This window comes from Bacteroides sp. ZJ-18, assembly GCF_011038705.2.
In the GTDB taxonomy this organism is placed as follows: Bacteria; Bacteroidota; Bacteroidia; order Bacteroidales; family Bacteroidaceae; genus Bacteroides; species Bacteroides hominis.
Window position 1 is genome coordinate 1,557,132 of sequence record NZ_CP072198.1, and the last position, 461,373, is coordinate 2,018,504.

Below are 461,373 nucleotides of genomic sequence, written 5' to 3' on the forward strand. Positions count from 1 at the left end.
CTTGCCGAGCGGCCCTATATACCTGATGGGACAAATGCGCGGCATGATTTGCTGTGTGGCCAAAGGCGTATTAAGGGACAGTCTCCGTATCTCCATCCCTCTTGACAACTTTCTCTACCAGGGAATATCGGAGTTCACGCTTTTCGACAGTTCGATGCATCCTGTTGCCGAACGGTTGGTATATGTTCGTCCCGAAAAGAAGTTGTATATAACCGCTGAACCGGACAAAAAAAGTTACTTTACCCGTGAAAAGGGTACAATAAAAATAAAGGTTACGGACGAGGAGGGTAAGCCTGTCAGGGCGAACCTTGGCTTGAGTGTGTTTGACCGGGCATACGACAATCCTGCCGACCCTGTGAATATCCTGTCTTACTGCTACTTGTCATCCCAGATACGTGGAAGGATATATAATCCTACCTATTATTTCGATGAAAAGAACAACGGCCGGACAGAAGGGCTGGATCTGTTATTACTTACGCAGGGCTGGCGACGGTATGTATGGGATACGGAAGAACCGCACTACGAGAACCGACCTTTTCTGACCGATGAGATCAATGGGCTACAAACCCTTAAGGTTAAGAGTAAAAAGAAGGACGGGCAAAACCAAGGTATCGAGCAGCTTATCCAGATTTCCGGTGCGAACGGAAATTCCCAATTTATCTGGACGGATTCCACAGGACATTTTGTGGTGGATACGGAGATGATGAAAGCACTCCGTGGAGGATATGTGTATCTGAAGCCTATGCTGTCTAAAGAGTTTAAGCCTGCATTGGAGTTGACAGATTACTTTCCTCAAATAGACAGCCTAAAGAGGCATAGGCCGGATTATTATCCGGTAGCTGACTTGTCACAGTATAATAAACAGGAGGTCCTTGATTTACCTGTGGTAAGCGGTGACAGTACGATATTATTAAGTGAAGTGACGGTCACGGCCAAAGGGCATAAGCCGTTCAGGGATAAAATGATGGGGCGGCTGGATAGTTTGGCGCAAATGAACTTATCAACAGGTTGGGTGTGTACTTGCCAGGAAAAAGAACCTTTTTTGAATGATTATAATGGATATTCTCATCATCCTGCTGGTTGTCCCGGTACTGAATATAGTGGTAAAAGGTTGGCTCCTGTTAATGGAAAGAGATATACTCTTATTAAATACGAACCCAAAGGGGGAAACGGTGCATGGATAGTCACTGACATTAAATATATTACATATAATGGTCCCGAATTCAGTGAAGATGAACTTCTCCGTATGAACAACCTTTGGCGTACGAAGGGATATTATGCTTCCCGTGAATTTTACCAGCCGAACGAAATAGACATTCAATCCTCTATTCCCGATGCCCGCAATACCTTATTGTGGACTCCATCTGTCATTACTGATGAAAAAGGAGAGGCGGAAGTTGGTTTCTATTGTTCCGACATCAATACCGGATTTATCGGAATGGTGGAGGGTATTGATGGTACCGGATTGCTGGGAAATACAAGATGTGAGTTTAGGGTGATAAGGAAATAAGAGTATCATAAAGAGGTAAAGAATAATTGCTGTGGTAAGTTGACCGAAATGAAGCGGTTAACGAAATCAGCCGGGAAAAGTTCCCGTTTGAAGCCTAAAACAAGGACAGCCCTTTTTATACTCAACTATTATAAACTATAATGCGATGATGAACTATAACGAAAGGTCAAAACTGTTATTTCTTACGGTCCTCTTGTATTGCGGATCACCGATGTATATGCAGGCACAACAAACCCTACAGAAAAATACCACCGGACAAGGGAAAACTATAACAGATTCAATTAAGGCTAAGTCAGAAAAGCCTTCCGTTCTTCTGGAAGAAGTGAGGGTGACGGCCGCCCGTCCGCTGATTAAGGCAGGCTTGGATAAACTGACATATAACGTGGCATCTGACCCTGATTCCAAAAGTATGAGTATTCTGGAAATGCTACGAAAAGTGCCGTTGGTAACAGTGGAAGGAAATGATGCCATTAAGGTAAACGGGAATGGGGATTTCAAGGTCTATGTGAATGGGAAACCGAATTCAATGATGACTAACAGACCGTCGGATATCTTTCGCGGGATGCCGGCTTCATCAGTCAAAAAGATTGAGGTAATCACCGATCCCGGAGCAAAATATGATGCCGAGGGGACGGCAGGGGTTCTGAATATCATCACTGAAACGGGTACAAAGTTGGAAGGATATAACCTCGGTCTTAATGCCGGAGTAACAAATATTGCACAGATGAGTAACCTCTCCGGGATTATAAAAGCGGGAAAATTGACCTTTTCGTTGAATTATGGAATGAACTATGTAAAACCCCCGAAAGGATATCAGGAGACGGAACGTATAATGTATGCGGATGAAAACAATTACCGCCTATTCTCACATGCGGATTACCACATGAAAGCTTTAGCGCAATATGCAGAACTTGCTGGAAGTTATGAATTTGATAAATACAACTTGCTGAGTGTGTCTGCCGGAGCAGAATATTACGACCGGAAGAGCCGAACGGATATGCAGACGGGAATGTATGACAAAAGCGGGCAGGAAACATATAGCTATTTCAATGAACATATCTCAAAGGAGAAGTCGAACGGTTACTATGCCGGAGTGGATTATCAACATACATTCGGTCAGAAAGCAGGAAGTGTGACGTTCTCTTGTCGCTATGCTTCGGCCCCTTCTCCCATTACGTCCTCCAGTCTGTATAGCGATATCCGGAACTACCCGCAAAATCAGGGACTGACGGATTTGCAAAGCGTTACCGACATGCGTTCGGATGAATGCACAGGACAAGCGGACTATACTGTGACGCTGAACAAGTTACACACTGTGAGTGTGGGTGGAAAGTACATACGCCGAGTGAACAGGAGTAACAACCATGAGTCTTACCGGGCAGCGGGAACGGAGGACCCTTTCATGGGTAATCCCGATCAAACGTTGTTATACAGGCAGACGAATAATATCGCCGCAGCCTATGCCGAATACCAAGTGAACCTGAAGAAATTTTCCGCCCGGGCAGGTGTCCGTTATGAACATTCCGGTCAATCGGTAGATTATCCCGGTGAGCATACGGCAGCTCATGGGGATTTTAGTGCTGATTTTAACAATCTGGTCCCCTCTGTATCTGTTGGTTACCGCTTGAGTGAAACGAAGATGCTGAAGTTTGCTTATAATATGCGTATTTCGCGTCCAAATATCTGGAACCTGAATCCTTATGCCGACCACTCTGACCCTACAGTTGTCAAAAAGGGAAATCCCGATTTGAAAACCGCCACTTCACATGGTGTCGGTCTTACTTTCAACTCTTTTACCCGCAAATTCAGCGTGAATGCGAGTGTCGGTTTCGATATGTCCGATGATGGCATTAGCAACTATTCATACATGGATGCTGATGTTCCGGATATAGGATTGATGGCTACTGATGCAGGTAACATTCTGGTCAGGACTTACGGAAATATTCTCAGTCGGAAGGATTTGTATGCGAGCCTGTACCTGAATTATATGCTGACCAAAACTACCGTGCTGACTGTCAATGCCCGTGGAGCTTATACTGACTTTAAAAGCAACCAACTTCAGCAACACAATTATGGCTATACCGGAAATGTCTCCGTTTTCCTTCAGCAACATCTGCCATGGAAATTGAATTTTAGTGCGGCTTATGCCGCTATCAGTCAGGGGATAAACTTACAGGGGCATTCCAACGGTTCTTCCTCCTGTCGTTTCACTTTGATGCGTTCGTTCTTAAAAGAAGACCGCTTAAGCATAAGCATTTACGGTACTAATATTTTCTCCAAAGAATTGAGGATGGAAAATGTGACACAAACGTCGGATTTCAGCGACCGCTTTACAAATGTACGGCGTGATTACCGTATGTATGGCGTAACTGTCAGTTTACGCTTGGGGAAATTACGTGCAAAAGTGAAACGGACGGCGAAGAGTATTCGGAATGACGATGTAATCCAAGACGGAAACCCGACAGAAAACAAATGAATATAAAAGTATACTGAGCGGAATTTAAAATGAAGGAATTATCTGCTCTAAAAAGATATTTATTATATGTTTTGTAAATTATTGATTTTAAGTTTTTTGTATTTGATTCGCTTATTAATATTAAAATTTATAGTAGTATGGAAAATTTTCGAATGCATGCAGTATGTTGTACTTCCGGTGGTTATAAAAATGTATTTGCTCAGGGGGTATTAAAAGCTTTGAGTGATAATTCAATGCAGGCTGGAGCATATGCTTCATGTTCATCTTCCGCTTTAATTGCTGCTTATGCGGCAATTGGACAAATAAGAAAACTCGATATATCGCTTTGGGCGGATGGTTATGACATCAGTCAGAAAACCGGTAATCAAAGTCAGGCCATGCTTAGTTCCATAGAAAAACTGTCCCCAGATATCAAAGATAATCTTTGGCGGCCGTCCAGCAGTCGACTTTTAGTTTCAGTCAGCAAAGTAAAAACACAAACAGCTATGGAAATTACACAATCAGAACAGGCCAAAAGGCTTGGTCAGAGGCTGTTGATAGATGCCTTGAGACATCGTGCAGATTGGAGAGATCAACATCTTGAAATGAAATTATTCGATACGATGCAACATTTGGAAACCCAGATGTTAACTGAGCAAAATCTGAATGAAGTTTTATATGCTACGACGAGAATGCTACATGCGTGGGATATTCCGGCTTTTATTGACAAGGAAGCATATATTGATGGAAGCTATACTACTTCATGCTTAATATTTCCTTTGATAAGATTGGGATATAAGAAAATTGTATATATCAATACTGAACACGATAAAATATATTTGGATTTATTTACCGAGTTACAATCGCTGCCCCAAAATGAAAAGGTTCTTATTGATATTGTCAAACCCGATTTCAATCTAGCTGAATTAGGAGTGGATTTCTATACGATAAAAGGGGAAGGATTGCAGCAAGTCTTTTCATATGGATACCAGAAGGGTATTGAGTATATTAACCGCTAATAGATTTATCAATCTTCATATTAATGAATATGGAGGACATTGCCCTTTCTGTCCCAAAGAGATATCTAATTGGATGAAAACAGAACTTAAAAACAGTATATGTTAAATAAATTGAAGCTAAGTGCTTAAGGGGTTGATATGAATAAATGTGCTATTTAATTGATTGTCAATAAAATAAAAGTGGAGGGTTCTGTTTTTTTAGTATCAAATTATAATACTTAAAACAAATGCCGTTATCTTTTCAGAGACTAAGGTTACAGAAATATATTGTTTGGCAGATAATTTCAGCCAAGCATTTGCATTGTAATAAGAAAAATATATGATTGAAGAGAAATAGATTAAATTCTATGTTTATTCCTAAAATTGTAGACGGCAGGAAACTGTTGAAACAGAGATATTTCTTGAAGAATATCGAAGGAAAGCTCCGTTTGAGAAGCTATTTCCGAACAGAATGCAATTGATGGTCAAAGTAAAGAGCAAGATGAAGAACTCCTTGATGAGTGTGGAGTACAGAGTTCTGCTCAGGAAAGGACAATAATAGAAACGGTTTATAAGGTAAAGACTATCACAACAGCAGTATTCCTCCCCTTCTGGAAAATACAATGCAGCCTTAGTTGTTCTCAAGCATTGACTCTAAGAGGTATATCATTCTACCTTTTTGCCTAAAGTAGTTATATAGTAAAAATCACCACGTTAAATAATGTTGGCTTACCTGTTATTTAATAACAAATAGCTATTGTATATTATTGTTTTTTTTTAATTTTGCAACTAAGGATTGAAGTAACACTGGCTGTAAAAGAATAGTGCCTAACTTAAAGCAAAACGTGAAAAGCATGCTAATCTTCAAGAAAAATGTCCGTAGGGCATGATACCATAGTAGACCTCTATTTCTCTTTGATGGAGAGAGCTTAACAGCTATTACTTTAATGAGTTTTGTAGATTGCTATTGATAATGGAGAAACTGGTCTGACCTTGATGCTGAGAGTATTTATCTTATTGAATAAATCTTTTGATGATGATTTTGGATTATAAAGGTAATCTCTACGGTAGTTGATGGAATACAAGCAGAGATAAAGAATATTTTTAATGAAGATAAAGAATGAGGGATTATGCCATATGGCATAAAGCTTTTTATATTAACAACTTTAATACTTGTCGAAATGAAAACAAAAAGTTTGAAGTTTTTAGGTGTTGCGGCTATATTTGCTGCGGCAATGTTCGTGAATGCATCCGTAGGTACGGATAAAAGTTCACAAGATGTTAATCTTACCGATTTGGCCAATGCCACTGAAGCAAATGCTGAATGTGTTGGTGGCGGATTTGCAAGCGGCAAATGCTTGAGCTTAAGCCAAGTTTGCGTTTTTGCTGTAGGTTATAGCGAATGCGATCCTTACAGCATGTAAAAGAATAGAGCTGCGAGGGATTATTTCACAAAACAAATCAATACAAAAATATTTTTTGTTATATAAGTGCTTTTGAAAAAAACCGAACAGCTCTTTCTTAACTTTAATATTAATAAAAATGTTACGTAAAGCATATTATTTAGGATTGTTTTTACTTATTGTGTCATGTTCAGAGAATACAATAAATATCAAAAACGATCAAGAAGGAAAGCTACAAGCCACCTATCATTTAGTAGAAAAAAGTGATAAGGTGTTCCGCTTAGATTCTGAAACAGCACCTAAGCCACCCTATATGCAGATATTTGAAGATTCCTTAAAAAAGCGCATCCTAACACTTTTAAACCCGTATAAAAATGCCATTTATTTCTACAATTATGAAGACTCCGGGTTTATAAAAAAGATCATCTATCCAAGGGAAGGTGCCAATGCAGTTTTAAGATTATCTGGTTATTATATTAAAAACACGGATTCTATCTATATTTATAATATGCCGATGACAGAAGTCATTTTGAGCAATAGTTTAGGGTATGTTAATAAACGAATTTCGCTTCGGGGAAATGTCTCGGACTGGCCTAATTATTATCCTCAGTATTTATTGGCAACTATAAATCCATTTATTCATATTGGTGATGAATTGCTATTAACCGGCCAGTCATTCACCTCTATTCCATCCGCAAATCTCCATAGATTCAAATTTGCTGCTTATATAAATATGCATAATAACAAGGTTGAGTTTCACCATATCTATCCTGAAGAAATTTATGGTTCCAATTCAAACTGGGAGGGCGGTTTACCAACGCAGGTTTATCCGGCATTGACTCCACATGGTGAATTAGTATTTAGTTTTCCCGCATCGCATAATTTGTACATAACAAAATGCAACTCCGAAACATACACAAAAATATATGGAGGAAGTAACATTGCTACTACAATCCATTCCATTGATTTTAGTGATCCAGCGGAAACCCCCAATCAATTAATTACAGAAAACTATCTACGTGAAGATATGTATGGTGGTATCTTATACGATTCCTATCGAAAGATATACTATCGCTTCTTATTGCAAGGAATTCCTAATGCTACTATTAGTTCAGCTAAAGAAGAAAAGCCTATAAGCATTATCATGATGGATGATAAGTTCAATTATTTGGGGGAAACTACCATAGGGACAGGTAAAAAATGGAATTGGGAAAATTCTTTTGTTACTCGTGAGGGACTAAACGTTGAGTATCTTGATAGTAAAGACATAAATGAGGACTATTTGATCTTTAAAATTTTTGTGCCTGAAGCTATTAAAAACATATAAAGTATTATTGTGTAAAAGCATACTGTACAAAATATCTTAAATAAAACAAGGGTTATAAATGAAAAAAGTAATTGTACATAGGATATTGGTTCTCTTGTTAGGAATGTGTCTAGTATTCCCTATGGTTCATTCCCAGGAATCCATAGATTCCATCGTGAGTCGCATGGAAAAGCACTTTTCCTCCCGTCCATCTGAATTGGTCTATTTTCAGACCGGCAAGGGCATTTACGAGACCGGCGAAGACCTTTGGTTCAAGGCCTACCAACTGGATACTCAGACCTTTGGCTTGTCGGATAAAAGCAAGACCCTTTACCTGCAAATGGTAAATCCCGAAGACAGTGTGGTGTGGCAGGAAAAGTATCCGGTTGAGAATAGCATCGTTGCCGGCCATATCTACATAGACGAGAAACTTTCGGAAGGTGATTATTTTCTGGAGGGCTATACCAAATATTCTTTTTACAAAAACGATACTATCGGGATAACACCCCGCCGTAAAATAAAGATCGTAAAGAATATATCCCGTTCGAGAGTGACAGAACTTCCAAAAGATTCTACTTTTCGCTTCGAGTTATTCCCCGAAGGAGGTAATCTTGTTTCCGGCCTTTCATCCCAATTGGCTTTTAAAGCGACCGATGGCAGGGGGAATCCGGTGTTTGTTGAAGGAACGATCTATCAGGATAATAAACCCTTGTGCGCAATAAAGAGCGTACATGACGGAATGGGGACCGTTTCGCTTACTCCTTTTAAAGATAAGACATACCGGATTGAATTAAACAATGGGAAGAGTTATCCATTGCCCGATATCCATCCGCAAGGAATGGTTCTGAGACTATCGGGACGGGATAATAAACAATTGGATTTTGTCGTATCCCAAAGTGAGAGCTTGCCGAGCGGCTCTATATACCTGATGGGACAAATGCGCGGCATGATTTGCTGTGTGGCCAAAGGCGTATTAAGGGACAGCCTCCGTATCTCCATCCCTCTTGACAACTTTCTCTACCAGGGAATATCGGAGTTCACGCTTTTCGACAGTTCGATGCATCCTGTTGCCGAACGGTTGGTATATGTTCGTCCCGAAAAGAAGTTGTATATAACCGCTGAACCGGACAAAAAAAGTTACTTTACCCGTGAAAAGGGTACAATAAAAATAAAGGTTACGGACGAGGAGGGTAAGCCTGTCAGGGCGAACCTTGGCTTGAGTGTGTTTGACCGGGCATACGACAATCCTGCCGACCCTGTGAATATCCTGTCTTACTGCTACTTGTCATCCCAGATACGTGGAAGGATATATAATCCTACCTATTATTTCGATGAAAAGAACAACGGCCGGACAGAAGGGCTGGATCTGTTATTACTTACGCAGGGCTGGCGACGGTATGTATGGGATACGGAAGAACCGCACTACGAGAACCGACCTTTTCTGACCGATGAGATCAATGGGCTACAAACCCTTAAGGTTAAGAGTAAAAAGAAGGACGGGCAAAACCAAGGTATCGAGCAGCTTATCCAGATTTCCGGTGCGAACGGAAATTCCCAATTTATCTGGACGGATTCCACAGGACATTTTGTGGTGGATACGGAGATGATGAAAGCACTCCGTGGAGGATATGTGTATCTGAAGCCTATGCTGTCTAAAGAGTTTAAGCCTGCATTGGAGTTGACAGATTACTTTCCTCAAATAGACAGCCTAAAGAGGCATAGGCCGGATTATTATCCGGTAGCTGACTTGTCACAGTATAATAAACAGGAGGTCCTTGATTTACCTGTGGTAAGCGGTGACAGTACGATATTATTAAGTGAAGTGACGGTCACGGCCAAAGGGCATAAGCCGTTCAGGGATAAAATGATGGGGCAGCTGGATAGTTTGGCAAAGGCGGATTTGAATAAAGCATGGGTATGTACATGTCCTGAATCTATGCCTTATTTGAATGATTATAATGGATATTCTCATCATCCTGCCGGTAGTCCCATGGCTGAATATCGTGGTAAAAGGTTGGCTCCTGTTAATGGAAAAAATTATGAACTTATTAAATACGAACCCAAAGGGAGAAGTGATGGTGCATGGGTAGTCACTGACATTAAATATATTACATATAATGGTCCCGAATTCAGCGAAGATGAACTTCTCCGTATGAACAACCTTTGGCGTACGAAGGGATATTATGCTTCCCGTGAGTTTTACCAACCGGACGAAATAGACATTCAATCCTCTATTCCCGATGCCCGCAATACCTTATTGTGGAGCCCATCCATCATTACAGATGAAAAAGGAGAGTCCACTGTATCTTTCTATTGTTCCGATATCAATACCGGATTTATCGGAGTGGTAGAAGGTATTGATGGTACCGGATTATTAGGAAATGCAAAATGCGAGTTTAGGGTATTAAGAAAATAAGGGCTGTAAATGAAAGAAGTGAATGTACATAGAATATTTGTTCTCTTGTTGGGAATGTGTTTAGCATTTCCTATAGTACACTCTCAGCAGCCTGTAGACTCTGTTGCTAATCGCATGGAAAAGCATTTTTCCTCCCGTCTTTCTGAATTGATCTATTTTCAGACCGGCAAGGGCATTTACGAAACCGGTGAAGACCTTTGGTTCAAGGCCTACCAACTGGATGCTCAGACCTTTGGCTTGTCGGATAAAAGCAAGACCCTTTACCTGCAAATGGTAAATCCCGAAGACAGTGTGGTGTGGCAGGAAAAGTATCCGGTTGAGAATAGCATCGTTGCCGGCCATATCTACATAGACGAGAAACTTTCGGAAGGTGATTATTTTCTGGAGGGCTATACCAAATATTCTTTTTACAAAAACGATACTATCGGGATAACACCCCGCCGTAAAATAAAGATCGTAAAGAATATATCCCGTTCGAGAGTGACAGAACTTCCAAAAGATTCTACTTTCCGCTTCGAGTTATTTCCCGAAGGAGGTAATCTTGTTTCCGGCCTTTCATCCCAATTGGCTTTTAAAGCGACCGATGGCAGGGGGAATCCGGTGTTTGTTGAAGGAACGATCTATCAGGATAATAAACCCTTGTGCACGATAAAGAGCGTACATGACGGAATGGGAGTCGTTTCGTTTACTCCCTTTAAAGATAAGACATACCGGATTGAATTAAACAATGGGAAGAGTTATCCATTGCCCGATATCCATCCGCAAGGAATGGTTCTGAGACTATCGGGACGGGATAATAAACAATTGGATTTTGTCGTATCCCAAAGTGAGAGCTTGCCGAGCGGCCCTATATACCTGATGGGACAAATGCGCGGCATGATTTGCTGTGTAGCCAAAGGCGTATTGAGGGACAGCCTCCGTATCTCCATCCCTCTTGACAACTTTCTCTACCAGGGAATATCGGAGTTTACACTTTTCGACAGCTCGATGCGTCCTGTTGCCGAACGGTTGGTATATGTTCGTCCCGAAAAGAAGTTGTATATAACCGCTGAACCGGACAAAAAAAGTTACTTTACCCGTGAAAAGGGTACAATAAAAATAAAGGTTACGGACGAGGAGGGTAAACCTGTCAGGGCTAACCTTGGCTTGAGTGTGTTTGACCGGGCATACGACAATCCTGCCGACCCTGTGAATATCCTGTCTTACTGCTACTTGTCATCCCAGATACGTGGAAAGATATATAATCCTACCTATTATTTCGATGAAAGGAACAACGGCCGGACAGAAGGGCTGGATCTGTTATTACTTACGCAGGGCTGGCGACGGTACGTATGGGATACGGAAGATCCGCACTACGAGAACCTGCCTTTTCTGACCGATGAGATCAATGGGCTACAAACCCTTAAGACCAAAAGTAAAAAGAAGGACGGGCAAAACCAAGGTATCGAGCAGCTTATCCAGATTTCCGGTGCGAACGGAAATTCCCAATTTATCTGGACGGATTCCACAGGACATTTTGTGGTGGATACGGAGATGATGAAAGCACTCCGTGGAGGATATGTGTATCTGAAGCCTATGCTGTCTAAAGAGTTTAAGCCTGCATTGGAGTTGACAGATTACTTTCCTCAAATAGACAGCCTAAAGAGGCATAGGCCGGATTATTATCCGGTAGCGGACTTGTCACAGTATAATAAACAGGAGGTCCTTGATTTACCCGTGGTAAGCGGTGACAGTACGATATTATTAAGTGAAGTGACGGTTACGGCCAAAGGACATAAGCCGTTCAGGGATAAAATGATGGGGCGGCTGGATAGTTTGGCGCAAATGAACTTAAATAATATTTGGGTTTGTGGCTCTTGTGGCCTCTTACTAAATTATAAACCAGGATATGATGGACATCATTCTGTTAATAATTGTCCGGCTAAAAGTATGAGTCGCCCAATTGATGGACATACTTATAAAATTGCAAAATACGAACATTTTGAACCCACAAGTTATGGTGTTCCCTTTCGTGTTATAGATATCCAAGAGGTAGTCTATCATGCTCCGCAATATAGCGAGGATGAGCTATTAAAAATGAATAACCTTTGGCGTACGAAGGGATATTATGCTTCCCGTGAGTTTTACCAACCGGACGAAATAGACATTCAATCCTCTATCCCCGATGCCCGCAATACCTTATTGTGGAGCCCATCCATCATTACAGATGAAAAAGGAGAGGCCAGTGTATCTTTCTATTGTTCCGATATCAATACCGGATTCATCGGAGTGGTAGAAGGTATTGATGGTACCGGATTATTAGGAAATGCAAAATGCGAGTTTAGGGTGATGAGGAAATAATCATTTTATGCACATGTGTAATATGAAAATATCTATAAATCAATCGTGAAAATTTGATTTCCATTTTTATAAATAAATATTTGTTCCTCTCTCCCTTTTGTCCGGTCCCGTAACCAGAAAAGTGCATTTTGAGGAATATGATATTTTAAAGCCCGATTTGTCGCCGTTTGCATTCCTAACGATTTCCATCCATCAATCCCGTCCTGATAAAATAATTCGTAGCAATCTCCCGGCCAAATATAATTATCGTCATTTCGTGGAGAGAACGTGATCTTATTGACCATAGTCGCTTCTTTCAAATCATAAGCAACATAGGTTGCGGTATCTTTGGCTTGAAAATAGGAAAGTATGTTTCCATCTGTGATATTGTCTAAAGCTGCAAGGGGTTTGATATCGTTGATTCGGTGCAAAGATACCCGCTTTTGACACAAAGTATCTTGGTATATTGAAAATTCAGCCAATTCCATTCTTTTATTCGGAGGTGGCACAATACGGACATACCTGTATCTTTTGCCTGTTTTTAAGGGAGTTAATTCATAGTAATTCGTTCGAAGCGTATCCGTAAACAGGTATAATAAATCCGCATTGACAAAGGACGGATTATCAGAAGCCTCTATTTTTAAACCTATGATACCTCTGTACAGCCATTCCGATATGGTCGGCTTAATTGACATTTTCCTTTTCAAAACGGCCTCTTCCATATTCTGGGTGTCAGGTTTGAGCAATTCAGTTTTACCATCCTTATAAATGAATGGATACCCTGCCGGAGTATGCCGTTTCCCATCCGAATAAAGCGGCATATAAATAATGCCGGATTCCAGATTATGGAAAGTGACCCGGTTGTCCTCTCTTAATGCCATGCCAACCGGAATCCAACCCTCGGGACTGAAAATTCCCAGATAAACGTACTTTCCTTTCTTTGATTGGAGAGGGACGGTCACTTCATTTTTCCCGAAATAATTAGCGGTAACATCCTTCACATATTGATTTCTGAGCAGAGGTGGTATTTTGCTGTTTCCTTCTACGTCTGGAAAATCTTTCTGTTGTTTTCCAAAACAATAACGATATACTTTTCCTTTCTTCCTGCCATCTGTCATCCTTTTATCCCTTGTTGCTTCAAATTCATTAAAATCGAACTGAATAAACAGGCCGGTCGTATCCCGCAAAGTATTCCATGAATGATAGTGTTGATAGTCGGGGGCATATACAAAATACTCTGTCGCAACGGGTATTCCGCAAGCACGCATCGCATATACAGTAAGGTCGCATACCTCCCGGCAATACCCTATCCGGTGATAAAACAAAAAATCACCGTTCAAGTGGGGAATTGAAAAATCCGTATTGTAACTGTATCCTGTTTCCTTTAACTTTTTGTCTACAATCCGGCAGGCTTCTACTACATCATTACCGTGATAAGTAGAATCCAAGGCCGGTGCATAGCGGTCATGATATAGTTTCCTCCATGCCGAAATAGGCTCGTCTGCAATGCGGTATGGCAGTATCAGCTCACAAAAATCATCAAATCCCAATGTCTTGTTCCATGGATATTTCTTCCATACATCAAACGCCATATCTATGTTTTCAATCAGATAACCGGCAGTGATAATATGGGAATCGTACACTTTAGGAAGGGAATAAAATGAAGTATGCCGCCATTGCTCTGTTGCCTCTTTGGATATATTACCCGAAGCCAGTACTTGTTTAACCGAGTCCAACTGCCATCCTTCATACGAGTACCAGTGCGGCATATTACGGATCAGGAAACGGGCCGCTTCTAGTTTTTCCGGTTCATTTTTATAGTGTTCAAGAACTTTCTCCAGTTCCTTTCTATTATCTCCGGCAAAATTAAGCGCCTGTTCCAACCGCACATCCTTGGAAAATTGGCAGGCATTCAAAATAAAAAGTAATAATATGAATATTCCCGACTTCATTGCTTAATATGTTTTTATACTGTCATTTTCTATAAAAAATACCCGCTGATTGAATATACGTTCCGGTATTGTAAACCACAACAGGGCATTCCCGGGTATTTGATCATACGACTGAGTGGTATCGGTCGATTTTTCGTGGAGTAACGGAATAAATCTGTTTTCCGTAACGTCCCAATAAAACAACGTGTGGTTTACCTCTGTCCGATCTTTCCGTTTTTCCAAGACGCATGCTTGCTTATGTTGCATTTGCGGGATAAACTGATGTATTTTTCCCTTGGTATTCACATAAAAGGGAGGGGTAATGTATCTTAAATTTTTTCCATCCGGACAATCGGCTACTATGAATATATTATCCCCGACCACATTGTCAAAAGTGCAAATGCCTTTATCTGAATAAATTCCCATGGCAAGAGGCTTCCATTCGTAAAAGTTATGTACACATAAATACACTTGCCTGGATTGCATGTTTTGCATTTTTTCTTTGCCGTCTATCGGAATGCTTATACAAGTTGTTTTATCCTGATATTCATTCGTGACGTCGTATAACAAGGGGCTTTTGAGAAAAGTATCGTAACCGTCATTCTGCGACCCTTTACCATATCTGACCGGATCAAAACGGAAACGGTAGACCTTGGCTGGCCTTCTATAACGTATTTCGGAAAATAGCCTGGCGTGAACACCCGGTTGGTCCTCTCCCGGGCCAAAACTATAAAATTCAGTACCGTCCAATACTGAACACCAACTGTGCCCCAGATCCATTTTGGTCCAAATTGTAAAATCCACCGCTACCGGTATACCTGCAGCACGCATGATGAATGTCCCCAAGTTACAAATACCGTCACATTGGCTGATACCGGCACGGTAGGATTCATCAATCGTGGGATAGAACGGAAGTCCTGTGTCCTGATATCTTATGACTTTTTTCAAATGCTCGTTTAAGAATGTACAAGCTGCAAGTGGTGAAGTCACCCGGGCGGAATCCAATATAGGAATAAACCGTTCTGCCATTTCTTTCCGGAGGGATGACGCTTCCTCCGTTTGTGCCCGGTACGGCAATATATACCTGCAAAAATCATCGAAGGATATACTTTTAGCCCAAGGCTTTTCCCGGACAGAAAACGCCAATTCAATATTGTTGACGAGATATGCGCTGTCAAGGGTGGTAATATCAAAAACCTTATGTTGCTCTATCCGGTATCCACATTGAATAAGTGAGTCACAATGCCTCTTCACTTCTTCTTTATTTTTAAAGGATGCGATATCCGGCCTGTACTTCCGTCCGTCAGGAGAGCGATAATATTCCTCCTTTGAATAATGGTATGGCATATTCCTGATCAGGTAACGGGCAGCCTTCAATTTTAATGAATCATTTTTATAATTCTCCAATACGGCTTCCAACTCCGTCCTGTTCTTTCCCGCGAGCCGCAGGGCCTGTTCCAGTTCTTTGTCCGGGGTGCGGGAACAGGCGAATAAACAACAAACAGCCATTGCATATAATAACCTTTTCATGTGGTTTTAATTAGATGTTCAATGAATGGGTTTTAGAAAACGGTTCCAACGCATCTTTCCTGTGTCCGGGCTGATTGATTTCCAAATGATCCAAGCCTTTCCGACAATATACTCTTCAGGAACCAGCCCCCAAAAGCGGGAATCCACCGAACTCATGCTGTTGTCGCCACCCATAAAATAATAATTGTTTTTAAACCGATAACCTCTCAAAAGGGAGCCGCGTAGAAAAACGCCATCATCCTTGTATAGCAGGGTATCTTTCAGTTCCCATTCGATCAGTCTTTTGTAAAGAAGATAATTGGTCCTGTCCAATGGAAGCGAATCTCCCTTTTGGGGAATATACATCGGACCGAAATCTTTGATATTCCACCGGAGGATACTGTCAAAGGGAAGTGTGTAAAATTGTTCTTCAGGCATTTTTTCAAGATTGAAAGTTACAATTCTTTTCTGTGACTCAATATTCCCAACCAACATATCACTGTTCCCTATCTGGAACAATCCGTCTTGAATGGACAATATATCTCCCGGCAGGGCGATACACCGTTTAATATAATATTTCAGTATATGCATTTCTATTTTATCCCATTTATCCCACTGGGAGTAAGGATAATTAAAAACCAATACGTCATTCCTGTGTATGTCCCTGATACCGGGAATTCTATATATCTTAACCTGTTCCCCTTTCATGGATGCAAATATATTGAACAGCCGGGGCCCGATGGTCGGTTTCCATACCCACACCAGATCGCCTTTAATCAATTCCGGTGCCATCGAGTCGCTGGGTATCTTAAAGGATGCGACCAAAAAGACCTGTATCAAGACATACAGTATTCCTGCGGCAGCCAATGCGAATATGATATTCATTATTCTATTCGTCCAGCGGTGTATCAGCTTGTGTTTTTCCATAAATTATCAATCCGTAATGTTCCCTTGAAGATTTATGATGATTGGCTTATCTATATTAGCCCTGACCCTTACGGTCTTTTTCAAGAATCCTGTTTCAGCAGGCGTAACTTTCAATTTAATTTCCGTTTCATCTCCCGGCCTGACCGGTTGCTTGTCGAATGAGACTGTTATACACCCGCAACTGGTATTAACGTCAAGTATCACCAACGGTGCATTTCCTGTATTTCTAATAATTACCGGAACTTCTTTTAAATCCGATTTCCCCAATGTCCCCAAATCAATTTGGGATTGGTCTGCTTCTGCCGTTGTCTTTATCGAGTTGGCCAATATCTTCTTTCCCGTAATCTTTTCCAAATACAAATTCCTGATATCCATATCGAGGACGGGATTGCCTGTCACAATAACATGATTGTTTTCGTCCAGCAGGAATGAAACATCCGAAGAAAAGTGATTGAGCCTGTTCAGCCTGTCACCTGTATCGGTACAAACCGGGTAACTGAAGTCGGCGCTTTGAATTAAGTATTTCATTTCTTCCATATCCTTCGGATAAAAAAAGAAAAGAAATGGGATCGTGTCATTGGTTGCGGAGTTGACCGTCGTCATAAACTCTTTCCATTTATTCAGTTGTAACTTACAACCCATGCAATCGACTGTATCCGCATAGGTTAAAACTTTCATCCTGGCCCGTGAAAAGTCTAAAAGGGTCGTATCTTTAAATAAACTGGTAAATATCAATTTCTCAGGAAAAAGAATTTCCTTTCCTTGCCATTTGTCTGTGAACGTATCAGTTCCTTTCGTATTTTCTTGCTTACAGGCCGTAACAAAAAGAACTAAAAATAATATTGCCAATTTATGTACTTTCATACTCTTATTTTATAAATGTGATCCACACTATTGTAGAGTTCCTTATATACATGACATATAAGAAAGAGTTCTATTGCAAATATACAATATTTATTAGTTATACAATCTGATATTTATCGAAAATATAGGTTAAAGTTACATTAGATATCCACTACCATTCTTTTTGAGTATATTGATAAATGTGTTAAAATAGAATATATAATTTATTCTCATCATTTTTTATTAACTATAAAACACTATATACAATATTTATTTTCTATATTTGCCAAAAGACATAATATATGACAGCTTCATTACCAAATGAAAAATAAGTACGTTTCCTGCACTACTGGGTGAAATAAACAACAGAACTAATACACACAGGATTATGGGGCTAAAGGTTAAAATATCAATTGGTTATATCTTGCTGATCTTTCTATTGACTACCGTTATTCTTCTTTTTCGCGGGAAAGAGGAAAGAAGGAGAACATTGGAGAAAGAGGAAAGCGAGCTGGCAGACGTGCGCCGGCTGACCGCAAAAGTGTATATGTCCCTGCTTGATCTGTCGTCCCGCGCCGAGGTAGTAAGTATTTGGACGGACGATGATTTCCACAATTATTGTACCAGACAGGATACCGTTCGTAAAAACCTGAAAGCTTTGAGACATTATGTTCATACCCCGGAACAACAGGAGCGTATCGATTCGTTTGCCATCCTGATGAACGAGAAGAAGCAATTACTTTCCATCCTGATGAATACTTTCGACGAAGATGTAAGTGAAATCATCAGTGAGAAAATTCCGGTAATCGTTTCTCAAGTCCGAAAGGTGCAAAGGGAAGCGTCCGTAGAAAAAGATGCGAAAATTCTCCCAACGGAAAAAAAGAGAAGCATTTGGAATCTCTTTCGTAAAAAAAAGCCTAAATCTGCTTACCGACAGCAACGGGATCAGCAGGAACGACTGCGACAAACAACTTCCGTTCCGAAAACCGTAATGAAAAAAGAGAGCCCATCCGTTACCATCCCCCTGCTCCGTTCCCTGGATCGTGAAGTAGCGGAGAAGCAAAAAGCACAACGGGAAAAGTTGCTCCTGCAAATGGACAGTCTGTATACGAACAGCCAGACATTGAACCTGAAGCTCAATACTCTTGTTGGAAATTTTGAAAAGGAAGCAAGCCTTCACCTGTCGTCGGGCTATGAGGCATTGATTGCCGAACGGGAAAAATCATTCAACATCGCTTCCGTGCTTGCTGCTTTTATTTTTCTCTTTGCTATCATATTGTATATCATCGTCCATAGAGACGTAAACAAAAGGTACAAGTACGAAAAAGCATTGGAATCTTCCGACCAAAGAAACAAAGGCCTGCTGCACTCCAGAAAAAACATGATGATGACTATCGCCCACGATCTGCGTGCGCCACTGGCAACCATTAAGGGGTGTGCTGAACTGTTGCCCAGTGAAAAGAAGAAAAGTCGCCAGATAGAATATGCGGAAAATATTCTGCATACATCCGACTACATGCTCGGTCTGGTCAACACGTTGGTCGAATTCTATATGCTGGATATCGGTAAAGTAAAGTTGAATACTTCTATTTTTTGTCTGGAAACTCTTTTCAAGGACATAATCGCAAGTTTCGTCTCGCTGACCAAAAAGAAAAACATCCCGCTGACGAGTGCCCTATCCGGATTGGATATTGTGGTAAACGGGGATCATCTGCGAATACGGCAGATTATAAACAATCTGCTATCCAATGCCGTCAAATTCACCCAGCAGGGTGAAATACGACTGGATGCGGAATACAGTAACGGGGAGTTGCGCTTTTCGGTACGTGACACGGGATCGGGAATAAGCGTAGAAGAAAAAGAGCGGATATTCGAAGCCTTCGAACGGCTGGATAATGCCCGTGGCATCTCTGGATTCGGTCTGGGACTGACCATTTGCGCCAGACTTGTGTCACAAATGGAAGGTGCCCTCACAGTAGAAAGCAGGCCGGGAGCAGGAAGCACCTTCATGGTAGTTCTACCGCTTCCACCGGCAGACAAATGCTCAGGAATCGGAAAAGAACGTATCCCTGAATATCCCCACCTGGAAGGAATGTATGTGCTGGTCATAGACGACGACCGCATACAACTAAATGTGACTAAAGAGATGCTGGAGCGTGGCGGGATCAGATGTGACTGTTGCCAAACCAGTTGGGAATTGATAGCCAGACTGAAGTCACAGATCTATGACCTGCTACTCACTGATATACAGATGCCGGAAACCGACGGTTACGGGATATTGGAGCTACTCCGATCCTCGAACATGGAGATGGCGAAAAAGATACCGGTTCTGGCCGTGACAGCAAGCGTGGATAAAGGGGATGAATATACCTCACGCGGTTTCTCCGGCCGTATCTGCAAACCCTTTTCCTTTAATGAGCTGATGGATGCCGTAGAACAGACAACCGGGCGAAGAGAGAGCGTGCGGCACGAACCGGATTTCTCGTTTATCCTTACTGACGAAGATAATAAACAGGAAATGCTCGGTATTTTTATCACAGAAACCCGGAAGGATCTGGCTGCATTAGCCACAGCACTAAAAAAACAGGATAAAGAAGCATCCGCCGCCATCCTGCACAAAAATCTCCCGCTATGGGAATCCGTCCGCCTGGATTTTCCCATATCCCGTTTGCAGGAATTGGTCACATGTGATACCCAAGGATGGACGGATGAACAACTCACAGACATAAGGAAAATAATCGGTATCGTCAATCAACTGGTCAGATATGCCGAAAAAATACGGGAGGAAGGTGCATGAAAATAATCTTGATTATCGAAGATGATATCGTATTCAGTCGTACCATCAGCAACTGGTTGGTGAAGAAAGGAATGAAAACTGACAGTGTGGTAACCCTTGCGGATGCGAGAAAGGCGATCAAGGAAAAAGAGTTTGACCTTATATTGGCCGACCTGCGCCTGCCGGACGGAAATAGCATCACCCTGCTGAAATGGATGAATGAAAACTATTATTCTGTTCCTTTTATCATCATGACCAACTACGGGCAGGTGGATAATGCAGTGACTGCCATGCAATTGGGAGCAGTCAATTATTTGTGTAAGCCTATACAACCGGATAAACTGCTGTCATTGATTACTGAAATATTTAATAAAGATAGTGAACGAACTGATTTCTACCGTGGGGAAAGCGGGAAAGCTCAGGAAATGTACCGACTGATCCGGCTGGTCGCCTTTTCCGACATCTCCGTCCTGCTTCGTGGCGCTTCCGGTACTGGAAAGGAACATGTCGCATCTGAAATTCATAACCAAAGCCACCGTAAAAACAAGCCTTATCTGACTGTCGATTGCGGGGCGATCTCAGACGAACTTGCCGCTTCCGAGTTCTTCGGCCACCGTAAAGGTGCATTCACCGGTGCGGACAGTGACAAAACAGGACTCTTCCGCGCAGCCGACGGAGGAACGCTTTTTCTGGACGAGATAGGTAACCTCTCTTACAAGACTCAAATGCTGTTATTAAGAGCCTTACAGGAGAAACGGTACCGTCCGGTGGGCTCCATGCGTGAGTTCACCTTCGATATCCGGCTGGTTGCCGCTACCAACGAAAATCTGGAACAAGCCATTACGGAAGGCCGTTTCCGGGAAGACCTGTTCCATCGCCTGAATGAATTCACCCTGCATCTTCCCCCGTTGGCCGAATGCCGGGAAGATATTCTTCCCTTTGCCGATTATCTCCTGAAAATCGCCTGTATCCGGCAACGAAAACGTCTCCAGGGATTCGACAGGATGGCTCAGGCCATCCTGACGGAATATTCCTGGCCGGGCAATATCCGCGAGTTGAGAAACGTCATCAACCGTGCGGTACTGGTATGTGAAGGACAATGGATATCCGCGACGGATCTGGATCTGGACATTTCTATCCGTCCGGAAGAAGTGCCCGCTCTCCCGAAAGAAGAAAAAGAAAGGCAGCTATTGCTCCATACTCTTGAAAAGACAGGCAATAACCGTTCCAAAGCGGCGGTCTTGCTGAATATCAGCCGTACCACTCTCTATGAAAAACTAAAAAAATACCATATAAACGATTAAGGACAGCTCCTGATTCCGAAGGGGTTTACAAAAAGTGTAAAGCTGCTTTACAAAAGTGTACGAGCGGCCTTACACTTTTTATTTACAGCCATTTATAGCCGGTAAATTCTTTATTGTTCGTAATCAGCTACTTACCCTGCTGTTTCTGTTGTGACACAGGAACGGGAATACATTTTGGCTTTCTATTCATGCCGGTTGGCAAAAACAAATAAAAAACTACTAACAGCATGAAAACATTAACAGAACACCGTTTATTCGGTTATTTTGCCCAATGCATGAATCAGGCCGGTTCCGTTCCGACTGAAGAGTTATCTCTCTCTTTTACCGGGTTTACTGACTTTCTCACAGAATTCTCCATCCAACAGGAGATCTCCTGTTCGGAGAAACTCCGCCAACTGTACCGCACTCAAATGGAACTATCCATATTGCTTCGTTTGTTTAAAGAAAACTCAGATGTAACTGTCAGATTCTATCTGGAAAAAACAGCCGGACTTATAGATACGGAGATCAAACTGGTCTATTTTATGGTGCAACATCCCGAATGCCTGCTTTCCCGCCGGGAAGAAACCATTCCGTCCCTCCACTGGAAAGGCTCCCTTATTAACCTGATGGAACTTATCGCATCTTTATATTACAGCGGGATAGTCACGGATGTTTCCGGCGGGCATCAATCCTTCTCGGGACTGGTATCGGTTTTCGAAAAACTGTTTAATATCTCCATTCCCAAACCCTACGATCTGCGTGCCGACCTTTCACGCCGCAAAAAGAGCCTGTCCGTTCTTCTTCCCAAACTGAAAGAAGCCTACGAAAAGAACATCGTGAACTGTGGAATCGGAAAGTGAACAGGAGAGTTATTCCCCCTGTCACAAATAGTCATCTCCTGTCATCTGTAGTCATATTCCGATTTTAGGTTCGTATAAAAAATATCACTTATTTTGCTGCCGGATAAATTAAACTCAAAAAGATATGGCAAGAATCAGCAATACACGTAAAGTCGTACAATCCGACAAATCAGGGAAATGAAGAGGTGGACGGACTCCCAAAGAGGAATCTCAACTCCACTCTTACTACTACGGTTTCCGTCTGGATGAAATCCAGAACATCGAGTTCGAGAGGCTCTTCGAGAATTCAGGAGTGAAAACCAAGTCACAGTTCATCCTTTCCGCTCTCTTTGACAAACCGATGAAAGTCGTGAAAATCGATAAGGCGGCAACGGACTATTATATCAAGCTGACCAACCTGCAAAGCGAATACCGCCGGATCGGTGTGAACTATAACCAGGCAGTCAAGACCCTGCATACCGGGCTCTCCGAGAAGAAAGCCCTCGCCATGCTCTATAAATTAGAGCAATTGACTGTCGAACTGATTTCTCTTAACCGGGAGATTATCCGTCTTACCCAAAAATTCGAACAATGGTTGCAAAAATAACATCTGGAGTCTCCGTTTATGGAGCACTATATTATAATCACGAAAAAGTGGACAAGCAGCAGGCACGAGTACTGGCATGAAACCGGATCATGGAACCGGCAGACGGTAATCCGACCATCCAGCATTGCATGCGTTCCTTCGAACCGTATCTGGCAGCTAACCGCCGGACAGAGAAACCGGTTATCCATATCTCACTCAATCCGCACCCGGACGATGTGCTGACCGATGAACAGTTGGTAGCCATCGGACAAGAATACATGGAAAAGATGGGATACGGCAACCAGCCATCTATCATCTACCGGCACGAGGACATTGGCAGACCCCATATCCATATCGTCTCCTTGCGCATTGACGAAGAGGGAAAGAAAATCAATGATTATAAGGAGTGGCAACGCTCGACTACAACCTGCCGGGAATTGGAGAGAAGATACCACCTGTCGCCGGCCGAGAAGAAGGAACGACGGGAAGCCCTGCCTCTGACTGTCGTCGATTACCATAAAGGGGATATCAAACACCAGATAGCGAATGTGGTCAAGCCCATCATGCAAGGATACAAATTCCAGTCTGTCAAGGAGTTCAAAGCTCTTCTCGGTCTTTTCCATGTGACGGTCGAAGAAATCCATAAAACGATAGACGGAAAAACCTACCACGGACTGGTTTACGCAGCTACCGATGAGAAGGGTGAACGGGTGGGTGTAGCCATCAAATCCAGCAAGATCGGCAAGAGCGTGGGATATGAAGCCCTGCGCAAGAAGTTTCTCAAAAGCAGACAACGGATGGCAAAACATCCCATTCCCCAAAAGACAAAAGAAGCGATTGCCACAGCCCTGAAACAAGATACCCGTCAGGGATTCCTGGAAGAACTTTCCGGGAAAGGAATCGCCGCCATGCTCTACCGGAACGATGCGGGAGTGATTTATGGAGTCACCTATATTGACCATACTTCCCGAACCGTATTCAAAGGTTCGGTATTGGGAAAGGAATACTCGGCATCGGTTATCAACCGGCAGTATGGCGTGGCTCTACCGGGAAAAAAGGATGAAGTACCTGTATTACATCCAGCCGAACCGGAAACAAAAGAACCGGGATTGGTGGAAGGACTGCTGGACATCTTCTCACCGGATTCCTATCCTTATCCGGGAGAAGATCAGCCTCAAAGCCCTTACGGGAAAAAGAAGAAGAGAAAGCGCAGAGGTCCGTATCTCAGCTAATAAGATGTATCACCGTTAATTCATTATTATACCGCTTATGTCACAAGACGAAACCAGAGGATTCAATAAGAACCTTGATTTTATGAGGGCTATCAGCATCATCTTTTTAGTGATGAATGTTTATTATTTCTGTTATCCCTATTTCCTGTCCATGGATCTGAACATCGGTGTGGTGGACAAGATCCTACTCAATTTTCAACGGGATACGGGACTATTTTCCCACTCGCTGGTCAGCAAATCCTTCAGCCTGCTCTTCCTCTTCTTCTCCTGTATGGGAGACAAAGGACGGAAGGACGTGGAGATGTCATGAAAGCATATCGGCTGTTATTTTACAGTCGGATTGCTGCTCTTTTTCGGTAGTGAGCTCTTATTGACAGCCTGTTTCTCCGTTACACTTCTTACCTTATTGTATGTAGCTACCGTAGCCGCCGGATATATCTGCCTGCTTACCGCCGGAGTCTGGATCAGCCGCCTGCTCAGGAATCAGTTTATGGATGACGTTTTTAACGATGAGAACGAGAGCTTCATGCAGGAAACACGCTTGCTCGCCAATGAATACTCGGTAAACCTGCCTACCCGTTTCCGCTATCAGCGAAAGACTTACTCCGGCTGGATAAATGTGATTAATCCTTTCAGGGCAAGCCTTGTTTTAGGTACTCCGGGATCAGGAAAGAGCTATGCCATTATCAATAATTATATCCGCCAGCAAATAGAAAAAGGATTTGCCGCTTATATCTATGACTTCAAGTATCCTGATTTAAGCGTAATAGCTTATAACCAGTTGCTTAAGAACAAGGATAAATATAGCAGACCCGTCGGTTTCTATGTAATCAATTTTGATGATCCCAGGTACAGCCACCGGTGTAATCCCCTTAATCCTTCGTTCCTGTCCGACATTGCGGATGCTTACGAGTCCGCCTATGTCATTATGTTAAACCTGAACAAAAGCTGGATTCAGAAACAGGGAGATTTCTTTGTAGAGAGTCCGATTGTATTGCTGGCAGCCATCATATGATATCTCAAAATTTATGAGAACGGGAAATATTGCACCTTCCCACATGCCATCGAACTATTGAATAAACCGTATTCGGACGTGTTCACCATACTGACCTCTTACCGGGAACTGGAGAACTACCTGTCACCCTTCATGGATGCCTGGAAAGGCGGCGCGATGGAGCAGCTCCAGGGCCAGATAGCTTCCGCCAAGATTCCGCTTTCGCGCATGATCAGCCCGGCTTTGTACTGGATCATGACCGGGGATGATTTCACGCTGGATATCAATAACCCCGATGCTCCCAAGGTGTTGTGTGTGGGCAATAATCCGGACAGACAAAACATATACTCATGTGCCTTGGGACTTTACAATGCCCGTATTGTCAAACTCGTGAACCGGAAAGGAAAGTTGAAAAGCTCCATTCTCGTGGATGAGGTGCCGACGATTTATTTTCGGGGGCTCGACACATTGATTGCCACGGCCCGAAGCAATAAAGTAGCCGTATGCCTGGGAGCGCAGGATTTTAGCCAGTTAATACGGGATTACGGTGACAAGGAGGCGCGTGTGATCCAGAATACAATCGGCAATATTTTTGCCGGGCAAACGGTGGGTGAAACGGCCAAGAACCTCTCGGAAAGGTTTGGAAAAGTGCTGCAACAGCGCAAATCCATCAATATGACAAGGGAGGATACTTCCACCAACATCAGCACCCAGCTCGATTCGCTTATCCCTGCCTCCAAGATTTCAAACCTCTCGCAGGGGGAGTTCGTCGGTGCAGTCTGTGACAACTTCGGAGAGAGAATCAATCAAAAAATCTTCCATGCCGAAATTGTAGTGGACAATGAACGGGTAGCCGCTGAAGCAAAAACCTACAAACCCATCCCCGTCATCACAGACTTTACCGGTCCGGATGGTAAGGACCACATGACAGAAGAAATCGAAAGAAGTTACTACCGGATCAAGGAAGATGTGACGCAGATTATTGAGAAAGAGTTGCTCCGCATTGAGAATGATCCCAACCTGAAACACCTGCTGGAAACGGCAGACGATGAATAATTCCTATTTAATTTATTAACCATTTAAATGTTGTAAACATGGAAAAAGTAAAGAAAAGTTCTCCGGCTGCTCTGCCGGGAAAACCCTGCTTCCCCTGGGTGGGAGGCAAAAGAAGATTGCTTCCCGTACTTATCGAATCACTTCCGAAAGACTTCGGACAGATGGATACATATGTAGAACCGTTTGTCGGGGGCGGTGCCCTGTTCTTCTGAATAAGACAGACCTATCCGGAAATCCGCTGCGTCATCAACGACTCCAACGAGAGCCTGATCAATGTCTACCGCATTATCAAGGAATCCCCGGAAGAGTTGATCGGAGTGCTTGCCCGGATACAGGAGGAATACATCGCATTGGAAGAACATGCCCGAAGAAGGGCCTACTTCATGGAGAAACGTACCTATTACAATGAAGCAGGCCCGGGTAACATCACCCGTGCCGCCCTGTTTATCTTCTTCATGCGCACTTGTTATAACGGCATCTACTCCGTGAACCGCAAGGGGAAGCTGTCCGTCACCTTTGGATTCGGGGGAAGGGTGAAACTGCTGGAAGAGGAACTGATCCGCTTTAACCACAAGCTGCTGCAGGATGTCGTTATCCTGGACGGTGACTACCGGCAGACCGGAGAGTACCTCGGAACCAAATCTCTCTTTTATTTTGATCCGCCTTATAAACCTGTCAATGAGAGCAATGCCTGCACCTCGTACATGCCGCAGGACTTCGGGGACGAAGAGCAGGTCGCCCTGGCAGACTTCTGTAAGGAAATAGGTGAAGCGGGTGGCAAATGAATGCTTTCCAACTCCGATCCCCGGCAGAAAAATCCGGAGAACACCTTCTTCGATGACCTCTATGCCGGTTTCCATATCCAGCGAATCAGCATCTTCCGTTCCATCTGTTCCATAGCGGAGAAGAGGGAAGCGGTCAACGAGCTGCTGATTAGAAACTACTAAAAATAGCTATCCGGAAGTTAACCGGAGGCTGAAATAATAAAGAGAGTCAAATCCCGCTGATAGGATTTGACTCTCTTTTCTTGTCTCTTCTTTGTATATATTTTCTCGTTTTACAGTTTTCAACCGGACTGTTTCGTTACAGGTTTTTTGATTTTCTTCGGGGCTGTTTCACGCAGATTCCCTGTCTTATTCTCCTGTTGTCTCTTCTTATTATCCAACAGGTAATCATTCAAGTCATTATATGCCCGGTAACAGTCTGATTTGTCTATGACCGGACATCCTGCTTCTGCCATTTCCCGAAATGTTTGCTTCCCGGCGGGATCATTATCCAGCAGGCAGAGGGCGCTCTTATAATCTTTTAATATCGGAATAGCCTTACCAACGTTACTCACGGAATTTAATACGATATAATCAGAAGTGTTCCCGGCAGACCGCCTGTTAGCGGGATGCGTAGCCCTGAGTGTGAGATAGGATAGATAATCTATAAAACCTTCAAAAACAATGCAACGGTCGCTACCATTCTTGATATGGGTAACCTCTTTAGGAGAAATGCTCCCTTTCAGGTATTTGTTACGAATTTCATACCCACCGCTCCGGTTGGCAAAGGCAACAGCAAAATACCATTTACCCTTGTTCTGGAAATGTACCTCCTTGCATGTTTTCTTTGCGATTTCGGGCGGGATACCTCTTCCTTGGAGATAACCCAGCAATACGGGATTTGTCAGCGGATCAACACGTACCTGCCGGTAGCCGGTAGCTTGTGGCTTTGTCCGGCGGAAAGAAGCGGCAGTCCGGGTTATAGCCGGGAAATGTCCCTCTATTGCTTTTAACGCATAAGAGATATCCCTTGTTTTTTGAAGTTCCATCGCCAGAGTGATGATATCTCCTCCCTGTCCGAGGCCAAAATCGTATCATAGGTTACGCGACTCACTCACCTTGAATGAAGGTGTTTTCTCCTTACGGAAAGGAGAACAATACCAGATACTGTCCCCATTTTGTCTGACGGGGGAAAATCCCATACGCCGGAGATAGTCCTCCAACGGAATACTTTTAGCTTCTTCAATATTCATCATGTAACGGATTAAATTAATGACTTTTTTTAGAGCGGGAATCCCTCAGTATCACCCATTGCAACGGATTCTGTGGTTTACCGTTTTTTCTCAGTTCAAAATGCAGGTGATTGCCGGTTGCGATGCCGGTATGCCCGACATTGCCGATAAGATGGCCCATGCGGACATCGTTTCCCTTTTTCACGTACAATTTACTTAAGTGTGCATACAGCGTGGAAAAACCACCTGAATGCCGGATTTCGATATACCAGCCGTAACTGCTGCTGTATCGGGCTTCAACGACCTTTCCGTTTCCCGAAGCATAGACCGGAGTGCCATAAGGTGCGGCAATATCCACTCCGGCATGGAGTATCCTTTTCTTTTTCACCGGATGTGTCCTTATTCCGAAACCGGAAGAAACGGCAAACCTCCTCCGGCTCTCATTCAAGGGGAATAAAATAGGATAATCGGCCAGCACGGTTACCGGCAACCGGCTGTTTCATACGAAAGACTTTCACTGCCGGGCGGAATGGATACGATAAGCGATTGAACTAAGTCCGCTTTTAAACCCCTTCGACGGGGACTGTGTAAAAGCCGGACACGACAATAAGTGACAGAACATGACAATCAATGACAACTTCTTCATAATCAATTTATTTAATGACAAAGATAGTAATTTTACCCTTGCAAATAATTCATTAATCTTTAAAATTAACGTATATGAACGATGTAAATTCAGCTCCTGAAAATAACGGGGCAACTCAGGAACATGGGTATCTGATGGCGTATGACAAGAAAGAGCAGAAAGCCAAAGGAGTAAAAGGAATCGCGGCGAATGGCGAACTGGAAACGCTCGAAGCCAATGAAGCGAACAAAGGACAATTTATTAAGGTGGACCAGAGAGGAAACTTCTTTACCAACTTCGGAAAGAACTTTCTCTACCATTACAACAATCCGGGACGTTACTCCCTGTACAACATCCCGAAGGAAACACCTGTAGAGCAGGCCAAAGAAAAAATAGAGGCAGCGCAGCTACCACAGAACGAAGCAATCCGTAGAGAGCTGGCTCCCACCAGGGTGTATAACAACCACCGTTTCAATGAACGGGAAGTGAATTGGGAACAGGCAGCCAGATACGGCATCACTCCCGACGGATTGAAGAACACAAAGGACAGTCTCGAAAGAATGCTGCAAGGAAAAACCTCCGCTATTGCTTTCCGCGTGGCAAAAGATTCCGAACTTGGTCGTGAGAACGGCGATGCCAAACTCTCCCTGTTCCGTGATGAGAACGGTGCCGTCAAGTTTGACATCCATTATATCCGTCAGGCTCCCAAAGTAGGCGAAGATTACAGAGGACATACGCTAACGGAGGACGACCTCAAAACATTGAACCGTACCGGCAACCTGGGCAGAACGGTCGATATGGTCATTGATTACCGTACCAAAGAAACCAAACCTTGCTACCTTTCCAAAGATCCGGTAACGAATGAATTGTTCCACATGCCTGTGGAGCAGGCGCGCGTTCCTCGCAAGGTGAAAGATTATACGCTTTCCCCATCAGAGTACGAAGCCGCCTTACGTGGCGAGGAAGTGCCGATCCGTTTCAAGTCCAATAATGGGAATTATTATACCACTTCCATCCAGATGAGTGCCGCCGAGCGGGGTGTTGAATTCCTCTGGGAAAGAAGCACCAAGAAGCTGGAAGAGGGGCAGAAACAGGAACAACAGCAGGCCGGTAACGGAGAGCAGCAGGTTAACGGGGCGGTACAAACAACCGGGAAGCCTCTGAAAAAAGAAGAGACCTCCCGGCAAGCAGAAAAGAAAACACGCACCCGCAAGCCCTCCATAACCCCTAAAATGTAATAATATGGAATTACAGACTCTCCCGCAACAAAAAGAGCCGGACAGATTACCTGTCCATGCCATCGAAACCTCCAAAGGAATGTTGTTCTTCAGCAGCAGCGAACCGGGACGGGCAGGACTCAAGAATTACTATCAGGAACTCACTGATAACTATTTTTCAGTTCATGGCGAATCATCACCGGTACGTGAGTATTCTATCAGCCGGATAACTCCTGACATATATCCTTTTATAGATGCCAGCCATAAGATAAACCCGGACACCGGCATCCGGGAATTTGTCTTCGAACCTCTTTCTTCCCAGCATCAGGACTTCGACAAGAAAGGCTGGAGATTGGAGTTTGAGGCATCCATGAAACCCCATTCGGGAGAGTTTCTTCTCCTGCAGGAGCATGCCGGTAGCCGGATAAGTAAACACAATAATAATGTATGGCGGTTACTATACTTGCAGGAACATGGATATAGCCGTGATACCATCCAGGCTCCCTCTTTTGAGTATTCCCATGTTTTTCAACATTTAGGAGAACAAATCAATGCATCCATTAACTTCACCGGAGGGACAAATCCTTCCGGTGAACCTTCAAAGGACCTGTTCGACCTGATTGAAGAAGTCCAACGGAAAGCCGCCGAAATCATCACAAGAGATTATGATATCCGGGGACACCGGTCTTTTGAAAGAACCATGATGGATTCGTCATATGATCCCATCATCGGCGATACCAGGCTCAGTTATCCGCTGCGGCAGGCTGTCTGGGAAGGAAAATGCGTTTATCTACCGGAGATATCGGTATCTAACCCTGACCTGCATTATATCCGTGCGGACAAGGAACATCAAAAACTAAGCATTTCCGCTACACCTTTCTCCCGGCGGATATACCGGGAACAGAACGGGAAAATCGTTCCTTTCCAGCCTACGGTCACAGTCTCTTCAAAAAAGGAGAAAACTTCTAAAGTGAAAAGGAGTAACAAACCTAAATTATAAAATGATGAAGCAACCTGAACAATCCTATACAGCGATAGAAACCGCCAACGGCTTTTTATTCTTCACCCATACAGCGGAAGGACAAGCAAGCGTGCAAAAATTCCTGCAACTTGTGGCGGATCATTACTTCGATCCTCATTTCAACCTCGGACCGATCCATGTTTACAGGGCGGAAGGTATCCTCAGACAAGGGTCGTCTGTCAATCCGGGTGAGAACCTGTTCACTGAATATCCTTACCAGAAGATGCACAGAACCCCGGAGATGGAACCGGCATATCAGAATGAGATGAAACCCACCCCGGAAGATTTCCGCAGTTTCTGCCACAATGCGCACTGCGAGATCAGTCACCGTAACTGTAATATCATTGATGCGTTGGAGGCGATAGCGGGCAAGGAACGCACAGTTTCCGAACTCTCAGGGCGAACCTTGACACCGGAAATCCGGGAACAGATAGAGGAAAACAGCCGGGACAAGGACGAGCTGGATAAACTTCTCAAACGATTTTACGACGTGCGTGGACACCGCACTGTCGAGAATATTCTCAGTGACCCTATGGACAGTGTCATAGTAGACGGTGTCCACCTCTTTACCCCCCACCGGCAGGTACTGGAAGCGGGACATGTGCTCTTTCTGCCCACAGAGGCAAAGAACAATCCGTCGCATTCCTATGCATGGGTGAACGGGGATTTCTCCCGGATCGTATTCTCTAAAGAACCGCCCGGAAACAAGCAGGTATTCAAAGTGAAAGCGGTTATCGAAAAGGCTTTGGATAATAAAAAGCAGGACGTGAAAAAGAAAAAAAATACCCATCCTAAACTGTAGAAATATGGACAATAGAAACCAAATGGAAAATCATTTTTTCGATCCCGAAAAACCGGGCAGCATATTTATTGCAATAGACCGGTATCACCATTATATACCGTTACCGGGCAACTCACTCAGATTCGTCGAAGGAAACCAAAGGGAGATAACGGATGTCGCCTTTCATCAGTTCCTGTCGGACAATGTCAACGGAGTCAAAAGTTGTACGTATGTGCCGGATATAGAGATGGTACGGTATGATCTGAATCTGATGAGGGAGGTACCGACACCGGATATACGTGTGCCTTTTGACAAGTATATCCGGCAGGAGCTATTGCCTTATTTGCATCAGAGTTTTCAGTCCCCTTCCCGTCAGATCTCACTGCCGGATGCCGTCTATTGCTCCAGATATAAAGGAGATATCGATTGCAGTATCCTGAAAAAGTATTTCATGCAGGAAGCCGATTATATGAGCTTCCGCAGGAACCAGGACGAAAGGCAGAAAATCTACCGGGGAGAGGCGAATTACCAGACACCGCTGAAAGTGGTGGAGAATGACTACGGGTATCTGATATTCTCCGGCAATGAAATCGGAAAAGAAGGATTCAGGGAATGTCTGCAGCATATCACCGACCATTACTTCGATCCGCACTACGATATCGGTCATCTGGGTATCTATGAATATCCGTATGTAACAGAAGAGCTGACAGCCCACATTGACGCATCCTACCGGATCGACCGTACCCGGCAGCTGAACAACTCCTTCGAATTCCAGCGTGAGAACCACGTGCCCCAGTCCAAATTGCCGGACAAGTTTATTAACGGGCTGGCTCCTCTATTCTACAGCCCGATGGAAACGACGGCTGACGGATTTATGGAACTGCTTGACAAATTTCATTTCGATCCGGATGTACGTGCGCAAATCAGCCCTTCCAACCGGGACATTTACCGGCTGCTGACCGTGATAAAGAGCGGTTATATGAATATTCATGAGCAGCCGTTCACCTACTTTAAGGAGTCACTGCCCGCCAGCGAGAAACTCGAAAGGATAACGCAGGTACGATCAGCGGCTGATTTCGATATGAAGGAATTCAAACAAGCCTCCCTGGAAATCCGGCAAGCCGCCGACGGTATCCTTAAAAGGGATTTCGATGTGAGAGGACACCGTTCCCTCAAGAGCATGCTGGATGATCCGATAGTGGAATTCACTGTGGGGAACCGGAAATTGAATGACGTGCAGAAATCAGTATTGTCTTCCGGTTATGCGCTTTATATTCCGGAAAACAACCGGGAGCCGGTCAGACATCTACAATACTGCATGGCAGACTTCGGACAGAACCGGATGAAGAACTCATCCGAACCTTTCCCCGTCAAGACCTATACCTTGAAAGAGGGACTGCTCCATCCGCTGTCCACGGATACAAATAAAAAGCCGGGGACTGTCAAAAAGCCGGAGAACCAAAAACGAAAAACGAACCGTTTAAAATAATAACAGGAAATATGATACCCAAAAGTCAGATTTGTATCGGAGCACGGATTGTAGAGAACGATCCGGAAGAACAGGCTCCTGTTCCCTATAAAGGGAAAGTCATCGCCATCAAGGAAACCGGAAAAGGAGAAATGGATTACTTTGTCCGCATTCTGCTGGATGACGAATCCATGAAACAAAAAAGAATCTCCCTTTGCTGCCCGGACAAGATTATGATCTGTTTTCCATGAACCATAGACTTGGAAGAAAAGCAAAAGGTGGAGCGCAAAATTAAGAATGGAAAAGCTCCTGGCCCGTCAAGAGGACATAAACTCTCTTAATTATTCACCTTATAAATTAGAATATGAAACAGAAAAATCCCGAACTCATCCTTCATTTTTTTGTTGCCCAGGACTCCAAAGGAAGACCCCGGCAACTGGAAATACACCTGATACCGGATAAAGAAGTATCGGTGGCAAATCAAAGATTTACCGAATATTTAAGGCGGCAGAGGGAAATGTACAAGCCATCCCTCGCTCAAAGCCATCTGCCTGATCTCGATTTGTGCCGTTACCAGTTTCCCTCAGAAATAAACTGCCCTGATATCCGTCTCTTTGATAAGGATAACAGTCTGGTGCAACAATTTATCACTCACAATGGAGGAAGCATGCAGAATAATGTCTCGCTCCGGGGATTGGAATACCTATATTCACGGGATGAAGAAAAAGGTCTGCCCATGTTGGTCTCCAGCGGGCTTGCCAACCATTTACTTGTACAGCCGGAGGCTAAACGTTTCGCACTTGCACAAAGCACTTTCCACGACGCTCCGTCAGAAACACTGACTGCATTAGAAACCGCCAAAGGGGTGCTTTTGTTTGAATATTCCGGTTACGGAAAAACATGCTGCCATTCCTATATGCAACACTTAGCTGATCATTTTTTTATTATGGGAGAAGAGAAACCGGAGTTTGTCAACCTGTACAAGCTGACTAATCCGAATGAAGAAGTTATAAAAGCGTTTCAAACATCCACCAATCCGTTCTCATTATATACAAACGACTTTATACCGGATAAAGCGCAATATCTGGATGCGACTATTCTGAGAAATGCCCGGCTGGACAGGAGCCATCGCATAGAACCGACGTTAGACGCTTATGATAAATTTGCATCTTCCTATGGGATAGTTGCGAGTATTGCAAATGCCCAGATACTCCGGCTACTATCTTTACAAGAGACAGCAGGTATTTATGGAATAGATTATACCACCAGACAAATTCCATTTATGCATAAGAACTCTTTTAACTCCCAGTTTAATGCATTACAGAATATTCCGGCAGAAAATAAGGGCGAACAGGAAAAGGTCAAAGCACTGATTCGTAATCAGGCAGCCTATATTTTGAAACGTGATTATGGAATTTCATCGGATAACCGGCAGAATAAAGAGATAGACCCCATTATCTCTATCCAAACTCTCAAAGGTGCCGTTTACCTACCGGTTACAGATGAAGGAGCTGTCTACAAACAATGTTTCCTCCAAGATTTGGCTGACCGGTTCTTCACTCCGGAAGTACAGGCTTTGAGACGGATCAGGGAATTCTACATCTCCAATCCCAATCATAGTACGGAACATTATATACAGAAGCATCTGGATTTTTTCCAGTCCAACCCACCGGATAAACAGTTGGCAAAGATTCCTTTGTATCCCATTGAGCAATCCGAGCTGCTGAAAAAAGGCGGTTATCCCACAGAACCGACTTATCATGCCTTCAAACAGTTCACGGAGGATTACCAGCTGTTGGTAACGCCGAAGAATGCAGAAATATTCAATCTGCTCTTTATACGGGAATACGGCTTACCGGCAGATTTCAATTCCAGTGAAAGTTATAAAGCATTCGTTCACAAAGATGATTTCAAACCGTTGAATCAGGAAATGTCCGAATTGCAATCCCAAAAGGGATATAGTGAGAAAGCATTTTACCATATCCAGAACAGACAGCAGCAACTCGCTGACAAGATACTTGGACAGGAATACAAATTGACTTGTCCGCCTTTGCAACTGACCGGACCGGCGGCATCGGAAAAGAAAAAAGCAGTTCCCCGCCGAAATAAGTCACATAATCCCCGTATCTAAAGATGGAAAAAATAAAAGATAGCTTATCTGCAAAAGAAGATTTAAAAAGCCTGTTTATAGAGTTGCAGCCGGATAACCGGGTATCGACTATCATGGTCGTGTCGTCTGTTCCGACAGATAAAAACTCTTTTCCGGTATTTATGGATCTTATCGCCCGGATAGCTATGGAACAGAAAACCATACCGGATAACCTTTTACTGCGTTTTGAGGGAATACCTGCCAAGGATATTCCTTTCACCGGTAAACTACCGGTAAAAGACAGTGAGAAAGCCCTCAGATTCATCGTTTCTCACGGAGGCATAACAGAAAACAACTCTGTTCCTCTGCGGAAAGCGGCCTACCTCAGAGCTTGTCAAAAGGAACTGACGGCAGAGAATTTCCAGGCACTGGACCACTCGCCGGGTTATAGGCGTTTTATTGCTTATGAGGATGCGATGGAGAAGGTCACCGTAGGAAAGCAGGCCAGACAATTCTATACCATAGCTGAAACGGAACAAGGCATCTGGGTATTCAATGACGGACTATCAGGAACAGTGAGGTTTCGGGATTACCTGCAATCAATAGCGGATAATTTCTACTCCAACTCCCTACAGGATGTGGAGTCATTAAATATCTACCGGATAGAAACAGTTTCCCGCCGGATGCTGGAACTCTCCAACGGGAATCAAACCTCCATGCCGCAAGCGGCAATGGAAATTCTGGCGAATTACAAGCCGTCCGTCACTTTCAACATGCATCCCACCGGGGAAAATCTCGACCGGTTTGTTACAGCAGGCGCATTGGAACTCTCAGCCCGTAACCGAAACATCATGACTCTTCAGGATATAGCTGACAGAGGATACGCCCATTTACCGGCGGACGAATCGTTTGCCTATAAAAAGGATTTCTTACCTGTGGAGAAAGGTATCCGTGAGATTATCCGGCAAAAGGAATTACACCGGGATTATCCTTTTCAGCAGAAGATGGATGAACTGCAAACCGCTGCCAAGTCATTGGCCGGAATGCTGTTAAACAGAGATGGAATCCGGAAGGATTATCACCGGATAAGTCCGTCTGTTGCAGCCTCTAAGGACGGACAGGCTCAAACAGTCGTGAAACCGCAGGATAAACCCGAGCTTCCCCGTCACAATGAAAAGAAAAAAGTCCGAACAGAAACCGCTTCCGTCAAAAAACAGGCGAAGCCCAAATTATAGCGCTTATGGAACTGATAAATAACGCATTCATTCCCGAGAAAGAGATACCGCGCAGTCGTAGGGATGCCGGAAGAAAAGCATTCCTGCAGACTTTCAGGAACCTGTTCACAAACCGGAACCCCTTTAGGAGGTTCATGGACACTTACCGTTTCAATACGATTCGCTGGAGTGCCTCCAACCTTCACGAACCTTCATGGGGAAAACGAATCGGATTATTCTTTCAGACGAGGAATCCGGTTGCCCTCCTTCGGGATGAGTACCGGAACAACCGCAGTAACCTGTTGAATAAATGGGAAATATCCAACCTGAACCGTATCCAAATGGAACTGATCCGGATGGGTAGAACGCCGCTTCAGGAGAAAGACAGGAATACGTTCAAGAGTCTGAACGGCATTGAAAAGAAGATAAAGCAACTGCAAGGATACAAGGGATGCCCCGATATGAGCCACGAAAAGCAGCTTCTGGCAACGTATAGGTATATCCTCTCTTCTCCCTTTGACCGGAAGTTCTCAGGATTGCCACCCGATGAGATTTGTGGGATGCTCCGGCAGAACGGACTGTCCAAACCGAACCTCCCTTATCAAAATTATGAAGGAATCCTGCAGGGCCGTCAAACGGTTCTGTATGAGCTGGCAACCGGAAAGAACGGAGAGAAATACCTCCAACCGGCAGACCAGGTGAAACTGAATGCCGGGATGACCGGAGTTTCAATGGATTTAATCAGCCGTTTCCCGTCAAGGGAAATTCCCCTTCCGAATCTGACGGAAGGCATACAGGTATCGGAGAAAAAAGAGAAACTCTCCGTACCCAAAGAACCGAAGAAAAAGGTACGGAAAGAAAAAACAAAGACCAAGAGTTTAAAAATTAAATAGTTAAACAGTCATTCAACATTAAAAAACAAGTAACATGAAAACGATTTGTATCTGTGAAAAACCATCCGTGGCACGCAGTATCGCCCAGATTCTGGGCGCAACGGAGAAACAGGAAGGATATTTGAGTGGAAACGGGTATGCCGTTACATGAACTTACGGCCATCTGTTGGCATTGGCCCTGCCTCAAGACTACGGTATCGTTCGTGCGGAAAAAGAGATGCTGCCGATCATTCCCGATCCGTTCAAACTGGTAGTCCGCCAGGTAAAGACGAAAGAGGGTTATAAGGCTGATCCGTCAGCATTGAAACAATTGGACGTAATCCGTAAACTGTTGAATCAGGCCGGTAGTGTGATTATTTGTACGGATGCGGCTCGCGAAGGAGAACTTATAGCCAGATACGTCCTTGAATATCTGGGGTACACCAAAGAAACCAAACGCCTGTGGATATCCTCGCTTACGGAAAAATCCATACGGGAAGGGTTCAATAACCTTAAATCAAGCAGGGAGTTTGACAGTCTGTACCGTTCCGCCAAAGCCCGGAGAGAAGCAGATTGGGTAGTCGGTATGAATGCCAGCCTGTCTTTGAGTATGGCTGCCGGAAAGAGCAACTATTCCCTGGGAAGAGTACAGACACCGACACTTGCCATGATTTGCCACAGGTATCTGGATAGCAGGAATTTTATATTCAAACCTTATTTCCAGTTACAACTACGGACTACAAAGACCGGGGAAGAACTCGTAATGACTTGCACCGAAAAGTATGATGCACCGGAGAAACTTGACATTGCCCGTGAAAAAGTCTATGAAGAGAAAACTGCCCAAGTAGTGCAGGTAGAAAAGAAAGAAGTCTCAGAAGAGGCTCCGTTACTATATGACCTGACCGCCCTGCAGCGAAGTGCCAACACCAAACTCGGACTGACCGCAGAGCAGACGCTGAACATTGCCCAAAAATTATATGAATCGGGGTACGTCTCGTATCCCCGTACCGGATGCAACTATATTACAGAGGACATCTTCGAGCAGACCCCTTCTCTCATCGCCCTGCTGAAGCAGCATCCCCGTTTTGCACAGCATGCGAAGAATCTCTGTAACCGGACTTTGAACCGACATTGCGTGGACGATAGCAAGATGACAGACCATCACGGATTAATCATTACGGAGAACTTTCCTCAGAACCTCTCCCTCGACGAGCAGAATATCTATTCCATGATTGCCGGACGTATGCTGGAGGCTTTCTCCGGCAAATGCCTGAAAGAGACGGTTTCCATACAAGTGGACTGCAACAGTGTACTATTCGGCATAAAAGGATGTCAAATCAAGATCCCGGGATGGAGAGGCATCTACAATGAACCGGGTGAAAAAGAAGAAGAAAGCCTCCTGCCGGAGTTTCAGGAAGGAGAAGTATTGCCTATTCTTGGTATTGATACATTAGCCAAGAAAACCAAGCCGCAGCCTGTATTCACCGAGGCAAGCCTACTTGCGGCAATGGAAAGCTGCGGCCGGCAATTGAGCGATGAAAAAGAAAAGGAGGCAATGAAAGACTCCAGACTCGGCACACCGGCTACTCGTGCAGGCATTATCGAACTGCTGCTCGCCCGACATTATGTGGAAAGAAGCGGACGGTTCCTGATGCCTACTCCCAAAGGTTTGGAAGTATACGATATTGTCAAGAAAAAGATGATTGCCAACGTGAGTATGACCGGAAGGTGGGAATGTGAATTGCATGAGATAGAAACCGGCAAAGTTACCACAGAAACATTTACGGAGAAGATTAACTCCTATGCCCGGCAAATCACGTCCGAACTGCTTGCCCTGAAACTCGACCACCCGGACTTGCCGCATTGTAACTGTCCCAAATGCGGGGCCGAAACGATTACCGTCTTCAATAAGGTAGCCAAGTGCAGCGATCCCGATTGCGGTTTCCTTTTGTTCCGGACATTCAACGGCAGGGAACTGACGGACAACCAGATGCTCCTGCTGCTACAAGGCAAGCGCACCGGATACCTCAAGTTCACCAGCAAGAAAGGGAAAAAGTATGAAGCCTCGCTGGAACTGGATGGCAACTACAGGATAGACATTACATTTAAGAATAATAAGCCTAAGAAATAATTTATCGGTTTATGAAAAAAGAATTAGAGAGATACCGGATGAGCTGAACTAGGAGTTAATACTCAATAAAGAGTCCTATGGCTTTTTAGATTCAGAGGGGTATAACTTTCGATCAAAGGGGATGTCGCAAAAAACGACATCCCCTTTGATATCTTATTTTATATGGCAAATTTATGCTTCATCACTTCCATTTCTTTGGAGACAGTAGTGTCTAAAACCTTTGCATAAATTTTTGTGGTTCGTATGTCTGAATGTCCCAACATTCTAGCGATTGTTTCCATTGACACTTTATTAGCCAGAGCTATGCATGCAAACGTATGGCGGGCGATATGGGTCGTCAACTTTTTAGTAATTCCACACACATCGGCAATTTCTTTCAAATAACTGTTCATCCGTTGATTACAAGGTACAGGAAGCACCATGTTCTTTTGTTTACAGATCGGATTGTCCTTATATTTTTCAGCTATTAATGCAGGAATGTCAAGCAGCGGTATGTGACACATGTTATTTGTTTTTTCACGAGGCTTTCGAATCCAATTTTCCCCATTAGGATCTTTTGTAATATGCTCAGGACGTAAATGTTTTATATCCGTGAATGCTAATCCGGACAGACAACAAAAAACAAAAATGTCGCGTACTATTTCTAAACGAGGTATATTAAACTCTTTTTCCATAATAATATGTAATTCTTCCTCGCTGAGAAATTCCCGGTTAGATTGGGTTTGTTTGAACCTGACTCCGGAGAATGGGTTATCCGTCATCCATTTATTTGTAAGTGCCAATGTGATAATTTTCTTTAGGTTCTTTAAATATTTAACAGTTGCATTCTGAGCGCAACTTTTTTCAGTTTTGATAAAGAATTCAAAATTGGATATGAACTCGTGATTGATATTGCACAGAGGTATATCGTTTAATCGATATTCTTTTTTCAAGAACTCCTCAAGATATCGTACAGTTCTCTCATAACGGAGCACCGTAGCTTTCACCACATCTTTCCCTATTAGCTCACGATACTTTGCATTATGTTCTTTGAAAACTTCCAATAACATCTTGTGAGTTTGGTTTTCACCATAGAATAAGTTCTTCAGAATTTCAGCTGTGATAGGTTTATCATCCTGTTCCAGTTCACGATGAATACGAAGTACGCGGGTACGTACTGTTTCCAGATAGTGGTTAAGTTCCAGATACTTTCTGTCCTTACCAATCGCACATTCTCTTTGGGCATTCCACTTGTCAATCTCCACACTACGTTTGACTTGAATTTCTGCACGTTTCCCATTTACGGTTATTCTCAGGCAGATAGGAGCCTCTCCGTTTTTCAATAATTTGGCCTTCTTGATGTAAAAAAGGACCGAAAAATAATTTCTTTCCATACTCATACACTTTAAAAGTTTAATGGTTCAAAGTTACTTTTAGAAGCGATGAATAGCATTACGTAAAATGCAGATAATCAACGAATAAAACACCAATTCGGAGGACTAAAATTTGGAGGAATTCAAGTCCTCCGATTTCACCTGAATTAGGTGCTTCAATTCGCGGTAAAATGCAGGTTTGATATAAAAGAAAAAGCTCTGATAAGTTTGATTATCAGAGCTTTATGCAATTTTGCTATTTTAAAAAGTGATCCGCCTGGGATTCTCCAAAGAGAGTTACCACGCTGATATTTAAAACTTTATAATTCTTGCTTCAAGCATATCCCATGATTTATCCCACTAATTTGCTACGTGCTTTTGCAGTAGTTTGCTCATGGAGAATACTGAGGACAAAGATATATCTTTCTTTTTGCTTTTCAAAATAGAATGCTTCGTTTTAATTCTTTTGTAAGGCTGCTGATATTTACTTTGAAATATATTACTGTAAAATAATTGTTGTTATATGTAAATTTTAAAAAGTAATATATTATCAAGATATTATCTGTCTCAATTTATTTGAATAGCTTTATTTATAACGCAATGTATATACTGCCATGTCGTATTTTTTTTCTTAAAGGTAATATATTAACTATTATTTTGCGTTAAGCAGATTCAAAATTAGACATTTATCTAATCTTGCTATACTATATATAATTCTCTTTGTTCTTGGCTTTGCCATAGCTCTTCAGGTATGTTTCTACATATTTTTTTGAACTGAAACACTTGGCTGTCAATAATATTTTCATTTATTGCTATTTCCCAACGTGCAATATATACATGTTTAATTATAAACAGAACAAAAGTCAATGGTGTCAATATAATAGAACTAGGCAATCTGAAGGTATTATTTAGCCCGATATGGAGGTGCGAATACGAATGTAGGTTTGGTCTATATCCTTTACGATCTACATCATATCTAACATACATTGCTCCTATATTTATTTTTTGTTCATCTCTTCTTTGTTCATAATCTTCTGCATAATCAACTTTTAGTTCTTCTATTATTTGCTCATCTAAAGGGATTTCATCTTCTTCAAATATTTCTAATAAAAAATCCATAAAAGAAAAATAAGAAGATTGAGATTGAATAAAAGCATAGCGCAGTTTCTCCCCCTCTTTACTGAATTGAAAAATAGAATCATCATCTAATAATAGCTCATAATCATTATTATCAATAGCTGTTTGATAAATTTCTTTTAGATCACCAGATTTTGCAGCTTCTAATGAAGCTAAAGAATACACTCCCCTTTCAATATCTTTCTGTCTTTTTAAAAATTTCATCTTTTTTAAAAGACGTACGGCGTCATTTATTGATATGTTAAAAGCTCCATCATTCATCTTTTCTTCTTAATAAATTGCATAATATCTTCAACACTTAAACCACTATTAATAAGAGTGTCTATTTTAGATTGTACATCAAGTAATAAACTCTGTTGAATCCTACTTCCTCTTTCAATAGTTTTTGTTGTTTCTTTACTTGGTTGACGGAATATTAGTTTGAAGTCATTCTCTTCCAATTTTTTCAACTCTTCAAGACAATATTTTATTTTTTCTCCACCTGTAATTGTTACCCATCCTTTTGTTCTTGTAATAGCTGTAAATAATTTGTTTCTTAAAATAACATTATCTCTATTTATGAAAACACTGTCTGCGCCTATGATATAAACCATTCCTGCTTCATTTCCTTTCGCTTTATTAATAGTAGACAATGTGACATTATTTTCATAAAAGAAGTGTTTGTTCGCATTTGGAGCTTCTACAAGATTGAAGGTGGATATGCCATTCCTTATTAACATTTTAGCTAATAGAGAGTAATATGTATTAATATTCCTATTATCAAGACAAATAACACAAATGTCATCAGGTCGTAATTTCTCATCTTGTATATCTTTAGTAATGCATTGAGCTATAAACTTACATTCTAATTCGTAATTTGTAAATGAATGTACTTCAATTGTATATATCCCCAATTCCTGATTCATTATATTAGGTGTATGCTCTACAGGGCGAGATATTACCATCTGATCTCCAACTTCAGAGAGTCCTGATTCAACTTTAAACCCCAATAGCTCCCAATGATTATTATCCTCTAGACGTTGTAATACTTTGGAATTATATATGCCTAGACCTAATGAGAAAGCAGCAATGAGAGCAGTTCTTGGATTTCGATAACACGTATGTAATACGATGTCTTGAAGTGGATTAGTGTTTTTTGAGAAGTCCACAAAATAATTTCCATTTACATCTTTTCCAAAAGTGTTTTTTTCATCTTGCAAATTTATATCAAAGATATTTTGGAAATCATCATAAGCCCAAACTATTCTTTTTTCTTTTGAAAGTGCATAACATAGTTGATAGAAATGATCTGGAAAATCTTGACCTTCATCAATCAATGTTAAATCGTATTTAGGAGTTACTTTACCTGTTTTTAAAATAGATTTACAAACATAATCAAATGGATTAGCAGAAAATTGTCTAGCGACATTATAAGTGATAGGTTCGATACCGTTATCCATACATGCCGTAGAGTATACCCCCCCTAATTCAATTCCTCCCCATCCATGAAGAATATGTATTTTTTTCCAATTGGGTTCTCTATTATCTGCAAAATCTCTATAAAACCGTTCTATTAAATTTTTTATTAATCCATATAGGGATTTTGTATAATATGTATATAATATATCTTCATAAGGATGAGCCATGTGATATAGTGCAGCCTTCATTGTTAGAATTATAGTCTTCCCTGATCCAGCTAAGCCTCTAATTCTTTGAGGACCATCAATTGTTACTAAGGCAACTTTCTTTTGTTCTAAATCAAATGCAGCTTCTTTGTTTTGAATTATGTTGAGAATATCAGCTTTAAGTTTAGATTTATTTTCGGGTGAACTTTTACGTTCCTTTTTAGTTGTTAAGCGAGAGGTCCCATCTATACAGCTTAATAAAATATTAAATTCATCGTCTGTAAGTTGAGTTGTCTCATTTGCTTCAATAGCTTGTTTAAGACAAGGTAATGAAACATATTTCCGATCTTCAACAACTTCATCTTTTTCTGAAATAATTAAAAGAGTAACATTGAATTTAAGTTCCCTACGTCCTTTTCTTAACTCGCTACGTTTATTTAAACGATTGATAATACTGACATCTAAATCGTCTAAATATTCTTCTTCCTCTTCTGTCAAGTATCGATTTGAATCCAAACATTTTAAATATAGAACTCCATATTTGGGAGAAGCTAAAAGAAACTGGGCTTGTATCAAATCTTCTGGTAACTCACCACGGTACAAAGGGAAATTATAATAAAGGACAGCAGAGCTATCTAATGAAAATGATTTGATTTTTTCACAAACACGATATGCAATAGCATCCTGTGTTAGCTTAATCTCATCTGCTATTATGTTCATAATTAAATATTTAATTGATATATACAGGGGTACAAAGATAGAAAAAACAACTATACTACGAAAACTATAACACGCTATTTAAAGAATAATGTGTATGTGTCTGAAAAACAAAAAATTAACAAATATTCTTTCTCTTAATAATATGCAAAAAATGATTAGTTTGTTCATCATAATCATATATTAGTGTGTAGCTATACACAAACCTTACTTTCCCCACGCCTATTCAAATAAATATTCTCATAGGCCTGAGAATGTGCTACCGTTAGATTAGTTAGAATATCTCACACATCATGTTTAGTAAACAGTTTCGGCTTCTCGCGCTCGTTCATAGTACCAGAATTTATCTTCTGATTCAATCATCGTCTTATTCCTTTCTTCTTTTTCTTTTTGAGTTTCTTTACCTGTAATTCATTCGCTTGTGTTACATCAGAATTATTAGTATCTCTTAATGAGAAGATTGATAATAAAGAATCCCCAGTTCTGTTTTTTCCCTGATTATAAGAATGTTCACTATTTTGTTTGCTATCAAAATTGCATGAAATATTGTTTTTTATTTCACTGGATTGGAATCCTTCTTTTTTATTTTTGCTAGTAAATTGTTGCTTTTGTATGGCAAGCTGTTCAGATATAGAACCCCTCTTCATCGTGTTGTGATAATCAAACGATTCAGATTGTTGGCGGTTGTAGTCGAACAATTTATCAAAACCCTTTTCTATCTGATTAAATAGGTTCACACGGTCGAAGCCACCTTTTATTACTCCATTCTTGGTATTCTTGTGATTAGTAAGCGGAGATAGTTTTTTCTTATTGGATTGATCTTTCCGGCTCACAATCAAATGACAGTGCATATTCAATTTGTTATCTGAACGGTTACGATCAAAATGAATCTTCCCATAAAACTTTATATCTGTTTCGGATAGCCCTTTGTTGAAATTCTTGGCATATTCAGGAATAAACACTTTACGAATATAGCGTTTCACTGCTTCGGCTTGTTCCTGTTCTGTATTACCCATCGCTTGAAGTTCCTTTTCCGATGGGCTGACATGGATAGCATAAAACTTAGCATCCGTTTTCAGAAGTTGCCCGATATTTGTATCTATATCCTTTATCACCTTTGACTTATAGATATTATCATCTGTTAGATTGAAAAAGTCTTCGGTATAAATACCTTTCTCCATCCGTTCTAAATCTTCATGTTCGAGGTAATTAGCTAGCTGTTGGCTACTACCAGCATTATTATATGTTCCGTTTGATGGTGGGGCAAAGTCTATGTGCATAATCCTATGTATTTATCAAATTACTGATTTCACCTTTCAGATTCTCTTTCCTTTTGCTATCCATTACACCGCAAGCGGAAAGTTCCGAATAGAGTTGTATCAAGTGTAGTAACCTTTTATAATCCCGTTGGTGTATCTGGTAGAGTGCGTTAATCTGTTTGGATTGGTTGTTTATCACATCGGCATGATTGCCGAACTGCTCACTTAACTTTTTCAGTATGGCTGTTTGTCTCTCCTGACTGGCTTCCAGTTGAGAGAGAATAAGAGTTTCCAAAGTTTTGCCGATAGCATCGAAACGTAAAGCTATAGAATTTGTTGCCCGTATCATCGGATTCAGTTGCTCTTCTTCATAGTGACGAATGAAGCGGATAATATCATCCTGCCTCTTATTTATTTTCGCCAGTTCTGATTTTACAGATTCAGGAGCTTCGGATGGGTTGATATGTGCCTTATCTATATATCCGAACGCCAACTTTACAACTTCACTCTTTTTCAGCGAATAGCGTTTGCATATCTTTTCTACCAAAGCTGCTGTTTCCTTATCTATGGAAATGGTAGTGAATATCGTTTTCCTACTGTTATTTGGCATGGTAATTACTTTTTTATAGAAATATGAATAGATAAATACCTGATAATAAGCATTACAGAGAAAATGTTTATTACAGGTGTCATTACAGCGTGTTCTTGTAACACGCTAAAGCCGAAGGCTTTGCCCCGCAGGGCAAGAGGGAAGAACAGGACTTGTCCAGTTCCCTCTTGCTTGATTTAGCGAAACGGACTGAACCGATAGGTGAGGCAGTTTGTGCTATATCGGGGTGGTAACACAAAGGAATAGCCTGAGCACAGGCTTCTTTCCCCTGCTACTTTTTGCTATCAGGGCTGATTAGCCAACTGATTGGCTTTTTCGAACTGTTTGTAGGCTTGAGAGTCGGCATATTCCCGGACGAAAGCCCGAATATCGCTGGCTCTATAATACGTTTTTCGCCTGATGGTAAAGTAGGGAAGTACACCTTTCGCCCGATAGCGTTGTAAAGTTCTAAAGGATGATTTTAGGAGAAAAGCTAAATCTTGGTTATCCAATAGCTTTTCGTTTTCATCGAATACAGTATCGGTGTTGATAAGAGATTTCAAGTCTTGTCCGATTTCAGTGAGTTTTTTGGATAGCTTCTCCATCCACTTCTCGAAGTTTTCGTTATCTATATACATTTTGCTTCAATTTTAAGTTCAACATTATTATTATCAATCGATTGATGAAGCAAAGTTCGGTAAATGGATGCAAACTAATTAGGGGTGTACCAGTGGTACTCCCCTATAAATTGTAGATAAGATGTTGATTATCTGTATCCTTTGTTTTCTCGTTCTTCGATAATAAACTTCCGAAGTTCATCTAAAAATTCAGTTAGTTTAGTAGGCTTACGGGAAATTACACTTTCATGTTTCTTATAACAATCGCCTAATTTAATATTGAATAGTTCTTCAAAAGATTTTGTGATAACAGATAATGGTACAGGTGTACCGTTCTTGTATATGATTCGTTTGGATAGGAATAGACCACTAACTAATTCCATTATGTTGATTAGTGTGGTTTCGTCTGTTAAATAGAAAGTAGAAAAAGGTTGTGTCTTCTTGTGCTTCTGAAATTGTTCAGGGTATTGAATTCGTAGATTCAAGATACGGATTTCAGTTTTTATAAGTTCTATTGCTTCATCAATAAGTAGTAATGGTGCAATTTTCCCCTTGCCCAAATTGTACACGGTACGATTTGAGCCTGTTTAGTCCAAAAGAAAAATAGCGTAACAAAATGCTATAATCTTGTTCATTCATACTAATATCAGCTAAATGTTTAGCCAATTCTTCGATAGCTTCTGTAAAATCTAATACAGGTGCTTGCTGCTGTGAGTATTCCGACAATAGTCGAAAAAATCTCAATTTAAGAATGTTATTCATATCTGATTAATAAAAAGTGTCCTACTTTGTTTTTTGCTAAAAATAGGGTATGAAAATACAACTGTGAGCATAAATAAACTAATCGTTTTCATCTTTCTCCTTGTTTGTTAGGTGATTTATATATTCTTTTGTTGTAATGATAGTTGAATAGTAATGGTTGAGCGAAGACAGAAAAGCTGCGTGTACGTCTTTTGCTTTTATTATTTGATCTTGAAACTCTAAGTCTTTTGTTGCACAAGCATCGGATATTATTATGCAGTTATAACCGAGGTCTTTAGCCGCTCTTACTGTTGCATCCACACACATTTGCGTCATCATTCCACAGATAACTAAATCTGTAATATCCTGAGAGCGTAATAAATAATCTAATATAGTCCGATGAAAACTATTAGGGGTATGTTTAATAATAACATTCTCTTCTTTCAGCGGTGCAACATTTTCATGTATTTTCGCTCCTTTAGTGTTGGGAAGAAAAAATGTTGCACCCTGTTTGGTAGAAATATGTTGTATATGTATTATGGGTAAAGACTGTAATCTAAAGTGTTGCAAGATTACTTGTGCTTTTAATCCAGCTTCGGAACTTCCAACTAATGGATTCAATCCTCCTTCAAAATAGTCATTTTGAATATCAATGAGGAGTAATGCAATTTTTGTTTTCATATATTTCTGCTTAATGTTTCTGCAAAATTAAATGTTTACTACCTTTGTATCAAGTATGTACAGAATTGTATGGTACATACTAAAATGTATCTAATGTAGATAATCAGTTCAATACGTCTGAAATAAAATGAATAAGAATACTAAAAAAGAGGTTTGCGTCCTTGATTATGCTTTCCAAAGAATAGGTGGAAAGTATAAGGGACGAATTCTTTGGGCTCTGTCTAAACATTTGGTTTTGCGTTATGGTGAACTTAGCCGTGAAATGTCAGATATAAGCACGAAAATGCTAACACAGACTTTAAAAGAACTGGAAACAGACAATTTGATTCATCGCAAAATGTATCCCCAAGTACCACCAAAAGTAGAATACTCATTAACTGAAACAGGTAAGGAACTTATTCCTTTTATTCAATATTTGGTTGATTGGGGATATAAAAAAATGGCAGATGACTCACTGGAATAATTCTCATTTTCAGGAGTATAGAACGGCTTTCTTATTCTTCTTTATGTGGTAGCAATGTAATCAAATCTTCATCACCTTCTAATATGTAATAAGCTACAAATATTAGAGGGGTTGAATCTGATGCATTATCAAAATGTAAAATAGGTTGATTTTTAGGCTCGTAAAAAGCTTCACCTGCTTTTATTAGATATGAACTCTGTCCCTCTATTTGAAATAATAAAGTTCCCGAAACTACATAACCCACAACTGGGCAAGAGTGAAGATGATAATCTGCTTTCCCCTTTTGAGGTATTACAATCTTCTTAATTTCGACTTTTGATAAACTCTGTTTATCATGGAAATGAACTGTCAGAAGATCAGTTCTAGTTACTGTACTCTTTTTCATACAAATGCAGCTATTTAGTGATAAAAATAAAACGAATATCAATACTTTATTCATGATTTCTTTGTTTTGCTGCAAAATTAGTGTGAATGAGGTAATTATGTCATTGACCTATGTTAAGAGATTTAAGCCTGCTCAAAGATTCTGGTTTAATACCAAGATAAGATACAATATGATATTGTGATACATGTTGTTCAATATGCGGACACGTTCGTAAAAGCAATTTATATCTATCCAATGCACTATCCATTAGTAGCGATGACTCTTTACGGCACTTTCTGATAAAGAGTGTATCTGCAATATACTTTCCTAGCTTATACCACTCATTAGATTCCTGTAACAAAAGTTCGTAGTTAGATTTGGATAAACTCAGTATGAGAGAATTCTCTAATGCCTGTATGCTTCCTATACTTGGCTCTTTGGTTAGAAAGCTTCTATAGGAAGTTGTAAAAGAACCATCTGTATAAAAATCACTTGTATATTCTTCACCATCTTTTTCTATATAAGAGCGAAGTGTTCCCTTTTCAACGAAGCCAATAAAAGTGCATACTTTACCCTGCTGCAAAAGAAAATCTTTCTTTTTTAACGATAATCTTTCTGATACTTCTATTACTTTCTCATAATAGCTATTTGATAACCCAATTTCTTCTATTATCAATTTCTTTATGTCCATGATGTTTCTTATTAGTACTACAAAAGTAGACATAATATTGTATTGGAAAAATGTGAGGCTCTAATTAAATCATATTCAGGCTATTTTAGAGCATGGAATATGCCTAATCATGCCTTTATCAGACACTTCTGGACAGTTTTGAAGACTACTCTTGATTCTTCTTTCATTTGCCGATGAAAATAGAATCAACACGTTTTATAAACCATTTAAAATTAGAAGTATGGAAGTAGTAACCATTGAAAAAAGAACTTTTTCGTATGTCTGCGAGCGGTTCACCGAGTTTGCCAAACGAATAGAAAGTTTGTGCAGCACTCATACCCAGAAAGTAGAAAACTGGCTGGATAGTCAAGAAGTGTGCCTGTTGTTAGGCTTTAGCAAACGAACGCTGCAATATTACCGAAGCAGCGGACGGCTGGCTTATTCTCAAATCGGTAGCAAAATTTATTATAAGTCTTCCGATATTGAAAGAATTATTGCGGACAGTGAAACACAAAATCAATCACCCAAACAAACCATGCCTTATGAAAAGAATTAAAGAAAATTACCCGTCCTTCAACCTGTTTTCCATTGTCGGCACATGGGAAAGCGTTAATCTGAATCCTACGGTTATTATCTATCGGAACGATAAAGAGTATCTTCTTTCTATTATATATGTATCGGAAACTACCAAACAGGCTTCACCCGCTACTTATGAGATACAGCAAGATGGTAGCCAGTATTTTATTGCCATTGTATCCAAACGGCTCTATATAGATTATGATCCGGCAAAAGATGTACTTAGCATTTCATCTTTGGGTGACTATCTGCGTAACTAACCAGCTATCTAGCCATCTTGAAATCAATATTTCAATAAAACAATCTTTCAATCATGGAACTAATAAATAAAGACACTCCACAAATAAAAGAATTTATATCTTCGCTCGATTCGATGCTAAATGGCATTGAATCTATTGTCAAACATTACAAGCCCCATTTGAACGGGGAACGCTTTCTTTCTAACAATGAGATTTCCAAGAAACTGAATGTCAGTCTGAGAACCCTGCAAGAGTGGAGAGATACAGGGCTAATCCCCTTTATTCAGATAAAAGGTAAAATCATCTACCGCCAAAGTGATATTGATAAGCTACTCCAAAAGCACTACTTTGAAAGCTGGAAAGAATAGCCCACCAGCCCCGAAAATATTGTTTTTCGGAATTTAATTTGAATCATTGACTTTTCCAGTGAAGTATTTAGTCTGTGCAAGTCTTTAGATGAAAATACGCTCGAACATAGTGAGAGGAAGATTTTCATCTAAACCGAAGGCTCGGACTTGAACAGGCTAAATACGGAACTTACCTTTGTCAATGCTTCATATTGAGTTCTGGAAAACTTACAATAAAAGAAAAGGATTGAGAAAATGAAATTCATTCTTCCCAATCCTTTTTCTATATTGGCTACTGCCTCTATTATATAGCCAATTCCGACAGACAGCTATTTACTTTTTGCATATCCTTGAAAATATTCTGATCCAGTACCCGTGCATAATGTTTTGTTACGCTTGTATCTGCGTGTCCCAACATCTTAGCTACATTCTCCATACTCACGCCATTTGCTAGGCATATAGAGGTGGCATAGCTGTGTCGAGCTGAATGTGTGCACAGATTTTTCTGCAACCCGCATACATCTGCAATCTCTTTCAGATAACTGTTCATACGCTGATTACTCAATACTGGTAATAGTTTTCCGGTACATTCTGCCACATTTTTATACTTTTCCAGTATAGAAGCTGCCACAGGTAACACAGGAATGTTACACATGATTTTTGTCTTTTGGCGGTTCTTCCTTATCCAAATTTCTCCTTTATTATCTCTAACAAGATGTTCAGGTGATAAGTCTTTTACATCGCTGAACGCCAAACCTGTAAAAACGCAAAAAATAAAAACATCCCGTACCTGTTCTACTCGCTTAATCGTGAACTCTTTGGCAAGAATAATTTTAATCTCGTCCATTGTCAGAAATTCGGGATCAGTTTCTTCCAATTTGAAACGGTAGTAAGCAAACGGATCTTTCTTTATCCAATCGTTTTCCAAAGCGATACGAATAATCTTCTTCAAGTTCTTCAATCGGGTGATGGCTGAATTTTGCGCACAACCTTTTTCAATCTTCAAGAAAGCATCGAACTTGGAAATGAAGTTGGCTTCCAAATTATTCAAGGCAATATCTGATAGTTGATATTCTTTCTTGATGAATTCCTCTAAATATCGAGTAGTGGTTTCATACCGTTGAACGGTCTTGCTAACAAAGTCTTTACCGATCAGCTTACGGCTTTGTTCGTTATGCTCCCTGAATACCTGCAATAGCGTTTTGTTATCTTCGTCCACACCATAAAACAACTTTCTCACAAGATCAACAGTGATAACCTTGCCGGAAGTTTCCAGTTCTCTATAAATTTGATGTACGTGCGAACGGGTGATTTCTAAGTAGTGGTTCAGTTCCACCGACATACGGTCTTTGCCTTTTGAATTCTCTTTTGCCTGATTCCATCGGTTTACGGGACAGCTTCTTTTGATGGAAATATCTACCATACAGCCGTTTACGGTGATTCTCATGCACACAGGTGCTTCTCCGTTCTTTAATAATTTGCCTTTCTTGATGAAGAACAATACAGAAAATGATTTTCGAGCCATTTTTACATCGTTTTTAAAGTTACAAAACTATGTATTCTCTTCCAAAGTAAGTCTATGCAAAAGACTATGAATCAGTGAGAAAGATGCAAATTCGTGGGACTTTTTTGAACTAAATTTTAGTCCCACGATTTATCCACCGATAATATGCTTGAAACGGCTATTTTCTGCTACCTGTCAGAAAAAAGAAATCCCTGATAATGTCTGATTATCAGGGATTTGCTTGATTATTCTTTTGTTTTCAGTGATCCGCCTGGGGCTCGAACCCAGGACCCCAACATTAAAAGTGTTGTGCTCTACCTGCTGAGCTAGCGAATCAATCCTTATTTGCGTATCAGTTATTTCCTGATTGCGGGTGCAAAGGTAGTGACTTTTTTTATATCTGCAAGCTTTTGGGTGAAAAAAGTTTTATTTATTTTTCGTCATCTTCCTCTATCTTCTGATTATCAGATGTTTCATGTGTGTCGTATTTTATTCTCTCTTTGTTGATGATGAAACGTTGATAATAGGAGAGCATTAGGGTGGTGAGCGGGAGTGCTATGATCATACCTAACATTCCGAGCAAGGATCCCCAGATGGAAAGAGATAAAAGAATGATGGCAGGGTTGAGCCCTGTGATCTTTCCCATGATTCTTGGGACAAGGAAACCATCTTGGATGGCTTGAACAACAATAAAAACAACGAGGGCACCTGCCAGTATTACCCAGAAATTCTCACCGGTATCAGCTGCTTTTAGGATTGCTAATATGACGGTAGGCAAGAAACCGATAATCTGCAGATATGGAACCATATTGAGGGCACCGATGAAAAGTCCCAAGGCAATAGCCATCGGAAAGTCGATGATCAGGAATCCAATGCTGAACAAGATGCCGACACAGAAGGCAACAAGTGCCTGGCCGCGGAAATAGCGATTCATTCCATCCTGTATGTCATTGACCAGATTGGATGCAAAGGTACGGTATTTGCCTGGTAACAGGTGAAGCCATCCTTCTGCGATGGATTCATAGTCGAGCAAGATGAATACCACATATAATAAAATGATGAATGAAGCGAATACGCTAAACAGAATATTAATAGATTCCGCAACGAGTGCCCAAAGTTTAGGAACAGTCTCTTTAATGGTATTCATTATATTTTCTTCACTTAGGATTCGGTTCAGTGCCTGAAGGTCGATATGCCTGTGGATAAATTCCGAAAGAGTAGGAGGCACTGTTCCGGAACGATAAGCACCATTAGTCAGATAAGTAACCAACAGATCGTTCATTCGTCCTATTTCGGCAAGCATTGGGGGCACTAAAAGGTAAAAAATGGCAATTCCTACTATGGTAATGCTGAACAATGCGCAGAAAATAGAAATGATCCTGCTTTTAAAGCGTAATTTATACTGGAAAAATTTGACGAGCGGATAAATCATATAAGCGATAAGCCATGCCACAAAAAAAGGTAGCAGCACGCCGCTGAGCCTTTTAAAAAGTATCAGTAATCCCACAATGAGCGCACAGCAGATGGAACCACGTATGAAACTATCAAATGTAATCTTTTTCCTTTCCATAATAATCTGACGTTTGATGTGCGACCTCACCGGAAATGTCCGGGCTTTGCTACCGTGAGGTCATTATGATTTTTCTTTGTCCTCTTGCAGGGCTTTCTGGTAACACTCCCGACATAAAGGTTCGTATTCGGCTGTTTCACCCAATAGCACCTGTTTGTCGTTTTTCACCGTACGGTGTGAAAAAGAGGCTAATTGTCCACATTTTACACAAATGGCATGTACCTTGGATACTTCGTCGGCAATGGCACACAAAGCTGGCATCGGACCAAACGGTATGCCTTTGAAGTCCATGTCCAATCCGGCTATGATGACACGTACTCCGTTGTTTGCCAATTGATTGCATACATCTATTAAACCACTGTCGAAGAACTGTGCCTCGTCAATGCCTACCACATCAATTTCGGATGTGAAAAGCAGTATGCTGGCTGAAGAGTCGATGGGGGTGGAGGAAATGGTATTACTGTCATGTGAAACAACGTCCCCCTCAGAATAGCGTGTGTCAATGGCAGGTTTGAATATCTCTACGCGTTGGCGGGCAAATTTGGCCCGCTTCATGCGACGGATCAGTTCTTCGGTTTTTCCTGAAAACATGGAACCGCAAATTACTTCAATTCTTCCTCTTCTTCTCGTCTCTTGTATATGATCTTCTGAAAATAATACCATGCTGATGTATGTTATAATTGGTTGCAAAAGTAATAGTTTTATTGGCTTCTCGGTGTTTTTTCATTATTTATTTCTACATTTGCGAAGTCATTCAAGAAGAAATTCAGATGTAGATATGCAAGCATTGTTGAACGATATAGAATTGGATATTCAGGAACTTAAATGCCTGATGGAGGCCGTTTCGCGTAAACCGGACTCTGCTTTGCGTGAAGTGGCAAAGAGAAATATTGTGCAAATGCGTGGCCGGTTGGACATCTTACTGGAACAGTTGGATCGGGGAGCACTACCGGAAAACGAACTTCCTGACCGGATTATAAATCCAATGCCGGAACCTGTGTCAGCAGCAGCAGCAGCAGCAGCAGCAGAAGAAGAAGAAGAAGAAGAAGAAGAAGAAGAAGAAGAAATAGTTGTGGGTAACCCGGAGAAAGATGAAGAGCCTGTAATAGTTCCGGAGGCTCCGGAGATGCCGGAATCTGAACAATTGGAATTGCCTGAAGTGACCGTAGAACCGGCACAATCGGCTGAAGTATCTATGAAGATTGAAACCAATACGGCTTCTACACCTATTTTGGCCGAGCGGATTAAAACAACTGGAGATTTACGCCGTTCAATCAGTCTGAATGATTCGTTTCGCTTTTCCCGTGAACTGTTTGGGGGAAGCATGGAGCAAATGAATCATGTGTTGCAACAGATTGGGGAGATGCATTCACTGGATGCGGCTCTTGTTTTCTTATCTTCTAAAATAAAGGTGGAAGAGGAAAATGAAGCTAAAGCTGATTTAGTGGAACTTCTCAAAAAGTACTTTATATAAAAACGCGATTATTAGGATATGGGAAAACTATATGTGGTACCGACGCCGGTCGGGAATTTGGAGGACATGACATTTAGGGCTATTAAAGTCCTGAAGGAGGTCGACTTGATTCTGGCGGAGGATACCCGTACTTCCGGAATCTTGCTGAAACATTTTGAGATTAAAAACGTGATGCAATCCCACCATAAGTTTAATGAACATAAAACGGTGGAGAGTGTTGTTAATAGAATAAAGGCAGGAGAAACCATTGCTTTGATTTCGGATGCCGGAACACCGGGAATTTCTGATCCGGGTTTTCTGGTAGTTCGTGAATGTGTGCGCAATGGTATCGAAGTACAATGCCTGCCCGGAGCGACAGCTTTTGTTCCGGCGTTGGTAGCATCGGGATTGCCTAACGAAAAGTTTTGTTTCGAAGGTTTTCTCCCTCAGAAAAAGGGGCGTATGACAAAATTGAAATCGTTGGTGGATGAACACAGAACAATGGTGTTTTATGAATCCCCACATCGTTTGCTGAAAACATTGACACAGTTTGCCGAATATTTCGGTCCCGGACGTCGGGTATCTGTGTCCCGTGAAATTTCAAAGATTCATGAGGAAACGGTTCGCGGGACTTTGAGTGAATTGATAGAACACTTTACCGTTACCGAACCCCGGGGCGAGATTGTGATTGTACTTGCAGGAATAGACGATTAATAATAACTTCATTTAAAAACGTAAAACGTAATCGTATGAAAAAGTTAGTAGTTTTATTAGTATGCGCAGCTATGTTGGCTTCGTGTAACGGCCTGGGTGGTGGAAGTAAGGACCTGAAGGCAGAAAATGATTCTCTTTTGATGGAGTTGACCCAGCGCAATGCCGAATTGGACGAAATGATGGGTACTTTCAACGAAGTTCAGGAAGGATTTCGTAGAATAAACGCAGCTGAAAGCCGTGTTGACTTGACCCGTGGCACTATCTCTGAGAATTCTGCAACCGCAAAACAACAAATAGCATCTGATATTGAATTCATCACGAAACAGATGGAAGAAAACAAGGCACAGATCGCTAAGTTGCAGGCTATGCTGAAGAATAGTAAGAATAATTCGGCACAATTGAAAAAAGCCGTTGAATCTTTGACTCAGGAGTTGGTTGCTAAAACTCAGCGTATCGAAGAGCTTCAGGCTGAATTAGCTTCTAAGAATATCCGTATTCAGGAGTTGGATGCTGCAGTAACCGGACTGACTGCCGATAAAGAGTCATTGGCTGCTGAAAATGAAGCCAAGGCAAAGACCGTAGCAGAACAGGATAAGGCCATCAATAGTGCATGGTTTGTGTTTGGTACTAAATCGGAGCTTAAATCTCAGAAGATTCTTGAAAAAGGGGATGTGCTGAAGAGTGCGGATTTCAACAAGGATTATTTTACTCAGATCGATATCCGTACTACTAAAGAGATTAAATTATATTCTAAACGTGCTGATTTGCTCACTACTCATCCGGCTAAATCTTACGAGCTGGTTAAAGATGATAAAGGTCAGCTGACTTTGAAGATCACGAATCCGAAAGAATTCTGGAGTGTATCTAAATATCTGGTAATCCAGGTCAAATAAGTAGTATAAAACAAACGTAACTGATAAGGGCACGGACTACACAGTATGTAATCCGTGCTCTCTTTTTTGAAATGTACCTGATATATTAATATGAAATATAGAAACCTGTTTTTTGATTTAGATGATACTCTCTGGGCCTTTTCCCAAAATGCGTATGATACGTTTGAAGAAGTTTACGATAAATATGGATTGGGAAGGTATTTCGATTCGTTTTCCCATTTTTATTCTCTTTACCAAAAGAGGAATGCGGAGTTGTGGGTAGAATATGGAAACGGGGAGGTGACTAAAGAAGAGTTGAATCGACAGCGTTTTTTATATCCTTTGAAAGCTGTTGGCGTTGACGATGAAATGCTTGCAAAACGTTATTCTGACGATTTCTTTTTGATAGTTCCTACTAAAAGGAGGCTAATGCCGTATGCGGAAGAGGTACTTTCGTATTTGGCACCTAAATATAATTTGTATATTCTTTCAAATGGTTTCAGGGAATTGCAATCCTGTAAAATGCGTTCGGCAGGCATTGATACATATTTTGATAAAATAATTCTTTCGGAAGATCTGGGAGTGATGAAGCCTTGGCCGGAAATTTTTCATTTTGCTTTGTCGGCTACACAATCCGAACTACGTGAATCATTAATGATTGGGGATAGTTGGGAAGCTGATATTGTTGGTGCTCATGGAGTGGGAATGCATCAGGCTTATTATAATGTGTCCGGACGCACTGATTTTCCTTTCCGTCCTACTTATTCAATGACTGATTTGAAAGAGTTGGTGGAACTGTTGTAACATTTATAGATATATTGTATTTTTGCGTTCAATATAGAACGCATAAAAATACAACTATGGACACTCTCTTGCCTTTTGCTTTACTCTGTTTCACTTCTTTCTTTACATTGACTAATCCGTTGGGTACAATGCCCGTTTTTCTGACCATGACTCATGGTATGACTGATAAAGAGCGGCAAGCGGTTGTTCGCCGTGCCACTTTCGTCTCGTTTATCACTTTAATGGTATTTGTTTTTGCAGGGCAATTCCTTTTTAAATTCTTCGGTATTTCGACCAACGGATTTCGTATTGCAGGTGGAGTGATTATTTTCAAGATAGGCTTTGATATGTTGCAGGCACGGTACACTCCGATGAAATTGAAAGATGAAGAGATTAAAACCTATGCTGACGATATTTCGATCACTCCACTTGCCATACCTATGCTTTGTGGTCCGGGGGCGATAGCTAATGCCATTGTTTTGATGGAGGATGCCCATACCATTGAAATGAAAGGAACGTTAATTGGCATTATTGCTTTGATCTATTTTATTACCTTCTTGATTCTGCGTGCGTCTACCCGATTAGTTAAAGTGTTGGGGGAGACCGGAAATAACGTGATGATGCGTTTGATGGGACTTATTTTGATGGTGATTGCTGTTGAATGTTTTGTTAGTGGATTGCATCCGATATTGGTAGGTATCTTGAAAGAAGGGTTGCTATAAATCAGATACTGATTCGTTCAGAAAAAGAAGAATGCCCGGATACGTTTTATATGTAAATCCGGGCATTCTCTTTATTGTTTGATAAATACTTTAGAAAGCATTATGCTGATTAGCGGCTACCGCCGGCCCACCAAACCGGATCGGTATATACATACTGGCCGTTTCCGAATGCAGATTCTACGTTCGGGTTTGCACTTACATCATCTGCTCCGTAAGGTGCGCGAAGTGGGAACTTGTAAGGGTTGTCCAGTTTGATATATTCCTCACCCATTGCTTTGAGGCGGCGTACATCATTATAGCATTCTGTTGTCTCACCGAAGGCTCCAAGGAATGCAATATATTTCTGTACCATTACCTCTTTTACAGGATTGGCATCGAATAATGGTTTTACGTTGTTGGTGAAATACTCTTCTGCTTCAGCAGTTGTGATAGCTTTGGTAGTCTCTTTAACGCCTCCGTAACTTTTTACTGTAGGAGCGTTAAGTGCAGCTGTTACACCTGTTTCTGCATTTGCAATGGCTGCAACAATAGCATCTTTCAGAGCATCTGCCGCATCATTGGTCTTATTCAAGCGAGCCAATGCTTCAGCTTTCAGGAAAAGTAATTCATGATAGCTCATTAATAAGGTTGGACATGTTTGCGAATATACGAATATAGGAGTATTATATTCATATTTAACAGACTCTGCCGTACCGTTATCGGCCATAAGGAATCTTGGGTCATCTGCACCGGTTACTTGGATGGACACAGCTTTTTCTTCTCCAGTTACCTTACCTTGTCCAATGCAAAAGATACGGCGTAATCTCGGATCCTTACGTTCTATTAGTTTATCAGCGTAGCTTTTACTTGCAGCCAATCCGTCACGGCTCCACTGGAAGTCAAATAACGGGTTTAAGTTTGTTGCACTATAAATAGAGAAAGCAGCTTGATCCTGAATAGATGTATATGATTTCTCTATGTACTCTAAAATTTTTTGTAAATCAGCTTCTTTTGAAGAAGAACGAGCTAACAGACGCATTGTATAACGAGCTTTCAAGCCGTATGCTAGTTTTAACCATGCTTCTCCGTCACCTTTATATATGAAGTCATACTCACCAATTTCATCGCTTTTGTCACCTTTGGGAAGATCAGTGATTGCTGCATCCAAATATTCCATAATGGTAGTATAAATAGCTTCTTGCTTATCTAATTCCGGAGTCATAAACTGGGGTTGTCCATTGACTAATTCCGGAAGGGCAGCCTGGCTGAAAGGAGTGTCACCGAATGAGTCTGCGATCAGTCCTGCATTGATTGCGGCCAATACTTCGGCAATACCTTTGGTTGTATAATTGGCTGAAACCTCATTTGAGCTTATGTTAATTGCGATACGTGCATTCTTCAGTGTAGAGTATAAATTACCCCATACATTGTTAAAAGTAGAAGATGCCGAAGGCTCTCCGTTACGCTTTTCCGCATTTGCCAATTGATTGTCTACTCCAACCATATGCTCTACGTAGGTAGAATAATATGTATTAAAGTCGCCTCCGATATTGCTAAATGCAGTTGCAGTGATTACGTCAGCCAAGATGAATTTGGCAGGTACACTGGTTGTGTGGTCTTTGTCTTCATTAATACGATCCATTGTATCTTCCGAACAGGAAGCAAATGCAACGGAAATCAATGCCACAGACAATATGCCTTTTGATAAATTAAATATTGATTTCATTTTTGTCCTTTTTAGAATTTAACTGTAATACCAAAACCATAGCTTGATGTTCCCGGGAGCGAGAAGCGTTCGAAAGCACCAGCCATGTTGTTATTTCCCTGTGATGATTCAGGGTCAATACCATTATCCATTTCTGACCAAAGCAATAAGTTACGTGCAAAGACGTTTACTGTTACGCCTAAGTATGACTTATCCAGTACCGGATAACTTAAAGCGATTTCGCGTAATTTCAGGAATGAAGAACCGTATACTCCGGCTTCAGAGATCGTACTCAATCTGTCGAAGTAATTATAAGCGTTCTCACCGCTGATTTTGATGTCATTAGGTGCGTAAGAACCATCTGCCAACTGTTTTACAGCCGGTTTATTGAAGTAGAAGTAATCAGCTTTACGATAGTCTGCTGATTTCTGGGTTACACCATAATAGTCGAGTGTTGACACAGTACCGGCATACATACATCCACCTTGCTTCCAGTCAAGTACTGCAGAGAGGCGGAACTTATAAAATTCAAAAGTAGTATTGAAGCCCAGTCTGAAGTCAGGAGATACACTTCCCAACACTCTGTTTTCACCTAATGTCGGCATACCGTTTTCATCTACGACAATCTGACCATCTTCGTTTCTTTGATAGCTTGTACCATAGATAACCGGGAATTTATCACCGGCACTCAGACGTACTTGCGGATCAACAAAACCTCCTAACATGATGCTTGATACACCCGGAGCTAATTTATCGACATAGTTGTCGATTTTAGAGAAATTGAATGCAAAATCCCAGTTGAAGTTCTTAGTTTGGATCGGATTTACACTCAAAGTGATTTCGTGTGAGTTTGTATGTACCGATCCACCATTTGTGATCAATTCGCTATATCCGGTAGAAGTAGCCAAAGGCACCTCGAATATCTGATCCTTTACATTCTGGCGTGAATATGTATAGTTCAATGAAACTAAACCGTTCCAGAAACTGAAGTCTGCACCGATTTCGTATGATTTGGTGTTCTGAGGTTTCAGGTTAGGATCATAAATTTTGTAATATGGAATATATGAGCTGATTGATCCAATAGGATACTGGATAGGAGTTCCTGACGAGAATCCGCCACCATAGACCGGAGTTTTATAGTAAGAAGGATAGTAAGTACCTGCCTGCCCTACTTCTGCATAAGAAGCGCGAATTTTACCATAAGTCAGAACATCATTCTTCAGTGCTTCCAATTCGGTAAAGATGAAACCAAGAGAAACGGAAGGGTAAGTGAATGAACGGTTGTTGCGTGGCATGGATGAAACAATATCATTACGAACAGTAGCATTCAAATACAGCATGCTACGATATGCTAATGAAATGTTACCGAAGTTACCAACGGTACGCTCGCGATGGTAGGTTCCTGTAGACGAATAGATTGATGCGTTAGCTATATGGTTCCATCCTGGGAAATTGAAGTTATTTCCGAGGTTGTATTTGTATTTTGAAGAATTATCGACTAATTCATTACCATATAATACATTTAAGTCAAGTTCCGGAGTGATTTTCCAGTCATAAGTAACAGTTAACAATGAATTTATTTCATTGTTTGTAACGCTCTGCTCTTCAATGCTACCTGTTCCGTTGGAGTGTCCATATCCCCATGTATCGGTATAGTTAGTGGTATAAGCATCGGTACCTAACTGGTATTTTACATCCAGTTTATGATTTTCTGTACCGAAATCAGTAGAATATTTAGCAAATGCATTTCCAAAAAAACGTTGAGTACGTTCTTTAAAAGAGTTATTTTCAACGGCCCAATAAGCACCATCGAAACCGCCTGTCGAACGATACGTGTTTTGTGTATAAGGATCTCCATCAATGTGTGATGGGATACCGGCTAAATCGTAGCTGGACGGTGCACCATATACAGTTGCCAGGATACCATTGTTGGCACCGGTTTGCTTTTTGATTTTAGAATAAACGAAGTTTCCATTGAAACCGGTAGACCAATTCTTGTTCAATTGAGCTTGTGCAGTTAGTTTTGCATTATAACGATCCATACCTGTAGAAGGTACAATACCGTTTGCAGTAGTACTTCCTAAAGACAAAGAGTAACTTCCTTTATCGAGGCTTTGTGCCACGTTTGCACTGCTGTTCCACGTTACACCTGTATTAAAGAAATCTTTAGCATTGTCATATGCACGAGGAGTAGCCCATGGGTCCAGTCCTGCTTTGGCACGCTGGTCTACATAGTATTGCCCCTGATGTTTACCGTATTTCTGGGTATAGGTATTATCCGTATTGCCACCATATTTGGGATCGTTAGCCAGTTCTGAGATCAAAGGGCCCCAAGAACGAGAATCTGATGGGCTAAAAGCACCATTAAATCCTTGTGCGAATTCTTTTTGGAAATCCGGCATAGTAGAAACCTTATCGAATGATAAACCAGTGTTGATGGTAACTTCCGGTTTACCTTTACGTGCACCTTTACCGCTCTTGGTAGTGATTACTACCACACCATTTGATGCGCGCATACCATACAGAGCAGAAGCAGCTTGACCTTTCAGGATGTTGATGCTTTCAATGTCATTCGGGTCGATATCTACCGCACGGTTTGCATAGTCAGAGCCTGTAACAGAGTTGAAAGTATCCAAGTCTGTAGATGATGAGATAGGCATACCATCCACAACATACAGGGGAGTGTTATCTCCTGTAAACGAGCGTGATCCGCGAATAGTCATTTTGGAAGAGGCACCCGGCATACCTGATGACGGTGAGATCTCTACTCCTGAAACTTTACCTTGTAAAGCGCTGGAAAGGTTACTACTTGATGCTTGAGTCAGCTTATCTCCTTTCACATCCTGTACGGCATACCCTAACGCTTTTTTCTCTTTTGAGATACCCATTGCTGTTACTACGACTTCGTCAAGTGCCTTAGAGTCAGTCTTTAATATCACTTTGATTATCGGTGCAATTGCTACCTCAGCAGTCTGCATACCGATATACGAAATCTGCAAAGTCTTTGCAGAACTGTAGTATATACTAAAATGCTTATAATGTGCGTATTACACAATGATATTGAACTTAGTAAAAAGAAAAAAAGATTTATTAAAACGCTTATTATCAAAATACTACAAATCTTCTATTTTATTGAGAAGCTCAAAATGAAACACTTCATATATCTTACAATAATCAGATAATACATTGATTATCAGCATGAATAAGATTCTGCATTCTATTTCCTATTCTACTACATTTTTCCTTTGTACTAATTGACTATTTGCTTTATATAGATATTTTATTCACCTATCAATAGTCGAAATTTAGAGTAGTGTCACATTCACAGATCGCATATAAGATAAATATTTTTTAATGTGTCTTTCATTTGTATCTTGAAATAAACGACATTTTTCTATTGAAAAACAGTTTGAGTTACTTTTGGCTAATATACAACAAATGTCATAATGAAACTCAATAGGAAGTTCCATTATTGTGAAATAAAAAAGGCCACTCCCTTTTAAAGAAAGCAGCCTTTTAATTACATGATTAATCCACTATTAATATCCGGGATTTTGTTGAGCTCTCAAGTTTGGATTTACATTTGTTTCATCAACAGGAATCGGAAGTATAGCTCTAAAGTAAGTTCGGTCAAAGCTTTGCGATTCTTTAATTAGTGAATAATGATACCCCTTATCTGCTTCATCTTTATAGCGAACGATTGTTTCATTATTGCGTAATGCATCGAAGTAACGTTGACCTTCACCAATCATTTCTTTTCTTCTTTCAAGAATGATTCTTTCTACTGTAGCATCTGCTTCCGAAACAGCCTTAGCTTCCGGATTCGCTCTCAGAACAATTTCATTCAGGTATTTAGCAGCTTTATCCTGGTGTCCCCCAAGCTTAGCCGCCGCTTCTGCAGCGCTCAAATATACTTCCGAAAGACGAAGTAAAGGCAGATTATTTAAACGCATTTCACCTACGTCGTCCTTATCAGCCGGGAATTTATTAATGAAGATTTTTGCATCGCCATATTCTTCTTTAAGATCCTTATCATACTGAGCCGGCAATACCATACCTATACGAACATCTTTAGGATCCTGACTCAGCATATTCATAAAGTTTTTTGTTACTATTGCATCCGCATATCCGTTCTCGTTCAGCAAATAAGCAATACCATTACGGTCAGTCCAGTCATCATTACTTGCATTTATAACTTCGAAAATCATTTCGTTCGTATGTGCTCCATTGCTTTTATACCATGCATTTACATATTCTTCATTAGTCCAAAGTTTATATGGAGAGTTGGTTATAATATCTTCAGCAACTTTGAGTGCATTCTCGTTATCACCTTTAGTCAGATAGACTCTGGTAAGCAAGGCTTTTGCTGCCCATTCATTGATATATCCCTGAGTCTTATCTTTAGCAAGATATCCAGAATTAATAGCGTCAGTCAAGTCTCTGATGACTTGTGTATAAACTTCTGCTACTGTATTTCTGGAAGGCAAATCATTTCGTTCCAAAGGTTTCAAGATAACCGGGACACCCAAAGAAGCTCCGTTATCGGCTGTATAAGGCATACCATAGATTCTCACTAAGTCAAAATGAACCAATGCCCTGACAACCAATGCTTCTGAATATATTTTACCTATTTGTGCTTCTGTTGCGTCAGTCACCTTTTTTTCGTTAATTGCTTGAATCAGACGATTGGCACGGCGAACTACATTATAAGGTATATTCCACATATTAGGAGCATCATCCACAGTATAGCGCATCTCATAGCATGATGACGAACGCATACCCTGAGTTCTGGCTTGCATATCCTCAGCACGAACATCTCCATAATAAAACATACGGGCACCGTAATAGCTGGTGCTATTAGAGTTTCCCTGAATACCATCATACATACCTGTACGTGCAGTCAGAGCATCATTATAGTTTGTAATTGCATCTTCTGATGGAATTCCGTCAGCAGGTTTTCTATCCAGCCAATCATTCCCGCAGGAAGACAAACTTAGGATAGTAGCAACCAGTGTTATTGATTTATATATCTTTTTCATAAATTCTTTTTTCATAAATTGTTTCTACTTGATTAAAAACCAATTTCAATACCAAATGTAACAGTTCGAAGAGCCGGAGTCTCGAATGTACACAATCCGTCAACCGGAACTTCCGGGTCAACATACAAACTCTTTTTCTTCCAAGTTAGCAAGTTGTTTCCTGAAACATAAGCTCTTAATTTACTGATGCCTGCTTTAGACGACCAGTTTTGTGGTAAAGTGAATCCCAAAGTCATATTCTTCACACGTAAATGATCTGTAGACATCAGCCAACGCGAAGAGGCTTTATTAGTGTTACCGTATGCAAATTGTGGCAATTTGGCATTATCACCTGTTTTCTGCCAGGTATCTTCCATCTTGTAATAAGCAGGAACATTACCCACATAATTATAAGTACCTCCATTAGATTGTAGCCAGGTAGCATAATCATAAGCATGTCCGCCCAAAGAGTAAGTCAGGGTTAAATTGAAATCAATAAACTTCCAACTGATATAATTGGTCAAACCACCTTGTACTTTAGGTTCGATAGAACCGATAATCGTTTTATTAGCAGCAGCAGAATTTGTTGTTGTTTCACGGCTACCATCTTCACCGTTTATATAATACAGTTCTTTACCTGTTTGAGGATCAACACCTGCATATTCATAGGCATAGATAGAATAATATGGTTCACCCACACGGTGGATAGAAACCCCATCAATGATTTCCTGTTGTTCGCCATCCAACTTGGTCAGCTTATTCTTATTATGTCCTAAGTTCAAGGAAGTAGTCCAGAAAAGGTCCTTGTTCTGGATGTTGGTAGACTTCAATTCCAATTCAAAACCACGATTTCTCATTGAGCCAACGTTCACAAGCATATTAGCAGTACCCGCACTATTGATTACACCGACTGCAGCAGAAATCGGTTTATCCATTAAGAGATCTTTTGTCTCACGGTTATACCACTCAGCAGAAATAGTCAACCTATTGAGTAGTGTAAGGTCAATACCGATATTTGTGGCATAATTCTTTTCCCATTTCAGATTCGGATTATAGAAACGAGCTTCTGACGAACCACCATTTCCATTATAATTATATCCAAATTCATATACCCCCATATATCCGTAATAGTCTTTGGGCTGTGTACCATTTACACCGTAAGAAGCACGGATCTTAGCATCAGTAATAACATTGGATAATGATTCCATAAATGCTTCCTGTGAAAGTCTCCATGAACCTGATACAGACCAGAAATTGCCCCAACGACTATCTCTTGATAAACGCGAACTTCCATCACGACGGAAACTACCACTTACATAATATCTTCCGGCATAATCATAATTCAAACGTCCTAAATAGGAAGTCATTCGATAACTATTAATGTTACTGGCACCTCTTGAAACACCTGCATTTGTAATCTCCGGTAAGTAGGATGGATAAGTATTACCATTAGTATAGGTATAATCGTATTTGTAATCCTCCGTTTCAAATCCCAACAGTACATCGATATTATGGTGTTCTGCAAATGTCTTGTTGTAAGTTAACTGAGTTTGAGTATTCAACTTGCTTCTGTTCATCATATAGCGTTGAAATACCCCTTTTGAAGAACGACCATCATTGGAACGAGGATCCCACCATACACGATTGTTTGTCTGGTTAAAATCATAACCCAAAGTTTCTTTTATATTCAAATTATCCCAGATATTCCATGTTGCAGCCAATGTATTCAAAGTACGCACAATTGTACTACGATCATAATTATATGTTGCAGTCTGAAGAGGATTGGCACCATTCAAAGCAGGGAAACTCGTACTAAATGTACCATCTTCATTATATGGGAATGTAGAGGGAGAAGCTGTCATAGCCAGACACATGATGGGGCTTGAGAAACTAGTCCCTTCCGAGTTTACTTTTTGAGTTGAATTTGTAAACATCGTACTTGCCTCAATTGTAACGCGGTCTGCCGTATGACTCATATTTGCACGTCCGGTGATACGCTCGTATCCAGACTGTAGTGTAATGCCTTCCTGTTTGGTGTATCCAAAAGAGGTATAGAATTTAGTCCGCTCATTTCCTCCTTGAGCATTTACTTCATAATTTTGGTGAGAACCGTTTCTGAAAAGAATATCTTCCCAATCAGTATATCCACTCCAAGGTTTTGCAGCATATTTATCAATATTATTATCTGCATAGTTCGTGGCATAAGCTTCATCCTTTCCAGAATTTAAAGCATAGTTTTTAAGACCCATATATAGGATATCGCGTCTATCTTCACCATTCAGAATGGGACGATAATCAATAGCTTTGTTGGAGAATCCCCAGTCTGCCCTCACATTGAGTTTCAATTTTCCTGAAGCTCCCTTTTTAGTAGTAATTACAATAACACCGTTTGCTGCGCGTGAACCGTAAAGTGAAGCAGCCGCTGCATCTTTAATTACCGTCATTGATTCGATGTCATTGCTGTTGATGGTGGACAACAAGCTATTACCTGACTGAGAATAAGTGAATTCACTTGCGTCACCAGTCATTACAGGTACTCCATCAATGACATATAACGGATCATTACCAGCATTAATTGACCCCATTCCACGAATACGTACAGATTCAACAGCACCCGGTTGTCCGGAAGTAGACGTAATCTGTACACCGGCAACAGAACCGGCTAATTTATCTTGTACGCTCAAAGAAGGAACATCCTGAAGTTTTTCCGTCGTAATACTTGATGCCGCTCCCGTAAAAGATGATTTTTTAAATGTACCATATCCTGTTACAACGACTTCGTCCAACACTTCCGTATCAGGTTTTAGCGTAATCTTCATAACAGGCTTAATTGCTACTTCAACAGTTTGCATACCGATATACGAAATTTGCAAAGTCTTTGCAGAACTTGGTATACCAGATAACGTAAATTTACCATTTAGATCAGTAATAACACCTACAGTGGTGCCCTTAGCTAATACAGAGGCTCCAACAACTGGTTGCCCATCTTCTTCAGAAATAACAACACCTGTTACCTTCTGAGTTTGGGCGGTTACTAGACCTATACCTATAAAAAGGCAAGTCAATAACAGCATTAATTTTCTTTTCATAAATTCTCTCTTAAAGTTTAACTTTACATTAATTGTTTCTTTACTCTAACAAAATGCAAATATATTAAGAAATATGAAACGAACAATTATTTCTATAAAAAAACCTTGCAAATATAACAAATCGTTATCTAAATACGCGATTTTATGTCTAATAACATAGAAATACGCCTTAAAAAACGTAAACGGGGTTTGTATTGCTAACATGTTGCAGGTACTAATAATATGCATTTTTGTCTATTTTTGTATATTCAAGGCTTAATATGAGCAAAAATAGTGCTCGTTTTTCTGTCAAGGAAGTTTTTATAAATACAAATTAGTCACTTTTAAAAAATACAAATTAGTTATTTCTATATAAAAATAGCAGGTTTTAGCAGATATTAAACCTTATTCAATTCTAATATTGAGTCTATGCACGTCTTATTTGTCCATAGTATTAATTAAAAATAAAGGAAATGGATAAAATTATTTACAGTTTAGTGTATAATAGAAAAAAGAGCCTGAACAAAAAAGGGATGGCGTTGGTACAGGTTGAGGCTTACTTAAACAGGAAGAAGAAATATTTTTCTACCAAGGTTTACTTGAGTCCTGACCAATGGGATTTCAAGAAAAGGATGGTTAAAAACCACCCTAATGCGGATGCTATCAATCACATGCTCTATGAGTTCATGGCAGAAATAGAGAAGAAAGAACTGGGATTGTGGCAACAGGGAAAACAAATTTCATTGGATTCACTAAAAAATTCAATGGAAAGTCAGGATGATGGAACTTCGTTTATTGCGTTCTTCCGCAACGAAATAGCCAAATCTTCATTGAAGGAGAGTACCAAACGTAACCATTTATCAACTTTGGAGTTATTGAGAGGCTATAAGAAAGATGTGTCATTCTCAGATCTGACATTTGAATTTATATCCTCATTTGATCATTACCTCCAGCAAAAAGGGTATCACACCAATACCATTGCGAAGCACATGAAACATTTGAAAAGACATATCAATGTAGCCATAAATAAAGAATATATGGAGATACAGAAATATGCCTTTAGAAAATATAAAATTAAAAGTATCGAAAACAGCCATACTCACCTTTCTCCAGAAGAATTAGGAAAGATTGAAAGTTTGGAATTGGATGGCCGGTTTATGAAACTGGAAAAGACAAAAGATGCTTTCCTCTTTTGTTGTTATGCAGGATTACGATATTCTGACTTCACCAACTTATCCCCTGAAAACATAGTGAAAATGCATCAGGAAACCTGGCTTATTTATAAATCTGTGAAAACGAATACGGAAGTGCGCCTTCCGCTTTATCTTTTATTTGAGGGAAAAGGAATAGAAGTCTTGAATAAATATCAGGATAATCTTGCTGATTTTTTTAAGCTTAGAGATAATTCAAATGTGAATAAGGAATTATTGATCATAGCAAAATTATCAGGGTTGAATAAACGTATTTCGTTCCATACCGCTCGCCATACCAATGCTACATTATTAATATACAGTGGAGTCAATATTACTACTGTACAAAAGCTATTGGGACATAAAAGCGTGAAGACAACTCAAGTTTATACTAATATAATGGACATAACTATTGTACGAGACTTAGAAAAGTCTAAAAATAATCGCAAAGTATCTTATATGTAACAGAGATTTGTGCCTTACGTAGATGTATTGACTATTAACATTGTTAACACGAATCACAGTTCTCAAGTACCGTTTCTATAAAGAACTTGTTTTCTGATTGAAAATCACTAATTCTTTGCATGTAGGAAGTTAGTTTTAACATTATGTTAAAACTAACTTCCTACATGCAAAAAGTGAACGGTTTAATTGGCTGTTTATTAAATATATAAGCTTATTAATCCTATTATAAGGAAATTTAGGTTGGCATTCTCTGTTTTTATATAAATATCAAATTAGTAATTATCCTTTTTTATTTCTAAGCCGTTTATGTAAAATAATAATAGACTGCTTTATGACTTTTTTTTCGTTTGGAACTATTGAGTATAACATTCTTTTTTCAATCGCATACTTTTTAATCTATATTTCACTTGCAATAAGCGGATTACGCGTACAATAGTGGGAGATAGATATGGGAATCATTCGGATTTTATTGTTAGTACTTTTATCATATATATTTGATATTCAAACATATAACCATTGATATCGTAGTATAAGCACAAGTTCTCTGTATCTTTTATAAAATACTGATAATAAATAGTTTATAATATAATTGTAGTTCTGCAAAGACTTTGCAAATTTCGTATATTGGTATGCAAACTGTTGAGGTAGCAATTAAACCAGTTGTGAAAATTATATTAAAATCAGATACCGAAATTCTCGATGAGGTAGTGGTGACAGGATATGGTACATTTAAAAAATCGACTTTCACAGGTGCAGCATCCACAATGGCCACTGAAAAATTGCAAGATATCCCCACTATGGCTGTAGAAGATAAACTTGCAGGTTCTATCCCGGGAGTACAAATCAGTTCCTATTCAGGTGCACCGGGAGCTACAACATCCGTGCGTATTCGTGGAATGGGTTCTATGAATGCAGGGAATGATCCTTTATATGTAATTGATGGCACCCCAGTACAATCAGGAAATATTAGCGCTTTTAATACTCCCAATACAGGTGAAGGATATAATAGTACCGGTACCAACGTATTGGCTACCTTAAATAGTAATGATATAGAGTCAATTACGGTCATCAAAGATGCAGCGGCTGCCTCACTTTACGGTTCACGTGCTGCTAATGGTGTTATTGTGATCACAACTAAGAGGGGATCCACAGGAAAAACTCAATTTAATTTTCGTAGTGACTGGGGATTCTCCAATATAGCAGTCAATTACCGTCCGACTCTTAGTGGAGATGATCGTCGTGAATTGATTAAGTTTGGTCTAAAGAATTATTATATGGATGAAGAGGGTATGACTGCAGCCCAGGCTGAAGTTGCTTTAGAAGATGATATTGATACTTTTGCTGCAAAACCAGTTGGCGGTTGGACAAATTGGAAAGATATCTTGTTCAAAAATGGTAGTCACCAGAATTATGAAATCAGTGCTCAAGGTGGAACAGAGAAGACGAAATTTTATACATCTTTGGCTTACACTAAACAAGAAGGAATTACTGAACGTTCGGGTTTAGAACGCATGACAGGTAATGCAAATCTATCTCATGAAACAGGACGTGTAAGATTAGAAGCTTCTACTTTATTTTCACGTATTCATCAGAATATGACTAACGAAGGAACTTCTTTTGCCAGTCCTATTATGAATGCTTTTTGGACAGCGTCACCTTCTGTCGTTCCCTATAATGAAGATGGAACCTTCAGTTCTAATTTTCCTTTGACGAATGGCGCAAACCCGGTCCAAACACGTACTTATAATTATGATCGTAATGATATTACACGTTCATTTAATACATTGACAGCTACTGTTACTCTTTGGGATGAGTTAAAGTTACGTGAAAAAATAGCCTTTGATTATACTTCTTCAATTGAATCTGTATGGTGGGATCCCCGTAGTATGGACGGACGTTCTTCCAATGGAGTATTTCAGCGTTATAATCGTACACTGGAAACATTGACAACCCAGACCCAGCTAACTTACATCAAGACATTTGCCCAAAAACATAACTTGGACGCTTTATTGGGGTTTGAAACAGAAGACTTCACGGATATTTGGGTGTATACTCATGGTTCTCAATATCCTGGTTACAAGAATGAAATTGCAAATGCAGGAGAAACCTCTTCTAATAGTAACCGTGATAAATCGCGTTTAACTTCTTTTTTGGGGCGTGTGAATTATAATTTTGATAATAAGTATTATGCAGGGGTCAGTTACCGCCGTGATGGAAGTTCCCGTTTAGCAAGAAATAATCGTTGGGGAGACTTTTGGTCTGTATCCGGATCTTGGAGATTTATGCAAGAGTCATTTATGGAATCTATCAGAAATGTAATAACTGATGGTAAACTTCGTTTGTCGTATGGGGTAAATGGGACACAACCCAGTACTTATTATAGTTATATGACTAATATGTATAGGGCTGGGCAAATTTATAATGGACAATCGGGTATGGGAATTATTGGTATCGGGAGTCCTAATTTGAAATGGGAAAAGAATAAAGCTTTTAACCTTGGATTAGACGTGACTTTATGGGAACGTCTGAGTCTAACTGTGGATTATTATACACGTAAAACAAGTGATTTGTTAATGAATAAACGGATCTCTTATGTTCCAGGTTATTATGATCCAATCAGTTTTGCTCCGACAGCTTTGCAGAATGTAGGTTCTCTGGAAAATGAGGGTATCGAGTTTAGTTTATCCTCAACTAATCTGCAGACTCAGGATCTGATCTGGACAACGACCTTTAACATTGGGCATAATAAGAATAAATTGGTTAAACTGGATGGTATCCAAACGGATGAAATAGACGGTGCGTTGATACATCGTGTAGGTGAACCATACTATTCCTATTATATGTTCGAATATGCAGGTGTCGATCCCAAAACAGGTAATGAAATGTATTATAAAAACAACGGCACTAATGAAACCACAACCCTGACTTCTGAAGCTCAGAAAGTCATTGTTGGACATCATGATCCGAAAGTAGAAGGCGGATTAACAAATTTCTTAAAATGGAAATTTATTGATCTTAATCTGACACTAACTTATTCTTTAGGGGGTAAAGCCGTAGATTATGCAACCTGGTTACATGACAACGGTGGCACTTATACATCTTATGGGGCTATTCCTTCATACTATAAATTGGAAGATATGTGGAAAAAAGAGGGAGATAATGCTAAATTGCCTAAATTCAAATATGGGAACTCACGCGTACTTTCATCGCGTTGGTTAATGCCTACTGACTATCTTCGTTTGAAAAATCTGTCATTAGGATTTTCTGCACCCAAGAATCTTTTATCTAAAATGGGAATTTCCAAGGCGAGAGTTTATTTCTCTGCTAACAACTTGCTAACTTGGAAATCAAAGGACTTGTTAGTTGATCCGGAAATGCCTGTAGATGGCTTGTGTACGTTCGAAATGCCTGCATTAAGAACGTATACATTCGGTATAGAAATTGGTTTTTAATAATTAAAAAAGAAAATAAGTATGAAGAATACAATATATAAAGCATTAATAGCTATTACTTTAACGGTTGGCATGTCTTCGTGTGTCAATAATTGGCTGGACGTAGAACCAGGCAACCAGGTGGAAGCAGATGAAGCTGTTACTACGAGTGCTGACCTCTCTTCTGTACGTGCTGGAATGTATCAAATGATTAAGGGAACTAGCGATTTCAACGATTATTATGCTGCTCGTATGTTATATTATGGAGAGGTAAGAGGCGAAGATATGCAGACAGAAAAATCCGGCAGCCGTTCTCAACTGAGTTATGACATGACTTATTCAACTGCGGACAATGCACCTGATATCTGGCAAACGCCTTATGTTATTATTGGACGTGCCAACCGAATTATTGAAGCAGCAGAAAGTGGAAAACTGACTGATAAGGAAGAAGCAGCGGATATCATTGCTCAGTATGCAGCAGAAGCAAAAGTAGCCCGGGCTATGGCACATTTTGATTTGGTACGTGTGTATGGTAAAACCTATACTGCTCCTGAAGCACCTGCTTCATTGGGTGTTCCTGTAGTTACTATGGTATTGGATTCAGATAGCAAATTGCCCCGAAATACAGTAGAAGAGGTTTATACGCAAGCTATCAAAGACTTGGTTGATGCTATTAACTCAGGATATCTTGCTAAAGATAAGACTCAGGGGTATATCAATGAATGGGCAGCAAAAGCCTTGCTTACCAGAATCTATCTGACTAAAGGTGATAACGAGAATGCACTCAAAGTTGCTGAAGATATTATAACCAATTCTCCATATAAACTTTGGACTAATGAAGAATATGTTGCCGCATGGAGCAAAATCAGTGGAGTTCATTCTAACGAAATGCTTTTTGAAATAGCCATTACTGGTTCTACAGACTGGACAGATCGTGAGGGTATCGCCTACCTATATAATGAGGATGGATATGCAGACGTAATTGCAACTAAAAAGTTTCTCGATTTGTTAAATGAAGATCCGAAGGATGTACGCTTAGGTGTATTTTTAGCTCCAACAACTAAGGATTTCCAGAAGTTGTATGGGCCAAATACAGTCTTTTTAAATAAATATCCTGCAGATGGGTTAAGTGATTTACGTTATAACAATGTTCCGTTGCTTCGTTTGTCAGAAGTATACTTAAATGCAGCTGAGGCTGCTGCCAAATTAGGCAATCAGAATGATAAAGCTGTAAAGTATTTAGATGCTATTGTAAAACGTGCTAATCCGGCTAACACAGTGCAGGGTACAATTGTTACGGTTGATAGGGTTTTATTGGAAAGAAGAAAAGAATTGATAGGCGAAGGACACCGTTTTTTTGATGCGATGCGTAATAATGAAACTATAGTTCGTTATACATCTAAAGAAGATCAGGGATGGCAACAAGCATTAAAAGAGGAAGTACGCAGTTTTAACCGTGATTTCTACAAGACTTTATTACCAATCCCACAAAATGAAATAGATGCCAATCCAGCAATGAAAGATCAACAAAATATCGGATATTAATCTAAAGTAGTAAAATTTATACAATGAACCCACTACGAGTGAAACTACTTGTAGTGGGTTTGTTATTTGTATCTGTCGTTCAAGAATCTAAAAGGATAATACAGGAAAAAATTAAACTTATTTTTTATCTGGAAAGTGATTAAAAAACAAAAAATGATATTTTGAGGATTTGGATCAAAAATATGTACATATAAAAAACGGAATTTACTTGGAGAAGCGAAATGGTAGAATAACGACCAAAGCTTATTGCTTATATAACACTGATTGACATTATCTTATATGCTTATTATGAGGGAGATATAATAAAACATATAATAACTTTGGCTTCTTAGTATTTTTATATTTGACTGATTATTAAATTATTGATATAGAGAACAGACATGTATACCAAGTTCATACACTGTTTGTAACATGCACATTATAAGCGTTTTAGTAAATACTACAGTTCTGCAAAGACTTTGCAGATTTCGTATATCGGTATGCAGACTGCTGAGGTAGCAATTGCACCTAATATTAAAGTGATATTAAAGACTGACTCTAAGGCACTTGATGAAGTGGTAGTAGTAGCTTATGGAACACAAAGTGCACGTACTGTGACTGCATCTGTGTCTTCTGTAAAGGCAGATGCTTTGAAAGATGTACCGAGTGTAAGTTTTGATCAGATGCTTCAAGGGCGTGCATCGGGTGTCAGTATCACTACTCCGTCGGCCGGTGTAGGACAGGCTCCGATTGTGAGAGTGCGTGGTGTGAACTCAATCACTTCCGGAACTTCTCCTTTATATGTAGTCGATGGTGTGCCCATTGAATCGGGTAACCTTTCTTATTTGGCTAATGCCAATGCATTGGCCGATATTAATCCTGCTGATATTGTGTCTATGGATGTTTTGAAAGATGCGGCTGCGGCTGCATTGTATGGTTCGCGTGCTGCGAATGGGGTTATTTTGATTACTACTAAACAAGGTCAAAGTGGTAAAGTCAAAGTGAGCTATGATGGTTTTGTGGGTTTCTCAAATGCGACAGATTTTTATGAAATGATGAATGCTCAGGAATACGTGGACTTTAAGAATTTGGCTGTAAAGAACCGTTATGGGACGGATGAATTGTCACTGACTGCCGGTTATGTTTCTCCTTATGGTAACAAAGCATTCAATATGATGAAAGATGCCAATGGCAACTATGTAGATACAGATTGGAAAGATGCTGCATTCCAGAACGGATTGTCACAAAGTCATTCTGTTGCCGTAAGTGGCGGATCGGATAAAGTGCGGTATTATTTGTCTGGTAACTATACAACTCAGGAGGGGATTGTAAAAGGCGACAAGTATGACCGTTTAGGGGTGAAGGCTAACATTAACGTACAGGCTACTGACTGGTTAAAAGTAGGAATGAACACCAACGTAACAACCGGGACAACTTCTTATGTAGATGCTGCCCGTAGAGGTTCTAACTTTGCCGTTGGAGGGTTCCCGCGTCTGGCATTGATCAATGCCCCTAATTTACCGATGTACAATGAAGATGGTACTCCTTATTATTTAGCTCAAGGTCTGGGTTATGGAGGAAATACTGTGTTTAGTACTTTTTCTAATCCGGCGGCTATTTTATCTTTAGGCAATGGTTTGAGTTCTGATGTAACCCGTTTCATTGGTGTATTTTATGCAGAGGCAACTCCGGTTAAGGGATTGTCATTGAAAACCCAATATGGTGTGGATTATGCCCGTATCGAGGAACAGCGTTTCTGGTCTCCATTGCATGGAGATGGTGTGAACAGTAAAGGTCTGGCAAATGCTTATAACACCAAAAATAACAGATGGACCTGGACAAATACGGCAACTTATAGCTTTTCTTTGGGACAGAATAATTTTAATTTGTTAGCCGGTACGGAGGCATCCGAGAGAAATAACTCTCGTTGGACTGCACAGCGTAAAGATTTACAGGATGATAAATTCATTGTATTTCAGGGACCTTTTGGTTCGGCAACTGCCGGTGGTAGCTTGTCCAACAATACCATGGTCTCTTATTTCGGACGTATCAACTATGATTACGCTTCTAAATACATCGTGTCTCTTAACTACCGTCGCGATGGTTATTCTGCTTTGAGTGAGAAGAATCGTTGGGGTAACTTCGGAGGAGTTTCTGCTGCATGGCGTGTCTCTGAAGAAGCTTTCTTCCAGCCTTTACGCAACGTGGTTGATGACTTGAAAATAAAGGGAAGCTATGGTGTGGTTGGTAACACCGATATTTACGATTATGCTTCAAAGTCATTTTATTCAAGTTATAATTATGGTATAAATGGTACATATGGTTTGGCTCAGATTGCTGACCCGAACTTGAAATGGGAGTCTTCGGAGAAATATAGCATTGGCTTCAATGCCCGATTGCTGAATAGGATCAATGTAGACTTTGACTACTATTATACGAAGTCTTCCGACTTGATTCTGGATGTGCCCCAATCACCTTCTAAAGGTATCCCGGGCAATATAATTACCACTAATGCCGGAAAGATGAGGAACAGCGGTATTGAATTGACCGTTTCTGCCGATGTGATAAAGAACAGTGATTTTACTTGGGAAACGAGCTTTAACATCACTACTAACAAGAATAAGGTTATTTCACTGGCTGATGGCGTGGAGAATATTCTTAAAGGAGATAATGGCGGTTTAGAAATTACGAATATCACAGTACCCGGAAAGTCTATCGGACGTCTGTATCTGTACCCGACTGCCGGAGTAGATCCCAAATCGGGTCGTAGAGTGTTTATCACTCCGGAAGGTGACAGAACCTTACTGATGTTTGAAAAAGGGGGGTGGTTCTATGAAGACGGAACAGAATATGCCGGTGAATTTGAACCTGTTGATTGTGGAAACACACTTCCTACCTGGTACGGTGGGTGGACCAATAACTTTAAATATAAAGGTTTCGATCTTTCTTTGTTCTTCCAATTCTCGGGAGGTAATAAGATTTATAACGGAACCAAAGCCAGTGTGAGTGATATGCGTTACTGGAATAACTCTAAAGACGTTTATAATAAGTATTGGACTCCGGAACGTACCCATGCAGAGTATCCTATGCCGATATACGGTGATAATTATTCTAATGGTTCGGCATTGCCTATCAGCGACTTAGTGGAAAGAGGAGATTATTTGCGTCTGAAGAATGTGTCACTGGGTTATACGTTCAATACAAAGAACTGGTCGAAAGCGGTAGGAATCTCTGCGCTCCGTCTCTATGTTCAGGCTCAGAATCTGTTTGTGATTACAGGATACAGCGGCATGGATCCCGAAACACTTACCAATGTAGAAAGTGCTACTTTAGCCGGTGGTACAGATAAGAATACTTTGCCTCAGGCACGCACGTATACAATCGGTGTGAACCTGACATTCTAATATGGTTTTATATTAACAGATAAAAGAAACTACAATGAAAAAGATAATTATATTTTCGACATTATGCGCTTCTCTCTTTTTAGGTAGTTGCAGCAGCAGCTTCCTCGATCAGGAGCCTCCATTATATGTAAACGAGAACGATATTTTCACAAGCCCTACCCGAATAGAGGCTACTCTGAACGGCTTGTATGCTGCAATCAAGAACACAGGGACTAAGTCTTTGATGGGAGGTAAGTCCTATATGGTGTTTGACAACAGGGGAGATGATGTTATCAATATCTCCAACAACTTGGTGACTTTGTTCAATACCTATAATATGAATGTGGGCATTACGGATGCCGAGAATGCTGACACCTGGACATACGCTTATCTGGCCATCAATAAAGTAAATACTTTCCTTCAGTCTCTTGAAGGTGCCAAAGAAGTTGCCGGTGAGAATTATGACCGCTATGTGCAGGAAGCTAAGTTTGTCAGAGCTTTGGCATACTATTATCTGAATAATTTGTATCCGACTCCATATTCTGTAAATCCCGATGCAAAATCTGTTCCGTTGCGTCTTACTGCCGAGGCCGGAACCGAAAATAACAATATGCCTCGCTCTACAGTAAAGCAGATTTATGACCACATTCTGTCTGATCTGGAAAACATTTCGGCATTAAATACCGAAGTGAATACCTATGCAGGAGTTACACATGCTACTCAGGCCGCTGCCAACATGCTTAAGATGAGAGTTTATATGGCAATGAACGAATGGGACAAAGCCATTGCAGCCGGAGAGTTAGTGACCGGATATAGTTTGCCGGAAGACGTAACATTGATTTATAAGGCCCCGTATTTCAGTCAGGAGAGCATCTTCTCTTTGCCGATGGCTGATACCAACATCCCGAATACACAGCAGTCGTTGGCAGAATATTATTATGATGGTAAGATCATGTTGATTGATACGAAAAGCGGAATTATGTCAAAGCCTGATTATTCGTTGGCTACCGACAAGCGTATTATCGCCTTTAAAGGGGAGAAAGACTTGTTGTTGAAGTTTACGGATGCAAAAACTAAATTGCAGTGGGTGCCCATTTTCCGCTATGCCGAAACTTTGCTCGACCTTGCCGAATGTTATGCCAACAAGGCCGGAGGTGAAGCTACTGCCAAAAGCCTGTTGAAACAAGTCAGAGGACGTTCGGTAGATGCAGCTACGGATCCGTTGAAGATCGATAACTTGACGGGTGATGCACTGAAAGAAGCTATTTACAACGAGAAACGCCTTGAGTTTATAGGCGAGGGTATCCGTGGTATTGATATTATGAGACGTGGGGAACGTTTCATTAAAGTGGGTGCGAATGAAACAATTAATGTGGGTCCGTCCGATGAAAAATATACTTGGCCGATACCTCAGGTTGAGTTGCTGTTGAATAAAGATATTAATAAATAAATAGTCAATAAATAATAAAGAATCGCTCAGGTAGAAACACTTGGGCGATTTTTTCTTTTAGTATGTTACGAAAATAGCTATATTTGTCGCCATATTATAATAAGGTATAAAGTAGAATGAAAGAATTTGTAATATCCGAAGCCAAAGTCGAAACTGCTGTTCTGGTAGGTCTCATCACTCAGACACAGGATGAACGCAAGACCAATGAATATCTGGACGAGCTGGCATTCCTGGCTGAGACAGCCGGGGCGGAAGTGGTGAAAAGGTTTACGCAGAAGTTGCCGACGGCTAACTCGGTGACTTATGTGGGAAAAGGAAAACTGGAAGAAATTAAAGAATATATAAGAACAGAGGCTGAAGAGGACCGGGAAGTGGGAATGGTCATCTTTGATGACGAACTCTCGGCCAAGCAGATACGTAACATCGAAGCTGAACTGCAAGTGAAGATACTGGACCGTACTTCACTGATTCTTGATATATTTGCCATGCGTGCCCAGACGGCTAATGCCAAGACTCAGGTAGAATTGGCGCAATATAAATACATGTTGCCCCGTCTGCAACGTCTCTGGACTCACCTTGAACGTCAGGGTGGTGGTTCCGGAAGTGGTAAAGGAGGTTCGGTAGGTCTTCGTGGTCCGGGTGAAACTCAGTTGGAGATGGACCGCCGTATCATCCTTAACCGTATGTCACTGCTTAAGGAGCGTCTCGCCGAAATAGATAAGCAGAAGTCTACCCAACGTAAGAACCGCGGACGCATGATCCGTGTAGCTTTGGTAGGTTACACCAATGTGGGCAAATCGACCATGATGAATCTGTTGGCGAAGAGTGAAGTCTTTGCTGAAAACAAGCTGTTTGCCACACTCGATACGACGGTACGCAAGGTGATTATCGATAATTTGCCTTTCTTGCTTTCCGATACGGTTGGTTTCATCCGTAAGTTACCTACTGACCTGGTGGATTCCTTTAAGTCTACCCTCGACGAAGTACGTGAGGCCGATCTGCTGGTTCATGTTGTGGACATTTCGCATCCCGGATTTGAAGAGCAGATAGAGGTGGTGAATAAAACACTGGCCGACATCGGTGGAGGTGGAAAACCAATGATTTTAATATTTAATAAGATAGACGCCTATACCTATGTAGAAAAGGCGCCGGACGACCTTACCCCCAAAACAAAGGAGAACTTGACACTCGAAGAACTGATGAAAACATGGATGGCTAAGATGGAAGATAACTGTCTGTTCATCTCCGCCCGTGAGAAAATCAATATAGACGAACTGAAGAGTGTGGTTTATCAGCGAGTGAAAGAATTGCACGTGCAGAAGTATCCCTATAACGACTTTCTCTATCAGACCTACGACGACGAAGAGTAACTTGTAGTTTGTAATAAGAGGATTATGGGAAAGACTTACCGTAGACTGACTGAAGATGAAATTCTTCAGTTGAAGAGCCAGTCGTGTCTGGCTGATGACTGGAACCATGTTGCGGTCGCTGAAGAGTTCACAACCGAATTTGTGCATCACACCCGTTTCTCGGGAGAGGTGAAACTGGGCGTTTTCCATTCGGACTTTATCTTGCCGGGAGGAATCAGGAAGCATTCCGGACTGAGGCATGTCACCTTGCACAATGTAATTGTGGGCGACAACTGTTGCATTGAGAATATCCAGAATTACATTGCCAACTACGAAATAGGAAACGACACTTTCATTGAGAATGTGGATATTATTCTGGTGGACGGTCTGACTCAGTTCGGTAATGGAGTAGAGGCCGCCGTGCTGAACGAAACGGGAGGTCGCGAAGTGTTGATCAATGACAAACTGTCTGCTCATCAAGCTTATATTCTGGCTCTTTACCGGCACCGTCCGGAACTGATCAGTCGGATGAAGGCGATCACTGACTATTACTCCAACAAGCATGCTTCTGCGATGGGGACCATCGGCAGCCATGTGATGATTCTCAATACCGGTTCTATCAAGAATGTGCGTATTGGCGATTATTGCCGGATTTGCGGAACCTGCCGTCTTTACAACGGAAGTATCAACAGCAATGAAGCCGCTCCGGTACATATCGGGCATGGTGTCATTTGCGATGACTTTATTATTTCCTCCGGTTCTCATGTGGACGATGGAGCTATGCTGACCCGTTGCTTCGTTGGGCAAGCCTGTCAGTTGGGACACAACTACTCTGCTTCCGATTCCCTGTTTTTCAGTAACTGCCAGGGAGAGAATGGTGAAGCATGTGCCATCTTTGCCGGTCCGTATACCGTAACCCATCATAAGTCTACCTTGCTGATAGCCGGTATGTTTTCGTTTATGAATGCCGGCTCGGGGTCGAACCAGAGTAATCATATGTATAAACTGGGACCGATTCATCAGGGGACATTGGAAAGAGGGGCTAAGACTACTTCCGATTCATACATTTTATGGCCGGCGCGTGTAGGGGCTTTTTCATTGGTGATGGGGCGTCATGTGAATCATGCCGATACCTCGAACCTGCCTTTCTCTTACCTGATCGAGCAGCAGAATACGACTTATCTGGTGCCGGGAGTCAATCTGCGCAGTGTCGGGACTATCCGCGATGCCCAGAAGTGGCCGAAGCGTGACAAACGTACGGACCCGAACCGCCTGGACTATATAAACTACAACCTTCTGAGTCCATATACTATCCAGAAGATGTTCAAGGGGCGCTCTATACTGAAAGAGCTGAAGCGGGTGTCCGGCGAGACATCGGAGATCTATTCTTACCAAAGTGCAAAAATCAAGAACTCTTCGCTGAATAGCGGCATACGCTATTACGAAATAGCTATCCATAAGTTTCTTGGTAATTCCATCATTAAGCGTCTTGAGGGGATTAACTTCAAAGATAATGAAGAGATACGCCGGCGTCTGAAACCGGATACCGAAATCGGAGTAGGCGAGTGGGTGGATATTGCCGGTTTGATTGCTCCGAAAAGTGAAGTGGAAAAACTGATTACCGGTATCGAAAGTGGTGAGATCGATCGTTTGAAGAGTATGAATGCCCGTTTTGCCGAGATGCACGATAACTATTATACTTACGAATGGACGTGGGCTTACCATAAGATACAGGAATTTTATGGTCTGAACCCCGAAACCATTACAGCAAAAGATGTTATCGCTATCGTCCGTGCCTGGCGTGAAGCAGTGGTCGGACTGGACCGCATGGTGTATGATGACGCACGCAAGGAATTCTCACTTTCGTCTATGACGGGCTTTGGTGCCGACGGCTCACGCGATGAAATGAAGCTGGATTTCGGTCAGGTACGTGGCGATTTTGAGAGTAATCCGTTTGTCACTGCCGTGCTGCAACACATTGATGATAAGACTGCTCTGGGTGAGGAGCTGATTAACCGTATCGGGCAACTGGCGTGACGGAATTACGAGCTACAATATATTTGCTATGAAAATACACATTTTATTTGGAATGATCGGGTTCTTCCTGCTGACCGGATGTTGCCGGACAGCAGAGAAGAACCCTCGTTTTTATGATGCCGGTGTTTCTAAAGAGCTTGCCGATCATCGTAAAGCCGAGATTAAGAATTTGAAGTATGAACTCAGTTTCAGCATTCCACGGCAGAAGGGGACACCTATTGACGGTGATATCACCTTGCGCTTCGAACTTGCTGCCGTTCAGGAAGTCCTGATTGATTTTCGTGAGGAGCGTGGAAAAATTAAAGAAGTCATTGCCAATGGAAAACCGGTAAGTGATGTGCGCTTTGAGAACGAACACATTATTCTGCCTGCTTCGCTGACAGCGAAAGGGGCGAATGACATACAGATTCGTTTCATTGCCGGCAATCAGTCGCTGAACAGGAACGATGAATACCTCTATACGTTGCTCGTTCCCGACCGTGCCCGTACCGTCTTCCCTTGCTTTGAGCAGCCCAACCTAAAAGCCGAGTTTACTTTAAAGCTTGAGGTTCCGGCCGACTGGAAAGCTGTTTCCAACACATACGTCCGGAGTGAAACAGTAGCCGGTGGCCGTAAAACCGTTTGTTTTGCACCGACCGAACCACTCAGTACTTATCTCTTTTCGTTTGTGGCCGGAAAATTGGAGCGACAGGAGTATACTCAGGACGGGCGTACCATCGCCGCCTATTATCGTGAGACTGACCCTAAGAAAATAGCACAGTTGGATATTGTTTTCAGACAAGTCATGGCATCACTTCACTGGCTTGAAGAGTATACAGGGATCGCATATCCGTTTGCCAAATATGATTTCATCGTTCTTCCCGGTTTTCAGTTTGGCGGAATGGAACATACAGGAGCTACCTTATATAATGATAACGGGATTTTCCTGAGCGAACATCCCACTCCGGACGAGGAGTTGAACCGGGCGGAATTGATTGCGCACGAGACCTCTCACATGTGGTTTGGCGATCTTGTAACGATGGATTGGTTTGACGATGTATGGACCAAGGAAGTTTTTGCCAATTATTTTGCTGCCCGGATTGTCGAACCCTTGTTTCCGGAGATCAATCATACCCTGAATAAGCTCAAGACTTTTAATGCCGCTTCTCTTACCGAGGACCGTACTTTGGGGACAAATGCCATCCGGCAGCCACTCGATAATCTGCGTAATGCCGGGCTGATCTATGGGCAGATCATCTATAACAAGGCTCCCGTGATGATGGAGAAACTGGTTGACAGGATGGGTGAAGCCAACTTCCGGAGTGGTATACAGGAGTATCTGAAAACCTATTCGTACGCTAATGCCACTTGGGACGATCTGATTCGCATTTTAGACGGCAAGGCGTCCGAAGATTTGGCAACTTTCAGTGATGTGTGGGTGAACCGGAAAGGAATGCCTACGCTGAACTTCCGGATCGATGGACAAGAATTGGAGGTCCGTCAGAGTGATCCTTATAACCGTGGTTTGCTTTGGCCGCAGCGTTTTGCCGTCACTCTTTGCGGAGAGCGCGATTCGGTGTGGCGGGTGAATATGACGGATACTTTGGTTCGGATACAGCTTCCTTTTGTACCTTCGTTGGTGTTGCCCAATACCGATGGCAGAGGTTATGGCTTGTTCGTTCCCGACGAATCTGCTTTGAAGTGGCTGTTGGCACATTGGTGGGAGGTAAAAGACGATACGGCACGCCAATCACTCTTGATGACACTTTATGAGAATTACTTGGCTAAACATATTTCGGCGGACGACTGGACAAACAGCCTGTTGGCAGGGCTTCCTGCAGAAAAGAACGCTCTGGTGGCGTCTACAGTGAGTGGTTATTTGGCGGGTGCCATGCGGCGGGTAGCTCCGGCACAGATAGCAGAGGTTGAGGCGCGGGTCTACGCCATCAGCCGGAATCATCCGTTGCCTTCGTGCCGGGTGCAGTTGCTGCGTTATTTTATGCAGAATGCGACTTCCCAACCTATGGTGAAGGAACTTTATGCCTTGTGGCAGGAGCAATCGGACAAACGGTTGAACCAACAGGATTACACGACTTTGGCTTACGAACTTGCCATCCGCCTGCCTGCCGAAAGTGAACAGATATTACGTACACAACGGGCACGGATTGATGATCCGGACCGTCTGCGTCGGTTCGATTTTATTTCACGGTCGGTCGTATCCGATACCGCACGGCTCGATACTTTGTTCAACAGCCTGCTTGTAGCGGAAAACCGGCGTATAGAGCCTTGGACGGCTGCCGTGATACGTTATCTGAACCATCCGTTGCGCGAGGAGCAATCGGTGAAATACATCCGTCCGGGACTCGAGGTGCTGGAGGAAGTACAACGCACCGGAGATATTTTCTTTCCGAAAAACTGGGCCTCGGCCTTGTTGGGCAATCATCTCAGCCGCCCGGCTTATGAAGAAGTGGTGCGTTTCCTGGACGCCCATCCGGATTATTCACCGCTTTTGAAGAACAAGATATTGCAGGCTGCCTATTCTCTGTATCGCGAAAATGATTAAAATAATTCCCGGAATGCTTGACTTTGCCTGTCCGATGTTGTATCTTTGTCAACAGATTCATTACTTATATTCAAATTAGAATGCAGTAGAAGAGGAAGCCCGCAAAGTTTCCTCTTTTTTTGTACCCTTATCTCCCGGTGTCCCGGAGCCGGGGGCTTTTCTGCTCTTTCCCCGGCTCTCCATGCCCTCGAGACCGTTGCTCCGTGATGTGAAGAGCCTTGCTTCGGCCCAAACAGACGGTTGCATTTGCCCGGACAGACGGTTGCATTCCACAGAAATGAGCCTTTCTTCCGGAGCGGTCTCTTCTTCTTCGTAGAAACGCTCTCCGAACGTTAATAATAAGTAAATCCGCTCTTGACAAAATTCACCACTTTATTCATACTTTGGAAAACTATTCTTACCTTTGCCTCACTAACTAACATTACGTAATAAAATAAAGAGATATGGCAACACCTCCGTTTAAGTATCAACCTATGTTCGAACATGGGGAAGATAAAACCGAGTATTATCTGCTTACCAAAGACTATGTGTCAGTAAGCGAGTTCGAAGGAACACCTGTGCTGAAGGTACAGAAAGAAGGTCTGACAGCTATGGCCAATACCGCTTTCCGTGACGTATCTTTCATGCTTCGCCGCTCACACAACGAGCAGGTGGCAAAGATTCTGAGCGATCCGGAAGCAAGTGATAACGACAAGTACGTGGCATTGACTTTCCTGCGCAACGCTGAAGTGGCTGCCAAAGGCGTGCTTCCTTTCTGTCAGGATACCGGTACGGCCATCATTCATGGTGAAAAAGGACAGCAGGTCTGGACCGGCTATTGCGATGAAGAAGCTCTTTCACTGGGTGTTTACAAAACCTATACGGAAGAAAACCTGCGTTACTCACAGAACGCTCCGCTCAATATGTATGACGAAGTGAACACGAAGTGTAACTTGCCTGCCCAGATCGATATCGAGGCTACAGAAGGCATGGAGTACAAATTCCTGTGTGTGACCAAAGGTGGTGGTTCTGCCAACAAAACATATCTGTATCAGGAGACAAAAGCGATCTTGAATCCGGGTACTCTGGTTCCGTTCCTGGTTGAAAAGATGAAGACACTGGGTACGGCGGCTTGTCCTCCTTATCATATTGCATTCGTAATCGGAGGTACTTCGGCAGAGAAGAACCTGTTGACCGTGAAGTTGGCTTCTACTCACTATTATGACGAGTTGCCTACTACCGGTAACGAATATGGTCGTGCATTCCGCGATGTAGAACTGGAAAAAGAAGTACTTGCAGAAGCTCAAAAGATAGGTTTGGGTGCGCAGTTCGGCGGTAAGTATCTGGCACACGATGTACGCATCATCCGTCTGCCCCGTCACGGTGCGTCTTGTCCGGTGGGCTTGGGAGTGTCTTGTTCTGCCGACCGTAACATCAAATGTAAGATCAATAAAGACGGTATCTGGATCGAGAAACTCGATTCTAATCCGGGTAGCCTGATTCCGGCAGAATTGCGTAATGCAGGCGAAGGTGATGTTGTAAAGATCAACCTGAACCAGCCGATGGCAGATATCCTGAAGGAGCTGACTAAATATCCGGTGGCTACACGCCTGTCACTGAACGGTACGATTATCGTAGGTCGCGACATCGCTCATGCCAAACTGAAAGAACGTCTGGATCGTGGTGAAGATCTGCCTCAGTACATCAAAGATCATCCGATTTACTACGCCGGTCCGGCCAAAACTCCTGCCGGTATGGCTTGCGGTTCTATGGGACCGACTACTGCCGGACGTATGGACTCTTATGTGAACCTGTTCCAGGAACATGGAGGCAGTATGGTGATGTTGGCAAAAGGTAACCGTAGCCAGCAGGTGACTGATGCTTGCCAGAAACATGGCGGCTTCTACCTCGGTTCAATCGGTGGCCCGGCTGCTATCCTCGCCCAGAACAATATCAAGAGCATCGAATGTGTGGAATATCCGGAATTGGGTATGGAGGCTATCTGGAAGATCGAAGTAGAAGACTTCCCCGCATTTATTCTTGTAGATGACAAGGGCAACGACTTCTTCAAGCAAATTAAACCCCGTTGCGGCTCTTGCAGCAACAAATAAGAATATGGTGAGTGGTCATTAATATTGGTTATTTATCATGTTAACTCGAGTGAGAGGCGTCTGTATGCTGTGTTATACAGATGCCTTTCTTATTATAAACACCTTAATCATTATCAGTAAAACAATTCCCCGATGGAACTACAGAAAAATCCTCAACACATTGTCTGGCTGGACGTTGTCCGTTTCGTTGCCATGTTTACCGTTGTCTGTTGCCACTGCACGGACCCTTTCAACTTTTATCCGGGCACTGCCCCTAATATTGACGAAATCAAACTTTGGGGTGCCATCTACGGAGCATTGCTTCGTCCTTGCGTACCGCTGTTCGTGATGATTACCGGAGCCCTGCTTCTGCCGGTGCGCGGCGAAGTCTCTGTCTTTTATAAGAAACGTATCCCCCGTGTTTTATGGCCATTCCTCATCTGGTCGGTCATCTACAACCTTTTTCCCTGGATTACCGGTCTGTTGGGCATCAAGCCCGAAATTATTCTCGACTTTTTCCCTTACTCGGGGGAGGAAGTGATGCGCCAGTCGCTGTCCATCTCTTTGGATTACATTGCTCAGATTCCTTTTAATTTCTCCATTGTAGATGTACACATGTGGTATATTTACCTGTTGATCGGTTTATATCTTTATCTTCCCGTCTTCTCTGGCTGGGTGGAGAAAGCATCGGATAAGGCGAAGCTGTGGTTTCTCGGTGCATGGGCTGTCACTCTGTTATTGCCGTACTACAATCAGTTTGTAGCGCAATATCTTTGGGGAACCTGTTCATGGAATGCGTTCGGCATGTTTTATTACTTTGCCGGTTTCAATGGCTATCTGTTATTAGGACACTATCTGCGTAACCTTGACTGGACGTTGGGTAAGATTCTGGCAATCGGTCTGCCAATGTTTGTGATAGGATATGCCGTTACCTTCTTTGGCTTCCGTTACATCACGGCTTTGCCGGAATACAGTGACGAGATGCTTGAGCTCTTCTTCACTTACTGTTCGCTGAATGTAGTGATGATGACCATCCCGGTGTTTATGCTTTGCAAAAAGGTTAACTTCCGTTCGGAGGGAATCAAGAAAGCGCTTGCCAATCTCACCTTGTGTGGTTTCGGTATCTATATGATACACTACTTCTTTACCGGTCCTTCCGTACTGTTGGTACGTACGTTGGGAGTGCCTTTGGGCATTCAGATTCCGGTAGCGTCTGTCATGGCATTTGGTGTTTCGTGGCTGATTGTGTGGGCTGTCTATCGTGTGCTGGGCAAGAAGGCGAAATGGATTATGGGATAAAACAGTAATTAAAGCATATTATTTATGAATCGTAAATCAACACTATTAACAATCTTACTTTGTGTTACTTCTTTGACAATGGCTTCTCCGGTGACCGGCTTGTTGGAGCGCATAGACAAAGGAGCTTCGAAGAAGTTTATTATCGAGCAAGTGAAGTCCGGTACCGACTTTTTTGAACTCGATCAGAAGGGTGATAAAGTCGTTATCCGTGGAAACAATTACGTGAGCATCGCTACCGGGTTGAATTGGTATCTGAAGTATTATGCCGGTATCCACCTTTCCTGGAACGGAATGCAGGCAAAACTGCCGGCTGTGCTTCCTCCGGTGACAAAAAAAGAACGGAGAGAAACGACCCTGCCTTACCGTTATGATTTGAACTATTGTACTTTTTCTTATTCCATGGCTTTCTGGGATTGGGACCGATGGGAGAAAGAAATAGACTGGATGGCTTTGCACGGCATCAATATCCCTTTGGCTGTGACCGGGGCAGAGGCTGTGTGGTATAACGTGCTTGATAAGTTGGGATATACCAAAACCGAAATAAATGAGTTCATATCCGGTCCGGGCTTTTTTGCCTGGTGGCTGATGAATAACCTTGAAGGCTGGGGCGGACCTAATCCGGATAGCTGGTATACACAGCAGATTGCTTTACAGAAGAAAATCCTGAAGCGTATGCGTGAATACGGCATCGAACCGGTCCTTCCGGGTTATTGCGGCATGGTGCCCCATAATGCGAAAGAGAAACTCGGATTGAACGTATCCGATCCGGGAACATGGTGTGGCTATCGCCGTCCGGCATTCCTGCAACCAAGCGACCCGCGTTTTGAGGAAATCTCTTCTCTCTATTATAAAGAGCTTGAGAAACTATACGGGAAAGCTGACTTTTACTCCATGGACCCCTTCCATGAAGGAGGCAATACGGCAGGCGTGGATCTCGATGCGGCAGGTAAGGCTGTGATGAAAGCCATGAAGAAGGCCAATCCGAAAGCGGTTTGGGTGGCGCAGGCATGGCAGGCAAATCCACGTCCGAAGATGATTGAGAATCTGGGGGCCGGTGACTTGCTTATACTCGACCTGACCAGTGAATGCCGTCCGCAGTGGGGAGATTCCACTTCCGAATGGTATCGCAAAAACGGATATGGACAGCACGACTGGGTATACTGTATGTTGCTGAACTACGGTGGTAATGTCGGACTGCACGGAAAGATGGATAATGTGATCGATAATTTTTATCTCGCTAAAGCCGATCCGCACGCAGGTTCTACACTTAAAGGTGTGGGGATGACCCCTGAGGGAATAGAGAATAATCCTGTGATGTACGAACTGGTGATGGAACTGCCTTGGCGTGCAGAGCGGTTTACGAAAGAGGAATGGTTGAAGGAGTATGTGAAAGCACGTTACGGTGCAGATGATCCGGTGGTACAGGCTGCCTGGACCAAACTGGCGAACTCCATTTATAACTCACCGAAGAACCTGACGCAGCAAGGTACACACGAATCCGTATTCTGTGCACGTCCGGCGGAAGATGTGTACCAGGTGTCCAGCTGGTCGGAAATGAAAGATTACTACCGTCCGCAAGATGTGATTGAGGCTGCACGCCTGATGGTATCTGTGGCCGATCGTTATAAAGGAAACAATAATTTTGAGTACGATCTGGTGGATATCGTTCGGCAGGCACTCGCAGAGAAGGGCAGGCTGATGCAGAAGGCGGTTACCGCTGCTTACCGGAGTGGTGATAAAGAACTCTTCGGAATGGCTTCTCAGAAGTTCCTGAACCTGATTCTGTTGCAGGATCAGTTGTTGGGTACCCGCCCGGAGTTTCGCGTAGGAAAGTGGATTGAAGAGGCGCGGGCGTTGGGTGGTACATCCGAAGAAAAGGCTTTGTATGAGTGGAATGCCCGTGTGCAGATTACGACTTGGGGCAACCGGAATGCAGCCGATTATGGCGGACTTCGTGATTATGCCCATAAAGAGTGGAACGGATTACTGAAGGATTTCTATTATATGCGTTGGAAGCTTTATTTCGATTCTCTCTCTCAGAAACTGGAAGGTAAAACCCCGGAGAAAATTGATTTCTATGCAGTGGAAGAACCTTGGACCAAAGCCACTAATCCCTATTCGGCGGAGGCTGAAGGAGATTGCATTGAAACAGCGAAGCGGGTGATGCAAGCGGTGGAATAGTATATCGCAAAGTTCACCACAGATTACACAGATTATCTACGTAATAAATAATCTGTGTAATCTGTGGTGAACTCGTTTTTAGACTATTTTTGCTTCGCTGTCCCTTTCCAGATACGCATCATATAATATGCGCAATGCGTAAATGCGAAAACAAACGAGATTATCAGCAATACTTTACTTTCGTCCCAACCCACCGTCTGCTGGTGCCATAGCCCGGTGATGACACAAAGCACAGACAGTGCGATACCGATCATGTTCAGTGCCGATTGGCCCCGGCGGTTTTTCACGCCTTGTTCCAGTTTGCTGTGCTTCATACCATAGCCAACGTAAATATCCAACCCGATGAGCATCCACAATACCAGACGTATCCAAGTATCGGCGGGAAGGAAAAGCATCATGCACAGGCAGGTGAGTATTCCTAAAATCGGGACGAGTGGCACAAACGGAGTTTTAAAAGAACGGGGGATATCCGGCATGGTCTTTCGTACTACCAATACGGCGGCACATACCAGTGTGAAAGCCATCAGTGTGCCGATGCTGGTCATCTCTCCTGCAAGGCGTGCCGGGACGAATGCAGCCAATAAACCTACTATCAGCATAAACAGGAGATTGCTGCGTGCCGGTGTGCGAAACTTTTCATTGATGTGCGAGAAGAATGGAGGGAGCAGTCCGTCATGGCTCATACTCAGGAAGACGCGGCTTTGTCCCAATAAAGTGACCATAATTACAGAACAGTAACCGAACAGGATGGCAAGAACGATAGCACGGTTCAACCAGGGATAGTCCGGATGGATGATGCCTGCCGCATCGGTATGCCCCATATGTTCGATGGCAATAGCTACCGGTGCAATGCCCTGCTGTCCGCTAAACTCAGTGTAGTGGGCAACTCCCGTCATTACGTGGGCAAACAACATATAGAGCACAGTACAAACAAGGAGTGATACCAGGATACCGATCGGCATATTTCGTTTCGGGTTCTTTGTTTCCTGGGCGGCCGTACTGACGGCATCGAATCCTAAAAAAGCAAAAAAGACAATAGCTGCCCCGCGTAAGACACCCGAAATCCCATACTCTCCAAGTGTGCCTGTATTGGCGGGAATGTATGGAGTATAGTTATCCGCATTGATATATTTCCAGCCCAATACGACAAAAATAGCGATCACCGATACTTTGAGGAATACTACGATACCGTTAAAGATGGAACTGCCTTCCGTACCGCGAATCAGGAAGATACTCATCAGTACCACAATCAGGAATGCAGGGATATTGACGATTCCTCCATCCCACGGGCAGGCGGTTAGTGCTTGCGGAAGATGTATGTTGAGCCCTTCAAGGAAGACCACGAGGTATCTGCTCCAACTGATACTGACAGTGGTAGCCGCTACTGTATATTCAAGGACAAGGTCCCAACCGATGATCCAGGCAATCAGTTCGCCCATGGTGGCATATGAGTAGGTATAGGCACTTCCGGCAACCGGAATCATGGAAGCAAATTCCGCATAGCAGAGTCCTGCAAAACAGCATCCCAGTGCGGCAATGGCAAATGAAAGTGTAATGGCCGGTCCTGTATAGCCTGCTGCTACGGTTCCGGTGATTGAGAAGAGTCCTGCTCCGATAATGACACCGACACCCAGTGCTACCAGACTCCAGGGACCTAATACTCGTTTCAATGATTTACTTCCTGACGCATTGGCCTCTGCCAACAGGGCTTCAAAGGGTTTCTTTATGAATAATCCCATCTTTCTGTTTCTTTTTTTACTTAGTTGTACGTGGTACACAAAGAGTCGTGGGGAATATCGCTTGGTTTGCCCGCCGTACTCTTGTGATTGGATTGGCTGCAAAGATAAGCAATCTGAACGGGCGATACAAGGCTTCTTTTGTATTAAAACAAACAGTTCCGTCGGTTTAAAAGGTGGGGGTGTGTCAAAAGTCTTTCCCTCTGTGGTAAGTTTTGACACACCCCCGAATGTTGTAAGGAGAAGGGCAAAGTGTACGTTTAGTCCAGATATTTTGTTATTTTCCCACTGATCTGTAGCAGGGAGATTTCGCATAACTTAGTGTCATATTCGGCAGATAGAATTCGCTCTTCCGCATCCAGCAGACTCTTCTGTGCTTCACGCATTTCGATACCCGAAAGGTTTCCTAACATATATCGTTCCATGGCTATCTCGTGATTCTCTTTGGCAGCCACCAGGTTTTGCCGTTCCAGTTTCAGCATTTGCAGATTATTCTGGTAGGCTTGCCACAGATTGCTAAGGTCTGCTTTCAGTCCTTGTTTCAGCTGCTCCCGTTGCAGACGGGCGTTTTTGATGGCGATACGTGCGTTGTTCTTTTCGCGACGGCGGTTTCCGTCGAAGATATTGAATCTGATTGTTACCCCGAAGTTGGCACCCAGATTGCCTCTTTGGCTATTGGAGGCAATGTCGTATTTATTAAAGGTATAGCCATATCCGGTATTCATTTTGAGGTATGGGTAGTTACGAGAGTTTACCTTTTTATAGTCCAGCATGGCGAGTGTATTGTTCTGTTCGGCTTTCAGCAATGAAGCGTTGGTCAGTAGAGTGGCGTTCCATAATTCTTCGAACCGGAGTCCTGCGTTAACTTTAATGATACTGTCTTCTATCACAATCGGCTGGTCCACATCTTCATTGGCCATCAGTTCGTTCAGCTGGATGCGCGACGTATGCAGCAATTCCTGTTGCTTCATATACTTGGCACTGTCAGCATTGAAGTCTACTTTGGCCTGTTGATAGTCCAGGCGGGAGAAGTTACCGATGTGATAACGTTCTTCCACGATTCGCAGGCGTTCTTTTGACAAGGATACGGCGTAGCGGAAGTTCTGAAGGCGGATTTTCTGTTGAACGTAATTGTAGTATTCGGCTGCAAGGTTAGCTATCAGGTCTTCGATGGCAATACGGGTATTGGTTTCTCCCTGTCGTTCCAACTCTTTCAGCTTTTGATAATTGGCAGTGATGTTGAAGCCGTCGAAGATAGTCCAGTTCAGGTTCAGCCCCACGTTAACGGTCTGGTCGAAGACACCGTTTTCTTTTACCGACTCCCCGGTAGCCCGGACCTTGGTGTTGGTATTGTCCACAGTTCCTGTATAACCGGCCGTTAGGTCGAGGGTAGGCAGGTAGCCGGCATTACCCGGCGTAGCGTTATTTTTGCTTACTTGCTCTTCGTTACGGACTATTTGCAGGGAATAATTATTCTGGAGGCCGTACTCCAGACAGGATTTTAGAGTATAAATTTGTGGCTGTTGTGCTTGCAGACCCAAAGGGGTGCAGCACAATGCTATGATAAATAGGGCAATCTGTTTCATTCTCTCTTTAATTTATTACTTCGGTTCGTCGAAATATAACTGTAAATAGCGGGTACGATGTACATAGTCAGCAAGGTAGATACCAACATACCTCCCACAACAGCCGTACCCATTGCAATGCGCTGGTTACAACCTTCACCTGAGGCGAACGCCAGCGGGATCAATCCTAAGATGGTAGAAGCACTTGTCATCAGGATGGGACGCAGACGTTGCAATGCCGCATCCTTGATAGCTGTCAGTTTGTCTTCACCTGTTTCCTGTTTCTGATTGGCAAACTCCACGATCAGGATACCGTTCTTGGCTACCAGGCCGATCAGCATAATAATACCGATCTGACTGAAGATGTTCATCGTGATACCGCCGAAGTACATGAATACCAGTGCACCGGCGATGGCCAGAGGTACAGTCAGCATGATGATCAGCGGATCCTTGAAACTTTCGAACTGTGCCGCCAGGATCAGGTAAATCAGCACAATGGCCAGGATAAAGGCAAACATCAGGCTTGAAGAACTTTCACGGTACTCCTTCGAATCACCGGTCAGTGCCGTACGGAACGTGTCGTCCAAAGTCTCTTTGGCTATCTTGTCCATCTCGTCCAGTCCCTGTCCGATGGTCTTGCCTTCCGCCAGTCCGGCGGAAACAGTAGCCGACACGAAACGGTTGTAACGATACAGCTTGGGAGGTGCGATGCCGTCGGTCAACTCGATCAGATTGTCAAGCTGTACCATGTCTCCTTTGTCACTGCGGATGTAGATTGCTTTCAGGTTGGCAGGCGTATTGCGTTGTTGACGGTTGATTTCTCCTAAGATTTCATATTGCTTACCGTTCATATAGAAGTATCCCATACGCTGTCCGCTCAATCCGTATTGCAGGGTTTGGGCAATGTTGCGGGTACTTACCCCCATTATACTGGCTTTATCGCGGTTGATATTGATACGTGCCTCCGGTTTGCTGAATTTCAGGTCTACGTCCGCCATCTGGAATACCGGATTTTCGTATACCTTGGCCATGAACTTAGGCAGTACTTCCTGTAGTTTCTCGATATTGGTAGCCTGCAACACATATTGTACGGGCATGCCGCCACGCCGTCCGCCAAAAGAAGACGACTGCTGGACGAACGAGCGCGCCATCGTCTTTTTCTGTACTGCCGCCGATAGCTTTTCGGCAATGTCCATCTGTGTATAGTCACGATCCTTCATATCTTTCAGCGTGATGCGTACATTACCGCTACCACTCGATACACGGGCTGTTACCGACTCTGCATCCGGTACGATCGAGTCTACCAGATCGTTTATGTCTTCCGTATAGTCACGAATGTACTCGTATGTCACACCTTCAGCACCACGGGTGTTGATACTTATTTGTGAGCGGTCTTCCAGCGGAGCCATTTCTGCAGGAATGTGGTTCCATAAGAAAGCGATGATACCGATTGTGATGGCTACAAAAGGTAAGGAAATCCAGCGCTTGTTGAGGAAAGCAGCCAGTGAACGACTGTACAGACGGTTCATTCCTTCGAAGAAGGGTTCTGTTTTCATATAGAACCAGTTTTGTTTTTCCCGTTTTACCAACAGTTTGGTGGCAAGCATCGGAGTAAAGGTCAGGGCTGCGAATGAAGAGATAATCACCGATCCGGAAACTACAATACTGAATTCACGGAACAGACGTCCTGTCATACCCTCCATAAAGACGATGGGGAAGAACACGGCCACCAGCGTAATGGTGGTGGAGATGACGGCAAAGAAAATCTCTTTTGCTCCTTCGATGCCGGCTTCTTTCGGAGGCATACCTTTCTCTATGCGTACATAGATGTTTTCGGTCATCACAATAGCGTCGTCTACCACCAGACCTACCGCCAACACGACCGCCAGCATGGAGAGTACATTGATGGAGAAGTCCGCCAGATACATGACGAAGAAGGCACCGATCAGTGATACCGGGATTACGATACAGGGAACCAGCGTCACCCGCCAGTCGCGCAGGAAAAGGAAAATAATGATGATAACCAGGATGAAGGCTACATAAACCGTCTCTTTTACCTCATAGATGGATGCACGGATAAACTTGGTGTTATCGAATCCGTAAGAATACTTCACGTCTTCGGGAAGGTCTTTCTGCATCTTCTCCATGCGTTCGTACACTGCGTCGGCTATCTTGATATGATTGGCACCGGGTTGTGGGATTACGACGATACCTACCATCGGTACTCCGTTCATCTTCATATAACTTTTGATATCGGCCGGCCCCAGTTCGGCGCGGCCTATGTCACTGAAACGGATAATACGGTCGTTCTCTTCTTTGATGATCAGGTTATTGAATTCTTCTGCGGTGTGCATCAATCCCAAGGTACGGATGGTGAGCTCTGTCGTATTTCCTTCGATACTGCCCGAAGGAAGTTCGACATTTTCTTTGTCTACTGCATTCTTTACGTCGATAGGGGTGATCCCATAACCCGACATCTTGATAGGATCGAGCCATAAGCGCATGGAGTAGCGCTTTTCTCCCCAAATGGAAACGCTACTTACGTCGGAGATGGTTTGTAATTGCTCTTTTACGGTCAGGTCGGCAATTTCACTGAGTTCCAGCAAGGAGCGTTTGTCACTTTGCAGAGCTACCATCAGGATAGGAGTAGCATCGGCATCCGCCTTCGAAACAGTAGGAGGGTCACAGTCGCGCGGCAGGTAGCGCTGGGCACGGGATACTTTGTCGCGTACGTCATTGGCTGCTGTTTCCAGATCGACGGACAGCTCGAACTCTACCGTGATACGGCTTTGTCCCTGCTGGCTGACGCTGGACAGCGAACGGATACCCGGAATACCATTGATGTTCTGTTCCAGGGGTTCGGTAATCTGATTCTCAATTACATCGGCATTAGCACCCGGATAGGAGCAGGATACTGAGATTATAGGATTATCTACAGACGGATACTCCCGGACACCCAGGTAGTTGTACCCGATCAGTCCAAAGAGTAAAATGATGATGGTCAATACCGTTGAGAGTACCGGCCGTCGTATACTTAATTCGGATATATTCATAAGGCGGTCGGGAGTTAATTGATATTATCCAGTGTGACAGGTAATCCTGTACGGAGTTGAAGGGTTCCCGAAGTGATGATGGTATCACCCATCTGCAGACCTTTTATCACCTGCACTTCAGCTTCGGTACGAATGCCTGCGGTTATTTCTACCGGTTCAGCCTTGCCCGATTTATAGAGGAATACTTTATCCTTACCCATTTCCGGTACAATCGCTTCGGATGGGATGGCAATGGCATTCGGGATTTCTTCTTTTTTCAGCTGAATGCTGGCGTAGCGTCCCGGGAGCAGTGCGCCGTTACTGTTGGCATATAGGGCACGAACGGTCAGCGTACGGGTAGACTGGTCGATTCTTGACTCGGTTGCGTACACTTTTGCCGGGAAAGAACTTAATTTACCTCCCAGTTCGAAGTTGAGGTTGGTGCCTTTCTTTACCTGGCTTGCATAACGTTCTGGTACGGAAAATTCTATTTTCAAAGGAATAATTTTCGTCAGTTTGGCTACGATAGTGGTTGGTGAGGCATATGAACCGACACTGACTTGCCGGAGCCCGATTACTCCGTCAAAAGGAGCGCGAAGTTCGGTCATGGCAATGTTAGCTTTCACCAGGTCGATGTCCGCATTGAGGGTAGCCAGTTCCGTTTTTACTTGTTCGTAGGCTTCTTTACTGACAGCGTCCCGTTCAAGCAGAGCGTTCTGACGGAATACACGATCTTCGGCAAGTTTTAACTGAGCTACGAGGCGTTGCAACTGAGCCTGCAACTGACGGTCGTTTACTTTCGCCAATAGCTGTCCTTTTTTTACGGCACTGCCTTCGTCAAAGTTGATTTCAACGATCTTTCCTGAAGTCTCGAAAGAAAGATCCACTTCTTCATCAGGCATCAAGCTACCGCTAATTTGAATCTGATCTGTCAGCAATTGTGGCTTTATGATCTTGGCATTTACATTCAGAACTCTTTTGTTGATCTGCTTGCCAGCCATCACTTTGTCGGCTGCTGCCAACTCTTCATTTGCTTTAGGAAGCTGAGAGTAGATACCCCAGCCTATCAGTCCGGCACCAATCAATGTGATGATGCCCCATTTAACCTTTTTATCCATGTCTTAGTATTAGTATATGTCCGTTCTAAGGTTAGACTAAGAGGGTGGGAAAAGGTTTAATCGGGAAATTAAAATATAGATTTATTTTTTGTGTTAAGGTGTCTTATTGATTACGTTTTCAGTATATGAAAGCCCCAATATCCTTTCAGTAAAAGGGTGAGGACTTATTGTAACAGTCATCGAATCATCCTCCTGATAAAGTGCGACGGTTCTTTTCTTCTTCGCGGATTACGAACTAACCAACGGTATTTGTTTTTGGTCTTAAAGGCTTGTATCCAAAATTATTATAATGAATCTCTGTTTGTTTATTCCGGCCCTGGTATGCGGGCTCATGGGCCTTGGTATGCGGGCTTATAAGCCCGAGTATACGGGCTCATGGGCCCGGGTAGCGGGGATGGGATGAAGAGCGGATCATTTTCGACTAAACAGTAAAGGAAAGCACAATGCTCTAAACAATGTATTCAGTTAATAAATACGTTCCTTAGTGTTGCCTATCAGTGTCTTAACGATTGGATGGCGCTCAAGTTAACGGGTGGAAGATGGAAGATGCGGGTGGAAGATAAACAGGCTGAAAATGCGATCTTCCACCATGTCATTGCATTGATTATTAATGGAGTAAGTGGAAAAAGGTGGAAGATGGAAGATCGAAACGTATTTTTTGTAGGAGAAGCAGTTGCTTTGCCAAGTGAAGCATTAAAATAGAATAAAGAATATTCTCTGAAAAATAGCAGAGATTCAGTATGCCGCACGGTATTTTCCTTCCTCCTTATCCTCAAGCATACTCAGATAGGAAGTATAGCGTGATTCGCTGATGTAGTGCTCTTCTACCGCTTTCCGAACAGCACAACCGGGTTCTTGACGGTGTGTGCAGTTTCCATATTTGCAGTCTGCCGAAGTCTTGAATATTTCGGGGAAGTAATGCCCTATCTCTTCCTCTTCCATATCAAAAGTGCCGAAACCTTTGATACCGGGTGTGTCGATGATATATCCGTTGCCGGGGACGGGGAACATTTCGGAGAAAGTGGTGGTGTGCATTCCTTTGTTGTGATAAGCTGATATCTCTGCGGTCTTGACTTCCAGCCCTGGGACAAGAGCATTGATGAGGGTTGATTTGCCCACTCCCGAATGTCCGGAGAAGAGGGTTACCCGGCCTTTCAGTTCCTCGCGTATGGCATCGACTCCTTCACCGGTCAGTGCGGATATTTTAAAACAAGGGTAACCTATTTGGGTATAGAGGGTGATGAGGCTGTCCAGATAATGCAGTTCGTCTTCATCATAAGCATCCACTTTGTTGAAAAGAATCTTCACCGGTACACGGTAGGCTTCTGCCGACGCCAAAAAACGGTCGATGAAGGTGGTTGAAGTTTCGGGATAGTTAATAGTCACCACCAGCATACATTGGTCGAGGTTGGCTGCAAGAATATGCGATTGTTTGGAGAGGTTCGATGAACGGCGGATGATGTAATTTTTCCGGTCTTCTATCTCATTGATAAAGGCCGTTCCTTCTTGGTTGAGTATGATTTGTACACGGTCACCTACGGCAACGGGATTTGTACTCCGTATGCCTTTCAGCCGAAAATTACCTTTGATCTTGCATTCAACCAACTGCCCGTCATCGGTTTTCACCTGATACCAGCTACCTGTATTCTTTATTACTAATCCCTTCATGTTTTATAAACTGCAAATTACAAGTTACGAGCTATAAGAAATGATTGGAGAGGCTGTGCTTGTGCACTGCACTCGTAGCTCGTAACTTGTAATTTAGAATTATACGGTCATAATTTCTTTGTCCTTTTCAGCCAGCATTTCTTCAATCTTGGCGATGTACTTATCATGAACCTTCTGCAGTTTAGCTTCTGCATTCTTTTGTTCATCTTCAGCCAAACCGTCTTTTACAGCTTTTTTCAGTGCATCTATACCGTCGCGGCGCGCGTTGCGGATACTTACTTTAGCTGTCTCGCCTTCAGCTTTACACTGTTTGGCAAGTTGTTTACGGCGTTCCTCGGTAAGAGGGGGGATGCCGATGCGGATAATTTCACCGTTATTCTCCGGCATGATACCGAGATCGGAGTCGATAATGGCTTTTTCAATAACCCGGAACATGCTTTTATCCCAAGGTTTAATCGTGATGCTGCGTGCATCGGGAGTGGTTACGGCAGCTACGTTGCTGATGGGCACCATGCTTCCGTAAGAGTCTACACGGATACCATCCAGCAAGCGTGTGCTTGCTTTTCCGGCGCGGATGTGTGCCAGTGCTTCTTCCAGATACATCACTGCCATATCCATCTTCTCTTGTGATTCTTCGATAATCGTTTTTACGTCTACCATCTTATTAAGTCTTTATAAAATTGGCACTTTGATTAATTTTGAAAACAAAAGTAGATTATTTTTTGGTTATCTGCAACTATCCCTATAAGAATAAGTGAAGAATGGGTTAATAACTGAACGTATCCTGTCCACTTATTAACCCATTCGTATTTCTTCAGATTAGAGAATTGACTAATTGTGTACCAATGTGCCAATCTCTTCTCCTGTGATTACTTTTTTCAGGTTACCTACCGTATCCATATCGAATACCACGATGGGCAGATTGTTTTCCTTGCACATACATGTAGCTGTGAGATCCATCACTTTCAATCCGCGTTTCAACACTTCGTCGTAAGTGATGGTGTCGAATTTTGTAGCAGTCGGGTCTTTTTCCGGGTCAGCAGTGTAGATACCGTCTACACGGGTGCCTTTCAGCATTACGTCTGCTTCTATCTCAATGCCGCGGAGGGAAGAGCCGGTATCGGTAGTGAAGAATGGATTTCCTGTTCCTGCCGACATGATCACGATTTCGCCGTTTTCCATACATTCGATGGCTTTCCATTTGCTGTAAAACTCACCGATGGGTTCCATACGTACTGCGGTCAGTACGCGTGCTTTCACCCCGGCAGCAACCAATGCCGAGCTGAGTGCAAGGCTGTTGATAACAGTGGCCAGCATTCCCATTTGGTCGCCTTTCACCCGATCGAAACCTTTATTGGCTCCGCTCAGTCCGCGGAAGATGTTGCCACCACCGATGACGATACCTATTTGTACGCCTTGTTCGTGAATCTCTTTGATTTGTGCGGCATATTCGGCCAATCGTTTTTCATCGATGCCATATTGCTTTTCTCCCATCAGGCTCTCACCGCTGAGCTTCAACAGGATTCTTTTGTATTTTGCCATACGAGTTGGTTGTTAATGATTTCTTTTTTTGCAAAGATAAACGAATAGTTTTAAAGCGAGATTCTTTTGAGAGTTATTTTTGTTGCATTATCTTTCTGGCGAGCAGTGCTTGTATGAATCCCCGTGAAGAGAGATAGACGATAAATGCCATCCATAGAGCATGGTTACCCATTGAGTTATGAAATGTGTAATAGATAATGAAGAAACTGGCCGAAGCTATAAACATGGAATAGAGCATTTGGCGTGTTGCAGTCGCACCAATGAAGATGCCGTCCCAAAGGAATGCCGAGAATCCGGCAAGAGGAATAGCCAATACCCAATAGAAATAGGTTTCTGCTTCATTGATAACAGACGCTTCGTTGGTGAGTAAGCCGAGAAATGATTGTCCTCCTATGCCATAAAGTAGGGTGAAAGCGATTGAAAGACCGGTACCCCAGGCAAATAATCTGCGGACAGTGCGGTGAAGTTCCGTTCGGTTATCGGCGCCTATATAGCGTCCTGCCAATGCTTCGCCTGCGTAAGCAAAACCATCCATGATATATGAGAACAGAGTAAAAAGTTGCATAAGTAGTGTGTTTACGGCCAGGACAACTTCTCCCTGTGCTGCTCCGGCAGAGGTAAAATACATCGTTACCGCCACCAGGCATAAAGTACGTAGAAAGATATCACGATTTACCTGGAAGAAACGATACATGGCCTGTCTTTGCAGCAGGCCTTTCCACTGGATGCGTTTTCGCAGTTGCCCATAATATCGGTGCCATAACAGGAATGCCATGAAAAAGCCTGCATATTGGGCAATCAGAGTACCCAGCGCAACGCCTTCTACTTTCATACCCAACAGATAGACAAAGCATAGGCTGGCTGCGATGTTGACTATATTTTGAGTGATGGCGATGTACATCGGGAAACGGGAGTTTTGCATACCGATAAACCATCCGGCAAAGCCATAAAGCCCTAACATGGCGGGAGCACCCCAAATGCAGATATAGAAATAAAGTGTAGCAAGACGTTTCACTTCATCGGAGGTTTGGATAAAAGTAAATGCCGCTTTTAGTATGGGATATTGCAGAAGCATCAGGCAGAGAGCAATGAACAGTCCTACACCGACCGACCGTAATAGGAGTCGGGTCACTTCGTCAAGATCGCGCTTGCCGTATGCCTGAGAAGTCATTCCACTGGTACCCATCCGCAGAAAACCGAATATCCAATAAATGATATTAAACAGCATACCTCCCACGGCAATGGCACCAATGTAGGCTGCTGACCCCAGATGACCTACAATGGTAACATCGATCAGCCCCAATAACGGAACGGTTATATTGGAGATGATGGAAGGGACGGCTATTTGCAGAATCCGTCTGTTACCACTGCTGAGATGAAAGATTTTATCCATGGACGGGCAAAGTTACACGAAAAAAGGTGAATCTGAAAATGAAGAGAACAATAACGTTATTTAATTGGTTTTTAGCGACCGGTGAATCGGAATAATTTCTATCTTTGTAGGAACCTAACTAAATAAGTATGAATAAGATGAAAGCTCTGACTTTATTTCTTTCCATGTTGTTTTCGCTTCCGTTTTCGCTTTCAGCACAATCGGCAGGAGAAATGCTGCAGAGAGTATCAGCCGCCATTGATAATAAACAGTGGGAACAAGCTATTAGTCTGTTCCGTCAGGCCGTGAATACGAATGTGGAAAAGGCCGAGATGTTTTACTGGACCGGGGTGGATAAGAATACAGATGTAGCCTCGAAGTTTGCTAATGAGCTGGCTTCATTCTATAAGAAGTCACGCAGCTATGATAAGGCGTATCTGTTTTATAAAGAATTGCTGCAAAAATCACCGAACGATGTAAACTGTCTTGTCTCTTGTGCCGAAATGGAAGTTTGCCGGGGTAAGGAAGCAGAGGCTTTGAAGACTTATCAGAAAGTGTTGATGCTGGATGCTGATAACCTTGCTGCCAATATTTTTATAGGTAACTACTTATATTTGAAAGCGGAACGTGAGAAGCAACGGATAGAGAATGAATATAAGAAGATAGCTGCTCCGACACGTATGCAGTATGCCCGTTATCGTGATGGTTTAAGCCGGGTGATGAGTAACGGATACGGAAAAGCAAGAGAGTATCTGCTGAAAGTTGTGAGCCGGTTTCCTTCGACAGAAGCAAGGAAGACGCTTGATAAGATACAGTTGATAGAAAAAGAGGTGAACAGATAACTATCTGTTCACCTCTTTTTCTATTATTTGATTGTGCGTATAGGTAGTTTAAGAACTTCTCCGATAGCTGCTCGGGTATTTGCTTGCTCTTTTTTAGGTCCGGGTATCAGCGGACTATATGTCAATACATGACGAATGCGGTTGCATTGGTCTTGTGTGAATTGGTCGGAGTAACTGACGGAGTAATCCATAATGTTATGGGAGATGAACTGGGCACCGTCACAACTTTCGCGTTTGACAAGATAAGCAAAAAGCTCTTTCTCAGGTATGTTACCTGCCATTGCCCACTGATATGTCATATCATAAGCATCCTTATCATAACTGGGTGTATCCTTGCAATAGTCTGTATCTTTACAACTACTTTCCGGATCTTCCGAAAAAACGTGGTGTAGTCCTAAATAATGACCCAACTCATGCGCCAGTGTCACTGTAATGTCAGTAGTGTTGTAGGCTGTGGAAGTAGATTGCTGGTCAATGAAGAGACTATTAATGGAGACACAATACGGAAAACTCAGATTCTTTAATTCCAAGTAAGAATATTTTGTTTCATTAAGCCCCTCCAGAGAGTTGCTGCCTGTAGTTGTGAATGCCAAATGAGAGATTCCTAAGGTGGTAGTATTTGACTGCGGGTCATTTGCAAAGTTATAAATCATCACGTTAATGTATCGGTTGGGGTCCCATAGATAATTTACATATCCCACTCCACCTTTTGTTGTGTCATCTTCCATGAATTTATCGCAGTCAATGGGGTAATCGTCTTTCCATTGTATATATTCTATTCCCGGAGAAGTTAATGTTTTCCCATTGGGATCTGTAGATGCCAGTGTAAAAGTCAGGTTCATATCTACGCTTCCAATCTTGTTTTTATATAATTTGTTGACCGTTTTTAATATGTCAGTTAAACGGTTTGGACTAATGTACTGTTTGGGGTCGGAACTATTCTTATATAGCACGTGGAAGATTATGGGAAGTTCATAGTGGTACGCTTCGGGATCGGTTGAATGTCCAGCTGCCAATTGTGTGACGGTTATGACCTTTTTTATTCCACTGGAAGTTACCGCAATCGTTGCACTTCTTTCAGTCGTTTCAAGGTTAGTCTCTACAACAATGCCGAGTGGCTGATTACTTGCTCCCTTATTGGGTACGAGCTTGCACCAGGTTGAAGAACTTGCTGCTACCCACGAATCGCTGCTGGTGATATTTACGGTTAGAGTAACTCCATCGCTGTCAATATCTTGAAAAGATGACTCCGACAACTCAAGTTTTGAATTATTTTCGGTATTGGAGTCTTCGCAACTGACAAACAGTAGTGTTAATATGGATATTAACAGTAGGCATCTGATTTTCATAAATTAAACGTTTTTATATTTAAAACAATATTGCAAAGGTAATGTTTTAAACTAAAAAAAGAAGAAGTATTATAAAATGTGCTGTACCCCTTTAAATACGTATCGGCGTATTTTGCCTGTATCGTCTTGCAAAACAAGATGACCGTCGGCTTCAACTTCTATGGTTCTGGCTATAAACTCTCCGTTCGCATCGGAATACTTATGCATACCCTTTTTTCGGAAAAGCGCCTTCTGATACCGGTGGGTTATATAAGTGTGCTCCCCTTTTTGAAGCAGGCTGTAATATTCTATAATTCGTTGCATAACTCCTGCCAATATTCCGGAGAGTTCGTAAGTTTGACCGGTGATTTGTTTAAGTGATACAGGATTGGGGGCGGGGCTAAAAAACTCTTCCTGGTTAATATTGATACCAATCCCTGCAATGCTTTGGCTGATATGTACTCCCATCAAATCATTTTCAATCAATATTCCGCAGATTTTTCTTTCTTTCCAGTAGATATCGTTCGGCCATTTAATAGAGATATCTTTAACGTATGTGTCGAGTTCTTCCTTAATGGATAAAGAGATGATTTGAGATAGAAGAAATTGTCTGCGGATTTCTAAAGAAGTGGGATAAAGTACGAAGCTGAATATCAGATTCTTACCTTTCTCCGATTCCCAACTGTTTCCTCGCTGTCCTCTGCCCAAGGTTTGGTAGTTAGCTACTACCGTGGTTAGTTCACTGACATCTTGCTTATTGCACAGATCGTTTAAATAATGATTGGTGGAGTCTGTCTCTTCGATATAAATCAAAGGTACAGGAAAAGACTCAGGGAAGGGCATCATATTCGGCACGTAGTTTTTTAGTGAATTTCTTCAATACTTCTTCGTAAGAATGGTCAATCAGCTGTTTTATCAATTTATCGTCGGCATCCCGGTCAAAGAAAATCTGATTCCAATATTTTTTGTTGAAATGATAAGCACCTTCGATGGCTGAATAATGTTCACGTAGTTCGATGGCATAATCAGGATTACATTTCAAAGCAATCATATTGGCTCCTTCCAAATCGATTAGTGCGAACATTTTATCCATCACTTTCAGTACAAGTGAGTATTCATCGAATGGGAGGCATTCGGTGACTGCTTTTTTCTGAAGACAGTATTCTCTGGCTGATTCTATATTCATACTATTTAAAATAATGGCGGGTAAAACGCCTCTTTTATATGTTCAATTCTGAAATTTCCTACTTTACCTACGACAGTAATAATATCAAATCTTACAGATGCGTCTATTTGGAAAAGCTTAATATATGTATCGGCTGCGATTACGGTTCGCCTGATTTTCTGTGGAGTAACAGCATCCTGAGGTAATGCAAAGTCCGTGTCGGTACGTGTCTTTACTTCCACAATTATCAGTTCACCGTTTTGGGCTGCCACAATGTCCAGTTCCAGATGTCCCTTACGCCAATTCCGATGACGAATGGTATATTCGTGCTGCTCCAGATATTGAACAGCAGCATCTTCTCCGGCCTTTCCTAACAGATTATGTTCTGCCATATAATTTTAGCATACTATTTTCTGCAAATTTACTCTTTTTCTTCTTTGAAATTACAGAAGTAAAAGTAAATTTGCAAAGAATATGAGAAAGAGAGATAAAAAGTGTAATAAGGCAACTCTTGACGAACCTAAACGGGAACGCAGGATGAGTATATTGCTAAGCGAAGATGAGCAGCAGATTGTAGATCGTTATCTGGATAAGTATAAGATAACGAATAAATCGCGTTGGCTTCGTGAAACGATTCTCATGTTTATACATAAAAATATGGAGGAGGATTATCCGACTCTTTTTGGTGAACACGATATGCGGCGTTAAGATTATGTTGGACGATTCTTATTTTATGAAACAAGCTCTGGTTGAGGCTGCTAAGGCCGGCGAACGTGGAGAAGTCCCAGTGGGAGCAGTTGTCGTTTGCAAAGAACGGATCATTGCCCGTGCACACAATCTGACTGAAACATTGAATGACGTGACAGCCCATGCCGAAATGCAGGCTATTACTGCGGCAGCCAATGTCCTTGGAGGGAAATATCTGAATGAATGTACGTTGTATGTTACTGTAGAACCTTGTGTGATGTGTGCCGGTGCTATTGCCTGGGCACAAACTGGTAAATTGGTTTTTGGTGCTGAAGACGAAAAAAGGGGGTACCAGAGATATGCTCCAAAGTCCCTTCATCCCAAAACTGTAGTTGTCAAAGGGATACTCGCCGATGAATGTGCCAATCTGATGAAAAATTTTTTTGCGTCTAAAAGAAGGTGAATTTTTATATTATCAATCTTTTATCTCTTCATAATCCACATATTCTCCTTCATTGTCATCAAAAAGTTTTTTGTGCTTGTTAGCTCCGGTTTCAGTAATGATTTCCTCTTTATCGTTAGCTTGTGTCGGACGATAGTATCTTTGCCCCGAATTACTGTGTGTCGAATTCTGGCTTCCGGAACCGGAGGCAGATGAGCGTTTCCCCAGTCCGAAGATGGCTCTTAACACACTTCCTACAAGGGCCAGTCCGATAATGATAACGGCGATAACGATAATGAATAAAAATCCTAAAATGTGAAACATAGGCTATTTGTTTTATGCATTGTTTAAAATTTGTAGTACAACAAACGTGCCAGAAGGATTGTTTATTTATTTTTTCTTGTTAAAAGTGAAAGAATGATATACCATACAATAACCGCTGAGAATCCGCTGATACCCAAGAACAGCAACAGTGGAATGCAGACTATCAGGAATATGAAACTAATCTTATTGTCTTTCCAAGAAAGATTTTTAAATTTCAGGGAGAACATGGGGATCTCAGCTACCAGCAACCATGAAAAAAGCATTACCATTATAATAAGGTATATAACATTGCAGTGAGCAAGTAAGAATTCTTTGCCTCCTACAATAAGTGCACCCCAATATAAAGCGTTGGCAGGTACAGGAAGACCGATAAAGGAACTCGTTTGGCGTTCGTCTACATTAAAGTTGGCCAAACGGAGAGCTGAGAATATCGAAATAAGAAAAGCCAGATAAGGAATATACTCTTTTACGCCTGCCAGAAAGTCGGGATACATAAGTCCGGGTTCTTTCATGAATGAAAAAACAAGTATAGCCGGAGCTACGCCGAAGCTGACATCATCGGCCAAAGAGTCCAATTCTTTACCAATAGGAGAGTAGGCATGAAGCAAACGTGCCAACATACCATCGAAAAAATCGAAGACAGCACTCAAGATGATAAAAGTGACAGCCAATTCGTATTTGGCTTCAAAGGCCATAACACAAGCAATGCATCCTGAAAAGAGATTCAGGCAGGTCACTGTGTTGGGTATATGGCGGATAATAGCATTTGCCATTGTTCGTTTTTTATTTTAATTTGGCGATAACGGTTTGGTTACCGGTTGTCAATTGTCCCATACTAACACAAATCTCAGTGCCCAATGGCAGATATACATCTACACGGGAACCAAATTTAATAAAGCCCAGATGTTCGTCAATATAACATTCCTCACCCGGTTCGGCATATGTTACGATGCGGCGTGCCATTGCACCGGCTATTTGCCGTGCCATGACCTCTACACCCTCGGGAGTTTCAATAACAACCATTGAACGCTCGTTCTCTGTGCTGGCTTTCGGAAGCCATGCTTTCATGAACTTACCGTTTTCGTGAGAGACTTTTTTGACGACTCCATCCACCGGGTACCAATTGGCATGTACGTTTAGAATGCTCATGAAAATGGATACCATGATCCGGCGGTCATGAAAGTATTCATGTTCGTCTACCTCTTCAATAACTACGATTTTCCCATCGGCCGGTGCAACTACGATCCTTTCAGTATCTTGTCCGAACAGGCGGATCGGGCAACGGAAAAAGTTAACCATCAACAGATAGACTATAACACTGACCAGAGCCATCAGGTAGAATGGTATTTTACAATCAATTCCCCAGTAAAGGGCTGCATTTATAATTAGTAGCAGAAAAAAGCTACCCCATAAAATATGTGTTCCTTCACGGTGAATTCTTATCTTTTTTAATTTTTTAAGTCGACCCATTTGCGCTATTTAATGATAATTATCCGCAAAAGTATACTTATTTTAAAAATCCAGCAAGCATTTGCAGATAGAAATGACTTATGTTGATAACTTTTTGGAGTTTATCTTTGTTAGTAGCTACAGACATTGTAATTTTATGGCTTCAAATTATCAACCTATAACTATGCAGGATTTCGTTCATTTACACGTCCATACGCAATATTCTCTTCTGGATGGCCAAGCCAGTGTCAGTGCGCTTGTCGATAAGGCCATAAAGGATGGAATGAAAGGTATTGCTGTTACGGACCATGGAAACATGTTCGCCATCAAAGAGTTTACGAACTATGTGAATAAGAAAAACGGGGGTCCGAAAGGAGAAATCAAGGACCTGAAGAAACGGATTGCAGCCATTGAGGCCGGTGAAGTGGACTGTGCGGATAAAGAGGCTGAGATTGCTGATTGTAAAGCTAAAATAGTGGAGGCGGAGGGGCGGTTGTTCAAGCCCATTATCGGTTGCGAAATGTACGTGGCCCGCCGGACTATGGATAAAAAGGAAGGAAAACCCGATCAAAGCGGGTACCACCTGATTGTGCTCGCCAAAAACGAGAAGGGGTATCATAACCTGATCAAATTGGTTTCACGTGCATGGACCAAAGGCTATTATATGCGCCCCCGTACAGACAGGAATGAATTGGAGAAATATCATGAGGGCTTGATTATCTGTTCGGCATGTTTGGGTGGTGAAGTTCCCAAAAAGATAACTCAGGGATTGTTGGCGGAAGCAGAGGAAGCTATTCAATGGTATAAGAATCTGTTTGGGGACGATTATTATCTGGAAATGCAGCGTCATAAAGCAACGGTGCCGAAAGCTAATCATGAAGCATATCCATTGCAGGTGAATGTGAATAAGCATTTGATAGAATACGCCAAAAAGTATAATGTCAAGTTGATTTGTACAAATGACGTTCATTTTGTCAACGAAGAGCATGCTGAAGCCCATGACCGGCTAATCTGTCTGAGTACGGGAAAAGACCTTGATGATCCCAACCGGATGTATTACACTAAGCAGGAATGGATGAAAACGAAAGCAGAGATGAACGAGCTCTTTGCCGACGTGCCTGAAGCATTAAGTAATACTTTAGAAATTCTGGATAAGGTAGAATATTATTCGATCGATCATGCACCGATTATGCCTACTTTCGCTATTCCGGAGGATTTCGGAACAGAAGAAGGGTATCGGCAAAAATATACGGAAAAGGATCTTTTTGATGAATTCACCCAAGACGAAAATGGCAATGTGGTGTTGAGTGAAGAAGCAGCTAAAGATAAAATAAAACGTTTGGGAGGATATGATAAACTGTATCGTATCAAGCTGGAGGCCGATTACCTGAAGAAGTTGACTTTCGACGGAGCCAAGAAGTTTTATGGCGATCCGTTGTCACCAGAAGTAAAGGAACGCTTGGTCTTTGAGTTACATATTATGAAGACGATGGGTTTTCCGGGCTACTTCCTCATTGTGCAGGACTTCATTGCTGCCGGACGTAATATGGGGGTATCCATTGGACCGGGACGTGGTTCGGCTGCTGGGTCAGCCGTGGCCTATTGTTTGCAGATCACCAAAATAGACCCTATTAAATACGATTTGCTGTTTGAGCGTTTTCTGAATCCCGACCGTATTTCATTGCCGGATATTGATATTGACTTCGATGACGATGGTCGTGGCGAAGTGCTTCGTTGGGTGACGGAGAAGTATGGGCAGGAGAAGGTAGCACATATCATTACATATGGTACTATGGCAACAAAGCTGGCTATCAAAGATGTTGCACGTGTACAAAAGCTTCCGCTTGCCGAATCGGATCGTTTGGCCAAACTGGTTCCTGATAAAATTCCTGATAAAAAACTGAACTTAAAGAATGCCATAGAATATGTGCCCGAATTGCAGGCTGCCGAAGCGTCACCTGATCCATTGGTAAGGGATACGATGAAATATGCCAAAATGCTTGAGGGAAACGTGCGGGGAACCGGTGTACATGCCTGTGGTACCATTATTTGCCGTGATGATATTACGGACTGGGTGCCGGTCAGTACGGCTGATGATAAGGAGACCGGCGAAAAGATGCTGGTTACCCAATATGAAGGTTCGGTGATTGAAGATACCGGACTGATTAAGATGGACTTTCTGGGGCTGAAGACTTTGTCTATTATCAAAGAAGCCGTCGAAAACATCCGTCTGAGTAAAGGCATGGAGCTGGATATTGATTCTATTTCAATTGAGGATCCTGCAACTTATAAACTTTATAGTGATGGACGGACTATCGGTACATTCCAGTTTGAATCTGCCGGTATGCAGAAATACTTACGTGAGTTGCAGCCGTCTACTTTTGAGGATCTGATCGCTATGAATGCCCTTTATCGTCCGGGTCCAATGGACTATATTCCTGACTTTATCGACCGTAAACATGGACGTAAGCCTATTGAATATGATATTCCTGTCATGGAAAAATATTTGAAGGATACGTATGGAATTACGGTTTATCAGGAACAGGTCATGCTTCTGTCACGCCTTTTAGCCGATTTTACCCGTGGGGAGTCGGATGCCCTCCGTAAAGCGATGGGTAAGAAACTGCGTGATAAGCTGGATCACATGAAACCTAAGTTTGTTGAAGGTGGAAGGAAAAACGGCCATGATCCGAAGGTACTTGAGAAAATCTGGGCGGACTGGGAGAAGTTTGCTTCGTATGCGTTCAATAAATCACATGCTACCTGTTATTCCTGGGTTGCATACCAGACAGCATACCTGAAGGCTAACTATCCGGCTGAATATATGGCAGCTGTCATGAGCCGAAGTTTGTCGAATATTACTGATATCACCAAACTGATGGACGAGTGCAAAGCAATGGGAGTGCAGACGCTTGGTCCGGATGTGAACGAAAGTAACCTGAAGTTTACGGCAAACCGGAATGGAAATATCCGCTTCGGGCTGGGGGCTGTAAAGGGAGTAGGTGAAGCTGCTGTGCAAAGCATCATGGAGGAACGAAGGGAAAATGGTCCTTTTAAAGGTATTTTCGACTTCGTTCAGCGTGTCAATTTGAATGCTTGTAATAAGAAGAACATGGAGTGTCTGGCTCTTGCGGGCGGATTCGATAGTTTTCCTGAGCTGAAACGTGAACAGTATTTTGCGGTGAATGCCAAAGGCGAAACTTTTCTTGAAACATTGATGCGTTATGGTAACCGTTATCAGGCGGATAAAGCTGCTGCCGTTAATTCATTATTCGGAGGAGACAATGTGATTGACATAGCGACTCCCGAAATTCTTCCGGCAGAACGTTGGAATGATTTGGAGAGGTTAAATAAAGAAAGAGAATTGGTCGGTATCTACTTGTCGGCTCATCCGCTTGATGAATATGCCATTGTGTTGGAACATGTATGCAATACCCGTATGATCGAACTTGATGATAAAGCTGCTTTGGCAGGAAGAGAAATAACGATGGGAGGTATTGTTACCAGCGTGCGTCGAGGTATAAGTAAGAATGGTAATCCTTATGGCATAGCCAAAATAGAAGATTACTCCGGTTCTGCCGAGATACCTTTCTTCGGAAACGATTGGGTTACTTTTCAAGGCTATTTAGGTGAAGGGACTTTTCTGTTTATCAAAGCTCGTTGCCAGCCTAAACAATGGCGTCCCGATGAACTTGATATTAAGATTACTTCGATGGAATTGCTGCCCGACGTCAAGGAACAACTGGTAGAGAAGATCACAATTCTGATTCCGCTTGCCGAACTTAATTCGAACTTGGTTACGGAACTTGCCACTTTGACGAAAGAGTCTCCGGGAAATACAGAACTTTATTTTAAGGTAACAGATACGGATGGAAAGATGTATGTAGACTTGATTTCTCGTCCCGTTAAACTTTCGGTAGGTAGAGAATTAATTTCCTATTTAAAGGAACGTCCCGAACTTGCGTTTCATATAAATTGATTATCTTTGCCCCATAACAGTGATGGATACTTAATAACTAACAATTAATAATTAAAGAAATGGCTTTAGAGATTACTGACAACAACTTTAAGGAAATCCTTGCAAAAGGAACACCGGTTGTTATTGACTTTTGGGCTCCCTGGTGCGGGCCTTGTAAGATGGTAGGTCCTATCATCGACGAGTTAGCTAAAGAATATGAAGGAAGAGTGATTATGGGTAAGTGTGATGTAGATGAAAACTCTGATCTTCCCGCAGAATTCGGTATTCGTAACATTCCTACGGTTCTTTTCTTCAAAGACGGAGCATTAGTGGATAAACAAGTCGGTGCCGTAGCTAAACCTGCATTCGTAGAGAAAGTTGAGAAATTATTATAATATACTTTCATTAAAAATATTTGTTTATGGGACTGGAAGACGATTTTTTGTTAAGTGATGCCGATGATGAAAAGACCATCGAGTTCATCCGGAACTATTTGCCTCAGGAGTTGAAGGATAAATTCTCAGAAGACGAGTTATATTATTTCCTCGATCTGATCGATGAGTATTACTCTGAAAGCGGAATCCTTGATGCTCAGCCCGATGCTGACGGTTATGTAGACATCGATCTGGAGCAGGTAGTGGAATATATCGTGCAAGAAGCCAAGAAAGATGAAGTGGGTGAATACGACCCGGAAGAAATCTTGTTTGTGGTGCAGGGAGAAATGGAATACGGAAATTCTCTGGGACAGGTGGAATAAGCCAGTCTTCGTAAACCAAAAGATAAAGAGCGTGCAGAAACACTTCTGCACGCTCTTTTGTTGCATATATGTATGATAGTTTACTTTGTCTTGATTCCTCTCCTCCTGCTAAAAATACATTTTGTTTTTCGGCCCTCGGAAGTATCGGATGTGTATAGGAGTCCGGATATCTGCCTGAAAATAGGATGAATAAAAGTCCGGCTTACTCTGTTTTTACGAAATAAGATCTACTAAATTTCTTCTAACGCATAGTATTGGTAGTCTCTTACAACGGTTTGAAGAAACTTTTCATCATTTACGTCTGTTTGGTCTACAGAAAGCAGTGCACGAACTTTGGGTGCCAGTTGTGAGATATGCCTTGCCCGGTCCTTATGATGCAGTTCTAACGCCTTACTGATCACATTTATTTGTTCCAGGGATAGATCGGCGGCTAATGGAAAACTGGGGTGATATCCTTTGGTCAGATAATCGAACTCATCAAGGCTTACTTGTATTTTGCGGTAATTTTTCTCTTTAATTACCATTGTTCCTGCCGCAAGATCGCCCAAACGTTGGCTGTTTTTGGTTAATAGTATGACCAGTACCCCCAATCCTCCGGTAATAGTTACGTCTATCCCATAGAGCAACCACCTTAGCAGATATGCACTCAGGCTGGGTGTCGTACCGTCTGCTTTTACCACACGGATATTCATGACCTTTTTTCCGATACTTTGTCCTTGGTTAAAAACTTCGCAAAGTAACGAGTAACATAGTACGGGCAGATAGATAAACAGGAACAACAAGAAAAAAGTACTTCCGGAAAAAGCGTGTATATTGAGTTTCCCCAATACATAAGAAGTGGCAAGAATGTAGATAAACAGCAGAAAATAATCGATGATACGAGCCAATATCCGTTCGCCAAGGCTGGCGGGTACCTGACTGATGCGTACGAATTGTCCTGTGATGATAGTCGATTCTGCCATTTCTGGTTAAACATTTTTTGGTTTCGGTTGCAAATATATCATAATTCTCTTACTTTTGCTTCCGGTTTCGGACAAAACTTATCCGGAATTCAACGAGTTAAATGAAAGAGGTAACGTTTATACGTCGGAACATTGAAAAATGGAAAGAGACAGAGAAGGTGGTGGAGCAGGCAGATAAACTGACTCCCGACCGTCTTGCCGATGCTTATACGGAACTTACTGCCGATCTGGCATTTGCGCAAACTCATTATCCGTCTTCCCGCATTACTATTTATCTGAATAACCTGGCTTCGGCCCTCCATAATGTGCTTTATCGCAATAAGAAGGAGAAATGGACCCGTATTTTTACTTTCTGGACACAAGAGGTTCCACAAACGATGTACCATGCTCGTAAAGAGCTGTTGATTTCGGCTCTGATCTTTTTGGCCAGTGTATTGGTGGGTATTGTTTCAGCAGCGAATGATGATAACTTCGTCCGTCTGATTCTGGGGAATGGTTATGTGGATATGACGCTCGATAACATAGCGCGTGGTGAACCGATGGCTGTATACAACGGTTCGGATGAAGTTCCTATGTTTTTGGGCATTACTTTGAATAATATCATGGTTTCTTTCAATGTCTTTGCAATGGGGTTGCTCACCAGCTTTGGGACAGGATGGTTACTTTTTAATAACGGAGTAATGCTCGGGGCCTTTCAGACCTTCTTTTTTAAGCATGGCCTGTTGGGAGAATCGATGCTTGCTGTCTGGCTGCATGGAACTTTGGAAATCTGGGCTATTATCGTAGCCGGTGCCGCGGGATTGGCATTGGGAAACGGATGGCTGTTTCCCGGGACTTACTCCCGCAAAGAGTCTTTTATGCGCGGAGCCAAGAAAGGACTAAAGATTATAGTGGGTACGGTTCCTGTCTTTGTTATGGCCGGATTCATTGAGGGGTTTATCACACGCCATACTGAATTGCCTGACTTTCTGCGGTTGAGCATTATTCTTTTATCACTGGCATTTATTATCTATTACTATATTTATTTACCAAATAGAAAAAATCATGGAATCACAAAAACCTAAAATTGCTTTATATGTGAAGCGTCCTTTTGGTGACAAACTCAATGCCACCATGGACTTTATAAAAGAGAACTGGAAGCCGATGTTGAAGTTCAGTACCTATTTGATTCTGCCATTATGTCTGATTCAGGCTATCAGCATGAATGGAATCATGGGGGGAACAATGGGCTTTGCAGCTGCCAAAGAGACCGGAGCCAATCCTCTGGAAGCGATAGGTGCACAATTTTGGGTCAATTACGGATTGATGTTTCTTTGTTATTTGGTAGGATCTATTTTACTGACTTCCATTGTTTACGGATTGATGCAGATTTATAATCAGCGTGAAGAACGTTTGGCAGGTGTCACTTTTGCCGATCTGAAGCCTTTTCTGTTCAAGAATATAAAACGTCTGCTGGTTATGGTACTGTTTTATATAGTTCTGATTATAGCAGTGAGTATTGTTATAGGGATTCTGGTTGCAGCTTCTCCATTTACACTTTTGCTTACTATTCCGCTGCTGATTGCCTGTGCAGTGCCTTTGGCCTTGTTTACTCCAATTTACTTATTTGAGGAGATCGGCATCTTTGCTGCTTTCCAGAAAACTTTCCGTCTGGGGTTTGCCACATGGGGAGGTGTTTTTGGCGTTTCCTTAGTCATGGGATTGATCTCCAGTGTATTGCAGGGCGTTACTACGACTCCGTGGTACATTGCTACTATTGTGAAATACTTCTTTATGTTGAGCGATACACAGAATGAGTTAACTATTTCCGCCGGATATAGTTTTATGGTCTATCTGCTGGCCATTATCCAAACTTTTGGAGCCTATCTTTCTATGATATTTTCTTTAATTGGTATAGTATATCAATATGGGCATGCCAGTGAAGTGGTAGACAGTATTTCGGTAGAAAGCGAGATAGATAAATTTGAGCAACTTTGATTAAACTCTTTGGATGACTTTGCAAGCTGATACTCTGGTCTGTGATACCGTAAGAGTTGCCTTTTGGCAGTCCAATCCGGCTTATGACTACAACCGGGAACTGATAACACCTGAGATCGATGTCTTCGGCTGGCTCAGTATGCAGCTTTCTAAGTTACTGCGCGCCATTTTCGGAAGTCGTTTTGCGGAGGAATATTCCGGTATTATTCTGGTTGTCATTGCCATTCTGATCTTGTTGTTGATCCTTTGGTTTGTTTATAAAAAACGTCCCGAGCTTTTTATGCGTTCACGCAGGGGGCCTGTGAACTACAGTGTCCATGAAGATACTATTTACGGGGTTGATTTTGACTCTAAGATAAAGCGTGCCATGGAACGTAAAGATTACCGGGAATCCATTCGTTTGCTTTATTTGCAAACCTTGAAACTATTGAGTGATGAGGGGCGGATAGACTGGCAGCCCTATAAAACTCCTACAGAATATATTTATGAGGTAAAACAGGAAGCACTTCGCAGCTCTTTCAGGCGTTTGACAAATGGTTTCCTGAGGGTGCGTTATGGCAATTTTGCTGCATCCGAGCCATTGTTTGAGGAATTGTTGTCCTTGCAAACCGAGATACGGAAAGGAGGTATCGAATGAGAGGTAGCCGCTGGTTTATCATTGGGATAGTTCTCTTTTTGCTGATCATGTTTGTGGTTGAGTATCACCTGCCGAAGAAATTTGTCTGGAACCCGACTTTCGGGCAACATGATCACCAGCCATTGGGAGGGGCTGTATTTGATGATGTTTTAAAGTCTTCGCTTCCGGATGGATATTCACTTTCGCGCAAGACATTCTATCAGTTTGCTGCTGACAGCAGCCCCCGGAAAAGTATTCTTGTCGTTACCCAGCATCTGGATTTGGTGAAGGCGGATGTCAGTGCTTTACTCGATCTGGCCCGTAGGGGGAACAAGATATTGATAGCCAGTTCCTCTTTTAGTCCGTTACTGGCTGATACATTGGGATTCAATAATTCGTATGCTTATTTCAATCCGAGGCGGTTAAAAGAATATGCAGCCGATCTGTTGGAACGTGACAGTGTGTTCTGGATTGGTGATTCGGCGGTATATGATAAGCGTACTTTCCGTTTTTATCCACATTTATGCGGTATTTATTTCACGAAGTATGATTCGTTGTCTCTGCCGTTGGCTACGAGCCAGATCGATTCCATGCAGATGTTCAATGACAGTTTACCGGATTGCTTTCCACCTGTGGCTATCAGCCGTCCGTTCGGGAGGGGAGAGATTGTCTTGGTCACTACGCCTTTGCTGTTCACTAACTATGGGATGCTCGATGGCGATAATGCAGCCTATCTTTTCCGTTTGCTTTCACATCTGAAAGGGTTGCCCGTAATTCGTACCGAGGCTTATGGTGCCGGTGCGCAGATTGAAGAATCTCCTTTCCGCTACTTTCTTTCCCAACGTCCTCTGAAGTGGGCACTCTATCTGACAATGTCGGTATTGGTGCTGTTCATGGTGTTTACTGCCCGTAGGAGGCAAAGGGCCATTCCGGTGATTCGTGAGCCGGCCAACCGTAACCTTGAGTTTACGGAGTTGATTGGCATACTTTATTATCAAAAAAAGAATCATGCAGATCTTGTACGTAAAAAGTTCACTTATTTTGCCGAGAGCTTGCGGCGGAACATACAGGTGGATGTAGAAGATGACGGTAATGATGATGTCTTGTGCAGCCGGATTGCGCGGAAGACGGGAAATGAAGAGGTGAAAGTCCGAAATCTTTTCCGTAAACTTCGTCCTGTGGTACGTGGGGAACAGGAGGCCGGAGAGACATTGATGAAAGACCTGATTGATGGAATGAATGAGATAGAAAAGCCTCGATCTTGATCCTTTGGCGGAGGAAAAATAGCTGGAAAGAAAAGAAATATGAATTTGATAAATAAAAAGAATATGGAAGAAAATATGAATGATATGCATGGAGAAGAAGCTCCGCGTACCGATTTGACTCTTTTTTCAGAGAAGATACAGGAACTGAAAAGTCAGATTGCTTCCGTTATTGTGGGGCAGGAACGTACTGTCGACCTGGTGTTGACGGCTATTCTTGCTAACGGTCACGTTTTGATAGAAGGAGTGCCGGGAGTAGCCAAGACCTTACTTGCCCGTCTTACTGCGCGCCTGATAGATGCTGATTTCAGCCGTGTACAGTTTACTCCCGACCTGATGCCGAGTGATGTTCTGGGTACGACCGTCTTCAATATGAAAACCAATGAATTTGATTTTCATCGGGGACCTGTCTTTGCTAATGTTATATTAGTGGATGAAATCAATCGTGCTCCTGCCAAAACCCAGTCTGCCCTTTTTGAAGTAATGGAAGAACGTCAAGCCAGCATTGACGGAACGACTTACCGGATGGGAGAACTTTATACCATTCTGGCTACACAGAATCCTGTGGAGCAGGAAGGAACCTATAAGTTACCCGAGGCCCAGCTGGACCGTTTCCTGATGAAGATTACCATGGATTATCCGTCGCTTGAAGAAGAAGTCAGCATTCTGGAACGCCACCATACCAATGCTGCATTGGTGAAATTAGAGGAGATAAAGCCGGTGATTACCAGTGAGGAGCTGCTTTCTCTTCGCCGGCTGATGGGAAAGGTATTCGTGGATCAGACTCTGCTTCAGTACATTGCTTTGATTGCCCAACAGACCCGTACCAGTAAAGCTGTTTATTTGGGAGCCTCTCCCCGTGCTTCAGTAGCTATGTTGCAGTCTGCCAAAGCTTATGCACTTTTGCAGGGGCGTGATTTTGTGACTCCGGAAGACATTAAGTTTGTGGCTCCCTACGTTTTGCAGCATCGCTTGATTCTGACGGCAGAAGCCGAAATGGAAGGATATTCGCCAGTCAAGGTAACCCAGCGCTTGATTGATAAAGTGGAAGTACCTAAATAATTATGTTCCTGACCAAACGTTTTTACATATTCGTCCTTGTCGTCATCCTGTTGTCAGGTGGCGGATATCTGTTCGGCTCTATGTTCATCATCGGGCAGTTAGGGTTGGTTGCGCTATTGCTCGCCCTGGCCTTCGACGGGTATCTGTTGTATCGTACCAACGGTATCCGGGCCTTCCGTCAATGCGCCGGGCGTTTCTCTAACGGAGATGATAATGATGTCAGTTTACGTATCGAAAGCCGTTATCCCTATCCCGTGAATCTGGTAGTGATCGATGAAGTGCCCGTCATATTTCAACAGAGAGACGTTCATTTTGAACTGTCTCTTCAGCCTAACGAAGGGAAGACAGTGACATATCAACTACGTCCGACCCATAGGGGAGAATACGGTTTCGGATCTATTCGTGTCTTCTCAACCACCCGGATCGGATTAATATCCCGAAGGTTTACGTGTGGTAAGTCCGAAACCGTCAAAGTATACCCCTCTTACCTGATGCTTCATCAATATGAATTGCTGGCGATAAGTGATAATCTGACCGAATTAGGCATCAAGCGTATTCGTCGGGCAGGACATCAGACGGAATTCGAACAGATCAAAGAATACGTAAAAGGAGATGATTACCGTACTATAAACTGGAAGGCCAGTGCACGCCGCCATCAGTTGATGGTCAATGTTTATCAGGACGAGCGCAGTCAGCAGATATACAGCGTGATTGATAAAGGGCGTGTGATGCAGCAGGCTTTTCGTGGTATGACGTTGCTGGACTATGCCATCAACGCCTCTTTGGTGCTTTCGTATGTAGCCATGCGAAAAGACGATAAAGCCGGGTTGGTGACGTTCAACGAGCATTTTGATACGTTCGTCCCTGCTTCCAAGCAAGTCGGACAAATGCAGACTCTTCTTGAGAATCTCTATAAACAGGAAACAACGTTTGGTGAAACGGACTTTTCCGCCCTTTGTGTGCATTTAGGGAAGCATGTGAATAAACGCAGCTTTCTGATGCTCTATACCAATTTCAGTAACATGACCAGCCTGAACCGGCAACTGGTTTACCTGCAACAACTGGCCAGACAACACAGAGTGTTGGTTGTATTCTTTGAGGATGCCGACCTGAAAGAATATATTGCCGGGAAACCGGAGACAACCGAAGGATATTACCAACATGTTATCGCAGAGAAGTTTGCGTTTGAGAAGCGACTGATTGTGTCTACTTTGAAGCAGCATGGCATTTATTCGCTGCTTACAACTCCTGATAAACTGTCAATTGATGTGATCAACAAATATCTGGAAATGAAATCCCGTCAGTTACTCTGATACAGGTTGCGTATTGAGGAAGAAGAAGACAGCCATACCTATCATGATGATTCCCAGCAGTCCGTAAAACAGCCGGGCGCGTTTTCTGCCTACATTCCGTACAATCAGTTGTGCATTTTGGGCAGTGAAAAACCAGTTCCAGTTGAGTATAGATGCCAGCAGGGCGGTAAGCCCTGCGATGGCAAATATTCCCTGAACAAAATATTGAGGGGCCATTGCTCGGATGATTAGTCGTTAATCACTATTTTTCTTGTTCCATCCTCAAGTTCCTCGATGGTAACCTTTACGGCGTCTCCCGGCAACAGTTCTTCTACCAGTTCCGGCCATTCGATGAAACAAAGTGCACCACTGTAGAAGTAATCTTCATACCCCATGTCATATACTTCGCTCAACTTTTTGATCCGATAGAAGTCGAAGTGATAAATCAGTTCTCCGCCTTCGTCCGAACGGTATTCGTTAACAATGGCAAAAGTTGGGGAAGTGATAACATCCGACACTCCAAGCTCTTCGCAAAGTGCCTTGACGAAAGTCGTTTTACCTGCCCCCATCTTTCCATAGAGTGCAAAGACTGTGTTATCGCCCATGGCAGAGATGAACTCGCGGGCAGCTTCGTGAATCTGTTCCAGTGATTGAATCTTGATTTCCATACTTATATGTTGTTTTTATTGTTTCTTTCTGAAAAGGCTCTTTCCTATTTTACATGCAATGTATATAAGAATAGAGAAGAAAATGATGGATGCTCCCGAAGGCACATTCAGGCGGTAAGAGATCAGCAGACCTCCCAGGCAACTCAGGTAACCGATGGCAATCGACAGCCAGATGATGCGTTTAAACTTGTTGGTAAACAGATTGGCCGTCATCTGTGGGATGGTCAGCAACGAAATAGCCAGTACAATCCCCACCATGCGCAGACAGGAAACGATGGTAAGGGCGATGAACATCATCAGGATATATTCCAATACTACTACCGGGATTCCTTGTGAACGGGCAAACTCACGGTCGAAAGCGATGTATATAATCGGGTGGATGAACAAGGTGAAGAACAGGATTAGCAGGATGGCAAGAATACCCAGCATCAGCAAGTCGGTCTGTGTAATGGTGAGGATATTGCCAAACAGGTAGGCCGAAAGATCGGGAGCGAAACCCGGGGACAGAAAACTAAACATGATTCCCAATGCCATACCCAGTGTCCAGAACATGGCAATGGCCGAATCTTCACGCATGTCTTTTCGTTTGCTGAGCCACTCTACTCCGAAAGCCGATAAGACGGAAAAGACGGCTGCCGAAAGAATGGGAGAGAGGCCGGTATACAGTCCCAGTCCAATGCCGCCGAATGAGGCATGGGTGATACCTCCGCTGATAAATACCAGGCGGCGAGTTACGATATACGTACCGATAATGCCACAGGCAATGCTTGCCAGAAGACTTCCCAGGAGAGCGTGTTGAAAAAAGGTATATTGTAGTAAATCCATACGGTTCAGCTGTTAGGAACGTGAGGCAGACGGGCGGGTTAAGGATGTATCCTCCGTTCGCCTACTACCAGAAAGACTTCATCTTTTATTTCATCGGGAAGGCTGATTCCTCTCAGTTGCAGGCTGCGTACCCATCCGGCTACATCGGTGTCTTGCATGGTATAAAAGACATCACGGAATTTATCAGCTTCTTCCGGTGTATATTCTTCGGGGGCCCTGCCGATAAATGTATCCAGTTCTTCGTCGTCGTAATACTCTATTTGCTTACTGACGGCAGCCAGCAAACTGTCCCGTTCACAAACTTCATGCTGTCCGCAACACTCTACGTCGACTTCCTTTACTTCCGGGAAGCTGTCCAGTTCCCCGTTATCTATTTTCTTTTGCAGCCTTTTGTTGCGGATATACCCAGCAATCATTGCCACGATGGCGAGCAACACCAGACCAACTATAAGTATCCACATAATTACGAATCAAATTTTCGCAAAGGTACTTATTAATTTGTATTATTCCGTATATTTGTCCTTGCAATGTGCTAAATGAACTAAAACAGAAACATCCCGATCATGAAAAGAAAACACCTGATTACTGTCTTTATGTGGTGTGTCGCCACTACTTTGTGTGCCCAGACCCCGGTCGAAAAGGGGCTTAAAAGTATTAACCGTCAGGCTGCCGAGGCTTATATCGGCTTTTTGGCCGATGATGAATTACAGGGACGTGAAGCCGGATTCCACGGTTCGCGTGTGGCTGCCCGGTACATCGTTTCCCTACTGAAAGAGATGGGAGTCCGCCCGTTGGGTGAAAGCTACTATCAGCCGTTCGATGCTTATCGCAAGGAACGCCAGCAGAAGGGACGTCTGGAAGTGCATCCGGACTCGATAGCCAAACTGAAACAAGTGGTACATCAGAAACTGTCAATGAATAATGTATTGGGTATGATTCCCGGAAAGAAGACGGATGAGTATGTGATTGTCGGTGCGCATTTTGACCATTTGGGTATTGATCCTGCACTGGACGGCGACCAGATTTACAATGGTGCCGATGATAACGCTTCCGGAGTATCGGCCGTACTGCAAATAGCCAAGGCTTTTGTGGCAAGTGGTCAGCAGCCGGAACGGAATGTGATCTTTGCCTTTTGGGACGGAGAGGAGAAGGGACTCCTCGGATCGAAATACTTTGTGCAGGAGTGTCCGTTCATCAAGCAGATAAAAGGATATCTGAATTTTGATATGATTGGTCGTAACAATAATCCCCAACAGCCTAAGCATGTGGTTTATTTCTATACCGAGGCCAATCCTTCTTTCGGCCGCTGGTTGAAGGAAGACATTAAAAAGTACGGTTTACAATTGGAACCCAATTATCGTCCTTGGGACAAACCGGTGGGAGGAAGTGACAACGGATCGTTTGCCAAAGTCGGTATTCCCATCATCTGGTATCATACGGATGGACATCCCGATTACCATCAACCTTCCGATCATGCCGACCGCCTGAATTGGGATAAAGTGGTTGAAATATCTAAAGCCTCTTTCCTTAATGTCTGGAATCTGGCAAACGAAAAGGATTATTAAGAATGAAATGAAAACTAAACTAACTAATTGTGTAAGAATCGGATTGCTCTCTTTTATGTTGGGGTGTTTGCTTACTTGTTGCCAAGGAACGGCTCCTTCCGGCAATACAGGTAAAAAAACTTCCAGAACGGCTATTGCGTCCAATGACTCAGTGAAGTTGATTCCCGATAAAGTCTTGAATGACGCGTCTTGTGTGCTTGCCGGCTTGCCGGTTGATAAAGAAAGCGGGAAGCTTTATGCCCTGACCCAGACGAAAGAATGGAAGAACCATGCCCGTTACATGGATCAGATATGGAACGTTTTTCAGCAGACGGCTCCCCGCGTGGTAGCTTTCTCACAGACGGAACTGGAAGATATCAACGCCCGTTGCCATACACTGTTCTATCCGTTTGGGGGGCCTGACTTTCTGTTTGCCAATGCATTCTTTCCAGAAATGGATACTTATGTGCTGATCGGATTGGAACCCGCCGGTAGTGCGCCGAAGGTGAAACACCCTTCTGCCGAAACCTACCGTTTGTATCAAAACGCTGTGTCGGATGTACTCAACCTGAGTTTTTTTAATGATATGGACAAAGAGCTGGCCAATGATACCATTGACGGGGTAGTTCCCATCTATTCGTTGTTGATGGCCAGGGGAAACAGGAAGATAGTCAGTATTAAGGAGGTCCGGTTATCAGAAGCCGGAGATCTTATTGAAGTCGGGAAAGGAGATACCATCCGGAATGGAGATTGTACGGGAATGGAAGTTTGTTTTTTCCGTCCGGGCACTTCCCGGTTACAGACTCTTTATTATTTCTGTACCGATATCAGTAACGAGGGGTTGCAAGCCAATAAGCCTTTACAGGCATTTATGGACCGTTTTGATACGGAGGCTACCGCAACATTCGTCAAGTCGGCTTCGTACCTGATGCATGAGCCTTCTTTTTCCCGTATACGTGAAACGATTCTCAGGAAATCATCTGCCGTAATACAAGACGACTCTTCCATCCCGTTGTCCTGTTTCGACCCGGAGATGTGGACGGTTACTTTGTACGGTACCTTTTATAAACCTATCTCAGCTTTCTCGCAATATTCTCAGCCGGAGTTGCGAGATGCCTATCAGTTGGGCGATCCCAAGCCCCTGAATTTCCGGATCGGTTATGCACGGCAATCCAATTTGCAGGTTGTAAGAAGAAAATAATCCCGGTTAATGACTTTTCTCCGGAGGGTTAACCGGGAATTAACCCTCCTTCTAACCCTTCCTCATTAGCTTCGCAGCATAAATTAAATGCAAAGGGTAAATAAGCCTTTACCCTGTTTAAAATTCAATTTCTGAGCTATGAGGAAGAATATTTCGATTACCCTTATCGTTAGTGCAGCCCTTTTGCTGGCTTCGTGTACACAACAAAAAGTACCTTTCAGCCCTGTCGATTATGTAAATCCCCTGATGGGGACAGAGTCTACTTATGCCTTTTCGCATGGGAACACCTATCCTGCCGTAGCAGTTCCCTGGGGAATGAATTTCTGGAGTCCGCAAACCGGGGAGAATCGAAGTGGCTGGATGTATATGTACACCGACAGCCTGATACGGGGATTCCGCCAGACCCACCAACCCAGTCCGTGGATAAACGATTACGGAACTTTCTCTATCATGCCGTTGTCCGGCGAACTGAAGCTGAATCATAAAGAACGGGCCGTGCCTTTCTCACACACTCAGGAGAAAGCGACTCCTTATAGTTATGGTGTCACGTTTGCGGATGGTACCCGGACGGAACTTTCCGCGACTTCGCGCGGAGCGGTATTTGAAGTTTCTTTCCCGGAGAAGTCCGACCAATATATTGTGGTAGATGCTTATGATGGTGGAAGTGCTCTGGCGATTGACAAGGAGAATCGGTGTGTAACCGGTGTGGCACGTAATCATAATGGCGGAGTACCCGATAATTTTGCCAACTATTTCCGGATAGAGTTCAGCCATCCCATTACAGAAGAAGGAGTATACGACGGGGATACGCTGATGCATCACCAACAGACGGTAGAGGGTGATTATACCTGTGCTTACCTCAAGTTTAACGTTCCGGTGGGGGAAAGGCTGACCGTCCGTACGGCATCTTCTTTTATAAGTCCCTCACAGGCACTTATCAACTTCAGCCGGGAAGTGGGAGGAAAGAGCCTTGCCCAGGTGAAGGAAGAAGCACGAAAACAGTGGAACAGCTATCTGGGACGAATTGAAGCGGAAGGCGGCAGTGAAGAGCAGCTACGCACCTTCTATTCCTGTCTTTACCGGACATTGCTCTTCCCCCGTGAGTTCTATGAGTTCGATGCTCAGGGGAAACCGGTTTATTACAGTCCTTATAACGGAAAAATACACGATGGCTACATGTATACCGACAATGGCTTTTGGGATACGTTCCGTGCAGTCCATCCCTTGTTCACCTTATTATATCCGGAGGTTTCCGAAAGGGTTACCCAGTCCATTCTCAATGCTTACGATGAAAGTGGTTTTATGCCCGAGTGGGCAAGTCCCGGCCACCGTGGATGTATGATTGGCAATAACTCCATCTCTTTGTTGACAGACGCTTGGGCAAAAGGGATTCGTACCATTAATCCGGAGAAAGCTCTTGAAGCGATGATCCATCAGACTGGGGCCGTGCATCCGGAGATCAGTTCGGTGGGCCGTGACGGATTTGAATATTATGATCGTTTAGGCTATGTTCCTTATCCCGAAGTGCATGAGGCTACCGCTAAAACCCTTGAATATGCGTATGCCGACTGGTGTGTGGCGCGCTTTGCCGCTTCCATCGGGAAGAAGGAGATTGCCGACAGTTATTATCGCAAGTCCTTGAATTACCGGAATCTTTATTATCCCGAACATGGCTTTATGTGGGCGAAAGATGCCCAAGGGCGGTGGAGGGACCGCTTTGATGCAACAGAATGGGGAGGTCCCTTCACAGAAGGAAGTTCCTGGCACTGGACCTGGAGCGTTCTTCACGATCCCGAAGGGCTGTCGCAACTGATGGGAGGGTACGCATCGATGGCAGCCCGTCTCGATTCCATGTTTACAGCTCCCAACACCTACAATTACGGTACCTATGGTTTTGTTATCCACGAGATAGCCGAGATGGTAGCCCTCGATATGGGACAATATGCACATGGCAACCAGCCGGTGCAACATGCCATCTATTTATACGATTATATCGGCAGGCCCTGGAAGACCCAGCAACATGTTCGAGAAGTGATGGGGAAACTCTATAACTCCGGCAGCAAAGGCTACTGTGGTGATGAGGATAACGGACAGACTTCTGCCTGGTATGTCTTCTCGGCCATGGGATTCTATCCTGTTTGTCCCGGTGTGCCGGAATATGCGATGGGGAGTCCGCTTTTCCCTAAACTGACGCTACACTTGCCCCATGGAAAAAATTTCATTGTGAAGGCAGAGGGAAACAGTCCCGCAAACTGCTATATCGGAAAAGCCTTGCTCAATGGCAGCGAGTTTACCCGTAATTTCCTGACTCACCGTGAACTTATTTCCGGAGGAGAACTGGTATTATCCATGGATAGTGTGCCCGATCTCCGCCGTGGCACCCTGAAGACGGATCTGCCTTACTCTTACTCCCGGGGGCACTAATCCCGGTATACGTTTGCCATTTCTATTATTTTTCGTATTTTTGTTGCACTATGGAACGGATGACGCATTTATCGAAGAACAGTATATGAGAAGGTTGAGATGTTTGTTTGCTATCGGAATGATATGGCTTTGTATAGCCGATTGTTTCCCGCAGGGACTTCTTTTCTATGGAAATGAGAAGCGGATCAGTGAGCGTGCCACTTATTCTGTCCTGCGCGAGGAACATCAGCGTACCTTTACCAACACCTTCTGCATCTCTTTTGACTATCTGGTACGGAATGTGGAGAGTCCCGGTTATATCCTTTATCTGGAAGACCGGGATGCCGGAAAGACCTATAGCTTCACCTATCTTCATAAACCCGGTGACCGCTGTTCTTTTTCTTTTAACGAAGACGGCAAACGTATCTTTTGTACTTTTGAACTGAATAAAGAAGATTATGACCATCGTTGGTTGCCCGTCTCCATTGCGCTGGACATACACAAAGACCAGGCCCGGATAACCGTTGGCAGCCAAAGCAAAGAGATCTCTAATCTGGGATTGGAGAAAGGCGGCTTCTCTCCGCATATTTATTTCGGTAAATGTGAATACATTCTGGACGTGGCTTCGTATGCCATCCGTAACCTGTCGCTTACCGACGGAGAAGAGATCATGATATTCCCTTTGAACGAGAGTAGCGGAGAAGATGTACACGACAGCCGGGGACATGTTGTGGGACGGGTTACCAACCCCATGTGGCTTATCAATCAGTCCTACTATTGGAAAGAGCTTTTTACGGATTACTCTTCCACACCCTCCGGTCTGAACTTTGACAAAACACATCAGGAGATTCTTTTCTTTAATCAGGACTCTCTGTCTACGTTCAACCTCTATACCCACGAATTGTTGCAGGTGCCTTATAAGAATCCTTTGCCGGTTCAGCTTCGTCTGGGTATGAACTTCCTGGATGAGGCTTCCCGCGAACTGTATACCTACGAAGTAGCCGACTCGCACGGTGATGCCATGGTGGCGGCACTCGATCTTTCCACCAACGAGTGGCGTTCAGCCAGTACCGATTATCTTTGTCAGCAACTCCATCATCATAGCGGATTCTTTCATCCGGCCGAAAAGAAATTCTTTCTGTTTGGCGGTTACGGAAGCCGCAGGTATAGCAATACGTTTCTTGCATACGACCTGAAAACTTGCCGCTGGGATACACTGACTTTCTCGGGCGACCGGGTAACTCCCCGCTATTTTTCCGGTATGGCCGTCAGCCGCGATTACAAACGGGTTTACCTTTATGGAGGCATGGGCAATGAAGCCGGTGATCAGAATGTGGGACGCAACTATCTGTACGATCTGTACCGGGTGGATATGGACACCCGTTCGGTACGGAAACTCTGGGAAGTGAAAGCACCGGCGGTCAACCGGGTGGTCCCCCGCAATATGATACTCTCTGCCGATGAAAAATACCTGTTCCTGTTGGGGTATCCGGAATATCTGCCCAATTCCACTTTGCAACTATACCGTTTGTCCGTCCGTGACGGAGAGTGTGAAGTGGTGGGAGACAGCATTCCCATTGTTTCGGAAGAGATTGCCACCAATGCCAATCTTTATTTCAATGAAGAACTCGGCGAGTTCTACTGCTCTGTTCAGGAGTTCGAGAAGCACGGTCAGGTGACTACCCGCCTCTATTCTCTGGCTGCTCCGCCGGTGACTCTGGCCGATGTGGAATATTACAGCCGGATGCGGACCACTCTGAACAACAGGCTGACCGGGGGAATCGTTGGCGGGGTATTGCTCTTGATGGCCTGTGTATGGGGAATCGTACGTTACAGGCGGAAACGGAATGCGGCATCCCCGGAGGAAACATCTGCCGGGGTTCTTCCCGAAAGAGGGCAGAGTGCCCCGAAACTTTCGGTTATGGAGCTGCCTGAGATCGAGGAATCCGAACTTGGAAAAGAACCTTCTGAGTGGGATGAGTTGCCGGCTGTATTGCCGCCCGATAAGAATGCGATTTTTCTTTTTGGTATGTTTACCATACTCGACAATGCCGGGCGTGATATAACTTATATGCTCAGTCCTAAGCTGCGTGTTCTCTTTTTATATATTCTGTTGAACAGTGTGGGGAAGAGAGGGGTGCTTTCATCGGATATGAATAAGATATTCTGGCCGGACAAACCCGATAGTAACGTGAAGAACCTGAAGGGAGTAGCCATGAATCATCTGAGAAAGATATTGCAGGATGTAGACGGTATCGAGCTTGTATTCCGCAACGGATACTTCTGCCTGGTGTTTGGCGAAGAGTTCTATTGCGATTATATCCGTCTGATTGCTCTTACTTCTCCCGAAAAGAAAAAGAAGGAGAGTCCCGGTGCCATCCGTGCCGAATGGTTGGAAATACTTCTGCGGGGCAAGTTCATATCTACTGTCGAATCCGATCTCTTCGATTATTATAAACAGAAGGTGGAATCTCTGATTCATTCTCTGCTGCCCGAACAGCTGGAACTTGCTTACAAAGATGCCCGGTTCAGTATCGTCATCCGTCTTTGTAACATCCTTTTCATAGCCGATCCTTTGTCGGATATGGCACTTGCCTACACGGTTTGCGCCCTTCGGAAACAGAATAATCCGGAAGAGGCCATCAGGCGTTATGCCGCGTTTACAAAGGATTATAAGCGGATGATGAACGAGGAATACAGCATTGCTTTCGCCGACATCAAAGTTTAAGTATTGTCCCGTTGCCAATTTGTCAAAATGCTAACGAAAGCCTCCCGGTTTTCGTTATTTCGGCCATTGGACAAGGCGGGGGCGAAAAAACGCCGCCATTTCGTTTATCTGTTTATCTTTCCGGCAGTAATTCTGCCTGTTTTCAATCAGTGGAGAAACGTAAGCGATGCCATCCCGTACCGCCTGTCCGCTTAATGGTGGAATACCTGTCCTTTCGATACTTCGTGAAGCCTTCTCCCGGTCATCCAACCAGAAGTAAAATAGTTCCCGTAGACCCTCTGTCTCCGTAACAATATATGTTATCGAACAAAACATATAGAGATATTTGAAAAAGAAGTAAGCATTTTCCGGGAATGCTTACTTCTTTTCGACCAAATGCTTACTTCTTTTTCGGAAAAGCCCGGCTCTTTTCACTCCCAATCAAGGCTATCGAGGAGAAAAAGCCCGGCTTTTCACCTCCATTTGCCCGGTTTTGCCTGCATGTTTCTTCCGGTTGCTCCTTTTCTGTAAAGGGTACAGTCAGTGAAAAAGGCTTTTTACTGTCTTTCTGATAGCTTGGTGTCTCTTTATGCTACCTTTGTGCATATTTTAACTTAGAGGATTCTGTGTCTGGAGCACTGTGGCGCGGGGTTAACAAGAAATACACGAGGTTAATTGCTTCGTTAACCCTTATTTAATCCCTCTCTTAAGACCATAGAGATACATTTGCTTTCGTCTTTAAATAAAAAGAGTCAGCAACGCCTTGCTTGATTCCTAATGTTAATTTTAACTTGTTATTATTATGAGAAAACGAAAATTAGTAGAAAGAGCCGTAAGGGCCTCGGGGATGTTTGTCCTTCTTTCGGGTATGGGACTTCAACCTTGCCTTGCTTCTCAAAACTACAATGCAGAACCTGCCGAAGTGGTGCAGGCAGCACAACAGAAACAGAAAATAACCGGCCGTGTTCTCGATGACACAGGTTTCCCCCTGCCCGGAGCTTCTGTGCAGATCAAAGGTGCTCCCGGTCGGGGAACTATTACCGACATCGAAGGTAACTTCTCGATTGACGCAGATCAGGGTGAACAGTTTGAAATCTCCTTTATCGGGATGGAAACACAGGTTGTAACCGTTACCGGAAAGACCCATCTGGAGATCACCCTCAAAGAAGATACCAAAACACTGGACGAAGTAGTGGTGGTGGGTTATGGCACGCAAAAGAAAGCGAATCTGACCGGAGCCGTAGCCAGTGTTTCGGCGGAGACACTCGAAAGCCGTCCTATCACGAACCTCAGCCAGGGATTGCAGGGTATGATCGGTAACCTGAATATTTCTGCCGATAACGGTGCACCGGGCAAAGGATACGGATTCAATGTCCGTGGTACTACCTCCATCAACTCTTCGGGCCCCTTGGTGTTGGTCGACGGTGTGCAGATGGATCCCAATATGATTAACCCGGCCGATGTGGAAAGTGTTTCGGTATTGAAAGATGCGGCTTCCGCCTCTATCTACGGAACACAGGCAGCCTATGGCGTAGTGCTGATTACGACAAAGAAGGGTAAAGACGAGAAAGCAAAGATCTCGTTCTCGTCCAACTGGTCGGTCAATTCCCCCACACGCAAACCGGAGTACATGGATTCGTGGACATTTGCCAATTTCCATAATCTGACCAATCGTAACTCCGGCGGAGGCGACTATTATGATAAGAACTACATGGATCATATCTATGCTTATTATACCGACCCGAAGCATAATCTGCCGGTATTCATCGACCCGTCCAATCCCAACAAGTATCTGTATTGCGGTAACACCGACTGGATAGACGAAACCATCAAGGATCATACTTTGATGCAGCAATACACGCTGTCACTCAACGGAGGATCGGGCAAGACCACCTATTATGGATCGGTAGGCTTCCTCGATCAGGGAGGAACGCTGAAACATTACGACGACAAGTACCGCCGTTTCAATGTCAACCTGAATCTGACTTCGGACATCACCAATTGGTTGCAGGTTCGGTTAAAAACCGTCTATAACAATACTTTCCGGGATGCTCCCTACGGAAGCAATAACAGTGACGAGACGGCACAGATCAACAGTGCTTTCTACGGTGCCGACCTTCGTCCGATGATGCCGGTTTACCATCCGGACGGAAACTTCTCCGGACAGGGCAGTTGGACCAATATGGTAGCCACTCAGTCCATCTCCGGCGAGCGTAAGAACAAAGAGAATGACCTTTGGCTGACCGGAGGTCTGAAAATCACTCCCCTGAAAGACTGGACCATCAATGTGGATTATACCTATAACATGTATATCCTCTCAAAGAAACAGCATGGCAAGGAGATATTGGAACATACCGCCAATCCGGATATCGTAACCGTATTTCCGCATACCACTCCGAGCCGTGTGAAGTTTACCACCGACGATAACTATTATCAGACGTTTAATGCCTATACCGACTACACCAAGTCCTTGGGCAAACACAACATAAAACTGTTGCTGGGATATAATTATGAAACCAAAAGTTACCGCTGGTTCAATGCCGAGCGTGAAAACCTTATCAGTAATGACCTCCCCGGTCTGGGACAGGCTTACGGAGAGAAGTACAATGGAAGCGGCCAGCACTCCTGGGCTACTATGGGATATTTTGCCCGCATCAACTACAATTATGCCGAACGTTATCTTTTGGAGTTGAACGGACGTTATGACGGTTCCTCCAAATTCCCTAAAGACAAGCGGTTCGTATTCTTCCCGTCCGTTTCGGCAGCCTGGAGAATCTCGAACGAAGCTTTCTTCGAACCGGCCAAGAAGATTGTGGACGAACTCAAGCTCAGAGCTTCTTATGGTTCGTTGGGTAATCAGTCGGTTGGCGGCGACTATCCTTATATAGCCACAATGGGTACCAATGGCGAGATGGGATATCTGGTAGACGGAAAGAAAATAGCCAGTGTGAGTCCCGGCGGCATCGTCAGTCCGTACCTGACATGGGAAACCGTGCGCCAGATAGACTTAGGTGTGGACTGGGCATTGCTGAACAACCGTCTTTACGGAACCTTCGACTGGTACATGCGTAAGACACTCGATATGGTGACTAACGGTACACCCCTTCCCGCAGTGCTGGGTACAGGTGCGCCGCAAGCCAATACGGCCGATCTGAGAACAACCGGATGGGAACTTTCAATGGGATGGAGAGACCGCGTAAACAAGGATTTTTCTTATGATGTAAGCTTCGTACTGTCCGATTATCAGGCAGAGATCACGAAGTTCAACAATCCGCAGAATCTGCTTTCAACCCACTATGTTGGCAAGAAGTGGGGCGAAATCTGGGGGCTGGTTACCGAAGGTATTTTCCAGTCACAAGAAGAAGTAAATGCCCATGCCGACCAGTCGGAAATCTACGGCGGTGGTTGGTATCCGGGCGATGTGAAGTACAAAGACCTGAACGGTGACGGCAAGATAAATAAAGGAAAGAATACGCTTGATGATCCGGGTGACCAAAGGATAATCGGTAACAGTGAACCGCGTTACAGCTATGGTATTAAGGGTGGATTGCAATGGCGTGATTTTGACTTTGATGTATTCTTCCAGGGTATCGGTAAAAAGGATGTAGTGTTGGGAGGTAACCAGTTCTGGGGCTTCGGCAACGAGTGGCACGTACCTTTCAAGCATGCACTCGATTCATGGACGGAAGATAACCGCAATGCTTACTTCCCCCGCTCTACTTATGACAACGTGACCGGTAACCGCGAAACGCAGACCCGCTACCTTCAGAATGCCGCTTATCTGCGCCTGAAGTCCATTACATTGGGATATTCGCTGCCGAAAGCACTGCTGGGCAAGTGGAAGATAGACCATGTACGTTTCTACGTAAGCGGACAAAACCTGCTGACGTTCGATCACTTGTTTGACATATACGACCCCGAAACAGTGAGCCTCAGCACCTATCCGCTGACCAAGTCTGTTTCATTCGGATTAAACATTACCCTCTAATACGATAACAATTATGAAAAAGAATAAGATATTACTGATGGCGTCAGTGGCATGTACTTTTATGTTCACCTCTTGCTCTGACCTGCTGGACCTGTATCCTGAGGATTCTCTCTCCGACCCTAAATTCTGGACAAGTGTGCAGGACCTCGAACTTTATGCCAATGGCTTTTACGGAATCCTGCCGGGAGCGCAAGGCCCCGGTGCCGATGACGAATCGGACTGTTACGTGAACGAGAAACCGAAGACCTGGATTTTCAACCTTGAAACGATTCCTACTTCCGGTGGCGGATGGGGAAGCGGAGACTGGGGAAATATCCGTTCCTGCAACTATTTTATGGACCGCTACAAACGCGTGCAAGGTGACGAGGAACAGATAAACCGTTCGGTGGCTGTGGTTCGTTTCTTCCGTGCCTGGGAGTATGTATACAAAGTGAAGCGTTTCGGCGATGTACCTTGGTATGAAACAGAATTGCAGATGGACTCCGAGCAACTGTATAAGGGGCGCGATTCGCGGAAAGTCGTGTTTACACACATCCTGGAAGATCTTGATTTTGCCATCGAACACCTTCCCAAACCCAATGAAACGAAGATCGGTAACATGCACAAGTATGCCGCGCTGGCTTTCAAATCGAGAGCTTGCCTGTACGAGGCGTCTTTCCGCAAATATCATGGGTTGGGCGATTATGAAGAGTTATACCGTGAAGCTGCCGAGGCTGCGGAACAAGTGATTGAAGAAGGCGGCTACGCGATTTATAAGACCGACAACCCCACTCTGGACTATTATAACCTGTTTGTACAGGAAGATTTATCTTCCAATAGTGAGTGCATCATGCCGAGGGTTTATATTACCAAGCTGTTGATGCACAACAATACCCGCCAGATGGAAGAGTCGTATACAGGTTTGAGCCGTGCCATGTTTGAGCAATACCTGTGTGCCGACGGTCTGCCCACTGCTGTCAGTCCGGAATACGAAGAGGCAGATATGCCGATGGACGAACTGATGCAGCGCGATCCGCGTTTGCGCCAGACTATTGATAATCCGGAGCTTCCTTTCAAGGTGCTGAGTGACGGCACCCGCCAGTTTAATGCTCTTCCGGTCATAGATACCAAATATTGTACCACCGGATATTATGTAATGAAGTATCACTCGACGGATCCGGAACAGTGGAACATCGGACAGTCTACACTGGATGTGTTTATTTTCCGTTATGCCGAAGTGCTGCTGAACTATGCCGAAGCAAAGGCCGAACTGGGTGAATGTACTCAAGATGTATTGGACCTGACCATCAACGAACTCAGAGATCGTGTAGAGATGCCGCACCTGAAAGTGAATGTCGGCTTTACCGACCCGAACTGGCCGGATTATGGCTATGAACTTTCTCCATTGCTTTACGAGATCCGCCGCGAACGTGCGGTCGAGCTGATCGGCGAGGGTTTCCGTTGGGATGATATTGTACGTTGGAAAGCGGGTAAGTTGCTGGAAGCACCCAAGAGTATGCTCGGAATGAAAGTATCGGACAAGCTGAAAGAGCAGTACGATTCTTTTTCCCGGGAACTGACCGAGGACAACCTGCTGATTGTTTATCCGGACAGATCGACCCGTAAATGGGACGATAAGCTCTATCTTCATCCGTTGCCTATCGACGAGACAACGATGAATCCGAACCTGTTACCCAATAATCCCGGCTGGGAATAACTACTTAAAACGAAACGAATCATGAAACAGAATATATTGAAGGCAGCCATTCTGGCTGCCGGATTCTGCTGCACAGTGGGATGCAGTGACAATGACAGTGACCTGACCATTTATATTCCGGACGCGGGAACTGCCGTGAAAGCCAATTTTTACATTGAAGACGAGCCTTATGTACAGACCTTCAACGTTGCCGTTACTCCTGAAACTTATCCGCAACTGACGGAGTATGGGTTACCCAATGATGCTGTGGTGCACCTGCAAGCCGATCCGGACAAAGTGAACGAATACAATACGAAGAACGGAACCGAGTATGAACTGCTGCCTGAAGTTGCGTATGACCTGACCGGAGAAGTACTGGTCAAGGCCGGGACATCGAAGTCCGAAGAAGCCGTAATCACAGTCCATGCGAAAGGTAATATCGAGGCATTCAAAGAGTATCTGTTGCCCGTGAGCATTACTTCGGTAGAGGGAGCTGTTGCCGATGACTGTTGCCAGACCATCTACTTCATCTTCAGAGGATCGATGGATGCCAGCAATATGGAGTTGCTCGACCGCACCGGATGGGAAGCCCTGAGCGCTTCGTCCGAAGAGCCGAAAGAAGGAGACTGGGGGCACAGCGGGCTGAAAGAGGCTTGTCTGGATGGCGATCTGAATACTTTCTGGGGAACCGACTGGAGCAACCAGCACCCCCAACCGCCTCACTGGATTGTCATTGATCTGAAGAAAACCACCCATATTCAGGGATTTGCCTGCCAGGCACGCGAAGAGGGCTATGACGGTCCGAAAGAGGTGACCGTGGAAGTGAGCGAAGACAACGCTACCTGGACAGTCGCCGCCAAGTTTAAAGATATCCCGGCACAGGGTGAGTTCCGGTCCTTCTTGCCCGATGCCGTAGACGGACGCTATCTGAAGGTGACCATTACGGCCGTGAACGGTGGACCGCATGTGACGGTCAGCGAACTTAATTTATTTTGATAACGAACATCTAAAACAGACGAATACATGAATCTAAGAAATTTATTTTTAGCAGCGGGAATCGCTGCCGTGGCGGTACCCGTATCGGCACAGAAGGCTCCGGAACCTTACGGACTAACCCCCAGCGCACGCCAGGTGGAGTGGTACAACCGTGAGATGATCGCTTTCTTCCATTTCGGAATCAACACATTTGAGGAGTATGTAAACGAAGGTGACGGACGTGCTCCGGCAGCTATCTTCAACCCTACGGCTCTCGATTGCGGACAGTGGATGCGTACCCTCCGGTCGGCGGGCATTCCCAGTGCCATCATCACTGCCAAACATGCCGACGGCTTCTGCCTTTGGCCCAGTAAATATACGGACTATGGTGTGAAGAACTCCGCCTGGAAAAACGGAAAGGGAGACGTTGTACGTGAATTTGTAGATGCCTGCGAAGAGTATGGCATCAAAGCAGGAATCTATTTGGGACCGCACGACCGGCATGAGCATCTTTCTCCGCTTTATACTACGGAGAAGTACAAGCAGTATTATGGCCACCAGTTGGAAGAACTGATGGGTGACTATGGAAAAGTCTGGGAAACCTGGTGGGACGGTGCCGGAGCAGACGAGCTGACCACTCCCGTCTATACGCATTGGTATAAGATTGTGCGCGAGAAGCAGCCGGACTGTGTCATTTTCGGAACCAAGAACTCGTATCCTTTTGCAGATGTGCGCTGGATGGGGAACGAATCGGGTAAAGCCGGTGATCCTTGCTGGGCGACTACCGACTCTGTCTGCATCAAAGATGAGTGGAAAAATTACGAAGGACTGAACGAGGGAGTAAAAGGCGGCGACGCTTATATCCCGGCCGAGACTGATGTATCCATTCGTCCCAGTTGGTTTTATCATGCCGAAGAAGACAGCCGTGTGAAGAGTGTCAAAGAGCTTTGGGACATCTATTGTACCTCTGTAGGGCATAACAGCGTGCTGTTGCTCAACTTCCCACCTGATCGCCGCGGACTGATTCACCCCACCGATTCACTTCATGCTGCATTGCTGAAGCAGGGGCTGGACGAAACCTTCGGGAACAATCTGCTGGCTAAGGCCAAGGTGAAAGCAACGAACGGACGCGGAGGTAAATTCCGTCCGGAATTCCTGACGGACAACAATAAGGAAACTTATTTTGCCGGAAGGGACGGAGCCAAGACCTCAGACATCGTTTTCACCCTTCCCCGGCAGACGGAGTTTGACTGCCTGATGATTCAGGAAGTGATCGAACTAGGACACCGCACGACGAATTGGAGTGTGGAGTACTCCAATGATGGCCGTAACTGGACCCCGATACCGGAAGCAACCGATAAGCAGACGGTGGGGTATAAATGGATCGTGCGTTTCGAACCGGTGAAGGCCAGACAAGTACGTCTTCGTATCCTCGACGGATTTGCTTGTCCTGCTATCCATACATTCGGAGTGTACAAACAATCGGCTTTATTTCAGTAAAAACAATAGGTAGTTGGGTTGAATATAGGTTTGGGCTGTATCACACAGGCAGACATACGTTTTGTTGGCGGATACAGCCCTTGGTTTTCTTCCCTGCCTTTTCTTAATATCAATAGTATGCTAAATTTTAAACATCTGTTTCTGGTAAGCGTTGCTCTGTGGTCGACAGTAGGAATGGTTCGTGCCCAGGAGTTCGATCCGAAGCAAAGCTACGAGATCCATACCCAGAACGGGCTTGTCCTGGACAATCAGGAGAGTCTGGATTTAGGTGGTAAGATATTTATTTCTAAAAAGGAACCCCATAAAGAGTCGCAGGTCTGGAATCTGATTCCTTGCGGTAACGGCTGCTATTCCATTGTCAGTCCGCTCACTGAACTGGGAATCGACAATAGCGGCAATGGGAGCAAGGAGTGTCCGGTTATCCAATGGGACCCAAATAAAGAAAATCCCAATCAGCAATGGCGTATCACGGCTTTACCCAATGGGAATTATTTGTTCACCAGTGTAGCGAGTGGTTATAATCTGGGCTTCCCGGATGCCGGCCTTGTGGCCGAGCCGGTTTACCAGCTCAAACCAGATGCGCAGAAAATAAGCCAGCAATGGAAAATCGTGAAATCGAATCTGAAAGTGGTGGCTGAGGCTTTTAAAACCCGGAGTGATAATGACTGGGAGAATGAACGGATATTTGCCGTTAACAAAGAAGAAGGGCGTTCCACGTTTGTCCCCTTTGCCGATACGGAAGAGATGAAGGGCGATCCTTCGTACACCCGTCCTTGGATACGCAATCACTCTTCCCGTTATCTGTTGCTCAATGGTGACTGGAAGTTTCATTGGGTAAAGCAACCTTCCGAACGTCCGGTGGATTTCTATAAACCGGGCTATGACGTGTCTGCCTGGAAAGAGATTCCGGTTCCTTCCAATTGGGAGATGCTGGGATACGGCACCCCCATCTATACCAATATCACCTATCCGATACGCAACAATCCACCCTTTATACAGGGACAGAGAGGATATACGGTAGAGAAAGAGCCTAATGCGGTAGGTTCCTATCGGAGGGAATTCTCTCTGCCGGCCGACTGGAAGAATAAAGAAGTGTTTATCCACTTCGATGGAGTGTACAGTGCTATGTATCTGTGGATCAATGGTAAGAAAGTCGGGTATAGCCAGGGTGCCAACAATGATGCCGAGTTCAACATCACACAGTATGTGAAGCCGGGTAAAAACATATTGGCGGTCGAAGTGTATCGTTGGAGTGACGGCAGTTATCTGGAGGACCAGGATATGTTCCGCCTGAGCGGTATCCACCGGGATGTCTATCTGGTGGCGACTCCGAAACTTCGCCTGCGCGACGTGCATCTTACTTCTGTCATCAGTGACCGTTTCGACAAGGCCGACTTATGTGTCAAAGCAGACGTGAAGAACTATGGCAAGTCTGCTGTGAATGCCTCCGTACGCATAGGGCTGCTGGATGCCGATGGCAAAACTTTGCGTACGTTTACAACTGCGGTCGGTAATCTGGCTGCCGGAAAAGAGATCTGTCTGCCTGCAAAAGCAAGTATTCGTGATCCCCAACTCTGGAGCGCCGAAACACCTTATCTGTATACTGTGAATCTGGAATTGCTGGATGCTTCCGGCAAGGTGCTCGAGGCAACTACCCAACAATATGGTTTCCGCAAAATTGAAATACGTGACAATAAAGTGTATATCAATGATGCATTGGTGTTGTTCAAGGGTGCCAATCGTCACGATATTCATCCCCGTTTCGGTAAAGCGGTGCCTGTAGAAAGCATGATAGAGGATATTCTTCTCTTTAAGCGTTTCAACCTGAACACCATTCGTACCAGTCATTATCCGAATGATCCGAAGATGTATGCTCTGTTTGACTACTATGGACTTTACGTGATGGACGAAGCCGATCTGGAATGTCATGGCAACATGATGCTGACCAAGCGGGAAAGTTGGAAAGGTGCCTTTGTCGATCGGGTGGTACGTATGGTGGAACGGGATAAGAATCATCCTTCCGTTATCTTCTGGTCGATGGGGAATGAATCGGGTGGCGGACCCAATTTCGAGGCTGCTTATCAGGCTGCCAAAGAGATTGACGCACGGTTCATCCATTATGAAGGAATGAATGACGTTGCCGATATGGACTCACGGATGTATCCATCCATCGAAAGTATGATAGCTCAGGACAACGAGCCGCGCAATAAACCTTTCTTTCTATGTGAGTATGCACATGCCATGGGAAATGCCGTCGGTAACCTGGAAGAATATTGGGACTACATTGCCAATCAGTCTAAACGCATGATCGGAGGTTGCATCTGGGACTGGGTGGACCAGGGCATCAACAAACCCGGAGAAGCGCCGGACCGTTATTATTTCGGGGGCAGCTTCGGTGATCGTCCCAACGACAATGACTTTTGTTGTAACGGACTGGTGACACCCGACCGTAGGGTAACTCCTAAGTTATGGGAAGTGAAAAAGGTATACCAATATATGACTTTTGAAGAAGTGGGAGAGAACAATGTGGGGTTGCGCAATCATTATTCATTTCTGAATATGCGTCATTTCAACCTGCGTTATGTCATCCTCAAAGACGGGGTGCCTGTGGCAGAAGAGGAGTTCGGGTTGCCTGACGGCAAGCCGGGCGAGCACCGCACGATTCATATCCCTTTCCTCCGCCACTTGACAGAAGATGCCGATTATCACATTAACCTGGAAGTGAAACTGAAAAGTGACTGCGTATGGGCTAAAGCCGGACATGTAGTGGCAACGGAACAGTTCTTGCTGAAGGAGAAGAAACGCAAATCCGAAATGCCGGAACCTTTAGAGCCTTTGCAGGTCATAGAAGAGCGGCAGTATATCCGTTTCCGTGCTCCGGGAACCGAAGTGTCGTTTGATTCGAAGACCGGCATGATGATTGCTCTCCGATATGACGGGCGGAACCTGATACATCGGCAGCAAGGACCGTCACTGAACTGGTATCGTTCTATTAACAATGATCCTCGTGAATGGATTCAGCCGGTGATTACGCTGCGTGGTTTTGACTGGAAGATGGCAGAGGACGGAAAGTCGGCATCCATCCTTTCGGAAATAGAAGTGAAAGTAGGGAAAGTAACCGTTCCTTATACCGTCAGATATCAGGTTCATAGTAACGGTGTAGTCGATGTGGCGGCCGACTTTACAACAGGTAGTAACTTTGACCTTCCCCGTCTGGCTTTGCAGATGTTCCTCAACCCCTCGTTGGAACAAGTCGAGTGGTATGGCCGCGGCCCGATGGAGAATTACCGTGACCGGAAGAATGCCGCCTATGTCGGGCGTTACCAAACGACTGTCACGGATATGGCGGAACATTATGCGCGTGCGCAGACAATGGGCGGACGCACGGATACCCGTTGGCTGTCACTGACCGACGACCGGGGTAAAGGACTCAAAATCACCGCAACGGATACGGTTGACTTCAGTGTCCAGCACTATACGGACAAAGATCTGTGGCAAGTGAAGTATGGGCACGATTTGCCGGACATTCGCCGTGCGGAGGTTGTTCTCAATCTGGACTGCATTCAGCGGGGATTGGGCAACGCCAGTTGCGGACCCGGACCCCGTCCCCATTATGAGATACGGAAAGATACGGTCTACAGCTATTCCTTCCGGATGGAGCCGTTGAGATGATGAACATCGGTCCGGCTGCAAAGGAAACCGCTCTGCAGCTCCTGATGTTGATTATTCTTAAAGTTATTGCACCCTGCCTCCCGAAGTCGGAACTTTGCGGAGGCAGGGTTTGCTTTTTCCCGGAATCGGCCTTGGGAGGTGTTCTGTGATGGGGCTGGAGACGTCTCTGTATTCAGCTTTCTGTGTCTGCCGTCCGGAGGGTAGGAGAAACGGGATTGGATGATCTGTTTTTTGTATCTAATCTAAACCTTACTGTCTGCTGCTTGTTTCTGTGGCATGTGCCTCGATCACAAAACCGGCTTTGCGCAAATCGTCCCAATATCCGGGATATGACTTGGATACGACCTGCGGCTCATCGATCTGTATTGTCGGATAATGAATCGCTGCCGGGGCAAAAGCCATGGCCATGCGGTGATCTTCATACGTCTTTATGACGGGACATGCCTGCGGCTCTATGCGTTCGCCGTTCCAGTACAGAATGCTGTCGTCCTCGTCGTATAACACATACCCCAGTCTCTTCATTTCCGCTTTAAGAGCTTCGATGCGGTCTGTCTCTTTGATTTTGAGGCTTTGCAGCCCGGTGAACCGGAAAGGGACATCCAGTAATGCACAAGTCACGACAAACGTCTGCGCCAGATCCGGGATGTCGACGAAATCTTCATCCAGCCGTTTGACACAGCTGCCGTTTTTCCTCAGCCGTATGCCTTCTTCCGTATATTCGGTTTCTATTCCCAGCCGGGCAAATACCTCCGCTCCCCGGCTGTCCCCCTGATAGCTGTGGCGGAACAGTCCGGTCAGTTCAATATCCGTTTCGGAAGACAAGACAGCCATCTGATACCAGTAAGAGGCCGCGCTCCAGTCGCTCTCTACAGTAAACGGGACGCAGCGGTAAGGCTGTGGCTCGACCGAGATGCTTTGGTCCGACGTCCACCGGGCCGATGCACCGAAGTCCTTCATCAGTTGCAGGGTCAGGTTGATATACGGGCGCGAGACGACCTCACCCGTCAGCCGGAGCTGCAAACCGTTTTTCAGGATCGGCCCGATCATCAGCAAGGCCGAAATGTATTGTGAACTCACGTTGCCCTTCAGTGTAATTTCGTTGCCGGCCAGCGGTGCCCCTTCAATCCGCAGGGGCGGGAAACCCTCGTTGCGGGTATATTCGATATTGGCTCCCAGTTCCCGTAAGGCGTTCACCAATATCTGTATGGGACGCTGCTGCATCCGTTCCGTCCCGGTGATGATGTGAGTGCCCGGCGTACTGCTCAGATAGGCTGTCAGGAAGCGCATGGCCGTTCCGGCGGCAAGGATGTCGATTACTTCCCCGCCCTCTGTCAGAGCCTTGACCATGACCTTCGTGTCGTCACAGTCGGACAAGTTCGAAAGCACGTCATTGCCCTTCGACAGTGCATGGATGATAAGCGCACGGTTGCTGATACTTTTTGACGCCGGAAGCTGGATGGTGGCCTTTATGTGCGAAGGCGCTGAGAGTAGATAACGCATGATCTTTGTTGCTATAGTTATATTTGGTTGCAAAAATAGGAAATCTATTCTTTTCCGTCCCTATCCCTTTCTTAAAATATTAAAGATATGAACGGAATCCAATATACATTAACAGGGCGAACAAACAGATGCGGAATAGGTTGTTTATAGGCTTATAGACATTTTGTTTATAAAAAAATGTCAAGAAGAGCCCCCATATTTCTGTATTATGATACCAAAAGTCTTGTGCGGTAACGGGGTTAGCATAGTTATTTTACTTTTGTATCAACAATGAAAGAATTCTGATGCCAAACAGGGATAGTGAGAAATTGATAACAGATAGTTATGCCACGACTTTATTGGGGGATGAACTTATGGTTTGTGAGAATATGAAGCACATTCGTGTGACTTCTGCTCCTTCCTACACTGAAGCCGGAATGATTATTTTATGTTTGAGAGGGACCGCCAAGGTTTGTATCTTTGACAATATCCACATTCTTACGAAGAACGAGCTGGCAGTTATTCTGCCTGGGCAATTGGTTTCGATAACCGAGTTGAGCAGTGATTTTCTTTGTGATATAGTCGTGCTCTCCCGTGCACTCTTTGATGATACGTTGAGTGGGTTCAGTCGCTTTTCTCCTCTTTTCTATGTTTATATGAGGAGCCATTACTGGTACGAACTGACCGGAGAAGAGGCCGGACGGTTCAAGCGTTTTTATGAATCGCTTTCAGAACGGGCCAAAGATCCTACCCACTTTTTCAGGAGAGAGTCCGTGCTTCTATTATTAAGGATTTTTTATCTGGATATCTACAATGATTATTATGGCAAATCTCATCTGGCAAAGGGAGAGTCGGACTTGGGTAAGAGCAAGTTGGCGCATGATTTTTTTTGTTTGATAATGCAGCATTACAGAGAACATAAAGATGTCGCCTTTTATGCCGACAAATTGTGTATCACCTCCAAATATCTGTCGATGGTGATAAAAGAAGCAAGCGGAAAGACGGCGAAAGACTGGATTGTAGAGTATACCATTTTAGAGATCAAAGCCATGTTGAAGAACTCTACCATGAATATACAGGAGATATCCATCAAGACAAATTTTGCGAATCAGTCGTCATTGGGACGTTTTTTCAGGAAGCATACCGGGATGACACTCACAGAATATCGTATGTATCAATAAATAACGCATAAATGAAACAAAAAGAACAAACCGAACTGTTGCGGACTCAGCAGATGCTGAATGAAGTGAACCGCAAGCTGCTGATGACACTTGGGGTTGCAGAGGTTTTCCCATGGAAATGGGAACTGGCGGAACGTATGGTCTGGTTTGATGCCCGTCCGTCGGACGATCCCGAAGGGTGGGAGATTATTCATAATGACTTGTTCCCGGTTTCTATTACGCGTGTTTACGAGGGCATATACAAGGAAGATCGCTTCCGTGTGGTCAGGGCCTGTCGCGAATTGCTGAATGGCAAAGTCAAGAAAGTAGTTATCGAACTTCGTTTCTGGGCCAAAAAGAAAGAAGGACTGGTGTTGGAGTGGTTGGAGATGCATGCCATCCCCGGTAAGTACGACGGGAATGGCAAGTTGTTGACGGTAGAAGGTTCGCTGATGTCGATTTCCAAACGGAAGGCCTTGGAAGAAGAGCTGACAGCCGCCAAGGAAAGGGCGGAAGAAGCAAACCGGCTGAAGTCGGCATTGATTGCCAACATGAACCACGAGATACGTACCCCCTTGAATGCGATTGTCGGTTTTGCATCCCTTCTTTCCATTGTGGACGATGAGAAGGAGCAGCAGGAATATATCGGCTTGATACAAAGCAATACGGAACATCTTTTGCGGCTGATGAACGATGTGATCGACCTCTCTAACATTGAGTCGGGTGTGATGGATATGGCCGGTTCGGATGTTCTCCTTGACCCGTTGATGGAGGAGATTGAACAGATATACAGGCCCAAGGCGGAATCACGTAGCCTCGTCCTGGCTTGGGACGGAGAGCAACTTGGGGCGCATATTTACACAGACCGGGGCCGGTTGATACAGATATTGGAGCATTTGCTGTGTAACGCCATAAAGTTCACGTTGAAAGGAACGGTCCGTTTAGGTTATCGGAAGAAAGAGGAAGGCCGGATCTGGTTTTACGTGACGGATACCGGATGTGGTATTCCCGAAGAGAAAAAGGAACTTATATTTGAACGTTTTGTGAAACTTGACGACTTTGTGCAGGGGCTGGGACTCGGATTGCCCCTTTGCAAAATCATTGTCGACCGATTGCACGGAACAATTGGGGTAGATTCAAAGGTAGGAGAAGGATCGACTTTCTGGTTTACTCTCCCCGATTTGTCCGGTAAACTTATTTAAGATCTACGGATGAGAGGCCGTGAGGTTCCCTGAAAAGGACTTCTGTAGCAAGTTGGTGTTTGCCATCAGCTTGATGTTTGTTTTGTTTGTGATGAGGTCACCGTTTCAGCGGAAACAAAGACCCCGCGTTGGCACTTCAGCGGATATGTAATTTTGTCTGCCGGGGTGCCAACTTTCTTTTATTTTGAACAGAATGTTGTACAATCGATAGATTTACATTACTTTTGGTTCCGCAATCGGATGTCCGGTTGAATTAACCCTTTTATAACGACACGATATGAAACTTGTTAACCGATTCTTTATGATTCTTGTGGCACTATGCCTGGTTTGTCCCGGCATCAGTGCAGTTGTTAATCCCAAACCTTTTGTGATTCCCGAACTGAAAGAGTGGAAAGGTGCCGAAGGAGCGTTTGTGCCTACCGAAGCTACAAAGATTGTCTGTCCCGCCAATCAGCCGGAACTGTTGCGCATAGCCCGTATGCTGGCCGATGATTGTGAAACAATGTTCGGCTATAAACCCGAAGTGGTACAGGGCAAAGGCGGAGCCGGCGACGTGATCCTTGCCATCCGCGCAGATAAAAAGTTGGGTAAAGAAGGTTATACGGTAAAAGTAACCGACCGGATCTTGCTGACTGCTCCCGAAAGCATAGGCGTATATTGGGGAACCCGTACTTTGCTCCAGATCGCGGAACAAAGTGAAAACCACCAGTTCCCGAAAGGAACTTTGCGCGATTTTCCCGACTATGCCGTGCGTGGCTTCATGATAGACTGCGGACGTAAGTTTATTCCTCTTGCTTTCCTTCAGGACTATGTGAAGATCATGGCTTATTACAAGATGAATACTTTGCAGATTCACCTGAATGATAATGGCTTTAAACAGTACTTTGAACATGATTGGTCGAAGACTTATGCTGCGTTCCGTCTGGAGTCGGATACGTATCCCGGACTGACTGCCGAAGACGGATATTACACCAAACGTGAATTTATCGACTTGCAAAAGCTGGCCGAGAATCTTTATGTAGAGATCATTCCCGAGATCGATGCTCCGGCACATACTCTTGCCTTTACACATTATAAACCGGAGATCGGCAGCAAAGAATATGGCATGGATCACCTCGACTTGTTCAATCCTGAAACTTATAAGTTTATGGATGGTCTCTTTAAGGAGTATCTGGAAGGAGACGAACCGGTATTCCGTGGAAAGAAAGTGCATATCGGTACTGACGAATATTCTAATAAAAAGAAAGATGTGGTAGAGAAGTTCCGTGCTTTCACCGACCACTATATCCGTTATGTAGAGAGTTTTGGCAAACAGGCTTGCGTATGGGGAGCGCTGACACATGCCAAAGGTGATACACCGGTGAAATCGGAGAATGTGATCATGAGTGCCTGGTACAATGGCTATGCCAATCCGAAAGATATGATCGAACAGGGATATAAGCTGATCAGTATTCCTGATGGGCTGGTATACATCGTTCCGGCTGCCGGATACTATTATGACTACCTGAACACGAAGTATCTGTATGAGAACTGGACTCCTGTACACATCGGCAAAGCAGTTTTCCCGGAGAAAGATCCTTCTGTCCTGGGTGGTATGTTTGCCGTATGGAACGACCATGTAGGCAACGGTATCTCGACAAAAGATATTCACCACCGCGTTTATCCGGCTTTGCAGACTTTGGCTGTGAAGATGTGGACAGGAAAAGATACGTCTGTTCCTTATGCCGACTTCGACAAACAACGTAATGCCATCAGTGAGGCTCCGGGTGTGAACCAACTCGGGCGTATCGGTACAGCACCGGGGTTGGTATACGAGCAGGCCTCTGTTGCCCCGGGCAGCAAGACACCCCATCGCGAAATCGGATACGACTATCTGGTGACATTCGATATTGACGGAGCCGACGAAGCAAAGGGTACAGAACTGTTCCGTTCGCCCGATGCCGTATTCTATCTCTCCGATCCGATTCGTGGTATGTTAGGTTTTGCCCGCGACGGTTATTTGAATACATTTAGTCACCGTATCCACAAAGGTGAGAAAGCAACCATCGGTATCAGTGGTGATAATAAGTCGACCCGTTTACTTATCAACGGTCAGGTGGTAGAGGAAATGAATACTCAGAAACTTTACTATAATGCCGGAAAGGATTCTATGAATTATGTCCGTACTTTGGTTTTCCCATTAGAGAAAGCCGGGAAGTTTGATAGCAAGATTACGAATCTGAAAGTCTATAAGAAATAAGACATTAATCTGAATAAAGAGAGGGAGTTTGGCTGCGTGCCTGGCTCCCTCTCTTGGTTTTCGGAGAGGCTGTATGAAAAAAATAACCTCTTCCGTTGCCACCTGAATCTTGTTTTTTTGTAACTTTGTCCCCCGGATGGAGCATAAAGTTCCACGAGACGAATGAAACAGAAACACAGAAAGCCCCGTTTTGAGTCCTTTCAAGGTATACTAACCAAACTTGCACTCTTCCATCAGTGGGGAAGAGAAAATTCGGATTAGGTAAGTCCCTTTACCTGATTTTTCCTCTTTACATTTTATTATTTCTTAAAATTCATAAGTAACAACGTATGAACAAATTCACTTTGTTCATAATGATGCTCTATGCGTCATTATGTCCCTTGAGCGTGTATGCTCAGGAAGCGGCACGACAAACCATGTCCATTGAAGAGATGTTTTCGCTTGCCGACCAGAACAGTAAATCGTTGCGTCCGTGCGCAACCGGTATCAGTGAAGCACACGAAGGCGTGAGGGTTGCTAAAAATGCCCGTCTGCCCGAGATTGAGGCCTCTTTGTCATTCAGCTATCTGGGAGATGCATTGCTGACAGACCGTAATTTTTCGAATGGGTCCAATGCGTCAATGCCGCATTATGGCAATAATTTTGCAATAGAAGCCACGCAAGTGGTATATGCGGGAGGAGCCATCACGAATAGTATTGCCATTGCCCGTTTGCAGGAAGAGATGGCCCGTCTGAATCTGGATACAAGCCGCGATAAGGTGCGCTTTCTGCTGATTGGGTATTATCTGGACCTGTTCAAACAACAGAACATGTTACAGGTATATGAGAAGAATATTGAACAGACTAAACAGGTTATCGGGGAACTCCACGCGAAGGAGGCTGAAGGAGTCGTTCTGAAAAACGACATCACCCGATACGAGTTGTTGTTGGCCAATCTGGAATTGACCCGTACACAGATTGAAAATACAATCTCCATCCTGAATAACAATTTGACCACCAGCCTGGGGCTGCCGGAAAATGTCAGTATACAGCCGGACACTACCATGCTTTCGAAAGCTCTGCCTGTTGAAGCTAAAGAGAACTGGACTACTGCCGCTTACGCGAACTCTCCCGTATTGAAACAGATGTCGCTTGCAGTCCAAATGAGCAGACATCAGCAGAAGATTACCCGATCGGAGCGGATCCCGAAGGTGGCTCTGTTTGCCGGTAGCAAACTGGATGGACCTATTACCATCGAAGTTCCTCCCATCAATAAGAACCTTAACTATTGGTATGTAGGAGTGGGGTTGAAGTATAATTTCTCTTCTCTGTTTAAGGCTGACAAGGCCGTTGCCAGGGATAAGTTTGCCATCCGGCGGAGTACAGAGCAGTATGAAGATGCCAAAGAGCAAACCGAACTGGCCGTCAATGCAGGACAGGTGAAATATCTGGAAACTTATGTGGAACTGAATACCCAGCGGAAAAGTGTGGAACTCGCCAATCTGAACTATGCCGTTATCCGTGACCGCTATAAAAATGATATGGCACTGATCACCGATATGCTGGATGCCAGTAACTCAAAACTTGCTGCCGAGGTGCAACTGGTAAATGCACAGATCAATATTGTATTTAATTATTATAAACTTCTGTATATCTCCGGAACTATCTAAAATCAATCGTTATGAATAAGAAAACTAAAAAACTGGCGTTTAATATCTCTGTTATTATCGTGTTGCTTCTGGCCCTCGGTTGGGTCTGCTCCCGTTTTATCCATTGGGGAAATGTGGAGTTTACGGACAATGCGCAGGTGCGTCAACACATCGTACCCGTCAACTGCCGGGTACAGGGTTTCATCAGGAAAATCTATTTTACGGAGTATCAGACGGTGCATAAAGGTGATACACTGGCCTTGATAGAAGATGCCGAGTTCCGTTTCAGACTGGCACAGGCAGAGGCTGATTATCAGAATGCCTTATCGGGTAAGACCGTGATGACTTCGTCCATCCATACCATTCAGAACAATATTTCCGTATCCGATGCCAGCATTCAGGAGGCTAAAATACGTATGGATAATGCCGGACGCGAATATAAACGTTATCAGAACTTGTTGGAACGGGATGCCGTTACCCGTCAGCAATACGATGCGGTGAAAACAAATTTTGAAGCATCGAAAGCACGTTACGAACTGTTACTTCGTCAGAAAAAGTCGACAGCACTCGTCAAGCAGGAGCAGACGGAACGCTTGGAGCAGACCGAAGCCGGTATAAAACTGGCAGAAGCAGCTCTGGAAATAGCCAGGTTAAACCTTTCGTATACAGTGATTACGGCTCCTTGCGACGGAACTACCGGACGAAAAGAGATCCAGGAAGGTGTATTGGTACAGCCCGGACAAACATTGGTCAATCTGGTAGACGAAAACGATAAATGGGTGGTTGCTAATTATAAGGAAACCCAAACAACCCATATTGGTGAAGGTTATCCGGTCGATATTGAAGTAGATGCTATTCCCGGAGTAGTGTTTAAAGGGGTGGTAAAATCTGTTTCGCAGGCAACGGGGGCAAGTTTCTCTCTTCTTCCGCAGGATAATTCTGCAGGCAATTTTGTGAAGGTAGAGCAGCGTATTCCCGTACGTATCGAGTTTTCGGACGGAAACAAACCCGAAGACATGAAGCGTCTGCGTGCCGGAATGAATGTGGAATGTGTGGTAAACTATTAAAGTATGCATGAAATAACTCCTTTTGCCATTCCGGCAATGCGTGATTTTGTACCGGAGAAGCTGAGGCCGTGGATTGTAATCCTCTTTGTTATCATCTTCCAGTTCTCCGGAGGTGTCTATCTGGCCGCAGTCAGTGAGATGGTCGGCTCGACGGCATTGATGCAGGAAGATATTATGATGGCGGGTTATGCTTCTCTGGTAGGGATGTCGCTGACGTTTGCCATTATGTTCCGTCTGAAGTTCCGTTTTCCTTCGAAAACCACTTTCCTGACATGTGGTATTGCCATTATTTTGTGTAATCTGATATGTATGTATACCCGCAGTGTGCCGTTATTGGTGACGGTTTGTTTCTTTGGTGGAATTTTCAGGATGTGGGCTACCTTTGAATGTAACTCTACCATCCAGCTTTGGCTTACCCCTCAGAGAGATCTTTCTGTCTTCTTCTGTTATATCTATCTGTTGGTGCAGGGCTGTCTTCAACTGTCAGGACTGATAACCGTTTATACTGCTTTCTGGATTAAATGGGAATATATGCATTGGTTGATTATTGCTTTATTGCTGCTTGTGATGATAGCGACTATGATTCTGTTCCGCAATTACCGTTCGATGCCAAAGTTACCACTCTTCGGCATTGACTGGCTGGGCGCTTTGATGTGGGGGATTGTGATTTTATGCATAATCTTTGTCTGTGTGTATGGCGAACATTACGATTGGTATGAGTCAGTCTACATTCGGGTGGCAACCGTGGGAGGAATAACAGTCCTGTTATTGAACCTGTGGCGGGCTTCTTTCATTCGTCACCCGTTCATTGCGTTGGCTACCTGGCGGTTTAAAGCGGTTTATCTCACATTTCTGCTTTACATTGTCGTCGATATCTTATTGGCACCTTCGCATTTGTTTGAACATATCTATATGGAAGCTGTGCTTGGTTATGATTCTTTGAATGTGATTTCGCTCAATTGGATGTTATTATTGGGAACGGTTGTAGGCAGTGTTTTTACGTTTTATACCTTTTCCCGCCGTAAATGGTGTTATCGGACGATGACCGTCATTGCATTTCTTGCTATCACCGGTTATTTGATGATGTTTTATTTTACTATCGACTACGGCTTGTCCAAGGAGGTTTTGATGCTTCCTCTTTTTTTGCGTAGTTTCGGATATGTGATCATTGCCATTTGTTTTATTACAGCACTTTCACGTGTGCCGTTTCAGAACTTTTTTGAAGCGGTGTCTGTCCAGGCGTTTGTCAGTGCCAGTTTTGGTGGAGCACTCGGTGCGGCCGTTCTCGAGCGAGCCTTGAGTGTGGTGATGAAGAAGAATACGATGTTGCTGGGCAGTGCACTGGATGCAGTTCATCCACAGGCAAGCCACATCCCTTTAGGGCAACTATCCGGGATCTTACAACAACAGGCCCTGATGGTTTCCATGAAAGAGCTGTACGGATGGCTTACGTTGATCAGTCTGTTTTGCCTGATGCTGTTTTGGATCAGTCATAATTCTGTTCGTCCGCTCCATGCCTTGCATCCCAGATACCGGGTGATACGTCGTTATATCAAGCACGAATTGAGGGCTGTTAAACGATAGGGGCATTTATACTTTTTATCTTTATATATTCAGAGTTGAGCCCCTGTCCGGAATATACTGGACAGGGGCTCACTATTATTTGTTTCTACATTAAAAATCTGATCTGATTCAGAGGAACGTATGTCTCTGATTATTAGTTATCTGATTCAGTATCCTATGGTATTTGCAATATTCCATTTTATAACAGTTCCGATAGCGGATATTTATCCTATTATCCATTTACTGCCCGGGATGAATGAGATGATCTTTGCAGTTACGAAGCAGCAGATGAATGTACTGACAGCGATACATGGTATGGCAGCGACAGTAGGAAGTGCCAGTGTATGTTTGAACACTGTAGCCCATAACCCGAGCCAGAATATGTGCATAAGATACATGCCATAGCTGAGTTTCGATATTTCTGTAATGAGCCGTGGGGCTTTTTGACTGTTTATACATGTAAAAAGAAGGAATGTACCCGCTGTGAGAAGTACACAGTTGATTGTGCAGAAAGCCCATCCTATTTCTATTTCGGGTGTAGGGAGAATTTCTCCGGGTATGGCTTGGACATAGAAAGAGTAGATGGTTAATATTGCTCCGGTGACCATTGAAATAATTCCTACAGTGAGACGTTTGGAACGGTTCCAAGTGAGATGGACATGTATGTAATGTGCCAGTACAAGATAGCCCAAGTAACCTGAGAAGTACCACAACATATGGTATTCGTTCCAAAAACATTGTCCCCATACTTCACCGCACCAACGGTTTAGATAGGGTATACATGTTGATAATAAGAACAATCCGATGAAAAAACGTTCTTCTTTTGCCGTGGCTTTTTTCAGCCATGGCGATATTATGGGTATGAATAAGTAAAGGCTGATCAGAGGGTACATGAACCACAGGTGTCCGGCCAGTGTCGGGAAGTTCAGGAATATCCGTGACAGATCTTTTAAGGAGGTTTCTTCATTTAGCTGCCCCCATAACATTGGCAGGGTACTGTATAGTATCATGAAGATGAAAAATGGTGGTACGATGCGGATGAAGCGTTGGCGGTAGAATTGCCATGTGGTCTGTCCTTCTTTCATCGGCGCAAGAAGAAAGGCTGAGACAATCATGAACAGCGGCACGGCCATGCGTGAAAAGCCATCGTAGACAGCTACCCATAGCCGGTCTGCTTCACTGGGTAGATAAGACTGTGGTCCGGCCATATCTGTGGATCCGGCGGCACCGTAGAAATTTTCACTGGCGTGTACGATCATAACGAGGAAGCACGCGAATACGCGTACATAATCTAAAAAAACAATGCGTTTCATTTTTGTTTGAGTTTTCTTGTTAATAAGACGATTTTTATTTTGTGTTTTTATGCGAAGTATCCATTTATAGTGGACATACCCCGTTTATTTTCCGGATGCTGTTTTATTTGGGGCAAAGATAGAAAAAAACTTGAGATACTGAGTAATATGTGGAAATAATCAGGGGAATTGCATTGAATATTCAACGTTCTGCTTTTTCTCTATTTGCAGTGTAGGTGTTGTAACGGTGAAAATGGGAATCAAACTATCAGATAAAAAGAAAAGGAGTTAAGTTTGATTCTTAACTCCTTATTTCATTCAATTCGTCGGGATGACAAGATTCGAACTTGCGACCACACGCCCCCCAGACGCGTACTCTACCGGGCTGAGCTACATCCCGAATTGCGAGTGCAAAAGTAGAATTTTATTTTTAATAAGCAAAATATTCGGATGATTTATTTCTCCTTTATAGCATTTTTCATGCTCAGAGAGTAGAGTCTTTGGGTGAAACGATCCATTAACATTGTTAATCTGAATATGAGATAATAAAACTCTTCTTTGCAAAAGATTTGTTTCTTGACATTAGAGAACAAGTCTTTTATCAACCAAACCTTTGTTTTAACATTGTGTTAAAACAAAGGTTTTGGGAATAGATCACTATCCATTTAAATGATTAGTTAATAATGCATTATACTAACATGTCCTGATACCCCTTGGGATTGTAAAGGCGGGTGGTCATTCGTATTAGTTGTGATTTTCGCAACCTGCCGATTCGTCTTATGCTTCTTATGTGGTACTTCATTTATTCATGATCGGAAGTGGATACCTCTGTCACGATGCCTGCTTTACATACCCATGCACTCCCGGTAGAAGTCGAACATTTCGAAAATAGTATCTTTGTCCGTTGTCTGGTTGATACTGATATCGCCGATTTCTTTCAGAAGCGTGAAGTTTATGACACCTGCATTGTTTTTCTTATCATGCTGCATGAATCCGTATAGGCGTTCGTACTGTTTGCAGTCGAACGTGAAAGCGCCATAATTATCTTTTATGAATTGGATGGTCTGACGCATCTTGTCTTTCGGAAAACCGGTTTTTAAATGTGACAGATAGAGTTCGCAAACAATTCCCCAGGCTACGGCGTACCCGTGGAGGACCGGACGGTTCTCGGCAAGAGCCAGGCTTTCAAAAGCATGTCCTACGGTATGTCCCAAATTCAACGCTTTGCGGATACCGTGTTCAAACGGGTCTTGCTCTACTATGTCTTCTTTTACTTGTACGGAACGTCCCACCAACTCTTTCAGGTATCGATAGTCCATCTTTTCTGTATCGAATGCGAGTAGTTCCGCCCAGTGAGCAGTGTTACTGATCAGTCCGTGTTTCAGCATTTCGGCATAGCCGGAAAAGAAATTGTGTGCATCGAGTGTACGGAGGAACTCTGTTTCGATTAATACACTGGATGCCGGTGCAAAGGCACCTATCTCGTTTTTCAACCCGTTAAAATTGATTCCGGTCTTTCCGCCTACAGAAGCGTCTACCATCGCCAGCAGGGTAGTGGGAATATTGATGTAAGCGATGCCGCGTTTGAATGTGGCAGCGGCAAATCCGCCTAAGTCAGTCACCATTCCACCTCCGAGATTGATAAGGAGTGAGTGGCGGGTAGCACCTTTTTCACTTAACACTTGCCAAACGGAGGCCAGTGTTTCAAGTGTTTTATGAACGTCTTCGGCTCCGATAGTGATTTCAACCGCATCCTTCAGGAACGGCAGATTCATCAGTTGTGACAGACAGAGACGGTGAGTATGATCGTCGGTGAGAATGAACAGGCGGTCGTGTGGGCAGTTTTCGACGGCACGTCCTATACTGCTTTCCAGATTCTCGCAAAGAATGACTTCTTGTTTACTCATAATGGTTCGATGTTTTTTTATATACTGCAAAGATAGGGGTTCGGAGATAAATAGTGAAACTTAGCACTTAAAAATGTAAAACATAGAGTTTCGTTTATGAGAAAAAGCTATCTTTGTGACATTAATTTTAGATAAAATGAAAGCATTATTACCTGTATTCTGCCGTCCGTTAGGATATGTGATTCTTTTTGTATCGTTATTCATTCCGTTCCTGTTAGTGATGCAAGGAATGGTGACAGACAGTAACTTGTTATTCTATAAGGAATGCACCAAGCTGCTGATGATGTTGGGAGCAGTGATGATTCTCTTTGCTTTATCGCGTAATGAAGGGCGTGAAACGGAGATTATACGGAACAAGGCGACTCGTAACGCCATCTTTTTGACAGTACTTTTTTTATTTGGGGGGATGCTTTATCGGGTGGCAACGGGAGATATCATGACAGTTGATACTTCTTCCTTTCTTATTTTCCTCATTATCAATGTGCTCTGTCTTGAGTTTGGTATGAAAAAGGCACAAGTCGATAAAATCTTTAAAAGATAATCGTGTTTAAATTAAACCTTTTGCCTTAAAGGTTGTCAAACAAACGATTGTTATTATTCAACCTACAGGCAAATGAAGAAACTATTGATCTGGATGGTGTTGCTGCTGACAGTTACCCTATCCACTTATGCGCAAAACAAAATTGTAACCGTATCGGGCTGTGTAATAGAGGCCGGTACGAAAGAACCGGTCGAACTCGCTGCCGTGCAGTTATTATCTCTCCCCGACAGTGCTCAGGTAGCGGGTATGACCACTTCAGCACAAGGCTACTTCTCTTTATCCAAGCAGAAACCGGGAAAATATCTGCTTAAAGTATCTTTTATCGGATACATCACAAAAGTTATCCCCGTTCAGTTAACGGCTAATGTTCCTGCCAAAAAGATGGGAAATATCGAATTGGCAACCGATGCTGTTATGCTTAAAGAAGCAGTTGTGGTGGCCGAAGCTCCGCAAGTGACGGTAGTAGAAGATACGTTGATGTATAATTCCAGTGCTTATCGTACGCCTGAGGGTGCTATGTTGGAGGAGTTGGTTAAGAAGCTTCCGGGTGCTGAAATAGATGATGATGGTAATGTCAAAATCAATGGGAAAGAACTGAAAAAAATTATGGTCGACGGTAAGGAATTCTTTGGTGGAGACGTAAAGACCGGTTTAAAGAATCTTCCTGTAGACATGGTCGATAAGCTGAAAACTTATGATAAAAAATCAGATTTGGCACGTGTGACGGGTATTGACGATGGCGAAGAGGAAACGGTGCTTGACCTGACCGTGAAGAAAGGAATGAATCAAGGATGGTTTGGCAATGCAGATCTGGGAGCCGGTACTAAGGACCGTTATACCGGACGAATGATGTTGAATCGCTTTATTGATAATACTCAGTTTTCGATTATTGGTTCGGCAAACAATGTAAACGATCAGGGTTTCTCCGGTGGAGGTGGAGGGCCGCGCTGGCGGAGCAACAATGGCTTGAATGCCACTAAAATGTTAGGAGCTACCTTTGCCACTCAGACCAACAAGATTGAACTGGGAGGTAGTGTACGTTATAATTTCCAGGATGGAGATATTTCGAGTATCAACTCTTCCGAACGCTTCCTTCAGAATGGCAATTCATATTCTAATTCGAATAATAAGAACCGGAATAAGGGGACAAATGTGAATGCCGACTTCCGTATGGAGTGGAAACCAGATACGCTGACAAATATTATTTTTCGCCCGAATTTTTCTTATGGAAGAACCAACAATGCTTCTCTTTCGGAGTCGGGAACCTTTAATGAAGATCCTTTCAATCTGGTGGCAAATCCGAATGATTATCTGAATTTTGACAATCTTTCCGATGATCCGCTGAAAGATATCCGTGTAAATGCTACCAACAGTGCTTCGCTGTCCAAGGGGAATAGTCTGTCGGGAAATGCCACTTTGCAGGTTAACCGGAAATTGAATAATAAAGGACGTAACCTGACTTTCCGTGGGGTTTTCGGTTATGGTGATAATGATAACGACCAATATACGCAATCCGAAACACGTTATTACCAATTGTTGAATCATTTGGGGGGTGACTCCATCTTGTATCGTAATCAGTATATTACAACTCCTACACACAATTATAACTATACGGCACAAGTGACTTATAGCGAACCGATTGCAAAGGCTACTTTCTTACAATTCAGCTACCAGTTCCAGTACAAATACAGTAAAAGTGACAAGACCACATTCGATTTACTGGATTATCCCGATTGGACTATCGGGGGGACCCTTCCTTCCGGATACGAAGCTCATGCAGTGGACAGCTTGAGTAAGAATGCCGAATATCGTTACTATAACCATGATGCTTCAGTGGGTTTACGCTTCATTCGTCAGAAGTATCAGTTGAATGTAGGTATGTCCTTCCAGCCGCAGAATTCCACTTTGTCCTATAAAAAGGGAGACTATATGATCGATACGACACGTACTGTGTTTAACTTTGCACCGAATATGGATTTGCGCTTCCGTTTCTCAAAGGTGAGTCAGTTGCGCTTTACCTACCGGGGACGTAGCAGTCAACCTACTATGGAGAATCTGTTACCTATAACCGACAACTCAAACCCATTGAATATCCGTATGGGTAATCCCGGGTTGAAACCTTCTTTTGCACATACGATGCGTTTATTCTACAATACATACAATGCAGAGAAACAGCGTGGAATTATGACCCATTTCAGCTTTACTGCTACACAGAACAGTATCAGCAATAGTACTCGTTATAATGAAGAAACCGGTGGTTTGATTACGCGTCCGGAAAATATTAACGGTAACTGGAATGCTTTTGGTTTGTTCGGTTTCAATACAGCTTTGAGGAACAAGAAGTATACGATTAATACTTTTACCAACATCAATTATCAGAATAATGTAGCGTTCCTCTACAATCAGGATACGAAAAACAATGATAGAAATACAAGTACCGGTTTGATGTTGGGCGAGAGGGTTACAGGCTCTTATCGTAATGACTGGTTCGAGTTTTCGTTGAATGGTTCAATCAATTATACAGCAGAACGTAATAAACTCCGTCCGGAGAATAATCAGGAACCTTATACATATTCTTATGGGGCAAGTACCAATATAACGATGCCCTGGAAGATGACCTTGGCTACTAACATCACTAATCAAAGCCGTCGTGGTTATCGTGATTCGAGTATGAATCGTAATGAACTGATCTGGAATGCACAACTTGCGCAGTCGTTGCTGAAAGGTGCAGGTACTATCAGTTTTGAAGTATATGATATCCTTAGGCAGCAGAGCAACATCAGCCGTTCGTTGACAGCCGATATGCGTTCGGTATCCGAATATAATGGTATCAATAGTTACTGTATGGTACACTTCATTTATCGCCTGAATATCTTTGGTAGTAAAGCGGCCCGTGAAAAGATGATGAATAGCGGCGGACGTAGAGGATTTGGCGGACCCGGCAGAGGTCCCGGCGGTTTTGGAGGCGGACGTCCTCATTTTTAATAAAAGACTGACCTGATAACTCCCTCCGGATAGATTGCAAAATCTCTTTAATTTTGCATCTGTTCGGAGGGATTGTCGTTTTGAATCGGGACAGTTGTTGTCCGTATCCGATATTTTCCATACATTTGTTGTTTGTATAATACGCGGAGGGTGAATATGATAGATTGGAACTACATAGCAAGCGTAATAGCTACCGTTGCCTTTGATATTATTTATTTCGGGGCTATTATCGGTACGATTGTCATCGTGATTCTCGACAATCGTAATCCGGTAAAGACAATGGCATGGATTCTGATCCTTATGTTCCTTCCGGTTGTAGGGTTGGTTTTCTATTTCTTTTTCGGGCGTAGCCAGCGGCGTGAGAAGATTATCGGTAAGAAAAGTTACAATCGATTGCTCAAAAAGCCGATGGCAGAGTATCTGGCACAGAACTGCTGTGAAACGCCGAAAGAATATGCCCGTCTGATACAACTGTTTCAGAACACGAACCAAGCCTTTCCGTTCGAAGGAAACCGGGTGGATATTTATACCGGCGGATATTCTAAACTTCAGGCTTTATTGCGAGAGCTGCAAAAGGCCAGATTCCATATTCATATGGAATATTATATCTTTGAAGATGATCCGGTGGGGCGTCTGGTGCGTGATGTATTGATAGAGAAGGCACGCGAGGGAGTTGAGGTACGTGTGATTTATGATGATGTAGGGTGCTGGCACGTTCCTCATAGATTCTTTGAAGAGATGCGTGATGCCGGAATTGAGGTGCGGAGTTTTCTGAAAGTACGTTTTCCCCTATTTACGAGTAAGGTCAACTATCGTAATCACCGAAAGATTGTAGTGATAGACGGTCGTATCGGATTTGTAGGAGGAATGAATCTTGCCGAACGTTATATGCGCGGTTTCTCTTGGGGAATTTGGCGGGATACGCATATAATGCTTGAAGGAAAGGCCGTACATGGTCTGCAGACTGCCTTTTTGCTGGATTGGTATTTTGTGGATCGTACCTTGATTACGGCTTCACGTTATTTTCCTAAGATAGAGGCCTGTGGCAACTCTTTGGTACAGATTGTAACGAGTGAACCGATTGGACCTTGGAAAGAAATCATGCAGGGATTGACGGTTGCCATATCCGGTGCCAAGAAATATTTCTATATGCAGACTCCTTACTTCCTGCCTACCGAACAGATACTGGTTGCTATGCAGACTGCGGCATTAGCCGGGGTAGATGTTCGGTTGATGTTGCCTGAACATGCAGACAACCGAGTGACGCACTTAGGTTCCTGTTCTTATCTGGCAGATGCTTTGCGGGCAGGAGTCAAGGTCTATTTTTATAAAAAGGGATTCCTGCATTCCAAATTGATGGTTTCAGATGATATGCTTTCAACCGTGGGGTCTACCAATCTCGATTTTCGCAGTTTCGAACACAATTTCGAAGTAAATGCCTTTATGTACGATATGGAGACTGCCCTACAGATGCGGGAGATCTTTTTACAGGATCAACGGGAAAGTACCCAGATCTTCTTGAAGAACTGGGAGAAGCGTTCCTGGAGGCAGAAAGCGATGGAGTCTGTAGTCCGTTTGCTCGCTCCTTTGCTGTAAAGTGTATCTTCTGCAGTTTATCTGAAAAAAGAGAAGTTTACACTACCGTATACTCTTCTTTCAATGAAATGGGGATTATCCTCAAAGTTATTCTTTTTGCCATGCTCCAGGACAAAAAGTCCGTTTTCCTTCAACATATTGTTTTCGAAAACCAGATCCGGGATTGTTTCCAGTTCTTTCAGTTCATAAGGAGGGTCGGCAAAAATAAAGTCGAATTGCTCATGACTGCCATTAATGAATTTGAATACATCTCCACGTATAGGCAGGCATTTATCCGTCTGCACTTCCTTCATTATTTTACTGATAAAAGCATGATGGGCACCATCTTTCTCTACACTGATGACACGGTCGCAACCGCGCGACACCAGTTCAATGCTGATGCTGCCTGTACCGGCAAAGAGGTCAAGGGCAACAATGCCGTCTTCGAAGTCCATGTAGTTGGATAAAACGTTAAACAGATTTTCTTTGGCAAAATCTGTTGTGGGACGTGCTTTGAATGTTCTGGGCACATCAAATCTTCTTCTTTTATATATTCCGCTGATTACTCGCATGTTAATAAGGCTTGCATGTCAATATTGCTTGCAGGGTTCATTATGAATACTTGTTGAATATATTTACGTAACTCCTGCATTAGTTTTTCTTTATCGTCAAATACACCTGTCAGGTGAAGTTCGTCTCGCTCCTGGTCGAAATTCAGTTGTTTCCAAAGATAGAGGAGATAGTAGATTCGGTCATCTGTTTTGCGACATTCAAATGAATTGGCAAGAAGCAGATGTCCGCGTTCGTAACAGAAAAAGTCGATGGCATTGTGGCGGATAGAGGCATATATCTTTTTACTGTTGCCTAATCTGCTTTTTGCTGAAAAATATTCTGCTAATGGGGCTGCCTGTGAATAAAATCTTGCCTCAGGGTAGTGATCGGACAAGAATTGATAAGTGCTTTTGTCCATACCGAAGATGACTACGGCATTATTCTTTTTTAAAATATTGTATTTTACCGTTTCATTTTCTTTGGGAGTGTGGTTGTGGTAGAATACCATTTCGGACTGATCATCCTCAAACAGTTCAAGGGGGATTAGTGTGAAACGTTTGTCCGCCATCAGGATGTTTACCCGTTTGTAAGTATGATTCAGAAAGTTCAATTCACGAAAAGCCTTTTTGAGGTTGGCTGTAAGAGATAATGAAGGCTCGACCTCTTTCTCAAAGAAAGAGAGCGAACTATCGTGAATCGGATTGTAGATAGAAAAAGAAAATCCATCCGTACTAAGACGGATGGACAATGTATATTGTTCCGATTTACTAAAGTCAATCGTTTCTGCAATTGCTCTATCGGGCATATTCGGATTATTCCCAGTTACCTGCGCCGTTGTTCGGAGTGTCAATAGAACCTACCATCAAGCCTGGATATTTACCCAGTTTGGTTTGAACATCTTTCAAGTTTGCGATTTCTTGCTTGTCAAGTCCGTTCAAGTATACATCATACGGAGTATTAGCCTGGAACAGGAAGATAGGAGCTCCTGATTTAGTTGTATCGTTTCTGGTGTACATTTCAAACTGTGCACCGCCACCGAACGGAACGTATCTCAAAGAGTCTGCATTGAATGATTTATCATAAATGGTATCTGTTACGGCAACCCATATTGTATCACGTTTAAAGCCCATCAAACCGGCAGCTTCAACTTCTTTCCAGTTGTTAGTCTTTTTAGCCTTGTTGATCATAGCCATAGCTTTCTTTTCAGTCATACCGTCTTCCAGTTGTTTGTCGCTCAATACACCTTCTTTAGATACGAAAGGTATTTTTTGTGTCTTAACGAAATCGATCAGTGTGTCAAAGCTTGCAGTGTACTGCTTGTAGATATTACGATATTCTGCCTGAGCTTTACGAATATCGATCAAGCGGGCAACAACTGCTTTGTCTCTGTGCTTTTTAGCATTTTCGAAGTTGATAGGACCCATGATGCTGGCATAGCAAATGTAAACCAAAGCAATTACGCATAGACCTAGTACGATATTAAATACTGTTTTCATGATAAATATGTTTTTTTTAGTTTATATTCGTAGCGCAAAAATAAAATAAATAAATCTAATTAACGATAGTTCTTGTAACTTTTTTCTCGTACAAAAATGATAAATAACTATTTAGAGCGGCAAATTAAGGAAAATTTTTCTTATCAGCCAACTTTTGAGCAAGAAATAGCTGTAAAATCTCTTTCAGAGTTTCTACTTTCTACGGCTAATGAGACGGTTTTTGTGCTTCGTGGATATGCAGGAACCGGAAAGACTTCTCTTGTCGGAGCCTTGGTGAAAGCGATGGATAAGTTACAACAGAAATCGGTATTGCTGGCGCCTACGGGGAGGGCAGCTAAGGTATTTTCTGCTTACGCGGGACATCCGGCTTTTACCATTCATAAAAAGATATACAGACAGCAGTCATTTTCGAATGAAGTAAGTAATTTTTCAATCAATGATAATCTTACCACCCATACATTATATATTGTAGATGAAGCTTCCATGATTTCGAATGAAGGTTTATCGGGATCTATGTTTGGTACGGGGCGGCTTTTGGATGATCTGGTCGAGTTTGTTTATTCCGGTGCAGGATGCCGTTTGCTGTTGATGGGAGATACAGCCCAGCTGCCTCCGGTAGGGGAAGAGCAAAGTCCTGCACTTGTTACAGAGGCATTGAAAGGATACGGACTGAATGTGATAGAGGTCGATCTGACACAAGTGGTGCGTCAGGTACAGGCATCTGGTATATTATGGAATGCGACCCAAATACGCCGGTTAATTGCTGAAGAGGAGTGTTACTCGTTGCCTAAGATAAAAGTGAGTGGATTTCCGGATATAAAGGTAGTGCCCGGTGACGAGCTGATTGAGACCCTGACCGGATGTTACGAAAAAGATGGCATGGACGAGACGATTGTGGTATGTCGTTCCAATAAGCGGGCCAATATATATAATAAAGGTATACGTGCCCAGATTCTTTACCGGGAAGATGAACTGAATACGGGTGATTTGCTAATGATAGCGAAGAATAATTATTACTGGACTGAGAGGTATAAAGAAATGGATTTCATAGCGAACGGAGAGATTGCCGTGGTTCGCCGGGTGAGACGTACTCGTGAACTGTATGGTTTTCGGTTTGCCGAAGTGGTTCTTTCATTTCCGGATTATAATGATTTTGAAATTGAAGCAAACTTGTTGCTGGATACACTCCATTCGGATGCCCCTGCCTTGCCCAAAACAGAAAATGACCGGCTTTTTTATTCCGTACTTGAGGACTATGCGGATATTACTGTCAAGCGGGAGCGAATGAAAAAGATGAAAGCAGATCCGCATTACAATGCTTTGCAGGTAAAGTATGCTTATGCAGTGACTTGCCATAAGGCACAGGGCGGGCAGTGGCAGAATGTTTTTCTCGATCAGGGGTATATGTCGGATGAATATCTGACGCCGGATTATTTCCGCTGGCTATATACGGCTTTCACACGTGCATCGAAGACACTCTATTTGGTGAATTATCCGAAAGAACAAATAGAGTGACAGGAGTATACATAAAAACAGGGAACCCATCTCGGGCTCCCTGTTTCTCTTGTGTAACCTAATCTATTGTCAGTGCATGAATATTAATCTCGTTGTTTAGCGGAAATTGTTTGGAGTAACGTAATTGCCTCCATCATCATTGGTGTCGGCTACGTCCCACCATAAACGAGTTCCTTGTGTATCTACATCTTTCGGACGGTTCGGGTTGGACACTTCGCTATCCGGGTATCTCAGGCGTTTGATGAACTTGCCGTTTGCGACTTCACCCCCTGAGTTGTTGCCTCCTTTAGGTGTTTTCATGTAGCGGGGATAGTCTGTACGGCGGAACTCTGCCCACCCTTCATTGCCATTCGGATATACGGCAATCCATTTCTGGGTGATGATCTGCTCCAGTTGTGCTTCTCTGTCACCACTCTTGAAAGCTTGTAATCCTTTCAGTCCTTCCATATACTTGTTGATCTTCTCCTGACCTTCTTCGTCAGCGCCAATCTGATAGTAGTTGAAGGAAGCTTCGATGCCTTCCTTATATAATTCTTCAGCTGTTCCATTTGCACCTGCCCATCCGCGGAGAGCGGCTTCTGCCCGAAGGAATAAACTCTCGGAGTAACCCAGCCATACAATTTCACGTGCGTAGCACCACCAATGTTTACGGTCGAGTTTCTTCTGGTCTTGCTTGATGAATACGCGACTCGGAGAATAAGTGGTTGTATAGCTACCTCCCAATGAAGTTTCACCATTTTCACAACCATTGAAATCTTTCGTCATATCCTCTTTGGGTTCGGTTAGATTAAGATTTTCAAGGGCAGTCGGTCTCCACCACAAGATTTCGCAACGCGGGTCGAGAATGGTGGATTGTTCTTTGTAAGCTCTTTCCATTTCTTTGGATAACACTACGTTGGCACTCCAGTTGTACAGAAGTGTGTAGATGTTTTCGTTGCCACCCGTTATGTATGAATACTTGGGAGTCTGCTTCATGTTGTCGTCATCGTTTTGCATCAATCCGGCAGGATCAGTCATTGCTTTCTCACCCTGTTCTTTAGCCAGTTGAGGATCTACATTCGATACACGCAGTGCCAATCGTAAGCGAAGGGTATTGGCAAAACGAAGCCATTTGTCTTTGTCACCTCCAAAGCACTTATCGTTTTCACCCAAGCTGTATTGTGCGGTAGATGGGGTGTTATGGAGTGCAGTGATGGCTTGGTCAAGCATCTTAAAGATGACGTCATATACATCTTTCTGATCCATATACTTCACTTTTTCGTCTGTAGGCATTGCACCCTTTACGTAGTATTCCAATGGAATGGCTCCATAAGTGTCTGTCTGCATAGAGATCAGGAATGCGTAGTAGATGCGGGTGATATAGAATGCGTTATGATAGCGTTCCTTTCCACAGAACCAGAATGTTTTGATCAACTGGCTGTACTCTTCTACTGTACGATTATCGTAGAAGTGTTCCCAACGTTTTTTGGACCATCCGTCGTTATATCCGTAAGTAGGTGAGTTGGTTACGAATCCGCTGACATTGTTTGCAAAGTAAGCGGCGTAGATGTCATGGGTCAGATTGGTAGTAACCTGATAGTCGTTATACACTCCTTCGTAAGTTAGGTTGGCAAATACTGAACCGATGGCACTTTCCGTCCCTTGAAGGCTTTTCAGCGCGCTTGGTGTCAGTTCGTAGTCAATATCGATTCCGTCGGGGGTGGCACCGATTATTTCCGGATCGTATACCGGCGCATAGGGGTCGGTATTCATTTCTTCGAAATCATTACATGCAGCCAGTCCTAAGAGGAGGGTGCACATGGCAAGTGATTTATATATTTTGAATTTCATACTATATCTTTATTTATAAAATTAGAAACCAAGGTTAACTGAGAATCCGAATGTACGGGTATAAGGTACGGCCATAAAGTCGATGGCCTGTGAGAACATGGTCGTATCGTAACCACCTTCAGGACTTGTTCCCGGAGTGTGTTTCAACAGATAAGCCAGGTTGCGTGCCACGAATGATACATTCAGCGAGTTGATCGGTGTCTTTTTCAACATGCTTTTAGGGAACGTATAGCCGATAGCCAATTCTTTCAGTTTGATGAAAGAAGCGTCATAGATAAAGTCTTCCGCGTTCAAAGCACCGTAATAGTTGGAAGCTGAAATCTTTTGGGTATTCGGCGTTCCGTCTTCATATACTCCGGGGAATATCATCATGAAGTTGTCGCTTTCACCACGATTCATGGTACGTTTGGCCATACCTGAGCCTGTAGCGTTCATTTCAGAAATAGAGATGATGTCACCGCCGAATTTCATATCGAACATGGCCGATAGTGTAAAGCCTTTGTAGGTGAATGACGGAGATACGGACATCAGCAAGTTGGGTTGGATATTTCCGATGGGTTTTGCCAGGCGTTCGTCAGCGTCAGTAGTAGTCATAGGCAGACCGTTTTCTTTGTTGATGATGATGTTGCCCTGTTCGTCACGTTTGTAAAGGGTCTTAGCATAAATCTCACCCAGTTTATGACCCGGACGTGCACCTACGTTGATCGGGAAGTTAGAGTCACCGTTGAAATAGATGTAATCTACACCTTCAGCCAGTTTCTCTACGTTCGATACGTTTTTGGCCAGATTGACATTTAAGTCGAAAGAGAAGTCTTTCAGTTGTACCGGTGTCGAGTAAATCATCATTTCGAAACCTTTGTTGGTAATTAAACCTGCATTTACCCATTTCCCGCCACTCCAAGGAGCTGCGGCAGGCACTTTCATGATCTGGTTTTTCGTACGGCTGTAATAATAGGTAAAGTCAAATCCCAGACGGTTGTTGAGGAACTTCATATCCAGACCTGCTTCGTAGGATGAAGAGATTTCCGGTTTCAGTTGGTCATTCATCTTCACGTTCGATTTGCTTGGGATCAGTTCACCCTTTTCGAACTTGAATCCGTAGGTGTTATACAGTTGATACGGATCTGTATCTTTACCTACTTGTGCTGCCGACAGACGTACTTTGGCAAAAGTTAACCAGCTTGGTAATGTCTTGTCCAGCGAACGGACAAAATCAGACACGACGAAACTCAAATTGGCAGACGGATAGAAGAAAGAGTTGTTCTTCTTTGGTAGTGTGGACGACCAGTCGTTGCGGGCAGTCAGGTCCAGTGACAGATACTCTTTCCAGGAGAGTTGCAGAGATCCGAAGACAGAGTTAGTAGCACGTTCATGGCCCGTTTCTCCCGCTGTGTTCAGCATATTGGCTGCATTGAAAATCCACTGCCCTTTATCAAGCATATTGCGTACACCGGCATTCAGTGACTCGTAGTTCTGGTACATGAAGTTACCGCCTACAGTGAAGCCCAGACGGAAATTGTCCGTCAATTGTTTGTCACCCATCAATACAATTTCCGCGTTCGATTCGAAGAAGTTCTGTTCTTCACGGTTCATTTCATCGTCTGTGATATCTTTGATACTGCTTTCGCCGTTGATACCGTCACCCGCATTAGTTTCTTCGATTCGGGTACGATAATAGTCGAATGCATACTTGGCGGATAGGTGCAACCAGTCGGTAAAGTTGATTTTCATTCCATAGTAACCGAAGGCTCTCCAACGTTCGTCAGAGTTGTGGCGTTGGTTCAGAACGTAATAAGGATTGCGGATACCGGCAGTAGGACCTGTCCAGTTCACGTGTGCATTGTCGGCTGTGGAGTATTGTTTCAGATCGTCCAGACGGATATTGTTAGGAATACCCATCAATTGAGCGATGGCTCCGTATGTACCGAAATAGGGGCGGTCTTCTGCTTTGGTGCGTGAAAGTGAAATCTTTCCATCCATAGAAAGATACTTGTTCATTTCCATTCCGGCATTCAGGTCAAGGTTGATTCGGTTCAGTTTTTCGTTCGGGAATACGCCTTTGTTGTTTGAACTACCAAAAGAAGCGCGGAAATGTGATTTGTCTGTAACGTTACTTACAGATACATTGTGGTTCTGTGCGAAGCCGGTATCAAAATAATCTTTCAGTTTGTTTCCGTATTTGGAGAAAGCGTATGTGTCGCCGTTCCAGGCTTTCTGCATGCTTCCGTCCAATACCGGTCCCCAGCTTGAGGAGTCTGTCGGATCGTATTTCGCGTAATATTGAGACAGCGGATTCTTGTTCTCATCCTGGGTCACAATGTGTCCCTGTCCATAGCGATCCTGCATCTCGAGGGTTTCGGCTACTTGACTCCAAGTGAAGTTACCGCTATAGCGCACTCCGAAACCGTCTTTCTTGCTGCCTTTCTTAGTAGTAACCAAGATAACACCGTTACCGGCACGTGAACCGTAAAGAGCGGCGGCATTCGGACCTTTCAGTACAGAAATCGATTCGATGTCTTCGGGGTTGATATCGACGGAAGAACCACCGCGGTCAACACCGCCGTAGTAAGTAGCATCCGAGTTATTGTTATCGCTAAACGGCACACCGTCTACAATCCAGAGTGGTTGGTTGTTGTCAGCCAGAGACGAGTTACCACGAATCGTGATCTTGGTAGAACCGCCAAGACCTGTACCGGCCGTGTTCATTTGCAGACCGGCTACTTTACCTTGCAATGCACTGGTAACCGAAGGGTCTCCGGTCTGGTTCAGTTGGTCACCTTTGATTTCCTGTACGGCGTATCCCAACATTTTCTTTTCACGTTTGATACCTAAAGCCGTCACAACCACTTCACTGATCATCTGGGTATCTTCACTCATGGTTACGTTCAGGATGCTTTCCTTTGCGGGCAGTACTTGTTGTTTGTATCCGATATAGGAGAATACGATTTCAGCTTTCGGATCGTTGACCGTCAGGGTGTATTTACCTTCCAAATCGGTAATGGCTCCTGTGCTGGTACCTTTTACGGATACGTTTACACCGATCAGTGCTTCGCCGTTGGCATCTACAACCGTACCGCTGACCTGCCGTTTGACCGGGGTTTGTGCCGGATCCTGCTGTTTGGCAGCCTGAGACAGATAAACAATGTTATCTTCGATTTTGTATGTCAGGTTTTTGCCTTTAAGTGCAGCGTTCAGCAGTTGTTCCAGACTTACATTCTTTACTTCCAGATTCTCAATCGGCATGTTCGACGATTGATCGTCATAAAAGAATTGATACTTAGATTGGGATTGCACTGTCTTGATCACTTGCCCCAATGTAGTGCGGGGAGTCGAAAATGTGAATTGTGCGAATGACCACTGAATAGGAGCAGCAGCCAAAAGAATAACCAGCGATGCTTTGAGCAGCTTGGGTCTTTGAAACAGAGTTTTGTTTTTCATTGACTATAATTAAATTAATTAGTTAACTTTAAAAACATACAAGGTTTAAGCATGGTATTTATAATATAAATCAAGTGGCTTTTGTGCCCTTGATGTTAATAAAACAAGTATCCCGAAAGAAACACTTACTTCAGTTGCTGACTTTTTTGAGATTTATTTAGGAGGGACTTTCGAAGGGTGCTTTTCTCTCCTTTATTATGGGATGGGGCGACTCAGTTTAATGAGTAGGAGGATATTCAGCCTAATGAGTAGGGGCATTCCCATTGGGTTGAGTCGATCCACCATTTAAATGGAGGTGGATCGACTGCCTCTAAGACAAGTGGAGTTGCTTATTTCTCTTTTGAGAATGAATACGGAGCGTCTTCTTCGCTAATACCTCTGTTGAGATTAGGCTGTGATCCCATCTTGAACTCGAGGATTCCACCTTTCAGCAAATCGTCGTGCTTCAAATAGTTCCGTGATGATTCCTTTCCATTCATACGGAGCGATTCAATGTACAGGTTTTCTTTACTGTTATCCGGTGCATCTATCACGAGGTTATTGCCGTTCTCAAAATGCAGAGTTGCCTTTTTAAAAAGGGGAGCTCCTAAGACATACTCGTCTGTACCCGGACATACGGGATAAAATCCGAGTGCGGAGAATACGTACCAGGCAGACGTCTGTCCGTTGTCCTCGTCACCACAATAGCCGTCAGGTCCCGGAGTATACATGCGGTCCATCACCTGACGAAGCCAGTATTGTGCTTTCCAAGGTTGTCCGGCATAGTTATACAGGTAAATCATGTGTTGTATCGGTTGGTTGCCATGCGCATAGTTGCCCATATTCATTACTGTCATTTCACGAATCTCATGAATCACCTGTCCGTAATAACTGTCATCGAACACCGGCGGAACGGCAAATACGGAATCGAGCATTGTGATAAACATCTTTTTACCTCCCATCAGATCGATCAGGCCTTGCGGGTCATGAAATACCGACCAGGAATAATGCCAACTGTTGCCTTCTGTAAAAGCATCACCCCATTTCAGCGGAGAGAACGGTGACTGGAACTGTCCGTTTTCATTGCGGCCACGCATCAGTTTGCTTTCTTTGTCGAATACATTCCGGTAATTCATGGCACGTTTGGCAAACTGTTCGATTTCTTTTTGGGGGCGGTTCAATGCTTTACCCAATTGATAGATACACCAGTCATCATAGGCATACTCCAATGTACGGGCGGTGTTCTCATTGATTTTCACATCATAAGGGACATACCCCAGTTTGTTGTAATATTGATAGCCCAGACGTCCGGTAGAAGAGACCTCCGGATGCACGTTTTTCGTACCGTGAATCAATCCCTCGTACAGGGTCTTCACATCATCTACCTTCACTCCTTTCAGATAAGCATCTGCCAATACTGATGCCGAATTATTGCCAACCATGCAGCCTCTATGTCCGGGACTTGCCCATTCCGGGAAGAAGCCGCTTTCTTTGTACGTGTTGATGAGTCCCTCCTGTATCTCTTTGTTTACCGAAGGATACATCAGGTTCAGGAATGGGAACAAGCAACGGAATGTATCCCAAAATCCGGTATCGGTGTACATATATCCGGGAAGCACCTGACCGTTGTAGGGACTATAATGAATCGGTTGACCGTCCGCTGTCAGTTCATAGAATTTACGGGGAAACAGGAGAGAACGGTAAAGACAGGAGTAGAATGTACGGTACTGATCCAGATTGCCGCCTTCTACTTCTATTTTGCCCAATACATGATTCCAGGCATCATTCCCTTTCTGTACCAGTTGTTCAAAGGAGTCGTTGCCTAACTCTTGCAGATTCTGAGTCGCTTGTTCGAAACTGATGAACGAAGAGGCTATGCGGGCATGTACGATTTCGCCTTTCCGGGTGCGGAAACCGATGACAGCTCCGGTATGATCGGCTTTCTGTTCCAGACTGCCTTCTTCCAGTTTTTTATCAGCGAAAGTGCCTTTGTAAGAGAAAGGCTTATCGAACTCGATGACAAAGTAATTTTTGAAGTTCTCGGGTACTCCGCCACTGTTACGGGTGGTATAGCCGATGATTTTATTTTCTTCCGGAATTACTTTTACGTAAGAACCCTTGTCGAAAGCATCTACAACAACGTACGAATGCTCGTTTTCGGGAAAAGTGAAGCGGAACAGGACTGCACGCTCCGTCGGGGTCATTTCGGTCACGACATCATGTTCGGCCAAGTATACTTTATAATAGGCCGGAGTGGCAATCTCGCCTTTGTGACTGAACCAACTGGCACGTTTTTCTTCGTCAAACTCCGGTTTGCCTGTTATGGGCATGATGGAGAACTGTCCGTAATCGTTGATCCAAGGACTGGGTTGATGGGTTTGTTTGAATCCCTTGATTTTGTTGGCTGTGTACGTATATTGCCATCCGTCTCCCATCTTACCGGTTTGTGGTGTCCAGAAATTCATTCCCCACGGGCGGGCAATGGCGGGATAGGTGTTCCCGGTTGATAACTCGAAAGAGGACTGTGTTCCCATCAAGGGGTTAACATATTGGGTCCAGTCTTTGGCCTTAGCCATCAATGAGCAAGCTACAAGGCAAGCGGTCAAAAGAATTTTTTTCATGGTGTGAATAAGAGGTCTCGGAGACGTGTCAAATCTTGCCACAGAAGACACAGAGCAAACGCAAAGTCATGGATGATTCATATGAACACTCCGTGCGACCCTGTGGTGAAAAGGCTTTTGATATAGCTCCGGACCTTTTTTATTAAATGAATATTATGTAATTTCTATCTACTATGATTACATGGGGCTGTGTTAAAACTCTTTTTACCACGGAGTAACACAGAGTATCGCAGAGCTTTTTGCTAATAATCAGTAACTTAAATCACCTCTGTGCTACTCTGTGTCCTCTGTGGTGAGTTTTGACACACCCTCTCTGTTCCCTCTTCCTGAGAGAGATTAGGGTTGCGGTCGCCGATCTGTCATCTCAATTTCCAGTGTACTTCCCGCCACAATGTCATCATGTGTGAAGAAAGGCTTTTCCAGCGGTTCCCCGTTCAGCTTCATGCTTTTGATATACTTATTCTTTTTAGAGTTATTCTTGGCTATTACTATAAATTTCTTTCCATCAGGCAGATTGACCACAGCTTTGTCAAATGCAGGGCGTCCTATGGAATAAACCGGTTTACCGGGACATACCTGATAGAATCCCATGGAGTTCAGTACATACCAAGCGGACATTTGGCCGCAATCTTCATTACCCGATAGTCCGTCTACGGTATTGGCATATTGACTGCGGTATACACTGTCTACCAATTCCTGAGTTCGCCATGGGCGGTTCACGTAGTTGTACATGTGAATCACGTGATGGCTTGGTTCATTTCCATGTGCATATTGGCCGATCAGTCCGCTGATATCCGAAGAGATCGTTTCGCCCTCCAGTGAGGAGTCGGCGGTAAACAGAGAATCCAGTTTGCCGACAAAGGCATCTTCACCTCCCATCAGTTTCACCAAACCTTCGATATCGTGGGGGACAAACCAGGTCCACTGCCAGGCAGTTCCTTCGCAATAGTCGTCGTTGCGGTGAGTAGATGAACGTGGGTTGAACGGAGTGCGCCATTCCCCCTTACTGTCCAGTCCCCGCATAAACCGGGTTTCCGGGTCGAAGTAGAATTCATAAGCTTTCGCAAAGCGGGCATATTTATCCCGGGTGTCATAGTCATTCAGTGCATCGGCAAAGATTGAAATGCACCAGTCATCATAAGCATATTCTAATGCTTTGGCAACCGATTCGTTTTCGCGGTCGCATGGCACGTAACCGATCGAGTTTTTATAATATTTTGCTTTCGGCATCAAGTGAGGCAGCACCAGGGCAGGACATTTGATTCCTGTCGTATCATATTCAGCCGCACGCACACACGCACGATAAGCCTCCTGAATATCGAAGTTGCGGTCACCTTTCATATACGCATCTACAATAACAGGAACAGCATGGTAGCCAATCATTGTACCGGTATAATTGGAAGCCATGTCCCACATCGGGAAAATCCCACCTTCCTGTTGCTTTTTGATCAGAGAACGTATAAAGTCATTGTTCAGGTCCGGATCGATAATGGTCATCAACGGATGAAGTGCACGGAAAGTATCCCACAGTGAGAAGATGGTATACATCGGATTAAGCGTGTCACCTTGATGTACTTGTAGGTCCATGCCCAGATAGCGTCCGTCTACATCTGTAAACAGGTTTGGGCTGACGGCAGTGTGATAAAGTGCGGTGTAGAAAATGGTCTTATCATCCTTGTCATTCGTGGTGATATCTATCTTCGACAAAGTTTTGTTCCATGCTTTGCGTGCTTCCTTACGTACTCCGTCAAAGTCCCAATCGGGTATTTCTGCTTCCACATTTTTGCGTGCGCCTTCTATATCCACGGCGGATATTCCGACTTTTACAAATACTTGTTCGTCTTTTGCCGTGTTAAAGTGTAGCAGTACTTTGCAGGTCGGCAGTAATTTACCTCCTTCGTCAAGCGCCATCGAGTCGGTTACCAGTGTGTAAGTGAAAGGTTTTGAGAATTTTGCATAAAAGTTGATGTATTGGTCGAAGGCCCAGTACATTGTTTTCTTTCGTCCACAAATTTCGGTAGGGCTGATGACTTCTATCTCCATCTCTTTATTGGTCTGTCGTTGCAGGCTATAGTCAAAATCGAGGATGAATCCGGCTTCTCTACTTTCCGGGAAAGTGTATCTGTGGATGGCTGCCCGTTTGGTTGCAGTTAGTTCGGCCTTTACCTGATAGGTGTCCAGGAAAACGGAGTAATAGCCCGGTTCGGCAGTCTCGTTCTGGTGTGAAAAACTGGAAGCATAAGCCATCTTCTGGCTCTGTGAACCTGTTGGGAGATATTTCTGTTCGCCTACCGTAGGCATCAGCAGCACATCCCCATAGTCACAACAACCGGTTCCGCTCAGGTGGGTGTGTGAAAATCCGTTGATGGTAGAGTCTGCATAGTAATAGCCCGAACAAGCGTCCCACCCATCTATACGGGTGTCCGGGCTGGGTGAAATCATGCCATGGGGCAGGATAGCGCCCGGAAAAGTGTGGCCGTGTCCGCCGGTACCGATAAATGGGTTGACATAGGCTGCATAATCAGTCATGTCCGGCGAGTTTGTGCAGGAGTTCAGAGACAATAAGCCTCCTAAACATCCCGCCAGGAATGTTCTAAATCTCATGGTACTATATGTTTATTTTAATTAGTTGTTTACTTGTTACGTGAAGAAATAAAAATATTATCTCCCACGATCTTATAACTGATTGGTATAGAGTTGTCCAGTGATTGGAGTACAGACTCTATATTATCTTTCTTTTTCAGTACACCCGAATAAGTTTTGTCTGACTTTATATCGGGTGAGAGAATGATCTTCACATCATAAAAACGTTCCAGTGTCCGGGTGATGGCAAAGATGTCGGCTTGTTCAAACGGAATCAGGTCATTGTGCCATACGGCATCCAGTTTGGCATCTACCTGCTTCACTACCAGTCGGCGGGTTGTTTTATTCAGTTCGGCTTTTTGTCCCGGCGAAAGGATGATCATTCCTTCCTCATTGTTGCCTTTAACCTCTATTTCTCCTTCGATTAATGTCGCTTCCGCCAGTTTGTGGCTTTTGTCACACTTGAAGTTGAAAGTCGTGCCCAATACTTTGATGCGCATCGCTTCACTTTTTACGATGAAAGGACATTGGCGGTTTTTAGTGACCTCAAAGTAGGCTTCTCCGTCAAGGAATACATCTCTTTCGGTATTGGAGAACTCTCGTGGATACCTCAGTGTTGCCGACTGATTCAGCCATACCTTACTGCCATCGGGCAGTACTATTTCCTTCACTTTTCCGTCCGTAGATGAAGCTGTTATCATATCCCGGGTGGGGTCAGCCTGGTAATATAAATATCCGCCTCCGGCACCGACCATCAAAGCCAGTACGATGATGGCTGCATATCGCATCCATTGGTGCATTCTGATAACCTTGCGGCTATGTGCCTCCTCCTGAGCCAGCTTTTTGCATAGTCGTGCTTCTGCCCGGGCTGTTCTTTTCTGATCCGGGAAGCTGTCGTGTCTGCCCAAATGATATATCTCCTCCATCCGGAAAAGTCGGCGGGCATTGTCATCTGATTCCTTGATCCAAGCGTTTACTCTGGCAAAATCTTCGTCAGAACATTCGCCCGTCAGATATCTCATCAATATTTCTTCGCTCAGATTATTCATCTTTTCTTTTTCATTATATAATAGAAACAACTAATTCTTTAAAAACACTTATCTATTTGATAAAAAATAATAGGAATAAAAGCCATAAATGGCTAAGACGGCTGCGTAAGAACTTCAGCGCCTTGTACATGTGGGCTTCTACCGTGCGTAAAGATACTCCCATTACGTCAGCTATCTCTTTATTTTTCATTTCGTGCAGGTAGCTCAGTTTGAATACCTCCTTACATTTGTCCGGCAGTTCATTGATGGCTTCGTAGATTTCGTTCCGCAATTCACGGTCTTCTATTCGCCGAATAACTTCGTTGTTGTCCGGTTGGTAGAATTCAGCCCGTTTCTGGTTGATTTCTTCCACAGCGGCGCAGTATCCATCCTCTATACTGCGATGTTTCAGCACATTCAGCGCCCGGGTATATACCGCCCGGTAAAGGAAGGCCTGGATTTGGTCACCTATCACCATGGAGTCTTTTCGTCTCCACAGTTCCACAAATACGTCTTGAACCACGTCTTCTGCTTCTTCGTCACCCACCAAGCGGGTGGCGTAGAATATCAGGTTCGGATAGTATTTGCGAAACAGTGCTTTGTAGGTTATGTCAAATGTATCGTCCATCTTTTTAGCTACATATTACCTCTTTTTTCCCATCTCAAATTCAAGGATTGCACCACTCATGATCTGTTCATGTGTAATATAACTCTTATCATAGGGCTTCCCATTCAACTTGGTTGACAGGATATAAATGTTTTCCTTGTTGACTGCGGGAGCTTTGACAGTGAATGTTTTTCCGTTGCCGAGGTGCATTTGTATTTCCGGGAAAAGGGGAGTGCCTATCTCATATTTACCGCTTATCGGATCGACGGGATAGAATCCCATAGCGCTGAATACATACCAGGCAGACATTTGTCCGCAGTCTTCATTACCACAAAGTCCGGCAGGAGTGTTCTGGTAAAGTTCGTTCATCACTTTGGCTACATACTCCTGAGTCTTCCAAGGCTGACCTACTGCATTGTATAAGTAGATGACGTGGTGGCTGGGTTCATTGCCGTGTGCGTATTGTCCGATCATTCCGGTGCTGAACAGAGGAAGTTCGTCATCAGCCGAGGGATGGAAGGTGAACATGCTGTCCAGCTTTTGGGTAAAGCGTTCTTTTCCTCCGACCAGGCTGATCAGTCCGTCTACATCGTGTTGTACTGACCAGAAGTATTGCCAGCCGTTGCTTTCACAGATGTGAGGAGTATAAGCGTCTGCTTCAAAGCCTTTCTGGAATTCTCCTTTGTCATCACGTGGCTGCATAAACGAGGTGGCAGGGTTATACACATTACGATAATTCTGCGACCGCTTATAAAATTCGTCCGCAATCTCTTTCTTTCCCAGTTTTTCTGCCATACGAGCTATGCAGTGATCATCGTAGGCATATTCCAGTGTTTTAGACAATGACCAGTTTTCGGCATTATAACTGTCTTTTTCATTGAAGGGGACATAGCCCAGTTTTTTGTAAGCGCCTATTCCGCGATAGTTGTCCAGATTGGCGGTAACTACACAGGCTTCCAGTGCTTTTTCGGGATCGAAATTGCCTATACCTTTTAAATAAGCATCCACAATTACGGGAACAGCATGATAACCGATCATCATGTCGGTTTCACTTCCATAAAAGTTCCAGACCGGTAAACGCCCGTTCTGTTCGTAGAATGCAAGAAATGATTTCACCATGTCGTTCACTCGTTCCGGTTCGGTATATGTGAACAGAGGATGTGCGGCACGATATGTATCCCACAGTGAGAAAGTGCTGTAGTTCACCCATCCGTTTGCTTGATGTATCTTTTTATCCGGTCCGTAGTAAGCACCGTCCACATCGCTGTAGATGGTGGGGGCAAGCATACTGTGGTACATCGCAGTGTAGAAGTTTACCCGGTCGTCTTTGTTGTCACCTTTGATTTCTATTTTAGAGAGCTGCCTATTCCAGTTGTCACGGGCAGCCTCACGGTATTTTTCAAAATCATTTTCAGGCACTTCAGCTGTCAGGTTCTTGGCGGCACCTTCCATGCTTACGCCTGACAGTGCTGTATTGACAAGAATCTGTTCACCGTCTTCCGTGTCAAAGTCGAAACGGGCTACAGTAGCGGTACCTATTCGTTTACCGTCTTTCATAATGGCGGTAGTATCCATCTGTACGGCAGCAAAAGGCTTGGAGAAGCGGGTGCGGAAGTATACGTGTTGATTTCGTGCCCATCCGTCGGAAAAGCGATATCCCTGAATAGTCACCGAATCTATTACTTCTATGTGAGAGTCGTTGGTGAAGTCCCAGTTCATAGCCTTTTTCAGGTTGAGGAAGATAGCGGCTTTCGCTTCGGGAAAAGTGTAACGCTGAATGCCACACCGTTCGGTGGCTGTCAATTCTACATTGATTCCATAATCTTTCAGCAGTACCTGATAATATCCTGCCGTGGCGCTTTCGTCCTGATGGGAAAATTTGGAGTAGACGCCCAACGGAGCTTCTGCTTCTTTGTAGGGCAAGGTGACAGGCATAAACGAAATGTCATATAAGTCTCCGGCTCCCGTACCCGAAAGGTGAGTATGGCTGAACCCGGCAATTGTGCTGTCGGGATAGAAATATCCTGAAATGCGGTCCCAGCCGGGCAGTCCGTTGTCCGGACTAAGCTGAACCATGCCGAAAGGTGCTTGCGCTCCGGGATATGTGTTACCGGTGAAGTCTGTTCCGATAAATGGGTTTACATATTGTGTGTAATCAGTGGTTGTCTGCTTGGGGGCAGACGTACAGGCTGTAAATACGAATAAAAGAATAAATGATAAATGAAAAAATGCTTTCATGCGGCTTGGGTTAGAATTTTAGTAATTGATTGATTCAGTGTACAAAGGTAGAGAATATAAATGTAAAACGAAAGAACTTGTGTGTGGATTGATTCGTCTTTTTGTTTTTCGGCTCGTTATTACGGGGTAGGAGGACTGCTATTCTAAACTGCTGAGTGTAGACAATACATTTTCCGTTTCGGTTATCTCTTCTTTGTGTTTTGAAAATAGATATGTATAGATAAAGTACTTCTTCCCCCTGGGCGATCGAATGTATAAGTGTGATTTGTGCAGAGTTCCTATAGGTGGTTTAAAGGAAGGGAATCATTGGTTTAAAACCGAAGGGGCATTGGTTTTAAAGGAAGGACCTTTTGCTTTTAACTAATATTTGGGCAGTTAAAGGTCTGTTTATAGGTGAATTGTAATTTATGCTATGCTGCGACTTTATCTTCTGTAAGTCGTATTGGATTTGGAACTTCCTTTTGACGTTTGTCAGGAAAAGATATTTGAATGTGAAAGCTTTCAATGATATAGCAGTCCGGAGGGATGAGCGGATCGTGACAATACATATCGCGTGCACGCATAGGTACAAACAGAACCTGCTAAAAACAATATTCCGGTAGAGGTCATCATATCTCCTAAGCTTACCAGGGGCGATACGATACCTCCGAATGCAAACCCGGTGGCTCCCAAAAGTGCCGAAGCAATGCCTGCATTCCGTCGCTCACACTCCATGGCTAACGTGTTGGATGCCGTAAAAGTCATGCCAATCATGGAGAGTAGAGCGAAGATCAATAACTCGTAGATCCAAAAATCACAACCCAGAGGCAAGAGCACCATTGACAGCGCAGATACTAACAACATGCCCCGGCTTCCTATATATAAAGCCCGTTCCATAGTAGGCAATTTTATCGATATTGCTGAAGAGATAACCATTGCTATCGCATTGATTCCAAAGCAGAGGCTGAACGATAGGGGAGAGAGTCCGTAGTGTTGCTGCATGATGAATGGTGCAGAAGAGATATTGGCAAACAAAATTCCCATGGTAAAGCCATATTGCAGGACGTAGCCTACATAATGGCGGTTGCGGAGGACTTCCCCAAAACGATGGTATAGGGCTTGCCAACTCACAGCCTGTCTGTGTTCTGTCGGAAGCGACTCATTCAGGTGCAGACTTCCGGATAGGAGAGCCACTCCCATAAGGAATAAGCAGATAAAGATGCCTTGCCAGCCTGTTATCTGGGCCAGAATACCTCCTCCGATGGGGGCAACGACTGTAGCAATTCCATTTATTCCCCCGATAATGGCGAGCATACCGGCCAGTTGGTGTCCCGAATACTCGTCGGTAGCTATGGAGCGGGAAATCACGACACCACCTGCTCCGGCAATGCCTTGTAAGAATCGGGATAGCACAAATAGTGAAATGGTGTGTGAAAAGATACATCCCAGCGTAGCGAGCAGGAACAGAATCATAGCCAGAAGTAATGGAGAACGCCGTCCGTACTTGTCACTCAGGGGACCGAAGATTAATTGTCCGGCAGCCAAACCAATCATACTGGTTGTGAGTCCTAATTGTACCATGGAAGATGAAGTCTGGAAAAAATCTGCCATAGCCGGCAGGGTAGGCAAATACATATCCATTATAAAAGGACCGAAGGCACTTAATACACCTAAAAATAATAATAAGAACCGTCTGGAATTCTGTCTGTCAGTCATTGCTATTCTCTTTGATCAATACAGTCGCAAAATTACTTCATTTGTTAGGAACCGGACGTAGGCTAATCTGTACAAAATATGTTGTTTTCAGAACAAAATAGTCCGAATACAAAAAATAAACCTACATTTGTTGCCTAAAACAGACTTTTATGAAAACAGACCAATTGCTTGCCGATACGAAAACGATCCGATATGAAGAGACCGATCTGACTTCTTTGATATCGACTCCATATCATTTCCGGTGTGGTATCTATCTGATTTGTACGCGGGGGGAAGCCATTGTCTCTACCGGTGTGCAGAAATATATATTTAATGAACAGACAGAACTGATCTTCCTGACCGGTAGCCTGCTACAAGTGCTTGAAGCTTCCGAGGATTTGCAGGTGAAAATGTTGATGTTTCCTAAAGAAGCATTTCTAAATGCCATGTTACCTATTGATACACCCTACTTTAATTATACTCACGAACATCCCTGTTACCGTCATACTGCTGACGAACGAAGTCAGAAGACTTGGCGCCAGATCAATTTGTGGATGGATATGGCACAAATGTTGTTTACCGAACCGATGCCGCAGTTCAGAGGACAACAAGAGCACAATTTTTTGCAAAGTTTGCTCATGTGGCTGTTTAATACGATTCCGGAAAAGTTGGCTGTCAGCAAGCAATATAGCCGTACTCAATTACTCTGCCACCGGTTTATGCAATTGATCCGCGAATATAGTATGCATGAACATCAGGTCGCTTTTTATGCCGGAAAACTTTGTATATCGTCTCGTTACCTGCATAAAATTACAGTTCGGCATTTAGATGGAAAGAAACCCAAGCAGCTTATTGATGAACAGTTGGTGGCTGAAATAAAGGTACTGTTGAATGAACCCCGTCTATCTGTAACAGAGATAGCTGAGCAACTGCATTTTCCGGATCAATCCTATTTGACACATTTCTTTAAGAAGAATACAGGTATCTCTCCAAAAGAATTTCGGGCGATAAAGAATCTCGGATGAGGCTGAGTCTGCCCACTCTTCTCCGTTATTGTAATAGTGGGAGCATGGCTCTTTCATTTAACAACCGTCTTCCTCCCTTGCCCCCCCCACAAAACCTTCCATTCGCACACAGCGATGCGGAAGCAGTGCTTCGTTGTTTCTTTTTTAAGAAAGAATCCGGCCGACTATTACCGAAGAAATCCAGCAGATTAACCATTATCATACAACTCTTTATCCCATCCCGCATACCTGGGCTGATGAGCCCACATGCCCGGGCTGATGAGCCCGTATATCCGGGCCGATGAGCCCGCATACCCGGGCTGAGATAAAGATCCGACCATTTGCACTAAAGAGAGTAAGGGAAATGAAATGCTTTTAGAGAGATAAACGGATAAGAAATTGGATGTATTCATTTGTTTTCCAAACAGTTACTACTGAAATTTCCCCTAAAACAGCGGGTGGAAGATGGAAGATGGGGGTGGAAGATAAATGGTATAAAAACCGCATCTTCCATCAATCTATACATCTCACAATCAACGATATGCATTCTAAAAGGTGGAAGATGGAAGATCGAAACGTGTTTTTTGTATGAGAAGAAGGCGGGGTAAATGAAAGACAGGGCGGACGCTCAATAAGTATAACATCTTATTAGGGTTGTATTATTTCCTAAATATGTAGTCCCTTCCCTGTATTTTTCAATATTTCCTGCTCCTTTTGTCTGTGTGTAATATAATTCATTACATTTGTTTTTTACTATATTAAATCCATATCGCAATATGACCATTCAAGCATTTTCAGCTATTATTCCTGATGTAAGAGATGATAAGAATAAAATATATCAGTCTAACGAAATAGTGTTCATCGCCCTAGTCGCTGTTATCTGCGGTGCTGATACGTGGAACGAAATAGAAACATTCGGAAAAACACATGAATCATATTTCAAGGCTCGTCTTCCGGGCTTGGTTTCTATTCCTTCTCATGATACCTTGAGCCGTTTCTTCTCCATATTGGATATCGATTGGTTTGAAGAATGTTTCAGGTTGTGGGTTGATGACATCTGCCGTAGAATCCCCGGAGTGGTAGCTATTGATGGAAAAGCCATTTGTGATAATCCCGATAAAAGTAGTAACTCAAAAAATGGAGTGAGAAGTAAACTCTACATGGTCAGTGCCTGGTCTGTATCTAAGGGTATTTGCCTTGGGCAAAGAAAAGTAGAAGAAAAATCGAATGAAATAAAAGCTATCCCCGAGCTGATAAAGACACTGGATCTTGAGAATTGTATCATAACCATTGATGCTATCGGCTGTCAGAAATCAATCACTAAACTAATAATAGAGAACAAGGCTGACTATATTTTATGTGCCAAAGATAATCACGAAGCACTCAGGGATATAATAGAGTTTAATCTTAGTGAGGAATCGAGATACTATTTATGTCACGCAAAAAGGTACTTTGAGGAAAACAAAGGGCATGGAAGAAGTGAATACAGAGAATGTGTATGCATAAGCGCTAAAAATCTTCAGTATTTTCTCAAAGGCTGGACGGGAATCAAGACATTGGCAATGATAAATTCTATTAGAAAAATGGGGGATAAAGAGGCTGTCATGGAAACAAGGTATTATATATCATCATTGGAACCTGACCCGATTATCATACTCAAATCGATTAGATCACACTGGGAGGTTGAAAATAACCTACATTGGGTACTTGATATAGGATTCAGAGAAGATGATGACAGGAAAACAGGAAATGCAGCTATCAACTTTTCTGCCATATCAAAGTTAGCACTCATGCTATTGAAACAGAGTGACATCAAACTGGGAATGGCAGGAAAAAGGAAAGCATGTGGATGGGATGAGAAAATAAGAGATAAAGTCATTGGTATTGAAAAAATATAGAAAATGATAAGATGTTATACTTATTGAGCGTCCGCCCTGATGAAAGAGCCGTGTAGTGAGAGTAGAATAAAAAAGGTAATTCTTGCTTTTCCGGGTTATTCTTGCTATTATTGCAACCATAGTAACAGGACTATGAAAAACTAATTTCGGGAAAAAGGTGATTTATAGCTGATTCGTCCCCGCGCTGATTACTTTACAAGCTCCGATTCCAGTTTCTTTATCTTAGATTCTGATATAGAACGAGAAATCAAGATTGAAAACAGGGGCATTTGTATACTAAATAATATTCCGATAGCCGTTTCGGATGCAATAAATCAGCTGGTTCGATTGGATCATGGGCATTATATCATGAGCGGCAAAACGGACGGAGCTTCGGGTAAAGAGCATTTCATATATTCTAAAGGGGAATTTACCCCTTTTGGAGATTATCCTTCTACGAATTTAGAGAAGATGGAGCAAGCGAAATTCGATTATAAGTTTACAGCGGGAAAAATGGGAAAGAAGGTTATATTGGATTTTTATTTGTATCATAATCTTATACGGAAGTATAGTATAAAGGGAGAGCTGTTGCAGGAAATCAGGTTGCAGGATATTCCGGACAGACATAATACGTATGAAAAGTTCAGGGAACAAAGTGTGTATCCTTATTGGCGCAAGACTGTGGCTACTGATGATGCAATTTACGTTCTTTTTTATCAAGGAGTTACTGAGAAAGTAATATATAGTGAAGGAGCAATACCGGAATTGCAAGTATGGGATTGGGAGGGAAAACTGAAAAAGAGATTTTTATTTGATAAAATCTATGATAATTTTACTGTCTCTCCCGACGGTCGGTTGTATGCATTGAATACACAGGAGCCATATAAGATATATACTTATGAAGTAGGTAAATAATGCTTTGCCATTGGATAAAGTGAGTTTATGATATTTGCGTCCGATGAAGGGGGAATGAAATAGAAAGAGCCCGGCACAATACCGGGCTCTTTACTCGGGAGACTATGAGGTTTGATCTGACTTCCAGCTTTATATGGCAACTTTCGGACAGCGTGGTTCCCTTCTCGTGGAGAGTCGGGACTTTTAGATACCTGCCAGTTCCAGTACCTTTTCAACAGCAGCGTTCAGTCCGTCCGGATTCTTACCGCCGGCTGTCGCAAAGTGAGGTTGACCGCCACCGCCACCTTGAATCAGTTTGGCAGCTTCTTTTACCAGATTACCTGCTTTCAATCCGCCTGCAACCAGATTATCGCTGATCATGACCGTCAGCATTGGCTTGTTGGCATCAACTGTTCCGGCTACAAAGAACAGGTTCTCTGTAATTTCGCCACGGAGTTGGAAAGCGATGTTTTTCACTACTTCCGCGGGCATCGGCAGGCAGAACTTAATGACTTTTATGCCGTTAATCTCTTGTACATTCTTCAGCAGGCGTTCTTTGACGGCGGCTTCTTTCTCTTTCATAAAGTCTTCCACCTGTTTTTTCAGCCCTGCGTTTTCATCGATATACTTACGAATGGCTACGCCAAGGTCGGGAGCATTGTTGAAAAGAGCTTTCAAATCGTTCAAAGTATCCTGGATCGTATCCAGCATTTCTTCTACGCGGGCTCCGGTATATGCTTCGATACGGCGTACGCCGGCGGCTACTGAACTCTCAGAGATAATTTTTACCATACCGATGTTTCCGGTAGCAGCAACGTGAGTACCTCCACAGAATTCAATGGATGAGCCGAACTGGATAACACGTACGTGGTCACCATACTTCTCACCGAACAGGGCGATTGCCCCCAGTTCTTTAGCTTCTTCGATAGGGATGTTGCGATGTTCCTGCAATGGAACATTGGCACGTATCTTAGCGTTTACCAGATGCTCCACTTTGCGGAGTTCTTCGTCCGTTACTTTCTGGAAGTGAGAGAAGTCGAAGCGCAGAGAATCCGGAGTTACCAAGGAGCCTTTCTGTTCAACATGCTCTCCCAATACTTCACGGAGTGCTTCGTCCAGTAAGTGAGTGGCAGAGTGATTGGCTGCACAAGCTGCACGTTTGTCGGTGTTTACACAAGCCATCATCGGAGCCTCCGGATGTTCGGGAAGTTTTTTTGTTATGTGTATCGGGAGATTGTTTTCTTTTTTAGTGTCGATCACTTCAATAGTTTCGAACTCACTTACCAATACACCGGTGTCACCTACCTGACCACCGCTTTCTGCATAGAACGGGGTATAATCTAATACGATTTGGTACAGAGTCTGATTTTTCTGTTTCACCTGGCGATAACGCAGAATAGAGGTTTCATATTCTGTATAGTCATACCCTACGAATTCTGTTGTGCCTTCTTTCAAAATAATCCAGTCGCCTGTTTCAATGGCAGCGGCGTTGCGTGCACGTTGTTTTTGCTGTTGCATTTCGGCGTCGAATTCCACTGTGTTCACTGTCATGCCGTTTTCACGCAGAATCAGTTCTGTCAGATCGAGCGGGAAACCAAACGTATCATACAGCGTAAAGGCGTCTTTGCCACTGATTTCTGTTTTTCCGGTGGCTTTTGTGTCCGCCATGGTTTTGTCGAGCAAGCGGATACCGGTTTCCAAAGTGCGTAGGAATGATTCTTCTTCTTCTTTGATAACCTTTTCGATCAACTCTTTTTGAGCAATCAGTTCCGGATAAGCATCACCCATGCTGTCAATCAGAACCGGAAGCAATTTGTACATAAACGCTTGTTTCTGTCCAAGGAATGTATATCCGTAGCGAACGGCACGGCGGAGGATACGACGAATCACATAACCGGCTTTGGCATTCGACGGCAATTGTCCGTCGGTGATTGAGAAAGCGATAGTACGGATATGGTCGGCAATCACACGCATAGCGATGTCGTTCTGTTCATTCTTGCCATATTCTGTTCCCGCCATTTGAGCGATTGATTTGATCAGTGGCTGGAATACGTCAGTGTCGTAATTGGATGTTTTACCTTGCAAAGCCATGCAAAGACGTTCGAATCCCATACCGGTATCGATAACTTTTGCCGGTAGCGGTTCGAGGCTGCTGTCGGCCTTGCGGTTGTATTGCATGAATACGAGGTTCCAGATTTCTATTACCTGGGGATGATCATGGTTCACCAAATCGCGTCCTGAAATCTTAGCACGTTCTTCAGCCGGGCGGAGGTCGATGTGGATCTCCGAGCAAGGACCGCAGGGGCCTGTATCACCCATTTCCCAAAAGTTATCATGCTTGTTGCCGTTGATGATATGGTCTTTGGGAAGGAATTGTTCCCAGATGGAAGCTGCTTCGTTATCACGTTCCAGCCCTTCTTCGGGGCTTCCTTCGAACACCGTGGCATACAGGTGTTCCGGGTTCAGCTTCAATACATCTACCAGATATTCCCATGCCCAGCTGATGGCTTCTTTCTTGAAATAATCGCCGAATGACCAGTTACCCAGCATTTCGAACATGGTGTGATGATACGTATCGTGTCCCACTTCTTCAAGGTCATTGTGCTTTCCGCTTACGCGAAGACATTTTTGCGAGTCCGCGACTCTGTGGTATTTCGCCGGGTGGTTACCCAAAATAATATCTTTAAACTGGTTCATCCCTGCATTGGTAAACATCAGGGTAGGGTCATCTTTAATCACCATCGGAGCCGAAGGAACAATCTGATGTCCTTTTGACTCGAAGAAATTCTTAAACGAATCTCTGGTTTCTTTTGCAGTCAACATACTTCTATATATCTATTGTTGAGGTTAATATTCTGAAAAAAGCAGTGCAAAGATAGCTTGTTTTTATTATTTTTGCCGTATTAACAAGCGAAATATTTATAAGATGCGCAAAGTTTACTATATCTATAATCCGCAAACGCAGACTTATGACCGGATTTATCCGACTGTCCGACAACGGGCATTGAGCATTCTCCGCCGTCTTTTTATCGGGATGGGGCTGGGGGCCGGCAGTTTCATTATATTGTTACTGATTTTCGGCTCTCCTTCAGAGAAGGAGTTGCGGAAAGAGAATAGCCAACTTTTGGCGCAATATAATGTTCTTTCTCGTCGTCTTGACGAAGCAATGGGAGTGCTTCAGGACATTCAGCAACGTGATGATAACCTTTACAGGGTCATTTTTATGGCCGATCCCGTTTCACCGGCCATTCGTCAGGCGGGCTATGGCGGTACGAACCGTTATGAAGAACTGATGGACATGGCCAACTCAAAACTGGTGGTTAATACGACTCAGAAGATGGACGTGCTGAGTAAGCAACTTTATATACAATCCAAGTCGTTTGACGACGTGGTGGCGATGTGTAAAAATCATGACCAGATGTTAAAGTGTATTCCTGCCATCCAGCCGATATCTAATAAAGATCTTCGGAAGACAGCTTCCGGCTATGGTACACGTATCGACCCTATTTACGGAACGACGAAGTTTCATGCCGGTATGGACTTTTCTGCTCATCCCGGGACGGATGTGTATGCCACTGGTGACGGGACAGTGGTGAAAATGGGGTGGGAGACCGGTTATGGCAATACTGTTGAGATTGATCATGGCTTCGGGTATCGTACCCGTTATGCTCATTTGCAGGAGTTTCGTACTAAACTGGGTAAAAAAGTGGTACGCGGTGAGGTGATTGCCGGAGTGGGAAGCACCGGAAAGAGCACCGGACCGCATTTGCATTACGAAGTGCATGTCAAGGGGCAAGTGGTGAATCCGGTTAATTATTACTTCATGGATTTAAGTGCGGAAGATTATGAACGTATGATTCAGATAGCCGCCAACCACGGTAAAGTGTTTGACTAAACAAAAAGAGAATTATGCAAAATACAGAAAGGGATCTGAAATTATATTACTCTATCAGTGAAGTTGCCCAGATGTTCGATGTCAATGAGTCGTTGCTTCGTTTTTGGGAGAAGGAGTTTCCGCAAATTGCCCCTAAAAAGGGTAGCCGTGGGGTACGCCAATACCGGAAAGAGGATGTAGAAACCATCCGTCTGATTTATCACTTGGTGAAGGAACGGGGGATGACTTTGCCCGGAGCCCGCCAAAAACTGAAAGATAATAGAGAGGCAACAATCCGGAACTTTGAGATTATCAATCGTCTTAAGCAGATTAGAGAAGAACTGCTTGGAATGAGGAATGCCCTTGATAGATTTTCAACGACGAACGGAGAGGAACGATGAACGCAGGTTGGTACTCCTGTTATCGTTCATCGTTGATGGTTCATTAGTTTTCTACGCGTGTCACTGACTTTATATTTGGAATCTTGCGCAAATTGTTGCAAATGGCTTTTACGTCTTCCACATCGTGCACGTATAACTGTACTTTTCCTTCAAAAATGCCGTCATTGGTCTCCATGTCCAGCTTTCGGATATTAACGTTCAGTTGGCGTGAAATGACCTGCGTGATTTCGTTCAGTAATCCTACATTATCTATGCCTTTTACATAAATATATACCAGGAAAGAAAGTTTCTTGTGTGTATCCCATTCTGTGGCAATGATACGGTTGCCATAACTGCTTTTTAACTTAGCCGCTACCGGACATTGGCGTTTATGGATGATGATGCGGTCGTTTTCATCCATATATCCCAGTACGTCGTCACCGGGGATGGGATGACAACATTCGGCCATGATATATTTCTTTTGCAGCGCATCTTCCGTCAGTTTAAGAATCTGTTTGGTATTAATCTTCTCTTTTTCTTGCGGTTCTTTTTCTTCCTGCTGTTTGTCTTTATTGTTGTTGCCAAAAGAGAAAGTCAGATACTTCATCCAGTTACTGCTTTGCTTCTCCTTCAGTTCATTCTTGTCGGCGTCTCCCAATACGATGGTTTTGTTGCCGATGGCTACATGTAATTCTTCTTCATTCTTCATGTTATGCAGTTTGCATAACTTCTCGATGACAGCTGCTTCCGGACGGATCTCCTCTTTCTTGAAGAATTCGTTCAACAATTCTTCTCCTTCTTTCTGGAAGGTTTTTCGTTCTTTACGCAGAATAGCTGCAATCTTTGCCCTTGCCCTTGCAGTAGTGGCAAATACTTCCCATTGTGGCTGTACACGTTGCGACTTGGATGTCAGTATCTCCACCTGATCTCCACTTTGTAATTTATGGCTTAGGGGCACCAGTTTATGATTGACTTTGGCGCCGATGCAATGGCTTCCTATATCTGTGTGCAGGGAGAATGCAAAATCCAGCGCAGTAGAGTTCTGTGGCATGGTTTTAAGCTCTCCTTTCGGAGTGAAGACAAAAATCTCCGAAGCAAATAAATTCAATTTGATTGTATCGAGGAAGTCGATGGCGTCCGGTTGCGGATCGTCGAGTATTTCTTTAATGGTACGCAGCCACTTTTCCAATTCACCTTCATCTTCGCTGCCTCCTCCTTCTTTATATTTCCAGTGGGCGGCAAATCCTTGTTCGGCCACATCGTTCATCCGTTCGCTACGTATCTGGACCTCGATCCATTGTCCGTTGTTTCCCATCAAGGTGACATGCAGTGCCTGGTATCCATTGGCTTTCGGGTGGCTCACCCAGTCGCGCAGGCGGTCGGGGTGGGGTTTATAGATTTTAGAGATTGAGACATAGATGTCAAAACAATCATTCAGTTCCTCCTCCATATTGCGTGGTTCGAAGATAATTCGTACAGCCAGCAGATCATAAATTTCTTCAAAGGGAACATGCTTGGTTTGCATTTTGTTCCAGATGGAGTAGATTGATTTCACGCGTGCCAGGATACGGTATTTTAGCCCCATCTTATCCAGTTGCTCTCGTATCGGGGCGGTGAATTCATTAAATACCTTGTCACGTTCGGCCGCTGTTGCGTTCAGCTTTTCTTCAATTTCCTGATATTCTTCAGGATGTTCATATTTGAAACTGAGGTTTTCCAGCTCTGTTTTGATCTTATACAGTCCCAGGCGGTTGGCAAGAGGTGCATAAATATACAATGTTTCGCCTGCGATCTTATACTGTTTGTTGGGTAACATAGAGCCGAGGGTACGCATGTTGTGCAGACGATCGGCTATTTTGATTAAGATCACCCGGATGTCATCGGACATCGTGAGCAGGAGCTTTTTAAAGTTCTCTGCCTGTGCCGAAGCGCGGTCACCAAAGATACCTCCGGAAATTTTAGTTAGCCCGTCGACAATTTGTGCGATTTTAGCTCCGAAAATGTTTTCGATATCTTCTACCGTATAGTCGGTATCTTCTACGACATCGTGCAAAAGGGCAGCACAAATGGAAGTCGAACCAAGCCCGATTTCGTTGCATACGATTTTTGCGACGGCAATGGGGTGCATGATATAAGGCTCCCCGGAGCGTCGTTTGATGCCTTTATGTGCCTGATTGGCAAAATTAAAGGCCTTGGTTATAATCTCAATACGTTTACGGTGCTTGGTAGCAAGATAATCGTTCAGCAATTCTTGAAAAGCTTGTTCAATCATTTGCTCTTCAGCTATTTCTTTCTGGTTCTCAGTGTCCATAATTTAGTCCTTTCGTTCCTTTTCTGCAAAAATAATCAAATTTAAACATCAGGCAAGCGAAAGGGGATTTATTTGTATATTTTCAAACGTTTTCCTGCGGAAATGTTAGTTCCCCGCAGTCCGTTCCAACTTTGAAGATCTTTTACGCGTACACCATATTTTGCTGCAATAGCTCCCAAGGTGTCTCCATTTTTGATTTTATAATATGTGGGTGTACCATTGCCTGCTTTGGCAGAGCTACCTTTCCTTCTGGAAGCAGGACTGTCATTTTTAATGGCTACTGTACGTCGGTTTTTGAATAATTCGTCGGCACGGTGGGCGTAAATAGTGTCCTGGCGATCGATGAACGAACTTACGGCGTTTTGTGGAAGGCGCAAAGTATAAGGTTTGCTTTCACCCGGAATTATCTCTTTTTTGTATTGTGGATTGAGACTTCTGATTTGATCCATCGGAACATTGCACAAGTCGGCAATCTGTTGGAAGTGAAGGTTTTTGTTTACCTGAATCGTATCGGTGCTTTCCGGAATATCGGTTTCCATCGGACAGATATTATGATCGCAGTAATAGGTCATTACATAGTTGGCTGCTATAAATGCCGGTACATATCCTCTTGTTTCTTTGGGCAAGTAGTTATAGATGCTCCAATAATCGGTTTCTCCTCCTGCACGGCGGATGGCTTTGTTGATGGTGCCCGGTCCGCAATTGTATGCTGCGATCACAAGATTCCAGTCATGATAAATATCATATAGATCTTTCAGGTAGCGTGCTGCTGCCCAAGTTGCCTTTATCGGGTCACGACGGTCGTCCACCAGGCTGTTCGATTCCAGCCCGTACATTTTGCCGGTTCCTATCATGAACTGCCACAAACCTCCTGCACCTGCGCGTGATACTGCCGACGGGTTCAGAGCCGATTCGATGATAGGTAAATACTTCAGCTCCAATGGCAGATTATACGCATCGAGAGCTTCTTCGAAGATAGGCATGTAGAAGTTGCAGGCACTCAGCATAAAAGATACCTGATTTCGCAGGCGGCCGGCATACATATCGATGAACTTACGTACGATTTCGTTGTATGGCATCTCCATTACGGTCGGCATGCGCGATAAGCGGTCGATATATACGGAGTCACTGAACAACGGATTGATTTCCGCCGTACTGCAATCTTTTCCTAAGTCAATGTAGTTTTTGGCTTTCCAGTCGTTGAGCAGACTATCGAGGGGATAAGTCATACTTTTCGGAAGCTCGATGCTTTCCTGGCGTTCTTTGCCGTTGTCGCGAATCACTACGTCTACACTCTGTGCGTTTACCTTTGGGGTGGCAAACAAAAACAATAAAATCAGGGGGCAATAGTTTGCTAATTTCTTCATTCTTATTTGTTCAATCTTCATGGGTTAAAATCTGAGGCTGCATTGCACGCCTACCGACTTACTGCCGGGTTGTAACGGGTTATTATTTATAATAGTAGGTTCCACCCTCATGCTTAGGTCGGGTGATATGTCGAAATTGGATAACTCCGCGTCTACATAGGCGTCGATAACGGAAATCAGATACACGCCGATGACAGCGAATATACTGAGGTCACGATAGCGGCGATACGTATCTTTCCGTTTGCGGAGTATATCTTTCAGCTGGGTATCGGTGTAATTGTGATTCGGCGGAAGTAAATCCTGATAGCTGTTCGTATTTGGATTATTGTCCATAATATCCATATAAGCTTGAGCATAGTCCTTATACATTTTCCCGTTCCAGCTTAATGCGTAGGCGCATCCGGCGAATCCACCATATATAATAGGTAGTTTCCAGTATTTGCGGTTATATATCTGTCCGCCACCCGGGAACACGATGGCATACCAGGTTGCTTTCGTCGGGTTAGGTACGAACATTTTTTTAGGCATGATGGGAGGCGGCAGGCTATCTGTCTTTACGACTGACGGAATGACAGGTGTTTCTATCTTTTCCAGGTTCTGCCGGTTGACTTCCTCGAGGCTGTCTGCCGTAACAATGGCGGGTTTCCGGTTTTCCAAACTGTCTATCGGCGGGAGGATAACCGCTTTATTCACTTTCACACTGTCGGCGACCGGCGAAGAAACTACCGGTTCACGATGGCGGCGTGCCCGTGCTTTAGGAGCCTCGCGGACCGGAGAGATGGAATCCTGGACTGTTTTTACAGGCTCCTGTGCATACACATCAATCCCTGCTACCTGAAAGAAACAGAGAAGCAGGGCAATGTATAGCTGATATGTTTTACTTTTTTTCGTCATTTATTTCTTCAGTGAGTCGAAGATTTCCATGATACGTTCCAGTTCCTCTTCATTACTAAAAGGAATACTGATCTTCCCTTTGCCCTTTTCAGAGCAAGTCAGTTGTACCTTGGTGTTAAAGAATCCCGATAGATGTTGTTTCAGCATGTTGAATTCCTCGGGCAGTTTGGCCCGCTTCGGGGTAATCTTTTTGGTTCCGCTCTTCACGGCTTCTCCTTCGCTCAGTGATTTTACTATTTCTTCTACTTTGCGGACAGAGTATCCGTGTTCCAGAATTTCTTCGAAAATTTTAACTTGTAGTTTCGGGTCGCCCAGTGTGATCAATGCCCGGGCATGTCCCATGTCTATCTGTTTGTTCTGCAATGCCATTTGTATCGGTGCAGGCAATTTGAGCAGACGCAGATAGTTGGCAATGGTTGTGCGTTTCTTGCCGACACGTTCACTTAACCGCTCCTGTGTCAGGTCATATTGCTCTATCAAGTGTTGGTAAGCCAGTGCGATTTCTACCGAATTAAGATCCTCGCGCTGTATATTTTCTATCAGCGCCATCTCCATCACGTTTTCATCATCGGCTGTGCGGATGTATGCAGGAATCGTGTCCAGTCCGGCTTTCTGTGAAGCGCGGTAGCGACGTTCCCCGGCAATAATCTGGTACTCGTCGTCCGAGACTTTGCGCAGGGTGATGGGTTGGATAATTCCTATTTCCCTGATCGAATCGGCCAACTCTTCCAGTGCCGTTTCATCAAATTCGCGACGTGGCTGGTTGGGGTTGACGGAGATTTTCGACAGTTCTATTTCGTTAATAGACGAAGAACCTTCGGTTTTCACCTCCTCCATGGAGAGCAGGGCGTCGAGCCCGCGGCCTAATGCATTTCTTCTTTGTGTTGCCATATCTTCGTTTATTTACTATTTCTGCTTATTAGTTCCTTAGCCAGTGCCAGGTGATTTTTTGCTCCGGTAGATTCTGCATCATATAAGATGGTGGGCAGTCCGTAACTGGGTGCTTCACTGAGCTTCACGTTGCGCTGGATGACGGTTTTGAACACCAGTTCCTGAAAGTGGCGTTTCACTTCGTCATAGATCTGGTTGGCTTGGCGCAGGCGTGAGTCGTACATCGTCAGCAGGAAGCCTTCTATTTCGAGTGCCGGGTTCAGTTTTGATTTGATAATCTTGATGGTATTCAGCAGTTTGCTGATTCCCTCGAGGGCAAAGTATTCTGCCTGTACGGGGATAATCACCGAGTCTGCTGCCGTCAGGGCGTTGATTGTGATCAATCCCAGCGAAGGAGAACAGTCTATCAAAATATAATCATACTCTTCCTTTAACGGAGTCAGCACTTCTTTCAGTATCTTTTCGCGGTTTTTGAGATTTAGCATTTCAATTTCGGCGCCTACCAGATTGATGTGCGATGAAATGACTTTCAGCGAATCAATTTCAGTGTCATGAATAGCGTCCTGTACGTTGGCTCTGTCGATAATGCATTCGTAGATAGTACATTCGGATTGCTTGATGTCGACTCCCAATCCGGAAGAGGCATTTGCCTGTGGGTCTGCATCAACAACCAGTACTTTCTTTTCAAGCGTAGCCAGCGAAGCTGCGAGGTTAATCGTAGTCGTTGTTTTTCCTACACCACCTTTTTGATTGGCCAAAGCAATTATTTTTCCCATATTATCTAAATTTATTGGCAGCGAAATAAGTGATAAATCCTCAGAGCGCCTACTAAAAAATAGAAACTTTGCTTAATCTGTTGATAAGTCACCTGTTTTGTTAATAACTGCCAGGCGAGATACGGGCATTTTTTCTCTTTTTAGCTCGCAAATATACGTATTAAAATTGAATATCAATTCCTTTTTTTACTCACTTGCAGAAGATTAAGATTTGTAAACGGGTAGTCTGTATGGCTAACCATCAGATGGTTTCAAGACTTCCATTAAGAGTTAGCTGATAAAACATCCCCATGCTTTTGATAACAAGATCCCCATGTTATATCTAATAACATCCGGATGTTCTTCACAATAACATCCGGATGTTTTACACTCTTGTTTCTTATCTGCTGTGAATACAATATTAATAGACCTTCGCTTTCCTATTTGGTTCTGTTGTCGATACAAGTTCTTTTTGCTACTTTTGTGCATTTCGAAAACATAAAATAATAGATAAGGTAAGATTGTATGGAAAATAAAAGGCCTTTGATCCTCGTTTCCAATGACGACGGTATTATGGCAAAAGGTATTAGCGAACTGATTAAATTTCTTCGTCCGCTGGGCGAAATCGTAGTAATGGCTCCTGACGCTCCTCGTTCCGGCAGTGGATGTGCACTGACGGTGACACAGCCGGTGCATTATCAGTTATTGAAAAAAGATGTGGGGTTGACTGTTTATAAGTGTTCCGGTACTCCGGCCGATTGTATAAAACTGGCACGAAATCAGATACTTGACCGTGAACCCGATCTGGTTGTCGGTGGGATTAATCATGGTGACAATTCTGCTACCAATGTACACTACTCCGGCACGATGGGGGTTGTAATCGAAGGTTGCCTTAACGGAATTCCTTCTATCGGTTTTTCTATTTGTGATCATGCCCCCGGAGCTGATTTTGATGCTGCAGGACCTTATGTGCGGAAAATAGCGGCAATGGTTCTTGAGAAGGGACTTCCGTCACTGACTTGTCTCAATGTGAATTTTCCCAATACTCCGGAACTGAAGGGAGTGAAAATCTGCGAACAGGCCAAAGGGCACTGGAGCGGAGAGTGGCAGGCCTGTCCACGGAGAGACGATACGAATTATTATTGGCTGACCGGAGAGTTTATCGATCACGAACCGGAGAACGAGAAGAACGATCATTGGGCGTTGGCCAACGGATATGTAGCCATCACACCGACGGTAGTGGATATGACTGCTTATCATTTTATGGACGAATTGAAATCCTGGGAATTATGAAATACTATCTGATTGTTGGTGAAGCCTCGGGCGATTTGCACGCTTCTCACTTGATGGCTGCACTGAAAGAGGAGGATCCGCGGGCTGAATTCCGTTTCTTTGGCGGTGATATGATGGCTGCTGTAGGAGGAACGATGGTGAAGCATTATAAGGAGCTGGCTTACATGGGCTTTATTCCTGTATTGCTGCATCTGCGAACCATCTTTGCCAACATGAAGAGATGTAAGGAGGACATCGTGGCATGGTCGCCGGATGTTGTTATTTTGGTGGATTATCCGGGCTTTAATCTCGATATTGCCAAGTTTGTGCATGCGAAAACGAAGATTCCGGTTTACTACTATATTTCTCCCAAGATTTGGGCATGGAAAGAATATCGTATCAAAAATATAAGAAGAGATGTAGATGAGCTTTTCTCCATTCTCCCTTTTGAGGTTGAGTTCTTTGAGGGGCATCAATACCCGATTCATTACGTTGGTAATCCGACGGTGGATGAAGTTACCGCTTTCAAGGCTACAAATCCGGAAACATTTGCCGATTTTATCAGTGATAATGAGTTAGCGGATAAGCCTATCATTGCTTTGCTTGCCGGAAGCCGGAAGCAGGAGATTAAGGATAATCTCCCCGATATGATCCGGGCAGCCTCGGCTTTTCCGGATTATCAGCTTGTGCTGGCTGCCGCTCCCGGCATTTCTCCGGAATACTATGCTGAATTCGTAAAAGGGACAAATCTGCAAGTAATCTTTGGCCGGACTTACCGCTTGCTTCAACAGGCGGATGTCGCTTTGGTGACATCCGGAACTGCCACTCTTGAGACGGCACTTTTCCGCGTACCGCAAGTGGTTTGCTATCATACTCCTGTAGGGAAGCTGGTGTCTTTCCTCCGGAAACATATCTTGAAGGTGAAGTTTATCTCGTTGGTCAACTTGATTGCCGGACGGGAAGTAGTCAGGGAATTGGTGGCTGATACGATGACGGTGGAGAATATGCGGAACGAGCTGAAACGTTTGTTGTTTCAAGAAGACTATCGACGGAAAATGTTGGATGGTTATGGAGAAATGGCACGGTTGCTCGGACCGGCAGGAGCCCCGAGGCATGCTGCCCGCGAAATGGTGAAATTGCTTAAAAAATAGTTTTTTATTCAATAATAGGACAGAAACCGGTGCAGTAAATGCCCGGTTTTTTTATTTATAGGGTAAAAGGAATAAATTAAGAATAGATATGAAAAGAGTTAAACTACTTTGGGTGGCAATGCTGACGCTGATACTGCCGGCATTGCAGTCGTGTGATGACGGTGACGGTTATTCATTGGGCGATATAGCAAGAGACTGGGCTACAGTCCGGGTAGTCGGTGGTGATACGTATGCACTGAATGCCGACCATTGGGGAAGTCTTTGGCCTGCTGCGACCGCGATTCCGGGCTATAGGCCGATAGACGGACAGCGTGTGATTACTTATTTCAATCCTCTTTATGATAATTATGAAGGATACGATCATGGGGTAAAAGTAGAGTGTAACTATGACGTCCTGACCAAACAAATAGAGGACCTGACTGCCGACAATGAAGCGGAAATAGGCAATGACCCTGTTCTTGTATATAAAGATATGATGTGGATTGGAGGCGGATATCTGAACATCATTTTTCGCCAGTGCTTACCGGCCAAAGAAAAACATCGCTTCAGTCTGGTTCGCGATACGCGAAACATGACTAAAGATGGTGATGACGGGTATATCCATTTGGAATATCGTTATAATACGTATGGTGATGTGACTAAGCGTTGTTTAAACGGTGCGGTATCTTTTAATTTGAATTCGTTGGATCTGACCGGTAAGAAAGGCATTAAAGTGAAACTGAATTCTGTTGAAAACGGAGAAGTTGAGGTAGTCTTTGATGTAAAAGAACAGCCGATACCCGAGGGTGCAAAGAATATAGAGCTTTCAAACGAAGTTCAGGTAATGTAAAAAGGGTGAGTTGTAAATAACGGGCTACAAACGGAAGTTTCGCTATATTCTGCGAGATGCTTTACGTTTGTAGCCCGTTTTTATTTGCGGCTATTATTTTTTTATCGATTTTAGAACAGGGTCAGTGCATATAAGTAGACAACTCCTGCCGGTATGGCCATAAGCGAACTGTCGAAGCGGTCGAGCATACCACCGTGTCCCGGCAAAATGCTTCCAGAATCTTTAATTTGCAATTGACGTTTCAGAAGTGACTCCGTTAAGTCTCCCCAAGTTCCGAAAATAACAACGACCAGTGCCAACCCGGCCCACTCAGCCCAAGTCATGACCGGAAAGAAATAGGCAAATGCAAACGAAGCGGCAATGGCTACGATACCGCCGCCGATAGAACCTTCCCATGACTTCTTCGGAGAAATACGTTCGAATAAACGATGCTTGCCAAACAGAGAGCCGAAGCAGTAGGCGCCCGTATCATTCAGCCATAGAAATACAAATATAGAAAGCGGTAATATCGGATTATAAGAGACGCTGGTTGTTTCCGGATCATTCTGGAAAGCGAGTACATTCAGTAAAGCAAAAGGGAGAGCGATATACATCTGGCTCAACATGGAATAAGCCCAGTTGAGTACCGGATTCTTTTTCTTAAGGTATAATTCGCTTACCATCAGGTAAATGAGCAATACCAGATAAGGAATGAATATTTTGGAATCGGCAGCATCGATGCAGAATCCCATGAGAGCAAGGAACAGATAAGCTCCTCCCAGCATGGTGATGGTCCGGTTGATGGCTACTTCCCCCGATTGATTGACAAGATGACCGAACTCACGTATGGTCAAAGCACTGACAATAACGAAAAGTGTTCCGAAAGCCAGTGGATCGTACAGTATACAACCCACTATGATGGCTACGAATAATATTCCTGTTATGGCGCGTTGTAAAAAGTTGTTCTTCAAGGTGCTGTTACATTTTTAGTTTTGTGATGCCGCCGGTTCTTGTTGCGCATTGTCTTCTTGAGACTCTGTTGCTTGTGGAGTATCGGTATCTTCTCCATCCGTAGGGTGGGCGGTATTTTCTTGTTTGCTATTGGCTGCCATGATCTCTTCCGAACGGGAAGCCCAAGGACGTTTACCGAAGATTCGTTCTACGTCTTCGGCAAAGATTACTTCTTTATCGATCAGTAGCTGCGCCAATTCGTTGTGCTGCTCTTTGTGTTCCGAGAGGATTTGTTTGGCACGTTCATATTGTTCGTTAACCATTCTTTTCACCTCTTCGTCAATCAGTTCGGCAGTCTTTTCGCTATACGGACGTTGGAACGAATACTCATCATTATTATAATAGCATAAGTTCGGCAACTTTTCACTCATTCCCAAGTAGGCGATCATGCCATAAGCCTGTTTGGTCACACGTTCAAGGTCATTGGCAGCTCCACTGGATACGCGGCCAATGAAGAGATCTTCTGCTGCGCGTCCGCCCAGAGTGGCACACATCTCATCGAGCATTTGCTCTTTGGTGGTAATTTGCCTTTCTTCCGGCAGATACCATGCAGCTCCCAATGCGCGTCCACGAGGAACGATGGTTACCTTAATCAATGGGTTGGCATATTCCAATAACCAAGAGATGCTTGCGTGTCCGGCTTCATGCAAAGCAATAGAGCGGCGTTCGGCTTCCGTGGTGATTTTGGTTTTCTTTTCAAGTCCACCGATGATACGGTCTACAGCATCCAGAAAATCCTGTTTGCCTACGAATTTCTTTCCATGTCGTGCAGCTATCAGGGCTGCTTCATTGCATACGTTTGCAATATCAGCTCCCGAAAATCCGGGGGTCTGGCGGGCAAGCAGATCTACATCTACTGTATCGTCTATCTTGATGGGGCGCAAATGCACACCAAATACTTCCTTACGTTCGTTGAGATCCGGTAAATCTACATGAATTTGCCGGTCGAATCGTCCGGCACGGAGTAATGCTTTATCGAGTACATCCACACGGTTAGTGGCTGCCAGAATAATAACACCGCTGTTTGAGCCGAAACCGTCCATTTCAGTTAGCAGCTGGTTCAACGTGTTCTCACGTTCATCATTGCCGCCCATCGCAGGATTCTTGCCGCGGGCACGTCCTACGGCATCAATCTCATCGATGAAAACAATGCAGGGAGCCTTTTCCTTAGCCTGTTTGAAAAGGTCGCGTACGCGGGATGCACCTACACCGACAAACATTTCAACGAAATCGGAACCGGCCAAAGAGAAGAAAGGTACATTGGCTTCACCGGCTACAGCCTTTGCAAGCAATGTTTTACCTGTTCCCGGAGGGCCTACCAGCAAGGCGCCTTTAGGAATTTTACCTCCCAAATCCGTATATTTCTGGGGTTCTTTCAGGAATTCGACAATCTCTTCTACTTCCTGTTTGGCTTCTGCCAGTCCGGCTACATCTTTAAATGTCACTTTGATGGATCCACCTTTCTCAAAGAGCTGTGCTTTCGATTTTCCTACATTGAATACGCCACCTGCTCCACCACTGGCACCACTGCCCATGCGGCGCATGAAGAATATCCACAAGGCAATCAGAAAGACAATAGGCAGCACATTCCAAAGTATTGCGCTGAAGTAGTCTTTCTTCTTATCATAGCTGACAGAACCGTCGAAGTGTGTTTCTTCTTTTTCCTTTTGCAGGAAGTTATCCAGATTTTCGCGTGAAGGAGCTTCGGTGGTAATCATCGGATTCCGGCCTACACGTGTAGAATCTTGTTTGAATACAGCTCCTACGTACTGTGGCTTAATATAAATTTCAACTGTGTTGTCATCATAGCCAATCACTTTACTGACATACCCGTCACGTACGTATTGTTGGAATTCATCATAAGAGATGTTCTTGTTAACAGAACTGTTTCCGTTAGCGAAATACAGCCCTAAAAGCATCAGGGCGATAATCATATACATCCAGTTCAGATTGAACTTGGGCATATTTACTTTATTGTTGGTTTTCTTGCTGTTATTGTCCATACTGATAGATTAATCAATGTCGGGAATAGTGATTAGTTTGGCATCTGCCCACAGGTGCTCCAAATTATAAAAGTTTCTGGCCTCCGGCAGGAATACGTGTACTAATACGTCAGAAAAGTCCATAGCTACCCACTCTGCGTTTCGTTGTCCATCGATGGCAGAGGGTTTAGTGCCGGCACCTTTTCGGGTAAATTCTTTTATGGAATCTACGATGGCAACGACCTGGCTGGGGGAGTTCCCCTGACAGATTACAAAGTATTGGCATATCGTGTCGTCAATGTTTGTCAGATCTGCTATGACAATGTTTTTACCTTTTTTTTCTTGTATACCTTCGGTTATCTTTTCTATTAATACTTTCGTTTCGTTCATTTATAGGTTGAAATTAAATAATCAATGTTTAGTTTCTGTTTATAACAAGGAAGGGGCATTCTTTGTTTTCTTGTCATAAACGTGATATTTTTTACAAATATACGCTGATTTATTGTATCAAGGAAAGTTATATGCTAAATCTATTTCATTTTTTGTTTTTTTTTAGGGATGCATCTCTTTGGAATCCGGCGTATTAGATATTTTTTTGCAAAAAAAGAGCGAAAAGTATTTGTGATTAAAAAAAACTTTGTACCTTTGCAACCGCAAACGAGAAACAAAGGATGTGAATCGTTAAGCGACATTGGGCTATGGTGTAATGGTAACACTACAGATTCTGGTCCTGTCATTTCTGGTTCGAGTCCAGATAGCCCAACAAAGAGAGCGAAGTTTTTATATAAAACTTCGCTCTCTTTGTTGGTATTCTTTCCTATCTCTAATTTTCGTATATAAAAAAAGCGAATCAAAGCGGCTTATGCCTCCTGATTCGCTTTACATAGAACTAAAAATTATTTTCCTTTATTCTTCTTTGATTGATTCATCAATTACCTTTATCTTCTGCAATACCAATTCCAGATCAGCTTTGAGCTTTTCTACCTTACGGTTAATTTCGGTCAAAAGGCTGTTTCCTTTTTTGGAAGAGGTAGTGAGGAAGCCCAAGTTGTTTTCATAGGTCTGGAGTTCGTTTTTCATGTTCTCGTACGTACGAACCAATTTTTCGCGTTCACGATAAATAGATTGCGAACCTCCACTTTGAATATTACCGATAGAAGATTTGAAATTACTCAGTTTCTTGTTCGATGCACTGATATTGAATCGGTCGAAAAGCTGGTCAATCAAACCGTGATATTGCTTATAAAGCTTATCTTTCTCTTTGAAAGGAACATGCCCGATATTATTCCATTCTTTCATCAATTCACGAACTTCTTTGCTTGCTTCATCAGCATCTGTTGTTTCGTCAATTGAGGTTAATTGGGCTATGATTGCTTTTTTCTTTTCCAGATTTTCTTGTTCTACAAAACGTTGGGAAGAAGTGGCTTTGCCCTTTTGTTCAAAGAAGTAATCACATGCAGTGATAAAACGTTTCCAAACTGCATCCGAATATTTTTTAGAAACAGGGCCGATTGTCTTCCATTCTTTTTGTAGTTTAGTCAAGACTTCGGCTGTTTCTTTCCAGTCGGTACTATCTTTCAGAGCTTCTGCCTTTTCACATAATGCTTTTTTCTTTTCCAGATTGGCATTCATACCCTCTTTCAGAGACTTGAAGAATTCTCCTTTTTTCTTGAAGAACTCGTCGCAAGCTTTACGGAAACGCTCAAAGATTTTCACGTTCATTTTCTGTGGAGCGAAACCGATTGTTTTCCATTTGTTTTGCAGGGCGATTACTTCTTGCGTCTTGGTTTCCCATGCAGCAAATGTTTTCAGTTGATCGAATTCGATTGCTTCTACTATTTCGCAAATAACTGTTTTCTGATCCAGATTATGCTGTTCGCTCTCTTTTAATGCTTCGAAATGTTGCTGATGACGACGATTGACAGCAGTAGAGGCAGCTTTGAAGCGGTTCCATATTTCGTCACGCAATTCTTTGGCAACCGGGCCGGTATCGCGGAACTCTTGATGTAGTTTCTGTAATTGATGGAAAGCGGAGACTACATCTTGTTCGTCGGCCAGTTTCTCTGCAGCTTCACAAAGGTGTGTCTTGATTTCCAGATTCTTCTTGAAATCATATTCCCTGAATTCATTATTCAGTTTTAGTATATCGTAGAACTTCTCAACATACAGTTGATAATTCTTCCACAACTCGTTTACTTTAGCCTGTGGTACCAGCTTTACTTCATTCCACTGTTGCTGTAGCTTTTTAAATTCATTGTAGGATTTATTGGCGTCATCGGGTGATTCCACCAGTTCTTTTAATTCTTCGATAATCGACAGCTTGACCTGAAGATTCTCTTCTTTCTGTTTTTCAATCTCAGCAGCCAAAGCACTTCTCTTCTCTTTGATGGCTGCCATTAAACTTTTGAATTCTTCTTCTACACCGTTAGGCTGTGCAATAAATTCATCTTCGGCACCACCATTTTCTACGAATAACTTTTTCGCAGCCTCGAGTTCGGCATTATGAATTTTATAGAAAGTCTGCTTTAAACCATCCAGCTCCTGTTTACTTGCATTTTCAGCATCTTGGGCAACTTCTTTTAATCGGGACAGCACTTCTTCTTTAGTGTTCAGTCTTGAACCTGATTCGGTTGATTTTTCAGCAATCGTTTCTTCAGCCGGAGTTTCTGTAATCTCTTCAGAAACCTCAACTGCTTTTTTTTCTTCTTCTAATTCCCCTTGTTTCAAAGGTTGGTTAGTGTCATGAGAGTCCATCATTGTATATTCGTTTTTAGGAAAACAGGATTTGTCCTTAAATCCATTAGGTCACAAATTAATGAAATAAAATGATTACTTCATACTATTTTCCTTTATTTTTTTTCATTATAGCTGTTTTTTACGATAATAACACCGTAATTCCCATGTACATCATCATGCCAATGATGTCATTTGTAATGGCAATAAACGGCCCTGTAGCTATAGCAGGATCTATTTTCATCTTTTCCAGTGTCATTGGAACCAGAGTACCGAAGATGGAGGCAAACATCACTACTGAAAACAGGCTGATGGATACCGAATAAGTAACAGTGGCCGTTGCACCGAAACGAATGAAATTATAGGTATATACCAGTAAAGAGATGATTGTGGCATTAATCAATGCAACTACAGCTTCTTTGCTGACTTGCTTGAACGTGTTTTTAGCATCGAGAGAACTGTTTGCCAAGCCTTGTACGACAAGTGCCGATGACTGGGTTCCCACATTTCCACCCGTACCGCCAATTAACGGTATGTAAAGAGCCATTTCGGGATGTGCGGCGAAAGTAGAATCAAAATTACCTAATATCATAGAGTTACCTATGCCGCCAATCATACCGATTAATAGCCAGGGCAAGCGGGCTGTAGTCTGACGAAGTACATTGTCGTCCGTTTCTACATCCTGCGAGAGACCGGATGCCAATTGGTAGTCGCGCTCCGATTGTTCACGAACCTCGTCCATGACGTCGTCGACGGTAATCTGTCCTACTAACCGGCCGATGCTGTCGAGAACCGGGATAGCAACCAAGTCATACTTTTCGATAATTTGTGCCACTTCATCGATAGGTGTGTCTACGTGTACGGAGATAGGGTCTTTCTGCATCACATGTTTTACTTTGGATACAGAGGGTGACGTAATCATCTTTTTCAGTGGAAATATTCCGCGGAGACGTTCGTCATCGTCTATCACGTATACATAATAGATGTCATCAAGTTCTTCTGCCTGTTGACGCATTTCTTTCAGGCATTCGGGCATACTCCAGTTTTCGTTGACGGTCACCATTTCCGTACCCATCAAACCACCGGCGGTATTTTCGTCATATTTCAGCAGGTCGACAATGTCTCCTGCCTGTTCGATGTCTTCAATGTGCGAAAGTACCTCTTCCTGCTTGTCTTCATCCAGTTCGCGCATCAAATCTACGGCATCGTCCGTATCCATATAGTCAACGAAACGTTTGGCAATGGTTTCTGATGGCAGGATGTCAAGAAACTCTTTACGAACATCCTCGTCCATTTCTACAAGTACGTCCGCGGCAGTTTCATTATCAAGTAATCGATAGACGAAGCGGGCTTCTTCCGGATTCAATTCGTTACACAACTCCGCTATATCAGCAGGGTGCAGATCGATAAGAAGCTCTTTTACTTTATCGGCATCTTTTTCTCCGATAAGCTCTTTTACGTTGTCAATGTATTCTTCGTTCATAATTACATCCTTACCTGCTTCCCGTAAATCGAGGAAGTCACGTTTAGTATACTACGTTTGTTCAGTCCGATAATCCGGCTTCCCCATTGGGAATTTCTTTTTGAGAAGTTGCTTCTATCGGGGATTTCAGCGCTTGCTCCACCCGGTTTGTCAGGTCTATAAACTCCTGTACCGAGAGTTGTTCAGGGCGTTTGTTGAATAGAGCGTCTTCTGTCAACGGGCAATCTTTACCCAAGATCGGTTTGATGGAGTTTCGTAATGTCTTTCGACGCTGGTTGAAAGTAGTTTTCACTACCTGTTTGAATAGCTTCGGATCACAACCAAGGTCTTGTATCTCGTTGCGTGTCATTCGTATGACTGCACTCTTCACTTTTGGAGGTGGGTTGAACACATGTTCGCTTACAGTGAAAAGATACTCTACCCGATACCAGGCTTGTATCAGAACGCTGAGAATGCCATATGTTTTACTGCCCGGCCCGGCCGCAATGCGTTCGGCTACTTCCTTTTGGATCATTCCTGTACAGCATGGAATCAGGTCTTTGTTATCCAACATTTTGAAAAATATCTGGCTGGATATATTATAAGGATAGTTTCCGGTTAATACGAACGGATGTCCGTCAAATAAACGTTGCAGGTTCATTTTCAGGAAGTCATCCTCGATGATGTTGTCTTCCAGTGACGGATAGGCTTCTCGCAGATAGGCTACTGATTCATAATCGACCTCCACCACTTTTACCAACCGTTCTTTTTTGACAAGGAACTGAGTGAGCACACCCATTCCCGGCCCAACTTCCAGAATCGGCAGTTCGGGGAATGTATCTACTGTATCGGCAATGTCCTGTGCCACTTTCAGGTCTTTCAGGAAGTGTTGCCCGAGAAACTTTTTAGGCTTTACTAATTTCATTTATCAACTAAATAACTACTTTTGCAGCAGACAAAGGTAATTCTTTTAAATGAAGAATAAAGAATTAGGGATGAAGAAACTAATAAAAAAGGCACTGAAACTTATCTTACCATTGGTTTTGGGAGGCTTTATCTTATATTGGGTCTATCGTGACTTCGATTTTGTAAAAGCCGCGGAGGTTTTGCAACACGGCACAAACTGGTGGTGGATGGCTTTTTCACTTCTTTTCGGCATATCGGCACAAGTGTTTCGTGGTTGGCGTTGGCGTCAGACGCTGGAACCTTTGGGAGCGTTTCCCCGAAGAAGTGATTGCGTCAATGCCATTTTCATTTCGTATGCAGCCAGTTTGGTGGTGCCGCGGGTAGGGGAAGTGAGCCGGTGTGGGATACTTGCAAAATACGATGATGTTTCCTTTGCTAAATCTTTAGGTACTGTGGTAACCGAACGTCTGGTAGATACACTGACTATTCTTTTGATTACCGGTGTCACGGTTTTGTTGCAAATGCCTGTATTTGTCACCTTTCTTGAACAAACCGGTACGAAGATTCCTTCATTGATGCATTTACTTACGTCTGTTTGGTTCTATATCATTCTGTTTTGTGGAATAGGAGTTGTTGTGCTATTTTATTATTTGATTCGTACCCTTTCTTTTTTCGAGAAAGTGAAAGGAGTTGTACTGAATGTTTGTGAAGGCATTATGTCACTGCGGAATGTGAAAAATCTTCCGCTTTTCCTGCTTTATAGCTTTTTGATTTGGCTCAGCTATTTTCTCCATTTTTATTTCACTTTCTATTGTTTTGCTTTTACGGCACATCTGGGACTTCTTGCTGCATTGGTCATGTTTGTCGGAGGAACATTTGCCGTAATTGTTCCTACTCCGAATGGGGCCGGTCCGTGGCATTTTGCAGTGATCACCATGATGATGCTTTATGGGGTAAATGCGACAGATGCCGGAATATTTGCATTGATCGTTCATGGCATTCAAACCTTATTGGTCGTTTTATTAGGCATTTACGGGTTGGCGGCTATTTCCTTTCTCCGACGAAAATAATATTTGCTGATAACAATTGTGTTTCAGGAAATGCGCTTTGCTGACTTAAAACAATATGTGTGTTATTTGCTATACATATTTAATCTGTAAATCCGGTTTTTGAACTTTTTTTATTTGAATTTCTTCCGGTAATTCTTTCTTTTCCATTCTTTTTAGTAGCTTTGACCTTTAGAAATTGATTTAAAACCTATAAATAATTCATTTATGAGCACAATTCTTGATTTAGCTCCACAAAATGTATGGAAGCATTTCTATTCTTTGACGCAGATTCCGCGTCCGTCGGGACATATGGAAAAAATTACCGGGTTTCTGGTAAATTTCGGTAAAGGTCTCGGCTTGGAAACCTTTGTAGATGAAGCCGGCAATGTGATTATCCGTAAACCTGCCACTCCGGGGATGGAAAATAGAAAAGGAGTAATCCTTCAGGCACATATGGATATGGTACCACAGAAAAACAATGATACTGTTCACGATTTTGAGAAAGATCCGATTGAAACTTATATAGATGGTGAATGGGTGAAAGCTAAAGGTACTACACTTGGAGCCGATAATGGTTTGGGAGTAGCTGCTATCATGGCTGTTCTTGAAGATCAGAATCTGAAACACGGACCGTTGGAAGCTTTGATTACAAAGGATGAAGAAACAGGTATGTTTGGTGCTTTTGGTCTGAAACCGGGTACTGTGAATGGAGAAATACTGCTTAATCTCGATTCTGAAGACGAAGGTGAACTTTATATCGGCTGTGCCGGTGGTATGGACGTTACCGCATCTCTTGAGTATAAGGAAGTGGCTCCGGAAGATGGTGATATTGCCATTAAGGTAAGTTTGAAAGGTCTTCGTGGCGGTCATTCCGGACTGGAAATCAATCAGGGACGTGCCAATGCCAACAAATTACTGGTACGTTTTGTGCGTGAAGCTGTAGCAAGTTATGAAGCTCGCCTGGCAACTTGGGAAGGTGGAAATATGCGGAATGCCATTCCTCGTGAAGCCCATGCAGTAGTAACTATCCCCGCTGAAAATGAAGAAGAACTATTGGGTTTAGTGAAGTATTGCGAAGATATTTTCAATGAAGAGTATAAAGCAATCGAAACTCCTATCAGCTTCACTGCCGAGCGGGTAGAACTGCCTGCAGGAGAAGTACCTGAAGAGATTCAGGATAATCTGATCGATGCTATTTTTGCTTGTCAGAATGGTGTGATGCGAATGATTCCTACAATTCCCGATACAGTAGAAACCTCTTCAAATCTGGCAATCATTAATATTGGTGGTGGAAAAGCTTCTTTCAAGATTCTGGCACGTAGTTCCAGCGACAGCATGAAAGAATGTCTGACTACCAGCCTTGAATGTTGCTTTTCTATGGCGGGTATGAAAGTGGAGATGACGGGAGGATATTCCGGATGGCAACCCGACATCGATTCTCCGATTCTGCATGCAATGAAAGAATCTTATAAAAAGCAGTTTGGTACAGAGCCGGAAGTGAAAGTTATTCATGCCGGGTTGGAATGCGGTATCATTGGGGCTATTATTCCTGGACTGGATATGATTTCATTTGGCCCTACACTGCGTTCACCGCACTCTCCTGATGAAAGAGCCTTGATTCCGACTGTGCAGAAATTCTATGATTTTCTGGTTGCTACGTTAGAACAGACACCGATTAAATAAAGGTTCATCAGCGAATATACGAATGAGGGGCAAGCGTTACAAGCGTTTGCCTCTCTTCTTTTTTAAGGATCTCTTTTTGTTTTCCTGTTTCATGACGACTTGTCATCCAAATGCAGAATTGTCAATGGCAACCTGCCTTTCTGACTTTATTTATGTCCGGTTTTGTCATATGATTGCCAATAGAAACCGATTTTCTTGATATATATCAAGAAATATGTTTTAAAACATATTTTTCTTCCCTTTTTGAGTACAACGTATCTATTTAGGCCTTATTTTTGTGCTGTAAAACATAAGAATTAGGATAACATAGTTTTTAGGTAACAGTTTTTTTAGGTAAAAAGATTATGAAGATTGTAAGAAGTTTATTAAAGAATTTGGCAAATGCCAATCCTAACATCTGGGGATATGTAACGCTTTAAGCGTTCTCTCCTTTAGGTTTTCGATGTGTGTTTATTAATTAAGGTAATTATTATTAGTATTTGAAGCAATGAAAAAAGTAGTAATGCATCTGCTGGAAAGATGTTTAAGAGAAGCCGGCAGAAATGAAATGATGAAGTGGGGATACACTAAATAAAAGTGTTCCCCACTTTTTTTATTGGGGAGTTACTTCACCCATTGGACTGCGAGGGTCATTCTCCTACACGAAAACTCGTTTCACCTCGGATTGCTTCTCCTTGGTGCGTAAAGCCTTCCACCACTACTTTAAATTCTCCTTCAAGGTCGGATGTGTAAAAAAGGAGTGTGGTAGCTTTTCCCTTTTCTGTTTTTACGGAGGGGTTCCAGTATAATGTATGCCGGAAATCCGGTTTGCGTGATTTTCTGTCAATTTCGTTTTTGTACTCGGGCATGCTGAATGCAACGGGCAATTGAGGACATTCATATACTGTCAGTTGCGAGTCGTCACTTAACTGTATGGAAGGCAGGTTTCCTTTTTGCGTGGTCAGGGAAATCATACATTCGAATGTTTCACCGCTAAAAGCATAGCGGCTGTTATAGATATCGATTTTTTTCACCAATTTGGGGTTATACTTCAGAATATCTTCGTGATCGTGAATAGGAACACCATCCAATAACACTAATGTATTTCCGACATTGAATCTTTTTTCTCCCTCTTTGAGTACTTTTAGCCTGCGTTTACCATTCACTTTGCGTATTATCACGCTACGTACAAATTCTACAAAGGTTTCTGTCATCGTGCTGAATCTTGTGTATTCATCCAGATTGTAGTTCAGATAAGGTTGGAGCCCGTAACAAGATTGCAGAGGGATACCATGGTCAAGAGAATCGAGCATGACAACTTGTTGTAGCTGTATGCCTATGCTTCTTTCCAATAATCGTTTTTTATTTCGATAGAGTTTAAGTTGGGGGAGATTTTTCGGCAGATTCTCACAGAAAGGCGATAAAATATTCATTTGGTAAGATTCTCCATTAGCTCCCCATGCGGCAGCCACTATGTCATTGATTCCAAATATATTGCTTGTGTAGAATCGTGCATTCCCTTCAACGTCTACTTGTCCTTGTACATACCGGATATCTTTACCTACAAAAGCGATGTCTGCTGATACATGTTTATTCTGTATCTGTTTCAGTGTTTCTCCTTCGGGAGTTTGTATTTGTCCGCGGATGATATGTCCTTCATATTCCGGTACCCATTGACCGGAGAATGTGCCGGGCGTACTGGTAACTTGCTGTCTCCAGACAGATTCTTCGTGATGTGGAAGTATGACCAGTGAATCATTACGGCTTACCGAAACGATAAGGTCGGATACTTCTTCGGGCAGGCCATTGATGGTCAATTCTACAGGTTGGCGTATACTATACGACGGCCGGGAAGTGTTTATACGAATGTTTCCGTTCATAGCCGGTACTTCTTTCGGGTATGTTTCCGTAGAATCGGCTAATGTTATCGGGTCAGATTCCGCAATCCGGAAAGTGTTGATTATGGCAATCTGCTTTCGAAAAAAGATTTTTTCCCCTTCATTTCTCATATATTGGGTATATCCGCTTAACTCGTAAATACCTGAGGGAGCATCAGCCGGAATCTTTATTTTTCCCGAACCACTGCCATTGTCAAGTGCTAATTTTAACTGGGCCTGCGGGCGTTCGGCATTTGATATTTCTACGTATCCCACTTTGCTGAAAAAAGATGGTTGGAAGTGGGTGTCAGTGGTATAAAACTTGATCCAAACTTCTTCGCCGGCCAGATAACACGTTTTGTCCGTATGTACATACACCCGTTCGTATAGTTCTTCCTGTGCCTGTGAAATCAGACAAAACAATGCAAAGAGATATAGTGTGAAGATTCGTTTCATGATTGTCTCCTTTCTTTTTAAGTTATTGGTGATCATTGGGCCAGAACGAAGGTTTGTTTTTGTTTCCTCCGTTATATTCACATTCTGTGCATCTTTGCAGCGTCCAGTTATCGATGTGTGTACCTGTTCCAACAGGACGATAGCCAGCCAGATATCTTGTCAGATAGGTGTTGTAGCCCATTTCGTTCAGATCATCGTCCGTCAGTTCCTCGCAATCTGTGTATCGGGGAGGACGTTCTATGTCATTGGGGCGAATATAGATTCTCTTTTCGACTATGTTTTTGTAAACCCCGACATAGCCGATGGCTCTTCGCTCAGGCTGAGTGGTACAACTGAGATTTCCCTGAACTTCGGAAGGTTGTGGAGTAAAGATTCCTCCCATGTCTTCATTTTGCTGTTGTACATTCAGATAATATTCATACCCTGCTTTACTCAGTGTCCGTTGTTGTACCAGTACACTGTATAACACTGTAAATCTATCTCCTTTTACCGGTGCTTCAAACAGCTTATTGTTTATGATCCGGTTCTCTTTTAGTGATTGGGTTGAACTGATCAATATATTTCTGGATAATTCTTTTTTCCAGCAATAGAAGGTAGGGTAACTGCTGTCCTCGTAAATGCGGTTTGTTTCCGGATCGAAGTAACAAGTTGTCATGTAATTAGCTCTAATCTCCCAGTCTTCTTTGTAATTCCACATGTAATATTGGGTTTTTCCGGGATCACCATGTGTAGATACCCGGATGGTCAGTGGCTGTTCTTTTACGGGCTGTATCCATGAAACACTGTCTATTTCAGGAGTTTCCATCGGTTCGGAGGGAGAAGAGATATAAATCTCTCCATTATATTCTATTTCTACTCCATAAGATACGTTGTTCTGTAATTCCCCGATGCTGATTTGATATTTGCCTTCTCCGATAGCCTTACCGGGATTACTCCGATAGCCGTCACTGCCGGTTACAATGATTTTGGCCTCAATGTCTCGATAGTTTTCCGGGGATTCTTCGGACAGTGGGACACTTTTACTTAATGAAAATACGACTTCCGTATTGGCAATGATGTCGCCGGTCACTACCAACAGTTCTTCGTCGGAAGTGGGAAGTTGTGCGTTAAATTCGGAGACACAACCTGTCAGGCAGAGTAGCAATAGATAGATAATATATTTTGATTTCAACATGGTGTTAGAATTTTATGTTATATGTAATGAAAGGAATCGGCACTCCGAAGATAGACATCTGGTACCCCTTTATCTGACCTTCTTCCGACACATAATAAATGGAATAAACATTTTTTCTTCCGGTGACGTTGTATATTCCGATAGAAATAGAACTATGCGTTAGTAGCGTCAGGTGATGGCTGGGCTCTATATTGAAAGAGATGTCTGTACGAAAGTAGTCCGGTATACGGTATGAGTTTCGTTCCGTGTAATAAGCCCGCATCGATTGTGTCGACTCATCATAATATTGTCCGGCAGGAATGGTTGTCGGACGTCCTGTGCTGTAGTCCACATTGATCGACATACTGTAGCGGTGCGTAAATTTATAGTTACCTACAAACTTGAAATCATGAGGCTTATCATATTCCGTTGGATACCAGTCACCGTTGTTTACAGGTTTTTCGATCCGTTTGTCATTCTGTCTCAAGAAAGTACGCGAATAGGTATAACTCATCCAACCGTTCAGTTTTCCAACCTGTTTTTTTACCTGCAGTTCCACACCGTAGGCGTGTCCTTGCGTGTTGATAACATCAGTTTCAATATGGTGGTTCATTAGCAGTTTGGCTCCTCCGCGATAGTCCAGATAATCGGACATCCGCTTATAATAACCTTCCACTGAGTATTCCCAGATACCGTTCGGAGAATTCAGGTAAAGTCCTGCCGCGGCTTGCCAACCTTTTTGGGGTTTAATGTTGACATCACTTAGTTTCCATGTGTCGGTTGGCGACATGATGACAGTATTCGACAGTTTATGTATATATTGCCGCATCGAATTAAATCCTGCTTTAATTGAAAAATCATCCGTGAAGGAGTATCGTGCGGATAGCCGGAATTCGGGTCCGTGATAGGTTTTCATCACTTTTCCTGCTCCGGCAGTGATAGTATCTGTTATAGTCGATTCGTGCGGGAGTGTACCCGGTTCATATTTATAATACGAACGTGGCCCTAACGCATTGAATAGCGAATAGCGGATTCCTGCGTTGACAGACAGTTTGGGAGTGATTTCCCATTCATCACCCAAATAGAACGCCGTTTCCAGGGCTTTATCTTTTTGCAAAGCATCCTTTTTCACCAGTGATTCACTTCCTTCAGGTTCGTAAGTTCCCGAATTGATATTGTACAGCATTGATTTAAAACCAAAGTTTAATGTATTATTGCCGGTCAGTTTGTTTGTAAAGTCTGCCTTAACGAAATATTGATTAATGTCAAACGATAGCTTATATGCGCTTGAGGCATTGACTGTTTCCCGGTTATTGTAGTCGTAGTGATCGTATCCGGCCGAGAAATATCCCACCAGTCTCTCATTAAATACAGCCCTCCATCGTGCTGAGGCATTAAGGTTGTTGTAACCGTATTTTTCGTTTGAGTTGAAAGCAAAGCGGTCATGGCTATAATATCCGTAAATATTAAGGCTGTGTTTATCGTTGAACTTATGTGCCACAATGGCGCCCAGGTCATAAAAACCGGCGGTGCCGTCTTTGTAACCGCTTTTTTCCGGAAGCTGTTTCATAATCCAGTCGGAATATGTAGTACGTCCGCTTAGTAAGACAGATGTCCTGTCTTTGATGACCGGAATCTCCAGATTCAGTTTGCTTGTCACCAGTCCGATACCCGCCGAACCTGTGAACTTTTCTTTATTGGCCTCTTTGCCGGTGATATCCAGAATAGACGAAATACGTCCGCCATATTGTGCGGGGATGCTGCTTTTATATATTTCGGCCTCTTTCACCATGTCCGAATTGAAAGCGGCGAAGAAGCCAAATAAGTGGTTGGGGTTATAAATGGTTCCGTCATTAAGTAAAATCAGGTTTTGGTCGGTAGCTCCGCCACGTACGTTGAATCCGCTTGAAGCTTCACCTACTGTTTTTACTCCCGGCAAGGCTTGTACCATCTTCAGAATGTCCACTTCCCCCAAAGCCATTGGGATATTTTTCAGCTGTGTAGGGCGCAAAGTCTCAGCTCCCAGCTGTGTGCTCTTTACATTCTGTATGCGTCCGGAAGTAATGGTTACTTCGTCCAGCATATGTGTACTCTCTTCCAGTTCTATATCGAGTGTTCCGTCACTGAAAAGCATGATTTGACGTCGCGTATCTTTTACATTCAGTCCTTTTATGTCCAATTGCTTATGTCCGGTAGGAAGCTCAAGGGTAAAGTTACCCTTTGCGTCTGTTGTTGTCGCTATCCATGGGTCCTTTAAAATCAGATTGATACCGATCATGGGCTCACCGGTTTTAAAGTTAGTCACTTGCCCTTTGAGTGTCGCTTTCCGGGGGCGTTGTTTGATCCGTACATCTCCTACATTATATACTTTGTTTTCTGAAGATGCTTTTTCCGGTTCGTCTCTCAGATAAGTATATACATCCCCATAGTAACCTTCATCTTTTTCCGGTTCGCCTGTCAGTGTGGGAGGCAATAGTGTGATAAGCTCCTGTTCTTTCAGCACGAATAAAATGTTCCCATATACCGATAGTTTATAGGGTGTCGGTGCCAGTGCTTCTTTCAACTGCTGTAAAGGCGTAGTCTTTCCTCTTACCAATACCTTGAAGGAGGTGTCAATGGTAGTATAAATTCTGTAGGATGTATTTTTCTCCATTGATTCCAGTAGGGTATCAATGGTTATACTGTCGGCAGGAAGTGAGAGCGGCTGTTGTGCCACTGCTTGTTGCGGCCACCAGAATAACAGGGGCAGCATCCATAGGTATATATTCTTTTTCATCGTGTCTGTTTGGGGGCTATCAATTCTTCACAATAGTTTGTAAGGGCTGTCAGTGAGGCGTCAGTATCATGACGGAAGTTTAGCTTCTGTTTTCGTACATAGCGGTTTATCAGTTTACGCTGTTCCGGAAAGATCCTGGCAAACGTCTTTTTGTTACTGACGGAATAATATACTCCGTTGTACTCCAGATAATATTTTGCTTTGTACGTGAAATATTCAGTCTGGTGTTTGCCGGTTTTTATTATTTTTTCCGCACTGATATGAGCAATATAATATTTTTTGCGTGCCAATAGTCTCAATTCTTTTCCATTGTGCAGTAATTCGTAAAATCCTTTGTCCAGATTTGTATTTGGCGTTGGACGGAAGTAGATGAATGTAGCATTGTGTAGTTTTACCTGTTCGATTCCTTCGTTATTAATAATAATGCTATGACGGCTACCGGGATTCAGAGCCGAAAGTTGGTCTTTGTATAAATCCAGGTGAAGGGCCAGACCCGGATACCGGTTACCTCTGAAGATGATCTCTCCGGAAGTAAATTCGTCACTTTGAAAATAAGGGAGATTTTCGTATTGAGCAAGACTGTACGTAAATTCTATTTCACCATTATAAATGGTTGCATGGTCTCCTGCCGCTTTCAGATAACTTTCTATCGGATGGGTTTGTGAGTAGATTGCTTCTCCATTGAATAATAATGCGGTAATCGCCAGCATATACTTCAAGTAATGTCTGTTTTTCATAAGATGTTGTGTGTTGGTTTGTGATTAGATTAATGGTTGCGATTACAAAGTTAACTGAAAAAGTCTTGTCGTTTTCAGTTTTGCGTTAAAAGACCTTAATTTTGCTCATGCTGGTTATGGAAATATGCCCGATCTGTTCTCTTTTTTTATAAGAAAAAGAACAAATCTTTAAACTTTATTTTGTTACTTTGTTAATTATGTATTGATACTTAAACTTTTAAGATATGAAGATTAGACTAATTTGTATTATCGTGTTACTTTCTATGGGAATGATGTCATGGACACATGCCCAATCATACGATAAGTTATGGAAGCAAGTGGAGCAGGCCCAACAGAAAAGTCTGCCCGAGACTATCGTCCGGTTGACCGGTGAAATTTATAAGAAAGCTGAAATTGAGAAGAACTCTCCTCAAATGCTGAAAGCCTATGTCTGGCAGATGAGATTCAGGGAAGAAATCACTCCGGATAGTTTCTATGTGTCGTTGAACGGATTAGAGCAGTGGGTGAAAACTACAGATAAGCCACTGGACCGTGCGGTTCTGCATTCGCTTATCGGCAGTATGTATGCCGATTATGCTTCTCAAAATCGTTGGAAACTAAACCGCCGTACAGATTTGGAGGAAGTGACTCCCTCAAATGATATCCGGGAGTGGAGTAAAAATCAGTTTGTAACGAAAGTGATGTCAGAAACAGCCGTAACGTTTCAGGATTCCTTGTTACTGCTCGATACTTCATCCCGAAGTTACATTCCTTTTGTCGAGCTGGGGGTAACAAGTGATTATTATCATCATGATATGTATCATCTTTTAGCTTCCCGTGCCATTGCTTCATTAGAGAGTTTATCCGGGTTGGGCAGTGATTCTCTGATAAATGCACGTATCGAAGGGATTTATCGACACATGATGGATTCATATCGCCGGACCGATAATCCGGACGCTCTGTTGCTTACTAACTTGGATTATCTGCAGTGGAAAAGGCGCACCGATCCCGGTTTTCGTCCTTATCATGCTCCCGAAGGTAGAATCGGGCTGACGCAAGATCCTTATCTGGCAGCATTGAATAAACTGATTGCCGAGAACCAGTCACGTGACATTTGTGCCGAGGTTTATTTACTTAAGGCCCAGGAGGCGGTGAATGCCGGTGTACCTGCTTCCGGATTGCAATTGTGTGATGAGGCTATTTCCCGCTATCCGGCTTATCACCGTATTAATGCCTTGAGAGAGCTGAAGCAGGATATCCTGAGCCCGGATTTTACAGTGCAGACCCCGTCAGCGGTTTATCCCGGTGAGGAATTCGACTTGAAAGTCAGTTTTAAGAATCTGAAGAGTTTCGCAGTTCAGTTGTATGCGATCAATTTGCCGGTTCGCCCCAATGCAGTGGAAGTACCTGATGAAACATTCTTAAAGAAATATGGGCGCTTGCTTTCGTCGGTGCATTATGTCCTTTTCCCGTCTGGTGACTATAAAATGCAAGACTCTATATTTCATATGAAAGCTCCTGAAACAGGCCTCTATGCCCTCCGTATTGTTCCGGATGCTGAGGTTCGTTCTAATTCTGCGAAGTTTCTGTCTTCCACCCGCTTCAAAGTGCTGACCCGCTCTTTGCCTTCCAAGCTAAGTGAGGTAGCTGTACTCGATGATATGAGTGGGAAGCCTATAGAGGGGGTTCTGCTTTCAGTCTTCGACCGACAGAACAAACAGCTTCTGACCGCTACCACTAATGCTGAAGGGAAAGCACAGTTTGCTTCATCAGGAGAGTACAGATACCTGACGGCTGCCAAAGGAGCCGATACGGCTATGCCGCAAATCTATTTATGGGGTGGGAATTATAACTTTACAGATGATACAAAGCCGGTTTCTGCCGTAACTTTGCTTACCGATCGTTCTCTTTACCGTCCGGGACAGACTGTCTATGTGAAAGGAATTGCCTATGAACAATACCCGGATTCTGCCCATGTGCTTGCCGGGCGAGAATATACACTGACACTTACAGATGCCAATGGGCAGGAAGTGGGTATAAAGAAGCTGCGTACCGGTGATTTCGGTTCTTTTACTGCTGAATTCGTATTACCATCCGTTTGTTTGAACGGCATTTTCAGCCTGAATACTCAAAACGGTTTCCGTACCATTAGGGTGGAAGATTATAAACGTCCTACATTTGACATTACATTTGAGCCGGTGACTGAAAGTTATCGTTTAGGGGACCGTGTCGAATTGAAAGGGAATGTCAAGACTTTCAGCGGTGTGCCTTTACAGGATATTCCGGTTACTTATACCATAACCCGTTCCCTTTGTTCCTGGCGGATGTGGGGAGTGAATCCCGTCATATTGGCTTCTGACACCGTGCGTCTGGGGGCAGATGGAAATTTTGAGCTCCCTGTTGACCTGAAACCCGATACTTCAGGCTCCGACCTTGACGATGGTGATGACACTTCTTCCTATTATGACTATAAAGTACAGGTCTCGGTCACGAATGTTGCGGGCGAAACGCAGACTTCGGAAATCAGCCTGCGGGCCGGAAAGACTTCCTTGCTGCTATTTGCCGATATAAACGGACTTATCTGTAAAGACGATTCCATAAAAGCTACTTTTCAGGTAAATAATCTGGAACGTAAACCGGTTGCCGTCGAAGGCAGTTACCAATTGTTCTCTATTTCAGGTTATGAGGAATCCAAAGCTGTGAAAGATCAGAAGGTTTCTGCTCAGGCAATCCTTTCAGGTTCGTTCAGATCCAATGAAGAGACGTTATTGTCCGACTGGAAAACACTACCTTCCGGTGCTTATAAACTTGTAGCTTCTGTGACGGATGCCCAGGGACGTAAATCAGAAACGGAAAAGGTTGTGATCCTTTTCGCTTTGAATGATAAACGTCCACCGGTGTCCATGCCTTTATGGTATTATGAGGTAAATACCCGGTTTGATGCAGAACATCCTGCACTATTCTACTTTGGAACTTCCGAAAAGGATGCTTATGTACTTATGGATGTATTCAGTGGTAACAAGCATCTGGAGAGCAAACTTCTTCATTTGTCCGATTCGCTTGTCCGTTTTGAGTACCCTTATCGGGAGGCTTATGGAAATGGTTTGGGCATTACTTTTGCATTTGTTCGTAAAGGAATAGTTTACGAACAGGAAGTAAGTCTGACAAAGCGTTTGCCCGATTATACTTTGAATATACGCTGGGATGTATTCCGTGACAAATTACGTCCCGGACAGGAAGAGGAATGGAAGCTGACGATCCGGAATCCACAAGGATCACCGGTTTTGGCCGAGATGTTGGCTACCATGTACGATGCTTCACTGGATAAAATCTGGAAAGCTGACCAGTCTCTGCAGCTATATTATCATCTTTCCGTTCCTGTTTCCCATTGGAGGAGGGACTATGCAGATTCGAACTATTTCTATTTTGGTTTCCGTCAGCGTAGTTTGAAAGTACCTTCTTTCAGTTACGATCATTTTGTATTACCTCCTGTCGGATATGCTGTTGCCGAGGTGTTGTCGATAACCAATGATGCCGCTCCGGTTACCCGTTATGCTCGTATGCGTGGAATGGGAGCTATGAAACAACAAATGAAAAGCGAGGCCGCAGACGATGTTCTTTTTGAATCCGAAATGATTTCTGTTTCACAAGACGCGGGGGCTGTAAATCAGGCAGACCATTCGGCAGTGAATAGGGCTGCAGATATAGAGTTACGTACCAACTTTGCTGAAACAGCTTTTTTCTATCCGCAACTTCATACTAATGCTCAGGGTGAGGTCAGCTTCTCTTTCCGTATGCCGCAAAGCCTTACGACCTGGAATTTCCGTGGTTATGCCCACACACAGAATATGATGACGGGTCAGATAAATGCTACTGCTGTTACCAGTAAAGAGTTTATGCTTACCCCAAATCTGCCGCGGTTTGTCCGGGTGGGAGACCATACTTCCATCGCTGCTTCTGTTAGCAATCTCACAGGTAAAAGCATGTCGGGTACAGTGAAACTTGTGCTTTTCAATCCTATGACGGATCAGGTGATATCTACCCAGCAAAAGAAATTTAATGCCGGGCCCGGACAGACTGTCGGGGTGGATTTCCTGTTTACGGTTACTGATAAATATGAAGTTCTGGGGTGCCGGATGATAGCCGAAGGAGGCAATTTCAGCGATGGTGAACAACACCTGCTTCCGGTTCTCAGCAATAAAGAGAATCTGACAGAGACCTTGCCTATGCCTGTCCGTGGTGAACAAACGCGTACTTTCTCTTTAGCAGACCTTTTCAATCATCATAGCAAGACTGCAACCAACCGGCGTTTAACCGTTGAATTTACTGCCAATCCGGCTTGGTATGCCGTACAAGCATTGCCAGCGTTGTCGCAACCCAGAAATGATGATGCCATTTCATGGGCTACTTCCTGGTATGCCAACACAATGGCCTCTTACATAATGAATGCCCAACCACGTATTCGAGCTATTTTTGACAGTTGGAAACTCGGGGGAGGCACCAAAGAAACTTTCCTGAGTAATTTGCAAAAGAATCAGGAAGTGAAGAATATCCTTCTTTCCGAATCTCCCTGGGTGATGGAAGCTACCTCGGAAAGCGAACAAAAAGAACGCATTGCCACTCTATTCGATTTGAATAATATCCGTAATAATAATGCAGCAGCCTTACTGAAACTACAGGAACTCCAATTACCTGATGGTTCGTGGAGTTGGTATAAAGGAATGAACGGTAGTCTTTTTGTTACCGATTTTATTGTGGAGCAGAATGCACGTATAGCCCTGCTTACAGGAAAACCATTGGAAGGCGCAGCCTTGAATATGCAACGGTCGGCTTTCAACTATCTTCATAAAGAGGCCTTACAGGAATATCGTTCTATTCGTGAAGCCGAAAAAAACGGCAGTAAATCACAAGGAATTTCACGAAGTGCATTAAAGTATCTCTATCTGGTTGCTATTTCTGACGAAAAAGTGCCGGCATCCATGAAAGAAGCATATACCTATTTCCTTTCGAGAGTAGCTCCGTCATTGTCTCAGCAGTCTGTAACCGAAAAAGCTTGGTCGGCCATTATCTTGCAGAAAGTAGGCAAGGTGAAAGAGGCTCAGGAGTTTATGGCATCCCTTAAAGAATATCTCACTCGGACAGATGACCAGGGTATGTTTTTTGATACAGCCGACAGTCCATATACTTGGAATAACCTGAAAGTACCTGCCCATGTGGATGTAATGGAAGCTTTTGAACGAGTGGGAGAGGATGCACAGGTTGTTGAAGAAATGAAAATGTGGCTTTTAAAGCAGAAACAGACCCAGCAATGGGATTCTCCGGTAGCTACTGCAGATGCTGTTTATGCTCTGCTTTACAATGGAACTAATTTACTGGATAATCAAGGAGATGTCCGTATTGTTCTTGGCAATGAAGTGTTGGAAACGATAAGTCCTGCTAAGACGACTGTTCCGGGGTTAGGTTATATCAAAAAGACTTTTACGGACAGAAAGACCGTAGATGCCGCTGAGATTATTGTTGAAAAACGAGATCCGGGTATTGCCTGGGGAGCAGTATATGCACAGTTTGAAGAGAGTCTTGATAAAGTAGTTCGCCAAGGGAGCGGTCTGGATGTAGATAAGAAATTATATGTGGAAACGATTGCTCATAACAATCGTCAGTTGCAACCGATTATTGGTAAAACTCAGTTAAAGGTTGGTGATAAAGTGGTAGTCCGTCTGACTGTCCGTCTTGATCGTACGATGGATTTTATACAGTTGAAAGACCAGCGGGCTGCCTGTCTCGAACCGATTGAAGTCCTGTCCGGATATCGCAATGTTGGTGATGTCGGTTGTTATGTAGCAGTAAAAGATGCTTCAACTGATTTCTTTTTCGATACCTTAAATAAAGGAACTTATGTTTTAGAGTATAGTTACCGTGTCGATCGTGCAGGAAGTTACGAAACAGGAATTGCTACTATTCAGAGTGCCTATGCACCCGAATATGCAGCCCACTCAGCTTCGTTTCGCTGTAACATATCTCAATAAATAAAATTAAATATTTTCAGGAGGGTGTGTCGAAATTTTTTTCACCACGGAGTAACACAGAGTATCATAGAGTCTTTTTATTGATAATCAACAACCTAAAATCGTCTCTGTGTTACTCTGTGTCCTCTGTGGTGAGTTTTGATGCAGCCCCTGTTTTTTTGAGTAAAGCCACTATGTCCTGTGCTTAAAAATATGTAATCAGTGGCAGATTCTCGACGAAAACTCCTATTTTTGTACTTTAAACAACTAACAATAATAAAATAGGAACGAATGAAACGTAGTTTACTCTTCATATTTACTTTACTTACTATTACTTTATCGGCTGTAGCTCAACCTCGTATCTCTTCTAATAAGGAGACCCATCATTTCGGACAGATTGAATGGAAGCGTCCGGTTTCTGTAGAGTATACTATTACCAATACTGGTGATAAACCTTTGGTACTGACTAATGTTACTACCTCTTGTGCCTGTTCGGTTGCTAACTGGACGAAAACTCCGATTGCTCCCGGAGAAAAAGGAACGGTTGGTGCTACGTTTGATGCAAAAGCGTTGGGGCATTTCAATAAATCGATCGGCATTTACAGCAATGCGCAGCCTGGTTTGGTTTATTTGAACTTCGATGGAGAGGTGGTTCAGGAGATCAAGGATTTTACTAAAACCCATCCCTATGCAATCGGACAAATCCGGATTGACCGTACAGATATAGATTTTCCTGATGTACACAGCGGAGAAAAACCGGTCATTACGTTGGGGGTAGTCAATCTTTCCGATCGTCCATACGAACCTGTATTGATGCACCTTCCGCCTTATCTGAAAATGGAAACTAATCCTACCGTCCTTTTGAAAGGTAAGAAAGGAACCATTACCCTGACACTTGATACCAAACAACTGATGGATTTAGGTTTGACTCAGTCTTCTGTTTATCTGGCTCGCTTTGCCGGTGATAAAGTGAGTGAGGAAAATGAAATCCCCGTGTCAGCAATACTTCTTCCTGACTTTTCAGGAATGACCGAGCAAGATAAAGCTTTAGCTCCTGCTATTCGTCTGTCCGAATCCAAGATTGATTTAAGCCGGGTTTTGGTTAAGAAAAACAAAGCCCGACATGACATTGTTATCACTAACACAGGTAAGTCTCCTTTGCAGATCAGTAAACTGCAAGTATTCAATCCTGCGGTAGGTGTTGCTTTGAAGAAAACTATACTGCAGCCGGGCGAAAGTACCCGCCTGAGAGTGACTGTCTTGAAAAAGAATCTTGGAAAGAAGAAGAGACACTTGCGAATTCTGATGATCACCAATGATCCGGTACAGCCGAAAGTGGAGATCGATGTAAAAGCTACGAGTAACGAATCACATAATTAATATCTGCCATGGAACATCCTGAAAATAACGAAGCATATAAAGGTTTGGTTGTGAATGCAGGCATTGAACAACCGTCATCTGTAAATCCCTATCTGAAGCGAAAAGTAAAAAAACGCCAGTTGTCGGTTAATGAGTTTGTGGAGGGCATTGTCAAAGGGGATGTGACGATTCTGAGTCAGGCTGTAACTTTAGTGGAAAGTGTGCGTCCCGAACATCAGGCTACCGCACAGGAGGTCATTGAAAAATGTCTGCCTTATTCCGGTAATTCGATTCGTGTAGGTATCAGTGGTGTGCCGGGAGCCGGTAAAAGTACTTCGATTGATGTCTTTGGATTACACGTTCTTGAAAAAGGAGGTAAGTTAGCTGTTTTAGCTATTGATCCGAGTAGTGAACGCAGCAAAGGAAGTATTTTGGGTGATAAAACCCGTATGGAGCAGCTTTCTGTACATCCTAAATCATTTATACGTCCCAGTCCCTCTGCCGGTTCGTTGGGAGGAGTGGCCCGTAAGACTCGTGAAACGATTATTCTATGTGAAGCTGCAGGGTTCGATAAGATCTTTGTGGAGACTGTAGGAGTGGGACAAAGTGAGACGGCAGTTCATTCAATGGTCGATTTTTTCCTGTTGATTCAGTTGGCCGGTACGGGAGATGAACTACAGGGCATTAAAAGAGGGATTATGGAGATGGCTGACGGTATTGTGATAAATAAAGCTGATGGCAATAACATTGACAAAGCCAAGTTGGCGGCTGCGCAATTCCGTAATGCTTTACATCTTTTCCCGGCTCCGGATTCCGGATGGACACCGCGTGTACTTACTTATTCGGGATTCTATAATCTTGGAGTAAAGGAAATATGGGATATGGTGTACGAGTACATTGATTTTGTGAAAGGTAATGGCTATTTTGAATATCGTCGTAACGAACAAAGCAAATACTGGATGTATGAGAGCATCAATGAACAGTTACGTGACAGCTTTTATCACAATGCCAAGATTGAATCGATGTTGCAAGAAAAGGAGCAACAGGTGCTCAAGGGAAATCTCACCTCTTTTGTTGCTGCCAAGAGCTTACTCGATACTTATTTCGAAGATCTGAAATAACGATGAAGAGGTGTCAAAATTCGTATTCACCACAGATTACACAGATAATTATTATTGGTTGTCAGTAGATTAAAATCATTTTGTGTAAATCTGTGTAATCTGTGGTGAGTTATGACACACCTTCCAAATCTGCCTTCGATTTACTTTGAGTCACAAAGTAGACTCCAAGAAATACCAATGCAATCGCAACTCCTTTTTCCCAGCCGAAGCTTCCGATTCCCATTAAGATCGCCGCTATGGAAGCAACAATGGGTTGCACATAGTTATACATACTTACTACTGTAGGGCGCATCAGTTTTTGTGCAGTCATGATGCAGATGTAAGCAATGAAGCTTCCGCATAGTACCACATAAAGTACCTGATAAATGGCAGCGGTCGAAATACTGTTCCACTCGATGCCCGCTATATCCTGATAAGAAAAAGGAATATAGCATATAGATGCATAAATAAACATCCACTTATTAATTGTGATGGCCGAATAGCGTTGGGATAATCCTTTGAATACGGTCAGGTAGATAGAGAAGCTGAGTTGGGCGATCATACAAAGTAAGTCTCCCCAGATGCTTCCTCCTCCTGCACTTGTCGCCTGACTGCTTAAAATCAAGATCAATGCTCCCATTGCTCCAATGAAAATTCCCAATACCTTTTTGTTTGTAACCGGTTCTTTCAGATAGATAGCTGCCACAATCATGGTGATGATAGGTGAAGTCGTTGTTACGATAGATGCGTCTATCGGAGAAGTGAGAGACAGGCCGAATATAAATATTCCCTGATTGAAAACAAGGGCGAACAGAGAAGCGAAGAAAATTTTCAACATGTCACGGTGTCCTACCTGCTCTTGTTTACAGAAAGCGGAAAGTATCCAGAAAGCTGCTGCCGCCCCTACCATGCGAAAGGTGGTTACCGAAAGTGCCGAGAACTCTGTCAATGCCGATTTGCCGATAGGGGACATTAATCCCCACATCACGTTGGCCGTAAATGCCAGTGCATGTCCTTTCAGATTCTTATCAATCTCCATACCGAATGTTACCTTTATTGAAAACTGATGCAAAAGTAACTAATTTATCGTTTGAATTTTCTATATTTGTTTAATTTAAATGCAACCATTTATGGAACTATCAGCCAATTATATCAAACGAATTGAAATAAACGGATTATGGGACCGGTTCAACATAGTCTGGGACCTTCGTCCGGATGTCAATATACTATCCGGTATCAATGGAGTAGGAAAAACTACTATCCTGAATCGCTCGGTCGGTTATCTTGAACAGTTATCAGGCGAAGTAAAGAGTGATGAAAAAAACGGGGTACGTGTCTTTTTTGATAATCCGGAAGCTACGTACATTCCGTATGACGTGATCCGCAGTTACGATCGTCCGCTTATTATGGGAGACTTCACAGCCCGTATGGCAGATAAGAATGTGAAATCCGAGCTCGACTGGCAACTTTACCTCTTACAACGCCGCTACCTTGACTACCAGGTCAATATCGGCAATAAGATGATCGATCTGCTGAGTAGTAATAACGAGGAAGAGCGCGGCAAAGCAGCTACTCTTTCAGTAGCCAAGCGCCGTTTTCAAGACATGGTCGATGAACTGTTCAGCTATACCCGTAAAAAAATAGACCGTAAACGCAATGATATTGCTTTTTATCAGGATGGTGAACTTCTGTTTCCTTATAAGCTTTCTTCCGGTGAGAAACAGATGCTGGTGATCCTGCTTACCGTACTTGTACAGGACAATGCCCATTGCGTTTTGTTTATGGACGAACCCGAAGCTTCATTGCACATCGAATGGCAGCAAAGATTGATTGCGATGATCCGTGAACTGAATCCGAATGTACAGATTATACTTACCACTCATTCGCCTGCAGTCATCATGGAGGGATGGCTCGATGCAGTAACCGAAGTCAGTGATATTGCAACCAGTTATAAATAGCATTTAACCCAAACACGACCTATGGCAATTAGTCTTAAAGATAATCTGACCTCTTCCTACTTCAGTGCAGCCCATAAGCTGTACTCTAAAAAGGCACGCCGCCGAATCGTTGCTTATGTTGAGAGTTATGATGATGTAGCTTTCTGGCGTACCCTGCTTGAAGAGTTTGAGGACGAAGAACATTATTTTCAAGTGATGCTTCCTTCCGCTACATCGTTGGCCAAAGGCAAGAAGATGGTGTTGATGAATACTCTCAATACCGCTGAGCTCGGGAAAAGCCTGATTGCTTGCGTAGATAGCGACTATGACTTTCTGTTGCAGGGAGCTACCTCCACCTCGCGTAAGATTAACCGTAACAAATATATTTTTCAAACCTATGCCTATGCCATTGAGAACTATCATTGTTACGCCGACAGCCTGCATGAGGTTTGTGTACAGGCAACTTTGAATGACCGTCACCTCATTGATTTCAACGAGTTTATGAAGCGATACTCCCGGATCGTTTATCCGCTTTTCCTATGGTCTGTCTGGTTTTATCGCCGCCATGATACTTATACGTTTTCCATGAGTGAGTTTAATGGCTGTGTTCGCTTGCACGATGTTAGCCTGAGACATCCGGAACGTTCTCTGGAAGTGGTGAGACGTTCGGTTACAGCTAAGTTGTCCGAATTGTCTACACGCTTTCCGCAGGGGCTCGAAGAGATTGACAGATTATCGGCCGAACTTGAAAGGCTCGGAGTACTTCCTGATACTACTTATTTGTTTGTTCAAGGGCATCATATTATGGATAATGTAGTGATGAAAGTGCTGACTCCCGTCTGTACGGCTTTAAGGCGCGAGCGTGAACAGGAAATCAAGAAGTTGGCAGAACACAATGAACAATTTCATAACGAACTGACTTGTTATCAGAACAGTCAGGTGAATGTGGAAGTAATGCTCCGCAAAAACAGTGCATACAAAGATTTATACCTCTATCAATGGTTGAAAGAAGATATTAAAGAGTTTTTATATGGAACAAATAACCGAAAAGATAAATAACTTATTCGTTTCCTGGGGATTTAACAGCAATGAAGTAGGTCCTATTATAACACTGATACTGATTATCGGTGTTGCCTTTCTGGCTGACCTTATTTGCCGTCATATCCTTTTGAAAGTGGTTGCTAAATTAGTGAAAAAGACCAAGGCAACCTGGGATGATATTGTATTCGACCGTAAAGTACTGATTTATCTCAGTCATCTTGTCCCCCCCATCATTATTTATGTGTTGATTCCTTTGGCAATTCCAAATGTAAGTGCCCTCGATTTTATTCGTCGTATCTGCATGATTTATATCATTGCGGTTTTTCTACGTTTTATCAGCGCATTTTTATCGGCTGTTTATCATGTATACAGTGAGCGAGAGCAGTTTCGTGATCGACCATTGAAAGGTTTGTTGCAAACAGCACAAGTGATACTATTTTTCATTGGAGGAATTGTTGTTATCAGTGTATTGATAGATAAATCTCCGATGGTGTTGCTCACCGGGCTTGGTGCTTCGGCTGCCATCCTGATGTTGGTGTTTAAAGACAGTATCATGGGATTTGTGTCCGGCATCCAACTTTCTGCAAATAATATGCTGAAAGTAGGTGACTGGATTGCTATGCCCAAATACGGAGCCGACGGTACGGTGATTGAAGTGACGCTCAATACAGTGAAGGTGCGCAATTGGGACAATACCATCACTACCATTCCTCCCTATCTGCTGGTCAGTGATTCTTTTCAGAATTGGCGGGGTATGCAGGAGTCCGGTGGGCGGCGTGTGAAACGTTCTATCAATATCGATATGAACAGTGTCAGATTCTGTACCCCCGAAATGCTGGCTAAATATAAGAAAATCCAATTGTTGACCGATTATGTGGAGCAGACCGAGAAGGTGGTGAAAGAGTATAATAAAGAACATCACATAGACAACTCTATTTTGGTCAACGGGCGACGCCAGACCAATCTTGGTGTGTTTCGCGCCTATTTGACGAACTACCTGAAAAGTCTTCCCGACGTGAATAAAAATCTCACTTGCATGGTACGCTATCTTCAGCCCACCGAACAAGGTATTCCGGTTGAACTTTACTTTTTTTCTGCTGTGAAAGAGTGGGTACCTTACGAAGGAATCCAGGCCGATGTATTCGATCATCTGCTTGCCATTATTCCGGAATTCGGATTACGTGTATTCCAGAATCCTACGGGAGAAGATTTTAGGGAGTGGAGTAGAAGAAATTAAAAAAGTGTATTATATTTGTAGCTAATAATACTATATTAGCTATGAATGCACTACAAAGCAACATTATCCGGGAGATCACTCCGTTGTCTGACAAGGATTGTTTTTATATTGCCGAACGGTACAAAACGGAGTTTACCTATCCCATTCACAACCATGCCGAGTTTGAGCTGAACTTTACGGAGAAAGCCGCCGGAGTGCGTCGCATTGTCGGCGATTCGGCAGAAGTGATCAGTGATTATGATTTGGTTCTGATTACTGGAAAAGACCTGGAACATGTATGGGAGCAGCACGATTGCCATTCAAAAGAGATCCGTGAAATAACGATCCAGTTTTCCTCCGATCTCTTTTTTAAAAGCTTTATCAATAAGAATCAGTTCGATTCCATTCGTGATATGCTTGAGAAAGCTCAGAAAGGTCTTTGTTTTCCGATGTCGGCCATCCTGAAAATCTATCCTCTGCTCGATACCCTGGCATCCGAGAAACAGGGGTTTTATGCTGTTATCAAATTCCTGACTATCCTTTACGAACTGTCACTTTTCAACGAAGAGGCTCGTACGTTGTCAAGTTCTTCTTTTGCTAAAATCGGCATTCATTCGGATAGTCGTCGCGTACAGAAGGTGCAGGAATATATTAATGCCCATTATCAGGAAGAGATCCGCCTGAATCAGCTGGCCAATATGGTAGGAATGACTCCGGTATCTTTCAGTCGCTTCTTTAAATTGCGTACCGGCAAGAACCTCTCGGACTATATCATTGATATTCGTTTGGGGTTTGCTGCCCGCCTGCTGGTTGATTCTACTATGTCCATTGCTGAAATCTGTTATGAGTGCGGGTTTAATAATCTTTCTAATTTCAATCGGATTTTCAAGAAGAAGAAAGAATGTTCACCCAAAGAGTTTCGTGAAAACTACAGGAAGAAAAAGAAACTGGTATAATTTTATGTGAGAATACTTACCCTCAATTAACATTGTTAACGCCATTTCTCCGTTATTTTATTCTTGTGTGCAAATAACAAGCCTTCTGCATTTAAAACACTTGCTATTTGCATTTAAAGAACAAGCTTTAACGTAGCGTTAAAACAAAGCTTTGGGCGAGAGAAATCTTGTGCTTTAAAAACACTGTGTTTTAGTTTGTTAAGCACACTCTTTACTTCTTTGTTTCACTGAATCCCTTTTGGGATAAAAGCCTGTATACTTGTTTTTTTGTCAACTACAAATCGGGGACTGACACTCCCTGCTATCTTCTTTTCGCCTTGTTTAGCGCCGCTATCAGGTATCTTCCTTTGGCCCCGATATCGCTCCAGCAAGTGTTTGCAATCAGCCGCCATACCGTCGTTCCCTTCCTTCCATAGTCCGACAGCCTGAGTATGGAGTTTACTTCCCCGGTGTCGGTAACGCTCAATCTCTTTAGCGTGTCCATCAGTCCCGAGTAATTGTGCGTCATTGTATTGAAGGCGTATCCCGGTATCTGTAGATAAGCAGAATCCTCCTTCCGCTCTTCCCCCTCCCCTTCAGGGGGAGCTGAGGGGGGGAATTCTTTACTTTCCTCTGCTTTACTTTCCTTTACTTTACTTTGTCCGGAATCGCATGCATTTTTTGCGTCAACGGCTACATGATGTACTACGTTTTTCGGGTTAACAGGTGTTTTTTCCTCTTTGAACAGCTCTGGTTGCTGAGTTTCCTGTGGCGTAGAAGGAGCATCGGGTTTTCCGTTTTCCTTTTCCGGTTTTACTATCAGATAGGGGAGCTCCGACAGTTCTCTTTTCCTTCGCTTCGTAGCTTCCAGCCATACCTTTTGTATGCTTTCCGAAGTCAGTATTCCGTTTTCCCGATAACTGTTTTCGTCCAGTATTCCTTTGATGAACAGAATCTTGATGATTCTCTTCACCTCTTCTGCTTGCACCTCTCTCCCTGCCTTGTTTGCGAAAATCAGGCACTGTTCTTCATCCCACCGTATGTAGTATCCCTCCTTGTAAATCTTGCACATCAGTTTCAGCACAATTGCCGACCCTTTTATTCCATATTTTACTTCTATCACTTCCATTGCGTTCTCTTCCATGAAGTTTACGCTCACCGGAAAATAATTGATCCCGTCGTATGTTGTCGCCATATTTGTTTTTTTAGATTAGTTGTTTGCTTTATTTGCAATACTTTTACTGCGGATTACACGAGATTCGCATAGAATATCAGAATCGATCCGTCGGTTAGGATGAATAATTATCTGTGGAAATCCGTGTAATCTGCGGTGTCCGCTTTTACACCACCGGCCTCCACTCTATGAAATTCTCCACTTGAAACGTCGTCCACCGCTGTTCGTCCACATTCCAGTACACCACCGCCCCCTCTACTTCTGTGGGATCATATTCCCTATGGAACTCCGCTTCGTAATAAATCAGTGTTGCTTTCGCCAGTTGGAAACTCCCGTTCTGTTTTCGGTAAGCCACTGCCGCATGTCCATATTGCATGTGATCCAATAACGCTTCCAGGCGTTCCGCCATCCATTCCGCACACGATTCGGTGTATCCTTTTTCGAAGACGATACGTCTTTCCCATTTTAGTCTCATGGCTTCACTTTGTGATGCCGGCCTTTTTTTTCGTTTCATACATATACGATTTTAAAGTTTATAAATTGTTTACGGCTCGAAGGTAGAGTGTTTGCCGATTAAGTTGGAGTATAATAATTCATGGTGTGTTTTCTTGTCTATTTTATGCCAATGGATTTATCTTGTAATGTTTCGTTCCAGATGGTGTTTATTTCCTTTAGAATGGTGCTGAGCTTCAATGGAATGAATATTCCGTTTCGAATATTCCCTAATAGTTTTTTGTCATTTATATATCGGGCTAACGCAATTTGTGATGTCTCCTTTTTTATACCCATTGCTCCATTTTGATAGAGTGTGATTAGTAGCTTTAAGCATTCGTAGTGTTTCAAAACAATCCCTTGTATGGGTTTCTCCTTTTTTCGTCCCCTGTTTGACTTAAGGCTTTTATTGTCAGATGTTTGCTTGTTGTCTGTTTTGTTTTTTTTGAGTTCCTTTTTTTTCTTCTTGTTGTTTGTTTTCGTAGTTCATACTCTTTTTAATTTTAGTGATTTTTATTTGTGTAAAATATGGCAAAGGTATGGACGAAAAATTTAGTAAACTTGCAAATACAGGATAAAATGTGGTGTTTGATTTTTATTGGAGTAGTAAGTTGTTGGGTTATAATGCAATAGCTTGATAAAATAGGGTTGTTTCAAAAGACGTTCGTTTATTTGAACGCAAAGATAAGGGGTATTTTCATAATAGCAAAATGTTTAATAAAAAAAATGATTTGTACTCTTGGTTCTCTATTTTAACATATTAATTGTTAGATAGATACCTATGAATAAAAATCTTTTTTTTATCTGTCTGCTTTTATGTTTTGATAATGAAAAAATGAATACAAAAATAGAGTTCAAATAAACGAACGTTTAAAAACACGTTTTTTTAGTGTAATTCGTTCGTCTATAGTTTCTTACCAGATAGGTAATGAGTAACTGCAAGAAACCGTGGCAAGAGAGTACAAAGCTTGCCGTATATTACATAAAGTACTCGCAAGTGATTGAATTTCAAGTATGTGAAAGAAGTTCAAAGCCCCGGGAGAATGTCCTTTTCTGAAATAATCGAATAATGGAAGTGGAGAAAGAGACTGAAATATGGTTCGCTATGCGTGCCACCTACCGTCGGGAGACTGACGCTATGCGGTTGCTTGCGAAAGAGAACTTGGGCTGTTTTGTTCCCATGCAATACAAGATAAGTATGAAGAAAGGAAAAAAAGTCCGTGTCTTGGTTCCTATCATTCACAATCTGATTTTTATTCATGCTTGTCCTTCCGAAGTGAAGCGTGTCAAGTCTATGGTTGCTTATTTACAGTATATCACCGATACCCGTAGCGGCAAGAAGATAATTATCCCCGACAATGAAATGCAGCGCTTCATCGCTGTAGCCGGCACCTACAGTGACCATCTCCTATACTTTCAACCCGATGAACTCAACCTGTCCAAAGGCACCAAAGTCCGTATTACGGGTGGTGACTTCGAGGGTCAGGAAGGTGTTTTCCTGAAAGTGAAAGGCGCCCGGGATCGTCGCGTGGTCATTGCTATACAAGGTGTCATAGCAGTTGCCATGGCCACCATTCATCCTGATCTTATAGAAGTAATCAAATAATTCATAATTCAAATTTATTATGACTCTTTCCGAAGAAGTAGCTTCCCTTCAGCGTGCCGCGCACGACCTGATGTATTTGGGCATGGACGGGAGTCCCATTTACAGCGATGACTTGTCCCGCCGTAACAATGAAGTTTACCGCTTGACCACAACATTGTATAATTCCGGTATCAAAGGTTCTACGGTTGAAGAGCAGGCCTCTGTCTGCCTCGCCCTCCTGATGGGCTACAACGCATCGTTCATCGACCACGGAGAAAAGCGCGGACATATCCAGAAGATATTGGATCGTTGCTGGGATATCCTCGATACTCTTCCCGCTTCGCTATTGAAGCTCCGCCTGCTTACTGCCTGCTATGGTGAGGTATTCGACGAGCCTTTGGCTGACGAAGCCCGTGCAATTATCGCTTCTTGGGATTCGGTATCACTTACTACTGAACAGCAAGAGGCTATCAACGAGTTTCAGACTGTGGTGGATAATCCTTATCCGTGGGAGTATGTTGAAGAATAAAGATTACTATTAAACCTAATTTTTTTCATGCGCGAATTTAATAATATAAAAATTGCCGTAGCCGGAACCGGTTATGTCGGGATGAGTATTGCCACTTTGCTGGCACAGCATCACGAAGTGGTGGCAGTCGATGTACTGCCTGAGAAAGTAGAGAAAATCAATCATAAGATTTCTCCCATTCAAGATGATTACATCGAACAATATATGGTCGAGAAACCGTTGCGTCTCTCAGCGACCCTTGATGGAACCGCAGCATACTCTAAAGCCGACTTTGTGGTTATTGCTGCTCCTACAAACTATGATTCGGTAAAGAACTACTTCGACACTCACCACATTGAGGATGTCATCGATCTTGTGCTCAGTGTCAATCCCGATGCTGTAATGGTCATCAAATCTACCATACCTGTAGGCTACTGTCGCAGTCTATACGTTAAGTATGCACAGCGAGGAGTCAAGCAGCTTAACTTGCTTTTCTCTCCCGAGTTTCTTCGCGAGAGCAAGGCACTTTACGATAATCTCTATCCCAGCCGCATCATTGTGGGGGTTCCCAAAATGATGAATGGTAATCAGTTTGATGCAGAAAACGAAGCTATCCGGACTATCGCTAATCTACCCATGCTTGAGCAAGCTGCTAAAACCTTTGCTGCCTTATTACAAGAAGGCGCTATAAAAGCGGGTATTCCAACTCTCTTTATGGGTATCAAGGAGGCTGAAGCTGTGAAACTTTTTGCTAACACATATTTGGCGCTACGTGTCAGTTATTTTAATGAACTCGATACTTATGCCGAAGTAAAAGGATTGGATGCACAATCCATCATAGAAGGTGTAGGACTTGACCCGCGCATTGGTACTCACTATAACAATCCCAGCTTCGGTTACGGTGGCTACTGTCTGCCCAAAGATACTAAGCAGTTGCTTGCCAACTATGCCGATGTACCTCAGAGTATGATCACAGCCATTGTAGAGAGCAACCGTACCCGCAAGGATTTCATTGCTGACCAAGTACTGCGAAAAGCCTGTTATTACACCTCTTCCAGCCAATGGGATGCTCAGAAAGAGCAGGATGTCACTGTAGGCGTCTTTCGCCTCACCATGAAATCCAACTCCGATAACTTCCGTCAGTCATCCATACAAGGTATTATGAAGCGTATCAAGGCTAAGGGTGCCCAGATTATTATCTATGAACCAACACTCGAAGACGGTACTTCTTTCTTTGGTAGTACCGTGGTAAATGACCTCGCTAAGTTCAAACAGATGAGCGATGCTATTATTGCTAATCGCTATGATGGTTGTTTAGATGATGTGGCAGACAAAGTATTCACCCGCGATATTTTTTGCAGAGACTAAATTTCCTTATGACCATATTAGTGACCGGCTCTGCCGGCTTTATAGGTTCTAATTTGGTGGAACGGCTTCTCACTACCGAGAACTCCATCCAGATTGTAGGCTTAGACAGCGTGAATGATTATTATGATGTTAGTATTAAGGAATATCGTTTGAATCGCTTGCAGCAGATTGCTGTTCGCTGTCCTGGGAATATATATACTTTTTTCAAGGGAAACCTTGCAGACAAAGCTCTTATTGACCGACTTTTTGCTGACTATCATTTTGATGTGGTGGTCAACCTTGCGGCACAGGCTGGTGTACGCTACAGCATCACCAATCCCGATGCCTATATTGAAAGTAATCTTATCGGCTTCTATCATATTCTTGAGGCCTGCCGTCATAGCTCTGACAATGGACAAAGGGGGGTGCAACATCTCGTGTATGCCTCTTCCAGTTCCGTTTATGGCAGTAACAAAAAGGTGCCATACTCTACTGACGACAAGGTCGATAATCCTGTCAGTCTTTATGCCGCTACCAAAAAGAGCAACGAATTGATGGCGCATGCCTATAGCAAGCTCTATAACATACCTTCCACCGGACTTCGTTTCTTCACTGTTTATGGACCTGCCGGTCGACCTGATATGGCTTACTTCGATTTCACCAATAAACTAATAAAAGGAGAAACCATTCAGATATTTAATTATGGTAACTGTAAACGTGATTTCACTTATGTCGATGACATTGTAGAAGGTATACAACGCATCATTCATGGAACTCCGCAACGCAAAGTTGGCAAAGATGGCCTTCCCGTGCCCCCGTATGCTATATATAATATTGGCAACAGTAATCCTGAAAACCTGCTCAACTTTGTAAAGATACTTCAAGAGGAACTTATTCGTGCTAAAGTTCTTTCCGAAGATTATGACTTCGAAGCCCACAAACAGCTAGTCCCCATGCAGCCAGGTGATGTACCTATCACTTATGCTGATACTTCTAATCTTGAGCGCGACTTCGGATTTAAACCCCACACATCATTGCGTGAAGGCTTGCGTAAGTTTGCTGAATGGTATAAAGAGTTTTATACTTAGATAGAAAGATAATAACTAATTATACTTAACAATAGATAATTGTGACTGTTGATAATACTAAAATTATAGAACTGCCCAAGTTTTTGGATGCAAGGGGAAATCTCTCTTTTGTAGAGCAGAACAATCATATCCCATTTGAGATTGAAAGAACTTATTGGATATATGATGTACCTGGAGGTGAGAGTCGTGGTGGTCATGCATTTAAAGATACAGAGGAGTTTATCATAGCTCTTTCAGGAAGCTTTAATGTAATAGTGGATGATGGCAAACGACGTAAGAACTTTATGCTTAATCGGTCATATTACGGTCTTTATATACCTAAAGGGCTTTGGCGGGAGATAGATAATTTTTCCACCAATTCTTTAGCCTTAGAGTTTGCTTCTACTAAATATAATCCTACAGATTATATTAGACATTATGATGAATATTTAAAGTTGAAAGACGATGAAAAAATATAGGACTTTTGATTGTTCAATAATTGAGCTAGACAGACATCATAGTGATCGCAAAGGAAACTTGTCTGTTGTTGAGAATGGTAGTACTTTACCATTTAATGTGAAACGAGTATATTACCTCTATGACGTTCCTGGTGGTGAATCGCGTGGTGCACATGCTCATAAAGATTTGAGCCAACTGATTATAGCTGCATCTGGTTCTTTTCGAGTTACTTTAGATGATGGAAAAGTAAAACGTTCCTTTTTTCTGAACCGCCCTTACCAAGGTTTGTATGTAAAACCTGGCATATGGAGAGATTTAGATGATTTTTCTTCTGGAGCCGTTTGTATGGTCTTAGCTTCAGATGTATATTTGAAAGAGGATTATATAAGATCTTATGACGATTTTTTGACTTTTAGAAATATTGAATTATAAATTATTAGTGTGATATTGCTTTAGAAATAAGTATCTGAAAACTACATTGTATAGGATAGTGGTAGATGAAACAGCTTGATACTAGTGCTAGTAAATTAGAATTACCAATTCGTACTTTGTACAGAGTTATGGAGGGAGAGTAATTCCTTAGCTTTCAATTTAGCATAATGAATAGTAAATCGAGAACTCAAAACAGTGTTAGAAATACCATATATGGTTTAATTGTTGTTTTACTTAATGTCATAATATCTTTTGCAACTAGGACTTTTCTCGTAAAATGTTTAGGTATCGAAGTTCTTGGTTTGAATGGTTTGTTTACAGAAGTGATAGCAATGATGTCGCTGGCTGAACTTGGCGTAGGTATGGCAATTGTGTACAGTTTGTATCAACCTCTTTATAAATCTGATTACAAGAAAATCAGTCAGTTAATGTCATTGTTTCGTTCTGCTTATTTATTTATTGCATTAGGAACATTTATCATCGGTATACTGATGTTGCCATTTATTCATTTACTTATTACTGATATTGATTATCCACTTATCTATATTAGATCCATTTTTTTCTTGTTTGTAATAAATACATCTTGTTCATATCTTTTCTCATATAAGACTGCCCTTCTCAATGCAGACCAAAAGCAATATATCGTTTCAATCTACACAGCTCTTATAAAACTACTCTTTTCAGGAATAATAATAGCACTTCTAATTATTACAAAAAATTATATTCTCTTTTTGGTTATAAATATTTTTCAGGTTGTTGTTGCGAATTTATTGGTTTCAAGATATGTTGATAATCACTATAGTTTCTTGAATTATGAAGAAAAACTTGAAAAATGTGAACGAAAGGAAGTATTTGAAAATATAAAAAATATTTTTATTAAGAAATTGTCAGGAGTAATAACTACTTCGACCGATAATATTTTAATATCGACTCTTGTTAGCACAATCCAAGTTGGATATTATAGTAACTACGTAATGCTTTTTTCCCCAATAAAGATATTTAGAAGTCAGTTGACGAATAGCATAACTGCAAGTATAGGAAATTTGTCTGTGTCCGAATCACCAGATAAATGTATTGTAGTATTAAAGCGTTTGACATTTTTGTACTTTGGATTTTCTTGTATTGTGTCTACTGTTTTGTTGGCAGTAAGTAATGTTTTTATTACTATCTGGTTGGGGAGTGAATTTGTAATGGGGACAGCAATTGTTTCTATAGCAATCCTCAATTTATTTCTTGATATTTGTGGTGTTCCATTGTGGCAATATCTAGAAGTTTCCGGACTGTTTCGGCAAGATAAAAACATTGCAATCTTGGGGAGCGTTGTCAATATTATAGTTTCTATAATTCTTGGTATAAAGATTGGCGTTGCGGGAATTTTTCTTGGTACAGTTTGCACACAGATAATTCAGTTTATATTAAAAACAAGACTCCTTTTTGACAAAAAATATAATTTATCTTCTACTTCTTACTTTTTAATGTTGTTAAAAGTTTTTTTAGGATTTTTGATCGCTTTTGTTGTTCAGATTTTTTTTATTAGTAAACTCTATTTTAATGATATATATACAGAATTGTTTGTGAAATTTATTCTAGCACTTAGTGAGTCTTTGTTGATTTGTTTTGTCTTGTTTAGAAATAGCTCAGAACTTTCATATTGTTTGGAATTAATTTGTTCATATTTTAAACGTAATAAGAAATGATGGTTAAGGTAATTGTTTGTATAACAACATATAATTTAGAAAAATATATATCCAAAGCTATAGACAGTGTATTGTGTCAAGTAACTAATTTTGATTTTAAAATTATTGTCGCTGATGACTGCTCAACAGATGGTACATTGAAAATACTCTTAGATTATAAAAAAACTTTTCCTGAAAAGATAGAAATACTTACAGCAGATAAGAACCAAGGGTCTTTAGCGAACTCTAATCGCTTGTTCGACGGAATCAAATGCGAATATTTATCATTCTTGGATGGAGATGATTACTGGACGAAGGAGACAAGATTACAGGAGCAAGTTGATTTTTTGGATAAGCATCCTAATTATTCAATGTGTGCAGGTAATACTCAGTATCTTATAGAAGAAGTTTTGGGAGATTTAGTTGTGCCTAAAAAGAAATTAAATAAGACTTTCTACTTCAGAGACTATCTTGAGGGTTCTATGCCTTTCTTACATACTTCATCAATTCTATTGAGAAACAATATTTTTGTGAATGGTATTCCACGATGTTACAAAGATGCTGTCGGTACGGTTGAAGAATGTGCATTGAGAGGGGAAGATTTCAGAAGGATATTACATCTTGAAAAAGGACCGGCTTTTGTAATGGGGGATGTAGTTTCAGTATATAGAATACACAAAAAAGGAATATGGCAAGGTAGTTCGATTATAAAACGAACAATAGAAACTACTATTAGTGCGTATTTTTACAATAAGTACTTTGGTAAAAGGTATGGAAAGGTATTTGAGAATAGGTTTCAACGAGCTTATGCTGTACTTTTACAGGCAATGCTAATAAATCAATCGTTTGCTTCTGGTTATTTCTTAAGTAATAAGGAAAGTATACTGTTTACTGGCTTGTTAAATGATATTTCTATTCAAAATCCAATATATAATAAAAGTGCTTCGAAAGCGAAAATGTTTTTTGTCTCATTTTTGCTGAAAATAATTAGGAGAGTCTGTTAATAAATAAATCAGATGAGACGCATGTTATGCTGATTGTGGTTGGTAATAATAGGAAAAATAGTATAATTATGAATAAATATTTCATTCTTTTGGGGAGTAATAAATTACTCTGGGGACAGGTTTGTCATCTTCATGAATTAGGTTTTAAGGTCATTGTTGTTGCTTGGAATAGTACTCCTGATATTGTCGGCGATTTGTTTATTCAGATGGACGTTAAGGATTCAGCAGGGATAATCAAAAAACTTGAGGAGCTTGGTTTTAAAGGAGAGGTTGCTGGTGCACTCTCAAGCATTGATCTTGCAGCTCCAACAGTGAATGCAATCAATGCGTGGTGTGGAAATAAAACTATGCCTGAGAAGTTCAATAAAGTTCTTTCAAAAAAAGAGATGAGAGATGCTTGGATGGCGGCAGGTGTATTTAATCGTATATCGAAGATGGATGATGAAATAACCTTGGATGAACTATATAAAGCATCACAGAAGATGAAACTGATCTGTAAACCAGATGTCTCTGCCAGCTCACGAGGTATAACAATTTTAGAGAAAGGACAAACCTGTGAAGCATTACAGGATGCACTTAATAAGGCAAAGGAAACTTCGTTCAATAACAAATGCCTTATTGAGGAATTCGTTGAGGGAGAGGAATTTACTGTTGATATGCTTGGCGATTCTTATGGAAATGTGAACTGTTATGGAAGTTCAATCCAATATCATTCCTTGTATGCACTAAAAAATCATGTGACGGTTATTCATCATTGGAATTCTAGAAAATATGATGATAAAACTTGGAAACGTATTGCTGACTTTGGTATCCAATGTTACAAAGCTCTTGGTTTGCATAGTATGTTTGGCCATCTTGAAATTATTATGAAAGAAGATGGTTCATTCACTCCAGTAGAAATGGGGGCTCGTTCTAGTGGGTTCATTTGTAGTCACACAGTGTGGAAAGCTTCAGGGCATGATTATTTAGGAGATTATATTAAAGTGTTACATGGTGAAAAAATTGAACCGGGTAATTACATGAATGGTACTAATTCTTCTATGTGGTTCGGTTATGATATTCCATCCAACTCTCGTTCTGTTAGTGCAACTGATATTACAAAATTTTTGGATACTCGTATTACGGTATTGTATGAGAATCATGAAGGTCTGAATATCGATAAAGATTACGGAGATTATATCAATGATGGTGACCGTGATAAATTAGGTTATGCTATTCTTTGTGGCCCACGTGATGTTTTGACATATGAGAGTATTCAGAAATCTAATGAAAGTTTTTTAAATAATTTTTTAGGTAGAAAATGAACAGGATACCATTTCTTTCTTTAAAAGATGTAACGGTTCTTCATGGAACTGAAATTAATGAGGCTATAAACCGCGTAGTTAGCAATGGTTGGTATCTTCAAGGTAAAGAAAATGAGATATTTGAGGAGAATTACTCGAAATTTATCGGAACGAAATACACGATTGGCTGTGCTAACGGGTTGGATGCACTTATTTGGATATTTCGTGCTTATATTGAGATGGGCATAATGCAAAAGGGTGACGAAGTTATAGTACCTGCGAATACTTATATAGCTACCATTCTGGCCATAACTGAAAACGGGCTGAAGCCGGTATTAGTAGAGCCGAAATTGACCTCTTTGCAAATTGATGATGACCAAATTGAAGCGGCTATCACATCTCGCACACGAGCTATTATTATTGTACACCTTTATGGCCGTTTGGCATGGACTGAAAAGATTGCAACTCTTTGTAAAAAGTACAATTTGAAGTTATTGGAAGATAATGCACAAGCTCATGGTTGCCTTGCTCCTGGTGGACGGATGACAGGCTCATTGGGTGATGCAGCTGGACATAGCTTTTATCCTGGTAAGAATTTGGGAGCTTTGGGAGATGGGGGCGCAGTTACAACGAACGATAAGGAATTGGCCGATGTTATCCGAGCTCTTGCGAACTATGGTAGTCAGAAAAAATATATCTTCAGATATACTGGAAGGAATAGTCGCTTAGATGAACTTCAAGCTGCCGTACTTGATGTGAAATTAAAGTATTTGGTAGAAGATAATGCGCATCGCAAGGATGTGGCAAAGTACTACATTGAGCATATTAGCAATCCACTTATCAAATTGCCTGATACGCTCCCTTATGAAAACAATGCTTTTCACTTATTCCCCATACTTTGTAAAAAACGTGATCTCCTGCAGCAATATCTCTCAGAAAACGGTGTAGACACCATAATTCATTATCCAATACCACCTCACAAGCAGGAGTGCTACAAAGAGTGGAACAATCTTGCATACCCTATAACTGAACAAATAGCTGATTATGAATTGAGTTTACCTATTGGTCCTACGATCACCACAGAGGAGGTACGGAAAATTGTTGAATTGGTAAATTATTTCCATATTAATATATAATTGTAATATGAATATGAGACAACCATTGGTTTCGATTAATATTACTACGTACAATAGTTCTAAATTCATTATTGAAACTCTTGAAAGTGCAAAGATGCAAACTTATCAGAATATTGAGCTGATAGTATCTGATGATAGCTCAGTAGATAATACAGTGGAGTTGTGTAGAAAATGGATTGAGAAAAACAGAGAACGCTTTGTCAGGTGTAAAGTTATCACTGTTGAGAAAAACACTGGTATAGCGGCCAATTGTAATAGGGCAATGAATGCGTCTAATGGAGAATGGATAAAAGAACTGGCAGGTGATGATATTTTTCTGCCTAACTGCGTGGAGGATAATATTAATTATGTTATGGCTCATCCTGAAATTAATATTCTTTTTAGCAACATGATTCATTTTAATGATACTTTTTGTCAACAGAACATAGTTAACAATGCTACTTTACATAAGAAGTTGAATATTTTTTTCTCTATGGGTTCAGAAGGACAACTAAAAATGATTATAAATGGTAATTTTTTGCCAGCTCCGACGCTTTTTCATAAAAATGGCTTTTTAAACTCTTTTGGTGGTTACAATGAGAATTATGGATATGAAGATTGGCCGATGTGGATAACTCTATTAGAGAAAGGAGAACGTTTGTATAGTTTTGGTGCAACCACAATAGCATATAGACATCATTTTGAAAGTTTATCAACACATAAAGATACATTGTTCAACATAAGACATATCAATTGGAGAATGGAAATAATGCGAGATATGTGTTTTAAATATTATACAAAAAATCGAATTTGTTTTGAAAAAATAGAATATCGTTTTAATTTAATTATCCTTAAGCTAAATCTTAATCATGCTAATTGTATAAGTACGATTTTATATAAATTTGTATTGAAGCTATTAGCCTTTTTAAAGTAGTATTTAAAATGTCTTATGATTGTATACGATTAAAATAAAACAACTGCATTAATAAGTTGATATAATATCTTTTAAGAAGTAAGAGGGAAATATATTTATACTTATCAAATAGAATTTTTGATACTATTCAGAGAGAAATCATTAGTTTATCTGTATTGGTAGTAGAGAGCATGAGTGATTTAAGAATCACTTAAAGTTATATCTTTAAGTTTTGACATCTGTTTTTATCTATTGGGGAAATTGGAAAGTACGTAATAAGTAAGATATTATCTAAATATGTAATGAGTGCCAATGGATACTTGTCTGAAAAGATATACCCCATGTTTTTAGATACTTATTTTGAGTAATAACCGGATGCAATATTTTGTATAATGAATTATATACTTTCGATTTTTTCATTTATTTTATATTATTGTGCACCTTCACAATATTCGTTTGAATTTAGTGTAGTGTGCTTGGTGATATTCTTAATTAATTCCTATCAATTAATACGAAATGATAGTAAAAAAATTGGCGTTATAAATTTTAATACTATATTTTTAGTGTCTTTTTTCTTATGCTCTTACGCATTTCCTGTATTTCTTTTACCTATCGGTGAGATTGGCTATTTTTATGAGACTACCGTCACAGGACTTGAAGAATATACGATAAATAAGACAACAGCTTTGAATACTTTTACAATATCAATATATACAATTGCTTACTTTTCATATAGAAGAAAAGAAATAAAGGAAGGGACAATAATTAGTCTTACCCCTAAGTTTTACAGAGTTTTAAGGGTATTACTCATAATTGTTTCTATTGCATTGATAGCTTCTATACAATTATTTTCACGTAGTAATAAAGAAGCGGTATCAGTGACAAGTAATCCATTTCTTTATGTACTATTTTATGTTTTGTTGACTATCTTTCTGGTGTCTGTTTTCACTCAAAGTAAAGGTTTGAATTTTCTTTTTATTACAATAGTACGGAAAAACTTATTTGTGTTAGGTTTGACATTTATAATAGTGTTACTTCATATGGTTGTTGGAGATCGCGGTCCTATTTTAACTATAGGATTAATTTTTATAGGAAGTTATGCTGTTTGCTACAAGAAAATTAAAACGAAGAATATATTCTTCCTCGCCTTAGCTGGTTTCTTTATTTTGGCTTTTATTGGAATAACGAGAGGTGGGGATTCTTCCATTAGATTATCTGGGTTCATGGGCGCTATAAAAAATACTAGTAATATTGTTTCGGGAAAAAGCCTATGGTTTTTATTTGAGGACTTTACTGGAAGATATATGGAAATCAATTGTGGTTATAAATATACCTTAGATTACGGGTATCTTTATCCTTGTAAGATCATACCTATTATATTCTCTCCTTTTCCATTAATACCATCATTGTTGAGCCACTTGTTCTATGGGGTACCGTTTGCAGATCTCAGTTCTGTAAAGGTGATTAACGAAACTTTATTTTCGGATAGAGATGGGTGGATGGGGACACATTGTGTAATTGATGCTTATATGTCATGGGGAATTATCGGAGTTATTATCATTTATGCTATTATAGGAAGAGTGTTTGCTTATATATCAAGTAATTCTAAGAGTAATATTCTTTTGTCTTCATTATATGTGATATTGCTTTCTTGTTCTTTATATATGCCTAGAGCAATATTCTTTGAGTTTTATCGACCTTTTTCGTGGGTGTTAATAATTTTTTATATACTTATTATGCTTTCCAATTCCCATGTTTACAGATATAAGTTATGATATTTAAACAATTTGATGATGTTTGTATTCCTATTCCTCGCACTCTGACTGATTGTATTGTTTTGATAAAAAGTGATATGTATCGTTATTGTGGTTATTCATCAAGGAGTAAAATTTGGAGAGAGGTTTTGATAAACCCATCTTTTGCTTTTGTGTTCTGGCTTAGGTTATCTTCTGTCCAGTGGATTGGTTATCCTGTTGCTAAAATGATAAAAACGTTAATTGGTCGAAAAAGAGGGTTGCAAATTTCAGAACATACCCCTATTGGATATGGATTTTATATTGCTCATGCTTTTGGTACTATAATTAATCCATCAGCAGTAATTGGTAACAATTGTACTATATCACAATTTACGACGATCGGTGCAATTGAAGGGAATGCTGCTGTCATTGGTAACAATGTATACATTGGTCCGTCAGTGTGCATTGTAGAAAATATAAAGGTAGGTAGTAATTCAACAATAGGTGCTGGTGCGGTGGTGGTGAAAAATGTACCAGATAATAGTACGGTGGGCGGAGTACCTGCAAAGGTGATTTCTTATAATCAACCAGCAAGATTGATAAATAATAGATTTCCATATGAAGATTGTATTTGTTATTAATTGTCTTAAGGTAGGAGGGGCGGCGAAAATGCTTAAGTATGTGGCGAACAAAGCTGTTGGAATATTCGACTCTGTAAGCGTCGTAGATATGTATGATGACTCGTACTCCAGCAAAGAATTGCACCATGATATAAAAGTAATAGGATTAGGGCTTGGTAGAGTAAATAGGTTCCAAAGGCAATTTATACTTGTTTCTTCACTTAAAAGATGTCTTGTAGAAGAAAAACCTAATTATGTATGTTCGTTTATTGGGCATGTAAATGTTATAGCTAGATTGGCTACTTTAGGAATGAAAAACATTACATTTATATCGGCAGAAAGAGGTGATCCGTTTACACAAACTTATTTTTGGAAGCTGATAACCAAGTGGGCATATCGCAAAAGCGATTATTGTTTTTTTCAATTGGAGGGTGCCCGTGATTTTTTTGATATTGAGACGAGAGAAAGAAGTTTTGTGATACCGAATCCATTTATTCTGTCAGATTTTGTGGAACCCTATAAAGGAGAAAGAAATAAAACTATAGTAAGCGCCGGCCGATTTGCACCGGAAAAATGTTATGATGTGCTTATAAATGCTTTTGCCAATGTAAATAAAATCCATCCAGATTACAAATTGATTCTATATGGTGAAGGACCACTTTTGGACGATTATAAACAACAAGCTCAACAGTTACACATTGAAAACAAAGTTGATTTTCCGGGATATGTGGGCTCTGTGGCTGCTACAGTTCGTAAAGAAGGTATCTTTGTACTATCGTCTTATTATGAGGGAATTCCGAATTCTTTGATAGAAGCCATGTCTGTAGGAATCCCATGTGTTGCAACAAATTGTACACCCGGTGGCCCAAGATTCTTAACTAAGAATGGTGAAAGAGGAATTTTGATTCCTATAAAAGATGTGAATGCAATGACCACTAGTCTCTTGACAATGATAGAAGATAAGGAGTTAGCTAATCACTATGGTGAGAAAGGTTTAGAAGTGATTGAGGATTTGCAAGAATCAAAAATTTCGAGAATGTGGGAAAATGCCTTCCACTATATTATCAATAAACAATTATCATAATGAATAGGGTCTCAGTAATCATTCCTGTTTACAATAGTGAGAAAACGATAGAGCAGGTATTGTTATCTGTGGTTAAACAGACAGCAATATCGGAAATCTTGGAAGTCATCGTCGTGGATGATGGTTCAAGAGATACATCTGCTATTGTAATACAAGCTTTTATAAAAGCTCATCCAGAGTTGCATATTCGTTATATTAAACAAGAAAATGGTGGTGCATCAGCTGCCAGAAATCATGGGATGAAGGAGGCTAATGGCGAATTTATAGCTTTGCTGGATTCGGATGATTTATGGTTGCCCAATAAAATAGAACGTCAGTTAGAGGTTATCGACCAAAATCCGGAAATAGTTTTCTTGGGAACATCGTATGTTCTTGGTACAGATAAGAAGGAAGTTCCTTTAGTGCTGTATGGAAAAGCCATAAATACATTATTTAAAGCTACATTAAAGGATATTTATTGGAAGCACTTTCCTGTAACTCCATCTGTGATATTCCGCCGCAGCGCAATTAATACCATAGGTTATTTTGATGAAACGCAAAAATACGGAGAAGATATCAATTATTTTCAAAAATTCTGCATTCATTTCAATTACTATTATCTTCCAGAATATCTTCTACACATAGCTTTTAACAAAACATATTTTGGCTCAGAAGGATTATCATCCAATTTTAAGGGTATGCATGAAGGAGGGTTAAAAAACTTGAGAGAGCTGAAGAATGGAGGTTATTTCAGTGTATCCAAGTATTTGTGTTATCGTGCCTATTTTCAGCTGAAGTACTGGAGGCGAATAATAATAAGAATTTTAAATAGAATGAATTATAAATAAATTATTAGTGTTATGTCGATTTTTAAAGATAAAGTATTGTTGATTACAGGTGGTACTGGTTCATTTGGTAACATGGTGTTAAATCGTTTTCTCAATTCGGATATCAGAGAAATTCGTATTTTTTCGCGAGATGAAAAAAAACAAGATGATATGCGGCATCATCTTCAGACTCAGTATTCAGAACAAGCAAACAAAGTGAAATTTTACATTGGTGATGTTCGTAATCGACAAAGTCTCGATATTGCAATGCGTGGTGGTGTAGACTACATTTTTGCAGCTGCTGCATTGAAACAAGTGCCTTCTTGCGAGTTTTTTCCGACACAGGCTGTGGAAACTAACATTATAGGGACAAACAATGTGTTGGAATCGGCCATAGCTCATGGAGTAAAGAATATCGTTGTACTTTCAACAGATAAGGCTGCATATCCTATTAATGCAATGGGTATCTCAAAGGCAATGATGGAGAAGGTAGCTATTGCTAAAGCTCGTCAGCTAGGGCAAAATGCACAGACAACCATCTGTTGTACTCGTTATGGCAACGTTATGGCAAGCCGTGGCTCGGTGATACCTTTATGGGTTGATCAAATGATTGAAGGTAAACCTATCACAATTACTGATCCGAATATGACACGTTTCATGATGACTCTCAATGACGCTGTTGACCTTGTAATCTATGCATTTGAGCATGGCCATAATGGCGATCTCTTTGTCCAGAAAGCACCTGCTGCTACACTAGATGTATTAGCAGAGGCTTTGAAACAGATCTATACACAAGTTGACTCTAAGTATGGTGAGACTGAAGTGAAAATAATTGGAACTCGCCACGGGGAAAAGCTTTATGAAACTCTAGTGACTCGTGAAGAAATGGCACGTGCTATAGATATGGGGGCATATTATTGTATCCCTTGTGATGCTCGCGATTTGAACTATGACAAGGTAGAAGGCGGTAATCCTGAGATTGACAAAATGGAAGAGTATCATTCTCATAACACGCATCGCTTATCTGTTGAAGATATGAAAAAACTTCTCTATAAACTTACTTTCATTCGTGAAGATCTTGGATTGCAGCCAAGAGCTCATGCCAAAGAAATCCGCTCTGAGTAATTTAAACAACCTGTAAAAATGAAATTTTTTATTTTAGGATGTAACGGTATGGCTGGTCATATCATTTCATTATACCTTAAGGAACAAGGCCATTTGGTTGTAGGTTTTGCCAGAAGTAAATCTACATTTGTGGACACAATTATAGGAGATGCCTTTGATACAGAATTTATCTATAAGAATATTATAGAAGGTAAGTATGATACTGTTGTAAACTGCATTGGAGTACTGAACCAGTTTGCGGAAAATGATAAAGCAGCTGCATCGTTCCTGAACGGATGTTTTCCACACTTTTTGATTAAGGCCACAGAAGGAACCAACACGCAAGTCATCCATTTGAGCACAGACTGCGTGTTTTCCGGTAAAACTGGACCTTACACAGAATCATCATTTCCTGATGGAGAAACTTTCTACGACCGTTCCAAAGCTCTTGGTGAGATTAGTGATAGCAAGAATCTTACTCTTCGGAGCTCTATCGTAGGACCAGACATCAAACAGGAAGGAATCGGTCTACTTAACTGGTTTATGCAGCAAAAAGGCGAAGTAAATGGATTCATACATGCTATGTGGACAGGGCAGACAACCCTCCAACTTGCAAAAACTATAGAAACAGCAGCTATAGAAAGAGTTAATGGTCTTATTAATATGGTTCCTGCCACTAATATTTCCAAATATGAGCTATTAAAGCTATTCAATCACTATTTGCGTAATAATGAACTCATAATCCATCCAGTGAAAGGGATTGTAGTTGACAAGACTTTGGTAAGGACTAATATAGATTTTAACTATCAGATACCGGATTACAGTAGTATGATCCGTGAGATGGCAGAATGGATGCGGGCACACAAAAAGTTGTATCCTCATTATAATTTGTAAAATGGTTGATTTAAAAGGAAAGAAAATACTGATGTTCTCACCTTATGGTGCAACTAAGCACTATGGTGAGGCTATAAATGAAGAGTTAATTAATAGAGGAGCAATAGTGAAGGGGTATGATGAACGCCCTTCGCAAAAAGCTTTTACCAAGATTGTGATACGTCTTTTCAAAAAGAAAGTGCCCAAAATCTTTAATAATTATATCAATCGAGTCATAGCAGATAATAAGGATATTGCTTTTGATTATATCTTAATTTGTAGAGGAGAAGCGTTTACTCCTTACACGATAGTGCTGTTAAGAGATGCCTTCCCAAACGCCAAAATAGTGCTTTATTTGTGGGATATTCTCCGTTGTGCAGATGTTAAAGATATTATTCGTAAATGTGATAAGGCAATGTCTTTTGATCCTCAAGATGTGGAAGAAAATGAAGGCTTAGAGTTCAGACCTACATTTTATGTTAAGGAGTATACTAAGGTAAAAGAACTAACTTCAAAGAAATATGATTGTATTTTTATTGGGACTTTACACAGCAATCGACATAAACAAATATCATTTTTGGAGAAATCGTTAAAGGCGCAAGGTATTAATCTATATTCATACCTATATATCCCTAGTTTATTAGTATATATAAAAGATTTCATCTTTAAATTTCCTTATATTAATATCAAGAAAGTTCATTTTAATCCAATTTCTTTAGGAGGAACTATAGAAGTTCTTAATGACTCTAAATCGGTACTTGATATAAATTATACTGCTCAGAAAAGTCTTTCAACAAGAGCTTATGAGGCAATGGCCGCAAGAAGGAAATATATTACGACTAATTATGAGATAAGAAATTATGATTTTTATAATCCTCAAAATATTGCTGTTATTGATTTAAAAGATCCGAAACTTCCAAAAGGATTTTTTAATTCTCCTTTCATCCCTGTACACGAGAGTTTTTTCAGAAAATACTCTGTGGAAGGCCTCGTAGATGATTTATTTGCTGATTTCATATGATTTACAAGAATTAGTAGTTAAGTACTTAAATCTTGTTGATAGTTGCAGAAATGTATGAAAATGCCAAAGTCGACTACGAGATATTGAGAAGTAAAATAGTTTAAAGATGAATATTTACAAAAAGGTATGAATATACTTATTACTGGTGTTCACGGATTTGTGGGTTCCAACCTTGTTTTGGTGTTAAAAGATTATTGCGATATTTATGGTTTGGATATTATTGCACCTGAGAAAGAAGGGGTAGTGAAAACTTTTACATGGGAAGATATTGGACCGGAATCTTTTCCAATGCAGAATCTGCCACAGTATGATATTATTATTCATTTGGCGGGCAAAGCTCATGATACGAAGAATCAATCGTCAGCACAGGAGTATTTTAATATAAATACCGCCCTAACTCAGAAGATATTTGATTTTTTCTTGGAATCATCAGCAAAGAAGTTTATTTTTTTCAGCTCGGTGAAGGCTGTTGCGGATACTGTAGTAGGGGAGGTGTTGAGGGAAGATGTGATACCGACTCCGATAGGACCTTATGGTGAGAGCAAGATACGAGCAGAAGAATACATTCAAAAACATCTGTCTAAAGATAAGCGGGTTTATATTCTTCGTCCTTGTATGATTCATGGGCCAGGCAATAAAGGAAATTTGAATCTACTATACAATGTAGTAAAGAAAGGAATTCCATGGCCATTGGGTGATTTTGAGAATCGGCGGTCGTTTACTTCGATAGATAATCTTTGCGCGGTAATTGATGGGCTGTTGACGAAAGATGTTCCTTCGGGAATTTATCACATGGCGGATGATGAAGCACTTTCGACCAATGAGCTAATTGCAACGATGTGTGAAGCAATGGGGAGAGAGCCGCATATATGGAGGTTGAATAAAGGGCTTATGGAGGGATGTGCTGGACTGGGAACATTATTACATCTACCTTTGAATACGGAACGTCTGCGGAAGTTGACCGAGAACTATGTGGTGAGTAATGAAAAGATAAAGAAGGCACTGGGGATGGAAAAGATGCCGATTACAGCGAGAGAAGGACTGGTGAAAACAGTAAAGTCATTTGAATGTACGATTTGATGATTGACTATTTATAATTGAACTGATTAATGTATTATATTATCATCTTAGTTCTGCTGTTCGTAGCAGAACTTTTTTATTTTAGAGTGGCTGATAAATGTAATATTATCGACAAGCCTAATCAACGTAGTAGCCATACACGAATCACCTTGCGGGGTGGGGGAATTATCTTCTACTTCGGGGCATTGGCTTTCTTTTTAGCGAATCCATTAGAATACCCTTGGTTTATAGTTGCTCTGACGCTTATCACATTTATTAGCTTTGTGGACGACATTCGTTCTACTTCTCAACTTCTACGGTTGGTGTTCCACTTTACGGCAATGGCATTGATGTTTTACCAATGGAGATTGTTTTCACTACCTTTGTGGACGATAATAGTGGCACTTATTGTATGCACTGGTATAATCAATGCATACAACTTCATGGATGGCATCAATGGGATTACGGGAGGGTATTCGCTGGTGGTGCTTGCGGCTTTGGCGTATATAAATAAGGAGATAGTGCCCGGGTTTGTGAATCAGGATTTAATAGTGACTGTGCTTTGTGCAGTACTGGTGTTCAACTTCTTCAACTTCCGAAAGAAGGCAAAATGCTTTGCGGGAGATGTAGGGTCGGTGAGTATTGCATTTATTATTCTGTTTCTGATAGGGAAGTTGATTATTGAAACGGAGAATTTTAGTTGGATGATTCTGTTGGTGGTGTACGGAGTGGATAGTGTGCTGACGATCGTTCACAGGGTGATGCTGCATGAAAACATCGGGCAACCGCACCGGAAGCACTTATATCAGATTATGGCGAATGAGTTGAAAGTACCTCATGTGGTAGTGTCTTCTATCTATATGGTGACGCAGGGGGGGATTATTGCTGGCTACTTCTATTGCCAGGCGTATGGGTATTGGTATTTGCTGGGGAGTATCTTTGTGTTGAGCAGCGTGTATGGGCTCTTTATGAGGAAGTACTTCAAATTACACATCTAATTTTTAAACTCTCCTTTCGTTCGATAATGATTATCGCTGTGACAACTGCTGTTGCAGGCACATTGAGAATTTTTGAAGTATGCAAGAGCAAGATGTTCTCAGAACGGATCATCGCTCTGAGAAAGTCGTTCAACTGATCTCTGAACTTTATTGGATAGAATCGGATTATAGGATTCACTTAATGAATATTAACAATAACTTAATTTTTAATCAATAATATAATTCAATGTGGGTTACAATATCTTTGAGGGTATTATAGCCATACAGTGAGTATTTATACGAATAATGAAAGGAATTGTTTTAGCCGGAGGTTCAGGCACACGTCTCTACCCCATCACCAAAGGAGTAAGCAAACAACTGCTGCCCGTTTTCGACAAGCCAATGATTTATTACCCCATCTCAGTGCTGATGCTGGCGGGGATACGCAAAATACTAATCATTTCTACTCCCACCGATTTGCCCGGCTTCAAAAGGCTATTAGGTGACGGTTCCGACTTCGGCATTCATTTTGAATACGCAGAGCAACCCTCACCCGACGGCTTGGCACAAGCATTTATCATAGGCAAAGAGTTCATCGGAAACGACTCCGTCTGCTTGGTATTAGGAGACAACATCTTCCATGGTCCCGGATTTACTAAAATGCTTAAAGAAGCCGTCCGAACAGCCGAAGAAGACCGGAAAGCAACCGTTTTTGGCTATTGGGTGTGCGATCCGGAGCGATATGGAGTCGCCGAATTTGACCCATCAGGCAACGTACTTCAAATAGAAGAAAAACCCAAAAATCCTAAATCCAACTACGCCGTAGTTGGGCTCTACTTCTACCCCCATAAAGTTGTAAAAGTAGCACAGAGCATTCAGCCTTCTCTTCGTGGAGAATTGGAAATAACAACCGTCAACCAGCAGTTTCTTGACGACAAAGAATTGAAAGTACAACTTTTAGGTCGTGGCTTCGCTTGGCTGGATACCGGCACACACGACTCTCTATCTGAAGCTTCCACCTTCATCGAAGTAATCGAGAAGCGCCAAGGTTTAAAAATAGCTTGCCTGGAAGGGATCGCTTTCAGACAAGGCTGGATCGCAGCAGACAAACTCCGAGAACTGGCACGCCCCATGCTGAAAAACCAATATGGGCAATATTTATTAAAGGTTATAGACGAATTAGACAAGGAGCGATGAATGCAATAGAAACGGGCATCGAAAGATTAGTCATCATCGAATCCCGACTTTTTAAACGAAAATTGGGAAAGAGTTAAAGAGTACGCTGAAAAGGCTAATGTCTGAGAATGATATTAGCCTTTTTTATTTCCTGAGAATGTGATACTTATAACTTTCCCTGAGGGATCGGTTCCGGATGCCCTGTTTTCCTTTGTTATCTTCCTGTAAATGTTCACCTTTGTGGCGTTGATCAACGAAATGTGAATAAAATCAGTAGTAATAACATGAAGAAAAGGAGATTAGGAATATGACTTTATTTTATAAAGCAGTGCAATCGACCATGGCAACTAAGGCCGGTGACAAGAAGTGGCATTTGAATCTGGTGAAGATAGGTAAAACGGTGTCCACCCAGCAACTGGCAGAGATGATTGCGGAGAAGTCGTCATTGACCCCGGGTGATGTACATAATGTGGTCCGGAACTTAATGACGGCAATGCGCAGCGAGTTATTGAACAGTAAGACGGTACGCCTGGAAGGGTTGGGTACTTTTACGATGAAGGCGCGTAGCCGGGGGAGGGGAGTAGACAAAGAGGAGGATGTCAATCCGAACCAGGTGGGAGCTCTTCTCTGTCACTTCACACCGGAATATACCCGGCCTGCCGCTATTGGCACTACCCGTGCTTTGCTTCAGGGTGTTGAGTTTCAGAAGATAGGCAGTATCGGCACTTCGGGCGGTAATGGCTCTGGAAATGGTGATGGAGACATTGTGGATGATCCGACTGCATAATAAGTTTAATCAGATAAACAGATGAAGAAGAATAGCTGGAATATCCTTTTAAAGGTGATCATAGCTGTGGCAAGCGCCATTGCCGGAGTGATAGGAGGGCAGGGACTGCTCTGATAACTGACCGATCGTTTTGGTTGAAAAAATAAATGTCGGTATCTGTTCGGAGGAATGGATACCGGCATTTATTATTATGGTTAGCAAAACCGATAATTAAGAATAATCTTGTATATTTGTGAGTGAAACGATTAATAGAAATGTGTTATGGCTAAACTTTACCCGATTGGGATACAGAACTTTGAGAAAATACGTAGGGAAGGCTATCTTTATATAGATAAGACTGCATTAGTCTGTAGATTGGTAAAAACGGGTTCATATTATTTCCTGAGCCGTCCCCGTCGCTTTGGCAAGAGTCTGCTGATATCTACTCTTGAAGCTTATTTTCAAGGGAAAAAGGACTTGTTTCGTGGTTTGGCTATGGAGGAGTTGGAGAAAGATTGGATAAAATATCCGATTTTACATTTGGATCTGAACACGGAAAAGTATGATACGCCCGAAAGCCTGGATCGGATATTGAACGATACGTTGGCTAAATGGGAAATGGTGTACGGGACTGCTCCTTCTGAAACTTCTATTCCTCTGCGTTTCAAGGGTATTGTACAGCGTGCCTGTGAACAGTCGGGGCAGCGGGTGGTGATTTTGATTGATGAATATGATAAACCGATGTTGCAGGCTATCGGTAATGAGGAGTTGGGAGAGAAGTATCGTGATACACTGAAAGGTTTTTATTCTGTGCTGAAAACGATGGACGGGTATATCCGCTTTGCCCTTTTGACGGGAGTTACCAAGTTTGGTAAGGTAAGTGTGTTTAGTGACCTGAATAATCTGAACGATATCTCCATGGACGAACCTTATGTGGAGTTGTGTGGAATTACAGAAAAGGAAATCCATCATTATCTGGAACCGGAAATTCGTCAGTTGGCGAAATATCAAAAGATGTCGTACGAAGATGCTTGCCGGGAGTTGAAGGAACGGTATGATGGTTATCATTTCACGGAAAATTCTATTGGTTTATATAATCCGTTCAGTATACTGAATACTTTTTATAAGATGAAGTTTGGCAGTTACTGGTTCGAAACAGGTACTCCGTCTTATTTGGTAAAACTTTTACTGCGTGATAAATATGACTTGCAACAGCTGGCGCACGATGAGGCGACATCAGATATGCTGAATTGCATAGATTCTACTTCGAAGAATCCTCTGCCGGTGATTTATCAGAGTGGCTATCTGACGATAAAAGGGTATGATGAACGTTTTGATATCTACCATCTGGGATTTCCCAATCGGGAAGTAGAGGAAGGATTTATCAGGTATTTACTTCCTTTTTATGCAAATATTGATAAAGGACAAACAGGGTTTCATATAACCAGATTCGTTTCTGAAGTCAAGGAATATTGATTGTTGGGTCGTGGATTGACTCTAAATTCCACATGATAATTTGAATATTACACATCTGTGTGATCTGTTAATCTGTGCTGAAAAAGAGTTTATTGAAGAATGCTCCCGATACGTTGCAGCTCGTCCGGACTGAACTTACAGTTTTCCGTCGCTTTCAGGTTGTCTGCCAGTTGACTGACGGAACTGGCGCCGATAATGACGGAGGTTACCAGATCATCTTTCAATACCCAGGCTAATGCCATTTCGGCTAAGGTTTGTCCGCGACTGCCTGCCACTTCATTCAATGCTTTGATTTTATTTAATACTTGATCGGTCAGTTGTTCTTTTTTCAGGAAACCTCCGCGGGCTATCCTTGAATCTTCAGGAATTCCATTTAGATACCGGTTGGTGAGCAGACCTTGAGCCAGAGGAGAAAAGGCGATAAAGCCGGTACCGTTCTCTTGGGCTTGCCGGAGGATACCTTGTGCTTCCGGTTCACGGTTAAACAGGTTATATCGTCCCTGATAGAGGAGACAATGCACGTCTCGCTCTTCCAGATATCGGTAGGCAAACTCTGCTTTTTCTTTGGGGTATTTGGAAATACCGATGTAGAGGGCCTTACCTTGCCGGACAATGTCGACGAGTGCCTGAAGAGTTTCTTCAAGTGGAGTTTCGGGATCGTAACGGTGGGTATAGAAAATATCTACATATTCCAGATTCATGCGTTTTAAACTCTGGTTGAGACTGCTCATCAGATATTTTCGGGAGCCCCAGTTCCCGTAAGGACCTTCCCACATATCATGTCCGGCTTTGGTGGATATGAATAGCTCATCACGATAGGGCATAAAGGATTTCTTCATGATTAGCCCGAATGTCTCCTCGGCTGAGCCATAAGAGGGACCGTAGTTATTAGCCAGGTCGAAATGTGTGATGCCTTTGTCGAATGCAAAGTGAGCCATTCGAAGGCTATTGGCTAATGTATCTACATCACCGAAGTTATGCCAGAGGCCCAGGGAAACTTCCGGTAACAGTATACCGCTTTTGCCACAACGGCGATACTTCATTCCACCGGAGTATCTCGCCTTATCTGCTGAATAAATAGGATTGATCATATTCTGGAGTATTTGAGGATTAACTATGTGCAAAGATAATGGATTTATAAAGCAACATAAGTTATCAAAATAATAATTGTATTATGAATGGATAAAATAATACTGGATGGTTTGATGGAATCCCGATAATTTTGCATTATTGAAAAGCGTATGAACTAAAAACAGTGGAGATAGAATATGAAAGACATGCAAACAAAAATAGTAATGATAGGGATTCTACTTTCTGCCGGTATAATGTTGAGAGCTCAAGACAATGGAGGGTGTGAGGATTGTCCGGCTTTTAATGCAGGAGGAAAAGTGGAAGTCCGCGGTGTGAAAGAGAGGATTATCGGAGATTTGTCGCAACCGATTGCCGTTCGCGTGAAAACACTCATCCAACAGATGACACTGGCAGAGAAGGCATCTCAACTCGTGAGCGAAAGTGATAGCATCCCCAGGCTGAACCTTCCTGCTTATAATTATTGGAATGAATGTCTCCATGGAGTGGCTCGTGCAGGTGAAGTGACTGTTTTTCCACAGGCTATTAATCTGGCTTCTACCTGGGATACGGTATTGGTAAAGCGGGTGGCTTCTGCTATTTCTACGGAGGCGCGACTGAAATATCTGGAAATAGGAAAGGGGCTCACTTACTGGTCGCCTACTATCAATATGGCTCGTGACCCGCGCTGGGGAAGAAATGAAGAGACTTATGGTGAAGATCCGTATCTGACTTCACGGCTTGGAGTAGCCTTTGTGAAGGGGCTACAGGGTGATCATCCGGCTTATCTGAAAACTGTCGCAACAATCAAACACTTTGTGGCTAACAACGAAGAGAACAATCGCTTTTCCAGCTCTTCGCAAATACCGACGAAACAGTTGTATGAATATTATTTTCCGGCTTACGAAGCTTGCGTGAAAGAGGCAGGCGTGCAGTCGGTAATGACGGCTTATAATGCTTTTAACGGTGTGCCTCCCAGTGGCTCTCGTTGGCTGCTCGGTGAAGTGCTGAGAAAAGAGTGGGGATTTGACGGATTTGTAGTTTCTGATTGCGGGGCCATTGGGGTGATGAATTGGCAGCATAGGGTCGTGAATTCGTTGGAGGAAGCGGCAGCGCTGGGTGTCAACAGTGGGTGTGATTTGGAATGTGGCACTACATATAAAGAGAAATTGGTTCAGGCAGTGAAACAGGGCTTAATCTCGGAAGCTACTATTGATCAGGCTTTAACGCGGGTGCTGACCGCGAGGTTTAAGTTGGGAGAATTTGATCCGATGGAACTTGTGCCTTATAATCATTACGATAAGAAGCTATTGGCCGGCAAGAAGTTTGCGGAACTTGCTTATGAAGCGGCTGTCAAGTCGGTTGTGCTATTGAAAAATGAAAATCTGTTGCCTTTAAGTAAGGAGAAGACTAAATCGGTAGCTGTAGTAGGCCCGTTTGCCGATCATAATTATTTAGGTGGATATAGTGGACAGCCTCCTTATTCGGTTACACTTTTGAAAGGGGTGAAAGATTTGATGGGTAAAAGAGGAAAAGTCAACTATTTGAACGGTATAGGAGCTTCCAGGGATTCTATTGTGGCTGCGGTAAAAGGAGTCGATGTGGTGCTTGTAGCTTTGGGAAGTGATGAAAAAATGGCAAGAGAGAATCATGATATGACTTCTATTTATTTACCGGAAGAACAGGAGAAACTGCTGAAAGCTATTTATCAAGTGAACCCGAGGATCGTATTGGTTTTCCATTCGGGAAATCCGCTAACTTCTGAATGGGCGGATGTGCATATACCGGCGATTATGCAGGTCTGGTACCCCGGGCAGGAAGCCGGTAGAGCCCTGGCCGATTTATTGTTTGGGAACGAAAATCCATCGGGTAAGTTACCTATGACTATTTATCGGGCAGAAGATCAGTTGCCGGATATCCTGGATTTTGATATGTGGAAAGGGCGTACTTATCGTTATATGAAGGAAGATCCTTTATATGGTTTCGGTCATGGGTTGAGTTATACATCATTTGGGTTCGATGGTATACAAGGAAATGATACCTTGAAATCGGGCACAACGTTGCAATGTTCGGTTGAATTATCCAATACCGGTAAATGGACCGGAGAAGAAGTCGTCCAGGTGTATGTTTCCAGAGAAAATACTCCTGTCTATACATATCCGTTGAAAAAATTGGTAGCGTTTAAAAAGGTGAAACTTGCTCCGGGTGAAAAGAAGAGAGTTGAATTTAATATACCTCCCCGGGAGTTGTCGGTCTGGGAAAATGGAAACTGGAGGATGCTTACCGGAAAGTATACGCTGTTTATAGGTTCCGGACAACCGGGACTGGCAAAGGGTGTTACGAAAGGTTTTGAGGTTAAGATACAATAAGGTTGGTTTTTACAGGTTCTGAGGTAGTAGTGTTTTTTTAAGGAAAGATTGTTTGAAGGTAATTTCTTTATGTACTTGTTCTCTGATGTAAGGGTGTGCTGATTGTATCACTATCGGATAAAATAATACTGGATTGTTAATGATAACTGCACTAATTTTACATTTGAGAAAGTTCTCCGATATTGGGATAAAACAAGTCTCGATTTCGTCTTTTAGATAAACTATGGTAGAATAACGGATGCATTGAAGGCAGAAAAGAAATAAAGAGTGTTTGTCTGAATTGCATAAGTGAATGATAAAATCATACTTGTTTGTTCTCCCGGTTGACTCTATTTTTGCATTATCACAAAATTAATCATTTTAAATCAGTGTAATAGTATGAAGAACATGATGTTGTTTCTGATGGCGCTCTTGATGAGCAGCCATATGATGGCTCAGCAAACCATTGTTACAGGCGTAATCACCGATGCTAACGATGGATCTCCATTGATTGGAGCCAATGTACTGGTCAAAGGTGCCGGAACCGGTTCTATTGCCAATGTGGACGGTAAATACAGTGTAAACGTTCCGAGTGGCAAGAATGTACTGGTCTTCTCGTGTGTGGGGTATAAAGAACAGGAGATTACTTTAAAACCCGGACAGAAAATACTCAATGTGACAATGAAGGAAGATACTGAACTGCTGGATGAGGTGGTAGTCATAGGCTATGGTACAATGAAGAAGAGTGACTTGACAGGATCGGTCACCAGTATCAAAAGCGAAGACTTGATGAAAACCAATCCGATCAGTATCAACCAGGGACTTCAGGGGCGTATTGCAGGTGTGCAGGTCAACCAGAATGATGGTGCTCCCGGAGCAGGCGTGAGTATTCAGATTCGTGGTGCGAACTCGTTTTCAACTTCTACAGAACCGCTTTACATTGTAGATGGTATTCCTTTTACCAGTAGTGGAATGCCCGGAACAGGTAAAGATGGTATGATGCAGACGGCCAATCCGTTGTCGACGATTAATCCGTCGGATATCGAGTCTATTGAGATCCTGAAGGATGCTTCAGCTACGGCTATTTACGGATCACGCGGTGCGAACGGAGTGGTGTTGATTACCACCAAGCGTGGTGCGAAGGGAAAAGACAATATCAGTTTCAGTGCCAACTTCGGAATTTCAAAGGTAGTGAAGAAACTGGATATGCTGGATGGATATACATATGCATTGTATAGGAATGAAGCAGCACGGATGTTTAATGAATACGAGAATGCAAATGAAGCTATTCCTTATCCGGGCACTTCGAAAGTGGACCCGAATACCGGTGAATCGGTTTATTCTCCGGGACCGGAAGATTACCGGAATGGTACGTATCCCAGTGTAAACTGGCAGGATGAAGTATTTGAAACAGCTTTTTCCCAGGAATACAATCTGAGCGTGAACGGTTCGAATGATAAGGGGTATTATGCAATCTCCGGTAATATACTGGATCAGAGCGGTATCATTCATAACTCCGGATACAAACGTTATTCATTCCGTGCGAATCTCGCTCGTAAGGTACACGACTGGATTGAAATCGGTACGAATATGAGTTTTACCAACTCATTGAACAAGCTTGCCAAAACCAATTCTGTCAGTGATGGTATTATCCGGGGGGCTTTGTTCTATCCGGCTACCGCACCCTTGGACGATGAAACGAATAATGCCCAGTTGAACTGGTTCTCATCGAATCCTTATGTATATACCCGTGCAGCTAAAGATGAACTGGCAACGAATAGTTTCTTCTCTTCTTCATTTGTGGAAATCACACCGTATAAGGATTTGAAAGTTCGTCAGAATGTGGGTTTCTCCTATAATATAAACGAACGTGATGTGTACTATAACAGAGAGACGGTGGAAGGTAAAGATCCGACAAACGGATACGCCTCAAAAGCTGATAACTGGGCGAAGAATCTGGTACTTGAAACGATGGCGACTTACAACAAAACTTTCAATAAGAATCATTCGTTGAATGTGGTTGCTGCTTTCTCTTATGAAAGAGGGGATTATGGTAATAAAGCAATGGTAGCTACCGGGTTTCCTCAAGACTTGACGGAAGACTTTGATATGAGTGCCGCTGTGAATCCGCAGAAGCCGACCAGTGGACGCGGAATGACTTCTCTGGTGTCTTTCCTGGGACGTGCCAACTATAACCTGATGAATAAGTATCTGTTTACTGCCTCTTTCCGTCGGGATGGTTCCAGTAAGTTTGCACCGGGCAACAAATGGTCTAACTTTGCTTCAGGAGCTATTGCCTGGAGAGCATCGGAAGAGCAGTTTATTAAGGACCTGAATTTGTTTAGTAACCTGAAGTTCCGTGCAAGCTACGGGCAGACTGGTAATCAGGCGATAGGCGCCTATGCTACCCGTGACTATCTGACTGTGGCCAATTATCCGATTAACGGTGCACTTTCCAGTGGATTTGCCAATCTTACCTGGAGAGGACCTGCCAATCCGGATTTGAAGTGGGAGACCACCAGCCAGTATAATGTGGGTGTGGATATGGGATTCCTGCAGAACAGAATTAATTTGACTGTCGATCTGTATTACAAAAAGACATCTGACTTATTGCAGAATATACAGATACCACAAAGTACAGGTTTCTCGAATATGACGACTAACTTTGGAAATGTAACGAATAAGGGACTTGAAATTACCGGAAAGTTCTATGCGATCACCGGTAAGAACTTCAACTGGGATTTTGATGCTAATATTTCCTTTAACCGTAACAAGATCAGCGGACTTCCGGGAGATCAGTTTGCCCAGGGATGGAGTAAGGCTGATAATGTATTCCTGCAGCGCAACGGAATGCCGATCGGAACCATTTATGGATTTGTGGAAGATGGTTTTTATGATAATATTGCTGAAGTAAGAGCCGACCCGTTTTATGCAAAAGAGTCAGAAGCCGTATGTAAAGCAATGGTGGGTGAGGTGAAATATAAAGATTTGGATGGAGTAGCCGGTATTACAAATGCCGATCGCCAGGTAATTGGGGATACGAATCCGGATTTCACTTTCGGTATGACTCACAATTTTACTTATAAGAACTTTTCTTTAAGCTTTTTCCTGCAAGGATGTGTCGGAGGTGATATTTTCAATGCGAACTTACTCGAGGTGACTATGAGTGGTATTGGTAATATTCCGCTGAATATATATGAATCTCGCTGGACACCCGAAAACCGGGAGAATGCCAAATGGCCGAAAGCTTATGCCGGCTATGGAAGAACGATGAAACTGTCTGATCGTTATGTAGAAGACGGATCTTATCTGAGAATGAAGAATATTAATCTGGGGTATAAGTTTGTCTCTCCGTTCAAGGGAATTGAATCGATCAATCTGTTTGCTTCTGTCAGCAATGTATTCACCATTTCGGGATATAGCTGGTATGATCCGGATGTAAACTCTTTCGGTAGTGATGCTTCTCGCCGTGGCGTGGATTTATTCTCGTATCCAAGTAGTCGCACCTTCTCATTTGGTTTACAGTGTACGTTCTGATGTTTAACTCAAATCAAGAAAAGTCATGAAAAAAATAATATTCAAATCGTTTTTATTGCTATGGACAGTCCTGTTGGCATGTTCATGCAATGATTTGCTGGAAGAAAAGGCCTATGATTTTGTGTCACCCGAACAGTTGGGAGACAGTGAGAGTGCGGCTTCCCAGCTTGTGACAGGTACTTATAATACAGTGATCACCAGCTTTATTGCTCCGGGTTCTTATCTTTATCTGACCAATATGGATTGTGACTATGCGTCGGGTGCATCATGGGCATTTGGTAATGTCGGAGCAGGTAATCCACAAGGATTCTGGGGAATAGATCATATGTGGCAGGGCAGCTATACGTTGATTCACCGGGCAAATCTGGGTATATCCAAGATCTCGGCTATGAATAACCTGACTCCGGAGAGTAAACAGGACGCTTTGGCACAACTCTGCTTCCTTAAAGCATGGGCTTATTTTAACTTGGTGAGAAATTACGGTCCTGTGCCTATTTTCCGGAAATCAATATCGGAAGGGGAAGCTATGAGCCAGCCTCGTGCCTCGGTATCGGACGTATACACACATATCATTGAATTGCTGGAACAAGCTGAAGGAATGTATTCGAAAGATGATGCCGGGTTTGTAGCGGGACGTGTCTCGAGCGGAGCTGCCAAAGCGTTATTGGCGAAAGTATATGTTACTATGGCTTCCGGGGCGATGTCCGGTGTGCCTATCGTGGTTAAGGGAGGAGATCCGAATATATTTGAACCACAACCTATCACGCACATTGCAAAGACTGTTGCAGGTTATGAGTCTTTTGATCCGGCCAAGTATTATGCGTTGGCACGTGACAAAGCTTGGGAGGTGATAAACGAATATACCCTGTTTGATAATTATATGGACGTATGGGCCATAGGAAACCGTAATAAGGGAGAACACATCTGGATGGCACAGGCCATCAGCGGTGATAAGGACTTTGGAAACACGATCTGTCAGGATTATGTGGGCATTTTCAAAGAAGACGGTACGATGGAAGGTAACTGGTATGGTATGCGCGATCACTGGTATCTGCTTTTCGAAGAACAGGATACGCGTATTGTCGATGGAGTTATTCACCGATATGCGTCGGATGGAATATCCAATGGTAAGGTTATCTATAACTATTATCCCCGTTGGTATGCAGATAAAGTAGAGAATAAGGAGGTATATGACAGTCAGGGCAATGCTTTTGATGGTACGGAAGTCTATCATGAAGGTCAGGGGTGGACATTGGCGAAATTGACGAAATTTACTTTTGTTACAGACCGGAAACAAAAAAACAGTGATTTTCACTTTCCGTTACTCCGTTTGCCGGATATAATGTTGATTTATGCTGAGGCTGTCAATGAATTGAATGGCGGACCGGACGCTGAGGCCTATAATCAGGTGAACCGCATTCGTACGCGTGCCCATGCCACTCCGTTCTCCGGAATGAATCAGGATGAATTCCGTTCGGCTGTATTGGAAGAGCGTGCCCGTGAATTGGCCTATGAAGCTGACCGCCGTTATGATCTTTTCCGTTGGGGTATCTATCTGGATGTGATGAATGCCATCGATATGGATGAGCATAATGTGACTAAACGTCGTTTGGAGCGTAATCTTCTATATCCGATACCTACCAGTGAGGTGAACTCTAATGATAAGATTGATTCTAACAATCCGGGATGGTAATGAATACATTCGTAACATTTAAAATTGAAGATACAATGAAAACATTTAGATATATTTTATTCGTATGGGTGATTCTGGGCTGTGGTCTGTTTGCATCGTGTAAAGATGATGAAGTGGAATATGCCCCTCTGGCTGTCACCCGGGTATCTACGGTACTCGATCGCGAACAGGGGATCGATCAGGCTAATCTTGCACAATATATCATTGTGCAAGGTACAGGATTGAATGCTGTTAATTCGATTCTGGTAAATGATGTACAGGTTGATTTGAGAGATGCGTATATCACTTCCGGAGAAATAACTTTTCCGATCCCCAGGATAATTCCGGGAGAGGTAAATAATCTGATAACTTTAGGAAACGGAAATTCTACCGTAACTACTCCGATATCGGTGTTTATTCCTGAATTGGAGGTGAACGGTATGTTCAATGAATTTACGCCGGCAGGTGATACGATGCAGGTGGTTGGCGATTATTTTGATCTTTATGAGATAACGACCGAATCGGGGCAGCTGTTCTTTGGTGGAAAAGAAGCGGAGATAACAAAAGCAACCGGTAACAGTCTGAGTTTTGTGTTGCCGGAGGATGCCGTAATAGGTTCAAAAATTAAATTAGTCAGCCCGGTTTGTGGAGAAGTCATGGTTCCCGGTAAATATATGGAAAAGGGCAATATGCTGTGTGACTTTGACCCGTTCACCGGTTGGGGAGGTGGTAAATATGTGATAAATGGTCCCGTTCCTGCTCCGTACAGCGGACAATTCTCCCGTTTCAAGATTAATAAGGGAGATGCGAATGATTGGGACTGGAACGAGGTGACTACTATTGCACAGTGTGCTGTCGAATACTTTCCCGAGGTTATTGCCGATCAGGATAAATATTTGCTGAAGTTTGAAGTAAATACAATCAAGCCATTGACCAAAAGACAGATCCGATTTTACTTCTCGCAGATTAATTACGATTGGGAACCTTTTGCATCGGGACTCGCCTTGAATACGAACGGAGAGTGGAAAACGGTTTCTATTGACTTGGGAGAAATGTGGAAAGGGGACATTCCTAATGATGGAGTTTTACAGATTATGGGTAATAGTTGGGCGGAAGATACGGATATCTGCTTTGATAATTTCCGTATTGTTCCCAAAGATTAAGGTGTGTTTAGTGAAAGGTAGTTTATTGACTGCCTGATGTAGGGTAGAGTTGGTAAAAGAGGGGCAGTTTTCTTATAACTATCCCTCTTTTTAACTCACTCCGCAATATGAATAAAAAAAGAATGACAATGCGGAAAATTCAATATTTGTTTATCGGTTTGTTCTTCTGTCTGGGGATACAGGCACAGGAGAAATTTAATATCAGGGGGGTACTTCCCTGGCATAATTTCTTGTCAGGACCTACTTCATGGAACTTGTCAGATTACCGGAATTATCTGGATGAATGTCAGAAAAATGGTATCAACTTCATTGGTTTCCACAATTATACGGGGGGTGGTGAGCGTTATGCCACTTATGTGGAACCTATGATAAAAATAGAATATAAGAATATTCTTCCTCAAGCCTGTTTTGATAATTCTCTGACTGCACGTTGGGGCTATCTGCCGATGGCTGTGAAAGACTTTGCTTATGATACGGGAAAAGCATTCCACTTATCTGCAGGGGCAGAAGCTTTCGGTAATGACGGTTCGGTTACCTCGTACTCTCCCCGGGAGCATTACGAAAAGGCCCAGGGGCTGATGCGTGATGTATTGAAAATGGCACATGAACGGGGAATTCGTATGGCTATGGGATTTGAATTCGGAGTGATTCCTCCCGAATACTTTTCTTTGAATGTAGCCGGAGACTGTTTCTATTGGCCAGGTGAATCGAATATGATTCCGAATCCGAAAAGCCAGATAGCAGCCGAGATACATTATGCTGCAATTGATGATATCCTGAAAGCTTATCCGGATATTGATTACATCTGGATGTGGCTGAATGAACATTCGTTTATGGGAGTCGATACTCAGAAAGCATTGCGGAATGCACCTTTTGCCCGTGCTTATCGGGAAAATGAAAGCTTCTTTGAGGAAGCGGCCGATTCATCGGCCCGTTTTGTCGGAGTGTGGGCGCTGGAATATATGAAACTGACTTATGATTATCTGAAATCAAAGGGTTCGCATGCCAAATTGATCCTTGGTGGCTGGGGAGGAGGACATCAGTTACCTTCATTGCTGAAAGGATTGGACAGAGCTTTGCCCAAAGATATTATTTTCAGTTGTCTCAATCCGGATCTGGGGAAAAGTCCACAACCGGAGTTTCTGGAAGAGATTGCCCGGAACCGTAATGTATGGGCAGTTCCCTGGTTGGAAGGCGATCACCAGTTGTGGCATTTTCAGCCAAGGGTCCATATGATGCGTGAACATGTGAAACTTGCCGCTAAACAGAATCTGGACGGAGTGGTTGCTATCCACTGGCGTACGGAGGAACCTCGTTTTAATTTCCGAACGTTTGCCCATTTTGCTTCGGATAAAGATGCCAAAGAAAGTGTGGAGCAGTTGTATGACAGATTTCTGACGGAGGAGTTCGGAAAAGATGCGGCTAAAAAAATGACCCCGTTGCTTGCCGGAATGGATCGGAAACAAATTCAGTGGAATGTGCCTTCGCCGGAGTTTTACGCCTATACTCCGGAATGGGGACTGCTGGACGAAAATAATGTGCGGATACGGAAAGAACTGGTGTCTTCGGGAGAATCATTATTGAAAAAGTTAAAAGGGGAGCAGCGGGATAATCTGGAACGTTTCATAGCAATGTTTCGTTTTGAACTTCTCTTGGGAGAGGTGGATCAGGCTATGATGCCTGCTTTTACCTTAAAGAAGAAAGAAGCGCAAGGTGAGAAAATAGATGCTTCACAGGAATATGCGGATGCATACCGGTTATTGCTTTCAGCACCAATCAAAGAGATGTTCGATACTTATGTGAAACGGGTTCATTCACGTGGAGAACTGGGCGTTCTTAGCTCTTTGAACCAGCGTGTGTGGCGTGAATACAATGAACTTAAAACTTATCTGGAAAATAAAATAAAATAGAAATGAGACGAATGGCATATCACCTGCTGGCTGTTTTGATTCTGGCAATGACAGCATCGACAATCAAAGCACAGATTTTATTGGTTACTTCGGGTACACCGGTCGAAGAATATGCGGCAGCAGAGCTTCAACGATATTACTATCAGTTGTCCGGGCGGCTATTATCTGTCGGACATGGAGAGGTGCCGGACAGGAAAACGGAATTTGTGCTTACAAGACTGGATCATCCGTTGATGACTTCTTGGAAAGACAATGGAGTGCTGTCTCTGGCATCAGTGCCCGGAGCACAGGGGTATGTCATTCGGACAGTGAAGGAAAAAGGCAGGCAACTGGTGGTTATTGCCGGTGCGGATGCCAGTGGACTGCTTTATGGCGTATATGGGTTATTGGAGGATCATTTAGGAATGCGTTTCTATATGAACGGGGATGTGTATCCCGATAAAAAAAAGCCGCAGACAAAGTTACCGTTTATCCGGGATGAACGTACGCCGACAATGACCGTTCGCGGATTTCTTCCTTGGACTAATTTTCCGCAATCGGCTACGATTTATTCATGGGATGATTGGCGTTACATCATAGATCAGGCTGCGCGGATGCGGATGAATTTTATTATGATTCATAATTATAACGGGTTTTGCGGGCATAATGAATTGTTTCATAATTTTGAGTATAAAGGTCATTTGTCACGTGGATGGATGCCTACCATAAAGACCGGACACGGATGGTGTTGCCCCGGATGGGATGTCAATGAATATCTTTTTGGAGCATCCGGGATTTATGATGACTATGATTTTGGAGCTGATTATGGGTTACATAATGAAACGCTGACGAATAGCCAGATCAAAGAGAAAGGAGCAACTATATTCCGCAAGGTGATCGCTTATGCACATTTGCGTGGTGTGAAAATAGGCTTAGGATTGGATATCGATGTCCTCTTGCCAGAATATCAGACTGAGCCGGATAATAGAGAAGTAATTAAGGCACAGGTTACAGAAATTGCCTGTGAATATCCAGAATTGGATTATCTGCTTTGTTTCCAGTCTGAAGGGCAGAAGAATGAAGCTTTTTATGCCCGCTGGCGGAGAGTTTTTGATGGATTCTATGAAGAGATGAAGCGGATGTCGCCTTCTACCCGTATAGCTGTATCGGGGTGGGGGCTGACCCCGGAATCAGTGAATAGTCTGCCCGAAGATGTTATTTGTGCTCCCATATCTTATTATTCGGCAGCGTTCGAACCGGGAAGTGTGTATGGCAGTCGTGAATACTGGGGATGTCCCTGGTTGGAACGGGATTTTAACAGTTCTGAATATTACTATCCTTATAATGTGGATCTTTCGGAAACCATCCGGGCCTTTGGAGATGCTTCTCCCAATATGAATGGTTTTTATGCACTGACGTGGAGACTGGCCGACGCTATTTCTCCTAAAATGTGGTATATCAGTAAGGCCCCCTGGTATAAGCGTGAAGTACTGGATTCTTCGGAGAAGGTATATCGGGATTTTGCATGTGCCAGTTACGGGAAAAATGCAGCCGATGCCATTACCGGTATTATCAATCAAAACGAGCCTTTTGCCACTGACTTTGGCGAGTGTCAGGAAACACCCGGATTTAATCAGGTGGTGCATACTTATCCGTTGATGAACCTTCGTTCGATGGCTTTTATCGGGAAAAATGGAGAAACCGTAAAGATAGAAGCTACCGGATACAAAGAGAAGAAAGGTACCCAAAATGCCCCTTGTGATGAAGGTGGTGAGTGTGTAGGGTATATTATGGCGGATGACTGGTTGGAGTATCCTGCGGTTGATTTTAGTAATAGTCCTGAGCGGATGTCCGTTCGGGTCGCTTCTGCATCTTCGGGTGGGGTTGCCACTGTTTGTCTGGACCGTCTGGAAGGCCCTGTTATCGCCCGGTTTGAGGTAAAGAATACGGAAGGGTGGCAATCTTGGAGAACGCTGACGGTTCCGGTGAGCGGATTGAAGGGTATTCATACATTGTATATTCGTTTTCAACCTTTTGATGTGATAGCCGGGGCGGAAAAATTAGCTGAAGCACAATTGAAAACCATTGATAGTTGTATGGCGGTTACTCCGGATGCACTTCAGAGGTTGCGTCTTTCCCGGTTGCGCGCGCGCATTCAGGGTGCTGCTTGCCACATTGCGTTGAATGCCGGTTTTGAAGCTTATCGGTGGGATGATTTACCCGGAAAGATGGATGAATGGGCGCGCAGCTTCCTGTATCGTATCGAGGATATTTCGTCCTACGGGAATATCATGAGTACTCAGAATAGATTTGTCAAACAGAATTATGTAGCGAAAATCAATCAACTTCGTAAGCAACAGCGGGTACAGGCACCTTCGCATATCACAGCCAAGGGAACTCGTGAGGGAGCATTGGTCAGTTGGCGTAATGAAGAACCGGCGGCAAAGGCTTTTGTTGTTTGTCGTAATGGAGAAGAAATTGATACATTGGCAGCCGGTGTGACATGCTATCGGGATATGTTTCATGGAGTTGCTATCTATTCGGTGTACACGGTGGATGTTGAAGGGCATAAGAGTCCTTTGGGAATACCTGCCCGGTGTCCGGCTGGAAATGCAGATCGTGAAGCACCGGTTATTGTTATTAATTCTCCGGTGACTTCCGTAATGAAGGGAGCTCCGTTGCATATCCGGTTTTCTGTGGTTGAAGACCGGTTGCCCGAAGTTGTATCCGGAACACTTCACTATCGGAAACCGGGAGATAAAGTATGGAAAGAGTTGCCGTTTGAACGCCGGGTCAGAGCTGTCTTCACATTGACGTTGCCTGCTTCCGGGATTACCGAAGAAGGAATAGAATACTATATTTCTGTTTCCGATTCTCACAATACCTCCTTTTATCCGGCCTCTGCTCCGTTCCGGAATCATACGGTAGTGGTGACGGGAATACAAGGGAATGATAAACCGATACCTCCGGTGGTAAAACAAATCGATAATAACCGTATGTACTGGACTTGTACGGAGAATGCGGAAATGTATCGCATCTATCGTGCTAAGACTCCCGATTTTGCAGTCGGGGCAGGTACGTTTGTGACGTTTGTAGCTGGAAATACATGCACCTTTGCCGATAATGGATTCGATTTTGACGGAACTCCTTTAAAAGGGACTTATTATTATCGCCTGACTTCCGTATCACGGTGGGATTGTGAAAGTGAGGCATCAGATATCATTCAAATAGATTATCAATGAAAAGAATTGGAATATACATTGCTACTGTGGTCTGCATCTTGTCCTGTGTTCCCCCGCAAAGGAATTTGCTGACAGAAACCAGACAGATGCTGGTTGACTCAGGCGCAACTGAACGGACGGCAGCTTTGTTTTATAACTTGCGCCAACTGACCGGGAAACAGGTTGTTTACGGACAACATAATTATGAAATGGATGGGTTTGACTCGGATACCACACGCTGGCGGGATGAAGCGAACCGATGTGACGCATACGATGTGACGGGAACTTATCCAGCTTTGGCCAGCTTTGATTTTCTTCATTTTACAAATCCCCGTAGTTGGGAAACAAAAGACCCGGATTACATCCGGCAGAAGTTTCATGCTGCATATAACCGAGGTAACGTGATTACATTCTGCTGGCATTATTACAATCCGGTGACCGGTGGAAACTTTTATGATACCACCCGGGTGGTCCGCCATATCTTACCGGGAGGTTCCCATCATGCTATATTTAAGGCTGACCTGAAAATCATTGCCGACTTTGCCCACAATGCAAAAGCCGACAACGGAGAATTGATTCCCATTATATTCCGTCCCTGGCATGAGTTTGATGGCAACTGGTTCTGGTGGGGCAGAAATCATTGCCGGGTTGAGGAGTTTAAAGAATTATATAGGTTTACGGTCACTTACCTCAGGGACTCTCTGCAGGTACATAACTTTCTGTATGCTTTCTCTCCTGATTGTGGCTTTACTACCGAAGCCGAATACCTGGAACGCTATCCGGGAGATGAATATGTAGATGTGGTAGGAATGGATAATTACTGGGATTTTCGTCCGGATGGAGGAGACACTTCTCTGGTTGTTTTGAAAGCACGTATACTGACTCAGTATGCCCGGCGGCATGCAAAACTTTCGGCTATTACCGAGACCGGTACACAGACCCGTGACTCGTTGTGGTATACGCAATTGTTGTCCATCCTGCGTTCGGAAGGAGTAGCTTTGAACTATGTGTGTAGCTGGTCCGGGTTTGCTCCTTATAAAGGACATCCGGCTGCAACCGATTTTTGCCGGTTTAAGGAAGATTCCCTGATACTTTTTGCAGATGAGATTCCCGATTTCTATACTTGGCCTTAACCTGCTTATAATAATATCATGGAATGCTAAGATAGTATTAGGTATATATGGGGACGACGCTTATCTTTGCAATATCAGTTACAGAGTGAAAAGAATCTTATAAATAAAACATCTGATAATTATGAAAACCCTATCGAGTATACTACTGACCTTGCTGGTCGTGTTCGGGGCATGTACTTCTCCCCGGATTTCTTCCGATCCTTTTGTCCGTGTGTCAGATGGGCGTCTGACGGTGAATGGAAAACCTTACTATTATATTGGGACCAATTTCTGGTATGGAGCCATATTGGGGTCACAGGGGCAGGGGGGTAATCGTGAAAGGCTGCTTCGTGAACTCGATCACCTGAAAGCCCATGGAATCAATAACCTGCGTGTTCTTGTCGGGGCCGATGGGAAAGATGGTATCCCGACAAAAGCTGAACCTGCGCTTCAGATAGAAGCAGGCGTATATAACGATACTATTTTCGACGGACTCGATTATTTCTTATCGGAGTTGGGCAAACGGGATATGTATGCTGTGCTTTTCCTGAACAATAGTTGGGAGTGGTCGGGCGGATATTCCCAATACCTTTATTGGGCGGGACACGGTGAGGTACCGATGCCGAATATAGCCGGGTGGGATGCATTCTCCGGTTATGTGGCACAATACGCTAAGTCTGAAAAAGCACACCGTCTGTTCCGGAATCATGTCACCCACGTCGTGAATCGTGTCAACCGGTACACGGGAAAGAAATACAGTGAAGATCCTGCGATCATGTCCTGGCAGATAGGAAATGAGCCCCGTCCGTTCGGTGAGGAGAATAAGGAAAGCTTTGCGGCGTGGATTGCGGATTGTGCGGCACTTATTAAATCATTGGACCCTAATCATCTGGTCTCGGTCGGATCGGAGGGAATGGCCGGTTGTGAAGGAGATCTTTCACTTTGGACTTCCATTCATTCCGATGCCAATATCGATTATGCCACGATTCATATCTGGCCGAACAATTGGGGATGGATCGATAAGAAAGATATTCCGGGAACTCTCGGACAGGCCATAAATAATACTTGCTCTTATATTGACATACATGCTCAAGAGGCTCATAAGATAAACAAGCCGTTGGTGCTTGAAGAGTTCGGTTTGCCGAGAGACAGCGTAAAGTTTGCCTCGGACAGTCCGACTGTCCAACGAGACCTTTATTATAGGGAAGTGTTTGATATCGTCAAAAAGCATGCTGCCGGGAAAGGTGTTTTTCAAGGATGTAATTTCTGGGCATGGGGTGGATTTGCACAACCCCGCCACCTCTTCTGGGAAAAAGGAGATGACTACATGGGAGATCCCGGGCAGGAAGAACAAGGGTTGAATTCGGTTTATGCAACGGATTCGACAGTGGATATGATTAGAGAGACGGTAAATGATATTAACCAGATAATTCAGAAACAATGAAAATGAAATTACTGTGTATTCTGTTGCTGGGAGTGATTCCCGTATGCCCGATCCATGGCAAGGATACGTTCGGGAAGAAAAAAGATAAAGCAACGCGGCTCTTTTTTTATGATCTGAATAAGAACGGGCAGATGGATACCTATGAAAACCCTTCTGTTCCGGTAGAAGAGCGTGTGGAGCACCTTCTGTCACAGATGACGCTGGAAGAAAAGGTAGGCCAGATGCTTACTTCATTGGGATGGCCGATGTACGAACGGGTGGGAGAGGAAATTCGCCTGACTGCACGGTTGGAAAAGGAAATCAGCGAATATCATATCGGGGCACTCTGGGGCTTTATGCGGGCCGATCCATGGACACAGCGCACACTGCATACCGGCCTCAATCCTTCATTGGCTGCCCGCGCCTCCAACCGTCTTCAGGCTTTTGTCATGGAGCATAGCCGTTTGGGCATTCCGTTGTTCCTGGCGGAAGAATGCCCTCATGGACATATGGCGATTGGTACAACCGTTTTTCCCACTTCCATTGGTCAGGCCAGTACCTGGAATCCGGAGCTGATCCGGCAGATGGGGCGTGTTATTGCAACCGAAGCAAGTGCTCAGGGAGCGCATATCGGTTATGGGCCGGTACTTGATTTAGCCCGCGATCCGCGTTGGTCACGTGTGGAAGAGACTTACGGAGAAGACCCTTATCTGAATGGAGTGATGGGAGCTGCTTTGGTTCGCGGTTTTCAAGGGGACACACTAAGGGGGCGTAAAAGCGTAATTGCCACTCTCAAGCATTTTGCCTCGTATGGCTGGACCGAAGGGGGACATAACGGAGGTACTGCCCATCTGGGCGAACGTGAACTGGAAGAAGCTATTTTCCCTCCTTTTCGTGAAGCTGTAGGGGCAGGAGCATTGTCGGTGATGAGTTCGTATAATGAAATAGACGGTAATCCGTGTACCGGAAGCCGCTATTTGCTGACAGATATTTTGAAAGACCGTTGGCAATTCAAAGGTTTCGTCGTGTCCGATTTGTATGCTATTGGCGGATTACGGGAACACGGAGTTGCAGGCAGTGACTATGAAGCAGCCGTGAAAGCTGTGAATGCCGGGGTGGATAGTGATCTGGGGACGAATGTATATGCGGAACAACTGGTTGCCGCAGTTCGAAAAGGAGATGTCGCTATGGAGACAGTAGATAAGGCGGTACGCCGCATATTATCTCTCAAATTTCACATGGGATTGTTTGATGCTCCGTTTGTTGATGATAAGCGTCCGGCACAACTGGTTGCCTCTCCCGAGCATATCGGACTGGCTCGTGAAGTTGCCCGTCAGTCAATCGTTCTGCTTAAGAATGAAGACAAGCTGTTACCGTTGAAGAAGGATATTCGTACCCTTGCCGTCATAGGTCCCAATGCCGATAATGGTTATAATATGCTTGGTGACTATACAGCCCCTCAGGCAGACGGTTCTGTGGTGACTGTTCTGGAGGGCATCCGGCAAAAAGTTTCTAAAGACACCCGTGTGCTTTATGCCAAAGGTTGTGCCGTGCGGGATTCTTCCCGTACCGGATTTGCCGATGCCATAGAGGCTGCCCGTAGTGCCGATGTCGTGGTGATGGTAGTAGGAGGATCGAGTGCCCGGGATTTTTCTTCGGAATATGAAGAGACAGGAGCCGCCAAGGTCTCTGCAAACCGGGTCAGTGATATGGAAAGTGGAGAGGGATATGACCGTGCCACACTTCATCTTATGGGCAGACAATTGGAATTGCTGGAAGAGGTTCGCAAATTGGGCAAGCCGATGGTATTGGTCCTGATCAAAGGGCGCCCGTTATTGATGGAGGGAGTCATTCAGGAAGCAGATGCAATTCTTGATGCCTGGTATCCGGGTATGCAGGGAGGAAATGCTGTGGCAGATGTGCTATTTGGCGATTACAATCCGGCAGGTCGTCTCACACTTTCCGTTCCGCGTTCGGTCGGACAGCTTCCGGTATACTATAATACGAAACGTAAGGGAAATCGCAGTCGCTATATAGAAGAGGCGGGTACTCCCCGTTATCCTTTTGGCTATGGCCTTAGCTATACGATGTTCTCCTATACCGGCATGAAGGTTCGGGTGAGTGAAGAAAGCAATCACTGCCGGGTAGATGTATCGGTAACTGTACGCAACCAGGGTACAGTGGATGGTGACGAAGTGGTGCAGCTTTATCTGCGGGATGAAGTCGGCAGCTTTACAACTCCTGACAGACAGCTGCGTGCTTTCAGCCGTGTACGCCTGAAAGCAGGTGAGACCCGGGAAATAACTTTTACTCTCGACAAGAAGTCGTTGGCCCTGTATATGCGGGACGGTGAATGGGCCGTGGAACCGGGACGTTTTACAGTTATGGCAGGAGGCTCTTCCGAAGACATTGCCTGTCAGCAGGAATTTGAGATAAACCGAAAATATACTTTTAAAATGTAAATGCTATGAACGGATCAAGAGATAAAGTGCGCAGTGCACTCAATCACCGGAATACAGGTAGTGTACCGGTCGATTTCGGTGCAACAGCGGTTACAGGCATTCATTGCCGCATTGTAGAAGCATTGAGGAATTATTATGGGCTGGAACCCCGGCCGGTAAAGATTGTGGATGCCTTTCAAATGTTAGGGGAAGTAGATGCGGAACTGGCTGAAAAGATCGGGGTGGACTGTATCGGTATAGGAGGTCCTAAAGATATTTTCGATCTGGATGTAACCCGTATGCGTGAACAGACAACACCTTGGGGACAACTGGTGCTGGTGCCTGAAGCGATGGATCTTACTCCCGATGCTCAAGGAGATGTTTATGTGCATGCCGGAGGAGATAAAAGCTATCCCCCCAGTGCCGTGATGCCCAAAGGATGCTATTTTATTAATGCCATCGAGCGTCAGCACCCCATTGACGAAGAACAGCTGAATCCGGAAGACAATGTGGAAGAGTTCGGATTGTTGACGGAGGGAGATCTGGCTTATTACCGTTCGGAGACAGATAAAGCATATCAGACCGGCCGGGCCGTCGTGGCCAGTTTCGGAGGCACAGCCTTGGGAGACGTTGCTTTTGTTCCCGGTATGGGGCTGAAGCAGCCGAAGGGGATCCGGAGTGTGGTGGAGTGGTATATGTCTACAGCCATGCGGCAGGATTATCTGCATCAGGTATTTGAGAAAGAGATTGATATTGCCATTACTAATTATGAGAAACTTTGGGCTGCACTCGGAGATAAAATAGAGGTGGTGCTGACATGTGGTACAGATTTCGGTTCACAAGAGTCGCAGTTTTGTTCCATAGATACCTTCCGCGAACTTTGGTTGCCGCACTATCGGCGGATGAACGACTGGATACATCAGCATACCACCTGGAAAATATTCAAGCACTCTTGCGGAGCTATCATTCCCATTTTGCCCGGGCTGATCGAAGCTGGATTCGACATTATCAATCCGGTTCAGATCAATGCCAAAGACATGGATTCCCGGAGGTTGAAAGAGGAATTCGGCAGCCGGCTGACTTTCTGGGGAGGAGGGGTCGACACGCAGAAGATACTGCCTTTCGGTACTCCGGACGAGATACGTCGCCATGTAAAGGAGCAGTGTGAGATATTGGGACGTGACGGAGGGTTTGTTTTTAATGCCGTCCATAACATTCAGGCCAATGTTCCCGTCGAGAATGTAGTTGCGATGTTCGATGCTTTAAAGGATTTCCGCTGAGGACCGTTTGTGGGGCTATAATTATTGACAATATGAAAATCTGCCGGCAACTGTTGCCGGATGAGGATACATCAATGCAATGAATCTATGTCAGAGGTTCGTTGGGAAAGAGTACATATATATACATTATTAATCTTATAAATGATAAATGCCATGAATAACCTCAATGAATTATATGAAGCCATCTTGGCGGGTAAATTGGAACAGGCAGTCAGTGTTACCAGAGAAGCGGTTGCCGGAGGAGTTGCACCTCAGGAGATCATCAATGAATATATGATCAAGGCCATGGAAGCCATCGGTGCACGTTTTGAATCGGGACAGGTGTTTGTGCCGAATCTCCTGATGAGCGCACGTGCCATGCGTGGTGCCCTCGATATACTCAAACCACTGATGCAGGGGAAGGCCGATTCGTACATCGGCAGGATTGTGATTGGTACGGTCAAGGGAGATCTGCATGATATCGGTAAGAACTTGGTCGCCTCCATGTTTGAAGGGTGTGGATTTGAAGTCATCAACTTGGGAGTAGACGTATCGAGTGACAAATTCATCTCTGCGGCACTGGAGAACAAGGCAGACATCATTTGTATGTCCGCGTTGCTCACCACTACCATGAACTATATGAAGGAGGTAATCGATGCCCTCGAAACCTCCGGATTGAGGGGAAAAGTGAAGGTGATGGTGGGAGGTGCGCCTGTCAGCGATGCTTTTGCCAGGTCTATCGGTGCCGATGCCTATACCAGTAATGCCAATGCAGCCGTAATCGTGGCTAAAAAGTTGATAAACGCCTGCTGAACATGTTTATGAATCCCCATATCGTTGAAGGATGCCTGCCTTTCACCTCGTTGAGGCTCGATCCGGAGGACATCAGTCTTTCGATGGGTGCCGGTTACGTGCCCGACGCAGAGATGCGGGCAATGTGCCGTGCACTCGAAGAAGAGATTGCCGGCATTTGTATCCCCCGGTTTCTGTATATCCTGTTCGATTCCGAACCGGCCGGTACTTGCGAAGTGGGAGTGAATGGGATTTGCCTGAAGACGGGAGCCGTTATTACTCCCTATCTGAAAGATGCTGCGGGCTATGCGCTCTTTGTGGCCACTGCGGGGCGTGAGTTTGAGGCTTTTCAGCATGAGATGTGCGCCCGGGGTGACATTCTGCGGGAGTTTCTTCTGGATGCCTATGGTTCGGCGATTGCCGAAGCTGTCGTCCGTGAGGTGTGCCGGAAGGTGGAAACACAGATGTTCGCTTTAGGCTATGGGGTGAGCCATCCTTACAGTCCCGGTTATTGCGGGTGGCATGTCACACAGCAACAGTTACTTTTCAGTTGCCTGCCCGAATCTCCTTGTGGGATTCGGTTGAGTGATTCTTCCCTGATGTCACCCATTAAGTCGGTCAGCGGTATTCTTGCTTATGGTCCCCGCATGGTCAAGCGGAAATATGGATGCGAACTGTGCGGCAAAGCCGATTGCTATAAAAACAGAAATAAACTAAAAAGATAGAATGCTATGGAACTGTCACAATATATAAAAGATAAATTAGTATCAGAGAAACGGGTGGCAATGCCCATCATGACCCATCCGGGCATCGAGTTACTGGGTAAACGGGTGCTGGATGCCGTAACGAACGGAGAAATCCATTATCACGCCATCCGTGCCTTGAATGAATGTTTTCCGCAATCGGTGGCTTGTACCACCATTATGGATCTTACAGTAGAGGCAGAAGCCTTTGGAGCACAACTCAGTATGTCTTCCAATGAAGTACCCAGCGTGTCCGGGCGCCTGCTTGCCGGATATGCGGATGTAGAGGTCTTGCAAGTTCCTTCACTTGAATCCGGGCGTGTGCCTCAATACTTGCAGGCCGACCGCCTGGCGGCAAAAGGGATAGATAAGCCCGTGCTGGCGGGATGTATCGGTCCTTACTCTTTGGCAGGACGTCTGTATGATATGACGGAAATCATGATGGCTATTTATACAGAACCCGAAACGGCCCGGCTATTGCTTGAAAAATGTACGGAGTTCATTTTGCGCTATTGTCTTGCCATTAAGGAGACCGGGGTAGCCGGGGTCATTATGGCGGAACCGGCTGCGGGGCTTCTTTCGAACGAAGATTGCCTGCAATATTCGTCTGTCTACGTGAAACGCATTATCGATGCCGTGCAGGACGATTCGTTCACGGTTATCTTGCATAATTGCGGTAATACGGGACATTGTACTCCGGCTATGCTGGCTACCGGTGCCCAAGGATATCATTTCGGTAATAAAGCGGATATGCTTGCCGCTCTCCGCGAGTGCCCTTCGGATGTATGGGTGATGGGGAATCTGGACCCTGTGGGCGTATTCAGGATATTAACTCCCGAGGAAGTTTTCGCGCAGACAGAAGAACTTCTGAGCCGTACAGGCGGATACGCTAACTTTATTGTCTCTACCGGTTGCGACACTCCGCCCGAAGTACCTTTTGATAACATTCAGGCTTTTTATCTGGCTGTAGAGAAATACAATAAGGGGAGATGAATGATAATACCAGTATTGGATAATATTGTACTTGTTTCCGGGGGGAATCCCTCCTACTTTTGTGAAGTATTCATTGCTAAATAAACGATTTATGATTAAGAGAATAAAGATATTGGCTACAGGTGCACTGCTGATGGCAGGATTGGGTGCCTGTTCTCCTTCGGGAAAGAAAACGGGGTCGGAAACAGTTGCCGATACCCTGCGTACAGCGGAAACGGTGAACTTATTGAATAATCTCCGGCAGATTCCCGGACAAGGATTCATGTTCGGTCACCATGACGATCCGCTTTACGGTGTGGGCTGGGAAGGTGACGAAGGGCGCAGTGACGTGAAAAGTGTGTGCGGTGACTATCCTGCAGTTATGTCGTTCGATCTGGGGCATATAGAATTGGAAGGTGAGAAAAGTCTGGATCATGTGCAGTTCCGTAAAATACGGCAGGAAACGATTAACCAGTACAAGCGTGGCGGAATGGTTTCTTTCAGCTGGCACCTCGACAATCCGTCGACCGGCAAAGACGCATGGGATGTGAGTGACACGACGGTCGTTGCCTCCATACTTCCCGGTGGAACACATCACACCAAGTTCGTGAGTTGGCTCGATGCCGTTGCGGCCTTTATGAATACTCTGGAAACAGAAGACGGGACAAAGATACCGGTTCTTTTCCGTCCCTGGCACGAACATACCGGAAGCTGGTTCTGGTGGGGACAAAATCTTTGTACGGCTGAACAATACAAAGCCCTCTGGCGGATGACGTATGAACGTATGCATGCCAAAGGAGTAAAGAACTTGCTTTATGCTTATTCCCCGGGATCGGAACCAAAGGATTCGGCAGCTTATCTGGAACGTTATCCGGGAGATGACATCATCGACCTGGTGGGCTTTGACACCTACCAGTTCGACCGGACGCAGTATATGGAGCAACTGGATAAGTCACTTGCCATCCTGACAGAAGTGGGGCAGTCGCACAATAAGCCTATCGCCATCACCGAAACCGGTTTCGAAGCTATTCCCGATTCTACCTGGTGGACACAGACACTCTATCCGGTAATCAGCAAGTACCCTATCAGTTATGTGCTGGTATGGCGCAATGCACGTGAACGGGTGAATCACTATTATGCTCCTTATCCCGGGCAGGTGTCTGCCGATGACTTTGTGAAGTTCTACCGTGAGCCGAAAACTTTGTTTGTCTCGGACGTGAAAGACCTTTATAAATAGAAAATCAAATAAATAACGATAAAAACACTGTCCATTATGAGTCTGTTTAATGATAAAGTTGCTAAATTGCTCTCCGGGCATGAAGCACTGTTAACACGCAGGAACGAACCGATAGAAGAAGGAAACGGAGTGATAACGCGTTACCGTTATCCTGTGCTGACCGCTGCGCATACGCCTGTCTTTTGGCGATACGATCTGAATGAGGAGACGAACCCTTTCCTGATGGAGCGTATCGGCGTGAATGCAACGCTGAATGCCGGGGCCATTAAGTGGGAGGGGAAATATCTGATGCTGGTGAGGGTAGAGGGAGTCGACCGCAAATCATTCTTTGCTGTTGCCGAAAGCCCGAATGGTATTGATAATTTCCGTTTCTGGGAATATCCGGTGACTTTGCCCGAAGATGTGATTCCGGCAACCAATGTATACGATATGCGTCTCACCGCCCACGAAGACGGTTGGATTTACGGCATCTTCTGTGCCGAGCGGCATGATGATGATGCTCCTGCCGGTGACTTGTCGTCGGCTACTGCTACGGCCGGTATCGCTCGCACCAGAGACCTGAAAAATTGGGAACGTTTGCCGGATCTGAAAACAAAGAGCCAGCAACGCAATGTGGTGCTTCATCCCGAGTTTGTGGATGGAAAGTATGCACTCTATACCCGTCCGCAAGACGGATTCATAGATACAGGTAGCGGAGGAGGTATCGGGTGGGCACTGATTGACGACATGACTCATGCAGAGGTGAGTGAAGAGAAGATTATCGACAAACGCTATTACCACACCATCAAAGAGGTGAAGAACGGTGAAGGGCCGCATCCCATCAAGACCCCTCAGGGATGGCTTCACCTGGCTCATGGGGTACGCAATTGTGCCGCCGGACTGAGGTATGTGCTGTATATGTATATGACTTCGTTGGAAGACCCTACCCGGCTGATAGCCTCTCCGGGCGGCTACTTTATGGCTCCGGTAGGAGAAGAGCGCGTCGGTGATGTATCGAATGTACTCTTTTCGAATGGCTGGATAGTCGATGATGACGGGAAAGTGTTTATCTACTATGCCTCGTCGGATACCCGGATGCACGTGGCCACCTCGACTGTCGAACGGTTGGTGGACTATTGCCTGCATACCCCTCAGGACGGTTTTTGTTCCTCGGCTTCGGTGGAGGTACTCAAAAACCTGATTGAACGGAACCTGAAACTGATGAAATAAGAAAACCAAGAATAGAATGACCACCATGATTACACTGAAAGAGAAGATCGGCTACGGATTGGGCGATATGGCTTCATCCATGTTCTGGAAACTGTTCGGTTCTTATCTGATGATTTTTTACACCGATGTGTTCGGGCTGCCGGCCGCTGTGGTAGGAACCATGTTTCTGATTACCCGGGTGTGGGATTCGGCTTTCGACCCTATTGTGGGAGTGATTGCCGACCGTACCCAGACCCGCTGGGGCAAGTTTCGTCCTTACCTGCTGTATCTTGCTGTCCCCTTTGCGCTGATAGGTATCTTTACCTTCACCACTCCGCAACTGAGCGATACGGGAAAACTTGTCTATGCCTACATCACCTATTCTTTGATGATGATGGTATATTCGGCTATCAATGTGCCTTATGCTTCTCTGCTGGGAGTGATGAGTCCCGATCCGAAAGAGCGGAACACGTTGTCCACCTATCGCATGACTTTTGCCTATATCGGCAGTTTCATCGCTTTGTTGCTGTTCATGCCGATGGTAAATCTGTTTGGAGGTGCGGAGGATGAACAGCGTGGCTGGATGTTGAGTGTAGTGGTGATCGCTGTGATGTGTGCGGTTCTGTTCTATCTCTGTTTTGCGTTGACGCGTGAACGGGTGAAACCGATCCGGGAAGTGCAGGGCTCTCTGAAAGATGACTTGAGGGATCTGCTTCACAACCGCCCGTGGTGGATCTTGCTGGGTGCCGGAGTGGCGGCCCTGGTCTTCAACTCCATCCGTGACGGAGCTACGGTTTATTATTTTAAGTACTTTGTGGTAGAAGAGGATTATTCAACAGTCTCCCTCTTCGGGGTCTCTTTTGTGCTGAGCGGGCTTTACCTGGCAGTGGGGCAGGCTGCCAATATCGTGGGGGTGATTCTTGCCGCACCGGTCAGCAACCGCATTGGCAAAAAGAATACATATATGGGAGCCATGAGCCTGGCTACCATACTTTCCGTCATTTTTTACTGGTTCGGAAAAGGAGATATTGCTCTGATCTTTGTCTTCCAGGTACTCATCAGCATTTGTGCCGGAAGTATCTTCCCTGTGCTCTGGTCGATGTATGCCGATTGTGCCGACTATTCCGAACTGAAGACAGGTAATCGGGCTACGGGGCTGATCTTTTCCTCTTCGTCCATGAGCCAGAAGTTCGGATGGGCCATAGGAAGTGCATTGACCGGTTGGCTACTGGCTTACTTCGGATTTCGTGCCAACGAGGTGCAGAGTGTAGAAGCCATTCACGGAATTAAGATGTTTCTCAGTTGGTTGCCGGCCGTCGGGACGGTACTGTCTGTTATCTTTATCAGCATGTACCCACTGTCGGAGAAGAGAATGAAAGAGGTGACCTCGGAATTGGAGAAGAAAAGACAAACTGCTCAATCATGATTCAAAATACTATGGACAAGATTCTTAAACAGGAAATGCTGGAAGAACTCACCACCCACATCCTTCCCTACTGGATGGAACGGATGGTGGATCAAGAAAACGGTGGATTTTACGGACGTATCACCGGACAGGAAGAACGGATGCCTCAGGCAGAGAAAGGAGCCATTCTGCATGCACGTATTCTGTGGACCTACTCTGCCGCTTACCGCCTGTTGGGCAAAGAAGAATACAAAGAGATGGCAACCCGGGCCGAACGTTACCTTATCGACCGTTTTTATGATCCGGAGTTCGGAGGAGTTTATTGGTCTCTTGATTACAGGGGTGAGCCATTGGATACCAAAAAACAGATTTACGCCATCGGTTTTGCCATTTATGGTCTGAGCGAATATCACCGGGCCACCGGAGATCCGGAAGCATTGGAGTATGCCGTCCGTTTGTTCTATGACATAGAGTCCCATAGCTTCGACCGAATAAAGAACGGTTACTGTGAAGCGCTTACCCGGGAGTGGAACGAGATAGCCGATATGCGCCTTAGCGAGAAAGATGCCAATGAACGCAAGACGATGAATACCCATCTGCACATCCTTGAGCCTTATACCAACTTATACCGGGTTTGGAAAGACGAGGGGCTGAAACGGCAGTTGCGTAACCTGATAGAACTTTTTATGCAGAAGATATTGGACAACGATACATTCCATCTGCGACTCTTTTTTGATGATGACTGGCAAAGTAAATATGCCGTTATTTCGTACGGGCATGATATTGAAGCCTCCTGGCTGTTGCACGAAGCTGCCCGCGTACAGGGAGACGCCGAACTCCTTGCCGAAGTGGAACCTGTTGTGAAGAAGATCGCTGCGGCCGCATCCGAAGGTTTCACTCCCGACGGAGGAATGGTGTATGAAAAGAACCTCGCTACGGGACATGTGGATGGCGACCGTCATTGGTGGGTACAAGCCGAAACCGTAGCCGGATACTATAACCTGTTCCGCTATTTCGGTGATTGCGAAGCTTTACAGCGTTCCGTGGTCTGTTGGCGATTCATCAGGCAACATCTGATTGACGATGTCCACGGTGAATGGTTCTGGAGCCTTCGGGCCGACGGCACTGTCAACCGGGATGATGACAAAGCCGGATTCTGGAAATGCCCTTATCATAACGGGCGTATGTGCATTGAGCTGTTGGGCGGATAAACGCATTGTTTCCCCTTTCGTTAGATTGTTTTCCAAACTTTTTGTACTTTTGGGCACAATTTAGCGAATATGAAAAACAAACACGTCAAGAGAGTGAACCTGCTTCTCTCCATCCTGTTGGGAGCAGGTGTCTTTATCTTCTTTGGAGTATATTATCCTTATCATCTGCACTATCAGGAACAGTTCCAGATGTTTCTTTTCACGTCTGGGTATTTTGTCGAACGGGTATCCCATCCCGGTGGAGTGGCGGATTATTTAGGTAATTTCCTCACTCAGTTTTATTATTATTCGTGGGCGGGAGCCGCTGTCTTAGCAGGTGTATTGTGGGGCATGCAACGTTTGGTTGCATTTATTGCCGGACGTATGGGAGAGTGCTCTTTGTGGTATCCGCTTACCCTGCTGCCCTCTTTGTGTTTCTTTATTCTTCTTTGTGACGAGAACTATCTCCTTTCGGGAGTCCTTTCCGCTTGCATGGTGTTGGGGGCAGTTGCGGGATATACCTGTATTTTCAATCCTGTCGTACGCCGTATCTCCCTTTGGGCAGGCATTCCGGTACTCTATATGTTGGCGGGAGGTTGTGCCTGGTTGTTCATCCCGCTGGCTTTGATGGTTGAGTTTTGGCGCTTCGGCACGAAGCACTCTTCCTTATGGCTTCCGGCAGGCGGAGCGATTCTTGTTGCCGGAGTCACAATCTGGGCTTCCCGGTGGTTGTTTCCTTATCCGATGGACCGCTTGTTGTGGGGAATCGGAAGTTATCGTTTCCCTTTATTCTTTCCGAAAGCACAAGTGGTTGCCTGGATAGCTCTCGTGTTGGTTCCGCCGTTAGTAGCCCGCCTGCCCGGGAAGATTACCCGGGGACGTTACGTTGTGGCCCTTACGGGGCAGTTCCTGTTGATGCTGTTGGCCATGAATCTCCTTGGCAAGCGCAGCATCGCGATGAATAAAGAGGCAGTAATGGCCTACGACTATCACGTACGTATGCAGGATTGGGACGGTATCATTGCCCTGGCCGGGAAGAAATTGCCCGATACTCCCATGGCGGTTTCCTGCCTCAACCTTGCCTTAGGGATGAAGGGGCAATTGGCCGACCGCATGTTTCACTATCGCCAGCGTGGAAAAGAGGGGCTGTTCATGTCGTTTGTCAATGACTTTACAATTCCTTTGGTAGCTGCCGAACCCTATTATTACCTGGGAATGGTGAACACAGCCCAACAACTTGTCTTTGAAGCGATGGAGGCCATCCCCGATTATCAGAAGAGTGTCCGCTGTTTTAAGCGGCTTGCCGAAACAAATCTGATAAACGGAAGATATGAAGTGGCAGGCAAATATCTGCGTATCCTGCAACATACCCTTTTTTATAAAGACTGGGCCACGGAGATGCTGGCTTGTATGGACGATGAGGCGCGGATCGATGCACATCCCGAGTACGGACGCCTGAGAAAACTCACCCCGCAAACCGACCTGTTTTTCAATCCGGCAGAACCGGAGATGACGTTGTCATTGTTGTTGCAGGCAAATCCGGAGAACCGGATGGCCTATGAATATCTGATGGGCATTACCCTGCTGAAGAAAGACATGGGACGATTCGTTCACTATTATCCTTTGGGAGAGAAACTGGGCTACCGCTCGATACCGAAGAGTTATCAGGAGGCACTGCTGTTTGGCTGGAGTATGCAGAAGCATACGCCGGGAGAGGAAATCCCCTGGAAGATTAACCGGGAGACAGGAGAGCGGTTGCGGGAGTATGCGCGCATTTACACTTCTACACGGTCTGAGGAGGCGTTGGCACCCCGGTTTGGAGATACTTACTGGTTCTATGTACATTTTAGATAAAAGATTATGAATAAGATAAAACAGTGTTTAGGTATCCTGCTGTTATCATTAACGGTGGTTTCCTGCCGGCAAAAGGTGGTATCGCCCGTTCCGGTAGATGCACTTCCTCCGATATGGCCCGACTATGCGGGGGTAACGATTCCCGCTACCATTGCACCGCTCAACTTCCGTGTGACTGCCGATGGGGCGGAGGCGGTAGATGTCGTGATTTCCGGAACGAAAGGAGATCCCATCCGGACAAGCGGAGAATCTGTGGAGATCCCTGCCGGAAAATGGAGCGAGTTGCTGGAGAACAATAAAGGGGACAGCCTTGAAGTGAAAGTATGTATCCGTCAAAACGGAGAATGGAAAGCGTATCGGTCTTTCCCGTTCTATATCAGCCCGTTTCCCATTGATTACGGATTGGTGTACCGCCTGCTTGCACCGGGATACGAAATATACAGCAAGATGGGTATCTATGAGCGCGAACTTTCTACGTTTCGCCAGACTCCTTTGTTTGAGAATACTCAGGTGACGGCCGCCTGCGTCAATTGTCATGCTTTCAATCAGACGAACCCCGATCCGTCCAGCCTGCATGTCAGAGGCGGACACGGAGCCACGGTGATGACCATCGGTGGAGAGAGCGAGTTCCTCGATACAAAAGCTGACGGACAGCTTTCTGCCTGTGTTTATCCTTATTGGCATCCTTCGGGCGAATACATCGCTTATTCGGTGAACCGGACCAACCAGACTTTCCATCTGGGAGGGAAGAAGCCTATCGAGGTTTTTGACCAGGCTTCGGATGTGGTAGTTTACCATCCGCAGTCACATCGGATACTGACTACTCCTCTGCTGAGTACCGCCGCATTCGAAACATTTCCCGCCTTCTCGCCCGACGGACGGACACTTTATTTCTGTTCGGCGGAGCAGAAAGAGATGCCTGCCCGGTATAAAGAGGTGAAATACAGTTTGTGCAGTATTGCTTTCCATCCGGAGGACGGAACATTTGGCGAACGGATCGATACATTAATCTCCGCCCGTACACTGGATAAAAGCATTTCTTTTCCCAAACCTTCATTCGACGGAAAGTATCTGATGTTTACGCTTTCGGATTATGGAAACTTCTCCATCTGGCATAAGGAGGCCGATCTTTGGCTTTTGGATCTGAGAAGCGGGGCCTTCCGCAACCTGGAGGAGGTGAACAGTGACGACACGGAAAGTTATCACAACTGGAGCAGCAATTCACATTGGTTTGTGTTCAGCAGCCGGAGAGGTGACGGGTTGTACACCCGCCTTTATATCGCCTCGGTGGACGAGCAGGGGCGTATCGGGAAGCCTTTCCTGTTGCCTCAGCAAGATCCGTATATATTCTACGATCAGTTGATCTATTCGTATAATGTTCCTGAGTTTGTATCCGCTCCGGTGCAATGGGACAAGCGGGAGATAGCCAAAGGGCTGATGTCGAAGGAGCGAGTTAAAGTGAAATAAAAGATGAGTAAGAGTATGGAATACAGAAAACATAGAATAGAGTATTTAAAGACTACTGTTGAATATTCCCTTTTTGGGGGTGAGGGAGAAACGAAGGAGGCGCATCTGATGTTTCATGTCGATCCGGAAGCGGGGAGTTATGAAGAGCAGCTGACGGCTATTTGCAAAGCATATCATAAGACATTGGGCAGGAAGATAAAACTCAGGGGAATGGTGCCGGCGTTTTGCCGTTACTTTCTGAGTGATGCCGCCAATCAGTGGGAGGTTTTGCAAGCTGTTTTGCAGGAAGAGCCATCGTATGCTGTCTCGGTTGTGCAACAGCCTCCGTTGGATGGAAGTAAGATTGCTTTGTGGGTCTATCTGACCTCCGAACGGAACGCCGCTTATAAGCATTACTGGACAGCCGGTGCGGGTGTGCCTTGCGGTAATTCGGAGCAGCAGATGAAAACCTTGTTAAAATCTTACGAAGCCGATTTGACCGGAAAAGGCTGTACGCTGGCTTCCGATTGCATCCGTACCTGGATCTTTGTGCAGAACGTGGATGTGAATTATGCGGGCATTGTCAAGGCGCGCCGTGAAAACTTTGTCGGGCAGGGACTGACCGAATCGACCCATTATATAGCCAGTACCGGCATAGAGGGGCGGCATGCCGATCCGAAGGTACATGTGCTGCTCGATGCCTATGCGGTGAAAGGATTGCAGCCGGGACAGGTGACTTACCTGCATGCGCTGTCTCACCTCAGCCCGACAGCCTTGTATGGAGTGACTTTCGAACGGGGAACTTCCGTAGAGTATGGCGACCGTCGTCATCTCTTTATCAGCGGTACGGCGAGTATCGATCATCGCGGTGAAGTGGTTCATGTAGGCGATGTCCGGGAACAGACCCGGCGGATGTGGGAGAATGTGGAGAAGTTGCTTGAAGAAGGTAAGGCAGGTTTTGCCGATGTGGCGCAAATAATAGTCTATCTTCGTGACGCTTCCGATTATCCGGTTGTCCGCGCTATGTTTGCCGAACGCTTTCCGCAAATACCCATACAGTTCGTTGCCGCTGCCGTGTGCCGCCCTACCTGGCTGATCGAGATGGAATGTATGGCAGTAGCCGGAAACGATAACTCCAGTTATCAATCGTTTTGATAGAATTTATTCTATTTCGCTTTCTAAAAGATATGAAATGCGCTGTTTGCCAAACAGCGCATTTCTTTTTTTTGATAGATCCGGAAGAAAAAGCGTTCCTCAAAGGGGCTTTGGAAGCTGGAAAGCCGGGCTTGAAGGCTCCGAAAGCCGGGGTGTTGAGAGAATAGAGCCGGGCTTTCCGGAAAAAGAAGTAAGCATTTGCCGAAAATGCTTACTTCTTTCGGGGCAAATGCTTACTTCTTTTTGAAATATCTCCTAATGTTTTTCCGGATTACTCTTATTGTTTCCGATCGGAGCTCCAAAAGAGAGTGGAATTCTCCTGGTTGCTACTCCGGAACGAATGAAGTGGAAATGACAAAGAAACGGATCTTTGGGGCAATTCCCGTCTATGGGTCCTGCTTTTTGCAGAAACGGTGTTATCTTGTTCGTCCATCGGCTGTTCGGGTGATAAAAGTAAAAACAGCGATCGCTATAGAAGGCGATTTTAGTCCTGCGGCTTTATGACGGGCCGAAAGAAAGCAATCTGAGAGGATTGAAGTATCATTTTGACAGAATGGCAAAACCGCAAGAAGTGTGCCGAGGTTCACCACAGAGGACACAGAGTAACACAGAGGTGAAAAGGGTTTTGATTCACCTCATTCCGGTGAATTCAATACTCCGTTTCCTGCGGATTAAAGTTACACCATCCTTTTGTCCACTCCGGATAGTTGATTTCTTCCTTTTCACTGAACACTACATTTTCCATTACGGCAGGTGTCCCTTCTATGTCCGACGGATATCCGTTGATCCGGCAGTTCCGGAAGGTTACTGACGTATTAGTCCCCAGATACAGTGCCGAACCGAACAATCCCAACATACTTTCATTCTCCGGTCGCAGTCCGCCACCATTGATGAAGTCGGGACGGTTTACGAATGAAGCGTCTCCCGAGGCGGGACCATAGATCGTGACATCTTCAAAGGTGGCGGCTGTGGTGGGAGTGGCCGGGCTGTTTGTACCGTTGTTGCTGCATTCGAAGGCATGAGAACCTGTGATGTCGGCTATTCGCGGATGGCGGATACCCAAGAGATGCTTGCACGTACCACTGTAACCATTGTCTGTATCGAAGTCGTCGTCCCAGCAATGATAGGCCACCAGATATTCCGCATTGACCGTTCCGCCGAACCATTCGAAAGCATCGTCATTGGCATAGGATACTTGCAGATGGTCTATCTGCGTACCGTTTCCTACCGAGCCGAAAGTGATTCCGTTAATCTCCTGGTTCTTCTTGAACGGATACCCCGCAAACTCTATGCGGACGTAACTCAGGATGCCCGAATTATCTGCGTTGTTCGGACCGCCGTGCGTGGTGCGCGGACCTCCTTCTATCTGCATGATGTTTTCGTTGTTCCGGGCATAGCCACAAAGAATCAGCCCTCCCCAGTCGCCCGGTTTCCGCTTTCCGGCAGGCATTTCGGAAGTGAATACAATCGGTGCATCCACTGTTCCTTGGGCTATCAGCTTTCCGCCCGGTTCTATGATCAGGGCGGCACGGGTCTCTTTGTCGCCCTTGATGACGGTGCCTGCCTCAATGGTCAGTGTGGAGCCGTATGTGACGTAACACCAACCTTTCATCAGGTAAGTGCCTCGTTTCAGGTATTGATGATCTTTTATCTCAAAGGTCTGTTCTCCGTTTCCGATGATGTTTTCACCGTAAACAATGTTGTTACCCTGTCCGCCGTTCTCGTCGTCCGTACAGCTACTGCCGGTCAGGCAAACCAGTGCTGTCAGTGCGATAATCCTTAGTCTGTATCTGTTCATAGTTTGAAAAACAGGTAAATGTGTCAAAATCCACCACAGAGGACACAGAGTAACACAGAGACAATTTTAAATTGTTGATTATTACTGAAAAACTCTGTGATGCTCTGTGTTACTCTGTGGTGAAAAGAGTTTCGACACTACCTCTTCATTCTGTGAGTGTATATGTGATTTATAACTTTGTCCAACCTTTGGTCCATTCGTTGTCTGCTTTCACTGCGCCTTTATAAGCCGCTTTCTCAAAGAAGCTGTCTGCCGAGAGGTCGGCTCCTCCTTCTTGGATTCCGATGAAGGTGTTGCTGAAGCTGAAAGTCTGGTTGATGGCATTGTGATTCTCTGCGGCTGTGAACAGGGCAGAAGAGTAACCGCCGTCACCGCTGGCTTTGATATCTCCCGCGATAGCGATGTAGTTCAATACCGAAGGACCATTCACCAAGTACTTCTCGGTTTGTTCTGTTTCGGTAGTCAGGTTATTGGCTTTGCCTGTAACCAGAGCATTGTAGATTTTGGCCTGAGTTCCGGCACGCAGGCGGATGCCTCTTTTACCTTCGTCATTGTTGGCCCCGATCAGTGTCAGGTTAGCCAGTGTGGGGCATGAAATCGGAGTGGCATCCATGTTCTTGTCATAGTTGTCGGCTTCGATCAGGCAGTCACATGTATATCCCAAAGTGGCGGGATCTTCCTGGTAGGCGACAAAGAATTGACCTTTTCCGCTCCATCCTTCTGTCCAGTCGAAAGAATCGTCACTGTTGCTTACCGATACCAGATACTTGGCATTGACCGTACCTCCGAACCATTCGAAACCGTCATCCGTACCTTTGTATGCTTCCAGATATTCGAGGGTAGTGCCGTTTCCTACACCGTAGAAGGTGAAACCGTTGCACTCTTTTTCTGTGGTGAACTTATAACCTGCGTATTCCAGGCGGATGTACTTCAGGATACCTGAGTTATCTGCCGGATCGGAACCACCGTAAGTAGCGTCTCCTACTTCCGATTTACCGGTTGATCCGATATTGATCGGGGCTTTACCGCAAATATGGATACCGCCCCATGCTCCGGGTTCTTTGGTGTCGGAGGTCATGATAATCGGAGCAGAGGCAGTACCTACCGCTTCGATCTTGGCCCCTTGTTCCACGAGGATGTAGTCGATGGTGGCATCGTCGCTCTTGGCGCTGATTGTCACACCTTCACCGATCTTCAGGGTAGAACCGGCTTTGATGATATATTCTCCGTCGAGGGAGAAGTTGTAGCCTTTGGTCAGGATCACGGTTTTTGATCCGTCTACGCTTCCTTTCAGTGTTCCGTTGTTGGCTACCACTTCTTCGCCTTCGCCGTTTCCGCCACCTTTGCCGTTGTTGTCGTCACTACAAGCTGCAAGCGAACACATTCCCATCAGGGCTGCTACGGCCCAAGAGTTGAGTTTTAGATAATTCATTTTCATCTTCATACTGTTTATGGTTTATACTATCTGTTTGATTATTAATATAAATACTCTGTGTGATTCTGTCTCTCCCTGTGGCGAGCCTTAGAATCTGTACGAGACTCCTATCTCCGCATTTGTTCCCGGACGGAATGATTCTACTTCCACCTTTTGTCCCGTTGCCGGTAGTTCCTGCTTGAAACGGATGGTACTGTTCAGCAAATCTTTCATCTGTAAGCGCAGGTTTAGATGCTTGTTGATGGCATAGCTTGCTATGAAGTCCATCGTGTGCAGGGTCTGTTGCTTGATATTGCCTGTTCCGTAGATACCTACTGTCTCGATGCGTGGCCCTTGCACATTATAAACCAGTGCCAGTGTCAGGTCGCTTTCTCCCCTTAATTGGGGAGTGTAGCTGATATCGGCATTGATCAGGAACGGGGAGGCTCCCTGCAGAGCGCGTTCCGAGTCGGTATATACCCCGCCTTCAGGAAGGATGACGTTTGTATACATATATGAGCCGTTGGCACCGATACGGAGATTCTTGAACAGTTCTTTGCGGAACTCGATTTCCACTCCCGTGGCTATTCCGTCTTCGGCGTTGCGGAAAGAACGGATCACTGTTCCGCCCGAAGACTCCTGGGTCTGCTCAATGGGCGACTTCAGTTTCTTGAAGTAACCGGTAACGGAGAACATGTCGCCATTGTTACGTTTCGGGAAGAAATCGTAGCGCAGGTCTATGTTGTAGTTATAAGCATTCTTCAGCTCGTTGTTACCACGGATGTAGGCACTTCCGTAGGACTCCTGGTAGAGGAACGGAGCCATTTCGATGAACGAAGGCCGGGTGACGGTGCGTGATACGGAGAGGCGCAGGCTGTTGGTTTCATCGATGGTGTACTTCAGGTTCAGTGCCGGGAAGAAATCACCTTTGTCCAGGTTCGTCTTCTTCTCCTGCCCTCCGTCTGTCCAGTAGCGTACCCATTGCTTGGCTTGCTCGTAGCGCAGCCCCACGTTGACCAGCAGAGATTCAACCGGATAATATTCTATTTCGGCAAACCCTGCCCATACATCCATGCCGGCGTAATAGTTGTAACGGGGTTGTGCGTCGATATTGGCTTTTATCGTTCCGTTGGCTATGTTTTCCTGATTCAGGTATCCGTTGGTATCGTATATGTTGGTGACATCGGCATTCAGGGCATTGATGTCATAATAGAAGTTCACGCTTTCAAAGTCGCGTTTTTTGCTTTTGTAAGTCCCTCCCACACGAATGAGGTTCGCGTCACCCCATTTGTACGAAGTGCGCAGGTCACCTACAATCTCCTTTTCCTGCAATTCTCCGAAATAGCGGTTGGTGGTCTGATTCAGTTTAAAGAGGTTCAGCTTGTCGCTTCCTTCATTGCGGAAGAAGACAACCTGCCGGCGGTCCGGTTCATCGCTGTTGGTCAGCCCGTAGGAAGCACTCCAGTTTACATCCCACTGAGAGGTCAGCTCATGGTGTCCCATCAACTGGTTGTTCAGCAGTGAATACGCATGAAATACGCTGTTGCTCGACGTAATGTTGTTCTTTTCTGCATCGATCCCTTCGCGTGCCATGTAGTCGTTGATGGCATTGCGGGCATAAAACAGGGTAAAGTTGATGTGGTCGGCCTGCCGGAACGAGTATCCGATGCTGCCCAGTCCCGCTATTTTCAATGCGCTGGAATAGCTGTCGTAATTAAACTTATCGAGATGCGTGCCTTGTGCCGTCATGGTAGTGACGTAGGCATCTTTCAGAATCTGGTTTTCGTTGCTGATACCTACCGAGGCGAGCAGGCTCAGGCGGTTGCCGTTGGGCAGAGTCCAGCTCTTGCCTCCTCCGAGGTTACCGCCGAACTCGGGTAACGAACGGTGCTTGCTGATTGCGAAGTTTGTACCGAACGGATCATTGTTGCGGGCATAATCGCGGAACTCGCTTTTACCCATAGCCAGAATCCGGTCTTTGTTCTTTAGGTTGCCTGTACTGAAGAGTCCCCCCTTCCGGTCGCTGTAATAGAAATCTTTTCCGATGGTGTTGAAGCGTCCGCCTACGTTGAAGCCGATGGAGAAAAAGTCACTTCCGGTATTCTCCTTGGTGCTGATGTCGATATGTGCACCCGAATAGTCGGCGAAAGATCCGGCGGCATATACTTTGCTGACCGTAATGTTCTTTACGGTAGAGGCCGGAAAGAGGTCGAGCGGGATCAGCTTGTTGTCCGGATTGGGCGAAGCTATGGGCAGCCCGTTCAGGGTGGTGGTGCTGTACCGGTCTCCCAGTCCGCGCACAATCAGTTGTCCGGCACTGGCAATGGAGATTCCCGTTATTTTTTTAACCCCATCCTGTACGTTCGATATACCTTTGAGAGTCATCTCCTTGGCTCCCATGTTCTCGATGGCAAGCGTTGCTTTTTGTCTTTCCTGCAACAAAGCCTTTTCACCTTCCAGGTTCTTGCGGGCCACTACGGTGACGGCATCCAGCGTTTGTGCATCCACTTCCAGTTCGAAGTTCAGTGTCGCATCGGTTTTTATCTTCACTTCATTCATCCGGAACGTTTTATATCCTATGTATTTCACTTCGAGGGTATAAGTGCCGTTGTTCAGTGTAAGGGTGTAATTACCGTTTAAATCGGCTACGGCACCGGTGGCGGAACCTGTAACCTGTACGGTAGCTCCCGTGAGCGGTTCTTTGGTTTGTTTGTCAATGATGGTTCCCTTGATGACACCTGCTGTGATTCCCAAGGAAAATGTAGTGAGAAGAAGGGTGGAGAGAAGTCTCCCGATTCGTTGTTTCATGTCTTTTTATCTACGTTTTTCTGTCGGTGCAAAGTTGCGGGATTCAGGTTACGGGGGTGATACATGCACTATACGATTCGTTAACATCTGTGTTACATTCCTGTGTATTCTTTCCCCTGCAATACTCTTAGAGCACCGTTACCGCAAATATTTAATCCATTCTCTTGATAGAAATGGATAATTTTCTAATTTTGCATACTTACAGCAGACAAACATATACCCCTGTAAACTACTTTTATGGATAACGATATCGAACGGTTACGGCGAATGGCCTCCATGGCACAGATCGGGTGGTGGGAAGCTGACTTCACAGCCGGACACTATTTATGCTCAGAATATCTATGTGATTTATTAGGACTGGAAGGTAATACTATCTCTTTTATGGATTTCAGAGAACGGGTGCGGAAGGACTATCAGGAACAGATAGTCCGGGAGTTCAATGCTTCTATACACCGGGAGTTTTATGAACAGACCTTTCCCATTTATTCCAAAGAGGGAATCATCTGGTTGCATACACGCCTGGGTAATCGGGAGGAAGTGCCGGGCAGGGGGATCATTTCCTTCGGTACCATACAACGGGTAGAGGCTCCCAATGAAACCTCAGAACGTATCCTGGAGCGTGTAAACGATTTGCTGTATCGTCAGAACTCCATTTCCCATTCGCTGTTGCGCTTCCTGAAAGATGACAGTGTGGACCTTTGTATCATGGATATATTGAAAGATATCCTCGACCTTTTTCGTGGCGGACGGGTGTATATCTTTGAGTATGATGAATATTACCGTTATCAGGACTGTACCTATGAAGTGGTGGCAGAGGGAGTGCCGGCGGAGATTGAAAGCCTGCAACGCATCGCTACCGACAGTTTGCCCTGGTGGACGAGTCAGACCTTATCGGGTAAGCCGGTGATACTGGATTCATTGGATCAGCTTCCGAAACATGCGAAATCCGAATATGCCATCCTCAGCCGCCAGAACATCAAGTCGCTGATGGTCACTCCGCTGATAGCGGGCGAACATGTATGGGGATATATGGGAATCGACCTTGTGGAGAATTACCGCAACTGGAGTAATGAAGATTTCCAGTGGTTGTCGTCTTTGGCCAATATAATCAGTATCTGCATCGAACTGCGCAAAGCAAAAGATGATGCCATCCGCGAACGTTCTTTCTTGCGTAACCTGTTCCGCTTCATGCCGATGGGATATGTGCGTATGTCTATCATCCGGGATGCCGGCGGGAAACCTTGCGACTACCGGATAGCCGATGCCAATGATCTGAGTTCGGAACTGATCGGATTGCCTCTTTCGGATTATGTGGGGCGTCTGGGTAGTGAACTGTATGCAGATACGAAAGCACCAATAGACTATCTGGTGGACGTTATTGAAGATAATGTGCATAAAGAGACGGATGTCTTCTTTGATCGCTCCCAGCGCAGTTCCCATTGCATCATATATTCTCCGGAGAAAGACGAGGTGGTTTCCTTGTTTCTGGACTCTACGGAGACAGTACGTGCCCACAGGGCTTTGGATCGCAGCGAAAAGCTCTTCAAGAGTATCTTTGCCAATATTCCTGCCGGAGTGGAGCTTTATGATAAGGATGGCTATCTGCTCGATTTGAACAACTGGGACATGGAGACCTTTGGGGTGAAGGATAAAGCGGATGTAATAGGTGTCAGCTTCTTTGAGAACCCGAATGTGCCTCTTGAAATCAGGGAACGGGTGCGGAACGAAGATTTGGTGGATTTCAGGCTGAATTACTCTTTTGAGAGGGCAGGCGACTATTTCCACTCGGATAGACAGAAGATGATTGAACTCTATACAAAGGTCAGTAAGCTGTTTGACAGTCAGGGGAACTTCAACGGATATGTATTGATTAATATCGATAATACGGAGCGTATCGACGCCATTAACCGTATCCGTGATTTTGAGAACTTCTTCCTGCTGATATCGGACTATGCAAAGGTGGGGTATGCTAAACTGAACTTGCTTACCAAACGTGGTTATGCCATCAAACAGTGGTATAAGAATATGGGCGAGCCTGAGGATATTCCGCTGTCGTCGGTTGTGGGAGTCTATGATAAGATGCATCCGGAAGACAGGCAGAAAGTCGTTGATTTCTACGAAAAGGTATTGAAGGGTGAGGAGAAGGATTTCCGTAGCGAAATGCGTGTGTTGAAGCCCGGCACTGCCGATGAGTGGAACTGGGTGCGCATGAATGTGGTGGTCACCAAGTTTGAACCGGATAACGGGGAGATAGAGATCATCGGCATTAACTATGACATTACCGAACTGAAAGAGACGGAAGCCATGCTTATCGAGGCTAAAGAGAAAGCTGAAACGATGGACCGCCTGAAGAGTGCTTTTCTTGCGAATATGAGTCATGAGATACGTACACCGCTCAATGCGATTGTCGGCTTCTCGGGGTTGCTGGTGGATACGGAAGATCTGGAAGAACGTCGTGAATACATTAAGATTGTACAAGAGAATAACGACTTGCTGTTACAGCTGATCTCTGATATTTTAGACCTGTCGAAAATAGAGGCGGGGACATTTGAATTCACCTATGGCGAGACGGATGTGAATATGCTTTGTGAAGATATTGTCCGCAGTTCCCAGATCAAGGTACCACAAGGAGTTGAGTTGGTTTTTGATCCGCATCCGTCGGAATGCAGCGTAGTGAGTGACCGGAACCGCCTGCATCAGGTTATCTCTAATTTCGTGAACAATGCTTTGAAGTTTACTTCATCGGGCAGTATCCGCGTGGGATACGAAGAAAAAGAAGAGTGCGTGGAGTTTTATGTGCGGGATACGGGAATTGGAATTCCCGCAGGGCAACTGCCTCATATCTTTGAGCGTTTCGTCAAGTTGAACACCTTTATTCATGGAACCGGCCTCGGGCTTTCTATTTGCAAAAGCATTGTAGGGCAGTTAGGCGGAGTCATAGGAGTGGACTCGGAAGAGGGAAAGGGCTCCCGGTTCTGGTTCACCATTCCGAAATAGGGGCTTTCATAGCAAAAGACATTTCACCACAGAGGACACAGAGGACGCAGAGGACGCAGAGGGAAACCGAAGATATTATTATCCTAATGGATAACGTATCTTTATCTCCTTCTCTGTGTCCTCTGCGTCCTCTGTGGTGAAATATGGTTAAGCAAACTTATCGATTCCCTGATAGATGCAGCTTGCGATACCTAAGGCTATGATGCCCAATGTACAAAGTGCGAGACTTAACTTGGTATAACCGTCACTGCGGAAAGCGGGGATGGGTTCTTCGTTGGGATTGATATACATGGCTTTCACGATCAGCAGGTAGTAGTAGAGTGAAACTACTGTGTTGATCAGGGCAATGAATACCAGTAAATGGAACCCACTGTTGAATGCGGCCATGAAGATGAAGAACTTGGAGAAGAAACCCGCAAACGGAGGGATACCGGCCAGTGAGAACAGGGCAAGTGTCATGATGAAAGCCAGTTTGGGGTTTGTCCGGTACAGTCCGTTATAGTCGTTTATTTCTACCTTGTTGCTACGTTGCTCCACAATCGAGATAACCGCAAACACACCTAAGTTTGCTGCCAGGTAAACCAGTACATAATAAACCAGGGCGGTCATTCCCATCGCACTGCCACCTATGACACCCAGCATGATGTATCCGGCCTGAGAGATGGCTGAGAATGCCATGAAACGTTTTAGGTTCTGCTGGCGGATGGCAAAGAGATTGGCAATGGTGATTGAGGCAATAGTTACCCAGAACAGTACTTCCTGCCATTGTGCCGTCATCGGTGCAAATACTTTCGTCAGGATGGTCATCAGCACGAAAGCTGCCGATCCTTTGGAGATCACACTTAAATAGGAGGTCACGGCCGTGGGTGCACCTTCGTATACGTCGGCGGTCCAGAGATGGAAGGGAACCAGGGAGATCTTGAATCCCATGCCGGCAAAGAAGAACACGAAAGCCATGACCTGAAGCATGTTACCTGTAATGTGTTCGGGCAGGTCATCGAAGTAGAGAGTGCCTGACGTTCCGTAAATCATCGAAAGACCGAACAGCAGCAAGGCACTTGAGAACAGAGCTGTCAGGATATACTTGGCACCTGCTTCTGCGGAGTGGTGGCGGTATTTGTCGAATGCCACCAGTGCGGCCATAGGGATACTCGCCATTTCCAGCCCGATGAAGAACATCAGGAAGTGTCCGGCAGAGATCATGAAATACATACCTAACAGGGTGGAGAGTGTCAGGACATAAAACTCTCCCTGCTTGATGCTGGTGTCTTCACGCTTCAGCCATTCGTGGGCCATCAGTATCACGATGAGAGTACCTACGTTGAGCACTGCTTTGATGATGGTTTGCATCGGTGCATACTGATACATTCCGCCGAAAGCCTCCGCCGGAGCTCCGGGGAAGAGGTTGATTACGGTGTGGATGGTCAGCAGGATGACAGCCGGCAAGGTAAGCGACCTGGTAGGTAGTTTGGGAGCCGTGCCTTTATGGTCCGGGCAGGTAAACAGGTCGACCACAAACAGGATGAGGATAACCGCTATCAGCGATAGCTCCTCTTTCATATATAGAAATTGTGAATAATCCATCTTCTTTTTATGGTATTAAGTGTGAAACAACGGGCAATACACTTTCGCCGATCATGTGGCTTACCCAGAAAGGAGCCATACCCAGTCCGGCAACACAAATAATGAGACAGATAACGGCGAAGCGTTCATCCCAAGTTGCGTCTGTCAGTGCCAGGTGATGCTTGTTGGTACAAGTCCCATACAGAATCTTGCCTACCAGCCGGAGGATGTAGACCGCAGTAATGACAATGGATGAACAAGCGATAATGGTCAGTGTGCGGTGGAACACATCGAAGTTCTGGAATGAACCGACAAAGATGGTCATCTCGGCTACGAAGCCGCTGAGTCCCGGAAGTCCCAGGTTGGCAAGTCCGGCAATTACATAGCAGACACTGAGGAACGGCATCACTTTCATCAGTCCGCTCAGCTCGCGTACGTCGCGGGTATGTGTACGTCCGTATATCATACCGATGAGGGCGAAGAACAATGCTGTCATTAACCCGTGGCTGAGCATCTGGAGTACTGCACCGGTGGCGGCTGTCTGGTTCATCATCAGGATAGCGAAGAGCACCAGACCACAGTGGCTCACTGACGAGTAGGCATTAATATACTTCAGGTCGGTTTGCACACAAGCGCTGAAGGCACCGTATACAACCGATATACCTGTCAGGATCAGGAAGATCCAGCCCAGTTCGTTGGCAGCTTCCGGCATCAGGTACATGGCGATGCGGAAACATCCGTAACCTCCCAGTTTCATCAGTACGCCGGCATGCAGCATGGAGACGGCAGTCGGTGCCGAGGCATGACCGTCGGGGCTCCATGTGTGGAAAGGAAAGAGTGCGCCCAGTACGCCGAATCCCAGGAAGGTGAGCGGGAACCAGATGCACTGTTGTGCGAACGGGATGTTGTGCAGCCGGGCTATTTCGAGGATGTTCATTGTCGTCCCGCCGGCACCGAAGAATATGCCCAGAATACCGATCAGCAAGAAAGCCGAACCACCCATCAACATCAGGGTCAGCTTCATGGCTGCGTATTCCTTGCGTCCCGAGCCCCATACACCGATCAGCAGATACATCGGGATCAACGCGATTTCGTAGAACATGAACATGGTGAACAGATCGATGGAGATGAAGAATCCGAATACTCCCATCGACAGGAGTGTGAACCACAGGAAGTATTCTTTGGTCAGCGGTTGCAGCTTCCAGGAAGCGAAGGTACCGGTGAAAACAATGACGGCACTAAGCAGCAGCATGGCTACCGATATTCCGTCGACTCCTACTGAATAGGATATGTGGAGGGGAGCATACCATACTGTGTCGGCACGGAACAGCATTTCGGCTGTGGCTCCTGCCTGGCGCTCGCCTAAATAAAGGAACGTCAGCACAATACTCAGGATAAGCAACGCTGTACTTCCCGCTACCATCACTCCACGGATGGCTTTAATGCCTTTGGCAAGGTATAACCCGCCAAGCATCAGCAGAGGAATGAGTACGAATAAGGATAAAAAGTTCATATCTTTTGTGCTTTATAAGATTAATATTAAGATCAGTATCAATGCTCCAAGCAAGAATACGTAAGCGTATTGCTGTACACGTCCGCTTTGCAGTCCCCGTATCTCGTCGCTTGTGGCGTGGGTTCCCCAAGCTATGAAGTTGAAGAATCCGTCTACTACGTGGCGGTCGAACCAAGCGATCGGCGTAGAGATGCAACGGAAGATGATGCGGTGCGTGATGAACTGATATACTTCGTCGATATAGAAACGGTGGTAGGCTGCCCGGTGCAGTCCGGCGAACCGTTTGGCAAGTTTATCTGCCAATGGCTGTTGCGGACGCAGGTACATGCAAGTGGCCAGAACGATGGAGCCCACGGCAATCACTACGCTGGTGACGGCCACTGAAGTTTCCAGATGAATGGTATACGATTCACCGTTGGCACTGATGAAATGTCCGAAAGGAATGAAACCAGCCACACAAGTGACGGCAGCCAGGAAGATTAACGGAACAGTCATGGTGAGGGGAGACTCGTGTGGAGTGTGTGCGTCACTTGCTCCATTGCTTGCCGACTTTTGCCCGGGCGTTACACCGGCCCAGAAAATGCCGTAGTAGAGACGGAACATATAGAAGGCAGTCATAGCCGCGATGATTGTCATCACCCAACCCATCACAGGGCTGTACTGGAAGCAAGCTGCCAGAATTTCATCTTTAGAGAAGAAACCTGAGAACGGAGGAATACCCGCGATGGCAAGACAGGCTATCAGGAAGGTGATATGCGTAATCGGCATGTACTTACGGAGTCCGCCCATGGCGGACATCTCGTTGGAATGTACGGCATGAATGATGCTGCCGGCACCCAGGAAGAGCAATGCCTTGAACATGGCATGTGTGAAAAGATGGAACATGCCGGCCATATAGCCCAGTCCTCCGTGATGCGGGTTGGAAGAGGTGCAGACACCTAATGCCACAATCATAAAGCCGATTTGTGAGATGGTGGAGAAAGCAAGTACACGCTTGATATCACTCTGTACGCAAGCCACGCTGGCTGCATAAAACGCAGTGAAAGCGCCCACCCATCCGATCAGGTGCAGTACGTCCGGTGCATATTCGATGAAGAGCGGGAACATGCGTGCCACCAGATAGACACCGGCTACCACCATGGTAGCGGCATGAATCAATGCACTGACAGGAGTCGGACCTTCCATGGCATCCGGTAACCAGATGTGCAGCGGGAACATGGCACTCTTGCCGGCACCGCCGACAAACATCAGTCCGAGGGCCAGAGGTAACATGCTGGCGCCACCGCTCAACATCGAAACTGTGTCGGGAGTGAAGCCGAATGTACCTCCGTAATATCCGTATAGCAGGATACCGATCAGGAATCCCAGGTCGGCGAAGCGGGTTACGATGAACGCCTTTTTGCTGGCGGCAATGGCTGCCGGGCGGGTATAGTAGAAGCCTATCAGCAGGTAAGAAGATACACCTACCAGTTCCCAGAACAAATACATCTGGAAGATATTGGTTGCCACTACCAGTCCGAGCATCGACATGGTGAACAAGGACAGGAATGCGTAGTATCGCTGGAATCCTCGTTCACCTTTCATATAACCGAAGGAGTAGATATGTACCATCAGGCTGACAGTGGAGATCACGATCAGCATCATTACCGAAATAGGGTCGAGCAGGATGCCCAGGTTGAATGTCAGTGTCTCCGTAAACGGAAGCCATTCGAAGTTATAAGGAATGAGCGTGGCGAACGTTCCGTCCGCCAGGCGGGGAGCCGAAAAGTATTGTATGGCCGTGATGTACGAAAGTACGGTCACCGCTGCCAATACCAGCGTGCCAATGGTGCCCGCTGTCCGGTGGCTCATCCACTTGCCTCCTATCCCTGTTGTCAGGAAGGAGAGGAAGGGGAGAAGAAGGATCAGAATTGTATATTCCATAATCTATCTGTTGTTGTATATTATACTATGTTTATACTGCAGGAGGTATGCTCTGCCTACCATTTTAATTCATCGAGATTCTTTACCTGTATACTGCGTATATTGCGGTAAATATTAATCATGATGGCAATGGCGATAGCCGTTTCCGCAGCCGAGATGGCGATGGAGAACAGGGCAAAGAAATATCCTTCCAGCTCTCCGGGGAAAAGGAAACGGTTGAATACGGCAAAGTTGATATCGGTCGCATTCAGCATCAGTTCCACAGAGATCAGGATTGCAAGTGTGTTGCGCCGGGTGAAGAACCCGTATATTCCTGCAAACATCATGATGGTAGAGACCACCAGATAATATTCCATGTGTATCATCATATCTTTCTATCTTTTACGTGCAATTAATAATCCGCCTACGATACAAGCCAGCAACAGTATGCTGACTGCTTCGAAAGGCAATACATATCCATATTTGCCGCTGCTTAGCAGTGCATGCCCGATGGTCTTGATACTGATTTCTACCGGTTCCGGATCGCTTGTCGGTACGAATTTGTGGGTCAGTGTGATAAAGAGCACCAGTGCCGCGCCTACTATGGTCGTGGCGAGTCCCGCCAGGAATTTACTCTGTTTCAGGTGAGCCGCCCGGTCGCCTTCTCCACTCGTCAGCAGGATGGAGAATACGTAGAGCACCACAATACCTCCGGCATAGACCATGATCTGTACCGATCCGAGGAAAGTATACCCCAACAGAAAGTAGATGCCTGCTGTGCCGAAAAGCACAAACAGCAGATAGGTGGCCGAACGTACGATGCGTTGTGTAGTCACCGTCAGTATGGACATGGCAATGATGAACACTGCCAGAAAGTAGAATACTACTGTTTCAAGTGTAAGTCCCATATTCTTTTATTCTTTTTTCTTTTCGATTACTTTACTGCCTTCGTGATTGAGCTGCAGGATGAGCTTGCTCCGGTCGAATACGGCATGCTCAAATACCTGGTCGAAGGTGATTGCGTCGTGCGGGCAGGCATTGACACATAGCTGGCAGAAGATACACGAGCCGAGGTCGTACTCATACTTTGCCAGTATTTTCTTCTTTTTACCCTCTTCCGTTTCAACGGTCTCACTGGTCACTTTGATGGTATCATTCGGACATGCCATCTGGCACAGTCCGCAGGCTACGCAGCGATGCTCATTGTTTTCGTTGTGAGGCATGGTCAATGTACCGCGGAAACGGTCGAACATCTTGAGTTCTGCACGGTTTTCCGGGTATTGTTCGGTTACTTTCTTCCGGAAATACACCTTGATGGTGGTTTTCATACCCGTCAGCAGGGAGCCGATGCCTTGCATCAGGCCACCTAAATATGTATATTCTTCATTCTTCATTTTTCAGTCCTCCGGGTTAGAAGTGCAGTCCGAAGACTACGATTAATACCATGATTACCAGATTGACCATCGAAATGGGCACTAAATATTTCCATTCCAGATTCAATATCTGATCAATGCGCAGACGTGGAAAAGTCCACTTGATCCACATCAGCAGGAATACCACGAAGAATGCCTTGCCAAAGAACCAGATGAAGCCCGGGATGTAATCCATTACGGCATTGAATCCGTCCAGACCGACGATATGCAACGGCATCCAGCCTCCGAGGAAGATAGTGGCAGCTACGGCGGCTACGATAAACATATTCAGGTACTCGGCCAGGTAGAAGAATCCGAAGTGCATACCCGAATATTCGGTATGGTAGCCCGCTGTCAACTCACTTTCCGCTTCGGGAAGGTCGAACGGGCCGCGGTTACATTCTGCGTTTCCGGCTATCAGGTAGATAATGAAGGCGATCACCGCCGGGATGTGTCCCTTGAATATAAACCATCCGTTGGCCTGGCTCTCTACGATTTCAGAGAACTGCATGGTACCCATCAGTACCACCATCGTCAGGATACTGAGTCCCACGGACAGTTCGTAACTGATGATCTGTGCACCGCTTCGCATGGCACCGATCAGTGAGAACTTGTTGTTCGAGCCCCATCCGGCCAGCAGGATACCTACCACACCGATGCTCGAAGCCGCCAACAGGAAGAATACACCCACGTTGAAGTCCAGCACTTCCAGCCCCTTGCTGATGGGCAGGCAGGAGAAGGTGAGAAACGAAGCGATAATCACCATGAACGGAGCCAGGTTATAGAGGAATTTATCCGAGTGTTTCAGCTCGATGATTTCTTTGGTCATCATCTTAAGCACGTCACAGAGCACCTGGATGCTTCCCCACTTTCCTACGCGGTTCGGTCCCAGACGGCACTGGAAGAAACCGCATACCTTACGCTCCATATAAATAAGGAGAATGGCAAGTATGGCATACAGGGCCACAATGCACACCCCGATTACGACACATTCAATGAATACAGCCAGCCCCTCCGGCATGACGGAGGTCAGAGTCTGGTGTATCCAGCTTGTTATTATACTAAAGTCAAACATATGCTATATTTACGATTAGACGATTTACTATTTACTTATCTGTCGATATCCGGCACCACATAGTCCAGCGTTCCGCCAATGGCGATCAGGTCGGCAATCTTGGCTCCCCGGCAGATGGTATCGACAGCCGAAACCAACGGCAGTCCCGTCGAACGGTAATGCAGGCGGTAGGGGGTCTTGTCTCCGTGGCTCTCGAGGAATACCCCGAATTCACCTCGGCTGCCTTCGACAGCAGTGTAGTAACTTCCCTCCGGCACCCGGATGATAGGTTTCATCTTCTCCTGTATCGGTCCTTCCGGAATGTTGTCTATCAACTGTTCGATGATGTTCAGACTTTCCATAATTTCATCCATACGTACCATGTAGCGGGCAAAAGAGTCACCTTCGGTGTAAACGATCTCTTTAAAATCTACTTTGTCATATACACCATAAGGCATACGTTTGCGCACATCGCATGCCCATCCGCTGGCACGGCCTGTACCACCGGTGCATCCGAAGGAAATAGCATCTTCGCGGCTCAGTACGCCTACACCTTTCAGGCGTTGCCGGGCAATGACGTTGCCGGTAAATACGTCGTGATATTCGTGAATGATGCCACGCATGTAGGGGATGAATTTTTTCACTCTCGGGATGAAGTTCGGGTGTAGATCCGCTTGTACCCCACCAATAGTATTATAGTTCATAATCAGACGTCCGCCACAGGTCTCTTCGAACATGTCCAGAATCATCTCACGGTCACGGAAACCGTAGAAGAAAGCGGTCAGTGCTCCCAAGTCCATCGCGAGGCACGAATAGAACAGCAGGTGGGAGTCGATACGCTGAAGTTCGTCCATAATGGTACGGATGTACTTCACACGTTCGCTGACTTCGATTCCCATTGCTTTTTCGATGCACATGCAAAGGGCATGGCGGTTCTGGTGTGCTCCTAAATAATCGAGCCGGTCGGTCAGTGCAAGGGTTTGCGGATAGGTGAGGCTTTCGTTCATCTTCTCGATTCCCCGGTGGATGTAGCCGCAGTTGGCATCGAGTTTCCTGATGGTTTCGCCTTCAAGCGATACGCGGAAACGCATTACTCCGTGGGTGGCCGGGTGTTGTGGTCCGATATTGACTACATATTCACGGTCATCAAAGATGACATTCTCCTGGGTTTGGTAAGTTCCGTCCGGGTTCAGTTCTATTTCCTGCGTGGTGTCATAGGTCTCTTCATTGTCCATACGCAACGGGTTATCCTTTTCCGGATTATTATCTTTACGCATCGGATATCCTACCCAGTCGTTACGCAGATAAAGGCGCCTCATGTCGGGATGTCCGATGAATACAATGCCATAATAGTCGAATACTTCACGTTCGTTGAAGTCGGCCGCTTTCCAGATGTCACTGACGGAAGGGATTTCCGGAGTTTCGCGGTTATCTGTGGATGTTTTTACAGCGATGCGTTCGCCGGTTACGCTCGATTCCAGATGGTAGACTACTCCAAGTCCCCGGGTTACGTTCGGTGCGTCGCCTTCCTCTGCCACTCCCCAGTCCATGCCTGTCAGGCTTTCGAGAAAGTCCATCTGCTTTTCGTTACGCAGACGCAGCATCTCGTCGTGTAGTGCTGCGGGTTCTATGTATTTTATTTCTTCCATATTTTAATGATTAATGCGAATCTGTGATGCATCTGGGTTTATTCCTTCTCAGGTTTCTTCTCTTTTCGGTTTACTCCTCCGAAGAATTTTTCTATCTTCACTTTGCGTTGCAGTTGCATCATGCCGTAATAGAATGCTTCGGGACGGGGCGGACATCCGGGAATGTATACATCGACCGGAAGAATCTTGTCTACTCCGTTTACCACATGATAGGACTTGCGGAACGGACCGCCGCTCACTGCACATCCTCCTACGGCAATCACATATTTGGGATCTGCCATCTGATCATACAGGCGCTTCAGTACCGGGGCCATTTTATTGGTGATGGTTCCGCATACCATAATCATGTCGGCCTGTCGCGGGCTGGCACGGGCTACTTCAAACCCGAAGCGGGCCATGTCATAACGCGCGGCACCCAGTGCCATGAATTCGATACCGCAACAGCTGGTTGCGAAAGTAAGCGGCCACAGCGAGTTGCTGCGTCCCCAGTTGATAAGATCGTCAAGCACTCCCACGAAGACGTTGGCTCCGCCTTCATTGAGTTCTTTGACCATCTTTTCCAACGATTCGTTATCGATGAAGTCTTCATAGGGGATAGACTTTATTTTGGGCTTTTTCATTATTTCCATTCCAGTGCTCCTTTCTTCCAGGCATAGGCAAGGCCCAGAACCAACACAACTAAAAAGAAGAGAATACTAATTAATCCTTGGGGTCCCAGATCGCGGGCAATCACTGCCCAGGGAAACAGGAATACCGTTTCGACGTCGAACATCAGAAACAGGATAGCAAACAGGTAGTAACCTACGCGGAACTGCATCCATGATTTACCGCGTGTAGGGATACCACATTCATACGCTTCGAACTTTTGCGCATTATACGATCGTGGTGAGATAGCGTTTGAAAGGGCTATCACCACACCGACAAAGGCAATTGCGGTCAGCAGAACGACAACTAACAATGTAAAATTCATAATCCAATAGTATGTTTAGATTGAATAATCTGAAAGATGCAATAAATCGTCACACCTCTGAGTGACAACTGATTGAGAAAGGGTTGATAGCTACAGGACACAAGTGAATCTGTTCACAAATGGCATCGCTGTTCGTAGCTTGTAGCTTTCCTAAATAATGATTTTCCTTAATCCGTAGACATAGTAGGTCAGTGGATCCGACGGATTGTATGTATGTGAATAGATTGAATGATCTGATAAGGGATTATTTCTCATTCTGTATTTATGGAAGACCGTTTCGGGACGGATAAAGCTTTTATCCGTTGGTACATGAGAAATATCTGCATGACCCATTTCGCAGGGCATGATGGTACAATAAAAATGGAATCGCTCCAGAATGTTCCGGTTTGCAGGAGCGGCTTGTGAAATAAAACATTCGTCCTGATCCGGATCTTCTATTATATAAGAGGTATTTGCCGCCTTCATCGTTACCGAATGAAGCAGCACGGCAAGCGCTATCAGTATATAATATTTTAAGCTTTGTTTCATTTCTATTCCTTAAACGGTTGCAAATATAGAATTTAATTTCATCTCTTTTGCAAACTCCATGTGACAAAAAAGGTTTTTTAATAAATCATATATTGTTCTATATTATACAACAAATGAGGTTATCCTCTTGTTTCTAATTCCTTTTCCAAAAATCTGAACTGAATAAAAGCAGTACGGTAAACAGCTCGAGACGTCCCAGCAACATGAGGAATGACAACAACCATTTTGCCAGTTCGGGAAGTCCGTTCCATGAATAAGCGGGGCCGCAGCTACCCAGTCCGGGACCCATATTGCCGATACTTGAAATCACCGTACCGATGGATTCGGTAAAGCCTACTCCCATTGCCATCATCAATAGTACACTGATGATGATGATAACGGCATATAGAAACGAGAAGGCCAGTACCGTCGAGAGTATGGAAGGGGAGATGACCTGTTTGTTCACCCGGACCGGGAGCACTGCATTCGGGTGTACGATGTGTTTAAACTCATTCCGTGATACCTTGGTGAGAATCACCATCCGGATGCATTTCATACCACCTGTGGTACTTCCGGCACAGGCACCTATCAGCATAATGACAGTCAGGGTTCCCCAGAGTACAGGTACCCATTGCATATAGTCGGCCGTTACAAATCCGGTGGAAGTATGAAGCGAAGCTACTTGGAAGAAAGCTTTACGGAATGATTCTTCTGCGCCCATTGAAGTAGTACGGTAAAGTACCGCTGCGATGAATCCGGTAAAGATAATCACTGACATGACGTACCATTTCAGCTCGGCATTCTGGGATACCTTCTTCAGCTTGCCGGTAAATAATAATAGAAGCAGCGTAAAGTTGATTCCGGACAGGAACATAAAAATGCCTATTACATATTCTATATAAGGTGAGTTGTAGTAAGCTATGCTGTCTTGTTTAGTGGAATAGCCTCCTGTACCTGTGGTGGCGAACGAATGGCAGATACTGTCAAACAATCCCATGCCGCCGAATAACAACAGAATTACTTCGATGGCTGTCAGTCCGGCATAAATCGTCCATATCCATTTGGCCGTCACGCCGATACGGGGGTGCACTTTATCGTAAGTCGGTCCGCTCGATTCGGCTGCGAAAAGCTGTACGCCGCTCACTCCGAAAATGGGCAGTACGGCAATGGTAAAAAAGACAATACCCAGTCCGCCTATCCATTGTGTCATGCTTCGCCAGAAAAGGAGTCCGTGGGGCAGTGCCTCTATGTCGTCAAGAATGGTGGCTCCGGTACTGCTGAATCCTGACATTGTCTCAAAGAAGGCGTTGGTAATGCTTGGTATGTAATGGCTAAGGTAGAACGGGAGCATTCCGAAGAGGGAGAATACGACCCATGCCACACTGACAATGACATATCCGTCGCGTCGGTTGAGTTGTTTTTCAGCTCCTTTTCCGACGGCAAGCAGGAGGATACCGACCAGAGTGGTCAATCCCGCCGACAATAGGAAACTGTTCAGGTCGTCTTCACCGTAAATCAGCGAAACGCCCGCACAGCAGAGTAACAGGGCGGTCTCTATCAGCAAGAGAAAACCTGTAATGCGGTATATCATTTTGGAGTTTATCATACCATCAATTAAAGTACTTTTCTATCTTCTTGATCATCATGCTCAGGCAGAATACGACGACGTGGTCGCCTGCCTGGATAAGGGTGTCGCCCGTAACCAGTACACCTTCACCATTGCGGATCAGGCCGCCGATGGTAGTCCCCTTGGGCAGTCCCAGGTCTTTCACTTTGTTTTTGGTGATTTTTGCGTTTTCGGGTACAGTGAATTCCGCTACGTCCGCATTGGCAAAGGTCAGGCATTTCACGTTCGACACGTCCGCATCCAGCATCATCTGGTAGATGTGGCTGGCAGCAATCATTTTCTTGTTGATTACCGTACCGATATCCAGACTTTCGGCCATACCGATGTAGTCGATATTTTCGACTTCGGCCACAGTTTTGCTCACTCCCATGCGTTTGGCGGCAAGGCAGGCCAGGATGTTGGTTTCCGAGTTGCCGGTCAAGGCTACGAAAGCTTCCGTATTCTTTAGCCCTTCTTCGATGAGCAAGTCCATGTCCCGTCCGTCTCCGTTGATGATCATTGTCTTGTCATCCAGTAATTCCGTCAGGCGATTGCAACGGTTAATATCATTATCTACGATTTTCACTTGCATGTAATCCGGTACATACTGCGCCGTACGGACGGCAATGCGGCTGCCACCCATGATCATGACGTTGCGTACATCGGCATATTCTTCCTTTCCGGCTATTTTTCGGATGTAAGGGATGTATTTCCGGGTTGTGGTGAAGTAAACGATATCGTGTAACTTGATGGTATCGTCTCCCCGGGGAATGATGGTTTCAGTACCTCGTTTGATGGCTACCACGTGGTAGGGGATGTCCGGTGCACCCAGTTCGGCCAGTGTAACGTCCAGTATCTCCGCTTTTTCACGCATCTTTGTACCGATCAGGATCAGTGAGCCTCCGCAGAATTCCCACCATTGGCGTACCCAACTCATGCGCATGGACGATACGATCTCCTTGGCAGCCAGCATCTCCGGGTAAATCAGTGAGTCGACGCCCAATTTCTGGAAAAACTCTTTGTTCTTCGGCAACAAGTACTCGTAGTTGTCGATGCGGGCTACTGTCTTTTCGGCTCCCAGATTGGTGGCAAGCATACATGCTGTCATGTTCCGGCTCTCGTCGGGGGTGACGGCTATAAAGAGATCTGCCTCTTTGATGCCTACCTCTTTCAGGCCGGAGATGGATGAAGGAGAGGCCGTGACAGTCATCAGGTCAAAGTTCGAACTGAGTGTGCTTAGTTTTTCTTCGTCGTCATCCATCAGGATAATATCCTGTTTCTCGCGTGAGAGTAATTTAGCCAAGTGTGTGCCTACAGCTCCGGCACCAGCAATAATTATCTTCATTTTGATTGCAAATTGCGGTTCTATTGCGTATTCTCGGAGATTAAGAATGGGCAGTCATGCAACTTTCCACAGGAGCGTCCATCCGTAATTCGTTTTTAGTAATTGCCTTGTAAATGCCTTCTTCATCCATCCCGCACAAGTGATAGAGTTGCTGTACCGATCCGTGTTCAATAAACTTGTCCGGTACACCGATACGCCTGATTTCGGGATAATATCCGTTGTCGGCCATGAACTCCAGTACGGCACATCCCATACCGCCTTTTATAATGCCGTCTTCCACTGTTATGACGTGGCGGAACTTTTTACCTACTTCGTGCAGTAACTCTTCATCGAGCGGCTTAAGGAAACGCAGGTCATAATGTGCCACAGAAATACCTGTTTCGGCTTCGGCACGTTCGATGGCACGGGCAGCCAACTTGCCGATAGGACCAATCGTGATTACCGCCAGATCATCTCCGTCCTTCAGTTTGCGTCCTTTTCCTACGGGGATCTCTTCCAGCGGGCATTCCCAATCTACGAGTGAACCCCGTCCACGAGGGTAGCGGATGGCGAAAGGTCCTTTGTCGGGCAATTGGGCGGTATACATCAGGCGGCGTAACTCGTGCTCGTCCATTGGTGACGAGATGGTCAGGTTGGGTATAGGGCGCAGATAGGCCATATCGAACACACCGTGGTGTGTCGGTCCGTCTTCACCTACCAGTCCGGCGCGGTCGAGGCAGAACACTACGTTCAGTTTTTGTATCGCTACGTCGTGAATGATATTATCGTATGCCCGTTGCATGAACGATGAATAGATGTTGCAGAAAGGTAACAGGCCGTCTTTGGCCATACCTCCTGAGAAGGTTACGGCATGTCCTTCGGCGATGCCTACGTCGAAAGCGCGGTCCGGCATGCGGTCCATCAGTATGTTCATCGAGCAACCGCTTGGCATGGCGGGAGTGACCCCCATAATCAGTTTATTCTTTTCTGCAAGTTCCGCCAGTGTATGACCGAACACATCCTGGAAAAGCGGTGGCATTCCGTCTGTATTGGCTACAATCCGTTTTCCCGTTACAGGGTCAAATTTACCCGGAGCATGCCATATGGTGGCCTGTTTCTCTGCCGGACCGAATCCTTTTCCTTTGATGGTGTGTAGATGCAGGATTTTGGGTCCCTGCATATCTTTGATGTCATGCAGGATGCGGGCTATGTTCTTTACGTCGTGCCCGTCGATAGGGCCGAAGTAACGGATATTCATTCCCTCGAAAATGTTCTGTTGCTGGGCTGCCAGTGACTTCAGGCTGTTGCCCAGCCGTATCAGGGCTTTCCGTCGCTCTTCGTTGAGCAGACCCATTTTAAACAACAACCGTGATGTCTTGAAACGCAACTGATTGTAGCGGTTCGAGGTAGTGAGGTTAAATAAGTATTGTTTCATGCCACCTACACTGCGGTCGATGGCCATATCGTTATCGTTGAGTATAATCAGCAGATTGTTTGCGGTAGACGAAGCATTGTTCAGACCTTCGAAAGCCAGTCCGCCGCTCATGGATCCATCACCGATTACCGCTACTACATGGCGGTCCCGTTCTCCCTTTCGTTCAGCTGCCACTGCCATGCCGAGCGCTGCCGAGATGGAGTTGGAGGCATGTCCGCAAGTGAATGTATCATATTCGCTTTCTTCGGGTGAAGGAAAAGGGCGGATTCCGCCCAGTTTACGGTTCGTAGAGAAGGCTTCCCGTCGTCCGGTCAGTATTTTATGTCCATAAGCCTGATGGCCTACATCCCATACAATACGGTCGTAAGGAGTATTGTACACATAATGCAGTGCTACGGTCAGTTCCACTACACCGAGGCTGGCCGCGAAGTGTCCCGGGTTGCACGATAGTTCCTTGATGATGTCTTGCCTCAATTCATCGCATACCTCCGGCAGCTGATCTACACTGAGTTGGCGCAGGTCTTCGGGGTAATTGATAGTGTTTAGCAAGCTATATGTTGGTTCATTCTTCATGATTCGGGCAAATTTAAATGCAAATTTAGTAAAAGAAAGCGGAAGGAGCATCTTTTTGATTGGAAATTTAATAGGTAAGGGCGGAAAGAGAGGCGGACCGATAAACTTGCGGATGGTGGGATGGCTTATAATGTGGTATCTTCTTTCGTTAACATTGTTAATGCCATTTCAAAAATGTTTTCTTCCTGTTTGCATAGAACAAGTGTTTTGCATTTAAAAGGCTTGTTCTTTGCAGACAAAAGACTTGTTTTAACATAATGTTAAATCAAACCTTTTGCTTACTAAAGAATGAAGGTCTTGAAATTGTTGATATCGAGAGGGATAATACGTTCCTTCGTTTTTCTGTACTCTGATTTATCCGCTTGAAATTATAGACGATACTTGTCAAAGTCACAATGATATTAAGGCTTTGCTAACGGACACCGGTTTTGTGTTGCAATGTTGCACCGGGGACTCTGAATCCGGTTTAAAATGATTGGAGGGTTGTCCTGCAAGAATGAGGCATAGAGGTACTTATACGGATAAACGAAACATCCTTGTTTCTACTATCATCTGTTTCTGAAAGAATGGTGAGATGATTATTCATTCCCCTATTCCTGATTAGCCACTGTATGTGCGTGATATGCGGGTGATACAGAGGAATCCGGTAACTATCGTTTTGGGGGGTGGTTGATGAAAGCTGCGATGTCATCCATTACATAAGCGGGAATAGGGGCGGGACGGCTGTATTCAAGGGGGACTGACTTACCTTCTCCTTCCTGGAATAAATGATTGAGTCGGGGATAGGTTTTAAACATTGCCTTGGGATTCCCTGCCAGAGCGGTGTGCCATAAATCGAAATCATGCATGGTGACCTGGTAATCACGTTCGCCTTGAAGGACGAGTATGGGGAGAGCCAGTTTGCGAACTACTTCCAAAGGCTTATATTGATTGGCAAATGCCCAGTAAGCGTGTGGAAGATTCATGGGTAAAGGAATGGTGATATCGAACGTATCTGTATCCAGCTTTTTCACATTGTCCACTTGTTTTTGTAACTGAGCTATGTCTTTTTGAATATCGTTTGTGGATGGGAGTGCAGAGGCGAGATATTTTACTTGACTTATGAACAGATCTTCAAGCGGACGGGCGGCGCCTGCGAGTAAAATAATTCCTGCCGGAGTTTTATCGCTACATTGGGCGATGCGGGGAGCCAGAGTTCCCCCCAGACTATGTCCGAGGATGTAAATTCGTCCGGGATCTATAGTCGGTATTGATTCGGCAAGCTTTACTGCCGAAAGGGCGTCATCTACCGATTCTTCATCGAAAGTAATTTCTTTGCCCGCAGGCGCGCTATCGGCTCCATACACTTTGGTGCGCTTATCGTAACGGATCACGGCTATTCCGCGCTCGGCCAATCCGTACGCTAAGTCCCGGAAAGGTTTGTTGACTCCTACCGTTTCGTCGCGGTCGTTGGGACCCGAGCCATGTACTAAAATGACTACCGGCAGGTTTTTGCCGTTTTTAGGAAGAGTCAGTGTGCCGGGAAGCTTAAAGCTTCCCGTACAAATTTGTATGTCTGTTTCTTTTATTTTATCTTGTACCGATGCTGTCGGGGGAGTGGCATTTGTAGCCGGAACAGGTACGAAACGAATGGTATTCACCTTTCCGTCCGGATTGAATGCTGTGAGAAAACGTAGTGGAATACGTTCGAATTTAGCGTCGCAGTAATAAATAGTCATACCGTTTATTTGTTCGTTTTTCCACTCTCCGTGCGACTGGTACTTACCTACTTGTTGTTCTAATTGCTTGAATAGTCCGTTCAGCATTTCAACGGAAAGCATTTTCCGGATGTTATCGTCCAGATGCACATACACACTGTCTCCTTTACCTGCAATCAGTCGGTCGAGCAGTTCGGATGCCTGTTGCATACGATCCTGTGCTTGCAATACAGGGGTTGCCGCCAGCAGTAGCCATAACAGGCACATCCCTTTGAATAGATTGTTTTTTATCATAACTTGTTTATTAAGAAATCTCCGATAAAAAATAGAGTTCCGAAGAAAAAGATTCCGTAAATCAGTAAGGAGACAGAAGTCAGCCAACGGGGTTGTTTCCGCTCTCCGGCGGCACGGATACGTGCGAACGTACTGAACAAACATTCGGCGGCGGCAAACAGAACTATCAGATAGATGATCAGGTCGGTCCACGATTGCAGCCAAAGATCTTTGAGGTTACCTATCAGGCATACCAGTATCACGATGACTACAAAATATGAAATACGCATTAAGTCAGTTTTCTTTGATCCCATAGGCATCTCCTTTCTTTTTTTAAGTTCATATTCTTCCCTTTGGGGTGCTATTTCACAAACTTAAAATATTTTCTTTGAAAAAGAAGTTTTCCGGACTGATTCCGTATTCCTGTTAACAAATATTATGATAACGGTGTCGGCCTGTCAACGAAGTTATTGTCCTTAGTTCTCTATACTCTCAAAAAGATGGAGCGTTGGTAGAGCAGCCATAAGATGACATATACGATAGATATGCTGACTAAAGAAATTAATACAGGATAGTAGGCACCCATATAAGGTTCGAGCCCATAAAACAGTGAATTTCCTATGCATCGGAAATCGAAGATGCAATCCAGCAAGTAGGCGAGGATAGAGTTCATTCCATATACTTTCAGCAGCGTCAGGTGAGAGCGGTGTTGTTTATAATCGATCCAGTAATAAAACAGTCCCATCAGCAGGAAGCAATAACCACTGCTGACCAGTACCATCGAACTGGTCCATATGGTTTTGATAACTGGAAATACGAGTCCCCATGTCCAGCCTGCGAGAACCATGCCTGCACCGATGCCAAAGTACAACCGAAGCTTATGTTTACCTTCTGTTGCATCTTTGGCAATGTAACCGGCAAACAATCCGGTCATTACAGTGACTATAAAATTCAGGCTGCTCAGTATCCATGTATAATAGTAACCTTCAGCAAAAATGATGGTTCCGTTTTCTACGGAAGCTCCGTCCCGGAAACGTCCCAATACAGTCCGGTCGATCCATTCTGCCAGATTACCTTCGGGAGTATAATTGCCACCTCCGTAGCCATCGATGCTGATGAACTTCATGGCAGCCCAATAAATGAGTAGCAATGCAACGCAGAGAACGATTTGAGTTTTTCTGCCGGTATAGAGAAACAATAAGGCAGCAGCAATATATCCCGTAGCGATGGATTGCAGAGTGTTTGTATACAGATACAGATGATCGGGATCAAAAGACAATAGGTTACCTTGGCACATCATGCCGAAAATCCAGAGTAACAGTACTCGCTTACATAACCGATAGATCAGTTTACTCTTGTCTGCCTCCCCTTTGAATCGGGATAGAGCGAATGGGATAGAGATTCCGGACATGAAAAGAAATAAGGGCATGATTAAATCCCACGGGGAAAAGCCGATCCAGTCGACGTGTCGCAGGCACCAGTTTACTCCATCCAGATGGGGAGAGTCTATGGCTCTGACTAAAGTTCTTAACAAGGGGCCTAATGCCACCAGAAAAAAGAGGTCCAGTCCTCTTAAAGCGTCCAATGATTCTAATCGTTGTCTTATCGGCTGTTTCATACAGATGTGTTTTTAAAGCATCAGAATAAATAGATAGTTACTAATAAATACGTGTATAAGAGCCTTATCCCTCAAAATTCAATCCCTTTTTTGTCACTGTCGTCTTCCCGTTAACAATTATTATAAAGCTTGTCGGTGGGATGACAGTAAAGTTAGCGCTGGATTATCCGTATCTTTGTCGTAAACATAGAGATATAAAGAGATGAAAAAACTGATAATATTCGATTTGGATGGTACTTTATTGAATACCATCGCCGATCTGGCACATAGTACGAATCATGCTTTGCAAGTTTTGGGATACCCTACTCACGAAGTTGCTTCCTATAACTTTATGGTGGGCAACGGTATCAATAAGTTGTTTGAGCGTGCATTGCCCGAAGGAGAGAAGACGGAAGAGAATGTGCTCCGTGTCCGTAAAGAATTTCTTTTGCACTACGATCGGCATAATGCTGACGAGAGTCGTCCTTACCCGGGAATTTCGGAATTACTGGAAGCATTGCAGAATAAAGGCCACAAATTGGCCGTGGCTTCCAACAAATATCAGGCAGCCACCGAGAAACTGATTGCACATTATTTCCCCGGGATACGGTTCGTTGCCGTATTTGGCCAGCGTGAAGGTGTGAAGGTAAAGCCGGATCCCACTGTGGTATATGATATCCTGCAGATAGCCGATGTACCGAAAGAAGAAGTATTGTATATCGGCGATTCGGGAGTAGATATGCAGACGGCTATCAATAGCGGGGTTACTTCCTGTGGAGTCACGTGGGGATTCCGCCCCCGTACGGAGCTTGAATCGTTCTGTCCTGATTTTATAGTGGATAAGGCGGAAGCTGTTTTGTCTATTGTTTAATAAGTAAAGAGGAAAACTGAAGGTTCTACGGGGCTTCAGTTTTCCTCTTTTATAAAGTTGCGTCTATTCGCGCGGTTATTTGATTTCGTCCGGCCAGGGGCATGGTTTTCCGGTGGCTTTGAACGATGGGCGTTGTCCGCCGACTTTACGCAGATAGTTACCCAGATCTTTTGACAGGTGTTTTACGATATCCGGATGCTGGGCTGCCAGATTATTCTTTTCACCTATATCTTGAGGAATGTTGAACAGCTCTTTCTTACCGTTTTCATAATAATAAATCAACTTCCAGTCTCCTTTACGTACCGTACAAGTCGGGCCTATACCCGGACCGTCGTTACCCCAATGGTTCGGGAAGTTCCAATACAGGCTGCGTCCTTTCGAAGGGTCGCCTGTCTGCTTTAATAGCGGGATAAAGCTGATACCATCAATCGGCTGAACAGTTTTGTAATGCTTCACTTGTGCCATCTCAAGAATGGAAGGATAGAAATCCTCGATAATCAGATACTTGTCACATTTGGTATCCGGTTTCACTACACCGGGCCAACGTACGATCATCGGTTCGCGCACACCACCTTCGTAAGCAGAACCTTTGCCGCTGTTGAGTGGAGAGTTTTGCGTATGTAATTTGCCGTCACGCCATCCCGGTTCGCTGGACAATCCTCCGTTGTCACTCATAAAGATGACGATGGTATTGTCTGCTTCTCCGTTTTTATCCAACCAGTCCATCAGGTCGCCTAAACTCTTGTCCATACCCTCAATCAGGGCGGCGTAAGCGGCTTCTTTAGGAGTCAGTCCTTTGTCGATGTATTTTTGGTAGAAACGTTTGTCTTTATCGATGGGAACATGAATGGCGTAGTGTGCCATGTAAAGGAAGAAAGGCTGATTGTATTCTTTGGCGTGGTTCAGTGCTTTTATGGCTTCCAGAGTCAGTGCTTCACTTACAAAAGTGTCTGTTCCCCAGTATTTATCCAGTCCCGGAACGGCAAACCAAGGATTCGGCTTTCCGTCCGTCCGGTTTCCATAATTGTTTTCACCCAGATAACTGGCCAGTCCGCCTCCTGCATGTCCGGCAATGTTCACTTCAAATCCCATGTGATAAGGACTCTCTCCCGGAGTATTCACTGCGCCGAAGTGTGCTTTTCCGCAATGAATCGTATGGTAGCCATTGTCTTTCAGAATTTCTGCCAGCGAGGTCGCCTGGAAAGTATGGTCGATGTTGGGGACCTGACAAACACCGTTAACGTTCCAGTCCGCTACATTGAATACATCGCTCGGACGGTCTGTTTGCTGACCTTTGGGATAGGTCCAGTTTGTCACCCGGTGACGGGCGGCATTCGTTCCCGTAATCAGGCTGCAGCGGGTAGGCGAACTGATACTGCTGGCATAGGCCTGCGTGAACATTACGCCTTGTTTGGCAAGACGTTCCATGTTAGGGGTTTCGTACACTTCATTATAGTGCGTTTTTTGTGTCCAGAAAGGTAGCGAGGTATCCTGCCACCCCATGTCATCCACCATGAAAAGGATGATGTTGGGACGTGTGTCCATGCGTCCGTCGGACTGTTGGCTCTGTGCTTGCAGAGCAGGGGCAGCCAATGGAGCCAGTGCGAAGGGAATGATTAGTTTTTTATTCATCGTGATATATATTTAGAGTATTACTTTTTGAGGGTTATTTCTCCGGGAGTTTTGATCCGGATACTTCTTAGTTCCTGTCCTCCGGAAGTCTCTGCCCATACTTTTAAGGTTCCGGGGCAAAGTACATTGAGAGTCAGTTGGTCCGGTGTGGAGGAGAGGATCTCTACGGTTGCGGGAGACAGATACTTCTCTTGTATGCCGATTACGGCCCAACCGTTGCGGATGGGGCATAAATGGAACAGTTCGTCTGTAAATCCCTCAAGTTTCACGGGATATGCCGAAGTCAGTTCGGTGGCTGTCCGAGCCTTCCAGTCGAACAGGAGTATCCGCCCGGAGGAGGTCATGTCCGGTTTTCCGGTAAGGGTTTCTCGTAACAGATAATCTTCTTTGGCAATTCCGGCTGTCACTTCCCGGTATTTGGAAGAAGTGTTCAGATTGTAGCAGATGATGCTTACTGCTTCATCTCCCGTGGGAGCAAATACCCGATATGCCTTTCCATCCTGTAACGGGTTGGTAAGGATTGATTCGGGAGTCGGTATGGCAGGTGCTGCCGGACGGAATATCTTTCCGTTGTTGTCAATCAGTGGGAAGATGTTTTCACTGACAAATTCTTTCGGTGAATCCGAAAGATAAACCGGTCCGCCGGAGATGGCTTTCGATCGTGCCATCAGGCTGCCGCAGATCGTGTCGCTGGAATGAAACATGTCATGATCCGGCCACACTGTCTGTCCTTGCAACAGGGTATTGGTGTACGATTGGAAAAGATGGGATTTAGCCATGTCTTCATCATACTTTTTGTAATCGATGCTGACGCGGGTTACTCCGCTATACAATGTATGGTCAGTATTGAGAGTGTTTTGTGCCATGCAGTTCATCAGCCCTACCTGTTGGTCGTGTGTCTGCCTTTCCAGTGCCAGATTGCATTCTTTAGCCTGCCGGACAACTTCTGTCCCACCCATATAGAGAGGTAAGGTGAACGCCTGATTGTCTATTTTGAGAAAATCGAATCCGTTGTTCTTTAGCGAACGTACGTAGTACCGGTAAAAATTATCGATGTTCCGGGGGCTTTTGCCGGGTAACAGGCTCCCGTTGAACGTGTAGAGGCTTTGCTTTATATCTGCCGGGAAGTCATTGTCGGAAGATATTCCTGCCCAGTATCCTGAAAGGGCGTACCATAATCCCATCCAGCGGATTCTGTCTTTGTTCTTGCGAGCCATGATTTTATTCCATCCGTTAGGGAAACGCTTCGGATCGGGAACAAAGCTCATCAGTTGGCGTTGTCTGTTGGCTATGTGCCCGTCATCGATCAGCACATAGCGTACGGGGATGCCGGACGCTTCGATGGCATCGAGATCATTCAGTATTTTAGTTTCGTCAATATCGTAGTGATAATGTTCCCACGTACACCATCCGAGGTAATTCAGTGCTTCGAAATACTCTTTGTCCGTACGCTTTTGCAGTGCGGAAGTTTTATGGTCTGCTATCAGTGTTTCGTAAGCCTGACGGAGTACCTGATAAATGCTGCCGGCATTTTGAGTTAATGCTACCGGCACTTTACCCGAGAGGCGGTCGCATCCGAGTGTGGATACATAGAGGTTCAGGGAACCGTCTTTGTTTATCTGGAACCAACTGAGACTATTATCTCCGGACAGAGCTTTTACGAAGAGGTAATTGCCATCGGCGAGTTGTAGTAACAATGCGTCTCCCAAAGTGGAAGGACGTGCATTTGAAGGAATACCGGGGTAGTTTTCCTGTGTAAGGTCTTTCAACCGACCGAACATCCAGGGCAAGAGCCGGTTGGTGTTATTAGGCCACTCGAAGTCGCCGGGACGGGAGTCTCTGCTGAAAAATGCACCTCGTACATAAGCAGGCAGCTGAATGTTGTAGCAAAGAGTAGATTGATTGTCGGGAACCGTTTCTGTGTACATGATCGGCGCAGATGTCCCGTCAATCCGGAGAGGTTCCGGAATCTGACAGGCATTTACATCTTTGAACGATTTACCTTTTTCATAGATAAACGTGCTTTGTGCGAGTATGGTCGTTCCGGAGAAGACCATACCCGCTAAAGCAAGCAAACTCATGATGAAATGTTTCTTCATTCTTGTGGTTAATTTACGGAGAAAGCACTGAAGTTTGTAATATCGGGCAGGGCAATGGATTGCAGCACTGTCAGCCGTAATGCCGTTGCTTCAATGGGATCGAATTTCTCGATCCGCTTGTGCCCTACGGATTCTCCGGTACATACGGTTTTCCATTTTCCGTCTACTTTAGCTTCGATTTTATATTGGCGGATGCGTTCTCCGTTTTTTATGTTTTCCTGAATAATGCAGTAATTGACCGATTGCTTGGATTTCAGGTTCAGAGTCAGGCTCTTCTTTTGTCCTGAAGTCTGTGCCAGAGGTGAAGTAAAACGGCGGTTGATTTCTTCACCCCACTCTTTGAGGCGTTGTTCGTCACCTGCGGGAATCAGACCGGTCGGATCGGGAGTCAGTCCGACAATCAGGGTTGCATTACGTCCGACGGACTTCTCGTACATATTCATCAACACATCCAGCGAATAAATGTTATTTTCGTCATCCGGTTCCCAGAACCATTCATGACGTCCGTTAGCTCCTCGCAGGGGAGTATCGGCCATGGCGGGTACCCAATATTTTCCGTCTTTGTCACCATGCTTCAGCAACTCAAGTTGGTTGACATTGCTTTCTATCCTTTTGTGATGTGAGCAGGGAGCCGGGAAGGTAGACCAACAAGGATATCCCACTGTCCCCGATTCAGAACCTCCCCAACGAAAGTCGGCACGGTCTATGTTATGGTAGAAGAGGCAATTGGGCTGATATTTATTGACTATCGGCTCTACATCCGGACCGTCTCCCCGGGGATCATCTGCTCCACCGTCAAACCAGATCATATAAAGGTCACCGTATCGGGTGCAAAGTTCTGTCACCATCTTTTCGCACAAGCGTTTGTACCAGGCCTGGCGGTTATGGGCGAATTCACCTTCTCCTTCGGCTTTAAAGTTATGAATACCCAGCAGAGAGTTCCAACGGATACCGATATAAATTCCGGGTTGTAATCCATATTTGCGGCAGGAGTTTACGAAATCACGGACAATGTCTCCTTTTCCGTCTCTCCATTTCACAGCTTTGAGGCAATATGGGTTTACGTCACTTTGCCATAGCCCGAAACCGGTTTCGTGGGTTGCGGTAAGTACGGCAAATTTGCATCCGGCGGCTTTGGCTGCTTGTACCCACTGGTCAGTGTTCAATTCGGTCGGATTAAAGATGTTGTAGTCTTCTATCGGGTTGATACGGTTGTTGCCTTGTCCATAACGTATTCCGTCGAATACATGAAGGTCATAGTGGAACACAGCTCCCATTTCAGCCTCGTGCCATTTCATTTGAAGAGGTTTGGGCACGGGAATGTTACTTTGTTGAGCCACACAATAGGTAGAAAAAAAGAGTAAGAGTAGGGTGTAATTAAGTTTGTTCATGGTGGTTAAGGGGTTATATAATTTGCAAATGGATCATTGGTTTGGGTAAGCCATGCTTGCAACTGCCGGCTGAATTTCCGTATCAGTTCGGGTTGTTGGTTGGCTATGTTGTCCATTTCATACGGATCGTTGTTACGGTCGAAAAGGATCACTTTATCGATTTTACCATCGGTGGCATGAACCACGTAAGTATATCGGTCGGTACGTAGCCCGCGGTAGCCGGTTGCGTGATTGTCATATTTCACGAAGTAGTAAGGCTGGACAATCTCTTTCGGTTCTCCGGTTATTATTGCGTTGCCCAAATCAAATGTCTGTACGGTAGAGGGTATTTCCTTTTGAAATCCCATCATAGAAAGTAGAGAAGGGTATAGGTCGGCAAAGGCAATCATCAGTTTATCATCCCGGCGGGGTTTGATTTGATCCGGCCAGGAGATGATCATCGGAATGCGCATTGATTCTTCGTAGAAAATATCTTTTCCGGCATTTTCGTGAGCACCCATGCAGATGCCATGGTCGGAAGTGAAGACCACGATGGTATTATCGAACAGATGATTTTGTTTCAATGCTTCGATAATGCGTCCTACATTTTCGTCTACCCCTGTGATGCAGGCATAGTAATTGCGGATGTTGTTACGGAAGTAGTCTCCCATTTCCGTGCCTTTTGCCGGAATATCCGGACGGTCTTTGCAGAGAGCTTCTACATCCAGATTTTTGTATATCTCTTTGTATCGGTCCGGTACCAGTTCGTATCCCGTGTGGGGCGGATTCATTGATACAACCAGTGCAAACGGCTGTTTCTTGTTCTTTTGTTCGTTGATGTACTCGATGGCTTTATCTGCTTCATATTCCGGTCCCCATTGGTTGACGTAGTAGAAGCTGTCCCGTGGGGCAGTTGTATTCCAGTACATGGGTTTAAGGTGATAGTCGTACGTTCCGTATGCTATCCAATGTTCAAAACCGTGGCGACGTTCGGGCGGACACCATTCATTCCATGCCACTTTTCCGCGGTTGTTGTAAGTATCTACGTAGGGTTTGTAAGGGGCATCCAGGTGCCACTTTCCGATATATCCGGTGTTGTATCCCTGATCTTTAAGTACATCACTCCAGCACCGGGCGTCTTGTGGGAGTTCCACTCCGTACGGGGCTGTGGCAGAATTGCAGTTACCGGTTACCTTGCTGGAGATGGGGTACATACCGGTCATCAACATTCCTCTCGCAGGCGATGACACCGGATAGCCACTGACAGCATTGGTGAAATTGATACCTTCGGCAGCAAGTTGGTCTAAACTGGGGGTTTGTACAGGCTCTTTGCCTATGCATCCCATTGCGTCTCCTCGATATTGATCGGCCATAATGAAGACCAGATTGGGGGGAGTTTGCTTTTCCTGTGCCTGTAGTCCTGTGGCCAAGATAGGCAAGGTAAGCAGTGTTTGAGGGATAATCTTTTTCATAATGCTGTAAAGTTACATCTTTTCTATAAAAATACAATTTTTGGTGAAAGAAACAAGACCTCCCCGCACTTTTTTGAGGAGGTCCTGTTGGTTATCGGATATCTAATCTACTGAAAACTAATCTCCATCGGGGAGACTGCTGGTTTCTATCTTCCATCCCGGATTTTGATAAATTGTGGAGGTGGTATAGTCTGTAGACCCTTCTTCTGCTGTTGTCAGACGGAAGTGGTCGAAGGCTATCGGATTCAGGTATTTATTCTGGTTCCAGTTATAGCCGTTATAGGCTATGTTATTTGTATTAATCCGGTAAGGACGCAGGTACTGGCTTTCTGATTTTGCTGACACATTGGCATTGGCGTTCCCTGATTCTATCAGGTTAATAACAGAGAGAGTGACGTCTGCTGTTGGTGCCGGATTGGGAGTTGTGTAGCGTTGATAGTTTTCGCTCCACAAATCGAATCCTTCAACATGATAATTTTGCATCATATCCAGTGAGCGCCAGCGTTTCAAATCGTTCAGACGAAGCCCTTCGGCTGCAAACTCAATACGGCGTTCCCGACGGATGTTATACAAAGTGTTTGATACAAACTCTGAACCGGAATAGCGGGCAAAATCCAGTTCCTTACTCAAATCTGTCGCATTGATTGTTTTCTGATAATCGGTATCCATTCCTGCGCGGCTGCGGAGGGCTTTCCAGTATTTATCACTGTTGGCATCGAGTGAGTTATTCAGTTCATAATCTGCTTCCATATAATTCAGGTATGCTTCTGCAGCCCGGAATACAACGCATGCTGTAGTTGAAGGCAGAGTCGGACCTTGTGCAGCATCTGTTGTCAGTCCTTTTTTTACAGAATAGCCGGTAGGACATTTGTTTTCATTCTGTCCAAGTACAATTGGTGCACGGTAATAATAGCCATATCCTTTGACCAGATATTCGATATTGCTGCCTCCTTCTGATAATAGATCACCAGGTAATAAAGTATTGTATGTCAGACGTGGGTCACGGTCGGTTGCAACTGCTTCATAAGATTTATCTCCTTGATAACCGGAATTGCCGGCATAAATAGGTAATCCGTTTTCCATCAGGTAAGTTTGCATCATACTGCGTGTCCATCCGGTGTTACCTCCTCCATTACGCTGAATATATCCTACTACGAAGTGATTCACAGAAGGAGTCAGGCTGGCATCATAAGCTCTCCACAGTAATACTTCCGAAGCATTGCTTAATGATTGGCTGTTGAATAGTGACGGATAATCATTGAACAACGGATACTTATCTGCAACAATTTGGGCGGCTTCTTTTGCCTCTGTCAAGAAGAATTTGATTTCAGAATCGATGTCAATCGTGAAATCCTTCAGATAATCCTTTTCTGCTCCGGGCCATCCCGGGCCTCCCGGAACGCGGGCAGTTCCTTTATGATACTTTTCCCAAGTGCCTTCGAAGAGAGCTACACGGCTTTTCAATAAAGCAGCACAATCTTTGTTTAGACGGTTACTCATAGGAGCAGTTGTTTTCATGTAATAGTAAGCAGAATCCAGATCTTGTAAAATGAAGCGTGCCACTTCATTACGCGGGCGACGTTTACTTGCTTCCCTGACCGTTTCATAGTCTTCCGAAATCCATTGTTTTAGGATAGGGAAGTCTCCGAGAGCAACTAACTTGGTGTAATAAATGTAGGCACGGAAGAAATACATCTCTCCCAGATAATGCATGTTATTAGCTTCCATTCCACTTAGTTCGCCAGCTTCCAGGCGAGGGCGTACTTTGTTGATGAAGTAATTTACATTTCGAATTTTACCGAAATCCCAGGCGCCACCACTTTGAGCTACACGAGTTTCTCCTTTTACAAACGAACTGTTGGGGTTACTTGCAGCTTGGTTATCACTGTTGTTATCAGTAGCAAATACTCCCATACTGTATTGTCCCGGAGTGTGGGATGGAAGTTGGTCATACAAATTAGCCGAATAAGCCGCCAAATCACTTTCTGCCAACAGATATTTGTCGGTAGGTACGGCATCCAATGGCTCTTTATCGAGAAAATCATTGCAAGAGCATAAAACACTTGCTAAACTAAAAATATATAATAGATTCTTTTTCATTATACTTGCTTTTTAAAGAGTTATATTTAAACCAAATGAAATAGTCTTTGACAATGGGTAGGTCTTTCCGTTACTGAATCCGTTACCGGCAGTTGCTTCAGGGTCGAACATATCGGCGATACCACTAATTGTAAATAAGTTCTCACCGCTGACATAAACACGGAGCTTTTCAATTTTTGCTTTATTCATCCAGGCTTTGGGGAATGTATATCCGATTTGCAGATTTTTCATACGCATATAAGCACCGTTCTGCAAATAGCGTGTTTGAGTCTGCTTGTTTTTGTTTCCTTTATCACCCAGATATGCTTTGGGATAGTATGAATCGACATTTGCTCCGAATATAGAAGTTGTGTTTTCAGGACGGAAATAATCGAGATGTTCGTCGAAACCTACAGATTGCCACTCGCCACCGTCTGCTCCCCAGAACATCGGACCGCTCAACCAAAGATCACGTTTCATGACACCTTGGAAGAACATCTGGACATCAAAGCCTTTCCAGTCAGCTCCTAAGCTCAATCCGAAACGAAAGCGGGGAGTACTGTTCCCGATTTTCTTTAAATCACCATGATCTGTTGCTGTACTATTTCCTTTGTCTACTACGCCATCGCCATTGAGGTCCCGGTACATAATATCACCTGCTCCCCAGGCAGAACCTATCTTACTTTGGTCATTGTTAGCCAACCATTCCGTCATTTGAGCATCTGTATGGGCAATACCTTCGGTTTCGTATCCCCATATCTCTCCGATAGTCATTCCATTGTAATAAAGGGCGTTGCCGTTTGCATCCCACAGAGCTTTAGAAGCGTTAGGATATGAAATGACTTTGGCACGGTTGTCAGAAAGATTGAATCCTACATTATAGTTTACTTTTCCGATATTATCTCTCCAGTTAGCCTGTAGTTCCCATCCCTTATTTTTTAATTCAGCATTGTTGGTGTTGGGTAGTGAAGTTCCTAAAATAGCACCTACTTCGGCTGCCGGTCCTACCATATCTTTGGTTCTGCGGATGAAGTATTCAAAAGTCATGTTCAGACGATTGTTGAACATGCCGAGATCGATACCGAAATTGGTATTATAGATTTTCTCCCATGTAAGTGTGCTACTGACCATTCCGGGAACTCCGGCTGTTGTTGGTCTGCTGCCGTCCATTAACCAGTTGCCACCGTTGGCTGTTACACTTTGTGTCAGATAGAACGGATAGTAAGAGTCTGTGTTCTGGTTACCTAACATACCCCATGAAACACGAGGTTTCAGTGTGCCAATAATATCGTTGATTGGTTCAAAGAATGATTCACGGGCTACATTCCATCCTAAAGAGAAAGAAGGAAATACGTTCCAGCGCTGATCTCTCAAGAAGCGGGAAGAACCGTCGTAACGAACATTTACTTCAGCCATATAACGGTCTTTATAAGCATAGTTGAGGCGTCCGAAGAATCCGGCTGTGGACCAGTCATTGTATTTGGAACTATTAATCTTGTCTTCTCCTGTCGCTGCACTGATTTCCGGAACAAGACTGCTGATTACATCAGGACGCTGGGCTGCGAGTTCGCGATAAATATATTCTTCGGTATTCATTCCGACCAATGCCTTGAAGTAATGGTCTTTTATTTGTAATGTGTAATCAGTATATACACTTGTTGTGTAAAAATTGCTATTTTGGTAGGCTGAGCGTGCAAAAGAGGATCCTGGAGAATAACTGCCGCTGAAAGCCAATGCCAACGGGTTACCGTTTACATCGTGCTCGTAGATGGGGTTTAGGTTTGTTTGTTTATTTTGGTTGATAACCCGCATTCCTGCTTCTGCATAGATATTCCAACCTTTCATAGGGTGAATCACCAATTGTCCCTGAAGGTAAATATTGTCATTGTGTGTTTTGGCACGTCCGCCGTCAGTCAATTGGCTGAGTTTACCATTCCTCATATAATAGCCGTTCGGGTCTTTAAAAGGCATCATAGGCCACATGCGGGCAATATCATGATAAAGGAGTCCACCTTCTTCAAGATAAATAGGATTGTCAAGATCAAAACGAACGAATTTGGTGTTTATGTTGAAGTCTACGTATTTATTAATTTGCGCATTTACTTTTGCTGTTGCATTATAGCGTTTGTAATTATCGTTACCGTAACGGAGGTTACCGTCCTGATTCAGGTAACTGCCCGAAACGTAGTATTGCAATTTTTCTGTACCTCCGTTCAGGCTGATATTGTGTTCATTTGACCAGGCCCATTGAAAATGCTTTTTCCACCAGTTTACGTTATCATTGGCTTTCTCGTGGAAATGCCAATTGTTGCCGTTAGCTATGGTAGTTGTTGTAATTTCACCTGCCATATACTTCTGGATACGGTCTATGGTCTCTTCATCAAATATTGCACTACCACCTTGGTTGATAGATGCTTCATTGAAATAATTGGCAAAGCGATACGAATCGATTTGGTTAGGAAGATTAGTTGGTCCGGAATAGCGGAAACTGTTGTTGTAGTTTACCTGCATTTTACCCGCTTTACCCTTTTTAGTGGTGATCAGGATAACACCGAATGCGGCACGTGATCCATAAATGGAAGAAGAAGCGGCATCTTTTAGTACAGAGATGTTTTCAATGTCTTCCGGATTCAGATTGTTCATGTTACCTTCCATTCCGTCGATCAAGATAAGTGGTGAGGCACTTGATCCTTTACCAATAGTACCTGTTCCACGGATGTTTACGTTCATTGTTTGTCCCAACTGTCCTCCTAAATCAGGGGTGGACAGGTTTAATCCCGGAACTACTCCTTGCAGGGCTTGTCCCACCTGTGATACCGGGCGAGAAGCCAGTGCTTTGGTATCTACACTGGCAACGGCTCCGGTTAAGTTTACTTTCTTTTGGGTACCAAAACCGACTACCACTACTTCATCAAGTGTTTTTGAATCCTCACTTAATTCAATCCTGAAAGATGTTTGGGCACCATTGAGGGAAATTGACTGAGTTACGTATCCTATATAAGACACGTTTAATACACTTCCTTTTGCAACATTTTTTAGGGCGAACTCACCATCCAGATTTGTGACGGTTCCGTTGTTTGTCCCTTTTACTTGAACAGTGGCACCGATGATTGGCTCATTGAGCTTTTTGTCAATCACAGTACCCGTAATGTTGAATTGCTGTGCATGCAATGAAGTGATGCCGAGCAGCAACATGAATAAGATTGAAATTTTTTTCATTCGTTTCTTATTTAAAGTTATACATAAGGTTTAATTACATGGCAAATTTACTGGGATTGGCAGATTGCGGAGGGACACGCTTGTATCATTCAGCATACACGTTTAATTCAATGGCGTGTTTTTTTCAAATCTCTTTTGTATGTTTAGTCTTTATTTTGTTTATTTGCAGTAAATTGATATTATGATGAAGCAGCTAAATCTCTTTTTACTGATTCTGTTTGTATGTAGTTACCCGATTGTTTCCGGTTATGCTTTTTTTGATAAAGATATTCGTCTGCTAACTATGCAAGATGGATTGGCAGATAATACCATCTCCTCAATTTATAAAGATAGGGATGGGTTTATGTGGTTTGGGACTAATAATGGTTTGAGCCGTTATGACGGTAAGTCAATAAAGAATTTCTCTCCTTCACAGGCATATATGCATGTGAAGGAGATCGTAGAAATGTCCGATCAATATTTAGGAGTCATTGCCGGAAATATTTTATATTGTTTTAACCGGACAACAGAGACATTTATACCGGTTGTTCATGCAACAGATCATAGTCGTATATGTATCCCTCACATCATGCCTGCAGAAAACAACTCTTTTTGGGCGTTTTCAGGGCATACATTATATTTATATACAAAGAAAGAGGTCAAGAATGAGAAGGGAGAGGTTGTTCTGATAAAATTAGAATGTGAGAAACAGTATAAAGACCTGATTGATTCTACTGATAGTTTTTACGCAATGTGTTATGCTGACAGTCAGAAAACCTTATGTCTAATTACGGGACGGGGAACTTTAATTTTGTTTCGCCCTGAATCTTTGGAGCAGTCTAAAAAGGTGTCTTTATGGGGAAATAAAGTTTGGGATGTAACCTCTGTATTATATGATAAAGGAATCGTCTGGATTTCTACTGTCGGGCAGGGCATTTTACGTTATCATGTTGCTTCCGGGCATGCAGACAGAATTACCTATCAGGAAAATAATAAAGAAAACAGTCTTTCACATACTGATGTTTTTCGGGTTGTCCCTATTAAAAACGATCGTTATTTAGCTGTAACTTGGAGTGGGTATACTTTATTATTACAAGATAAAGATAACCCGGAAAAGATGACTACTGAAATATACAATAATACAGCTTCGCAACTTCACCGGAGTTTGGAGACGAGAATGATATCAGCCTATTATGATCCCAATGGCATTGTCTGGATAGGTACGAATGGAGGGGGAGTGATGTATTCTGATTTGAGGTCACAGTTTTATAACCAGTTTCATCAGGAGAGGCATAATGAAGTTTGTGGTATTGTCATGGATGGCAGGAAATATGTCTGGATGGCTACTTTCCATCAAGGTATTATGAAAAGTGAGCAACCTTTTCAACTGGGACGACGAATGAGTTTCATTACTGTCGGCACTCCTGAAGTCCGGAAAAAAAATACTGTCCTTTGTGCCATGAAAGACAATAGGGGTTCGCTCTGGTTTGGAAACAGTGATGGGACATTGACTCTTTATGATGGAGCGACCGGGCAGTTTCGGCTGCGATCTTTACAAGACAAGGGGAGAGTTAATGTAGCCGCAGTATGGGCATTGTATATGGATGCTGACCGATGTTTATGGATAGGTACCAATAATGGAGTATGGAAGCTGAACACTAAATCCGGGGTCTCCCAGAAAATCTCAATTGAGAAGGCCTTTAAGGATTCTACCAAGGTTCACGTGCGGGCTATTGTCGGAACGAAGGATGGAGCAATCTGGTTGGGCACAAGTAATATAGGAGTCTGTAAACTGAAGCTCGATTCCGAAGGTGAGATGAGCATAAAAATAGGCTATGAAAAGGTTGCGAATATTAAAAATAGTTCAGTCCGTTCTTTGCTGGTTTCTTCCGATGGCAATGTATATGTGGGCTATATGGATGGTTTTGCCATTCTTTCCCCAAAAACAGATGCGATACGAGAATACTATACGACCCGCGACGGGTTGTGTAGTAATTTCATCGGATGCCTGGTCGAAGACCACCGAGGGCATATTTGGCTGGGAAGTAATTCGGGCGTTTCTCGTTACAGTCGGCATCAACATCTTTTCTATAATTATTATATTAGTGGTAGTAACCGCTCTGCGTTGCTCGCCGATAAAACGTTATTTTTCGGCAATAATAAATCACTTACCTATTTTAATCCGGATAATGTAGATGTGCGTCTTGCTGGAGATAAAGTTTTTATTACAGAACTTGAAGTAGATAACCGTTCTGTTGGGATTGGTGATAAAATCAACGAGCAGACAGTGTTGAAAGAAGGTATTTCATATACAGGTTCGGTTACTTTAAACAATGAGAATCGTGATTTCGCTTTGACTTTCAATAATCTTTCTTATGCTGAAGAGCAGCAGAAATATAACTATCGCTTATTGCCTTATCAGACGCAATGGTTGGTTTCTAACGATGGAGAGAAAGCGGCTTATACAAATTTGCCAGAGGGAGATTATACATTTGAGGTGAAAAGTATCTATCCTGACGGAAGGAATGGAAAGGTGACTTTGCTCCAGATACATATTTTGCCACATTGGAGTCGTACATTGCCTTTCCGATTATTAATTCTCTTATTATTAGTTGGAATAGTGGCTTATTTGATCCGTTTGGTTAAACTTCGTCAGAGGCGCATGGAACATGAGATGCGAATGGAGCATGAACTATTGACGGTAAATCTGGAGCGTGAAAAGGAGCGGCAGATCAGGATGGAGCGCGAGAACTTTTTTACAAGTGCCGCACATGAATTGCGTACTCCATTGACTTTGATTCTCTCACCTCTACAAGAGCTGTTGCAGTATATTAAAGCCTCCGATCCGTTATATAGCAAACTATATACTATGTATAAAAACGGAGCTTCGCTGCATACGCTGGTCGATCAATTACTCTATGTACAGAAAATAGAAGCCGGAATGGTGAAACTCCGTTTATCAGAGGCGGATATTGTAGGATTAGTAAAGGAGGTAGCCGAGTCATTCCGCCAAATGGCAGGAGTGAAGGGATTCACGTTCAATGTACAGCTCCCGGATGATCCTGTTTATCTGTGGATTGATACGGAGAAAATAACTTCATCAGTCAGTAACTTGTTATCCAATGCTTTTAAATATACTTCGCCAAACGGAGAAGTTTTGCTTTCTCTGACCCGCATGGAGCGGGATGGAAAGGGTTTTTGCCGGATAACAGTATCAGATACGGGAACGGGAATTCCGGATGAATTGCAAAAACGTATTTTTGATTCTTTCATCACCGGCGATAATTCACCGGCTTTTTCGACCAAAGTCGGTATTGGATTGCGGATTGTGAAAAATACGATGGATCTGCATCATGGACAAGTCACTCTTGATAGTGAACCTGGGAAAGGTTCTACGTTTGTTCTATTGATACCGGAAGGTAAATCTCATTTTATCGGTGACTTATACGAAGTGGTGGATTATCATAAACATGAAATGGAGCCGCAATTTCAACCCTTGTCCGTACAGGAAAACACTGAAGGGGAGGTTCCGGTCACTAAAAAAACGCTTCTGATTATTGAAGACAATGTAGATGTACGTCAGTATATCCGTTCCTTGTTTGTAGCAAAATACACGGTACTTGAGGCTGCCGATGGTGAAGAAGGTATTCAAGTTGCCACAAAAGAAATTCCCGATTTAATTATTTCGGACGTGATGATGCCAGTCAAAGACGGATTTGCCTGTTGCCGGGAGATACGCGAACGACAAGAGACAGCCCATATTCCTATCCTGATGTTGACAGCCAGGGCAGAAGATGCAGATGTACTGCAAGGTTCTCGTAGCGGGGCGGACGACTATATGATGAAGCCTTTCAATCCGGAAGTGTTGAAAGCGAAAGTGGAGAATCTGATTCTTCAACGCGAACGCTTGAAACGGATTTATACCAAAGCTTTGATGTTGAAGCAGGAGCCGGCTGAAGATGAAGAGGCAGATGACGTATTTATGCAGAAACTTATTAATGTGATTGAGAAGAATCTGTCTGATGATAATTTTAATGTCAAGATGCTGGCCGAGCAACTTCACATGAGCCAGCCTACTTTGTACCGGAAGGTAAAGCAGCGTAGTGAGTTATCTGTAGTCGATATGATTCGAAGTATACGGGTAAGTAAAGCTGCTTCATTGATTATGGAGAATCGTTATTCCATTCAGGAAATCTCCGAAATGGTAGGATTCAGCGATGCCCGGACGTTGAGAAAGCACTTTACGGAACAGTTTGGTGTACCTCCTTCAAAATACATGGAAAGTAAATAAAGAGTTAATTCTTCATCCCCTGTTCAGGAACGAAGAATTAACTCTTTATTTCAGTCTGCTATGTGCTTGTTTTAATCCAATATGATGGGTTTATACTTGGGAACCAATGCCTTCATCACAATCCATCCAACGAGGTAGGCTACCGAACAGATGCAGAAAATTATAAAGTACCCGGCCGGTTTACCGACGAAGCCCATAAATACCATTTGAGTTATATCTGCATGTACAAACAGCTTACCGGCTGAATATTGGAGAATCATCGAACCCACTCCACCTGCCATGCCGCCGATACCGGTAATGCTGGCGATAGCGCTTTTGGGGAACATATCACCTACAGTAGAAAATATATTGGCGGACCAGGATTGATGGGCAGCACCTCCGATACCGATCATGATAACCGGAAGCCAGGGGGAGATGGTTCCCAGTGGTTGGGCGAGTAGTACCAACAGAGGGAAGAAGGCGAAAATCAGCATAGCTCTCATGCGGGCTGCATACGGGTTTAGTCCCGTTTTATTAATGATAATCGTGGGAATCTTTCCACCATAGATGGACAGCATTGTAATTGCGTAAAGAGTGAAAATCAGTGCCCGACCCAATCCTTCGGAGGTTTTTATATCAAATTGAGTGCTCAGGTAGGAGGGTGTCCAGAAGAGGAAAAACCACCATACTCCATCCGTCATGAACTTGCCGAATGCAAAAGCCCAGGTTTGTTTATACATAAAACATTGCCGGAAAGTCATGCCTTTCTTTTCCTTATCTTCTTTTGCGGGTATTGTTCCGTTCTCCTGTTTGTCTTGTTCGATATATTCGAGTTCTGTTTTGTTTACGAATTTGCTTTTAGAAGGAGCTGTATACATGAATACCCAGAACCCCATCCATATGAAACCGAGGGCACCGATGATAACAAACGCCATTTCCCATCCCCAGGCTTTGGCCAGTAATGGAATGCTTAAAGGAGCAATCAGAGCGCCGATAGAGGCACCGGCATTGAAAATGGAAGTGGCATACGCCCGATCCTTTTTCGGGAAATATTCGGCCGTTACTTTAATGGCAGCCGGAAAGTTACCCGCCTCACCAAGTGCCAGGATGCAGCGTGCAACCAGAAAACAATACATGCTTATAGTGGCGAGTATTACCACTACATCGCCTGTGGCCGCTATCAGTTCGGCTGCACTATGCATACCTACATACTCTTCGGTCACAACTCCACAAAATGCATGCATGCAGGCACCTACCGACCATACACCGATAGCCCAGAGATAGCCTTTCTTAGTACCCATCCAGTCGATAAACCGACCGGCAAAAAGCATACAAATGGCATATACAATGGAAAACACAGAAGTTATAATGCCGTAATGTGATTCGTCCCAATGAAACTCGGGCTTGATAAATTCATCCCAGGTCAACGATAGCACCTGGCGGTCGAGGTAGTTTATTGTTGTCGCGAAAAATAACATGGCGCAAATTGTCCATCTGTAGTTTGTCATTTTCCCCACAGTGTTTTGGAGTGTATTCATACTATTTGATTTAAAATTTTCCGGTTTTGTTTCGGAGCCAAAAATACGCATTATTTGATGTTATCCAATGATATTGGCTACTTATTTTCATACTTTCAGAGATTATTTTATGATATATTTATAAAAAGGAAGAATAAATGCGTTATCGAACACAATAAATGTTGTTTTCGCACACGGTTTGTCTTACTAAAAAATAGGAACTACGTTTGAATTGAAAATAGACCGGACTTACTTTCTTGGGATGCGTTAGAGTACTTCCAATACGAAATAGACTTTAATGAAGCTTGAAATGTAAATAATATATGAAAACTTCAGGGTGCTGATTCCGGATTCGGTCCGGATTGTGGTATAGGCAGAGGATGTGCGGTTCGATTTTTATGTTTTTCCTTTTATTTTGTATTTCAAGATAGAAATTTTATCTTTGCCTTAATTGAGACAAAACATAATTAAAATAAAATGAAAAACAACCGATTGATCATTACCCTTATTGCCTTGTTTATTTTAGGGTTTGGGCTGAACGCCCAAACGGCTCCTACTGAGGAAACGGCTGCTCAGAAAGAGAAAAGAATGGAATGGTTCTCCCAGGCCAAGTTAGGAATCTTTATTCATTGGGGAATCTATGCTGTGAACGGAGTATCTGAGAGCTGGTCATTTTTCAACAATTACCTTCCTTATGAAGAGTACATGGCTCAGGAGAAAGGATTTACGGCATCGGCCTACAATCCTCAGGAATGGGTGAAACTGATTAAGGAAAGTGGCGCGCGTTACACCGTCATCACTACCAAGCATCATGATGGTGTAGCTCTTTGGGATACGAAGGTGGGTGACTTGAGTACCGTGAAAAGCACTCCTGCCGGGCGCGACCTGATTGCTCCTTTTGTGAAGGAGGTGCGCAAACAAGGATTAAAACTTGGATTTTACTATTCGCTGCTCGACTGGTCGCATCCCGATTATCCTAATAAAACTCGCACGGAAGCACGTTACAAAAACGATCCGGATCGTTGGGCTAAGTTTGTTAACTTCAATTTCGGACAGCTTTCTGAACTGAATAAAACCTGGAAGCCCGATCTTTATTGGTTCGATGGAGACTGGGAACAAACCGCTGAAGCCTGGGATTCGAAAGGGATCATCAATTTGCTGCGTTCCACTAATCCGAATGTTATAGTAAACTCCCGTATTCAGGGATATGGTGATTATGCCACACCCGAGCAAGGAGTTCCTGTGGTTCGCCCTGCAGATAAATATTGGGAACTTTGCATGACCATGAACGATTCGTGGGGCTATCAACATGCTGATACCAATTATAAAACTCCGTTCATGCTGCTGCGTACTTTTGTCGATTGCCTCAGCATGGGTGGTAATCTGCTTCTGGATATAGGACCGAAAGAAGATGGAACTATTCCTGCTGAACAGATTGCTGTTCTGAAAGAGTTCGGACGTTGGACGAAGAAGCATAAGGAAGCTATCTACGAGACGCGTGCCGGTATTCCATGTGAGCATTTTCAAGGGTATACCACACTGAATAAAGCAGGCGATATTCTTTACCTTTACTTACCTTATAAGCCAAACGGCCCGATTGAGGTGAAAGGGCTTGTCAATAAGGTGAACCGTGTATGGGTAGTGGGCAACGGAGCTATGTTGCCATACAAGGTTTATAACAAGAACTATTGGAGTGAGGTGCCGGGAAACCTCTATATCGATATTCCCGAACGTGTGCAGGATGAACAGATCACTGTGATTGCTGTGTTACTCGATGGTCCTATCAAGCTTTATCGTGGAGTGGGGCAAGTGATTGAAAGTAATTAAAAAAATAAACCTTTATGAATTTCAGATTAACTTCTTTATTCGTTTTTCTATTCCTTTCTGTTCAGCTTTGGGCGGGAGGACATAAGAACCTGCCTGCCAAAGGCGACCTTCACGTTCCGGTATTTGAGAATGTGAATGTACGTTTCTCTCCTGATACGTATCCTAATAATTATAACGGGGCGGATGAGTCAGGTGTATACCATCTGGTCAATGGGCGTATCATCCTGAAGAAGATAACTCTTCCTGCATACAAACGAAATGTGTCGGTGAACCTAAAGATTACCCTTGCTTCCAACGGTGATCGCTGGGATAAGTCGGGCTCTTGTTTTGTGTTGCCCAAGTCATCAGCTGTCAATCTGCTGACAATCGCTCGTGATGGTGCGAAGTTTCCTCCGGTAGATAGCTTGAAGTTGGAAAAAATGGTAGGTATCGTTTCCGGAAAAGACTATTTGCCTACAGTAGAGTTGATGCGTTTTATGACTCCATTCGGTGTGGGGTACTATAGTAATAACAATGATTCACTGAGCAGCAAACGCCGTCCGGTTTATATCCCCAAGTGGGAAAGCAATGTTACCTGGCAACAAGATATTACCGATCTTTATCCTTTGCTTGAAGGAGAGGCTTATGTCGGTATTTATATTGATACCTGGACTTCTGAAGGTTATCTGGTAAGTGCGGATATTGACGTGAAAGAAAGTCGCCTTACTTGTGACGCTCTTCCGAAACGCCATGTAGAACCGTTGATGAATACCGTTTATTATATGGGACAGAGCTATCCTGATATTTTTGCCCGTCGGGATGTATCTACTGATTTTACAGTTCCCAAAGGAGCAAAAAATATCCGTCTTAAATATATAGTGACCGGACATGGTGGCCATAGCGGTGGGGACGAATTTGTGCAAAAGCGTAACATTATTTCTGTTGATGGGAAAGAGGTGCTCAACTTTGTTCCTTGGCGTGATGATTGTGCTTCTTTCCGGCGTTTCAATCCGGCGACCGGTGTTTGGCTGATCAAACGTTTGGCATCTTATATCGGTGAAAAGGGGTATACAGAGAAAGAAGTGGAAGAGCCGCTGGCTTCTTCGGATCTTTCCCGTTCCAATTGGTGTCCCGGTTCGGACGTTGTGCCCGAAGAGGCAATTATTGGTACGCTTACTCCCGGCAAGCACACTTTTACGGTCAGTATTCCTGAGGCTCAGGTTGTAGATGGGAATAAACTGAACCATTGGCTGGTTTCAGCTTATCTGGTATGGGAGGAATGATTGCGTTAGGGTTCATCCCGTAAGTGTATAATTCTATACTGCTTTGAATTTGATTCACCACAGAGGACACGGAGGACACGGAGAATATTTTCTTTAATATACTAAGCAAGAAATTAAAACTCCGTGTCCTCCGTGTCCTCTGTGGTGATTTCTGTCGATAGGATATAAAAAAAGCCTCTTCTCACGAAGCGGCTTTTTGGGTTTACTTTCTTTTTATGCTTTAGCTCAAAAAGAAAGCAAACTTTAAGATGAAAAAAAGGGAAGTCTCACGACTTCCACAATTCTTCTAACCTTAAATCTAAATCTCTATGAAAAAAACGTAGTGCAAATATAGCGGTTTGCAATATACTGAGGTGTTAACGAAGTTCAGAAAGAAAGAATAAAAGCTAAGGACTGCAAAATTAAGATAATGCCTCTCGCTGTTTTATTAATTTTATCAAACTGTCATAAATTGGATTCTGTTCAAGCAGTCGGGGCACTCCTGTAATGAACATTTGCTTGCGTGCGCGGGTCAGCGCGACATTTAGTTTCCGGTCTATAAGGACTCCATTTTCTTCTGTCAGATTAGAGAGGAAGCGAAGTTGGTAGGGGTAGTTTACACAAAATGAATAGATGATGACATCTCGTTCGCTTCCCTGAAAACGTTCTACGGTATCTACCAGAATTGAGTTCAGTTCCGGGATTCCCAACATGGCAATTTCTTTTTTAATCAAAGCGATCTGGCTTCGGTAAGGGGTAATGATCCCCAAGGTGCGTGTAATTTCAAAAGTCCCGGCATATTGCCGGTAAATGTCTGCTGCAAGCCGGGCTGTGATACACGCTTCCGAGTGGTTGACTTTTGCCGAAGCTCCTTGTGGTTCTGCTTCTGAAGGAAGGAAGACTATTCTTGACATTCCTGCTATGGTTTCAACCTGATGGGGAAGTCCCACCGGGATCAACCGCCCTTCGTAAAAAGCACGGTTGGCAAAAAGGGCTACTTCGGGGTGCATCCGTCCCTGCTTGCAAAGCATATCGAAGGAGCGATGTCCTTCGGGTGATGAAGAGGAAACAGAAGGGAGAAGATCGGTTGATGATGTACGTGCGGTACGGTAGAGGCGCTCAAAGAGAGAATCTTTGAGGTTTTTCAGTCCGATGGCACGTAGCTCCTCATCATAAATCTCCGATTGTCCGGTATTTTGCAATACGACAGCAGGTAGCTGCTTATGGTCACCGATCAGAATAAATTTGCCAATGGCATTTTCTCCATCTTCACTGCGGGCACAGAGGATGCCCAACAGTTGAGGCTCCAGAATTTGAGTGGCTTCATCCACGATGGCTACATCGAACTTTTTCAGGCGAAAGAGTTCGGGCTTACCGGAAATGGAGGCTACTGTCCCTACAAAGATACGGCAGTGACTGATGCGCTCGGTTACTTCGGACCGGCGGAAGCAGTGTGATAGTTCATTTTCAATCAAGTGGTCGCGATAGGCTTCGTCACATGAAAGTTCGCTGCCCACACGGATAAAATCGACTTTCGGGTGGATAGACGAAAGGGCTTTGCAGATTTCATCTACAGCCCGGTTAGTATATGAAAGGAGAAGTATTTGCGCCTTTTCTTCCCTATGAAAGGTTTCTACCATTTTCTTCAGGGCACACGAAGTTTTGCCGGTTCCCGGAGGACCTACCAGTAAGAAATAGTCTTTGGCAGCCTGTGCTTTCAGAGCCACCCGGGAGAAGTCATCGGTGGCGGAAAGAATGTGTCCGTCCAGTCCGGAGTCAAACTCGGGCGGACGTTGTCCCAACAATAGATCACGCCGTTCCTTTGTTGCTGAAGCAAAAGCTGACAGTCCCTGATACATGCTTCGGAAAGTGGTATCCATGGTATCGTGTTCGATTGCGTAAAGGCTGTCCGGAGGAAGTACGGAACTGTTTCGCTGAGTGGAGCGCAGGCGGATACCTATCTCTTCTTCTGTGATGAATTCGATATTGCCTTTGAATACCATTTTGTTAGTAGCGTTATCCTCATCTCCGTTACGCTCGTAGAGAACAATGGCATCTCCCTGGCGGAAATTAGGCAGGGCTTGTGGCTCGTTTTTTTCCGGAGATGATATTTCGTTTTTTTCCGGGGATGTTTTCGTCTCTTCAGACGAAGGTTCGCTCTTCTTTTGTGAAAGAAGAATATGTGCTTTATGTTTGTCCGCTGCATGGTTTTCTTTGATGTGCAGGTCATAAAGAATTTCTCCGGCTTCGCATTTCTCTGCTAAAGTAGAGAGCCACAAGGCAGCTGCACCGGTGCGGCCTTCATAATCGACATCTCCGGATTTGGAAGTGTATAACTCCTTGGTTATGAAATTATAGAGTACGAAGAAGTACGACCGTTCCAACGAGGTGAGTGAACCCAGTTTCTGCGATAGGTTGTCGATGGAAGGGCGGAGATATTGTTCCCAGAAACGGCCGGATAATCCTCGTTCATTAAGTACGTTGGACTGTATGGCCTGGAGTTTTAAAGCAGTATACTCCACGCTGTTTCGTAGCTGGATTCCGTATTCATCGGATACGATCCGGTTGCGCAGATTGATGACGCGGCGTACCATTGCCCACGACGGACGTGCCGGATAGAGCAAGGGATAGCGTGTATAGAGTAGGTAAGCCTTTACCCGGTGATGATCCATCCCCATAGAATATTGCAGCACTGCTTGGTAAAGCAGCATCTGTACTTTATTGTTTTCTTTCGGTTCTACTTTGTTGCGGATAGAGTATTCGTCTGCTTTTCCGGATTTCATTTCGATGAAGGATGACATGTCCCGTTGCATATAATCCAGTCGTCCTTGCAGACCGAGTGCTTCACAGATGTAAGAAGGTTCAAGCACAGCGTCCCTCTTGTCCAATTCGTAACCCGGAGCATGGAAAGTGTCGTTTACCACTTCCCGGATATGTTCGAAGTGTAGTTTGCAATCGTCAAAAAACTGACGCTCTTTCTCCTTATCGCGTAAGTCGGCGCAGGCTGCCAGCTCAATCGGGTAACGGCGGAAAGCTTTCTGCATACATTCTCTATAGTCCGGTTCCTCTTCAGCATGAATCCATTCGTCAAGAAAAAGGTTGGCAATGTTTCCCAGAAGTAGCGGACGGGCGTTCTCAATGGGCTGGAGGCGTGCCAATACATAGTTGGCAGGATGATGTCCGTAATCGCGGAAGCATTCGGCTAACGAACTGATATCGATCAGATAGTCCGGTTCAAGTACAATGAACGAAGGGGTCAGAATGCCGGCTTCGTCAATAGCTACGTCGAGCAGATTGAGTTGGGCATGGTGCCATAGAATTTCACAAGTCTGCGCAAATTCCTCGTTGATTTGAGGAACGTTATAGCGTACCCGGAGAAACTCATCGGCAAGCGCATCGACCGGAATAACATAAAGATACTGTTCGTCTGCATATTGATAGCATACACGCATTCGTTTTACCTGTTTCTTAGCCGGAGGGGCCACGATATAAGTTGCATCGGTACGAGGCAGTAGGCGATAGAGCGTACTGGGAATCTCAATTTCATAAAGTTTGCGTATAAAGAAAGCAAGTGTCTTGATATCTCGCAGCAGTTTTTCGCGTACCGGTTCTTCCTTGCGGTTAAGAATGGCATTCGAGGTCAGCCGGAAAGTGTGCAGCCGGTTTTGTTCGACAACCGTCAGGCCGGCTCGTGCGGATACGAAACTGATACGTGCTGAGAGGTCAGTCATCTGAAGGCTTTCATCCTGCATTTGCGCCCGGCACAATCGTTCAAGCAGGTCACGTAACTGTTTGTAAGCCATTGCCAGATTGTCGTTTGTGGTCTGGCAAGCTGCAAGCAGGATCTCAAAAGATTCGTTCACTTCATTTTCCATACAGCAAAAATACATGATAATTCCCGGAATTTCATGCGGATGGACAAAAATGTAGATGGAAACACCTGATGATGGTTGGCAATAAAACGTAGAGCTCTATGAACTGGCCGCTTTTTTGTCTTTAATCATCAATATACTCATTTCATAGAGCAAATAGAGCGGGATGGCGACAACACTGAGTGTGAAAGGGTCGCCGGTAGGAGTGATTACAGCTGCGGCAATTACAATTACAACGATGGCATGCCTCCTGTATTTCCGAAGGAACGATTTGTTGACCAACCCTAACAGAGAGAGTAACCATGTCAATAGCGGAAGTTCAAAAGCCAATCCCATACATAATACCAACATCATAAAGTTGTCAATATAGGAATTCAGAGAAATCTGGTTTTCGATTTCAGCACTGAGTTGGTAAGTGGATAAGAAGCGTAGAGTGAGAGGATAGACCATGAAGTAGCCCAGCAGGACTCCGATAAAGAACATAACCGTACCGATGGTAAGTGCTTTTTGCACTCCTTTTCGTTCGTTGGGATATAAAGCGGGACTGATAAAACGCCAGATTTCAAAGAACAGATAGGGCATAGCAGTGACCACCGACATCCAGAAAGCAGTGGACATATGAATGAAGAAGGGGGCAGCCAGGTTGATATTGACCAATTTGACTTTAAAGTCTTGGGTAAAGAATTCGTCTGTCAGATTGAATGTACGCCCTATTTCGCGGAGAAGGTCATAAAAGATAAAATTGTTATGGCAGGGTGCCAGAATCACAGAGTCGAACAGATAAGGCATGGCTATGAAGTATCCCACAGCCAGTACAAACCAAACGGCAATCATCCGAAAAAGTACCCGGCGCAGTTCGTCCAGGTGGTCCCAAAAAGTCAGCTCTTTGTTTTCTGCCATTATGCAAAGATAAAGATGGAGAGAGCAAAAGAATTATTTATCTTTCTTCTCCGTATCTGAAGGTTCGTCTATTTCGTTCTTAGCTTTGTTTATCTCTTCTTTGGCTTCATTTACGCCTTCTTTAAAACTTTTCACTCCTTTGCCGAGACCTCGCATCAGTTCGGGAATTTTTTTTCCGCCAAAGAGCAGGAGAATAACCAGCAAAATGATAATCCATTCGGAGCCGCTGGGCATAAATCCCAATAATAACAGGTTTGTCATAACATCATTGTATTAGTTTGTGCAAAGATAGATTTTTTTGAATGAAAATAGAAGGAGCGGAATCATAAAAGCGAAAACGGAAGCGATAAAAACGAAAAGAGGGGCTATGTCAAAACTTGCCATAAGGACACATAGTAGCGCAGAATAAATTTTAAATCATAGATTATCAATATGAATATTCTGTGCTACTCTGTATCCTCTGTGGTGGAAAGACTTTCAATGCGCCTCCTGATGGTTTATCCCTTTTTAATTACCGGATTCCGGGGACTTGTGGTGTCCAGAGGAATCCGTGGAAGAGTTTAATCCTGATAATATACCCTCTTTACCCGGGTTGAGATACCTGTCAGTACCTCGTAAGGAATGGTGTCAAGGGTATCCGAAAGAACGGTAATGGGCAGCTCGTCACCGAAAATCACGGCTTGGTCACCTTCTCTGCAATCGATATCCGTCACATCTATCATACATACATCCATGCATATATTACCCACATATGGAGCTTTTTTACCATTGACGAGGCAATAACCGTGCCCGCATCCCAGATGGCGGTTCAGACCGTCAGCATATCCGATGGGGATTGCAGCGATGCGCGAAGGACGAACCAGATGTCCTTTGCGGCTATATCCTACCGTATCTTCCTCCGCTACATCACGTATCTGGAGAATGGTTGTTTTCAGTGTACTTACGTTGTTGATGACTGAATTGTCAATGGGGCTGATACCATACAATCCGATGCCCAGCCGCACCATATCAAATTGTGCTCCGGGAAAACGTTCGATACCGGCCGTATTGCAGATATGGCGCAGTATCTTATGTGGAAATGCTTCTTGCAGCTCAGTCGACATATGTTCGTATCGTTCGATTTGCTGACGGGTGAATGCGTCGAATTGGGGCGAATCGCTTCCCACGAAATGTGAGAAGACCGAACGGGGTATCACGGCATTCTGATTCTTCAGCCGGCGAATCAGTTGCGGGATATCTTTTTCTTCGAATCCGAGCCGGTGCATGCCCGTATCCAGTTTTACGTGGATCGGGAAGTTGGTGATGCCTTCTTTTTCTGCAGCTTTAATCAGTGCGTCGAGCAGGTGGAAGTTATATACTTCCGGTTCCAGTTTATAGTCGAACATGGTTTTGAACGCTGTCAGTTCCGGGTCCATGATAATGATGGAAGCTGTGATACCGGCTTTGCGGAGATCGGAACCTTCGTCGGCTACTGCTACTGCCAGATAGTCGGCGTGATGTTCCTGAAGGGTTTTGGCTATTTCGTATGAACCGGCTCCATATGCCGATGCTTTCACCATGCATACCATTTTGGTTTCCGGTTTGAGCATCGAACGATAATGATTCAGATTGGCTACCATTGCACCCAGATTGACTTCCAGGATGGTTTCGTGCACTTTCAGTTCCAGTTCCTCCGATACGAGGTCGAAACTGAAGTTGCGGGAACCCTTTATCAGGATGATTTCATTTTTGAGCTTCTTTATGACATCTGATGCTAAAAGTGCCTTTGTGTCGGGAAAGAAATATTTCTCTATATCAAACTTCGATGCACACGAGGAGATTTCAGCTCCTACGCCGATAATCTTCTCGATGCCCCGGCTATGAACCAGTTGTGCTACTTTGCGATAGAGCGTTGTGGTGCTTTGCCCGGTCTCCAGAATGTCTGAGAGAATTAGAGTACGTTTCAAACCTTTTGATTGTGAACGGCGGTAAAGGAAGTCGAGAGCAATATCCAGTGAAGCAAGATCTGAGTTGTAGCTGTCATTGATCAGGATGCAGTTGTTCTTGCCGTCTTTTACTTCCAGGCGCATGGCTACGGGTTCAAGACGTGCCATACGTTCGGTGATTTGGTCGGCGGGTACCATCAGGTACAGGCATGCGGCCAGACAATTCAGGGAGTTCTCTATGGAAGCATCATCGATAAAGGGGATGCAGAATGTATTGTCCATCTCCAGATAGCGATAGGAGATGACGGTATGGTCTTCTCTCTTCTCCACCCTGCTGATGTAGAGCGGACGCTCGATGTCCTTCATGCTCCATGCGATTTCACGGGCGGTCAGCATCGACTTTCCGACACAATTGCTTATCATTTCGTTGTCACCATTGTAAATGACGACGTCACAGTCTTTAAACAAACTCAGTTTCTCCATGCACTTCTCCTGCAATGAAAAGAAATTTTCCTGGTGTGCCCCGCCAATGTTAGTCAGGATACCGATAGTCGGTTTGATCATATTCTGTAATGGACGCATCTCTCCCATTTCCGAAATACCGGCTTCAAAGATACCTAATTCGGACTCTTCGTTCATCTGCCAGACGGACAGCGGTACGCCGATCTGTGAATTGTAGCTGCGTGGCGAACGTACGATTACCCGGTCGGGACTGAGCAGTTGGTGCAGCCATTCTTTGACGATGGTTTTTCCATTGCTGCCCGTGATGCCGATTACAGGTATCTGGAAAGAGCCGCGATGTTGTTCGGACAGTTTCTGAAGTGCCTTTAAAGTATTGGGGACAATAAGGAAATTGCATTCCTGAGCCATTGTCACTTTCAGCTGTTCACTATCCATGGTGAGCCCCTTGAAATCCTCGCTTGTTACTACAAAGTTGCGGACTCCCCGTTCATAGAGATCAGGGATATAGCGTGCGCCGTTATTCCTTTTGGTAGGAATGGCAAAAAAGAGGGTCTCTTCCGGAAAGCATAACGAACGGCTGTCTGTCAGTAGCCAGTCGATGGTAGCAGGCTTGTTTCCCAGACGCCGTGCACCTGTTTTTTCAACGATTGATTCAATTGTATATGACATAATAATAAAGCATTGGCATATTTGCACATTTATCGAAGCGCCAGTCGGCACATGTTTGTTTCTTTTTCGAAATCTAAGTACGGGTATTTTTCGTTAAGTCGTTCTATTTTTAACACAATTTGTCCTAAAAATCTTTTATACTCTTCTGACTCGGGATGGAAAGGTTTATGTGCAATGGCTTTCCGTATGGTTGCGCACTCCTTAATCAGTGCTTGCGTTTCGGGACGGAAAAATGTTTCCGAGAAGCGTTCCCAGAGGTAATTGACGGCCAATGACGACGGATGTACCATGTCATCTGCGTAGAAACGGTAATCCCGGAGCTCGTCCAATATTATTTCGTAAGAAGGGAAGTAAAAAGTGGCTTGTGGGTAACGTTGCATCAGCCGGTCGATGGTAAGGAGCAATACACTTTTGCTGAGTTGATTGGCGTGCATTCCGTCACGTACGTGACGGATGGGGCTGACTGTGAACAATATTTTGATCTTTGGATTCAGTGAAATCAGTTCGTCCAGTAACTGGATATAGTCTTCTGTTATCTCATCGGTCTCCAGACGACGGCGTACGAAATCCTTTTCAGGCAATTTGTGACAATTGGCTACTACCTTCCCCGTCTTTTTTTGTTCATATACGTATGCGGTGCCGAAGGTCAGCATGAGCCAGTCAAGTTGTTTCAGTTCTTTGTGTGCTTGCTCCAGGCGGACCCGTATATTCCGTACAACTTCTTCCGGAGTGGCTGCGGAGAAAGAGCCGTGATGCATTGGACTGTGCCAGTACTCACGATACGAGAAAAGGTCGGATTCTTCATACAGCCTTTTACGAATGATTTCACGCAAGGCCATTGAGATGGACAATGGGTTGTATAGGATACCGAAAGGATTGATATCTACTTGGAACTTATTTTCAGCAAGTAAGGTTCCGATGTTTTCTGCAAAACAGGAACCCATTATCAGCAGTCGCTGTGCATGGTGGATGGGGATGAATCCAGATGGAATTTCTACCGGAGTATTCAGGTTCATAATCAAGTAATTCTATAACAGAGGTACAAAGGTACATGATAATTTCGGTTCATCCGGCAAATGTGTGGTTTTTCTCATGCATTGCCAAAATCTGGTTTATCCGAAGAACGCATTGTCTTGACGCTAACTCCAAGTGTGGACATCCGTAACCTTGAATGCCGGTTCCGTTTACCAGCCGGGGTAAATGCTTTTACATGCCGAGGTAAATGGCTTTACATGCTGAGGTAAACGCTTTTACATGCCCGGGTAAATGGCTTTACATCGGGAGCGAAATTCAGGTAAATATAATCTTTTGATTATCAATTCCATTTAAATGCTGGTTCAGTTACGCATTTATCGGGTAACCCTTTAGTTTTAATTAACTGCTAAAATTAGTTTTTGAACTAAATCTTTTCGTTATTTGCATGCAAAAGAAGAAAAGTTATGAAAGGATTAACAGCAAAAGAAGAGGAAATTATGGGATTTTTCTGGGAGAAAGGTCCTTTGTTTGTGAAAGAAATGTTAGCATTCTATGATGAGCCGAAGCCACATTTTAATACATTGTCTACTATTGTGCGTGGACTGGAAGAGAAAGGTTTTCTGGCACACCATACTTATGGCAATACTTACCAGTATTATGCGGTTGTCAGTGAGTCCGACTTCAGTAAACGTACGTTGAAGAGCGTGATTAGTAAATATTTCAATAATTCATATCTCAGTGCCGTTTCGTCACTGGTGAAGGAAGAAGATATTTCACTCGATGATCTCAAAAAACTGATTCAGGAGGTGGAGCAGGGAAATGATGAGTAAAATGAAGTTGGGACCGTATCTTAAATAATGAATATATGGGAGTCTTTTTTGTCTATATACTGAAGTCATCTGCCTGTTTGGCGGGTTTTTATCTGTTTTATCGTTTACTGCTGAGTAAGGAGACGTTCCACCGGTTTAACCGAATTGCTCTGTTGGCTCTTTTGTTGCTGTCACTGCTGTTGCCTCTGATTCAGCTGACTACTACCCAACAGACGGAAATGCATCAGACGATGCTTACTATCGAACAGTTATTGATGATGGCAGATATGCCGGCATCTGAGGTGACACAGGCAGAAGGGGCATCTGTATCGGGTATTCAGATCATTTTGATAATCTATTTATCAGGTATTCTTTTTTTTGTGTGCCGTCATCTTTATTCCCTGATCCGTTTGCTGGCATTATTGAGGTCGGGCAAGAAAGAAAGGATGGGAAATGGAATAACTTTAGTGGTTCATCAGTGCAAAATTTCTCCTTTTAGCTGGATGAAATACATTGTTATTTCTAAGAAAGATTTAGAAGAAGACGGTAGAGAAATACTAATCCATGAAACGGCTCATATCTGTAACCGGCATTCTGTCGATTTGCTGATTGCGGACATTTGTATTTTCTTTCAATGGTTTAATCCGGCTTCCTGGCTGTTGAAGCAGGAACTGCAGAATATACATGAATACGAGGCTGATGAAACGGTGATAAGGGAGGGTGTCAATGCTAAGCAATATCAGTTATTACTGATAAAGAAAGCTGTTGGCACAAGGCTCTACTCTATGGCCAACAGCTTTAATCACAGTAAACTTAAAAAACGTATCACTATGATGTTAAAAGAAAAATCAAATCCCTGGGCACGATTGAAGTATTTGTATGTACTTCCTTTGGCCGCCATTGCTGTGACTGCATTTGCACGTCCGGAAATCTCCGGTAAGATGGAAGAGATTTCTGCCGTCAAAGTTAATGATTTAAAGCAGATAGTGGAGAAAAAAGTACCGGAAAAAACGATCGAGGTAGCAGTGGACACGGTGAAAAAGAATGCTCTGGAGAAGGTGGTCATTGAAGTGTCACAGTTGGATACAGTATCAATTTCAAGTAAAGTTACTATCTCGGATGGATTGAAAAGAAATGGATTATCTCCGTTTGCAACCCGACGGGTCGATTTTCAGCCTCAACCGTTGATAATGGTGGATGGAAAAGAGATAACCGGCGAACAAATGGAGGCGATCAATCCGGATATGATTGAGTCCATCAGTGTGCTGAAAGATAAAGAGTCGGTAAGGATCTATGGAGATAAAGCCGAACATGGTGTTATTTTGATTACGTTGAAAGGAGAAAATGCGAATGATTTAAATAAACTTTATTTTTCTACCATGAACTCGGATGAACTGGTAAAAGTAACAGGAACGATCAAGGATCATTTGAATAACCCGATAGTGGGGGCATCTGTATCTATTTCAGGTACTACTTTGGGAACCGTTTCTGACGCTTACGGACATTTTGTTATTTCGGCTCCCAGAAGTGCGATGCTTCACATTTCGTGCTTGGGTATGAAACCGGTTAGAACAGCTGTGTCGTCGGAAGTAAATGTGATATTGAATCCGGAAGACTGAAATCATTGTTATTGGTATAATTCCAACTAAACAGATATGCCGATGGGGACTGCAAAGAGATATGTGCAGGCTCCATCGGCATATCTGTTTATTGAAATTATGTTTGATTTTAATTTGCTCCAACTATATTATTTGTACTTTTGTGACTAACACAAGGCTTAACCTTCGGTTGGCAGAGTGACAAAAGAAAATGTCAGAGGATTACACTTTAACTATTATTTATTTATGAAGAAACTACTATCTGTTTTCTTATTTTTATTTTGCTACGTTGTAGCCGTCAATGCACAAGACGATACTGTACAGTATGATTCAATTATGAATCTGATGAAAGATAAAACGATTCCTTTGATGGAACGTTATTATATGACCGGAGATATCGCATATCTTTCGCGGGAACATCAGATTGCCGTACTGAAGCAATTGATTCCCGAAGCCAAAGAGGTGGAAGATAAAGCGGTTGTTACCCGCCTTTATTCAATTGTTGCGATGTTTGAGAATCAGCTCGGAGACATGGCTGAAGCTAAAAACTATCTGGATAGTGCTTTTATGAACAAAGGGAAGTTTGAAAACAATAATATTGCCGGTATGATGCATTATATTGCCGGTATCTATTATTCTGATAAAAATCAGATGGAGAAAGCGCATGAAAATTATTATCAGGCTGCTGATTATTTTAATCGTAATGCGGTGAAGCCGGCAATTCTGACGGAAATATATTATGATCTTTCTATTATTTATTCCATGTGGCAAGATGATGAGGGGTTGAATGATCTGTCCGAAGCGATGAAAGATCTGCCGGTGGATTTTCCTTTTCAGCAGATATTGAAATTGACCATAAAAGCAAAGTATTTTTATGCTTTATATCAAAATGAACATCGGATGAATCTGTTGGATTCTGTGACAAAATACAATCAGGAAGCCTTTGAGGTATACACATCAACCGAGAATCCATATGATGTGGGCTACGTTATATCCGATAATTATTTGCATCAGGCAGTTGTCTATAGTGAGGCCGGTAAGATAAAGGAAGCGGAACAATGTTTTGAAACGGGTAAAAAACTGATGAATCCTAAGAAGATCGATGCAAACGTGTCACTTAGCTATGTTTCGGGGGTGATTGCCTATTATCAGGCGGATTATGAATTGGCCGAGCAACATCTACAGGATGGATTGCATGAACTGAAAAAAATGAATGAAGAGCAGGAGGTGGATTATTATCATTCTTTGATTGATTTCTATACCTTATTGGCCAAAGTGTACGAAAAACAGGAACTTTATAATAAAGCTCTGGAGGCTGCCCGCAATTCATTGAAGTATGAAACCCGGTTGTTTGATAAAAATAGTAGTAAGACTATTCAGAAGTTACGGGCACAATATAGTCTGGACGAAAAAGAGAGGGTGGTGAAGCAACTTACGGCCATCAATGAAAAGAACAAGTGGATTAATATTCTTTCTGTTACCTTGATTGTATTGGCGCTGATTACGATTGTTCTGTTGCTGATACGTTATCGTTCCCGTCAGCGTATTCATGAGGGGATGTTGCAGATTGCCAAGCTGAAACAACAGGAAACGGAATTGACGGTTGAATTGCAGAAGGCAAAACTGGAAGAGAGAGAACGCGAATTTCAAGCCTTGGTGCATGAGGCACAACAGCGTAAAGTGCAGTATTATCTTGAGGGCCTGGAGGTAGAGCGAAACCGTCTGGCTAAAGAACTCCATGATAATGTTTCGAACGAATTGCTGGCCATTAAAATGAAAATTGCTGACGGGACGAGTAGTCGGGAAGAGGTTTTGGATACATTACAAGCTTTGCAAACCGAAGTGCGGGGAATTTCACATGATTTGATGCCGCCTGTCTTTAAATATGCTTCCCTGTCTGAGATTCTTCAGGATTATGTCTATCAGCGTAATCAATCGGGACAGACCGAACTGACTTTGGTGCTTGAACCGGAGGAGGGATTCGATCATTTATCGCAGAAAGTAGCATTGGAGATTTATCGAATTGTACAGGAAGCTACAGGCAATGCATTGAAACATGCGCAGGCCACTCATATTAAGATTATTCTTGTTCGGGAGGGAAACAGGATAAAGCTGACAATAGCTGACAATGGCAAAGGCTTTGAACAACAAACCGGAAAGTCGGGAATTGGTCTGGTTATCATAAAGGAACGTGTGGAAAATCTGAAAGGAGTTCTGACTCTAAGTTCTGTTCCGGGCAAAGGAACGGATGTGATCGTAGAGATTGATTTAGACGGTCTGGAGAAATAAAAGAAAGATAGAATTTTTGCTGCCACCGACTGAGAGTGTGGTGAATAAAAGTTTCGACACACCCTCAATCGGTGGGGTTTGGGGATGCGGTTTATTTTACCTGATAGCTAAAAATCACCGGATTAGAGTCACTATCCAATGATTCTGTCAATTTATATAGTTTATCGGACATTTTGTTTTTGAAAGACGGATGATTGTCAACTATAGCTTTGAGGCTGAACAGGGTCGTGGGAGAAACCGTAAAGAATACTCGGTTATTGGCTCCTTCTACCGGTATATATTGGTGCAAGTCTGCTTGGTATTCCGTATTGTATATCTTATTGTATTTCAATAACTTGTTTTGATTTTTATCAAATACATATATACCGAATAGATTTGTACTGAATAATAAGTATTGGGGGGCGTCTGTCACGTTAGTCATTAAATATACATATCGGTCCCATGTGAACTTATTAAGTTCGCGGCAGGTGTATTCTTTGTCTTTGGCTGCTTCCGGAAAGCTTTCATTCATAAAATTGAAGGAGTAGTAAGGACTTATTTTCCCGTCTTCCAGTTGATAGATCGTATCATCGAACTTTCTGGTAAATACAACAGGAGCTGTTCCGCCCAGTTGATGTCCTCCGATAAAACAATAAGGAGCTATTTCTCGGAGTGGTTTTAATAATTCAGTCTTTTGATCGTTCGGGGCTATTACTGTGATGGATGATGTGGATAACTGATTATTAATAAGTGTGGCATTTTCTAAGTATATCATTCCGTTATCAATAGCTATTGAATGATAGTGTCCTGGTAGTTTTGTAGTTCTGATGAAGTTCCCTTGCAAGTCATAATATATCAGTGAGGTCGGGTCGGCTAAGAATACTAAATTTTCATTTTGCCTGTCTATGGCTATATCCAGTATGCTTCCATATTCTCCTTTACCTACTCCTACACGGTGTATGGTAAATAGATGTTTGCCTTTGTCATTGAAAGCCAACACTTGCTTCATGGATTTATCTAAAATATAATAGGTGTTTTTCCACTCTATTACCCGATTAATGCGTTTTATCAATGCATTGTCTTTTGTTTCCAGGCAGAAGACCTGCGGATTTTGTAGAAAAAGAGTGTCATTCACTGATTTCTCTACTGTTTCTAACTCTGCAATCGAGCTTGTTATTTCATTCTGGGTCATACATCCACAGAACATTGTCATCAATAGGAAGCCGGAGAAAAATATCTTTTTTTTCATATTAAAGAGGTCTTTGACTAATGTCTGCACTAAAATCATATTCGCATGCGATTATACCGCTGCCATAACAACTCGTTTCCGTATAAACAAAAATTGTTTCTATAGTTTTGTTTCCGTTTACATCTACTTGATAAACAGGCTCACTTTGGAAAGAGTCCATTATTCTTCTTTCAGCACCATTATTATAATCAAATTCAGTTTGTGCCAGTGCCTCAATATTGGCTAAAATTATATCCTGCTTTTGGTTTTTAAGATTAAACTCAATTGTAGTGATTGCGCACAAAGCAGTAGCTGCGATACCGCGTTTTTGCATAGTGTTAACTTTAAAAGATTAATATTATTATCTATGTTGGTAAATATATTAATTTTTTTATAATAACACTTGCTTTGCTCTTTTTTTATTCGGCTTCTTTTCTCTATTCTTTAAGAATATATCTGCTATTTATAAGTATCTAATTGAGAGTGGAGGTACGATAGTATTTCTATCTCTTGTTCAGGATGGAACCATTGGATTTCTTTATCCCGCTTAAACCAAGTCATTTGTTTGCGTGAATAGATACGTGAGTTTTGCTTTATCTTTTCAATGGCAAAAGGTAGTTCCCATTCTCCATCCAGATATTTGAATATCTCTTTATAACCAACAGTATTCAAAGAGTTTAGATTTCGGTGGGTATAGACAGAACGTGCTTCTTCCAGTAAGCCTTCTTCCATCATTTGGTCTACGCGGTGGTTGATACGGTCATACAGTTCGGCACGATCCCGAGTCAATCCTATTTTCAGAATATGAAAAGGACGTTCTTTTTTTTGTTGGGTGCGGAAGGAGGTATAAGTCTTTCCTGTCATGTAGCAGATTTCCAATGCGTGAATGACTCGTTTGGGATTCTTTAAATCTACAATTTTATAATATTCCGGGTCCAGCAATTTCAGTTCGGCACAGAGATTATCCAGTCCTTCTGTTTCGTATTTATGTAGCAGAAGTTCGCGGGTTTCCGTATCCACGGTCGGTATATCGTCAATACCTTTACAGATGGCATCTACATACATCATAGAACCTCCTGTGAGGAGAACGACATCATGCTGTTTGAATAAAAGTTCAAGGAGAGACATTACCTCCGTCTCATATTGGGCGGCACTGTAATAATCGGTGAGTTGCAAAGTACCTACAAAATAATGTGGAACCCGTTTTAATTGCTCCGGGGTTGGGGCTGCTGTTCCTATCTTAAGTTCGGCGTATAACTGCCGGGAATCAGACGAAATGATACTCGTCTTGAAATGTTCTGCTATACGGAGGCTTAACTCCGTTTTTCCTACGCCTGTAGGCCCTATAAGTACGATTAAAGTTTTGACAGTCATAACGATTAGTAATGTGATAATGTGTCCATGTGACAATATGTCGGCTGCTATGCAATATGATAACGTGGTCGGCAGGTGTATTGTCACATGGGCATATTATTCAAAATTTATCTTCGTCGTATGAACCTCCACCACCAGATGCACCATCGTTAACATCAAATCCTTCTGCATCAAAATCTTCCATGTCGAAGTCCTGATCACCATAGAAATTCTCATCTAAGTCGAGTGAGCCTCCTGCGGCAGCCATCTCTTCGAAATCTACTGTTTGCTTAGGAGCTTCACCTGACTTTTTGGTGCATTTGGCACCTTTTATTTCTTTTCCGGTGATGATTTCGGATAATTCGATAAAGAAACAACGTTCCGTCATGTAGTCGAATACATAGAGCAGTTTTTGTTTTTCGTCTTCAATCAGTTCGTTGAGGCGGGTTTCTTTCATTATCCAGCTGTCCATTTCCGGATTATTGTCCATTTCCTCCAGAGTAATTTCTTTCTCTTTTTCCCAATCGTCATCGCAGATAAAGAAAGAAGTCATCTGGTCATTCGTGTAACCCGCTGCTTTCAAGATAGCTTCGTGAAAATCGAAGAAAGTAGCTTCCGGGTCAATCTGTATCTCTCTGACGAAATCGTCAACCTCATCAGATATAATGGTAAATCTGTATATCATAGTTGTTACTGTTTTATTGATGGCGTAAAAGTAATAAAAAACCGAAAGATTGCAAATAAGATGGCTGGGTTTATTCCACAAAAAAGGAGGATGCTTTCCGGGCATCCTCCTTTTTCTTATTGATTTCTATTTATTTACCTGATGATTCCCCGGTCCGAGTTACGAATAAAATCAACGATATATTCTATTTCGGGACTGGCGGGTATTTCTGATTCAACCTTTGCAAGGGCGTCCGATGTGTTGAGTCCGCTTTGGTAAATGATGCGGTATGCATTATGAATATTTTCAATAACTTCATTTGAAAAACCACGACGACGGAGTCCGATGATGTTGATTCCACTATAAGCGATGGGTTCGCGACCGGCTATGATGTATGGGGGAATATCTTTGCTGAAACGACAACCTCCCTGGATCATCACGTATCCGCCTACCCGGCAAAACTGGTGCATCAATACATTTGCACTGATGATGGCATTATCGTCAATAACGATTTCACCGGCCATTTTGGTAGAATTACCAATGATACAGCCGTTACCGATCAATGCGTCGTGAGCTACATGGACACCTTCCATCAGCAGGTTGTTATTGCCTACAATGGTTCTGCCTTTGGCAGCTGTACCCCGGTTGATGGTCACATTTTCACGAATCAGGTTATTATCACCTATTTCGGCTGTGCTCTCTTCACCCTTGAATTTCAAATCCTGGGGAATTGCTCCGATAACGGCTCCCGGGAAGATTGTATTTCCGTTTCCGATACGTGAACCGTACAGGATGTTGGCATTAGCCATAATTTTATTGTTATCTCCGATGACTACATTTCTATCAATGTAAACAAACGGAGCAATCTCTACGTTTTCACCGATTTTTGCTTCGGGATGAATATACGCTAAGGGACTTATCATGCTTATAAATTATTTGTTTTTTACTATTTGTGCCATGAATTCGCATTCACAGACTACTTTTTCGCCAACGAAAGCATAGCCTTTCATCGTCGAGATTCCCCGGCGGATAGGAGCCAACAACTCTACGCGGAAGATCAGGGTGTCACCCGGTACTACTTTCTGACGGAACTTCACTCCATCGATTTTCATGAAATAAGTAGAATAACGCTCCGGTTCGTCTACTGAGTTTAAAACGAGTAGTCCGCCGATTTGGGCCATTGCTTCTATTTGCAATACACCGGGCATTACCGGTTCCTGAGGAAAATGTCCCTGAAAGAAGGGCTCGTTGGAGGTTACGTTTTTAACACCTACGATGTAGTTGGCACCAATTTCGATCACCTTATCCACCAACTGGAACGGATAGCGATGAGGAAGTAGCTCACGGATACGGTTTACGTCCATAATCGGAGCTCGGTTACAGTCATAGGTCGGTGCCTGTATCTCATGCAGGCGGATTTCCTTACGCATCTGACGTGCGAATTTGTTATTGATGGTATGTCCCGGGCGTGTAGCGATGATTCTTCCTTTAATCGGTTTACCAATCAAAGCAAGGTCTCCGATTACGTCCAGTAACTTATGGCGGGCACACTCGTTGGGCCATACCAACGGTTTATGGTTGATATATCCCAGTAGTTTGGCATCCATATGGGGAACACCCATAATATCGGCTAACTTATCATAGTTCTCTTGCGACATTTCGCGTTCGTAAATAACGATGGCATTGTCCAGATCGCCTCCTTTGATAAGTCCGGCTGATAACAGAGGTTCGATTTCACGTACAAACACAAAGGTACGGCTGGGGGCGATCTCTTCTTTGAATTTCTTCATATCCTCCAGTGTTGCAAACTGGTTCGGAATGATGGTCGAATCGTAAGAAACCAGTACGTTCAGGCTGAAATTCTCATCGGGTAATACAATGATGGATGAACCTGTCTCCTCGTCACGAAACTCTATTTTTGATTTAATGATATAGAAATCCTTAACAGCATTTTGCTCCTCGGTTCCTACTCTCTCTATTTCTTGTACATAATATTGTGCACTTCCGTCCAGAATCGGAAATTCCGGTCCGTTAACCTGGATCAGGCAGTTGTCGATGCCCAAAGCATAGAGGGCTGCCATTCCATGTTCAACTGTGCTTACTTTTACTCCATTTTTTGACAGCACGGTTCCTCTTGTCGTTTCAACTACATTATCAGCTACGGCATCAATAATGGGTTGCCCTTCCAGATCCGTGCGCTGTATTTTGTAGCCATGGTTATCCGGGGCAGGGTTAAACGTAACAGTCAGGTCAAGTCCAGTGTGAAGACCTTTTCCTCTCAGTGAAAAGCTATCTTTCAGAGTTTTTTGTTTCAGCATTGGTTACTTATTTAATTGTTGTTTTAATTCTTCTATTTCTTTGCGGAGATTGCGTAATTCGATCTGCATCTCCGGAAGGCTTTTTTGTGCGATGGATGCTTTGAAGTATTGTTTTAGCTCCATAGGAGGAGTTCCGATAAGTTGGCTACCGGATTTTATATTCCCCGGTACACCCGATTGAGCTCCCAGATTTACTTGGTTGCCTATTTTGAGATGTCCGGCAATACCTACTTGTCCGCCGAACATACACCATTCGCCTACCTTGGTAGAACCTGCGATACCCACTTGGGCAGCCATTACGGTATGCGAACCTATTTCGTCGTTGTGAGCTATCTGGATCAGATTATCTAATTTCACTCCGCTATGAATCACGGTCGCTCCCATGGTTGCGCGGTCTATGCAGGTATTGGCTCCGACTTCTACATTATCTTCAAGAATGACGATACCGATTTGAGGAATTTTTTCGTATCCTTGCGGGGTAGGAGCGAAACCGAAGCCGTCTGCTCCGATCACACATCCTGCGTGCAGGATACAATTGTTTCCTACCCGGCAATCATGATATACTGTTGCATTGGCATATAGGATACAATTACTGCCTATTTTGGCACCACCGCCTACAGTGGCATGCGGATGAATAACCGTATTATCTCCTACTTCCGCATGGTCGCCTATGCAGGCGAAAGGAGCTATATATACGTCTTTTCCTATTTTAGCGGTTTCCGCTACATAGGCACGTGGGTCGATACCGGTTCTTTTGGGTTTGCTCATCTCATATAGATTGAGCAGTTTGGCAAGGCTCTCGTAAGCATTGTCTACTTTGATTAATGTTGCTTTTACTTCTTGTTCGGGAGTAAAATCTTTGTTCACCAATACAATGCTAGCTTCGGTCTCATATATATAAGGTGTATATTTCGGATTAGAAAGGAAAGAGATAGCGCCCGGTATTCCTTCTTCTATCTTTGCGAATGTATGTACAGTAGCGTTTTCGTCACCTATAATTTCCCCTTGGATAAATGCTGCAATTTGCTTAGCCGAGAACTCCATAATCTTACTTTAAAATTTAATTAGTACGCAAATAACGGACTTTTTTTTTATATATCCTTACTCTTTGATGAATATTTTATACTTATCTATCCCAACGCAAGTAGCAGATATAGTATTTCTTTACCTTTTTAGAAAGCAATGAAATGTTTAGCATGTCCGATGCTTCTGCAATATTTTTTATTGTTCCGTCTTTGTAAATAATATCAATGCTGTCATCTGCCGAATCGTACATGTTCTTTTCGATACTGGGGGTAGAGACAAAATAGTCTGCTTCGGAAAGAGTGATGCCTAATTGTTGGCTGATCTGCAAAGTCAATTCTTTTTTTCGCTCTTCACTGATAGGTTCAGCGCATATCTCAACCTTGAATATGTTACGATTAATCATACCCAGGCTTAATGTTGATAAAACCTTATCCGTATGGGTGCTCCATACTTTAAGAGCCGTCCAGATATCATTATCGTCCAACTGAATGAAGTTTTCCAGACAGTCAGGGTTATTGTAAAATACTTCCGGGTCGATGTGGTTGTACAGGAAGAATTTCAGCGCCGGCGAGGCAAACAGTTCCACTCCTTGCGAAGCCAGTTCCTTGGCACGTAACAGGGCACTGATCAGCATCCGTTCATAGGCCACTGACGTTTTGTGCAGGTAAACCTGCCAGTACATCAGTCGCCGTGCTGTAAGGAAGTTTTCTATGGAATAGATTCCTTTGGACTCCACTACCAGATGGTCGTCTGCTACGTCGAGCATTTTGATGATGCGTGCCGAACCTATATTGCCTTCCGAAACTCCGGTATAGAAACTGTCACGGCGCAAGTAATCCAGACGGTCCATATCCAGTTGTCCGCTGACTAATTGGTGCAAGAAACGTTTGGGATATTCGTCTTTGAATATCTGAATGGCTAAACTAAGTTGTCCGTTCAGCTCCTTGTTCATCCGTTCCATCAGCATCAGGGAGATTTCTTCATGGGATACTCCTTTGACAATGGTGTCTTCAAGAACATGCGAAAAAGGCCCGTGGCCGATGTCGTGCAGAAGGATGGCTGCCTGTACGGCTTCGGCTTCACTGTCGAATATGAAGTTCCCTTTGGAGGCCAGTTGCGTGATAGCTTCGCTCATCAGGTGGAAAGCTCCCAGAGAGTGCTGGAACCGGGTGTGCTGTGCACCGGGATAGACTACGGATGAAAGCCCTACTTGCTTGATGCGGTTTAAACGCTGCAAAAGGGGATGCCGTACGATGTCGTACAGCAACCCCTTTGGTATGTTGATGAACCCGAATACCGGATCGTTGATTATCTTCCGTTCGTGAGGCATTATAAGATAGCTTTCAGCTGTTCTGCCATTTGCTCTTGCACTTCTTTGGCAGCGGCACGGGCGGCAGCGGCAAAATTTTCGGTCTTATCTACATAAATAATTCCGCGGGAGGAATTCACAATGAGTCCACAGGTACTGTTCATGCCATATTTGCATACTTCTTCAAGAGAACCTCCCTGAGCGCCGATACCCGGAACCAGAAGGAAGTGATTGGGGACAATTTTACGGATGTCTTCGAAAGCACGTCCCTGAGTAGCGCCCACAACGTACATCATCTGTTCATCATTGGCCCATTTCTGTGATTTTTTTAATACTTTCTCGAAAAGGCGTTCGCCGTTGGCATCTTCCGTCAGTTGGAAGTCGTGTGAGCCTTTGTTTGAAGTCAGAGCCAGCAGAATTACCCATTTCCCTTTGTAAGATAAGAACGGAGTAACGCTGTCCTCTCCCATATAAGGAGCTACAGTGACAGAGTCGATGTCGAGTTCTTCGAAGAAGGTGCGGGCGTACATTGCCGATGTATTGCCGATATCACCGCGTTTGGCGTCAGCAATGATAAACTGGTCGGGATAATTTTCTTTGATGTAATTTACAGTTTTTTCGAAAGCAATCCATCCTTTTACGCCCATGCTCTCATAGAAAGCCAGATTAGGTTTATAAGCGATGCAATAGTCTGCTGTTGCATCGACGATTGCTTTATTGAAAGCGAAGATGGGATCCGGATCATCCAACAGATGATCGGGTATCTTTTTAATATCTGTGTCGAGTCCTACGCAAAGAAATGATTTTTTGCGTTTGATGTTTTCAAATAATTGTTGCTTGTTCATCTTTCTTTATTTACAAATTTACGATTTACGATTGAAGTTGCCTTCTCGTTACAATTCACTCTCTTTCAGACGTTCAGCATTTTCGGCCACAGTCAACTTATCGATGCATTCCTGAATATCTCCGTCCATGAAGGCGGCCAGGTTATAGATGGTATAATTGATGCGATGGTCGGTTATACGTCCTTGGGGATAGTTATAAGTACGGATTTTGGCCGAACGGTCGCCCGTCGAAACCATTGTCTTACGTTTGGATGCGATGTCGTCGATATACTTCTGATGTTCCTTGTCGTAGATAAACGTACGAAGGCGCGCCAAAGCACGTTCTTTATTTTTAGGTTGGTCGCGGGTTTCAGTACATTCGATCAGGATTTCCTCTGCTACTCCCGTATTGGGATTTTTCCAGATGTAACGTAAGCGGACGCCCGATTCAACTTTGTTTACGTTTTGTCCGCCGGCACCTCCCGAACGGAAAGTATCCCATTTGATTTCACCTTCGTTGATCACTACATCAAACTCTTCCGCTTCGGGAAGTACAGCTACCGAGGCTGCCGAGGTATGCACGCGTCCCTGGGTTTCTGTTGCCGGCACGCGTTGAACACGGTGTACACCCGATTCGTATTTTAATGTGCCATATACATTATCGCCGGTAACACTGCAAATGATTTCCTTATATCCGCCGGCAGCACCTTCATTGGCGCTGGATACTTCCATCTTCCAACCTTTCGTTTCACAAAATTTGGCGTACATCCGGAAAAGGTCGCCTGCAAAGATGGCGGCTTCGTCTCCACCTGTACCTCCGCGAATTTCAAGAATGGCATTTTTACCGTCCTGAGGATCGGCCGGTACCAGTAACAGTTTGATTTCCTCTTCCAATACCGGAAGGCGTTCCTGGCTGTTGTCCATTTCCTCTTTGGCCATTTCTCTCATATCGGTATCCGACTCGTTTGAGAGAATGTCTTTAGCTTCTTCAATGTTGGCCAGCAGTTGCATGTACTCTTTACGGGCTTTCATCAAATCGTCCAGATCCTTGTATTCTTTGGTTAATTTTACGTATCGTTTCTGGTCGGCAATCACTGCCGGGTCGGTAATAAGGGTAGACACCTCTTCGAAACGGGCAACAAGACCGTCGAGTTTTTCTAATATACTATTGTTGTCTGCCATAAATTTAGGAGTTAAATGAGCTGCGAATTTAATCCGTCACGGAAGATACAGAGGTTTTTGTAAGTGCGTGTAGTGCCTCTGCAAGCTCTCTGTGTCCTCTGTGATGGATCTTGTTCGTTTTTTAATAAGTGAATTCTCCGAACTCACTCTTGATAATCAGTTCTTTCTTATCGCTTTCTTCGATGCGTCCCACGATTTGTGCAGGGATACCGAAAGATTCGCTGATCTTGATAACTTCGGCCGCGTGTTCGGGTGAAAGGTATACTTCAAGGCGATGGCCCATGTTGAATACCTTATACATTTCTGCCCAATCGGTTCCGCTTTGTTCCTGAATGGTTCTGAACAATGGGGGCACGGGGAAGAGGTTGTCTTTTACCACGCGTACATCGCCTACGAAATGCAGCACTTTGGTTTGTGCACCACCCGAGCAGTGCACCATTCCGTGAATTTCAGGACGTAGCGCATCGAGCAACTTTTTCACTACCGGTGCGTAAGTGCGGGTGGGAGAGAGGACGAGTTTTCCCGCGTCGATCGGAGAACCTTCTACTGCGTCTGTCAGCTTCAGTCCGCCCGAATAAACCAGTTCTTCGGGCACTGCTGCATCATAGCTTTCGGGATATTTCTCTGCCAGATATTTGGCAAAAACGTCATGGCGGGCAGAAGTCAGCCCATTGCTGCCCATACCGCCATTGTATTCTTTTTCATAAGTGGCTTGTCCGTGTGAGGCAAGGCCTACAATAACATCCCCCGGGCGGATATTGGCATTGTTGATAACGTCTGCCCGTTTCATACGGCAGGTTACCGTACTGTCTACGATAATGGTACGGACGAGATCACCCACATCGGCTGTTTCACCACCGGTGGCATACACACCTACTCCCATTTCACGGAGTTCGGCCAACAGTTCGTCTGTTCCGTTGATGATGGCGGAAATTACTTCTCCGGGAATAAGAAGTTTATTGCGTCCGATGGTTGAAGATACCAGAATATTGTCGACTGCGCCCACACAAAGCAAGTCGTCTATGTTCATGATCAGTGCATCCTGGGCAATCCCTTTCCACACGGAGAGGTCCCCTGTTTCTTTCCAGTACATATAGGCCAGGCTCGATTTGGTTCCTGCACCATCAGCATGCATAATATTGCAATACTCCGGATCTCCACCCAGAATATCAGGGATTATTTTACAGAATGCTTGTGGAAAAATTCCTTTGTCGATGTTCTTGATGGCATTGTGCACATCTTCTTTTGATGCGCTGACGCCTCGCATCATGTATCGTTGATTACTCATGAGTTATTTGGATTTTGTATACAACGGCAAAAGTACTGCTTTTTTTCCTTATAGCCAACAAATTGGTGGATATAACGATGGAGTAATACGACAGGGAGAGGGTCCGTTTTTAATTTGGAAGTTTGAAATGAAAAGTTCAAAAGCGCTTTGCAATCCGCCCTTCAATCTGTTGTTAGTGCAGATCAGGCAAATGGACTTACATACACTCGCTGCGAAGTTAAAGCCCAAAGCACGAAAAAGTTTTGGTGAAAGTTTTGCCGGACCTTTAGTAAAAAGAGCTTTTTCATATGAAATTCTTTATCTTAGCTGCTAAGATAGACATCTTGGCGGCTAAGATATATATCTTGCCCGCTAAGATATACATCGTAGCACCTGAGATGAACTTTAATTATTGTTTGAAACGAGTTTCCTTTTAGTTCTTTAGTACTTTAAACGGAATAATATCATTTTGTATTTGAAGTACTTTGGAACAAGGTTTAAGAAAAGAGTGGGGGAGGTGAGAGCGGGACGGAGAGAGGGTGACTGCGGAGCAGATTATATGAATGAATAAAGTGGGAAATATACCCTGTTGAGGGTTATTTCCCACTTTATTCATCGGGTATTGTGTATCGACAATCTTTTCTGGTGAAAAGGATTTGCGTGACTTATCAGAATTTTACTTCCGGTGCCTTTTCCGTGCCTTCGGCTGCTTCGAAATAAGTACGTTTTTCGAAACCGAATATGGAAGCAAAGATGCTTTTCGGGAACCGACGGATAGAGGTATTGTATGCCTGCGCAGCGTCATTAAAATTTTTGCGGGCAACGTTGATGCGGTTTTCCGTACCTTCCAGTTGTGCCTGCAATTCAAGGAAGTTTTGGTTGGCTTTCAGGTCCGGGTAGTTTTCGGTGATGGCAAGCAGCTTGCCCAATGCAGAAGTGACTGCTCCTTGCGCCTTCTGATACTCGGCTAACTTTTCCGGAGTGAGGTCATTAGCGTCTACTTTGATTTGAGTCGCTTTGCTGCGGGCTTCCACTACGCCTTCAAGTGTTTCCTTTTCATGTGAGGCATATCCCTTGACAGTGTTGACCAGGTTAGGAATCAGATCGGCACGACGTTGATACTGTGTCTCTACGTTAGCCCATTGGCTGCTTACATTCTCGTCCATGGATACCAGTCCGTTGTAGGCACTGATGGCCCAGATGACGATAACTGCCACTACGGCAATAAGGATAATAACTGACTTTTTCATATTGTTTCTTTTTGATTACTGATTAATGACTAATAGAATGATTGGGTTGCTTAGAAACGTGAGCCGGCACCTCCGCCTCCGCCCGAACCTCCTCCGAAGCTTCCACCACCGAAGCCGCCTCCGCCGCCTCCGAAACTTCCCCCTCCGAAGCCTCCGATGAAAGGACCTCCGCCTCTTCCGCCACGTCCCCTGTAATTGTCATCGTATGATTGTTGACGCCTGACTACGGTGTGTCCGCAATTGCGGCAAGTATAAATAATATCCTCGGTCTTTACTCCGCTGCGGTTCGATATTAAGTTCGTACCGCTCCGTTGAAGTTGATGTTTTCCACATTTAGGGCAACGGGTACTTGCCCGTGCAGCCAGTATACCTACCACTCCGGCCACCACAATGAAACCTAAAATAGCAAAGAGAAGCATGGAGGCGGATATCCCCTTTTCTCCGGTATCTTTATCATCATTTATCATGGAGCCATCCAGACGCCGGCATACTGCTTGTACTCCTGCTACCATTCCCCGGTTCCAGTCTCCCTTTTTGAGATAAGGGATCATGTCCTTGGTTTGTATGCGTTTGCAGATTGCGTCCGGCAGGTCACCTTCCAGTCCGTAGCCGGTATAGAACTGTATACATCGCTGATCGGTGACCAGTAAGATGACCAGTCCGTTATCTTTTCCTTTCTTGCCCACTCCCCATTGGTTCAGCAATTGATGGGAGAACTCAAAGCAGTCTTTATCTCCGATGGAAGGTACTACGGCAACTACAGTCTCGATACCTGTTTTTTGTTCCAGAGCATACAGCATCGAGTCCATTTCGTCACAAGCCTGTTGTGACAGGATGCCGGCAGGGTTACAGACATATTGCATCTTGTTCTGCAAATGTACTTTGGGGATATTCTCTACGGTGTATATCTTTTCCTGTGCTTTCAGTGGGAGGAATATCCACACGAAAAGTAAATAAGTGAGTATCTGTTTCATATCAATGAATGTAGCGGTCTGTGAATTCTTTTACTTTCCGGGTATATTCTTCCTTATTCTCTTTATAAGATAAGGCATGTGCGGCTCCCGGTACAATCCAAAGCTGCTTGGGAGCCGGTTTGGCTTCATAAAGGGGATAAACCATCCATGTGGGCACGTACGTATCTTTGTCCCCATGAATGAAGAACATCGGCAGGCGGCTTTTTTTAACCTGGTTCAATGATGAAGCCTCTTCGAAGTTCCATCCGTATTTTTTCTGGCACAGCAGGCTGGTGGTATTCATTAATGGGTATGAAGGAAGGTGGAAACTTGCTTTCAGTTCGTGCGAGAATTCATCCCAGACACTGGTGTAACCACAATCTTCAACGAAACATTTCACGAAGTAGGGCTGTACTTCGCCGGATACCATCATTGTGGTGGCCCCTCCCATTGAAATGCCATGTACAACCATTTGAGTACTGTCACCATAAAGCTCATTGGCGATGTGCATCCATTGCATTACGTCCAGACGGTCTTTCCATCCCATTTGAATGGCCGGTCCACCGCTCTCTCCCTGATGTTGCAGGTCGGGCAAAAGCACATTGTATTGCAGGTCGCGATTGTATAGATAGCCTATCATGAACATGCGGATTGCATTGTCCGTATAGCCATGTACAATGACCGCTGTCTTTTTGGTCGGCTGCGGGGCTGCGATGTAATAAGCATGCAGGCGGATGCCTTCCGGATTTAAAACAAAAGTGTCCCGAAGTGCATGAGCCTGATTGAGGCTATCCACCCAAGGACGTAAAAACGGATAGTTTTCGTACATGAAAGGATAAGAATCGGCATTCTTGGCACGTATCTTCGCTTCCGGGCGGAGCGAATAGTTGAGCATGAAGAAACTTCCGCCTATCGTACATCCGGTAAGCAGCAGCAATAATATAACGACGCTTATCTTGATTCCTTTTTTCATTATTTATTCCATATTTCCCATGCGGCAAATGCCTGCAGCAATAACATTTCGAGACCGTTTTTGGTTACGGCCCCATGCTCCTCTCCCTTTTTCATGAAAAGAGTGGTGTTTGGATTATATAACAAATCGTACAATAAATGGTTTGGTGTCAGTAATTCGTAGGGAATGGCAGGACAAAAGTCTACTTTCGGATACATACCTACCGGTGTACAGTTTACAATCACTGTATGTTCTGCCATGATTTCCGGAGTCAGTTCTTCGTAGGTCAGCATGCCTTCTTTTTGGGTACGGGACACGAATATACTATCGATTCCCAGATTCTTCAGGCCATGATAGATTGCTTTGGACGAACCGCCTGTACCCAGGATTAATGCTTTTTTATGATAAGGTTGCAACAATGGCTGAATGGACTGGCTGAATCCTATAATGTCAGAATTATATCCTGTCAGTTTTACTTTTCCTTTAGGCCCACGAACAATTTTAATAACATTGACTGCGCCTATTTGGGCAGTGTCTTTATCCAACTCGTCAAGGAAAGGGATGACTTGCTCTTTATAAGGGATTGTTACGTTCAGTCCGCACAGATTGGGGTTTTCTTCGATCACTTCCATAAAATCGTTGATTTCAGGAATCTCAAAGTTGACATATTCGGCGTCTATGCCTTCAGACTTAAACTTTTCATTGAAAAAGCCGATAGAAAACGAATGTTTCAGTGGATAGCCAATTAAACCATACTTTTGCATAAAGGGGGAGGATGTTAAATTAATATTTATTTCGTAGCCGTATAAAGTGTACAGATGCCGAATGTCAGCCGTCGGAATTGTACCTGGCTGAAGCCAACCTGCGAGATAACGTTTTTCATAACCTCTCCTTGGGGAAATGCTTTGATTGTTTGAGGCAGGTAGCTGTAAGCACTGTTGTCTTTCGATAATAGTTTGCCGAGGGTTGGAATGACTATTTTTGAGTAAATGGAAAATAATTGTTTCATCGGAAATCGATCCGGAGTTGTCAGCTCAAGGATTACCAGATGCCCGCCCGGTTTGAGGACACGGCACATTTCGGAAAGCCCTTTATCCAAATCTTCAAAGTTGCGGATACCAAAAGCGACAGTGATAGCGTCAAAACGGTTGTCGGCAAACGAGAGGGAGGTACAGTCTTCCTTTGCAAAAGATATCTTTTCGGAAAGACCTTCCTTTTTCACTTTTTCACGTCCCACATTCATCATTCCTTCAGAAATGTCTGTTCCGATCAGCTGGTCGGGTTGCAGTTCGCGGCATGCCAGAATGGCAAAGTCACCGGTACCGGTTGCCACATCCACTATCTGTTGCGGGCGGAAAGGTTTGAGCCAATTGATTGCCTTTCGTCGCCAACTCCGGTCAATCCCTAATGAAAGGGTATGATTCAGTTGGTCGTATGCAGGGGCAATGTTGTCGAACATCTGTTCTACCTGTTCGCTCTTTTTCCCGTCATTGCTATAAGGTTTGATTTGTTCTTGTGGGTAGTTCATTTTTCATTCAGAGTTTTATTCACCACAGGGTTTACAAAAGTGGACGGTTTTGGGTTTCAAAACCATGTTTGTGTACTCTGTATACCCTGTGGTGAATCTTATTCGTTTCTGATTCGGGCTTCTTATTTTAGAAATGCCATTACGTTCTTCTCGATACGTTCAGCGATGTTGTTGGTATCTTCTTTAACGAATTTCTCACCAGTGATGTTTTCGAATAATTCAATATAACGCTCGCTGATACTTTCTACGATGGCAGGAGTCATTTCAGGAACTTTCTGTCCTTCTTTACCCTGGAATCCGTTTTCCATTAACCACTCACGCACAAATTCTTTGGAGAGTTGCTTTTGGGCTTCACCTTTTTCGAAACGTTCCTGGTAACCGTCGGCATAGAAGTAACGGCTTGAGTCCGGAGTGTGGATTTCGTCCATCAGGTAGATGGTACCGTTGTGTTTACCAAATTCATATTTGGTGTCTACCAAAATCAAACCGCGTTCTGCTGCAATTTCAGTTCCACGTTTGAACAGGGCCAATGTATATTTTTCAAGTGTAGCATATTCTTCCGGAGTAGCCAGTCCCTGGGCCAGAATCTCTTCTTTGGAGATGTCTTCATCGTGCAGTCCCATTTCTGCTTTTGTGGTTGGAGTCACGATGGGTTCGGGGAACTTCTGGTTTTCTTTCATGCCTTCAGGAAGTTTTACACCACAGATTTCGCGTACACCGCTTTTGTAGGCACGCCATGCGCTTCCGCAAAGATAACCGCGCACGATCATTTCTACCGGGAAACCTTCACAAAGCACTCCTACTGTAACCATTGGATCCGGAGTTGCGACTTTCCAGTTCGGACAGATGTCTGTTGTTGCATCCAGAAACTTAGCTGCAATCTGATTCAGCATTTGTCCTTTATAAGGGATGCCTTCGGGTAATACTACATCAAAGGCCGAGATACGGTCGGTAGCTACCATTACGAGTTGTTCGCCATTGATGTTGTACACATCACGTACTTTTCCGTGGTACACGCTTTTCTGTCCCGGAAAGTTGAAATCTGTTTTTGTTAATGCTTTCATACTTCTATATAATTATGAATTACAAATTACCAACGTTTTGCCGTTCTTTGCTTATGGTGAGCCGCTCGCCGTTTAACTTTTCCCGTTCGGTTTTCTTTTCTTTGTCAAACTTTTCGTAAGCGTCTACAATCCGTTCTACCAGCTTATGGCGCACTATGTCTTTTTTATTCAGTTCAACAAAACTGATTCCTTTGACTCCTTTTAGAATGCGCAATGCCTGCACCAACCCTGATGTTTGTGAAGCCGGAAGGTCTATCTGGGTCATATCTCCGGTGATGATCATCTTGGTATTCATTCCCATACGGGTGAGGAACATTTTAATTTGCTGCGTGGTAGTATTCTGAGCCTCGTCCAGGATTACGACTGCATCATTTAGCGTACGTCCGCGCATAAAGGCTAATGGGGCAATCTGGATGATGTTCAGTTCCATGTATTCCTTTAGTTTGGCAGCTGGAATCATGTCCTGCAAAGCATCATAAAGAGGTTGCAGATACGGGTCTATTTTATCTTTCATATCTCCGGGCAGAAAACCTAACTTTTCACCGGCTTCTACCGCAGGGCGGCTGAGGATAATCTTCTTTATTTCTTTGTTTTTCAGTGCACGAACCGCTAAGGCTATGGCCGTATAGGTCTTGCCCGAACCTGCAGGTCCGATGGCAAATACCATATCGTTCTTGGCAAATCCTTCTACCAGCTTCAATTGATTTTCGCTGCGTGGAATAATGGGTTTTCCCGTGACACTGAATACAATCACATTGCCTGCTTTTTCGGCTTGCGGCGCATTCCCTTTTATAATGTCGATAATGACTTCTTCTTTCAGTGAATTGTATTCGGCGCAATATTTTTCAAGCTTGGTGATGTTTTCTTCGAAAGCGCACATTTCTTCCTCGTCGCCCAGTACTTTAATGACATTGCCTCGGGCAACAATGCGCAGCTTTGGATACAAAGCTTTTATTAATTGTATGTTAGCGTTGTTTACGCCATAAAAGATAACTGGATCGATATCCTCAAGAACTATCAGCTTTTCTATCATTGAATCAATTTAAAGGTTCACGCATACGCTGTGAAATGGACTGCAAATTTAATGAATCGTTCTCATACTTTGCCGATTCTTGCCGAATTAATTTGCGATGCTCTTTCCTGAGAAAGACAATTCCAGTATATTTGTGCCCTCGGAACTTATAAAAAGGCTAATTATGGATTTATCCAACTACAGGTATCTATTTACTATTTCTGTATTTTTATGTTTTACCCCGGCTTTTCTGGCAGGTTGCAAAAAGAAAGATATGTCTCTTAAACTTAACGAACCGCGTAACATCAGGGGAGTGGTAAGTTATAAACGTTCATTCGGGGATTTGAATGATGTGCAGCTAAAAGCGGCCCATACTTGGGGAATTACTCCGTTAGCCTCGCGTGAAGAAGCGGAAAATATGGATGGAAAACTGGTTCACATTACTGATAATGAATTTTATGCAGTGGATTCACTTACTCATTCCATTCCTTATTTAGTACCGCGTGCCAGTGCATTACTCGATACGATTGGAGCGAATTTTTTAGATTCATTGACTGCCAAAGGACTCAATCCGAATAAGATCATTGTTACATCTGTGCTTCGGACAGAGAATGATGTAAAACGTTTGCGTCGCCGGAATGGCAATGCGTCAAAAAACTCATGTCATTTCTACGGAACAACATTCGATGTAAGCTGGAAGCGGTTTAAGAAAGTAGAAGATGAGGAGGGACGTCCTCTTCAGGATGTAAGTGCCGATACCTTAAAGTTAGTGTTGGCTGAAGTGTTGCGTGATGTTCGCAAGGCTGATAAATGTTATATAAAGTATGAACTGAAACAAGGATGTTTTCATATAACAACGAGATAAACGGTAAACTATAAACGATGAACAAAGACTCGCAGAAGTAGCGCAGCCTGTTCATCGTTTATCGTTCATTGTTGTTTACTGTTTTTTATCTTCTTTTTCCTCCTTCTTGTCTTTTTCTTCCGGGTGAATAATGTTTTTAACCGTTTCTCCGATAGGCAGTTTGTCCAATACTCCTAAACTTGGCGCGACAGTTTTTACCAATGTGTTCAAGAAATTACTTGTGCCTCCATTACCTCCGTCGAATACAGTGATATTGCCTAAGTTCATATGTTCGAAGGCTTTTACCTGTTCGCCTGCTATTTCTTTCCACTGATCTACCATCTTGTATTGAATAGCAATAGCCGGATTTGATTCGGCAGCTTTCACCATGGCTTCGAAACCTTCTGCTTCTGCCAGTAACGAGCGTTTTTTACCTTCTGCTTCTGCTTCGAGTTTCAGTTGAATCGCTTTTGCCTCTGCCTCTGCCTGTGCCAGTGTTGCTTTGGCACGGGCTTCTGCTTCACGGGTGATTTTTTCGGCTACGGCTTCTGCTTGCAGAATAGCTTCTTGGCGGGCAACTTCTGCCGGTACTATTTTTTCTGCTTTCAGAGATGATTCTACTTTTCGTGCTTTTGCCTCTTCCACTTCTTTTTGAGCGATTTCTTTAGCTGTCTGTACGGCTGCTTCCGATTTGGCTGCAGCTTCACCGGCTTGTTTGTCGGCATTGGCTTGGGTTACGGCCAGTTCGGAGTTAGACAACGCGATTTCTTTTTGTGCTTCGTTTCGTCCGATGGCAGCTTTCTTTTGTGCTTCAGCTTGTTTGATCTCCATGTCGGAGTTCAACTCTGCAATGCGGCTTTCCTTTTCGGTATTGGCCTGCTCTATCCGGATATTCTTTTCTGCTTCTGCTTTAGCCACTTGCGATTCTTTTTCCGCATTGGCGATAGCTACCTGGGAGATACGGTCTTTATCGGCATTGGCTACGGAGATTTCTTGCAGCTTTTTGGTTTCCGCAATGGCGATATCTTGATCTTTACGAGTCTCCGCCACTTTGGTTTCACGTTCTTTAATCTGGTTGGCAATCTTGATAGCACCCAGTTTTTCCTGTTCTTCAATATTGGCTTGTGCCTCGTTTTGAGCTTTACTTTCCGCTTCTTTTCCTAAATTGACGATATAATTGGCAGCATCGCGAATATCGCTGATGTTAATATTCATCAGGTACAAACCGAATTTGCGGAGTTCTGTATCAATGTTATCTTTTACTTTAGAGAGAAATTTATCACGGTCGGAGTTCAACTCCTCAATTGTCATGTCGGCAATAACCAGACGCATCTGTCCGTAAACCACATCTGTTATCAGATTTTGTTTATCGTCCATGGTCAGCCCCAGCATACGTTCGGCAGCATTTTGCATGACTTCGGGATCCGTACTGATAGCTACTGTAATGGTAGTCGGTACATCCACACGAATATTTTGGGCGGAAAGTGCTCCTGTCAGTTTACAGTCTATCTGCATCGGTTTCATCGACAGGAATTCATATCCCTGTACGATAGGCCATACGAAAGCGGCACCACCGTGATATAGTTTTGCAGACTTTTTGTCTCCGCCTGTCTTACCATATACTACTAATACTTCGTCACTTTTACATTTCCGGTAGCGTGAAAGGATACCGATAAATGTAATTAAGATTACCGCCACGAGTATGGCAGCCATAATCATCATTTCTTGGGTCATAGTTCTCTTTTTTGAGTTTTTAATTATTGGATATATAAAGTTCCGTCCTTGTAGGAGGTGATCGTTGCTTTATCTCCGGTTTGATAGGGTTTACCTGATTCCGTGATAACATCAATTTCTCTCATGGCACCATCCCGGCTGACTTGTACGGTATACTTTTTTTCGTTCTGTTTGAAGTAAATGGTACATTCTCTTCCTACTAATTGTTCTGTTCTCTCCGAGTGATTGGTCTGTTGCAGCTGGTAGGCTTTCTTATATAAAAACCAGACGGCAAATACAAATATCAGTCCGATGACAAATCCAGTCAGGTAAGTCTGTATTTCGGTGTTGTGCTGCAGATACATATACCAACCGAATCCGATACCGAAGTGGGTCAATCCTTTAAAGGAAACCACACTGCTGATATCAGTGTCGATGTCCGTATCTGCGTCGAAATCACCAAAAAAAACGGATAGGATGAATTGTACTGCAAAAATGCCTGTCGTGACAATAGCAATGGTTAGGAAAATATTACTACTCATGGCAATAGGTGTTTAATGGATCATTTTATAGATATAGTCCCCAAATATACATCTTTGGTTTTTATATGCAAAGGTAAACTAACAAAAAAATGGAAGAATCGGAAAATGAATGTATATTTGTACCCTAATTATTAAACAGAAATTGAAAAAACTATGAAGACAATCCTACTCTTTACTCTGAGTCTGCTGCTCTCTTTATCCGTGTCGGATGTTTGTGCACAAGAACGTGTTTACGACATTTCCCAGTTTGGCTTGAAAGCCAATAGTAAGAAAAACGCATCACCTGTTGTGCGTAAGGCCATAGCTAAGATTAAAGCTGAATGCCGTAATGGTGAAGAAGTGGTACTTCGTTTTCCTGCCGGACGCTACAATTTCCATGAAAACGGTTCGGATGTACGCGAATATTATATATCCAATCACGATCAGGACAATCCCAAAAAGGTGGGCATTGCCTTGGAAGATATGAAGAACCTGACTATTGACGGACAAGGTTCCGAGTTTGTATTTTATGGAAGGATGATTCCGGTTTCTTTGCTCCGTTCGGAGAATTGTGTACTGAAGAACTTCAGTATTGATTTTGAACAGCCTCATATTGCTCAGGTGCAAGTGATAGAGAATGATCCGGAAAAAGGAATCACTTTTGAACCTGCATCGTGGGTGGATTATCGTATAAGTAAGGATTCTGTATTTGAAGGACTGGGTGAAGGCTGGACAATGCGATACTCTTGGGGAATTGCTTTCGATGGTAAAACAAAACATGTCGTATACAACACCAGTGATATCGGTTGTCCTACCAAAGGAGCTTTCGAAGTGGCTCCCCGCCGTATCTGTTCTCCGAAATGGAAAGATGCGCGTCTGGTGCCTGGCACGGTAGTGGCCATGCGTGGATGGGGACGTCCTACTCCCGGTATTTTCATGTCACATGACATTAATACTTCTTTGCTTAATGTTAAAGTGCATTATGCCGAAGGCATGGGACTTTTGGCACAACTTTGCGAAGATATTACACTCGATGGTTTCGGGGTTTGTCTGAAAGGCGATAATGATCCTCGTTATTTCACAACGCAGGCAGATGCCACTCACTTCTCCGGATGTAAGGGAAAGATTATTTCGAAGAATGGCCTGTACGAAGGAATGATGGATGACGCCATTAATGTACACGGAACTTATCTGAAAGTAATCAAGCGGGTAGATGATCATACGTTGATAGGACGCTATATGCACGATCAGTCCTGGGGTTTCGAATGGGGATGTCCGGGGGATGATGTTCAGTTTGTACGTTCTGAAACGATGGAGCTGATTGGCAATCAAAACCAGATTACTGCAATTCGTCCTTATGATAAAAATGAAATATCGGGAGCCCGTGAGTTCAGCATTACTTTTAAAGATCCTATTGATCCGGCTATCAATGAAAAAAGTGGTTTTGGGATTGAAAACCTGACATGGACTCCTGAAGTGCTGTTTGCCGGCAATACGATTCGCAATAACCGTGCTCGCGGTACACTGTTCAGCACTCCTAAAAAAACAGTGGTAGAAGACAATCTGTTTGATCATACCTCCGGTACGGCTATTTTATTGTGTGGCGATTGCAATGGCTGGTTCGAGACAGGTGCTTGTCGTGATGTTACCATTCGCCGCAATCGTTTTATCAATGCGCTTACCAACATGTTCCAGTTTACCAATGCAATTATCTCTATTTATCCTGAAATACCTAATTTGAAAGATCAACAGAAGTATTTTCATGGTGGTAAAGACGGAGGCATTGTGATTGAGGACAATGAATTCGATACATTTGACGCACCGATTCTTTATGCAAAGTCAGTAGACGGGTTGATATTTCGCAACAATGTGATTAAAACCAATACAGAATTTAAGCCTTTCCACTGGAATAAAAACCGTTTCTTGCTTGAACGGGTGACAAACGTGAAGATTTCAGAGTGAAGTCGGGACTCTGTAAAATACTTATAAACGTATGAAGAGAATTTTATTATCCCTTTTAATCTGTTTCCCTATATTCCTTTGGGCGCAGGAAGACAATAGTAAATATTTGGCTGGTGCAGTGCCGGTTGTTAATGGAAAGGTCATCTTTACAGAACAGATTCAGGCTCCCGGGTTATCAAAACAACAAGTTTATGATGTCTTGTTGAAGTGGGCCGAGAAACGTTTTGCACCTTCAAAAGGACAAAAGGGCAGAGTTGCCTATTTTGATAAGGAAAGAGGGCAGATTGCATGTCTGGGTGAAGAATATCTTCAACTATCTGCAACCAACAGTTTCTTTTTGGATCGTGCTACCATCAAATATCGATTGGTGATGAACTGTCTGGATGGATCTTGCAAGATGGAGATGTACAACATTTCTTATTTTCATGGTGACAATAAAGAAATGGAGGCCGAAGACTGGATAACAGATGAGGCGGGACTGAATAAAGCCAAAACAAAAGTGGTTGCCAAGTATGGAAAACTCCGTATCAAAACAATCGATCTGTTTGATGACCTGACGGAAAAGGCAGCGAAGGCGTTGGGAGGAACGGAGGCGCTGGTTCCCCTCATAGCCAAAGAACCGAAAGTTGTTCCGGGAGAGTTTAGCCGGGAAATTCCGGGGGCTGCTGCGGACGGTTCCATGGCAGGCTACAAACGCATCTCTGCGGATAAGATCCCGGGCAATATCATTAAGATGCTTTCTGAGGACTGGATGCTGATTACAGCCGGTACGGAAGAAAAATATAACATGATGACGGCAAGTTGGGGCGGATTGGGATATCTTTATAATAAACCGGTTTCGTTTTGTTTCATTTATCCTACGCGTTATACTTATCAGTTGATGGAAAAGAATGACACATATACTATCAGCTTTTATACGGAAGCTTATCGGGATGCTCTGAAATATTGTGGAAGCCATAGTGGAGGTGATACTGATAAGGTGAAAGGCGCCGGACTGACTCCTCTCACTACTCCTTCGGGCAGTAAAGCTTTCTCGGAAGCATGGATGATTATAGAATGCAAAAAAATGCTCTCCCAGCCGATTGCTTCCGGTGCTTTTGATAGTCCGGAATTGAAAGGAGAATGGAAGGATAAACCTTTGCACAAGATGTATATCGGTGAGATAATCAATGTGTGGATCAAGTAAAGCAATTAATTATTGATAAGTATCAATCCCTACTTATCAATTAAAGCAGTATCTTTGCACGCAAAAACCAAGTGAACGGAATGAGCGTGCAAAGATATTTTATTTATTTGGCCTATGATGGCACCCATTATCATGGATGGCAGATTCAGCCTAACGGTATCAGTATACAGGAATGCCTGATGAAGGCACTTGCCACTTTTTTACGGAAAGATACGGAAGTGATTGGGGCGGGACGGACAGATGCCGGGGTACATGCTTCGCTGATGGTTGCTCACTTCGATTACGAAGGAGAGGTGCTGGATACGGATAAGGTAGCCGAGAAGTTGAATCGTCTTTTACCTCAGGATATTTCAGTCTATAAAGTTTGCCGGGTAAGGCCGGACGCACATGCGCGGTTTGATGCGACAGCCCGTACTTATAAATATTATATCACTACCGTAAAGTATCCTTTTAATCGCCAGTATCGTTACCGGATACACAATCCGCTCGACTTTCAGAAGATGAATGAGGCCGCTCTGACCTTGTTTCATTATACGGATTTTACCAGTTTCAGTAAATTGCATACGGATGTAAAGACCAACATCTGCAAGATTATGCATGCCGAATGGACACAGGAGGATGAATATACCTGGGTGTTTACCATTCAGGCGGACCGTTTCCTGCGCAACATGGTGCGTGCCATCGTCGGTACTTTATTGGAAGTAGGCAGAGGTAAGTTGTCGGTAGATGGCTTCCGTAGAATAATCGAGCAACAAGACCGTTGTAAAGCCGGAACCTCTGCTCCCGGCAATGCGCTTTTCCTGGTGAATGTAGAATATCCTCAAGATATATTTGAATGAGTTCTTTTTAAATAAACTCTGTTATGTGGTTACTCCTTGCTTTTCTTTCAGCGACCTTGCTGGGCTTCTATGATGTGTTTAAAAAGAAGTCGTTAAAGGACAATGCGGTTCTGCCTGTCTTGTTTCTCAATACGCTCTTTTCCAGTCTTATATTCCTGCCTTTCATCTTGTTGTCGGCATTTGTCCCCGGAGTGCTGGAGGGTACTATGTTCGATGTTCCCGTCGTCGGGTGGGAAGTACACAAATTTATCATTATCAAGTCTTTTATCGTACTTTCTTCGTGGATACTTGGCTATTTCGGGATGAAACATTTGCCTATTACGATTGTAGGTCCCATTAATGCAACCCGCCCTGTAATGGTGCTTGTGGGAGCCATGCTGGTTTTTGGCGAGCGTCTGAATCTCTATCAGTGGATCGGTGTGTTGCTGGCTGTAGTTTCTTTCTTTATGCTAAGCCGTTCGGGGAAGAAAGAAGGGATTGACTTTAAACATAACAAGTGGATTCTTTTTATTGTGTTGGCAGCCGTAGCAGGTGCGGTAAGCGGATTGTATGATAAGTATCTGATGAAGCAGTTGCCCCCGATGGTGGTACAGTCGTGGTATAATGTCTATCAGGTGTTCATCATGTGTCCTATCCTTGCCTTGCTCTGGTGGCCCAAACGTAAGTCGTCCACACCCTTCCGCTGGGACTGGGCCATCATCTTTATTTCCATTTTCCTCTGCGCTGCGGACTTTGTTTACTTCTATGCATTGAGTTACGAAGATTCGATGATTTCGATTGTCTCGATGGTTCGGAGAGGAAGCGTCATCGTATCTTTCCTTTTCGGTGCTATGATGTTCCGTGAAAAGAATTTAAAAAGCAAGGCGATTGACCTTATTCTGGTGTTAATCGGAATGATATTCCTATATTTGGGAACTAAATAAGAACGTAAAGAAACAAGATTATCAGATATGAAAAATTCTACTCTTACCCTCCTGGTATTTATTCTGGGTATTTTTTCTTCCTTTGCTGTCAAAGCGCAGGAGGCCAAAACGGTGTTCGTGAATATACCTGACTCACTGTGTCCGTTGCTGACATCGGTGAACCGTGCAGATTGTATCGATTTCATCGAAAGTAAGATGAAGGCCCAGGTGACCAACCGTTTCGGGGGTAAGTCGGAAATGACGGAATTAGGTCCCGATTATATATCTCTTAAAATGTCTGATGCGAGCAGTTGGCAGATGAAACTGTTACCGCTGAACGATAGTGTAAAAGTGGTCTGTGCTGTTTCTACAGTTTGTGCTCCGGCATGCGACAGTCATATCCGCTTCTATACCACCGATTGGAAAGAACTTCCTGCCGATGGGTTTCTGCCTTCAGAACCTCATATAGATAATTTCTTTACTTCTTCCGACTCTACTGATTACGATTTTATCGATGCCCGTCTGCAAGCCGATATGACTTTGATGAAGGCGGAGCTTTCTAAAGAGGATGAGACGTTGACTTTTACTCTGACTACTCCGGAGTATATGGAAAAAGAAACGGCGGAAAAACTGAAACCGTTTCTCCGCCGTTCAATTGTTTACACCTGGAAAGGTGGGAAGTTTATCCCAGACACTCTTTGATGTATGCCTCCATTTCGGGAGTATGTTCTTCTACGCTTTGCAATAGCTTGAATTGTGCTTTTGTACGAACCAGATTATGTTCGGGATACTTAATCTTGTAATAAGTGTCTCCGTTGATGTAGTCTGCCAGGAAGCGTACACATTGCATATAAGGGAAGAGAGCTGCTGCATAAGGCAGATTCTCAATCTCGATCGGAGTGAGGAATGAACCGGCTCCTTCCAGATATCCCTTGGTGAATGCTTTGAATATCTCCATGTTGAAGTTGACATTATCCAGGTTTTTATCGTCTTCGTCTCCGGTATTGGCTCCTGTACGCAGGAAATCACCGTAGTCAGAGAAGATAAAGCTTGGCATTACTGTATCGAGGTCGATTACACAAAGCACTTTGCCATCTTCGTCGAACATCATATTGTTCACTTTCGTATCGCAGTGGCATACGCGTTTCGGCAGTTTGCCTTCACGATACAGGCGTTCGGCCTTGCACATTTCGTCTGCACGTTTCTCTATTTCGTCCAGATAATACTGTACTTCAGTTACTCGTCCGGCTGCATTGGCTGCTACAGCTTCACGAAGTTGCTTCAGGCGGAATTCCATGTTATGGAAATCGGGGATAGTCTCACCCAGTGTTGTCGGGATGTCAGCCAGCATTGCCTGGAAGTTACCGAAAGCAGCTCCGGCATAATATGAATATTCCGGGTTTACTGTTTCATAAGTTTTGGCACGGGGGATGAATACCATCACACGCCAGTAGCTGTCACCGTCGAACCAGTATGTTTTGCCTTCTTCTGTCGGGAGGAAAGTCAGTACCTTGCGGTCAATATCTGTTTCTCCGGCTTCCGTCAGTTTTTTGCGGATGTGTCCGGTTACAGCAGCGATGTTGTCCTGAAGCATTTCCACATTCTGGAAAATGGCGTGGTTGATACGTTGCAACACATAGTCGGGAGCATCTGTTTCGGTAGTGTTTACCTTATAAGTGTCGTTAATCAGTCCGGCGCCGAGTGGTTTGATTTCGCTTACAGTGCCTTGTACTTTGAATTTAGATACGATGTTCAGTAAATCTTTCATGGTTTCTATTTTTAAGTTAGTTTATCTTGGTACGATTGTAAATCCCCATTTGTATTCCTGGTTTGCCGGAATGTTGTAGCCCGGTTCGGGACGTGCACCCCAGCTGTTATATCCGGCCACACCCTGCTGCTTCATATCCACACATACCTCAACGAAGTTTCTCGGTGAGATATCGTTGATATGTGTCTTTCTCGGCAACTGATCTTTGGCTTTGCTTTCATCGTGAACCAGTTCACCGGCATCACGGTTCAGCCATTGATACGGACGTGATACGGTTTCTTCTCCGTCAAAATCCTCTACCGAATTGCGCAGTGCATTGAAGCCGATTGTTTTGTCTGCATAGATCGTCAGTCCCTTACCGCCTTTTTTATTCAGGGTCAGCCAACGGGTGTCGGTATGATGGCCGTTTTCCTGCGGACGTACGTATGGGAAGTACATATTGTCGGCGGTTGTTTTATAGAGGTCGATCAGAGTACCGGCATTACGGTCCACATAGTTTTCCTCCGGTCCGCGTCCGAAGTATTCTACCTGGTTCATTTCTGCAGGCAGACGGAAGCGTACACCGATACGGGGTACTTCCAGTTTAGAAGCAGCCTTGCGCGCCGCATCGCTTCCCGGAGTGAAAGTAGCCATCAGCGTTGCCTCGGAGGCTTCGGTCTTGGCAGCTTCCATATCGGTAGAAGTGAAAGTGAAATCAGCCTTTACTACACCCGAAGGATGGATGCGGTATGTAACAATGTAAAGGTTACCGGCAGCCAGCAGATAGTTGGCGGTCAATACGGCATCTTTGCCGTCCATTACTATGTTGGCGTCTACTACATTGAAGTTTTTGCTCGATTGTTTCCATACTTGCAGGCGTTTGGGGTTACCGTTGCCATAGTCGTTATCGTTCGGTGCACGCCAGAAGTTAGGCTGAAGTCCGAAACCATCTTTAAAGTATTCGGTTCCGCCTACTTTATATGAAGAAACCAAGCCGGTTTTCTTATCAAATACGAAGCTTACCTTTGAAGAGGAAGCACTCAGTTCGTTGCCTTCTGCCGATACTTTCAGAGTTGGACCACCGGTAGCGAAAGTACGTTCACCCGGTTCAACCGGCAGGCGGAATTGTTCGTATGCAATTTCGTGTCCAACCGGAATCAAGGGCTCCGGTTCAGTCGTAGTTACGTTGAAGTATATGAAGTATTCGGTTCCCGGTTTCGATTTCAGTCCGCTTACCGGAATAGTAATTTCTTTACTTCCCTGTGGCTCTACATTGACTGACATTTTACCACCTTTCACCGTTTTTCCGTTTGCTTTAATGGTATACGAGATCATATACTTCTGCAGGTTTGTGAAGTAGAAACGATTTTTAACCAGGAATTTTCCATTGGCCGGATCCACCGGTTCGAAAGCTACGTTCTGATGAACATACTTCACTTCAGCCATTGCCGGATGCGGTGTACGGTCCGGACTAACGATACCATTGCAGCAGAAGTTACCGTCGTTCGGCGTATTTACACCATAGTCACCACCGTATGTCCAGAAGTGACGTCCGTTCTCGTCTACTGCGTCAATGCCCTGATCCACCCAGTCCCAGATGTATCCACCCTGCAAGTTCGGATATTTATAGATTGCTTTCCATTGATCCCAGAGGTTACCGTTCGAGTTACCCATTGCGTGTGAATATTCGGAAGGGGCTATCGGACGGTCGCTGCCGCGTTTACCCATAGCTTCGAGCCACTGTGCTCCCGGATATTGCGGAACGTACATATCGGAGTTCCATTCCCACTGGGCGCGTTCGTAGTTTACCGGGCGGTCCATGATGTTTTTATCGGCATCCTTTAACCAAAGGTAGGTCTGATAGAAATTGTAACCGTTACCGGCTTCATTACCCAGTGACCAGAAAGTCAGACTCGGATAGTTCTTGTTACGTTCGAACATGTTGATCGTGCGGTCCATATGTGCTTTCAGCCATTCGGGGTTGTTTCCTAACGTACCGCCTTTTTTCAGGTCGTAGTACATACCGTGGCTTTCGATGTTTGCTTCATCATATACATAAAGTCCGTATTCGTCGCATAACTCATAGAAGCGGCGGTCCTGCGGATAATGGCATAGGCGGACCGTATTCAGGTTATGTTGTTTCATCAATTCGAAATCTTTGCGCATCAGCTCTTCGGTCATATAGTGACCGGTAGCCGGATTGTGTTCGTGGATGTTTACTCCCTTTAGTTTCAGCGGCTGGCCATTGATAAAGAGGCATACATAAGGCTTTCCGTTACCCGCCAGTTGCTCGATCGGTTTGATTTCGATACGGCGGAAACCCACGTTAAACGGAATGATTTCGTTCACTTTACCGTTTTCTTTCACGGTCATCACCAGCTTGTAAAGATTAGGAGCTTCCGAAGTCCAGGTTTTGACTCCCGGGAGTGTCTGGTCGAAAGATACTGTGCGGGTTTCTCCGGCAGCTACATCAGCAGTTTTTTCTCCGGTGGCTACTACGTTACCTTTGGCATCGAGCAATTCGTATACCAGAGCCATGTTGCTGGCAGCCGAACCGTTATTTCTCAGGTCTGCACCCAGTTTGAAGATACCGTCTTTGTATGTATCGTCCAGGGTCGATGTCACGCGGAAGTCTTTCAACGCGGCTTTAGGTTGTGAATAGAGGAAAACATCACGTTCGATGCCGCTGATACGCCAGAAGTCCTGGCATTCCAGATAAGACCCGGTACTCCAACGGTAAATCTTTAGAGTAAGTACATTTTTGCCGGGTTTCACGAATTTGTTGATCAGGAACTCCGCAGAGTTTTTGGAATCTTCGCTATAACCCACTTCCTGCCCGTTGATGTACACGTATACACCCGATTTGGCACCGGCCAGGTGAAGATAAATATCACGTCCGTCCCAATCGGCGGGGATATCGATGTCGCGACGGTACACACCTACCGGATTGGCCTCCGGTAGAGTCGGAGGTTGTGGGTTACGGGGCTGGAATTCATAACCGTGATTGGTATAGATAGCCACGCCATGGCCCTGTACTTCCCAGTTACCTGGTACTTTTATATCTGTCCAGTCGGCTGTGCTCACCGAAGGGTCGGTGATGTTAGCCGGCAGATTCTTGTATGAATCTACAAAGTAGAACTTCCAGGTTCCGTTCAGAAGTTGATAATATTTGCTTTTTTCGAACTTTCCGGTCAAGGCGTTTGCACGGTTTTCGTAGGTCATAAATGAAGAACGGGGGTATTCTTTATTTACGGCTACTACCTGTACGTCTTGCCAGTAAGGCTTCTTCGGTTCATTGCCGGCCGAAGCAAAAGCGGAGGCCATCAAGAGGCCACCCAGCATAAGGCTATTTAAGGTATGAGATAGTCTTAATTTCATGTTTCGAGGGTATTAGAATGATAATTTATTTAACTTTTATATGATCAAAGCCTTCTCCGTATACACCGATCACTGCGCTTTGCGAAACAAAAGCAGTCGGATCACAGTCTTTTATCAACCGGAAGATAATGGTTGATTCCCGTTTCTTGGCCAGGACGAACATCATCTTCTGCTCTTTGCCGGTATAGAACCCGGTTGCATTGATGACGGTTACTCCCCGGTGTGGATATTCGTTAATGCGTTTGCCTATTTCTTCGTACTTGTTGGAGATAATGAAGAATTGTACGGATTGTCGTGCACTGTTCACCACCTGGTCCAGCACAAAGCTGCAAACATAAAGAGTCACATATCCGTAAACTACCTTTTCCCAGTCTTTCAATACGAAGTAGCTGGAGGAGATGATGATCAGGTCACAGATCAGCATGACTCTTCCCAGAGTGATGTCGCGGTATTTGTTGATAACAGCCGCAATGATATCTGTTCCTCCGGTACTTCCGTTGGCCGAGAAAGCAATACCGATGCCACTTCCGCAAAAAGAGGCACCCAATACACAAGCCATGAACGGCTGGTCGTGTAGTAAGGTTACGTTCGCCGTTAGTTTTTGGATGATAGACAGGAAGAAGGTTAAAGTGAATACACCGAATATGGTTTTGAGACTGAATCGAAATCCCAGCACTTTGAGGGATACCATCAGCAATACAGCATTGATGGCGAAGTAAGTGTATTGAACCGGAAATCCGGTAGCGAAATAAACAATAGAGGCAATGCCCGGTACTCCACCGGTGGTGATGTCGTTAGGAAGCAGGAAGAGAGTCCAACCGATGCCGTAAAGGATCATTCCCAAGGCAATCATTAAGTAGTCTTTCGTTTCTCTGATTACTCCCTGTTTAGAGGGCTTTGATATTTTCATCTTCATGGATGGGTTGTGTAGTCTTATAATCGGACACGGATTTCATGAACCGGCCGGCATTGCGTAGCGAACTACTTGCCGGAGGACTCGTGAAACCCGTGTCAAAAAGAGGTTTTATTATTTTGCGAAAGCGTGTCTGTAACCTTTCACCTTGTTCCATGCTCCACGAGTGAAGTCAGGGATAGCTACCGGTGCAGAGCTGTTTTCGATAGAAAGCTTGGTCAGGTCGGCCATGCAGCACCATTCTGCAAGGTCATAAACGTCCATATCCAAAGGAAGACCGTTGCGCAGACAGTAAACCAGACGGTAATCCATGATGTAGTCCATACCACCGTGTCCACCTACTTTTTTAGCTGTTTCTTCCAGTTCTTTGTGGATCGGGTGTTTGTATTTATCCATCAGGGCTTTTTTAACGTCAGCGGGTACAGAGCCGTGTGCGTTCAGCTTTTCGTGGTTAGGTACGTCGTTTGAAGCGATCTGAGTCGGACGCATGCAGTATTCTTCGATAGGATATTTGCTTGCATAACCGTCGGCACCTACTACCTGATACATACGGCTGTAAGGACGCGGAGTCATTACGTTGTGCTGAATCAGGATCGTTTTACCTTTTTCCGTACGGATCAGTGTAGAAGTCTGGTCACCGTTCTGGAAATCTTTTACTTCTTTGCCGGTTGTTTTTTTGATGTATGCCGGACCGTTGACAGCCTTTGTATCCATAGATACGAGGTAGTTCATTTTGTCACCACGGTGAATGTCGAGCAGCTGGCAAGCCGGGCCCATACCGTGAGTGGCATATACATCGCCACGATGATTCTGATTGTAATCCATACGCCAGTTGTTCCAGTAGTATGGCCAGAAGTCTTCGAGGTTGTGGATGTAAGCACCTTCTGTGTGAAGCACTTCACCGAATACGCCTTGCTGAGCCATGTTCAGTGTAGTCAGTTCGAAGAAGTCATATACACAGTTTTCAAGCTGCATACAGTGTTTACGAGTTTTTTCAGAGGTATTGATCAGCGCCCAGATTTCGTCCATGGTCATTGCCGAAGGAACTTCGATGGCAACGTGCTTGCCGTGTTCCATGGCGTAGATAGCCATCTGTGCGTGATGTTTCCAGTCAGTCGCGATGTAAACGAGGTCGATATCGTTACGTTCGCAAAGTTTTTTCCAGGCATCTTCGCTACCGGAGTAAGAAGCTGCTTCAGGCAGGCTTGCCTTGGTCAGGATTTTCTGTGCACCGGCTACGCGTTCGGGGATAAGGTCGCAAAGGGCTACGATCTGTGTTCCGGGGATGTGAGTGAAGCGTTCTACTGCACCCGGTCCACGCATACCCAAGCCAATGAATCCGACACGTACCACGTCGAGTTTAGGAGCAGTCAGTCCGACTACGTCTTTTTGTCCGGCGGGACGTACAGGCACTGGAGTCTCGATAGGCTTGATGGTTTGTGCTACTGCACCCGAAGTGCAAGCAAACAATGCAAGTCCGATAAACAGGGCATTTAGATGTTTAAACATGTTTGATAAGATTTGATTAGTTAATAAAATTGTTGTTAATAATAGTGTTTCATTTCTCGTGCAAAGATAAGAATACTTTTCACAACTCTTATCTTTTATACGATTAAAACGTTCTCTGTTACATCTTTAATTCATAGATATTCCGGTTATTATTATAACAGGATAAATCCTGTCAGCCTGCAGAGACGGTCACTTCCGTTGTTGAATGGAAGATACCATCTCTGCAGCAGGCTGGTTTTGCTTTCTGCAAAATCCTGGTAATGTCATCTTTTACAAGTTGTTTGAACCCGGTAGTGCAATGTTTTTCCGGGGTATATAATGCAGCGTGTAGTGTGTTGTGGGTTGCAACTCTTTTATTCATTCTTCTGTTTCTTTGTTATGAGATTCTTTTCTTTCGTTTGGTCGCTCGAGCAATAATTTACTTTTTGATATACGCTATAAATACACATCATTGGGGAGTGACCCTCTGTGTTATAGCTTAATTTTATAATATTTTAATAAATGATAAACCTTAAAGCCGCTTTTTACTTTTGAAAGCAGAATGTTCTGAATAGTATGATTCTGATAGTGTATCCTGTTTTTTGTTGACTTGCAATCGGTGTGAAATAGTTGAACCGGAGAGCAGAACTGCATATAAAATGAATATGAACCGCAAAAGTATGCGTAGATGGCGTGGATTCTTCTATATATATGCATTGAAGCTTTTAAACTAAGGCTCCGTTTCTAATAAAGAAAGGCGGCATTGGTTTAAAACCAAGGCTCCGTTTCATTAAAACCGAGGCGGCATTGGGGAGGAAGAGAGCAATCGTTATCCTGATTCGGCTTTCTTTTTATTTTTTAGCCCGGTGCAGGCTACCGCCGTTAGAGTGTCAGAATGTTCCTGTTCGGGGGCATAGCAAGAAATAATGTAATGTTTGGACCGGAAAGGATAGTGCCCTGATCCGAAATCAGCCGAAAGGGTGATAACCTGAAAAAATGTAATCGCCGGAGAGGGTGATATTATTCATCGGAAAGAAGACTACCCGGATATAGCGCAGGCTACACCGGGTAGAAAATACAAAATGATAATAAATATACATTGCTGCCTTCTTGTCAGAATGTATCAGGGCTTCAACTCAATCCATTCGCCTGCCTGAGTACCTATGTTGAGAATATCCGGACCGGACAACGTATAGTTTTTATCCGGTTTCAGTGTGCCGGGGCGGGTTATTTTCAACATGCCGCCTTTCTCCGAATAGATACGTACACGGGTGATTTCTCCGCCTTCCATCTGTGCATAGACAAGGAATGCACCCATTGCACGCAGTCCTTCGAACGATACATCTTTCCACTCTTCGGGCAGTGCGGGGAAGATGCGTATCGTGCCCGTATGGCTTTGCAACAGCATCTCCTGGATGCCCGATGCGAAAGCAAAGTTACCCTCGAGCGTGAAGGGGCGGTAAGTGAAACGGGATTTGCCGCTTTTGGTCTGGTCACCGTTGGCGTGGAAGGTGTTTTTCAGGCAGAAACATTCAGCAAAGGTTCTCAGGGCCTGTGCCGCACCTTTGCCGTCGAATGCCCGGGCTTTCATATTGGCAAGCCAACTGTACGAATAGCCTGTCCAGTAGTCCGGCCCCACTTCGTCGAGCCGCTTCAGGGTGGCCCGTATGATGTGTTGTGACTTTTCTCCGTCGCTCCAGTCTATCAGTCCCATCGGGTGAATGGCCATGGCATGGGAGAAGTGGCGGTGCGATTCATTGTAAGGATATCCTTTGGCAAAGGTGAGGCAACCTTCTTCATCCACATCGTAGTCCGGCAATTGGGCTTCTAAAGCTGCCCAGTGGGACGACTCGTCTGTCAGATTCAGTTCGTGAGCCAGTTCGGCGGCTGCTTTAAAGAGGAAGTGCATCATTGCCAGGTCGTAGTTGGTCATGTCGCTGAACCATGCTTGCAGGGAGTTGTCGAATACTTCGGGACTTGAACTGAATTCCAGTTTGCGTACTCCTTCGGGGGTGACTTCGGAGACTTGTTCCAGGTAGATTGCCACATCTTTAAGGAAGGGGTAAGCACGTTCTTTGAGGAAGGTGCGGTCTGCCGAATATTTCCAGTGCAGATAGAAGTGCTGTGCCAGCCAGGCAGCCACTGTCTGCGACATGGAGTACTGTATCCATCCCCCCATCGGTTCTCCTGTCAGGGTGCAGACGCCCGGTATGTTCATACCTTCGGTTCCGAAATACTGGCGGGTGTAGCGCTTGTATGTATCCCGCTGGTTCCATAAGGTGTTCAGGTATCCCATGCCTTCCGTCAGGTGATTGCCCGTATAGGCGGGCCAATAGCTCAGCTGTGTGTTGAGGTCGTGGTGATAGTCCCCTTTCCAGGGAGGGAGTTTTCCGTTGTCGGCTGTCCATACGGCTTGCAGGGAGATGGGATAGGAGTGTTCGCGGGTGGTAGAGGCGAATTTATACATCTCGTTCTGGTATTGTTTTTGTAAAATGGAGTCGGGCAGAGTAACGGATGATTGTGCCCAGTACTTGTCCCAATATTCCAGATGTGCCTGATAATCCTGTTTTAATCCACGTTGCAGGGCTGCTTCTGCTTTTTCGGCTGCTTTTTCGCCGGATAGGGAAGAGGTGACGCTCCAAGTACCGTACAGGGTTTCTCCTTCCTGTTTCCAACACACAACTACGTCATACCAGAAGTCTCCGTAGCCTTTCTGGTGATAGGTGATCCGATTGCCTTCGCGGACTGTCTCTCCTTGCTGGTAGCCCAGTCGGTGGAGATCCTGTCCCGAAACCGGATCGAGGCTGCCGTCCGGTTTCGTTTTATTGTATACGGGGGTAAGGATAGACGGCTCTATCGGAGTTCTCAGGTTACGGAATACAAACCATCCGACCGGTTCGGTGGCATGAACAAAAGTCTGCATCTGTGTGCCGTCTGCCCAGTTCGCTTCGCACAGAGCATTATTCAGATAAAGTCGTACTTGGGTGGGAGCGCCTATCTTTTCCAATGGAAACTCGATTGCGGCTCCGGGGATTTTGGATGGGGCAGGGTTCATGTCATAAGGCCAGTCCAGCTTTTTCTGTACGGGCAGATAGTCTTTTGTGCGGATGTGCTCTTTTACCCAGGAGAAGCGGAAGTTATCTCCCGACAGGCTGTCTACTGGGCGCAAGTCCCATAGATCGGTCCGGTCCAGTGACAGACGCAGGGAGGAGTCGCGTTGCCATACCAGTGCGCCGACGGTGGCGTTGCCCAGAGGCATCGCTTCGTCCCACGATCGGGCAAGTCCGGTGAATACAAGGTCACTCTCCGAAGGAGTGACCGCGCAGTAGTCGTACGAGCTGCAACTGCCCCACAGACCACAACAGAGTAGCAATAGTAGTTTGATTTTCATAATATTAAAAAAGAATGGTTTACGATGATTTACTTTCAGACTTGTGCTATTATAATGAATACAAAGAGAATAGCAGTCACCATAGGGAGGCTGCTATTCTTTTAATAAATTTTAGTCTATGCTCCGGCTATGCGGCGAACCTTCGTCCGGATATAAACGGACCGGCGGCTGTCGGTCGGTATTATTTATTCAACAACAGTTCGATCGCTTTGCTTCCTTTATTTCCGGATTTCTCTTCGGCTGCCGGAGCGAAGAGTGCGTCCAACTGATAAACAGGCAAACTTCTTTCCGGTTTGAAACGATCGGATGAAACGTAATTCCGGACAGAGGTGAGCAACTGCTGCATGGCAAGCCTTTCACCGATTTTCTTTTCAGGATCGGCGCAGAGCACGAACAATTTTCCTTTTCCTACATTCGCCTCAAACGAGATTCCCAGCTTTTGGTTGGTTTCATAAGAGTCGATGCTTTGTATCAGTGGAGTGATTTCTTTCAGTTCGTCCAGTTCCAGAGCTGTCGAATAGTTAAGGATATCCCACCATTGCCAGTCAGCATAGCTTCCCGTGGGGAAATCGCGGAAAGCAGGGTGCTCGTTATCGATCAGTGTACCTACGATCATCGGGTTCCAGTTGAACATAATCGGATTCCAGAAGTGGCTGGCGAAGTGTGCTTTGCGTCCTTGGCACTTTTCGGGGATCAACAGTACGCTCTTTCCTTCGTCGAGCCACTGTTTGGTCTTGTCATTCCAGGTACGGGTGTAGATAAAATTAGTCTCTTCAACTTTTGGCTGTTCGGGGTATACCCATACGTCCCATTCATTCCGACAACTTCCCAATTCAGCCTTCAGTGTCAGCTTGCGGGCACTCTCCACACCATTCAGAGATAATTCGATGATTCCAAGCGAATCTACCGTGGCGGGTTGTATTTCTTTTACTTTCAGGCTTCCCTTACGGTACACGGTTCCATCTTCTCCTGTCAATGTCCAGTTCAGTTTCCGGTCTTTCAGGGCATTCTTGCCGTAATGGTAAATCTCCATCTTTGCTTTCAGATTCTCTCCGGTCTTGAAAGTACGTTGGGGCAGGCGTGCCAGAAGCACGGTAGGGGCACACGATTCTCTGAACTTTTCGGGGGATACGAGGCCTTTACTTTCCCAAAAGGCATCGAGGATACCGACAAAAGCGCTGCCCTGTCCTGGGAAATCGGCCAGTCCCAATAATTGGAACCCACCGGAATTGCGAGTGCGCAGCAACGATTCGTTCACCTCTTTATATTGCAGCACTGTGTGTGCTCCAGTTGCTTTGAAGAAATCATCGGCTTGATGCAACATGCCGTTTCTGGCAAGTCGTTCGCGAAACACTTCAAAGTTGCGTGCTTCGACTACGCCTGTATATTTCTTTATTTCTTCGAAGTTGGGGTACATGCAGCGCTGTCCCGTTTCGTGGGCAATCACCGGAACATCGATGTCCGACTCCTTGCAACGATCCCAGTCAGTCGAGGGTTTCCCTTCGTATACGGTGATCCATCCTTTCGAAGTGACGTGCGACACATAATATTGATCCGAGGGAGTGTGTGTGCGGGCGGTTGAGGCGCTGTAAAGACGTCGGTTGTCATAAGCCTGTGCTTTTTTCACCAGATCTTCCAATACGGCAAAATCACCTTCATTTTCGTTTCCGTTACACATCAGGATGAAAGAGGGATGATTGCCATAAGCGTCGAGAATGGCATACATCTCTTTTTCGAAGAAATCGCGTCGGGCAGGATATTTGCCCACGTCTTTGATCCACATGGGGAGTTCGGCCTGGAGGTACATGCCTGTTTCGTCGCCCGCCTCGAATGCGGCTTCCGGCGGACACCAGGAATGGAAACGTACGTGGTTCATTCCATATTCCTTGATGGTGTTGAAGATACGCTTCCAGTCATCGACGTTTGTCGACGGATAGCCGGTCAGAGGGAAAACCGCACAGTCCAGCACTCCGCGCAAGTGAATGTCTCTTCCGTTCAGACGGATGTGATGCTTGCCTTGTTCCACACTCCGCATGCCGAAAGTCCGGGTTTGGGTGTCTGTCTTGCCATCTACGTTCCAGCTGGCCTCAAGCTCATATAAATAAGGTGTAAATTCATCCCAGAGTTTCACCTGTTTACCCATCGGAAGGGTTTGCCGAATGCCGGCATGTGCCTGCAGGCTGTCTGCACTCATGCTCTGGCGAACTATCACTTTGCCCCCTTTCTCCCGGATGCATAGCTCCAGCGTTCCCGTTTGCCCGTGCTTCAGGGGGGCGGGCTGTACTGCTATTTCCACTTCTTTTGCTGTCACATCGGGATATACATTAATCCGGCGGATGTGCGCTTTTTCTTTGGCATACAGTGAAATGTCACCGACTATTCCATTCCAGTTGGTTTGTGTATATTCGGTAGTTCCGTGGTTCCACTGATCCATTGGATATTTGAGCGTATTGTTTACGCAAATGGTCAGTGTATGGATGCCGGGGCTGAGCACCGGAGTCAGTACGAATGTGTTTGGAGTACTCAGGTGCTCCATGACACCTACTTCCTTATCGTCTACGTAGACAGTTGTTTCCCAATGACAACGCTCCAGCTTCAGGTAAATCTCACGGCCGGACCAGTCCTCGGGGATCACTACTTCCCGTTGGTACCAGGCAGCCCCCTGATACTCGAATTTTCGGCTCAGGCGGTCTACATAACGTGCGGTGTTTTTGATTCCTTTGCCACCCTGGTCCGTCGATCCGGGCAGCATGATGGTTTCCGAGAGTTTGTCCAGATAGAGCTCGGAGCCGGGAGTCTTGCCGAATCCCATCGGGTCCAGTTGAAAGCGCCACATACCTGACAGGTCGAGGACATCATTTTTTGTCGATTGTGCCATAACGGCCATGGCGAGCAGGCATCCGGTCAGGATCAGGATGGCTCGATGTCGGGTGTTTTGATTTGGTTTTTTCATGATTGTATGGTTTTATTCACCACAGATTACACGGATTTTTACGGATTAATCTTTTATTTCTTTTTGATTGGTAAGATTAAATGTTCTGTGCTAATCTGTGTAATCTGTGGTGAGGCCTCATTTCTTTTATGTATTCATTAATTTCCGGTGAATCTGTATCCCCTGATGATTGTTATCCATCGAAGCGGCTACTTCAAAGAAGTGTTCGGCTTTTGCCGTATTTCCCAGTCCCAGATGTCCCAAAGCCATCAGATAGTTACAGTGGATGCGGTTCTTCTTGTCCATATCGTCTTCCCAGATCAGAAGGTCGGGTAAAGATACGGCAAAATAATCCATCCGGAATATGTCGAAGAGATGTTCTTCTCCATAAGTGATTAATTTGTTGAAGCGGCTGCGTGCCTCTTTCTCTTGTCCCAGTTTTCGGAATGCAAGTCCTTGATAGAAGATCTTGTCCGGTTTTTGGTCGTTGTAATACATGGCAGCGGCTGGCTGGCTGTCTCCCATGCTGGCTTTGAGGAGCAGGTCGTGTGCCTCTTTCTGTTTGCCCAGTTGTTGCAGGATGCAGGCTTTGTAATAATTGAAGTCATTCTCCTGTGCTCCAGGGAGTTTGCCTTCACCCAGATGTGGCGGGTATGCGTAGCACTCTTCTATCCGGGTGAGTGCCTCATCGTATTCTTTACGCGCGATCAGTTCCTTTGCCAGTTCCAGGCGGGCTATCTGATATTGTGCGGGAACTTTTCCCTCACCGCCTTCCCACGGATGGAATTTTCGCTGATCGATCCGGCGGATGGCTTCCCTGTATTGTCCGGTCTGGTTCAGCAAGGTGACATATTCCAGATATAAATCGTCACGAGTTATTACGATATCCATATGTTGTTCCAGAAAAGCCATTCTTACTGTGTGCGGGCGGTTCAGCCGTTTATACAGCTGATCGAGTTCCATCAGTACGCGGGCGTCGGTCGGATCCAGGCGGAATGCTTTTTCCAGCAAGAGGACGGCTTCTTCCGGGCGATTCAATTTGTTGAAGTAGGCCAGAGCCAGGTTACGCCATACGGTAGGAAATGTTTCGTCCTCACGCGAAGAACGTTCCCAAGCTGCGATGGCAGGGGTATACTGGCGTTTGTCATACCAAAGATTTCCCAAATAATAGAGGGCTTTCGGGGCTTCTCCCATAAAGTCGGCCACACACTGAAGAGCTTCTATCGCTTCCAGGGCATTGGGAAAGCAGTAGTCGGCCGGTTCTTTTTCAGCAAGCCTGATGGCTGTTCGCGCCTTGTCTGTTTCTCCTAAACGAATCAGGCACCAACTCTTGTAATAGTGCAGCAGAGTCTGTTCGCCGATGGGTTGGCCGATAGCCAACTCGGCAACGGCCAGTGCTTCTTCAAATCGTCCTGCAGAGGTATAGTCGAGCACTAATGCCTCGTAGTCGGGTGCGCCGCGTTTTATTAGGTGTCGGAGTTGGGACAGTACGGTTTCTTCCCGGGTCATCAGATATTTTTCGAACAGGCAGCCAAAGTTGAATGCGTCGATTTTCAGGGAGTCTTCTATCCAGGCAAGAGCTTCCTCCGGACGTTCAAGATGGCGGAGGATCATTGCTTTCAGATGGCGACCGCGCAGGTTGTGCCAATTGCGTAATAAGGATTTTTCAATTTCTCCGAGAGCTTCTTCCCAGTTGCCGCGTGAAACGGAGATTTGAGCCAGTGAATAATAGCCTGCATCCTGCCATGCCGCGTTCCAGCACGATTTATAGAATGAATTGTATGCTTCATCGTTTTTTCCCTGGAATTTCAGCGCAAGCCCAAGGTTGTAGAAAGCTTCACCATCATACGGATTAGGATTCTTCTCGGTCAGTCGGGAAATCGCTTTCCGCAGGTAGGGCTCTGCTTGCGCGAACTGTCCTTTGCGTATAAGCCACAGCCCCATGGCATTGTTACAACGGGCGTCTTCATTGTCACGGCGGAGTGCTTCCAAATAATAATCGGTCGGACAATAAGTTGCATGTCGGTATTGTTCCAGATGCAGTCCGGTCAGGTAGAGTTCTTCATTTGTTTTAATTTCTTCCGGTGCGAGGGCGGGTCGGGCTGCTTCCGGAACCTCTTTGATAGTTTCCGGTTCAGCCCTCCAACTGAGCTTCTCCCGTCCGTTGGTGTCGTAGATAATGACTTCTGTTTCACTAAGGTCGTTGACGGGGACCAGTCTGTCGAACACTTGTTCCGGAGAGAGGTCGCAGGTTTGTTCAAAACAGATGTTTCCTGCTTTCCGGACTACGATGTGTAATCCCTGTTGGGCAGAGGTAGCGAAGAGCTTTAACCTGCTCTCTGTTCCTTCGGGCTCCAGATTCATCAGGAGTTCCGAGGAGGCGTTTTTCACAACTCCCAGTTCCCGGTAGGGCATGAAGTATTGTGTAAAAGTCTTCTCTTCATAGGGTTGTAGCCAGCTGAAATCCGGTTGATTGTCTGTATAGACTCCTGTCATCAGCTCTATATACGGTCCGTCGGCATCCGTCAGATTGCGGTCCCATGCTTGTCCGAAATCTCCGTTTCCCCACGTCCATTGTTTCTTTCCGGGAGATATGTGATGATTGGCAACATGCAGAACACCTGCCTGGGTGTCGTTTTCGTATCCGCCCACAAAGTTGTATTCGGACCGGATTGCCATGTAGGAAGTCGGTACAGGGATGTTTTTATATCTTGAAATATCCACTCCGGCGGAATAGTCCATCTTGTAGTAGGTTCCGGTAGCGATAGGATAACGGGATACATCCCGCTTTCCATGGTCGAATACGGCGTTAACATCCGAGGGGAATACAGACTGATAGTCTGCGTTGACTGCTACTGCCGGATTGGCCCACCACAGGAAAGTCTGTGGCAGAGGAGTCGGGTTAGAAACTTTTCCCTGTATCTCGAGTACAGCCCGGCCGGGGCGGAGTGTGAATCCGGCTGTTCCTTTCTGGCCGAACATCCGTTCCCGTTCGCTTACCCATACAATGACACTTCCGTCTTTGCATTGTTCAATGCTGTAATCTACCGGCAGGAATGTGCTGGGGCGGTGGTGTTGAGGCCAGTTGAACTCAATGCCCCCTGAAATCCAGGGACCGGTCAATCCTACCAAAGCCGGTTTTATCACGTGGTTGTAATAAATAAAATGTCGTTGCTTTATTTTATCGAAAGCCATCTGGATGCGTCCTCCTAATTCGGGCAGAATCATGACTTTGAGGTATTCATTTTCCAACCATACGGCATGATAGCTTTTCTCTTCACAAGTGTCTTCAATCTTCTCGATGACCGGATACGGGTATACTACTCCGCTGCTGCCTTGATAGACACGCTTTTCCAGAAACATCGGGTTCTTTTCGGGACGTCCAATGCCATAGGTAGGGAGCAGGATGTCCTCCTCCCATACTTTTACATTCTCTTTCATCTTATTTTATGGATTATTTGATTAATTCTTTTTCTATTTCTTCCAGTGTTTTCCCTTTGGTTTCTGGCAGCTTCCGGCGTATGAACAGGAATCCGGCCAGACAGATGCCACCATACAGCCAGAAAGTACCTTCGGCACCTATACTTTCATTCAAAACGGGGAAGGTATAGGTCAGTACAAAGCAAGCTACCCAAAGGAAGAAGGTGGAGAGGGCCATGGCCATACCTCGTATTTTCACGGGGAAAATTTCGGATAAAACCACCCAGACTACCGGAGCGAGTGACATGGCATAGCAGGCAATGGCAAGCACTACCAGCAGGAGCATGGGCAGACCGCTTACATCCAGAAAGTAGCAAGTTCCCAGTGTCAGGTAAATCAGTGCCAATCCGGCAGAACCGATAAGCATCAGGGTGCGACGTCCCCATTTATCCACTGTATAGATGGCTACGAAGGTAAATATCACATTGGTGATTCCGGTCACTACAATGTTCATCAACACATCGGAAACGGCATAACCGGCCGATGAAAAGATTTCATGTGCATAATTGAAGATTACATTGATGCCACACCATTGTTGGAATATAGCCAGGACAATGCCGATGATCAGCACTTTGCGCATTTCCGGGCGAAAGACAGCTTTCCATTCGTAATCTTGTTTTCCGTCTTGCCCCCGGGTTACTTGTGTCAGTTCTTCCAGGGTCTGCCGGGCATAGGTTTCTCCTCCGATGCGCATCAGTGTTTTCCGTGCTTTCTCCTGTTGATGGACAGTAGCCAGCCAGCGGGGACTTTCAGGGATGACGAATGATAATAGAAAGAAGATTCCTGCCGGAATCAGTTCTGCCCAGAACATCCATCGCCAGGCCCACTCTATACTGGTGTCACTCAGTACGTCGGAACCGTGTGTATAGTATTCTCCTATCTGCCAGTTTGCCAGTTGCGCCAGTAAAATGCCTAATACGATGGTAAGCTGGTTGAGTGATACGAATTTACCTCGTACATGGGCAGGGGAAACTTCTGCGATATAGACGGGGGAAACGTTGGATGCGATGCCGATACCCAGTCCTCCTACAATGCGATAGAAGATAAAATAGGAAAAACTATCGACTATTCCCGTACCTAAAGCTGAAAGCGCAAACAGGAAGGAGGCTATGATGAGCATCTTTTTACGTCCGTACTTGTCACTCCAGACACCCGATAGCAAAGCCCCTACCAGGCAGCCTATCAATGCGCTGCTCATGGCCCAGCCACGTAGAACTGCTGAATTTTCAATTCCGAAGAAAGGTTCGTAGAAGATTTTAGCTCCACCGATGACAACCCAATCATAGCCGAACAACAGCCCGCCCATAGCTGAGACGATGCAGATTAGTAGTAAATAGCCTTGTGTCTGTTTCATGTTATTAAATGGTTTAAATGATTAATGCAAAGTAAGCGGGTTTGGAGGTGAAAATAAATAGAGAAACCAGCTAAAAAGATGGACTATCTTTCTTTTTTATATGTATATTTGTGACGTGAATCTATGAATCTGTTAGTATGGCAAAACAAAAAGACGGTTTTCTGGGCGAACAGGCATTGGTATTGCCTCCGGCCATTGTACAACGCATGAAGACAGAGCCTGCGACCTCTGTACTGTATATTACCGATATAGGCTATTATCCAAAGGCTTATAATCATTTTCGGGAACGGGATGTTCCGATTGACCAATATGTATTTATCTATTGTACGGAGGGTAGGGGGTGGTTCAGCCTGGATGGGCAGAAGCACCCGGTAGCTCCCAATCAATACTTCATACTTCCGGCAGGACTCCCTCATGCCTATGGCGCCGATGAAAAAGAACCATGGACAATTTATTGGATTCACTTCGGGGGAACACTGGCTTCACTCTATTGTACGCACCGAACTTGCCGGCTCACGGAAATAAAGCCGGGAATGCATTCGCGAATCAGTTACCGGACAGAATTGTTTGAGGAAATATTTCGGGTACTGAAAATGGGGTACAGTCTGGAGAATCTTTCGTATGCCAGTTCTGTATTTCATCATTATCTGGGTTCTTTACGTTATCTCAGGGAGTATCGGGAGGCTTTTTCAGAACACCGCCTGATGGGTGAGGAAGATCCCGTTAGTGCAGCCATTCATTATATGAAGGAGAATTTGGGTAAGAAGCTGACTTTAGCCGAGTTGGCAGATTATACAGGATATTCGCCTTCGTACTTCTCTAATTTATTTTTGAAACGTACGGGCTATGCACCATTGAGTTATTTCAATCAGATCAAGATTCAGAAAGCCTGTCAGTTTCTCGATTTTACGGATATGAAAGTGAATCAGGTATGCTATCGGGTAGGTATTGAAGATGCTTATTACTTTTCACGGCTGTTTAGCCAGATAATGGGTATGTCTCCCAGAGAATATAAGAAGGTGAAAAAAGGATAGAAGAGATCAGGCTGACGGGAAAAGCCGGTTATCGCTTTTCCCCGTCAACTGATAAAGATTATATCTTGATCTTTCCTGTCAGTTTGATGTCTCTGGAAGAGGCACCTACCAGGATTTCAAACTCTCCTTTCTCAAATACCCAACGGTTTTGTCGGGCATTGAAATACCGGAATGCGTCTTCATCCAGTTCGATCTCTACCTGTTTGCTTTCTCCTGCCTTCAGATATATCTTGTCAAAGCCTTTTAATTCTTTCTGTGGACGGGGCTCTTTAGACTGTATATCATGTACATAAAGTTGGGCAATTTCGTATCCGTCTTGCTGCCCGGTATTGGTTATGGTAAACGAAACTGTGACTTTCTTCTGTTTTTTATCTGTAATACGGATATTGAGGTCCGTATAATCAAAAGTGGTATACGAGAGTCCGAATCCAAATGGGAAAAGAGGTTCGATACCTTTTTCGTCGTATCCCCGGTAACCGGTGAAGATTCCTTCTGTATAATATACTTTCTTTTCTTTTCGGGTTTCATCATAGTGGCCGTATGCCGGCGAATCTTCCCATTTTTTTTCGATTGTGAACGGGAGTTTGGCTGATGGATTTACTTTGCCCGAAAGAATGTGGGCTAATGCGTGTCCACCCTCCTGCCCGGGATAGAGGGCATGTACTACAGCAGGTACCTGATTGATCCACCGGGTCATGTTCACTCCGCCTCCGGCATGAATGGCTACTATCAGTTTGGGGTTTACTTTAATCAATTCCTCGATTAGCAGGTCTTGTCCATAAGGCAAATCGAACGGTCGGTCGCGCCCCTCCAGTTCGATGCTTCCGTCCAATCCGGCACAGAACACCACGAGATCGGCTTTCTCGGCCAGTCGCTTTGCTTCAGAAAAGTCAATGTCGCTTTGATAAGCATATCCCATCCGGATCTCTGCCGGGGTGCTGCGTTGGTTACAGAATTCCAGTTGAACGTGTTTGGTATCTCCTTTCCGTACTGAAACGGCAATATTGCGTACGTCGAACGATTGAGACCGGGAAGCGTCCAATGCCAATGTTCCGTCTATCCACAGGCGATACGCTCCCTGTGCATCGACAAAGAACCGGAGGCTGTCTGTCTTCTCGGCATCCACGTATCCTTCCCAACATATCCGGTAGTCACTTCCCAATTTGCTCTCGTTGAAAGGGTATCCCCACCATTCGTAATTTACTGTGCGGTCGATACGGCGAATGATCAGTCCGTTTTCATCTTTACCGTTTCCGGATGCTGTGTTGCCCGGTTGATTGCTGTTTACTGTTCTTCCGGCAGCTACTGCCTGTTGCTGGATCATTTTGTCGGAGAGCATAGCAGAACTGTCAGATGACAATGCATAATAACTGGCTTCCAGTCCGGGTTTGCCATCTTTGGTACGGAACTTACTGTTACGGAACAACCGGGGTTTGAACTGGTTGGATATTCCTTCGGTGTAATATACAGTTGCTTCCGGGAATTCCTGGCAGATACCCTCTAATGCTGAAACGACATACCAGGGGTGAACTTTAGAACTTCCACCTCCGCCATACACAATGCTGTTGACATTGTATATTCTGTCTGAAACAATCGCCGGATTGGCTGTAGGACCGATCACGGCAATTACTTTAGGTTGGCGGATGGGTAATGTGTTTTGTTCGTTCTTTAACAGGATGATACCTTCACAGGCGGCATTCAATGCCATTTGATTGGCTTGTGGGTTGAAAGTCGGGATATGGGTGTCTTGCTGAGGCCGATCAAAAAATCCCATTGAGATGCAGGCTCCGTAAATACGGCGTACTTTATCGTTGATCACTTCCTCTGTAACCTTTCCTTCTTTAATAAGTGGGAGAAGTTCTTTGCGGGTGAACCAGTCGTTGCTGCCCATTTCAAGATCCAAACCGTAGTTTGCGGCATTGTCAGCGGAATAGGTACATGCCCAGTCTGACATCAACATGCCTTTGAAACCCCAGTCCTTCTTTAAAATATCGATCAGATGTTTGTTTTCAGTACAATGTGTTCCGTTCACTAAGTTGTAACCCGTCATGACGGCTTTGACACCTGCTTTTTGTACGGCAGCTTTAAAAGGTGGAAGGTAAATTTCCTGCAGCGCGCGTTCGGATACTTCCGTACTGACTGTATAGCGGTCAAACTCCTGATCGTTGGCTGCGAAGTGTTTTATGGTGGCGATTACTCCTCCGTCTTGTACCGCTTTAATAAAAGGGACTACCATTTCGGATGTCAGATAGGGATCTTCGCCGAAATACTCGAAATTACGGGCTCCTTTGGAAGCCCTGTAGTTGTTTACCCCCGGAGCTAAAAGAAAATGAATACCTCTCGCACGCCATTCCTGGGCATACATGGCTCCTGTCTTTTCTGCCAGATTTTTGTTCCATGAGGCAGCCAGAGAAAGTGCCGATGGAAATGCGGTAGCACGTCCGAACAATCCCCAGGAGGCAACGCCCAGCGGACCGTCAGCCAGTTTGAATGCCGGTATTCCCAATCGTTCGCACGGGTGTAGATAGAAATCGTTGTATCCGGCAAGCAAATCTATTTTCTCTTCAAGGGTCATACGTCCGATAAGGTCATTTACTCTTTCTTCGGTAGACAATGTCGTGTCTTGGAACGGATACTGGCTTTGAGCATACAGATTGCAAGGTAAAAGCAAGCCTATAGCCAAACTTAAGGTAAGGAAAATGTTTTTCATGTGTTTTCTTTGAATTAAATGTTTATTGAGTGATGTCGCAAAGTTCTAAAAAAGAGGGCTTACTGCAAAATGGAAAGCCCTCTCTTTCGGGGTAAAGTGTGTTAAATTAATGTATAGCTTTTATCAGTTCATTTCCGTTACGTACCGGTTCTTTAATCAGCTCCGGTAAATTATACGTTTTAGTAAACGTATCATAGAAACGCGGATCTTTCTGCGGCAATAAAAACGGTTTTCCCGCTTTTCCTGTTTCCGTATTGAAACCGGCGAAGAATGGTCGTGCCCAAAGTCCGTCCAGTCGTTTGCTGCTGAATACGAACCACTTTCCGGATGACGCCCAGGTATGGAAACTTTCCACGTCATCACTGTTTACTTCGTTTAAAAGCCGTATCTCTCCGGTATCTATCGTTAAAAGGCAAAGCTCGCTTTCCGGATGCCAGATAGAAAAGTTACCATAATCAGATAGAGTGAACATCAGGTATCTGCCATCCGGAGAAACTCTTGGAAAAGACACGCTCTTCCCCTGTTCCGAAGCTTTATATACACACTCCAAGCTCCCGAACTTACCTGATTCGGGGTCGAATCCAATCCGGCATAGGTCATAACGAATACTGTCCAGCGGCATCTTTACTTTGTAAGCGTTTCCACGGCAGAAGTACAGCGTTTTCCCGTCCGGTGTCCAGTTCGGAAATGTCTCCATGTATTTATCCCCACAAATCAGGGAGTCCGTGAGGAACGTTTTCTTTTGCGTGTCATATACCATCAAGTCGGCGGCCAGGTCTGACACCTCGATGGGTTTTTGTCCCGATGAATGGAAGAACTGTTGTATCTCATTCATAGAGAAAGCAATATATCGCCCTGTAGGATGCCATGCTGCATAGGTTCCTCCATTCTTGGCCCCTTCCGGTTTTGTATTGACTTTTTCTACTTTTCCATTCTTTGATATCAGCGTTCCTCCCGATTTTCCACGTACATGTATCATCATGGTTTCGGGCGAGTTCCGGTTGAACGTATGGCAATTAATGCATTGTTTTTCAAATGCTTTATTCTCCGCTATGGGAGTTTCCTCATAATTAGTCAGGTTTCGTTGATAGATTCCCATCTCGTTCCAGAGTTCATATCCCGGGTAGAGTAACCGATAGACCAGATACTCATCTATCGGTTCATTCGATATGGTATCCTTGATATCCGCATACCGTTTCCATTTTCCTCCCTTCAGCAGGGTGATGCGAATGAATATTTCCTTTCCGGCTGCCTTTTGGAGAAGTTTTTTCCAGGCTTTGGATGGGATAATCACTTCCGGTTGCTTGCTGGTATATAGAATATCTGTCACTTTTTCTACACCAATTTCTGTTTGAAAAACATCAGCTTCTTCCTTGATAATGAAATTTGGCGGAGCAATATTAACCGGGAATGTGACTCCTGTATAATCCGGGTATATACAGGGAATACTATCTGTATATAAGTCCGGCCTTTGACATTGCTCCGTGCAGGCTTGTAGTATCCAGACAAGAGCCATCATAAAAAGAATATAGGTAGTTTTCATATCAGTGCAGATTAATTCTTAATGATTTTATCTCCATAGGGACTGATGAAGTTCAGATAGTACCAATAGGTGTTTCCAAACTCCGATTTCAGTCTCTGCATTTCTCTGTTTTTATACAGGCTGTAATACCTTTGGAATCTCTTTTCCGTCTTTTCGCTGACGTTGAATCCTGATTCGGAGAACGTTTCCCCGTCTACTCCCAATTTGTATATATAGAGTGCTTCTTCGTATGCGGGTGGCATTTGCGGATATTTAAAGTGCCTGATAAACTTTAGGTTATCCACAAAGCGTACTACGTTATTGCTCAGCAGGAGGTCACTCATCAGGTATTCAAAAGCCATTCTGTTTGTCGTATCCTGCTCACACAGATACTGTAATTCGGGTCCTATATTGATGACGTTTGCAAATCGTGCGGGATGTTCTTTCTTGTTTTCAAGTGCCATGCGCAGTCCCGGTACACTGCCTGCATGAAGCTGTTTTTCCAATTCTTCGGCATCTTTCTTATAGAAGAGAGACTGCTTCAGGAGATTGATGAATCGTTGTGCCACTTCAGGCCTTTTGTTTGCTATGTTGTATCGCGCCAGGTTAAGCAAATGGGGTGCCGTTTCTCCCCATACTACCATTGCTTCGGATTCCCACCGCTGTGCTTCGTTGATGTATCCTAAGTCTTCATATATAAAATGTCCGTACTCACTCTCACGGCTATCGCTGTTCCATGGGAAGTATAGTGCCTTGACTCCCAGTTTTTGTGGGTAATCGAATAATTGATAAGGCAATTTCCCCGTATGGTACAGAGCCAGATTGTGAAAGTAGGAGATCAGCTGGTTAGTTCTTCCCGAGTTGATATATTTTTCGGTTTGCGTCAGTGTATTGTCCCAATTCTTTTCTTTTACGCTCTTTTCTGCCATTAACATTCGGTGTTCACTTATGTTATAGTTTTGGACAAAAAAGTAAAATGAAGAACTTACGTAAATTGCTATTAGTAAGCTGTGTATTAAAATACTGTACTTGTTGTAGGGTAGGGGTGGAGAATAAATTTTTCGGATAAAAGACCATGGACGAACTGTGATTTGATGAAAAAGGCTCATGATCAGAAGTCCCAGGAAGATAGCGATGATTGGTGTTAATGAATGGTCGACAGCCATTGAATAGAGGAACAAATATATAGAAGGTATTAGTGATAACAGTAGCAGATCATTGTGGCCTGTAATTTTTTTTATGGCATCGTTAGTCAGTAAGTATATGAGGGCTAAAATTCCTGCAAGTAAAATGCTGCCTATAGTAGGTATGTGAAAAAACTGTATAATAAATACTGTCAGATAACTCATCCATCCTTGTGACTGGATATGTTGTAGAAAAAAAGTTTTGGAATATAGAAAAAGATGATGTTGTTCTTGATAATAAATCACATGTGATAACACACTCTGATAACAGAGAAAATAAATAAAGAAAAGAAAAATGAAAAGGATGTAAGGGAAGTACTTTCTCATGATAAGTGCTGCTTAAATATGGGAAAATTCACGGACCCTATAACATTTAAATGTAGAGAGTCCGTGAATTTTTGTGTTAGATATTAATATCCCGGATTTTGAGTTAACTTGGGATTTAAATCAATTTCAGATTGAGGAATCGGGTAGATATAATTATGGTCTTCATATCTACTACCGGCCAGTTTAACATTGTCACCCTCGTACAGAACGCATACCTTTCCGCCATCTACCATTTTGTATTTAATGCCAAGGAATGGTGCATTCAATACATCTTTAGCGATGCCCCAACGGCGAATATCCCATTGACGCTTTCCTCCTTCAAGAGCAAACTCAACGCGCCATTCATTACGTATACGCTGACGAAGATCATCTTGAGTAGCACAGTAAGTCGGCTTGGTTGCATCTGTCTTTTGTAATTCCGGCATACCTACACGGCGACGTATCTGATTAACAGCTTCAAAAGCTAAATCGTCCAGTGGTGAGACTTCATTTTTGGCCTCAGCATAGGTTAACAGAACTTCTGCATAACGGATCGTTACCCAATCTTTTCCCATTTCCCAACCTGCTGATTGAGGGTCAATACTTGGGTCAAGCCATTTCTGTTGATAGTATCCTGTTGCTGTGGCATCACCGTGTTGTGCAATACCGGTACTTCCGCTTGATTTTAGTGGCGCTACTTTGATTGTCACGCCATACATTTCCTCACCATCGTGTAGAATGTTAACCTCTAAACGAGGGTCACGGTTAGCGAATGGATTTTTTTCTGAATAAATCTTAGATTTGCTGATCGGAGCTCCTTCACTATCTTCGAATGCATCTACCAGACTTTGAGTCGGATTCAAACCACCCCAACCTTTTGTCGGAAAACATTCCCATCCAATTAGGTAGTTTGTTTTATCAGGTGCGTTGTACTGTACTGCAAGAATAATTTCTTCACAACCGTCTGTCTTTTCCCAAAATAATTCTTGGTACTTTCCTGTGTTTTCTTTGTCATATAGATCATATTTATTTAGATCCATAACAGACTTTGCGGCTGCAGCCGCTGTTTCCCAATTGCCAAAATACAAAGCTGCTCTTGCTTTCATTGCCATAGCGGCACCTTTGGTTATGCGTCCCCACTGTGTAGCCGGCCATTCTTCTGGCAAGTAGCTGATAGCTTTATCAAAGTCGGCCATAACTTTGGTATATATTTCATCTTTAGGTGTGCGGGTAATATCCTCTACATCAGTTAACTTTAAAGGCTGGTCGATGTATGGAACGTCTCCGAATTGACGAATTAATCCAAAATAAATATAAGCTCTGAAGAAATGAGCTTGTCCGGCTATTGATTCTTTATCCGACTGAGATAATTCCATTTCTTCTAATTTCTGTAATACCAGGTTACATCTACGAATATATCCGTAATCACCGGACCACCCTTGGTCGGCAGGGTCGTATACGCCTTTGGACACGTTTCCATTAGCCCATTTGATACCATGTACTGCATTGTCTGAATTGATATCTTCATCTATGTCCCAAGTGGGAAGACATCTATAAATATCAGAAACAGCCATTTCTGCATCTGTTTTTGTTTTCCAGAAACTTCCGTCTGAAAGTTCTTCTGTTGGATAACGATCCAGAAAATCGCTACAAGAGGTAAATCCTGTTAGCATAATGGACGCTATAATATATAAAATTTTATTTTTCATATTTTGCTATATTATTTTATTTTAGAATGAAACTTTTAATCCGATTGAAACTTTTTTTACGTTTCCATAAGACCAACCACGTTCGTTACCTTCTTCTGGATCAATACCTTCCAGATCGCTGAACGTCAATAGATTCTCTCCGGCAACATAAAGCTTTGCTTTTTGAACACCCAGTTTGCTTAAGAAACTGTTAGGCAGATTGTATCCCAGAGAAATAGTTTTTAAACGTACATATGAGGCGTTTTGTAGCCAGAATGAAGAAGTTGTGAAGTTCGTTTGACTGTCTTTGGTGATTCTTGGGTAAGAAGCGTTGTGATGCTCTGGAGTCCAACGATCCAAATGTCTCTTCAGTGCATTAGCTCCGTTGTAAAATGCATAAGCTGCTTCGGCCATGTAGTAGCCATCCACATCAAAAGCTCCCTGGAACATGGCAGAGAAATCAAAATCTTTATAGTATAAAGTCAGATTTAAGCCTGTAGTCCAGCTGGGGAAATTCTTACCAATGATTTGGCGGTCTCCGTCAGCGGTAATTTTGCTATCTCCATTCAAATCAAGGTATTTGATGTCTCCCAATTGTTCTTTGCCGGTGCGTTTCGGATAATTAGCTAATTCATCGTCAGTGTTAAAGTATCCATTGGCTACGTAACCATAATATGAACCAATTGGATTGCCTTCGATGTACCATAATTTATCATTTTTTGAATTAGCACCTTCCGTACCATTCATATCGATGATTTCATTTTTTACATATGCAATATTAAGGTTTACAGCATAACTCCAATCTTTGTTGATACGATTGTTATGCAATAAATTCAAATCAAAACCAGTGTTTTCTACACTACCTGCATTTTGTGCAGGATCACTCATACCGATCACACCTTGTATAGGCATGTACAACAACATATCATTTGTTTTCTTCTTATAAACAGATAATTCGAATCCAAACATATTGTTTAGAAAACCGGCCTCTAATCCTAACTCATAATTTGTAACGGTTGCCCATTGTAAGTTGTTATTTACGTAACGGCTTTCGTAAGCGGTAGAATACAGGCTATTACCAAACATGTATTTTTCGTAAGCATATGTCGGTATTGCCGGATAAATATCATCCGGATCTAATTCTTCGTTACCGGTTTTTCCCCATCCAAGACGCAGTTTCAAGTTGCTAATCCATGATACATTGTCTTTGATAAATGCTTCTTCCGAAATTCTCCATCCGGCAGAGATTGCTGGGAAAACACCCCAGCGATTATCTTTTGGAAAACGTGATGAGGCATCCGCACGTAAATTGACTTCAAACAAGTACTTATTCATAAAGTCATACTGGACACGTCCAAAGTAGGATAGACGAGACATTTCATATCCACCGTCTTCATTTTTTTGTGAAGATGCATCCAGTGTATTCAATGATTCCGTTAATTCATTGTTGCCACCGCCCTTTCGAGAAGCTTTGGTAAATTTATAAATGTGTTCGAATGATTCAAAACCTCCCAGAACTGCTATTGAATGTTTACCGAAAGTTTTATTATAATTGGCTAATACCTGGCTTGTGTATCGGTTGTGATTATAATACTCGTCGTAACCTTCGCGAAGTCCTGAGTCGAAATTACCATAAGTGAAATGCTTTTTAAAGCCTTCTTGATTGGTGTAATCATGGCGAAGAGAAAATACTCCTTTAACGCTTAGTTCCGGTAAAATATTAATTTGTGCATAGGCAGTAGCATTTAATTGCTGTGCTGTACTACGGGTAAAACCGGATTGGTCTTGAATTGCTACCGGGTTATCTTTTCCTGAATAATTGAAAGAGCCGTCTTCAGCATATACCGGGTCTGTCGGATATGAACGACTCACACCCTGCGCTACTGTGACGTATCCCATCCAACCATCTTCTTTAATACCACGATATCCGGATGCATTAACACCTACAGAGACATACTTGTTAATATCTGAATTCAGACTCATACGTGCGTTATAGCGTTTATAGCTAATTTCATCTGTCAGACCTCCTTGGTTAGTATACCCGATGGAAGCATTATAAGTGGTCTTTTCAGAACCGCCGCTGATAGATAAATTATGCATTTGCTCAAAAGCACTCTTTTTGAACGCTTCATCGTACCAATTTGTACTGGGGTAAGTTCCATTACGATAATTCTCGATATCTTCATCCGTAAAAGGAAGTACTGCGTTCGGATTTTCGTTGTGAACAGCTTCATTGTATAGTATGGCATGTTCATAAGCATTGACATACTGACGCTTCACAACAGGAGAAGCCCATGAAACAATACCTGAGTAGTTTATATGCGTTTTCTCACCTTTCTTACCTTGTTTGGTAGTGATTACGATAACACCATTGGCTGCTTGTACACCATAGATGGCCGATGATGCAGCATCTTTCAATACTGTTAACGTTTCAATATCCGAAGGATCTATTGTATCCATGGTTCCCGGGACACCATCTACAATAACCAATGGGCTGGCAGCATTGATAGAATTCTTACCGCGGATGGTAATACTACCCGTTTGTGATCCCGGAGCACCCGAAGTTTGGATAGAAGTTACACCTGGAATTTGTCCGGCAAGTGCGGCAGACACACTGGCAACGGAACGAGACTCTAAGGCATCAGCATTGATTGATGCTACAGAACCCGTTAAATTGGCTTTCTTCTGTACACCATATCCCACTACTACGACCTCATCAAGTGTTTTAGTATCCTCTTTCATGATGATATTATATGAAGTTACACCAGTCTTCAACGATACTGTTTCAGGCATATAACCGATATAGGTAATTTGTATCTCGTTGCCACCTACATTCAGGCTGAATTTTCCGTTGATATCTGTGATGGTACCGTTAGAGGGATTTCCTTTTTCTATAACCGATGCTCCGATGATAGCTTCTCCCATTGCATCTTTCACAACTCCCGAAATATTTCTTTGTTTCTGTTGCTGGGTAGCCTGTACCTCTTTCGCTGCTGCTGCAACTGTAGATACTACGATCTGATTATCCACGATCTTATAAGTGTATCCCGAATTCTTGAATACTTCGTTCAGTACAGTTTCGATCGGAGCATCCGACACATTGATGGATACTTTCTTGTTCAGCTTTACCTGATTGTCATTGTAGAAGAAAGTATACTCGCTTTGTTTTTCAAGTTCACGCAGTACACTCTCGATGGATACGTTTGTCTTCGTCATTGAAATCTTTAGTACTTGAGCGAAGGCACTCACAGGTACCATAGCTATCAGGCTAACTGCCAAAGCAAAAGCCAGATGCTTTTTCATTCTTTGCGGACTAAACCACCGCATGTTGCATTTTCTCATAAATACGATTAATTATTAGATTGTAATTTTGATTGATAAAGTGAGCACAGGACACTTCTAAAGCATCGCTGCACCAGGTTAACGTCATTTACGGTTTCTCTCTCATTCTTTTCTTTATTAATTTAGGTTTAAAATTTGATGTTTGGTCTAAGTTCTAAACGAACTTGGTATAAATCTTATCTTTTGTCCTGTTTTCCAAGTTCCGTATGAACTTAGCTTTTATTACTATTTTTTTATTTCTTAAATCGTGTTCTACTTAAGTTCTTCGAGAACATAGTAGTCATTGCTTATTAATTTATAATTTAATGGCGCACTATGCGACATAATATTCAGAATCAGATCCAATGGTTCATTTCGCAATGTGAATGTAAAGCGATAATGATCAGCCACTTTCTGTGAGCAATCGATCTTTTGACCATACCATTTCTCTAAACGAGGTAAAATCATGGCCAATGTTTCGTTCTTGAAACTCAATCGTCCTCCAATACGCCAAGCAGAATATGAATTAGCATCTACATGATCTATACGCACATCACCGTTTGCTTGGCAAGTCAATTTTTCATTCGGACGAAGAATGTATTCTCCTTTAATTTGCTCTTTGTTATCCTTAGGTTCTACCCTAACTTTGCCATTGAGCAATACTGTTTCTACACTTTCGTCACCATCAAAACTAAAAACCTCAAATGCTGTCCCTAAAGCTGTAACATCCATATTCTTGGTTTTTACAACAAAAGGATGTCCCTTATCCGGATGAACATTAAAAAAAGCTTGTCCTGAAAGAGTTACTTCCCGCTTTTCTCCGGAAAACTCTTTAGGATATGTCAAACGACTTCCAGCATTCAACATCACCAGTGTACCATCTGCCAGTCTCACTGAATCCATGGATTGGCGTCCTGAATTCAGAACATACCAAACTTTTGGATCTGATTTTCTGGATAATAACATTAAAGATAATGTTCCGCAAATTAGCAATAATGCTATGGATGCTACCCAGCTATACCGATGTAAGCTTTGCCTAAAACGTCCGCTTTTTCCTTTCTTTATTTGGTGCATAACGTTTGTTAGCATTCGTTCTTCCTTATCGACATCGGTATACATATCAGAAGTCTGTTCCCATTGACTATAAATTGCCTGATTCACAAATTTATAGTTATTAAGTTTTTCTCGCTCTTCCGGCGATAGGCCATCAGTCAGCAGCTTCTTTATTATATTCTTATTTCCTTTTGTCGCTTGTTTCATCTTTATTACCTTCTTATTACCTATCTATTTATAAATACACGCAACACCATAACATCCCCCAAAGAAAATTTAAAATCTTTAAAATAAAAGGGAAATCATGAAATAAGCTCTCTATACCTTATTATTATAGAGAAAGAAATATGATAAATAAATAGATGTTTTTACGTAAAAATTTTAAGGCTTCATTAATATGTCGCTCTACAGTTTTCTCACTGATAGACAGCCGAGTAGCTATTTCTTTATAGCTAAGGTGCTCTTCACGGCTTAAGTGAAATACTTCTTGTTGCCGAGGCGTCAGTTCAGAAATTAATTTCTTTATATAGGCCTGAAGATCGGCTGCATCCATTTCATCTTCAATATCATATTCAACTTCTGCACTACTGAGTATAGTCGTTTTATACGCATTTTCATTGAAACTTTTACGAAATTGATTAAAAATTATATTGCGGGTTATAATAAATAGAAATCCTTTGAAGCTTTCATTCTCTTTCAAGAAGATACGTGCCTCCCACAATTTTACGAAGACCTCCTGTACCACTTCTTCTACTTCGGCCATAGAAGATAGGTATAAACGGGAAAAGTTGTGAACTTTAGGCCAATACATTCTGTATAGAGCAGTAAATGCAGCTTCGTCCCCCAGTTTTAATGATACAATAAGCTCTTTCTCGGTCATAAATCTATCGGTGTGATGTGCAAACATACAATTTTTTAGGGAGAAACAATACAAATTTTAAAATAAAAATAGAGGATTTATAGCAAATGAGCGCATTTGAATATAAAAAGATGTGTTTAAATAATAATGATTATAGAAATATAAAAAAGATAGTAAAATTCATTTTAGGTTGACATAAGGGAGAGGATCTTTATATTTAGCTAACTCAGACTTTCTTTGAAAAGATGCTATAATAATTTCATCTTGAATAAAAATACCATTATTATGCAATACAGAATTATCTTTTAAGTAAAAATACATTTTATTGCAGGATCTTATTCGTTTCCTGAATATAGGAAATTAATTCTCTATCTGTACGAAGTTAATATCCTGTTGACAAAACCTTAATTCTTTATTTGTACGAAGTTAACATCTTAAAAAGTTAGAGTTCAAAAATCTGCTTTAAGAAGCTATTTACTAATTTTTCCCGTTTACATTTCTACTATCATAAATCATCGTTAATTCACTTAATACATATCATTAAAGAGCTATATCGTTTGTTTTATCGAGCAAATACACAAAATTGGAGGCTTTATCCTATCAAATATAACTTTCTCTAACAGCAACACAGCTGTTTTTTTCCTTAGATCTTTGTTCGGGTGCTAAAACCAGCAATACAGATGAGGTAGAAAATACAAAATGATAAAAAAGCATGAAATAATCAAAATGTAAACAGGACCCAATAATAAATAGGGGATAAAAATGCAATAGTTCTCGAAGAACTTAGATCAAACACCAAATTTTAAACCTAAATAAGAAAGAAAAGGATGAGAGAAAAACAGTAAGCTAAGTTAACCTGGTGCAGTGATGCTTTAGAAGTGTCCTGTGCTCACTTTATCAATCAAAATTACAATCTAATAATTAATCGTATTTATGAGAAAATGCAACATGCGGTGGTTTAGTCCGCAAAGAATGAAAAAGCATCTGGCTTTTGCTTTGGCAGTTAGCCTGATAGCTATGGTACCTGTAAGTGCCTTCGCTCAAGTACTAAAGATTTCAATGACGAAGACAAACGTATCCATCGAGAGTGTACTGCGTGAACTTGAAAAACAAAGCGAGTATACTTTCTTCTACAATGACAATCAGGTAAAGCTGAACAAGAAAGTATCCATCAATGTGTCGGATGCCCCGATCGAAACTGTACTGAACGAAGTATTCAAGAATTCGGGATACACTTATAAGATCGTGGATAATCAGATCGTAGTATCTGCGACGAAAGAAGCGACAAAAGACGTACAGACAACTCAGCAACAAAAGCAGAGAAAAGTTTCGGGAGTTGTAAAAGATGTAATGGGTGAAGCCATCATTGGAGCATCAGTAGTAGAAAAAGGAGCTCCTTCTAATGGTACTATAACAGATATTAACGGACAATTCAGTCTGACAGTAGGCGGCAACGAATTACAAATTACCTATATCGGTTATATGCCTGAAACAGTATCGTTGAAACCAGGTGTTACTTCTTACAATGTTACCATGAAAGAAGATACAAAGACCCTTGACGAGGTAGTTGTAGTAGGTTACGGCGTACAGAAAAAAGCAAATTTAACAGGTGCAGTATCATCCATTAATGCTGAAGCACTGGAATCTCGTTCTGTATCAAGTGTCTCTGCAGCAATGGCCGGAACAATGCCGGGTGTAACAGCTATCCAATCTTCCGGTGCTCCGGGATTACAAACCGGAACAATTACCGTACGTGGTAAAAACTCGGTGAATGCGGCCAATCCGTTAGTCATCGTAGACGGTGTACCGGGTAGTATGAATACCATTGACCCACAGGATATCGAAAGTTTGACAGTATTGAAAGATGCTGCTTCTGCCGCAATCTACGGTGTACAGGCTGCCAACGGTGTAATCTTGATTACAACTAAAAAAGGTAAGAAAGGACAAGATGCCAAAGTATCCTATTCGGGTAGTGTAGCATGGGCAACTCCTACGACAAAACTAAACTTCCTTGGTTCGGCAGACTATGCTATGCTGTACAATGAAGCTGTAAAAAATGAAAATCCCAATGCCGCCCTTCCGTATAGCGATGAAGATATCGAGCTTTTCCGGAATGGAACTGATCCAATCGGACACCCCAATACAGACTGGTATAAAGAGACATTTAAAAATTTTGCATTTGAACAACAACACAATTTCTCAATCAATGGTGGCTCTGAAAAAACAAATTACAGTGCATCGGTTGGTTATCTCTATCAAGGTGGTTTAACAAACGAAAATGATTATAATCGTTTCACCGGTCGTATCAACGTTGAATCAGAAATCAGCAAATGGTTTTCTGCCGGACTGAATGTATCCGGATATAGAGGAACACGTGAAGATGGAGCTGTCGGATTTGCTACACTGATGAGTGAAGTGACCCGTAACAGCCCGACACTACCGGTTTACAATGAAGATGGTACATTTAATTATAGTGGAAAAGCCAATCCGGTAGCAGAATTAGGAAGAACCGGTTTTTATCGTCAGATGGACCAGCAGTTGAATGCTATCCTACATGCAACCGTACACATTTTACCGGAATTGAGCGTTAAGGGATTATTCTCTGTACGTAATGATATTCGTAACATCGATTACTTCAAGAAACATTATTCATATGGTACCGGATCAAATATTTCTGATTCCGGTTTGAGAGAAGGATACGATAAATATTATATCTGGAACGAATATACATCTCAGCTATTGGTGAACTATAACAAAACGTTCAAGCAACATACTATCGGTGCATTGTTTGGCTTTGAGCAGTGGGAACAACTTTATAAATATACAGAAGCCACACGTAAGGGTGGTGGTAGCGATGAACTAACAGAGTCATTGAATACACTGGATAAATCATCTCAAACCAATTCTGATGGTGGCACGGAGTTAGCCCGTCGTTCATACTTTGGGCGTATCCAATACGATTACGCTGACAAATATTTATTTGAAGCGAATCTGCGTGCAGATGCTTCTTCACGTTTCCCGAAAGATAATCGTTGGGGTGTATTCCCTGCATTCTCTGCCGGATGGAGAATCTCAGAGGAAAACTTTATTAAAGACAATCTGAACTGGATGAGTAACTTGAAGTTACGTTTAGGTTGGGGGCGTACCGGTAACGAAGAATTGAGCGATATCTACCCTGCAGTAGCGACTTATGCTTATGGTTCTTATATGTTTGGTAATACATTGAACACAACTGCCTATGAAGCGAGATATGTAAACAGTGCACTTCAGTGGGCCACAGTTACTAATTACGAAGTTGGATTAGACGCAGGATTCTTAGATAATAAACTTGGATTTGAACTGTCTGTATACAAGAAAAAAACAGATGACATGCTATTGAAACTTCCGGTACAGGGCATTTTAGGTATGTCAGCACCGGTTCAGAATGCAGGTAGTGTAGAAAATACAGGTTTCGATTTGAACATTTTCCACAATAACCGTATCAATAAAGATTTCAGCTATGCTGTAAATTTAAATCTGGCTTATGTAAAAAACCGTATCACAAACCTTGAAGGTACTGAAGGAGAAGATCCTGACAACAATAAATTATGGCGTTTAGAAGGTTATCCCATCGGTTCATTCTATGGTTACAAAGCAATCGGTTATTTCAATACTGAAGAGGAACTGGCCAACGAACCGAAACGTACAGGAACAGAAAAATTGGGTGATATCAAATATGCTGATTTGAATGGTGATGGTAAAATTGATGCTGCGAATGACCGTACAGTGATCGGTCAAAACTTCCCGAGCTGGACAGGTGGTTTAAGCATTAACCTGTATTGGAAAGACTTCGACTTCTCTGCTCTGTTCCAAGGTGCATTCGATGTCGATAAATACTGTGAAGCCGAATCTTCATACGCATTCTATAATGGTGGTAAAGTGCTGAAAAAACACTTAGATCGATGGACTCCGGAAAATCATAATGCCAGCTATCCTCGTATCACAAAAGATTCACAAACTAACTTCGTAACTTCTTCTTTCTGGTTGGAAGACGCGTCTTATGTACGTTTGAAGAATGTGTCATTAGGCTACAATCTGCCTAAGAGTTGGCTGAACAGAATTGGCGTTAGCAGAATCAAAGTCTATGTAGCTGGTGAAAACTTACTGACATTCTGTGGTCTTGAAGACATTGACCCGGAAGAATCAAGTACACGCGGATGGTCATATACCAACGTGAAGAAAGTTTCATTAGGCCTAAAAGTTTCATTCTAAATCCCTCAATACTATAAAAATATGAAAAAGAATTACTTATATATATTTGCAACAGCCCTTATAGTAGGGTTCAGCTCTTGTAGCGACTTTCTGGATCGCTATCCTCAGGAAGAGCTTTCTGATGGTAGCTTCTGGAAAACGCCGGATGACGCAAACAAAGTAGTCTCAGACCTCTATGGCTATCTGTCTACATGGGATCAAGACAACGACATTAATTCAGACAATGCCACAATGGGTATCAAATGGGCTGCAGGTAATATTTCCAAAGGAATTTATGACCCGGCAGACCAAGGTTGGAGCGGTGATTATGCAAATGTCCGTCAGTGTAACCTGATTCTTTCAAAAATAGATGAGATTCCTGATTATCCTGAAGCAGATAAAACCAAAGCACTCGGACAGGTATATTTCTTCAGAGCGTATATTTACTTTAATCTGATCCGTTCATTCGGAGACGTTCCATACATTGATAAACCTCTGGACTTAAAAGACATGGAAGGAATCACACGTATGCCAAGAGCAGAAGTATATGAGAAAGTCATGGCTGATTTTGACAGAGCAATTGCTGCCCTTCCAACAGAATGGCCTGCTTCTGACTATGGACGAATTACTAAAGGAGCCGCTATGGCAATGAAAGCAAGAGCTGCTTTATACTACGGAAATTGGGATGTAGCTGCCAAAGAAGCCAAAAATGTAATGGATTTAGGCTTGTATGAACTTTATGATAAAGACAATACAGGCAAATATGCTGAACTTTTCTGGGAAAAAGCCGATGGTTGTGACGAATTCATACTTGTTACCCAATTTAACTACCCGGACAAAACTCACTACCTGATGGGTTGGGAATGTTTCCCTACAAAAGGTTGGGGTGGCATGAACCCCACTCAAAGTCTGGTGGACGCATTCGAAGATAGTGAAGGCGCTCCGATCAGTAAATCTAAAATATACGATTCAACAGATCCATTCAAAAACCGTGACCCACGTTTGGAGGTAGACATTTTGCACGATGGTGAGGAAATGTATGGCGTAACAATAAAAGTCGCTCCTTTGGCTTCAAGCGGTAGCACAGGCATCAACCAACATAATGATGCTACAGAAACCGGATATTATGGCCAGAAATGGCTGGACCCAAGTTTAGATCCTCAGTCTGATGGCTGGAACATGGGTAAGGACTGGGTACATATCCGTTATGCTGAAGTACTCTTAACTTATGCTGAAGCCATGAACGAACTTAAGGGGTTGGATCCGGCTGCATTTGATGCCGTCAATCAGGTAAGACGTCGTGTAGGTATGCCTGAACTTCAGAATACGGATGCCAGCAAGCCTACTTATTGTGCTACTCAGGATGATCTCCGTCAACGTATCCGTAACGAATGGCGTGTAGAATTTTGTCTGGAAGGCGGAAAACGTATGTGGGATATCCGTCGTTGGGGAATTGCCAAAGACGTATTGAATGCACCATTCGAAGGATTGAAATATAAGATTGTAGACAACCCGAATGATCCCGACAAAAAAGTAGATGGTGGAAAAATGTGTATCCTTTATCAGGGAGAACCGATTAAGTTGGTAGGAAGCAGATACTCGGACAATAACTATTTGTTCCCTGTACCGCAAAGCGAAATTGACTTGAATCCTGCTCTGACACAGAATCCGGGTTATTAATAATAGTGTTTAGACAATGGGGGCATTCCAATCAGGGAGTGCCCTCATTTCTCTTATTATCTTGCATCTATACTTATGAAGCGGTTACCATACCTACTTTTTTTACTACTTTTCATTACCTATTTCCTTTGTTACCAAGGGGTACTTTCACATGTGATTTATTATCACGAACAACACCATTTGTTCCTGTTCTCTAAAGAATACTTCTTCAAACAAATTCATACGGAAGGGTTGATCGCATATCTGAATGATTTCATCGTTCAATTCTTTTATATACCCATATTGGGGAGTGCTATATTATCCGGGATATTGGCGGGAATATATCTGTTGACGCACTATTCTTTCAAAAAAATAACAGGACAAACAGACCTGTTACAATTATCCTTGATTCCCTCTATATGTCTTTTCATTTATACAATGCCTGTAGATCATTCATTAACACCTGTCGTGGGAGTTTTCTTGGGGCTTTTGTTACTTGCCGGAATTAATCTCTTCATAACCAAACAATGGAAATGTTTCATCCGCATTCCATGGATTAATGTTCATGGAAATAAAAAGAATATGGCAATTTCCACAATTTCTACAATCATATATGCCATTGCCGCATGTTATATATTCGTACAATCATATAATATGCCGGAACGCATCATGTTGATGGCTGAGAAAAGCGTAAAAGAGAGAAATTGGGAAAACACATTGACACAAACAGAAAAATATATAAATTCAGGGAGAACCAATCAACTGATCTCTTATTTTCACAACCTGGCTTTATATCACACAGGAAAACTACCTTACCACCTATTCGATTATCCACAAAAATTAGGAGTCAAAAGTCTGTACTTCCCATGGAACAGTGACAGCCGTGAAAGCGAATATGGACATTTCATTTATGAAGACCTGGGATATATCAACGAGGCACAACGGTGGGAGTTCGAATCGATGGTTGTCTGGGGAGAGACCGCTCCGCACCTGATTAACCTGGCACGGTATAACATAGCCAATAAACGTCCCAAAGTGGCACAGAGGTTTATCAACCTGCTTAAACAATCTCTTTTCTACAAGAAAGAGGCCGAAGCATTGGAGAAATGGCTACCGACAGGAAATGTTCCCGGGTTGAAAGTATCACCCGGCAAAGCCTCCAACACACCTGTACGATTCGCGAATGTTATAAATATAGGACCGGAACTGCAATATCTGTGCGAACAAGACTCAACAAACCGGATGGCTTTCGAATATCTGATGGGTAACTTACTGTTGAGCAACAATGTCATACGTTTTGTGAATAACCTGAAGTTCATACATAATTTCGATTACCCTCAAATGCCACCCGCTTACGAAGAGGCACTCTATATCTATAAATTAGGAGTAGGCGAAGAAACTTTTTCAAAATCAGGTTTCACTGTAAGCGAACAAACCGAAAAACGATTCCAACAATATTATGGTTTATATAAAAACAGAGAAATGCAGAGACTGAAATCGGAGTTTGGAAACACCTATTGGTACTATCTGAACTTCATCAGTCCCTATGGAGATAAAATCATTAAGAACTAATCTGCACTGATATGAAAACTACCTATATTCTTTTTATGATGGCTCTTGCCTGGATACTACAAGCCTGCACAGAGCAATGTCAAAGGCCGGACTTATATACAGATAGTATTCCCTGTATATACCCGGATTATACAGGAGTCACATTCCCGGTTAATATTGCTCCGCCAAATTTCATTATCAAGGAAGAAGCTGATGTTTTTCAAACAGAAATTGGTGTAGAAAAAGTGACAGATATTCTATATACCAGCAAGCAACCGGAAGTGATTATCCCATCCAAAGCCTGGAAAAAACTTCTCCAAAAGGCAGCCGGAAAGGAAATCTTTATTCGAATCACCCTCCTGAAAGATGGAAAATGGACACGCTTCGCAGATATTACAGATACCGTTTCTAATGAAATGATAGATCCATACCTCGTCTACCGGCTACTCTACCCGGGATATGAACTCTGGAACGAGATGGGAATCTATCAACGAAACCTGACTAATTATGAGGAAACTCCCATAGCGGAGAATAAAGCATTTGAAAAACAATGCATAAATTGCCATACGTTCAACCGGAACTCGCCCGAAACCATGATGATACATGTACGTGGAAAATCGGGAGGAACACTGATATCAAAGAATGGAAAAGTAGAAAAAGTTAATACAAAACCGGAAGGAGCCAAGAATGGAGGAACCTATGCGGCCTGGCATCCTACAGGGCGATATATTGCTTTCTCTATGAATGAGATACAACAGTTCTTCCATTCATCGGGACAAAAACCCATCGAGGTGTCAGACCTGGCCGCCGACTTGATGGTATATGACACGCAAAAGAAAACGTTCCTCACGGACTCCCTGATTTATGGGGATAAATACATGGAGACATTTCCGAACTGGACACCGGACGGGAAGATGCTGTACTTCTGCCGTGGAAACGCTTACAAAGAAAAGATGTCGCTGGACAGTATTCGTTATGACCTATGCCGGATTGGATTCGACCCCGAATCAGGTAAGTTCGGGAGCTTGGAATGTGTATATAAAGCTTCGGAACAGGGGAAGAGCGTGTCTTTTCCAAGAGTTTCTCCGGATGGCAGATACCTGATGTTCACTCTATCTGATTATGGTAACTTTTCTATCTGGCATCCGGAAAGCGAGCTTTGCCTTTTAACGATAGATACCGGAGAGATACGGCTTTTAAACGAGGTGAACAGTGATGACGTGGAAAGTTTCCATACCTGGTCGTCATCCGGAAAGTGGTTCGTATTCAGCAGCAAACGACTGGACGGACTTTGGGCACGACCATTCTTCGCCAGTTTCAATACGGAAACAGGAAAAGCGGGAAAACCGTTTTTATTGCCACAGAAAGATCCGCGTTTCTATGATACGTTTACTAAAACATATAATTTACCGGAGCTGATTAAAGAACCGGTGCGTAACGGAAATGAACTGATAAAAGCGATTAGATAAACGACAAGACTATCAACATTCATTAACTTAGCACACAGTTTTATTTGAATGAAGCAGGAGGCTTATTTGTGATAAATAAGTCTCCTTTTTGGGACAGTGCCCTCAATTTTTTCATTCATTATAAAAACTGTGTTGACAAAGTTTATAATCTATTTTTTCTCTTTGCTGACACCGTTTAAATTATTGCCTCTATTATATTCTTAAGTTAGAGAGTTACTTGTCATTTTTACGTAATAACTAAAGTCTGCATTCCATTCTATTGGGACTACTGGTAGTGCCCTTGAACCCAAATTTTGCATAATGACTAACTAATTTATCTGTTGATTCTTGGCGACTTTGTGCATTCACTCCATCTCCAGATGCGCTCAAAGTGATTTTAGTAATATTCTTTGTTCTTGCCTCCTCGATGATATACATGATAATTTCTCCACCAGCTCCATGATAAGCAGAAATATGATCCAAGTTCCAGATATCTCGATGAGTACTTATCCGGGCAACCCCCTTACAAATATCTCCATCCATAGCCGCATACATTATGGTACCACCTATTTCTCTGTCACAGAGTGTACCGACACCATTACATACTCGCTCTGCCTCTTCTTTCCTACTGCTTTCCAGATTATCGTGAGGGATACTTTCCTTATATTTTCTCACTTTCTCACCGTAATCCTCATTTGTACATTTAATAATATTCATAACAATAACTATTTATATTTTTCTACTCAATCAAAGTTTTTTAGAATTTACCCTTATACTCTACTACCTTTTGGAAGCCAATGTTTTCAAGATTCTATCAGTAAATTTACTTTCGAACGTCAATGCTTCCAGAAATATTTTAGGAATATTCTGTTCTTCTTGTTGAAAGTCGAACATCAAATCTACGATAGCCGGGAATTTATTATCTGCACTTTCAAATAGTTTCAATCCTTCTTTATAGTAATCTATAACATGGTTCCTCCAGGCGTTAATCATCGATTTTGGGCATTTTGCAGGTATCCCCCAGTTATCTCCTCTGCCTAAATGGGTAGAGGATGCTGGACGTCCATTAGCCATCATGAAAAGGCTACAAGGCAAACAAGACGATACTTTTGTCGTACTACTTCCAAGAGCAACTTCAAATATGGCATCACTTTCTCTTTCATCTGGTAAAAATTGAGACATTGTCCGAATCATACCATGATAACTTGCAAACAACCCCTTGGTTTTGTCATAATCCTCGCTAATGGTTTCGATACATTTATCGATTGTAATTTGTTCTGTTGGAGATTCTTCATTTGACTTACTTTTTGGAAGTCTGCTTATGATACAATATGAACAATTGGTTGCATTCTTGGCACGATTGTATGAGCCTTCAATCTCCACCCTTGCTGGATCGTCCAATTGCCGATAAGTAGGTTTATATTGTAGCAAAGCAGAAGGTCCTACAATTATAAACTGATTTCCTTTAAGTATCCCACCGATGTATGCCCCATAAGGAGGATTGGGAATTTTTGCTCCATCAAACAATTCCCCAATTATAGGGATTACCTTCACCAATGCCCTTCCCGCTTTCACTCCTTCGTCGTCCAGAGGTGCTTTTGCTAGCACATATGGCATATAACTTTGACTGAATGACTGGTCACACAAAAGATTCTTTTTTGATATCTGTTTGTATGCCTCTACTACTTTTTTATATTCAGCAGCTTCCTTGTCTGCAACAAGCTTGGCTGCTTGTTTTTCTTCGGCTGTTGTTCCCACTTCTTTCGGAGGTTCTGACTGAAGAATTACTTTCATTCCTTCCAAGCTAAAGAATCCAAACGTGATAACGGTACACAGCGCATCTGCACTTTTGTTAGTCAATTGTGGCATAATTTTTCCTAATAATACTTTTCACCTACTCTATATCAGTTTTCGGTTTTCCTGTTTAAGGATAGATAAATCCTCTGGAAATACTTTCCAGAGAATAAATTATCCTGTAAGCTTACAGTGACAAAAATAGAGTACTGATACAAAAGAAGAAATTATTAATTTCAGATGGATACATTTTACTTCAAACTACCATATTTCGTTTTCAGAACAAGCTTTTTTCGTTTGTCTTGTTATCAATACTATTCGGCATTGTACAGACACAATTACCTGTTCCTGGATAGAAGCGGATGAAAGTTTCAGCATCGGTATTCCAGTCTGCCACAACGCGCAAGTGGGAATGATGTTGAAGGAATGCTGACTTATTTATATTAGCCAGTCCTGACAGATAAGGTGTGTCTTGTCAACGGCAATAATACATATTCCTTTATATAGGAAAATTAATTTTCAAAATATAGAGAAGGTAAATACAGATATATTTGATTACAGAATAGGAAGAATAGAGTGAATAAAATGAAAAAATTAACGAAATAAGTTTATAAAATAAATTGGGGATAGTAAAAGGACGTTTGGTTAAGATTGAAAAAGCAGAAAGCAAAAGTATTTTTACTGTATCCACCTATATTGAGTATTGGCCGGGGGATTTTTTGGTATTATCAATCATGTTCTTCTTTGGGCAGTGATTCATACTATTACGATTTTTCTCTACTCTCTTTTACTAAGTTCATACGGAACTTGGAAAATTCATCATTTTAAACCTAAATAAAAAGAAAGAAATGCACAAAGAAAAATGACAACTTAGTTAGCCGAGGTACGTTGGTACAAAAAGAATCATGTACCCTCTTTATCAATCAAAATTACAATCTAATAATTAATCGTATTTATGAAAAAATGCAATCTGCGGTGGTTTAACCCGCAAAAAGTCAAAAAACAACTGGCGTTTGTTTTGGCAATCTGTCTGGTTTGTATGGTGCCTGTCACTACCTATGCCCAAATTCTTAAAATATCCATGAAGAGGACTAATGTCTCTATTCAAAATGTGATACGGGAATTAGAGCAAAAAAGTGGGTATACTTTCTTTTACAATGACAATCAGGTAAAACTCAGTAAGAAAGTTTCTGTAGATGTTACGGATGCACCTATTGAGAAAGTATTGGATCAGATTTTTAATAACTCCGGTTATACTTATAAAATAGTAGATAATCAGATTGTTGTTTCGGCAGCAAAGATAGAAACTTCTAAAACATCCTCTCTCCAACAACAGAGAAGTGTACGTATCACGGGACAAGTGAAAGATACTGCCGGAGAACCGATTATTGGTGCTTCTGTTGTAGAAAAAGGATCGGCAAGTAATGGTACAATTACTGATATGGAAGGAGGTTTCAAGTTAACAGTATCAGGTAATGAATTGCAAATAACCTATATTGGTTATATGCCACAGACCGTAAAAATTCATCCGGGAGTAACCAACTATAGTATCACAATGAAGGAAGATACCAAGACTCTGGACGAAGTGGTAGTGGTAGGTTATGGTACACAAAAGAAAGTAAACTTAACCGGTTCGGTAGCTTCGGTTAGTACTGATGAAATCAAAGACCGCGTACAGACGAACGTGTTGTCGGCTGTGCAAGGTACAGTACCTGGAGTAACCGTTATTTCACGTCCCGGACAAACACCAAGTATTAACTTCCGTGGACGTGGTAACTTAGGAACTTCGTCACCTCTCTACGTAATCGATGGTGCAATTGCGGATGCCACATTCTTTTCTAACCTTGATCCAAATAGTATCGAATCTATTTCTTTCCTGAAAGATGCTGCTTCATCGGCCATTTACGGTTCACGTGCGGCCTATGGTGTAGTATTGGTAACTACCAAACAGGGAAAAAATGATAAAATGAACGTTTCGTACAGTGGTTACGTAGGTTTGAGTAACCCTACTTACAAACCGGAGTACGTCAATTCTACCCAATATGCAGAGTTGTACAATGAGGCTCTCTACAATTCCAATCCAAAAGGTGGAAAATACCAAGGGTATACCGAGGAAGAAATTGGCTATTTCAGAGATGGTTCTAAACCAGACTTATATCCAAACACAGATTGGAATGATCTGATATTAGACAAAAATGTACTGACCACTCAGCATTCCTTGGATTTCAGTGGTGGAACAGATAAGATACGTTACTTTATCGGTTTGGGCTATGTGTATAAAGACAACATGATCCCCGGACAAGATAGCCAACGTTACAACTTGAATACCAATCTGAGTTCAGATATCACCAAGTGGCTGACTGTAAAGGCAGGAGTAAAATATATCCGCAATGATTCCGACCGTGATTGTGGCGCACCTTCATTGGCCAGTTTCTCAATGGTACCGGTTACATTCGTTGCAAAACAGTCAAATGGTGATTGGGGAACTGTGAACGGAGGTCAATCGGCAACAAGTAGCTTCATCACAAACAATCCACTCCGTGCATTGAGCAAATCGGATTGGAGTAAATCAAAAAGTGAAAATACCATGTACGATCTCGGTTTTGATATCAAACCGGTAAAAGGGCTTATTATTAGCGGACAAGGTGTATTCAAAGGATATGAATATAAGAGCAAAAGTTACACCGCCTTACAACCTAATGCCATAAACTACTTTTCCGGAGAAGAAATAGTTGGAACCGGAGTAACCAAAAATAAAATGAGTATGGACTGGCAGAGTACAAATACAATGCTTTATACGGCGACAGCCAGATATGACTGGTCGAATGATAAACATTCAGTAGGAGCATTGGTAGGTACATCTTACGAGCATTATAAATATGAAAGACTGGCAGGATCACGTGAAGAGTTCCCATCTGACGCATTAACAGATATGGAAGCCGGCTCTACTTCGGGAGCAGGCTATACCAATGGTGCAGGTTCATCGGAATATAAGATGTTGTCTTATTTTGCTCGTGTTAACTATACTTTGATGGATCGGTATTTATTGGAAGTAAACATGCGTGCAGATGCATCTTCACGTTTCCACAAAGATCACCGTTGGGGATATTTTCCTTCATTCTCGGCCGGATGGAGAATGAATGAAGAAGGCTTCATGAAAGACATCGAGTGGATCAATAATCTGAAAATCAGAGCTTCTTATGGTACTCTTGGTAATATAAACAATGTAGGAAATTATGATTATTTTCAGAATTACAGTAGTGGAAACCATTATAATTTCAGTGATTCGCCCGTAATCGGTATCGGTGAATCCAAACCTGCTAATGAAACGCTCGGTTGGGAAAAAGTTGCTTTAACTGATATTGGTTTGGACTTCGACATTTTCAATGGACTTCTGGGTGTAACAGCTGATTACTATATCAAAAACACAAGTGATATTTTGTTGGGATATAACGTACCTACAGAAACCGGTATCACAGCTGCACCTTCACAAAACATTGGTAAAGTGAAAAACACAGGTTTCGAATTAGCTTTGAATCACCGTAACAAGATTGGAGCTGTTAACTACAGCATCGGAGCTAACATTGCTACCAATAAAAATAAAATTACCAACTTAGGCGGTTCGGACAATATTATTCAGACCAGCAGTTATATCGTGAAGTATATCCTGAAAAAAGGGGAATCAATCGGTTCTTTCTATGGATTTAAAACAGACGGACTGTATACTCAAGCTGATATTGATGCCGGGCATTACTACACATTAAGTGGAGTAGTACCTAATGCAGGTGATGTTAAATTTGTTCCTCAACGTGACATCGAGTACAAACAGGAGATCACAGACGAAGATCGTACTATTCTTGGTAAAGATGTGCCCGACTTTACATATGGTGTAAACTTAAGCCTACAATATAAAGGTTTTGAATTCAGTATGTTTGGACAAGGAATCAGTGGAACTAAGGTAGCATTTGACGTATATGGTGTTCACCCATTCTACCATGGTCAGGATAACCCAAGAAAATACCATCTGAAGAGATGGACAGAAGAGAATCCAAATCCATATGCTGCTTATCCTCGTCTCTACTCGGCAAGTAGTGTACACACAACTTATAATCGTAATTTCAGTGATTATCATTTGTTTGACTCGGACTATTTCCGTTTCAAGACTTTGTCATTGGGATATACGGTACCATCTGCCACAGTGAAGAGCTGGGGATTGCAGTCATTGAAGGTATATGTAACAGGAGAAAACCTGTTCACAGTACGTGCTGATAAAAAGATGGAAGACTTTGATCCGGAAACAGCCGGTGGTGTGATTTATACGCTGGGAACCAAATCGGTAGCATTTGGTGTAAACATATCATTCTAAAATCATTCATTAAAAAATAGAATTCACAATGAAAAACAATATAAGAAAAATTGCATTGGGATTATGTCTCACAGGAGCGTTAACAGCCTGCGATTTAGATGTGGTTCCACCTGCTGACATTGCAGCAGAAAACTTTTGGCAAACGGAAAAAGATGCATGGTATGCTTTAAATACCTGCTATTCTACATTGGATGGTGTAGACATTTGGGATGAATTGTGTACAGATAATGCACATAGCCACAAACCTTGGGAAGGAAACTTCGAAATGGTACAACAAAACGGTATAAGTACAGCCAATGGATATGGAAGCTACTATTTTGGTACCGTTCGTGTAGTGAATAACTTTATTGCTAATGTAGATAAATGTGCAGTCAGTGATGAACTAAAAACACGCATGAAAGCAGAAGCACGTTTTTTCCGCGCTTTAAGTTATCTTGATTTGACCACGAAATTCGGAAAAGTTCCGGTAATTACGGACGTTTTAGCTTATGACGCACCGAATGTTAAACGTGACGAAGTGGAAACTGTCCGGAAGTTCATTCTTGACGAATTGGCAGAAATAGCGGAAATCCTTCCTGATAGTTATAACGGTAGCTACATGTATGAAACAGGACGTATCACTCGTGCCGGTGCTCTGGCCCTTCGTGCACGTGCCGCCTTGTATTTTGGAAATTACGCCGAAGCAGAGTCATCTGCCGGAAAAATCATTTCTGAAGGACATCATTCTCTGTTCCGTGTGTCGTCACTCACCACAGCGCAACAAAAAGAAGCCAACGAAATGGATGCTTATATTGATTATGCAGCCAAAGGTATCGATAAAGATAAATTCGTGAAAGGTATGTTCAGTTATGAATCATTGTGGCACAAAGGTAACGCATCTCCCGCCAATCCGGAGTATATTGTAACACGTGAGTACATGGCTGATGCAAACAACTATGATTGGACAAGATATACATATTTCATACCCAAATCATTCTCTCAATACGACGGATACTGTTCTTATGAACCGATGCAGGACTTAATTGACGCATACTGGGATGTGGATGGTAAAACAATGCGTAATGACATCACTATGGAACAGCGTAAAGAACGTTATGCCGAAATATGGAAAGACTTTAAAGATATGAGCCAATCTCAATTCATTGAAAAAGTTCCGCAAACGGATATTATGAAATACGACTATATGAAAGAATTCCGCAATCGTGACAGTCGTTTATATGTATCTATGATGTTCCCTTTCAAAGGATGGCATGAAACTGTTAAAGGCACATTCTATTTCCGTTGGGATCCGGATCTGATAAATAAAGATGGTAATGAATCATGGACGGGATATTTTTATCGTAAAATGGTCACTCTCGATCCTTATGATACTTGGACTGCTGAAGAAGATTATCCGGTGATTCGCTATGCTGAAGTATTGCTGACATACGCAGAAGCACGTATCCAGAACTCCGGATGGGATACAGAAGTACAGAAAGCATTGAATGACCTGCGCGATCGTTGTGGTATGCCGGATGTACCGACTTCCATGCCTTCTAAAGAAGAAGCTCTGGCTTTTGTACGTAATGAACGGCGTATTGAATTAGCGGCAGAAGGCCATCGTTTTGATGATATACGCCGCTATGGAAACGACTATTGCAGCAAGGCTATGAATGGTCCTTCTTATGCTCCAAACGGATATGTTGTAATCAACAAAGTTTGGGATGAGCGTTTGATGCTTATGCCTATACCTCAAGGTGCAATTGACTTGAATCCATTGTTGAAAAACGATCAGAATCCGGGATATTAATTTAACACACATTATTTATTGAGGGTTAAAGCCCGTTCATGGTAATACATGAGCGGGCTTTTTTATGTCCCAATTGATATTCAGAACTGCAATTTCCTCATTTATAACCATTCAGGTGATAACCGGTTTTACATCTCTTCTGCCCAAGTTCGTTTAGAACTTAGACCAAACATCAAATTTTAAACCTAAATTAATAAAGAAAAGAATGAGAGAGAAACCGTAAATGACGTTAACCTGGTGCAGCGATGCTTTAGAAGTGTCCTGTGCTCACTTTATCAATCAAAATTACAATCTAATAATTAATCGTATTTATGAGAAAATGCAACATGCGGTGGTTTAGTCCGCAAAGAATGAAAAAGCATCTGGCTTTTGCTTTGGCAGTTAGCCTGATAGCTATGGTACCTGTGAGTGCCTTCGCTCAAGTACTAAAGATTTCAATGACGAAGACAAACGTATCCATCGAGAGTGTACTGCGTGAACTTGAAAAACAAAGCGAGTATACTTTCTTCTACAATGACAATCAGGTAAAGCTGAACAAGAAAGTATCCATCAACGTGTCGGATGCTCCGATCGAAACTGTACTGAACGAAGTATTCAAGAATTCGGGATACACTTATAAGATCGTGGATAATCAGATCGTAGTATCTACTGTGACTGCAGCTGCCAAGGATGTGCAGGCTGTTCAACAGCAGAAGCAGAGAAAAATTACCGGAGTCGTGAAAGATGCAATGGGTGAAGCCATCATCGGAGCATCTGTAGTAGAAAAAGGTACTACCTCTAATGGTACTATCACTAATATTGAAGGTGAATTTACCTTGAATACTGCCGGTAAGGAACTTCAGATTACTTATATCGGTTACGTACCTCAGACCATCGTACTTAAGCCGGGAGTTAACAATTACAATGTCATAATGAAGGAAGATACAAAAACTTTGGATGAAGTTGTAGTTGTTGGTTATGGTACTCAGAAAAAGGTCAACCTGACAGGTGCAGTATCTTCTGTTGGTACTGAAGAGTTAAAAAGTCGTGTAAATACAGACGTATTAGCATCAGTACAGGGACAGGTTCCGGGTGTTACGGTTATTGCCCGTCCGGATGGTTCTACAAGTATTAACTTCCGTGGTCGCGGTAACTTGGGAACTTCATCACCTCTGTATGTAATTGACGGTGCAATTGCTGATGCAAATTTCTTTTCAAGCCTTGACCCGAACTCTATTGAAAGCATTTCGTTCTTGAAAGATGCAGCATCTTCTGCAATTTACGGTTCGCGTGCTGCTTATGGTGTTGTATTGGTAAAAACAAAAGGTGGTAAAGAAGGTGATTTGAAGGTGACTTATGACGGATATGTAGGTTTTAAATCGGCTCTTTACACTCCTGACGTATTGAGTTCTGAATGGTATGCTCGTTTATCCAACGAAGCCGCATTAAATGATAATCCTAATGCAAAACTTCCTTATACAGACGAGGAAATAGCTAAATTCCGTGATGGTACAGACCCCGATTTGTATCCGAATACAAACTGGTATGATCTTGTATTGAAAGATAATGCTACAATAACAAAGCATACTGTAAGTATCAGTGGAGGTAATAAGGTGAAATATTATACATCTTTAGGATATTTGTATAATGACAAGTTCACTCCTGGAGCTACTACTGATCGTTATAATATGACTACTAATATCTCGGCTGATGTTAAGGAGTGGCTGGCATTCCGTGCAAATATCAACTATAACCAAACCTATAACGATAATTCAAAAGGTGGAGTCAGTTATGTAGAAATGTTGACTGTTCCTTCTACTTATGTGGCTCGTCAAAGTAATGGTGAATATGGTAGTTATGAAGCCGGTAAACCAGCTTCACAAGTAAGTATGCAACGTAATCCATTACGGCGTATTGAGTCAGGCGACTGGTCGAATAGCAGAACGCAAAATACTTTAATGGATTTTGCTTTAGATTTGAAGCCTGTAAAAGGTTTGACTGTTACGGGTGAAATGTCTTACCGTATTTGGGATTACAAAGCTAAAACATATACTGCAAGTCGTTCGAAGATTAAAGATTTCCTTACCGGTCAGGAACTGAACGGTACACAGGTTGCTGTTGAGAACTCTAAGATGGAATATGATTGGCAAGAGTCTACCCGCTTGATATACAATGGGCTGGCTAATTATACTTGGAGTAAAGACATTCATAACATCAATGCATTACTGGGTGTATCTTATGAACATTATCAGTTCCAGAAACAGAAATCTTCACGCAAGAATTTTCCGACTAACAATATGACGGATATGAACGGTGGTTCAAGTGCATCAAGTGATACGCATACAGAAGGTGGCAGCAATGAAAATAAATTGATGTCTTACTTCGGACGTGTGAATTATACATTGATGGACCGTTACTTGTTAGAGGTAAATATGCGTGCTGATGCTTCTTCACGTTTCCATAAAGACAATCGTTGGGGATACTTCCCTTCATTCTCAGCCGGATGGCGTGTAAGTGAGGAAGGATTTATGAAAGATATCGAATGGATTGATAATTTGAAGATCCGCGGGTCTTGGGGACAGTTAGGTAATATTAACAACGTAGGTGATTATGACTACTTCTCTTCTTATATCCAGGGTGATAACTATAACTTTAATGATGTAGTAGGAAACGGTATCATTGAAGCTAAACCCGCTAATAAGAATTTAGGATGGGAAACCGTTACTATCACAGATATCGGCCTTGATTTTGATGTACTGAATGGTAAACTGCGTTTTACAGCGGACTGGTATAATAAAGTGACGGATGATATCCTGTTGGGTTATAGAGTTCCAATGGAAGTCGGTATTAAAAAAGATTACTGGCCTTCACAGAATATCGGTAGTGTAAGTAACAAAGGTCTGGAAATAGGTATTACACATAATAATACAATTGGTGAGTTTACTTACTCTGTAGGAGCAAACTTCACTCGTAATTGGAACAAAGTAACTAATTTGGGTGGGGTAGATGATTTGTATGATGGTAGCTCTACATGGATTGAAGCAGTAGGACAACCTATCGGAACATTTTATGGTTTCCGTACAAACGGTCTGTTGACTCAAGAGGATATTGACAGTGGTAACTATATTACTGATGGTATTAAGCCTAATGCGGGTGATATTAAATATGTCGATTTGAATGATAATGGAAAGCTGGATGCCGGTGACAAAGACTTTATCGGTTGTGATGTTCCTAAATTCACATATGGTGTGAACTTGAATCTGCAATATAAAGGCTTTGAGTTGAGTATGTTTGGGCAGGGAGTTCAAGGTACTAAAGTGTATTTCTGGCAAGAACAGGCTTGGGCATTCTCTGACTATGCCAGCCCCCGTAAATGGCACTTACAGAGATGGACTACCGAGAATCCGAATCCGAATGCTGCTTATCCTAGAATTTATTCTCGTACCAGCTCACACTCTACTTTCAATAACCGCTTATCTGATTTCTGGTTATTTAATTCAGACTATTTCAGAATCAAGAATATTACTTTCGGTTATACATTCCCAAAAGCGATGTTAAGCAACATCAGTCTGGATGCATTGAAAGTATATGTAGCAGCTGAAAATCCGTTTACTATCCGTGGTGATCATCGCATGAAAGATTTTGATCCGGAATCTGCTACCGGTCGTGGTAGTATGGTTCGTGGAACGAGAACTATATCACTTGGTGTTAACGTTACATTCTAAAAAAGAAAGATTATTATGAGACAATTTGGTAAAACAATAAAATATTTAACGCTTTGCACTCTGATCGGTGCAACGGTTACAAGTTGCGATCTGGATGTAAATCCACCTTCTAACATTGCAGCTGAAACCTATTGGAAGACTTCAAAAGATGCCTGGTACAATTTGAATGCTGTATATGCCAATACAATATCTGGAGTCGGGGTATATGGTGAAACTTATACTACTGATGGCTATTGCCAATACTCTTGGGAGTCTGCAGGAGCTATTTTCCAGCAGGATGGATTTAGTGCATTGAATGATGAAGGATGGAATTTTGAAGCAATCCGCAAATGTAATGTGTACTTGAATGAAGTAGATAATTGCGACATGGATGCGGCACTTAAAACACGTACCAAAGCTGAAGTGCGTACGATGCGGGCATTACAGTACTTAGCTATGACTATGACGTTCGGAAAAGTACCTATCATTACAGATGTACCTGCTTATGATACTCCGAATGTGCCGCGTGATGAAGTGAGTAAAGTTCGTGAATTCATTCTTAAAGAACTGACAGAAGCTGCAGCAGATCTTCCTGAGTCTTACAGCGGAGGTGGTGAGTTTAATGAAAAAGGACGTATCACTAAATACGCTGCTTTATCTATTAAGGCTAGAGCTGCGCTCTATTTCGGACAATATGATGTGGCTGAAGCTGCAGCTAAGGATGTGATAGGTAGCGGTAAATATTCATTGTGGAGAATCACCAATCTTACAGATGCTCAGAAGAAGGAAGGTGAAGAGATGTCTATTTATGTAGATTTTGCAGATGAAGCTGCGAAAGAGAAGTTTGTGAAGGGCATGTTTAATTACGAATCTTTATGGTTCACTGAAAATGCTACAGTAGATAATCCTGAGTATATCTTGGCTCGCCAGTATGTTGATCCTGATCAGGAAGATTGGGTGCGTTATACAGCAATGCGTCCTAATCAGTTGGGAGGTTGGTCATCTGTAACTCCGACACAGAATCTGGTAGATGCTTATTGGAGTGCCGATGGTCATACTGTTCCTGCCGCTCCTTCTATTGAGGCACGTGCTGCGGCTTATGATAAGATAGTTGCCGATGTAAAAAAAGAAACAGCAGAAGAAGGTTCTACTCCTTTCCTGACATTTGTAGCTAAGAAGACTGCTGATGGAACATTGACAAAATATGACTATATGAAAGAGTATCGTAATCGCGATAGTCGTATGTATGCGTCTATTCTGTTTCCATTCAAAACATGGCATGAAACAAACTATGGTGCCGGATATGCTTATGAATGGATTAAGGGTGGTAACAATGAATCGAAGACCGGTTTTAACTATCGTAAGATGGTTGCATTAACTACAGACTCAAAAGATAATGCTAATGCTACGGGTGACTATCCGTGTATTCGTTATGCTGAGATTCTGTTGATTTATGCTGAAGCTCATACACAAACAACAGGTTATGATCAGAGTGTGCGTGATGCCTTGAATGATTTGCGTGATCGTTGCGGTATGCCGGATGTACCTGCTACATTAACTAAGGATGAAGCTCTTAACTTGATTCGTCGTGAACGTCGTGTAGAATTGGCGGGTGAAGGTTTCCGTGGAGACGATATGACTCGTTATGAAGATTCTTATTGGGAAAGTGAGATGAATAATGTGCCTATCTCTATGCCTGATGGTGAAACCGTGATAACTATGAAATGGAGTTCACGTATGCGTCTGAAACCGATCCCTCAGACTGCCATTACTCTTAATCCATTATTGGAAAATGATCAGAACCCGGGATATTAATTTAACACAGATATCTCTTAATTAAAGATTGAAAAAAAGGGATCGGTTTTAAAACCGGTCCCTTTTCTTGTTTTTATATAGTTTTAATTATTTTCCCATGCTCCTCTTGTAAAATCCGGTATTTCTACAGGAATACTGCCGTTTAATACCGATTGCTCGCTTAGTTCTGTGATGCATGACCATTCGGCGGCATCGTATACATCCATATCCAATGGGAGCCCGTTGCGCAGGCAATGAATCAAACGGCAATCCATGACATAATTCATTTCATTGGGCAGATTTCTCCGATGGGCTTCTGCACCGTAAGTAGCTGTAAAAGGGTGTTTGTAGCGTTCCATAATATCTTCAAGCGCTTTTCCTTCGAGAGGAGCACTTGCATCGGGCTCAAGGGCGATACAGGGAACGGGATACTTCTGGGCAAAGCCTTCCGTACCACAGATTGTATGGAGGCGGCTGTACGGGCGTGGAGTGACAACATTATACTGAACCATGATACTCTTGCCTTTCATTGTGTGAATCAAGGTGGTGTTCATATCTCCCAACCGATACTTTTGACGGGCTTCGGGAGAATTTTCTCCGAATGTCTTACGGGCGTACGACGTCATGCCGGCTTGCAGACTCGATAATGAAACGAGATAATTCATGCGGTCTCCCCGATGAATATTCAGTACCTGGCAAATGGGGCCTAAGCCGTGAGTAGGATAGGGGTTACCGGTATGCTCTATGCTATATTTCCTCCCCCAATGATTGTGAAATCCTCCTTTACTTTCGTCGGCGAAGTAGATAGAGCGCAGATCATGTATGTATGCTCCCTCTACGTGCGTTATCTCTCCGAATACACCCTGTTGTGCCATATTCAGTGTGGTCAATGCAAATGGATCGTAGCAACAGTTTTCAAGCATCATACAGTGTTGTCTTGTCTTCTCGGCTGTATCTACCAGCTTCCAGCATTCTTCTACGGTCATGGCTGCCGGAACTTCGATGGCTACGTGCTTACCGTGTTCCATAGCATAAACTGCCATGGGAGTATGTGTCAGCCAATCGGTACAGATAAACACCAGGTCAATATCATTCCGTTCACACATTTGTTTCCATCCATCCGGTCCGGTATAACCATCCGGCTGGGGATAGCCTGCTTCCCGGAGAATTTTCTGCGCTTTAGTCAGGTTACCTTCTCTGATTTCGCAAAGTGCTTTAATTTCGATTCCTTCGATTTGCAGATAACGCTGTAAAGTCAATACACCTCTATTGCCAAGCCCAATGAAAGCAAGGCGCACAATGGGGATGGGAGGATGTGCCAGTCCGAGCACATGTGTTTGTGAAGGAGTTCTCATATGTGGTTAGGATGTTAGGGTTATATATAAAAAAAGAGAATCTAATTTCTCAGATTCTCTTTAGAGCGGAAGACGGGGCTCAAACCCGCGACCCTCAGCTTGGAAGGCTAATGCTCTATCAACTGAGCTACTTCCGCAATTTTTGTGGGCAAAGATGGATTCGAACCACCGAAGTCGAAAGACAGCAGATTTACAGTCTGCCCCATTTGGCCACTCTGGTATTTGCCCTTTTGTTTGCTTTTGAGTTCCTTTGCTTTCTCTTAAGTAGCTTTGTTTCTCAATTGCGATGCAAAGATACAACTATTTATTTAAACTCCAAACAAAATCGATCATTTTTATTGCAGTAATTGCACATTCGTCTCCTTTATTACCCAGTTTGCCGCCGGCTCTATCTTCAGCCTGCTCCATGGTATTGGTAGTAATTAATCCGTAAATAACTGGTATATCGCCAGTTGCATTCAGTTGTGCGACACCTTGTGTCACTCCCATGCAAACATAATCAAAATGTGGAGTATCTCCTTTAATTACGCAACCAATGATAATAATTGCATCTACATCGCAATTTTCCATCATTTGATTGGCGCCGAAAGTTAGTTCGAAACTTCCCGGTACTGTTTTCACCAGAATATTTTCTTGCTTTGCTCCGTGTTTCTTTAAAGTTTTCACAGCTCCGTCCAGCAGGGCGCCGGTGATATGGGCGTTCCATTCGGAAACAACGATACCGAATTTCATTTCTTCTGCATTCGGAACCGAATTAAAATCGTAATCAGATAAGTTATGATATGCTGTTGCCATAATATATATGTTTTTGGTTGGTTTAAAAAAAGCTACCCAGGTTCGTTTGGGTAGCTTTCTATATAATAAGGTATATACCCCGTTATTATTTTTTCAGCAGTTTGGCTTGCTCGATGTACTTATCGATGTCCATAGCCTGATAAGACTGGAAGTATTTGTCTTTGATCTTGGTGAAGGCTTTTACAGCATCATCGTTTTTGCCTTGCTTCATCAGGATTTCTCCGGCTTGCAGTAGGAAGATGGGGCTCAGAGTGCTGTTATCAGCATTGTCTGCTGCTTTCAGAAGGGTTGAAGCTGCTTTGTCGAGTTGGCCTAACTGAGCGTAGCAGTTGCCAATGGCACCCTGAATGGCAGGAGCCACCATCTGGTCGTCTCCGCTGAAGTCGTCGAGTGCTTTGATTGCTTCGTCATATTTACCTAAATTCTGGTAGCAGATGCCGGCGTAAGCTTTTGCCAGGTTGGCTGCTTTGGTTCCGCTGAATTGATCGGCTACTTTTAGGAAACCGATAGAACCGATACTATCACCGTTCAGTGCCTGCTCGTATGCGCTTTGTTCAAAGTACTGTTCGCTTTTGAAAAGAGCAGCCTGCGCTTTTTCTTCACGGGGTTCTGCATAGAAATTCTTGTAGAGGATCACGCCTGCTACGATTACGATTACGGCTACAACGGCGCCAATGATTGCTTTTTTGTTTTTAACAAGAAATGCTTCCGACTGTGTCAGTGCATCTTCCACATTCAGTTCGTTGTTGTGGTTCTTTTGTTCTGCCATTTTTATATGATTCTTTTTGTTATTTTTTCAACTGGATATTTTGGTCAGCAAAAGTAGTTTTTTTATATATATAAACGAAATTTAGAGGCATCTTTTTTTGTTTTACGGCCTAAAACCCCGAAAATCTTTCTACTTTTGTAACCAAACTCAATGTGCATACATGATACTGAAGCGTATATCTATACTGAATTATAAGAATCTGGAGCAGGTGGAACTGAATTTTTCGGCTAAGTTGAACTGCTTTTTCGGACAGAACGGGATGGGAAAAACCAACCTGCTCGATGCTGTCTACTTTCTGTCTTTTTGTAAAAGTGCCGGAAATCCGATTGATTCGCAGAATATTCGTCACGAACAGGACTTTTTTGTGATTCAGGGGTTTTACGAGGCGATGGACGGAACGCCTGAGGAGATTTATTGTGGAATGAAGCGCAGGTCGAAAAAACAATTCAAACGCAATAAGAAAGAATATTCCCGTTTGTCGGATCACATCGGATTTATTCCCTTGGTAATGGTTTCGCCGGCCGATTCGGAATTGATAGCCGGTGGTAGTGACGAGCGGCGCCGGTTTATGGATGTGGTTATTTCACAGTATGACAAAGAGTATCTGGATGCTTTGATCCGTTACAATAAAGCATTGGTGCAACGAAATACGCTGCTGAAGAGTGAACAGCCGGTGGAAGAAGAATTGTTTTTGGTTTGGGAGGAAATGATGGCACAGGCCGGTGAGGTGGTGTTCCGGAAGCGGGAGGCATTCATCAGTGAGTTTATCCCTATATTCCAGTCATTCTATTCGTATATCTCGCAGGATAAGGAGCAGGTAGGGCTGACTTACGAGTCACATGCAAGGGGGGCTTCTCTGCTTGAAGTCTTGAAGGAGAGTCGGGTACGGGATAAGATTATGGGATATTCACTCCGGGGGATACATAAGGACGAGTTGAATATGTTACTGGGTGACTTTCCCATTAAAAGGGAAGGTTCACAGGGGCAGAACAAGACTTATCTGGTAGCGTTGAAGCTTGCCCAGTTTGATTTTCTGAAACGTACGGGAAGCACGGTGCCTTTGTTGCTGTTGGATGATATTTTCGACAAGCTGGATGCTTCGCGCGTAGAACAAATCGTGAAGTTGGTAGCGGGTGACAATTTCGGGCAGATTTTTATAACGGATACAAATCGTGAGCATTTGGATCGTATATTATATAAGGTAGGCAGTGATTATAAAATGTTCCGTGTAGAAAACGGGGCAATTAATGAAATGGAGGAAAAAGACCAATGAAACGGAATGATGCGGAGCCTATTGGCAAACTGATTCAGAAATATCTACGTCAAGAGAGTCTGGAATCTCCACTGAACGAACAGCGTTTGCTGGATTCTTGGGAAACAGTGTTGGGACCTACCATAATGTCGTATACAAGAGATTTATATATTCGTAATCAAGTATTATATGTGCATTTGACTTCTGCTGCCCTTCGTCAGGAGTTGATGATGGGAAGGGAACTGCTGGTTCGTAATCTTAACCAGAAAGTCGGTGCTACGGTGATTACTAATATTATTTTTCGCTGACAGCCGTTATCTCTACCAAGAACGAAGGCTCTGTTTGATACAAACAGAGCCTTCGTTCTTGGTCAACAGAGCTTCTGTCCGGAGTGGATAAAGCCTCTGTTTCAGTGAAACGTTGTTTGCTTAATATTCCAGGAATGGAATGGTATCTATGACCGGCATTTTCAACTCTTTCAGCTCTTTGCAAGCCCGGTCGTAATAGACCGGATTTTCTAAATCGAGATTGTTGTGTGCATCCAGTCCGATGATGGCCGTACATCCTTCATTGGCCGCAATGTGCCAAAACTGTGGACAGGGATAGGTCATTATTCCCCGGGCTTCATTGGTGGCCATATAACCGACATTGTATTCCAACGGGATGTTTAGTCGTGCCGCAGCCCGGCAGATGTGGCGGCTAATGCTGGTACAATGTGTATCGAATTCCGGATAGGAGCGCATAAAGAGGTCGGGGTGGGCCAGATAGGCGAATAGTCCGCTCTCCATTCCTTCAATAGAGCTTTCCTCATAGAGGTCGAGCATGTCCCGGTTGGTAGTGTGGTGTCCGAAGTATGGAAACTTTTCGTCGGTGTGGTAATGATGGTTCCCAAAAAGGATGTAGTCCAACCGGTACTCTCTAATGATTTCTTTCAGCCAATGGGTGTATTCGGGAAAATATTCGCATTCCAATCCGATTCTGATACTGATCCGGTTGCGGTATTTTTCTTTCAAGGCGCGGATACTTTCTACGTATTCCGGTAATTCCTCTGGCAGCATACGTATATCTGATACAAAGTCCGTATGATACTTCCACGGACTATGGTCAGAGAAGCCCAGTTCCTGAAAACCACCTTTGATAGCGCTGCGCACATAGTCTTCGTCGTTTCCTACGGCATGCATACAGCGAGTGGTATGTGTATGATAATTCGTTTTCATTGTGCTATGACGGTATCCATGCGGAAGTCAAATTCTTCTGCAGGAACTTCTTCAATCAATTGAAACGGGAAACAAATTCCGGCTTTGGGTGCCGCGATCTGAGGGAGTAAACGGTCATAATAACCTTTGCCGCGCCCTAAACGATGTCCGTGCCGATCAAAAGCGACACCCGGAATGACTGCCAGATCGATCGCCCGGTAATCGGTGAATCGTGTTCCTGTCGGTTCGGCAATGCCATACGAACTTATGGCAAGATCCTGAGGTCCTGTGTAGACACGTAGTTCCAATTCGTCACCTATCACTACGGGAAGTATAATTTTCTTTGACCGGCTCCATTTCTCAATGAAGGCGTGAGTCTGTACTTCGTCCTTCATTGAGTGATAGAGCAGTATGGTATGCCCTTTTTGGAATTCAGGGTATGCTTCAAGGGTGGTTAGCACCTTCTCCGACAATGCCTTAAGCGTAGAGTCGGAGTATTTCTTCTTCTCCTGTGCTATCCACTTGCGCAGTTGTTTTTTTCTTTCCATCTTTCTTTTCCTCCTTTTGAGGTTCTACGCTGACGGGAGCCTTGGGGAATGCTTCTCCGCTCTCAAGCAGTTCGACAGCCTTTTTCACAGTCTGATCGCTTTGGTTGAGATATTGAATATAGGCTTCTTTTCCCAGCATATTGTAGATGATATTACCGTAAATGCTCTTTTCCAGTAACTTATATGATTTCTGAATCAGAATATTTCTCCGTTTGACTCCTTTGCTGTCAGCATAGCGTATGAACTGTTCGACCAGTCCCTGGCGGCGCAGGTAGTTCAACAATGATTCTTCATCTTCATATTTCTTCAGTTTATCGCGGTTGTTATCCGTATAGTGGAACGTGAACTGAATGGTAAGTCCCTTACTCAGTACCTCGGTCAGATATGAAGTAACACCCGTTGTATCTTGTGGAACGAATACATCCGGCATGATACCGCCACCACCGTATACCGGACGTCCCAGAGCTGTAGAGTAGCGCAGATTTTCGTCGAGCTTGATACTGTCTTTCGAGAAGTATTCTCCATGTTCATAACGCGTCAGCCAATCCATTTCGTAGTTGCGGTCTTTGCCATTCTGGTAAGGACGTTGGATACAGCGTCCGGATGGAGTATAGTAGCGGGCAATGGTCAGGCGGATAGCTGAACCGTCGCTGAAATCGATGGGTTGCTGTACCAGACCTTTGCCGAACGAACGGCGTCCTACAACCATACCGCGGTCGTTATCCTGGATAGCACCGGTAAAGATTTCGCTGGCTGAAGCCGAACCTTCGTCGATCAGTACGATGATAGGCATCTTCTGGCAGCTGCCTGTTCCGTTGGCAAACTCGTCGGCACGAGGATATTTGCGTCCTTCTGTGTATACGATCAGTTTACCTTCGGGTAGGAATTCGTTGACCATGCGCACTGCGGCTTCCATGTATCCTCCTGTGTTGCCACGTAAGTCGATAATCAGCCCTTTGCAGTTCTTATGATTTAGGAGAGCAATGGCGTTCAGTAGTTCCACATGTGTGGTACGACCGAATTTACTGACTTGTATATAGCCGAAGTCATCTGTCAGCATATAAGCTGCGTCGATGGTGTTTTGCGGAATATCACCACGTGTGATGGTGAAGTTCAGAAGTTCTTTCTCTGTAGCACGTTTCACGCCCAGTTTCACTTGAGTACCCTTCGGGCCTTTCAGAGTGCGCATGGCACGTTCATTGGTCACTTTCTTCCCTACGAATAAACTGTCGTCCACCATTACGATGCGGTCACCTGCCATCAGTCCTACTTTTTCCGAAGGACCTCCCTGAATAACGCTGTTCACGTGTATGGTGTCGTCCTGGATGGTGAACTGGATACCGATACCGCTGAAACTGCCTTCCAGTTCCGATGTCACTTCTTCCAGATTTTGTGCCGGGATGTAGGTGGAGTGGGGATCCAACTCTGCCAGAATCTGTGGCATTGCCTTCTCCACGAGGTCGGTCATGTTGACAGTGTCCACGTACTGGTCGTCGACAATGCGTAGCAGGGCATTCAACTTGTTTGAAGATCCGTTGATAATGCCGAGCCGGTTACCGGCAAAGTGCTTGGCATAAAATGTACCTATCAGAATTCCGATTACCACACTGATAGCAATGATGACAGGGGTAAATCGTGAAGAGTTCTTTGTACTCATATCTTTAATCATTATTGGCTACAGACGACAAACTGCAGGGTAGAGCTGTGTTGTAGTCAGTTATTTATGTATGTTGTTTCATTTTTCACTTGTATCGACGAAAACGACTTCGATACCTGCACGTTTCAGCAATTCTATTCCGTCTTCCAGGCGGTAGTGCTCGGAGTATACCACTCGTTTGATGCCTGCCTGTATAATGAGTTTAGCACATTCGATGCAAGGCGAAGCTGTAACATACATCGTGGCTCCGTCACTGCTGTTGTTGGAGCGTGCTATTTTGGTGATGGCATTGGCCTCGGCGTGCAGGACATAGGGTTTAGTCACATTGTTATCATCTTCACAAATATTCTCAAAGCCCGATGGCGTCCCATTGTATCCGTCCGAGATAATCATCTTATCTTTGACAATCAGCGCTCCTACCTTACGACGCTGACAATAAGAATTTTCCGACCAGATGGCAGCCATTCGGATATAACGTTTGTCTAAATCTGATTGTTTTCTGTTTGCTGTGTCCATTCGCTGCTATATTATTTATCAACATGAAATACAAGACATAAGTCCCTGCCTCCCTCATCCTTGTAATAGATGAAAAGGTTGTCGTAATTTCCTTTATACGAAGTAGCTCTGTTGAGTCCTTCGACAAACTTGTTACTGAATCCTAACGGATCACTTTCAGAACCTTTTACTGAGGCGGAGAAGGCATTGCTTTCACCGTTGGCGCTCCAGGTTCCTGTATAGGTATGTGTCAGAAGCGTTCCGTTAAATTTTCCGCTGATGACATTGTCTATGTTTTCTCCCTCAAACTTGATGGTGTATGCACCCTCCTTATTGATATAATTCTTGATGGACTGCTCGTATTTATCTTTGTCACCCCAGAAATCATAAGGTTTATGATCATTCTTTTTGGTTATGTACGTCAGTTTCCATACTTTTCCGGTAAAGATACCATTCACATCGTCCGAATCATTGCATCCGCATACAAAAGGGAGCATCAAAAGTAGTAATAATAAGTATTTATATTTCATATCTTTCTATTTTTTTATTCCGTTTCTGATAAGTAATGCATCGATGGTAGGCTCTTGTCCCCGGAAACGTTTATATAGTACCATCGGGTGTTCTGTTCCTCCTTTCGACAAGATGTTACTTCGGAAGGAGTCAGCTACGTCTTTGTTGAAGATTCCTTTTTGCTTGAACAGAGAGAACGCATCCGCATCCAAAACCTCCGCCCATTTGTAACTATAGTATCCGGCCGAATATCCTCCGGCAAATATGTGTGAGAACTGAGTGCTCATACAAGTTTCCGGTACCATAGGCAGTATCTGTGTTTTGGACCATGCCTGGCGTTCGTACTCTTTTACGTCTCCGTCGAATGGAGTGTTGCGGGTATACCATGCCATGTCCAGCAGACCGAAGCTGACTTGGCGGAGGCAGGCATACGCTACATTAAAGTTAGAGGCATCTACCAGTCTCCGGATTAATTCGTCGGGCAAAGGCTCTCCTGTCTGATAATGGCTGGCAAAGGTATGAAGAAACTCTTTCTCGATGCCGAAGTTTTCCATAATCTGTGAGGGGAGTTCTACGAAATCCCAATAGACATTCGTCCCGCTCAGGCTCTGGTAAGTTGAGTTGGCAAACATTCCATGCAAAGCATGTCCGAACTCGTGGAGGAAAGTTTCTACTTCGTCATAAGTCAACAAAGCCGGTTTGCTTTCTGTCGGCTTGGTGAAGTTCATCACTACCGATACGTGCGGGCGACTGTTCTCGCCTGTGCTTTCTATCCATTGGCCTTTGAATTCTGTCATCCAGGCACCGGAGCGTTTACCTTCACGCGGGTGAAAATCCGTATAGAGCACAGCAAGGAAATTACCGTCTTTGTCCATTACTTCATAAGCATCCACATCCTTATGATATACCGGAATATCGGGGTTCTTGTGGAATGTGATTCCGTATAATCGAGTGGCTAATCCGAAGACTCCCGCTTTCACTTTGTTCAGTTCGAAGTAGGGACGAAGCATCTCTTCGTTGATGTTGAATTGCTGATCCTTCAGCTTGTTGGAGTAGTAGCTCCAATCCCAGGGCATTATCTCAAAATCGTCTCCCTGCTCTTTGCGGGCTAACTCCTGTACTGCTTCATATTCTTTGCGTGCTGTGGGAGTATAAGCATCCAGCAGTTGGTTGAGAAGGGTATATACAGCATCGCTGGTTTCGGCCATGCGTTTCTTCAGTGTATACTCTGCATAATTGTCATAACCCAGTAATTGTGCGATTTCCATATGGATATTGACTATCCTTTTTACAATTTCCAGGTTGTTATATTCATTATTGTGCGTACACTTCGTATTGTAGGCCATATAGAGTTCGCGGCGTAAATCGCGGTTATCGGCATACGTCATAAAGGGGATGTAACTGGGGGCATGCAGTGTGAATACCCATCCATTCACTCCTTTTTCCCGTGCTGTTTCGGCTGAGGCTTCTATAGCACTTTCAGGCAGACCGTCCAGTTGGCTCTTGTCTGTCAGTGCCAGCTGATAGTTATTGGTCTCTTTCAGGTTGTTTTCGCTGAAGTCCAACGTTAGTTTGCTCAGCTCTCTGGTTAATTCACGGTATTTTTCTTTGGCTTCGCCTTGTAGGTTGGCTCCGAGACGTATGAATCCGTCATAGGCATTTTCCAGAAGTTTCATTTGTTCCGGAGTCAGTCCTAAAGAATCTTTCTGCAGGTATACAGCTTTGATGCGTTCAAACAGTGCCTCGTTCAGGCTGATGTTATTACTGTGCTCACTTAGCAGCGGCACCATTTCCTGGGCAATCTGCTGCAAGTCATCATTAGTTTCGGCACTGCGTAAATTGCCGAATACGGTTGTTACCCGGTCGAGTAATTCTCCGGACTGTTCGTAGGCCAGAATGGTGTTAGCAAATGTAGGAGTTTCCGGATTGTTGACGATGGTATCTATTTCTGCTGCCTGACGGCTGATACCTTCGCGAATGGCCGGTTCATAATGTTCTGTTTTTATTTTATCAAAAGGAACGGTTCCATGCGGAGTTGTATATTTCTCGAAGAATGGATTTTGTGCATTTGCTATATTTGTCATATCAAGTAATATCAATGTTACATTTACAAAATTACAAATTTCACCACAGAGTATCACAGACTTCCGTATAGTTTTCTTCTTATTTAACGTGTTTCACTGTAGTTTTTGCTATGGGAGACGGAGAGAAGAGCAGAACTGTAAAATAAGCATTCCGTGTCTTCGTACGTCTTTTAGGGTGAGCTGTAAAATAAAAAAGCTGTTCCGGTTTCCCGAAACAGCTTTCCATATATTGTATCTTAGCTTGATTATTTAGCAGCGATAACGCGAGCCATTTCACAAACTTTGTTTGAGTAACCCCATTCGTTGTCATACCAAGAAACAACTTTAGCGAAGTTAGAATCCAAAGAGATACCTGCTTTAGAGTCGTAGATTGAAGTGTTAGCGCAACCACGGAAGTCAGTTGAAACAACTGCATCTTCAGTGTAGCCCAGGATACCCTTCAATTCGCCTTCAGAAGCTTCCTTCATAGCAGCGTTGATTTCTTCCATTGTAGCAGCTTTTTCCAAAACAACTGTCAGGTCAACTACAGAAACGTCAGAAGTCGGAACGCGGAATGCCATACCAGTCAGTTTACCGTTCAATACCGGCAATACTTTACCTACAGCTTTAGCAGCACCTGTAGAAGACGGGATGATGTTTTCCAGGATACCACGGCCACCTCTCCAGTCTTTCTTAGAAGGACCGTCTACTGTTTTCTGAGTAGCAGTAGCAGCGTGAACTGTAGTCATCAAACCTTTAACGATACCGAACTTGTCGTTCAATACTTTAGCGATAGGAGCCAAGCAGTTAGTAGTACAAGAAGCGTTAGAGATAATGTCCTGTCCAGCGTATGAAGTGTGGTTTACACCATATACGAACATAGGAGTAGAGTCTTTAGAAGGAGCAGACATGATAACTTTCTTAGCACCAGCCTGGATATGTTTGCGAGCTGTTTCGTCAGTCAGGAAGAAACCAGTTGATTCAACTACAACGTCAGCATCAACTTCGTTCCATTTCAAGTTAGCAGGATCCATCTCTGCAGTCAGACGGATTTTGTTTCCGTTTACAATCAGAGCACCGTCTTCTACAGCAACTTCGCCTTCAAAACGACCGTGTACTGAATCATATTTCAGCATGTATGCCAAGTATTCAGCATCCAACAAGTCGTTAATACCTACGATCTGAATGTCGTTACCAAAGTTCTTAACTGCTGCACGGAATACCATACGTCCGATACGGCCAAAACCGTTAATACCTACTTTAATCATTTTGTTTAAACTTTTAAGGGTTTTATAATATTTGTTCAAATACTTTTCTAAATTCGCATTTGTTTCATTAGAATGCGGTGCAAAAGTAAGAAAATGTTTTTATATTCGCATATTAAATTCATATTAAATATAAAAAAAGATGGGAAAAAGTACTTTTTTACAAGACTTTAAAGCTTTCGCCATGAAAGGGAATGTGGTGGATATGGCTGTCGGTGTGATTATTGGTGGTGCCTTTGGCAAAATCGTTTCGTCGGTTGTAGCCGATATCATTATGCCTCCCCTGGGGTTACTCATTGGGGGAGTGAACTTTACGGACTTGAAATGGGTAATGAAAGCTGCGCAGTACGGAGCCGATGGGAAAGAAACTGCGGCTGCTGTTACCTTGAATTATGGTAACTTTCTGCAAGCAACTTTCGATTTTCTTATTATCGCTTTTTCTATATTCTTATTTATTAAACTGATTACAAAGCTGACCCAGAAGAAAGCTGAGGCGCCTGCTGCTCCTGCTGCACCGCCCGCACCTACAAAAGAAGAGATATTGTTGACTGAAATACGTGATTTATTGAAAGAAAAGCAGTAATTTTGCGCCAAATTCATAACATATCTATATATGCAAGAGAAAATTATAATACTTGATTTCGGTTCACAGACCACGCAGCTTATCGGTCGCCGGGTGCGCGAGTTGGATACGTATTGCGAGATTGTCCCCTATAACAAGTTCCCCAAAGACGACGAAACTGTCAAGGGAGTGATTCTGTCGGGAAGCCCCTTCTCCGTGTATGACGAGAGTGCGTTCAAGGTTGATTTGAGCGAAATCAGAGGTAAATATCCCATTCTGGGCATCTGCTATGGTGCACAGTTTATGGCGTATACCAATGGTGGCAAAGTAGAACCGGCAGGTACCCGTGAGTATGGACGTGCTCACCTGACTTCTTTCTGCAAGGACAATGTGTTGTTCAAAGGTGTGAGAGAGGGTACGCAGGTATGGATGAGCCACGGTGATACCATTACTGCTGTTCCTGAGAATTTTAAAACGATTGCGTCTACAGACAAAGTGGCTATTGCCGCTTATCAGGTGGAAGGTGAACAAGTGTGGGGCGTACAGTTCCATCCGGAAGTTTTCCACAGTGAGGACGGTACACAGATGCTTCGTAATTTCGTTGTCGATGTATGTGGATGCAAGCAGGACTGGAGTCCGGCATCGTTCATCGAAAGTACTGTTGCCGAATTGAAGGTTCAGTTGGGCAATGACAAAGTAGTATTAGGCTTAAGCGGAGGAGTTGATTCTTCAGTAGCCGCTGTGCTGCTCAACAAGGCCATCGGTAAGAATCTGACTTGTATTTTCGTTGACCACGGTATGCTCCGCAAAGACGAATTCAAGAATGTAATGCATGATTACGAATGCCTCGGACTGAATGTGATCGGTGTAGATGCCAGCCGTAAGTTCTTCTCAGAACTGGAAGGTGTAACCGAGCCCGAACGCAAACGTAAAATTATAGGTAAAGGCTTTATCGATGTATTCGATGAAGAGGCACATAAACTGAAAGATGTGAAATGGTTGGCTCAGGGTACCATCTATCCGGATTGTATCGAGTCTCTTTCCATCACCGGTACTGTTATCAAGAGTCACCACAATGTGGGTGGACTTCCTGAAAAGATGAACCTGAAACTTTGTGAACCGCTTCGTTTGCTATTCAAGGATGAAGTTCGTCGTGTAGGCCGTGAGTTAGGTATGCCCGAGCACTTGATTACCCGTCATCCTTTCCCGGGGCCGGGACTTGCGGTTCGTATTTTAGGTGATATTACTCCCGAAAAGGTGCGTATCTTACAGGATGCTGACGATATTTTCATTCAAGGTTTACGCGACTGGGGATTATACGATCAGGTATGGCAGGCAGGTGTTATCTTGCTTCCGGTTCAGTCTGTAGGAGTAATGGGAGACGAACGTACATACGAGCGTGCAGTAGCTTTGCGTGCTGTGACTTCAACAGATGCCATGACAGCCGACTGGGCGCATTTGCCTTATGAATTCCTCGGTAAAGTGTCAAATGATATTATAAATAAGGTAAAAGGTGTAAACCGTGTAACCTACGATATCAGTTCAAAACCACCTGCAACGATTGAGTGGGAATAAGCCGTTTGAAGATGGTATATATAAAAGACAGCCGTTCGGAGAAATTCGGGCGGCTTTCCTTTTTTGATGTACGTACAATGCGATTATGATTTAACAGAAAAGGGACATCCTCACGGACCTCCCTTCCCTTTTTCCTTTTTTAAACCTTATGTAGTTGCTATAAATCTCTTACCGCAACATCTTATTATTATACTAAAAATCAATACTTTTTTAATAGATATATCTACTCTACAGCTTGTGCATTTCTCTCTTCAGGCCAATATGGGTTCTGATAGATAACTGACGAAGATATATCACCTGACGGGGATAACAACTCTATTTGCCGGATAGGTACCGGGTAGAGATAATGTGCTTTAGCCCAACTATAGCCGTCATATATTTCGTTGTTCTTTTTTACAACCGAATATGGACGTAAATAATTGGATAACTTTCTGGACGAAACATTAGCCATTGCATTATCCGGACCTTCGATGTATTCAAATTTAGCATCTTCTCCTTCATAACGTTTGTAAGCGTCGCTTCCCCAGAAGTTGAATCCTTCGGGAATGAATCTTTCAACTAATAATCTGTCCAATGATCTCCAACGGATCAGGTCGTCCATACGCATACCTTCACCAATAAACTCACAACGGCGTTCGCGGCGGATATTGTAAAGTGTTGCATCGATCATTTCGTTTTCGCCTTTATATTTAGCCAGGTCGTTTTCCTTGCTCAGATCTGTTGCAGCAATGGTTTTATTGAAATCCGGATCAACCCCTGCACGAATGCGTACGGCTCTCCAGTATTCGGCAGCTTTGCCTGCAATATTTCCATTATTTTTCAGACAATAGGCTTCCAAATAATTCAAGTATGCTTCAACTGCACGGAAGATAACGCAACCGGTTGTTGATTGTGCTTGTCCTGAAACGTATTGTTTCTGGTCGTAGGAGAGACATTTACGAATGCGGTATCCAGTCAAATCTCTAACTTCTGATTCTGCTATAATTATCCTGGGATAATCCGATTCTTGATATGTCTTCATTGCATTGGTTGTAGCATTCGATACAGCTGGTATCATATCTTCTTCGCCGAACAGGAAGAGCTGCAGGCGTTCGTCTCGGTTTGCTTTTTCGTCCATTACCCGTTGGTCACCTTTGAAGGGGCATGCGGCAGTAGCTGCATACCAAGGCATGCCGTCTTTCATTAAGAAAGACTGAACATAATTACGTAGCATTCCATTATTTCCTCCTGAAGCTATATAGGCTGTAGCACCGTGCGCAATGGTAAAATCGCCGGAGAAGTAGTCGCGCCAGAAGAGTACTTCTTCGAATCCGCTCATGTCTTCGGCGGAGAACATATCGAAATAATCATTCCAGCCGGAAATATCATTATCGTTTGCCGGATTGAATACACCGCTGTTAGCGGTCAGTTTGACGACATCAGCCACTTGTTCGGCAGCTGCCATGGCTTCATCCAGAAAGAAGTTTATTTCTGTGTTAGCATCATATTTATAGTCAGGATGAACCCGTTTGCCGGGCCAGTTAGCATCACCCGGTACACGTCCTGTCCCTTGATGATACTTCTCAAAAGTGGCTTCATAGAGAGCTACACGCGATTTGATTAACAATGCACACTGCTTATTCAGGCGGTTATTGCCTGCAAAGCCGTGGTCATGCATATATTCGGCGGCTTTGTCGAGATCTTCAAGAATAAAGCGTGCCACCTTATTACGTGGTTGGCGCACTCCTTTTTCTATCAGTATTTCTGCGTTGTCCGGCAATACTTCAGTGATAATGGGATAGTCTCCGTACAATCTTAGCTTCTGGAAATATTTCCATGCACGGATAAAATACATTTCACCGATGTAATGTTTCACGTCATCGGCGTTACCCGATATTTCGCCTGCTTCATATTTGGGAAGTACTTTCTCAAAGAAGTAGTTGCAATAACGGAAGAAAGAGAAATCCCAGTTGCCATTGGCTGCTTCTGTTTTCCATACATCCTTGGTATAGTAGTTTTGGACTCCGCTTCCGCTACTTTCACCTGAAACCATGTTATCGGTAGCTCCGTCGTTATTCACGGTACCTGCATTGAACCCGCCATGTGTTGAGAACAAGCTTTGGTATTGTGAGATACTGTAGGCTGCCAGGTGGTCTGCATTCTGAAAATAAGATTCTGGCGTAACCTGATCCAGCGGTTCTCTGTCCAGAAAGTCATTACACGAAGGGAAAAGTAATACTCCCCCTGTCAGTACGCATAGTTGTATGATTCTGTTTTTTAGTTTCATAATGATTCGTTTTTTAGAAATTTACGGTTAAACCAATTGCAATCACTTTCTGTAACGGATATACTTTACCCGGGTCAGTCCATTGTGTTCCGAGATTTTCCGGATCGAATACTCCGGTGATATCAGATACAGTCAGTAAATTATCGCCTGATACATAGACGCGTACTGATTCCATTCCCGCTTTCTTTGTCCATACTTTGGGCAATGTATATCCGATCTGGATATTTTTCAGGCGCCAATACGAAGCATCCTGTAAGTAGCGTGTCTGACGTTGTTGGTTCTTTGATGTATTACGGATGACACGTGGAAAATAAGCGTTGGTGTTGGCTCCTAAAGGATCGCCTTCCGGACGCCAGAAGTCCCAGTGCTCTTTGAATCCGGCAGAAGCCCATTCGCCGCCTCCGGAGAATCCCCAGAAGTACGGGCCATTCAGCCAGTAGTCACGTTTACCGATACCTTGCACAAAAGCACGGAAATCCAAACCTTTCCAAGCGGCATCTATTGTGATACCGTAGTTGAAACGAGGTGTGTTATTACCGATTATCTGCCAGTCGCCCGAGTCTCCCACTTTGTAGTTGCCTTGGTCTACCGAACCGCTGTTGTCGAGGTCGGCATACATGATGTCACCTGCTGCCCATTTCTGGCCCATCGGTTGTTTAGCGTTGGCAAGGTGCTGATTCATTTCTTCATCACTTTGTGCAATGCCGATCGTTTTATATCCCCAGATCTCTCCTAATTTTTGTCCTTCATAGTAGGGATTGCTGAGGCTTTTATCCGGATTATTATATTTCAGTATCTTCTGTTGTGCATCCGAGAGTACGAATTTTACTCCGTAAGAGAAGTTTTTGATTCTGTCTCTCCATCCTACTTCTAACTCAAAGCCGTACGATTTCATGTCGGCATTGTTGATTTTAGGAACACCTGTACCTAAAATTGATGGAAGTTCCGGAGCAGTCGCAATCATGTCGTAAGTATAACGTACGAAATAATCGAATGACCCTGTCAGGCGGTTATTGAGTAATCCCCAGTCTAAACCCACATCCCACGTCTCGATGGTTTCCCAAGTCTTTTCGCTGCTCACGATACCCGGATTGCTGGCATAGTTCTGGCGTGTGCCGTTCACTAACCAACCGTAATTCTGTCCCTGGGGTAAAGTCTGGTAGAAAGGATACCAGGCATCATTGGTATTGGTATTACCCAACTGTCCCCACGATGCTCTTAGTTTTAAGGTTCCGATATTCAACTTGTTGGCAGCCTCTTCGAAGAATGCTTCGCGGGCGATATTCCATCCACCGGAGAAAGAAGGGAAGAAGCCCCAGCGTTTGTCACCTATGAAGCGTGAAGAACCGTCATAACGTCCGTTAGCTTCCAGCATATAACGGTCTTTGTAGTTCCAGTTCAAGCGGGCGAAGAAGCCGGCTACTGAAGTGTGTCTGTATCCGCCTGCTACGCTGGGTTCACCTACTGCCGTGTTGATAGTCGGTACAGAAGGGGTAATCAAGGTCGATTTGTCTGCATTCACGCTACGGTCTTTGTACAATTCGGCGTTGAAACCTACCATTGCTTTGAAGTAGTGCCCATTATCCAATTGCTTGAAGTAATCCGAATAGATATTAGTAGAGTAATAATTTTCTTTATATGCGTATTCAGATACCTTTGAACCGCCGATCGGATAACTGCCCACACCTGCATCCCAAGTCATACCTACCGGTTCGCCATCTACATTGTGTTGATAGACGGGAAGTACTTCCCAATGTTGGTTATTGGCAGTCACACGCAAACTTCCTTCTACATAAATTTTCCAATTTTTGATTGGTTCGAAGGTCAGTTGCAATTGTTGGGTGAAAAGATCTTTTTGATTAATTTGCCTACCTCCGTCTTCCAGTTGAATCAATTCAGAAGGTCCGGTCAGGTACCCGTTGTCATCATATACGGGTACAGTTGGCCAGCGGCGTGCCACATTGTGGAAGAACAGTCCTGTCAGATAACTTGGACGTTCAAAATCTTCGCGTGTCCATTTTGTTGAATATCCCAATGTAAACCAGTCTGTGATGTTGCTTGTTATTCTACCATTCAGGGTATAGCGTTGGAAAGTATCTTTCCCATGGCGTATCAGGCCTTTTTGGTCGAGAAAACTTCCACTGACGATATATTGGGTTTTATCCGTACCACCACTGATGCTGATGTTATGATCCATGGAAGGAACCCAGTCTTCGTATACTTCCTTAAACCAGTCTGTATTGGCATTTGAACCTGTATAGTAGTTCCAGTTACGTGACTGTTCGTCAAAGGTCGCCGATGATTTAAGGGTACCATCCTGGTACGCCTTGATACGTTCCAGCTGCTCTTTACTGAAAACTGCTCCACCATTGTGATTTAATGCCGCACGGTTGAAATATTGTGCAAAAGTATAAGAGTCCAGCATTTCAGGCAGATTGGTTGCATCCGAGAAACGTACATTACCGGAATAGGTAACTCTTGCTTTTCCCGACTGTCCGCTTTTTGTTTTTACCAGTACCACGCCGAATGCCGCACGTGCACCATAGATAGAGGCTGATGCGGCATCTTTCAGCACTGATACAGATTCAATGTCATTGGGGTTTACCGTGTTCAGGCTACCTTCGATACCGTCGATTAATATTAATGGAGATGAACCGGAACCGTCACCGATAGTACCTGTACCACGAATATTAATGTTCATTTCACTATCCAGTGCACCCCCACCGTTGTTGACCGAGAGGTTCAAACCCGGTACCACACCTTGCAGGGCTTGTGATACATTTTGTACCGGACGTGCCTCAAGCACTTCGGAATTGACCATACCTACGGCACCTGTCACGTTGACTTTTTTCTGTGAGCCATAACCTACAACGACCACTTCATCCAGTTGTTGCGAGTCTTCTTTCATGGTAACGTTAATAGGAGCGCCGGTTACTTTTACTGTAACGGTTTTGTAGCCGATGAACGAGATTTCGATGTTGCTTCCTTTGGGGGCATCGATAGAGAATTGCCCTTGCAGGTTCGTAATCGTACCTGTGTTATTTGCCAGGACTTTAACGGATACACCGATCATCGGTTCTCCGGTTTCGTCCACTACTGTACCTTTCACTTTGGTGTTGGCCTGCTGTACAGTTTCAATTCCGTGTTCTTCGTAAGTATTGGCTGCTGCTTGCTGCGGTGTTGCGCACCATAGCATGATAGAAGCAGCGATTGCCATTTTCAGGCGATTTGTTTCTCGAAGCCGGATTAGGCTCGGAAACAGGTTAGTTTTTTCTGTCATACACTAAATTGTTCGGTTAAACATCATTTTGAATAGTTTGTTTCTTAAATTTTCCGGGGAATCGGTTCCTTCGGAATCTGTGCTAAAGTCTTTTCTCTGTTTTATTTCATAAGCTTCTTTATTAGGGTTGTTGTATTGATTGTGATTTATGACATATGTTTACAATTGTTTCTAATTTCAAGTTTCTATTAAGTTCTGATGGTACTTAATTGATTATGACAAACAGAAATACTGTAAAAGGAGTGCGGATAAGTGTTGAACGCTAAAACTGCTATCTGTTGTATATTAGTTGATTATAGTGAATGTCGGTTGCCTGTAATAGTCCTTATAACTTTAATTTATTAAATTACCAAAGGTCTACCTGTTTTTTTAAATAAGTGAGTTATTATATCTTAGACGAAATGTTTTTTTATGATATATTTGAAAAAATAGAAGCGTTGTTTGTGATTTATTAAAATATATTATTATCTTTGTCCCGTTGGTAGCTATTTGTTACGAATAAAATGGGTTTATTAACTTAATATTAGAAAACCCATTGATGGCGAAAAGCAGTTATAGTAAAGTACCATCAGAACTTTGCTATTTTTTTATTTTTCTTGAATTACTTCTCTTTCTTTGTTTCCACGACCGATCTCTTTGATCTTCAATCCCGATAAACAATTGTGAATAATATATCTGCTCTTATGGACTACTGATATGGACAGGGCAGGAGACTCTGTAAATGCAACCGGCATTAACGACGAATGCTGCCGTCATTTAAGGCGACAGACGGTTGCTTTAATAATCCGGCCTTTGTAGTGACAGGAGTGGCTGTTATATGTAATAAATACCCTATTTTAGTGTATTTTTTGTGGTTTCGGTCTTTTCTTTGCACACTTTTCATGCTTTTATGCAGAAAATCTATATCTTTGCAACCTAATTTAACATTAAAAGGTATGAGTTACAATTTGTTGAAAGGAAAAAGAGGTATTATTTTCGGTGCATTAAACGAGCAGTCTATTGCCTGGAAAGTAGCCGAAAGAGCCGTTGAAGAAGGTGCTGTTATTACATTATCAAATACTCCTGTTGCTGTCCGCATGGGACAGGTTTCTGCTTTGTCTGAGAAGTTGAATTGCGAAGTGATTGCTGCAGATGCCACTAACGTAGAAGATTTGGAGAACGTATTTAAACGCTCGATGGAAGTTCTCGGTGGTCAGATTGATTTTGTATTGCACTCTATCGGTATGTCACCGAACGTTCGTAAGAAACGTACTTACGATGATCTCGACTATAATATGTTGAACACTACCCTGGATGTTTCAGCTGTTTCATTCCATAAAATGATCCAGGCTGCCAAGAAACAAAACGCAATTGCCGAATACGGTTCTATCGTGGCATTGAGTTATGTAGCTGCACAGCGTACTTTCTATGGATACAACGATATGGCTGACGCTAAGGCATTGCTTGAATCTATTGCCCGCAGCTTTGGTTACATTTATGGTCGTGAGCACAATGTACGTGTAAATACGATTTCTCAGTCGCCTACCTTTACCACAGCCGGTTCCGGTGTGAAGGGCATGGATAAACTGTACGATTTTGCCAACCGCATGTCTCCGTTGGGCAATGCTTCTGCCGACGAGTGTGCAGATTATTGCATCGTAATGTTCTCTGATCTTACCCGTAAGGTGACCATGCAGAACCTGTTCCACGATGGTGGTTTCTCGAGTGTTGGTATGAGTCTTCGGGCGATGGCTACTTACGAAAAGGGTCTGGACGAATATAAAGACGAAAACGGTAATATCATTTACGGTTAAGGCAATGAAAATACGGAAGAACTATATTCTCCTTGTTTTGCTAAGTCTGCTTTTCGCATCCTGCCGGGTGGGGAAGGCAGAGCCTGTCGCAGACCCAATGGAGGAAGAGGGGATTTCCGTAGTCAGATATGATAAGCTGTTGGACGAATACGTTCGTTTCAACAGCTTTTCTGCTTTACAAAAAATGAATCTGGAATATTCTCTGCCTACTAAACTGCTGATTGAAGATGTACTGGCCATCGGGCAGGTAAGTGACGATCATATATTCCAGCGACTGAAAACATTCTATTCGGACACCACTCTGATCCGTCTGATAGAGGATGTGGAAACCAGATATCCCGAATTGGGATCTGTCGAGAAAGAGTTGACCAAAGGCTTCGGGAAACTGCAAAAGGAAGTGCCGGATATTATGATCCCCATGATATACACACAAATTTCGGCATTCAATGAATCCATCGTTCTGTCCGACAGCGTACTGGGCATCAGCCTTGACAAGTATATGGGTGAAGATTATCCGCTTTACAAGCGTTTCTATTATGGTTATCAGCGACGCACCATGCGTCCCGACCGGATTGTACCCGATTGTCTGGTGTACTATCTGATGAGCCAGTATCCTTTCCCGATGGATTACTCCCGTACACTGCTCGATGTGATGATGCACTTCGGTAAAATTAATTATGTGGTGCAGCACCTGTTGGATTATTCCTCTTCGGAAGAAGCATTGGGCTATTCGGATGTAGAGAGAGAATGGTGCAAAGAGAACCAGCAGCAGATGTGGAGATATATTCTTGAAAAAGATCATCTGCATGCAACAGATCCGATGGTGGTACGCCAATATACCCGTCCGGCTCCTTTCACTAATACTCTGGGCGAGAATGCGCCTTCGATGGTGGGTACCTGGATTGGTACAAAAATCATCACTTCGTATATGAAACATCATAAAAAAACAACCTTACGGCAATTGCTCGAAATGAACGATTACGAACGTATGTTCACCGAATCTCGTTTTAATCCGTAAAATTCTTATTATAAAAATCCCTTGTTCATGGATACCGCTCTCTATCTTTTGCCCGTTACATTGGGCGACACTCCCATCGAGTCTGTATTACCACCCTACAATAAAGAAATTATTCTGGGAATCAAGCATTTTATTGTCGAAGATGTCCGTTCGGCCCGCCGTTTCCTGAAAAAGGTGGATCGTGAGATTGACATCGATTCGCTCACCTTTTATCCCTTAAACAAGCACACTTCTCCTGAAGATATTTCCGGTTACCTGAAACCGTTGATCGGTGGATTGTCTATGGGAGTGATTTCGGAAGCCGGTTGTCCGGCCGTTGCCGATCCGGGAGCCGATGTCGTGGCTATTGCGCAACGTAAGAACCTGAAGGTAGTGCCGTTGGTGGGCCCTTCGTCTATCATTCTTTCTGTGATGGGATCGGGATTTAACGGACAAAGCTTTGCCTTTCACGGATATCTGCCTATAGAGCCGGCTGAGCGTGCCAAAAAGCTTAAAGCTCTTGAACAACGGGTATATGCCGAACATCAGACACAGCTGTTTATAGAAACGCCCTATCGGAATAATAAGATGGTGGAGGATATTTTGCATAACTGCCGTCCGCAAACACGTCTTTGCATTGCAGCTAATATCACCTGTGAGGGTGAGTACATCCGCACCAAGACCATCAAAGAGTGGCAGGGAAAAGTGCCCGACCTGACTAAGATACCTTGTATTTTTCTCTTATACCAATAACCTGTTTCAGGTGTTCATATTCCAACTCAAAGCATTCGCTGAAGAAGTGAGTGCCTAAGTTGTGTTCTATCTGTTGGAAAGTCCACAGTTTTCCTCCTTTGAACCGTGGATCGCAGAGGATAGAATCATCTTCCATTTCGACAATAAACAGATAAATCAGACGGTTGGTCTGTGCATTTTCGAAATGATAGGAGATGGTAAATGTAGGTTTCAGATCCGATGCTTTTGGGAAAGCATTACTCAATAAGCGGTTGGCACCTTCGGTCAACGTCTCTCCGTACCGGAGATAACATTCCATCGGTATATCCACTTTGAACTTGTCGAGAATACAGCTTTGCGGACGATTGCAAAGGAACAGCATGCCATGGGTAGAGACGGCAATGCGTATTACCGGGTTGATATAAGCATTCTTGTAGTTGATGGCTTCTACGGCCAGGCTTTTTCCAATGACGTCGCCACGGGTGTTGACGATGGGCACATATTCTGTATGGGCCATTACATGATTAAAATAACGGATGCCTATCTGGTTGAACAGAATGCTGAGGATAAATATGGCAGGCGGCAATATGTGGTAAAGCACCAGCGTGGAAGTCGGAGTGAGAGGGTGTGCTATCAGGATAGTCAGACTGATAACGGCAAAGTGCAGAATACCCAGAATCAAAACAACCCGTGCCGATACGACAGCCGATTCCGCTCCCTGGGCAAACAGTCGGCGGTTGCACTGGGCACTCTGGCGCAGGTAGTGGTTAATGAACCTTCTCCTGTGTAAGAAAAGAATAACCATTGGAATCAGTATACTGACTTCAAGTGTCAGGGGCAAAGCTCCTACCGGGACAAAATCTCCGGGAATGAGACTTGCCAGAGTCAATAGTGTCAAAATTCCCGTAGAGATATAAAGGATAAAATTGGGTATACGCGCCCCGTTACGGGACAGGGACCTGTATGAAAAGATAAGTCCGATACCTGTACCGATATAGATTGATATGTCCTGTGTTATAAATTCGCATAAAAGGATGGAAACAATAACAGGGATAAAGCCCAATGACATATTAAATGCGGAAGAAAGTACTCCTTTGTTACCCATATGTTTTTTATTGTATTATTTTGCCGTTTACTTGTAAAACAAACAAGGAGCCTGTTATGTTCTTACTACTTCTTATTAAATCGGATATGTTTTTCCGCATGATATGATGAACGTACTAATGGTGCGCTTTCTACTTGTTCGAATCCCTTTTTGAGCCCTGTTTCTTTATAGATGGCGAATTGTTCCGGGGTAATGTATGCCACAACCGGATAGTGTTTATGGGTCGGTTGCAGGTATTGTCCGATGGTAAGGATTTTGCAACCGACGGCAATCAAGTCGTCCATTAACTCCTCCACTTCGGCAGGAGTTTCGCCCAAACCGACCATAATACCCGATTTGGCTGTTGTACCGCTCTCGGCTATCTGACGGATCACCTCCAGGCTGGTGTGATAATTGGCCGCACTACGCACTTGTGGGCTGATACGTTTTACGGTTTCCATATTGTGGGAAATGATTTCCGGACCGGCTTCTATCACTTGGGAAACCAGTTCCTTGCGCCCCTGGAAGTCGGGGATCAGTACTTCGGTGGTCGTTTCCGGATTCAGGCGTTTGATTTCACGAATTGTTTGCGCCCAATGGGCGGCGCCCAGGTCGGGTAAATCATCGCGGTCCACCGATGTGATGACTGCATGTGAGAGCTTCATCAAGGCAACCGATTCCGCAACGTGCAACGGTTCGTCAGGGTCCAGAGGCAAAGGACGCCCGGTCCGGGTATTACAGAATTTGCAACTGCGGGTACAGATGTCACCGGCAATCATGAACGTGGCCGTACCTTTTCCCCAGCACTCGCCCATGTTGGGGCAGCGCCCGCTGCTGCAAATGGTGTGCAGGCAGTGCGATTCGACAATACGTTTGGTTTCCGTATAGCGTTCGTTGGCTCCGATACTGATCTTAAGCCATTCGGGTTTGCGTACCCGTTGATCGTTTCCCATATGATAGTACTGTTTTGTTTAATGATAGAGAGGCTGTCTCAAAGCTCACCACAGAGGACACAGAGTAACCAGAGTATACTTTAAATTGTTGATGATTAGTAAAAAAACTCTGTGCTACTCTGTGTTACTCCGTGGTGAAAAGGCTTTTGATACAGCCTCCTGAAGCGGTTTCTTATAAATTGTTCAGGAAAAAGTTCGTTAACCTCGTATACAGATGGTTTCGGGTATTTCCGCCATAAATGCCGTGATTCCGGTTGGTATATACCTGCATGTCGAACTGTTTTCCAAGCTGTACCAGGTGTTCGGCATATTCGGTACAGTTCTGGAAGTGAACGTTGTCATCTGCCATACCGTGTACCAAAAGCAGGTTTCCATGCAAGTTGTCTGCACGGCTGAATGCTGAGGCAGCTTTGTAGCCTTCGGCATTTTCTTTCGGAGTACGCATGAAGCGTTCGGTATATACAGTATCGTAATATTTCCAGTCTGTAGGTGCGGCAACAGCGACTCCGGCTTTAAATACCGGTGTACCTTCGCTCATACTCATGATGGTCATGTATCCGCCGAAGCTCCATCCCCAGATGCCGATGCGTCCTTTGTCCACATAAGGCAGGCCACCCAGATATTTGGCAGCTTCCACTTGGTCTTTTGCCTCTTTTACGCCCAGGTTCAGATAGGTGCACTTCTGGAATTCGCTTCCACGACCTCCTGTGCCGCGACCGTCCACACAAGCCACTACGTAGCCAAGACTTGCCATGTATGTTTCCCAGCTGATTCCCCATTTGTCCAGAACCTGTTGCGAACCCGGACCGCTATACTGGAACATCAGTACCGGATAGCGTTTTGAGGGATCGAAGTTCACAGGTTTCATCATCCATCCGTTCAGGTCTACTCCTTCTGTGGTCTTGAAAGTGAAGAATTCCTTTTGCGGTATGGCATATCCGGCTAACTTTTCTTTCAGTTTATCATTGGTCACCAGAGTTTTCAATACTTTACCCGTATTGTCATTCAGTGTAATCAGCATCGGAGTATCGAGGCTGGTAAACTTGTTCATAAAATATTTCATCGAACTGCTGAAGATCGGGCTGTTGGTTCCTTGCTGATTGCTCAGTTTCACCTTCTTGCCTTTACGGTCTATCTTGTATACAGCCTGGCGCATCGGACTCTCTTCGTTGCTGGTGTAATAGAACTCGTTGGTATCCGGATTCCATCCGATGAAGCTTTTTACTTCATAATTGCCGCTGGTCACCTGCTTAATCAGGTTGCCGTTCATGCTATACCAGTACAGGTGCGGATATCCGCTCTTGTCGCTTACAAAACTGAAATTGTCCGGATAGAACCGGATGTTGTCGAATACGTTCTCGTTGATGTAATAAGGAGATTCATCACGTAAAGCCAGCTTGCATACTGTACTGCGGGGATCGGCAAAATACATGTCGAAGCGGTTTTGATGACGGTTCAGTGTCATGATGGCCAGTTTGTTCGGATCTTGTGTGAAACGGATGCGTGGGATATAACCATCGGCATCTATCGGCAGTTTTACCTGACGGGTCACTTTTGATTTGATGTCGAACGTATGTACCGATACCTTAGAGTTGGGATAACCTGCCTTGGGATATTTGTACGTATACTCGCCCGGGTAGTCCTGCAACGCATTGTTGCGTGGAGCCTCGCCGGCAAACAGCGGGAAGGTGTATGATGGCACTTCCGACTCGTCGAAGCGGACATAAGCCAGCATGGTATTGTCGGCATTGAACTCCAGGGCACGGTTGAAACCGAACTCTTCTTCATATACCCAATCGGGAATACCGTTCAGCACGCTGTTCAGTTTGCCGTCTTCCGTCACCTGCGATTCGCTGTTGCCATACAGGAGCTTCACCAGGAAGATGTTATTGTCGCGGACAAATGCCACCAGATTGCCGTCCGGTGAGAATACCGGAGCTTGCTGCGGGCCGCCGTCCGAGAGTTTTTCTACGATATTGTTGGTAGTAACCCCTTTATCGTTCCGTTTCACCGGATACAGATAGTGGACTGCCGTATAAGAGTGACGGTAGATAGGGGTTGTTTCCGTTGCAATCAGAATTTTTGATCCGTCCGGTGAAAACTGATAGCTGTCGAATTTCTTGAAAGGACATTCGCGAGCTTTGGCCACATCGAATACCACTTCCACCGGTTCACCCGTGCGGAAGGAATATTTCACGATTTGTGTGCCTTCGGCATTTCTTTGTGTGTAGTGTTCGCCGTCCGGCATGGGAACCACACCATAGATGTTTTCGGGACTGAACTTGCCTGAGTTGATCTCTTTCAGGTCGAGCGCTTTGCCTCCTTGTGCGAAGCCGGCAAGGCAGCACAGACAGAAAAACAGAAAAATGAATTTTCTTTTCATTGGCTTTAGATGATTTTTAGGTTGTTTCTATAGTGCCGGCAAAGGTAAGGATAAACGGTGAGCCTTCAAAACGAGAGGGTTAAAATATCTGTGAAATAGCGTTCGGAAACGAAAAAAACAGAGCCTCTGTTGGCTCCGGGCAGAGGCTCTTCCGGGTACAGACAGAGCCTCCGGAGAGCAGAAACGGAGGCTCCGTCCCGGACGTTGGAGACACGGAAAGTGGGCCAGCCTCCGAGCCACCTCTCAAACAGTGCTGTATCCCTTTATTCATGGGTGTTTGAGCGTGTTCGAAAAACTGACTGAAGTCGATTGGTGGGCCATATAATAAATACTAACAAAAAAAGATATATGAATATATCAGTTCAGATCGTGCGCAATCGGTGAGAAATGATTCCGGATTTGTCGGGAGTTATCCCCCTTTCATCGGTTTTGCTACCGTTATTGACGAAAAAGCCTTTCCGGGTGGTGGCAAATGACCTATCTTTGTGGACGAAGATTAAATGAAATAATTAACAATGAAATGATATATGGAAAAGAAAGAGTTTTCATCTCCCGCTCGGAGATACGGTAAGTTTTTTATTGCCTTTATTTTTATAACGGCAGGAGTGCTTCTACTGGCCCGTAATCTGGGATGGATTACTTATGCCCTGTTTGACCTATTGGTGTCCTGGCAAATGCTTCTGATTCTCTTGGGAGTATACCTGATGCTGCGCCGTCAGATTCTGCGGGGATTGATTCTGGTTGGCATCGGGGCCTATTTAATAAGCCCGCATCTGGGATGGTTTCCGGCGGGAGTCCATATCACTCTTTTCCCGATTATATTGATTGTTATTGGACTCGCTTTTTTATTCAGGCCGAAACGTGCCCGGCACGAACGGATGCGGAGGGGAAACTTTGCCAGCAGCCAATATAACTCTACGGATGGAGTGCTTCACTCGGAGAATACCTTCAGCGGTATCAGACAAGTGGTGCTCGATGAATTCTTTAAAGGCGGGACGATACAGAATTCGTTTGGCGGGACGATTATTGACCTGCGGCGTACGACCCTTCCCGAAGGTGAAACGTTTCTCGATATTGATTGTACATTTGGTGGAATAGAAATTTATGTGCCTTCCGATTGGAAAGTAGTGTTTCGGTGTAACACCTGCCTGGGCGGATGTCAAGACAAACGTTTTGGTGGAGGTGTTATCGACCAGAACCGGATATTGGTCATCCGGGGCGACTTGACATTCGGAGGTATTGAAATAAAAAGTTGAAAATAAAACATGGATATACATCCTATACAAGAATCTTCCCGACGGTGGATGACGGCATTGATATTGGCCGGTGCCGCAGCAGGGATACAAACAGCATTACTTTGGGGCTATGCCGGGGCCGACACGCTTCCGGCTGCAATAGACGGCTTTTTATCCGTCGGTTTGCTTTGC

The 461,373-nt window shown here is 43.6% G+C and carries 330 protein-coding genes, 5 tRNA genes and 5 pseudogenes (2 of these 340 running past the window's edge); 171 read left to right on the top strand and 169 right to left on the bottom strand.

Annotated features, from left to right (window positions below; genetic code table 11):
• From G7Y45_RS06245 to G7Y45_RS06275, 7 genes are all read left to right on the top strand, one after another.
• Positions 1-1,510: the 3' portion of a hypothetical protein gene (locus G7Y45_RS06245; RefSeq protein WP_245207740.1), read on the top strand. It extends 824 nt beyond the left edge of the window; the window shows 1,510 of its 2,334 coding nt (coding positions 825-2,334); its start codon lies beyond the left edge, outside the window; the stop codon is at positions 1,508-1,510.
• 145 nt (positions 1,511-1,655) lie between these two features.
• Positions 1,656-3,986, top strand: coding sequence for a TonB-dependent receptor domain-containing protein (locus G7Y45_RS06250; protein WP_165018035.1), 2,331 nt, complete (start codon positions 1,656-1,658; stop codon positions 3,984-3,986).
• A 137-nt stretch (positions 3,987-4,123) separates the two neighbouring features.
• On the top strand, positions 4,124-4,984 hold the full coding sequence (locus tag G7Y45_RS06255) for a hypothetical protein (protein ID WP_165018032.1): 861 nt from the start codon (positions 4,124-4,126) through the stop codon (positions 4,982-4,984).
• Positions 4,985-6,144: 1,160 nt separating this feature from the next.
• Positions 6,145-6,387, top strand: coding sequence for a hypothetical protein (locus tag G7Y45_RS06260; protein WP_165018028.1), 243 nt, complete (start codon positions 6,145-6,147; stop codon positions 6,385-6,387).
• A 118-nt stretch (positions 6,388-6,505) separates the two neighbouring features.
• Positions 6,506-7,693 (top strand): DUF4221 family protein, encoded by a 1,188-nt coding sequence (locus G7Y45_RS06265; RefSeq protein ID WP_165018025.1) that lies wholly within the window; start codon positions 6,506-6,508, stop codon positions 7,691-7,693.
• A gap of 58 nt (positions 7,694-7,751) precedes the next feature.
• Complete coding sequence (locus G7Y45_RS06270; RefSeq protein ID WP_245207741.1) at positions 7,752-10,088, top strand: hypothetical protein; 2,337 nt, start codon at positions 7,752-7,754, stop codon at positions 10,086-10,088.
• A gap of 114 nt (positions 10,089-10,202) precedes the next feature.
• Positions 10,203-12,428 carry a hypothetical protein gene (locus G7Y45_RS06275; RefSeq protein ID WP_245207742.1) on the top strand — a complete coding sequence of 742 codons (2,226 nt, stop codon included), beginning with the start codon at positions 10,203-10,205 and terminating at the stop codon, positions 12,426-12,428.
• Positions 12,429-12,460: 32 nt separating this feature from the next.
• Here the strand turns inward: G7Y45_RS06275 and G7Y45_RS06280 are convergent, their stop codons facing one another.
• Genes G7Y45_RS06280 through G7Y45_RS06295 form a run of 4 tightly spaced genes read right to left on the bottom strand, consistent with a single transcriptional unit; the run spans position 12,461 to position 17,638 of the window.
• Positions 12,461-14,359, bottom strand: coding sequence for a hypothetical protein (locus tag G7Y45_RS06280; protein ID WP_165017905.1), 1,899 nt, complete (start codon positions 14,357-14,359; stop codon positions 12,461-12,463).
• A gap of 3 nt (positions 14,360-14,362) precedes the next feature.
• Positions 14,363-15,868: a transglutaminase domain-containing protein gene (locus G7Y45_RS06285; protein ID WP_165017902.1), complete on the bottom strand. Its 1,506-nt coding sequence runs from the start codon at positions 15,866-15,868 to the stop codon at positions 14,363-14,365.
• Between the two features lie 18 nt (positions 15,869-15,886).
• Positions 15,887-16,774, bottom strand: coding sequence for a signal peptidase I (gene lepB, locus G7Y45_RS06290; RefSeq protein ID WP_165017899.1), 888 nt, complete (start codon positions 16,772-16,774; stop codon positions 15,887-15,889).
• Between the two features lie 6 nt (positions 16,775-16,780).
• On the bottom strand, positions 16,781-17,638 hold the full coding sequence (locus G7Y45_RS06295; protein WP_165017896.1) for a DUF1573 domain-containing protein: 858 nt from the start codon (positions 17,636-17,638) through the stop codon (positions 16,781-16,783).
• A 367-nt stretch (positions 17,639-18,005) separates the two neighbouring features.
• Between G7Y45_RS06295 and G7Y45_RS06300 the strand changes: the two genes are divergently transcribed.
• From G7Y45_RS06300 to G7Y45_RS06345, 8 genes and pseudogenes are all read left to right on the top strand, one after another.
• Entirely contained in the window at positions 18,006-20,414 is a 2,409-nt protein-coding gene (locus tag G7Y45_RS06300; protein WP_371729427.1) for a hybrid sensor histidine kinase/response regulator, read from the top strand.
• Positions 20,411-21,697: a sigma-54 dependent transcriptional regulator gene (locus G7Y45_RS06305; RefSeq protein ID WP_165017893.1), complete on the top strand. Its 1,287-nt coding sequence runs from the start codon at positions 20,411-20,413 to the stop codon at positions 21,695-21,697. The genes G7Y45_RS06300 and G7Y45_RS06305 overlap by 4 nt, the downstream gene beginning before the upstream one ends.
• Before the next feature lie 227 nt (positions 21,698-21,924).
• Positions 21,925-22,539 carry an RteC domain-containing protein gene (locus G7Y45_RS06310; protein WP_165017890.1) on the top strand — a complete coding sequence of 205 codons (615 nt, stop codon included), beginning with the start codon at positions 21,925-21,927 and terminating at the stop codon, positions 22,537-22,539.
• Between the two features lie 241 nt (positions 22,540-22,780).
• Positions 22,781-23,125, top strand: coding sequence for a conjugal transfer protein MobA (gene mobA / locus G7Y45_RS06315; RefSeq protein WP_241159097.1), 345 nt, complete (start codon positions 22,781-22,783; stop codon positions 23,123-23,125).
• Positions 23,126-23,214: 89 nt separating this feature from the next.
• Complete coding sequence (gene mobB / locus G7Y45_RS06320; RefSeq protein WP_165017887.1) at positions 23,215-24,336, top strand: conjugal transfer protein MobB; 1,122 nt, start codon at positions 23,215-23,217, stop codon at positions 24,334-24,336.
• 37 nt (positions 24,337-24,373) lie between these two features.
• Positions 24,374-26,386: pseudogene (gene mobC / locus G7Y45_RS06330) on the top strand (conjugal transfer protein MobC).
• A 38-nt stretch (positions 26,387-26,424) separates the two neighbouring features.
• A pseudogene (locus G7Y45_RS06340) lies at positions 26,425-27,171 on the top strand (DNA adenine methylase).
• Positions 27,172-27,333 carry a hypothetical protein gene (locus tag G7Y45_RS06345; RefSeq protein ID WP_004308096.1) on the top strand — a complete coding sequence of 54 codons (162 nt, stop codon included), beginning with the start codon at positions 27,172-27,174 and terminating at the stop codon, positions 27,331-27,333.
• 119 nt (positions 27,334-27,452) lie between these two features.
• Here the strand turns inward: G7Y45_RS06345 and G7Y45_RS06350 are convergent, their stop codons facing one another.
• From G7Y45_RS06350 to G7Y45_RS20035, 4 genes are all read right to left on the bottom strand, one after another.
• A complete protein-coding gene (locus G7Y45_RS06350; protein WP_165017884.1) occupies positions 27,453-28,199 on the bottom strand; it encodes a toprim domain-containing protein in 747 nt (248 codons plus the stop codon).
• 45 nt (positions 28,200-28,244) lie between these two features.
• A complete protein-coding gene (locus G7Y45_RS06355) occupies positions 28,245-28,406 on the bottom strand; it encodes a hypothetical protein (RefSeq protein WP_165017830.1) in 162 nt (53 codons plus the stop codon).
• 13 nt (positions 28,407-28,419) lie between these two features.
• Entirely contained in the window at positions 28,420-28,770 is a 351-nt protein-coding gene (locus G7Y45_RS06360; protein ID WP_241159094.1) for a M23 family metallopeptidase, read from the bottom strand.
• A gap of 126 nt (positions 28,771-28,896) precedes the next feature.
• On the bottom strand, positions 28,897-29,028 hold the full coding sequence (locus G7Y45_RS20035) for a hypothetical protein (protein WP_256379953.1): 132 nt from the start codon (positions 29,026-29,028) through the stop codon (positions 28,897-28,899).
• 74 nt (positions 29,029-29,102) lie between these two features.
• Between G7Y45_RS20035 and G7Y45_RS06365 the strand changes: the two genes are divergently transcribed.
• The 9 genes from G7Y45_RS06365 to G7Y45_RS06405 all read left to right on the top strand — a co-directional run bounded on the left by G7Y45_RS06365 (position 29,103) and on the right by G7Y45_RS06405 (position 39,800).
• Positions 29,103-30,245, top strand: coding sequence for a DUF4099 domain-containing protein (locus G7Y45_RS06365; RefSeq protein ID WP_165017878.1), 1,143 nt, complete (start codon positions 29,103-29,105; stop codon positions 30,243-30,245).
• 4 nt (positions 30,246-30,249) lie between these two features.
• Complete coding sequence (locus tag G7Y45_RS06370) at positions 30,250-31,224, top strand: DUF6047 family protein (RefSeq protein ID WP_165017876.1); 975 nt, start codon at positions 30,250-30,252, stop codon at positions 31,222-31,224.
• Between the two features lies 1 nt (position 31,225).
• Positions 31,226-32,047 carry a DUF6047 family protein gene (locus G7Y45_RS06375; RefSeq protein WP_241159093.1) on the top strand — a complete coding sequence of 274 codons (822 nt, stop codon included), beginning with the start codon at positions 31,226-31,228 and terminating at the stop codon, positions 32,045-32,047.
• A gap of 22 nt (positions 32,048-32,069) precedes the next feature.
• Positions 32,070-33,515, top strand: coding sequence for a DUF6047 family protein (locus tag G7Y45_RS06380; RefSeq protein WP_241159092.1), 1,446 nt, complete (start codon positions 32,070-32,072; stop codon positions 33,513-33,515).
• 11 nt (positions 33,516-33,526) lie between these two features.
• Positions 33,527-33,745 carry a hypothetical protein gene (locus G7Y45_RS06385; protein WP_241159090.1) on the top strand — a complete coding sequence of 73 codons (219 nt, stop codon included), beginning with the start codon at positions 33,527-33,529 and terminating at the stop codon, positions 33,743-33,745.
• Positions 33,746-33,858: 113 nt separating this feature from the next.
• Complete coding sequence (locus tag G7Y45_RS06390) at positions 33,859-35,625, top strand: DUF6047 family protein (protein ID WP_165017870.1); 1,767 nt, start codon at positions 33,859-33,861, stop codon at positions 35,623-35,625.
• Positions 35,626-35,627: 2 nt separating this feature from the next.
• Positions 35,628-36,818 carry a DUF6047 family protein gene (locus tag G7Y45_RS06395; protein WP_165017867.1) on the top strand — a complete coding sequence of 397 codons (1,191 nt, stop codon included), beginning with the start codon at positions 35,628-35,630 and terminating at the stop codon, positions 36,816-36,818.
• Between the two features lie 5 nt (positions 36,819-36,823).
• Positions 36,824-37,690: a hypothetical protein gene (locus tag G7Y45_RS06400; RefSeq protein WP_165017864.1), complete on the top strand. Its 867-nt coding sequence runs from the start codon at positions 36,824-36,826 to the stop codon at positions 37,688-37,690.
• A gap of 217 nt (positions 37,691-37,907) precedes the next feature.
• Positions 37,908-39,800, top strand: coding sequence for a type IA DNA topoisomerase (locus G7Y45_RS06405; RefSeq protein WP_165017917.1), 1,893 nt, complete (start codon positions 37,908-37,910; stop codon positions 39,798-39,800).
• A 158-nt stretch (positions 39,801-39,958) separates the two neighbouring features.
• Here G7Y45_RS06405 and G7Y45_RS06410 read toward each other — a convergent pair whose 3' ends face one another.
• The 9 genes from G7Y45_RS06410 to G7Y45_RS06445 form a co-directional block, all read right to left on the bottom strand.
• Positions 39,959-41,179, bottom strand: a complete 1,221-nt coding sequence (locus G7Y45_RS06410) for a site-specific integrase (protein WP_165017862.1) — start codon at positions 41,177-41,179, stop codon at positions 39,959-39,961.
• A 672-nt stretch (positions 41,180-41,851) separates the two neighbouring features.
• Positions 41,852-42,493, bottom strand: a complete 642-nt coding sequence (locus G7Y45_RS06415; RefSeq protein ID WP_165017860.1) for a DUF2290 domain-containing protein — start codon at positions 42,491-42,493, stop codon at positions 41,852-41,854.
• Positions 42,494-42,546: 53 nt separating this feature from the next.
• Positions 42,547-44,613, bottom strand: a complete 2,067-nt coding sequence (locus G7Y45_RS06420) for a DEAD/DEAH box helicase (protein WP_165017858.1) — start codon at positions 44,611-44,613, stop codon at positions 42,547-42,549.
• A 356-nt stretch (positions 44,614-44,969) separates the two neighbouring features.
• A complete protein-coding gene (locus G7Y45_RS06425; RefSeq protein WP_165017856.1) occupies positions 44,970-45,890 on the bottom strand; it encodes a DUF5712 family protein in 921 nt (306 codons plus the stop codon).
• Positions 45,891-45,894: 4 nt separating this feature from the next.
• A complete protein-coding gene (locus tag G7Y45_RS06430) occupies positions 45,895-46,479 on the bottom strand; it encodes a BfmA/BtgA family mobilization protein (RefSeq protein WP_165017854.1) in 585 nt (194 codons plus the stop codon).
• A 284-nt stretch (positions 46,480-46,763) separates the two neighbouring features.
• Complete coding sequence (locus G7Y45_RS06435) at positions 46,764-47,096, bottom strand: helix-turn-helix domain-containing protein (RefSeq protein ID WP_165017852.1); 333 nt, start codon at positions 47,094-47,096, stop codon at positions 46,764-46,766.
• 128 nt (positions 47,097-47,224) lie between these two features.
• Positions 47,225-47,644, bottom strand: a complete 420-nt coding sequence (locus tag G7Y45_RS06440; protein ID WP_311776643.1) for an RteC domain-containing protein — start codon at positions 47,642-47,644, stop codon at positions 47,225-47,227.
• Entirely contained in the window at positions 47,598-47,837 is a 240-nt protein-coding gene (locus tag G7Y45_RS19940; protein WP_081030727.1) for a hypothetical protein, read from the bottom strand. The genes G7Y45_RS06440 and G7Y45_RS19940 overlap by 47 nt, the downstream gene beginning before the upstream one ends.
• Before the next feature lie 78 nt (positions 47,838-47,915).
• A complete protein-coding gene (locus G7Y45_RS06445; protein ID WP_165017850.1) occupies positions 47,916-48,497 on the bottom strand; it encodes a cysteine hydrolase family protein in 582 nt (193 codons plus the stop codon).
• Between the two features lie 127 nt (positions 48,498-48,624).
• Between G7Y45_RS06445 and G7Y45_RS06450 the strand changes: the two genes are divergently transcribed.
• Positions 48,625-48,960 (top strand): helix-turn-helix domain-containing protein, encoded by a 336-nt coding sequence (locus G7Y45_RS06450; RefSeq protein WP_165017848.1) that lies wholly within the window; start codon positions 48,625-48,627, stop codon positions 48,958-48,960.
• A gap of 31 nt (positions 48,961-48,991) precedes the next feature.
• On the opposite strand, the gene G7Y45_RS06455 is transcribed toward G7Y45_RS06450, so the two are convergent.
• Positions 48,992-49,399, bottom strand: coding sequence for a cupin domain-containing protein (locus G7Y45_RS06455; protein ID WP_241159088.1), 408 nt, complete (start codon positions 49,397-49,399; stop codon positions 48,992-48,994).
• Positions 49,400-49,445: 46 nt separating this feature from the next.
• Positions 49,446-50,015 carry a Crp/Fnr family transcriptional regulator gene (locus G7Y45_RS06460; RefSeq protein WP_165017846.1) on the bottom strand — a complete coding sequence of 190 codons (570 nt, stop codon included), beginning with the start codon at positions 50,013-50,015 and terminating at the stop codon, positions 49,446-49,448.
• 220 nt (positions 50,016-50,235) lie between these two features.
• Between G7Y45_RS06460 and G7Y45_RS06465 the strand changes: the two genes are divergently transcribed.
• From G7Y45_RS06465 to G7Y45_RS06475, 3 genes are read left to right on the top strand one after another with little or no spacing between them, the layout of a single operon-like run.
• Positions 50,236-50,550: a helix-turn-helix domain-containing protein gene (locus G7Y45_RS06465; protein ID WP_117707540.1), complete on the top strand. Its 315-nt coding sequence runs from the start codon at positions 50,236-50,238 to the stop codon at positions 50,548-50,550.
• Complete coding sequence (locus G7Y45_RS06470) at positions 50,537-50,830, top strand: DUF3876 domain-containing protein (RefSeq protein ID WP_165017844.1); 294 nt, start codon at positions 50,537-50,539, stop codon at positions 50,828-50,830. The genes G7Y45_RS06465 and G7Y45_RS06470 overlap by 14 nt, the downstream gene beginning before the upstream one ends.
• Before the next feature lie 53 nt (positions 50,831-50,883).
• Positions 50,884-51,177, top strand: a complete 294-nt coding sequence (locus G7Y45_RS06475) for a helix-turn-helix domain-containing protein (RefSeq protein ID WP_165017842.1) — start codon at positions 50,884-50,886, stop codon at positions 51,175-51,177.
• Positions 51,178-51,460: 283 nt separating this feature from the next.
• On the opposite strand, the gene G7Y45_RS06480 is transcribed toward G7Y45_RS06475, so the two are convergent.
• From G7Y45_RS06480 to G7Y45_RS06495, 4 genes are all read right to left on the bottom strand, one after another.
• Complete coding sequence (locus tag G7Y45_RS06480; RefSeq protein WP_165017839.1) at positions 51,461-52,681, bottom strand: site-specific integrase; 1,221 nt, start codon at positions 52,679-52,681, stop codon at positions 51,461-51,463.
• Between the two features lie 242 nt (positions 52,682-52,923).
• Positions 52,924-52,996: transfer RNA gene (locus G7Y45_RS06485), tRNA-Lys, on the bottom strand.
• A gap of 94 nt (positions 52,997-53,090) precedes the next feature.
• Positions 53,091-54,230, bottom strand: coding sequence for an AI-2E family transporter (locus G7Y45_RS06490; RefSeq protein WP_005810604.1), 1,140 nt, complete (start codon positions 54,228-54,230; stop codon positions 53,091-53,093).
• 63 nt (positions 54,231-54,293) lie between these two features.
• Positions 54,294-54,893 carry a thymidine kinase gene (locus G7Y45_RS06495; protein ID WP_005778531.1) on the bottom strand — a complete coding sequence of 200 codons (600 nt, stop codon included), beginning with the start codon at positions 54,891-54,893 and terminating at the stop codon, positions 54,294-54,296.
• A 115-nt stretch (positions 54,894-55,008) separates the two neighbouring features.
• Between G7Y45_RS06495 and G7Y45_RS06500 the strand changes: the two genes are divergently transcribed.
• The 5 genes from G7Y45_RS06500 to G7Y45_RS06520 all read left to right on the top strand — a co-directional run bounded on the left by G7Y45_RS06500 (position 55,009) and on the right by G7Y45_RS06520 (position 58,774).
• Positions 55,009-55,704 (top strand): hypothetical protein, encoded by a 696-nt coding sequence (locus G7Y45_RS06500; protein WP_165017836.1) that lies wholly within the window; start codon positions 55,009-55,011, stop codon positions 55,702-55,704.
• A gap of 18 nt (positions 55,705-55,722) precedes the next feature.
• The gene (rsmI, locus tag G7Y45_RS06505; RefSeq protein ID WP_005810600.1) at positions 55,723-56,397 is read left to right on the top strand and encodes a 16S rRNA (cytidine(1402)-2'-O)-methyltransferase; all 675 of its coding nucleotides are present in this window, start codon (positions 55,723-55,725) and stop codon (positions 56,395-56,397) included.
• A 35-nt stretch (positions 56,398-56,432) separates the two neighbouring features.
• Positions 56,433-57,290 (top strand): hypothetical protein, encoded by an 858-nt coding sequence (locus G7Y45_RS06510; protein ID WP_005810598.1) that lies wholly within the window; start codon positions 56,433-56,435, stop codon positions 57,288-57,290.
• A 90-nt stretch (positions 57,291-57,380) separates the two neighbouring features.
• Positions 57,381-58,073, top strand: coding sequence for a YjjG family noncanonical pyrimidine nucleotidase (locus tag G7Y45_RS06515; RefSeq protein WP_005810597.1), 693 nt, complete (start codon positions 57,381-57,383; stop codon positions 58,071-58,073).
• A 56-nt stretch (positions 58,074-58,129) separates the two neighbouring features.
• On the top strand, positions 58,130-58,774 hold the full coding sequence (locus G7Y45_RS06520) for a MarC family protein (protein ID WP_005778522.1): 645 nt from the start codon (positions 58,130-58,132) through the stop codon (positions 58,772-58,774).
• A gap of 109 nt (positions 58,775-58,883) precedes the next feature.
• Here G7Y45_RS06520 and G7Y45_RS06525 read toward each other — a convergent pair whose 3' ends face one another.
• The 4 genes from G7Y45_RS06525 to G7Y45_RS06540 form a co-directional block, all read right to left on the bottom strand.
• Positions 58,884-60,479 carry a SusD/RagB family nutrient-binding outer membrane lipoprotein gene (locus tag G7Y45_RS06525; RefSeq protein ID WP_005810596.1) on the bottom strand — a complete coding sequence of 532 codons (1,596 nt, stop codon included), beginning with the start codon at positions 60,477-60,479 and terminating at the stop codon, positions 58,884-58,886.
• Positions 60,480-60,490: 11 nt separating this feature from the next.
• Positions 60,491-63,481 (bottom strand): SusC/RagA family TonB-linked outer membrane protein, encoded by a 2,991-nt coding sequence (locus tag G7Y45_RS06530; protein ID WP_165167643.1) that lies wholly within the window; start codon positions 63,479-63,481, stop codon positions 60,491-60,493.
• 516 nt (positions 63,482-63,997) lie between these two features.
• Entirely contained in the window at positions 63,998-65,497 is a 1,500-nt protein-coding gene (locus tag G7Y45_RS06535) for a RagB/SusD family nutrient uptake outer membrane protein (protein WP_165017405.1), read from the bottom strand.
• Between the two features lie 32 nt (positions 65,498-65,529).
• Positions 65,530-68,565, bottom strand: a complete 3,036-nt coding sequence (locus G7Y45_RS06540; protein WP_234059599.1) for a TonB-dependent receptor — start codon at positions 68,563-68,565, stop codon at positions 65,530-65,532.
• A gap of 452 nt (positions 68,566-69,017) precedes the next feature.
• Here G7Y45_RS06540 and G7Y45_RS06545 point away from each other — a divergent pair, with 452 nt between their 5' ends.
• The 11 genes and pseudogenes from G7Y45_RS06545 (at position 69,018) to G7Y45_RS06595 (ending at position 91,464) form a co-directional block, all read left to right on the top strand.
• Entirely contained in the window at positions 69,018-70,199 is a 1,182-nt protein-coding gene (locus G7Y45_RS06545; protein ID WP_005783269.1) for a Tsr0667 family tyrosine-type DNA invertase, read from the top strand.
• Between the two features lie 605 nt (positions 70,200-70,804).
• Positions 70,805-73,651: pseudogene (locus G7Y45_RS06550) on the top strand (SusC/RagA family TonB-linked outer membrane protein); the annotation flags it as partial.
• A 21-nt stretch (positions 73,652-73,672) separates the two neighbouring features.
• A complete protein-coding gene (locus G7Y45_RS06555; protein ID WP_165017408.1) occupies positions 73,673-75,175 on the top strand; it encodes a RagB/SusD family nutrient uptake outer membrane protein in 1,503 nt (500 codons plus the stop codon).
• A 455-nt stretch (positions 75,176-75,630) separates the two neighbouring features.
• Positions 75,631-78,558 (top strand): annotated as a pseudogene (locus G7Y45_RS06560) (SusC/RagA family TonB-linked outer membrane protein); the annotation flags it as partial.
• A gap of 34 nt (positions 78,559-78,592) precedes the next feature.
• The gene (locus tag G7Y45_RS06565) at positions 78,593-79,987 is read left to right on the top strand and encodes a RagB/SusD family nutrient uptake outer membrane protein (protein ID WP_022011049.1); all 1,395 of its coding nucleotides are present in this window, start codon (positions 78,593-78,595) and stop codon (positions 79,985-79,987) included.
• 116 nt (positions 79,988-80,103) lie between these two features.
• A complete protein-coding gene (gene hflX, locus G7Y45_RS06570) occupies positions 80,104-81,357 on the top strand; it encodes a GTPase HflX (RefSeq protein WP_005775357.1) in 1,254 nt (417 codons plus the stop codon).
• Positions 81,358-81,381: 24 nt separating this feature from the next.
• Complete coding sequence (locus G7Y45_RS06575) at positions 81,382-83,373, top strand: DUF4954 family protein (protein WP_005775359.1); 1,992 nt, start codon at positions 81,382-81,384, stop codon at positions 83,371-83,373.
• Between the two features lie 28 nt (positions 83,374-83,401).
• The gene (locus tag G7Y45_RS06580) at positions 83,402-85,915 is read left to right on the top strand and encodes a M1 family aminopeptidase (RefSeq protein WP_165017410.1); all 2,514 of its coding nucleotides are present in this window, start codon (positions 83,402-83,404) and stop codon (positions 85,913-85,915) included.
• 443 nt (positions 85,916-86,358) lie between these two features.
• Positions 86,359-88,005, top strand: a complete 1,647-nt coding sequence (locus G7Y45_RS06585; protein ID WP_005775362.1) for a fumarate hydratase — start codon at positions 86,359-86,361, stop codon at positions 88,003-88,005.
• A 132-nt stretch (positions 88,006-88,137) separates the two neighbouring features.
• Positions 88,138-89,283 carry an acyltransferase gene (locus G7Y45_RS06590; protein ID WP_165017413.1) on the top strand — a complete coding sequence of 382 codons (1,146 nt, stop codon included), beginning with the start codon at positions 88,138-88,140 and terminating at the stop codon, positions 89,281-89,283.
• 24 nt (positions 89,284-89,307) lie between these two features.
• Positions 89,308-91,464: an alpha-N-acetylglucosaminidase gene (locus tag G7Y45_RS06595; RefSeq protein ID WP_165017416.1), complete on the top strand. Its 2,157-nt coding sequence runs from the start codon at positions 89,308-89,310 to the stop codon at positions 91,462-91,464.
• An 83-nt stretch (positions 91,465-91,547) separates the two neighbouring features.
• Here the strand turns inward: G7Y45_RS06595 and G7Y45_RS06600 are convergent, their stop codons facing one another.
• The 4 genes from G7Y45_RS06600 to G7Y45_RS06615 all read right to left on the bottom strand — a co-directional run bounded on the left by G7Y45_RS06600 (position 91,548) and on the right by G7Y45_RS06615 (position 98,915).
• Complete coding sequence (locus G7Y45_RS06600; RefSeq protein WP_005775365.1) at positions 91,548-93,203, bottom strand: amino acid permease; 1,656 nt, start codon at positions 93,201-93,203, stop codon at positions 91,548-91,550.
• Positions 93,204-93,460: 257 nt separating this feature from the next.
• On the bottom strand, positions 93,461-94,786 hold the full coding sequence (locus G7Y45_RS06605) for a TolC family protein (protein ID WP_165017418.1): 1,326 nt from the start codon (positions 94,784-94,786) through the stop codon (positions 93,461-93,463).
• Positions 94,783-97,818, bottom strand: coding sequence for an efflux RND transporter permease subunit (locus G7Y45_RS06610; protein WP_005775368.1), 3,036 nt, complete (start codon positions 97,816-97,818; stop codon positions 94,783-94,785). The genes G7Y45_RS06605 and G7Y45_RS06610 overlap by 4 nt, the downstream gene beginning before the upstream one ends.
• Positions 97,819-97,832: 14 nt before the next feature.
• Positions 97,833-98,915, bottom strand: coding sequence for an efflux RND transporter periplasmic adaptor subunit (locus G7Y45_RS06615; protein WP_165017420.1), 1,083 nt, complete (start codon positions 98,913-98,915; stop codon positions 97,833-97,835).
• A gap of 513 nt (positions 98,916-99,428) precedes the next feature.
• On the opposite strand from G7Y45_RS06615, the gene G7Y45_RS06620 reads away from it, so the two are divergent.
• The gene (locus G7Y45_RS06620; protein ID WP_032530235.1) at positions 99,429-99,617 is read left to right on the top strand and encodes a hypothetical protein; all 189 of its coding nucleotides are present in this window, start codon (positions 99,429-99,431) and stop codon (positions 99,615-99,617) included.
• A 33-nt stretch (positions 99,618-99,650) separates the two neighbouring features.
• Here G7Y45_RS06620 and rsgA read toward each other — a convergent pair whose 3' ends face one another.
• From rsgA to G7Y45_RS06640, 4 genes are all read right to left on the bottom strand, one after another.
• Entirely contained in the window at positions 99,651-100,583 is a 933-nt protein-coding gene (rsgA, locus tag G7Y45_RS06625; RefSeq protein WP_005775373.1) for a ribosome small subunit-dependent GTPase A, read from the bottom strand.
• A gap of 99 nt (positions 100,584-100,682) precedes the next feature.
• Positions 100,683-101,243: a ribosome recycling factor gene (frr, locus tag G7Y45_RS06630; RefSeq protein WP_005775374.1), complete on the bottom strand. Its 561-nt coding sequence runs from the start codon at positions 101,241-101,243 to the stop codon at positions 100,683-100,685.
• Positions 101,244-101,414: 171 nt separating this feature from the next.
• Entirely contained in the window at positions 101,415-102,125 is a 711-nt protein-coding gene (gene pyrH, locus G7Y45_RS06635; RefSeq protein WP_005775381.1) for a UMP kinase, read from the bottom strand.
• Positions 102,126-102,198: 73 nt separating this feature from the next.
• Positions 102,199-103,518 (bottom strand): MATE family efflux transporter, encoded by a 1,320-nt coding sequence (locus G7Y45_RS06640; RefSeq protein ID WP_005775382.1) that lies wholly within the window; start codon positions 103,516-103,518, stop codon positions 102,199-102,201.
• Positions 103,519-103,655: 137 nt separating this feature from the next.
• Here G7Y45_RS06640 and G7Y45_RS06645 point away from each other — a divergent pair, with 137 nt between their 5' ends.
• Positions 103,656-104,339 carry a lipopolysaccharide assembly protein LapB gene (locus tag G7Y45_RS06645; RefSeq protein ID WP_032530245.1) on the top strand — a complete coding sequence of 228 codons (684 nt, stop codon included), beginning with the start codon at positions 103,656-103,658 and terminating at the stop codon, positions 104,337-104,339.
• A 23-nt stretch (positions 104,340-104,362) separates the two neighbouring features.
• Here G7Y45_RS06645 and G7Y45_RS06650 read toward each other — a convergent pair whose 3' ends face one another.
• The 4 genes from G7Y45_RS06650 to G7Y45_RS06665 all read right to left on the bottom strand — a co-directional run bounded on the left by G7Y45_RS06650 (position 104,363) and on the right by G7Y45_RS06665 (position 107,224).
• On the bottom strand, positions 104,363-105,688 hold the full coding sequence (locus tag G7Y45_RS06650; RefSeq protein WP_165017423.1) for a zinc-dependent metalloproteinase lipoprotein: 1,326 nt from the start codon (positions 105,686-105,688) through the stop codon (positions 104,363-104,365).
• Positions 105,689-105,757: 69 nt separating this feature from the next.
• Positions 105,758-106,513 (bottom strand): biotin--[acetyl-CoA-carboxylase] ligase, encoded by a 756-nt coding sequence (locus G7Y45_RS06655; RefSeq protein ID WP_165017426.1) that lies wholly within the window; start codon positions 106,511-106,513, stop codon positions 105,758-105,760.
• Positions 106,497-106,853 (bottom strand): MmcQ/YjbR family DNA-binding protein, encoded by a 357-nt coding sequence (locus G7Y45_RS06660; protein ID WP_005775387.1) that lies wholly within the window; start codon positions 106,851-106,853, stop codon positions 106,497-106,499. Before G7Y45_RS06660 ends, G7Y45_RS06655 begins: the two co-directional genes overlap by 17 nt.
• A 5-nt stretch (positions 106,854-106,858) precedes the next feature.
• A complete protein-coding gene (locus G7Y45_RS06665; RefSeq protein ID WP_005775388.1) occupies positions 106,859-107,224 on the bottom strand; it encodes a YraN family protein in 366 nt (121 codons plus the stop codon).
• 82 nt (positions 107,225-107,306) lie between these two features.
• Between G7Y45_RS06665 and G7Y45_RS06670 the strand changes: the two genes are divergently transcribed.
• Positions 107,307-107,540, top strand: coding sequence for a hypothetical protein (locus tag G7Y45_RS06670; RefSeq protein ID WP_005775389.1), 234 nt, complete (start codon positions 107,307-107,309; stop codon positions 107,538-107,540).
• 4 nt (positions 107,541-107,544) lie between these two features.
• Complete coding sequence (locus G7Y45_RS06675) at positions 107,545-107,982, top strand: nucleoside deaminase (RefSeq protein WP_005775390.1); 438 nt, start codon at positions 107,545-107,547, stop codon at positions 107,980-107,982.
• A gap of 12 nt (positions 107,983-107,994) precedes the next feature.
• Here the strand turns inward: G7Y45_RS06675 and G7Y45_RS06680 are convergent, their stop codons facing one another.
• The 3 genes from G7Y45_RS06680 to G7Y45_RS06690 form a co-directional block, all read right to left on the bottom strand.
• Positions 107,995-108,285, bottom strand: coding sequence for a DUF4834 family protein (locus tag G7Y45_RS06680; RefSeq protein ID WP_005823438.1), 291 nt, complete (start codon positions 108,283-108,285; stop codon positions 107,995-107,997).
• A 62-nt stretch (positions 108,286-108,347) separates the two neighbouring features.
• On the bottom strand, positions 108,348-109,058 hold the full coding sequence (pssA, locus tag G7Y45_RS06685) for a CDP-diacylglycerol--serine O-phosphatidyltransferase (protein WP_005823437.1): 711 nt from the start codon (positions 109,056-109,058) through the stop codon (positions 108,348-108,350).
• Positions 109,059-109,068: 10 nt separating this feature from the next.
• Positions 109,069-109,755, bottom strand: a complete 687-nt coding sequence (locus G7Y45_RS06690) for a phosphatidylserine decarboxylase family protein (protein ID WP_005823436.1) — start codon at positions 109,753-109,755, stop codon at positions 109,069-109,071.
• Positions 109,756-109,918: 163 nt separating this feature from the next.
• On the opposite strand from G7Y45_RS06690, the gene dnaE reads away from it, so the two are divergent.
• Genes dnaE through G7Y45_RS06705 form a run of 3 tightly spaced genes read left to right on the top strand, consistent with a single transcriptional unit; the run spans position 109,919 to position 114,449 of the window.
• Positions 109,919-113,713: a DNA polymerase III subunit alpha gene (dnaE, locus tag G7Y45_RS06695; protein ID WP_032530229.1), complete on the top strand. Its 3,795-nt coding sequence runs from the start codon at positions 109,919-109,921 to the stop codon at positions 113,711-113,713.
• 59 nt (positions 113,714-113,772) lie between these two features.
• Positions 113,773-114,087 carry a thioredoxin gene (gene trxA / locus G7Y45_RS06700; RefSeq protein ID WP_005775395.1) on the top strand — a complete coding sequence of 105 codons (315 nt, stop codon included), beginning with the start codon at positions 113,773-113,775 and terminating at the stop codon, positions 114,085-114,087.
• A gap of 26 nt (positions 114,088-114,113) precedes the next feature.
• Entirely contained in the window at positions 114,114-114,449 is a 336-nt protein-coding gene (locus G7Y45_RS06705) for a hypothetical protein (protein WP_005810535.1), read from the top strand.
• A 230-nt stretch (positions 114,450-114,679) separates the two neighbouring features.
• Here G7Y45_RS06705 and G7Y45_RS06710 read toward each other — a convergent pair whose 3' ends face one another.
• Positions 114,680-115,411 carry an RDD family protein gene (locus tag G7Y45_RS06710; RefSeq protein WP_005775397.1) on the bottom strand — a complete coding sequence of 244 codons (732 nt, stop codon included), beginning with the start codon at positions 115,409-115,411 and terminating at the stop codon, positions 114,680-114,682.
• A 101-nt stretch (positions 115,412-115,512) separates the two neighbouring features.
• On the opposite strand from G7Y45_RS06710, the gene G7Y45_RS06715 reads away from it, so the two are divergent.
• The 6 genes from G7Y45_RS06715 (at position 115,513) to G7Y45_RS06740 (ending at position 121,641) form a co-directional block, all read left to right on the top strand.
• Positions 115,513-116,475 (top strand): stage II sporulation protein M, encoded by a 963-nt coding sequence (locus G7Y45_RS06715; protein ID WP_032529899.1) that lies wholly within the window; start codon positions 115,513-115,515, stop codon positions 116,473-116,475.
• A complete protein-coding gene (locus G7Y45_RS06720) occupies positions 116,456-117,388 on the top strand; it encodes a hypothetical protein (protein WP_005775414.1) in 933 nt (310 codons plus the stop codon). The genes G7Y45_RS06715 and G7Y45_RS06720 overlap by 20 nt, the downstream gene beginning before the upstream one ends.
• Before the next feature lie 13 nt (positions 117,389-117,401).
• On the top strand, positions 117,402-118,025 hold the full coding sequence (locus G7Y45_RS06725; RefSeq protein WP_032529900.1) for a DUF4129 domain-containing protein: 624 nt from the start codon (positions 117,402-117,404) through the stop codon (positions 118,023-118,025).
• Positions 118,022-119,269, top strand: a complete 1,248-nt coding sequence (locus G7Y45_RS06730) for a DUF4350 domain-containing protein (protein WP_122330626.1) — start codon at positions 118,022-118,024, stop codon at positions 119,267-119,269. Before G7Y45_RS06725 ends, G7Y45_RS06730 begins: the two co-directional genes overlap by 4 nt.
• Positions 119,270-119,332: 63 nt before the next feature.
• Positions 119,333-120,328, top strand: coding sequence for a MoxR family ATPase (locus G7Y45_RS06735; protein WP_032529920.1), 996 nt, complete (start codon positions 119,333-119,335; stop codon positions 120,326-120,328).
• 2 nt (positions 120,329-120,330) lie between these two features.
• On the top strand, positions 120,331-121,641 hold the full coding sequence (locus G7Y45_RS06740) for a DUF58 domain-containing protein (RefSeq protein ID WP_005810526.1): 1,311 nt from the start codon (positions 120,331-120,333) through the stop codon (positions 121,639-121,641).
• Here G7Y45_RS06740 and G7Y45_RS06745 read toward each other — a convergent pair.
• From G7Y45_RS06745 to G7Y45_RS06760, 4 genes are read right to left on the bottom strand one after another with little or no spacing between them, the layout of a single operon-like run.
• A complete protein-coding gene (locus G7Y45_RS06745; RefSeq protein WP_005775420.1) occupies positions 121,633-121,857 on the bottom strand; it encodes an immunity 17 family protein in 225 nt (74 codons plus the stop codon). The genes G7Y45_RS06740 and G7Y45_RS06745 overlap by 9 nt on opposite strands.
• Before the next feature lie 11 nt (positions 121,858-121,868).
• Positions 121,869-122,288 carry a tRNA (adenosine(37)-N6)-threonylcarbamoyltransferase complex ATPase subunit type 1 TsaE gene (tsaE, locus tag G7Y45_RS06750; RefSeq protein WP_005775421.1) on the bottom strand — a complete coding sequence of 140 codons (420 nt, stop codon included), beginning with the start codon at positions 122,286-122,288 and terminating at the stop codon, positions 121,869-121,871.
• Positions 122,289-122,303: 15 nt separating this feature from the next.
• Positions 122,304-123,113, bottom strand: coding sequence for a metal ABC transporter permease (locus G7Y45_RS06755; RefSeq protein ID WP_005810522.1), 810 nt, complete (start codon positions 123,111-123,113; stop codon positions 122,304-122,306).
• A gap of 38 nt (positions 123,114-123,151) precedes the next feature.
• Positions 123,152-123,574 carry a hypothetical protein gene (locus tag G7Y45_RS06760; protein WP_005775423.1) on the bottom strand — a complete coding sequence of 141 codons (423 nt, stop codon included), beginning with the start codon at positions 123,572-123,574 and terminating at the stop codon, positions 123,152-123,154.
• Between the two features lie 102 nt (positions 123,575-123,676).
• On the opposite strand from G7Y45_RS06760, the gene G7Y45_RS06765 reads away from it, so the two are divergent.
• The 4 genes from G7Y45_RS06765 (at position 123,677) to G7Y45_RS06780 (ending at position 130,989) form a co-directional block, all read left to right on the top strand.
• Positions 123,677-124,678, top strand: a complete 1,002-nt coding sequence (locus tag G7Y45_RS06765) for a M28 family metallopeptidase (protein ID WP_005775424.1) — start codon at positions 123,677-123,679, stop codon at positions 124,676-124,678.
• Positions 124,679-124,685: 7 nt separating this feature from the next.
• Positions 124,686-125,858, top strand: a complete 1,173-nt coding sequence (locus G7Y45_RS06770; protein WP_032536928.1) for a hypothetical protein — start codon at positions 124,686-124,688, stop codon at positions 125,856-125,858.
• Between the two features lie 138 nt (positions 125,859-125,996).
• On the top strand, positions 125,997-128,282 hold the full coding sequence (locus G7Y45_RS06775; protein ID WP_165017429.1) for a GH92 family glycosyl hydrolase: 2,286 nt from the start codon (positions 125,997-125,999) through the stop codon (positions 128,280-128,282).
• A gap of 40 nt (positions 128,283-128,322) precedes the next feature.
• The gene (locus G7Y45_RS06780) at positions 128,323-130,989 is read left to right on the top strand and encodes a kelch repeat-containing protein (RefSeq protein WP_032539595.1); all 2,667 of its coding nucleotides are present in this window, start codon (positions 128,323-128,325) and stop codon (positions 130,987-130,989) included.
• 54 nt (positions 130,990-131,043) lie between these two features.
• Here the strand turns inward: G7Y45_RS06780 and G7Y45_RS06785 are convergent, their stop codons facing one another.
• The gene (locus G7Y45_RS06785) at positions 131,044-131,304 is read right to left on the bottom strand and encodes a hypothetical protein (protein ID WP_165017432.1); all 261 of its coding nucleotides are present in this window, start codon (positions 131,302-131,304) and stop codon (positions 131,044-131,046) included.
• A gap of 466 nt (positions 131,305-131,770) precedes the next feature.
• Between G7Y45_RS06785 and G7Y45_RS06790 the strand changes: the two genes are divergently transcribed.
• From G7Y45_RS06790 to G7Y45_RS06810, 5 genes are read left to right on the top strand one after another with little or no spacing between them, the layout of a single operon-like run.
• Positions 131,771-134,956: a TonB-dependent receptor gene (locus G7Y45_RS06790; RefSeq protein WP_005775430.1), complete on the top strand. Its 3,186-nt coding sequence runs from the start codon at positions 131,771-131,773 to the stop codon at positions 134,954-134,956.
• Positions 134,957-134,969: 13 nt separating this feature from the next.
• Entirely contained in the window at positions 134,970-136,652 is a 1,683-nt protein-coding gene (locus G7Y45_RS06795; protein WP_005775431.1) for a RagB/SusD family nutrient uptake outer membrane protein, read from the top strand.
• Between the two features lie 21 nt (positions 136,653-136,673).
• Positions 136,674-137,627, top strand: a complete 954-nt coding sequence (locus G7Y45_RS06800; RefSeq protein WP_022011418.1) for a discoidin domain-containing protein — start codon at positions 136,674-136,676, stop codon at positions 137,625-137,627.
• A gap of 27 nt (positions 137,628-137,654) precedes the next feature.
• The gene (locus G7Y45_RS06805; RefSeq protein ID WP_165017435.1) at positions 137,655-139,106 is read left to right on the top strand and encodes an alpha-L-fucosidase; all 1,452 of its coding nucleotides are present in this window, start codon (positions 137,655-137,657) and stop codon (positions 139,104-139,106) included.
• Between the two features lie 18 nt (positions 139,107-139,124).
• Positions 139,125-142,778, top strand: a complete 3,654-nt coding sequence (locus tag G7Y45_RS06810; protein ID WP_165017438.1) for a glycoside hydrolase family 2 TIM barrel-domain containing protein — start codon at positions 139,125-139,127, stop codon at positions 142,776-142,778.
• A 249-nt stretch (positions 142,779-143,027) separates the two neighbouring features.
• Here the strand turns inward: G7Y45_RS06810 and aroA are convergent, their stop codons facing one another.
• On the bottom strand, positions 143,028-144,278 hold the full coding sequence (aroA, locus tag G7Y45_RS06815; RefSeq protein WP_005818307.1) for a 3-phosphoshikimate 1-carboxyvinyltransferase: 1,251 nt from the start codon (positions 144,276-144,278) through the stop codon (positions 143,028-143,030).
• Positions 144,279-144,562: 284 nt separating this feature from the next.
• Between aroA and G7Y45_RS06820 the strand changes: the two genes are divergently transcribed.
• The 6 genes from G7Y45_RS06820 to G7Y45_RS06845 all read left to right on the top strand — a co-directional run bounded on the left by G7Y45_RS06820 (position 144,563) and on the right by G7Y45_RS06845 (position 153,137).
• Positions 144,563-145,438 (top strand): AraC family transcriptional regulator, encoded by an 876-nt coding sequence (locus tag G7Y45_RS06820; RefSeq protein WP_005810504.1) that lies wholly within the window; start codon positions 144,563-144,565, stop codon positions 145,436-145,438.
• An 11-nt stretch (positions 145,439-145,449) separates the two neighbouring features.
• Positions 145,450-146,619, top strand: coding sequence for a HAMP domain-containing sensor histidine kinase (locus G7Y45_RS06825; RefSeq protein WP_005810502.1), 1,170 nt, complete (start codon positions 145,450-145,452; stop codon positions 146,617-146,619).
• 277 nt (positions 146,620-146,896) lie between these two features.
• Positions 146,897-148,858, top strand: coding sequence for a family 20 glycosylhydrolase (locus G7Y45_RS06830; RefSeq protein WP_005810500.1), 1,962 nt, complete (start codon positions 146,897-146,899; stop codon positions 148,856-148,858).
• A 329-nt stretch (positions 148,859-149,187) separates the two neighbouring features.
• Complete coding sequence (locus G7Y45_RS06835) at positions 149,188-150,507, top strand: TolC family protein (RefSeq protein ID WP_165017441.1); 1,320 nt, start codon at positions 149,188-149,190, stop codon at positions 150,505-150,507.
• Positions 150,508-150,518: 11 nt separating this feature from the next.
• Positions 150,519-151,553 carry an HlyD family secretion protein gene (locus G7Y45_RS06840; protein ID WP_005810496.1) on the top strand — a complete coding sequence of 345 codons (1,035 nt, stop codon included), beginning with the start codon at positions 150,519-150,521 and terminating at the stop codon, positions 151,551-151,553.
• Positions 151,554-151,556: 3 nt separating this feature from the next.
• Positions 151,557-153,137, top strand: a complete 1,581-nt coding sequence (locus tag G7Y45_RS06845; protein ID WP_005810494.1) for a hypothetical protein — start codon at positions 151,557-151,559, stop codon at positions 153,135-153,137.
• Positions 153,138-153,340: 203 nt separating this feature from the next.
• Here G7Y45_RS06845 and G7Y45_RS06850 read toward each other — a convergent pair whose 3' ends face one another.
• The 3 genes from G7Y45_RS06850 to aroB form a co-directional block, all read right to left on the bottom strand.
• On the bottom strand, positions 153,341-154,429 hold the full coding sequence (locus G7Y45_RS06850; protein WP_165017444.1) for an acyltransferase: 1,089 nt from the start codon (positions 154,427-154,429) through the stop codon (positions 153,341-153,343).
• 305 nt (positions 154,430-154,734) lie between these two features.
• Positions 154,735-154,808 (bottom strand) — tRNA-Pro (locus G7Y45_RS06855).
• Positions 154,809-155,253: 445 nt separating this feature from the next.
• The gene (gene aroB, locus G7Y45_RS06860) at positions 155,254-156,315 is read right to left on the bottom strand and encodes a 3-dehydroquinate synthase (RefSeq protein ID WP_005775446.1); all 1,062 of its coding nucleotides are present in this window, start codon (positions 156,313-156,315) and stop codon (positions 155,254-155,256) included.
• Positions 156,316-156,451: 136 nt separating this feature from the next.
• Here aroB and G7Y45_RS06865 point away from each other — a divergent pair, with 136 nt between their 5' ends.
• The 3 genes from G7Y45_RS06865 to cls all read left to right on the top strand — a co-directional run bounded on the left by G7Y45_RS06865 (position 156,452) and on the right by cls (position 161,437).
• Positions 156,452-156,856, top strand: coding sequence for a hypothetical protein (locus G7Y45_RS06865; protein ID WP_005810481.1), 405 nt, complete (start codon positions 156,452-156,454; stop codon positions 156,854-156,856).
• 72 nt (positions 156,857-156,928) lie between these two features.
• Positions 156,929-159,841, top strand: a complete 2,913-nt coding sequence (locus tag G7Y45_RS06870; RefSeq protein WP_165017447.1) for a TonB-dependent receptor — start codon at positions 156,929-156,931, stop codon at positions 159,839-159,841.
• A gap of 156 nt (positions 159,842-159,997) precedes the next feature.
• Complete coding sequence (cls, locus tag G7Y45_RS06875) at positions 159,998-161,437, top strand: cardiolipin synthase (protein WP_005810475.1); 1,440 nt, start codon at positions 159,998-160,000, stop codon at positions 161,435-161,437.
• Between the two features lie 17 nt (positions 161,438-161,454).
• Here cls and G7Y45_RS06880 read toward each other — a convergent pair whose 3' ends face one another.
• The 3 genes from G7Y45_RS06880 to G7Y45_RS06890 are packed head-to-tail and all read right to left on the bottom strand — an operon-like array spanning position 161,455 to position 163,464.
• Positions 161,455-161,988 (bottom strand): RsmD family RNA methyltransferase, encoded by a 534-nt coding sequence (locus tag G7Y45_RS06880; protein WP_032529912.1) that lies wholly within the window; start codon positions 161,986-161,988, stop codon positions 161,455-161,457.
• Complete coding sequence (locus G7Y45_RS06885; RefSeq protein ID WP_032529913.1) at positions 161,979-162,773, bottom strand: DUF3822 family protein; 795 nt, start codon at positions 162,771-162,773, stop codon at positions 161,979-161,981. The genes G7Y45_RS06880 and G7Y45_RS06885 overlap by 10 nt, the downstream gene beginning before the upstream one ends.
• 7 nt (positions 162,774-162,780) lie before the next feature.
• Positions 162,781-163,464, bottom strand: coding sequence for a hypothetical protein (locus tag G7Y45_RS06890; RefSeq protein WP_005810469.1), 684 nt, complete (start codon positions 163,462-163,464; stop codon positions 162,781-162,783).
• A gap of 96 nt (positions 163,465-163,560) precedes the next feature.
• Here G7Y45_RS06890 and G7Y45_RS06895 point away from each other — a divergent pair, with 96 nt between their 5' ends.
• Positions 163,561-164,979, top strand: coding sequence for an ATP-dependent RecD-like DNA helicase (locus G7Y45_RS06895; protein WP_165017450.1), 1,419 nt, complete (start codon positions 163,561-163,563; stop codon positions 164,977-164,979).
• A gap of 96 nt (positions 164,980-165,075) precedes the next feature.
• Here the strand turns inward: G7Y45_RS06895 and G7Y45_RS06900 are convergent, their stop codons facing one another.
• The 8 genes from G7Y45_RS06900 to G7Y45_RS06935 form a co-directional block, all read right to left on the bottom strand.
• Positions 165,076-166,809, bottom strand: a complete 1,734-nt coding sequence (locus G7Y45_RS06900) for a SusD/RagB family nutrient-binding outer membrane lipoprotein (protein ID WP_005810464.1) — start codon at positions 166,807-166,809, stop codon at positions 165,076-165,078.
• Between the two features lie 21 nt (positions 166,810-166,830).
• Complete coding sequence (locus G7Y45_RS06905) at positions 166,831-170,247, bottom strand: SusC/RagA family TonB-linked outer membrane protein (protein ID WP_032529915.1); 3,417 nt, start codon at positions 170,245-170,247, stop codon at positions 166,831-166,833.
• A 329-nt stretch (positions 170,248-170,576) separates the two neighbouring features.
• Positions 170,577-172,847, bottom strand: a complete 2,271-nt coding sequence (locus tag G7Y45_RS06910) for a GH92 family glycosyl hydrolase (protein ID WP_165017453.1) — start codon at positions 172,845-172,847, stop codon at positions 170,577-170,579.
• Between the two features lie 336 nt (positions 172,848-173,183).
• Positions 173,184-175,451 (bottom strand): GH92 family glycosyl hydrolase, encoded by a 2,268-nt coding sequence (locus G7Y45_RS06915; RefSeq protein ID WP_165017456.1) that lies wholly within the window; start codon positions 175,449-175,451, stop codon positions 173,184-173,186.
• Positions 175,452-175,480: 29 nt separating this feature from the next.
• Positions 175,481-176,479 (bottom strand): FecR family protein, encoded by a 999-nt coding sequence (locus tag G7Y45_RS06920; protein ID WP_022011427.1) that lies wholly within the window; start codon positions 176,477-176,479, stop codon positions 175,481-175,483.
• 52 nt (positions 176,480-176,531) lie between these two features.
• Complete coding sequence (locus tag G7Y45_RS06925; protein WP_005775460.1) at positions 176,532-177,086, bottom strand: RNA polymerase sigma-70 factor; 555 nt, start codon at positions 177,084-177,086, stop codon at positions 176,532-176,534.
• 15 nt (positions 177,087-177,101) lie between these two features.
• Entirely contained in the window at positions 177,102-179,303 is a 2,202-nt protein-coding gene (locus tag G7Y45_RS06930; protein ID WP_032537226.1) for a GH92 family glycosyl hydrolase, read from the bottom strand.
• A gap of 501 nt (positions 179,304-179,804) precedes the next feature.
• Positions 179,805-180,998 (bottom strand): multidrug effflux MFS transporter, encoded by a 1,194-nt coding sequence (locus G7Y45_RS06935; protein WP_122296794.1) that lies wholly within the window; start codon positions 180,996-180,998, stop codon positions 179,805-179,807.
• Positions 180,999-181,147: 149 nt separating this feature from the next.
• Here G7Y45_RS06935 and G7Y45_RS06940 point away from each other — a divergent pair, with 149 nt between their 5' ends.
• From G7Y45_RS06940 to G7Y45_RS06950, 3 genes are all read left to right on the top strand, one after another.
• Positions 181,148-182,002 carry an AraC family transcriptional regulator gene (locus G7Y45_RS06940; RefSeq protein WP_005810447.1) on the top strand — a complete coding sequence of 285 codons (855 nt, stop codon included), beginning with the start codon at positions 181,148-181,150 and terminating at the stop codon, positions 182,000-182,002.
• 755 nt (positions 182,003-182,757) lie between these two features.
• Positions 182,758-183,879, top strand: a complete 1,122-nt coding sequence (locus G7Y45_RS06945; RefSeq protein WP_065739790.1) for an ISAs1-like element ISBf9 family transposase — start codon at positions 182,758-182,760, stop codon at positions 183,877-183,879.
• Positions 183,880-184,227: 348 nt separating this feature from the next.
• Complete coding sequence (locus G7Y45_RS06950) at positions 184,228-184,773, top strand: hypothetical protein (protein WP_206265691.1); 546 nt, start codon at positions 184,228-184,230, stop codon at positions 184,771-184,773.
• Positions 184,774-184,956: 183 nt separating this feature from the next.
• On the opposite strand, the gene alaS is transcribed toward G7Y45_RS06950, so the two are convergent.
• On the bottom strand, positions 184,957-187,575 hold the full coding sequence (gene alaS, locus G7Y45_RS06955) for an alanine--tRNA ligase (protein WP_005775468.1): 2,619 nt from the start codon (positions 187,573-187,575) through the stop codon (positions 184,957-184,959).
• Between the two features lie 103 nt (positions 187,576-187,678).
• Here alaS and G7Y45_RS06960 point away from each other — a divergent pair, with 103 nt between their 5' ends.
• Together G7Y45_RS06960 and G7Y45_RS06965 are read left to right on the top strand one after the other, a co-directional pair.
• Positions 187,679-188,647, top strand: a complete 969-nt coding sequence (locus G7Y45_RS06960; RefSeq protein WP_005775469.1) for a M23 family metallopeptidase — start codon at positions 187,679-187,681, stop codon at positions 188,645-188,647.
• 14 nt (positions 188,648-188,661) lie between these two features.
• The gene (locus G7Y45_RS06965) at positions 188,662-189,027 is read left to right on the top strand and encodes a MerR family transcriptional regulator (protein ID WP_005775470.1); all 366 of its coding nucleotides are present in this window, start codon (positions 188,662-188,664) and stop codon (positions 189,025-189,027) included.
• Between the two features lie 43 nt (positions 189,028-189,070).
• Here G7Y45_RS06965 and G7Y45_RS06970 read toward each other — a convergent pair whose 3' ends face one another.
• The 5 genes from G7Y45_RS06970 to G7Y45_RS06990 form a co-directional block, all read right to left on the bottom strand.
• Positions 189,071-191,317 (bottom strand): bifunctional (p)ppGpp synthetase/guanosine-3',5'-bis(diphosphate) 3'-pyrophosphohydrolase, encoded by a 2,247-nt coding sequence (locus tag G7Y45_RS06970; protein ID WP_005810438.1) that lies wholly within the window; start codon positions 191,315-191,317, stop codon positions 189,071-189,073.
• Between the two features lie 68 nt (positions 191,318-191,385).
• Positions 191,386-192,684: a lytic transglycosylase domain-containing protein gene (locus G7Y45_RS06975; protein WP_005810436.1), complete on the bottom strand. Its 1,299-nt coding sequence runs from the start codon at positions 192,682-192,684 to the stop codon at positions 191,386-191,388.
• Between the two features lie 24 nt (positions 192,685-192,708).
• Entirely contained in the window at positions 192,709-193,578 is an 870-nt protein-coding gene (locus G7Y45_RS06980; protein ID WP_122141583.1) for a DUF5683 domain-containing protein, read from the bottom strand.
• A complete protein-coding gene (locus G7Y45_RS06985; protein WP_005775476.1) occupies positions 193,579-194,469 on the bottom strand; it encodes a ParB/RepB/Spo0J family partition protein in 891 nt (296 codons plus the stop codon).
• Positions 194,470-194,477: 8 nt separating this feature from the next.
• Positions 194,478-195,245, bottom strand: coding sequence for a ParA family protein (locus G7Y45_RS06990; RefSeq protein ID WP_005784850.1), 768 nt, complete (start codon positions 195,243-195,245; stop codon positions 194,478-194,480).
• A gap of 504 nt (positions 195,246-195,749) precedes the next feature.
• Between G7Y45_RS06990 and surE the strand changes: the two genes are divergently transcribed.
• The 3 genes from surE (at position 195,750) to G7Y45_RS07005 (ending at position 198,476) form a co-directional block, all read left to right on the top strand.
• The gene (gene surE, locus G7Y45_RS06995; RefSeq protein ID WP_022012220.1) at positions 195,750-196,517 is read left to right on the top strand and encodes a 5'/3'-nucleotidase SurE; all 768 of its coding nucleotides are present in this window, start codon (positions 195,750-195,752) and stop codon (positions 196,515-196,517) included.
• Positions 196,514-197,647 carry a lipid-A-disaccharide synthase gene (gene lpxB, locus G7Y45_RS07000; RefSeq protein WP_165017929.1) on the top strand — a complete coding sequence of 378 codons (1,134 nt, stop codon included), beginning with the start codon at positions 196,514-196,516 and terminating at the stop codon, positions 197,645-197,647. The genes surE and lpxB overlap by 4 nt, the downstream gene beginning before the upstream one ends.
• Before the next feature lie 88 nt (positions 197,648-197,735).
• Positions 197,736-198,476 carry a NigD-like protein gene (locus tag G7Y45_RS07005; protein WP_165017932.1) on the top strand — a complete coding sequence of 247 codons (741 nt, stop codon included), beginning with the start codon at positions 197,736-197,738 and terminating at the stop codon, positions 198,474-198,476.
• A gap of 110 nt (positions 198,477-198,586) precedes the next feature.
• Here G7Y45_RS07005 and G7Y45_RS07010 read toward each other — a convergent pair whose 3' ends face one another.
• From G7Y45_RS07010 to rsfS, 3 genes are read right to left on the bottom strand one after another with little or no spacing between them, the layout of a single operon-like run.
• Entirely contained in the window at positions 198,587-199,426 is an 840-nt protein-coding gene (locus tag G7Y45_RS07010) for a phosphatidate cytidylyltransferase (RefSeq protein ID WP_005775482.1), read from the bottom strand.
• 15 nt (positions 199,427-199,441) lie between these two features.
• Positions 199,442-201,430: an ATP-dependent zinc metalloprotease FtsH gene (ftsH, locus tag G7Y45_RS07015; protein ID WP_005810427.1), complete on the bottom strand. Its 1,989-nt coding sequence runs from the start codon at positions 201,428-201,430 to the stop codon at positions 199,442-199,444.
• 48 nt (positions 201,431-201,478) lie between these two features.
• Positions 201,479-201,838, bottom strand: coding sequence for a ribosome silencing factor (gene rsfS / locus G7Y45_RS07020; RefSeq protein WP_005775484.1), 360 nt, complete (start codon positions 201,836-201,838; stop codon positions 201,479-201,481).
• A gap of 302 nt (positions 201,839-202,140) precedes the next feature.
• Between rsfS and G7Y45_RS07025 the strand changes: the two genes are divergently transcribed.
• Positions 202,141-202,211, top strand: a tRNA-Gln gene (locus G7Y45_RS07025).
• Positions 202,212-202,354: 143 nt separating this feature from the next.
• Here the strand turns inward: G7Y45_RS07025 and G7Y45_RS07030 are convergent.
• The 3 genes from G7Y45_RS07030 to rsmA form a co-directional block, all read right to left on the bottom strand.
• Complete coding sequence (locus tag G7Y45_RS07030; RefSeq protein WP_165017935.1) at positions 202,355-204,205, bottom strand: DUF349 domain-containing protein; 1,851 nt, start codon at positions 204,203-204,205, stop codon at positions 202,355-202,357.
• A gap of 118 nt (positions 204,206-204,323) precedes the next feature.
• Complete coding sequence (gene mgtE, locus G7Y45_RS07035; RefSeq protein WP_005775486.1) at positions 204,324-205,664, bottom strand: magnesium transporter; 1,341 nt, start codon at positions 205,662-205,664, stop codon at positions 204,324-204,326.
• 61 nt (positions 205,665-205,725) lie between these two features.
• On the bottom strand, positions 205,726-206,568 hold the full coding sequence (gene rsmA / locus G7Y45_RS07040) for a 16S rRNA (adenine(1518)-N(6)/adenine(1519)-N(6))-dimethyltransferase RsmA (RefSeq protein ID WP_005810421.1): 843 nt from the start codon (positions 206,566-206,568) through the stop codon (positions 205,726-205,728).
• Positions 206,569-206,617: 49 nt separating this feature from the next.
• Here rsmA and G7Y45_RS07045 point away from each other — a divergent pair, with 49 nt between their 5' ends.
• Positions 206,618-207,619 (top strand): lysylphosphatidylglycerol synthase transmembrane domain-containing protein, encoded by a 1,002-nt coding sequence (locus G7Y45_RS07045; protein WP_005810420.1) that lies wholly within the window; start codon positions 206,618-206,620, stop codon positions 207,617-207,619.
• Between the two features lie 204 nt (positions 207,620-207,823).
• Positions 207,824-209,281 carry an aminoacyl-histidine dipeptidase gene (locus G7Y45_RS07050; protein WP_005810418.1) on the top strand — a complete coding sequence of 486 codons (1,458 nt, stop codon included), beginning with the start codon at positions 207,824-207,826 and terminating at the stop codon, positions 209,279-209,281.
• A gap of 629 nt (positions 209,282-209,910) precedes the next feature.
• Here the strand turns inward: G7Y45_RS07050 and G7Y45_RS07055 are convergent.
• Genes G7Y45_RS07055 through G7Y45_RS07070 form a run of 4 tightly spaced genes read right to left on the bottom strand, consistent with a single transcriptional unit; the run spans position 209,911 to position 216,259 of the window.
• Positions 209,911-211,593, bottom strand: a complete 1,683-nt coding sequence (locus G7Y45_RS07055; protein ID WP_165017938.1) for a hypothetical protein — start codon at positions 211,591-211,593, stop codon at positions 209,911-209,913.
• A 22-nt stretch (positions 211,594-211,615) separates the two neighbouring features.
• A complete protein-coding gene (locus G7Y45_RS07060) occupies positions 211,616-212,767 on the bottom strand; it encodes a DUF4249 domain-containing protein (RefSeq protein ID WP_022012227.1) in 1,152 nt (383 codons plus the stop codon).
• Positions 212,768-212,771: 4 nt separating this feature from the next.
• Entirely contained in the window at positions 212,772-215,522 is a 2,751-nt protein-coding gene (locus tag G7Y45_RS07065) for a TonB-dependent receptor domain-containing protein (RefSeq protein ID WP_165017941.1), read from the bottom strand.
• Positions 215,519-216,259 carry a hypothetical protein gene (locus G7Y45_RS07070; protein WP_005818350.1) on the bottom strand — a complete coding sequence of 247 codons (741 nt, stop codon included), beginning with the start codon at positions 216,257-216,259 and terminating at the stop codon, positions 215,519-215,521. Before G7Y45_RS07070 ends, G7Y45_RS07065 begins: the two co-directional genes overlap by 4 nt.
• A 224-nt stretch (positions 216,260-216,483) precedes the next feature.
• Here G7Y45_RS07070 and G7Y45_RS07075 point away from each other — a divergent pair, with 224 nt between their 5' ends.
• From G7Y45_RS07075 to meaB, 3 genes are all read left to right on the top strand, one after another.
• Positions 216,484-222,264: an alpha-2-macroglobulin family protein gene (locus tag G7Y45_RS07075; protein ID WP_165017945.1), complete on the top strand. Its 5,781-nt coding sequence runs from the start codon at positions 216,484-216,486 to the stop codon at positions 222,262-222,264.
• 270 nt (positions 222,265-222,534) lie between these two features.
• The gene (locus G7Y45_RS07080; protein ID WP_032539572.1) at positions 222,535-223,623 is read left to right on the top strand and encodes a DUF1573 domain-containing protein; all 1,089 of its coding nucleotides are present in this window, start codon (positions 222,535-222,537) and stop codon (positions 223,621-223,623) included.
• A gap of 8 nt (positions 223,624-223,631) precedes the next feature.
• Positions 223,632-224,723 (top strand): methylmalonyl Co-A mutase-associated GTPase MeaB, encoded by a 1,092-nt coding sequence (gene meaB / locus G7Y45_RS07085; RefSeq protein ID WP_032539570.1) that lies wholly within the window; start codon positions 223,632-223,634, stop codon positions 224,721-224,723.
• Between the two features lie 109 nt (positions 224,724-224,832).
• On the opposite strand, the gene G7Y45_RS07090 is transcribed toward meaB, so the two are convergent.
• A complete protein-coding gene (locus G7Y45_RS07090; protein ID WP_005775500.1) occupies positions 224,833-225,741 on the bottom strand; it encodes a DMT family transporter in 909 nt (302 codons plus the stop codon).
• A gap of 91 nt (positions 225,742-225,832) precedes the next feature.
• On the opposite strand from G7Y45_RS07090, the gene G7Y45_RS07095 reads away from it, so the two are divergent.
• From G7Y45_RS07095 to G7Y45_RS07110, 4 genes are read left to right on the top strand one after another with little or no spacing between them, the layout of a single operon-like run.
• Positions 225,833-226,660 carry an AAA family ATPase gene (locus G7Y45_RS07095; protein ID WP_005810392.1) on the top strand — a complete coding sequence of 276 codons (828 nt, stop codon included), beginning with the start codon at positions 225,833-225,835 and terminating at the stop codon, positions 226,658-226,660.
• Between the two features lie 21 nt (positions 226,661-226,681).
• Positions 226,682-227,698 carry a DUF4435 domain-containing protein gene (locus G7Y45_RS07100; protein WP_005810390.1) on the top strand — a complete coding sequence of 339 codons (1,017 nt, stop codon included), beginning with the start codon at positions 226,682-226,684 and terminating at the stop codon, positions 227,696-227,698.
• Positions 227,670-228,917 carry a mechanosensitive ion channel family protein gene (locus tag G7Y45_RS07105; RefSeq protein ID WP_032531459.1) on the top strand — a complete coding sequence of 416 codons (1,248 nt, stop codon included), beginning with the start codon at positions 227,670-227,672 and terminating at the stop codon, positions 228,915-228,917. The genes G7Y45_RS07100 and G7Y45_RS07105 overlap by 29 nt, the downstream gene beginning before the upstream one ends.
• A gap of 41 nt (positions 228,918-228,958) precedes the next feature.
• Complete coding sequence (locus G7Y45_RS07110; RefSeq protein WP_022012232.1) at positions 228,959-229,852, top strand: AraC family transcriptional regulator; 894 nt, start codon at positions 228,959-228,961, stop codon at positions 229,850-229,852.
• 301 nt (positions 229,853-230,153) lie between these two features.
• Here G7Y45_RS07110 and G7Y45_RS07115 read toward each other — a convergent pair whose 3' ends face one another.
• Both G7Y45_RS07115 and G7Y45_RS07120 read right to left on the bottom strand, forming a co-directional pair.
• Entirely contained in the window at positions 230,154-231,026 is an 873-nt protein-coding gene (locus G7Y45_RS07115; protein WP_165017947.1) for a DUF4373 domain-containing protein, read from the bottom strand.
• A 145-nt stretch (positions 231,027-231,171) separates the two neighbouring features.
• Positions 231,172-231,519 (bottom strand): SH3 beta-barrel fold-containing protein, encoded by a 348-nt coding sequence (locus G7Y45_RS07120; RefSeq protein ID WP_165017950.1) that lies wholly within the window; start codon positions 231,517-231,519, stop codon positions 231,172-231,174.
• A 1,047-nt stretch (positions 231,520-232,566) separates the two neighbouring features.
• Here G7Y45_RS07120 and upgY point away from each other — a divergent pair.
• From upgY to G7Y45_RS07240, 24 genes and pseudogenes are all read left to right on the top strand, one after another.
• The gene (gene upgY, locus G7Y45_RS07125; RefSeq protein ID WP_032531456.1) at positions 232,567-233,103 is read left to right on the top strand and encodes a capsular polysaccharide transcription antiterminator UpgY; all 537 of its coding nucleotides are present in this window, start codon (positions 232,567-232,569) and stop codon (positions 233,101-233,103) included.
• Between the two features lie 19 nt (positions 233,104-233,122).
• On the top strand, positions 233,123-233,611 hold the full coding sequence (locus tag G7Y45_RS07130; RefSeq protein WP_165167634.1) for a UpxZ family transcription anti-terminator antagonist: 489 nt from the start codon (positions 233,123-233,125) through the stop codon (positions 233,609-233,611).
• Positions 233,612-233,638: 27 nt separating this feature from the next.
• On the top strand, positions 233,639-234,958 hold the full coding sequence (locus G7Y45_RS07135) for a UDP binding domain-containing protein (protein WP_165016973.1): 1,320 nt from the start codon (positions 233,639-233,641) through the stop codon (positions 234,956-234,958).
• Positions 234,959-234,966: 8 nt separating this feature from the next.
• Positions 234,967-236,025, top strand: coding sequence for a GDP-mannose 4,6-dehydratase (locus G7Y45_RS07140; RefSeq protein ID WP_122296992.1), 1,059 nt, complete (start codon positions 234,967-234,969; stop codon positions 236,023-236,025).
• Between the two features lie 41 nt (positions 236,026-236,066).
• Positions 236,067-236,483 (top strand): FdtA/QdtA family cupin domain-containing protein, encoded by a 417-nt coding sequence (locus tag G7Y45_RS07145; RefSeq protein ID WP_122296993.1) that lies wholly within the window; start codon positions 236,067-236,069, stop codon positions 236,481-236,483.
• On the top strand, positions 236,470-236,895 hold the full coding sequence (locus G7Y45_RS07150; RefSeq protein ID WP_032589217.1) for an FdtA/QdtA family cupin domain-containing protein: 426 nt from the start codon (positions 236,470-236,472) through the stop codon (positions 236,893-236,895). The genes G7Y45_RS07145 and G7Y45_RS07150 overlap by 14 nt, the downstream gene beginning before the upstream one ends.
• A 167-nt stretch (positions 236,896-237,062) precedes the next feature.
• Positions 237,063-238,592 carry a lipopolysaccharide biosynthesis protein gene (locus G7Y45_RS07155; protein WP_122296994.1) on the top strand — a complete coding sequence of 510 codons (1,530 nt, stop codon included), beginning with the start codon at positions 237,063-237,065 and terminating at the stop codon, positions 238,590-238,592.
• Positions 238,589-239,575 carry a glycosyltransferase gene (locus G7Y45_RS07160; protein WP_122296995.1) on the top strand — a complete coding sequence of 329 codons (987 nt, stop codon included), beginning with the start codon at positions 238,589-238,591 and terminating at the stop codon, positions 239,573-239,575. The genes G7Y45_RS07155 and G7Y45_RS07160 overlap by 4 nt, the downstream gene beginning before the upstream one ends.
• Before the next feature lie 68 nt (positions 239,576-239,643).
• The gene (locus G7Y45_RS07165) at positions 239,644-240,879 is read left to right on the top strand and encodes an acetyl-CoA carboxylase biotin carboxylase subunit family protein (protein WP_165016971.1); all 1,236 of its coding nucleotides are present in this window, start codon (positions 239,644-239,646) and stop codon (positions 240,877-240,879) included.
• Positions 240,876-241,994, top strand: a complete 1,119-nt coding sequence (locus G7Y45_RS07170; protein WP_122296997.1) for a DegT/DnrJ/EryC1/StrS aminotransferase family protein — start codon at positions 240,876-240,878, stop codon at positions 241,992-241,994. Before G7Y45_RS07165 ends, G7Y45_RS07170 begins: the two co-directional genes overlap by 4 nt.
• Before the next feature lie 13 nt (positions 241,995-242,007).
• Entirely contained in the window at positions 242,008-242,907 is a 900-nt protein-coding gene (locus tag G7Y45_RS07175) for a glycosyltransferase (RefSeq protein ID WP_165016968.1), read from the top strand.
• 371 nt (positions 242,908-243,278) lie between these two features.
• Complete coding sequence (gene wzy / locus G7Y45_RS07180; protein WP_122296999.1) at positions 243,279-244,661, top strand: O-antigen polysaccharide polymerase Wzy; 1,383 nt, start codon at positions 243,279-243,281, stop codon at positions 244,659-244,661.
• Positions 244,658-245,263 (top strand): serine O-acetyltransferase, encoded by a 606-nt coding sequence (locus G7Y45_RS07185; protein WP_122297000.1) that lies wholly within the window; start codon positions 244,658-244,660, stop codon positions 245,261-245,263. The genes wzy and G7Y45_RS07185 overlap by 4 nt, the downstream gene beginning before the upstream one ends.
• Complete coding sequence (locus tag G7Y45_RS07190; protein WP_122297001.1) at positions 245,241-246,326, top strand: glycosyltransferase; 1,086 nt, start codon at positions 245,241-245,243, stop codon at positions 246,324-246,326. The genes G7Y45_RS07185 and G7Y45_RS07190 overlap by 23 nt, the downstream gene beginning before the upstream one ends.
• Positions 246,326-247,153: a glycosyltransferase family 2 protein gene (locus G7Y45_RS07195; RefSeq protein ID WP_122297002.1), complete on the top strand. Its 828-nt coding sequence runs from the start codon at positions 246,326-246,328 to the stop codon at positions 247,151-247,153. The genes G7Y45_RS07190 and G7Y45_RS07195 overlap by 1 nt, the downstream gene beginning before the upstream one ends.
• Before the next feature lie 12 nt (positions 247,154-247,165).
• Complete coding sequence (locus tag G7Y45_RS07200) at positions 247,166-248,257, top strand: polysaccharide biosynthesis protein (protein ID WP_122297003.1); 1,092 nt, start codon at positions 247,166-247,168, stop codon at positions 248,255-248,257.
• Positions 248,258-248,275: 18 nt separating this feature from the next.
• Positions 248,276-249,130 carry a sugar nucleotide-binding protein gene (locus G7Y45_RS07205; RefSeq protein ID WP_122297004.1) on the top strand — a complete coding sequence of 285 codons (855 nt, stop codon included), beginning with the start codon at positions 248,276-248,278 and terminating at the stop codon, positions 249,128-249,130.
• A gap of 1 nt (position 249,131) precedes the next feature.
• Positions 249,132-250,130, top strand: coding sequence for an LPS biosynthesis protein (locus G7Y45_RS07210; RefSeq protein ID WP_122297005.1), 999 nt, complete (start codon positions 249,132-249,134; stop codon positions 250,128-250,130).
• A 126-nt stretch (positions 250,131-250,256) separates the two neighbouring features.
• Positions 250,257-251,210 (top strand): NAD-dependent epimerase/dehydratase family protein, encoded by a 954-nt coding sequence (locus G7Y45_RS07215; RefSeq protein ID WP_165016965.1) that lies wholly within the window; start codon positions 250,257-250,259, stop codon positions 251,208-251,210.
• A 29-nt stretch (positions 251,211-251,239) separates the two neighbouring features.
• The gene (locus G7Y45_RS07220; protein ID WP_122297007.1) at positions 251,240-252,187 is read left to right on the top strand and encodes a glycosyltransferase family 4 protein; all 948 of its coding nucleotides are present in this window, start codon (positions 251,240-251,242) and stop codon (positions 252,185-252,187) included.
• A 285-nt stretch (positions 252,188-252,472) separates the two neighbouring features.
• The gene (rfbA, locus tag G7Y45_RS07225) at positions 252,473-253,363 is read left to right on the top strand and encodes a glucose-1-phosphate thymidylyltransferase RfbA (protein ID WP_122297008.1); all 891 of its coding nucleotides are present in this window, start codon (positions 252,473-252,475) and stop codon (positions 253,361-253,363) included.
• Positions 253,364-253,649: 286 nt separating this feature from the next.
• Entirely contained in the window at positions 253,650-254,129 is a 480-nt protein-coding gene (locus G7Y45_RS07230; RefSeq protein ID WP_122130248.1) for an HU family DNA-binding protein, read from the top strand.
• Positions 254,130-254,150: 21 nt separating this feature from the next.
• Positions 254,151-254,243 carry a smalltalk protein gene (locus tag G7Y45_RS07235; protein ID WP_005784981.1) on the top strand — a complete coding sequence of 31 codons (93 nt, stop codon included), beginning with the start codon at positions 254,151-254,153 and terminating at the stop codon, positions 254,241-254,243.
• Positions 254,244-254,390: 147 nt separating this feature from the next.
• Positions 254,391-255,578 (top strand): annotated as a pseudogene (locus tag G7Y45_RS07240) (AAA family ATPase); the annotation flags it as partial.
• A gap of 95 nt (positions 255,579-255,673) precedes the next feature.
• Here the strand turns inward: G7Y45_RS07240 and G7Y45_RS07245 are convergent.
• Positions 255,674-256,675: an aldo/keto reductase gene (locus G7Y45_RS07245; protein WP_165016962.1), complete on the bottom strand. Its 1,002-nt coding sequence runs from the start codon at positions 256,673-256,675 to the stop codon at positions 255,674-255,676.
• Between the two features lie 177 nt (positions 256,676-256,852).
• Here G7Y45_RS07245 and G7Y45_RS07250 point away from each other — a divergent pair, with 177 nt between their 5' ends.
• The 20 genes from G7Y45_RS07250 (at position 256,853) to G7Y45_RS07345 (ending at position 288,699) form a co-directional block, all read left to right on the top strand.
• On the top strand, positions 256,853-259,021 hold the full coding sequence (locus G7Y45_RS07250; RefSeq protein ID WP_165016960.1) for a glycoside hydrolase family 3 C-terminal domain-containing protein: 2,169 nt from the start codon (positions 256,853-256,855) through the stop codon (positions 259,019-259,021).
• A 378-nt stretch (positions 259,022-259,399) separates the two neighbouring features.
• Positions 259,400-262,537: a TonB-dependent receptor gene (locus G7Y45_RS07255; protein ID WP_165016957.1), complete on the top strand. Its 3,138-nt coding sequence runs from the start codon at positions 259,400-259,402 to the stop codon at positions 262,535-262,537.
• A 25-nt stretch (positions 262,538-262,562) separates the two neighbouring features.
• Complete coding sequence (locus tag G7Y45_RS07260; RefSeq protein ID WP_165016954.1) at positions 262,563-264,230, top strand: RagB/SusD family nutrient uptake outer membrane protein; 1,668 nt, start codon at positions 262,563-262,565, stop codon at positions 264,228-264,230.
• Entirely contained in the window at positions 264,230-265,372 is a 1,143-nt protein-coding gene (locus G7Y45_RS07265) for a glycan-binding surface protein (protein ID WP_165016951.1), read from the top strand. The genes G7Y45_RS07260 and G7Y45_RS07265 overlap by 1 nt, the downstream gene beginning before the upstream one ends.
• 128 nt (positions 265,373-265,500) lie before the next feature.
• Entirely contained in the window at positions 265,501-267,282 is a 1,782-nt protein-coding gene (locus tag G7Y45_RS07270; RefSeq protein WP_165016948.1) for a hypothetical protein, read from the top strand.
• 2 nt (positions 267,283-267,284) lie between these two features.
• Positions 267,285-270,503: a carbohydrate-binding protein gene (locus G7Y45_RS07275; RefSeq protein WP_165016945.1), complete on the top strand. Its 3,219-nt coding sequence runs from the start codon at positions 267,285-267,287 to the stop codon at positions 270,501-270,503.
• Positions 270,500-271,615, top strand: coding sequence for a glycoside hydrolase family 26 protein (locus G7Y45_RS07280; protein ID WP_165016942.1), 1,116 nt, complete (start codon positions 270,500-270,502; stop codon positions 271,613-271,615). The genes G7Y45_RS07275 and G7Y45_RS07280 overlap by 4 nt, the downstream gene beginning before the upstream one ends.
• 121 nt (positions 271,616-271,736) lie before the next feature.
• Positions 271,737-273,038 (top strand): beta-galactosidase, encoded by a 1,302-nt coding sequence (locus G7Y45_RS07285; protein WP_165016939.1) that lies wholly within the window; start codon positions 271,737-271,739, stop codon positions 273,036-273,038.
• Positions 273,035-275,479: a glycoside hydrolase family 3 N-terminal domain-containing protein gene (locus G7Y45_RS07290; protein ID WP_165016936.1), complete on the top strand. Its 2,445-nt coding sequence runs from the start codon at positions 273,035-273,037 to the stop codon at positions 275,477-275,479. Before G7Y45_RS07285 ends, G7Y45_RS07290 begins: the two co-directional genes overlap by 4 nt.
• 5 nt (positions 275,480-275,484) lie before the next feature.
• Positions 275,485-276,738, top strand: coding sequence for a uroporphyrinogen decarboxylase family protein (locus tag G7Y45_RS07295; protein ID WP_165016933.1), 1,254 nt, complete (start codon positions 275,485-275,487; stop codon positions 276,736-276,738).
• A gap of 153 nt (positions 276,739-276,891) precedes the next feature.
• Complete coding sequence (locus G7Y45_RS07300; RefSeq protein WP_032540860.1) at positions 276,892-277,530, top strand: corrinoid protein; 639 nt, start codon at positions 276,892-276,894, stop codon at positions 277,528-277,530.
• 2 nt (positions 277,531-277,532) lie between these two features.
• Positions 277,533-278,234 (top strand): vitamin B12 dependent-methionine synthase activation domain-containing protein, encoded by a 702-nt coding sequence (locus G7Y45_RS07305; RefSeq protein ID WP_165016930.1) that lies wholly within the window; start codon positions 277,533-277,535, stop codon positions 278,232-278,234.
• 6 nt (positions 278,235-278,240) lie between these two features.
• Positions 278,241-279,245: a uroporphyrinogen decarboxylase family protein gene (locus G7Y45_RS07310; RefSeq protein ID WP_165016926.1), complete on the top strand. Its 1,005-nt coding sequence runs from the start codon at positions 278,241-278,243 to the stop codon at positions 279,243-279,245.
• A 91-nt stretch (positions 279,246-279,336) separates the two neighbouring features.
• Positions 279,337-280,461 carry a glycoside hydrolase family 26 protein gene (locus G7Y45_RS07315; RefSeq protein WP_165016923.1) on the top strand — a complete coding sequence of 375 codons (1,125 nt, stop codon included), beginning with the start codon at positions 279,337-279,339 and terminating at the stop codon, positions 280,459-280,461.
• A 36-nt stretch (positions 280,462-280,497) separates the two neighbouring features.
• Positions 280,498-281,670 (top strand): 4-O-beta-D-mannosyl-D-glucose phosphorylase, encoded by a 1,173-nt coding sequence (locus G7Y45_RS07320; protein WP_165016920.1) that lies wholly within the window; start codon positions 280,498-280,500, stop codon positions 281,668-281,670.
• A gap of 25 nt (positions 281,671-281,695) precedes the next feature.
• Positions 281,696-283,075, top strand: coding sequence for an MFS transporter (locus G7Y45_RS07325; RefSeq protein WP_165016982.1), 1,380 nt, complete (start codon positions 281,696-281,698; stop codon positions 283,073-283,075).
• 11 nt (positions 283,076-283,086) lie between these two features.
• The gene (locus tag G7Y45_RS07330) at positions 283,087-284,265 is read left to right on the top strand and encodes an AGE family epimerase/isomerase (protein WP_165016917.1); all 1,179 of its coding nucleotides are present in this window, start codon (positions 283,087-283,089) and stop codon (positions 284,263-284,265) included.
• Between the two features lie 69 nt (positions 284,266-284,334).
• Positions 284,335-286,098, top strand: coding sequence for a DUF6057 family protein (locus tag G7Y45_RS07335; RefSeq protein ID WP_165016914.1), 1,764 nt, complete (start codon positions 284,335-284,337; stop codon positions 286,096-286,098).
• Between the two features lie 6 nt (positions 286,099-286,104).
• The gene (locus tag G7Y45_RS07340; RefSeq protein ID WP_032537176.1) at positions 286,105-287,565 is read left to right on the top strand and encodes a PD40 domain-containing protein; all 1,461 of its coding nucleotides are present in this window, start codon (positions 286,105-286,107) and stop codon (positions 287,563-287,565) included.
• A 3-nt stretch (positions 287,566-287,568) separates the two neighbouring features.
• Positions 287,569-288,699, top strand: a complete 1,131-nt coding sequence (locus G7Y45_RS07345; RefSeq protein WP_032531152.1) for a Rid family hydrolase — start codon at positions 287,569-287,571, stop codon at positions 288,697-288,699.
• Between the two features lie 649 nt (positions 288,700-289,348).
• On the opposite strand, the gene G7Y45_RS07350 is transcribed toward G7Y45_RS07345, so the two are convergent.
• The 3 genes from G7Y45_RS07350 to G7Y45_RS07360 form a co-directional block, all read right to left on the bottom strand.
• Positions 289,349-290,497, bottom strand: coding sequence for a hypothetical protein (locus G7Y45_RS07350; protein WP_032537174.1), 1,149 nt, complete (start codon positions 290,495-290,497; stop codon positions 289,349-289,351).
• A 169-nt stretch (positions 290,498-290,666) separates the two neighbouring features.
• Positions 290,667-291,941, bottom strand: coding sequence for a hypothetical protein (locus G7Y45_RS07355; protein WP_165016911.1), 1,275 nt, complete (start codon positions 291,939-291,941; stop codon positions 290,667-290,669).
• 78 nt (positions 291,942-292,019) lie between these two features.
• On the bottom strand, positions 292,020-294,719 hold the full coding sequence (locus tag G7Y45_RS07360; protein ID WP_005775574.1) for a TonB-dependent receptor: 2,700 nt from the start codon (positions 294,717-294,719) through the stop codon (positions 292,020-292,022).
• 237 nt (positions 294,720-294,956) lie between these two features.
• On the opposite strand from G7Y45_RS07360, the gene G7Y45_RS07365 reads away from it, so the two are divergent.
• Complete coding sequence (locus G7Y45_RS07365; protein WP_165016908.1) at positions 294,957-297,716, top strand: ATP-binding protein; 2,760 nt, start codon at positions 294,957-294,959, stop codon at positions 297,714-297,716.
• Between the two features lie 147 nt (positions 297,717-297,863).
• Here the strand turns inward: G7Y45_RS07365 and G7Y45_RS07370 are convergent, their stop codons facing one another.
• From G7Y45_RS07370 to G7Y45_RS07450, 17 genes are all read right to left on the bottom strand, one after another.
• Entirely contained in the window at positions 297,864-299,300 is a 1,437-nt protein-coding gene (locus G7Y45_RS07370; protein WP_005775576.1) for an NADH-quinone oxidoreductase subunit N, read from the bottom strand.
• A 7-nt stretch (positions 299,301-299,307) separates the two neighbouring features.
• Positions 299,308-300,792, bottom strand: a complete 1,485-nt coding sequence (locus G7Y45_RS07375; protein ID WP_022011971.1) for a NuoM family protein — start codon at positions 300,790-300,792, stop codon at positions 299,308-299,310.
• Positions 300,793-300,804: 12 nt separating this feature from the next.
• On the bottom strand, positions 300,805-302,715 hold the full coding sequence (nuoL, locus tag G7Y45_RS07380) for an NADH-quinone oxidoreductase subunit L (RefSeq protein WP_165016905.1): 1,911 nt from the start codon (positions 302,713-302,715) through the stop codon (positions 300,805-300,807).
• A 56-nt stretch (positions 302,716-302,771) separates the two neighbouring features.
• Positions 302,772-303,080 carry an NADH-quinone oxidoreductase subunit NuoK gene (gene nuoK / locus G7Y45_RS07385; RefSeq protein ID WP_005775579.1) on the bottom strand — a complete coding sequence of 103 codons (309 nt, stop codon included), beginning with the start codon at positions 303,078-303,080 and terminating at the stop codon, positions 302,772-302,774.
• 9 nt (positions 303,081-303,089) lie between these two features.
• The gene (locus G7Y45_RS07390) at positions 303,090-303,602 is read right to left on the bottom strand and encodes an NADH-quinone oxidoreductase subunit J (RefSeq protein WP_165016902.1); all 513 of its coding nucleotides are present in this window, start codon (positions 303,600-303,602) and stop codon (positions 303,090-303,092) included.
• A gap of 6 nt (positions 303,603-303,608) precedes the next feature.
• The gene (locus G7Y45_RS07395; RefSeq protein WP_005775581.1) at positions 303,609-304,088 is read right to left on the bottom strand and encodes an NADH-quinone oxidoreductase subunit I; all 480 of its coding nucleotides are present in this window, start codon (positions 304,086-304,088) and stop codon (positions 303,609-303,611) included.
• Positions 304,089-304,104: 16 nt separating this feature from the next.
• Positions 304,105-305,181 carry an NADH-quinone oxidoreductase subunit NuoH gene (gene nuoH, locus G7Y45_RS07400; RefSeq protein WP_005775582.1) on the bottom strand — a complete coding sequence of 359 codons (1,077 nt, stop codon included), beginning with the start codon at positions 305,179-305,181 and terminating at the stop codon, positions 304,105-304,107.
• 35 nt (positions 305,182-305,216) lie between these two features.
• Complete coding sequence (locus G7Y45_RS07405) at positions 305,217-306,809, bottom strand: NADH-quinone oxidoreductase subunit D (RefSeq protein WP_032540834.1); 1,593 nt, start codon at positions 306,807-306,809, stop codon at positions 305,217-305,219.
• Positions 306,810-306,847: 38 nt separating this feature from the next.
• Entirely contained in the window at positions 306,848-307,438 is a 591-nt protein-coding gene (locus tag G7Y45_RS07410; protein ID WP_032531159.1) for an NADH-quinone oxidoreductase subunit B, read from the bottom strand.
• The gene (locus tag G7Y45_RS07415) at positions 307,429-307,779 is read right to left on the bottom strand and encodes an NADH-quinone oxidoreductase subunit A (protein WP_005775585.1); all 351 of its coding nucleotides are present in this window, start codon (positions 307,777-307,779) and stop codon (positions 307,429-307,431) included. The genes G7Y45_RS07410 and G7Y45_RS07415 overlap by 10 nt, the downstream gene beginning before the upstream one ends.
• Before the next feature lie 150 nt (positions 307,780-307,929).
• Positions 307,930-308,307 (bottom strand): hypothetical protein, encoded by a 378-nt coding sequence (locus G7Y45_RS07420; protein WP_005775587.1) that lies wholly within the window; start codon positions 308,305-308,307, stop codon positions 307,930-307,932.
• Positions 308,308-308,440: 133 nt separating this feature from the next.
• Positions 308,441-309,892 carry a TrkH family potassium uptake protein gene (locus G7Y45_RS07425; protein ID WP_005775588.1) on the bottom strand — a complete coding sequence of 484 codons (1,452 nt, stop codon included), beginning with the start codon at positions 309,890-309,892 and terminating at the stop codon, positions 308,441-308,443.
• Positions 309,893-309,896: 4 nt separating this feature from the next.
• A complete protein-coding gene (gene trkA / locus G7Y45_RS07430) occupies positions 309,897-311,237 on the bottom strand; it encodes a Trk system potassium transporter TrkA (RefSeq protein ID WP_005775589.1) in 1,341 nt (446 codons plus the stop codon).
• Between the two features lie 40 nt (positions 311,238-311,277).
• The gene (dxs, locus tag G7Y45_RS07435) at positions 311,278-313,224 is read right to left on the bottom strand and encodes a 1-deoxy-D-xylulose-5-phosphate synthase (protein ID WP_005818453.1); all 1,947 of its coding nucleotides are present in this window, start codon (positions 313,222-313,224) and stop codon (positions 311,278-311,280) included.
• A 650-nt stretch (positions 313,225-313,874) separates the two neighbouring features.
• On the bottom strand, positions 313,875-315,215 hold the full coding sequence (locus tag G7Y45_RS07440; RefSeq protein ID WP_005818455.1) for an alpha/beta fold hydrolase: 1,341 nt from the start codon (positions 315,213-315,215) through the stop codon (positions 313,875-313,877).
• Positions 315,212-315,508: a hypothetical protein gene (locus tag G7Y45_RS07445; protein ID WP_032531193.1), complete on the bottom strand. Its 297-nt coding sequence runs from the start codon at positions 315,506-315,508 to the stop codon at positions 315,212-315,214. Before G7Y45_RS07445 ends, G7Y45_RS07440 begins: the two co-directional genes overlap by 4 nt.
• Positions 315,509-315,678: 170 nt before the next feature.
• Positions 315,679-316,812 carry an acyltransferase family protein gene (locus G7Y45_RS07450; RefSeq protein ID WP_005775597.1) on the bottom strand — a complete coding sequence of 378 codons (1,134 nt, stop codon included), beginning with the start codon at positions 316,810-316,812 and terminating at the stop codon, positions 315,679-315,681.
• 202 nt (positions 316,813-317,014) lie between these two features.
• Between G7Y45_RS07450 and G7Y45_RS07455 the strand changes: the two genes are divergently transcribed.
• On the top strand, positions 317,015-317,662 hold the full coding sequence (locus G7Y45_RS07455) for an HAD family hydrolase (RefSeq protein WP_165016899.1): 648 nt from the start codon (positions 317,015-317,017) through the stop codon (positions 317,660-317,662).
• A 75-nt stretch (positions 317,663-317,737) separates the two neighbouring features.
• Here G7Y45_RS07455 and G7Y45_RS07460 read toward each other — a convergent pair whose 3' ends face one another.
• The 6 genes from G7Y45_RS07460 to G7Y45_RS07485 form a co-directional block, all read right to left on the bottom strand.
• On the bottom strand, positions 317,738-319,294 hold the full coding sequence (locus tag G7Y45_RS07460) for a sulfatase (RefSeq protein WP_005775601.1): 1,557 nt from the start codon (positions 319,292-319,294) through the stop codon (positions 317,738-317,740).
• A gap of 20 nt (positions 319,295-319,314) precedes the next feature.
• The gene (locus G7Y45_RS07465; protein ID WP_165016896.1) at positions 319,315-321,393 is read right to left on the bottom strand and encodes a Sip1-related alpha-galactosidase; all 2,079 of its coding nucleotides are present in this window, start codon (positions 321,391-321,393) and stop codon (positions 319,315-319,317) included.
• Positions 321,394-321,401: 8 nt separating this feature from the next.
• The gene (locus tag G7Y45_RS07470; protein ID WP_165016893.1) at positions 321,402-322,784 is read right to left on the bottom strand and encodes an alpha-L-fucosidase; all 1,383 of its coding nucleotides are present in this window, start codon (positions 322,782-322,784) and stop codon (positions 321,402-321,404) included.
• 5 nt (positions 322,785-322,789) lie between these two features.
• Positions 322,790-324,235 carry a sulfatase gene (locus tag G7Y45_RS07475; protein WP_122329766.1) on the bottom strand — a complete coding sequence of 482 codons (1,446 nt, stop codon included), beginning with the start codon at positions 324,233-324,235 and terminating at the stop codon, positions 322,790-322,792.
• Between the two features lie 117 nt (positions 324,236-324,352).
• Positions 324,353-326,335 carry a RagB/SusD family nutrient uptake outer membrane protein gene (locus G7Y45_RS07480; RefSeq protein WP_022011960.1) on the bottom strand — a complete coding sequence of 661 codons (1,983 nt, stop codon included), beginning with the start codon at positions 326,333-326,335 and terminating at the stop codon, positions 324,353-324,355.
• Positions 326,336-326,347: 12 nt separating this feature from the next.
• The gene (locus tag G7Y45_RS07485; RefSeq protein ID WP_005810229.1) at positions 326,348-329,533 is read right to left on the bottom strand and encodes a TonB-dependent receptor; all 3,186 of its coding nucleotides are present in this window, start codon (positions 329,531-329,533) and stop codon (positions 326,348-326,350) included.
• 184 nt (positions 329,534-329,717) lie between these two features.
• Here G7Y45_RS07485 and G7Y45_RS07490 point away from each other — a divergent pair, with 184 nt between their 5' ends.
• Positions 329,718-333,803, top strand: coding sequence for a two-component regulator propeller domain-containing protein (locus G7Y45_RS07490; RefSeq protein WP_165016979.1), 4,086 nt, complete (start codon positions 329,718-329,720; stop codon positions 333,801-333,803).
• Between the two features lie 71 nt (positions 333,804-333,874).
• Here the strand turns inward: G7Y45_RS07490 and G7Y45_RS07495 are convergent, their stop codons facing one another.
• A complete protein-coding gene (locus G7Y45_RS07495; RefSeq protein ID WP_165016890.1) occupies positions 333,875-335,320 on the bottom strand; it encodes an MFS transporter in 1,446 nt (481 codons plus the stop codon).
• A gap of 456 nt (positions 335,321-335,776) precedes the next feature.
• On the opposite strand from G7Y45_RS07495, the gene G7Y45_RS07500 reads away from it, so the two are divergent.
• A complete protein-coding gene (locus G7Y45_RS07500; RefSeq protein ID WP_005775612.1) occupies positions 335,777-337,126 on the top strand; it encodes an alpha-L-fucosidase in 1,350 nt (449 codons plus the stop codon).
• Between the two features lie 14 nt (positions 337,127-337,140).
• Positions 337,141-338,388, top strand: a complete 1,248-nt coding sequence (locus tag G7Y45_RS07505) for a PNGase F N-terminal domain-containing protein (RefSeq protein WP_005810225.1) — start codon at positions 337,141-337,143, stop codon at positions 338,386-338,388.
• 401 nt (positions 338,389-338,789) lie between these two features.
• Here the strand turns inward: G7Y45_RS07505 and G7Y45_RS07510 are convergent, their stop codons facing one another.
• From G7Y45_RS07510 to G7Y45_RS07530, 5 genes are all read right to left on the bottom strand, one after another.
• A complete protein-coding gene (locus G7Y45_RS07510) occupies positions 338,790-342,257 on the bottom strand; it encodes an AAA domain-containing protein (RefSeq protein WP_206265662.1) in 3,468 nt (1,155 codons plus the stop codon).
• An 81-nt stretch (positions 342,258-342,338) separates the two neighbouring features.
• Entirely contained in the window at positions 342,339-343,139 is an 801-nt protein-coding gene (tatC, locus tag G7Y45_RS07515; RefSeq protein ID WP_005775615.1) for a twin-arginine translocase subunit TatC, read from the bottom strand.
• 33 nt (positions 343,140-343,172) lie between these two features.
• Complete coding sequence (locus tag G7Y45_RS07520) at positions 343,173-343,400, bottom strand: twin-arginine translocase TatA/TatE family subunit (protein WP_005775616.1); 228 nt, start codon at positions 343,398-343,400, stop codon at positions 343,173-343,175.
• Positions 343,401-343,699: 299 nt separating this feature from the next.
• Positions 343,700-346,195, bottom strand: a complete 2,496-nt coding sequence (locus G7Y45_RS07525; protein WP_005818482.1) for a bifunctional UDP-N-acetylmuramoyl-tripeptide:D-alanyl-D-alanine ligase/alanine racemase — start codon at positions 346,193-346,195, stop codon at positions 343,700-343,702.
• A gap of 29 nt (positions 346,196-346,224) precedes the next feature.
• Complete coding sequence (locus tag G7Y45_RS07530) at positions 346,225-347,211, bottom strand: GSCFA domain-containing protein (RefSeq protein WP_032540841.1); 987 nt, start codon at positions 347,209-347,211, stop codon at positions 346,225-346,227.
• Positions 347,212-347,634: 423 nt separating this feature from the next.
• Here G7Y45_RS07530 and G7Y45_RS07535 point away from each other — a divergent pair, with 423 nt between their 5' ends.
• The 3 genes from G7Y45_RS07535 to G7Y45_RS07545 all read left to right on the top strand — a co-directional run bounded on the left by G7Y45_RS07535 (position 347,635) and on the right by G7Y45_RS07545 (position 351,866).
• Entirely contained in the window at positions 347,635-348,000 is a 366-nt protein-coding gene (locus G7Y45_RS07535; protein WP_005775621.1) for a BlaI/MecI/CopY family transcriptional regulator, read from the top strand.
• Positions 348,001-348,035: 35 nt separating this feature from the next.
• Entirely contained in the window at positions 348,036-349,598 is a 1,563-nt protein-coding gene (locus tag G7Y45_RS07540) for a carboxypeptidase-like regulatory domain-containing protein (protein WP_165016884.1), read from the top strand.
• A 225-nt stretch (positions 349,599-349,823) separates the two neighbouring features.
• A complete protein-coding gene (locus tag G7Y45_RS07545) occupies positions 349,824-351,866 on the top strand; it encodes a sensor histidine kinase (protein WP_005810203.1) in 2,043 nt (680 codons plus the stop codon).
• A gap of 91 nt (positions 351,867-351,957) precedes the next feature.
• On the opposite strand, the gene G7Y45_RS07550 is transcribed toward G7Y45_RS07545, so the two are convergent.
• The 11 genes from G7Y45_RS07550 to G7Y45_RS07600 form a co-directional block, all read right to left on the bottom strand.
• A complete protein-coding gene (locus G7Y45_RS07550) occupies positions 351,958-353,133 on the bottom strand; it encodes a 6-bladed beta-propeller (RefSeq protein ID WP_165016882.1) in 1,176 nt (391 codons plus the stop codon).
• Positions 353,096-353,407: a hypothetical protein gene (locus G7Y45_RS07555; protein WP_005775625.1), complete on the bottom strand. Its 312-nt coding sequence runs from the start codon at positions 353,405-353,407 to the stop codon at positions 353,096-353,098. Before G7Y45_RS07555 ends, G7Y45_RS07550 begins: the two co-directional genes overlap by 38 nt.
• A 125-nt stretch (positions 353,408-353,532) precedes the next feature.
• The gene (gene miaA / locus G7Y45_RS07560; RefSeq protein WP_165016879.1) at positions 353,533-354,447 is read right to left on the bottom strand and encodes a tRNA (adenosine(37)-N6)-dimethylallyltransferase MiaA; all 915 of its coding nucleotides are present in this window, start codon (positions 354,445-354,447) and stop codon (positions 353,533-353,535) included.
• A gap of 100 nt (positions 354,448-354,547) precedes the next feature.
• On the bottom strand, positions 354,548-355,111 hold the full coding sequence (locus G7Y45_RS07565; RefSeq protein ID WP_005775628.1) for a hypothetical protein: 564 nt from the start codon (positions 355,109-355,111) through the stop codon (positions 354,548-354,550).
• Between the two features lie 134 nt (positions 355,112-355,245).
• The gene (lpxA, locus tag G7Y45_RS07570; protein WP_005775629.1) at positions 355,246-356,013 is read right to left on the bottom strand and encodes an acyl-ACP--UDP-N-acetylglucosamine O-acyltransferase; all 768 of its coding nucleotides are present in this window, start codon (positions 356,011-356,013) and stop codon (positions 355,246-355,248) included.
• A 9-nt stretch (positions 356,014-356,022) separates the two neighbouring features.
• Positions 356,023-357,408: a bifunctional UDP-3-O-[3-hydroxymyristoyl] N-acetylglucosamine deacetylase/3-hydroxyacyl-ACP dehydratase gene (locus tag G7Y45_RS07575; protein WP_005775630.1), complete on the bottom strand. Its 1,386-nt coding sequence runs from the start codon at positions 357,406-357,408 to the stop codon at positions 356,023-356,025.
• Between the two features lie 3 nt (positions 357,409-357,411).
• Entirely contained in the window at positions 357,412-358,452 is a 1,041-nt protein-coding gene (gene lpxD / locus G7Y45_RS07580) for a UDP-3-O-(3-hydroxymyristoyl)glucosamine N-acyltransferase (RefSeq protein WP_005775631.1), read from the bottom strand.
• An 82-nt stretch (positions 358,453-358,534) separates the two neighbouring features.
• Entirely contained in the window at positions 358,535-359,764 is a 1,230-nt protein-coding gene (locus G7Y45_RS07585) for an HD domain-containing protein (protein ID WP_005775632.1), read from the bottom strand.
• Positions 359,764-360,588, bottom strand: coding sequence for an orotidine-5'-phosphate decarboxylase (gene pyrF, locus G7Y45_RS07590; RefSeq protein ID WP_165016876.1), 825 nt, complete (start codon positions 360,586-360,588; stop codon positions 359,764-359,766). The genes G7Y45_RS07585 and pyrF overlap by 1 nt, the downstream gene beginning before the upstream one ends.
• 48 nt (positions 360,589-360,636) lie before the next feature.
• Positions 360,637-361,749, bottom strand: a complete 1,113-nt coding sequence (gene prfA / locus G7Y45_RS07595) for a peptide chain release factor 1 (RefSeq protein WP_005775635.1) — start codon at positions 361,747-361,749, stop codon at positions 360,637-360,639.
• Positions 361,750-361,870: 121 nt separating this feature from the next.
• Positions 361,871-363,037, bottom strand: coding sequence for an AIR synthase related protein (locus G7Y45_RS07600; protein ID WP_005775636.1), 1,167 nt, complete (start codon positions 363,035-363,037; stop codon positions 361,871-361,873).
• A 7-nt stretch (positions 363,038-363,044) separates the two neighbouring features.
• On the opposite strand from G7Y45_RS07600, the gene G7Y45_RS07605 reads away from it, so the two are divergent.
• Positions 363,045-363,350, top strand: a complete 306-nt coding sequence (locus tag G7Y45_RS07605; protein ID WP_165016874.1) for a hypothetical protein — start codon at positions 363,045-363,047, stop codon at positions 363,348-363,350.
• A gap of 334 nt (positions 363,351-363,684) precedes the next feature.
• Here the strand turns inward: G7Y45_RS07605 and G7Y45_RS07610 are convergent, their stop codons facing one another.
• The 7 genes from G7Y45_RS07610 to G7Y45_RS07640 form a co-directional block, all read right to left on the bottom strand.
• Complete coding sequence (locus tag G7Y45_RS07610) at positions 363,685-364,266, bottom strand: LemA family protein (protein WP_005775638.1); 582 nt, start codon at positions 364,264-364,266, stop codon at positions 363,685-363,687.
• A gap of 50 nt (positions 364,267-364,316) precedes the next feature.
• Positions 364,317-365,240: a TPM domain-containing protein gene (locus G7Y45_RS07615; protein ID WP_022011941.1), complete on the bottom strand. Its 924-nt coding sequence runs from the start codon at positions 365,238-365,240 to the stop codon at positions 364,317-364,319.
• Position 365,241: 1 nt separating this feature from the next.
• Positions 365,242-366,192, bottom strand: coding sequence for an alpha/beta hydrolase (locus tag G7Y45_RS07620; RefSeq protein WP_005810187.1), 951 nt, complete (start codon positions 366,190-366,192; stop codon positions 365,242-365,244).
• Positions 366,192-366,935, bottom strand: a complete 744-nt coding sequence (locus G7Y45_RS07625) for a shikimate dehydrogenase (RefSeq protein ID WP_005775642.1) — start codon at positions 366,933-366,935, stop codon at positions 366,192-366,194. The genes G7Y45_RS07620 and G7Y45_RS07625 overlap by 1 nt, the downstream gene beginning before the upstream one ends.
• 26 nt (positions 366,936-366,961) lie before the next feature.
• Entirely contained in the window at positions 366,962-367,699 is a 738-nt protein-coding gene (ubiE, locus tag G7Y45_RS07630) for a bifunctional demethylmenaquinone methyltransferase/2-methoxy-6-polyprenyl-1,4-benzoquinol methylase UbiE (RefSeq protein WP_165016871.1), read from the bottom strand.
• A gap of 122 nt (positions 367,700-367,821) precedes the next feature.
• A complete protein-coding gene (locus G7Y45_RS07635) occupies positions 367,822-368,763 on the bottom strand; it encodes a phosphoribosylaminoimidazolesuccinocarboxamide synthase (RefSeq protein ID WP_165016868.1) in 942 nt (313 codons plus the stop codon).
• A 19-nt stretch (positions 368,764-368,782) separates the two neighbouring features.
• Positions 368,783-369,796 carry a PhoH family protein gene (locus G7Y45_RS07640; protein ID WP_165016865.1) on the bottom strand — a complete coding sequence of 338 codons (1,014 nt, stop codon included), beginning with the start codon at positions 369,794-369,796 and terminating at the stop codon, positions 368,783-368,785.
• A gap of 163 nt (positions 369,797-369,959) precedes the next feature.
• Here G7Y45_RS07640 and G7Y45_RS07645 point away from each other — a divergent pair, with 163 nt between their 5' ends.
• Positions 369,960-370,640, top strand: coding sequence for a DUF5715 family protein (locus tag G7Y45_RS07645; RefSeq protein WP_044300028.1), 681 nt, complete (start codon positions 369,960-369,962; stop codon positions 370,638-370,640).
• 75 nt (positions 370,641-370,715) lie between these two features.
• Here the strand turns inward: G7Y45_RS07645 and G7Y45_RS07650 are convergent, their stop codons facing one another.
• On the bottom strand, positions 370,716-372,353 hold the full coding sequence (locus G7Y45_RS07650) for a flotillin family protein (protein ID WP_005810181.1): 1,638 nt from the start codon (positions 372,351-372,353) through the stop codon (positions 370,716-370,718).
• Between the two features lie 23 nt (positions 372,354-372,376).
• On the bottom strand, positions 372,377-372,874 hold the full coding sequence (locus tag G7Y45_RS07655; RefSeq protein WP_005775649.1) for a hypothetical protein: 498 nt from the start codon (positions 372,872-372,874) through the stop codon (positions 372,377-372,379).
• A gap of 153 nt (positions 372,875-373,027) precedes the next feature.
• Between G7Y45_RS07655 and glaB the strand changes: the two genes are divergently transcribed.
• From glaB to G7Y45_RS07680, 5 genes are all read left to right on the top strand, one after another.
• Positions 373,028-374,815 (top strand): alpha-1,3-galactosidase, encoded by a 1,788-nt coding sequence (gene glaB, locus G7Y45_RS07660; protein ID WP_165016862.1) that lies wholly within the window; start codon positions 373,028-373,030, stop codon positions 374,813-374,815.
• Positions 374,816-374,846: 31 nt separating this feature from the next.
• Complete coding sequence (locus tag G7Y45_RS07665) at positions 374,847-376,001, top strand: DUF4468 domain-containing protein (protein WP_165016859.1); 1,155 nt, start codon at positions 374,847-374,849, stop codon at positions 375,999-376,001.
• Positions 376,002-376,081: 80 nt separating this feature from the next.
• Positions 376,082-376,840 (top strand): tRNA pseudouridine(38-40) synthase TruA, encoded by a 759-nt coding sequence (gene truA / locus G7Y45_RS07670; protein WP_165016856.1) that lies wholly within the window; start codon positions 376,082-376,084, stop codon positions 376,838-376,840.
• A 23-nt stretch (positions 376,841-376,863) separates the two neighbouring features.
• Positions 376,864-377,763, top strand: a complete 900-nt coding sequence (locus G7Y45_RS07675; protein ID WP_005775654.1) for a DMT family transporter — start codon at positions 376,864-376,866, stop codon at positions 377,761-377,763.
• A 27-nt stretch (positions 377,764-377,790) separates the two neighbouring features.
• Positions 377,791-378,444: a DUF3256 family protein gene (locus G7Y45_RS07680; protein WP_165016853.1), complete on the top strand. Its 654-nt coding sequence runs from the start codon at positions 377,791-377,793 to the stop codon at positions 378,442-378,444.
• Here G7Y45_RS07680 and G7Y45_RS07685 read toward each other — a convergent pair.
• From G7Y45_RS07685 to G7Y45_RS07720, 8 genes are all read right to left on the bottom strand, one after another.
• Positions 378,425-379,510 (bottom strand): phosphotransferase enzyme family protein, encoded by a 1,086-nt coding sequence (locus tag G7Y45_RS07685; RefSeq protein WP_005810171.1) that lies wholly within the window; start codon positions 379,508-379,510, stop codon positions 378,425-378,427. The genes G7Y45_RS07680 and G7Y45_RS07685 overlap by 20 nt on opposite strands.
• Before the next feature lie 21 nt (positions 379,511-379,531).
• Positions 379,532-382,867 carry a glycoside hydrolase family 2 TIM barrel-domain containing protein gene (locus G7Y45_RS07690; RefSeq protein ID WP_122141664.1) on the bottom strand — a complete coding sequence of 1,112 codons (3,336 nt, stop codon included), beginning with the start codon at positions 382,865-382,867 and terminating at the stop codon, positions 379,532-379,534.
• A gap of 25 nt (positions 382,868-382,892) precedes the next feature.
• The gene (locus G7Y45_RS07695) at positions 382,893-383,783 is read right to left on the bottom strand and encodes a YitT family protein (RefSeq protein ID WP_032531179.1); all 891 of its coding nucleotides are present in this window, start codon (positions 383,781-383,783) and stop codon (positions 382,893-382,895) included.
• A gap of 111 nt (positions 383,784-383,894) precedes the next feature.
• Complete coding sequence (locus tag G7Y45_RS07700) at positions 383,895-385,289, bottom strand: Gfo/Idh/MocA family protein (RefSeq protein WP_005775661.1); 1,395 nt, start codon at positions 385,287-385,289, stop codon at positions 383,895-383,897.
• Between the two features lie 1,102 nt (positions 385,290-386,391).
• Entirely contained in the window at positions 386,392-388,659 is a 2,268-nt protein-coding gene (locus G7Y45_RS07705) for a glycoside hydrolase family 95-like protein (protein WP_165016850.1), read from the bottom strand.
• Positions 388,660-388,840: 181 nt separating this feature from the next.
• Positions 388,841-391,612 carry a glycoside hydrolase family 2 protein gene (locus G7Y45_RS07710; protein ID WP_165016847.1) on the bottom strand — a complete coding sequence of 924 codons (2,772 nt, stop codon included), beginning with the start codon at positions 391,610-391,612 and terminating at the stop codon, positions 388,841-388,843.
• A 126-nt stretch (positions 391,613-391,738) separates the two neighbouring features.
• A complete protein-coding gene (locus G7Y45_RS07715) occupies positions 391,739-395,032 on the bottom strand; it encodes a DUF5107 domain-containing protein (RefSeq protein WP_165016844.1) in 3,294 nt (1,097 codons plus the stop codon).
• 13 nt (positions 395,033-395,045) lie between these two features.
• Positions 395,046-396,425, bottom strand: coding sequence for a sugar porter family MFS transporter (locus tag G7Y45_RS07720; protein ID WP_005810153.1), 1,380 nt, complete (start codon positions 396,423-396,425; stop codon positions 395,046-395,048).
• Between the two features lie 137 nt (positions 396,426-396,562).
• On the opposite strand from G7Y45_RS07720, the gene G7Y45_RS07725 reads away from it, so the two are divergent.
• Complete coding sequence (locus G7Y45_RS07725; protein WP_005775668.1) at positions 396,563-397,459, top strand: AraC family transcriptional regulator; 897 nt, start codon at positions 396,563-396,565, stop codon at positions 397,457-397,459.
• Positions 397,460-397,517: 58 nt separating this feature from the next.
• Here the strand turns inward: G7Y45_RS07725 and G7Y45_RS07730 are convergent, their stop codons facing one another.
• The 7 genes from G7Y45_RS07730 to G7Y45_RS07760 form a co-directional block, all read right to left on the bottom strand.
• Entirely contained in the window at positions 397,518-400,169 is a 2,652-nt protein-coding gene (locus G7Y45_RS07730) for a glycoside hydrolase family 3 protein (protein WP_165016841.1), read from the bottom strand.
• 106 nt (positions 400,170-400,275) lie between these two features.
• A complete protein-coding gene (locus G7Y45_RS07735; RefSeq protein ID WP_209377353.1) occupies positions 400,276-401,712 on the bottom strand; it encodes a PD40 domain-containing protein in 1,437 nt (478 codons plus the stop codon).
• Between the two features lie 11 nt (positions 401,713-401,723).
• Positions 401,724-403,202 carry a DUF6057 family protein gene (locus G7Y45_RS07740; RefSeq protein ID WP_165018038.1) on the bottom strand — a complete coding sequence of 493 codons (1,479 nt, stop codon included), beginning with the start codon at positions 403,200-403,202 and terminating at the stop codon, positions 401,724-401,726.
• A gap of 83 nt (positions 403,203-403,285) precedes the next feature.
• Positions 403,286-404,890, bottom strand: a complete 1,605-nt coding sequence (locus tag G7Y45_RS07745) for a RagB/SusD family nutrient uptake outer membrane protein (protein WP_165018041.1) — start codon at positions 404,888-404,890, stop codon at positions 403,286-403,288.
• 21 nt (positions 404,891-404,911) lie between these two features.
• Positions 404,912-408,211 carry a TonB-dependent receptor gene (locus G7Y45_RS07750; RefSeq protein ID WP_209377355.1) on the bottom strand — a complete coding sequence of 1,100 codons (3,300 nt, stop codon included), beginning with the start codon at positions 408,209-408,211 and terminating at the stop codon, positions 404,912-404,914.
• A gap of 252 nt (positions 408,212-408,463) precedes the next feature.
• The gene (locus tag G7Y45_RS07755) at positions 408,464-409,450 is read right to left on the bottom strand and encodes a FecR family protein (RefSeq protein ID WP_005775675.1); all 987 of its coding nucleotides are present in this window, start codon (positions 409,448-409,450) and stop codon (positions 408,464-408,466) included.
• Positions 409,451-409,574: 124 nt separating this feature from the next.
• Positions 409,575-410,150: an RNA polymerase sigma-70 factor gene (locus G7Y45_RS07760; protein WP_005810129.1), complete on the bottom strand. Its 576-nt coding sequence runs from the start codon at positions 410,148-410,150 to the stop codon at positions 409,575-409,577.
• A gap of 885 nt (positions 410,151-411,035) precedes the next feature.
• On the opposite strand from G7Y45_RS07760, the gene G7Y45_RS07765 reads away from it, so the two are divergent.
• The 4 genes from G7Y45_RS07765 to G7Y45_RS07780 all read left to right on the top strand — a co-directional run bounded on the left by G7Y45_RS07765 (position 411,036) and on the right by G7Y45_RS07780 (position 419,011).
• A complete protein-coding gene (locus tag G7Y45_RS07765; RefSeq protein WP_165018000.1) occupies positions 411,036-414,353 on the top strand; it encodes a TonB-dependent receptor in 3,318 nt (1,105 codons plus the stop codon).
• Between the two features lie 21 nt (positions 414,354-414,374).
• Positions 414,375-416,012, top strand: a complete 1,638-nt coding sequence (locus G7Y45_RS07770; RefSeq protein WP_005810142.1) for a RagB/SusD family nutrient uptake outer membrane protein — start codon at positions 414,375-414,377, stop codon at positions 416,010-416,012.
• 75 nt (positions 416,013-416,087) lie between these two features.
• Positions 416,088-417,563 (top strand): DUF6057 family protein, encoded by a 1,476-nt coding sequence (locus G7Y45_RS07775; protein WP_165017997.1) that lies wholly within the window; start codon positions 416,088-416,090, stop codon positions 417,561-417,563.
• Between the two features lie 11 nt (positions 417,564-417,574).
• Entirely contained in the window at positions 417,575-419,011 is a 1,437-nt protein-coding gene (locus G7Y45_RS07780; protein WP_165017994.1) for a PD40 domain-containing protein, read from the top strand.
• Positions 419,012-419,248: 237 nt separating this feature from the next.
• On the opposite strand, the gene G7Y45_RS07785 is transcribed toward G7Y45_RS07780, so the two are convergent.
• Together G7Y45_RS07785 and G7Y45_RS07790 are read right to left on the bottom strand one after the other, a co-directional pair.
• Complete coding sequence (locus G7Y45_RS07785; RefSeq protein WP_165017991.1) at positions 419,249-419,707, bottom strand: hypothetical protein; 459 nt, start codon at positions 419,705-419,707, stop codon at positions 419,249-419,251.
• Positions 419,708-419,770: 63 nt separating this feature from the next.
• Entirely contained in the window at positions 419,771-420,859 is a 1,089-nt protein-coding gene (locus G7Y45_RS07790) for a hypothetical protein (protein ID WP_165017988.1), read from the bottom strand.
• A gap of 880 nt (positions 420,860-421,739) precedes the next feature.
• Between G7Y45_RS07790 and G7Y45_RS07795 the strand changes: the two genes are divergently transcribed.
• The 4 genes from G7Y45_RS07795 to G7Y45_RS07810 all read left to right on the top strand — a co-directional run bounded on the left by G7Y45_RS07795 (position 421,740) and on the right by G7Y45_RS07810 (position 432,437).
• Positions 421,740-425,150: a TonB-dependent receptor gene (locus G7Y45_RS07795; RefSeq protein ID WP_165017985.1), complete on the top strand. Its 3,411-nt coding sequence runs from the start codon at positions 421,740-421,742 to the stop codon at positions 425,148-425,150.
• Between the two features lie 28 nt (positions 425,151-425,178).
• The gene (locus G7Y45_RS07800) at positions 425,179-426,939 is read left to right on the top strand and encodes a RagB/SusD family nutrient uptake outer membrane protein (protein WP_005775680.1); all 1,761 of its coding nucleotides are present in this window, start codon (positions 425,179-425,181) and stop codon (positions 426,937-426,939) included.
• A 311-nt stretch (positions 426,940-427,250) separates the two neighbouring features.
• Positions 427,251-430,643, top strand: coding sequence for a TonB-dependent receptor (locus G7Y45_RS07805; protein ID WP_165167654.1), 3,393 nt, complete (start codon positions 427,251-427,253; stop codon positions 430,641-430,643).
• A gap of 15 nt (positions 430,644-430,658) precedes the next feature.
• Positions 430,659-432,437: a RagB/SusD family nutrient uptake outer membrane protein gene (locus G7Y45_RS07810; protein WP_005775684.1), complete on the top strand. Its 1,779-nt coding sequence runs from the start codon at positions 430,659-430,661 to the stop codon at positions 432,435-432,437.
• Positions 432,438-432,520: 83 nt separating this feature from the next.
• Here G7Y45_RS07810 and G7Y45_RS07815 read toward each other — a convergent pair whose 3' ends face one another.
• The 5 genes from G7Y45_RS07815 to G7Y45_RS07835 form a co-directional block, all read right to left on the bottom strand.
• Positions 432,521-433,771: a Gfo/Idh/MocA family protein gene (locus G7Y45_RS07815; protein WP_005775685.1), complete on the bottom strand. Its 1,251-nt coding sequence runs from the start codon at positions 433,769-433,771 to the stop codon at positions 432,521-432,523.
• Positions 433,772-433,835: 64 nt separating this feature from the next.
• A tRNA-Gly gene (locus G7Y45_RS07820) sits at positions 433,836-433,908 on the bottom strand.
• 8 nt (positions 433,909-433,916) lie between these two features.
• A tRNA-Tyr gene (locus tag G7Y45_RS07825) sits at positions 433,917-433,999 on the bottom strand.
• Positions 434,000-434,071: 72 nt separating this feature from the next.
• A complete protein-coding gene (ribH, locus tag G7Y45_RS07830) occupies positions 434,072-434,566 on the bottom strand; it encodes a 6,7-dimethyl-8-ribityllumazine synthase (protein ID WP_005775686.1) in 495 nt (164 codons plus the stop codon).
• Positions 434,567-434,651: 85 nt separating this feature from the next.
• On the bottom strand, positions 434,652-435,335 hold the full coding sequence (locus G7Y45_RS07835) for a tol-pal system YbgF family protein (RefSeq protein ID WP_165017398.1): 684 nt from the start codon (positions 435,333-435,335) through the stop codon (positions 434,652-434,654).
• A gap of 160 nt (positions 435,336-435,495) precedes the next feature.
• Here G7Y45_RS07835 and G7Y45_RS07840 point away from each other — a divergent pair, with 160 nt between their 5' ends.
• On the top strand, positions 435,496-436,608 hold the full coding sequence (locus G7Y45_RS07840; protein ID WP_005775688.1) for a DNA replication/repair protein RecF: 1,113 nt from the start codon (positions 435,496-435,498) through the stop codon (positions 436,606-436,608).
• Entirely contained in the window at positions 436,605-436,895 is a 291-nt protein-coding gene (locus tag G7Y45_RS07845) for a DciA family protein (RefSeq protein ID WP_005775689.1), read from the top strand. Before G7Y45_RS07840 ends, G7Y45_RS07845 begins: the two co-directional genes overlap by 4 nt.
• A 120-nt stretch (positions 436,896-437,015) precedes the next feature.
• On the opposite strand, the gene G7Y45_RS07850 is transcribed toward G7Y45_RS07845, so the two are convergent.
• The 7 genes from G7Y45_RS07850 to gap form a co-directional block, all read right to left on the bottom strand.
• Complete coding sequence (locus G7Y45_RS07850; RefSeq protein WP_032535649.1) at positions 437,016-437,804, bottom strand: histidinol-phosphatase; 789 nt, start codon at positions 437,802-437,804, stop codon at positions 437,016-437,018.
• Positions 437,801-438,331: a 5-formyltetrahydrofolate cyclo-ligase gene (locus tag G7Y45_RS07855; protein WP_032535650.1), complete on the bottom strand. Its 531-nt coding sequence runs from the start codon at positions 438,329-438,331 to the stop codon at positions 437,801-437,803. The genes G7Y45_RS07850 and G7Y45_RS07855 overlap by 4 nt, the downstream gene beginning before the upstream one ends.
• Positions 438,261-439,988: a S41 family peptidase gene (locus G7Y45_RS07860; protein WP_005810117.1), complete on the bottom strand. Its 1,728-nt coding sequence runs from the start codon at positions 439,986-439,988 to the stop codon at positions 438,261-438,263. Before G7Y45_RS07860 ends, G7Y45_RS07855 begins: the two co-directional genes overlap by 71 nt.
• 78 nt (positions 439,989-440,066) lie before the next feature.
• The gene (locus G7Y45_RS07865) at positions 440,067-440,504 is read right to left on the bottom strand and encodes a dCMP deaminase family protein (RefSeq protein WP_005775695.1); all 438 of its coding nucleotides are present in this window, start codon (positions 440,502-440,504) and stop codon (positions 440,067-440,069) included.
• A gap of 11 nt (positions 440,505-440,515) precedes the next feature.
• The gene (locus G7Y45_RS07870) at positions 440,516-441,013 is read right to left on the bottom strand and encodes a DUF4847 domain-containing protein (RefSeq protein WP_005775696.1); all 498 of its coding nucleotides are present in this window, start codon (positions 441,011-441,013) and stop codon (positions 440,516-440,518) included.
• A 6-nt stretch (positions 441,014-441,019) separates the two neighbouring features.
• The gene (locus tag G7Y45_RS07875; protein ID WP_165017395.1) at positions 441,020-443,077 is read right to left on the bottom strand and encodes a M3 family metallopeptidase; all 2,058 of its coding nucleotides are present in this window, start codon (positions 443,075-443,077) and stop codon (positions 441,020-441,022) included.
• Between the two features lie 245 nt (positions 443,078-443,322).
• Positions 443,323-444,324 (bottom strand): type I glyceraldehyde-3-phosphate dehydrogenase, encoded by a 1,002-nt coding sequence (gap, locus tag G7Y45_RS07880; RefSeq protein ID WP_005775699.1) that lies wholly within the window; start codon positions 444,322-444,324, stop codon positions 443,323-443,325.
• Between the two features lie 139 nt (positions 444,325-444,463).
• Between gap and mscL the strand changes: the two genes are divergently transcribed.
• Positions 444,464-444,904, top strand: a complete 441-nt coding sequence (gene mscL / locus G7Y45_RS07885) for a large-conductance mechanosensitive channel protein MscL (protein ID WP_005775701.1) — start codon at positions 444,464-444,466, stop codon at positions 444,902-444,904.
• A gap of 30 nt (positions 444,905-444,934) precedes the next feature.
• A complete protein-coding gene (gene guaA, locus G7Y45_RS07890) occupies positions 444,935-446,458 on the top strand; it encodes a glutamine-hydrolyzing GMP synthase (RefSeq protein WP_165017392.1) in 1,524 nt (507 codons plus the stop codon).
• A gap of 223 nt (positions 446,459-446,681) precedes the next feature.
• Here the strand turns inward: guaA and G7Y45_RS07895 are convergent, their stop codons facing one another.
• Both G7Y45_RS07895 and G7Y45_RS07900 read right to left on the bottom strand, forming a co-directional pair.
• Positions 446,682-448,724, bottom strand: coding sequence for a RagB/SusD family nutrient uptake outer membrane protein (locus G7Y45_RS07895; protein WP_032531785.1), 2,043 nt, complete (start codon positions 448,722-448,724; stop codon positions 446,682-446,684).
• Between the two features lie 13 nt (positions 448,725-448,737).
• On the bottom strand, positions 448,738-452,004 hold the full coding sequence (locus tag G7Y45_RS07900; protein WP_032531786.1) for a TonB-dependent receptor: 3,267 nt from the start codon (positions 452,002-452,004) through the stop codon (positions 448,738-448,740).
• A gap of 935 nt (positions 452,005-452,939) precedes the next feature.
• Between G7Y45_RS07900 and G7Y45_RS07905 the strand changes: the two genes are divergently transcribed.
• From G7Y45_RS07905 to G7Y45_RS07915, 3 genes are read left to right on the top strand one after another with little or no spacing between them, the layout of a single operon-like run.
• Positions 452,940-453,797, top strand: coding sequence for an enoyl-ACP reductase (locus tag G7Y45_RS07905; protein ID WP_005775707.1), 858 nt, complete (start codon positions 452,940-452,942; stop codon positions 453,795-453,797).
• Between the two features lie 4 nt (positions 453,798-453,801).
• Positions 453,802-454,815: a gliding motility lipoprotein GldB gene (gldB, locus tag G7Y45_RS07910; RefSeq protein WP_005810107.1), complete on the top strand. Its 1,014-nt coding sequence runs from the start codon at positions 453,802-453,804 to the stop codon at positions 454,813-454,815.
• A gap of 27 nt (positions 454,816-454,842) precedes the next feature.
• Complete coding sequence (locus G7Y45_RS07915; protein ID WP_005810106.1) at positions 454,843-455,547, top strand: SAM-dependent methyltransferase; 705 nt, start codon at positions 454,843-454,845, stop codon at positions 455,545-455,547.
• Here G7Y45_RS07915 and G7Y45_RS07920 read toward each other — a convergent pair.
• From G7Y45_RS07920 to G7Y45_RS07930, 3 genes are all read right to left on the bottom strand, one after another.
• A complete protein-coding gene (locus G7Y45_RS07920; RefSeq protein WP_005810104.1) occupies positions 455,513-456,631 on the bottom strand; it encodes a hypothetical protein in 1,119 nt (372 codons plus the stop codon). The two genes, G7Y45_RS07915 and G7Y45_RS07920, sit on opposite strands and share 35 nt — an antisense overlap.
• Before the next feature lie 65 nt (positions 456,632-456,696).
• On the bottom strand, positions 456,697-457,563 hold the full coding sequence (gene lipA, locus G7Y45_RS07925) for a lipoyl synthase (RefSeq protein ID WP_122142890.1): 867 nt from the start codon (positions 457,561-457,563) through the stop codon (positions 456,697-456,699).
• 172 nt (positions 457,564-457,735) lie between these two features.
• Complete coding sequence (locus G7Y45_RS07930; RefSeq protein WP_005810100.1) at positions 457,736-459,946, bottom strand: S9 family peptidase; 2,211 nt, start codon at positions 459,944-459,946, stop codon at positions 457,736-457,738.
• Positions 459,947-460,473: 527 nt separating this feature from the next.
• Between G7Y45_RS07930 and G7Y45_RS07935 the strand changes: the two genes are divergently transcribed.
• Both G7Y45_RS07935 and G7Y45_RS07940 read left to right on the top strand, forming a co-directional pair.
• A complete protein-coding gene (locus tag G7Y45_RS07935) occupies positions 460,474-461,202 on the top strand; it encodes a LiaI-LiaF-like domain-containing protein (protein WP_005810098.1) in 729 nt (242 codons plus the stop codon).
• A 9-nt stretch (positions 461,203-461,211) separates the two neighbouring features.
• A protein-coding gene (locus tag G7Y45_RS07940; RefSeq protein WP_165017389.1) for a LytTR family DNA-binding domain-containing protein crosses the window boundary here: on the top strand, positions 461,212-461,373 show its 5' portion. Its footprint extends 681 nt past the window's final position; the window shows 162 of its 843 coding nt (coding positions 1-162); the start codon lies at positions 461,212-461,214; the stop codon falls past the right edge of the window.

Bases quoted from the DNA above. Each gene is read 5' to 3' on its own strand.
- G7Y45_RS06250 (WP_165018035.1), top strand. From the start codon at position 1,656: ATGATGAACTATAACGAAAGGTCAAAACTGTTATTTCTTACGGTCCTC.
- G7Y45_RS06255 (WP_165018032.1), top strand. From the start codon at position 4,124: ATGGAAAATTTTCGAATGCATGCAGTATGTTGTACTTCCGGTGGTTAT.
- G7Y45_RS06260 (WP_165018028.1), top strand. From the start codon at position 6,145: ATGAAAACAAAAAGTTTGAAGTTTTTAGGTGTTGCGGCTATATTTGCT.
- G7Y45_RS06265 (WP_165018025.1), top strand. From the start codon at position 6,506: ATGTTACGTAAAGCATATTATTTAGGATTGTTTTTACTTATTGTGTCA.
- G7Y45_RS06270 (WP_245207741.1), top strand. From the start codon at position 7,752: ATGAAAAAAGTAATTGTACATAGGATATTGGTTCTCTTGTTAGGAATG.
- G7Y45_RS06275 (WP_245207742.1), top strand. From the start codon at position 10,203: ATGGAAAAGCATTTTTCCTCCCGTCTTTCTGAATTGATCTATTTTCAG.
- G7Y45_RS06280 (WP_165017905.1), bottom strand. From the start codon at position 14,359: ATGAAGTCGGGAATATTCATATTATTACTTTTTATTTTGAATGCCTGC.
- G7Y45_RS06285 (WP_165017902.1), bottom strand. From the start codon at position 15,868: ATGAAAAGGTTATTATATGCAATGGCTGTTTGTTGTTTATTCGCCTGT.
- lepB (WP_165017899.1), bottom strand. From the start codon at position 16,774: ATGGAAAAACACAAGCTGATACACCGCTGGACGAATAGAATAATGAAT.
- G7Y45_RS06295 (WP_165017896.1), bottom strand. From the start codon at position 17,638: ATGAAAGTACATAAATTGGCAATATTATTTTTAGTTCTTTTTGTTACG.
- G7Y45_RS06300 (WP_371729427.1), top strand. From the start codon at position 18,006: ATGGGGCTAAAGGTTAAAATATCAATTGGTTATATCTTGCTGATCTTT.
- G7Y45_RS06305 (WP_165017893.1), top strand. From the start codon at position 20,411: ATGAAAATAATCTTGATTATCGAAGATGATATCGTATTCAGTCGTACC.
- G7Y45_RS06310 (WP_165017890.1), top strand. From the start codon at position 21,925: ATGAAAACATTAACAGAACACCGTTTATTCGGTTATTTTGCCCAATGC.
- mobB (WP_165017887.1), top strand. From the start codon at position 23,215: ATGGAACCGGCAGACGGTAATCCGACCATCCAGCATTGCATGCGTTCC.
- G7Y45_RS06345 (WP_004308096.1), top strand. From the start codon at position 27,172: ATGCTTTCCAACTCCGATCCCCGGCAGAAAAATCCGGAGAACACCTTC.
- G7Y45_RS06350 (WP_165017884.1), bottom strand. From the start codon at position 28,199: ATGGAACTTCAAAAAACAAGGGATATCTCTTATGCGTTAAAAGCAATA.
- G7Y45_RS06355 (WP_165017830.1), bottom strand. From the start codon at position 28,406: ATGATGAATATTGAAGAAGCTAAAAGTATTCCGTTGGAGGACTATCTC.
- G7Y45_RS20035 (WP_256379953.1), bottom strand. From the start codon at position 29,028: ATGAAGAAGTTGTCATTGATTGTCATGTTCTGTCACTTATTGTCGTGT.
- G7Y45_RS06365 (WP_165017878.1), top strand. From the start codon at position 29,103: ATGAACGATGTAAATTCAGCTCCTGAAAATAACGGGGCAACTCAGGAA.
- G7Y45_RS06370 (WP_165017876.1), top strand. From the start codon at position 30,250: ATGGAATTACAGACTCTCCCGCAACAAAAAGAGCCGGACAGATTACCT.
- G7Y45_RS06375 (WP_241159093.1), top strand. From the start codon at position 31,226: ATGATGAAGCAACCTGAACAATCCTATACAGCGATAGAAACCGCCAAC.
- G7Y45_RS06380 (WP_241159092.1), top strand. From the start codon at position 32,070: ATGGAAAATCATTTTTTCGATCCCGAAAAACCGGGCAGCATATTTATT.
- G7Y45_RS06385 (WP_241159090.1), top strand. From the start codon at position 33,527: ATGATACCCAAAAGTCAGATTTGTATCGGAGCACGGATTGTAGAGAAC.
- G7Y45_RS06390 (WP_165017870.1), top strand. From the start codon at position 33,859: ATGAAACAGAAAAATCCCGAACTCATCCTTCATTTTTTTGTTGCCCAG.
- G7Y45_RS06395 (WP_165017867.1), top strand. From the start codon at position 35,628: ATGGAAAAAATAAAAGATAGCTTATCTGCAAAAGAAGATTTAAAAAGC.
- G7Y45_RS06400 (WP_165017864.1), top strand. From the start codon at position 36,824: ATGGAACTGATAAATAACGCATTCATTCCCGAGAAAGAGATACCGCGC.
- G7Y45_RS06405 (WP_165017917.1), top strand. From the start codon at position 37,908: ATGCTGCCGATCATTCCCGATCCGTTCAAACTGGTAGTCCGCCAGGTA.
- G7Y45_RS06410 (WP_165017862.1), bottom strand. From the start codon at position 41,179: ATGAGTATGGAAAGAAATTATTTTTCGGTCCTTTTTTACATCAAGAAG.
- G7Y45_RS06415 (WP_165017860.1), bottom strand. From the start codon at position 42,493: ATGAAATTTTTAAAAAGACAGAAAGATATTGAAAGGGGAGTGTATTCT.
- G7Y45_RS06420 (WP_165017858.1), bottom strand. From the start codon at position 44,613: ATGAACATAATAGCAGATGAGATTAAGCTAACACAGGATGCTATTGCA.
- G7Y45_RS06425 (WP_165017856.1), bottom strand. From the start codon at position 45,890: ATGCACATAGACTTTGCCCCACCATCAAACGGAACATATAATAATGCT.
- G7Y45_RS06430 (WP_165017854.1), bottom strand. From the start codon at position 46,479: ATGCCAAATAACAGTAGGAAAACGATATTCACTACCATTTCCATAGAT.
- G7Y45_RS06435 (WP_165017852.1), bottom strand. From the start codon at position 47,096: ATGTATATAGATAACGAAAACTTCGAGAAGTGGATGGAGAAGCTATCC.
- G7Y45_RS19940 (WP_081030727.1), bottom strand. From the start codon at position 47,837: ATGAATAACATTCTTAAATTGAGATTTTTTCGACTATTGTCGGAATAC.
- G7Y45_RS06445 (WP_165017850.1), bottom strand. From the start codon at position 48,497: ATGAAAACAAAAATTGCATTACTCCTCATTGATATTCAAAATGACTAT.
- G7Y45_RS06450 (WP_165017848.1), top strand. From the start codon at position 48,625: ATGAATAAGAATACTAAAAAAGAGGTTTGCGTCCTTGATTATGCTTTC.
- G7Y45_RS06455 (WP_241159088.1), bottom strand. From the start codon at position 49,399: ATGAATAAAGTATTGATATTCGTTTTATTTTTATCACTAAATAGCTGC.
- G7Y45_RS06460 (WP_165017846.1), bottom strand. From the start codon at position 50,015: ATGGACATAAAGAAATTGATAATAGAAGAAATTGGGTTATCAAATAGC.
- G7Y45_RS06465 (WP_117707540.1), top strand. From the start codon at position 50,236: ATGGAAGTAGTAACCATTGAAAAAAGAACTTTTTCGTATGTCTGCGAG.
- G7Y45_RS06470 (WP_165017844.1), top strand. From the start codon at position 50,537: ATGAAAAGAATTAAAGAAAATTACCCGTCCTTCAACCTGTTTTCCATT.
- G7Y45_RS06475 (WP_165017842.1), top strand. From the start codon at position 50,884: ATGGAACTAATAAATAAAGACACTCCACAAATAAAAGAATTTATATCT.
- G7Y45_RS06480 (WP_165017839.1), bottom strand. From the start codon at position 52,681: ATGGCTCGAAAATCATTTTCTGTATTGTTCTTCATCAAGAAAGGCAAA.
- G7Y45_RS06490 (WP_005810604.1), bottom strand. From the start codon at position 54,230: ATGGAAAGGAAAAAGATTACATTTGATAGTTTCATACGTGGTTCCATC.
- G7Y45_RS06495 (WP_005778531.1), bottom strand. From the start codon at position 54,893: ATGGTATTATTTTCAGAAGATCATATACAAGAGACGAGAAGAAGAGGA.
- G7Y45_RS06500 (WP_165017836.1), top strand. From the start codon at position 55,009: ATGCAAGCATTGTTGAACGATATAGAATTGGATATTCAGGAACTTAAA.
- rsmI (WP_005810600.1), top strand. From the start codon at position 55,723: ATGGGAAAACTATATGTGGTACCGACGCCGGTCGGGAATTTGGAGGAC.
- G7Y45_RS06510 (WP_005810598.1), top strand. From the start codon at position 56,433: ATGAAAAAGTTAGTAGTTTTATTAGTATGCGCAGCTATGTTGGCTTCG.
- G7Y45_RS06515 (WP_005810597.1), top strand. From the start codon at position 57,381: ATGAAATATAGAAACCTGTTTTTTGATTTAGATGATACTCTCTGGGCC.
- G7Y45_RS06520 (WP_005778522.1), top strand. From the start codon at position 58,130: ATGGACACTCTCTTGCCTTTTGCTTTACTCTGTTTCACTTCTTTCTTT.
- G7Y45_RS06525 (WP_005810596.1), bottom strand. From the start codon at position 60,479: ATGAAATCAATATTTAATTTATCAAAAGGCATATTGTCTGTGGCATTG.
- G7Y45_RS06535 (WP_165017405.1), bottom strand. From the start codon at position 65,497: ATGAAAAAGATATATAAATCAATAACACTGGTTGCTACTATCCTAAGT.
- G7Y45_RS06540 (WP_234059599.1), bottom strand. From the start codon at position 68,565: ATGAAAAGAAAATTAATGCTGTTATTGACTTGCCTTTTTATAGGTATA.
- G7Y45_RS06545 (WP_005783269.1), top strand. From the start codon at position 69,018: ATGGATAAAATTATTTACAGTTTAGTGTATAATAGAAAAAAGAGCCTG.
- G7Y45_RS06555 (WP_165017408.1), top strand. From the start codon at position 73,673: ATGAAGAATACAATATATAAAGCATTAATAGCTATTACTTTAACGGTT.
- G7Y45_RS06565 (WP_022011049.1), top strand. From the start codon at position 78,593: ATGAAAAAGATAATTATATTTTCGACATTATGCGCTTCTCTCTTTTTA.
- hflX (WP_005775357.1), top strand. From the start codon at position 80,104: ATGAAAGAATTTGTAATATCCGAAGCCAAAGTCGAAACTGCTGTTCTG.
- G7Y45_RS06575 (WP_005775359.1), top strand. From the start codon at position 81,382: ATGGGAAAGACTTACCGTAGACTGACTGAAGATGAAATTCTTCAGTTG.
- G7Y45_RS06580 (WP_165017410.1), top strand. From the start codon at position 83,402: ATGAAAATACACATTTTATTTGGAATGATCGGGTTCTTCCTGCTGACC.
- G7Y45_RS06585 (WP_005775362.1), top strand. From the start codon at position 86,359: ATGGCAACACCTCCGTTTAAGTATCAACCTATGTTCGAACATGGGGAA.
- G7Y45_RS06590 (WP_165017413.1), top strand. From the start codon at position 88,138: ATGGAACTACAGAAAAATCCTCAACACATTGTCTGGCTGGACGTTGTC.
- G7Y45_RS06595 (WP_165017416.1), top strand. From the start codon at position 89,308: ATGAATCGTAAATCAACACTATTAACAATCTTACTTTGTGTTACTTCT.
- G7Y45_RS06600 (WP_005775365.1), bottom strand. From the start codon at position 93,203: ATGGGATTATTCATAAAGAAACCCTTTGAAGCCCTGTTGGCAGAGGCC.
- G7Y45_RS06605 (WP_165017418.1), bottom strand. From the start codon at position 94,786: ATGAAACAGATTGCCCTATTTATCATAGCATTGTGCTGCACCCCTTTG.
- G7Y45_RS06610 (WP_005775368.1), bottom strand. From the start codon at position 97,818: ATGAATATATCCGAATTAAGTATACGACGGCCGGTACTCTCAACGGTA.
- G7Y45_RS06615 (WP_165017420.1), bottom strand. From the start codon at position 98,915: ATGGATAAAAAGGTTAAATGGGGCATCATCACATTGATTGGTGCCGGA.
- G7Y45_RS06620 (WP_032530235.1), top strand. From the start codon at position 99,429: ATGGCGCTCAAGTTAACGGGTGGAAGATGGAAGATGCGGGTGGAAGAT.
- rsgA (WP_005775373.1), bottom strand. From the start codon at position 100,583: ATGAAGGGATTAGTAATAAAGAATACAGGTAGCTGGTATCAGGTGAAA.
- frr (WP_005775374.1), bottom strand. From the start codon at position 101,243: ATGGTAGACGTAAAAACGATTATCGAAGAATCACAAGAGAAGATGGAT.
- pyrH (WP_005775381.1), bottom strand. From the start codon at position 102,125: ATGGCAAAATACAAAAGAATCCTGTTGAAGCTCAGCGGTGAGAGCCTG.
- G7Y45_RS06640 (WP_005775382.1), bottom strand. From the start codon at position 103,518: ATGGATAAAATCTTTCATCTCAGCAGTGGTAACAGACGGATTCTGCAA.
- G7Y45_RS06645 (WP_032530245.1), top strand. From the start codon at position 103,656: ATGAAAGCTCTGACTTTATTTCTTTCCATGTTGTTTTCGCTTCCGTTT.
- G7Y45_RS06650 (WP_165017423.1), bottom strand. From the start codon at position 105,688: ATGAAAATCAGATGCCTACTGTTAATATCCATATTAACACTACTGTTT.
- G7Y45_RS06655 (WP_165017426.1), bottom strand. From the start codon at position 106,513: ATGATGCCCTTCCCTGAGTCTTTTCCTGTACCTTTGATTTATATCGAA.
- G7Y45_RS06660 (WP_005775387.1), bottom strand. From the start codon at position 106,853: ATGAATATAGAATCAGCCAGAGAATACTGTCTTCAGAAAAAAGCAGTC.
- G7Y45_RS06665 (WP_005775388.1), bottom strand. From the start codon at position 107,224: ATGGCAGAACATAATCTGTTAGGAAAGGCCGGAGAAGATGCTGCTGTT.
- G7Y45_RS06670 (WP_005775389.1), top strand. From the start codon at position 107,307: ATGAGAAAGAGAGATAAAAAGTGTAATAAGGCAACTCTTGACGAACCT.
- G7Y45_RS06675 (WP_005775390.1), top strand. From the start codon at position 107,545: ATGTTGGACGATTCTTATTTTATGAAACAAGCTCTGGTTGAGGCTGCT.
- G7Y45_RS06680 (WP_005823438.1), bottom strand. From the start codon at position 108,285: ATGTTTCACATTTTAGGATTTTTATTCATTATCGTTATCGCCGTTATC.
- pssA (WP_005823437.1), bottom strand. From the start codon at position 109,058: ATGGCAAATGCTATTATCCGCCATATACCCAACACAGTGACCTGCCTG.
- G7Y45_RS06690 (WP_005823436.1), bottom strand. From the start codon at position 109,755: ATGGGTCGACTTAAAAAATTAAAAAAGATAAGAATTCACCGTGAAGGA.
- dnaE (WP_032530229.1), top strand. From the start codon at position 109,919: ATGCAGGATTTCGTTCATTTACACGTCCATACGCAATATTCTCTTCTG.
- trxA (WP_005775395.1), top strand. From the start codon at position 113,773: ATGGCTTTAGAGATTACTGACAACAACTTTAAGGAAATCCTTGCAAAA.
- G7Y45_RS06705 (WP_005810535.1), top strand. From the start codon at position 114,114: ATGGGACTGGAAGACGATTTTTTGTTAAGTGATGCCGATGATGAAAAG.
- G7Y45_RS06710 (WP_005775397.1), bottom strand. From the start codon at position 115,411: ATGGCAGAATCGACTATCATCACAGGACAATTCGTACGCATCAGTCAG.
- G7Y45_RS06715 (WP_032529899.1), top strand. From the start codon at position 115,513: ATGAAAGAGGTAACGTTTATACGTCGGAACATTGAAAAATGGAAAGAG.
- G7Y45_RS06720 (WP_005775414.1), top strand. From the start codon at position 116,456: ATGGAATCACAAAAACCTAAAATTGCTTTATATGTGAAGCGTCCTTTT.
- G7Y45_RS06725 (WP_032529900.1), top strand. From the start codon at position 117,402: ATGACTTTGCAAGCTGATACTCTGGTCTGTGATACCGTAAGAGTTGCC.
- G7Y45_RS06730 (WP_122330626.1), top strand. From the start codon at position 118,022: ATGAGAGGTAGCCGCTGGTTTATCATTGGGATAGTTCTCTTTTTGCTG.
- G7Y45_RS06735 (WP_032529920.1), top strand. From the start codon at position 119,333: ATGGAAGAAAATATGAATGATATGCATGGAGAAGAAGCTCCGCGTACC.
- G7Y45_RS06740 (WP_005810526.1), top strand. From the start codon at position 120,331: ATGTTCCTGACCAAACGTTTTTACATATTCGTCCTTGTCGTCATCCTG.
- G7Y45_RS06745 (WP_005775420.1), bottom strand. From the start codon at position 121,857: ATGGCCCCTCAATATTTTGTTCAGGGAATATTTGCCATCGCAGGGCTT.
- tsaE (WP_005775421.1), bottom strand. From the start codon at position 122,288: ATGGAAATCAAGATTCAATCACTGGAACAGATTCACGAAGCTGCCCGC.
- G7Y45_RS06755 (WP_005810522.1), bottom strand. From the start codon at position 123,113: ATGGATTTACTACAATATACCTTTTTTCAACACGCTCTCCTGGGAAGT.
- G7Y45_RS06760 (WP_005775423.1), bottom strand. From the start codon at position 123,574: ATGTGGATACTTATAGTTGGTCTGGTGTTGCTCGCCATCGTGGCAATG.
- G7Y45_RS06765 (WP_005775424.1), top strand. From the start codon at position 123,677: ATGAAAAGAAAACACCTGATTACTGTCTTTATGTGGTGTGTCGCCACT.
- G7Y45_RS06770 (WP_032536928.1), top strand. From the start codon at position 124,686: ATGAAAACTAAACTAACTAATTGTGTAAGAATCGGATTGCTCTCTTTT.
- G7Y45_RS06775 (WP_165017429.1), top strand. From the start codon at position 125,997: ATGAGGAAGAATATTTCGATTACCCTTATCGTTAGTGCAGCCCTTTTG.
- G7Y45_RS06785 (WP_165017432.1), bottom strand. From the start codon at position 131,304: ATGTTTTGTTCGATAACATATATTGTTACGGAGACAGAGGGTCTACGG.
- G7Y45_RS06790 (WP_005775430.1), top strand. From the start codon at position 131,771: ATGAGAAAACGAAAATTAGTAGAAAGAGCCGTAAGGGCCTCGGGGATG.
- G7Y45_RS06795 (WP_005775431.1), top strand. From the start codon at position 134,970: ATGAAAAAGAATAAGATATTACTGATGGCGTCAGTGGCATGTACTTTT.
- G7Y45_RS06800 (WP_022011418.1), top strand. From the start codon at position 136,674: ATGAAACAGAATATATTGAAGGCAGCCATTCTGGCTGCCGGATTCTGC.
- G7Y45_RS06805 (WP_165017435.1), top strand. From the start codon at position 137,655: ATGAATCTAAGAAATTTATTTTTAGCAGCGGGAATCGCTGCCGTGGCG.
- aroA (WP_005818307.1), bottom strand. From the start codon at position 144,278: ATGCGTTATCTACTCTCAGCGCCTTCGCACATAAAGGCCACCATCCAG.
- G7Y45_RS06820 (WP_005810504.1), top strand. From the start codon at position 144,563: ATGCCAAACAGGGATAGTGAGAAATTGATAACAGATAGTTATGCCACG.
- G7Y45_RS06825 (WP_005810502.1), top strand. From the start codon at position 145,450: ATGAAACAAAAAGAACAAACCGAACTGTTGCGGACTCAGCAGATGCTG.
- G7Y45_RS06830 (WP_005810500.1), top strand. From the start codon at position 146,897: ATGAAACTTGTTAACCGATTCTTTATGATTCTTGTGGCACTATGCCTG.
- G7Y45_RS06835 (WP_165017441.1), top strand. From the start codon at position 149,188: ATGAACAAATTCACTTTGTTCATAATGATGCTCTATGCGTCATTATGT.
- G7Y45_RS06840 (WP_005810496.1), top strand. From the start codon at position 150,519: ATGAATAAGAAAACTAAAAAACTGGCGTTTAATATCTCTGTTATTATC.
- G7Y45_RS06845 (WP_005810494.1), top strand. From the start codon at position 151,557: ATGCATGAAATAACTCCTTTTGCCATTCCGGCAATGCGTGATTTTGTA.
- G7Y45_RS06850 (WP_165017444.1), bottom strand. From the start codon at position 154,429: ATGAAACGCATTGTTTTTTTAGATTATGTACGCGTATTCGCGTGCTTC.
- aroB (WP_005775446.1), bottom strand. From the start codon at position 156,315: ATGAGTAAACAAGAAGTCATTCTTTGCGAGAATCTGGAAAGCAGTATA.
- G7Y45_RS06865 (WP_005810481.1), top strand. From the start codon at position 156,452: ATGAAAGCATTATTACCTGTATTCTGCCGTCCGTTAGGATATGTGATT.
- G7Y45_RS06870 (WP_165017447.1), top strand. From the start codon at position 156,929: ATGAAGAAACTATTGATCTGGATGGTGTTGCTGCTGACAGTTACCCTA.
- cls (WP_005810475.1), top strand. From the start codon at position 159,998: ATGATAGATTGGAACTACATAGCAAGCGTAATAGCTACCGTTGCCTTT.
- G7Y45_RS06880 (WP_032529912.1), bottom strand. From the start codon at position 161,988: ATGCGAGTAATCAGCGGAATATATAAAAGAAGAAGATTTGATGTGCCC.
- G7Y45_RS06885 (WP_032529913.1), bottom strand. From the start codon at position 162,773: ATGCCCGATAGAGCAATTGCAGAAACGATTGACTTTAGTAAATCGGAA.
- G7Y45_RS06890 (WP_005810469.1), bottom strand. From the start codon at position 163,464: ATGAAAACAGTATTTAATATCGTACTAGGTCTATGCGTAATTGCTTTG.
- G7Y45_RS06895 (WP_165017450.1), top strand. From the start codon at position 163,561: ATGATAAATAACTATTTAGAGCGGCAAATTAAGGAAAATTTTTCTTAT.
- G7Y45_RS06900 (WP_005810464.1), bottom strand. From the start codon at position 166,809: ATGAAATTCAAAATATATAAATCACTTGCCATGTGCACCCTCCTCTTA.
- G7Y45_RS06905 (WP_032529915.1), bottom strand. From the start codon at position 170,247: ATGAAAAACAAAACTCTGTTTCAAAGACCCAAGCTGCTCAAAGCATCG.
- G7Y45_RS06910 (WP_165017453.1), bottom strand. From the start codon at position 172,847: ATGAAAAAAATTCTTTTGACCGCTTGCCTTGTAGCTTGCTCATTGATG.
- G7Y45_RS06915 (WP_165017456.1), bottom strand. From the start codon at position 175,451: ATGAGATTTAGAACATTCCTGGCGGGATGTTTAGGAGGCTTATTGTCT.
- G7Y45_RS06920 (WP_022011427.1), bottom strand. From the start codon at position 176,479: ATGAATAATCTGAGCGAAGAAATATTGATGAGATATCTGACGGGCGAA.
- G7Y45_RS06925 (WP_005775460.1), bottom strand. From the start codon at position 177,086: ATGGACGATACATTTGACATAACCTACAAAGCACTGTTTCGCAAATAC.
- G7Y45_RS06930 (WP_032537226.1), bottom strand. From the start codon at position 179,303: ATGAAAGCATTTTTTCATTTATCATTTATTCTTTTATTCGTATTTACA.
- G7Y45_RS06935 (WP_122296794.1), bottom strand. From the start codon at position 180,998: ATGACTGACAGACAGAATTCCAGACGGTTCTTATTATTATTTTTAGGT.
- G7Y45_RS06940 (WP_005810447.1), top strand. From the start codon at position 181,148: ATGAAAACAGACCAATTGCTTGCCGATACGAAAACGATCCGATATGAA.
- G7Y45_RS06945 (WP_065739790.1), top strand. From the start codon at position 182,758: ATGACCATTCAAGCATTTTCAGCTATTATTCCTGATGTAAGAGATGAT.
- G7Y45_RS06950 (WP_206265691.1), top strand. From the start codon at position 184,228: ATGAGCGGCAAAACGGACGGAGCTTCGGGTAAAGAGCATTTCATATAT.
- alaS (WP_005775468.1), bottom strand. From the start codon at position 187,575: ATGTTGACTGCAAAAGAAACCAGAGATTCGTTTAAGAATTTCTTCGAG.
- G7Y45_RS06960 (WP_005775469.1), top strand. From the start codon at position 187,679: ATGCGCAAAGTTTACTATATCTATAATCCGCAAACGCAGACTTATGAC.
- G7Y45_RS06965 (WP_005775470.1), top strand. From the start codon at position 188,662: ATGCAAAATACAGAAAGGGATCTGAAATTATATTACTCTATCAGTGAA.
- G7Y45_RS06970 (WP_005810438.1), bottom strand. From the start codon at position 191,317: ATGGACACTGAGAACCAGAAAGAAATAGCTGAAGAGCAAATGATTGAA.
- G7Y45_RS06975 (WP_005810436.1), bottom strand. From the start codon at position 192,684: ATGAAGAAATTAGCAAACTATTGCCCCCTGATTTTATTGTTTTTGTTT.
- G7Y45_RS06980 (WP_122141583.1), bottom strand. From the start codon at position 193,578: ATGACGAAAAAAAGTAAAACATATCAGCTATACATTGCCCTGCTTCTC.
- G7Y45_RS06985 (WP_005775476.1), bottom strand. From the start codon at position 194,469: ATGGCAACACAAAGAAGAAATGCATTAGGCCGCGGGCTCGACGCCCTG.
- G7Y45_RS06990 (WP_005784850.1), bottom strand. From the start codon at position 195,245: ATGGGAAAAATAATTGCTTTGGCCAATCAAAAAGGTGGTGTAGGAAAA.
- surE (WP_022012220.1), top strand. From the start codon at position 195,750: ATGGAAAATAAAAGGCCTTTGATCCTCGTTTCCAATGACGACGGTATT.
- lpxB (WP_165017929.1), top strand. From the start codon at position 196,514: ATGAAATACTATCTGATTGTTGGTGAAGCCTCGGGCGATTTGCACGCT.
- G7Y45_RS07005 (WP_165017932.1), top strand. From the start codon at position 197,736: ATGAAAAGAGTTAAACTACTTTGGGTGGCAATGCTGACGCTGATACTG.
- ftsH (WP_005810427.1), bottom strand. From the start codon at position 201,430: ATGCCCAAGTTCAATCTGAACTGGATGTATATGATTATCGCCCTGATG.
- rsfS (WP_005775484.1), bottom strand. From the start codon at position 201,838: ATGAACGAAACGAAAGTATTAATAGAAAAGATAACCGAAGGTATACAA.
- G7Y45_RS07030 (WP_165017935.1), bottom strand. From the start codon at position 204,205: ATGATGGACTCTCATGACACTAACCAACCTTTGAAACAAGGGGAATTA.
- mgtE (WP_005775486.1), bottom strand. From the start codon at position 205,664: ATGAACGAAGAATACATTGACAACGTAAAAGAGCTTATCGGAGAAAAA.
- rsmA (WP_005810421.1), bottom strand. From the start codon at position 206,568: ATGAAATTAGTAAAGCCTAAAAAGTTTCTCGGGCAACACTTCCTGAAA.
- G7Y45_RS07045 (WP_005810420.1), top strand. From the start codon at position 206,618: ATGAAGAATAAAGAATTAGGGATGAAGAAACTAATAAAAAAGGCACTG.
- G7Y45_RS07050 (WP_005810418.1), top strand. From the start codon at position 207,824: ATGAGCACAATTCTTGATTTAGCTCCACAAAATGTATGGAAGCATTTC.
- G7Y45_RS07055 (WP_165017938.1), bottom strand. From the start codon at position 211,593: ATGAAACGAATCTTCACACTATATCTCTTTGCATTGTTTTGTCTGATT.
- G7Y45_RS07060 (WP_022012227.1), bottom strand. From the start codon at position 212,767: ATGTTGAAATCAAAATATATTATCTATCTATTGCTACTCTGCCTGACA.
- G7Y45_RS07065 (WP_165017941.1), bottom strand. From the start codon at position 215,522: ATGAAAAAGAATATATACCTATGGATGCTGCCCCTGTTATTCTGGTGG.
- G7Y45_RS07070 (WP_005818350.1), bottom strand. From the start codon at position 216,259: ATGAAAAACAGACATTACTTGAAGTATATGCTGGCGATTACCGCATTA.
- G7Y45_RS07075 (WP_165017945.1), top strand. From the start codon at position 216,484: ATGAAGATTAGACTAATTTGTATTATCGTGTTACTTTCTATGGGAATG.
- G7Y45_RS07080 (WP_032539572.1), top strand. From the start codon at position 222,535: ATGAAACGTAGTTTACTCTTCATATTTACTTTACTTACTATTACTTTA.
- meaB (WP_032539570.1), top strand. From the start codon at position 223,632: ATGGAACATCCTGAAAATAACGAAGCATATAAAGGTTTGGTTGTGAAT.
- G7Y45_RS07090 (WP_005775500.1), bottom strand. From the start codon at position 225,741: ATGGAGATTGATAAGAATCTGAAAGGACATGCACTGGCATTTACGGCC.
- G7Y45_RS07095 (WP_005810392.1), top strand. From the start codon at position 225,833: ATGGAACTATCAGCCAATTATATCAAACGAATTGAAATAAACGGATTA.
- G7Y45_RS07100 (WP_005810390.1), top strand. From the start codon at position 226,682: ATGGCAATTAGTCTTAAAGATAATCTGACCTCTTCCTACTTCAGTGCA.
- G7Y45_RS07105 (WP_032531459.1), top strand. From the start codon at position 227,670: ATGGAACAAATAACCGAAAAGATAAATAACTTATTCGTTTCCTGGGGA.
- G7Y45_RS07110 (WP_022012232.1), top strand. From the start codon at position 228,959: ATGAATGCACTACAAAGCAACATTATCCGGGAGATCACTCCGTTGTCT.
- G7Y45_RS07115 (WP_165017947.1), bottom strand. From the start codon at position 231,026: ATGGCGACAACATACGACGGGATCAATTATTTTCCGGTGAGCGTAAAC.
- G7Y45_RS07120 (WP_165017950.1), bottom strand. From the start codon at position 231,519: ATGAAACGAAAAAAAAGGCCGGCATCACAAAGTGAAGCCATGAGACTA.
- upgY (WP_032531456.1), top strand. From the start codon at position 232,567: ATGGAAGTGGAGAAAGAGACTGAAATATGGTTCGCTATGCGTGCCACC.
- G7Y45_RS07130 (WP_165167634.1), top strand. From the start codon at position 233,123: ATGACTCTTTCCGAAGAAGTAGCTTCCCTTCAGCGTGCCGCGCACGAC.
- G7Y45_RS07135 (WP_165016973.1), top strand. From the start codon at position 233,639: ATGCGCGAATTTAATAATATAAAAATTGCCGTAGCCGGAACCGGTTAT.
- G7Y45_RS07140 (WP_122296992.1), top strand. From the start codon at position 234,967: ATGACCATATTAGTGACCGGCTCTGCCGGCTTTATAGGTTCTAATTTG.
- G7Y45_RS07150 (WP_032589217.1), top strand. From the start codon at position 236,470: ATGAAAAAATATAGGACTTTTGATTGTTCAATAATTGAGCTAGACAGA.
- G7Y45_RS07155 (WP_122296994.1), top strand. From the start codon at position 237,063: ATGAATAGTAAATCGAGAACTCAAAACAGTGTTAGAAATACCATATAT.
- G7Y45_RS07160 (WP_122296995.1), top strand. From the start codon at position 238,589: ATGATGGTTAAGGTAATTGTTTGTATAACAACATATAATTTAGAAAAA.
- G7Y45_RS07165 (WP_165016971.1), top strand. From the start codon at position 239,644: ATGAATAAATATTTCATTCTTTTGGGGAGTAATAAATTACTCTGGGGA.
- G7Y45_RS07170 (WP_122296997.1), top strand. From the start codon at position 240,876: ATGAACAGGATACCATTTCTTTCTTTAAAAGATGTAACGGTTCTTCAT.
- G7Y45_RS07175 (WP_165016968.1), top strand. From the start codon at position 242,008: ATGAGACAACCATTGGTTTCGATTAATATTACTACGTACAATAGTTCT.
- wzy (WP_122296999.1), top strand. From the start codon at position 243,279: ATGAATTATATACTTTCGATTTTTTCATTTATTTTATATTATTGTGCA.
- G7Y45_RS07185 (WP_122297000.1), top strand. From the start codon at position 244,658: ATGATATTTAAACAATTTGATGATGTTTGTATTCCTATTCCTCGCACT.
- G7Y45_RS07190 (WP_122297001.1), top strand. From the start codon at position 245,241: ATGAAGATTGTATTTGTTATTAATTGTCTTAAGGTAGGAGGGGCGGCG.
- G7Y45_RS07195 (WP_122297002.1), top strand. From the start codon at position 246,326: ATGAATAGGGTCTCAGTAATCATTCCTGTTTACAATAGTGAGAAAACG.
- G7Y45_RS07200 (WP_122297003.1), top strand. From the start codon at position 247,166: ATGTCGATTTTTAAAGATAAAGTATTGTTGATTACAGGTGGTACTGGT.
- G7Y45_RS07205 (WP_122297004.1), top strand. From the start codon at position 248,276: ATGAAATTTTTTATTTTAGGATGTAACGGTATGGCTGGTCATATCATT.
- G7Y45_RS07210 (WP_122297005.1), top strand. From the start codon at position 249,132: ATGGTTGATTTAAAAGGAAAGAAAATACTGATGTTCTCACCTTATGGT.
- G7Y45_RS07215 (WP_165016965.1), top strand. From the start codon at position 250,257: ATGAATATACTTATTACTGGTGTTCACGGATTTGTGGGTTCCAACCTT.
- G7Y45_RS07220 (WP_122297007.1), top strand. From the start codon at position 251,240: ATGTATTATATTATCATCTTAGTTCTGCTGTTCGTAGCAGAACTTTTT.
- rfbA (WP_122297008.1), top strand. From the start codon at position 252,473: ATGAAAGGAATTGTTTTAGCCGGAGGTTCAGGCACACGTCTCTACCCC.
- G7Y45_RS07230 (WP_122130248.1), top strand. From the start codon at position 253,650: ATGACTTTATTTTATAAAGCAGTGCAATCGACCATGGCAACTAAGGCC.
- G7Y45_RS07235 (WP_005784981.1), top strand. From the start codon at position 254,151: ATGAAGAAGAATAGCTGGAATATCCTTTTAAAGGTGATCATAGCTGTG.
- G7Y45_RS07245 (WP_165016962.1), bottom strand. From the start codon at position 256,675: ATGATCAATCCTATTTATTCAGCAGATAAGGCGAGATACTCCGGTGGA.
- G7Y45_RS07250 (WP_165016960.1), top strand. From the start codon at position 256,853: ATGAAAGACATGCAAACAAAAATAGTAATGATAGGGATTCTACTTTCT.
- G7Y45_RS07255 (WP_165016957.1), top strand. From the start codon at position 259,400: ATGAAGAACATGATGTTGTTTCTGATGGCGCTCTTGATGAGCAGCCAT.
- G7Y45_RS07260 (WP_165016954.1), top strand. From the start codon at position 262,563: ATGAAAAAAATAATATTCAAATCGTTTTTATTGCTATGGACAGTCCTG.
- G7Y45_RS07265 (WP_165016951.1), top strand. From the start codon at position 264,230: ATGAATACATTCGTAACATTTAAAATTGAAGATACAATGAAAACATTT.
- G7Y45_RS07270 (WP_165016948.1), top strand. From the start codon at position 265,501: ATGCGGAAAATTCAATATTTGTTTATCGGTTTGTTCTTCTGTCTGGGG.
- G7Y45_RS07275 (WP_165016945.1), top strand. From the start codon at position 267,285: ATGAGACGAATGGCATATCACCTGCTGGCTGTTTTGATTCTGGCAATG.
- G7Y45_RS07280 (WP_165016942.1), top strand. From the start codon at position 270,500: ATGAAAAGAATTGGAATATACATTGCTACTGTGGTCTGCATCTTGTCC.
- G7Y45_RS07285 (WP_165016939.1), top strand. From the start codon at position 271,737: ATGAAAACCCTATCGAGTATACTACTGACCTTGCTGGTCGTGTTCGGG.
- G7Y45_RS07290 (WP_165016936.1), top strand. From the start codon at position 273,035: ATGAAAATGAAATTACTGTGTATTCTGTTGCTGGGAGTGATTCCCGTA.
- G7Y45_RS07295 (WP_165016933.1), top strand. From the start codon at position 275,485: ATGAACGGATCAAGAGATAAAGTGCGCAGTGCACTCAATCACCGGAAT.
- G7Y45_RS07300 (WP_032540860.1), top strand. From the start codon at position 276,892: ATGAATAACCTCAATGAATTATATGAAGCCATCTTGGCGGGTAAATTG.
- G7Y45_RS07305 (WP_165016930.1), top strand. From the start codon at position 277,533: ATGTTTATGAATCCCCATATCGTTGAAGGATGCCTGCCTTTCACCTCG.
- G7Y45_RS07310 (WP_165016926.1), top strand. From the start codon at position 278,241: ATGGAACTGTCACAATATATAAAAGATAAATTAGTATCAGAGAAACGG.
- G7Y45_RS07315 (WP_165016923.1), top strand. From the start codon at position 279,337: ATGATTAAGAGAATAAAGATATTGGCTACAGGTGCACTGCTGATGGCA.
- G7Y45_RS07320 (WP_165016920.1), top strand. From the start codon at position 280,498: ATGAGTCTGTTTAATGATAAAGTTGCTAAATTGCTCTCCGGGCATGAA.
- G7Y45_RS07325 (WP_165016982.1), top strand. From the start codon at position 281,696: ATGATTACACTGAAAGAGAAGATCGGCTACGGATTGGGCGATATGGCT.
- G7Y45_RS07330 (WP_165016917.1), top strand. From the start codon at position 283,087: ATGGACAAGATTCTTAAACAGGAAATGCTGGAAGAACTCACCACCCAC.
- G7Y45_RS07335 (WP_165016914.1), top strand. From the start codon at position 284,335: ATGAAAAACAAACACGTCAAGAGAGTGAACCTGCTTCTCTCCATCCTG.
- G7Y45_RS07340 (WP_032537176.1), top strand. From the start codon at position 286,105: ATGAATAAGATAAAACAGTGTTTAGGTATCCTGCTGTTATCATTAACG.
- G7Y45_RS07345 (WP_032531152.1), top strand. From the start codon at position 287,569: ATGAGTAAGAGTATGGAATACAGAAAACATAGAATAGAGTATTTAAAG.
- G7Y45_RS07350 (WP_032537174.1), bottom strand. From the start codon at position 290,497: ATGAACAGATACAGACTAAGGATTATCGCACTGACAGCACTGGTTTGC.
- G7Y45_RS07355 (WP_165016911.1), bottom strand. From the start codon at position 291,941: ATGAAGATGAAAATGAATTATCTAAAACTCAACTCTTGGGCCGTAGCA.
- G7Y45_RS07360 (WP_005775574.1), bottom strand. From the start codon at position 294,719: ATGAAACAACGAATCGGGAGACTTCTCTCCACCCTTCTTCTCACTACA.
- G7Y45_RS07365 (WP_165016908.1), top strand. From the start codon at position 294,957: ATGGATAACGATATCGAACGGTTACGGCGAATGGCCTCCATGGCACAG.
- G7Y45_RS07370 (WP_005775576.1), bottom strand. From the start codon at position 299,300: ATGGATTATTCACAATTTCTATATATGAAAGAGGAGCTATCGCTGATA.
- G7Y45_RS07375 (WP_022011971.1), bottom strand. From the start codon at position 300,792: ATGAACTTTTTATCCTTATTCGTACTCATTCCTCTGCTGATGCTTGGC.
- nuoL (WP_165016905.1), bottom strand. From the start codon at position 302,715: ATGGAATATACAATTCTGATCCTTCTTCTCCCCTTCCTCTCCTTCCTG.
- nuoK (WP_005775579.1), bottom strand. From the start codon at position 303,080: ATGATACACATGGAATATTATCTGGTGGTCTCTACCATCATGATGTTT.
- G7Y45_RS07390 (WP_165016902.1), bottom strand. From the start codon at position 303,602: ATGGGACTTACACTTGAAACAGTAGTATTCTACTTTCTGGCAGTGTTC.
- G7Y45_RS07395 (WP_005775581.1), bottom strand. From the start codon at position 304,088: ATGAAGAATGAAGAATATACATATTTAGGTGGCCTGATGCAAGGCATC.
- nuoH (WP_005775582.1), bottom strand. From the start codon at position 305,181: ATGTTTGACTTTAGTATAATAACAAGCTGGATACACCAGACTCTGACC.
- G7Y45_RS07405 (WP_032540834.1), bottom strand. From the start codon at position 306,809: ATGGAAGAAATAAAATACATAGAACCCGCAGCACTACACGACGAGATG.
- G7Y45_RS07410 (WP_032531159.1), bottom strand. From the start codon at position 307,438: ATGGAAATAATGAAAAAGCCCAAAATAAAGTCTATCCCCTATGAAGAC.
- G7Y45_RS07415 (WP_005775585.1), bottom strand. From the start codon at position 307,779: ATGAATTTTACATTGTTAGTTGTCGTTCTGCTGACCGCAATTGCCTTT.
- G7Y45_RS07420 (WP_005775587.1), bottom strand. From the start codon at position 308,307: ATGAAACAAAGCTTAAAATATTATATACTGATAGCGCTTGCCGTGCTG.
- G7Y45_RS07425 (WP_005775588.1), bottom strand. From the start codon at position 309,892: ATGATAAACTCCAAAATGATATACCGCATTACAGGTTTTCTCTTGCTG.
- trkA (WP_005775589.1), bottom strand. From the start codon at position 311,237: ATGAAGATAATTATTGCTGGTGCCGGAGCTGTAGGCACACACTTGGCT.
- dxs (WP_005818453.1), bottom strand. From the start codon at position 313,224: ATGAAGAATGAACCAACATATAGCTTGCTAAACACTATCAATTACCCC.
- G7Y45_RS07440 (WP_005818455.1), bottom strand. From the start codon at position 315,215: ATGATAAAAAACAATCTATTCAAAGGGATGTGCCTGTTATGGCTACTG.
- G7Y45_RS07445 (WP_032531193.1), bottom strand. From the start codon at position 315,508: ATGGGATCAAAGAAAACTGACTTAATGCGTATTTCATATTTTGTAGTC.
- G7Y45_RS07450 (WP_005775597.1), bottom strand. From the start codon at position 316,812: ATGAAACAGCCGATAAGACAACGATTAGAATCATTGGACGCTTTAAGA.
- G7Y45_RS07455 (WP_165016899.1), top strand. From the start codon at position 317,015: ATGAAAAAACTGATAATATTCGATTTGGATGGTACTTTATTGAATACC.
- G7Y45_RS07460 (WP_005775601.1), bottom strand. From the start codon at position 319,294: ATGAATAAAAAACTAATCATTCCCTTCGCACTGGCTCCATTGGCTGCC.
- G7Y45_RS07465 (WP_165016896.1), bottom strand. From the start codon at position 321,393: ATGAAGAAACATTTCATCATGAGTTTGCTTGCTTTAGCGGGTATGGTC.
- G7Y45_RS07470 (WP_165016893.1), bottom strand. From the start codon at position 322,784: ATGAACAAACTTAATTACACCCTACTCTTACTCTTTTTTTCTACCTAT.
- G7Y45_RS07475 (WP_122329766.1), bottom strand. From the start codon at position 324,235: ATGAAAAAGATTATCCCTCAAACACTGCTTACCTTGCCTATCTTGGCC.
- G7Y45_RS07480 (WP_022011960.1), bottom strand. From the start codon at position 326,335: ATGAAAAAGAATCTATTATATATTTTTAGTTTAGCAAGTGTTTTATGC.
- G7Y45_RS07485 (WP_005810229.1), bottom strand. From the start codon at position 329,533: ATGAAAAAAATTTCAATCTTATTCATGTTGCTGCTCGGCATCACTTCA.
- G7Y45_RS07490 (WP_165016979.1), top strand. From the start codon at position 329,718: ATGAAGCAGCTAAATCTCTTTTTACTGATTCTGTTTGTATGTAGTTAC.
- G7Y45_RS07495 (WP_165016890.1), bottom strand. From the start codon at position 335,320: ATGAATACACTCCAAAACACTGTGGGGAAAATGACAAACTACAGATGG.
- G7Y45_RS07500 (WP_005775612.1), top strand. From the start codon at position 335,777: ATGAAAAACAACCGATTGATCATTACCCTTATTGCCTTGTTTATTTTA.
- G7Y45_RS07505 (WP_005810225.1), top strand. From the start codon at position 337,141: ATGAATTTCAGATTAACTTCTTTATTCGTTTTTCTATTCCTTTCTGTT.
- G7Y45_RS07510 (WP_206265662.1), bottom strand. From the start codon at position 342,257: ATGTATTTTTGCTGTATGGAAAATGAAGTGAACGAATCTTTTGAGATC.
- tatC (WP_005775615.1), bottom strand. From the start codon at position 343,139: ATGGCAGAAAACAAAGAGCTGACTTTTTGGGACCACCTGGACGAACTG.
- G7Y45_RS07520 (WP_005775616.1), bottom strand. From the start codon at position 343,400: ATGACAAACCTGTTATTATTGGGATTTATGCCCAGCGGCTCCGAATGG.
- G7Y45_RS07525 (WP_005818482.1), bottom strand. From the start codon at position 346,195: ATGTCATATACAATTGAATCAATCGTTGAAAAAACAGGTGCACGGCGT.
- G7Y45_RS07530 (WP_032540841.1), bottom strand. From the start codon at position 347,211: ATGAACCTGAATACTCCGGTAGAAATTCCATCTGGATTCATCCCCATC.
- G7Y45_RS07535 (WP_005775621.1), top strand. From the start codon at position 347,635: ATGAAAGGATTAACAGCAAAAGAAGAGGAAATTATGGGATTTTTCTGG.
- G7Y45_RS07540 (WP_165016884.1), top strand. From the start codon at position 348,036: ATGGGAGTCTTTTTTGTCTATATACTGAAGTCATCTGCCTGTTTGGCG.
- G7Y45_RS07545 (WP_005810203.1), top strand. From the start codon at position 349,824: ATGAAGAAACTACTATCTGTTTTCTTATTTTTATTTTGCTACGTTGTA.
- G7Y45_RS07550 (WP_165016882.1), bottom strand. From the start codon at position 353,133: ATGATTTTAGTGCAGACATTAGTCAAAGACCTCTTTAATATGAAAAAA.
- G7Y45_RS07555 (WP_005775625.1), bottom strand. From the start codon at position 353,407: ATGCAAAAACGCGGTATCGCAGCTACTGCTTTGTGCGCAATCACTACA.
- miaA (WP_165016879.1), bottom strand. From the start codon at position 354,447: ATGACTGTCAAAACTTTAATCGTACTTATAGGGCCTACAGGCGTAGGA.
- G7Y45_RS07565 (WP_005775628.1), bottom strand. From the start codon at position 355,111: ATGATATACAGATTTACCATTATATCTGATGAGGTTGACGATTTCGTC.
- lpxA (WP_005775629.1), bottom strand. From the start codon at position 356,013: ATGATAAGTCCCTTAGCGTATATTCATCCCGAAGCAAAAATCGGTGAA.
- G7Y45_RS07575 (WP_005775630.1), bottom strand. From the start codon at position 357,408: ATGCTGAAACAAAAAACTCTGAAAGATAGCTTTTCACTGAGAGGAAAA.
- lpxD (WP_005775631.1), bottom strand. From the start codon at position 358,452: ATGGAGTTCTCGGCTAAGCAAATTGCAGCATTTATCCAAGGGGAAATT.
- G7Y45_RS07585 (WP_005775632.1), bottom strand. From the start codon at position 359,764: ATGCCTCACGAACGGAAGATAATCAACGATCCGGTATTCGGGTTCATC.
- pyrF (WP_165016876.1), bottom strand. From the start codon at position 360,588: ATGAACAAGCAACAATTATTTGAAAACATCAAACGCAAAAAATCATTT.
- prfA (WP_005775635.1), bottom strand. From the start codon at position 361,749: ATGGCAGACAACAATAGTATATTAGAAAAACTCGACGGTCTTGTTGCC.
- G7Y45_RS07600 (WP_005775636.1), bottom strand. From the start codon at position 363,037: ATGAGTAATCAACGATACATGATGCGAGGCGTCAGCGCATCAAAAGAA.
- G7Y45_RS07610 (WP_005775638.1), bottom strand. From the start codon at position 364,266: ATGAAAAAGTCAGTTATTATCCTTATTGCCGTAGTGGCAGTTATCGTC.
- G7Y45_RS07615 (WP_022011941.1), bottom strand. From the start codon at position 365,240: ATGAAACAGATACTCACTTATTTACTTTTCGTGTGGATATTCCTCCCA.
- G7Y45_RS07620 (WP_005810187.1), bottom strand. From the start codon at position 366,192: ATGAAAAAAGGAATCAAGATAAGCGTCGTTATATTATTGCTGCTGCTT.
- G7Y45_RS07625 (WP_005775642.1), bottom strand. From the start codon at position 366,935: ATGCAAAAGTATGGTTTAATTGGCTATCCACTGAAACATTCGTTTTCT.
- ubiE (WP_165016871.1), bottom strand. From the start codon at position 367,699: ATGAACTACCCACAAGAACAAATCAAACCTTATAGCAATGACGGGAAA.
- G7Y45_RS07635 (WP_165016868.1), bottom strand. From the start codon at position 368,763: ATGAAAGCATTAACAAAAACAGATTTCAACTTTCCGGGACAGAAAAGC.
- G7Y45_RS07640 (WP_165016865.1), bottom strand. From the start codon at position 369,796: ATGATAGAAAAGCTGATAGTTCTTGAGGATATCGATCCAGTTATCTTT.
- G7Y45_RS07645 (WP_044300028.1), top strand. From the start codon at position 369,960: ATGGATTTATCCAACTACAGGTATCTATTTACTATTTCTGTATTTTTA.
- G7Y45_RS07650 (WP_005810181.1), bottom strand. From the start codon at position 372,353: ATGACCCAAGAAATGATGATTATGGCTGCCATACTCGTGGCGGTAATC.
- G7Y45_RS07655 (WP_005775649.1), bottom strand. From the start codon at position 372,874: ATGAGTAGTAATATTTTCCTAACCATTGCTATTGTCACGACAGGCATT.
- glaB (WP_165016862.1), top strand. From the start codon at position 373,028: ATGAAGACAATCCTACTCTTTACTCTGAGTCTGCTGCTCTCTTTATCC.
- G7Y45_RS07665 (WP_165016859.1), top strand. From the start codon at position 374,847: ATGAAGAGAATTTTATTATCCCTTTTAATCTGTTTCCCTATATTCCTT.
- truA (WP_165016856.1), top strand. From the start codon at position 376,082: ATGAGCGTGCAAAGATATTTTATTTATTTGGCCTATGATGGCACCCAT.
- G7Y45_RS07675 (WP_005775654.1), top strand. From the start codon at position 376,864: ATGTGGTTACTCCTTGCTTTTCTTTCAGCGACCTTGCTGGGCTTCTAT.
- G7Y45_RS07680 (WP_165016853.1), top strand. From the start codon at position 377,791: ATGAAAAATTCTACTCTTACCCTCCTGGTATTTATTCTGGGTATTTTT.
- G7Y45_RS07685 (WP_005810171.1), bottom strand. From the start codon at position 379,510: ATGAAAGATTTACTGAACATCGTATCTAAATTCAAAGTACAAGGCACT.
- G7Y45_RS07690 (WP_122141664.1), bottom strand. From the start codon at position 382,867: ATGAAATTAAGACTATCTCATACCTTAAATAGCCTTATGCTGGGTGGC.
- G7Y45_RS07695 (WP_032531179.1), bottom strand. From the start codon at position 383,783: ATGAAGATGAAAATATCAAAGCCCTCTAAACAGGGAGTAATCAGAGAA.
- G7Y45_RS07700 (WP_005775661.1), bottom strand. From the start codon at position 385,289: ATGTTTAAACATCTAAATGCCCTGTTTATCGGACTTGCATTGTTTGCT.
- G7Y45_RS07705 (WP_165016850.1), bottom strand. From the start codon at position 388,659: ATGAAAATCAAACTACTATTGCTACTCTGTTGTGGTCTGTGGGGCAGT.
- G7Y45_RS07710 (WP_165016847.1), bottom strand. From the start codon at position 391,612: ATGAAAAAACCAAATCAAAACACCCGACATCGAGCCATCCTGATCCTG.
- G7Y45_RS07715 (WP_165016844.1), bottom strand. From the start codon at position 395,032: ATGAAAGAGAATGTAAAAGTATGGGAGGAGGACATCCTGCTCCCTACC.
- G7Y45_RS07720 (WP_005810153.1), bottom strand. From the start codon at position 396,425: ATGAAACAGACACAAGGCTATTTACTACTAATCTGCATCGTCTCAGCT.
- G7Y45_RS07725 (WP_005775668.1), top strand. From the start codon at position 396,563: ATGGCAAAACAAAAAGACGGTTTTCTGGGCGAACAGGCATTGGTATTG.
- G7Y45_RS07730 (WP_165016841.1), bottom strand. From the start codon at position 400,169: ATGAAAAACATTTTCCTTACCTTAAGTTTGGCTATAGGCTTGCTTTTA.
- G7Y45_RS07735 (WP_209377353.1), bottom strand. From the start codon at position 401,712: ATGAAAACTACCTATATTCTTTTTATGATGGCTCTTGTCTGGATACTA.
- G7Y45_RS07740 (WP_165018038.1), bottom strand. From the start codon at position 403,202: ATGAGAAAGTACTTCCCTTACATCCTTTTCATTTTTCTTTTCTTTATT.
- G7Y45_RS07745 (WP_165018041.1), bottom strand. From the start codon at position 404,890: ATGAAAAATAAAATTTTATATATTATAGCGTCCATTATGCTAACAGGA.
- G7Y45_RS07750 (WP_209377355.1), bottom strand. From the start codon at position 408,211: ATGAGAAAATGCAACATGCGGTGGTTTAGTCCGCAAAGAATGAAAAAG.
- G7Y45_RS07755 (WP_005775675.1), bottom strand. From the start codon at position 409,450: ATGAAACAAGCGACAAAAGGAAATAAGAATATAATAAAGAAGCTGCTG.
- G7Y45_RS07760 (WP_005810129.1), bottom strand. From the start codon at position 410,150: ATGTTTGCACATCACACCGATAGATTTATGACCGAGAAAGAGCTTATT.
- G7Y45_RS07765 (WP_165018000.1), top strand. From the start codon at position 411,036: ATGAGAAAATGCAACATGCGGTGGTTTAGTCCGCAAAGAATGAAAAAG.
- G7Y45_RS07770 (WP_005810142.1), top strand. From the start codon at position 414,375: ATGAAAAAGAATTACTTATATATATTTGCAACAGCCCTTATAGTAGGG.
- G7Y45_RS07775 (WP_165017997.1), top strand. From the start codon at position 416,088: ATGAAGCGGTTACCATACCTACTTTTTTTACTACTTTTCATTACCTAT.
- G7Y45_RS07780 (WP_165017994.1), top strand. From the start codon at position 417,575: ATGAAAACTACCTATATTCTTTTTATGATGGCTCTTGCCTGGATACTA.
- G7Y45_RS07785 (WP_165017991.1), bottom strand. From the start codon at position 419,707: ATGAATATTATTAAATGTACAAATGAGGATTACGGTGAGAAAGTGAGA.
- G7Y45_RS07790 (WP_165017988.1), bottom strand. From the start codon at position 420,859: ATGCCACAATTGACTAACAAAAGTGCAGATGCGCTGTGTACCGTTATC.
- G7Y45_RS07795 (WP_165017985.1), top strand. From the start codon at position 421,740: ATGAAAAAATGCAATCTGCGGTGGTTTAACCCGCAAAAAGTCAAAAAA.
- G7Y45_RS07800 (WP_005775680.1), top strand. From the start codon at position 425,179: ATGAAAAACAATATAAGAAAAATTGCATTGGGATTATGTCTCACAGGA.
- G7Y45_RS07805 (WP_165167654.1), top strand. From the start codon at position 427,251: ATGAGAAAATGCAACATGCGGTGGTTTAGTCCGCAAAGAATGAAAAAG.
- G7Y45_RS07810 (WP_005775684.1), top strand. From the start codon at position 430,659: ATGAGACAATTTGGTAAAACAATAAAATATTTAACGCTTTGCACTCTG.
- G7Y45_RS07815 (WP_005775685.1), bottom strand. From the start codon at position 433,771: ATGAGAACTCCTTCACAAACACATGTGCTCGGACTGGCACATCCTCCC.
- ribH (WP_005775686.1), bottom strand. From the start codon at position 434,566: ATGGCAACAGCATATCATAACTTATCTGATTACGATTTTAATTCGGTT.
- G7Y45_RS07835 (WP_165017398.1), bottom strand. From the start codon at position 435,335: ATGGCAGAACAAAAGAACCACAACAACGAACTGAATGTGGAAGATGCA.
- G7Y45_RS07840 (WP_005775688.1), top strand. From the start codon at position 435,496: ATGATACTGAAGCGTATATCTATACTGAATTATAAGAATCTGGAGCAG.
- G7Y45_RS07845 (WP_005775689.1), top strand. From the start codon at position 436,605: ATGAAACGGAATGATGCGGAGCCTATTGGCAAACTGATTCAGAAATAT.
- G7Y45_RS07850 (WP_032535649.1), bottom strand. From the start codon at position 437,804: ATGAAAACGAATTATCATACACATACCACTCGCTGTATGCATGCCGTA.
- G7Y45_RS07855 (WP_032535650.1), bottom strand. From the start codon at position 438,331: ATGGAAAGAAAAAAACAACTGCGCAAGTGGATAGCACAGGAGAAGAAG.
- G7Y45_RS07860 (WP_005810117.1), bottom strand. From the start codon at position 439,988: ATGAGTACAAAGAACTCTTCACGATTTACCCCTGTCATCATTGCTATC.
- G7Y45_RS07865 (WP_005775695.1), bottom strand. From the start codon at position 440,504: ATGGACACAGCAAACAGAAAACAATCAGATTTAGACAAACGTTATATC.
- G7Y45_RS07870 (WP_005775696.1), bottom strand. From the start codon at position 441,013: ATGAAATATAAATACTTATTATTACTACTTTTGATGCTCCCTTTTGTA.
- G7Y45_RS07875 (WP_165017395.1), bottom strand. From the start codon at position 443,077: ATGACAAATATAGCAAATGCACAAAATCCATTCTTCGAGAAATATACA.
- gap (WP_005775699.1), bottom strand. From the start codon at position 444,324: ATGATTAAAGTAGGTATTAACGGTTTTGGCCGTATCGGACGTATGGTA.
- mscL (WP_005775701.1), top strand. From the start codon at position 444,464: ATGGGAAAAAGTACTTTTTTACAAGACTTTAAAGCTTTCGCCATGAAA.
- guaA (WP_165017392.1), top strand. From the start codon at position 444,935: ATGCAAGAGAAAATTATAATACTTGATTTCGGTTCACAGACCACGCAG.
- G7Y45_RS07895 (WP_032531785.1), bottom strand. From the start codon at position 448,724: ATGAAACTAAAAAACAGAATCATACAACTATGCGTACTGACAGGGGGA.
- G7Y45_RS07900 (WP_032531786.1), bottom strand. From the start codon at position 452,004: ATGACAGAAAAAACTAACCTGTTTCCGAGCCTAATCCGGCTTCGAGAA.
- G7Y45_RS07905 (WP_005775707.1), top strand. From the start codon at position 452,940: ATGAGTTACAATTTGTTGAAAGGAAAAAGAGGTATTATTTTCGGTGCA.
- gldB (WP_005810107.1), top strand. From the start codon at position 453,802: ATGAAAATACGGAAGAACTATATTCTCCTTGTTTTGCTAAGTCTGCTT.
- G7Y45_RS07915 (WP_005810106.1), top strand. From the start codon at position 454,843: ATGGATACCGCTCTCTATCTTTTGCCCGTTACATTGGGCGACACTCCC.
- G7Y45_RS07920 (WP_005810104.1), bottom strand. From the start codon at position 456,631: ATGGGTAACAAAGGAGTACTTTCTTCCGCATTTAATATGTCATTGGGC.
- lipA (WP_122142890.1), bottom strand. From the start codon at position 457,563: ATGGGAAACGATCAACGGGTACGCAAACCCGAATGGCTTAAGATCAGT.
- G7Y45_RS07930 (WP_005810100.1), bottom strand. From the start codon at position 459,946: ATGAAAAGAAAATTCATTTTTCTGTTTTTCTGTCTGTGCTGCCTTGCC.
- G7Y45_RS07935 (WP_005810098.1), top strand. From the start codon at position 460,474: ATGGAAAAGAAAGAGTTTTCATCTCCCGCTCGGAGATACGGTAAGTTT.